This window comes from Sphingomonas sp. Leaf357, from assembly GCF_001423845.1.
Classification (GTDB): Bacteria; Pseudomonadota; Alphaproteobacteria; order Sphingomonadales; family Sphingomonadaceae; genus Sphingomonas.
Genome location: NZ_LMPM01000002.1, coordinates 222143 through 683515 on the forward strand (window position 1 = coordinate 222143; position 461373 = coordinate 683515).

The following is a 461373-nucleotide window of genomic DNA, read 5'->3' on the forward strand; positions in this document are numbered from 1 at the left end:
AGCGCGGGATCGGCATGATAGGCCGCGAACAGGCCCGCCACCACGCCATGCGCCGCCTGCGCCGCCTCCAATTGCCGGGGGTGGTGATAGAGATTGGCGTACATGAAGCGCTTCAACCCGCGCTCGTCCTCGCGCATCGCATCCGAAAATCCGACCAATTGCCCCGCCGCCCGCACGTCCTCCGCGGTTTCGACCCGCGCATCGGCCAGCCGCGACCGCGTTTCGGCGATCACGTCGTTGACCATCGCCCCGATCTGCGCGCGGATCAGCTCGCCGACCAGCTTGATCGGCGCGATATCGTCATTGTCGGAACAGGTCTGCCGCCAGCCGTTCGCGACGAACCCGACCGCCATCATCTGGTCGATGCTGAGCAAGCCGGCGCGCAGGCCATCGTCGATATCGTGATTGTCGTACGCGATGTCGTCGGCGATCGCCGCGACCTGCGCCTCCAGGCTCGGCCAGCGCGTCAGATCGAGCGGGAACGCCGCATCCGCCTGCGCCAGCGCCCAGCCGGTGTCGTGGATCGGACCATTATGCTTGGCTAGCCCCTCCAGCGTCTCCCACGTCAGGTTCAGCCCCGGCCAGCGCGGATAGGGCGAATCGATCGTCATCAGCGCGCGCAGCGTGTTGCCGTTGTGATCGAACCCGCCCTGCCCCGCGAGCGCGGTCTTCAGCGCGTCCTCCCCCGCATGACCGAACGGCGGATGGCCGATATCGTGCGCGAGGCACAGCGCTTCGGTCAGGTCTTCGTTCAGCCCCAGCGCCCGTGCGATCGTCCGCCCGATCTGCGCCACCTCCAGGCTGTGCGTCAGCCGGACGCGGAAATGATCGCCGTCGGGCGACATGAACACCTGGGTCTTGTGACGCAGCCGGCGAAAGCTGATCGAATGGATGATCCGATCGCGATCGCGCTGAAACGCGTCGCGCGGCCCCCGCACGGATCCGACACGCTCGGGATGCAGGCGGCCGCGACTATGCTCCGGGTCCGAGGCCCAGCGGGCGAGCGTGGTCAAACCCTGCCCTCGCCAAACCCACAGCCGTCATCCCGGACTAGATCCGGGATCCAACGTGCCGCGGAAGCAACGTCCGCGATCCCTGCGGCACGTTGGATCCCGGATCGAGTCCGGGATGACGACGGTAATCGAGCGTAGCGAAAACTCACTTGCCCGCCAGCCGCGTAACCTTCTGCCCCGCCTCGCTGGTGAACGTGAACCCCGACATCCCCTCCTTTGCCAGCGCGTTGACGAACGCGCGCGCCTCGGCATCGGTCTTGAACGGCCCGGTCAGCACGCGGTTGGTGGCGCGCAGCGGCGTCATCCAGCCGCTCTTTCCTTTGAATGCCGCTGGGGCCTTCTCGCGCACCTTGGCCCATTCCTTGGGCAGATCGCCCTCGTTGGCGCCGCCGGCGACCTGCACCCAGATCCGCGACGGTTCGAGGATCTTGGGATCGTTCTTCTTCTTCAGTTCCTCCGCCTTCTTGGCGTCGGCCAGTTTCTTGGCATCGGCGGCCTTCTTGTCCGCCAATTTCTTGTCGGCGAGTTTCTTGTCCGCCGCCTTCTTGTCGGCCAGCAGCTTGTCGGCGGCCGCTTTCTCGGCCGCCTTGGCCTGGATCTCGGCGGGATCCGGCTCGACGCGGGCCGGAGCCTTGGCAATCGTGCGCACCGGCGCCGCCTCGGCCAATTTGACCGGCTGCGCCGCGACCGGTGCGGCCTCGCGCTCCGGCGTCGACACATCCAATTCTGACCCGGGCACGGTTATGTTGGCGATGATCTTCGCCAGGATCGAATCCTCGCCCTTGATCGGCCCCGGCACCGGCGGAAGCGATTTCGGCGCGGCCTGCGCGATGGTCGGCTCCCGCACCGCCACCGACGGCGGGGTCGCTACGACCGGCGACGAAAGTTCGGACTTCAACACCGGCGTGACGTCCGCCGAGGGCACAGCCGCAAGAGGTTGCGACGGAGTCGGAGCCGGTGTCGGTAGAGACTTGGCAAGCGCGGTCGGAGCGATCGGCTCATACGGCCCTGCGGAATCGCCGAGCGGCGTGGGCATGGGCGTGGGCGTCGAAGGAATCGCAACCCGCCCCGTCGCCAACCCAGACCGCGCGGTCGGCGCGAGCGCACGATCCGGCACCACGCTCGCCACGCGCATATCGGTTTCCGCCGCCGCGCGATTGGAGGTGACCTCGTCGCGCCGGGGTGCCGGCAGCGCACTGGGCAGATTCGCCCGGTTCGAGGCCAGCACCACCGATTGCGAAGGGGTCGGCGTCGGCGTCGGCGTCGGCGTAGGCGTCGGCGTCGGTGAAAGCAGCGGCGAGCGCGTCAGCGGGGCGTAGGTCGGGCGCGTCGGCAACGCCTGCACCATCGCCACCGCTGGGGCCTGGTAGGTTGGCGGCGGCGGCAGCGGCACCGGAGCCTGTTCCGCGATCGCCAACACGACCTTGTCGCGCTTGCCGCGTTTCTTGTCGCGCTTGTTCGTCTTGGTCTCCACCTCGGCCGGGCGCGTAGCGGCCACCGCCACCGCCGCCGGCTTGTCCGGATCGGGGCCTAGGGCGGCCATCACCGGTGCCATCCGCGCATCGGCCAGACGTTGCGGCGTCATGCGCACCTCGCCGAAATGCACCGCGAAGGCGCGATCCGCCGGCCCCAGCGTCGCCAGTTTCTCGAAGAACGGTTGCAGGCCCTGCCCCAGTCCGCCGGGCATCATGCTCGCCGCGATCCGCTCCGCCCCACGCCCGTCGCCGTTCATCGCCAGGATGAAGGCGCGCGCGCGCCAGGCACCGCGATCGCTGCGACGGAGCAACGGATCGATCTCCGCCAGCGCCTCGTCACGCTTGCCCGAAATGCCCAGCGACAATGCGTAGAGCCGCGCCGTTTCGTCCGCGCTCACCCCGTTCAGCGTGCCGGATTTGAGCGCCAGCCGGTAATCGCGCTGCGCCCGCTCCTGTTCGCCGATTAGGTCGTAGGCCAGGGCGCGTTCGGCGGCGAAGATGCGCACGTCGCCGCGCGCCTGCTCCGCCTCGGCGAACCGGCGCAGCGCCTCGCCCGGCCGCCCCGAGCGCAGCAGGATGATGCCCTTGCCCGCCTTGATGCGCGGATTGTTCGGGTCGATCCGCTCGGCCCGCGCAAAGAAGCCCGATGCCGCGGTCGTATCGTCCAGCTTGAGCGTCAGTTCGCCCGCGCGCACCATCGCCCGCACGTCGGTCGGGTTGACGGCGAGCACGCGCATCTCGCCCGCCAGTTCATCGGCCGGCGATTGCGGACCGTATTGCGTCTGGCCCGGCGTCTGCTGGACATAGACCTGCGCGCGAGCCGCGGGAATCGTCGTCACCACGGCAAGAGCCATCACGGCGGCGGACGTCGGAAATATCGGTTTCATGAGCGTCGCAGCCTAGACGCCAGACTGGCTTAACCGGCAATGTCCGAGATCGGCCATGCGCGACGGGACGACGCGCACCGGCGACGAGCCGGTGGCGTCCTGCCCGCTCACCTCACTGATTATTCTGCCGATGCAGGAAGCGCGGAATATCGAGCGCATCCTTGTCGGCCTTTTCGGCCTCCTCGTCGCGCGCGGCACCACGGCTCGCGCCCGACATCCGCTCGAACAACGTGCCACCCAGCTTCACGCGCGGCGCGGGAGCGAGCGGCTCGGCCGGGGCTTCGGCGGCAGGCGTCTCGACCGGCGCACCGGGCGACAGCCAGCGCCGACGCGCGCCACCTTCGGCAACATCCAGCGCCGGCGCGGCGGGTTCGTCACCGAACGTGATCGGCGTCTTCGCCACCGGCGGCGCGGGCGGCGCTTCGATATCGCTGCCCAGCACCAGTTCGTCGGCCGCTTCCGGCTCGGGCGCGATCGCTTCGGGCTCGGGCGCGGAGCCCGAGGCGTCCTCCATCGTCGGCGCAGGCTCGACCAACGGCGCAACGGCGGCTGGTGCCACTTCCTCGGTTTTTTTCGGCGCGGAGAAGCTGAAGGCGCGCGACGATGGCGCGGCCTCGGCCGGGCGCGCGGTCGCCTCTATGCCGGTCGCGACGACCGAGACGCGGATCTTGCCTTCCAGTTCCGGGTTGAACGCCGAGCCCCAGATGATGTTCGCATCTTCGTCGACCAGTTCGCGAATATGGTTCGCCGCCTCGTCAACTTCGAGCAGGCGCATGTCGTCGCCGCCGGTGATCGAGACGATCACGCCCTTGGCACCCTTCATCGAAACGCCGTCGAGCAGCGGGTTGGCGATCGCCTTCGACGCCGCCTCGATCGCGCGATTGTCGCCGGTCGCCTCGCCGGTGCCCATCATCGCCTTGCCCATTTCCTGCATCACGGAACGGACGTCGGCGAAATCCAGGTTGATCAGGCCGGGCATGACCATCAGGTCGGTGATGCCGCGCACGCCCTGCTGCAGCACCTCGTCCGCCATCTGGAACGCCTCCTTGAAGGTGGTGTTGGCGTTGGCGACCAGGAACAGGTTCTGGTTCGGGATGACGATCAGCGTGTCGACATACTTCTGCAGTTCGTCGATGCCCGCCTCGGCGCTCTTGGCGCGGCGGCTGCCTTCGAATGCGAACGGCTTGGTCACGACGCCCACCGTCAGGATGCCCATGTCGCGCGCCGCCTTGGCGATCACCGGTGCCGCGCCGGTGCCGGTGCCGCCGCCCATGCCCGCGGCGATGAACACCATGTGGCTGCCCTCGAGCATCTTGGCGAGCGCATCGATCGTCTCTTCCGCCGCCGCGCGACCGATTTCGGGCCGGCTGCCGGCACCCAACCCCTGCGTGATCTTCGCGCCCAGCTGAATGCGCTTCGAGGCGGTCGACTGCTTCAGCGCCTGCGCATCGGTGTTAGCGACCAGGAAGTCCACGCCCTGAACCTCCGCGGCGATCATGTTGGCGATCGCGTTGCCGCCCGCGCCGCCCACACCGATCACCGCGATACGCGGGGTCAATTCGTCGACTTCGGGGGCAAGAAATTCGATGCTCATGGTCTTGTCTCCAACGCGCGCCCACACCCCGGCGCCAAAGTTTTAATGTTAACCGTTCTGCACCAACACTTGGCGGCGTGCCAGCGCGAAAGCTACCAGATGTCGTAATTCTTCAATAATTCGCCCGGGCCATCGCGATCAGGCGGCGGATCGCCCCAAGGCCCTTCGGCCGGTGCACCGTCTGATGCTTGCTCGACAGCGAACGCAGGTCGACCGGGTCGGACGCGGCGTAGAAGGCCAACCCCGCCAGCGTCGCGAACGCCGGCCCCGAATGCGCCTCCGGCAGTGCCGTCAGCCCACGCGGCCGGCCGATCCGCACCGAGCGACCCAGCGCCTGTTGCGCATAATCGGCGATGCCCTTCAGCTCCGCGCCGCCGCCGGTCAACACCACCTGCCGCCCTACGGGGCCGGAGAATTTCAGGTCGGTCAGCGCCTTCTGCACCTCGCCGATCAGATGATCGAGCCGCTGGCGGATCACCGCGATCAGCTGCGCGCGGGTGATGCGGCTGCCCTCGGCCTGCCCGTCCTCGCTGATCGGCGCGACCTCGATCATGTCGTGATTGTCGCGCGGGGAGGCATTGGCCGATCCGTAGAAACATTTCAGCCGCTCGGCCTGCGCCCGGCTGGTGCCGAACGCGCTGGCGATGTCGTCGGTGATGTCCTGCGCGCCGTACGGGATCGAGGTCAGGCCCACGAGCATGCCGCCGGCGAACAGCGATACGTTCGTGATCCCCGCCCCCATCTCGACCAGCGCGACGCCAAGCTCGCGCTCCTCGTCGGACAGGCACGCCATGCCCGTCGCGACCGGCGCGGCGATGATCGACTTGACCTCGAGATGCGCGTTCGCGACGCACAGGCCGAGGTTGCGCACCGGCGAGCCATCGGCGGCGACGACGTGAATGTGCACCCCCAATCGATCGGCATGCAGGCCCAGCGGCTTCTTGACGCCGGTCAGCCCGTCCAGCGTGTACAGCGCCGGTTGCGCGTGCAGCACCATGCGCCCCGCCGGATCGATCGACTCCCGCCCGGCATGCAGCAACGCGTCGATATCGGATTGCTCGACCCGGTGGCCGCCAAGCTCGAACTCGATCGAGGCGACATCGCTCACGAGCCCGCCGGCGGAGAAGCTGACCCACACGTTCTGGATGTTGACGCCCGCGATCCGCTCGGCCTGCTCCACCGCTTCGCGTACCGCCGCCTCGGTCGCATCGGCATCGGCGATATAGCCGCGCTTCACGCCCCGGCTTTCGCGCTGCCCGGTGCCGAGCACGATCAGTTCGCCCCCATCGCCCTTCTGCGCGATCATCGCCGACACCTTCGACGACCCGATATCGAGCGCCGTGATCAAACCCTCTGGTGCTACCTTCGCCATGCCCCGTTCACCCCTTTTAGCCCTGCCCCAGGCTGCCCACTTGCTTTACCGTCTTCTTCGCCTCGATCACCGCGGGCTTCGGCGCGGCGTCCGTCTCGTTCGGGTCGGTGATCGCCCGCCCTTCCGCCTCGCCCGGCCGCCTGGCGACCAACTTGCTCGGATCGCGCATGTCGAACCGCAGCCAGCCCTTGCCGAGCAACGGCTTCACCCCGTCCAGTTCGGCGAACTTCACCAGCGCATGCGCCGCCGCCATCTCGCCCTCCGGCAATGCCAGAGTCTCTCCGCTCTCGAATGTCAAATTCCAGCGTCGATTGCCGACCCAGGTCGCCGCCTTCACGCTGGGCCTGAGCGCCGGCGCGGCGCTCAGCAGCTTCTGATATGCCGCTTCCTGCTCGTTCGCACCCGGCCCGATCACCAGCGGCAGATCGGGCATCGCATCGGCGCGCACCCGCTCCAGCCACACGCCGTTCGAGCCGATCAGCGCCAATTGCCCCTTGTCCTGCCACACCGCCGTGGGCTTGCGCTCGACGATGTGGACGAGCAACGTGTCAGGCAGACGGCGCGAGACGTGCGCGTCCTGGATCCAGCCATATTTCAGCAGCTTCTCGCGCGTGTCTTCCAGGCTGACCAACGGCATCGCGCGCGATTTCTGGTCCAGCGCCACGGCATAGACCGACATGCGGTCCATCCGCGACAGCCCGGTCACCTCGATCTGCTCGACCCGGAAGCCGGCGCGCCCGACGCCCTCGGCCAGCGCCGATCCGATCGCGGCGGGCACGCCCGCCCACACCGCCAGCGTGCCGAGGCCCGCGATCACCGCGCCGGTGATCGTCCAGGTCGCGATCCGGTGGAGCGCCACCTCGCTGATCGGCAGCGCGGCGATGATCCGGTCGAGGATCGACGTGCGCGGCACCTTGCGCTTCGGCACCGGCCGCCGCGCCGGGGCGCGTTTGAGCGTGCGGCTGCTCACAGCAGCGCCTCATCGATGATTTTCTGCACCAGCTCGGGATAGCTCATCCCATTATGCCGCGCCTGTTCCGGCACCAGGCTCAACGCCGTCATGCCCGGCTGCGTGTTGACCTCGAGCAGGAACAGCCCGTCCACCCCGCGCTGGTCGTCCCAGCGGAAGTCGGAGCGCGAACAGCCCTTGCAGCCGAGCAAGCGGTGCGATTCCAGCGCCAGCGCCTTGCATGCCTCGGTGATCTCGTCTGGGATGTCGGCGGGGTAGATATGCTCGGTCAGACCGTCGGTATATTTGGATTCGTAATCGTAGAACCCGCTCTTTGGGCGAAGTTCGGTCACGCCAAGCGCCTCTCCGCCCAGCACGGCGGTCGTCAGTTCGCGCCCGCGGATGAATGGCTCGGCGAGCAGTTCGTCGAACTCCTGCCATGGCCCCACCGAGGCGGGTGCGATCGGGTTGCCGTGATTGCCCTGGTCGGTGACGATCGCCACTCCGACCGACGATCCTTCGTTGACCGGCTTGAGGACGTATGGACGCGGCAGCGGATCGCCCTCGAACAAGGTCGCCGTCTTCACGATCCGCCCCCCCGGCATCGGGATGCCGTGCGGCACGAGCGCCTGCTTGGTCAGCACCTTGTCGATCGCGATCACCGAGGTGGCGAGGCCCGAATGGGTATATTTCAAACGCATGATGTCGAGCAGGCCCTGCACCGACCCGTCTTCCCCCGGCGTGCCGTGCAGCGCGTTGAACACCACGTCCGGCGCGATCTCCTTCAGCTTGGTGGCGACATCGCGGTCCATATCGACACGCGTCACCCGGTGGCCGAGCGATTCCAGCGCCTCGGCCACACCCGCGCCCGACATGAGCGACACCTCACGCTCGGCCGACCAGCCGCCCATCAGCACGGCGATGTGGAGTGTCATGAAATCCTCCCCGGGACGGGGAGGGGGACCGCGACGCGAAGCGGCGTGGTGGAGGGGGCGGGCCGGCAACGCGGCGCTTGGGGAGAGCCCCCTCCGTCACGCTGCGCGTGCCACCTCCCAATACCGGGGAGGATCTGAAAATTAATCACTTCACCACCCCCACGCGCTGAATTTCCCATTCAAGCGTCACACCCGATTGCGCCCGCACGCGATCGCGCACCTCCTCGCCCAGCGCCTCGATCTCGGCACTCGTCGCCGATCCGAGATTGAGAAGGAAATTGCAATGTTTCTCAGACACCTGGGCATCACCGCGTGTCAGCCCACGGCAGCCGGCGGCATCGACCAGCGCCCAGGCCTTGTGCCCCTCGGGGTTCTTGAAAGTCGATCCCCCGGTGCGCGAGCGCAGCGGCTGCGACGCCTCGCGCTCGAACGAGATGCGGTCCATCTCCGCCTGGATCGTCGCCGGCTCCTCGGCATGCCCGCGAAATGTCGCGCCGACCACGATCGCGCCTTCGGGCAGATTGCTGTGGCGATAGGTGTAGCCCAGATTGCCGACCGCCAGCGTGACCAGTTCGCCCGATCGCAGCACGACGTCGCATGCGACCAGAATGTCCTTCACCTCGCGCCCGTAGGCACCGCCGTTCATCCGCACGAACCCGCCGACCGTGCCCGGGATCGAGCGGAGGAATTCGACCCCGCCGATCCCCGCATCGCGCGCCTTGGACGATACGAGGATGCCGGATGCGCCACCACCGCAGCTCAGCGCGGTCTCGTCCAGGCGCTCGACCTGAGCGAACGCCTTGCCCAGCCGCACCACAACGCCCGGCACGCCCCCGTCGCGCACGATCATGTTCGATCCGAGCCCGAGCGCCATCACCGGCACGGCGGGATCGAGCGCCGCGAGAAAATCGCGCAGGTCGGCCACGTCCTTCGGCTCGAACAGCCATTGCGCCGCGCCGCCCGATTTGAACCAGACGAGCGGTGCCAGCGGGGCGTTTGCGGTCAGCCGCCCGGCAACGTGAGGAATGGCCGTCGCAAAATTCACGACCCGCCCCCCAATCCGTTCGTTTCGAGCGCAGTCGAGAAACCGGTTATTGGGACCGGTTTCTCGACTGCGCTCGAAACGAACGGTAGGAGGGAAGCGATGCTCATACCCGCGCCGCCTCGATCCCGGCAGCCAGACCGGCCGCCCATTTCGTGATGTCGCCGGCACCGAGGCATACGACCATGTCGCCGGCCTGAACCACGCCCGCCAGCGCCTCCGCCAGCGCGCCGGCATCCGCCACGGTCGCCGCCGAACGGTGCCCGCGCCGCTTCAGTCCCTCGACCAGAGCCGCGGCATCGACACCCTCGATCGGCGCCTCGCCGGCGGCATAGACCGGCGTAACCAGCACCATATCGGCATCGTTGAACGCCTGCTGGAAATCCTCCATCAGATTGCCGAGCCGCGTGTAGCGATGCGGCTGCACCACCGCGATCACGCGGTTCTGAGTTGTCAGGTCGGTCATGCCCCCGGCATGACCTTGGCTTGCCGGGGGCAAGCCAACCTGCGCAACTCCTTCGCGCGCCGCCGCCAGCACGGCGCGGATCTCGACCGGGTGGTGGCCGTAATCGTCGATGATCGTCACCACGCCGCCCTCGACCGCGACCTCGCCGACCTTGGTGAAGCGCCGCTTCACCCCGCCGAACTTGGCGAAGCCGGTGCAGATCGTGGCGTCCGGAATGTTCATTTCCAGCGCCACGCCGATCGCCGACAGCGCGTTCTGCACATTGTGCCGGCCCGGCATCGGCAGCTCGATCCGCTCGATCGTGCGCACCGATCCGTCGCGCGCGCGGACCACCGCGTCGAAGCGGTTGCCGCCGGGGATCGGCGTCACGTTAACGCCGCGCACGTCGGCCTGCGCCGCGAAGCCGTACGTCACCACGCGCCGGTCGCGCACGCGCGGGATGATCGCCTGCACTTCCGGATGATCGAGGCACAGCAGAGCCGCGCCGTAGAAGGGCACGTTCTCGACGAATTCGACGAACGCATCCTTCACCGCATCGAACGATCCGTAATGGTCGAGATGCTCGGGATCGATATTGGTGACCACCGCGATCGTGCCGTCGAGCCGCAGGAAGCTGCCGTCGCTCTCGTCCGCCTCCACCACCATCCAGTCGCTCGCGCCCAGCCGCGCGTTCGACCCGTAACTGTTGATGATCCCGCCATTGATCACCGTGGGGTCTACGCCGCCGGCATCGAGCAACGCCGCGATCATGCTCGTCGTCGTCGTCTTGCCGTGCGTACCCGCCACCGCGACGGTGGATTTCAGCCGCATCAATTCCGCCAGCATCTCCGCGCGCCGCACCACCGGAATGCGCCGCTCCAGCGCGGCGACAACTTCGGGGTTGTCGCGCTTGATCGCAGTCGATGTAACGACAACTACCGCGTCACCTAAGTTATTGATATTATGTCCGATAGCCACGGAGATGCCGAGTTTGCGCAGACCCTCTACTGCGTAACCTTCGCCAACATCCGATCCCTGCACGCGATAGCCGAGATTATGCATCACCTCGGCGATGCCGGACATGCCGATCCCGCCGATGCCGACGAAATGGATCGTCCCGATATCGGTCGCCACGCCCCTCATGCGAAGCTCGGCTTTCCGGTCGGCAGCGGCACGCCGATCGGCATGGTACCGAGCGGCGCATCGAGGCTCTCGACGAGATCGGCGAGATCGCGCGCCGCATCGGGCCGCCCGCAACTCCGCGCCCGGCCGGCGGCATTCTGCAACGCAGCGGGATCGAGCCCGAGCCGCTGCATCTGCTTGGCCAGTTCGATCGGCGTGAACGCCGGCTGCGGAATCGTCCGCGCGCCGCCCGCCTCTGTCATTTCCTTCGCGTTCGCCGTCTGGTGATCGTCGGTCGCGCTGGGCAGCGGCACCAGGATCGCCGGACGCCCGGCACAGGTCAGTTCCGCCAGCGTCGAGGCCCCGGCCCGCGCGATCACCAGATGCGCCCAGGCCAGTTGCTCCGGCATGTCGGGCAGATAGGTCGCCAGTTCCGCCGCGATCGACAGTTCGGCATACTTCGCCCGCGCCGCGTCGATATCCTCGATCCGCGCCTGATGCGTCACCTGCAAGCGCCGCCGGAACGCGACCGGCAGCAGCGAGAGCCCATCGGGCACCACCTGGCTCAGCACGCTCGCGCCCTGACTGCCGCCCGTCACCAGCACGCGGAAAATGCCGTCCTCTTCCAGCAGCGGATAGGGTTGCGAGCGCAGCGCCAGCACCGCATCGCGCACCGGATTGCCGACCAGATGCGCCTTGCCGCGATACTTGTCCTTTAGCCGCGCGACATTGGCGTAGGAGGTCGCGATCGCATCCACCTTGCCAGCGACCAGCCGGTTGACCCGCCCCAGCACCGCATTCTGTTCGTGCACTGCGGTCGGGATGCCGGTCTTGAACGCCGCCAGCAGCGCGGGCAGCGCGGGATATCCGCCGAAGCCGATCACCGCCGCCGGCTTCTGATGCCGGTACAGTTCGATCGCCTGCGCACGGCCCGCCATCATCGCCTTCGCGGCCTTCGCCCAGCCGACAGGCCCGCCCGCCAGCCGACCGGCCGGCAGCACATGCGTCTGCACCTTTTCGAACAGGCCCGGAAAGCGCACGCCCCGATCGTCGCTGATCAGCGAGACGTGATGCCCGCGCCGGCCAAGTTCCGCCGCCAGCGACGCCGCCGGCACCATGTGCCCGCCGGTGCCGCCCGCCGCCAAGACGAAATGCTTCTGACCGGTCACTCCGAGATCCTCATTCGCCGCTCCACCGCGCGATATAGGGTGAGCGCGACACGAACGGGTTTCGCCGCGTGAATGCAAGCAGCAATCCCATGCCGATCGACAGCGCGATCATCGACGATCCGCCATAGGAAATGAACGGCAAGGTCATGCCCTTGCTCGGGGCCATGCCGGTGTTCACGCACATGCTGATCAGCGCCTGTGCCCCGAATTGGGTCGCCAGCCCGGCGGCGGCATACAGGCGGAACTCGTCCTGCTCGTCGAGCAGCTTGACGAACACGCGCACCACGATCGCCAGGAACAGGATCGCGATCACCGCACACGCGACCAGCCCGAATTCTTCGCCGATCACCGAGAAGATGTAATCGGTATGCCCCTCGGGCAAGCGGAACTTCATCGTGCCGCCACCGGGGCCGGTGCCGCGCCACCCGCCATTGGTGATCGTGTTGTACGCCGCATTGGTCTGGAAATTGTCCGATCCGCCCTCTGCGCCCGGGAACAGGAACGCGTCGATCCGCACCCGCGCGGTGTCGTAGAACAGATAGGCCGCGACCAGCCCGACCGGCACGCACCCGATCAACGCCGCCATCGTCCTGACCGGCGTGCCCGAAATCAGCAGCAACGCGATCCACACCGAACAGAACACCACGGTCTGGCCGAAATCGGGCTGCAGCATCAGCAGCATCGCGACGAACGCGGTGAGCGCGCCGGTGATCAGCACCACCGGCAGTTGTTCGTCCTGCGCCCGCATCGACAGCAGCCAGGCGGTGGTCACGATGAAGAACGGCTTCAGGAACTCGGATGGCTGGAGCAGCGAAAGGCCGAAATCGAGCCAGCGCGTGGCACCGTTGCGCGTCACGCCGATGAACGGCACCGCGATCAGCAGCAGCAGGCAGATCACCGTGCCGATCAAAGCCATGCGGCGCGCGGCCGACACCGGCAGCATCGAGGTGACGAACAGCACCGGCAGCGACACGCCAACCCAGCCCAATTGCCACCACAGATAGTAAAGCGGCGCGATGTGATGCTTGTCGCCGGAATAGCGCTGCGCCGCCGACGGGCTCGCCGCGCCGACCGCGACCAGGCCGATCGCGATCAGCAGCAGGGCAAGCAACAGCAGCACCCGGTCGATATCCCAGAACCACATGCCCAGCGCCGAGCGATCGCCACGCCCGCCACGGCCCTTCATCCGGCTCCACACGCCGCTGCCCGGTGTGGAACTCTGCGCGCGCATATCGGTCATGCCAAAGCCTCCACCGCCTGCCGAAACTGATCGCCGCGATCCTCGAAATCGCGAAACTGGTCGAACGAGGCGCAGGCTGGAGACAGCAACACCGTCTCGCCCGGCTTCGCCTGCGCCGCCGCGCTGATCACCGCCGCCGCGAGCGTAGCGCTTTCCTCGACCGGCATCCGCCCCTTCAAAATCGCGGCGAATTTCGGCCCCGCCGCCCCGATCGTGTAGGCGCGCACGACATGCCCGAAGCTCGGCGCGCAGGCGTCGAGATCGTCGCTCTTCGATTGCCCACCCAAGATCCAATGCACCCGGTCGAATGCCGCCAGCGCCGGCGCCGCGGATTCCGGGTTGGTCGCCTTGCTGTCGTTGACGAAGGCGACGCCGTGCTTGGTGGCGACGCGTTCCATGCGGTGCGGCAGGCCGGTGAAGGTGCGGAGGCCGAGTTCAACGTCTCCCGCAGCAATATCAAGCTGGATACAAGTTGCGATCGCACAGGCCGCATTGGCGGCGTTGTGCGGTCCTTTTAAAGACGGCCATTCATTTTGCGCCGACACGTCGGCCATATCGGAAAAATAAATGAGCGGATCTTCGCGCTCTTCGGTCGCGCCGAACATGGCATCGGTTTCGTTGTCGACAACCATCACATGATAGCCGGTCTGCATTGCGAATAAGCGCAGCTTCGATGCCGCATACGCCTCGAACCCATCATACCTATCGAGATGGTCCGGCGTGATGTTGAGCAGCACCGCCACGTCGCAATCCAGCGTCTGCGTCAGGTCGATCTGATAGCTCGACAATTCCAGCACATACACGCCGCCCTCGGGCAGCGGCTCCTGCTCCAGGATCGGCAAGCCGATATTGCCGCCCAGCCGTGACGGAACGCCCGCCGTCTGCAGGATGTGATGGATCAGCGACACGGTAGTCGACTTGCCGTTCGTCCCGGTGACGCCGACCACTTTGTGCGACGGCAATCCGACGCGCGCCTGCGCGAACAATTCGATATCGCCGATGATCGGCACCCCCGCTGCCCGCGCCTTCGCGGCGACCGGGTGCCGGTTGAGCGGCACGCCGGGCGACACGACCAGCGCATCGAACCCGGCAAGGTCGATAAGTTCGGGATCGGCGAAACTCAAACGAGGCGAAGTAAGCCCCTCCCGCTTCGCCGCATCCGAATCCCACGCCACGACCTCGGCGCCGGACGCCAGCAGCGCGCGCACGGTCGCCGCGCCGGAGCGCGCCAGCCCCAGCACCGCGAAGCGTTTTCCGCGCCAGAGGTCGCTCGTGATCACCTGAGCTTCAACGTCGAGAGGCCGGCCAGCGCCAGCACGAAGGCGATGATCCAGAAACGGATCACCACCGTCGCCTCGGCCCAGCCGAGCTGTTCGAAATGGTGGTGGATCGGCGCCATCTTGAACACGCGCTTGCCGGTGCGCTTGTAGAAGAACACCTGGATGATGACGCTCAGCGCCTCCATCACGAACAATCCGCCGATGATCCCCAGCACGATCTCGTGATGCGCGACGACCGCGATCGCGCCCAGCGCGCCGCCCAGCGCCAGGCTGCCGGTATCGCCCATGAACACCGCCGCCGGCGGCGCGTTGAACCACAGGAAGGCGAGCCCCGCCCCGACGATCGCGCCGCAGAAGATCGCCAGTTCGCCCGCCCCCGGCACGTGCGGAATGCCGAGATAAGCGGCGAACTTCACGTTGCCCGCCAGATACACGATGATCATGAACGCGACCGAGGCGATGATCACCGGCATCGTCGCCAGTCCATCCAGCCCGTCGGTCAGGTTCACCGCGTTGCCGAACGACACGATCGTGAAGGCGGCGAACAAGATGTAGAAATAGCCCAGATCGATCGACACGCTGCTGAAGAACGGCACGTACAGATGCGTGCCGCTCTCGCCGACGATGATCCAGCTGGCGATGCCGGCGATCAGGAACTCGCCGATCAGCCGCGTCCGCCCCGATACGCCTGCGGTGCTCGCCTTCCGCACCTTGTCGTAATCGTCGAGGAATCCGATCGCGCCGAAGCCCAGGGTAACGAACAGGCAGGCCCAGACGAACGGATTGCGCAGGTCCATCCAGATCAGGATCGACAGGCACATGCTGGTCAGGATCATCAGCCCGCCCATCGTCGGCGTGCCGCGCTTGGCGAGGTGGGTCTGCGGGCCGTCGGCACGGATCGGCTGTCCCCGCCCCTGCCGCACGCGCAGCCAGCCGATGAAGCGCGGGCCGATGATCAGCCCGACGATCAGCGCCATCGTCACCGCCCCGCCGGTCCGCACCGATTGGTAGCGGATCAGGTTGAGCAGCCCCGGAAAGCCCAGATGTTCGGCGATGAAATAGAGCATTATGCTGTCCCGACCCCGGTTGCGGGGGATTTGAGGGCCGCGACCAATGCCGCCAGCCCTACGCCGTTCGATCCCTTGATGAGCACCGCATCGCCCGGCGCCAATATCTGGAGCAAGCTTGCCCGGGCGGCGGCGGCATCCGCCACATGGACGAATTGCACGCGGCCCTCAAGCGCTTCCACGAGCGCCGCCATCTCCGCGCCGACCAATACGGCGTGGGAAATACCCGCTTCGGCGACGGGATCCGCCAAAGCGGCGTGATAGTCCGCGCTGCCGTCGCCCAGTTCGCGCATCTCGCCCAGAACCGCGATCTTCCGCCCGGCACCTTCTGCCCCCAGCACCGCGAGCGTCGCGCGCATCGAGGCGGGATTGGCGTTGTAGCTCTCGTCGATCACCAGCGCCTCGCCGTCCGCGACCTTCGCCATAAAGCGCGCGCCGCGCCCCTGCAGCCCGCCCAGCTCGGCCAGCGCAAGGCCCGCTGAGCCGAGATCGCCGCCCACCGCATCCACCGCCGCCAGCACGCCAAGCGCGTTGGATACCCAGTGTATGCCGGGCTGCGCGATCGTGAAGCTCAGTTCGCGATCGCCGATCCGCGCGGTCACGAAGGTCGCGCCGGTCGCCAGCCGCATCGTCTCGATCGCGCGTACATCGGCCCCGGCATCCAGCCCGAAGGTCACGATCCTGCCGGCATGCGGTTCGGAATGGCCGATCAGTCGATCGCGGTGCGCGCTGTCGTAGGGGATGATCGCCACCCCGCCCGGCTCCAGCCCGGCGAAAATCTCGCCCTTGGCATCGGCGATCGCGCTCTCGTCCGGGAAGAAGGCGGTGTGCGCCGGGGCGATCGCCGTCACCATCGCGACGTGCGGGCGCACCAGAGTGGTCAGATGCGCCAGCTCGCCGGGATGGTTCATGCCCATTTCTAGCACGGCGAATTTCGACGCCGCCGGCATCCGCGCGAGGCTCAGCGGCACGCCGACATGATTGTTGTAGCTTTTGACCGAGCGATGCGCCGCGCCCGGCCGCGCCCGGTCCAGCGCCGCGAACAACGCCTCCTTGGTGCTGGTCTTCCCGACCGATCCGGTCACGCCGATGATCTTCGCCGACGTGCGGGCGCGGGCCGCGACGCCCAGCGCCTCCAGCGCGGCGAACGTATCGGCCACGCGAACATGCGGGTACGGACAATCTTCGGAGACGATCGCCCCCGCCGCGCCGCGCTCGAACGCCTGGGCCAGGAATTTGTGGCCATCGGTCGCCTCGCCGGTCAGCGCGACGAACAGATCGCCGGGCCCGACTTCGCGGGAGTCGAAGGTGACGCCAGTCGCGTCGAAAGGCGTCGATGCGATACCGCCGGTCGCGGTCGCGATGTCGGAAGAGGCCCAGAGAGCGTCAGTCACAAAAAAAACCGTTCGTTTCGAGCGAAGTCGAGAAACAAGTTACAAGCGATCCGTCCAGCCCCAATGGCTTCTCGACTGCGCTCGAAGCGAACGGAACTTGGGGCGAACTCACGCCGCCATCTCCCGCGCCACGGACACGTCATCGAACGGCAGCACCAGATCGCCGACGATCTGCCCCTGCTCATGCCCCTTGCCCGCGACCAGCACGATATCCTCGGGGCCTGCCATCGCGATGGCCGCGCCGATCGCGTCGCGCCGCGATCCGATCTCCGTCGCGCCCGGTGCGCCCTGCATCACCATCGCGCGGATCGCCGCCGCATCCTCGCCACGCGGATTGTCGTCGGTCACGATCACCACGTCCGCCATCGCCGAGGCGATCGCGCCCATCGCGGAGCGCTTGCCCTGGTCGCGATCGCCGCCTGCGCCAAACACCACGATCAGCCGGCCCTTGGCATGGGGTTTCAGCGCGGAGATCGCCGCCTCCAGCGCATCCGGCGTATGCGCGTAATCGACATAGACCGGCGATCCCTTGGCCGAGATCACCGCGCGCTCCAGCCGCCCGCGCACCGGCTGCAACCGCGCCACCGCCGCCAGCGTCGCGGTCACGTCGCCGCCGGTCGCGATCGCCAGTCCGGCCGAAACCAGAGCATTCGCCGCCTGATACGCCCCGATCAGCGGCAGGTTCACCTTGTGCGTCTGGCCCTCAGCCTCGATCACCAGCCCCTGCCCGAGCAGGGTCGGATCGCGCGACACCAGTTTCAGCGTTTCGCCCTGCGTACCGACCGACAGCACCCGCACGCCGCGCGCCGCCGCAATCTCGATCACCTTAGCCGACCAGGGATCGTCGGCCCACACCACCACCGCGCCGTCCGCCGCGACGACTTCGGAAAATAGCCGCGCCTTGGCGTCGAAATAGGCGTCCATCGTGCCGTGATAATCGAGGTGATCGCGCGACAGGTTGGTGAACGCCGCCGCCCGCACCGGCAGCCCTTCGGTGCGATACTGGTCCAGCCCGTGGCTCGATGCCTCGAACGCGACATGGCTCACGCCCTCGCGCGCCAGCCCCGCCGTGTTCGACAGGAACGTCACCACGTCGGGCGTCGTCAGCCCGGTCGAGACCCGGTCGTCGCCGGTCGTTACGCCCAAAGTCCCGATCGACGCGGCATGAAACCCCGCCATGCGCCACAATTGCCGCGTCATCTCCACGCTGCTCGTCTTGCCGTTGGTCCCCGTCACCGCCACCGCGACGGTCGGGAACGGCGCGAAGAACTTCGCCGCCAGCCCAGCGAACACCTTGCGCGGATTGGCGTCGGCGATGTGCACCGCGCCCTTCACCACCGCCTCGGGCCGAGCGACCACCGCGATCGCCCCGGCTTTCACCGCCGCGGCGATATAATCCTCGCCATTCACCTTGGCCCCGGCGAACGCGCCGAAGACGCAGCCGTCCGCGACCTTGCGATGGTCGATCGCGAAGCCGCTGACCGTGTCGGTCTCGCCGGCACCTGTCAGCTGGCCCAGCTTCATTCCGGATCTGCCGTGCGCTCGCCCGGGGCCTGCCACAGCAAGGGCAGCAGATCGGACTCGTCGATATCCAGCGTCGTGTCGGGGATGACCCCGAGCAACCCGCCGACCCGCGTGATCACGCGGCCGACGACGGGCGCCGCGTTCCAGGCCGCGGTCTTCCATCCGCCGGTTTCCTTGGTGCCCTGCGGCGAATCGAGCATCGCCAGCACCACGTAACGCGGACGATCGATCGGGAAGGCAGCGACGAACGTCGCCATGTTGCGCGACCGATCATACCCGCCCCCGCTCGGCACTTCGCCCGTTCCGGTCTTGCCGGCGACGCGATAGCCCGGGGCCTCGCCCTTGCGGCCGGTGCCCTTGAGCACGATCAGGCGCAGCATCTGGCGCATGCGATAGCTCGTCGCATCGCTGATCACCTTGCGGCCCGGCGCGACCGGATGCCCCGGCCCCACCTTCAGCAGGGTGGAAGGCCGCCACGTCCCGCCGTTGACCAGGGCCGCATAGGACGCGGCCAATTGCAGCGGGGTGATCGCGATGCCGTGGCCGTATCCCGTGGTCATGGTAGTGGTTCGCGCCCAGAATTTGGGCCAGAGCGGTCGCCCCTTTTCGCGCAGTTCGATATCGGGCTTCGTGTCGAGCCCCATCCGACGAAACATGGTCTGCATCCGCTGCGGCCCGATCTCGTCCGCGATCCGTGCGGTGGCGACGTTCGACGAATAGATCAGCGTCTCGGGCATGTTCAGCCATCTTTTGGGATCGCCCGCCTCGTCGTGGATCGTGAACCGCCCCACCTTGAGCGGCGCGGTCGCATCGAACCGTCGGCTGATGTCCTTCACCACCCCAAACTCGATCGCCGCGGCGACCGTGAGCGGCTTGAAGGTCGAACCGAGTTCATAGACGCTCTGCGTCGTGTTGTTGCGCAATTGCTCGCTGCCCGACAGACCGACCCGGTTGGGGTTGAACACGGGTAGCGAGACCATCGAGATGACCTCGCCCGTGTCGACGTCGAGCACGATCCCCGCGGCACCGCGCGCCGAGAAGGTCGTCATCGCCTGGCTGAGTTCGCTCTCCATCGCCGCCTGCACGCGGTAGTCGAGCGACAGCGCCAGCGGCGTGCCGCGCTCGGCCGGGCTGGTCAGCCGCTCCTCGAACGCGCGCTCGATCCCGCCCTGCCCCTCGATGATGCGCGAGTCGTTCTTGTTGTGGCCGAGAAAGCCCAGCACGTGCGCCGCCATCGTCGTCTGCGGGTACAGCCGCTCGGCCTCCTTCTCGAAGGTCAGCGCCGGCTCGCCCAGCGCATGCACCTGGGTCACCAGCGACGGCGACACATGGTGTTCGAGATACGTGAAGTTCACGTCCATCGTCAGGCGCTGATAGAAATACTCGACGTCGTGGCCCGGGATCAGTTGCGCCAGCTTCTCGGCAATCTCGCGCTTGTCGCCCAGGATCTTGCCCGGATGCACACCGATGCCCCACGCCTCGATCGTGCGCGCAAGCGGTTCGCCGTTGCGATCGACGATGTCCGCCCGGCTCCAATTCTCGCCGATCATCGCCGTGCGCGTGCTGCCGGAATCGGACACGAACGCCAGCGCGGTCAGCCGGATCAGCACGACGATGATCGCCGCCGTGAACAGCAGCAGCAGGATCATCAGGCGCATATGTGCCGTCTGGATCAGCGCATGGCGCTGCCCGGCTGGCCGGCGGCCCGGCATCGGTCGGGCGACCATGACGCTCAACGCAGGCGTCGCGCTTCTGCGTTCGCGCCGCTGGCCAGATCGCCGAGCATCGAATCGCTCAGCAACTTGCGGTCGAGCATCGCCACCGCCTGGGTCTTCATCGCCTGGAGGTGCGGACGGGTCACGGCGGCAGTCTTCACCATCGCCGCGCTATGCGCAATCGCCGGCTCGGCGCGCGGCGTAGTCAGGACAGCGGCCATCGCCACCGGAGCCTGCGCTGCGGGGGCCGGCGTCGTAGCAACCGGAGCGGCCGAACCTGCCGCCTGCGACGGCACGATCGCCGAGGCCATCCGCACATCGGCACCGCCGGTCAGCGGACGGTGGAAATCGAGCGATGCCAGCGCGGCTTCGTCGCGCACATATTGCGCGGCGACGGGCGCGGACAGGCGCAGCGTGTCGCCGTTCCACTTTTCCAGCTGCGCGATGTTCGAGCGCGTCTCGAACTCGGTTTCCAGCGCGCGGATGTCGCGCTCGGCCTGCGCGACCTCGGCGGTGGTCGCGTCCAGCTTCTTGCGCTCGGCGGCGACATGCAGCGGCACGATCAGCACGCTGAGCGCCATCGCCACGCCGATCCCGAACCAGACCAGCATCTTCCACGCAAGCGCGATCATTTCCGTACTCCTACACTGGTCCAGGGCGCGGCCGACGTCCGCTTCGCCACCCGCAACGTCGCCGATCGCGCCCGCGGGTTGCGCGCGATCTCTTCGTCGCCGGCGCGGACGGCGCGGGCGACCTGTTCGAAGCTCGGCGCGGCGGCCGCCTTTATCTCGGGCATGTGCCGCGATCCCGAAGGCAGGCCGCCGCTGCGCTCCTTCAGGAAACGCTTCACCATCCGGTCTTCTCCCGAATGGAAGGTGATCACGGCCAACGTCCCGCCCGGTTTCAGCACCCGTTCGGCGGCGGCCAGGCCATCGGCCAGTTCGCCCAGTTCGCGGTTCACCTCGATGCGCAGCGCCTGGAAGGTCCGCGTCGCCGGATCCTTCTTGTCGTGCGGTTTGTAGCCGAGCGCGCGACGTACGACATGCGCCAGCTCCGCCGTGCGCGTGATCGGCCGCGCCGCGACGATGAACTGCGCCACCCGGCGCGACCGCGGCTCGTCGCCATATTCGTACAGCACGTCGGCGATCTCGCTCTCGTCGGCGGTGTTGACGAAATCGGCGGCGGTCGGCCCCTCCTGCGACATGCGCATGTCGAGCGGACCGTCCGACTGGAAGCTGAAGCCGCGCTCGGCCTGGTCGAGCTGCATCGAAGACACGCCGATATCCATCGTCACGCCGTCCACCGGCACCGCGTCGCGCGCCGCCAGCTCCGCCTCCATCGCCGAAAAGGTCGCGGGCACGAGCGTCAGCGTGTCGTATTCGGCCTCCAGCGCGCGGCCGGCCGCGATCGCGTCGGGATCGCGATCGAAGGCATAGACGCTCGCGCCGGCCGCCAGCATGCCGCGCGTATAGCCGCCCGCGCCGAAGGTCGCGTCGACATGGACCTCGCCGGGGGCAATGGCGAGCGCATCGAGCATTTCGCTGAACAGGACGGGGATGTGCGGGGCGTCGGCATGCGGGGTCACAGCGCGATCCCCTTCTGCTTGCAGTGATAGCGGCAGGCCGCCTGCATGACGGGATCGACGTCACTCGCCGCCATCAGCGTCCTGGGATCCCAGATCTCGATCCAGTCCATCGTGCCCCAGAAGAACGCCGTCTCGTCGATCCCGGCATAATCGCGCGGGAAGCCGGGCATAATGAACCGGCCGCTGCCGTCGAACGGCACCGCTTCGCCGCTCGCGCCGCGCCGCTTGAAATTGTAGTTAGGCTCGCCGTCCTCGCCGGTGTGCAGCGCCTCGCGCGCATCCAGTTGCGCCTTCAGGATCGCGACATAGGCCGGATCGTAGGCGCGCAGGCAGGTCTGCTTGGGATGGACGCCGACGATGACGGTGCCGCCGTCCTTGCCATCGGCTCGCGGGCTGTTCGCCGCCAGCGCCTGGCGGAGGGACGCAGGGATAGCGCACCGACCCTTGTCGTCGACAAGGCCGATACCGTCCCCCTGATAGTCCACCCGTTCGGCCACTTGGTCCCCACATTAGCGGGCAAAGCTCTCGCGTTCCCGGAAAGCGACCTTCAAGTCGGCTTCCGGTTCCTGACTGGCGCAGGCGAAAGAGTATGCCCCTCTATGTGAAGATGGTTATCTTGGGTTAACCGGGGATTCAAGGGGAAACCCGGGGACGGAGCGGGATTTGCTGCTATCTGTCGCTAAATAACACCAAATATATCGCACCCGAAATGGGGCGTTCCGGATCCGTTCGCGGGAGATGAACAGACGGGACGGGGATTGCCGGGGATTTCATGGTCGGCGGGCGAATCCGCCATTCGTCGACCGGAATCATGACAGCCATCGGCCTCCCCCAGGTCCTGACGAAGCCGAGCCGTCGGTTGGCGGCCCTACGCCTATTTACCCCGAAAGTTCTGTTTTTGTTCTTCCAAAGTTGGATTTTGATGTTCGGTTAGAACGTCCCTCGACTCGAAAGGACGATCCAATGAGCAAATACTCTTTTCAGCAGTTGTTGCCGTACCAGGAGTATCTGGCCTCCTATTTCTCCCAACTCGGCGGCGACGTCGCGGTGATGGGGCGTATTGCCGCTGCATACGCGGTAAACGAAGCGTCGCCGCCGGCGCAGCCTTCCGCGGCGGCACGGTCGTGGACGTTCCGACCCGGACCACGCCGCCGATCGCGGCACCCGCGAACAATCCTCGAATTGACCGCGTCGTCGTCAATCCGCAGACGGATGTGATCTTGGTTGTTCAGGGAACGGAGGCGGCATCCCCGACGCCGCCGCTGGTACCGTCGGGCTATTTGCCGCTCGCCCGGATCGCGCTTGCCCCCGCCACCACTGCGATTACCAACACGGCGATCACGGACGAGCGCGTCACGACGACGGCCGCCACCTCCACGCCCGGCGGATTGGTCGGCGTGCAGACGTTCACGAGCAACGGCACCTACGTACCCACGCCGGGGACGAACAGCGTGATCGTCGAAGCGGTCGGTGGTGGTGGCAGCGGCGGCGGATGTGCTGCCACCAGCGGTTCGCAAGGCTCGGCCGCCGGTGGCGGTAGCGCCGGTTCCTTCGCACGCGCGCGCCTGACCGCCAATTTTTCCAATGTGGCGGTGACCGTGGGAGCGGGGGGCGCCGCGACGTCGGCTGGGTCGGTGACCGGCAACTCCGGCGGCACGTCCAACTTCGGAACGTTGGTTTCCGCGCCGGGCGGGTTGGGGGGACCTGGAAGTCCTGCCTATAGCCCGCCTGCGCTGGTCGGCGGGGCTCTTCCCGGCAGCGCCCCGACCGGCGGCAATCTGCTAAGCGCTTTGGGATCTTGCGGCCAATATGGCTCGGTATTGAGTGTCTATGCCGTCATTGCCGGTTGCGGCGCGCCATCGATCTATGGAGGGGGCGGTGCCGGCGCAGGAAACACACCGGGATTTGCGGCTGGTGCTTATGGTGCGGGCGGCGGCGGTGCTAGTTCGGTGGGAAGCGGAGCAGCGCGGTCCGGTGGTGCCGGTATGGCCGGTCTGGTAACGGTATATGAATACGCCTGATTAGCGTTGTGACAAGTAATTCGGGCGGCTTCTAACAAGAGACCGCCCGAATATCACGGTGCAATCACCCGCTCATCTGGTGCGTACGCTGAATCCGGACCTCTATCCCGACCATGTGGCGTTTCGGCATGTCATGCAGGACGAACGTCTCGCAGACCCGATCGTGCTGCTGGGCGATCTGCAGGGCTTTCGCACGCAGGGTACTGCCAGCCGCCTATTCGTGCGCTGAACCATTCCCGGCAAAAATGATCGAAGGGCGACCGAAAAACCGGAGTTATCGCGCGGCGGTCTTGCTGGCTTTCGGCACGGCATCGGTATTTTCGGTCGCGGTGCTCGGCGCGACGCCCAGATCGGCCAGCGGTTCGCTACCATCGCCGATCCCGGCCATGTCGTTGCCGATCGTCAGATTGGCGACCACCGCCGGGTTCGCGCCGCCCGCCACGGCATGCTCGCGGCTCGCGGTCGAGAAGATCGCGGCGGCCAGCCCGATCAGCAACAGCACGGCGGCTAGGCCGATCATGCCGACCTTCACGCGCTGTGTGGTCTGGCCCCGATCGAGGTTGGGTTCCGGTGATGTCATCATGCCTGTGGCATAAATGTAACGCAAACGGGTCGTCTTGTCGATGCCACGGCTTAACTTGCCGCAAGCCAGGGCGGAATCGGCAGTCCCTTGGCCGTCAGCCACTCGCGATTGTACAGTGTCGAGAGGTAGCGAAAGCCGGTATCGCAGAGGATCGTCGCGATCCGCTTGCCCGGCCCCAGGTGCTTGCCCAACCGCACCGCGCCGGCCACGTTGATGCCCGAAGACAGGCCTAGACAGAGGCCTTCCTCGGCCAGCAGCCGCACCACCCAATCCATTCCCTCCTCGTCCGAGATCCGGAATTGCGTGTCGATCGGGGCGCCTTCGAGATTGGCGGTGATCCGCGCCTGCCCGATCCCCTCCGCGACCGAGGACCCCTCGGCCTTCAACTCGCCATGCGCGTAATATTCATACAGTGCCGCGCCGTGCGGATCGCTGAGCGCGATACAGATCGTTTCGTCCTTCGCCTTCAGCCCCAACCCGACTCCGGCGATCGTGCCGCCCGTCCCGGCCGCGCAGGTGAAGCCGTCTATCCGGCCGTCCATCTGCTGCCAGATCTCCTCCGCCGTGCCGACGATATGCGCGCGGCGATTGGCGATATTGTCGAACTGGTTGGCCCAGATCGCATTCGGAGTCTCCTCGGCGATGCGGCGCGAGGTGTGCACGAAATGCCCCGGATTCGAATAGGCCGCCGCCGGCACCAGCACCAGTTCCGCGCCCAGCGCGCGCAGCGTGTCCATCTTCTCGCGACTCTGCGTTTCGGGCATGACGATGATCGTCTTGTAGCCCTTGGCGTTGGCGACCAGCGCCAGCCCGATGCCGGTATTCCCCGCCGTTCCCTCTACGATCGTCCCGCCCGGCTGGATCGCATTACGCGCTTCGGCATCCTCGACGATGTACAGCGCTGCCCGGTCCTTCACCGAGGCGCCGGGATTGGCGAATTCGCATTTGGCGAAGATCTCGCACCCGCTCGCCTCGCTCGGCCCCTTCAGGCGGACGAGCGGAGTGTTGCCGATGAGAGCGAGCGTATCGGATGTCGTGTGCATGCGCCTTAGATAGCTCGCCAGCCCGATCCGGCAATGCACGCAATTTCCGATGCGGCAAACCCGGGCTTATGGTAGAAGGATATCTATCGGAGGTAGAGCGATGGGCGTGCAACTCAACATCAAGGATGCCGAGACCGTTGGACTGGCGAAGAAACTGGCCGACGCGACCGGCCAGTCCGTCACCGCCGCCATCAAGGGCGCGCTGGAAGATATGCTCCGGAATCGCGAGGAGGAGCGCGTCCGCAAACGGGCGCGTATCGATGAGATGCTGGGCGATCTCGATCGGCACCGCCCTAAGGATGTGGATGGGTTGTCTTCCCGGGAGATCATGGATGCCATCTACGTCGATGGGTTGCCCGAGTGATCATCGATACGTCGGTGATCATCGCCATTCTGACCGACGAGCCGGAACGGGCGCGATTCTTGGACATTCTGCAGGATACGCCGGACACGACGATTTCGGCAGGGTCGCTGATCGAACTGGCCGCGGTCATCACGCGTAAGCTCGGCAGCCGCTATATCGTGGTCGCGGAACAACTGTTGGAACAGCTCGAGATACGCATCGCCCCCGTCTCCGAAGAGCAGGCGCAGATCGGATGGCGAGCATATCAGGAATTCGGCATCGGCACACAGCATCCCGCGAAGCTCAACTTCGGCGATTGTTTCGCCTACGCCCTCGCCAAGGCGACCGGCGAACCGCTCCTGTTCAAGGGCGACGATTTCTCCAGCACCGACATCAGGTCCGCGCTTCCGTTGTAAGCGCTGGCCCCCTCCCCATCTACACCGCAACGATGAGGGGATGAACCATGGCCACCGAACTGTACGACATCACCGTGCCCGCCTTCCTGCGCGGCTTTGCCGCGATGTCCGCCTTCCTCACCAAGGCCGAACGATGGGTGAAGGACAATGGCGTGGACCCGTCCGAACTGCTTGCCGCGAGACTCTACGAGGACATGGGCCCGCTCACGGCGCAGGTGCAGCGCGCCAGCGATTCGGCCAAGCTGGCCGTCGTGCGGCTCGGCGAGGTCGAGAATGTCGCGATGCCCGACGATGAAACCAGCTTCGCCGATCTTCAGGCGCGCATCGCGAAGACGGTCGATCTGCTCAAGTCGGTCGCGCCCGACGCGATCGACGGTCGGGAGGACAAGGCGATCACGCTGCCCACGCCCAACCGCACGCTCGAATTTACCGGACGAAGCTATGTTCTGCAATTCGTGCTGCCGAACTTCTATTTCCACATCACCACGGCCTATGCGATCCTGCGCATGAAAGGCGTGCCGGTCGGCAAGCTGGACTATCTCGGCGCGGCGTGAACGCGCGCCCCGGCCGCTACCAGGTGAACAGCGATCCGCTGCCCATGTGCGACACGAAGTGGAAGAAATGGCCGATTACGCCTACCACGTCGAGCACATGCTCGCCCCGCGCCACGCCGATATCGACGAGCGAGAGCATCAGGATCGAGGCGGCAAGGAATTTCAGCACCTCGCCACCATAGCTGCCGGCCGTTAAGATTCGGTGTATCGTATGGGGGGCTGTCGCGGGCGACGTCCGTCGCGCCTCCTTTTCGACACACGATCCTGCGATCCGACCTCACGGACGGCAGGGGATTCGATGCTCATCTCGCTCATCATCGTGCTCCAGGCCGCCGCGTCCGATTCGATCCTCCGGTTCGACCTCGCCACGGTGAAGGGGGCGCCGCGCGATCGGTCGTCCTGCGCGACGACGGACGACGACACGATCCTCGTTTGCGGCAAACGCCGCGATTTCCGCCTGCCGCTCCCGGTCGAACGCGATCCCGATGCCCGCATGCGCGACGACGCGAGCGGGCTCGCGGCGATCACGCCGAAGGGCGGATGCGGCGTTTTCGCCGGGCAACGCAACTGCAGCAAGGCGGAGATGAAGCGCGCTGGCTATGGCGGCGGCCGCGATCCGCTGACCTTGCTGACCAACCTCGCCACGAAAGCGCTCGATCCGGATGCCGAAATCGCCCCCATCTATCGACCGCCGCGCTGACATGTCGGACCCGGTTAAGCGCAGCTTCCCTCCCGTCGTCGATATCGACACCCGCCTGCTCGTCCTCGGCAGCCTGCCGGGGGACCGTTCGCTCGCCGAAGCGCGCTATTACGCGCATCCGCAGAACCAGTTCTGGCGCTTGATATCCGCGGCGATAGATCGCGACATCGCCGGTCTGCGCTATGAAGATCGCCTCGCCGCGCTCCGCACCGCGCGGGTCGGCCTGTGGGACGTCGTGGCCAGCGCGGTTCGCCCCGGCAGCACCGACGCCGCGATCCGGGATCTCGTCGGCAACGACCTGCCCGGCCTGATCGCCCGCCTGCCGAACCTGCGCGCGATCGCCTTCAACGGTGCCACCGCCCACCGCCACGGCAGCCGCCAATTGGTCGCGATCGGCCTGCCACTGATCGCCCTCCCCTCCAGCAGTCCGCTGCACACGATCGGCCTGGATGCCAAGCTCACGGCATGGCGTGCGCTCCGCGATCATCTCGGAAGTTGATTTTCGCTTGGCGCTCGCGCCCGACCGTATTACGCAACTACCGCACTAAGGGTGGGGGCCTGAGGACATGACCGATACGACGATGACCGCCGAACAGGCACCGCCGGCCGCCGAACCGGATGGCGCGCCCCGCATCGCGACGCTCGATATTCTGCGCGGCGTCGCCATTCTCGGCATATTGTTCATGAACATCAACGATATGGGTGCTTCCTTCTCGGACCCCGATCTGCGCCATATGGGCTGGACGATCTACGACCAGGTCGCCTGGTGGGCGCGCGAGATCCTCGCCAACGGCACCGCGCGCACGATGCTGCAATTCCTGTTCGGCGCCGGCATGGTCATCCTCACCGATCGCATCGCCACCGCCGCCGGACGCCGCATCGCCTTCAGGCGGTATTACTGGCGCAACATCGTCCTGTGGCTGTTCGGTCTCGCGCACATCTTCATCTTCCTGTGGCCGGGCGACATCCTGCACACCTACGGCATCGCCGCCCTGGTCGCCTTCTGGTTCCGCCGCCTGCCGCCGCGCTGGCTGATCACGCTGGGCCTGATCATGGCGACGATGCAATTGTTCGGCGCGAGCTATTTCGGCATCTATCGCCCGTACGAACGCCGCATGGAGGTCGCCGCGCTGACCGCCAAGCGCGACGCCGGCCAGAAACTGACCAAGGCGGAAACCGAGACGGTCGGCAAATACGCCAAGGCCAAGGCCGAGGAGGCCAGGGACGAAAAAAAACACGACGCCCGCGTCGCCGCCGAAGACAAGGCGCGCAGCAGCACGAGCGTCAATTGGGTGCGCGAACAATGGCGCAAGGCGGTCCAGCGGCTCGGTGTCGGCGAGCTGTTCTCGATCTGGGATTCGGCCAGCATGATGCTGATCGGCGCGGCCCTGTTCAAGATGGGCATCCTGCAGGGTCTGCGCAGCCGGGCCTTCTACCTCAAGATGATGCTCGCCTACTACGCCGTCGGCCTGTCGCTTCGCGCGTTCGGCGCATGGGAACAGACTCGGTTCCTCAACGCCAACGAATATAATTGGGCGTTCGAAAGCTATGCCCGTATCGCCGCCACGCTCGGCCATATCGGGCTGATCCACCTCCTGCTCGGCACGGCGATCGGCGCTAAGCTGTTCCGCCCCTTCATCGCCGCCGGTCGCACCGCGCTGACGCTGTACGTGCTGCAGACGATCATCTGCCTGTGGATCCTCTACCCGCCGTTCGGCTTCGGCCTGTATGGCCAGACCGGCTGGATGACGATGATGCTGATATCGGCCACGATCGACCTCGCCTTGCTATGGGCGGCGAACGCCTATCTGCGACATTACCGCATCGCGCCGGTGGAATGGGCCTGGCGCTCGATCGTCGAGCGGCGGCGGTTGCCGTTCCGGAAGGCGGGGTAGCCGGCACCCGTCAAATCCGTCATGCCGAACGCGTTCCGGCATCCGGGCACGGCCATCCGCTGGCCGGGCATCATCTCATACATCCCAGTCCGACATCGCGGCGTATCTGAAGCACGGCTTGCCCTTCCCCCAAAGTTGGGCAATTCAACCTGACCGTCGCGCCGGAGCTGTCCAAATTGCTTCTCTCCCGTTTGTTATCCACCCCAGTCACCGCGCGCACATGATCGAAAGCGGTACGCACACACCCGGCGTCTCCGCCGCCGACTTCCGCCTGCCGCCGCATACCGCTTTGCGGTACGAACAGCCGGCTCCGGCGCTGCGCGCTCATCTCACCAGCTATGCCGTGCTCGATTCCGAGGCGATCGATCCGGACGGCACGTCGGAATGGATGCTGCCCGGTTGGGCGCAGATCTGGATCATCATCACCGATGGGCCGATCAGCGTCGCGATCGGCAACCGCCGCTACGATCCCCTTCCCACTGCCGTCCTGTACGGCGTCACCAGCCGCGCGATGCCGGTCACGGCGCATGGCGGCGTGTCGATCGCCATCGATATCAGCCCGCTCGGCTGGGCGCGGCTGTTTGCGCAGCGTGCCGATCTCCTGCGCGATCGCGTCACCCCGCTTCAACAGGTCATGTCGCCGGCGATGGTCGAGGAACTGGTCACGCTGATCCGCGATTCGGATCGTTCGCTTCAAGTAAAGGATCTGCTCGACGGCTTCTTCCTGAAGCATATGGCCGTGCCGCATCCCGACGAGTTGCAGATCGCGCAGGTCATGGCGCTGATCGCGGATCACAACACGCGCGATCTGGTCACCGCCGCCGCCGCGATCGGCATCGGCCTGTCGACGTTGCGCCGCCTGTCGAATCGCTATTTCGGCTTTCCGCCCAAGACGCTGATGATGCGCGCGCGGTTTCTCGGCTCGCTACTGCCGATGATGATGCGGCCCGATCGCCCCGATTATGCGGTACTGTCGCCGGCCTATCACGACGCATCGCACTTCATCCGCGACGGCAAACGCTTTCTCGGCATGACGCCGCGCCGCTTCATCGCGCTCGACACGCCGTATCTCGATGCGGCGTTGCGGGCACGGCGACTGGTGCTGGGTACGCCGACCCCCTCGCTCGACGGTGTCTCGCCGGACGCCTGAGCCCCGGCGCTCAGTCCTTGTGGAAGAACAGGTCCGCCACGCTCTGCGCGATCCGCGCCGGGCGATGCGTCACCGCATCGACGCAGCACCAGCTCGATTGCACCTCGGCCAGCACCTCTTCGCCGCGCTTGATGATCGTCTGGTAGAAGGCCCGCGCGCCCTGGACCTTTTCCAGCAACACGGTGGCGATCACCTCGTCGTCGAGAAAGGTCGGCTTGCGATAGGTGATCTCGTGCTTCAGCGCGACCCACAGGTTCGCCGCGATCGCCTCGGCCGGCGCGAAGCGCTGCCAGTGGCTGACCACCGCGTCCTGCACCCATTTCAGGTACGAGGCATTATTGACATGACCCATGAAGTCGATGTCGGCGGGGTCGATCCCGATCGGGAAGCTATGGGGAATGGCGTGGCTCACGGGTGCCACCATAGCAGCACAAACCCTTCCCGGCGATGAATTTCCCGGGCAGCGCGTCGCATTTTCACTTTGCCCGGGTCGAGATGTCGGCCCCGACGCCCGATGGTCGGACGTTGGGTCGTCCGGCGCAACGAAATGATGATTTTGCTGCGCTGCGCCATCCCAAAGCCTGCGGGCCGACTACATGCTTGACGAATTCTTTCGCGTGCGCGAAGCAGCCCAAGCTATGAAGATCATCCTCCCCAGCCTCGTCGCCGTCTCGCTTCTCGCGCTCACGGCCTGTGACAACAAGAAAGGTCCGGAAGTGGTCACTTCGGTGGCCCCCGATCCCCAGGCCGCGGAAATGGCCAAGCGCGCGCCGGTGGAACTGCCGCCGTCGATCAAGGCGGACGTCACGTTCCGCTGCAACCCCGGCAACAGCCTCGCCTTCGTCACCTTCTTCAACGGCGACAAGCAGGCCCTGGTCAAGACCGAGAAGACCGGCATCGCCACCAAGCTGGTCGCCGCCGAAGCCGGCCAGGCGTTTAAGGCCGATGGCGGCTACGAACTCACCGGCACGCCCAAGGGCGCGACGCTCACGTTGCCGGGCAAGGGCAAGCTGACCTGCAAGGCCTGAGCGCCAAGCGATCGGAAATCACATCATCGGCCGGCGGAGCGATCCGCCGGCCTTTTTTGTTTTTCGGCGTTAGTCCCGCCGGAAAACGCGAAGACAAATCTCTACCGGGCCACGAACATCCAACGTCCCGAACGCAGAACTTACTTTAACTATATTTTGTATCCGTTTGATACAGCCTGAAAATTGTAAGAAATACACGACGACATAGAGTTTACGCTCCCTTAACGGCACCATCATTCTTCGAAAGGTCAAAGGCGCGAACGGCGCTGGCGCTGGGTGGGGAATGTTGAAAGCCAGTTTCGGGGACGAGAGATGAAGACGATTTTCAAAAGCCTGTTCGCAGCCGCTATGCTCACTGGCGCAACGCTCGCCTCACCGGCAATGGCCGCCGTCAGCGTGGGCGACACCGTTACCTGCACGTCGTCGCCATTCGATTGCTCCGTCCCGACGGCGACGATCGGCAACGGCACGGAATTCTTCTACGAGGTCGGTAACGGCGCGGTGAACTTCCTGTCGTTCGATTTCGCCACCAACCTGTTGACCATCCGCTCTCCGGTATATGTCGGGTTCGGCGGACCGCAGTCGATCACCTTTCAGGATTTGACCAACCCGTTCACGTCCGCCGTGTTGACGGGCAACACCACCAGCAGCGGCTTCACCCAGAATTCGATCTCGCTGGTCAACGGCTTGCTGAACTTCCGGTTCGATGGTCTGACGGTCAACAATACCGGTGCGATCACTGTCGCCTTGAACGGTGGTCCGGCAGCGGCCGCCGTGCCCGAGGCTGCGACCTGGGGCATGATGATCCTCGGCTTCGGCATGATGGGTGCCGCCGCCCGCTATCGGCGCCGCGGCGCGAAACTCGCCTACGCCTGAATCGTATCGTCCCGTACGGTAGCCCATGAATGAAGAGCCGCCGGTCTCGCGACCGGCGGCTCTTTTGTTTCGCACGGGCGATGCGGCTTAAGCGAACGAAACGCTCGTCCGTGGCTTGCGGCGGCGCATGCCGAGGCCGATGCCGCCGAACCCGACCAGCATCATCGCCCAGGTCGCCGGCTCCGGCACCGCGGCGATCGGCTGGAACGTCAGGCCCTGCAGCGTCGAACCGTCGATGATCCCGAACGTGCCCTGATTGTTGTAGGCGGTCGCGTTCGTGCGGAAGATGTAGGTCGCGCTGTTTTCCGTGCCGGTCAGGCCGTTCGCGCCGAATTCGATCGTGACGACCGAACCGGAGGGCGACCGACCGAACGTGGTGGTCGAAGGGCTCGGCGTGCCGTTGGCCAGATTCGGATTGTTGGCGGCGATGAACAGGCCCGTACCATCCGGATCGAGGGCGGACGCATAGCCGTCGACCAGGTAGGCGCCGAAATCGCTGATCGTGAAGCTGCGGATCTCCTGGTTGCTGATCGATCCCGCGCCGGTGCGGATCACCTGGAAGTAGAAGTCCAGCGTGCCGGCGGCGTTGAGATAGACCGCCTGATTGAACGTTGCGGCAAACGTGAAGGCCTGCCCGGAAAAGACCTGGCTCGCCAACAGCGTACCTTGTCCGGCTGGAACACCTCCCGTCGGCGCGACGCCGGTAGAACCCGCCACCAGCGTGGCGGCACTGGCCGGAACTGCGATGACGAACGCCGTCGTCATCAAGGCGGCTCGAACTATACCTTTCATCAAAAATCCCCTCTGTTGCTTTATGTTGCGCGATCAAAACTGATCTTTGTAGTTGTGCAGTGCAGCACTTGTTTTTTCTTGCGACAGTTGAAGTTGCTACCAAAGCATTAACGAGTCAAAAAATTTATTTGTCTGGTTAGTCGCATCTTTTTGTTGGGCGTAGCTTGCAGGAGGCAAGAACTGGGATTCGCCGATCTCTGCTCTGCTATGTTGCTGAAATGTCCGGTATTTGATCGGGAGGGGACGCCGTCCCAGAATGGCACGCTTGGCTGTTGCGCGCTCGCCGATAGCCTGCCGCCCAAAGCCGTGCCTGGCCGCCTTGCGCCCTTTCTCCGACTGCGCCACGATGCGTGCATGGCGACGATCGCGATCTACAGCCTGAAGGGTGGCGTCGGGAAAACCACGCTGGCGGTCAATCTCGCCTGGTCGGCGGCGATGCTGTCGTCGCGCCGCACCTTGCTCTGGGATCTCGATCCGCAGGCCGCATCCAGTTACCTGCTCGGCGATCGCAAGGTGAAGGAGCAGGCGCAGGCGGTGTTCTCCAGGGACGTCGAACCCGAGAAACTGATCCACAAGACCGCGATACCCCGGCTCGATCTGCTCCCCGCCGATGCCTCGTTGCGCGGGCTGGACCTGCTGTTCCACGAACTCGACAAGAAGAAGCGGCTCGCCAAATTGCTGGCGGGCCTGCGCAAATCCTACGATCGTATCCTGCTCGATTGCCCTCCCGGCCTCACCGACACCAGTGATCAGGTGATGCGCGCCGCCGATCTCATCGTCGTGCCGGTCATCCCCTCGCCGCTGTCCGAACGCGCTTATGCCGAGGTGATCAAGCATCTCGGCAATAAAGCCGAAGTGCTGCCGGTCCATTCGATGGTCGATCGCCGGCGCAAGCTGCACGCCGATGCGCTCGCCCGCCACCCCGATTGGCCGGTCGTGCCGATGGCCAGCGTGATCGAGTCGATGACCGTGCGCCGCGCGCCGGTCGGCAGCTTCGCCGCGAAATCGCCCGGCGGGCAGGCCTTCGCGCAATTGTGGATGCGGATCGAAAAGCGCCTCGCCGCATGACCCGCCCGCCGCCCGAGGCGGCGTTCGACGACGTCGTGCCGCTCGATCCCCGTCTCGTCCTCGGGGCATATGCCGTCGGCGTGTTTCCGATGGCCGACGCGCGCGATGCCGACAGCGTCTATTGGGTCGAGCCGAAGGAGCGCGCAATCCTCCCGCTCCACGCCTTCCACCTGTCGAAATCGCTGCGCAAGACGCTGGCGCAGGATCGTCACCGCGTCACCGCCGATACCGCCTTCGCGCAGGTTATCCGCCTCTGCGCCGAATCCGCCGACGATCGCCCGGATACATGGATCAACGGCCAGATCGAACGCGCCTTTCTCGATCTCCATGCCCAGGGTTTCGCGCATTCGGTCGAGGTGTGGGACGGCGAGGAGCTGGTCGGCGGGCTCTACGGCCTGGCGCTCGGCCGCGCGTTCTTCGGCGAATCGATGGTCAGCCGCGCCCGCGATACGTCGAAGATCGCGATCGCCTGGCTTGTCGCGCGGCTGCGCGTCGGAGGATTCACCCTGCTCGATTGCCAGTTCATGACCGACCACCTCGCCTCGCTGGGCGCGGTGGAAATTCCGCGCGAGCGTTACGTCGCGTTGCTGTCGGCCGCGATCGCCGGCGTGGTCGGCGTGTCGTCGCCCGTTTCCGCCGGATCGGCCGGCGATTTCTTCGCGCTCGATTCGGGTGTCGCCGCGCCGTTCGCCGATCCGCCACCGCCGCTCACCGAATTCGGCCCGCCCTCGGGGAAGGTCATCGCGCAGCTCTTGACCCACACGTCGTAGATCGGGTGGAGCACCACGTTCAGGCCCGGTCGTTCCTTGTACAGCCAGCCCGAAAACACCCGGCGGAACTTGCGGTCGTTGCCCTGCACGTCGACCTGCACGAACGCGCCGGTATAGGGCTGCTGCTCCCACGGTGCGGTTCGCTCGCACGCGCGCAGCCGCACCACGACGTCGCCGACGCGCACCGCTCCGCCGGGCTTCAGCGTCACGTCGCGCGACACGCCGTTGCGCTTGTTGAGCACGCCCAGCACCGCGATCCGTTCGCGCATCGGCGTCGCCCCGAACGACGGGTCCGCGCCGCCCGACACATCGACGGTGGTGATGTCGGTCTGCACCGGCTCCTCGTCCAGCGCGGTCCGGATCGGCGCCTTGTCCTCGACCGGAACGGCGGCCTTATGCTGCCGCCACTGCTCGTATCCGAACCACCCGCCCGCGCCGAGGCCGGCGACCAGCGCCGTCACGCCCAGCCAGCGGCGCAGGTTCACGCCTCCGGCGTCCAGGCTTCGTAATCGCCGGTGGCCGCGGCACGCTTGCCGCCTTTTTCGAGCGCCCCCGCGGGGCGATACGCCAGCATCGTTCCGGTCAGGTTGGGCTCGGCCGGCTTTTCCCAGATGCGCGGGGCCGGCAGCGACCGATCCGGCAGATCGTCGACCTGATGATGCAGCCAGCTGAACCATTCCGGCGCGACGCGGCTCGCGTCGTTGGCGCCGTTATAGATCACCCAGCGGCGCGGATTGCCGGCGGTGTCGCTGCCGCCCTGATAATAGACGTTGCCCAGCGCGTCCTCGCCGACCCGCGCCTTGCCGCGCAGTCCGAACCAGGTGCCGATGGTGGCGCCGTTCCACCAGGTGAAGGGGTTGAGATTGATGCCCATGGCCAAGCGCAATAGCCGCTCCACGGGGCGTCTGGCAATTCGTCAAATCGGCTCCGCGGCGAACCGCCTCGCGGTCGCGCATAATCGCGGTTGCCCGCGCGGAATTCTCGGCTAGCTTGCAGGATATCCGGGGGGTCGACATCGTCGTGCAGAGAGTTTTCAAGCAGATCAGCCGCAGCGTGAGCGTATTGCTCAGCAACGGGCCCGGCGAGTTCTTCGGCAAGGTCGTGCGCAAGCTGCGCACGGCGATCGGTTTCCCGTCCGAAGACTATAAACGCTATCTCGCCTACAAGGCCGACGTCGACAGCCGGTTCGACGATCACCTCGGCCTCGATACCGGCGGCATCCAGCGGCTCCACGATCTGACCATCGCCTCGGGCAATTCGCGTTTCGGGACGAGCCACATCGCCTCCGATCCGGCGGAATTCGCCGCCGCCTTGGGCTCGGTCGACATTCCGATCGAGGGCACCACCTTCATCGATCTCGGCTCGGGCAAGGGCCGCGCATTGATCCTGGCGCTCGATTTCGGCTTCGCCCGGATCATCGGCATCGAGTTCGCCCGCGAATTGGCCGAGATCGCGCAGGCCAACGTCGCCCGGCTGAAATCGCAGGACGACCGCGCCGCACGGATCGAAGTGTTCTGCGACGATGCGACCACCTTCGATCTGCCGAACGCGCCGACCATCTTCTACCTGTTCCACCCGTTCGATTCGTCGGTCATGCGGCTGGTCGCGAAGAACGCGCGCGCGTCCTGGCAGGCCGACATGCGTCCGATGCGCGTCGTCTACGTAAACCCGCAATATCTGAGCGACTGGACCGACGCCGGCTGGGAGATCGTCGCGCGGGAACATTATCACGTCGTCCTGAAGCCGACGGCCTGAGGCGCGTCAGTTACCGCGCATGCACGCTCGTCCTGTGCGTCTTGACCTGCAACGACGAGGACAAGGCCGCGGTCATCGCCGGCTGCAACTGCGCGATGAACTGGTAGCGCTTCGCATATAGGCCGCGCTTTCGCGCCGGAATCTCCGCCTCGCTGCGCATCCGGCGCGCGATCGGGATCTGGAAGAAGCCGTCCGGCCCCAGGACGCCCCCGCGATCGCGCCACACCTCGTCATAGTCCAGCAGCGGCGCGCCGGCCTGAGGCATGCCCCGTTCCATGTGCGTGGTGTTGCAGCGGGTCGCGTTCGACACGCACAGGATCCGCTTCGCCCCCACGGTCTCGCAGAACAGGCGGAACAGCTCGAACATCAGGTCGCGTGGCCGCAAGCCGTGCGCGGCCTTGGTCAGCGCCCGGTTCAGGTCCAGCGACGTCGCATGCCGCCGCCCCTGAATGCCCCCGACATAGGCCACGCGCTCGCCCCCGCGATCCGAAAGGCAGAACGACATCGAGAAGATGCGATCGATGTCCACCCAAAGACTGATCGTCAGCAATCCGTCGCGCAGCAACCAGGAGGGTTGATCGAGCATGACCCGGCAGGAATGCTCGCCCAGATCAAAGGAAAACAGGTCAATATATTGATTCGGTTCCAGAACCAGAGGCAGCCTGGTCTGCCGGATGACGGCGAAATGCTTTCTGATCTGCAGGAAGCGCTTCGACAGATTCCAGTTGCTGCTGATCAGGGGACGCGCGGCCATCACCCACAGATCGGGCACGCGATTTTCGATCACGCCCAATGCGGATCGCTTGCGCCAGGCAGGCAACATCCGCCCGGCAAGTTTGTCGACGCTCATCCGTAAGTTTCCCGAACACGAAAAATCAAAGCTCGGATGTCATCGCTACGTCTACGATGCGCCCGTAAATTTATCGTTGATTCGCATCGACCCTGGCCGATGTAGTGCGATCTTGCGCAGTATTGCAAACAAAGTGATCGCGACCCGGTCCTGTCATAAGGACCGGGCTCATTCCGCTTCACGCAATGTCATGGTTGAACTTGGCGTATAGCCTTGCGTCTCGATGACGATCCGTCGCGGCGAAAGCGTCGAATGCCTACCGCCGATCTCCGCCGAACTTGTGATTGCGGGCATCAGGGGCCCAGATCGCACCAATAATATGACAGATGCGGAATTTTGGTCATGGCGACGATACGCAAGACGATGACGCGTGGATTGCCGCCCAGATCGAGGCGGGCACCTACACGAACGACAGCAAAGCGATCCGCGACCTAATTCGTCGAGAGCAGCAACGCACCGCCGACATCGGAGATATCCGCAACGCGTTGATCGAAGGCGAGCAACGCGGCGAACCGGAAAAATTCGACTTTGCAGACTTCAGGCAGCGTAAAGCCACACAGCATGGCTGAGTATCGGCTCAGCCCAAGGGCTCAGCGCGATCTCGAAGACCTGTTCGATTTTACCGTCACCCACTGTGGCTAGCCCAGGCGCTGCGATACTCCGATCTTATCGAAGCCGCTTGCGGCGATCTGGCCGAAACGCCGCAACGTGCGCGACGTGCGCAACTCTGCGCGCATATTCAGCCGGGGTATCGCCGTCGCGGCGTGGAACGGCATGTCTTTTATTTTCGGACGACGACTTACGGCATCGCAGTGATGAGAATTCTGCACCAGCGCATGGATGCCCAAGCGCGAGCGACGCGAATATTCAACCCAGCCCCGGCCTACTTCCCCCAGCTTACCTTGTCGCCTTCGGCGATGCCCAGTTCGCCCGCACGGCCACCGTTGATCTCCAGCACCGCCGCCACCGGCTCGCCGGAGGGGATCGGGGTTTCGGAGAACGGCACGGCGTTCTCGGCGATGCGCGCGATCGTGCCGTCGGCGCGGATGAAGATGATGTCGAGCGAACTCGGCGTGTTCTTCATCCAGAAGTTCGCGTCGCGCGGCGGGCCGCCTTCGGCCGGATAGGGCGTGAAGATCATCCCCTCGTCCTTGGGGATGTTCGTGCGGAACATCAGGCCCCGTTCCTGCTCGGCCGGGGTCTTGGCGACCTCCACCTTGAATGCGTGCGCACCGTTGCCGCTCTTCACCGTCAGCGCGATCTTGCCCGTCTTGGCCTCCGACGCGCCGGCGACGGCATCGCCCGATGCGCAGGCGGCGGTCAGCACGAACGCGCTCAGGGCCGTGGCGAGATACACTTTACGCAAACCCATCATTCGTCCTCTTCGACCTCGACCGCCAGCGGGCCCTTTTGCCCGTCCGCGATCCGCGCCCGCAGGCGCTGCTCCGGTTCGACCTCGATCACCCCGGCGCGGCGCAGCGTTTCCATATGCACGAATATATCCGCCGAATCGCTTTCGCGCACGAGAAAACCATAGCCCTTCAGCCGGTTGAACCATTTGACGCTCACCGGCTCGAACGGCCCGGCACTGTCGATCAGGGCCACGGGATCGATCCGCTCGTTCGGGCGCGGGCGTTGCGGCGCTTCCACCGCCTCGCTCAGGTCGATCGACACGATCTCGGTCGCCTGCAGACCCCGGTCGCGACGGATCGCATGGCATTCCACCCGCGCGCCTTCAGGCAGGCTTCGCCGGCCATGCGGCTGAAGCACCGAAAAGTGGATCAGGATGTCGCCGGCCTGCGGATCGTCGCCCACCAGGAACCCGAAGCCGCGGGTCACGTCGAACCATTTGAGCGTTCCGGCATACAGCAGGCCGCCGGCCTCGTCGTCGGCGGCCGGCTGGTCGGTTGCTGGATCGGGCCGGAAGTCTTCACCCGGCGGCGTTTCGATACGCATGCGTTACGTCCCCCGTTCCCCCTTAGCACGCCCGCGCGCGCGCGAAACATCTGATTATCGTTTTATCCTATATCACTCCTATCAAGAAAGATCGATTTCGTCTCCCGGCGCCATGCCGGCGATGCGCCGCGCGAGGGTGAAATCGTGCCCCGCACGGATCATCGCGCCGATCTGCTTCTCGCGCAGCGCCCGGTCCGCCGCCGTCAGCGCGAACGGCCCGATCCGCTTCTTGCGCGCATAGGTGAGCGCGGCGTCGATCGCGCGCTCCTCGATCGCCGGGGCCAGAGCGTTCGCGTCCTCCTCGCCGATCCCCGCCTGGCGCAGCGCTCCCGCCACGCGGCGTTGCCCCAGCCCGCGCCGCGCCATCGCCGACGCCCGCGCCTCACCGAACGCGCGATCGTCGATATAGCCGAGTTCGGCGAACTTCTCGGCCAGCGCCGCCGGATCCGCCGCGTCGCCCGTCCAGCCGCGCTCGCGGATCTTGCGCCTCAGATAGTCGGTCAGCCGCCCCCGCGTCGTTGCGAACCGCTCGACATAGCGGAGGGCCAGCCGCTCCAGTGCGGACGCATCCAGCGGCGGCGGCGTCCGTTTGCGGGTTTCTCTCGTACCTTGTGTGACGGTGGGGCTGGCCATGTGCCATCATTGTGCCACAGTCGGAACGGATTTTGAACGCGTAGGACGGTTAATCGGTTACGCCTCCACAAGAGCGGCACTCCGGCCGCCACCCAGGGCTCGCGAAGATGACGATGGACGTTTTGCAGAAGGATGATCAGACGGCAGCGGCGATTGCGCCGACGCCGACCGAAGATTCGTTGCCGCGCCGCTTCGCCGATTTTGGTACGCTGGGCGAGGCGCTGGATTACGCCGCCACCGGGCTGCGCGGCCTGAACTTCCACGATGCGCGCGGCACGCTCGTCCGGCCCTATCGCTTCGCCGAGATGCGCGACGATGCGCTGCTGATGGCCCGCCGCCTGATCGCCGCCGGCGTCACGCCGCAGGATCGCATCGCTTTGGTTGCCGAAACCGGACCGGAATTCGCCGCTCTGTTCTTCGGCGTCGTCTATGCCGGCGCGTGGCCCGTGCCGCTGCCGCTGCCCACCTCGTTCGGCGGGCGCGATTCGTATATCGAGCAACTCCGCGTCCAACTGTCGAGCTGCGACCCGACCATGCTCGTCTACCCGCCCGAACTCGCCGAAATGGCCGGCGAATCCGCGCGCATCGCCGGTGTCGAGGGCATCGACTGGTCGGAATTCGCCAGGCGCCCCGCGCCCGACGCCACGCTGCCCCAGGCGCGCACCGAGGATGTGGCCTATCTGCAATATTCCAGCGGCTCGACGCGCTTTCCGCACGGCGTCGCGATCACCCACCACGCCTTGCTCAACAATCTCGCCGCGCACAGCCACGGCATGGAAGTCGTCGATACCGATCGCTGCGTCTCGTGGCTGCCTTGGTATCACGACATGGGGCTGGTCGGCTGCTTCCTGTCGCCGGTCGCCAATCAGGTTTCGACCGACTATTTGAAGACCGAGGATTTCGCGCGCCGTCCGCTCGCCTGGCTCGATCTGATCAGCCGCAACACCGGCACCACGCTCAGCTATTCGCCGACCTTCGGCTACGACATCTGCGCGCGCCGCATCTCGACCCAGATCAAGGCCGGGGATCGGTTCGATCTCTCGCGCTGGCGCGTCGCCGGCAACGGGGCCGACATGATCCGCCCGGACGTGATGCAGAGCTTCGTCGATGCCTTCGCCGATGCCGGGTTCAAGGCCAGCGCCTTTTTGCCGAGCTACGGCCTGGCCGAAGCGACGCTCGCCGTCTCGATCATGCCGCCGGGCGAGGGCATCCGGGTCGAACTGGTCGAGGAGACGCAGCTTTCGGGCGTCGCCGCCGGGCAGGATCGCCCGCAGCGGTTCCGCGCGATCGTCAATTGCGGCAAGGCCGCGCGCGACATGAAGATCGAGGTGCGCGAGGAAGACGGCACGCCGCTGCCCGATCGCGCGATCGGCAAGGTCTGGTGCTCCGGCCCGTCGCTGATGGTCGGCTATTTCCGTGACGAGGCCGCGACCGCCGCGTGCATGGCTTCGGATGCGGACGGCGGGGTCTGGCTCGACACCGGCGACATGGGCTATCTGTCGGACGGCTACATCTACATCGTCGGCCGCGCCAAGGACATGATCATCGTCAACGGCCGCAACCATTGGCCGCAGGACATCGAATGGGCGGTCGAGCAATTGCCCGGCTTCAAGGCCGGCGACATCGCCGCCTTCGCGATCACCACGCCCGGCGGCGAGGAGACCCCCGCCGTGCTGGTCCAGTGCCGCAGCAGCGACGACGCCGAACGCGTCCGCCTGCGCGAGGAGATCCGCGAGCGCGTCCGGTCGGTGACGGGCATGAACTGCGTGATCGAACTCATCCCGCCCCGCACCCTGCCGCGCACCTCCTCGGGCAAGCTCAGCCGGGCGAAGGCGCGGAACCTGTACCTCAGCGGCGACATCAAGCCCTACGATCTGGCGGCCTGACCGCCGCAACCATCACCGTCATCCTGAACTCGTTTCAGGATCCAGGCGCGGTCGCCTGCCCCAACGACACCATCCATTTTGGCCACTGACCGCGCCTGGATGCTGAAACAAGTTCAGCATGACGAATGGTCGGAAACCCGGCAAATAATTCCGCCGCCCCCCGCATCTCTAACGATATTCTAACCACCCGCGCCCTACCCTTGCGCCCGTGAGTATCAAGTCCACCCCCCAGTTCGCCGCGCCGCGTATCGATGCGCGCGCCCTTCTCGGTCTCTACGATCCGGCGGACTCGACGGATTGGGGGCCGATTCGCGCCGCTCAGCTCAATTCCGGCCGTCAGCTCGCTTTGTTCCTGCTCGCCGCCAACGTGTTCGGCGCGGCGATCGTCACGCTGATCCTCGCGCCGCTCGTCCCGCTCTGGCAGCTCGCCACCTGGGGCGCGCTTACCGCCGCGGTCGCCGCCGCCGTCGCCTTCCGCCGCCTCTCCTCGCGCCATCGGGTCGAGAACAGCGCGTCGCTGCGCGACGTGCGCGCCACCGTGTTCGACGGCATCGCGCTGGCGATCATCTGGTCCGTGCCGCCGCTCGCCTTCGGCCTCCGGACGGACGCCAGCGCCGCCTTGGGCCTGTGGATCGTGCTGTCGATCCTCATGGCGTCCTCCGCCATCGCCATGGCCGCGCTGCCGCTCGCCACGATGAGTTTTCTCGGCATTCTCGGCCTCGCGATCGCCGCGATGCTCTGGTCGGTAGACGGCCCGCTGTTCGCCGCCGCCACCTTGTTCTTCTCCACCTTGTTGATGATCGGCTGTTTCGCGCGCGGCCGCGCGCTCGTCCTGATCCGCGCCGGGGAGATCGCGCTCGCCGAACGCGACGAGACCGTCAGCATGTTGCTGCGCGAGTTCGAGGAAACCGGTGCCGACTGGCTGTGGGAGACCGACGCGCAGCGCCGCATCGTCCGCGCCTCGCCGCGCTTCGCCTTCTCGGTCGGGCTCGATCCGATCACGATCAACGGCATGCCCTTCCTGCAACTGCTCGCCGGGCCGACCTGGGAAGAGGGCAATTTCACCTCCGCCCTGCGCATGCTCGCCGAGAAGCTCAAGGGCCGCGAGGCGTTCCGCGATCTGCTGCTGCCGATCACCGTGCAGGGCGAGGAACGCTGGTGGGAGATCGCCGCCTCCCCGCGCTATGACGATCGCGGCGCGTTCATCGGCTTTCGCGGCGTCGGCTCCGACGTTACCGAACAGCGCGCCTCCGCCGACAAGATCAACAGGATGGCGCGCTTCGACACGCTCACCGGCCTGCCCAACCGCCTGCTGATCCACGAGACGCTCGGCCGCGCCATGGCCGAGGCCGACAAATGGGGCAGCCGCTGCGCCTTCATGATGATCGATCTCGATCGTTTCAAGGCGATCAACGACACGCTCGGCCACCCGATCGGCGATCGCCTGCTCGGCCGCGTCTCCGAACGGCTCGGCCAGCTCATCACCGAGAACGAGATGATCGGCCGGCTCGGTGGCGACGAATTCGCCGTCGTCGTGCGCGATGCCAGCGATCCCGCGCGCGTCGAACAGCTCGCCCGCGTCATCATCGAGACGCTTTCGCGCCCCTACGAACTCGACGCGCACACCCTGTTCATCGGTGCCAGCATCGGCATCGCCACCGGGCCGCGCGACGGGCGTACGGCCGAGATGCTGATCCGCTCCGCCGATCTCGCATTGTATCGCTCGAAGGATGCCGGCGGCGGCACCTATCACAGTTACGAACCGCAATTGCATGTCGCGGCGGAGGAACGCCGCGTGCTCGAAATGGCCTTGCGCCAGGCGCTCAAGAACGGCGAGATGCACCTGAACTACCAGCCGGTCGTCGCCGCCGACACCGGCGCGCTGACCGGGTTCGAGGCGCTGCTACGCTGGACGCACCCGCAGCTCGGCACCATCTCGCCGGTCAAGTTCATCCCGCTGGCCGAGGATGCGCGCATGATCGCGCCGATCGGCGAATGGGTGCTCCGCACCGCCTGCGACGAGGCCGCGCGCTGGGCCAATCCGGCGCGCGTCGCGGTCAACGTCTCGCCCGAACAGCTCCACAACCCGAACTTCGTCACGATCGTCGCCTCGGCGCTGGCCAATAGCGGCCTGCCCGCCGATCGCCTCGAACTCGAAGTGACCGAAAGCGTGTTCATGAAGGAAGGCACCTGCGCCACGCAGGTGCTGGAGAAGATCCTCGATCTCGGCGTGCGCCTCAGCCTCGACGATTTCGGCACCGGCTATTCGTCGCTCGGCTATCTCAGCCGCACCCGCTTCTCCTCGATCAAGATCGACCGCAGCTTCGTCACCCAGGCGTCGAAGGGCGTGCGCGAGGCGATCGCGATCATCCGCGCCGTCGTCGCGCTCGCGCAGAGCCTCGACATGGCGACAACCGCCGAGGGCGTCGAGACCGAGGCCGAACACCGCATGGTCCAGGATCTCGGCTGCACCAAGGTCCAGGGTTATTATTTCGGCCGCCCCCTGCCCGTCGAGGAAGCCCGCGCCATCGCCAATCGCGGCTTCGACGCGGCGGCGGCCGCCTGAAGAGCTTAACGGCGTTAAAAAATAGAACCGTTCGTGCTGAGCCTGTCGAAGCACGTGCCCCACGACCTCATCGTGCGCCTGAAACACGTCCCTCGACATGCTCGGGACGAACGGAGAGGCGTGGTTCAACCTGACGTCATCAGTCTCGAGAATATGATCCGATGCCGTCGGCAGAGGACCTGCGCTCAGCGGCGCAGATCGACCTCGCCGCTCGAAAAGGCCGCCAGTCGCACACGATCGACCGACGCCGCGTCGCCCCTCTGGCTGTGTTTCAGACAGGTGAGCGCAAGCCCGTCTGCCGCGGCCCGGTCGATCGTCTCGCCGGTCAGCAGGGCGTGCAGCACGCCGGCGGCGAACGCGTCGCCCGCGCCGATGCGATCCACGATCCCCTCGACCGCCTGGATCGGCGTCGCGACCACGCGGCTCCGGCTGTCGATCCGCGCGGACAGCAGATTGCGTTCGACCGTTTCCGCCCGGCGAGTCGTCGATGCGATCAACCTGAGTTGCGGGAAGGCCGCGAACACCGCGTCGGCCGCCGCGCCGGCGCGCGCCGCATCGTCGTCGAAACGTGTGCCGAGGATCAACGCCGCATCGCGGTGATCGCCGAAGAAGATATCCGCCTGCCCCAGCACGGCGCGGAGCAGGACCGCCGGATCTTCCTCGCGATCGCGCCACAATTGCGGGCGGAAATTGCCGTCGAATGACACCAGCACGCCCATCGCCCGCGCCGTCGCCACCGCCGCCAGCACCGCATCGGCCGAGGCCTGCCCGACCGCCAGCGAAATGCCCGAAACATGCAGCAGATCGGCACCGGCCAGCGCCACCGACCAGTCGGTCTCGCTCCAGTCGGTCGCCGCGAACACGCTGGCCGCGCGATCGTACAGGATCGTCGTGGGGCGCAACGACGCGCCCGTCGCGGCGAAATACAGGCCCATCCGGCCCTCTTCCCGCCGCACATGCCCGATTCCCACGCCGCGCGCGCGCAGATGGGTCAGCGCGCGGTCGCCCAGCGCATCGCTGGGCAGCGCGGTGATCATGTCCGCCCGGTGTCCGAGCCACGCCAGCGCCGCCGCGACGTTCGCCTCCGCTCCGCCGACATGCAGGTCGAGCGCGGTCGCGAAGGCGAGCTCGTCCTGCGCCTGAGTCGCCAGCCGGACGAGCATCTCGCCGAAGCACACCACGTGCGCGGCACGGCGTGGCGGACAGATCGTATCGTCGGTCATGGCTGGCCCTCGATGGTCTTGGTCGGAATGCGGGCGATGAACGCCGGGGCGGGTATAGCGATCGACGCCCCCGTCGCGCGCAGCCGGCCATCGGCCGCGATCGCCAACGCCGTCACGTCGCCCGAACGCTGGTTGGCGACCAGCAACCGCTTGGTCGCCTCGATCAACAGGAAGTGGCGCGGCCATCGCCCGCCGGTCGCGACATGCTCGATCGCGTCGATCCGCCCGTCGGCGGCGACCGCGAACACCGCGATGCTGTCATGTCCGCGATTCGACACGTACAGGCGGTCGCCCGCACGGTTGATCGCGATCTCGGCGGGATAGTTGGTGCCGGTGAAACCGGCCGGCAGCGTCGACAGCGTCTGGCGCGCGACGAACCGCCCGCCGCCCGCGCTGTCGAGCACCGTCACCTCACTGCGCAGCTCGCTCAGCAGGAACGCCTGCGCACGGCGCGGATGAAGCGTCATATGGCGCGGGCCGGTCCCCGGCGGCGCGCGATACGACACGATCGGCTGGCCGATCGCGCTCCTCAGATCCCCATTGCTTAAAGCATAGCCGAACACCGCATCGGCCCCGAGGTCGACCGCATGCAGCCAGCGGCCATCGGGGCTGAATCCCACCCAATGCGCATGCGGCCCGCGCTGCCGCGCGTTCGGGCCGAAGCCGGTATGGGTCTGCACCACCGGCGATCCAAGCAGTGCGCCGTTGGCCGGATCGATCCCGATCACCGCCACGCCGCCGTCGGTGTAATGCGCGATGGCGATCCGGCGATGGCGCGGATCGATCGCGATATGGCAGGGATCGGCCCCGCCGGTCGCCATCGCCACCCGCCGCATTGGATCGCCCGGACGATACTCCGCGACGGCTCCGGCGCTCTGCTCGTCGATCAGATAATGGCAATCGTGGCGCGGATCGTACGCCCCGAACGAGGCATTGGCATAAGTCGGCAGCGGCGCGCCCAGCGCCCAGCTGTCCCGGCCGGGATCGTACGACAGAGGATAGAGTCCGCCGCCGCCCTCGCTTTCGTAGGTCCCGACGATCAGCCGCACCACGGGGTCCGGCCGGCCGGCAGCGGCAAGCGGCGCGGCGAGCAAGGCGCCCGCCCCCATGCCGATCAGGCCGCGTCGCGTGACTTCATGGTCGATCGTCATCAGCCCAGCACTACCGACAGCGCCAGCGTGAACCCCAGAGCGAGGACCGAGATCAAGGTTTCGCATACCGTCCAGGTCTTTAGCGTATCCGCGATCGACAGGCCGAAATATTGCTTCACCAGCCAGAAGCCGCCGTCATTGACATGGCTCAGCACCAGCGATCCCGCCCCCGTCGTTAGCACCAGCAGTTCCGGCCGCGTGCCCGCCACCGCCTTGGCGAGCGGCGCGACGATGCCCGCGGCGGTCGCCATCGCCACCGTCGCGGAGCCGGTCGCCACGCGCAGCATCGCCGCGACCAGCCAGCCGAGCAGCAGCACCGGGACGTGCACCGTCCCTGCCTGCGCGATGATCGCCTCCGACACGCCGCCGTCCATCAGGATCCGCCCGAAGCCCGCGCCCGCCCCGACGATCAGCGTGATCCCGGCGGTCGGCCCGAGACATTCGTTGCAGAAGCGCAGGATCGTCTCGCGATCGAACCCCCGGCCGAAGCCGAACGTCCAGAAGCTGAGCAACACCGCGAGCAGCAGCGCGACGACCGAATTGCCGATCAGCTTGAGCGCGCCGTACAGCGCCGTGCCGGCGGCCGCGAACAGTTCGACGGAACTGCCGAGCAGCATCAGCCCGACCGGCAGCAGCAGCGTCAGCAAGGTGATCCCGAAGCCGGGCGCCCCGCCCGCCGGCACCCGCGCCGCGCCCACCGGTGCCTCGCCGCCGATCGCCGCGGGCTCGCTCGCCTGCACATACGGCGCGATGATCCGGGTGAATAGCGGCCCGGCGATGATCGCGGTCGGCACGCCGACGATGATCGCGAACAGGATCGTCCGGCCGATATCCGCCTCGTAGGCCGTGACGGCGAGCAACGCGGCCGGGTGCGGGGGCACGAGGCCGTGGACCACCGACAGGCCCGCCGCCATCGGCAGCCCGGCCTTGATCAGCGGCGTGCCGGTCTGCCGCGCCACGGTGAACACGATCGGCACGAGCAGCACGAAGCCGACCTCGAAGAACACCGGCAGCCCGACGAGGAAGGCGATCGTCATCATCGCCCAGTCGATCCGCTTCGGCCCGAAGGCGGAGACCAGAGTGTCGGCGATCCGCGTCGCCCCGCCGGATTCGACCATCATCTTGCCCAGCATCGTGCCGAGGGCGACGACGAGCGCGAGGTGGCCGAGCGTGTTGCCCACACCCGTCTCGAACGCCTTCACCACCCCGGCCGGGGGCATGCCGATCGCCAGCGCGAGCAGCAGCGACACCAGCACCAGCGCGATGAACGGATTGAGCCTGACCCACGCGATCAGCGCGATCAGCGCGGCCACGGCGACCGTGCCGTAGACGATCAGCAGCGATCCCGTGACCGGCGCCATGCGCTCAGCCCTTCTTCCAGGCGACGCAATCCACCTCGACCTTGCAGTCGACCACCATGCTCGACACCACGCAGGCGCGCGCCGGCGGGTTGGCGCCGAAATATTCCATGAACACGCGGTTGAACGACATGAAGTCGCGCGGATCGTCGATCCACACGCCGCAGCGCACGACGTCCTCCGGCCCGTAGCCCGCCTCGGCCAGGATCGCGAGCACGTTGCGGATCGCCTGATGCGATTGCGCGACGATGCCGCCCTCGATGATCTCGCCATCGACCATCGGCACCTGTCCCGATACGAACAGCCAGCCGTCGGCCGCGACCGCGCGTGCGAACGGCAGGTGCTGGCCGCCCGTGCCCTTGCCGCCTTCGACGCCGAAGCGTTTCAAGCCATTGGTCTCGGTCATTGCACAGTCTCCTGATGTGAAAGGTGAGCGGGGGTCGAATGCGGCGCGCGCGGCAGGAACCGGCCCGCGCGCGCGCCGGTGGCGACGCCGCGATCCAGCGACAGCATGCCGTTCACCCAGACGCCGACGATGCCGCGCGCGGCCTGCATCGGATCCTCGAACGTCGCGGCGTCGCCGACCGTCGCGGGATCGAACAGCACGAGATCGGCGGCATGGCCTTCGCGGACATAGCCCCGCCCCGCCAGCCGGAAACGATCCGCCGACAGGCCGGTCATCTTGCGCACCGCCGTCGCCAGCGGGAACAGCCCGCGATCGCGCGCATAATGGCCCAGCACGCGGGGGAAGGCCCCCCACAGCCGGGGATGTGGTCGCGGATCGTTGGGCAGGCCATCGGTTCCGATCATCGTCGCGGGGTGCGCCAGGATGCGCTCGACGTCGCGGTCGGCCATGCAATGATAGACCGCGCCCGCCGGTTGCAGCCGCACCGCCGCCGCGAGCAGGTCGACGCCCCAGTCCGCCGCGATGTCGGACAGCATCCGCCCCGCCTGCCCCGGCTCGGGATCGGACCAGGTGATCAGGATCGGCGTCTCCGGCACGACCTGCTTCAGGTCCAGCGTCGAGGCGCTGGCGGTATAGGGATAGCAGTCGCAGCCCACCGGAGACTCCGCCCCGGCCCGCTCGATCGCCGCCAGCACGTCGGCGCTGCGGCCATGATTTCCCGCGCCGGCACATTTCAGGTGCGATACGACCACCGGACTGGCGGCCCGGCGACCGATCGCGAACGCCTCGTCCAGCGCGTCCAGGATCCCGGCGGTCTCGTCGCGCAGATGCGTGGCATAGAGGCCGCCCGCCTCGGCCAGCACGGCGGCCAGCGCCTGCACCTCGGCGGTCGGCGCGGCATGGGCATTGGCATAAGCGAGGCCGGTCGACAGGCCGATCGCCCCGGCACCCAGCGCCGCGACCAGATCAACGCGCATCGCCGCGATCTCCTCCGCCGTGGCGGCGCGGTCGAAGCGATCCATGTGCGCGGACCGCAAGGCGGTATGGCCGACCAGCGCCGCCACGTTCACCGCCGGCCGCGCCGCATCGATCCCGGCGCGGTAGCTCGCGAAATCGGGATAGCGGAATTCCTCCGCCGCGCCGAGCAGGTTCATCGGATCGGGCGGCGTCGTCCCCGGGGTCTGCACCCCGGCCCCGGCGCTGATCCCGCAATTGCCGACGATCACCGTCGTCACGCCCTGCGACAGTTTCTCGATCATCTGCGGGCGCGCGATCGCGGCGAGATCGTCATGCGTGTGGACGTCGATGAAGCCGGGTGCCAGCACCAGGCCATTGCCCTCGACCCGCGTCCGGCCGGACAAGCTGTGCGGCGGCGCGATCAGGGTGATCACGCCGGCATCGATCCCTATATCGGCGTCATAGCTGGGATTGCCCGATCCATCGTGAACGGTCGCGCCGGCAATCACCAGATCCGCATCCACCGCGCGATCCGACATCTTACGAGCCCCTTTCTCGAACATGTATTAGATTGGTATATACGGGATAAGCAATATACCATACCAAATTCCTTATAGCGCAACGATGGGGAACGAAGATGCAATCGCGCCTTTTTGACGACGTGCTGGCCAAGGGGAATGCGGTCGACGCAGCGGCGTTCGCTGAGGGCCGCGCGGATCCGGCCGTCGACATTCTCGCCGGCGACGTATCGATGCCGGTTGCGATCCTGCTCGAATCGCGGATCGCGCATAACCTGCGCTGGATGCAGGATTTCGTCGATGCTTACGGCCTGAACCTCGCACCGCACGGCAAGACGACGATGGCCCCGGCGCTGTTCCGGCGGCAGCTCGATGCCGGCGCGTGGGGCATCACCGTGGCGACCGCGCATCAGGCGCAGGTCGCCGCCGCGCATGGCGTGAGGCGGATCCTGATCGCCAACCAGGTCGTCGGGCGCGGCAATCTCGCGATCCTGGCAGGGCTGTCGCGCGATCCGGACACGACGATCTTCTGCCTCGTCGATTCGGCCGCCGGGGTCGAACAGCTCGCCGCCGCGATGCGCGACCATGACGCGACGATCGACGTGCTGCTCGAACTCGCGCCGGCTCCCGATCAGGGCGGATACCGCACCGGCGTGCGCGACGCGGCGCAGCAGGCGACTACGCTCGCGGCGATCGCGGCGGCCAGCCCCCGGGTCCGGCTGGCGGGGGTCGAACTCTATGAAGGCGTGCTGGCCGACGAAGCGGAAATTCGCACGTTTCTGCGCCGCGCCGTGCGGACCGTGGGCGATATCGCCCGGAACGGCGGCTTCGCCCGCACCCCGGCGATCCTGTCCGGTGCCGGATCGGCCTGGTACGATATCGTCGCCGAGGAATTCGCCCGCGCACCCGCCGATCCGCCGGTCGAGATCGTCCTCCGCCCCGGCTGCTACCTCAGCCACGATGCCGGCCTCTATCGCACCGCGCAGGACGAGATCCTCGCGCGCAATCCGGTCGCGGCGCGCATGCGCGAAGGGCTGTTGCCCGCGCTGCAGATCTGGGCCTGCGTCCAGTCCCGCCCCGATCCCGCACGCGCGGTCGTCGCGATGGGCAAGCGCGACGTCGCGTTCGACGCCGGGCTGCCCATGCCGAGGCTGCACTTCCGCCCCGGTCGCGACACCGCGCCGGTCCCCGCCCCCGCTAATTGGACGATTACCGGGCTGATGGACCAGCATGCCTATATGTCGCTCGCCGGGGACGACGACGTCCGGGTCGGCGACCTGCTCGGCTTCGACGTGTCGCATCCCTGCCTCACGTTCGACAAATGGCGCCAGCTGCTCGTCGTCGACGATGCCTATCGCGTTCGCGATGTCGTGAAGACGTTCTTCTGACAGCGGCCGGGCGGCGCGCGAGCCGAACGGCACGCGTCGCCGAGACCGGTCAGCCCGCCATTGGTATCGTCCATATTGGACCGATGCTCCAAGAATTAGCGTTCAACCGTTTTGTTTGAGCGACGAACTGATATGGGAGCGCTATCATAGAGACCAATTGTGTGTTTCTTATGACCAATTGGTTCAGACGCTCCGAATGCGCACCGGCACCGTAGATATACGGGCCAGCGACCGACGGGCAAAAGGGGGTAGCGACGATGGCATTACGGTATCTGGCATCCACATTGGCGCTGGCAACCAGCCTGGCCACGATCGCTCCGGCCGTCGCGCAGACCGCGCCGGCGACCGACGCGATGCAGCCCACGCTCGGCGAAGACGCGACGACCCAGGCCGAACCGGCGGATTCCGAAAGCGTCATCGTCACCGGCACCCGCATCAGCCGCCCGAACCTGAAATCCGCCAGCCCGATCCTCACGATCGGCGCGGCCGAGATCAAGGCGCAGGGCGCGGTGAACCTGGAGGAGGTGACGAACCGCCTCGGCCAGGTGCAGCCGGACGCGCAACAGAATTACCAGCAGAGCAACGGCCAGCAGCGTGGCGCGAAGCTGCGCGGGCTGGACTTCAACCGCACCCTGTCGCTCCTCAACGGTCAGCGCATCGCGGGCGCGGAATCGGTCGATATCAACCTGATCCCGACCTCGCTGGTCGAGCGGATCGACATCCTGACCGGCGGTGCGTCCTCGGTCTATGGTTCGGACGCGGTCGCCGGCGTGGTGAACTACATCACCAAGAAGGATTTCACCGGCCTCCAGCTGTCGGCCAGTTACAGCGTCTATAACCACACCAACCGCGACAACGTGTCCACGCCGGTGGCCAAGGCGTTCGGCATCACCACGCCCACCGGCAACACCACCGACGGCGGTCGTGCCGATCTCATCGCGACGTTCGGCCACAACTTCCTCGAAGACCGGCTCAACGTCTCGGTCTTCGGCGAATATCGTCATGCCGATGGCGTCGTCTTCGCCGACCGCGATTCCTCGGGCTGTCAGCTCCGGCGCGACACCGGCAATCCGCTGCGGGTCAACAACCTGATCTGCGGCGGCACCACGCAAGGTCCGAACGGAACGTTGGCGATCAACGGCCAGAACTATTCCAACCTCCCCGGCAGCCCCGGCACCTTCGTCCTGTCGTCGACGCTGCCCCAGTATCAGAACCAGGCGCAACGCTTCGCCGCGCGCCCGTACGAGCGCTACAATGCCGGCGGCTTCGTCAACTTCAAGGCATCGCCGGCGGCGGAAATCTCCGCCAGCCTGCTGTACCTGCGCGACAAGTCCTATAACCGGCTGTTCGGCCCCTACATCCAGGGCGGAACGTATCAGATCAATTGCAACAACCCGTTCCTGTCCGCTTCGCAGGCGCAGACGATCTGCGGTGCCAATGCCGGAAGCGCCACCGTCACCGTGCCCGTCGGCGTCAATTACGGCTTCCCCGGCCTGGCCGGCGATCGTGACCGCGAGACGTTCACGAACACGCAGACCCGCGCCTCGCTCGGCGTCCGGGGCGAGATCGCCGAGGGCTGGCACTATGACGTCGCCGGCGTCTACGACCAGAGCCGCCAATTGTGGGAGCCGGGCGGCAACAACGTGACCGCCAACGTCCAGAAGGCGCTGGACGTCGTCAGCGTGAACGGCGTGCCGACCTGCCGCTCGGTGGTCAACGGCACCGATCCGGCCTGCGTCCCGCTCAACATCTTCACGGCCAACAATCCGGGCAGCGCGGCGCTAAGCAACTATCTGTTCAACGCCGGTCTCGGCCGCAGCGATCTGCGGGCGAAATTCTGGGATGTCACCGCCAACCTGACCGCCGATTTCACCCGCTACGGCATCCGCTCGCCCTTCGCCGAACAGGGGCTCGCGGTGGCCGTCGGCGCCGAATATCGCAAGATGCAGGAAGGCGAGACACGCAACCAGCGTTTCATCGACGTATATGGCGGCGTTGCCAGCCGTTTCGCCAAGCAGGACGTGGTCGAGGGCAACATCGAAGCGCAGTTGCCGCTGCTCCAGAACGTGTCGTTCGCGAAGCTGCTGCAGGTCAACGGCGGCTATCGCCTGTCCAAGTACAGCACCAATTCGCAGACCTTCAACACGTGGAAGATCGAAGGCGTCTATTCCCCGACCCCCGACATCGAATTCCGCTACAGCCGAAACCGCGCCGCGCGCGCGCCTGGCCTGCGCGAAGCCGATCAGACGGTGGGTTTCCAGAACGCCACGATCGTCGATCCGTGCGCCAGCGTCAGCGGTGTCGCGCCCCGGGCCAGCCTGGCGGCGTGCCGCCTCACCGGTCTGCCCGACAATCTCTATGGCAGCGCGATCGCTCCGGGTCTGCCCGGCAGCATCCGGTGCATCGACGACGTGTGCCGTCAGCGCAACAACGGTTCGCCGATCTCGCCGGAAGATGCGCGTACCACCACCTTCGGTGTGGTGCTGACGCCCCGCTTCCTGCCGCACTTCACGCTGTCGGTCGACCGCTACAAGATCCAGGTCAACAACATCATCAGCTATCTCGGCGCGAGCTTCGCCGTCGATGGCTGCGTCCTCACAGGCGACGCATATTATTGCAGCCGGCTCGTGCGTGATCCCGTAACCTACCAGCTTACGAGCACCAGCACGACCGCAGGCTATATCCAGGGCGGCAACCTCAACGCCTATCGCCTCTATGCCAGCGGCTACGACTTCCAGGCCCAATATTCACTGGGGCTGGGCGCGACCGCCGGGAAGCTCGATTTCCTGATGAACGGTACGCTGGCGACCGATCAGGGCAGCCAGGCCGCGGTCAACCAGGTGCGTCTCAACTGTGTCGGCTATTTCGGAGGTGCGTGCAGTCAGCCGGCCCCGCGCTGGGTGCATAATTTCCGCACCACCTATACGACCAGCGACGGCGTCTTCAACGCCTCGGTCGCCTGGCGTTATATCGACGCCGTCAAGGCAGGGCAGAATGGCGGTCCGGGAACCACGGCGACCTCGGCGACGGTCAGCGATTTCACCCGCATCCCGGTCTACAATTACTTCGATCTCGCGCTGGGGGTGAACATCGCACAGCGCTTCAGGCTGAACGCATCGGTCAACAACATTCTCGACAAGCAGCAGCCGATCCTGGCCAACACCTACGATTATGCCCTGTCGCGCGGCAACACGATCCCGCAGCGTTACGACACGTTCGGCCGCACGATCACGATCGGGGTGACCACCAACTTCTGATCGGTCCTTTCGCCGATCGGGACGTCGCCGTCCGCAAGCTCCTCCCCTGTAGCTTGCGGACGGCGTTTTTTTGCGCGCGTCCCATGGGGCAAGCCAGCTCGGCGGACCCAGACCCCCGGACCCAGATCACCGCACATAGAAAAAGGCCCGCGCCGCCACCCCGTCGGGCAGCGGCACGGGCCTTGCCTTGGCCGCGCTTATTTCGCCGCGAAGGCGCCGATCTCGGTGATCGCGATCATCGGCTTGCCGTTCGCGACGAGCGGGAAGGCGAAGCGCAGGAAGCGCGCCGAGACGACCGCGTCGAAGCGGATCCGGTTGGTCTGCCGTGCATTGGCGATGTTGGCGAACTCGCCCTCCTTCACGCTTTGCCAGCTTCTGCCATCCAGGCTCGATTCCAGCACGAAGCGTCCCGGCGGCCCCGAATTGTCGGCGAAGTCGCGCGACGGCGTCAGCGTGAAGCCCGACATCCGCTCGACCCGCCCCAGATCGAGCGTCAGCCCGCCCGGCGGGGCGCAGCGCCACGGCGTGGTCGCATCGTCGTCCAGGATCGCCTCCGCCCCCGGCGCGCTCGCCGTCACCACGCGCCACGCCGAGCGATCGACCAGCGCCGGATTCTGGGATCGCAGGTGCGGCACGGCCTTCGGCGCGACGCTGCGGAACAATGCGATCCCGCTGATCGCCGGACACACCGGCGCTTCCAGGATGCGCAATCGCACCCGCCGCGCCGTCACCGGCGCGGGCAGGCGGATGATCCGCTGCGCGCTGATGCACTCCTTGTTGGCGACCTCGCGCCAGCCCGTCCCGTCATCCACATCGACCGCGAACCGCGTGACGCGCACGCCGAGCGGCAGATATTCGCCGATCCGGATCAGGTCGAACGTCCGCCCCGGCGGCAGATCGAGCGTCAGCGACGGTGTCGTCACCCCGTCGGGCGCGCTCCAATAGGTATCGGGGTTGCCATCGAGCACCCGCGCCGCGGAGAATTTCGCCCCCCGCTCGGCCGAGGCGCGCGCCACCGCGCCCTGCGCGAGATCGGTCCTGAACGTCGCGCGGATGCCGTCGCCGAACGCGGTGAGCGATGCGACATCGGCTTCGGGGATGATCCCGCGCGTGTCCGGCGGGATGTTGAGCAGGAAATTGGTCCCGCGCCCGACCGACTCGTCGTACATCTTGGTCAGTTCGGCCGGCGATTTGACCTGCGCGTCCTCGTCCGGGTGATAGAACCAGCCCGGCCGGATCGACACGTTGGTCTCGGCCGGCCACCAGAGTTCGCCGCCGCGCACGCCGAAATGCCCGGCATGATCCTCGTACAATTTGTTCGGCATGGTCGGCCAGCACGGGTCGCCGGCATAGCCGTCCTCGTTGGCCACCCAGCGCAGGTCCGCGCCGAGCGGATCGAACGTGCAGGCCATCGGCTGCAACTTGTGGACCAGCGCCACCATCGCCGGCCAGTTGTAATAGGGCACGGCGTCGATCTTGCGCCGTTCGCGCGCGCCGCCATAATAGCCGTCGCCGCCATTCGCGCCGTCGAACCACACTTCGAACAGATCGCCGTAATTGGTGCACAGATCGGTCAGCTGCGCGCGGAAATAGTCGATATAGGCCGGCTTGCCGTAGTCGGCGTGGTTGCGATCCCAGGGCGACAGATAGACGCCGAACGGAATGCCGCCGCGACGACACGCGTCGGACAGTTCGCGCACGATGTCGCCCTTGCCGTGCTTGTACGGGCTGTTCTTGATCGAATGCTCGGTGCCCGGCGACGGCCACAGGCAGAAGCCGTCATGATGCTTGGCGGTCAGGATCAGGCCGTCGAGATTGCCCGCCTTGGCCGCCGCGACGATCTGGTCGGGATCGAAACCGGTCGGGTCGAACAGCTTGGGATCCTCGTCGCCATACCCCCATTCCTTGTCGGTGAAGGTGTTCACGGTGAAGTGCACGAAGCCGTACATCAGCCGGCGATGCCAGGCGACCTGACGCTTGGACGGCAGCGCACCCCAGGGCTTGGGCGCGCCCGCGTCCGGGGCGCCGCGCCCCAGCGCCGGACCGGCGACCGCCCCCGCCACCGTTAAAGTGGCCGTGCCGGCGACGAGCGCGCGGCGGCTGAGATCAAGCGTCATGAGCAAGGCCTTTTCATCGGGAGGGGAACGCTGCCCGGCCGCGATCGGCGACGCGCGGCGACGACAGGTATCGGTCGGCAAAGGTCCATAGTTGGTCTCTAAGAAACAATACCACTTCATGCTGGCATTTTTCGGCGCGCGATGCCAGCATGATCGCCGATCGAAGACCTGCGAAACGGTCGAAAGGGGCGATTCCGGATGGCCGACACGAAAAGACACCGTCCGGCCACCGCGCCGACACCGCTGATCGCCGCGTTGCTCGCCTGCGCCCTGCCCGCCTCCGCCCTGCTCGCGGCCCCACCCGCCACAGCCCGGACTATGCCCGCCCCGGCCCTGATCCCCCTGCCCGCCGAGATGACGATCGGGCGGGGCACGATCCGGATCGCGGATGGTGACCGGCTCGCCGTCCCGGCGAACGATCCCGTCGCCGCCGGCGCCGCGCGGCAGGCGGTCGATCTCGTCGCACGGCTGGGCGGCCCGAAATTGACGCTCGATCTCGGCGGCACGGGCCGGATCACCCTGGCGCGCACGCCGGCCGAAGCGGGCGGCGCGGAGGCCTATCGGCTCGACGTGACGGCGGGCGGCATCGCGATCGGCGCCGCCGACGATGCCGGGTTGCGCCACGGCGCGATGACCCTGGTCCAGTTGCTCACGCCCGCCCGCACCGGCGCGTCGGTCTCCGTGCCGCGGCTCGCGATCCGCGATCGGCCGCGCTTCGCATGGCGCGGCGTGATGCTCGATGTCGCGCGTCACATCCAGCCGGTATCGGCAATCCGGACGGTGATCGACATGATGGCGCAGCACAAGCTCAACACGCTGCAATTGCACCTGACCGACGATCAGGGCTGGCGCATGGAGATCAAGCGCTTTCCGAAGCTCACCGAGATCGGTGCATGGCGCACCGCACCCGTCACCGGCAGCCCGACCGACGGCGCGCGCTATGGCGGCTTCTACACGCAGGACGAGCTGCGCGGCCTCGTCGCCTATGCCGCCGATCGCGGCATCACGATCGTGCCCGAGATCGACATGCCCGGCCACGCCCAGGCGGCGATCGCCGCCTATCCCGAGATCGGCGTGTTCGGCGACACCCCGGCGGTGTCGCCCGATTGGGGCATCAACCCCTATCTGTTCGGCGTCCACGACCAGAGCTTCGCGCTGATCGAGGGCGTGCTGGACGAGGTGATGGCGGTGTTCCCGTCCACCTTCATCCATGTCGGCGGCGACGAGGCGCTGAAGCATCAGTGGCAGGAATCGCCCGCCGTGCAGGCCAAGAGGCGCGCGCTGAACATTCCCGACGAGGAGCATCTGCAAAGCTGGTTCGTCGGGCGGCTCGGTGCATATCTGTCCGCGCACGGCCGCAAGCTGATCGGCTGGGACGAGATCCTCGAGGGCGGATTGCCGGCCTCCGCCTCGGTGATGTCGTGGCGGGGCGAAGCGGGCGCGATCGCGGCGGCGAATGCGGGCCACGACGTGGTGCTGTCACCCGGCCCGACCTTGTATTTCGACAATCTGCAAAGCGCGCGCGGCGACGAGCAGCCGGGCCGCGTGCAGGGCATGACGCCGCTGGAAAAGGTCTATGCCTATGATCCGATGCCCGCCGGCATCGCCGCCGACAGGGCGCATCACGTGCTCGGCGCGCAGGCCAATCTGTGGGCCGAATATATCGTGACGCCCACCGAATCCCAACATGCGCTGTTCCCGCGCGTCGACGCGCTGGCCGAGATCGCCTGGTCGCCGAAGGACAAGCGCGACTGGAACGGCTTCCTCGCCCGGCTCGAACCGCAGATGGCGCGCTATGCCGGGCAATCCGTCGCCGTCGCCGACAGCGCGTTCGCGGTCGATTTCGCCGTGACCAAGCCACTCGACACGGTGCTGCGAGACAAAACCACGACGGTCGCCCTGTCGAACCAGGCCGGCCACGGCACGATCACCTTCACCACCGACGGCAGCGATCCTAGGGCGACGTCGCGCCGCTACACCTCGCCGATAACGGCACCGTTCGGCACGACGATCCGCGCGCGCAGCTTCGCCGCCGACGGCGCACCGCTGGCGGCCACGCGCAGCTTCGAACTCGCACCTACCGCGCTGCTGACCCGCGACAATGCCGCGCTGGCGATCTGCCCCGGCGCGGGCATCCGCCTGCGCCTGCCGCTCACCGCCGATCAGGTCGCCGGCCCCGCCTATAGCGTCAACATCTACGACACCTGCTGGACGTATGCGCAGGCCCCGATCGCGCAGGTCGATCGCATCGACGTGGCGATCGGTCGGCTGGCGCGCAACTTCGCGCTGCGCGAACCGCAGCGCCGCACCGTGCAATGGCGCTACAACGCCACCCGGCACGGCACTCTGGTCGTGCATCTGGACACATGCGCCGGCCCGATCGTCGCCAGCGCGGCGATCCCCGATCCCGCGACCAGCGCCAACCGCCTGACGCTGTCGAGTGCGATCACCCTGCCGCCCGGCATCGCCGGCGTCCACGATCTGTGCCTCACCACCAATCCGCCCGAAGGGGGCCCGATCTACGCGATCGAGAGCGTCCGCCTCCACCCGAAGACAGAGTGAGGCCGCGGAAAAATCCGCCTGCTCGCGTTTGTGCCCCGCGCGCTCTTGCCCCGGTGCGCCCATCGCGCTAGATGCGCGACCCGCACAGGGGTGTAGCTCAGTTGGTTAGAGCGTCGGTCTCCAAAACCGAAGGCCCTCGGTTCGAGTCCGAGCTCCCCTGCCACGTCTTCCCTCAGCGTAGCAGATAGACGTCGTAATTCTCGTCGCTGATCGCGGGGCCGAACGAGGCGATCCGCGTCGTCGCGGCCTTGAACGCGCGCACGTCGCCGGGGTCGATCGAGAAATTGCCGACATATCCCTGATAGAGCGTCATCGCGGATCCCTCCGGATCGAGCGGATATTGCATCACCGCGACCACCGGCACGCCATGATGCGCGCGCAGGCGGCGCATCGCGATCAGCAGTTCGCCCAGTGATATCGTCTTCATGGCCTGCTTCGAAAACGGCGCCACCGTTCCGAACCGCTTTGTACGCAGAAAATAGAGCCGGTTGCCTGTGTAATATGCCAGCGGTTCCAGCATGGCATCGGAATTGCCCACGATGATCGCGTTGCGATCAAGGCCGCGTGCCCGCAGCATGGCACCCAGATCGCGCGCGCGGCTTTCCGGTATGTCCTTGGCGGGAGACGTCAGATAGGCGGCGGCATTCGGTATCTGCAACGCCAGCAACAGCGTGAAACAGATGCCGCCGATCCGCTCGGGCAAGTCGAAAGCGCTATCGCTGCCCTGCCTGCCGGTGCGCCACCGCCCTCCCCTGCCGAGCGCCGCCAGCCAGTACATCGCGATCAGATAGACCAGATACAGCGAATGGTGCCGGTAAGCACCGGGATACACGATGTAGAAGAACAGCAGGAACGCCGCCAGCGCCGCCAGGGACGACAGGAACGCCGCCGGTGCCCGGATCAACCCCAGCGGTGCGCCGACCACCGCCAGCGCCAACACGGGCGCGGCCCAGAAGTGTTTGCCCAGCACGGCGGGCGCCAGGCTCCAGAGCGATTGCGCCGGGATGGACAGGGCCTTGGCGATCGCGCCCAACCCGATCTCGCCGGGATAGGCGTTCACCGCCGCATCGTTGACCGGCGGATAGATCGTGATCGCGCACAGCCCCGCGCCGATCGCCGCGATGCCGGCGTTGATCGCCAGCGTCCGCACCTTGGTCGTCCAGCGCAAGCCATCCTCGGTGATCAGTTCGATCGCCCAGAACAGCAACATCGCCGCCGCCAGCAACGCCGAATGCACGTTGGTGTTGCACAGCAAGGCCAGCAAAAAGCCGAGCAGCACGCCCGATTCGCGATGCCGGGCGTAGCGGTCCGCGATCACGAACAGCAGCAGCATGCTGATGCCGTAATTGCGCGCGCTCACGCTATATTCGAACAGGAAGAACGCACCGAACAGGATCAATGCGATCCGCCACGGCGCGAACGGCGACCGCAACGCCAGCAGGACCGCCGCCGCCACCCCGACGATGCCCGCCATCACCGGCAGAACTTCGCGCACCGGCACCAGGTCGTGCGCCGCGCGCAGCAGGATGTACCACAAGGCCGGATGCCCCTCGCCCTGCACCCCGCGCAGCATCGCGGCCCAGCCGTCGCCGTTCAACGCCAGCGACAGCGCGCGCACCTCGTCGCGCCAGAACACGTGATTCCACGCGAGATAGAAGAAAGCGACCAGCCACACCGCCAGGATCGCCAGCCGCGACCCCAATTGCGGCCCGGTTTCGCGCCCCCGCATTCGCTCGATCGGCTCGCGCTCCATCGGTTCCCGCCCGTTACCTGAAATCCGCTCCCGGCATCCACTTACCGGCCACCCGTTATCCAGTCGTTAACCGCGTTGGGTGTGCCCGGCGAGGTCACGCCTCGAAGGTCGTGTTGCGTGGAGACGAAGCGATGATCGATGGCCGTAACGTCGTCCTGGTGCGGCCGGCATACGGCCGCGAACACGCCGCCTCGGGCGGTCGCCGAAATTCCCGGCGACCTCATCTTCCCCGATAAGGTGTCCAGCGACGACATGATCGCGCTCGCCCCCGGCCTGCACGTCGGCGTCTTCAGGACCGAAGGCCCTCGGTTCATGGCCGAGTTACCCGCCCCTTCCTCACCGCATCACATAGACGTCGTAACTCTCGTCGCTGATCGTCGGCCCGAACGACGCGATCCGTGTCGTCGCCGCCTGGAATGCGCGCACCTGTTCCGGGGTTATCGCGAAACTGCCGATATAGCCCTGGTCCATCACGGCGGCGGGCGCCGAAAGATCGAGCCGGTATTGCAGCACCGACACCACCGGCACGCCATAGCGCGCGCGCAATCGCCGCATCGCCGTCGTCATGTCGCCCAGCGACATCGCCCGCATCGCGCGCTTGCTCAGCGGCGCGACCGTGCCGAACCGTTCGCTGCGCATCAGATACAGCCGGTTGGCGATGTAATAGGGCATCGGCTCCAGCATCGGGTCCGCGTTGGTCACCAGGATCGCGCTGCGCTCCAGCCCCTGTGCCCGCAATAGCGCGGCCAGATCGCGCGACCGGCTCTCGAGTACGTCCTTGGACGGCGATCGCAGATAGGCGACCGCATTGGGCAATTGCATCGCCAGCAGCAGCACGAACAGCGCGCCGCCGATCCGCTCCGGCAGCGCGAGCGCGTCCCCCCGCCCCTTAGACCGCCCCTTCGACCGCCACATCGCCGGCCATCGCCCGCCGCGCCCCAGTGCCGTCAGCCAGTACATCGCGATCAGATAGACCAGATAGAGCGATTGATGCCGGTAACCGCCGGGATAGATCAGGTAGAAGAACATCTGGAACACCGCCAGCACGGCGAGCGACGACAGCAGCGCGCCCGGTGCGCGGATCAGCCCGAACGGCGCGCCGATCAGGGCGAGCGCCAGCACCGGCCCCATCCACGGCTGGCCGTCGAGGAAATACGGCACCAGGTTCGGGAAACATTGCGCCGTCGCCATCAGGGCGTGGGCGATGTCGATCATGGCGATCCCGCCGGGATAGGCATTCACCGCCGCATCGTTGACCGGCGGATAGATCGTGATCGCGCACAGCCCCGCGCCGATCGCCGCGATGCCGGCGTTGATCGCCAGCGTCCGCGCCTTCTTCGTCCAGCGCCAGCCATCTTCGGACAGCAGTTCGAGCGCCCAGAACAGCAGGAACGCCGCCGCGAGAAACGCCGAATGCACGTTGGTGTTGCACAGTAGGGCGAGCAGCAGCCCCAGCGTCACGCCGGAATCGCGATGTCTGGTGTAGCGGTCGGCGATCACGAAGATCACCAGCATGCTGATGCCGTAATTGCGCGCGCTGACGGTATATTCGAACAGGAAGAACGCGCCGAACAGGATCGTCGCGATCCGCACAGGCGGGAACGGCGATCTGAGCACCAGCACGATGGCCGCCGCTACGCCTATGATGCCCGCCACCACCGGCAGCACTTCGCGCACCGGCACCAGGTCGTGCGCCGCGCGCAGCAGGATGTACCACAAGGCCGGATGCCCCTCGCCCTGCACCCCGCGCAGCATCGCGCCCCAGTTGTCCCCGTTCAACGCCAGCGACAGCGCGCGCACCTCGTCGCGCCAGAACACGTGATTCCACGCGAGATAGCCGACCGCGATCAGCCACACCGCCAGGATCGCCAGCCGCGCGCCCGTTTCGCGCCCCTGCCTTCGCTCGATCGGCTCGCGCTCCATCCCGTTCCCGCCCGTCACTTAATTAGCTTACGGCAACCACTTACCGGCCACCCGTTATCCAGTCGTTAACCCCGTTGGGCGATATCGGCGGGGTCACGCCCCGAAGGCCGTGCTGTGTGGAGACGAAACGATGATCGATGGCCGTAAAGTCGCCGTGGTGCTGCCGGCATACAATGCCGCCAAGACGCTGCGCCAGACGGTCGCGGAGATTCCGGCCGATACGATCGACGACATTATCCTCACCGACGACGGGTCCAGCGACGACACGATCGCGATCGCCCACGAACTCGGCCTGCACGTCATCGTGCACAAGGCCAATCGCGGCTATGGCGGCAACCAGAAGTCCTGCTATTCCGCCGCCCTGTCGCGCGGTGCGGACATCGTCGTGATGCTCCATCCGGATTATCAATATTCGCCCCGTCTGGTCACCGCGATGGCCGGCATGGTGGCCTCGGGCCATTACGACGCGGTGTTCGCCTCGCGCATCCTCGGGGCCGGCGCGCTCAAGGGCGGCATGCCGCTCTACAAATATATCTGCAACCGCGCGCTCACCGCGTTCCAGAACCTCGTCATGGGCCAGAAGCTGTCCGAATATCACACCGGCTACCGCGCCTGGAGCCGGACCGTGCTGGAAAAGCTGCCTCTGCTCGCCTGCTCGGACGATTTCGTGTTCGACAACCAGATGATCGCCCAGGCCGCGTGGCACGATTTCGCGATGGGCGAGATTTCCTGCCCGACGCGCTATTTCGCCGAGGCGTCGTCGATCAACTTCCGCCGCAGCTGCACCTACGGCATCGGCGTGGTGAAGACCGCGCTGACGTATCGCCTCGCCAAGCTGGGCGTGAAGGCCTCGCCCCTGTTCACGCCCGAGCGCGACGCCCGCCTCACCCCGGCCATCCCCGCGAGCCAGTTCGCCGCCGTGATCGAAGCCCGCCTGGAACGCGCCGCCTGAGGCCATCGCGCCCCAGCTTGCCATCGCGTGCACGAATCGCTAGATGCAGCGCCCATCCGACAGCGAGGATGAGACGGCGCCGGTTCTACCAAGAACCGGGCGGCGGCCTCTGCCCCGCCCACCGGACATTTCTAGAAACGGATTAACAGCACAGTGGCGAAAACGACCCCGATCGAGTTCATCCGCCAGGTTCAGGCCGAGACCAAGAAGGTCGTGTGGCCGACGCGCAAGGAAACGATCATGACCGGCGTGATGGTGATGATCATGACTTCGTTGCTCGCGGTGTTCTTCTTCGGCGTGGACAAGATCTTCCACGCGCTGGTCACGCTGCTGCTGTCGCTCGCTGCCAAGGGTTGAGATCATGTCGCGCTGGTACATCATTCACGCCTATTCGGGTTTCGAGGGCAAGGTCCGCGACTCGATCATGGCCGAGGCGACCCGCATGGGCCTCGAACAACTGGTCGAGCAGATCGAAGTCCCGACCGAAACCGTGACCGAGGCGCGCCGCGGCAAGAAGATCGCGGTCGAGCGCAAGTTCATGCCGGGCTATGTGCTCGCCAAGCTGAACATGAACGACGACGTCTATCACCTCGTCAAGAACACGCCGAAGGTGACGGGCTTCCTCGGCAGCATGGGCAAGCCCCAGCCGATCAGCGAAGCCGAAGCCGCGCGCATGCTGAACAGCAAGGAAGAAGCCGCCGCCGCGCCGAAGCAGAAGATGAAGGTCGATTACGAGATCGGCGATTCGGTGAAGGTGCTCGACGGCCCGTTCGCGAGCTTCAACGGCATCGTCGAGGAACTCGATTTCGACCGCAGCCGCGTCAAGGTATCGGTCTCGATCTTCGGCCGCGCCACGCCGGTTGAGCTCGAGTTCGAGCAGGTCGAGCGAGCGAAATAACCGCTTCGCGGTAACTTCGCGTTCGCACGAGATTAGCGAAGGCTAATCACGAGACGACGCTCGACCGGCCGGCGGGTCGCTTCAGCGAACCCGACCGACGAGAGACGCGGGCTTCGCCCGCGTCCGCCAAGCAGATATCGCCGCCACTACCCGGCGCGCACCTATGAATAGCCCGTCATCCCGGACTCGATCCGGGATCTAACAGGCGGCTTTCGATACCGTACATCGTGAAGCACACGCTCGCGGCACGTTGGATCCCGGATCGAGTCCGGGATGACGGCGCTCGTCCCTGAACCCTACCCCCGCATCGCCGCGATCCGCTGGTCGATCCGCCGTTCCAGCACCGTCAGCGGCATCGCGCCTTCCTTCAGGATCTCGTGGAACTGCTTGAGGTCGAACTTCGCCCCCAGCGCCACCTCCGCCTTCCTGCGCGCGCGCGTCCACGCCATGTGGCCGACCTTGTAGCTGCACGCCTGCCCGGCCTGCGTGCAGTACCGCTCCACCTCGCGCTGCGTGCGCGGCCGCGCGAAGCCGGTCGTCGCGACCATATAGTCCGTCGCCTTCTCGCGGCTCCAGCGCTTGGCGTGGATCCCGGTATCCACCACCAGCCGGGTCGCGCGGAACAGGAACGATTGCAGATACCCCGCTCGCTCCAGCGGAGTCGCATAGGCCTTCAACTCGTCCGCCAGCTGCTCGGCATACAGCGCCCAGCCTTCCGAATAGGCCGAGAAGAAGCCGATCTTGCGCAAGGTTGGGATGTCCTTCGATTCCTGCGCCAGGCTGATCTGCAGGTGATGCCCGGGCACACCCTCGTGGTAGGTCAGCGACGGCAGGGTATATTTCGGCCAGTCGCCCACATCCTTCAGGTTCACGAAATAGATCGCCGGCCGCGATCCATCCAGCGAGGCGCGGTTGTAATAGCCGTTCGACGCGCCGTCCTGGATCTCCACCGGCACCGCGCGGATCTCCAGCGGCTGGGTCGGCACGGTGGCGAAGACCTGCGGCAGCTTCGTGTACATCGCCTTCACCCCGGCGTTCAGCCCGTCGATCAGCTCGGCCCGCCCGGCGGCGGTGTTGGCATAGACCTGGTCGGGCGCGACGTTCAGCTTCGCCAGCCGCTCGCCCACCGTGCCGCTCGCATAGCCCTGCGATTTCAGGATCGTATCCAGCTGCGCGGTGATCTCCGCCACTTGCGCCAGCCCGATGCGGTGCACCTCGTCGGGGCTCATCGTCGTGGTCGTCGCCTGCGCCAGCGCCATCGCATACACCGCATCTCCCTGCGGCACGCGCCAGATGCCGTCGCCCGGCTTCGTCGTCGGCTTCAGCTTCTCGATCAGCGCGATCTGCCGGTCGAGCGCGGGATACACCGTGTCGGAGACGATCTTCGCCGCCTGCCCCTGCCAGTCGCCGGCGATCCCCTTGGCCGCCGCGCGCTTGACCAGCGACTGCACGATGCTCGACGTCGCCGCCGGCTGCTCGCGCAGCTTGCGCATCTGCCCCAGTGTCAGGTCGAGCGACCAGCCCGGTGCCAGATAGCCGCGCGCCGCCTCGGCCTCCTGCATCGCGCTTTCCTGATCGAGCACGGTGCCGAACTGGTCGAGCCGCGACAGATACGCATCGGCGTCGGACTTCACGGCGATCGTGTGCGCCGTGTTCAGGAAATCCGGCGTCGAGAAATAGGCGCCGCCCTGCTGGAAGATGCGATACGGGCGGATCGGGCTGTCGATCCCGAACTGATCGGCGGACGCGATCTGCGTCCCCAGCGAATATTGTACCACCTCCAGGTTCAACTGCGCCGCGGCCGACAATCCCGCCGTCGGCACCTTGGCCAGCCGCGCCAGCGCCGCCTTTGTCTGCGCGACGTCGGCCGCGCGCTTGGCCGCGGTGCGCGGCGACAGCTTGCCCTTCGACGCCGCCAACGCGCCCTTATCGAGGCCGAGCGATGTCGCCAGCTCCGGCGACCGCGCCACCGCATCCTGGAAGATCCGCTCGAACTCGGCATTCAGCGCGGCATCCCCGCCCGCCCCCTGCGCAAGCACTCCGCCCGGCACGAACGTGGCGGCAAGCGCGGCGACGCCCCCGGTGGCAAGCAACTGGCGACGATCCATGACAGCACCCCTCATTCCCGATTATGCCCGCATCTTAGCCATGCCCGGCCCGCCGACGCTAGTAGATGATGACATGAGCTGGAACCCATCTCCGTTCGTCCTGAGCTTGTCGAAGGACGTGTACCGAGCGCAGCCGGAAATCGTGGAACACATGCTTCGACAGGCTCGGCACGAACGGTTCTGCTTGAAGTCTTCGCGCCGGAATGCGGATCAGCGCCGCTTTTTGGACGTATCCAGATTTCCCAATCGCCACCCGCCGAACAACGCCCGCTCCGCATGATGCGGCGCCCGCCCGCCCGCCTTGCTCCACCCCGTCACCTGATCCAGCGCGGGCAGCAAAGGCGGCGGCGGTTCGTGCGGAGATCGCGCGCCCTTCTGCGCCCGCGCCGCCTCGGCGATCTCGAACGCCTCCAGGTCGCGCCTCTGCCGCTCGCGGTACATCTCGCCCATGCGATAGGATCGCGCCTCGCTGGATTCGCCCCGGCGGCGCTTCAGGTGCGCCGGTTCGGCCTGCAGCCGCGCCTCCTTCTGATGCAGGTACAGCAGTTGCAGCGCCTGTTCGGGCGTCATCGGCGGGATCGGCGGCGGCTCGTTATGCCGCCACGCATCGTCCGCGCCGGAATCGGCGGTGAAGCTCTCGATCAGCGCCAGCTCGACCTGTTCATAGCCCATCTCCAAGGCCAGCCGCATCTCGCGCGCGAAGGCCGGGCTCTGCTGGCGGCGGCGATAGAAGGCGCGCGGCGACGCCCCCGCCGCCGCCGCCGACAGCCGCACGTTCGCGGTCGCCGACAGCGCGGAGAGGAACGCCTGCTCGCACGCCTTGGTCAGCTTGCCCGGCTGCGCGACGCGGATCTGGCACCTGCCGTCCCTGAAGCGAACCACCACCGTCTCGCCACCCCGCGTGCGGTGCGCCGCCAGCCCGGACATCGCCTCCGGCCTGGCCCGCCCCGCGCGGCACCCGGCGGCGCTCAGCCGGGCCTGCGCCACCGCGACCGCCGTCGCCCAGCGTGCCGCGAACGCCGGATGCGCGCCGCGCCGATGCTGCAACGTGCCATACGCCACCCCCACCTCCCGCGCCGCCAGCCGAGCATTGCCGGTGCGGCGCAGGGCCTTCAGGAAGGCGGTGTTCTCCAGCGCCTGCGTGCGGTTGAGTCGATGGGCCATGGCCCGTCCGCAGCTTGCAGGCGAAATCCAACATTGCAAGGCGGGGCAGGCCTTCGCGCATCCCATCTTGATCTGGCGGAGGCGTCCTGCCATCCCCCGGGCGGGGTAATCGAAGAATGGGGCAGCTGGACAGCATCGATTGGGACGCGCGCTTTCAACAGGCCGCGCTCGATCCTTCGGGGTGGTTGCCGGTCCTGCGGGACATGGCGAGCGCCACCGGGTCGGCACGCGGCCAGCTGATCGGCGTCGGCGGCCCCAACGCCGTGCCGTTCAACTGGGTCACCGATTTCCCGGACGAGGCGCTGTCCGATTTCGTGCGCATGGACGGCGGCTCGCCCAGAATAAACTTCCGTATCGCCGCCGATCTGGAATTTCAGCCGGGCACGGTCGTTCACGAGGCGGACTATCGCCGCGCACGGGGCCGGCTGGCCAGCGACACCTATGTCGATTTCTGCCACGATCGGGAAATCCCGCTGGGTTGCCACACCGCCCTGATCGCGGAGGATCAGGTGATGATCGGACTGGCGCTGCTGCGCACCACGCGCGACGGCGTCACCACCGAGGATCAGCGCACCGAATTCGCCCGCGCCGCGCGGGCCGCCCGGTCGGCGGTGCGGTTGCAGCGCGCGATCGAGCATCAGGGCGCGGATCTCGTCACCGGCACGCTGGAGGCGATGGCCGCCGATTGCCTGCTGATCGACGGTTTCGGGCGCGTCGGATCGATGACCCCGGGCGCCGAACGCGCCATTGCCGAAGCACAGGCGATCCGCATCGTCGACGGCATGCTGGGTGGTGCCACGCCCCCCACCTCACGGCGCATCGCGCAGGCGCTGCGCGCCGTGCTGGCGGGTAACGATCCGGCCCGCGTTGCGCTGGGCGGGGGGCGGCGGCTGGAGCTGTTCGCGCTCGCCCGCCGCGAATGGGCGTTGAGCTTTTCTCCGCAGGTGATCGCCATCCTGCGCGATCCCCAGGCCGAACTCGGGCGGGAGGTCGCCGCCGTCGCGCGGGATTTCGGTCTGTCCCCGGCCGAGGCCGCCGTCACCCGCCTGCTCGTCGGTGGACTGGACCGCGATGCCGTCGCCGCGCTGCGCGGCGTCTCCGCCGGCACGCTCAAATCGCAGATCAAGGCGATCTATCAGAAGACCGGCTGCGCGCGCGAAGCCGAGCTCGTCGCCCTGGTCGCCGGCCTGAACCGCTGATCCTATCCCCCGTCCGGGGGATGCGCGGGCATTTTCGCGTCCTCTAAAGCGACCTCGCATTCAGCGGGGAGCTTATCTGTGAAATCGAAGCATTACATCATCATCGCCGGCGTTCTGGGCACGGCGTTCATGGCCGGTTCGGCCGGCGCTCAGGAAGCGGAAGCCGAAAAGGGCTTCTATGTCGGGCTGTCGGGGGCCCTGGCGGCGGTACAGGATACCGACATCGCCTATTACGACGCCGGCGGCACCTTCGGCGGCACCGGCGCGACGGATCGCGTCGACGGCCATGCGGAACTCAAGAACGCCGCCCAGTTCGCCGCGACGATCGGCTACGATTTCGGCGTGATCCGCAGCGATGTCGAGATCGCCTATTCGCGCAACCGCATCTCCGCGATCGCGCTGGATCGGCTCAACGGCTCGGCCGTCACGCTGACGGCAGCCGATGCCGCCGACGTGTGCGACTATCTGGAAATTGCCGGCTGCGCGCTGAGCGGCAACAAGATCTCCTTCTCGGGCGGCCCCAAGGTGCGCCAGCTGTCGGCGCTCGCCAACGTCTGGGCCGATCTGCCGATCGGCAGCGTCATCACGCCCTATGCCGGCGGCGGTCTCGGCATCGCCGGGTTCGAACTGGAAGGCGACGGCAAGGCGCGCTTCGCCTGGCAGCTCGGCGCCGGCGTCCACATCGCGGTCTCGCCGCATGTCGGGATCACCGTCGATTACCGCCACCGCCAGGCCCAGGGTGCCACCCTGCCCTACGACGCGGTGTCCGGCACCACGATCGGCAAGATCCGCACCAACAGCTTCGGGGCAGGACTGCGCTTCACGTTCTAAACGCCCCGAAGACCGCGCCGCACGGGGATGACTCCATTTCCCCGCGCGGCGCGGTTTTTTTTATGATTTATCTGAACAGGTTCGCGTGAGCCGCTCAAGCGCCACCGAAAGCGATCCCACAAGATCGAGACGGTATTTTCAACACCCTCTTCGCCCCTAACCGGAGACGATGGGGACCTACCCGGTCAGCCCCAGGTCACTCCGCGTTCCCATGGGTATGCTCTGTCCGAACGAGAGGCCCAGAACCTTGCCGGCAAAATCCAACATTGCAACTTCCCCCCGCTTCCGCTAACGCGCGGCGCTTCCAACGCTATCGCTGTGGAAATCCCTGCGGGAGGACGTTTTCGGGCGTCCGCTTGTACCGCTAGACTTGAACCGGCCGTGGCGCTTCCGGGTGCCGGGCCAACATAGAGAGTGACATGGCTAAAAAGATTACCGGCTATATCAAGCTGCAGGTGCCTGCAGGCAAGGCCAACCCCTCCCCGCCGATCGGCCCCGCTTTGGGCCAGCGCGGCGTGAACATCATGGAATTCTGCAAGGCGTTCAACGCCTCGACCGGCGATCAGGAAGTCGGCACGCCGCTGCCGACCGTGATCACCGTCTATGCCGACCGCTCGTTCTCGTTCGAGACGAAGACGCCGCCGGCCTCGTATCTGATCAAGAAGGCCGCGAACCTGAAGTCGGGCTCCAAGGAGCCGGGCAAGGTGGTCGCCGCGAAGATCAAGCGCTCGCAGCTGGCCGATATCGCCACCGCGAAGATGAAGGATCTGAACGCCAACGATCTCGAGGCGGCGACCCGCATCATCGAAGGTTCCGCCCGCGCGATGGGCCTCGAAGTGGTGGAGGGCTGAGATCATGGCATTCGTGAGCAAGAAGCAGAAGGCGATCACGATCGATCGCGAAAAGCTCCATAACATCGACGAAGCGATCGCTTTGGCGAAAGCCGGGGCCACCTCGAAGTTCGACGAGACGATCGAAGTCGCGCTGAACCTCGGCGTCGACCCCCGCCACGCCGACCAGATGGTCCGCGGCGTCGTCACCCTCCCCAAAGGCACCGGCAAAACCGTCCGCGTAGGCGTGTTCGCCAAGGGCGCGAAGGCCGACGAAGCCCGTGAGGCCGGTGCCGACGTGGTCGGTGCGGAAGACCTGATGGAGCTCGTCCAGGGCGGTACGATCGATTTCGATCGCTGCATCGCGACCCCGGACATGATGGGCGTCGTCGGTCGCCTCGGCAAGATCCTCGGCCCGAAGGGCATGATGCCGAACCCGAAGCTCGGTACCGTGACGATGAACGTCGGTGAAGCCGTGAAGGCAGCCAAGGGCGGCCAGATCGAATATCGCGTCGAGAAGGCCGGTATCATCCACAGCGGCATCGGCAAGGCGAGCTTCCCGGCAGAAGACCTGCGGGCGAATTTCGACGCGCTGGTGGATGCGGTCGTCAAGGCCAAGCCGTCGGGCGCCAAGGGCAAGTACGTCCGCAAGGTCGCCGTGAGCTCGACCATGGGCGCGGGCATCAAGGTGGACGTGGCGGAAGTCGCAGCCGCTTAAGCCGGGTCCGATCGACACGAAGGGGGCCGGGAGCAATCCCGGCCCTTTTTTTATGGTCAAATGGCGTTCGGTACGGCGTTGGGATCGTGCAGCGCCTGGGTGGCGGTGCCCAGCACGGCGTGGCGCGCGCGAAGGCTGGCGTCGAGGAATGGTGTGTTGAGGCTGACGAAGCGCCGCGGCGTCATGCCGAGAAACGCATTCGCATCGCGAAGGAAATGCGACACATCGAAATAGCTGCCGTCGAGCAACGAATAATCCGCGGCATCGCGCGACGCGCTGATGCGCAGGAACGACCGCAGGAACCGCGCGCGGCGCAGCAGCAGCTTGGGCGGAAAGCCGAAATGGCGGATCGACAGCCGGCGCATCGAATGCTGCTCGATGCCGAGTTCCGCCGCCGCCGCCGGGATCTCGACCGGGCCGTCGCGCGTGATGAGCGCCATAAGGCGGCGGATCAGGGGCTCGTCGGGACAGGTCGGCCCGAGTTCGGCGCGGAGCAGGCGGTCCAGTGTCGGCGCGACCATGTCCTCGCGCTCGCAGGCATAGAGCGCGGCCAGCAATCGAGCGGGGAAATCCCCCGTCATCGCCTGTTCCAACGGCAAGACCCGATCGCGCACATCGGCCGCATTGCCCGGAAACAACCGGCTCCAGCCCAGCGCGCTGATCCCGAACCCGATCAGCACCCCGCCATTCGTGGTCGCGCGGAGCGCCTGGCTGGTCGGGCCGAACAAGCTGACGTCGGGCACCGGGTCGAACACGTTTTTGCCGATCGCGACCGAAAAGGGTGCCGCGTCGAGCGCGATGCGGACATTGGCCGTGCCGGGCAGGAACCAGTCCACCTGCCCCGCGGCATGCGGTCCGTGCGCGGTATAGACGTGATAACCCGTGATATAATCGGCCAGATCGGCCGCCGGCTGATCGTAGCGGATCGTCAGGCCTGGCGGCATCGCGAAGACCTCGGACGCGATGCCCGGCATGTTGGTGCCGCCGGCGATCCAATCTTCGGCGATCGCATGCGGCGCGTCCGATCCGCCACGCGCTCCGCCGATCGTCTTCGATCCCTTGGTCCCCACGCCACCCCCTTCGCCGTCACGACATCGTGCCGGATCCCAGCCGCCCCCGGCCGTCTGCCTTCACGTCCCGATTGGGATTTGTATGAAAACGACATTTTTGTCTGTGAGAAATATCGTGCGAGCGCAATGCGCAGTTCGGGGTATCAACCGAATAGCTCGGTTCGATCATGGGGCGATGCCGAAACCGCCGCAGAGCTTGCGCCGTTGTCAGGCATCGCCGCGAGGGATGGACGGGAAAGAGAACGGTAATCTAGGACGTCGACGGCAGCGGCGACCGCTCATGTCGAAAGGGCCGGGATCCCTCCCGGCCCTTTGCCCATCCGGTTCTCGGCCGCCCTCTCCCCGAGGGTCAAAGCCCGACGATGCCGCCGTCCGTCCTGGTGATGACGATCGTCGCGGATCGCGGGCGCACCGGGCTGGCCGGCGCTCCGGTCTGGCTGGCGGGCCAGCTGCTGCTGATCGCGGCGACGGTGCCATTCTCGCCCGGATGCTGGATGTTGACGAACACCGATTTGCCGTCCGGCGTCGAGAAGATGCCGGTGATCTCGCACTCCCGCGGCCCGACCAGGAAACGTCGGAGCGCGGTGCCCGGAGCCTTGCCGACGCGCGTGCTCTGGGTGCCGCTGGTCGTGCCGATCGTGTTGGTGATCGTCTTCACCCCGCCATCGCCGACCACACCCGGGATCGCCGCGAGCATCATGCAGTTGGTCACGTCGGTATAGGCGCCGTCATCGGTCTGGATCCACATCAGCGGAGTCGCATTGCCGGTGACGTTGCTGGGCAGGCCGAACCACAGGCCGTCGGGCGAGGAGAAATCGTTGGTCGCGTCCAGCCCCGACAGGTTGATGTTGACGGGATCGAGATCGGCACCAGCGCCGAACGCATAGATGTCCCAGGCAAAGCTCAGCGCCTCGGACGTGTCGCCGGTTTCGCGCAGCCGGATCACATGGCCGTTGGGATTGCCGCTGACCGTCGCGGCGGTGACGGTCGGATTGGTCGCGGCGTTGCGCTGGTCGACATAGGCGCGCGGATTGGCCCAGTCGGTGTTGGCGACGGTGCGCGAGCTGTTGTTGGTCAGCGTGAGGTACATCTCGCCGGTCGCGGGGTTGACCGCGGTCCATTCGGGGCGATCCATCCGCGTCGCGCCGAGCGCATCGGCGGCCAGGCGCGTGTTGATCAGCACATCGGCCTGATCGGCGAAAGGGTAGGTCGTGTTGGCCGAGGTCAGCGGCCCGGTACCGAACACCAACGGCAGCCACTGGCCCGAGCCGTCCGAATTGAGCTTGGCGACATAGAGCGTGCCCGCATCGAGATATTTGTCGCCGATCGCCAGGCGATTGCTCGCGGTCGCGTCGGCAGCGGACCACGCCGCATTCGAGACGAATTTGTAGACATATTCGTTCTGCGCATCGTCGCCCATGTAGAAAGCGGGCTTCACCCCGGCGATGGTGCGGCCGATGACGCAGCCTTCATGGTTCATGCGGCCGAGCGCGGTGCGCTTGCGCGGCGTGGAGGCGGCATCGAACGGATCGATCTCGACCACCCAGCCGAACTGGAACGGTTCGTGACGGAAATCGCCGGTGCCATCTGCGGCGGTGGCGGCATTGGCGGTGGCGTTCCAGCGCGCGTAGATCGTGCTGGACGTGTCGGCTGGGGTAACGGTCGACCAGCCATAATTGCCGGTCCGCGCCTCCGGAATGCCGTAGCGGGTGAGCGAGGTGTTTTCCTTGGCACCCCCGGCGGCGGTGCGCACGGCCGCGTCACCGGTGTTGCGACGGAAATAGCCCGCCCAATTTTCCTCGTTGGTCAGATAGGTGTTCCACGGCATCGTGCCGTTGGCGCAATTGTTGATCGTGCCACGTCCTGCGGAGCCGTCCGGCGAATAGCGCGTCTTGAGCTGCGTCGCGCCCTTGGCCGGGCCGCTAAAGGCCATCGGCGTCAACGGCGTGATGCGGCGGTTCAGCGCACCGGTGGGCGCATAGCTCCAGGTCGTCGCACGGTTGACCTCGATCACCGACACGCCGTGGCACTCCATTTCCTTGAGCGCTTCGGCTTCCGGACGCGCACCCCCGACCGTGGTAGGGCCGGCGGGATGGAGATAGACCTGCGTGATGTTCTCGTGGTTCATCACCAGCAAGCCGCGCGTGCTGCTGGCGGGATCCGGCGCAGTGCCGGTCGCGGATAGGCCGAAATACGTCATGCCGTCATGATGATCGCCCGCCCGCCTCGAGAAGGTCGTGTCGCTGCCGTCATTGGCATAGGTGCCGACGCCCGACAGCATCGGATCGCCGAGCCGGTACAAGACGGTGACGCTGTAGCCGGCGGGCACCGTGACGATGTCGTCCCGGTTCTTGGCCACGGCGGTGAAGCCCAGCACCGCCGGCGTCACCGTGACGGTCGTGTCGGAATTGGCCCCTGCCCCGCCGGTGCCGACCGCCGTGAAGCGGAACACCAACGGCGTGGAGGCCGTGACGGCCGGGGCGGTGAAGGTGACGGTCGTCTTGTCGACCACCGCCAGCGTGACGGCAGGACCGCTGACCTGCGTCCACACCGCGTTGGTCGTCGTGCCCGACACCGTCGCCACGAGCGTGACCAGTCGGCCCGCGCTGGTCGTGACGGCCGACCCCGCGGACACCGTCGGTGCCGGATCGACTTCGTCCGATCCGCACGCCGATACCAAGGCCCCGCCGAACACCGCGGTCGCCGCCGCCGATATCCCGCCGAACAGCGTCTGGCGGCGCGAATAGCGTACCGCGATCAGATCGTTCAGATGCGGGTTGGTCGTGCGGTTGGTGTCGATATCGCCGTCGTCATAGGCGATCGAGAGGTCGGTTACGGTCGTCATGGCTGGTTCCCCGGAGTCGAATTTTCGACGTTGCCGGAGCTGTGGAGGCGCAGCATGAAAGCCCCATGGCGTGCCCATGTCGGATGCACGACTCTTTCACGACGGTTTTGAGACAGATCATAACCATCCGCCCCTCATTCGATGCTTTACCCTCACCACGTATTCGTCATTCCCGCGCAGGCGGGGATCCATACTGGCTTAATTCTCCCTCCGTAAACGGCGTCGGAGCTTATGGAATCCCACCTTGGATGGCTTTAAGAGCGGCCTGCTCTGCTAAAACCGTCACCCCGGACTTGTTCCGGGGTCCACCAGGCGGCTTTTCGCTACGAACAATGGTGTGATTATCGAGTTCGCGGCGCAGTGGACCCCGGAACAAGTCCGGGGTGACGGGGAGTTTGGGATAAAGGACCCCAAAATAATGAATGTCGATTGGCCCTAATGGGTCAGGCGTCAAACGATGCTATACTCGTGCCTCAAGCCGGAGATCGACATGCGAACCACCCTTGTCCTCGACGACGCCCTCGTCGCAACCGCCCAGTCGTTCACAGGCCTCCGGGGGAAGTCCGCACTGGTTCGCGAGGTGTTGAAGGCACTCATCGAACGGGAGAGTGCGCGGCGCCTGGCCCTGCTCGGCGACAGCGACCCAATGCGATCGCTGCCCCCCGTCACCAGGAAATGTGATGTGATGATCTTGGTCGAGACCTCCTCCGCGATCGACGGCTGAAGGCGGCCGCCGAAACTCTGGGCATCGCCGATGCCGAAGGCCCATGAGCCGCAAAACTTGACTCTCGCCAATATCCCGCTAATGGCGCGCTCTCGTCCGGTTTGGGTTCGCCTGCGCCGGAATACCGTCCGAGACAGCAGGGGCCGGCTTCCGGCTTAATATCCTGCCTAGACGGGGAATGGAATTTCACGCCGCAACCGGGTTCGCCCGTGCGGTCTGCTTTGGTCCGCTTTAATAAGCGGCCCTGTCCCATGCCCCAATCGACGGACAACCCGAAGGCACGGTTAGTCGTGCCTCCGGTTTCAACCGGCCTGTGTGTTTCGGCACGCAGGTCAGACACGTGGAGAATGGCATGGATCGTGCTCAAAAGACCGAGCTCGTCGCCGAACTGAACCAGACGTTTGCCGAAGTCGGCGTGGTGGTCGTCACCCGCAACCTCGGCATGACGGTGGCGCAGTCGACCAAGCTGCGTAACGCGATGCGTGACGCGGGGGCGACCTACAAGGTCTCGAAGAACAAGCTTGCCAAGATCGCGCTCGATGGCACCGACTACCTCTCGCTGGGCGACATGCTCACCGGGCCGGTTGGCCTTGCCACCTCGATCGACCCGGTCGCAGCCGCCAAGGTGGCTGTCGAATTCGCGAAGACGAACGACAAGTTCGAAATCGTGGGCGGGGCGATGGGTGCGACTGCCCTCGACGTAGACGGCGTCAAGGCGCTCGCGACGATGCCGTCGCTGGATGAACTGCGTGCCAAGATCGTCGGTCTCATCGTTGCCCCGGCAACGAAGATCGCCACGATCGCGCAGGCTCCCGCGGCTCAGCTCGCGCGCGTCCTGTCCGCCTATGCGGAGAAGGAAGCAGCCTGAGGCAACTCAGAGCTTTTCGAGACTATTCGTTTGAACTGAACCCGATGGGGCCGCCAGATTTTCACGGCCCTGACAATGGAGAATACACATGGCAGACCTGAACGCGCTGGTAGACAGCCTGAGCGCATTGACCGTCCTGGAAGCCGCTGAGCTTTCGAAGATGCTCGAAGAAAAGTGGGGCGTTTCGGCAGCAGCAGCTGTCGCAGCCGCTCCGGCCGGTGCCGGCGGCGCAGCCGCTCCGGCCGCTGAAGAGCAGACCGAATTCGACGTCATCCTGACGGGCGACGGCGGCAAGAAGATCAACGTCATCAAGGAAGTCCGTGCGATCACCGCGCTCGGCCTGACCGAAGCCAAGACGCTGGTCGAGTCCGCTCCGAAGGCCATCAAGGAAGGCGTTTCGAAGGACGAAGCCGAGAAGATCAAGAAGCAGCTTGAAGAAGCCGGCGCGACCGTCGAGATCAAGTAAGCCGCGGCGGGAGAGACGGGCCATTCTGGCCCGCACTCCCGCAAGGCCGGCCGGCGCGGCATGCCGCGTCCGACGAGCATGGGCTTTGCCCATGCTGGCCGAAGCGAAAAGAAAGGGCGGCCCCAGCAATGGGACCGCCCTTTTTTTGTTACTTTACCATCGCCGCGCTCTGGTCCACGGCCACGACCGGCAACCACACCGCGCTCGCCTGCGCGCCGCCGCGCTCGATCGTTACCGTCGCCTTCGTGTAATCCGACTTCTTCGCCAGGAAGATGTTGGACACGAACTTCTGCGGGTTGCGGTCGTAGAGCGGGAACAGGCTGGACTGGACCTGCACCATGATGCGGTGCCCTGGCTGGAACACGTGGTTCACGGTCGGCAGGCGGAACTTGTAGCGTTGCACCTTGCCCGCCGGGATCGCCGATGGCTTGGCGAAACTGTCACGATACCGGCCACGGAAGATGTCGAGGCTGATCGGCAGCTGATAGCCGCCCATCTTCGGATCGGTGGCGTTCTCGTCCGGATAGACGTCGATCACCTTGACGACGAAATCGCCGTCGGTGCCGGTCGTCTTGGCGAAGATGTCTGCGATCGGCGCGCCGGAGACGCGGACGGCCTCGGACAGGATCGGGGTTTCGTAGGTCATCACATCGGTGCGACCATCGACGCCGCGCTGGTCACTGACCAGCCAGTCCCCCCAGCGGCCGTCGCCGAAATTCACCGGGCGCGGCAGATGTGGCACCGGCTTTGCGGGATCGGAGACGTAGCTGTCCTCCCCTGCCCCGGCCTTCTCGAAGCCGAGACCGCCACTGCCTTGCAGATAGATCGGTTTGAGCGGCGAGGCGCAGCCCTGGTCGCAGGCCAGCGGCCATTGTGCAAAGCGATCCCAGTGATTTTCGCCGGTATTGTAGATCGTCGCGGCGGGCAAAGTCACCGCCGGACCGTCCTTCAGATACTGATTGAACAGCGGTAGGACCATTTCCTCGCGGAACTGCTCCGCCGTATCGCCGCGCCACTGGAACGGGCCAAGGCTGCGGCCCTCGCGGTTGATCTGGCTATGGCGCCAAGGCCCCATGACGAGGAAGTTGTTGCCGGTCTTGCCCTTTGCCTTGAGCGCCTCCCAAGCGGTGATCGCGCCATACATGTCCTCCTGATCCCACAGGCCCTGTTCCCAGATCGTGGGGACATTGGAGGGATTGGCGGCGAGCAACTTGTCCAGCGCCTGGCCCTGCCAGAAGGCGTCGTAGGACGGGTGGGCCAGCATCTTCTGCCAATAGGGCAGTTGCGAATAGCCGGACTTGTCGGCCCACGCCCCGGCCGAGCCGATGTCGCGGAAATTGTCGTAATCGTCGTAACCGCCGGTCGGCGGGACGCTGCCCTTGGCCTTATAACCGGTCTGTCCGCCCAACCAGGCGATGTTGGCCAGGCGGAACGCGCCGTAATGGAACCAGTCGTCGCCCATCCAGCCGTCGATCATCGGACTTTCAGGTGCGGCGACCTTCAGCGCCGGGTGGGGTCCCAGTAGCGCCATCGCCACGGTAAAGCCCTCATAGGACGATCCGATCATCCCGACCTTGCCGTTCGATTCCGGCAGGTTCGCCTTATTCACCAGCCAGTCGATCGTGTCGTAGGCGTCGGTGACGTGATCGACCTTCGTCTTGTTCAGCGGGCCGATCACCGGACGGGTGACGATATAGTCCCCTTCCGATCCGTATTTGCCGCGGATGTCCTGATAGACGCGGATATAGCCGTTGCGGACGAACATCTCGTCGGCCAGCGGCAGGGTGGAGAGCATCGACGAGCTGGTCGTGCGCTTGGCGCGGCTGCCGGCGTCGTACGGTGTGCGAGTCAGGACGATCGGCGCGTTCTTCGCATTCTTGGCGACGACGATGACGGTGAACAGCTTCGTCCCGTCGCGCATCGGGATCATCACCTCGCGCCGCTGATAATCGTCGGCCATCGTCGGCGGGATGAACTTGGCGGGGATGTCGCCACCCGGCGCAGATGCGACCGGCGCGGCATCGGCGCTCTTGGTCGGGGTCTGCTGGGCGGGTGCGGCCACCGCGAGGCCGGCGACGGCGAGAAGGGCAAGCGTGATCTTCATGGAGCGTTCCTCGATCTTCGGATGCTCCAGCTTTGCGCGCCGGATGACTCAAGATCAATCGTGGCGCGAACAATCAGCGGGTGATCGCAAAGCCTTGCGGTCGCTGGCCGACCGCATCGTGCATCCGCGGACCGGCATCGAGACGAAACGGCACCATCTTTTCACCGGCCCCGCGGTCGATGCCGATCACCCAGGCGGAAGCGGTCTGCCCCTGCCCGCCGCCAGCCCAGCCGTACAGGACGTTGACCGAGAACATCGGCACGAAGAAGTTTCTCCCCCCGATCGCGACCGGGACGATCCCCTCCTGGGGTATCATCGCCATGCCGCCGAGCGTGATCGCCTGCCCCGGTGCGAGATCGAACCGCGCGACCAGCGGCTTTTCGATCGATTGCGCAAACAGGAGCTTCAGCATCGCGGCCTGATCGGCGCTGGCGTTCAACAGGCGGATGTCGACGCGGACATCGGTGGCGGGGATCTCGCCGGAATTCCGCAGGCCGATCTCGTAATCGACCGCGCCGCTGGTCAGGTTGGTGCCGGCGCGCACCGGACGCATCGTTACATCGATGCGGGCACGGCCTTCTGGTGTCGCCGCAGTTGCCGGCTGAACCGGAGTGGGTGCCTTGGCGACGAGAGGTGTTGCGGAATCCGCATCGCTGATACCGATGTCTATCGTCTGTGCGGGTTCCGATATGTCGCGATCGCCACGCGATCGGACGCGAAAGACCGCAAATAGCAGCCCGGCCAGCGCGAGAATAGCGAGGCCGAGCCAGAGCCATGGTCCGTTCGACTGCTCGGCTTCCACCGCAGCGGGAAGCGCGACGGTGGGCGTAGCGGCGGGGGTTGGACTGGTCTCGACCGCTGGTTCCGTGGTCGGGGTGGATGTCGCGGCGGGGGACGGTTCGGGAGTCGCGGTCGGGCGTGCCACTGGAGTGGGCGCAACGCGCGGAGTTGGCGTTGCCCTTGGCGCAGGGGCACGCGGCAGAGTGGTTGCCGTCGGCTCCGGCGTGGGGGTCGCTATCGGGGTCGGCGTCGGCGTAGGCACCGGCGTGTCGCTCGGCGAACGGCTGGCGGGCAGGGAAAAGCCGTTGAGGTTCGGGATCAGCGGCGAGGCGTCGTTCTGCGCCCGGGCTGCTCCAGACAGCCCGATCATGGCCAGGAGAGGCAATCGCAAGGTCGCCGGGATCTTTATTCTTCGCACACATGCGCCTTATCGGAAGAATTAGCCGTGCCATACGGCCCGGCGTCGGCTTGCGGCAAGCCGGTGCCGAGGCCGGACAAAGGGAAGGCCCGCCCTCCCCATTAAGAGAAGACGGGCCGGTTCACCGTGCCGAAGGATCAGGCGTGTTCGGGCACGCCCTGCAGATGCGCCGCGATGTCTTCGCGCATCAAGGGGCGGGCGAGCGAGATCGGCTCGATATGCGCGCCGTCGTCGTCGGTCACGCCGATCGAGAAGGTGGCGCAGGTGCGCCCCTCGCTGCCGTCGGGCAGGCGGTAGCGGGCATCGGCCATGATCACCGGCGAGAAATCGGCTTGCTCGCCGAGATCGCGCTTGAGCATCGCCAGCGTCGCGTCGACCCTTGTGCCTTCGCCGGGCTCGATCGTCACCGGGGCGACACCGTCGTCGCCGCGCTCGATCAGCAGGCGTTCCATCTCGGCTTCGCTGGCCGAGCCGTCGGCGAACATAAACGTCGAGATGCGCACGTCCTGAGCCGCGATGTTGCCGGCATTGCCGACGGTCAGCTCGATCTCGACCAAAGCCTCATCGACGTTGCTGCCGGCGCGGACCGGACGCATGGCGAATTCGAGCCACGGGCGGTCGGCAACCGGAGCATCACCGGCGGTCAGCGCTTCGACATCCTCGGCCTCCGCCTCGGCCAAGCTGGCGTCCTCGGTAGCAACCGGAGCGATTTCGTCATTGGCAAAGGCAGCTGCGGCAGCCGGCGCGATCACCGGGGCGGCGCGCAGATATTGCGGCTGTTCGGCCACGACCGGGGTTTCGGCGCGGATCGCGGCAGGGGTGGCGACCGGCTCGGCCACCGGCTCGACATAGGTTTCTTCGTAATAGACCTCTTCGTCTGCACGACGGCGGCGCATCAGGAAGAAGGCGAGCAGGCCGCCGAGAACGACCACGCCGCCGACGATCCATGGCCAGACCGGGGCGCTTTCGGAAACGGTGCTCGTCTGGGTTGCGGCGGTCGATTGAGTTTCCGTTGCGGGTTGTGCGGGGGCCGGCGTTACATCGGCGGGCGCGGCGGCAGCTGGTGCCGGCGCAGGAACTTCGGTGACGGGCGCTGCTGCGACGGGTGCCGGGGCGGCAGGTGCGGCTTCGGCGCGAACCGGAGCAGGACGGCTCACAGCAGCGGTGCGTGCGGTGCGAGCGGGAGCGCGACGCGGCGCTGCTTCGGCGCGGGCGGCTTCGGCCTGGGCCAAAGCTTCCGGTGCAATCGGCGTCGGGCTGTTGGGATCGCCAATGCCGTTACGCGACGTCGCGCCCTGGCTGACCGGTGCCGCTGCGCTCGCCTGCGGCAACGTCGGCACCACTGGCGGCGGCGTTACCGTCGTCTGTACCGGCGGCGTAGCGGCGGCGGGCGGCGGGGTGGCCGCCTCCTGTGCAAAGGCCGGGCCTGCTGTCATCAAAGCGACGGGCAGCAGGGCTGCTGGAACAAGCGCGACGAACGCGCGGCGATGCGGGGGGATGGCGTTTTTCATAACGGAGACTCAATGAAGGGAACCCGGATTCGGACCCGCGAAAGACTCACTTTCAAGGTGAGGCGTTCATTTTCATCGATGAGTTGCGCGAAGTTCACACAAGTTCACGCGAAACGCCCGTTTGCTTGAGCCTCGATGCGGCCTAGCAAGTCTGTCGATGGTCATTGGCAAAGACCGTCATTCTGTAACGTCGCAAATCCAACATTTAAAGCGTCTGCACGCCAACTGCGTTGACTAAATCCAACACCCCGCCTATATCGCGCTCTCACCACAGACCTCGGGAAATGACGTGCCGTCGCGCAGCATGTCGATCGTATTGGGGTCTGCCGGTTTCCAAGACGCCGAAAGCTGCTGTTATCCGAGCACGGACGACACGCGGCTTTTTGCGTTTTCCGCGTGCCCGCCCGGGCGAACCGGGCACTTAAATTTCGGCCTGTCTCAGGCCAAGACCGAGGGCAAAAGACCAATATGGCAACCAAGGCATATGACGGCGGCACGCTGAAGCGCCGCATCCGCAAGGTGTTCGGCAACATCCACGAAGTGGTGCAGATGCCGAACCTGATCGAGGTTCAGCGCGAATCCTACGAGCAGTTCCTGCGCTCCGATCCCTCGATCGGCTATGTCTCCGGTCTCGAAAAGACCCTGCGTTCGGTGTTCCCGATCCGCGATTTCGCCGGCACAGCGGAGCTCGACTTCGTCAATTATGAACTCGAGCCGCCGAAGTTCGACACCGACGAATGCCGCCAGCGCGGCATCACCTATGCCGCGCCGATGCGCGTTACGCTGCGCCTGATCGTGTTCGAGGTGGACGCCGATACCGATGCCCGCTCGGTCCTCGATATCAAGGAGCAGGACGTCTACATGGGCGACATGCCCCTGATGACGGGCAACGGCACCTTCATCATCAACGGCACGGAACGCGTGATCGTCAGCCAGATGCACCGTTCGCCGGGCGTCCTGTTCGACCATGACCGCGGCAAGACGCACGCATCGGGCAAGTACCTCTTCGCCGCGCGCGTGATCCCGTATCGCGGTTCGTGGCTCGATTTCGAGTTCGACGCCAAGGACATCGTCAACGTCCGCATCGATCGCAAGCGCAAGCTGCCGGTAACGGCATTGCTGTACGCACTGGGGATGACCGGCGAGGAGATCCTCAACCACTTCTACAACCGCGTCACCTTCGTGCGCGGCCAGGGTGGCTGGATCATTCCGTTCCAGGCCGAGAACTGGCGTGGCCAGAAGCCGATGTTCGACATCATCGATGCGAAGACAGGCGAGATCGTGTTCCCGTCGGGCCAGAAGATCAGCCCGCGCGCAGCCAACAAGTCGGCCAAGGACGGCCTGACCGACCTGCTGATTCCGACCGAAGAAATCTTCGGCCGCTACAGCGCCTATGACCTGATCAACGAGACCACCGGCCAGATCTATATCGAGGCGGGCGACGAAGTGTCGGCCGAGAATCTCGAATTGCTCGACAAGGCCGGGATCGAGCGGATCGAACTGCTCGACATCGATCACATCGCGACCGGCGCATGGATCCGCAACACGCTGAAGGTCGACAAGGCCGAGGAGCGCGAGCAGGCCCTGTCCGACATCTACCGCGTGATGCGCCCCGGCGAGCCGCCGACGCTGGAGACGGCGGAGTCGCTGTTCTCAGGGCTGTTCTTCGACCCGGATCGCTACGATCTGTCGGCCGTCGGCCGCGTGAAGCTGAACATGCGCCTCGACCTCGATGCCGAGGATACCGTGACGACGCTGCGCAGCGAGGACATCCTGGCCGTGATCAAGACGCTGGTCGACCTGAAGGACGGCAAGGGCGAGATCGACGACATCGACAATCTCGGCAACCGCCGCGTGCGGTCGGTGGGCGAATTGCTCGAGAACCAGTATCGCGTCGGCCTCTTGCGCATGGAGCGTGCGGTCAAGGAGCGCATGTCTTCCGTGGACGTGTCCACGGTCATGCCGAACGACCTGATCAACGCCAAGCCGGCAGTGGCCGCGGTGCGCGAGTTCTTCGGTTCGTCGCAGCTGTCGCAGTTCATGGATCAGACCAACCCGCTGTCGGAAGTGACCCACAAGCGGCGCGTGTCGGCACTCGGGCCAGGTGGTCTGACGCGTGAGCGCGCCGGCTTCGAAGTCCGCGACGTTCACCCGACGCATTATGGCCGCATCTGCCCGATCGAGACGCCGGAAGGCCCGAACATCGGCCTGATCAACAGCCTCGCCTCGTTCAGCCGGGTCAACAAATACGGCTTCATCGAGACGCCGTACCGCAAGGTCGTCGACCACAAGGTGACGGACGACGTCGTGTACCTGTCGGCGATGGAAGAGGCCAAGCACACGATCGCGCAGGCCAACGCCGATCTGGCGGGCGACAACGGCTTCACCGAGGAACTCGTCTCGTCGCGTCAGGCGGGCGAATTCCTGATGGCGATCCCGGACAACATCACGTTGATGGACGTCAGCCCGAAGCAGCTCGTCTCGGTCGCCGCATCGCTCATTCCGTTCCTGGAAAACGATGACGCCAACCGCGCGCTGATGGGATCGAACATGCAGCGTCAGGCCGTGCCGCTGGTCCAGGCCGAGGCGCCGTTCGTCGGCACCGGCATGGAAGAGACGGTCGCCCGGGATTCCGGCGCGGCGATATCGGCCAAGCGCGCCGGCATCGTCGATCAGGTCGATGCGACCCGTATCGTCATCCGTGCGACCGGCGAGGTCGATGCCGGCAAGTCGGGCGTCGACATCTACACGCTGATGAAGTTCCAGCGCTCGAACCAGTCGACCTGCATCAACCAGCGTCCGCTGGTGAAGGTGGGCGACGTGATCCGCGCCGGCGACGTGCTCGCCGACGGCCCGTCGACTGAGTTCGGCGAGCTGGCACTGGGCCGCAACAGCCTGGTCGCGTTCATGCCCTGGAACGGGTACAATTATGAGGATTCGATCCTCATTTCCGAGCGTATCGTGAAGGACGACGTCTTCACCTCGATCCATATCGAGGAATTCGAGGTCATGGCGCGCGACACCAAGCTTGGGCCGGAAGACATCACGCGCGACATCCCGAACGTCGGCGAGGAAGCGCTTCGCAACCTCGACGAAGCGGGCATCGTGTATATCGGTGCCGAGGTCGAGCCGGGCGATATCCTCGCCGGCAAGATCACGCCGAAGGGCGAAAGCCCGATGACGCCGGAAGAAAAGCTGCTCCGCGCGATCTTCGGCGAGAAGGCATCGGACGTGCGCGATACGTCGCTGCGTCTGCCGCCGGGCGTTGCCGGCACGGTCGTCGAAGTGCGCGTGTTCAACCGCCACGGCATCGACAAGGACGAGCGCGCGATGGCGATCGAGCGCGAGGAGATCGAGCGCTTGAAGAAGGATTCGGACGACGAGCGTTCGATCCTCAACCGTGCGACCTGGAGCCGCCTGCGCGAGATGCTCGAAGGGCAGACCGCGACGGCCGTGCCGAAGAACGGCCCCAAAAAGGGTGTCGTGATCGATGCCGACGTGCTCGACAGCGTCGACCGCCACGAATGGTGGAAGTTCGCGGTCGCCGACGACAAGACGCAGAGCGATCTCGAAGCGGTCAAGGTGCAGTATGACGACGCCGTCAAGGTGATTGTCGACAAGTTCCAGGATCGTCGCGAGAAGCTGGAGCGGGGCGACGAGTTGCCGCCGGGCGTGCTGAAGATGGTCAAGGTGTTCGTGGCGGTGAAGCGCAAGCTGCAGCCGGGCGACAAGATGGCCGGCCGTCACGGCAACAAGGGCGTGATCAGCCGCATCCTGCCGGCGGAGGACATGCCGTTCCTCGCCGACGGGACGCCGGTGGACATCGTGCTGAACCCGCTGGGCGTGCCGAGCCGCATGAACGTCGGGCAGATCTTCGAGACGCATCTCGGTTGGGCCGCGCGCAATCTCGGCCAGCAGGTGTATGCCGCGCTGGAAGACTGGCGCGATGCCAATCCGGAGCCGGTGGCGGGCGCGATGCCCGACGCGGTGAAGTCGCGGTTGCTCGAAGTGTATGGCGATCACTATGCGTCCGAGATCGAAGCGCGTGACAGCGACCAGATCATCGAACTCGCGCAGAACCTGCGGACCGGCGTGCCGATGGGCACCCCCGTGTTCGACGGTGCGCGCGAAGCGGACGTCTCGGCGATGCTGTCGCTGGCCGGTCTCGATACGTCGGGTCAGTCGGACCTGTTCGACGGGCGTACCGGCGACAAGTTCGACCGCAAGGTGACCGTGGGCATCATCTACATGCTCAAGCTGCACCATCTGGTCGACGACAAGATCCACGCCCGGTCGATCGGGCCGTACTCGCTCGTCACGCAGCAGCCGCTGGGTGGCAAGGCGCAGTTCGGCGGTCAGCGCTTCGGCGAGATGGAGGTCTGGGCACTCCAGGCCTACGGCGCGGCGTACACCCTGCAGGAAATGCTGACGGTGAAGTCCGACGACGTGGTCGGCCGCACCAAGGTCTACGAGGCGATCGTCAAGGGTGACGACACGTTCGAGGCGGGCATTCCGGAGAGCTTCAACGTGCTCGTCAAGGAAATGCGCTCGCTGGGCCTGAACGTGGAGCTGACGACGGTCGAGCAGTTCGACACCGACGGCGTCGCGATCGCGGCGGAGTAAGCCATCAAGTCCCTCTCCCTGTGGGAGAGGGATTTAGGGTGAGGGTGAGCCTGAGGCTCTGCGGCCGGTCACGGTCACCCTCACCTTCCCACCGGCTTCGCCGGTGGGCCCCTTCCTCTCCCGATGGGAGAGGAGTTAGAATTTCAAGGAAGGCTGTTCACACATGAACGAACTGACCAACTTCGCCAATCCGGTCGCCAAGCCGGAGACCTTCGACCAGATCCAGATCGGCATCGCGTCCCCGGACAAGATACGCTCGTGGTCGTTCGGCGAGATCAAGAAGCCGGAAACCATCAACTATCGCACGTTCAAGCCCGAGCGTGACGGCCTGTTCTGCGCGCGCATCTTCGGTCCGATCAAGGATTACGAATGCCTGTGCGGCAAGTACAAGCGCATGAAGTACAAGGGCATCGTCTGCGAGAAGTGCGGCGTGGAAGTGACCGTGTCGAAGGTCCGCCGCGAGCGCATGGGCCATATCGAGCTGGCCGCGCCGGTCGCGCACATCTGGTTCCTGAAGTCGCTGCCGTCGCGCATCGGCCTGCTGCTCGACATGCAGCTCAAACAGCTCGAGCGCGTGCTGTATTTCGAGGCGTATATCGTGATCGAGCCGGGCATCACCCCGCTCGAAAAGTATCAGCTGATGACCGAGGACGAACTCCTCGACGCGCAGGACGAATATGGTGAGGACGCCTTCACCGCCGGGATCGGCGCGGAAGCCGTGCGCATCATGCTGCAGGATCTCGATCTGGAGGGCGAGCGCAAGGAACTGCTGGAAGAACTGGCGGTCACCAAGTCGGAACTGAAGCCCAAGAAGATCATCAAGCGGCTGAAGGTCGTCGAAAGCTTCATCGATTCGGGCAACAAGCCGGAATGGATGATCCTCGAGGTCGTGCCGGTCATTCCGCCGGAACTGCGTCCGCTGGTGCCGCTGGACGGCGGCCGCTTCGCGACGTCGGATCTGAACGATCTGTACCGCCGCGTGATCAACCGCAACAACCGCCTCAAGCGTCTGATGGAGCTGCGTGCGCCGGACATCATCGTCCGCAACGAAAAGCGCATGCTGCAGGAAGCGGTCGACGCCTTGTTCGACAACGGCCGGCGCGGCCGCACGATCACGGGTGCCAACAAGCGCCCGCTCAAGTCGCTGTCCGACATGCTCAAGGGCAAGCAGGGCCGCTTCCGCCAGAACCTTCTGGGCAAGCGCGTCGATTATTCGGGCCGTTCGGTCATCGTGACCGGTCCGGAACTGAAGCTGCACCAGTGCGGCCTGCCGAAGAAGATGGCGCTTGAGCTGTTCAAGCCGTTCATCTACGCGCGCCTCGACGCCAAGGGCCTGAGCATGACGCTCAAGCAGGCGAAGAAGTGGGTCGAGAAGGAGCGCAAGGAAGTCTGGGACATCCTGGACGAGGTGATCCGCGAGCATCCGGTGATGCTGAACCGCGCCCCTACCCTGCACCGTCTCGGCATCCAGGCGTTCGAACCGGTTCTGATCGAGGGCAAGGCGATCCAGCTTCATCCGCTGGTCTGCTCCGCGTTCAATGCCGATTTCGACGGCGACCAGATGGCCGTGCATGTTCCGCTGTCGCTCGAAGCGCAGCTGGAAGCGCGCGTGCTGATGATGTCGACGAACAACATCCTGTCGCCAGCGAACGGCAAGCCGATCATCGTACCGTCGCAGGACATGGTGCTGGGCCTGTATTACCTGTCGATGCTGAAGGAAGGCGAGCCGGGCGAAGGCATGATGATTTCCGACATGTCGGAAGTGCATCAGGCGCTGGAAGCCGGTGCGGTGACCTTGCACACCAAGATCATCAGCCGCGTTCCGCAGACCGACGAGGCGGGCAAGCCCTACCTCAAGCGGTACGAGACGACGCCGGGCCGCATGCTGCTGGGCGAATGCCTGCCGCAGTCGAGCAAGGTGCCGTTCGACACGGTCAACCGCCTGTTGACCAAGAAGGACGTCGGCGACGTGATCGACGAGGTCTATCGCCACACCGGCCAGAAAGAGACCGTGCTGTTCGCCGACGCGATCATGGCATTGGGCTTCAAGCACGCGTTCAAGGCGGGCATCTCGTTCGGCAAGGACGACATGATCATTCCGGACGCGAAGGTCGGCCTGGTCGATGAGACCAAGGCGCTCGTGAAGGACTTCGAGCAGCAGTATCAGGACGGCCTGATCACGCAGCAGGAGAAGTACAACAAGGTGATCGACGCCTGGAGCCGTTGCGGCGACCAAGTGGCGAACGCGATGATGGACGAGATCAAGTCGGTCAAGAAGTACGAGGACGGCCCGAACAAGGGTCGCGAGAAGCCGATCAACTCGATCTACATGATGGCGCATTCCGGTGCGCGTGGCTCGCAGGCGCAGATCAAGCAGCTTGCCGGCATGCGCGGCCTGATGGCCAAGCCGTCGGGCGAGATCATCGAGACGCCGATCATCTCGAACTTCAAGGAAGGCCTGACCGTCCTCGAATACTTCAACTCCACCCACGGTGCGCGTAAGGGTCTGGCGGACACGGCGCTGAAGACGGCGAACTCGGGATACCTCACCCGCCGTCTGGTCGACGTGAGCCAGGATTGCGTGATCATGGAGCTGGATTGCGGCACCGAACGCGCGCTGGAAATGCGGGCGATCGTGCAGGGCGGTTCGACCATCGCGTCGCTTGGCGAGCGTATCCTGGGCCGCACCACGGCCGAGGATATCGTCGACAGCAAGACCGGCGAGGTCATCATCCCGTCCGGCACGCTGCTGGACGAACCGATGGTCGCGCAGATCGAGGCGATCGGCACGCAATCGTGCAAGATCCGCTCGCCCCTGGTGTGCGAGACGAAGATCGGTGTCTGCGGCAAGTGCTACGGGCGCGATCTCGCGCGCGGTACGCCGGTGAACATCGGCGAGGCTGTCGGCGTCATCGCGGCGCAGTCGATCGGCGAGCCGGGCACGCAGCTGACGATGCGGACGTTCCACATCGGTGGCGCGGCGCAGCTCAACGAAACGTCCAACCTGGAAGCGGTGGCCGACGGCACGATGGAATATCGTGACCTGCGTGTGATCGTCGACCAGCGCGGCCGTCGCGTCGTGCTGAGCCGTTCGGGCGAAGTGGCGATCATCGACATGGACGGCCGCGAGCGTGCGGTTCACCGTATTCCGTACGGCGCGTACGTCCTGTTCGACGACGGCCATATCGTCAGCAAGGGCGACCGGATGGCCGAATGGGATCCGTTCACCATGCCGGTGATCACGGAGAATCCGGGCGTCGTGAAGTATGTCGATCTGATCGAGGGCAAGACGCTCACCGAGCAGGCCGACGAAGCGACCGGCATCTCGCAGCGTGTGGTGACCGAGAACCGCGGCATCGCCAGCAAGAAGGAAGATCTTCGTCCGCGCCTGACCCTGACCGGGGACAGTGCGGAAGAGGCCGGCCGGTACATGCTGGTGGCGGGCGCGACCCTGTCGGTCGAGGATGGCGCCACGGTTCAGGGCGGCGACGTTCTGGCCCGCGTCAGCCGTGAATCGGCCAAGACGCGCGACATCACCGGTGGTCTGCCGCGCGTCGCCGAGCTGTTCGAGGCGCGCAAGCCGAAGGAGAATGCGATCATCGCCAAGGTCTCCGGTCGCGTCGTGTTCGGCAAGGACTACAAGGCCAAGCGCAAGATCGGCATCCAGCCCGAGGACGGCAGCGAGGTCGTGGAGTATCTGGTGCCGAAGTCGAAGGTGATCGACGTGCAGGAAGGCGATTACGTCAAGCGCGGCGATAACCTGATCGGCGGCAGCCCCGATCCGCACGATATTCTGGAAGTGCTCGGTATCGAGCCGCTGGCGGAATATCTCGTCTCGGAAATCCAGGAAGTGTATCGTCTGCAGGGCGTGAAGATCAACGACAAGCACATCGAGACGATCGTTCGTCAGATGCTGCAGAAGGTCGAGATAACCGACGGCGGGGACACCACCCTGCTGGCCGGCGAACAGGTCGATCGCAACGAGATGGACGAGATCAACGACAAGCTGGAGAAGAAGCAGGTCCGGGCGCAGGGCAAGCCCGTCCTGCTCGGCATCACCAAGGCGTCGCTGCAGACCCGCAGCTTCATCTCGGCGGCGTCGTTCCAGGAGACCACCCGAGTCCTCACCGAAGCCTCGGTGCAGGGCAAGAAGGACACGCTGACCGGTCTCAAGGAGAACGTGATCGTGGGTCGCCTGATCCCGGCGGGCACCGGTGCCGGCATGGGCCGCATGCGCATCGCGGCCTCCAGCCGCGACGCGGCGATGCGCGTGTCGCAGCGCAAGATGGCGGAAGTGTCGATCGCGATGGCCAATTCGGCCGCCGAGGAACGCGCCGCCGAAAAGCTGCGCAACGTGGCGGACGATACGGGCGACGATGCGCTGGGCGCGGTGACGACCAGCGGAACTGGCACCGACGCGGATGCGGGCGATTACCTGATCAAGGAATGATCGCCCCGTCCCGATCGGGACTGAGTTGAATTGCCGCCGTCCGGGCAACCGGGCGGCGGCTTTTCTGTTGGAGGGCGCGGAGGTGATCGATTTTTTCGGGCGGGGTACTCGTCGAAGCGAGGCCAATTGCTCCACCGCTTTCACTCATTCCAAGCTATGCGGTCGATTGCTTTAAGGTACGAGAGCTTCCCGATTCTCCATCTTCGATGGACAGTTTCGGGAAAAGCAATCGAGAACAGATTTTTGGGAAGGTGAAGCCAATTGCGGTCTGTCGGTGACCCCACAAGGACTTTCCGGTTAAAACTTTCCAATCGGGAAGGATGATTGGCCTTGGCATGCTCCTGATGCCGTTCAAGGAGAAAGCTATGAAGAAAGCCCGTTCTGTTGCTTGCCTAACAGGATTGCTCCTAGTCTATACGTCGCCGATCGAGGCGAAGGACACTACGCCACCAGTCGCGTCGTTTGATGCGGGAACGGGCTGGGCTTCGTTCGTGAAACTTCTCCACGAGAATTACGGCTACTTCAACAGGCCGGGTGTCGACGGCAATGCAATCCTCGCGGCGTTTGCCGATCGTGCCAAGGCTGCCCGGTCAGACAAGGAATTCATCGACACCCTGCAACTGATATCCCACAACTTTGCCGATCCGCACTTCATCGTTGGTCCACTCGATGGAGGCGACTGGTCAGTGTTTCCTACCGCATCCGATCTGTTCGGTGTGTATGACGGCAAGAACTTCCTGATCGAAGAAGTTCGGGCCGGTGGAGATGCAGCGTCCAAGGGGATACGACCTGGCATGGTGGTCTCGCGCATCGATGGCATATCACCGCGCGCGGTGATCGAGAACATCACCGGACGCGCTTTCACAGCCCTTAGCCCGGTCCAGATCGGCTTCGCGTTCAACGTCGCCCTTGCAGGGCATCGTAAGCAGGGGCGCATGGTGGAAATCAGCGATAGCCAGCGGCATCGCACCTACGCTCTCGCTGCGACTAACGACCTAGCACAACACGTCGAGGATGGCCCGCTTTTAGAGACTGAGCGGCAAGGAACGACCGGGGTCATCCGGATTAACAACTCGCTTGGTAGGCAGGAGTTGATCGACGCGTTCTCAAAGGCGCTCGCCTCCATGGCGGACACAGACGTATTGCTGATTGATCTGCGTGATACTCCCAGCGGAGGCAACACGAGCGTGGCACGGGGGATCATGGGCCACTTTGTGGATCACGACCGACCCTACCAGATGCACGTCATTCCCTATGAAACGCGAGTTTTGGGGCCGACGCGAAAGTTCGTCGAATATGTCGCGCCGTTCGGTACGCGCTATGCCGGCAAGGTCTATGTCGCGGGCGGCCATTGGACAGGCAGTATGGGCGAGGGGCTGATGATCGGCTTCGATGCGATTGGGGCTACGACGGTGGGAACCGATTTGGCCCACCTGCTGGGCGCATTGAGCAATGAAACGATCGATGGCTCGGCTGCAAAGGTGGACATAGGAACTGAGCAACTTTTCACGGTCGCCGGGCTCCCGCGAGAAAGTTACCGGCCGCAAATCTATCTCCCGCGAGCAGAACGCACATCAGAAGGTGATCCCATTCTCGCGGCTATAGCACGTTAAGCCTTCCCATTTCTGGATCGGTTCCGGGAATCGGTAGGTGTTGGATAGCAGCTATCAGCGTGCTGGCTGACGAAAAGGCAGTCTTGCCCGATATGCTTTGGGCAAGCCCTCGGTCATTGCTGTTATCTGCTTTCCGCTCCCCTCGCGCCGCTGGACGCGCCGCCCGCGGAGGATTAGCTCAGTCCCATGAAAGCTCTGTTCCCCGCCACCGCCCGCCCGCTGCTCGAACCGCATTTGCCCGCCGGGCTGGAGGTGTCGTGGTTCGCCGATCACGAGGAGGCGAACGCGATGGTCGGCGAGGCGGAGATCGCCTGGGTCGATCAGATGCGGCCGCAATGGACCGCCGAGACGGTCGCGCGGGGCGTGAAGCTGAAATGGCTGAGCACGATCTATGCGGGGATCGATTCCTTTCCGATCGCCGATTTGAAAGCGCGCGGCACGATCCTGACCAATGGTGCCGGGATCAATGCGATCGCGGTGGCGGAATATGCCGTGATGGGCGTGCTGGCCGCCGCCAAGCGCTTCGACGAGGTGGTGCGGATCGCCGATCGCCAGGAATGGCCGAGCGACGCGCCCGGCAAGATCGAACTGTTCGAGACCAGCGCGCTGATCGTCGGCATGGGCACGATCGGCCGGATGATCGCGGATCGGCTGACCGCGTTCGGCGTGACGGTGACCGGCGTGACGCGCAGCGGGCGCGAGGGCACGCTGACGCCCGATCAGTGGCAGGCCAAGCTCGGCGCGTTCGACTGGGTGATTCTGGCGGCGCCCTCGACCGACGCGACCAAGGCGATGATAGGCGCGGGCGAGCTGACGGCGATGAAGCCGACCGCCTGGCTGATCAACATCGCGCGGGGCGACATGGTCGATCAGGACGCGCTGATCGCGGCGCTGGCGACGCAGCGGATTGCTGGCGCCTTTCTCGACACGGTGCATCCCGAACCGCTGCCCGCCGACGATCCGCTCTGGAATGCGCCCAACGTGATCCACTCGATGCATCTGTCGGGCCGTAGCCAGACCAAGATGTTCCAGCGCGCCGGCGCGCTGTTCCTGGAGAATTTGCGGGCGTTCCTTTCCGGCGAGCCGATGAAGAACATGGTGGATCTCGACGCGGGATACTGAAGCGCTCCGTCCGTACGCCGTCATCCTCAACTGGCTTCAGGATCCAACGTGCCTCACTGGCGATCGCCTGACAGGCGCAGTGGATCCTGACCTTCGTCAGGATGACGGCGGTTGAGGAAGCGGGTTGATCAATCAATTTACCCCATCCGGGAAATTGCGTATTGCCCGTGTTACCCTGACTGGGTAAGAGTCGCGTATGACGACGCTCGCAGGTATCAAGATCAAGCGTTTCCGCGACGAACGCAGCCTCAGCCGGGCGGCGTTCGGCGCGTGGTACGATGCGCCGGGCAGCACGGTGCAGGGCTGGGAGGAGGACGGCAAGCGCGCCAACTCCCCGGTCGTCAACCAGATCGCCGCGAACGGCATCGCCACGCACGCCGACTGGTACATCAACATTCGCACGGAGAACGACATGACGACCTGGGCTCCCGACAGCTGGACCAAGGCCGAGGCGCGGCAATTGCCGACCTACCCCGATGCCGCCGCTTTGGATGCCGCGACGGATGCGCTTGCCTCCTATCCGCCGCTCGTCTTCGCGGGAGAGGCGCGCAACCTGACCACCGATCTCGCCAAGGTCTCGCGTGGCGAGGCGTTCCTGTTGCAGGGCGGCGATTGCGCGGAAAGCTTCGCCGAGCACAGCGCCAACAACATCCGCGACACCTTTCGCGTGCTGCTGCAGATGGCCGTCGTCCTAACCTTCGCGTCCAAGCTGCCGGTAGTGAAGCTGGGCCGCATGGCGGGCCAGTTCGCCAAGCCGCGGTCTGCCGACATGGAGACCGAGAACGGCGTCGCACTGCCGAGCTATCGCGGCGACATCGTCAACGACATCGCCTTCACCCCGGAAGGCCGCACGCCCGATCCGCAGCGCATGATCCGCGCCTATAGCCAGAGCGCCGCGACGCTGAACCTGCTGCGCGCCTTCGCCACCGGCGGCTATGCGAACCTGCATCAGGTGCATCGCTGGACGCACGACTTCATGGGCCGTTCGCCCTGGACCAAGAAATACACCGAAACCGCCGACCGGATCGGAGAGGCGCTCGATTTCATGGAGGCGTGCGGGATCAGCCCGGAAACGGTGCCCCAGCTGAGCCAGACGCAATTCTACACCAGCCACGAGGCGCTGTTGCTGCGCTACGAACAGGCGCTGACGCGGCAGGATTCGCTGACCGGCGATTGGTACGACACCAGCGCGCACATGCTGTGGATCGGCGATCGCACCCGGTTCGAGGGCAGCGCGCATGTCGAATATCTGCGCGGCATCGGCAACCCGATCGGCATGAAGTGCGGCCCGAGCCTGGAGCCGGACGAACTGCTGCGCCTGCTCGATACGCTCAACCCGAACCGCGTGCCGGGCCGCATGACGCTGATCACGCGCTATGGCCACGACAAGATCGAAACCGGCCTGCCCAAGCTGGTGCGCGCCGTATTGCGCGAAGGCCACCCGGTGGTGTGGAGTTGCGACCCGATGCACGGCAACGTCGTGAAGGCCGCCAACGGATACAAGACGCGGCCGTTCGATCGCATCCTGGCCGAGGTGCGCGGCTTCTTCGCCGTGCACCGTGCGGAAGGCTCGATCGCCGGTGGCATCCATGCCGAGATGACCGGGCAGAATGTCACCGAATGCACCGGCGGCGCGGTGGACGTGACCGAACAGTCGCTCGCCGACCGCTACCACACGCATTGCGACCCGCGCCTGAACGCCGGGCAGAGCCTGGAACTGGCGTTCCTGCTGGCCGAGATGCTCAACGTTGAAATGGCCGAGCGGCGGCGGGTAGCGGCCTAATATTCGTCCTCTCATCTTGCGGTTCACGTCACTGATCGCAGCTTAACCAGCAAGCTATTGTCCTTATTAAGGAATTAGCGCAACGTTGGTGCGGGGATCGGGGACGGGGACATGGAGCGGGTTCAGGGGTTCGAGCGACCAATCGCGGCCGAGGACGATGCGTCGGCGCCGGTGATCGTCGCGCGCGATATCGGCGTGATCGTGGGCGGCGCGGCGACGCTGGCCGCGTGTGGCGGGGGCGGTTCCTCGGCACCCACGCCCACCCCGACCGCGACGCCCACGCCCACCGCCGCGATCACCAGCGCGCAGGCGAGCCGCTTTCTCGCGCAAGCGACGATGGGCGCGACCAAGACGATGATCGCCGAGGTCGTCTCCAGCGGCTATGCCGGCTGGATCAGCGCGCAGATGGCCCTGCCCCGCGCGACCTCGCACTGGGAGTGGCTGACCGCGAACGGCTATGCCGCCGCGGCCAACATCAATTCCACTGCCGGCTTCGACCCGACCGTATGGCGGCAGGCGATCGTCGAGCCCGATCAGTTGCGCCAGCGTGTCGGGATGGCGTTGCTCGACATGCTGGTGGTCGGGATCGACGGTTTGACGCTCAACTGGAAGCAGTTCGCTGCCGCCGGCTATATCGACGTGCTGCTCGACAATGCGTTCGGCAATTACCGCACCTTGCTCGACGCGATCACCACCAACGCGGCGATGGCCTCGTTCCTCACCTTTCTCGGCAATCGCAAGGCCAATGCGACGACCGGCGCGCAGCCGGACGAGAATTACGCGCGCGAGCTAATGCAGTTGTTCACGCTCGGCCTGTACCAGCTCAACATCGACGGCAGCGTCAAGATGTCGGCGGGCGTGCCGCTGGAGACCTATACGCCGGCGGACGTGTCGCAACTGGCGCGCGTGTTCACCGGGCTGAGCCTGGCGACCAATGTCTCGACCACGCCGGACCGATACCGCGTGCCGCTGGTGATGAACGCCGCGATCAACGAGACGGGCAGCGCGACCTTTCTTGGCGCGACCGTCAGCGGCGGCGGGATGGCGGCGATCAAGGTGGCGCTCGACACGATCTTCGCGCACCCGAACCTGCCGCCGTTCGTGTCGAAGCAGCTGATCCAGCACCTCGTCACCAGCAACCCTTCGGCGGGGTATGTCGGGCGGGTGGCCAATGTCTTCGCCGACAACGGATCGGGCGTGCGCGGCGACATGAAGGCGGTGATCCGTTCGATCCTGCTCGACACCGAAGCCCGCGCCGATGCGAACCTGACCAGCACCACCGCCGGCAAGTTGCGCGAACCGGTGATGCGGCTGACCGGCTGGGCGCGCGCGTTCGGCGCGACCTCGCCGTCCAATGCCTGGGCGATCGGCGATACGAGCAGCAGCAGCACGCGGCTCGGCCAGTCGATCGGGCGCAGCCAAACGGTGTTCAACTATTTCCGGCCCGGCTACTCGCCGCCCAACACCGCGATCTCGAGCGCCGGTCTCCTCGCGCCGGAGTTCCAGATCACCAACGAACTTTCGGTCGTCGCGTACATAAACTACATGTCCGCGCTGATCTCCAACGGCACCGGAGACGTCAAGGCCGACTATACGGACATCCTCACCAAGGCGAGCGACAGCGCCGCTCTGGTGGACGAGATCAATATGGTGCTGGCGGCCGGGCAATTGAGCGCGGCGACGGTCACCGCGATCCGTGCGGCGGTGGACAGCATCTCCGCCGCGACCGCCGCGGGGCAGCTCAACCGGGTCTATGTCGCGATCCTGACGACGCTCGCCTCGACCGACTATCTGACGCTCAAGTGAAGGACGCCGGGATGACCCAGGATCAATCGCGCCGCGCCTTCCTAAAGCGCAGCACCGCCTTGGGGCTGGCCGGTGTGGCGACGCCGTTCGTCACCAGCCTGGGCGCGATCGGCGAGGCGGCGGCGGCGACCGCGACCGATTACAAGGCGTTGGTGTGCATCTTCCTGTATGGCGGCAACGATTACGCCAACACGCTGCCGCCCTATGATGCGGCGAGCTATGCGCAATATCTCGCGGCGCGATCGAACATCGCGCACACGCGGGCGTCGCTCGCGGCGACCGTGCTGACACCGAGCGTCGCGCTGGCCGGCGGCCGGCAATATGCGATGGCCCCGACGATGGGGCCGATGGCGCAGCTGTTCGCGGCCGGCAAGACGGCGGTGGTGCTGAACGTCGGCACGCTGGTGCAGCCGACGACCAAGGCACAATATTCCGCCAATTCGGTCAAGTTGCCGCCGAAACTGTTCAGCCACAACGATCAGCAGAGCTATTTCCAGGCGAGCAATCCGGAGGGCGCGACCTCCGGCTGGGGCGGGCGGATCGGCGATCTGTTCCAGAGCGGCAATGGCAGCTCCACGCTCACCTGCATCAATGCCAGCGGCAACGCCGTATACCTAACCGGCAAGACCGCCGTGCAATATGCGATCAGCACCAGCGGTCCGGTGGCATTGTTGAACAACGCGTCTTCGATCTACGGATCGGCGACCGCGGCGAGCACGCTGCGCAGCCTGATGACCGGCAGTTCGAGCCATCTGATCGCCAACGAGCATGCCAAGGTCAGCAAGCGTGCGCTCGACACCTATGCCCAGGTCAACACCGCCCTGGGCGGTGCGCCCGCGGCCAACTTCCCGCTCTTCCCGACCGGCAACAGTCTGGCCGACCAGTTGAAGGTCGTGGCGCGAATGATATCGGTATCGCAGGAACTGGGTGCGAAACGGCAGGTGTTCTTCGTATCGCTCGGCGGGTTCGACATGCACGACGCGTTGGTCGCCAATCATCCGAAACAGATCGGGCTGGTCGCCGATGCGATCAAGGCCTTCTACGATACGACGGTGGCGCTCGGCATCGCCGACAAGGTCACGAGCTTCACCGCCTCCGATTTCGGCCGCACGCTGCAATCGAACGATGACGGCTCCGACCACGGCTGGGGCGGGATGCATTTCGTCACGGGCGGTGCTGTCGCCGGGCAGCGCTTCTACGGTACGCCGCCGGCGATCGGCAACAACACTCCGGACGATGTCGGCCAGGGGCGTCTTCTGCCGACCATATCGGTCGATCAATATGCCGCCACGCTGGCCGGATGGTTCGGGGTCAGCCCCGGCAACATGGCGACGGTGTTGCCCAACATCGGCAACTACAATCCGTCGACATGGAACCTGGGCTTCGTCTGAGGGCTAGACCGCCTTGCGACCGGTGATCAGACGGAACAGCACGACGACGACGGCGATGACCAGCAGCAGATGGATCAATCCGCCCGCGACGTGGAAGACACCGAAGCCGAGTACCCAAAGTACCAGCAGAATTACCGCGATCGTCCAAAGCATCGATTGTTCCTCTTCCACCTTCCGGCGACCGTCCGAAGACGACGCCTTGCCCGAAACTTCAGGGCATTCCCGCGACGCAAACGAGCATCGGGCGCGGATGGTTCCGCCTGCGAAACCAAGACCCGCTTGACGCCCGCGTCCGTGGCCCGTAGTGCGCTCGCTTCCCGCTTCGGCCCCTTCGTCTAGCGGTTAGGACGACGCCCTCTCACGGCGTAAGCACGAGTTCGATTCTCGTAGGGGTCACCAGCGGTTTCAGATATTCCAGCGGCCAGGTTCGAATAAGGGTCGGACTATTCGACGGCGGGTTCGCGTATCGGCTGTCGATCGGCGCTATCGACCGAGGTCAGCCCGAAGCGGACGTCTCGGCGCGCGATGCCATCGCGGCCTGGCCGGCGTCCATCATGTCACCGATCGCCCCGATCGGGCTTGCCGTCGGCATCGCGCCCATCGCTCGGGTCAGCGCCGCCGGATCGACCTTGTCGGGATTGCCCGCCAGCAGTTCGAACGCGGCCCCGGCAGGAAGCCCCATGAACCCGCGGGCATAACGCCGATGCAGACGCTCCAGCGCATCGCTATGGCCGAGCATCGCGGAGCTGATCGCCTGACGCAGGACGATCGCCTGCCCCACCTCGGTCAACTGCCCCGGGGGCGGCAACAGTGCCGTGCCGACCGCCTCCAGGCGCGCCCAATCATGCGCCCGCCAATAGATTTCGGCGCTTATCGCGAGCCCATCCGGCACATCGTCCAGCACCGCCAGCGCCTCGCGGCTCTTGCCCAGCAACGTCAGCCCGACCGCTTCGAGCCGTCCGCGCTGCGCGGTCAGGTCGGCGGAATACGCGACATCGTCGGTTTCCCGGATCGCGCGGATCGCGGCCGCCGGATCACCGGCCAGTATGCGCAGACCGGCGATCCGGATCGACAGCGGCCCCTGCTCGACGTCGCGGGCGGTTACTAGGCGATGATCGAGCAGATCGGCGGCGCGGGCGTAGAGGCCGGCCGCCTGCAGCCGCGCGACCAGCATCTCGGCCAGGCGCAAACCCGCGATCCCGCCGGGCGCGAAATCGCGATAGTCCCAGAACAGCCCCACCGCGCGGGTCAACGGCATGGCCGAGCCGGGTGCCAGCAGTACGGCCAGCCGCGACCGGAGCCTCTCCACGAGCGGCCCGGCGTCCGCCCCGAGATCGAAATAGCGCGTCAGGATCGACCCTGCCCCCAATTCGCGGGTCGCATCCTGCGTCTGCTCGCCCAGCCGCATCGAGAGCGACAAGGCACGCCGCTCGATCGCGCCGCCGCGCCAGCCGATCAACAGGACGTCGAGCCGCTTCAGCGCTTCGGGGACCGGCAGCGTGCGCTTCGCCAGACCGTCCTCGATCGTGACCAAGGCGGCTTCCGCGCGCTCCTCCGGGCGACCCGAAAGATCGACGCGGGCGAGCCGCAACCGCCCCTCCTGCGCCAAGCCGAGCGCGAGATCGGCCTTGCCGCGCAGCACATTGGCGGTCGTGTTCTGATCCGGCAGCCTGGCGAGCAGGATCAGCGCATCCCGATGGCGACCGGAATCGGTGGCAGCGCGCGCCGCGGCCAGAATGAACGGGGTGCGCGCCGCGCCGCGCCGGGCGTTCAGGGCCGGCAGCGCACAGTTGAAATCGGCCAGCGCGGCCTGCGCCTCCCCGCGATCGGAAAGCGCCTTCATGCGCCAGAGGCAGGCTTCGGGATCGCGCGCCAAACCGGGCTGACGCAATGCCGCGATGCCGCCGACCAGATGCCAGGCCTGGATCTGCGCGACTCCGCTCGCGCGCTGCCATGCCGGCACCAGTGCCAGATCCGGATCGTCCGCGATCATCACGTCCAGCACGCCGATCGCATCCGCGCCACGGGCCGTGGCGATCAGGCTCTTGACGTAGAGCCAGCGCGCCGCCTGACGATCGGCGGACGCGGCGACGGCGATGGCGTGCCAGGCATCGGCATCGGGCATAGCGCGCCAAGCCTCGGACGCCGGCCCGATCGGCTGGTCGGCCAACCAGGCCGCGAACCCCGGAATGCGGGCGAAGGGCGCGGGGCCGGCCTCGGCTTGCGCCGCGCCCGGGATCGGCGGCAGGGGTGCCGGCGACGACGAAGTCGAATTCGAATGCGCAGTCGGTACCGATTGCGGGGAAGACGGTCGCGGCGACAGGGCACCGGCGGTCGACGCTGCGGCCAGAACCGCGCTCATCACGAGCGCGATCATGCCGGCAGGAAGAGTTCGGTGGCCACGGCGCAGCCGATCGCTGCCAGCTGAAACAGAATGACCAGCATCATCCAGCCACCCCGCGTCGATTTGCGCGCCGCAGCCGCCGTCGCGACATCGATGATGACCGCCGGTCCATCATGACGGCGGCGGCGCTGCACGTCCGCCCCGGTTTTCAGAACCCGGACGCGTCCCGGCTTACGATCGTGGCTCATCGCGCTCCACCTTGTCCCAACTCGTCCTATTATAGGAGGGTTCGCCGACGATCCGGCGGCACGTCCGACGCCGACCCGAACATCCTCGCCCTACTGTGGAGACCCTTCGCCGATGCGCCGGCCCTTGTATCTTGCCGCGACCGCGATCGCTCTCGCGCAGGGCAGCACGGCCGACGCCAGCGAAGGCGCCGCCGGGCCGGCCTTCGTGCCGATGGCGGAAATCGTCGTGCCGATCGTCGACGGCGCGCAGGCTTATGGCCGTTTGCGCATCAAACTGGTCCTGTTGGCGCATGATGCCGCATCGGTCGCGCCGATCCAGGCGCAGATGCCGGCGATGCGAGAGACCGCGCTGATCGCCGCGGCCGAGTTCGCCCGGCTCCACGCATCGCCGTTCGCGCCGATCGATGCCCGTCGTCTGGCGCAGGCAATCTCGACCGCGATGATCGCGCAGGGCAAAGACCACCTCTTCACGCGCGTATTGCTGGTCGGCGTGTTCGCCGAGCGGAGCTGAGCCGAGCGATCGCCCTGTCTCGACCGACCAAACCGAGCCGTCGCGGCCCGCAGGGTTCAGCGCGCGATGGCCATCCGGTCGCGCAACGTCTGGGCCGCCGGCAGCATGTCGGCGGACTGCACCGCTTTCCCGTCCAACTGGGCAACGGTGATCGTGGTCGCCTCGATCGCGCCGCTGCGGCGCGCGATCGTATCGAACAACATCGCGGCACAGGCCGCAGCGTCCGGATCGTCGCGCGGACCGAGCGTTTCCACGATCTCCTCCTCCGTCATCGCGTGCACGGTGGCGGACTCCAGTGCGGCGGCATCCCAGAGACACGCCATGTCGGCCAGCGTGAGTTCGAACAGCACACGCACTTTCCCATCCTGATCGTGGATCATGTTTTGCCCCCCGAGCAAAATGGGGCCATAACGGCCCAGTACGTGTGCATTTGCCATCAGCAAGGCACACCAGTATTTTCAGGAGAATTGATATATGTCATAACGAAATGATCATTTCTTTATATTTCACCGCCATGTCCATCATCGTAGACTCAGGACGGAAAGCCGTGTGGCCGAGCCTTGTTTTTCAGGATTTCGAGCGCGTTGTTGACGTGGATCGCCGCCTCGTCCTTCCCGGCCCGATCGAGTTGGGCGAGCGCGCGTGCCAGCAGCCAGTGCGTGAGTTTTTCCGGAGCTGACAACGAAATTCCTATCACAATCAACTCCGCCGCACCGACAAGGTGCTAAGATCGAACGAGCGATATCGATGCCAAAAGATATCGGACCGACCAAAGAGGCTTGGGCGTCGTGAAAAGCATACGGACAAAAGTCTGCGAGCGAAGACGTGCAGTAGGCTGCAAGTCATATACATTGGTATATCATATGACATGATGCACGAGATGTTCACGGACCTTTGCCAATCGATCGACCGGCAGGCGCGGCGTGATCGCCAGCCTGTTCCAAGCATGAAATTCGTACCGGTCTTTCTTTGCGGAGAGGACGCCGTCGATCAGCGTCCAGGCCGGCGAGCCAGTCTCACCACACCATACTTCACGGCGACGATCTCGCCGCGCACCGACATCAAGGCTCAGGATATAGCGACATGCCGATACTAGGCCGCGTGATCGTCGTGGATGACGATATCGACATGCGTACCGCCGTGGTCGACCTGCTGTCGTCTGCTGGCCACGAGGTTCGCGCGTTCGGCACGGCCGAGCGCGGACGCGACGCCGCGCTGCTCGATCCGCCGCATTGCTTCGTGCTGGATATCCGCATGCCCGGAATGGGCGGGCTGGCGTTGCAACGCGAACTCGCGCACCTCGGCATGCTGATCCTGCCGATGCCGGGCTGGATGCTCGATCTCGGCCTGGCCCTGTCGATCACGCTGTCGGTGATGATCCTGATGACGGCGCTGTTCATCGAAAAACCGCTGCAGCTGTCCGCCTTTCCGACGATCCTGCTGATCTCCACGATGCTGCGGCTCGGCCTGAACCTCGCCTCGACCCGACTGATCCTGGGCCATGGGCATGAGGGACCGGAGGCGGCCGGCGGCGTGATCGCGGCGTTCGGCGAATTCCTGATCGGTGGCGATACCGTCATCGGCCTGACGATCTTCGCGATCCTGATCGTCATCAACTTCGTCGTCATCACCAAGGGCGCGGGCCGCATCGCCGAAGTCGCGGCGCGCTTCAGCCTCGATTCCATGCCCGGCAAGCAGATGGCGATCGATGCCGATCTGAGCGCCGGCACGATCGACGAGACCCAGGCCAAGGCACGCCGCGCCGACGTGGAGGCGGAAAGCGGCTTTTACGGCGCGATGGACGGTGCCTCCAAGTTCGTGAAGGGCGACGCGGTCGCCGCCTTGCTCATCACCGCGATCAACGTCCTGGTCGGGCTCATCATCGGCGTCGCCGAACACGGCGTGCCGTTCGCCGAAGCGTTCCACACCTATACCCTGCTGACCGTCGGCGACGGCATGGTCAGCCAGATTCCGGCGCTGATCGTATCGACCGCCGCCGGCCTGATGGTCTCCAAGGGCGGGGTTGCCGGCAAGACGGGCGCGGCGCTGGGCGAACAGCTCGGCCGTTATCCCAAGGCGTTCGGCATGGTGTCCGCGCTGATGGGCGCGCTGGCGCTGCTGCCGGGGCTGCCCTTCTGGCCGTTCGCGATCTTCGCCGGGCTCAGCGGCTGGACCGCCTGGCATCTGAGCAAGACCGCCGCCGCGAAGATCGCCAAGACCGCCGCCGACGAGGCGATGGCCGTCGCCGCCGAGCCTGTCGCCGAGGAGCCGATCTCCCGCACGCTCGCGATCGACGCGATCCGGATCGAGATCGGCTACGGCTTGCTGCCGATCATCAACGATGCGCAGCGCGAGCCTCGCCTCGACGATCAGGTCCGCGCGCTGCGCCGCCAGATGGCGACCGATTACGGCTTCGTGCTGCCCTCGGTGCGGATCATCGACAATATGGGGCTGAAGCCGAGCGAGTATGTCGTGTTCGTCAAGGAGACCGAGGCGGCGCGCGGCGAGATCCGGCTCGATCGCCTGCTCGTCATCAATCCCGAAGGCGGCCCGCTCGCGCTGCCGGGCGAGGAGACGCGCGAGCCGGTGTTCAACCTGCCCGCTCTGTGGATCGACCGCGAACTGCGCGACGAGGCCGGCTTGCGCGGCCTCACCGTGGTCGATTGTGGGACGATCATCACCACGCACCTGACCGAATTGGTGAAGGACAATATCGCCGATTTCCTGAGCTATACCGAGACGCAGAAATTGCTGAACGAGGTGCACAAGGATTCGGAAAAGCTCGTCGCGGACATCATCCCGGCCAAGATCAGCGTCTCGGGCGTGCAGCGCATCCTGCAGAACCTGCTGTCCGAAGGCATCTCGATCCGCGACGTGCCGACGATCCTGGAGGGCATCGCGGAGGCGGCACCGCTGACGCACAGCCTGACGCAGATCACCGAGCACGTCCGCGGTCGCCTCGCGCGGCAGATCTCCGCCCAGCAGGCGCGCGACGGCGCGATCCCGATCATCACCCTGTCGGGCGCGTGGGACGAGGCGTTCGCGAACAGCATTGTCGGCGAAGGCGAGGACCGGCAGCTGGCGATGGCACCTTCCGCCCTGCAAAGCTTCCTCGCGGCGGTGCGCGACACGCTCGACCGGCTGGCGGGCGAGGGCGAAATCCCCTGCCTGCTCACCAATCCCTCGATCCGTCCGTTCGTCCGCTCGATCATCGAACGCGTGCGTCCGGCGACGGTGGTGCTGTCGCAGAACGAAATCCATGCCCGCGCGCGCATTCGCTCGCTCGGCACGATCGGCTGATCCCGCCATCGCCTATAATGCAACGGCATGCCTTTGCGCATTCGCCCGGAAAGGAACTGCATGACCTCGGTCGCCGCCAGCATGTTCGCGTCGTACACGACATCGCCTTCACCCGGCGGCGGTGACGTGGGCGCGCAGCCTGACACGGACGCGTTCGGTGCCATGGTCGGCGTCGCCGCGACCGCACCATCCGGCGCGACCGCCGTGCCGACGAGCGAGGGAAAGCTGCCGTTCACGGCACTGGCCTCCCTGCTCGCCACGGCGGCGGTCGAGCCGGCTGTAGCAGCCGAGATGTCCGCCCCGGCCCCGACCGCACCAGCCTCGATCGTCGCGCCGGACGTTTCGGCCGTGTCGACGCCGCTCACCCGTCCGGATCCCGAGCCCAATATCCTCGTCGTTCAGCCGGCGACCAGTTCCGCAGTCGCCAGCGCGAAGCCGCCGATCATCGCGGAGGCACCCGATATGCCGCCGACCGTCTGTCCAGCCGCGCCCGACGCTCCGACCGAACCGAAAGGCGCGAGCAAGGAGGTGCCGCTGCCACCAGCGCAGCCGCTGCCCGGCAACCGCAAACCCGAAACTCCGCCGATCATCAGCACGCTCGCGCCACCCGCACCGTCGCCGGATCCGATCGGCGATGCCACCGCGCACGCGGCGGAACAGGCCAAAGAGCAGAAATCGCAAGCCCTCGAGCCCCAGACCGACGCGCCGAAGGTGGAGCAGGCGGCGGACGATGTGCCGCCGCCGACCAAGCCCGACCTGCCCGCGATCCTCGTCCTCCCCGCCAGCGTCATCGCCCCCGTCGCACCTGCCGCGCCCACGCCAGTGGCGGACCAGCCGGCGTCCGCCCTCGACACAAGGACCGAAGCGACCTCCCCCGCCCGTACTTTCGGTCCAGACCTTACGCGCACCGCCGGCCCGACCGCGTTGGTCCGCGAGCAGGTGGTCCCGGTGCAAGCTCGTGACGGCAGGTCCGATCCCAACCAGGGCGAAGACAAACCGTCCCCGTCGCGGCATGCCGCGCTCTCCGGCAAGGCCGCCGAGAGCGCGGCCGTGCGTGAGGCGACACCGCCCTTCACACCGGCCACGCCCGTTCCGGCCGCCACGCCGCCCGCCACCGCCGAGATCGCCAAGGCCCCCATCGCCACGATCGCCGCCCAACCGGGACGGATCGGCCAGGAACTGGGTATCGCCATCGCCCATCATGTCGCCGGCGGAAACGCCGCGACCGGCGGGGGCGAGACGATCACGCTACGGCTCAACCCGGTCGATATGGGCCGGATCGAGGTGAAGCTGTCGTTCGACGATAGCGGCACGCTGCGCGCGGTGGTTTCGGCGGACAATCCCGTCGCGCTCGACATGCTGCGCCGCGACGGTGCCGATCTCGGCCGCGCATTGACAGATGCCGGGGTCCGCGCCGACGCCCAGACCTTGCGTTTCGACACGCGGTCCGGCGGGGGTCAGCATGGCGGCCATAGCGGTCGCCCGGGCGACGACACTCCGCAATGGCAGCGCCAGTCGAACGACGCCGTTGCCGACACCACCGACGACATCATCGCCCCCTATCGTCCGCTGCGCACCCGCGGCGGGATCGACATGGTCGCCTGAGGAGACTGACATGGCCACGACCACAGCAACCACCACCACCTCCGCCTCCGCCGCCACCGCCACGTCCGCCAGCAGCGTCGCGCAGAAGCAGACCGCGGTCGATTTCGACCTGTTCCTGAAGCTGCTGACGACGCAGATGCAGAATCAGGATCCGTTGAAGCCGATGGATTCGACCGAATATACGCAGCAGCTCGCGCAATTCACCCAGGTGCAGCAGACGGTGAAGCAGTCCGGCACGCTGGACGATATCCTCGCCCAGCTGACCACGCAGAACGTCGCGCAGGCCTCAAGCTTCATCGGCAAGACCGCGCAGTTCGATTCGGCCATCGCCGGCCTATCCGCCGACAAGCCGGCGCAGTGGAACTACAGCGCGAGCGCCCCAATCACCGGGCTGACCGCCACGATCACCGATGCGACCGGGCGCACGGTCGCCACCAGCACGATCACGCCCGACCAGACGGGCGATTTCAGCTGGGACGGCAAGCTGGCGAACGGCACGCAGGCCGCGGACGGTGCCTATACGCTCGCGTTGAGCGGAACGACCGAAAGCGGTGCCACCGTGCCGATCGCGATCACCACCAGCGGCCGGGTCGACGAGGTGATCGGCGGCAGCGGATCGGTCACGCTCGGCGTCAACGGCGTGCAGATTCCGATGGCCAAGCTGCTCAAATTGCAGGGTTGAGCATGTTCGGCGCGGCTTCGCGATCAGACAAGCGATTGCCGTAGCCCGCCCACGCGCATATCGCATCGGACGATCATGAAAGAGGTTTTCCGATGACCGCCCCCCTGCTCGACCCGCTGTCTTTGCCGCATTTTTCGGAGATCACCCCCGAGGCGATCCTGCCGGCGCTCGATATCGCGATCGCCGAGCATGAGGCGGTGGTGGCGACGCTCACGGCGACTCGGCCGAGCGGATTCGCCGAGGCGTGGCTGCCGTTCGAGCGCGCGGAAAACGCGCTCGACGCCTTGTGGTCGGCGGTATCGCACCTGCACGGCGTCGCCGACACGCCCGAGCTGCGCGCCGCGCATGCCGAGGGGCAGAAGCGGCTGATCGAGAACAGCATGAAGGTGGAGCAGAATCGCGAGCTGTACGACGTGTTCGTCGCGCTGTCCGTGTCGCCCGAATTCGCCGACCTGCCGGTTGCCGACCGCGTCGCGGTGGAACATGCGATCCGCGATTTCACGCTGTCGGGCGTAGCTCTGGACGACGAAACGCGCGCGCGGTTCAGGGACGTCTCGATCGAACTGTCGGGCCTGTCGACCGCGTTCGGCAGCGCCGTCCTAGACGCGACCGAGGCGTGGGACGAGGTGATCACCGACGAGGCGATGCTCGCCGGCATTTCGGACGCCGACAAGGCGATGTTCCGCGCCGCCGCCCAGGCGAAGGGCGTGGAGGGCTGGCGCATCACCCTGCAGCAGCCGAGCGTCGGCGCGATCCTGACCTTCGCGCACGACCGCGATCTGCGCGCGCGCGTGTACCGCGCCAATGCCACGCGCGCGTCGGATCAGGGGCCGAATGCCGGCGCATTCGACAATTCGGGCCGCATCGCCCGCATTCTCGAACTGCGCCACGAGGCCGCCGCGCTGCTCGGCTTCACCGATCCCGTCGCCCGCTCGCTGGCGACCAAGATGGCCCCCAATGCCGGCGAAGTCCTCGCGTTCCTGCGCGATCTCGCGCGGCGCGCCAAGCCCGCCGCCGAGCGCGACCTGGCCGAACTCACCGCCTTCGCCGCCGAGACTCTTGGGATCGACGATCTCCAGCCCTGGGACGTCGCCTTCGCCTCGAACCGGTTGCGGCAGGAGCGCTATGCGATCGACGAGCAGGCCGTGCGCGCCTATTTCCCGGTCGATCGCGTGATGGAAGGCTGGCAGGCGCTGCTCACCCGCCTGTTCGGCATCCGGCTGGTCGAGCGGCACGACGTGGCGCTGGCGCATCCCGACGCGCGCTTCTTCGACGTCATCGACGAGGGCGGCACGGTGGTTTCCGGCCTATATCTCGATCTCCACGCCCGCCCCGGCAAGCGTGGCGGCGCCTGGATGGCGCAGGCCCGCCCGCGCCTGGACGATGGCAATGCGGTGCGCGTGCCGGTCGCCTATCTCGTCTGCAACTTCGCCCCGAAGCCGGCCGACGGTGCGGACGGGGCGGCGCCCGCTCTGCTCAGCCATGACGACGTGACCACGTTGCTGCATGAGACCGGCCACGGCCTCCACCATCTCTTCACTCGTGTGAACCGCCCGTCGATCGCCGGCACCAGCGGGTTCGAATGGGACGCGGTCGAACTGCCGAGCCAGCTGATGGAGGATTTCGCTTGGGACAGGGACGTTCTGACCGGCATGTCCGGCCATTACGAAACCGGCGAACGCCTGCCCGCCGATCTGTTCGATCGGTTGGTGAAGGCGCGGCGGTTCCAGGCCGGGCTGTTCATCGTCCGCCAGGTCGAGTTCGCGCTGTTCGATCTGCTGCTCCATCTCGGCACGATGGGATCCGATCCGATCGAGGTGATCGAGGCGGTGCGCGACGAGGTGGCGGTGATCCGCCCGCCGGCGTGGAACCGCTTCCCGCATGCCTTCGGCCACATCTTTTCCGGCGGCTATGCGGCGGGCTATTACAGCTACCTATGGGCCGAACTGCTCGCCGCCGACGGGTTCATGGCGTTCGCCGAGGCCGGGCTGGTCGATCGCGGGACCGGTGATCGTTTCCGCGACGAAGTGCTCTCGCGCGGCGCGACCCGGCCGGCCGCCGACAGCTTCCGGGCCTTTCGCGGCCGCGACGCCGATCCGACGGCCATGCTGCGCCGGCATGGTCTGGCCGAGATCGAAGCGTGATGCCCGGTTGATCGCTCGCGGGCGTCAATCGCCGGACTTGCCGTTCTTCCGATAATCGAGCGCGGGGGCCATGTCGCCGAGCAATGGGCGATAGACGAAATCGGCGCCCCGCCTCCGGTCCAGCTCGGCCTTGGCCGCCGCGATCGTGTCGGGGGCCGAGAACAGATCGGCGGCGGTGAGCGCCAGCGTCTTGGCCGCGACCTCCGCCCCCTTCAGGCCGATCTCCATGCCGTCCGCCGCCACCGCCTGCCAGCTGTGCGCGGGCGTGCCCGGCACCCAGGCGGCGGCGACCATGCCCGCGGTCGGCGTCGTATAGCTGACATCGCCAACATCGGTCGACGCATAGCCGATCTCGCCCGACGAATATGGCAGGATATCGGTGGACGCGGGGGGCGCCTTGCCGCCGGTCGGCAGCGTCGCGCGCAACTTGGCGGCGAACGCCTCGTCCTGCGCGCTGTACTGCACGCCGCCGACGCGCTGCAGATTTTCGTACATTATCTTGCCCAGCGTATCGTTGGGCAGCAGATCGAACGTGCCGCCGACCTGCGAGAATTTCACCGTCGTGCCGGTGCCGAGCGCCGCGCCCTCGGCCGCCTTCTTCACCCGCTCCATGATCTCGGCGACGGTCTTCTGGCTGGGATGGCGGACGTAATAATAGACTTCGGCGGTGGCCGGCGTGACGTTGGGAGCCTTGCCGCCATCGGTGATGACATAATGGATGCGCGTTTCCTGCGGCACGCGCTGGCGCATCATATTGACCATCATATCCATCGCCTCGACCCCCTCCAGCGCGGATCGCCCGCGCTCCGGCGCGGCGGCGGCGTGGCTGGCGATGCCGGTGAAGCGGAATTTGCCGCTCATATTGGCCAGGCTCGTGCCCTGCGACGCGGAATTGCGGTCGGCTGCATGCCAGTGCAGCATCGAATCGACATCCTTGGTCAGCCCGGCGCGGACCAGGAAGACCTTGCCCGATCCGCCTTCCTCCGCCGGCGCGCCGTACAGGCGCAATTCGCCCTGCACCTTGTTCGCGACCATCCATGTCTTGACCGCGATCGCGGCGGACACCGAGGCCGCGCCGAACAGATTGTGACCGCAGGCATGGCCGGCCACCTGCCCGTCGATCGGCGAGAGTTCGGGCACCGCCTGTTGCGCGAGACCGGGCAGCGCATCGAATTCGGCAAGAATGCCGATCACCGGCCCGGTGCCGTTGCGGAAACGTGCGATGAACGCGGTCGGCATGCCGGCAACGCCGGCCTCGACCGTGAAACCGGCGGCTTTCAGCTGTTGCTGGAGCAGAGCCGAACTCTTCGTTTCCTGAAAGCCGACCTCGGCGAACTTCCAGATCTCGAGCGCGGCCTTGTCCATCTGCGTCTTGCCCGCCGCGACGTTGGCGAGGATCGCGGTGCGATCCGCCTCGGTCAACGGCTTGGCCCCCGCGGACGACGTGCTCAGGAACGCGATCGTAGCGGCGGCGGACAGAAATGTGCGGTTCGTCATGGTCGTTCCTCCCCAATCAATGCCCCCGCGCGCACGACGCACGACCTTCGATTTGCGGGCCCGCCGGAGATCGGCCCCCTCAAGCCGCGCGAACGCCCTTCGCCTCGTCGAGCAGGCGCTTCGCGCGGAGGTACATTTCCAGGCGGGTGGCGGAGAAAAGCCCCAAGGCCAGCGCGATAAGCACGTCGGTGACGACCATCGCGTTGAGATGGAAGCCGTATCCCCCGCCTTCGGCCAGCACGCCCCGGGCCGCCATGCGCACCACGATCAGCACGACGATGAACAGGAAGGCGGCCGGCGATGCCTTCTGGTTCAGCATATGCGTCTGGGGATCGACATGGATCTCCATCAGCTTGCCGCGCTGCCAGCCGATCCCCGCCCCGACAAGCAACGCCGCCGCGCACACCGCCCAGGCGATCCCGGTCGGCGGGAATTCGTAGAACATGATGCCAGCGAACAGCAGGTAGATCGCGGGCACGATCCACAGCGTTTCCAGCCGCAGCCGGCGCATCTTGCGCATTCCGCGCAGCCGCAGCGCGAGGACGATCGTCACGATCACCGCGGTGATCGCATACTGAATCCACTGGTTGGGCTGGACGGCGTGGACCTGCATGCGACTTCCCCTTTGCCTATTCGGCTGCCTCGGCGAGCACCGGATCCTTCCATACCAGAACAGGCTTGCGCGCCGCTAGCGTCTCGTCGAGCCGTGAGCGGGGGGCGAAGTGCGGCGCCGATTTCAGCGCCACGTCGCCCGCCTTGGCGCGTTCCGCCACCGAGCGCAGCGCGCCGATGAACTGGTCGAGCGCCGCCTTGCTCTCGGTCTCGGTCGGCTCGATCAGCATTGCGCCGTGCACGACCAAGGGGAAATACATCGTCATCGGATGATACCCCTCGTCGATCAGCCCCTTGGCGACGTCAATCGTCGAGAAGCCCTCGGCAAGGTTCTCGTCGCTGAACAGCGCTTCGTGCATGCACGGACCCGACGGGCCGAACGGCGCGACCAAGGTCTTGTCGAGCGAGCGCAGGATATAGTTCGCGTTGAGCACCGCATCCTCGGCGACCTGACGCAGGCCGTCCGCGCCGTGGCTGAGGATATAGGTGAGCGCGCGCGTGAACATGCCCATCTGGCCGTTGAACGCGGTCATCCGGCCGAAACTGTCGGGATGACGATCGTCGACGGTTTCTTCCTCGACCAGCGTGATATGGCCATCGGCGTGACGTTCGGTGAACGGCAGCGGGCCGAACGGCGCCAGCGCTTCGGACAGCACGACCGGACCCGAACCCGGACCACCACCGCCGTGCGGGGTGGAGAAGGTCTTGTGCAGGTTGATGTGCATCGCATCGATGCCGAGATCGCCCGGCCGCACGCGCCCGACGATCGCGTTGAAGTTCGCGCCGTCGCAATAGACGTAGCCGCCGGCGGCATGGACCGCATCGGAGATCGCCTTCATGTCGCGCTCGAACAGGCCGCAGGTATTGGGGTTGGTGATCATCACCGCCGCGACATCCGGTCCGAGCCGGCTCTTCAGCGCATCGAGATCGACCCGACCTTCGGCGGTCGCCGGAATGTCCTCCACCTTGAAACCGGCGAACGCCGCCGTCGCGGGATTGGTGCCGTGCGCGCTTTCCGGCACCAGCACGACCTTGCGGTGCCCCTCGCCACGCTTTTCCAGCGCCGCCTTGATGCATAATATCCCGCACAACTCGCCATGCGCGCCGGCCTTCGGCGTCATCGCCACACCGTACATCCCGGTCAGCTCGATCAACCACACCGCAAGCTCATTGATCACCCCCAGCGCGCCCTGCACGGTATCGACGGGGGCGAGAGGGTGAACGTCGGCGAAGCCGGGCAGCCGCGCCATTTTCTCGTTCAGACGCGGATTGTGCTTCATCGTGCAGCTGCCGAGCGGGAAGAAGCCCAGGTCGATGCCGTAATTCTGGCGGCTGAGGCGCGTATAGTGGCGCACCGTTTCGGGTTCGGACAGGCCCGGCAGGCCGATCGCGGTGGTGCGCGCCAATTCGCCGAGACGCGATTGCACCTTGGCCGGGGCGGCGACCTCGACGCCGGTGGTGGTCGTGTCGCCGATCTCGAAGATCAGCGCCTCTTCCAGCATCAACGCCTTATTGCCGGTGAAGGTCGGGGCAGCGGATGTCCCCTGCTGTGGCGCTTCGGGGCGCCAGCCGCTCGCGTTGATGCTCATGCCAGAACCTCCTGCAATGCCGTCGCCAGCGCCTCGACATCCTCTGCCGTCGTCGTTTCCGTGACGGCGACCACCAACCCGTTCGCCAGCGCATCGTCGCCAGGATACAGGCGGCCGAGCGACACGCCGGCCAGAATGCCCTTGTCGGCCAGCGCCCGCACGATCGGGCGTGCCTCCTGCGACAGCTTGAGCGTGAACTCGTTGAAGAACACCGGCGTCACCAGTTCGACGCCCGGCACCTGAACCAGCCGTTCGGCGGCGGCGACCGCGCCGGCATGGTTGGTCTCGGCCAAGGCGCGCAGGCCCGCCTCGCCGAGCAACGTCATGTGGATCGAGAAGGCCAAAGCGCACAGGCCGCTATTGGTGCAGATGTTGGACGTCGCCTTCTCGCGCCGGATATGCTGTTCGCGTGTCGAGAGCGTCAGCACGAAGCCGCGCCGCCCGTCGGCATCCTGGGTCTCGCCGCACAACCGTCCCGGCATCTGGCGGACGTACTTCTCCTTGCAGCCGAACAGGCCGACATAAGGGCCGCCGAACTGCAGCCCGACGCCGATCGACTGGCCTTCGCCGACGACGATGTCCGCGCCCATTTCGCCGGGCGAACGGATCGCGCCCAAGGCCACCGGCTCGGTGACGACGGCGATCAGCAGCGCCTTCTTCGCCTGGCACGCGGCAGCGAGTTCGGAAAGGTCGGCGATGCGGCCCAGAATGTCGGGATATTGCACCACGACGCACGACGTATCGCCGTCGATCGCCGCGATCAGATCGGCGATGTCGCCTTCCGGTGCCAAGTGCGGCGCGGCGGTTTCCAGCACGTCGCCGGTGAACTTCGCCATCGTCTTCGCGACCGACACGTAATGCGGGTGCAGGCCGGACGAGAGGATCGCCTTGGCCCGCTTGGTCACACGCCGCGCCATGCCGATCGCCTCCCAGCATGCGGTCGACCCGTCGTACATCGATGCGTTCGCCACGTCCGTACCGAGCAGGCGCGCGACCTGGGTCTGGAATTCGAACAGCATCTGCAGCGTGCCCTGCGCGATTTCCGGCTGATACGGCGTGTAGGCGGTGAGGAATTCGCCGCGCTGGATCAGGTGGTCGACGCTGGCCGGCACGTGATGCTTGTACGCGCCGCAACCGAGGAAGAACGGGCCGTCGCTGGCGGCGACGTTCTTGCGCGCAAGCGCGGTCATGTGCCGTTCGACCGCCAGTTCGCTCGCGTGCATCGGCAGGCCGTGGATCGGCCCGTCGAGCCGCGCGATCTCGGGCACGTCGACGAAAAGGTTATCGATCGAGGACGCGCCGATCACGGCGAGCATCTCGGTACGGTCTTGGGACGTCAGGGGCAGGTAGCGCATGGGAATTCCCGTCGCCCCGGCGGAGGCCGGGGCCGATTGGGTAAGGCACGCGGCTGACGTTGCGAGCGACAACGTAGCGGCCCCGGCCTCCGCCGGGGCGACGCGCTAACTACAGCTTCGCGACGAACGCCGCGTAGGCGGTCTCGTCCATCAGGCTTTCCAGTTCGCTCGGGTCGCTCAGCGTGATCTTGTAGAACCAGCCGTCGCCTTCCGGATCCTCGTTGACCAGCCCCGGCGTTTCGGTGAGTTCGCCATTGCTCTCGACCACGGTGCCGCTGGCCGGCGAATAGACGTCGGAGGCGGCCTTGACCGATTCGACCACAGCGGCTTCGTCGCCCTTGGTCAGTTCCTTGCCGTCCTCGGGCACGTCGACGAACACGATGTCGCCGAGCTGGCCTTGCGCGTACTCGCTGATCCCGACGGTGCCGACGTCGCCATCGACGTCGATCCATTCATGGTCTTCGGTGAAATAGCGGCTCATTTCACTTGGCTCCTCTAACGTAACGATGGGGAATGAAGGGCATGGCGGTGACGGTGCCGATATGGACCTTGCCGCGCTGCGCGATCTGGATGACAGTGCCGATCTCGGCCATCGCCAGCGGAACATAGGCCATCGCGATCGGCGCGCCGAGGCTGGGGGCGAACCCGCCCGAGGTGATCTTGCCGACCTCGGATCCGTCCCGGTCGACCACCGCCGCGCCCTCGCGCACCGGCTGGCGACCGTCGATGACGAGGCCGACGCGCCTGGTGATCGCGCCGCTCTCGCGTTCCATCAGAATGCGCGCGGCACCGGGAAAATTGGCCTCCTCGCGGCGGCGCTTGCTGGCGACCGCAAAGTTCAGGGCGGCCATGATCGGCGTCGTCTCGGGATCGAGATCGTGGCCGTAGAGCGGCAGATCCGCCTCGAGCCGCAGCGAATCGCGCGCACCGAGCCCGATCGGCTTCACTTCCGGCTCCGCGCACAGCGCATCGACGAAATCCGTCACGTCCTCCGCCGGAATCGAAATCTCGAACCCGTCCTCGCCGGTATAGCCCGATCGGCTGATCCAGATCGACTGGTGCCGCCAGGTGAAGCGCCCGCCGGTCATGAACACCAGCGCCTCGACCCCCGGCACGAGCCGCGACAGCGCGTCGACCGCCTTCGGACCCTGCAGCGCGAGCAGCGCCTGATCGGCCATGTGGTTGATTGTGATGTCGTCGGGCAGATGATCGAGCAGATGCGTGATGTCGTCATACTTCACCGCGCCGTTGACGACCATGTAAAGGCCGTCTTCCCAGCGCGTGAACATCAGATCGTCGAGGATACCGCCATTGTCCGCGAGCAGCAGCGAATATTTCTGCGCGTTGAGCTTCAGGCTCTTCACATCCGCCGGGATCAGCGCCTCGAGCGCCGCGTCCAGCCCTTCGCCCGACAAGTAAAGCTGACCCATGTGGGATACGTCGAACAGTCCGGCATTCTCGCGCACCCACAGATGCTCGGCCATGATGCCTTCGTACTGGACCGGCATCTCATAGCCCGCGAACGGCACCATGCGGCCACCCCGCGCGCGATGCCACGCATCCAGCGGCAGCAACTGGTTCTCGATTTCGGGGCCTTCTTCCTGCTCGCTCACTATCGGTCTCCGTCCGGGGTGCAACGATTCGCCGGCGCTGGTGCGCCACGGTTCGCTGCCCCCTCTGTCACGGAACCTGAGAGCTTTGACCACGCTTTTGCCGCGCGGCTTACCCCTTCGGTGGCTCCCACTGTCGCGGGAACGCTTTCCAGAGTGTCGTCAGCCCTGCGCGGTCCGGTTGCCTGAGAGATTCCGGGGCGGTTGCTCCTTCGGCGGCGGGCCGAACCTGAAAGGTTCGCCCGCGCTCTCCCGCGCAGTGCCTATGCCGGTCACCCGCCATCGACGCGTCCGATGTGACGCGCCGCAGCAAACGAGTCAATCCGTTTGCAGAGCGGTGCCGGAGCGGATCAACGCGTGGCGTTATATTTCAGCTGATCGTCGGTGAGCTGGAAGCCGACCAGCGCCTCGAAGCTCGCGCTCTTCACCGCCTGGCGGATATCCGGGCGGGACAGCGGATCGACCGCGGCATCGTCGTCGCCGGCCTTGCGCTTCTCGGTCAGCTTCTTGCGGATGTCGTCCGGCAGGGTCGCGGCGGCGCGCGAGATGTTGGTGCTCGCCTGCCCATTGGTCGAGGCGCGGGTCTGTCCGGCGTCGAAATGGATCGTCACGCGCCCGATGCGCTTGGCCGTCACCGCCGTGCCGCCGCGCACGATGGCGATGAAATAGGGCAAGGTCACGTCGCGCGCGGCCGAAGCGTTGATGCGGCTGGCGCGGATGTCGAAGGTGACGTTGGTCTGGATGTCGGCACCCTCCTCGTTGCAGGTCGAGCGTACGTTGGTCATCAGCGCGGTCACATCGATCGCCGCCGCGTCGCGGCTGGCCGGGGGATCGAACAAGGTGATGTCGCCGGTCGAGGCCGGAACGCCGACGCTGGGGCAGGCCGAGCGCACGGCGGTGATGCCGACACCGCCCGCCAGATCGATCTCGCCCTTCTTGGCGCACCCGCCGAGCAACGCCGCGAGGCCGGCCGCCAAAAGGATCGGGGCGAAGGAATTCCGGGCTGTCACGCGCATACGCTCCTTACTCAATGGGATGGGCCGGACGCCGAAAATGTCGGCCAGCCTGGAATGGCGCGCACCATAGGAACCGGCTTTCGCCCGTGCAAGCAATCGCGTAGGGCAAGCGCCATGGGAATCGCCGCAAAACCACCGCTCGAACTGCTGATCGCCGCGCCGCGTGGCTTCTGTGCGGGCGTGGACCGCGCGATCCGGATCGTCGAACTGGCGATCGAGAAGCACGGCGCGCCGGTCTATGTCCGGCATGAGATCGTGCACAACAAATATGTCGTGGATACGCTGCGCGCGCAGGGCGCGATCTTCGTGGAGGAACTGAGCGAGGTGCCCGAAGGCGTGCCGGTGGTGTTCTCCGCCCACGGCGTGCCCAAATCGGTTCCGGCGGCGGCCCAGGATCGCGGGCTGACCTATCTCGACGCGACCTGCCCGCTCGTCTCGAAGGTGCATCGCCAGGCCGAACGGCTGGTGGCGCAGGGCAAGCACATCGTGTTCATCGGCCATGCCGGTCATCCGGAAGTGATCGGCACCTTCGGCCAAGTGCCGCCGGGCGCGATGACGCTGATCGAAACGGCAGCCGATGCCGAGGCGTTCATGCCCGCCGACCCCGACAACATCGCCTTCCTGACCCAGACGACCCTGTCGGTGGACGACACCGCCGAAGTGGTCGCCACGCTGCAGCGGCGCTTCGCGGCGATCCAGGCACCACGGCCGGACGACATCTGCTACGCCACATCGAACCGCCAGACCGCCGTGAAGGCGATCGCCGCGATGTGCGACGCGATGCTGGTGATCGGCGCGCCCAATTCGTCCAACTCCGTTCGCCTCGTCGAAGTTGCGGAGCGCGAAGGCACGCGGGCGGTGCTGATCCAGCGCGCGGATGCGCTCGATCTGGCGTTTCTGGACGGGGTGCGGACGCTCGGCATCACCGCCGGTGCCTCGGCTCCCGAAGTGCTGGTGCGCGAAGTGGTCGCGCGATTGTCCGAGCATTTCGAGGTCAGCGAGCGCGAGGTGGAAACCAACCGCGAGACCGTCTCCTTCAAACTGCCCCGCGGCCTCGAAGCCGCCGCTGCCTGAGTGGCCGTCTACACGCACGTTTCGGCCGAGGCATTGGCCGGTTTCCTCATGCGTTACGACGTCGGCGAGCTGATCTCGGCCAAGGGCATCGCCGAGGGGGTCGAGAACAGCAACTATCTGGTCGATACGACTAAGGGCCGTTTCATCCTGACGCTGTACGAGAAGCGCGTCGATGCCGAGGATCTGCCGTTCTTCTTCGCGATGCTCGATCATCTGGCGGAGCGCGGGAACCCCGTACCGCCCGCGATCAAGGATCGCGAAGGCGTGACGATCCAGACGCTGGAAGGCCGGGCGGCGTGCCTGATCCAGTTCCTGCCGGGAGTTTCCCTGTCGCATCCGACGGCGGTACAGGCGCTGTCCTCCGGCAAAGCGCTGGGGCGGATGCACGAATCGCTCAAGGATTTTGCGCCGACCCGCCCGAACTCGATGGGCGTCGACACCTGGCGGCCATTGTATGAACGCTGCGGCCATAGCCTGAACCAGATCGCGCCCGGCCTGTACGACGATCTCGGCCGCGCCCTCGATTCCGTTGTCGGTCGCTGGGATGCGAGCGCGTTCGACGTGTCCGTGATCCACGCCGATCTGTTCCCGGACAACGTGCTGATGCGCGGTGACGAGGTGGGCGGGCTGATCGACTTCTATTTCGCATGCAGCGACATCCGGGTCTACGATCTGGCGATCATGCACAGCGCCTGGGCGTTCGATGCGACTGGCCGGACCTACGATCCGGCGGTCGGCGATGCGCTGATCTCGGGCTACGAAACCCATTTTCCGCTGAGCCATTTCGAACGCACGCAATTCCCATTGCTCGCCAGCGGATCGTGCCTGCGCTTCGCCTTGTCGCGCGCATGGGATTGGCTGAACACGCCGGCCGATGCGCTGGTGACCCGCAAGGATCCGCTCGCCTACTGGCGGCGGCTAGCCCATTACGCTCCGGATCTCGCCAACACATGACCGAGCCGACCAAAGAAATGTCGCGCGTGGAGATCGCCACCGATGGCGCGTGCAAGGGCAATCCCGGCCCCGGCGGCTGGGGCGCGCTGGTCCGTTCCGGTGCCGCGGAGAAGGAATTGTCGGGCGGCGAGAAGCTGACGACCAACAATCGCATGGAGCTGACCGCGGCGATCGAAGGGCTGAATGCGCTGAAGCGACCCTGCCGCGTCACGTTGTCGACCGACAGCCGTTATGTGATGGATGGCCTGACCAAGTGGATCAAGGGCTGGCAGAAGAATGGCTGGAAGACCGCCGCGAAACAGCCGGTAAAGAATGCCGATCTGTGGCAGGCTTTGCTCGACGCGGCCAAGCCGCACCGGATCGAGTGGGTGTGGGTCAAGGGTCATGCCGGACACCCGGACAACGAGCGCGTCGACAAACTGGCGAGCGATGCCGCGGTGATGGCGGGGCGCAGCTAGATTCTCTCCGAACCCGGAAGGATCAGAGCATTATGATGTGAGGTCGAACCATCGCCCTTCCGTTCGTCCTGAGCTTGTCGAAGGACGTGTTCTAGGGACAGCCGGAGCGTGTGGAACACGTCCTTCGAAAGGCTCAGCACGAACGGTACTTTTGAAATTATCACGCTCTAGAATCGCGTCGGCGCGTAGACGGCGGGATCGATCGCGGCCACGCTTTCGTCCGGCGTGACGCCCAATAGCAACGCCGCAGCCAGCTCCGCCGCAGCGGGAGCGGTCTGGATGCCGAAGCCGCCCTGCCCCGCGCACCAGAAAAAACCCGGCACGTGAGCATCGAAGCCGTAGACGGGAAGGCGATCGGGCGCGAAGCTGCGCAGTCCGGCCCAGCGCCGCTCGACCGCCGTCACGCGCCAATCCACCACGTGTTCGAACCGATCGATGCCGATCGCGACGTCCAGCTCCTCGGGCTGCACGTCGTGCGGATCGACCGGCGTCTCGTCGTGCGGGCTGAGCCATAGCCGTCCGCCCGCTTCAGGCTTGAAATAGAAATTGCCCGAAATGTCCGCGACGTGCGGCAAGCCCTCGTGCGAAGGCGGATCGGTCCGAAGTTGCACGACTGTGCGCCGATAGGGCTGGATGCCGATCGGCGCCGCGCCGGCGACCCGCGCGATCGAATCGGCCCAGGCGCCGGCCGCATCGACGACGACGGCCGCTTCGAACATGCCCGCCTCGGTATCGAGTCGCCACGCGCCGCCGACCCGCTCCGCCGCGCGCAGCCCGGCTTGCGTCACCAGAGTTACGCCGGTCCGCTTGGCTCTTGCGAGGCAATCGGCGTGCAGGGCCGCGACATCGATATAGGCGCTGCTCGCCTCCATCACTCCGAGCGTCCAATCGGGCCGCAGTCCCGGCACCAGCGCTGCCGGATCGACCGAGTTCAGCACTACCCCCGTGCCGGCGAACTCGGCGAGAAATTCATCGATCTTCGCCGTATCCTCGGCGCGACCGATATGCAGCGATCCCAAAGGCTGCAGGAAGCCGCCATCGCGCAACGCCGGCCCAGAGGCGGTGGTCAGCGGCTGCACGCCTGGCCCGCCATAGCTTTCCGACCAGAATGCCGCCGAACGTCCGGTCGCGTGATAGCCGGGCAGATCCTCAGCCTCGAGCAACAGCACCGAGGCGCGGGGCCCGATCGCAGCAGCGAGGCTCGCACCGGCGATACCGGCCCCGACGATCGCGATATCGTAACGTCCGCTCAACGAGGCGGCGCTTGCGAAGCGAGGAATCGGTCGATTGCGGCAAGCGCCTCGTCGCGCACCCCGTCTGCTTCGCGAAGGATTTCGTGCGCCGACTCATTGCCGAAACGCACGACTTCGGCAGCGGGCAGCTTGCTCGCGACGGACAAAGCAGCCTTGGGATCGACCAGTTGGTCCGCATCCGCGACGATCATCAGGGTCGGCACACGCATCTGTGCGAGGCGGGGATCGGCGCGCTGGATGCGGGTCGAGGCAAATCCCTCGACCAGCCACTTCCAGCTCGGCGGGCCGAGCACGATCTCCGGCTTGGTCTGCTGCCAGTATATCTCGTCGGCATAGCGATCGGCGTCGTGCGTCAGCAGCGATTCCCGCGTGCTCGTCGTGGCGGGACGCTCGTTACCCTTCCACGCCGCCCGCGCGGGGTTGCCGAGGCCGCTCACGATCCGCGCCAGCCGCTCCCCCGCCCGGGCCCCGACGGGAGAATGCAGCCCCAGCATCGGCGCGATCAACACGGCGGCATTCGGGGTCGCTACGCCTTCCGTCATAGCTCGGAGCACGAGATGTCCGCCCATCGAATGGCCCATCAGCACATGCGGCCCCGGCGTCGCGGCGGCCCATGCCGGCCAGAAAGCGGCGAAATCGGCAATGTACGTCGCGAAATCCTCGACGTGACCGACATGGGGGTCGGGCGACAGCCGCCCGGAGCCGCCCTGCCCGCGCCAGTCCAGCGCGCTGACCGACCAGCCGGCATCGTGCCAGTGCGCGAAGGTCTCGAGATATTTTTCGAAGATATCGCCCCGCCCGGTCTGGAACAGGATCGACCCACGCCCGGACCCGGACGCTGCCCCGGTCGCCGGCCAGTCGAACCGCCGCAGCGCCCAGCCGTCGGGTGCGCGCCACGATGTGATCGCGGCATCGGCGGGAATCTCGCGACGATAATGAGCAGGGGCAAAAGGCATCGGGCGATGGTTACTTTTTGGAAAGGCCGATAGTCTAGGAAATTCCCCTATGGGCTGGGGAAATCCGACGACGTTGCTGCTGGGCGCTTTGGTGCTCCTTCTGGTTTCCGCCGGAATCCAGGACGCGCGGGTCCGCGAGATCGCCAACTGGAAGAACGCCGCCATCGCCCTGCTCGCGCCCCTGTGGTGGTGGGCGAACGGTCTGCAGATGTGGCCGGACATCGTCGTCCAATTGGGCGTCGCCTTCACCGTCTTCGGCCTGTTCTGCGTCGCGTTCCATTTCGGCTGGATGGGTGGCGGCGACGTGAAGATGATCGGCGCGTTGGCGCTGTGGTTTCCGTTCGTCGCCTTGTCTTCGCTGCTGATCGTTATGTCGCTGATCGGCGGCGCGCTGACGATTCTGATGATGATCGAACAAAAACTGCAGAAAAAGTCCGGCGGTATCGAAATTCCTTACGGTGTGGCGATCGCGATCGCCGCTTTATTCGCCATTCGCGAACCGATTTTTAACCAATTTACGTGATTGATTAACGCGGGATCAACCGATCCGCGTCCGAGAGGTACGAAGCGTCATGGATACCCGTAAGATCGTCCTGCTGGTGGGTGCGCTGTTTGTAGCAGCCCTTACCGCATTCATGGCCAGGAGCCTGATCTCCGGCAGCGCCACGCCCCAGGCGGGCGCCGCGGTGGTGGCAGGCGTTCCGGTCGATGGCCCCGAAGTGCTCGTCGCCACCCGCGCCTTGCCGGTCGGCACGATCCTGGATGCCACCGCGCTGAAGTTTCAGCCATGGCCGAAGGATCTCGTCGAGAACGCTTATTATCTGAAGGCGGGCACCGACCTGAAGTCGTTGCAGGGCACCGTGGTCCGCGCCGCGATCACGGCGGGTCAGCCGCTGACGCAGGGCTCGCTGGTCAAGCCGGGCGATCGCGGCTTCCTCGCCGCAGCGCTCGGGCCGGGCATGCGCGCGGTGACGATCCCGATTTCGTCGCAGGCCGGCGTCGCCGGCTTCGTCTTCCCGGGCGACCGCATCGACCTGATCCTGACGCAGACGGTGGCTGGCGGCGGCGATGGCCCCCCGCTCAAGGCATCCGAGACGATCATGCGCAACCTGCGCGTCCTGGCGACCGACCAGCGCACCGACAATACGGTCGGCGAAGACGGCAAGACGGTGGTGCGCGGCTTTTCCAACGTGACGATCGAGGCTTCGCCCTCGCTCGCCGAACGGATCGCCGTCGCCCAGACGCTGGGCACGCTCTCGCTGTCGCTCCGGTCGATCGCCGACAACTCGTCGGAACTCGAACAGGCGATCGCCAACGGCGATATCAAGGTGCCCGAGGGTAACGACCCCAAGGCCGAGAAGGCCATGTTCGCGAAGCTGGCGAGCCAGCCGGCAACCGGCAACAACACCTTCGCCGTCGGCGGCGACGTGTCGCGCTTCCAGCGCCGCACCGTGCCCGGCAAGAGCGTCAGCATGCCGGAAACGCCGAGCGGGGCACCAGTCCCGGTGGCAGCCGGCACATATCCCGGGGCAGCGGTTTCGACCGGGCCGATGGTGCGCATCGCGCGCGGTAATTCTGTGACCGAAGTTCCGGTCGGGGGGAAGAAGTGATGCGTTTCGTCAACACGCCGATCGGCTGGCCGCTGGCCGCCGCGATGATGGCGGCCACCATGGCCGGCACGGCATCGCAGGCACCGGCCCAGAGCACTGCCGGCACACCGGTCCTTCAGGTCAATACCGGCCGTGGCCGTCTGATCACCCTGCCCCGCCCGATCACCGACATCTTCGTCGCCAGCGATGCGATCGCCGATGTGCAAGTGAAGTCTCCGACACAGATCTACGTGTTCGGCAAAGGGCCCGGCGAGACGACCATCTCGGCGACCGGCAAGGGCGGCGTCGTCGTTTATTCCGCCACCGTGCGGGTGGGCAACAATTTCGACTCGATCCAGCAGATGCTGAACCTGGCGATGCCGGAAGCGCAGATCACCGCGACGCCGATGAATGGCCTGGTCCTGCTCACCGGCGTCGTCCTGTCCCCCTCCGATGCGGAAGAGGCCGCGCGTCTCGTCCAGGCCTATGTCGGCGACGCGACCAAGGTCCTCAGTCACCTCAAGACCGCGACACCGCTGCAGGTGAATCTCCAGGTCAAGTTCGCCGAAGTCAGCCGCAGTTTCATCAAGAACATCGGTGTGCGACTGAACACGAGCGATGGTCTGGGCGCGACCTCCGCAAGCCCCACTGTCCCGCTGACGACCGGTACGATCGTGCAGTCCAACTCCGGCAATGCCGGCACGATCACCTACGCGATCGATCCGTCGACCGGACAGGCATATAAGTCCTCGACCCTGGCGACGGGCGCGTTCCGCTCGACGCTCGGTCTGGCCGGGCGCGCACTGGGGACCAATTTCCTCGCCGCGCTCGATCTCGGCGAAACCGTCGGTCAGGTGTCCACGCTGGCCACGCCGAACCTCACCGCGATGTCGGGCGAGACCGGCACCTTCTTGGTTGGGGGCGAAGTCCCCATTTTGATCAGCCAGGGGCAAGGGGCCGTGTCGGTAGAATATAAACCCTACGGCATCAGCCTGACCTATACCCCGACGGTGCTGGCCGACGGCCGGATCTCGCTGCGCCTGCGCGCCGAAGTGTCGCAGTTGACCGCCGCCGGTTCGGTACAGCTCAACAACACCGTCATACAGGGCATCAGCACGCGGCGCACGGAAACGACGATCGAGCTCGGCTCCGGCCAGAGCTTCATGACCGCCGGCCTGCTGCAAAACGATCATAACAATTCGATCGAGAAGACCCCCGGTCTCGGCGACGTGCCCGTCCTCGGCGCGCTGTTCCGATCGAACGGCTTCAGGCGCAACGAGACCGAACTCGTCATCGTCGTTACCCCGTATCTGGTGAAACCGGTCAACGCGAACGACATCGTCCTGCCGACCGACGGCTATCAGGCACCGACCGATCTGGAACGCGTGCTGCTCGGCAAACTTGGCGGCGGCGTCTCCGGCGGCAGCCGGCCGAAGCCGAGCATGGCCGCGCCGGAAACGGCGACGCCGGCGCTCGGCGCGGTCGCGCCCGCGCTGCCCGCTCCCAAGGCCGACGTCCGCCGCGAGGAAAAGGCCGAGCCGCCGAAATCGAAGAAGGGCGCGACCCCCGCGCCCGGCTTCTCGTTCAATTGATCGTTCAGGCAGGAAGAAGCCCCATGTTCATGCCCAACTTCACGCGTAGCATCCTGATCGCGTCCGCCCTGGCCCCGGCTTTGCTGCTCGGCGCGTGCGGCACGGAAAATCGCGGCCTCGAACCTGTGCACCAGCCGGTCGTCGCCCGCACCGATTATGTGTTCGACGTCGGCACCACGGGCAACCGCCTCGCGCCCGGAGAGAGCCAGCGGCTTGCCGGCTGGATGGCGGGCCTGCGCCTCGGCTATGGCGACCACGTATCGGTCGACGACCCGGCCGGCGCCAGCAACGGCGTGCGCGACGACGTACAGACGCAGCTTTCGCGTTACGGCCTGCTGGTCGCCGACACTGCCCCGCCGACCAACGCACCGATCGCGCCCGGCATGGTGCGCATCGTGGTCAGCCGCATGAAGGCGACGGTGCCGGGATGCCCGGATTACAGCCGCGTCTCGGGCATCGAGTTCGACAGCAACACGTCGTCCAACCATGGCTGCGGAATCAATTCGAACCTCGCCAGCATGGTCGCCAACCCGGCGGATCTCGTGCTGGGCCAGCCCGGCGCGGACGCTACCGATACGGCCATCGCGGCCAAGGCGGTCGACGTGTATCGCAAGGCCGCACCGGGCAAGGGAAGCAAATAAGCCATGAACGCACCCTTCAATCCCGCCAAGCTCGCGCATCGCGACCCCTTCGTCGCCTATGTCTGCGACGAAACGACGGCCGAGGCGCTGCGCCCGATCGTCGGCGAAATGGGCTGGGCTCCCGAGAAGGTAAACAAGGGCGGGCTGCGCAACGCGGTTCAGTCTCTGTCCGTCTCGGCGTCTCCGCAGATCCTGTTCGTCGATCTGTCCGAAAGCGGCGATCCGCTGAATGACATCAACGCGCTGGCCGAAGTGTGCGAGCCTGGCACCGTCGTGATCGCGGCGGGCCAGGTCAACGACGTGCGGCTGTACCGCGACCTCGTCGTCAGCGGCATCCAGGATTATCTGTTGAAGCCGCTCGGCCCGGACATGCTGCGTGAGGCGTTCACGCATGCGCAGACCATCCTCAACGCGCCGAAAAACGCCGAGGTCGGCACCGAACGCCCGCATTGCTCGACCGCAGTGATCGGTGCGCGGGGCGGCGTCGGCGCATCGACCATCGCGACGTCGGTCGCATGGCTGCTGAGCGACAAGGCCAAGCGCACCACCGCGCTGCTCGATCTCGACGTGCATTTCGGCACCGGCGCCCTGACGCTGGATCTCGAACCCGGCCGCGGCCTGACCGACGCGATCGAAAACCCCAGCCGCATCGATGGATTGTTCATCGAACGCGCGATGGTGCGATCGAGCGACACGCTGTCGGTGCTGTCGGCCGAGGCTCCGATCAATTCGCCGGTAATGACCGACGGCAGCGCCTTCTACCAGTTGCAGGAAGAGATGCGGGCCGCGTTCGAATGCACCGTGGTCGATCTGCCGCGTGGCATGCTGGTGCAGCATCCGCACCTGATCGCCGATGTGCAGATCGCCGTGCTCGTCACCGAACTGACGCTGGCGGCCGCACGCGACACGATCCGTATCCTGTCCTGGCTGAAATCTAACGCGCCGCAGACGAACGTGTTCGTCGTCGCCAATCGTGTCCATGCCGGGCAGTTGGAGATCAGCCGCAAGGACTTCGAAGGCTCGATCGAACGCAAGATCGATTTCGTCGTGCCGTTCGACCAGAAGCTCGCCGCACAGGCCGCCAAGCTCGGCAAGCCGATGACGGAGGCTGGCAAGGGATCGAAAACGGTCGTCCCGATCGGCGAACTCGCCACGCAGTTGATGGTGTCCGGCGACGCAGCGGCGGAAGACTCGCCGAAAAAGGGCGGGGCCAAATCGGGAGGATCGCTGATCGGCAAATTCGATCTGAAAGCGATGCTGTCGAAGAAACCGAAGAAATAAACAGGCGAAAATGTGCCGTCGGTTGACGGCACGGTAACGAAGCGGGGCGCATGATAGCAGCATGGAACTGATGCCGTTCATGATGATGGTCGGAGGCGCATGCGTCTTCTTGGCGATGCTTGCCTTTGCCTTTTCCGGGCCTTCGGCGCAGCGGGCGCAGACGCGCCGGCTTACGACGCTGAAGGCGCGCCATAGCGCCGGCGAGCTCGTGGTCGAAGCGCAGATGGCGCGTCGCATCGCGGCCGCCCGCGGCAACAAGATGGACGGCTTCGCCGCGCGCTTCCTCCCGCGCCCGGCCGAACTCAAGAAACGCTTGTCCCGAACCGGCAAGCCCTGGACGGTCGGCCAGTATGGCATGGTAACGCTCGGCATCATCATTGTCGTCGCCATGCTTGCCTGGCTCAAGGGCTTGCCCTTGCTCCTTGCGCTGCTGCTCGGAGTGATGCTCGGCGCGGGCCTGCCGCATTTCGCGGTCGGCTTCTTTATCAAGCGTCGTATCAACAAGTTCACCGTCAAGCTGCCCGATGCGATCGAACTGCTCGTTCGCGGCCTCCGCTCCGGCCTGCCCATCACTGAGACGATCGCCGTCGTCGGCAGCGAGATGCAGGGACCGGTCGGCGTCGAATTCCGCGCCGTGACCGACAAGATGAAGATCGGTCGGACGATGGACGTCGCGCTTCAGGACACGGCCGATCGGCTCGGCACGCCCGAATTCCAGTTCTTCGTCATCTCGATCGCGATCCAGCGCGAAACCGGCGGCAACCTTGCCGAGACGCTCGCCAATCTGGCCACGGTGTTGCGCATGCGCGGACAGATGAAACTTAAAATCAAGGCGATGTCGTCCGAATCCAAGGCGTCGGCCTATATCATCGGATCGCTGCCGTTCATCGTCTTCGGCATGATCTGGATGATCAACAGCAGCTACATGCAAACCTTCTTTTCAGATCAGCGGCTGATGGTCGCCGGTGGCGGCGGGCTGTGCTGGATGAGCATCGGCGCATTCATCATGGCCAAGATGATCAATTTTGAAATCTGATACGGGACTCTGACAGCAGCCATGATCGCAACGGGCGGACCTAAGATCCTCGGGGTCGATGTGATGACGGTGGTGACGTTGCTCGCCGGCGTCGCCGCGTTCGCGGTGCTGCTGGCGATCTACGCCGTGACCACGGTGCGCGATCCGGGCACCAAGCGCGTCAAGGCGCTGAACGACCGCCGCGAACAGTTGAAGGCGGGTATCACCGCATCGACCAAGCGCCGTGCGAAGTTGGTCAACAAGAACGATACGACCGACCGGATCAAGGCGATCCTGTCCGGAATGAAGGTGCTGCAGGACAGCCAGGTCAAGGCCGCGCAGATCAAGCTGATGCAGGCCGGCATCCGGTCGAAGGAATATGCCGTCGCGGTGATCTTCGGCCGCCTGGTGCTGCCGATCATCTTCGGCGCGCTGGCGATCTACATCGTCTATATCGCCGAGATGTTCCCCGATTACGGATCGCTGAAGCGCTACGGCATCGTCGCGGGCACGTTCGTCCTCGCCTACAAGGCGCCGGACATCTTCCTGAAGAACAAGATCAGCAAGCGTTCGGACGCGATCCGCAAGGGCCTGCCGGACGCGCTCGATTTGCTGGTGATCTGCGCCGAGGCCGGCCTGACGGTGGACGCCGCGTTCCAGCGCGTGGCACGCGAACTGGGTCGAGCCTATCCGGAACTGGGCGACGAATTCACGCTGACCGCGATCGAGCTGGGTTTCCTGTCCGAGCGTCGCCAGGCGTTCGAAAATCTGGCGATGCGCGTCAATCTCGATGCCGTGAAGGGCGTCGTCACCACCATGATCCAGACCGAGAAATACGGCACGCCGCTAGCGTCCGCATTGCGCGTCCTCTCCGCCGAATTCCGCAACGAGCGCATGATGCGCGCCGAAGAAAAGGCCGCGCGCCTGCCCGCGATCATGACCGTGCCGCTGATCCTGTTCATCCTGCCGGTGCTGTTCATCGTCATCCTCGGCCCGGCGGCCTGCTCGATCTCCGACGCGTTCAAGGGTGGGATCTAACCTCCCTTGATCGCGGGCGGACTCGCGGTCAGGATGGGTGCACCACTTTAGACAGGCGACGACGATGCTGTTCACCACCTTCCCGCAAGTGATTGCGCTGCTGATCCTTTTCGTCGCCGGCCTGTTCGTGGGGCTCGGCCTGCATCCCGGCGGGGCGAAGTGGAAGAAGCGGTTCAAGGACGAGAGCGACAATTACGCCGCCTTCCGCCGCGTGGCCGACAAGGCGCAGCGCGACTCCAATCAGCGCATCAGTGCACTGGAGGCCGAGCTTGCCCGATTGGAGAAGACCGAACCGGCGACCGTCGCCACTCCGAAGACCCCCGCTTCGACGGTCGGAACTCCAATGGTCGTGGCTTCGGCGGCGACCGCCGCGCCGATCGTCGCCTCCACCGCGCCGGCTTCCGGCAATCGTGATCTTTCCCGCATCCGGGGCATCGATTCGGTCCTGAAGACCAAGTTGTTCGCCCTCGGCGTAACGGAGTTCGCGGATATCGAGAACCTGACCGACGAGGACGAGATGGCGCTGGAGCAGCGCCTCGGTGTTCCCGCCGGCTATATCACACGCGAGCAGTGGCGGGAGCAGGCGCGGTTGCTGCGCACCGGTCAGGACGCCGAACAGGCGGAACGCTTCCCCCGGGACTGACGCTATTCGAGCGGCCCACAGGTCGTCGTGCGCCGTGTCGCATCGAGCGTGGCGAAGCGGGCGCGATCGGTGACCAGGACACGGACGAGAGCGATACCGCGATCGCCCCCCACCTGCACGGCTTCATAGCCCGCCGGCACGACCTGCCCGGCGCGGGCGATGGCGAGCTTGAACGGCATGCCCTTCGCCTGCAGCGCGTTGCGGACGAACACCGTATCGGTGCGCGAATCGAAGATCGAGAGCGACCAATAGGGCGCCGGCACCGGCACCGCATCGATCAGCACCGGGCCGTCGGACACGTCGAACGGGCAGGACGAATAGGCCAGATCGGGGCTGGGCCGGACGATCTTGCGCGCCGCCGCGGTGGCGAGCGGGCTGTGGGTGAAGCGGTTGACGCCGCCGGCCGACACACGCTTGATCGCCGCCGTCATCAGCACGTCCGGGGTGCGCAGCAACGCGACGTAATAGGCGCCGCCGGCGACGATCAGTCCGGCGAGGATCGGAAGCAGCCAGCGGCGCATCAGCAGGCCTCCCGAACGATCCTGGGCAGGACGGATGCCGGCGGATTGCCTCCGCCGCCGTCACGCGGCAGATAGGTGCGCAGCGTGAGTTCGAGATGCGCGATCCCGCCGCTGGGCAGCCATGCACCGGGTTGCCGCCCCGGCGACAGCGTCAGCGCCCAGCCGTTCGCCCCCTGATCCGGGAAGGCCGAACCGGCGACCGAATAGAGGTTGGCGGGATTGGCGATGAGATAGCCGTCCGGATCATAGGCGGTCAGGCTCCACCACGCGGCGGGCAAGGCACCGCCGGTGATGCGATACCGGCAGCGTCCGTCGAGCAATCGCCCCGCGCTATCGGTCGCGGCGGTGTAGTAACGCGCTTCGTGGGCGGGAAGCGCGAGCAGCCCCTTCAGCGCGACGACCGCGCGGGTATAGGGGTCGGCATCGGCCGATCCGAACTGCGTGCCGGTCGCCCAGGGGCCGATCGTGACGTTGTTGCCGAGCGCCGCGGCGCGCACCGTGTAGACCGCCGCGCCCAGGCCGAGACACGCGCCGGCGACGGTACAGATCAGATAGCGCGCCCAGGGTTTCATCGATCCATCCCCGCCATTTTCACCGATGATATCGGCTTCCGGCGAGGATGGATAGAAGGCTCAGCCCTTCGCCGTGAGCGCGGCCTGCGCCGCCGCCAGCCGCGCGATCGGCACGCGGTAGGGCGAGGCGCTGACATAATCGAGCCCGGTCGCCTCGCAGAACGCGATCGAGGCCGGATCGCCGCCATGTTCGCCGCAGATGCCGAGCTTGATGCCCGGGCGCGCCGCCCTGCCCCGCTCGGCCGCCATCTCGATCAGCTGGCCGACGCCCTCGATGTCGAGGCTGACGAACGGATCCTTGGCATAGATGCCGCGCTCGACATAGGTCGTCAGGAAGCGCGCGGCATCGTCGCGCGACACGCCGAGCGTCGTCTGCGTCAGATCGTTCGTCCCGAAGCTGAAGAACTCGCCGATCTCGGCGATCTCGCCCGCCATCAGCGCGGCGCGCGGCAGTTCGATCATCGTGCCGACGAGATAGTCGATCTCGCGGCCCTTGTCGGCGAACACCGCCTGCGCGGCCTTGTCGACGACCTGCTTCATCAGTTCCAGTTCGCGGCGCGTGCCGACGAGCGGGATCATCACCTCGGGGATCGGCGCGGCGCCCGACTTCACCGCAACCTCGATCGCCGCTTCGAAGATCGCCCGCGCCTGCATCTCGTAGATTTCGGGATAGGTGACGCCCAGGCGGCAGCCGCGATGGCCGAGCATCGGGTTGAACTCATGCAGTTCCGCCGCGCGGCGCTTGAGCACATCGACCTCGACGCCAGCCGCCTTGGCGACTTCGGCGAATTCGGCTTCCTCGTGCGGCAGGAATTCGTGCAGCGGCGGATCGAGCAGGCGGATCGTGACCGGCAGGCCGGCCATCACCTCGAACAGTTCGACGAAATCGCTGCGCTGTTCGGGCAGCAACCTGTCGAGCGCGACGCGGCGGCCGGCTTCGTCCTCGGCCAGGATCATCTGGCGCACGGCGGTGATCCGCGCGGCATCGAAGAACATATGTTCGGTGCGGCAGAGACCGATGCCCTCGGCGCCGAATTCGCGCGCGACCTTGGCGTCCAACGGCGTCTCGGCATTGGCGCGGACCTTCAGGCGGCGGACGCCGTCGGCCCAGGCCATCAGCGTGCCGAAATCGCCCGACAGTTCGGGCTGCACGGTCGGCACCGCGCCGGCCATCACCTCGCCGGTGGTGCCGTCGATCGTGACGATGTCGCCGGTGCGGATCTCGCGCCCCGCCACGCGCATCACGCCGGCCTTGGCGTCGATCGCGATCGTGCCGGCACCGGAGACGCAGGGCCGGCCCATGCCGCGCGCCACGACCGCCGCGTGGCTGGTCATGCCGCCGCGTGCCGTCAGGATGCCCTTCGCCGCATGCATGCCGTGAATGTCCTCGGGGCTGGTTTCGGTGCGGATTAGGATGACCGCCTCGCCCGCCGCCGCGCGCTTCTCGGCCGTGTCGCTGTCGAACACCGCCATGCCGCTCGCCGCGCCGGGCGAGGCAGGCAGGCCCTTGGTCAGCACGTCGCGCTTGGCCTTCGGGTCGAGCGTGGGATGGAGCAACTGGTCGAGCGCCTGCGGATCGACTCGGGCGACCGCTTCCTCCTTCGTGATCAGGCCTTCCTCGGCCATGTCGACCGCGATCTTCAGCGCGGCCTTGGCGGTGCGCTTGCCCGAGCGGGTCTGCAGCATCCACAATTTGCCCTGCTGCACGGTGAATTCGATGTCCTGCATGTCGCGGTAATGCGTCTCGAGCAGGTCGAACACCTTGGCGAGTTCGCCGTACACCTCGGGCATCGCCTCTTCCATCGAGGCGGGTTTCGCGCCGGCCGCCTCGCGCGCCGCGACGGTCAGATACTGGGGCGTGCGGATGCCGGCGACGACATCCTCGCCCTGCGCATTGATCAGAAATTCGCCGTAATAGGCGCGGTCGCCCTTGGCGGGATCGCGGGTGAAGGCGACGCCGGTCGCCGAGGTGTCGCCCATATTGCCGAACACCATCGCCTGCACGTTGACGGCGGTGCCCCAGGCGGCCGGAATGTCGTTCAGGCGGCGATAGACCTTGGCGCGCTCCGACTGCCACGATCCGAACACCGCGCCGACCGCGCCCCAGAGCTGATCGTGCACGTCCTGCGGGAACGGCTTGTTCCACTGCTGCTCGACCAGCGTCTTGTATTCGGCGACCAGTTTCTGCAGGTCCTCGGCGGTCAGATCGGTGTCGAGATAATAGCCGTTATCTTCCTTGGCGATCTCCAGCGCATCCTCGAACGCTGCGTGATCGAGTTCCAGCACGACATCGGAATACATCTGGATGAAGCGGCGATAGCTGTCCCACGCGAAGCGCGCGTCGCCCGACGTTTCGGCGAGGCCCTTCACCGTCTCGTCGTTGAGGCCGAGGTTCAGCACGGTATCCATCATGCCCGGCATCGAGGCGCGCGCGCCGCTGCGGACCGAGACGAGCAGCGGATCGGCCGCGTCGCCGAACGTCTTGCCGGTGATGCCCTCGATATGGGCGATGCCCTTGGCCACTTCGTCGCGCAGGCCTTGCGGGAAGGCGCGGCCCTCGTCGTAATAGACTTCGCAGAATTCGGTCGAGATGGTGAAGCCAGGGGGCACGGGCAGGCCGATCGAGGCCATCTCCGCCAGGTTCGCGCCCTTGCCGCCGAGCAGGTTCTTGTCGCCCTTGCCGCCGTCCGACACACCACCGCCGAACCGATATACGTACTGAGTCATCGTCTGTCCCTGTAGCTTCTAGCCGTAGCTTCTAGTCGTTCGCCGGGGAGGCGAAGTTCACACATGTTCACGCGGTACGAGGGTGCGTCAGCCCTCGATCTTCGAGAAATCGGCGACCGTGTGGACCGCGGCGCGCACGCGGGCGAGCAGGGCGAGACGGGCCATCCGCTTTTCGGGCTCGGGATCGTTGACGGTCACGGTTTCAAAGAACGCATCGATCGGGGCGCGCAGCGTGGCCAGCGCCGCCATCGCCCCCTCGAAATCCTCGCGTTCGACGGCGGCCCGCGCCCGGGGGGCAGCGGCGTCGAGCGCGGTGATGAGGGCAGCTTCGTCCTTTTCCGGCGTGTAGGACAGCGGATTTTGTTCGCCCGCCGCCAATTCCGCCGCCCCAGCCCCGCTCGTCACCCCAGCGAAGGCTGGGGTCTCAAGCGGCTCTTGTCCCGCGCCTTCGCCCGAGATCCCAGCCTGCGCTGGGATGACGGTGTTGGAGGGGGCGACGCCTTCCTTCTTCAGGATATTCGCCGCACGCTTGTACCCGGCGAGCAGGTTCGCGCCGTCGGGCGTGCCGACGAACGCCTGCAACGCATGCACCCGGGCGAGCAGGCGGACGAGATCGTCCTCGCCCCCCAAAGCGAACACCGCATCGATCAGGTCGTGCCGGACGCCCGCTTCGCGTTGCTGTACTTTGAGGCGGTCGGCGAAGAAGTCGAGGACCGCTTGCGACCGCTCCCAAACGGCATCCCATTGCTGTCCAAACCGTTGACTGTAAGCAGCCTTTTCCGCCTCGTTGATGGCCCGGAAAGCTTTTCCAATTCCATCGTCGCTTTTAGAAAGTTCACCGAACATTAATGAGCTTCGAAGCGCCGTTGCAGACAGACTTACGGTCTTGTCGTCGATAATCCGCAGCAACATCGCCATACGGATCGCGTTCAGTAGAGGAACTCGCAGCCCATTTTCGTCTATCGTCTGCAGAATTGCCAACGCGGCACGACGCAACGCGAACGGATCCTTTGATCCGGTGGGGGTCAGCCCTTCGAAGAAAAACTGAGCAACGCTGTCCAACTTGTCCGCCAGCGACACCGCCACCGTGACCGGCGCGGTGGGGACGTCGTCGCCCTGGCCGACCGGCTTGTAGTGATCGCGGATCGCTTCGGCGACCGCCGCGTCCTCGCCTTGGGCCAGCGCGTAATAGCCGCCCATCAGGCCTTGCAGTTCGGGGAATTCGCCGACCATGCCGGTGACAAGATCCGCCTTGGCGAGGCGCGCCGCGCGTTCGGCCTGGGAGGCGAGAGCTACACGCAACTCCTCCGTCATCCCCGCGAAGGCGGGGATCCCGCTTCTGGCGTCGGACGAAACAGAAGAAGAAGCGGGATCCCAGCCTTCGCGGGGATGACGGGTAGCGGTTCCGGAGGGAGTCCCACTCCCAACGATACCCTCTTCGACCAGCCACCGGGCCAGTTTCGCGACGCGATCGACCTTGTCGGCGACCGTGCCGAGCTTCTCGTGGAAGACGATCTGGCCTAGTTTCTCGCGCTGAACGTCGAGCGGCACCTTCAGATCGGTATCGTAGAAGAACATCGCGTCCGACAGCCTCGCCGCGAGCACCTTGCGGTTGCCCTCGACGATCTTCCCGCCGCCGTCCGCCGCGTCGATATTGGCGGTGCAGACGAAGGCGTTCGCCAGTTTCCCGTCCGCATCACGGCACACGAAATACTTCTGGTTCACGCGTGCGGTGAGCTGGATCACCTCGGGCGGCACGTCCAGGAACGCTGCGTCGAAGCGGCCGAGCAGCGGCACGGGCCATTCGGTCAGGCCGGCATTCTCGGTCAGCAGGCCTTCGTCCTGCACCAGTTCCAGCCCGGCCTTGCGCGCGGCCATCGTCGCGCCGAGCGCGATGATCTGGCGGCGTTCGTCCTGATCGACGATCACGTGGCAGGCACGGAGCTTGTCGGCATAATCGGCGGCGCTGCCGATCGTGATGACGCCCGGATGGTGGAAGCGGTGGCCGACCGTGGCGGCACGCGATACGATCCCGGCGATCTCGAAGGGCACGATCTCCTCGCCGAGCAGGGCGACGATCCCTTGCAGCGGGCGGACCCATTTAAGGCTTTCGGTCGTGCTGCTGGCGGCACCCCAGCGCATCGATTTCGGCCAGGGGAAGGCGCGGACGATGTTCGGGATCGCCTCGGCCAGCACATCGGCGGTGGCGCGGCCGGGCTTGTCGACGATCGCGAACAGGATGCCGTCGCGCTCGACCAGTTGGTCGCGGGCCAGGCCGGTCTTGCGCAGGAAGCCTTCGAGCGCCTGTGGGGGGGCGCTGGTCTTGGGGCCCTTGGTCTCCTCACTGACGGCGGCGGTCTCGGTGGGGAGGTCGCGGGCGATGAGCGCCAGGCGGCGCGGCGTGGCGAACGTGACGATCGCATCGGTGTGCAGGCCGGCTTTCGTCAGCTCGGCGGCGAACAGGCGGGCGAGATCGTCGCGCGCCTTGTCCTGCATGCGCGCGGGGACTTCTTCGGAGCGAAGCTCCAGCAGGAAATCAGCCATTGGCCATCTCCTTCTTCGTGGCTTCGTGGCTTCGTGCGAGCAGATTTTTTTCGCACGAAGACACGAAGGCACGAAGAGAAGAAGCAGGAAGGGAAGAAGATTTGCTCGCGCGAAGACGCGAAGACGCGAAGAGGAGTTCTTTTATCGCCGCGTCCTCCGCGCCTCTGCGCGCAAAAAATAAGACTGGTTCGTGCAGAGCCGCAGAGGACGCAGAGGACAACATCTTCGCGCCTTCGCGCCTTCGCGCGAGCAAATCTTCTTGTTTGCGCTGACGCGCGAAGTGGTGGCGTCCGCCAACCATCATCGTCACCCCAGCGGAGGAGTGCGGGGTCGGATGGTCCCCCGGACCATCCTTGAACATGCAGGGCATGTTCAACCCCGCACTGGTCTCGAGCGGCTCTCGTCCCGCGCCTTCGCCTGAGATCCCAGCCTTCGCTACGATGACGGCTCCGGAGTTAATTGGGGAAAAAGACATCATGCCGTCCACCCCGGATAGGCCGCTTGCCAGTCGGGCGTGCGGTGGTCGATCCAGGCCTGGCAGCTGCCCTTCGCGAGATCACGGACGCGGCCCATATAGGCCTGGCGCTCCGCCACCGAGATCACGCCGCGCGCCTGCAGCAGGTTGAAGACGTGGCTGGCCTTGATCGCCTGTTCGTAGGCCGGGATCGGCAGCTTGGCGTTCAGGCTGTTCTCGCATTCCGCGACATGCTTGCGGAACAGATCGAACAGCGCCTCGGTATCGGCGACCTCGAAGTTCCACTTCGACATCTGCTTCTCGTTTTCGAGGAAGACGTCGCCATAACTCACGCCCGCATCGTTGAACGCGAGGTCGTACACGCTGTCCTTGTCCTGGATGTACATCGCCAGGCGTTCGAGGCCGTAGGTCAGTTCGCCGGCCACGGGCTTGCAGTCGAAGCCGCCCATCTGCTGGAAATAGGTGAACTGAGTCACCTCCATCCCGTCGCACCACACTTCCCAGCCTAGACCCCAGGCGCCCAATGTCGGGGATTCCCAATCGTCCTCGACGAAGCGGATATCGTGTTTGGTGAAGTCGATGCCGATCGCGGCGAGGCTGCCGAGATACAGTTCCTGCAGGTCGGGCGGGCTGGGCTTCAGGATCACCTGATACTGATAATAATGCTGCAGCCGGTTCGGGTTCTCGCCGTAGCGGCCATCGGTCGGGCGGCGGCAGGGCTGGACGAAGGCGGCGTTCCACGGCTCGGGGCCGAGCGCGCGCAGCGTCGTCGCGGTGTGGAAGGTGCCGGCACCCATTTCCATGTCGTACGGTTGCAGGATCAGGCAGCCGCGTTCGCTCCAGTAATCGTGGAGCTTCAGGATCATGCGCTGGAAGCTGAGCGGCTGGCCCAAAATTGAAACCCCAAAAGACGCGTTCGCAGGTGCGAAAAGACAAGCGCCGACGCTTTGGCGCAAGGCTCCGACAGGGTCAACCGGGCGAGGTTAATGGGTGCCCCGAGGACGATCGTGGGAGGGCATCGACGTTTGGGCACTCTCCCCGTCACCCCGGACGTGTTCCGGGGTCCACCAAGCGGCTTTCGATTACGAATAGTGAGTTGGGCGCTGAGCTGGCGGCACGTTGGACCCCGGAACACGTCCGGGGTGACGGTTACGAGAACATGCGTCCGTTGCATCCGCGCGGAAGGCGGCTAGAGAAAGCGGCATGAACCTACGTCGCCCGCTCGCCGCGCTCGTCGCCCTTCTCGCCACCCCGGCCGTCGCCCAGACCGCTGCGCCCGCCCCCGCCGTGACCCAGGCCGATCCGGCGCTGTGGGTGGTCAAGGATGCCGACACGACGATCTATCTGTTCGGTACGATCCATGTGCTCAAACCCGGCATCGCCTGGTTCGACGACGCGGTGAAGACGGCGTTCGATTCCAGCCAGCAATTGGTGCTGGAAATGGTCGCCCCGGACACGCCGGTGATGCAGGCGCTGGTGATGAAGCTGGGCACCGCGCCCGCCGGGCCGACGCTGACCGAGCGCCTGCCGGCGAAGGATCGCCCGGCCTATGCGAAGGCGGTGACCGGTCTGGGGCTGCCGGCGGCGGCGTTCGACCGGTTCCAGCCGTGGCTGGCGGCGACGAACCTGACGCTGCTGCCGATCCTGAAGCTGGGGTACGATCCCGCCAACGGGCCGGAAACGGTGCTGACCGCGGCGGCGAAGAGCGCGGGCAAGACGGTGATCGGGCTGGAAACGGCCGAGCAGCAACTGGGCTATTTCGCCAAGCTGCCCGAGAACGTGCAGGTGAAGTTCCTGACCAGCACGGTGCGCGACCTGCCCAAGGTCGGGCCGAAGCTGACCGAAATGGTCGCGGACTGGTCGCACGGCCAGCCCACGGCGCTCGCCCGTTCGATGAACGCCGACATGCAGGACACGCCGGAAGTCGCCAAGGTGCTGCTGCTCGATCGCAACAAGCGCTGGGCCGACTGGATCAAGAATCGGCTCGATCAACCAGGCGTAGTCTTCGTCGCGGTGGGCGCGGGGCACCTGGCGGGCAAGGGCAGCGTGCTGGAGGAACTGACGAAACGCCACGTCGCCTCGAAGCGGGTTCAATATTGATCCTGCCGCGCGGGCTGTGCGCGGCGCTGCTCGCAGTCGCGCTGACGGCGTGCGGCAAGCCGGCTATCGAGGCGCGGCCCGCTCTGTGGCGGGTGAGCGACGGCGACACCGAGATCTGGCTGCTCGGCACGATCCACGCGCTGCCGCCCGGCGTGCGGTGGGAAACGCCGGCGGTGACGCGCGCGATCGCCCAGGCGGATACGTTGGTGACCGAGATCGCGGCGGCCTCGCCCGAGGTCGCCGGGGCCGTGTTTGCGAAGTTCGCCCAGGCGAAGGGGTTGCCGCCGATTGCCGTGCGGGTGGCGCCGGGGCAGCAGGCGGTGCTGGCCGACGCGGCCCGGGCAGCGGGCGTGTCCGTCGAGACGCTGAACGGACTGCGGACCTGGGCGGCGGCGGTGACGTTGGCGGCCGGGCCGATGCGCGCGGCGGGGGCATCGCCCGACAATGGGGTGGAGGCGACGCTGGCGACGCGCTTCGCCGGGCGACGGCGGGCGGCGCTGGAGACACAAAGCGAGCAGCTGGCGATCTTCAACGCGCTGCCCGAAGCGGCGCAGCGCGTGTTGCTGGCGCGCGCGCTGGCGGATGCGGGGGGGTATGCGACGACTCTCGCCGCGTGGGAGGCGGGCGACGTGCGGGCGCTGGCGGCGAGTTTCGGACCGGCGTTTCGTGGGGCACCGGAGTTGGAGCGTTCGCTCGAAACCGCGCGCAATGCGCGTTGGTCCGGCTGGATCGCGCGGCGGATGAGAGCGCCTGGACGGGTCCTTGTGGCGGTTGGCGCGGGGCATCTGGTGGGACGGGATTCTGTGGTGGCGATGCTGGCGGCGCGGGGTTTTAAGGTGTCTCGGGTGGAGTGAACGGCGGTGCTTTGCGCTGGCGTTGATTTGTTCGCACGAAGCCACGAAGGCACGAAAAAAAGCAGAGGAAAAGGGAAGAAGGGTTGCTCGCGCTAAGGCGCTAAGGCGCGAAGAGATTGAAATATATCAAAAAGCCGATCATTCGCCATAGGCTTATATTTTCTGCTTCGCGTCTTTGCGTCTTAGCGCGAGCAATCCTTCTTCCTTCATTATCTTTCTTTTCGTGGCTTCGTGGCTTCGTGGCTTCGTGTGAAACCCCCTCCTTCTTCCCGACACCGACCAACCCACCCCGCCTTGCCTTCTGCCCTGCTCTCGCCTATAGGCGCGCGCTTCCGCGTCAGGGTCATCCCTGGAGGCCTGGGGCGGATTTGAACCTGCATTTCGGAGCAATACCATGAGCGAACAATTGACGCTCGCAGCCGAGACGCGCGAACAGGTTGGCAAGGGAGCCTCCCGTTCGTTGCGCCGCGAAGGCCGCGTACCCGCCGTGATCTACGGCAACAAGCAAGAGCCCATCTCGATCCACCTCGAGGAAAAGGCCCTGATGCGCGCCCTGATGACCGGGCACTTCATGAATTCCACCGTGTCGATCGAAGTCGGCGGCAAGTCCGTGCTGACGCTGCCCAAGGACGTGTCGTTCCACGTCGTCAGCGATCGCCCGACGCATGTCGATTTTCTGCGCATCGGCGCGCACACCACCGTGCATGTCAGCGTGCCCGTCGTGTTCACCGATGAAGACGACGCGCCCGGCATCACCAAGGGCAACGGCGTGCTCAACATCGTGCAGCACGAGATCGAGCTGGTCTGCGACGCATCGCAGATCCCGAGCGAAATCAGCATCTCGCTGAAGGGCCGTGAGATCGGCGATTCGATCCACATCTCGAACATCACGCTGCCCAAGGGCGTCGAGCCGGCGATCACCGACCGCGACTTCACCATCGCGACGATCGTTCCGCCGACCGTGCCGACGGCCGAGGACGAAGAGCTGGACGCAGCGGTTGCCGAGGCGAATGCCGAAGCAGCGGCCGAGGCTGAAGCCGAAGCGACCGAAGGCGATGACGCCGAAGGCGACAAGGCCGAGTAATCTGAAAGCCCCTCTCTTCGTTCGCGGGGAGAGGGTTGGAGAGGAGCATGATCGGGCGTCAGGCTCGCGACTGCCCCTCTCCCCTACCCTCTCCCCGCGAGCGGGGAGAGGGAGGTAGAACATGCAACTCTGGGTCGGCCTCGGAAATCCGGGCACGCAATATGCGCTGAACCGACACAATGTCGGCTTCATGGTCGCCGACACGATCGCCGATCTGTACGGCTTCTCGCCGCCCAAGAAGCAATTCCTCGGCTGGACGCAGGAAGGCCGCGTCGGCACGGAGAAGATCCTGCTGCTCAAGCCCGCGACCTTCATGAACGAAAGCGGCCGGTCGGTCGGCGAGGCGCTGCGCTTCTACAAACTGGACGTGTCCGCGCTGACCGTCTTCCACGACGAACTCGATCTCGCGCCGTTCAAGGTGAAGGTGAAGACCGGTGGCGGCACGGCCGGGCATAACGGGCTGAAATCGATCGACCAGCATCTCGGGCCGGATTTCCGCCGCGTGCGGCTCGGCATCGGGCATCCCGGGCACAAGGATCGCGTGCATGGCTATGTGCTGGGCAATTATGCCAAGGCGGAGATGGACCCGCTGGCCGATCTGCTCGGCGCGGTATCGGCCGAGGCCCCGTGGCTGGCGAACGGCGACGACGGGCGATTCATGAGCGATGTTGCGGTAAGGCTGGCGGCATGACCGTCCGTTCGCTGTTCGCCACCCGCCTGTACGAAGCGCCGCTCGGCGACGACGACCTGCTCGCCGATCTCGATCAATCGTGCCGCATGCTGGCCGAGGACGATCATGCCGGGCGCGCCTGGTCCAAGGCGCATGGCTATCGCGGCTATACCTCCTACGCCTCGCTGGCCGATCTGCCGTATCGCGACCCCGCGTTCGGCGATCTGGTGCGGCATCTAAACAAGCATGTCGCGGCGTTCGCGCGGGATTGCGCATTCGATCTGGGCGGCAAGAAGCTCAAGCTCGACAGCCTGTGGGTCAATGTCCTGAAGCCCAAGGGCGCGCATTCGGGGCATATCCACCCGCATTCGGTGGTGTCGGGCACGATCTATATCGCGCTGCCGGAAGGTGCCGCCGGGCTGAAGCTGGAAGACCCGCGCCTGCCGCTGATGATGGCCGCGCCGACCCGCGCCGAGGATGCCGCGGAGGATCTGCGCAGTTTCGTCTACGTCACGCCGGCGCAAGGCACGATCCTGTTGTGGGAAAGCTGGCTGCGGCACGAAGTCCCCGCCGGGAACGGCAAACAGGACCGGATCAGCATCAGCTTCAACTATCGCTGAGTTTTCTCGACCGGGATATTCGTTCGATGATCTCGTCGCGAATATAACCCGATATTCACAACAAATGTTGTGCTACTACTGCCCGCTCTACATCAACGACCGATCGGACCTTTCGCCCTAGCCGTAGCTCAACGGAATTGCCGGCTCTGCTAAGGAGCCAGCCGCCTCTTCCGCATTCGAAGGAAGATCGTGGCTGGACCAACGCATCATCACTGGTTGAGCGACCGCCTGGCCGCTCATTACCCACAAGGCCCGCGCGAGATCGCCGCGCTGGACGACCTCGATTTCATCGCGCGCGAATTCGAACCCGGCCAGTATCTTTTGCGCGAGGGCGACCGGCCGAAATATTGTTCGTTCCTAAAAAGCGGCTACGTCTATCGCCACAAGATCGTCGGCGACGGCGGACGGCAGATCGTTTCGATCCACGTGGCCGGCGATCTCGTCGATCTGCAGAACATCCTGCTCAACGAATCCGATCACAATATCCAGGCGCTGACCATCGCAGCGGTGCTGATGGTGCCGATCGAGGATCTGATCCTGGTCGCCACGACCCACGCCTCGATCGCCAAGGCTTTGTGGCGCGAAACGTTGGTCGAGGCGTCGCTGATGCGCGAATGGGTCGCCAATGTCGGGCGGCGCGATGCCCGCAGCCGCACCGCGCACATGCTGTGCGAGATGGCGATGCGGCGCGAACATGCCGGCCTTGGCCCGCGCGAGACCTTCGACCTGCCGATGACGCAGGAGCAGCTCGGCGATACGCTGGGGCTGACGGCGGTGCACGTGAACCGAACGCTGAAAGCCCTTGAAACGGACGGACTGATCACGCGCAACAAGCGCTCCGTCACCGTGGCCGACTGGCGCGGGTTGCAACAGGTCGGCGATTTCACCTCGGGCTATCTGCACTGGGAGCGCGAGACCGCCTAAGCGTGCTGGCGTTTTCGGCACGTATTCCCTATCGCGCGTGACCATGTCGCCGGCATGCCCGGCATCCATGATCTCAAGGCGTCCAAGATGGGTTTTCGTTGTGGTATCGTCGGCCTGCCGAATGTCGGCAAATCGACCCTGTTCAATGCACTGACCGAGACGGCCGCGGCGCAGGCGGCGAATTATCCGTTCTGCACGATCGAGCCGAACGTCGGCAACGTGGCGGTGCCCGACCCGCGGCTGGGCAAGCTGGCGGCGATCGCGGGATCGCAGAAGATCATCGAAACGCAACTTGGCTTCGTGGACATCGCCGGGCTGGTGCGTGGCGCCTCCAAGGGCGAGGGCCTCGGCAACCAGTTCCTGGGCAACATCCGCGAGGTGGACGCGATCGTCCATGTGCTGCGCTGCTTCACCGAGACCGACGTGACGCATGTCGAAGGGAAGGTGGATCCGATCGCAGATGCCGAGACGGTCGAGACCGAGCTGATGCTGTCGGATCTGGAGTCGCTGGAAAAACGCGTGCCGGCCTTCGCCAAGAAGGCGACGCAGGGCGACAAGGAGGCGAAGGTCGCCGTGTCCGTGCTGGGCCAAGCGCTGGACCTCCTGCGCGACGGCAAGCCCGCGCGCCTGACGGTGCCGAAGGACGAGGACGAGGCGCGCGTGTTCGCGCAGGCGCAGTTGCTGACGTCCAAGCCGGTGCTGTACGTGTGCAACGTCGACGAGGGCGATGCCGCGCACGGCAACGCACTGTCGGCCAAGGTGTTCGAGAAGGCCAAGGCGGAGGGTGCTCAGGCAGTGGTCGTCTCGGCGGCGATCGAGGCGGAGATCGCGACGATGGCACCGGACGAACGCGGCGAATTCCTGAGCGAATTGGGACTGGAGGAAACCGGCCTCGCCCGCGTGATCACCGCCGGCTATTCCCTGCTGCGCCTGCTGACCTTCTTCACCGTCGGCCCCAAGGAGACGCGGGCCTGGACGACGCATGTCGGGGCGACCGCACCGATGGCGGCGGGCGAGATCCACAGCGATTTCGAAAAGGGCTTCATCCGCGCCGAAACGATCGCTTACGACGATTTCGTGACCCTGGGCGGCGAAGCCCGCGCCCGCGAAGGCGGCAAGCTGCGCGCCGAGGGCAAGACCTATGTCGTGCAGGACGGCGACGTGATGCACTTCCTGCACAGCTGAGATGATCGCCCGCCTGATCCTCGCGCTGCTGCTCGCCGCCTTCGCCCTGCCGGCGATGGCGAGCGCGCCGTGCCATGAAGGGTCGGGCAGGATGGCGGGCATGACGATGGGTCATGATGCGCCCTCGCCTGCTCCCGCGCGGGATCAAGACAAGGCGATCGCGGTGCATAGCTGCATGGGGTGCATTCCGCCGGCTTCCATGGTGCGCCCGGCGTTCGCGGTGCCGCTGCGGCCCGAGGGCGCGATGCTGGTGGCGCCGCTTGCCCGGTTCGACGCGCGGCGGCCCTCGCCGCCCGCGACGCCTCCGCCACGCATGGGCGCATGATCGACGGGGAACTGCTCCCCGATCATTCATGACGTCGATGCGAAAGATACGAAGATGAAAAGTAGTTTGCTCGCGGCGGGTGCCGCGGTGCTTCTGTTACCTGTGCCGGCGATGGCGCAGGGGATGGAGCACGATATGCACGGCATGACGATGCCGATGAAGCCGGCGGAGAAGGCGAAGGCGAAGCCTACACCCGCACTGAAGAAGAGGCGCGCCGCCCCCGCCCCCCGCCCTTCCCCGCCAAAGGCCGGGACCCGGTCGGGAGACGAGGGTAACCAAGCGCTACCCGTCATTACTCCGGACGTCGCGACTGGGCCCCGGCCCTCGCCGGGGAAGCAGGAGGGGGAAACGGCTCCAACCCCCACCCCAACCCCTGCCCCGATGCCGATGGATCATTCCCGGATGGACCACGGCACGATGAGCCACGACATGTCCACAATGCCCGGCCTGCCCATGCAGATGGGCAGGGGCGGCAGCGATTATGCCGAAGGCTCCGGCACGTCGCGCCTGCCCGCCAACGAGGGCATGATGCAGGGCGCGCACCTGATGACCGGCGACTGGATGCTGATGGCGCACGGCTATGCCTGGGGCGCCTATACCGACCAGGGCGGGCCACGCGGCGAGAACATGGCGTTCGTGCAGTCCATGGCGATGCTCACCGCGGAACGGCCCCTGGGCGACGGCGTGAACCTGCGGCTGCAGACGATGCTCAGCCTGGAGCCGCTGATGGGCGCGCGGGGCTATCCCAGCCTGCTCGCCACCGGCGAGGCGGCGAACGAGCAGCCGTTGATCGACCGGCAGCATCCGCACGATCTGTTCATGGAACTCTCCGGCAAGCTCGACGTGGATGTCGGGTGCAACAGCCGCGTGTTCCTGTACGGTGGGCCGGTGGGCGAGCCGGCGCTCGGGCCCTCGGCGTTCATGCACCGCAAGTCGGCGCAATATAATCCGATGGCGCCGATCACGCACCATTGGTTCGACAGCACGCACATCACCTACGGCGTGGTGACCATAGGCTATGCGACGCCGAAGGTGCAGATCGAGGCCTCCGCCTTTCGCGGACGCGAGCCGGACGAGCGGCGCTGGGGCATCGAGACGCCGAAGCTCGATTCGTGGAGCGTGCGCGGCACCTGGACGCCGTCGCCCGCCTGGGCGGTGCAGGTCAGCTACGGCCACCTGAAATCGCCCGAGGAGCTCGAACCGGAGGGCAACGAACGCCGCACCACCGCGAGCGTCCAATACGCTACGGGCGCGCTGACCACGACCTTCGCCTTCTCGGCCAAAGATAAGGGCCCGGATCGTACGCTGACCGCGTTCCTGGGCGAGGTGAACTGGGATCTGGATGCGCATAACAGCCTGTTCGGCCGGTTCGAGAATGTCGCGAACGACGAGCTGTTTCCCGACGAGGCCAGCCCGCTCCACCACCGCCGCTTCCGCGTCGGCAAGCTGGAGGGCGGCTATGCCCGGCGCGTGAAGCTGGTCGGGCCGGTGAACGTCGCGCTCGGCGGGACGGTGGGCACGTATTTCCTGCCCGCCGCACTGGACGGGGCATATAGCAAGATGCCGGTGAGCTTCACGCTGTTCGCCAAGGTGTCGCTGGGGAGTTGATCCCGTCCCGACGACAAACCGTCATGCCGGACTTGTTCCGGCAGCCACCGTGCCGCACATATTCCGAGGATGGAATTTGCGGCACGGCGGACCCCGTAATTCGCCGGGGTAATATGCCGATTCCAGGCCGTCGTCACAATCATGTCGCAGGAACACAGCAAGGAGCGGTGATGCACTGGACCCGACCTATCGCCGCCGCGGCCATCATGGCTTTGCTTTCCGCCTGCGCTACAACGCCAGCCCCGCCCGCGCCCGTTGCGCAGGTCGCACCGGCCGAGGTTCGCGTGCCCGTGACCATCCTCATCTCGATCGACGGATTCCGGCCCGATTACCGGCAACGCGGCGTCACGCCCAATCTCGATGCGCTGGCCGCCGGGGGCGTCAGCGCGGCGATGCGGCCCAGCTTTCCGTCCAAGACCTTTCCCAACCACTGGACGCTGGTCACCGGCCTGCGCCCGGATCGCAACGGCATCGTCGCCAATTCGATGGAAGACGCCCAACTGCCGGGGGTCAAATTCACCATGGAGGATCCGAAGGATCCGTTCTGGTGGAACGCCGCCGAACCTTTGTGGGTGGCGGCGGAGAAGGCCGGCATCCGCAGCGCGACGATGTTCTGGCCCGGATCGAACGTCGCCTGGGGCGGCACCTGGGCGAAGGATCATGGCGGCCATGCGGTGGGCGGCATGCGGCCCGAGGATTGGTGGCCGTTCGACGGCGCGGTGCCCGCCAGTCAGCGCGTGGCAGGCGCGCTCGACTGGCTGCGCCGCCCCGCCGAGACGCGGCCGCAATTCCTGACGCTCTATTTCGACACGGTCGATACCGCCGGGCATCAGTACGGCCCGGATTCGCCCGAAGTGACCGCGGCGGTCGCGGATATCGACCGGACGATCGGGGCGCTGGTCGCCGGGCTGCGCGCATTGGGCCAGCCGGCCAATCTGGTGATCGTCGCCGATCACGGCATGGCCGCGATCTCGCCGGCGCGCACGATCGCGATGGACAAGATCGCCGATCCCCGGACCTACCGCCAGTTCGATTCCGGCCCCTTCGCCAGCTTCTATCCCGTGGCCGGGCATGAGCGGGCGCTGGAACGCGCGCTGCTCGGGCATCACGAGCATTTCGACTGCTGGCGCAAGGCGGAGATTCCGGCGCGCTTCCATTACGGTGCGAACCCGCGAGTGCCGCCCTATTTCTGCCTGCCGGAGACCGGCTGGATGCTGAACAAGAGCGCGCCCAAGCCCGACGATACGATCGACCGGGGCACGCACGGCTACGACAATTTCGCGCCCGACATGGCGGCGTTGTTCATTGCCAATGGACCGGCGATCAAGGCGCAGGGCGTGCTGCCCGCGTTCGACAATGTCGATATCTATCCGTTGATGCGGCGCTTGATCGGCCTGCCCCCAGCGACCAATATCGACGGAACCGACGCGCCGTTCCGGGGCGTGCTGAAGGACTGAGACGCATGCAATATTTCGAGGATATCGAGGTCGGAAGCAAGGCCAGTTTCGGCGACTATCATGTCACCCGCGACGAGGTGATCGCCTATGCCGAGAAGTTCGACCCGCAGCCCTTCCACCTCTCGGACGAGGCGGCGGCACGAACGCATTTCGGGCGGCTGTCGGCCAGCGGCTGGCATACGTGCGGGATGGTGATGTCGATGGTCGTCGCCAATCTGAAGGCCAACAAGCAGGCGGGATTGGGATCGCCGGGCATCGACGAACTGCGCTGGCTGAAGCCGGTATTTCCGGGCGACACGTTGCGCTGCGAAACCGAGGTGGTCGAGAAGCGCGCGTCGCAGAGCCGGCCGGAAATGGGCAGCTTCCGCTCGAAGATGGTGGTGCTGAACCAGGACGACGTGCCGGTGATGACCTTCACGTCGATCGGGCTGGTGCAGACCCGGCCGAAATAGCACTCGTCTAATTCCGGTGCGTTATTCGCATCGACGGTGCACAACGGCCTATAGCCCTGAGCCGATCGAAGGGCACGGTCGACACGGGCTCTTCGACAGGCTCAGGAAGAACGGGGCGTTAAAGGATGACTTCAATCACGACCGCGCCGACCGCCGCCGCGGTTGCCCTGCTGGCGTCCCTGAAACCCGCCCTGCCCGGCTGACGGACGGTTGTCCTGCCGGATCGACTGACGATCTCCACCGCGCCCCTGAAAATCGGGCCGAGCGCCCTGACCGCGCTGAAAACCCGGACGGTTGCCGCCGCGTCCCTGGAAGTCGGGCCGGGTGCCCTGCCCCTGCTGGACGCCTGGCCGATCGCCACGCCAGCCGGGACGTCCGCCCTGCTGCCCGCGATCGCCGTTGAAGCCCTGCCAGTTGGGGCGCCCCTGGCCGTTGCCCCAATTGCCGCCATGCCCGCGCCGGCCTTCCCAATAGCGACGCTGCTGGTCGTTCCAGCGATACGGCCGACGATCGCGGCCATAGACGTAATACCCGGTGCCAGGATAATAATAGTCGCCGTACCAGCCGAAATAGCCACCGCCGTACCCGCCGTAATAATTGGCAGGATACCCATAGCCGTCGCCATAATAGCCGTCGCCATAGCCACCGTAATAGCCGCCATTGTTGTAGCCGACCGACATCCCGCCATAGCCGTAATCGTCGACACAGCCGCCAAGGCCGATTGCTGCGACGAAGCCAAGTGCGGCGAGTTTGATCTTTGTGGGAAGCATTTCGACTCTCCTGAACGCGGAGTGCGGCGTGACACGCGCCGCAGACCCGGAGAGAACGAGGGGCTGAAGGATATCGTTCCGTCGCGGCGAGGTGTGTGCTGGGTCGATTGAGGACGATTGGATCTTATCCCGCCATCCCCGCAAAGGCGGGGAGCCCGCTGCCCTGCCCGCGCTCAAATGAACAAGCGGGATCCCGCATCACGTCCGGGATGACGGGGTACGGCGATTGAGACCGGATTCGCCACGCCCACTCCGTTCGCCCCGAGACTGTCGAAGGGCAAGCGCAGCGCTTGGGCTTCGACAGGCTCAGCCCGAACGGGGTATGTAGCATGCCTTAAACTGGCTCGACGTCCGGCCCGGCGTCGCGGCAAAGCCGCGCCGTCGGTCGGGCTGCGCCCGCCGGCCGTGATCGAGGCCGAGACGCGGATTAGCTTTCGCTAATCCGCTGCCCGATCAATGCTTAACGTTGCGCCAGACGTTCTGATACGCGCCATACGCTAGGACGCAGAAGATCAACAGAAACAGCATCGCCGCGAGGCCGGCGCTGTGGCGGGTCTGCATCTTCGGCTCGGCGGTCCAGGTGAGGAACGCCGCGACGTCCTTCGCCATCTGGTCGACCGTCGATTTGGTGCCGTCGCTGTACGTCACCTGGCCATCGGCGGTCAGCGGCGGCGCCATCGCGATGTTGAGGTTCGCGAAATACGGATTGTAGTGCAGCCCCGCCGGCGTCTTCGCATCCGGGAACTTCTTCAGCAGCTCGGCCGGCTGGTTCTGGAACCCGGTGAGCAGCGAATAGATATAGGCCGGGCCGTCATGACGCGCCTTGGTCATCAGCGACAGATCTGGCGGCAGCGCGTTGTTGTTCGCGGCGCGGGCCGCGACGTCGTTCGCGAACGGCGACGGGAAACGATCCGACGGAACGCCCTTGCGCGTGGCAACCTCGCCCGTGTCCGGATTGATCGACGGGATATTGTCGTAGCTTGCGGCGAACGCCTTCACCTGGCCGTCGCTATAGCCCATGTCCTTGATGTCGCGGAACGACACCAGGCGCAACGAGTGGCAGGCCGAGCAGACTTCCTTGTACACCTGCAGGCCGCGCTGGACCTGGCGCATGTCGAATTTGCCGAGCGGGCCGTTGCTGGCCAGATCGAGGTCCTTCGGATGGCGATGGAATTCATGCTCGGCAGTCGGTGCCGGAGGATCGGTGATCACCCCGGAAACGCTGCTGAACAGAGCGATCGCGAGGACGCCGGCAAAGGCGATCCCGACGAGCATTGCGATAAAGCGAACCATGTCGATACCCCTCTTGTTCGCTTACGACGCCAGCGCGCTGTGCGCGGGGCTGGTGCCGCCATGCTTCGCCAGCACCGCCTCGGTAATCGAATTCGGTAGCGGCAGCGGCCGTTCCGAACGCGAGATCATCGGCAGGATGATCAGGAAGTGCGCGAAATAGTAGATCGCGGCGATCTGGCTGGTGATGACATAGGCCGGATCGGCCGCCGAGCCACCGCAATAGCCGAGGATCAGCACGTCGAGCACCAGCACCCAGAACGCAATCCGCGCCTTCGGGCGATAATTGTTCGACCGCACCGGCGAGCTATCCAGCCAGGGCAGGAAGAACAGCAGCAGGATCGAACCGAACATCGCCAGCACGCCCCACAGCTTCGCCGGCAAGATGAAATCCGCGGTGAAGGCGCGCAGGATCGCGTAGAACGGCCAGAAATACCATTCCGGAACGATGTGCGCGGGCGTCGAGAGCGGGTTCGCCGGAATGTAGTTGTCCGGGTGTCCGAGATAGTTCGGGTAGAAGAATAGCAGGCCTGCGAACACGAGCAGGAAGATGCCGAGGCCGAAGCCGTCCTTCGCGGTGTAGTAAGGATGGAACGGTACCGTATCCTGTTCGCCCTTCACCGCCACGCCGGTCGGGTTGTTCGACCCAGGAATGTGCAGCGCCCAGATGTGCAGGATGATGACGGCTGCGATCACGAACGGCAGCAGATAGTGCAGCGAGAAGAAGCGGTTGAGCGCCGCGTCGTCCGGCGCGAAGCCGCCGAGCAACCACACGCGGATCGTTTCGCCGACCCCCGGTATCGCCGAGAAGAAGCCGGTAATCACCTGCGCGCCCCAGAAGCTCATCTGGCCCCATGGCAGAACGTAGCCCATGAACGCGGTGGCCATCATCAGCAGGAAGATCACGACGCCGAGCAGCCACACCATCTCTCGCGGAGCCTTGTAGGATCCGTAATAGAGTCCGCGGAAGATGTGCAGATAGACGACGATGAAGAACATCGACGCGCCGTTTGCGTGGGCATAGCGCAGGAACCACCCGGCGTTGACGTCGCGCATGATGTGTTCGACCGAATCGAACGCCACGCCGCCATTGGCCGCGTAGTGCATGGCGAGCACGATACCGGTAATGATCTGGATGCCGAGCGCCGCGCCCGCGAGCACGCCGAAGTTCCAGAAGTAATTGAGGTTGCGCGGCACCGGATAGCCCGCACCGACCGCGTTGTAGACGAGACGCGGAACGGGCAGCCGTTCGTCCATCCACTTCATGAATGGATTGGTCGGTGCGTAATGCTTGGCCCAGGGAAAGCTCATATCTGGATCCTCAACCGACGGTCACGGTCGTGTCTGACGAAAACTTGTAGTCCGGCACGTGCAGGTTCAGCGGTGCCGGGCCTTTGCGGATGCGCGCAGCGGTATCGTAGGCCGAACCGTGGCACGGGCAGAAATAGCCGCCGAACGGCCCGCGATTCTCGCCCTCGCCGGCGCCCAGCGGAACGCAGCCGAGATGGGTGCAGACACCCATCGTGATCAGCCAGTTCTTCTTGCCTTCCTTCGTGCGCTGCTCGAGCGTCTGCGGATCGCGCAGTTCGCTGACCGGCACGGCATCGGCCGCGGCGATCTCGGCCGGGGTCAGGTTGCGCACGAACAGCGGCTGCTTGCGGAACGAGGTCTTGATCGCCTGGCCGGGCACGATCTTGGACAGATCAATCTCGGTCGTCGCCTGCGCCAGCACGTCCGCGCTCGGGTTCATCTGGTTGATGAGCGGCAGCAGGACGGTCGCGCCGCCGACGCCGATCCAGGCGACGGCTGCGATGTTGATGAAGTCGCGCCGACGCGGGTCGGAGACCTCCTCGTGGTAAGGAGCCGGATCTTCACCGGGGGGGACAGCGGTATCCACACTAGCCATGCACTTGCCCTTGCAACTTATCCGGCGATTCATCGGGGCCGCACACGCGACGAGATCAGATACGCGTCCCCGATCCCCCGTTCCCGCGGGGGCCGCCGTGCTGATAGACGCGGGAGATACGCTTTGCCAACAGCATTTTGGCCTGTTGTCGCGGGCACGCCCTATGTGCGAATGGTTCGCAGATGCGCATAGCCCTGTACCAGCCCGATATCGCCGGCAATGTCGGTGCCATCCTCCGCACCGCCGCCTGCCTCGGGCTCGGCGTAGATCTGATCGAACCGATGGGATTCGCGTGGAGCGACAAGGCATTGGCGCGGGCCGGCATGGATTATGTCGGCGCGGTAGATGTCGTGCGCCATGCCGATTGGGAAACCTTTGCCGCCGGCGTGCGGGGGCGGATCGTGCTGCTCACGACCAAGGGCGCGGTGCGGCTGCACGCGGCCCAGTTCCGCGCCGACGACCTGCTGCTGATGGGCAGCGAGGGCGCGGGCGTGCCGGAAGCGGTGCATGATCGCGCCGATCTGCGCGTGGTGATCCCGATGCGGCCCGGCATGCGATCGATGAACATCTCGGTATCGGCGGCGATCGTGGCGAGCGAGGCGCTGCGGCAGACCGGAGGCTGGCCGGACTAGCGTCGCTGCGCCCTCGCCTCGAGATAGGCGTGCATATCCGCGATCTCGGCATCGGACAAGGCATGAAGCCGTTTGGGTGCCTCCTCGCTCATCAGGCCGACGAGACGGTGACCCCGCGCGCGCCCGGTGCGCAGCAACGTCGTCAGTTCGGGCAGGCCATAGGCGGCGGCCACCGCGAGATCCGGCGCATCGCCGGGCCTCGGATCCTTCGGCCCATGCAGATCGGGGCCGTGACATTCCGCGCAGGCCAATCGGGTCAGGTACCGGCCCCGCTCGGTCGCCGGGCCGGTCTCGATCGGCTCGCGCCCCTTCAATCGCTCCGCTTCGCTCGCCGAATCCTGAAATCCGGCCTTGAGCGCCAGCGCGAATTGCGGCCCGCGCACGATCGCGGGATGATCCTTCCCGCTCGGCGGTACGCTGCGCAGCCACGCGAGCAGATCGCGCAGGTCGGCATCGTCGATCGCCCGATGCGCAAAGGTCGGCATGAACCACAAGGCGCTGCCGTCGGGGCGCCGGCCGGTGCGCAGCGTCGCGGCCAGTTCCGGATCGCTCCGGCGCGGGACGATCCTGGACAGGTTGGCGCTGTATGCGATCGCGAAATCGGCATTCTCTTCGAAGAGATGACCGTCGAGCCGTTCGCCGTGGCAACTGATGCAGCCCATGAAGGTCGCGATGCGCCGGCCATGCGCGACATCCGGTGCCTTGGCACACCCGGCCAGCAGGATCGCCACCCCCAATATCCAGCGCATATCCCTCTCCCCCGACAAGGCTGATGGGATCTGGATCGCACGACTTGGGGCAGGCCTCAATCCTCCCCCTCCCCGTGCCGGGGAGGATCGGTTATGGGCGACGGCATGATACTCGATTCCGAACAGACCGCCGCCCGAACCTGGTTCGAATCCCTTCGCGACCGGATCTGCGCCGAGTTCGTGGCGATCGAACGCGAGGCGGGCTCCGACGCGGATTTCGACTATATCGCGTGGGACCGCACCGACCCTAGTGGCGAGCCGGGCGGTGGCGGCGTGCGCGGGGTGATGAAGGGGCGGGTGTTCGAGAAGGTCGGGGTCAACGTCTCGACCGTCGGCGGAACGCTGGAGGGCGATTTTGCCAAGTCGATCAACGGCGCGGCCGATGATCCGGCCTTCTTCGCTACCGGCATCAGCCTGGTCGCGCACATGGCCAATCCGCACGTGCCGGCGGTGCACATGAACTGCCGCTTCCTCGTCACCACCAAGCGCTGGTTCGGCGGCGGCGCGGATCTCAACCCGCCTCTCCCGGTGGCGGCGGACACCGAGGATTTCCACGCCACGCTGAAGGCCGCGTGCGATGCGCATGCGCCGGGGGATTATCCCCGGTTCAGCAAATGGGCGGAGGACTATTTCTACATTCCGCACCGCCAGGTCCATCGCGGCGTCGGGGGGATTTTCTTCGATCATTTGGAGGGCGATTTCGCGGCGAACTTCGCCTTCACGCAGGATGTCGGGCGCGCGTTTCTCGACACTTACCCGCGAATCGTGCGGCGGCGGATGAACGATGCGTTCGACGATGCCGACATTGCCGCGATGCACGCGTGGCGCGGGCGCTATGCCGAATTCAACCTCGTTTACGATCGCGGCACGTTGTTCGGGCTGAAGACCGGGGGCAATATCGACGCGATCCTAATGAGCCTGCCGCCCGTCGCGACGTGGGAGTGATCGAGTGGGACTGATCCCGGTCGCTCCCGACGAGGTGGCGACGATCGTCACCACGCTGGAGATGTCGAAGCGGCCCCCGGCCCGGCCGCTACCCGAATCGCGGCTGCGGCTGGTGCGCTGGGACTTGCCGTCGCCGGACGCGTATCGCGCCCTGTTTCGGCGCGTCGGTGCGCCGTGGCTGTGGTTTTCGCGCCTGATGATGGACGATGCGACGCTCGCCGCGATCATCCACCACCCGGACGTACGCATATTCGCGGCGACCGATCCGGCGGGGATCGAAATCGGCATGCTCGAACTCGATTTCCGCAACCCCGCCACCTGCGAGCTGTCCTATGTCGGGCTGATCCCGGAACTGACCGGGCAGGGCCATGGCCGCTGGCTAATGACGCACGCGCTGATGCTCGCCTGGGCCAAGGGGGTCGAGCGCGTGTGGGTGCACACCTGCACGCTCGATCACCCGAGTGCGCTCGGTTTCTACCGCGCGTCCGGCTTCACCGCCGTGTCACGCACGATCGAGACGTTCCCCGATCCGCGGATCAGCGGTGCCTTGCCCGCCGATGCCGCGCCTCAGATCCCGTCGTTCGCCAGCCGGCGATAGACCGTGACCTGAAGCAGGATCGCGGCGAGCAACATCACCGCCACCGCCGCGGCGCCGCCGATATCGGCGAGCGCGATGACGATCGGGTTCGGCGCATCCGCCCGGAGCGCTTTGTCGATCAGTACGAACGGCGCGCCGAGCAGCACGCCACCAATGACGGTGAGGGAGACCAGCCCGGACAGGACCAGGCCATTGCCCTTCGTCAGCCGCCAGCTGCGCCCGATCGCCGCACGCACGCCAAGCGGTCTTTCCGTGCGCCGATCGGCCAGCACCGGCCCGGTCAGCATCAGCCGGCCGAGCAGATACAGCGCCGGGATCAGCAGCACCGCCCAGTACAATCCGATCCCCAGCGGCAACCCGGTGATGATCATCGCCAGCAGAAAGCGCGGGAATTGCCGCACCGCGCCGGTCATCGCCAGCTTCACGTCGGGCCGGTCGCGGCGCAGATATAGCGACAGCACGACCAAAGTACCGAAATGCACGAGCACCGTCGCGCCGAGATACCAGCCGCCATTGGCCGCGATCCAGTTGGCCAGCACCTGCGCCAGCGCGCGTTGCTCCGCCTCGCCCATGTCCGGGGTCAGCGCGATCGTCGGCATGGCCGGCACGATCATCAGCATCGCGAGTTGCGGCACGAACAGGAAAGCGGAGGCGATGCGCACCAACAGGTCGGCATCGCGCCGGAACAGCGCCCAGGCGTCGCGCAGGACGCCCATCATATCCAGCCTCATACCGGCTCGACGATCGTCCCGCGCGCATCGGCGACGGCGAGGTACAGCTTGGCGGTGAAGGCGCAGGCGAGCAGCACGAACACGGTCTGCACGATCGCGACGATCAACGCCGTCAGCACGCCGGCCGGCGTGATCAGCCCCTCCCCGCCCAGCGCCAGCCGCAGCACCGAGCCGAACACCGTGCGCGTCGCCAAAATCGCGACCCCGGCGACGATGCCGTAGAGGATCAGCATGCCGATGATCTTCCACACCAGCCCGCGCGACAGGGCGAAGGACCGGCCGATCGATCCCAACCCACGCCGTTCGCACACCACCACCGGCGTCAGCAGCGCCAGCCGCGCGCCGACGAAGATCAGCACCGGCACGAGAACGATTGTGTAGATCGAGATGATCCCCGCGGCCGCCGGCGGAATGTTGACCTGCGCGCCATTGGCCATGGCCGCCTGCATATCCATGCCGTATCCCGCTAGCACGAACGGGATCGGCAGCATCACGATCACGAACGCCACCAGCAGCACCAGCAGGACACCGAGGAACGGCAGCAGCCGCCGGAGCGCCACCTGCATCGCCGCCCCACGCCCCACGATCCGGTCGAGCGCCAGCGCGACGATCGCCAGTTGCGCCCAGACGGTCACCAAAGTCAGCGCCAGCGAGATCAGATTGACCGGCAGCGCCGCCAGCCCGCCAGCCGCACCAAGCGGCGCGATGATCGCCGACACGGTCGACGGCACTACGATCGCCAGCACGGCGATCGGCAGGATCGCGGCGAGATGGTCGCCGAGGAATTCGGTCGCGCGGTCCCACACATTGCCCATGTTGACGCTGATCTTCACGCAATTCCCCATCGCAACACGCTCGAACCCACGCGTTAGCGCATGGCGGCGGCGCTTGCCAATGCTTGCATGCGCCCCCCGAGCTTGCACGCGACCCTTTGCGTGCGCACATGCGGTGGCGTGATACCCGATCCTTCCCCCGAATGGCGCGTGTCGCCCGGCCTCGTCGATTACGCGACCGCGCTCGCCGAAATGGAGGCGCGCGCCGCCGCCGTGGCGGCGGGCGATGCGCGCGAACTGCTGTGGCTGCTCGAACACCCTCCGGTTTACACCGCCGGCACCAGCGCGGCGGCGGACGAGTTGATCGATCCGCGCTTCCCGGTCGTATCCGCCGGACGCGGCGGGCGCTATACCTATCACGGGCCGGGGCAGCGGATCGGCTATCTCGTGCTGGATCTCAACCAGCGCGGGCGTGACGTGCGATGCTTCGTCCACAGTGTCGAAGGATGGGTGATCGCAGCGCTCGGCGAGATCGGTATCGAGGCGTTCCGCGCGCCGGGGCGGATCGGCATCTGGACGCTGGACGACGGCCGGGAGGCGAAGATCGGCGCGATCGGGGTGCGGGTGAAGCGCTGGATCACAATGCACGGCTTTTCGGTCAACCTGTCGCCCGACCTCGCGCATTTCGGTGGCATTGTGCCGTGCGGCATCGCCGATTACGGCGTGACGAGTGCGGCAACCCTCGGTAAAAGCGCGGATCTTGCAACTTTTGATGCCGCGCTTGCGTTGCATCGCGATGCGTTTCTCGAAACACTTTCTTGTGGCGCACAAAACTCCGCTTGAGGCGGATTCGTAATCGCGTTAACGTCAACATCGGTTTGGGTATCAAAAAGCCAGCAGGCGTCGCCAAATCCGTTATCTAGGGAGCTTTCCAAATGCGTGCACTCATCTCCAAGGTTCTGACCGGTTCCATGATCGCCGGCGCGGCGCTGATGGTATCGGCTTGCGGCCCGAAGACCGAAACGACCACCGAGAACACGATGGTCACCGATCTGAACGCCACCGAAGGCATGGACACGATGTCCGACAACATGACCGCCGTCGACGGTGCGATGGACAATGGCGCAATGGCCAACGACACCATGATGTCGAACGACACCATGATGACGACCAACACCACGACGACCAACACCTCGATGTAATCAGCCTTTCGGGACTGATCCGTGAAGGGGCCGTCCGGGCGACCGGGCGGCCCCTTTCGATTCTGCCGTCGGAAATCCCGCCGATCCCGCGTCGGACGGCGCGGCGGCGAAGATGCGCCGGACCGCTGTAATGGCGGCATAAAAATGGTTGGGAACCTGCGCGAAAAGCCTTAATCGGGCAGTGCCGTGCGATTTGGTTAAGGGTGTTGCAGATGACAGTGTTGCGTTCCGTTCTGGCGACCGTAATGGCCGCCGGCGTGCTTGCCGCCAGCCCGGCATCGGCACAGTTTTTCATGAAATCGCACGATTTCAGCGGCGAACCGGTGCGGGGCGACGAACCTGGCATCGGACTGGATTTGCCCGATGCGACCGAGGCGGAACTGACCGCCGGTCTGGTCTGGAACCTTCGTGCCGCACTCAACATCGCCGCGCTGCAATGCCAGTTCGCCCCGACATTGCTCACCGTGCCGCAATATAACGGCATGATGATCGACCACGCCGCCGAGCTGAAATCGACCTATGCCACACTCGCCAAATATTTCGCGCGCAAGAACAAGGCACCGAAGGCGGCGCAGAACGCGCTCGATCAGTTCGGCACGCGCATCTACGGCAGCTTTTCGACCACCGCCGCGCAATACGGCTTCTGCCAGGTCGCCTCGAACATCGGTCGGGACGCGATCTTCCTGCCGCGTGGTTCGTTGCACACGCTCGCCAAGCAGCGCATGCGCGAATTCCGCAACGCGCTCGTTCCGTGGGGCGAACAGCGTTTTCCGCGCGGCATCGGCTTCGACCGTACCATCCTCGTCCCGCGCATGGACCCGATCTGCTGGAAGAAGGACGAGTGGAACACCAAAACCTGCGGCCCAACGGTCCAATGGGTGGTGCGCTAGGGGGCAGCGCGATGCCGCCGATCCCCGACCGTTCGCATCGGGCAGAACCTGAAAGCGGGACCGCCGCAGCACGACCGGACGGACTGTCGGACAGATGATCGATTCCTGGAAGCTCACTCTGCCGTGCACGCGCGCGGAGGCCGAGGCGATCGACGCCGCCGACGATCTTGCAATCGACGCGGTGATCATGACGACCGAAACGGTCGAGGACGATGTCGAGACGTGGCGGCTGGACGCCTATAGCGAGCATGAACCGGGCCCGGCGATGATCGCCGCGCTCAAGGCCTTGGTACCGAGCGCCGCCGATATCGACCCCGTGATCGAAGCGCTCAGCCCCAAAGACTGGGTGACGATGAGCCAGGCGGGGCTCGAGCCGATCCGCGAGGGGCGCTTCGTCGTGCACACCAGCGCGCATCCGATCGACCCTCCGGAGGGCGGCCGGGCGTTCCTGATCGATGCCGGGAATGCCTTCGGCACCGGGCATCATGCCACGACCAGCGGGTGCCTGAACATGCTCGACGGGCTGGCCGATCGCGATTTCGCCAATGTGATCGATATCGGCACCGGCACCGGCCTGCTCGCCTTCGCGGCGGCACACCTGTGGCCGGGCGCCGCGATCATGGCAACCGACATCGACCCCGCCGCCGTGGAGGTGACGCGCGACAACGCCGCGCGCAACGGCGTGGAGGGCATCGCGCTCGTCACCGCGGACGGCGCGCTGGACGACACGATCACGTCGCGCGCGCCCTACGACCTCGTCATCGCCAACATCCTTGCCGGCCCGCTCGTCTCGATGGCACCGGAACTGGCCGCGATCTCGGACGAGGGCGCGACGATCGTGCTGGCGGGACTGTTGGACACGCAGCGTCAGGCGGTGGTCGATGCGTTTACGGCCTGCGGCGCGACGCTGGACGCGGTGGACAGGCGCGGCGACTGGACGATCCTGCGGCTCACGGCCAGTGCGGAACGCTATGAGCCGACCAAGCCGTTCGATCCCAAGGGTCGCGATGGCTGGGCGCTGGATATCTAATCCATCAGAGAATGCAGCGGCCGGCTAAGCCGCAAAAACCCGTACCGCAAGCGCTCGCGATAAACGCGCTCGATATGGTTAGGGCTTTAACTCTAACTATTACCCGAAGCATAGGCTTGCGTGCCCCGCGTGATCACCTCGTCGCCGGGCTCGATCTGCGCCACCGGGATGTCGGGCAGCGCCTTCAGTTCCTCGTAGAGCGGCGCGAAATCCGTCTCCACGGTCAGGCGCAGCAGTTCGTCGAAGCTGGGAATCACGAAATAGTTCTGCTGGAAATCATCGATCCGGTATTCGGTGCGCATCACCCGCGCCAGATCGAGGACTATCCGATTGGGCGACGGATCGTCCAGCGCGAAGCGGCTTTCCGCGAAGCTTGAGACGATGCCCGAGCCATAGATGCGCAGGCCCTCCGGCTCCGCGATCAGGCCGAATTCCACCGTGTACCAGTACAGGCGCCCGAGATATTTCAGCGCGTCCAGCCCCAGCGCGCGCTGCCCGCCGCGCCCATAGGCCGCGAGGTAATCGGCGAACACCGGATCCGCGAGCATCGGCACATGGCCGAACACGTCGTGGAAGACGTCGGGCTCCTGTAGATAGTCGAGCTGATCGGGGCGGCGGATGAAATTTCCGGCGACGAAGCGGCGATTGGCCATGTGATCGAAGAACACGTCGTCCGGCACCAGCCCCGGCACCGCGACGACCTGCCAGCCGGTCAATCGCATCAGCCGTTCGCTCAATTCCTCGAAATCCGGAATGCCGGGCTTGCTGAGCTTGAGCACGTCGAGCCCGCGCAGCCACGCATTGGAAGCGCGACCGGGCAGCAATTTGGCCTGCCGTTCGAACAACGTGTCCCAGGTCGCATGATCCTCGGCGGTATAATGCGACCAATCCTGCGGGATCGTCCAATCGGCGGAAGCATTCGGCGGGCTGTTCAGAACATGCGTATCGTCGGTCATGCGAATGCCATATCACAGGCTGCATGCCGCAGGAAACGGATGCACGCCCACCTTCCAAATTGCTCTGGGCGCTGGAAGTGCCGCGGGCCTTCGCCAGCCTGCCGCCACTGATCGCGGCGCGGCGCCGGCTGATGGCGATGCCACGCGGCGACGGGCGGCCGGTGCTGATCCTGCCCGGTCTGGTCAATTCGGACCGTTCGACCTTCGTACTCAGGCGCTATCTGAACGCGCTCGGCTATCGCGCGGAAGGCTGGGGGCTGGGACGCAATCTCGGCAGCCGGGCGATCGGTGCCGAGGGCGAATTGCTGTTCGACCGCATCCGCCGGTTGCACGCCGAAACCGGAGAGCCGGTGACGCTGATCGGCATCAGCCTGGGCGGGATCATGGCGCGGCTCGCGGCGCACCGCCTGAGCGACGCGGTGCGCGAGGTGATCACGATCAGCTCGCCTTATGCCGGGCACCCGCGCGCGACCAACGTGTGGCGCGTGTTCGAACTGGTCAGCGGCGAGAAGGTCGATGCCGATCGCGTCACCCTGCAGCGCGCGGAGATCCTGGCACCGCTCCCCGTCCCCGCCACCGCGATCTGGAGCCGCAGCGACGGACTGGTCAACGGCACGATCTGCCGGGTGGAGGACGAACCCGGCTGCCGGGCGGTCGAGGTGCGGAGCAGCCACTTGTGGGTGCAGATGCGCGCCGAGGTGCTGGCGGCGGTGGCGGGGGTGTTGGGTGGGGTGGATCCTCAAAACTGAAACGTCGTCCTGACCTTGATTCAGGATCCAGGCGCGGTCATCCGCCGGCTCACGGACACCGTCTTTTTTGGCAAATGATCGCGCATGGATCCTGAAACGAGTTCAGGATGACGGGTGTTCGTTGAGGCTCAGTCCCGCCCCGCACGGAATCCGTCATAGGGCGGACATTCCGGATTCTTCCGGCATTGCTCCTGCCATTTGCGCCGTTCCTTGCCCTCGCGGGCTTCGTCCTTGCGCATCTTCTTGCCGTAATTGCGATCCGCCTCGCTCTGGCTGGTCGTCGTCCAGTCGACGCCCTTGCTGACCACCTTGACCGGCGCGGTGACGATGCTCGCGACGGTGCGGACGCAGCCGCCCGATACGATCGGCAGCAGGGCGAGGAGAAGGACGGCCTTACGCATTCATCATTTCCCCGATCGCGACGCAGCGCGCGCCTCGACCCCGATCGCGGTGAAATCGGTGAAGAAGCCATCGATGCCGAGATCGAGATAGCGCCGAATTTCGTCCGAAAGACGGCCATGCGCGCGCGGATTGACGCCGGACCACAGGGCCGGCGGCAGGAAGAAATTCTCCGCGCGGAACGTCCAGGGATGGACGCGCAGGCCCGCTGCATGCGCATTGGCGACCAATGTCGCGTCGACCATGTCCTTGTTCGGGCCGATCCCGTATGCATAGGCGGCCACCGCCTTGAACCCCTCGGGCGTGGTCATCGCGGCATAACTCGGCGTAGCATTGTCGGCCGGCGCGCCCTTCTTGTCCATCAGCTGGATCAGGCGAATCCTGGTCAGCTTGTGCAGCGCCTTGAGATTGTCGACCTCGAACGACTGGATGAATACCGGCGCACTCGCGCTGTCCCAGCCGGCCGCCTTCAGTTCGCGCACCAGATGCGCCTCCATCGGGTGGCCGATGCCGGCGAAGTAGCTCGGATGCTTGGTCTCGGGATAGATGCCGACCACGCGACCGCCGACGGAATGCTTCTTCGCCAGCGCGATGATCTCGGCCAAAGTCGGGATCTCGAACTGGCCGTCATATCTGGCGTTGTCGGGGCGCAGCAGCGGCAGGCGTTCCTTCGCGCGCAGCGTCTTCAGCTCGGCGAGCGTGAAATCCTCGGTGAACCAGCCGACATGCTTTTCGCCGTCGATCACCTTGGTTGTCTTGCGATCGGCGAATTCGGGGTGTTTGGCGACGTCGCTCGTCTCGGTGATGTCGTTTTCGTGACGGGCGACGAACACGTCGTCCTTGGTCAGCACCAGATCGGGCTCGATGAAGTCCGCGCCCTGCTCGATCGCCAGCGTGTAGGACGCGATCGTATGTTCCGGCCGCAGACCGCTGACGCCGCGATGCGCGATGATGATGACGGGCGAGAGCAGCTTCTGCTTGGTCATTACGGCGTCCTGCCCAGTGGCGCTTGCGGCGGTCAGCAGCGCCGCGATGGCCGTGATATACCGTCTGGCCTTAAAATGCGTCATACGGAAACGATCCCAATCCAGCGCGTTACTGCGCCATAGCGCAACGGGGGCGAGCCCGCACCGTGCCGTCCATGGCGCGGTGCTCGACTCACGGCCAGGCGATGCACGGGAATGATGACAGAATGACGATGCGCCATGGCCGATAACGATTCCGTACTGTCCGCAGCCGCCGCCTGGAAGGGCGCGCCGATGGCGATCGCCACCGTGGTGAGCACCTGGGGTTCGGCGCCGCGCCCGCGGGGCAGCCATATGATCGTGCACCGCGACGGCCGATTCGAAGGCTCCGTCTCGGGCGGCTGCGTGGAAAGCGACATTCTCGCCACCGCGGCGGAAGTGATCGCCGGCGCGCCGTTCGTCGTGAAGAGCTACGGCGTCGAGGATGCCGCCGCCTGGGAAGTCGGCCTGCCCTGCGGCGGCGAGATCGCGGTGATGGTGCAGCCGGTGTCGGCCGAGGGGTTCGATCCCGAACTGTTCGACCGCATTTCCGAAGCGCGTGATAGCGGCAAGGGGCTGTCGGTGACGACCGATCTCGACAGCGGTGCCAGTTCGCTGCGCCCGGCGCAGGGAGCGACGTTCGTCAACCGCTACGATCCGCCGCGCCGCCTGCTGATCGTCGGCGCGGTGCAGATCGCTCAGGCGCTGGCGGGCCTCGCGCGCGAACTGGGCGTCGCGACGGTCGTGATCGATCCGCGCGCGCGCTTCCTGACCGAGGAGCGCTTCCCTGGCGTAGCGCTCGACGATGGCTGGCCGGACGAGGCGGTCGCCGCCTATGCGCCCGGCCCGTCGACGGCCGTGGTGACGCTCAGCCACGACACCAAGATCGACGATCCGGCACTGATCGCCGCGCTCGCCAGCGACGCCGCTTATATCGGCGCGCTGGGATCGCGCCGCAGCCATGCCGCGCGGCGCGAGCGGCTCGCGGCGGCCGGCGTGAGCGAGGATCGGATCGACCGGATCGACGCGCCGGTCGGCCTGGATATCGGCGCGATCGGCCCGGCGGAGATCGCCCTTTCGATCGCCGCCGCGATGATCGCCGCGTTCAATGCCCGCGACGGCCTCAAGAAGCCGGCCGCCTCGCTGCTTGCGGCCGGGGCATGATCGTAGCCGACCGGACCGTGTTGATCCTGCTCGCCGCCGGTCGGTCCGAGCGGTTCGGCGCACTCGACAAACTGGAGCAGGATTTTCTTGGCCAGCCGCTCGCCTTCCACGTCGTCACCGCACTGGAGGCGGTGCCGTTCCGCGACCGGATCGTGGTGCAGAACGGGACCAATCTGGATTTCGCGGCGCGCGGTTATCGCGTGATCCACAACGAACAGCCCGAGATCGGCATGTCCAATTCGGTGAAGCTCGGCGTCGCCGCGGCACAGGCGGACGGCGCGGACGCGGTGCTGATCGCGCTGGCCGACATGCCGCGCGTCACCGCGACCCATGTCTATCGCCTGCTGGATGCGGCGTCGGGGCCGGATGCGGTGGTCGCGTCGAGCGACGGGGTGAAGCCGTGCCCGCCCGCCATATTCGGGGCGAACCGCTTCGAGACATTGCTCGCGCTGGAGGGCGACGAGGGTGCCAGGGCGATGGTCGCGGGCGGCAAGCACGTCATCGCGCCGGAGCATGAGCTGCTGGATATCGACCGGCCCGAGGATCTGGAGCGGTTGCGGGCGTTGCGGTGATGCGGCGGTCCCCTCACCTGTCAAGCTCTCCCCCCATGATCGTCACCCCAGCGCAGGCTGGGGTCTCAGGCTTGGGGCAGCCGGCCTGCACAGCCGCATGAGACCCCAGCCTGCGCTGGGTGACGATAATGGTTGTGTTGGTCGTGGTAGCGTCGATGGTGACGAGGGTGCGAGGGGCGAGCCCCTACTCGTGCCGCAACGCGTCGATCGGGTTCAGCGCCGCCGCACGCCTTGCCGGGAAGTATCCGAACACCACCCCGATCACCGCCGAAATCCCGAACGCGATCAGATTGATCTCCGGCACGAACAGGTAATCCACCTTCATCACCGGGGCCAGGCTGATGATCGCGATCTGCGCGATGACCAGGCCGATCACGCCGCCGAGGCACGACAGCGCCACCGCCTCGACCAGAAATTGCAGCAACACCTCGCGCGCGACCGCGCCGATCGCGAGGCGGATGCCGATCTCGCGCGTGCGCTCGGTGACCGAGACGAGCATGATGTTCATGATGCCGATGCCACCGACGATCAGGCTGATCGCCGCCACCGCCGTTACGATACCGGTCAGCAGGGTGGTGGTCGCGGTCAGCGTGTCGGAGATCTGCTTGGTGTCGAAGATGTTGAAATCATCGTCCTTCGACCCGGTGATGTTGCGCCGTTCGCGCAGCAGATCGGTGATCGCGGCCTGCACCGTCGCGGTGGCATAGGCCGGATCGACGCCGACCAGCATCAGGCGGATGTCGCGATTGCCGGTGAAGCGGCGCTGCACGGTCTTGATCGGCATGATCACGACATCGTCCTGATCGCCGCCGAACCCGGCCTGCCCGCGCGTCGACAATGTGCCGATCACGTCGCACGAGACCGACCCGAGGCGGATGCGCCGCCCGACCGCCTGCCCGCCCCGGAACAGGTTCTGGCTGACCGTGCTGCCGATGATGCACACCGATTTGCCCGCCTGCTCCTCGGCCGGCATGAAACCACGTCCGGCGGTCAGCGGCCAGGGCTGGACCTGGAAATAGGCGCTGGTGGTGCCGTTGATCGTGGTCGACCAGTTCGCGCCGTCATAGATCGCGGTGGTGGTCGATTGCGCCTGCGGGGCGACGGCGGAAACTCCGGCGATCTGTTCGCGGATCGCGTCGGCATCCTCGGGCTTGAAATCGGGCGGACGCGGGCCGCCGCCGCCGCGGCCGAAGCCCTGCCCCGGGCGCACCTGCAGGATGTTGCTGCCGAGCGACGAGATCGACGATTGCACCGCCTTGGTCGTCGCGCGGCCGAGCGTGACCATCGTCACCACCGCCGCCACGCCGATGATGATGCCGAGCGCGGTGAGGATCGAGCGCAATTTGTGCCGCATGATCGAACGTAGCGCGAGGGTGACGGTGGTGCCGAACATTACTTGTCGCCCGCCCAAAATACCCCGTCATGCTGAACTTGTTTCAGCATCCAGGCGCGGTCAGCCGATCCACGCGCGCATCCAGTTTGGCGGGTGACCGCGCCTGGATCCTGAAACGAGTTCAGGATGACGGAACGTTTGAGGCACGCAAATCTCACAACGCCACCTCTTCGCCCTGGCGGTGCTGCGCCTCGATCCGTTCGACCAGCCCGTCCTTGAAATGCACCACGGTGCGCGCGAAGGCGGCCATGTCGGGTTCGTGCGTGACCATCAGCACGGTGATGCCGTTCTCGCGGTTGAGGTCGGTGAGCAATTGCATGATCTCGACCGAGCGTTCGGAATCGAGGTTGCCGGTGGGCTCGTCCGCCAGCAGCACCTGCGGCGACGTCACGATCGCGCGGGCGATCGCCACGCGCTGCTGCTGTCCGCCGGAGAGTTCCGCCGGGGTATGATCCCACCATTCCTTCAGCCCGACCTTGTCGAGCGCGGCCATCGCCGCGTCGCGCCGCGCCTGCTTGGCATCGCCGCGATAGAGCAGGGGCAGTTCGACATTTTCCAGCGCGGAGGTGCGGGCGAGCAGGTTGAATCCCTGGAACACGAAACCGAGATATCTGCGGCGCAGCAGCGCGCGCTGGTCGCGATCGAGGTTCTCGACATGATGGCCGCGGAATTCGAACGTGCCCGCGCTCGGCACGTCGAGACAGCCGAGGATGTTCATCGTCGTCGACTTGCCCGATCCCGACGCGCCCATCACCGCGACGAAATCGCCCGCCGCGATATCGAGGTCCACGCCCTTCAGCGCCTGGAACGCGGTGGCGCCCTGCCCATAGGTCTTGGTCACCCCGCGCAGGCGGATGATCGGCCCGGTCCCGGAAAAGGCGCCGGCGTCAGTTGCCACTGCGCTGTCCGCCGCCCGATCCGCCGCCACCGGCACCGGCACCGCCGCCGCCCGAGCGCCGGCCGCCGCCGCGCTTCGCCTCGACGCCGTTGGCCAGTTGCCCGGTGATCACCTCCATGCCGGGCTTCAGATCGCCGCCGGTCACTTCGGTGACCGAGCCGTTGGTCTCGCCGGTGACGACGCTGATCGCCTTGGGCTTGCCGGTCTCGTCCTTGACGTAGACCGTCTGGGTCGCGCCGCGCCCGACCGTCGCGGTGCGCTCCTGCCCACCGCGGCGCGGGCGGAAGGTGAGCGATCCGGCGATCCCGCCACCGCCGCTGCCCGATGCGCCGGCGTTCGGATCGACCGGCTTGAAGCGCAAGGCGGCGTTGGGCACGAGCAGCACGTTGGTCTTGGCGGTCGTCACGATATCCGCCGTCGCGGTCATGCCGGGGCGCAATTGCTGGTTCGCGTTCGCGACGCTCAACGTCGCGGCATAGGAGACGACGGTGTTGGTCGTCGTGCTGCTGGTGGTCGTGCTGGTCGAGCTTTGCGCGCTCAGATTGGAGCCGAGATCGACCCGGGTGATCGTCGCCGGAAAGGTCTTGCCGGGGAACGCATCGACGGTGAAGGTCGCCGCCTGGCCCTGCTTGACCGCGCCGACATCGGCCTCGTCGATCGCCACTTCCAGCTTCATTGCCGACAGATCCTGCGCGATGACGAACAAGGTCGGCGTGCTGAACGACGCGGCGACGGTCTGGCCCGGCTCGATCTGGCGCGCCAGCACCACGCCGTTGACCGGCGAGCGGATCACCGTCTTCACCAGCTGGGTCGCGTTGGACGAGAGCGTCGCCTGGGCCGACTGGACGTTGGCCTGCGCGGCGCGCAGGTTTGCGACGCCGCGCGCCTGTTCGGCGACGGCGGTGTCCAGCTCGGTCTTGGCCGGTACGCGGCCGTTCGACAGGCGGCTGACCTCGCGGTAGCGCGCCAGCGTCGCATTGGCCTGCGCCAGCGTCGCGCGTGCTTGCTCGACGGCGGCGACGTTCGCGGCCAACGCGGCCTTGCTCTGGTTCACCGTATCCTGAAAGCGCGAGGGATCGACCAACGCGAGCGGCTGGCCCGCCGTGACGCGATCGTTCACGTCCACCACCACCTTGGTGACGAGGCCCGACAGCTCCGACCCGACATCGACCTGATTGGTCGGGGCGAGCTTGCCGGTCGCCGACACGGTCACCTGGAACGAGCCCTGCGACACCTTCTCGGTCGAATATTCCACCGCGTTGCCGCCGCCGAAGCAGCTTTTCAGCAGCAACAGCAGCAGGACCACGCCGATCGCGACCACGACCCATTTCACGTAGCGCCGCCACGCCGGCACCGGCTTCGTGCCGAGAAATTCGTCGAGGTTGGAATCGGCCATCGTGTTACCCTTGCGGCGCTTGCGGTGCACCGGCCGCGGCATTCCAGCCACCGCCGAGCGCGAGATAGAGCTGAATCACCGCCGTCGCCTGATCAGACTGGGCCTGGGACAGGCCGTTGCGCGCGCTGAGCAGGCTGCTTTCGGTGGTGTTGAGCGTGGTGAAATCGGTCAGGCCGGCGCGATACTGGCTGCGCGACAGGATCGCGGAATTGTTCGCCGCGTCCAGTGCGATGGTGAATTGCGCGGCGCGGCGCTGCGCGGCGTCCAGCGCGACCACGGCATTCTCGACATCCTCCAGGCCGGTCAGCACGGTCGACTTGTACAAGGCGAACGAGCCCTCGGCCGCCGCTTCGTTGGCGCGGACCTGCGCGCGCAACCGCCCGCCATTGAAGATCGCCTGGGTCAGACCGGCGAACAATTGCCCGGCGATCTGATCGAACAGCCCGCCGATCACCGTCGCGTTGGTGCTGACCGATCCGCTGATCGCCAGCGCCGGATAGAGCGCCGCCTTGGCGACGCCGATCTGCGCGGTCGCGGCGGCGAGGTTGCGTTCGGCCGCGCGCACGTCGGGCCGGTTGCGCAAGGTGTCGACGGGGATGCCGACCGCGATGTTCGCCGGGCCCTTGGGAATCGGCCTCACCGCTTCCAGATCGGCCTTCAGCGCCCCCGGAGCCTGGCCGGTCAGCACGCCGAGGCGCGAGACCGCGGCGTTGTAATTCTGTTCGATCGTCGGGATCGTCGCGGCGGTCTGCGCCCGCTGCGTCCGCGCCTGTTCGCTGTCGAGCGAGGAGACGAGGCCGGCCTGCACGCGGAAACCGGCGATCTCGAGATTGTCGTCCTGAATGCCAAGCGAGTTTTTGGCGTTGGCCAGCTGCGCCTGATACAATCGCGCCAGCACGTAATTCCGCGCCGCCTCCGCCGCGGTCGAAATCTGCACCGTGGCGAGATCGTAGCCGCTGGCGGCATATTGCGCGGAGGTCGCCTCGACCGTGCGGCGCACCTCGCCGAACAGGCCGACCTGATACGATACGTCGCCACCGACCGAGAAGCTGTCGCCCGTTCCGCGCGAGATGTTCGTCACCGTGCCGTCCGGCAGCGTCACCGAACTCGCGCCCGCCAAATCGAACGAGCGCGAATAGCCCGCCGACGCGCCGACCGTCGGCAGCAATTGCGCGCGCGATTGCTTCAGGCTCTCGCGCGCCTGCCGCAGTCGCGCGACCGCCTGGGCAATATCGAGATTGTTGGTCCGCGCCTGCTCCACGATGCGCGCGAGCAGCGGATCGTCGAAGCGGTTCCACCACGCCGAGATATCCTCGGGCGCCTGCGCCGGCACGTTGACCGAATAGCCCTCCGGCACGCCCAGAGCGGAGGGGGCGGCCGGGCGATAGTCCGGCCCGACCGTGCACGCCGCCAAAGCCGTGGATGCGCCGAGCGCCAGCAACAGTCTGTTACGAACCATGCAGGTGAGATGGCAAGCGCGCGCGCCAGCGTCCACCGATTTATTGTCGCAATTTGTACGTCGTCCGAGACGTCTTCAGCGAACGCTCACCCCCAATACCGTCTGTCCTGAGCCTGTCGAAGGACTGTCTTTCCTTTCGACTGCCGACCAGAAGGACAGTACTTCGACAAGCTCAGCACGGACGGGTTTTTTGGGTCGCTAAACTATTCCATCTCCAAAATCACCGCGTCCACCGCCAGACTATCGCCCGGCTGGGCGTTCACCGATTTGACCACGCCCGCTTTCTCCGCGCGCAGGATGTTCTCCATCTTCATCGCCTCGACCACGGCGAGCGGTTGCCCGGCCTCCACCTTGTCGCCCGCGCCGACATCAAGCCGCATCAGCAACCCCGGCATCGGGCAAAGCAGGAATTTCGACAGATCGGGCGGAATCTTCTCGATCAGGTGTCGCGCATAGGGCGCGATATGCGCCGGCAGCACGCGCGCCTGATGCGATGCGCCGCGCGTCGTCAGCCTGAAGCCGCCGCGCGTCCTGGCGATGCGCACGATCAGTTCCTCTTCGCCCACCTCCGCCACGACGACACGGTCGCCCGGCGTGTATTCCAGCGCGATGTCGAGATCCTCGCCATCCACCGTCACCCCGTCGGTCGAGATCGAAACGGCGTGTTCGGCATCGCCGATCTTCACCGCCCAATCGGCCGGCGGGCGCAGCCGCTTGCCGAGTTGCCCGTCGATCCGGCGCGCGCGATCCGCCTCGGCGGTGGCGGCGAAGGCGGCGATCGCGGAAAGGCTGCGGATCAGATCGACATCGGCCGGTGCGCCATGGAAGCCCTCCGGATATTCCTCAGCGATGAACCCGGTCGTGATTTTGCCCGAGCGGAAGCGCGGATGCTGCATCAGCGCGGAGACGAAATCGATATTGTTGCCCGGCCCGTCGATCTCGAACGCATCCAGCGCCGCGATCTGCGCATCGATCGCGCCCTCGCGGGTCGGTGCCCAGGTGATCAGCTTGGCGATCATCGGATCGTAAAACATGCTGACCTCGCCCCCCTCGCGCACGCCGTCGTCGACGCGGACGTAGGGCTCCCTTTCTTCTCCCCTCCCACTTGCGGGAGAGGTCGGAGGAGGGCCTGCCAGAAGATCGGACGCGGCGTTTTCGGCACTGCCCTCCCCTAGCCCCTCCCGCAAGCGGGAGGGGGATATGTACGGCGTCTCCACGCTCTCCGGCGGCGAATAGCGCACCAGCCGCCCGATGCTCGGCAGGAAGCCGCGATACGGATCCTCGGCATAGACCCGGTTCTCGATCGCCCAGCCGGTCAGCGTCACATCGTCCTGCGTGAAACCCAAGGGCTCGCCGGCCGCGACGCGGATCATCAGTTCGACCAGATCGAGTCCGGTGATCGCCTCGGTCACGGGATGCTCGACCTGAAGCCGCGTGTTCATCTCGAGGAAGTAGAACCCCTCGCCGCTCGTATCCGCGCCCGACACGATCAGCTCGACCGTCCCGGCGCTGAAATACCCCACCGCGCGTGCCAGCGCGACCGCCTGTTCGCCCATCGCCTTGCGCATCTTGGGCGTTACGAACGGCGAAGGCGCTTCCTCGACCACCTTCTGGTGGCGGCGCTGGATCGAGCATTCGCGCTCGCCGAGATAGACGATGTTGCCGTGTTGATCCCCCATCACCTGGATCTCGATGTGGCGCGGGCTTTCGATGAACTTCTCGATGAACACGCGGTCGTCGCCGAACGACGCCAGCCCCTCGCGTTTCGTCGCCTCGAAGCCCTCGCGCACGTCCTGCTCGCTATAGGCCAGCCGCATGCCCTTGCCGCCGCCGCCGGCGCTTGCCTTCATCATCACCGGATAGCCGATATCGGTGGCGATCCTCACCGCCTCCTCGGTGTCGGCGATCTCGCCCAGGAACCCCGGCACGACGTTGACGCCCGCGTCTCGCGCGAGTTTCTTGGATTCGATCTTGTCGCCCATCGCGGCAATGGCGTTCGGCGGCGGGCCGACAAAGGCGATACCGGCCTCGGCACAGGCCCTGGCGAAACTCTCGCGCTCGCTCAGGAAGCCGTAGCCCGGATGGATGCAATCCGCCCCCGTCTCCTTGGCCGCCAGCAGGATCAGATCGGCGAGCAGATAGCTCTCCCCCGCCGGCGGCGGCCCGAGCCGCACGCTCTCATCCGCCATCAGCACATGCGGGCTGCGCGCATCGGCATCCGAATAGACCGCGACGGTGGCGATCCCCATCTTCTTGGCGGTGCGCATGACACGGCACGCGATCTCGCCGCGATTGGCGACCAGGATTTTCTTGAACATCAGTTTTCCCTGAAACCTGCAGCTATGTCTTGAAGTTGCTTGATCCGCTGCAGTGTCAATTCGGCCTCGCACCGTCCGACGATGACGTTCTCCAGCGAACCGCCCTGTGCATAGTCGCCCTCCAGCGGACATTGCGCGTTGCGATACTTCAGCCACGCTCGCTGGGAGGCCAGCAAATCAGCCGCAGCGCTTGCATGCGATTTGTGCGGCGTAGCGCTGAAAACTCTGTCGGCTTCACGCGCGGCCTCGAGTATGTCGGGCCAAACTTTGTTAAGTCGGGCGTCGGCTGCTCGCCCTGCCTCGTACCAACATTCCGCGGCAGCGAGATCGCCATCGCGGTCGTCGCACATCGGCACCTGCACGGCGAGAAGGAGCGACGACAGGATCACGCCGCAGCCACTCGCATCGGCTCCGCGCCGGTCATCGCGCGCAGCCCGAGTTTCGCCATCAACGCCGCGTCCGCGCTGTCGCCGCGATTGCCCGCGGTCAGCAACTTGTCGCCGGTAAAGATCGAGTTCGCCCCGGCCATGAAGCACAAGGCCTGAGTCGCCTCGCTCATGCTCTCGCGCCCCGCCGACAGGCGTACCATGCTCAGCGGCATCGTGATCCGCGCAACGGCGACGGTGCGGACGAATTCGATATCGTCGATCTTGGCCAGCGGCGTGTCGGCGAGCATGTCGCCCAGCACCGTGCCCTTCACCGGCACCAGCGCGTTGACCGGCACGCTTTCCGGATGGCGCGGCAGCGTGGCCAGCGCGTGGACGAAGCCGACCCGGTCTTGCCGCGTCTCGCCCATCCCGACGATGCCGCCGCAGCACACGTTGATCCCGGCCTCGCGCACATGCTCCAGCGTATCGAGCCGCTCGGCGAAGGTGCGCGTGGTGATGACCTGGTCGTAGCGTTCGGGCGAGGTATCGATGTTGTGATTGTAATAATCCAGCCCCGCATCGGCCAGCATCTCGGCCTGGGACGGCGTCAGCATGCCGAGCGTCATGCACGTCTCCAGCCCCATTTGGCGCACGCCCTTCACCATCTCGACGATCGCGGGCATGTCGCGGTCCTTGGGGTTGCGCCACGCGGCGCCCATGCAAAAACGCTGCGATCCGGCATCCTTGGCCTGCGCCGCCATCTGCAACACCGCGCGAGGGTCCATCAGCTTGGTCGCCTTGACGCCGCTGTCGGCGGATTTGGATTGCGAACAATAGCCGCAATCCTCCGGGCAACCGCCGGTCTTGATCGACAGCAATGTGCAGAGTTGCACCTCGCCGGCGGCGTGATGCGCGCGGTGCACGGTCTGCGCGCGGAACATCAGGTCGTCGAAGGGCAGATCGAACAGGGTGGCGATTTCGGCGCGGGTCCAATCGGTGCGCATTGCATCCGTCATGCCGGCGGAGGCGGGGATCCCGCTGCCTTCCTGCGTGTTGTGATCGGTCGAAAAAGAAGAAGAAGCGGGATCCCCGCCTTCGCGGGGGTGACGTGATTGCGAGGCAGTCATCATGTCATTCAACGCCGCCACTCCAGCTTGCGCAATTGCGCCGTCCGCTCGCCCGTCAGCCGGGTCTTGCACTGCGCCATCGCCATGCCCTGCAGCGATCCACCGGCGAATTCGCCGCCCTCGATCACGCACTCAGTATCGCGGAACTTCAACCAGGCGCGCTGGCTTTCGAGCAAGGCGCCGGCATAGCCGAATCCGCCGCCGCGCGAGGTGTCCGCCGCATCGCGCGCCTTCATCCGCGCATAGGTCGTCTTCCAAACCTGCGCCATCGCGGCATCGGCCTTGGCGAAGGCGGCCCCCGCCTCCCCATTCATCTGCGTCTGGGTCTGCGCCACGGCAGGTGCCGCGATCAGCGCCGCGCCCATCATCATCGACCGGATCATCGTCATTCCGCAGCCTCTTCCACCGGCGGCATATTGTGCCCGAGCAATTTCAGCACCTCGCCCGCCGCGCTCACCAGGTTCGTTCCCGGTCCGAAAATCCCCTGCACCCCGGCATCGCGCAGAAACTGGTAATCCTGGGCCGGGATCACCCCGCCCGCGATTACCTTGATGTCGCTGCGCCCGGCATCGCGCAGATGCCCGATCAGCTCCGGGATCAACGTCTTGTGCCCCGCCGCCAGGCTTGACGCGCCAACCACGTCCACATCCTTCTCGATCGCCAGCGCCGCCGCTTCCTTCGGCGTCTGGAACAGCGGCCCCGGCACGACCTCGAAACCGAGATCGCCGAACGCCGAACTCACCAGGTTCGCGCCGCGATCATGCCCGTCCTGCCCCATCTTGGCGACGAACAGGCGCGGCTTGCGCCCCATGCGCTGCTCGATCGATCCCACGCCCTCGATCAGGCCCAGCCACTTGACGTCGAACTCGTGCGCGCCGCCATAGATGCCCGACACCGGCGTCGGATTGGTGCCGTAACGCCCGAACACGTCCTCCATCGCCTGGCTGATCTCGCCCAGCGTCGCACGCTGGCGCGCGCATTCGACCGCGAGGCCGAGCACGTTCTCGCTCCCCCGTGCACCTTCGCGCAGCGCATCCAGGGCGGCGGCGCATTTCGCCTCGTCGCGCCCGGCCTTGGACCGCGCGATGCGCGCGATCTGCGATTCCCTGACCGCCACATTGTCCACGTCGAGGATGTCGATCGCATCCTCCTCGGCCAGCCGGTATTTGTTGACGCCGACGATCACGTCTTCGCCCTTGTCGACCCGCGCCGCGCGCCCGGCGGACGCTTCCTCGATCATCGCCTTGGGCCAGCCGGCGGCGACCGCCTTGGCCATGCCGCCTTCGCTCTCGACGCGCTCGATGATCTCCCACGCTTTGTCGTAGAGTTCCTGCGTCAGGCTCTCGATATAATAGCTGCCGCCCAGCGGATCGACGACCTTGGTCATCCCGGTCTCTTCCTGAATCACGATCTGCGTGTTGCGCGCGATGCGGGCGGAGAAATCGGTCGGCAGCGCGATCGCCTCGTCCAGCGCGTTGGTGTGCAGGCTCTGCGTGCCGCCCAGCATCGCCGCCATCGCCTCGATCGTCGTGCGGATGACGTTGTTGTACGGATCCTGTTCGGTCAGCGAGACACCGCTGGTCTGGCAATGCGTGCGCAGCATCTTGCTGCGTTCGTCCTTCGCGCCGAGATCGGTCATCACGCGATGCCACAATTTGCGCGCCGCGCGCAGCTTGGCGACCTCCATGAAGAAATTCATGCCGATCGCGAAGAAGAAGCTCAAACGCCCGGCGAACGCATCGAGATCGAGCCCGCTCGCCATCGCCGCCTTGGCATATTCGCGGCCGTCGGCGATCGTGAAGGCCAGTTCCTGCAACTGCGTCGCCCCGGCCTCCTGCATGTGATAGCCGGAGATCGAGATCGAGTTGAATTTCGGCATGTGCGCCGAGGTGTAGCCGATGATGTCCGAGATGATCCGCATGCTCGGCTCGGGCGGGTAGATGTACGTGTTGCGGACCATGAACTCCTTGAGGATGTCGTTCTGGATCGTACCGTCGAGCAGGTGCTGCGGCACGCCCTGTTCCTCGCCCGCGACGATGAAGAAGGCGAGGATCGGGATCACCGCGCCGTTCATCGTCATCGACACCGACATCTTGTCGAGCGGGATGCCGTCGAACAGGATCTTCATGTCGTCGATCGTGTCGATCGCGACGCCCGCCTTGCCGACATCGCCGGTCACGCGCGGGTGATCGCTGTCGTAACCCCGATGTGTGGCAAGATCGAACGCGACCGACAACCCCTTCTGACCGGCGGCGAGATTGCGGCGGTAGAAGGCGTTCGAGGCTTCGGCGGTGGAGAAGCCGGCATATTGGCGGATCGTCCAGGGCCGCCCGGCATACATCGATGCGCGCACGCCGCGTGTGAACGGCGCGAAACCGGGCAGGCCGGGATCGATTTCGGCCACGTCCTCCGCGGTGTAGAGCGGCTTCACCTCGATGCCTTCGGGCGTCGGCCAGGTGAGATCCTTGCCCTTAACCTCCTTCGCGGCGGCGGCGGACCATTGGTCGAGGGAGGGTTTATCGGTCATTGCTTCGTCAAGTCCGTCATCCCGGCGAAAGCTCGGGCTTCATGCGGATGGCGCGCGACAGGAGCCGCGTGAGACCCCAGCCTTCGCTGGGGTGACGGGTTTGGCGTGACAATCATCACGCCCCCCGGAACACCGGCTTGCGCTTCTCGATGAAGGACAGACCGCCCTCCATCGAATCCGCCGTGCGCCGTGCGGCCCGCTGATTCTCCGCCTCGCGCAGCATCGCGGCGGGATAATCGTGCTCGAGCGCGTAGGTCAGCCCGCGCTTCATCAGCCCGAGCGCGATCGTAGGTCCAGACGCCAGCCGCTCGGCCAGCGCGAACGCCTCGGCATCCAGCGCATCGTCCGCCACCACCTTGTGGACCATGCCCCAGTCGAGCGCCTTGGCCGCCGGCACCTTTTCGCCCAGCATCATCATTTCCGTCGCGCGCGCACGCCCGATCAGGCGCGGCAGCATCCAGCTCGCGCCGCCGTCGGGTACCAGCGCGATATTGACGAACGCCTGTAGAAAATAGCCCGTCTCGCTCACCACGCAGAAATCCGCCGCGAGTGCGAGCGAACAGCCGATCCCTGCCGCCGGCCCACGCACCGCGCTGACCACCGGCACGGCCAGATCGGCGAACGCCGCCATGGTCGAATTGTAGTTCTGGGTCAGCGCCTCGAACGTCGCCTGCGCCGGATCGGCCGCGGCGAAGCTGCCACCCGCAACGTCGGCACCCGAGCAGAAGGCCCGCCCCGCGCCCGTCACCAGCACCGCGCGCGCGCCATTCAGGTTTGCGATCGCATCGCGCAGTTCGTCGAACAATTTCGGCGGCGCGGCATTCAATCGCTCGGGCCGGTTGAGCGTCAACACCAGTACGTCGCCGCGCTGCTCGCTCAGGATCATTTCATAGGCCATCAGTGACCCCCCTTCGGCGTTTCCATCAACTCGACTAGCAGGCCGCCGAAATCCTTGGGATGGACGAACACGATCGGCGTGCCGTGCGCGCCGACGCGGGGCTCGCCCAGTACCGTCGCACCCTTGGCCTTCAGGTCCGCCACCGCTGCGTGGATGTCCGCCACCTCGAAGCAGACGTGGTGCTGCCCGCCGGCCGGATTCTTCTTCAGGAATCCGGCGATCGGCGAGCTGTCGTCATACGGCTCGATCAGTTCTATCTGCGTGTTGGGCGCATCGATGAAGCACACCTTCACCCCCTGCGCGGGCAGATCGAACGGTTCGCCGATCTCCACCGCGCCGAGCAGGATGCGATACGTCTCGATCGACTTCGCGATCGAAGGCGTCGCGACTCCGACGTGATTGACCCTGCCCAGACCGGTGGCAGTCGGCATCATTTCTTCTTGACCGGCAACGGCGGCGGAACCTCACCTAGCGCGTACCCGCAGGCCGAAAGCACCTTGCGGATCGACGCATCGCTCGGCGGGCCGTCGAACGTCGCCAGAAAGGCGAATTTCGCTGCCGTCGTGGTCTCGACCTGAACCGCCTTCGCCTTGACCAAGAAACCGGTGAGCGCAGTCACGGCTGCGGCATCGGCGGTGTAGGCGACGCGCCCGCGGAACTGCCAGTCATAAGCGATCGCCGGGCCGGTATCGAAACGCAGCCCGACCGATTTGGGGGCGTAGGAGCCGTCTTCGGCGGGTTCCGCCAACGCCTGCTTGGCGACGAACTGTACCGACACGACGGGTTCCGCCCCCTTGTCGCACTTCACCGTCAGCCGCGACGAACCGTCGCGCGCGATCACCGCGGCCGAGGTCGATACGCTGCCATCGGCATTGGTTCGCTCGCGCGGCTCCCACGGAGCGGCCGCCGGCGCGGGGGCGGCCGGGGCGGGAGTGGCAGCCTGAGCCAGCAGAAGAAAAATTGGGATCATGCCATCACCTCGATCTGTCCAAAAAAAAGTAATCCCGGCTCATTCGCCGGTCCGGGGCTGAACGCCGCGTCCCGCAGCCATTGCGACGCCCTCGATCACACCTTCGAGGCGACTGACCCTGTCGCGCAACGTGCCATGCGCTTCGGCCAAGCGCGCAAGCCCTTCATTGAGATCGCCCAGGTCCCTGCCAAGCCCGTCCAACTGATCCTTGAGTGTCAGAACCGTCTTGATCACCCCGAATGCTTTCTCACCGGCGCTCATCTCCTTTCGCCCGCCAGAACCGCATCCACCGTCGCGCAGGTCCGCACGATATCCGCGCGCATCGCGCTGATCCTCGCCTTGATGTCGGCGACCGCGGCTTCTACCTCGGGCACGAGCAGCGCCAGCGCTTCCTCTTCCTCGTCACGCGCAGCTGCGGGCTGGGCGAGATAGCGGCTGGTCGCCTCGCGGACGACATGGCCGACGGACATGCCGCTATTGGCGGCGAACGCATCGAGCGCCGCCTTGTGATCGGGGGTGGTGAGAAAGGTGACACGTTCGGTTTGCATCGGCGATTGTCCTTCACATCACCTTATAATGCGAATGTCGCGGAGCGGTAACGCACGGTCACAGCGGAATGTTGTCATGCTTCTTCCACGGATTCTCCAGCGCCTTGCCACGCAGCTTGCGCAGGCCCAGCGCGATGCGGCGGCGGGTGGAGTGCGGCTGGATCACCTCGTCGATAAAACCCTTGCTCGCCGCGACGAACGGGTTGGCGAAGCGTGCCTCGTATTGCGCGGTCTGTTCGGCGATCTCGGCCGGCGTGCGGCCACGGAAGATGATCTCCACCGCGCCCTTGGCGCCCATCACCGCGATTTCGGCGGTCGGCCACGCATAGTTGAGATCTCCGCGCAGATGCTTCGACGCCATGACGTCGTATGCGCCGCCATAGGCCTTGCGCGTGATGACGGTGATCTTGGGCACGGTCGCCTCGGCATAGGCGAAAAGCAGTTTCGCGCCGTGCTTGATGATGCCGTTCAGTTCCTGCGACGTGCCCGGCAGGAAGCCCGGCACATCCACGAACGTCACGATCGGAATGTCGAACGCGTCGCAGAAGCGCACGAAGCGCGCGGCTTTCTTCGAGGAGTTGATGTCCAGGCACCCGGCCAGCACCATAGGCTGGTTGGCGACGAAGCCGACGCTGCGGCCCTCGATCCGCCCGAAACCGATGATGATGTTGCCGGCATGGGTAGGCTGCACCTCGAAGAAATCACCCTCGTCGACAACCTTCCGGATCAGTTCGTGCATGTCGTACGGCTGGTTGGCCGACGCCGGCACCAGCGTATCGAGGCTGTCCTCGCGCCGGTCCCACGGATCGGACGAAGGTCGCTCCGGCACCGCCTCGCGGTTCGAGAGCGGAAGGAAGTCCACGAAGTCGCGGGCCGCGAGCAGCGCCTCGATATCGTTTTCGAAGGCCACGTCAGCGACCCCCGACTTCGTGGTATGCGTCACCGCTCCGCCCAAATCCTCCTGCGTGACGATCTCGTTTGTAACGGTCTTCACTACATCGGGCCCGGTGACGAACATGTAGGAGCTATCCTTCACCATGAAGATGAAGTCGGTCATCGCGGGGGAATAGACGGCGCCCCCCGCGCATGGCCCCATGATCAGGGAAATCTGCGGCACGACGCCGCTGGCCAGCACGTTGCGCTGGAACACTTCGGCATAGCCGCCGAGCGACGCCACGCCCTCCTGAATGCGCGCGCCGCCGGAATCGTTGAGGCCGATCACCGGCGCGCCGACCTTCAGCGCCATGTCCATGATCTTGCAGATCTTCTGTGCATGGCGTTCCGACAGCGAACCACCGAACACGGTGAAGTCCTGGCTGAACACGAACACCAGCCGGCCGTTGATCGTGCCCGAACCGGTGACCACGCCGTCGCCCGGGATGATCTGGTCCTGCATGCCGAAATCGACGCAATTGTGCTCGACATACATGTCGAGTTCCTCGAACGATCCGTGATCGAGCAACACGTCGAGCCGCTCGCGCGCGGTCAGCTTGCCCTTCGAGTGCTGCGCGGCGATGCGCTTTTCTCCGCCACCCATCCGAGCCGCTTCGCGCTTGCGTTCCAGTTCGGCGAGGGTCGAGGACATAAGCAGACTCCGGATGAGCAGATGCGGACGTCTCTCTCCGCCCGTCGCCGCGCAAATGCAAATGTGAACTTGCGAAGTTGCGAATAGCGGGTTTGCGAAGTAACGCCGCTCTAACGCCCCTCCCCTTCAGGGGAGGGGCTAAAAAAAGGAACCGCCCATCCCCCGCCCCGCCCGCCTGTTCGCCGGAGACCAGCTCCGCGCCCTCCGCGCCTCGGTCGGGCTGAACCAGGCCGCGATGGCCGCGCGGCTCGGCGTGTCGGTCAGCTATCTCTCGCAGCTCGAAGGCGGCGTGCGCCCGCTCACCCCCAGCGTCACCGCCGCGTTGCGCCGCCATCACCCCGCGGCGCTTACCGATATCGAGGACGCCGCGCCCGCGCTACGGCTCGCCGCGCTCACCGATGCGCTCGCCGATCCGCTACTACCCCCCTCGCCCGCCGCCGATGCCATCGCGCGTCTCGCATCCGAGCGCCCTGAGATCGCCGATCGCTTCATCGCGCTCCACGCCGCGATGCGCGCGGCCGAGGAACGGCTCCAGATGGTCGAGGAACAGGCCACCGGCGGCGGCGGACGCAGGCCGTGGGAAGCGGTGCGCGACTGGTTCCACGATGCCGGCAATTACATCGATATCCTCGATCGTGCCGCCGAGCGCCTCGCCGCCGATCCGCTGGAAACCACGCTGGCCAGCCACGGCATCAAGGTACGCCTGAGCGATCAGACGATCGGCCCGCTGGCGACCTTCGACCACGATATTCTCACCCTCGACGCGACCATGCCGCCCGAGAGCCGCCGTTTCCAGATCGCGCACCGCCTCGCCGCGATCGCCTTCGCGCGCGAGATCGAGGATATCGTCGGCCAAGCCGATATCGACGGCGGCCCGGCAGCGCAAAATCTGCTGCGCATCGGCCTCGCCAATTACGCCGCCGGCGCGCTGACCATGCCTTATGCCGCCTTCCGCGCCGCCGCGCGCGAGACGCGCCACGATATCGACCGGCTGTGCCGCCGCTTTGGGGTGAGCTTCGAACAGGCCTGCCACCGCCTCTCCACGCTGCAACGCCCCGGGGCTGAGGGCATTCCGTTCTATTTCTGCCGCGTCGACATGGCCGGCAACATCACCAAGCGGCACAGCGCCACGCGTTTCCAGTTCGCCCGCTTCGGCGGTGCCTGCCCGTTATGGATCGTGCACGAGGCGGTCGCGATCCCCGACCGCATCGTCGTGCAGCATGCCGAAACGCCCGACGGCGTGCGCTACGTCTCGATGGCCAAGGGTCTCGTCAAACCGAGCGGCAGCTTCACCCGCACGCCGCGCCGCTATGCCGTGACCCTGGGCTGCGAGGCCGAACACGCCGCCGATTTCGTTTATGCCGACGCGCTGGACCGCCGCGCGCCCGCGACGCCGATCGGCATCTCCTGCCGCCTGTGTCCACGGGACGATTGCGACCAGCGCGCGTTCCCGCCAGCGGATCGGAGCATCGCGGTCGACCCCGACGTGCGCGGCACCGTGCCGTATCGGGTGGTCTGATCTTGCCAATTTTTGCCATCAGCATAGATTGCCGGGAATGAGCACGATGAACATTTCCCTGCCCGAACCCCTCAAGGCTTTCGTGGACGAACAGGTGGCGGAACGCGACTTCGGCACGAGCAGCGAATATATCCGCGAACTGATCCGCAATGAGCGGGATCGGGAAGCGCTACGTCGTCTCCTGATGGAGGGGGCCAACTCTCCTCCAAGCGTGGTGGCCGATGCGCAGTATTTCGAAGGCCTGAAAGCGCGCATCCGCAACCGCGCGAAAAAATGACATCAAAGCCGCTCGTTCTTCGCGTCGTTGCCGAAGAGGATATCGAGGCGGCGGCGGCATATTACACTGATACCGCTGGCGAACCCGTCGCCATCCGCTTTGCGGAAGCGCTCGACGCCGTCTTTGGCCTTATCGCAAGCCGCCCGGCGATCGGCTCGTCCCGGCTCGCGCACGATCTTCGGATCGCCGGGTTGCGCAGCCGCAAACTTAAGCGGTTCCCATATCTCGTCGTCTATATCGAGCGTGATCATCACATTGATATCTGGCGCGTGATCCATGTCCAGCGCGACATTCCGGGTTGGCTGCGGGAAGACGATTGACGATCAGCTTCCCGATTGCACTGTCCCCGACCCACCCCTATACGACGGCAATACACCAGAAGAGGGGTTCTGAATGCGCGTCTCCGTTGCCGTCCGCCTGTCCGCCGCCGCGATTGCGCTGGCCGTCGCCCTGCCTGCCCTATCGCAAGACGCCAAGAAGGCCGGCCCGGTCTATGGCAGCTTCGGCATCGACCTGACATCGCAGAAGAAGGACGTGAAGCCGGGCGACGATTTCTGGACCTTCGCGAACGGCGCATGGGACGCCCGCACGCAGATCGCCGCCGATCGCACCTCCGCCGGACCATCGGTGATCCTGGCGGATCAGGCCGAACTTCAGGTCAAGCAGATCCTGGCCGACGCCGCGCGCGATCCCGCCGCGACCGGCGCGGGCGCACAGCAGCTCGGCGATCTGTATGCCGGCTATATGGACCAGGCCGGGATCGAGGCCCGCGGCGCCGCGCCGCTCGCGCCCTATTTCGCCAAGATCGACGCGGCGAACGATCCGACCAAGCTGCAGATCCTGTTCTCGACCATCGGCTATGCCGCGCCGGTCGAGGTCGGCCAGATCCCCAATCCGGCCGATCCGAACCACTACACCGTGATCGCCGGACAGGGCGATCTCGGCATGGGCGGCCGCGACTATTACCTGCTGCCGGGTGCCAAATACGATGCCTTCCGGACAGCCTATCGCGCCTATGTCGAAAAGGTACTGACGCTGTCCGGCATCGCGGATGCCAGCGCGAAGGCCGACCGAATCATCGCGCTCGAAACCGCGATGGCCAAGGTGCAATGGTCGCCCGAGCAATCGCGCGATCTGGCCGCCTTGCTCAAGCCGATGAACGCCGAACAGCGCAAGGCGCTGGCGCCGCAATTCGATTGGGATCTGCAGCTGAAGACTGCCGGATACGAAGGCTATCCGATCGTCATCATGGCGCAATCGACCGCGCTGACCGAGATCGGCAAGATCTTCGCCGCGACGCCAGTGTCGACTTGGCAGGACTGGATGAAGTTCCGCCTTGCCGCCTCGATGTCCGGCGTGCTGCCCAAGGCGTTCGACGACGCCAGCTTCGCCTTCTACGGCAAGACCCTGTCCGACCAGCCCGAGCAGCGTGCGCGCTGGAAACGCGGCCTGGCCGTGGTCAACGGCGCGATGGGCGAGGCGGTCGGCGAGATTTACGTCAAGCGCCACTACCCGCCCGAGAGCGAAGCGAAGATGAGCGAGCTGATTGCCAACCTTCGCGCCGCGTACAAGGAGCGTATCACCGCCAACACCTGGATGGATGCCAAGACCAAGGAGCAGGCGCTGGCCAAGCTGGCCGCGTTCGATCCGCGCATCGGGCATCCGGTGAAGTATATCGATTATTCGACGCTCAAGATCGATCGCAACGATCCCGTCGGCAATGTGATCCGCGCGAGCGAATTCCAGCATCGGCTGGACCTCGATCGGTTGAAGAAGCCGGTCGATCGCAGCCTGTGGAACATGACGCCGCAGACGGTGAACGCCTATTACAGCCCGTTCACCAACCAGATCACCTTCCCCGCTGCGATCCTGCAGCCGCCGTATTTCGACCCAAAGGCCGATGCGGCGGTGAATTACGGCGCGATCGGCGCGATCATCGGCCACGAAATGGGCCATGGCTTCGACGATCAGGGCAGCAAGTTCGGCCCGAGCGGCAAATTCGAGAATTGGTGGACGCCCGAGGCACGCACCGCCTTCACCCAGCGCACCGCAGCGCTGAGTAAGCAGTATGACGGCTATGAACCGATCCCCGGCACGCACATCAAGGGTGCCCTGACTCTGGGCGAGAATATCGGCGATCTCGGCGGCGTCGAGACGGCCTATGCCGCGTTCCAGAAATATCAGGCGACACACGGCAAGGCGAAGACGATCGACGGGTTGACCGGCGACCAGCGCTTCTTCCTTGCCTATGCTCAGGCGTGGCAATCGAAGCTGCGCGAAGGCGCGGCGCGCGCGCGACTGCTGACCGATCCGCACTCGCCGCCCTTCTTCCGTGTCAACGGGATCGTTCGGAACGTCGACGCCTGGTATGCGGCGTTCGGGGTGAAACCGGGCGACAAATTGTATCTGGCACCCGCAGAGCGCGTACACATTTGGTAGGCCGCAGCGAGGCGGTCAGCAAAAGCTGATCGCCGGTTCGCCAAGCGAACGTAAACGACCGGTGGGCACGGCAAGGCTGCGTCCGGCGGGGCGGGATCAACTCCCGCCCCGGCCTCTCAAACGGTACGCAAACCCAGCCACCGCCCGGCAAAAGATCGTCGCAGAACCACCCGGTCCAGCAACAACACGGCCACCAGACTCGCCCCGAAAAGCGGCATTAGCACGCCAAGAACACTTACCGCCGCGATCAGCACCACCCCGAAACGCGGGCGCGACAACGGGATCGGTGCCCGGAGCAATCCCGTAGGTCGCCGACGCCACCACATCACGACCCCCGACACCGCAAGCATCACCAGCAACACAGCCGTCACCGTGCCCAGCACCTGATTGGGGAGCCCGAACAACGCGCCTTCGTGCGCGGCGATGCCGTAGCCTACCGCGCGGTCCACCCAATGCCGCTGAGCGAAATCCCGCCGTGTCAGCACCGCACCCGTCGTGCCATCGACGGTAAGCTGCGTGCGCAAGGGGCGATCGGCGGCATCCGACGTCACCGTCCACGCCTGCGTCGCCATCGCTGGCGGGGCGATCATCACGGGCGGCGCGATCAGTAGCGGTATGACGGTGGCGATCACACGATCGAGTTCGCCGGGGCGGGCCGTCATGTGACGCATTCCCATCCCGGCATGTTCGGCGTGATCGCCGAGCATCGTGCGTTCACCGGCAGGTGCGGCACCGATCTTCCAGTCGACCGGCCCGTCGGCAGTGCCGGTGATCGCGCGAACCTCCTTGAAATATCCGCCCCACGCCTTGGCCCAGGGCAACCCGGTCAGGATCAGCCCGAGTGCGAGCAACGACACCCAGATGCCCGACACGGCATGCAGATCACGCCAGAACAGCCTTTTGCCACCGCCCAGCCGCGGATAGACCACGCCGCCCAACCGCGCGCCGCCGCGCGGCCACCAGAGATACAGGCCGGAAAGGATCATCACCACCGCCCAGCACGCCGCAAGTTCGACCAGATAGCTGCCCGGATCGCCGGCCAGCAAGGTGCCATGCAGGCGCGAGATGATCCGCATCGGCTGATCTTCCTCACCGATCGTCTTCAGCACCCGTGCGGTAGCGGGATCGACATAGACGCGGGTCTGATCGCCGCCTTCGCTGACGATCACGCGAGCGGCATGGCCCGGCGCGTCGGGCATCTGATATTTGTGCAGCCGCGCGCCCGGCACTGCCGCCAGCGCCGCGGACACCTGAGCATCGGCACTTACCGACGGCGCGACGGCAAGGCTGTCGTAGGGCCGGTCGAGCCAAGCCTCGATCTGCGGCTTCCAAGTGTAGATCGCACCGGTGGTCGCCAGCCACAGCACGACTGGGACGCACAGCAAGGCGGCGTAGAAATGCCAGCGCCATACCGCGTTGTACCAGCGGCTGCCGGGGGGCTTCACGCTCATAACGACCACGTCACGTCGGCGCGGAAGGTGCGCTGGGGAAATGGGTGGAACAGAAAGTATTTGTCATTGCCGACATTATCGACGCCCAGCCCGAGCGCGTAATGGCGGTCGATCCGAAATTGCGCGCGCAGATCGACGACGAGATATTTGTAGAAGCCCTGATAGGTGTTGCCGACGAGGTCGAGATTGTCGAGCTGACCGTAGAGCCGGCTGGTGTAGCGCCCGGCGGCGGTGAGCGAGACCTGATCGGTCGGCCGCCAGGTTCCCACCAAAGTCGCCTTCCAGCGCGGCACGCCGGGCAGCAGCTTGCCGACCGCCGCCGGGAAGGCCGGGTCGGCCCGCGTCGTCGCATCGGCATAGGTCACGCTGCCGCTCAGGTCGAAGCGCGGCGCGACGTCGCGGCGCTGCACCGCCAGTTCCACGCCGCGCGCCCGCGTACGATCGACATTCTGGATGAAGGTCGCGGTCGTCGGCACGCCGTTGATCGGCAGGATCCCGGTTTGCGAGATCAGCGCATCGCGGACGATTTCGTTGAACAACGACATTCGGATCGTACCGCGATCGTCCCGATGCTCGATCGCCAATTCCCCGGATTGGGCATGTTCCGGCTTCAGGTTCGGGTTGGCCACGGTCGCGACCGGCGTCGTCACCACCTGATAGAGTTCGCCGACCGTCGGAAAGCGCCAGGCCTCGCCGAACGACAGTCGCGCGGTGAGCGCCGGCGCGAAGTTCCACGCGAGCGATGCCTTCGGCGAGAAGCGGTTGGCGCTACGTTGCGGCTGGATCGTCGTTACCGCCCCAAGGGAAGGCAGGTTCGCTCCATCATACGCCTTCCACCATTCGTAGCGGCCACCGGCCGTCAGCGTCAGGTTGGGGACGATCGTCCAGGCATCCTGCAGCCAGAGCGCGGCGGTGCGCGTCTTGCCCCGCGACTGCAGATTTGCCGCGCCCTGCCCGCCGGCAATCCAGTCGGTCGTCAGGAAGCGATTGCTGGCGATCTCGAACCGGTCGTAATGCCCGCCGGCGCTGATCGCATGACCGCCTGCGCGGTATCCCGCCTTGGCATCGAGGGTCCGCCAGCCGCTGCCGTCGAGGCGGGTAATCGTTCCCGCGCCGCCGGTCTGGGCGTTGGGCAGAGCGGTGGTGGGCATACGCTGGATGTCCTTGTCGTAATGGAACACCGTGCCGATCACCTGCCAGTCGAACCGCCCACCACCGCCGCCAGCCGACAGACTGTGCGAGATGTGGCGTTGCTCGGAATGATAGACCCCGGCGGAGAAGGTCGCCGGGGCAATCGTGTAGCTGCGGCCATCCAGATTGAACGTGCCGGCATAGGCCAGACCGGCGGCCGTGCTCAGATACGTGTCGGCGTGCGCATCGACATCGTTCAGGAACAGGCCACCGACGTAGGTGAGCCGCACCGAACCGAGATCGAGCGCCGCCTTCAGCTTGAAGCGATCCTGCAATTGATGCTCGATCGCCCCAGCGCCCAAAACGCGGATCGCGCCGCCGGTGCGGTTCAGATCGTCGAACCCGCCGCTCGCCGGCGCGCCGGTGGCACTGGTCGCAGCCGGACGCGAGGCGGTGATGTAGGTCAGCGGCTGGGCATGATTGTCGACATGCTCGGCGCTGGCGAAGATCGAGAGCGGCCCGAAGCGATCGCCGATCGTCGCGCCGATCTGATAGGCCGGCAGGATCGCCTTCGTGCCGTATTGGTCGAATTCCTGCACGCTGGTGCCCGCCTTGACGGTCGCCTCCAGCGCATCGGGAAGGCGCGTGGTGATGTTCACCACCGCGCCCATCGAATTGCCAGGATAAGCGGCCGAGAACGGGCCGTAGAGCACGTCGATCCGCGCGATTTCCTGCGGGCTCACCAGCCCCCAGCGCGGGCTGGCGTTGGTATTGTTGTTGCCGATCAATGCCGACAACAAGGCACCGTCGGCATAGACTAGGCTGCGCGCGCTCGCGCCGAGGCCGGAGGTGCGCGTGGCGAGCGGTGCCTGCGTGTCGCCGATATTGCGTTTCCGCACGATCAGGCTGGGCAGATATTTGAGCGTATCCTCGGTCGATGCCGCGTTGATCTTGGCGGCGATATCGCGCGCATCGATTTCGGCGCGCGACGACGGCGCATTCTCGATCCGCTGCTGTTTCTGGGCGACGACCAGGATGTCGTCGGCGGCGTCTTCATCGGCGGGGTGCGCATAAGCGGGCATGGCCGCGATGAGCGCAGCCACGCAGATTGCGCGCCGAAGCGCGCGGGTAGAGCGTGTCATGTAAAGTGTCCTCGACTGAACGGATGGCGCGGGTGCGCCGGATGAGGTTCAGGCGAGTGTGGGCGGTCCGGTCGAGGGCGGCGGTGGGGCGGCGAGGCCCTGACCGATATTGGGGATCAACCGTGCCGAGGGAACGGTCATGGCGGCAAGCGCAAGGGCAGCGGGCAGCGCGACCGGTGGCGTCGTCAGCGCGACCGCGACGCCCGCGCCGGAACAGGGGTGATCGCCGGCGGGATCGGGGTGGCGGTCGTTCGGCTTGTCCGGTGCAACGTGATGCTCCGCCCCTGCCATGCCGGCCATCGTCATCCCGGCCATGTCGTGAGCTGGCATGCCGTGCGCGCTCGGGGCGTTCGCCATGGGCACCGCGCCCATGCCCGAACACGGCGCCAGAACGAACCCGCCATCGGCAGTGAGCATCGGCATCCAACCCGCCGGCACCGCCACGCGCGCGATCAGCACGCACAGCAACGCTGCAATCAACAGATCGTGGCGCGCACGGGACAGGATGGAACTCAGTCGCATCGATCTGGCGTTTAGGCCCAGGGATTAGGCTCGGCAACAAGGCTTTTGGCCGATATCAGTCCCCTCTTTCCATGGAGGGGAGCGAGGAAGGCGACAGGCAAGATACGACGCGTCCTCGACTTTGCGCTCCCCTGCCCGCTCCTGTAAGACGCCCCGATGCCAGCCCTGTCCCGTCCGGCCCTCAAGAAGCCCGATCTCTTCACCCGGCCGTTCTTCGAACAGAAGAGCCGCGCGTTCTGGCGGCTGCAGGCGGCGGGATGGACCGGCTATCTCATCCTGCGCAGCGTCTCCAGCATCTCGAACGGTCCATCGCTCGACGTGATCGTGCCGGTGGTGATCGAGTCGATCGTCGGCTATTGCATCACGTTGCTGCTCTCCACGCTGTACGGTTTCTACCGTGGACTGCCGCGGATCAGTGCCATCCTGCTGACCATGGTGACGCTGGCGGTCGCGACCTTGCTCTATTCGGTGCTCGATGCCTTCTCCTTCTCGTTCATCAAGCTCGCCAATCCGGGGCTGAACCTGAACCTCGTGCTCGGCACCGTGTTCCTGAACTTCACCGTGCTGGCCGGCTGGTCGGCGCTGTATTTCGGGATCAACTTCTACCTGATCGTGGAACAGCAGATCGATCAGTTGCATGCACTGGGCAACCAGGCGTCGTCGGCGCAGCTGGCGATGCTGCGCTATCAGCTCAACCCGCATTTCCTGTTCAACACGCTGAATTCGATCTCCACGCTGGTGCTGCTGAAGCAGACCGAGCGCGCCAATGCGATGCTCAGCCGGCTCTCCTCCTTCCTGCGCTATACGCTGGCCAACGAGCCGACCGCGCATGTGACGATCCAGCAGGAGGTCGAGACGCTGAAACTGTATCTGGAGATCGAAAAGATGCGCTTCGAGGATCGGCTGCGCCCGCGCTTCGAGATCGACATGCGCGTCGAGAAGGCGAGATTGCCGTCGCTGCTGCTCCAGCCGCTGGTCGAAAACGCCATCAAATACGCCGTCACACCGAAGGAAGAAGGCGCCGAAATCGCCGTCGTCGCGCGGCTCGCCGGAGATCGCGTGCAGATCGCCGTATCCGACACCGGACCGGGCTTGAATGAAATGAAAGCGCGTCCAAGCCTTTCAACCGGGGTCGGCCTTGCCAATATCAGGGAGCGATTGGCGCAGGCTTACGGCCCCGATCATAGTTTCGAGACCCGTTCGCTGCCCAGCGGCGGGTATGAGGTCGAGATCGAGATACCCTTCCAGCTCGACGAGCCGGCAAGGGAACCGGCAAGAGAGGTTGCATGACGATTAGAACGATATTGGTCGATGACGAGCCGCTGGCGATCCAGGGGCTCGAACTTCGCCTGCAGGCGCACGAAGACGTCGAGATCATCGACAAGTGCCAGAATGGCCGCGAGGCGATCCGCGCGATCAAGACGCACAAGCCCGATCTGGTCTTCCTCGATATCCAGATGCCTGGATTCGACGGTTTTTCGGTCGTGCAGGGACTGATGGAAGTCGAGCCACCCCTGTTCGTGTTCGTCACCGCGTATAGCGATCATGCGCTGAAGGCGTTCGAGGCGCAGGCGGTGGATTATCTGATGAAGCCGGTCGAGGAATCGCGCCTGGCCGACACGATCGAACGCGTGCGCCAGCGCCTGGCCGAGAAGCGGGGCGTGGAGGAAGTCGATCGCCTGAAGGAAGTGCTGGCCGAGGTCTCGCCCGATACGGTGACCGATATCGTCGATGGCGGCGATCAGGTCTCGTCCAACCGCTTCGAGAAGCTGATCAACATCAAGGATCGCGGACAGATCTTCCGCGTCGATGTCGATACGATCGAGCGGATCGATGCGGCCGGCGATTACATGTGCATCTATACCGGCGACAACACGCTAATCCTGCGCGAGACGATGAAGGATCTGGAGAAGCGGCTCGATCCGCGCCGGTTCCAGCGCGTCCATCGCTCGACCATCGTCAATCTCGATCTGGTCAAGGAAGTGAAGCCGCACACCAATGGCGAATGCTTCCTGGTGCTGCAATCGAACGCGCAGGTTAAGGTGTCGCGATCGTACCGCGATGTCGTGGCGCGCTTCGTTCACTGATCCACGCTAGGGTGCGCCCGCCAACGGGGCGGGAGTATCGTTCGTGATCAACACCTTTCGCACCTTCAAAGCGCTGCACGTTCCGGGCGATCCGGTGATCCTGTACAATGCGTGGGATGTCGGATCGGCTCGCGCCGTGGCCGATGCCGGTGCCAAGGCGATTGCGACCGGCAGCCTGTCGGTTGCGGCGGCGCAAGGCTTTGATGATGGCGAGGCGATGCCGCTCGAACTGGCGCTCGCCGGCGCGGCCCGGATCGCGGGCGCGGTGTCGTTGCCCGTCACAATCGATTTCGAGGGCGGCTATGCCGTCGATCCTGACGACGTGGGCGAGAATGTCGCCAGGCTAGCGGCGACGGGCGCGATCGGCTGCAATTTCGAGGATCAGGTGATCGGCGGCGAAGGGCTGCACCCGGTCGAGATTCAGGCGGCGCGGATCGCCGGGGCACGGCGCGCGGCGGGGGAGGCGTTCTTTGTCAACGCCCGCACCGACATCTTCCTGCAGGCAGAGCGCGAAACGCATAGCGAACGGATGGTCGAGGCCGCGATCGTGCGGGCTCAGGCCTATGAAGCGGCAGGGGCGAGCGGTTTCTTCGCCGCGGGCCTGGCCGATCCGGCGTTGGTCGAGATGCTCTGCGCCGGGACCGACCTGCCGGTGAACGTCATCCCCCTGCCCGGCGGGCCGGATGTCGGGACGCTGGCGGCGGCGGGCGTGGCGCGGATCAGTTACGGGCCGCGTCCGTATCGCGCGATGCTGAAGCAGGTGGAAGAGGCTGCGCAGGCGGCGTTTGCCTGGCGGTAGGGGCGTGCCCCAGCCGTTCGCCCTAAGCCTGTCGAAGGGCGTTTTCAGGGTCAGGGAATGTGCTTCGACAAGCTCAGCACGAACGGAGGGGGTGTGACCTAGGGGTCAGCCCTCGGTCGGCTCTTCCGCGCCATTAGCCGGACGCTCGAACCAAGCCTCGACCGGGCCGCTATATTTGATCGTCAGCGGATTCCCCTTGCGATCGACCTTCTTGCCGAGCGCGACTCGGATCCAGCCTTCGGAGAGGCAATATTCCTCGACGTCGTGACGTTCGCGGTCGTTGAAGCGGATGCCGATGCCACGCGACAGCTTTTCTTCGTCGAAGAACGGGCTGCGCGGGTTGGAGGACAGGCGGTCGGGGGGAGTGTCGGTCATGGGCGCTGCCTTTGGCTTAAAATCGTCGCCGACGCCAGATGCGAAAACGGCGTGGGGATCGCTCCCCACGCCGCATGTCCGATCAATAGCAGACGCGGACCCGAACCGGACGATCGTAATAATCGTCCCAACGCCGTTCGATGCGGCAACTCTCGCGGTAATATCCACGATCGCGATAATAACCGCGCGGGGGCGGATAATACCCGCGATCGTAATAGCCGTTATAGCCCCGGTTGTAATACCCGCCGCGATAATAGCCGCGATCGTAATATCGATCCCGGCTGCTCGACGCGAGCGCCGCACCGACCGCGAGACCGGCGATCCCTGCTACGACGGCAGTTCCGGCACCGTTTCCACGATGACCGCGATAGTAACGCTGCGCCTCGGCCGGAGCCGCCGCAGTCAAGGCTGTTGCGGCAAGGGCGACGCCCAGACCGGCCTTTTGCAAGATGCTGTTCATGTTCATACTCCTCATGCCAGCAAGCCCTTTCCCCATCTGCCGATAACGCGGGAACCGACTAGCTTGTTGCATGCAGTACATGGTCCGGACTGAACGGACCCGGAATGCGACGTTTAGCCGCCGTTCAGGCGCGGCTTACGCCGGCGACATTGCCAGCCACGACCGAACGGCCGATACTCGTAGAGCGCGATCAAGGACGGGAGACGACATGGCCTATTGGCTGCTGAAATCGGAACCGGAGAGCTATGGCTGGGACGACCTGATCGCCGAAAAGACGACCGAATGGACCGGCGTGCGCAACCCCGCCGCGGCGTTGCATTTGAAGGCGATGCAGGTCGGCGACCGGGCATTCTTCTATCATTCGGGCAAACCCAAGGCGATCGTCGGCGTGGCCGAAGTGACGCGCACGGCCCGGCAGGACGGCAACGAGGCGCGCTGGGTTTCGGTCGAGATCAAATCGGTGGAGGCGATCGAACATCCGGTCACGCTCGCGGCGATGAAGGCCGAGTCGAAACTGTCGGGTATGGAGATGCTGCGCCAGTCGCGACTGTCCGTCTCTCCGGTCAGCGCCGCCGAATGGGCGACGATCCTGAAAATGGGTGCCTGAGCGGCACAAGCAACCTCACGACGCGTTGAGCGGCGATGACAATCCTCATCCCGGTCCTCGGCGACCAATTGTCCGAAACGCTCGCCAGTCTGCGGGATGTCGAACGCGCCGATGCGGTCGTGCTGATGATGGAGGTGCGCGCCGAGGCGACTTACGTCCGACACCATAAGAAGAAGATCGCGTTGATCTTCTCAGCGATGCGGCACTTTGCCGATGAATTGCGACATGCGGGGTGGACGGTCGATTACGTCGCGCTCGACGATCCGGCCACCACCCATGATTTCACCGGCGAGGTTCGACGCGCGGCCATGCGGCGCAAGGCGAGCGGCATCCGCGTGGTGGCGGGCGCGGAGTACCGGGTGCGGCAAATGCAGAACGAATGGTCCGATCGCACCGGCCTGCCGGTCGAGATCCTGGAGGACGACCGGTTCGTGTGCCCGCTGAGTGCCTTCTACACCTGGGCGCAGGGGCGGAAGGAATATCGCATGGAGTATTTCTATCGCGACATGCGCCGCCGCACCGGCCTGCTGATGACCGCCGAAGGCAAGCCCGAGGGCGGGGCGTGGAATTACGACAAGGACAATCGCGAGACGCCGCCGCGCGGGCTGAACTATCCAGCGCCTCTACGATTAAAGCCGGACGAGATCACCGACGCGGTGCTGGTACTGGTCGAGGCGGAGTTCGGCGACCATTTCGGGGATCTGCTGCCGTTCGAACTGCCGGTGACGCGCATGCAAGCGCGACAGGCGCTGGCCCATTTCATCGCCACGGCCCTGCCCGATTTCGGGCGCTATCAGGACGCGATGGTCGCCGGGCAGCACTATCTCTACCACAGCGTGCTGTCGCCTTGCCTAAACATCGGCCTGCTCGATCCGCTGGAGGTGTGCGAGGCGGCGGTGGCGGCATACGAACGCGGGGACGCCCCGCTCAATTCGGTAGAAGGCTTCGTGCGCCAGATCATCGGCTGGCGGGAATATATTCGCGGCATGTATTGGTGGGACATGCCGAAATTCGCCGGGCGCAATGCGCTGGCGGCGGAGCGGCCGCTGCCGGAATTCTACTGGACGGGCGAGACCGATCTGCGCTGCCTGAGCGAAAGCGTGGGGCAGACGAAGCGCGAGGCCTATGCGCATCACATCCAGCGGTTGATGGTGCTGGGCAATTTCGCCCTGATCGCGGGCGTCAGCCCGCAGGCGATCTCCGATTGGTTTCTGGTGGTATATTTCGATGCGTACGAATGGGTCGAACTTCCCAACGTCATCGGTATGAGCCAGTTCGCCGATGGCGGAATGATCGCGTCCAAGCCCTATGCCTCGGGCGGGGCCTATATCAACCGCATGTCGGATTATTGCGGGCGCTGCCGCTACGACGTGAAGCAGAAGACTGGACCGGATGCGTGCCCGTTCAACGCGCTGTATTGGGATTTCCTGGCGCGGCACGAGAAGCGGCTCGCCGGGAACATGCGGATGGGCAATATGTACGCGACGTGGCGGCGGATGTCGGACGATGCGCGAGCGGAGTATCGGGCGAGCGCGGCGGCGTTTCTGGAGACGCTGGAGCCAGCGCGAGAGGGTTGGGCGCGGAGATAGCGCGGAGTGATTCACCCCCGTTCGCCCTGAGCCTGTCGAAGGGCACGCAGCGCTTGGGCTTCGACGGGCTCAGGGCGAACGGATTTGGGTGGTGTTCTGAAATATCGCCAGAGCCGCGGCAAAGCCGCGGCGTTGGTCCTCGCTTTAGGCGAGGCCGGGCGGGCGGGCCTTGAGGCGCGCCGCAGCTTACGCTGCGGCTGGCCCGGCCCGCCTTACGCTGCGACCTTGGCGCGGCTTGCGCGCTTGCGCTCGTTCGCATCCAGATAGCGCTTGCGCAGCCGGATCGTCTTCGGTGTCACCTCGACCATCTCGTCATCGTCGACATAGGCGATGGCCTGCTCCAGCGTCATCTTCTTCGGCGGGGTCAGGCGGATCGCGTCGTCCTTGCCGCCCGACGCGCGGAAGTTGGTCAGCTGCTTGGTCTTCATCGGATTGACTTCGAGGTCATCCGGCTTGGCATTCTCGCCGACGACCATGCCCTCGTAGAGCTGCTCGCCATGCCCGACGAACAGGATGCCGCGCTCTTCCAGCGGGCCGAGCGCATAGCTGTTCGCCTCGCCCGCGCCGTTCGAGATCAGCACGCCGTTCTTGCGGCCTTCGATCTTGCCCTTGTGGGGCCCGTATTTCTCGAACAGCCGGTTCATGATGCCGGTGCCGCGCGTGTCGGACAGGAATTCGCCGTGATAGCCGATCATCCCGCGCGACGGTGCCGAGAAGGTGATGCGGGTCTTGCCGCCGCCCGAGGGACGCATGTCGGTCATCTCGGCCTTGCGGATGTTCATCTTCTCGACGACCGTGCCCGAATATTCGTCGTCCACGTCGATGATGACGGTTTCGTACGGCTCGGTCTTCTTGCCTTCTTCGTCCTCGCCGAACAGCACGCGCGGGCGGCTGATGCCGAGTTCGAAGCCTTCGCGGCGCATCGTCTCGATCAGCACGCCGAGCTGAAGCTCGCCACGGCCGGCGACTTCGAAGCTGTCCTTGTCCTCGCTCTCGGTCACCTTGATCGCGACGTTGGATTCGGCTTCGCGCGCCAGGCGGTCGCGGATCATGCGGCTCGTCACCTTGCTGCCCTCGCGGCCCGCCATCGGCGAGTCGTTAACGGCGAAGCGCATCGACAGCGTCGGCGGATCGATCGGCTGGGCGTGCAGCGGCTCGCTGACGCTCGTGTCGCAGATCGTGTTCGAAACGGTCGCCGTGGTCAGACCCGCGATCGAAATGATGTCGCCGGCATTGGCTTCGTCGGTCGGCACGCGCTCGAGACCACGGAAGGTCAGGATCTTGGACGCGCGACCGGTCTCGACGATCTTGCCGTCGTTATCCAGCGCGTGGATCGGCATGTTGGTCTTGACCGAACCCGAATAGACCAGGCCGGTGAGAATGCGGCCGAGGAACGGATCACGATCCAGCAGGGTCACCAGGAACTTAAACGGACCATCCGGATCGGCCGAGGGTGGCGGCACGTGATCGACGATCTTCTGGAACAGCGGGATCAGCGTCCCTTCGCGGCGCGCGGGATCCTCGCTGGCGTAACCGTTGCGGCCCGAGGCGTAGAGCACGGGGAAATCGAGCTGTTCGTCGGTTGCGTCGAGCGACACGAACAGGTCGAACACTTCGTCGAGCACTTCCTGGATGCGCTCATCGGGGCGATCGACCTTGTTGACGACGACGATCGGCTTCAGCCCGAGCGCCAGCGCCTTGCCGGTCACGAACTTCGTCTGCGGCATCGCGCCTTCCGACGAATCGACCAGCAGGACGACGCCGTCGACCATCGACAGGATGCGCTCCACCTCACCGCCGAAATCGGCGTGGCCGGGCGTGTCGACGATGTTGATGCGCGTCAGCGTGCCGCTGCCATCGTCCCATTCGATCGAGGTCGGCTTGGCGAGAATCGTGATTCCGCGCTCTTTTTCGAGGTCGTTCGAATCCATCGCCCGCTCTTCGACGCGCTGGTTGTCGCGGAACGTGCCGGACTGGCGGAACAGCTGGTCGACCAGGGTGGTCTTGCCATGATCGACGTGCGCGATGATCGCCACATTGCGGAGGCTCATAGGGGTATCCGGTGCTTTTGCTTGAAGTTGTAGCGCGCGCCCCTAGCGCAAATGTTGCACGGCAACAAGGCACGCCGCGCGGTGAAGCGGCGCGCCTTGCCCCGATATCGGGCTAGCATCGGTAATCCGGCGTCAGAATTTCGCGCCGAGTTCCACGCCGTAGAAGCGCGGCTCGCCCGAAATGTAGGTCGGCACGCCAAAGCCGCCGCCGGTATTGCCGGCATCGATCAGATAGCGCCTGTCGAGCACGTTGCGCGCAAAGCCGCCGATCGAATAGCGGCCCCGCGCCAGTTCGACACCGGCGCGGATATTGGCGAGCACATAGCCCCGTTGGCTGATCGCCTCGCTGTTGGGCAGTTCGAAGAACACCTTGCTCTGATAGGTCGCCGAGGGCGTGGCATAAAAACTGGCTGCGTCGTTGAACGGCAGACGCAGCGTCGCGCCGCCCGACGCGGTATAGGCCGGCTGCAGGCGGAAACGTGCGCCGGCGAAGGTCGGCGCAAAGGTCGAGTTCCGGTCGATCTTGCCGTCGATATAGGCGAACGTGCCGAAGAGTTGCAGCGCGCGGCCCAGGCGCAAATTGCCCTCGGCCTCGACGCCGATATTCTTCGCCGAGCCCGCGCTCTGCGTCGTGGTGACGCCGTTATTGGTGACAGACACCTGGAAGCCGTTGTAATTCTGATAGAAGATTCCGATCGATCCGCTGAACGGGCCGACCTTGCCCTTCACGCCGCCTTCGTAGTTCCACACCACTTCGTCCGGAACGATCTGCAGGTTCGGCACCACCACGCCGCCGACCGTCGTCGCGGCCAGTTGCACCACCGGCGAACGGCGGCCCTTGCTGACCGTTGCGTAGACGTTGACGTCCTCCGTGACCCGGTACAGCGCGTTGACGCGCGGCAGGAACGCCGAAAAGCTCTTTTCCGCTTCGAACTTGCGGCCGTTGGTGTTGGCGGTGCCAAGCAGGCTGGTGTTCACGCCGATGGCCGCCAGCAGGACCGAATTGGGCTGGGTCGAGCTGTAGCCAGACTGCCGATCCTCGATCAGCGCGCGTGCGCCGACGGTGATCTCCAGCTTTGGCGTGGGAATCCACGTTGCGTCGGCAAATAGCGAATAGGTGTCGTTATTGCCGAAATTGGTGAATACCGAGGCATATGGCACTTGCGTCAGCCGTCCGCCGCTCAGCACACCGCTGGCGCGCGTCGCGGCCGGGATCGTACCGTTCGGCGCGACGCAGGCGGTGCCGGTCGGGATGCCGTTGGCGTTCAACAGGTTGCGGAACGGCAGATAGGCACCAGCCACCGAACAGGCGATATAGGTGCCCTCCTCGGTCGAGAACGGAACGCGCTGATAGCCGTTCTCGAAAAAGGCGTTGAAGCCGAACGAGGCGCGATAATGATCGCCCTTGAAGTTGAAGCGGCTCTCATGGCTCCATTGGTCGCCCTTCGCATCCTCGGCGAATTCGAGATACCAAGCCGGTCCGCCATCGGCATCGAACACCTCGTTGCTGTCGAAGCGGCGATAGCCGTTGACGCTGGTGAAGGTGATGCCCGGCGCGACATCGACCGAGACGGTCAGGTTCGCGTCATAGACGTTGCGCGTCAGGCCGAGCTTGGCGTTGCCGAGGATCGCGGCACTGTACGGCGAGCCGGAGAGTTCGGCATAGCCGTAATCGCCGGTCTGCCCGCCGGTTGGGGCGAAGGCGCGGCTCTTGAAGGCGGTGCCGGGGTTGCGCTGACCGTCATAGGTGAGGACGAGATCGGCGCGCAGGCTGCTGTTCGGCGTCCAGCGCAGCGATCCGCGAATGCCGCGTTGATCCTGGCCGTTCAGATCGTCCTGATCGATCTTGCCCTGGTTCTGGTTCGGCACGCTAGGGTCGCCGGCGATGTTGCGGACATAGCCGTCACGATATTTGTAGGCGAAGGCGAGACGGCCGGCGAGGGTATCGTTGCCGGCATTGATGAAGCCCGACACCTGCGTGCGATTGTAATTGCCGTAGGTCGCGTTGATCCCGCCCGAGACGCCGGGACGAGGCGCGGCGGAGATGATGCTGACTGCGCCGATCGCGGCGGCGGTACCGAACAGGGTAGCCTGCGGGCCCTTCACCACTTCGATCCGCTCCAGGTCGAACAGATCCTGATACGCTCCGCGCGACCGCGAAATATCGATGCCGTTATAGTAGAGCGTCACGCGCGCGCCTTGCTGCGCCGATCCGCTATCCGAGGTGATGCCGCGAATGACGATCCCGGGATTGTTCGCGCTCTGCTCCTGGATGCGCAGGCCGGGCACGAACAGCGCCATCTCCGACAGCGAGTTGACGCCGATATCGGCCATGTGCTGGCCGGTAAGCGCGGTGACGGTGATCGGCACGTCCTGGATGCGCTGCTCGCTTTTCTGGGCGGTGACGACGATGTCCTCGCTGCTGGCCTCGATTGCCGGAACGGGCTGATCGGCGACCTGGGCGAGCGCGCCGGTGGACGTGCAGGCGAGCAACGCGGCGATGCCGCCACCGGCGAAATTCTTGTTCATGATTGGAGACCCCTTTGATGTGGGGCAGCGCCTATAAGCGCAGCATTGCGGCTTCGCGTCAGAACGATGCGACTTTCATGACAATGCTGTCAGGAATGCGTTCAGGGCCGCTGGGTTCATGATATTTGCGTATTATCCATATAATACACTTGAACGCCAAGCGGTTCGCGCCCAAAATCGCGCACAAGCGTTCTGGAGATCGACATGGCGACCGCACCCGATACTATGACTGCCGAACCGACGCTGGTGCTGACCCCGCCCGATCCCGTGCCCGTCGTCGCGCCCGAAAAGGCGATCGGGCTGGTGCCGGTGGACGATGCCAAGCGCAGCGAGTTGCAGAAGCGCGTCGAGACGTTCGTCGACGATCTGGTCGCGCAGGACGTAAATTCGCCGGAATTCGGCAAGCGCGTCGATGCGATCAGCGCGATGGGGCAGAAGGAGATCCGCGATGCGGCGGGGCAATCGAACCGCTTCCTGGATCGGCCGACCCGGGCGATGGACCAGGATAGCGGCGTGGGCAAGGACCTGGCCGAACTGCGCCGCACGGTCGAGGATCTCGATCCCGGCCGGCGTGGCAACCTCACCGCGCCCAAGAAGCTGTTCGGGCTGATCCCGTTCGGCAGCAACATGCGCAACTATTTCGACAGCTACAAATCGTCGCAAACGCACATCTCCTCGATCCTCAAGTCGCTGTCGGGCGGCAAGGACGAACTGTTGATGGACAATGCCGCGATCGACGTGGAGCGGGCGAACCTGTGGACCGCGATGGGGCGGCTGGAACAGATGATCGTGCTGTCCAAGGAGATGGATTCCAAACTGGAGGACAAGGCCAACGACCTCGACCATAGCGATCCGGCCAAGGCCAAGGCGATCCGCGAGAGCGCATTGTTCTACGTCCGCCAGCGCACGCAGGATCTGCTGACCCAGATGGCCGTGACCGTGCAGGGATATCTCGCGCTCGACCTGGTCAAGAAGAACAATGTGGAGTTGGTGAAGGGCGTCGATCGCGCCTCTACCACGACCGTGTCCGCATTGCGCACCGCGGTCACCGTGGCGCAGGCACTGACCAACCAGAAGCTGGTGCTGGAGCAGATCACCGCTTTGAACACCACGACTGCGGGGATCATCGATTCGACCGGCAAGCTGCTGAAAAGCCATACCGCGACGATCCATGAGCAAGCCGCCAGCGCGACGATCCCGATCGAGGTGCTGCAGCGCGCGTTCCAGAACATCTACGACACGATGGACGCGATCGACACGTTCAAGCTGAAGGCGCTCGACAGCATGAAGACGACCGTCAATACGCTGGGCAACGAGGTGGAGAAATCGAAGGGCTATATCGCGCGGGCCGAGGGCGCGGCGCAGAATGGCGGTTCCGGCGGCGAGCCGTTCAAGCTGGAGGCGCTCTGACCGTGACGGATGTCGATCGCCAGATCGCGCGGAGCAGCGAGTATCTCGATCGCACGCGCGAACGCTCCGCCTCGCTCAATGCCCGGCGGCGCAAGCGGCAGGGCACCGAGATCATGACCCGGCTCGGCCGGATCGCGGCGGCGGATTTCGTCATCATCATGGCGGCGATCGTGGTCGGGTGGGTCGTGCCGTTAGGCATCGGTGGCGCGATGCTGGTGATGGCCGCTTTGATCGCGGCGACCTTGCTGTTGGCGATCTTCCCGCTGACGCCGGACGTGAAGCCCGAAACTCTGGTTCAGGTGCCGCTGAAGCAATTGCCGCTCAAGACCGAGCAATGGCTGGAAACGCAGCGTCCGGCCCTCCCCGCCCCCGCTCAGACGCTGGTGGATGGCATCGGCGTGCGCCTGGAAGGCCTGGCCCCGCAATTGCAAACGCTGGACGAACGCGAACCCGCCGCGGCAGAAGTGCGCAAGCTGGTCGGCGAGCAACTCCCGGAATTGTTGAAAGGCTATGCCCGCGTGCCCACCGCGTTGCGCGGGGTGGAGCGCAACGGCCAGACGCCGAACCAGCAACTCGCGGACGGCCTGAAGGTGATCGACGACCAGATCGCCGGCATGTCGGCGCAACTGGCCGAGGGCGACCTGAACCTGCTGGCCACGCGCGGGCGGTTTCTCGAGATCAAATATCGCGACGATGGGGTGGGCGGATCGGGCTGAACATCCGTTTCCAACGTATCTCGCGCGGGTTCCGGCGGGAATGGAGGTGATTGGCCTCGGAAGAATATTGCTGAAGTCATAGGCTGCTGCTCCATAACAGGAGAGAAGATATGGCTAAAGTTGCAGCATTCCGGTCGAAGCTTTCCGGCACCGGCGTTCATCACAACGACAACAGGTGCACAGTCGGCAATAATATCGAAACCTACAACAGGGTTACGGGCACCGGCGGACTACCACTTTGCAAGACCTGCAAGGATCTTTGACCTGATGGCCGCAGGAGAACGACGCGTTTCCTGCGGCATTACTTGGACAGCGCCTTTGCCCGGTCGCTCAAGCGTTCCACTGCCGCTGCGTGGATCCCGGGTGCGGTCGCCAGTACGCCAAAGGCTTGCGCGCTCGGGGTGTTGAAGGCGAGCGGCTGGCCCAGCGCATCTGTAACGGTCGCACCGGATTCCGATGCGATCAACACGGCGGCGGCGATGTCCCATTCGTGGCCCCAGCGGAGCGTGGCGACAAGATCGGCGCGGTCGGAGGCGACCATCGCGATGCGGAGCGCAATCGAATTGGGTTTTTCGACCAGCACCAAATCACTGTCGACTTTGGGCAACCCATCGGTCGGGACGCGGGCACCGGGAAACAGCGTGCGGTCGCCGGCATGGATCGGCGCTCCGTTCAGCGTCGCGCCCCGCCCTGCGACGGCGCGCCACACCTCGCCCCGCGCCGGAGCGTCGAGCACACCGATCGCCGGCAGGCCGTCTTTGACCAGAGCGATCGAGATCGCCCAGCCAGGGCGGCCGCGGATATAATCTCGCGTGCCGTCGATCGGATCGACCACCCACACCTTCGAACAGGCCAGCCGATCGCGATTGTCCGCCGTTTCCTCGGACAGCCACCCCGCCTCGGGCAGCAGCGCTTCGAGTCTCCGACGGAGCAGCGTATTGACGTCGAGATCGACCTGGCACACCGGATTGCCGGGGGACTTTTCCCAGCGCGCGAAATCGGTGCGCCAGGTCTTCAGCGCGAGTGCTCCGGCCTCAGCTGCAATGGCCGCGATCCGGTCGGCCAGAGAAAGATCGGCGTCAGGCACCCGCGACCATCATCCCGTCGATGCGCAGGGTCGGGACATTGCTGCCGTACCGGAATTCGAGATCGTTGGCCGGCGTGAGGTTCAGGAACATATCGCGCGCATTGCCGGCGATGGTGAATTCGGCGACCGGCGTGGTGATCTCGCCATCCTGGATCCGGAAACCCGCCGCGCCGCGGCTGTAATCCCCGGTCACGCCGTTCGCACCGCCGCCCAGCATCTCGGTGATGTAGATGCCGTCGGCGATATCGGCGATCAGCGTCTCGGGCGGCACCGAGCCGGCGGCCATGAACAGGTTGCTGGTCGCGACACCCGGATTGCCGCCGACGCCGCGCGCGGCGTGGCCGGTCGGCTCCAGGCCGAGCTGGCGGGCCGAGGCACTGTCGAGCAGCCAGGTTTCGAGCATGCCGTCGGTGACGAATTCGGTCGGCGACACTGGCAGGCCTTCGCCGTCGAACGGACGCGAGCGCAGGCCGTGCGGGCGGTGCGGATCGTCGGCGATCGTCACGCCCGACGCGAAGATGCGCTGGCCAAGGGCGTCGAGCAGGAAGCTGGTCTTGCGCGTGATCGCCGCGCCCGAGATCGCGCCGATCAGATGCCCGAGCATAGATGCGCCGTTGCGCGGATCGAACACGATCGGCATCGCGCCGCTCTTCACGGTGCCGGGATCGGCGCGGGCGACAGTGCGTGTCCCCGCGCGGCGGCCGATCTCGGCGGGGGATTCGAGCATCCGGCGGTGGCGCGCGCTGTGATAATCATAGTCGCGGACCATTGCCCCGCCCTCGCCCGCCAGCACGCTGGCCGACACCCCGTAGGACGTAGCCGCATAAGCGGCGGCGAACCCGTGGCTGGTGGCAAGCGCCCATATGCTGCGCGAGGCGGATGCGCCGCCGCCTTCGCTGTTCGTTACACCGGCCACGGCGCGGGCGGCATCTTCGGCCTCCAACGCAGCGGCCTTGAGGGCGGCGGGTTCGACATTGCCCCCATCGTCGAGATCGAGTTGCGGGACGTTGCCTTGCAACAGCCGGTCTGCGGGCGCGAGCCCGGCCCATTCGTCTTCCGGCGCCTCGCGCGCCATGGCGACGGCCCGTTCGACCAAAGCGTCGAGCGCGCCCATCGACAGATCCGAGGTGGAGACGCTGGCGGATTGCTTGCCGACGAACACGCGCAGGCCGAGTTCGGCGCTTTCCGAGCGGCCGACATCCTCCAACGCGCCGAGGCGGACGGAGACGTCGAGCGCGGTATCGGCAGCGAATACCGCGTCGGCGGCGTCGGCCCCGGCGGCGCGCGCGCGGGTGACGATGTCCGCGGCGCGGTCTTTGGCTTGGTCGGGGGTCAGCATGGGTGCGGACTTAGGGATTTTTGTGGAGAATGGAACCTTAGATCCTCCCCGGCACCGGGAGGATTTAAGGTTCACAATGTCGTCCCGACCACGAAGCAGGCGCAGAACATCAGGAAGCCGGCGAACCGGTTGCTGCGGAACAGGCGGAGCGAATTGTCGCCATTGGCGGGATCGAGCGTGAGCACCTGCCAAGCCAGATGCACCGCCAGCGGCACGAGCGCGACCAAAGCCAGCGGATCGGGCCGCATACTCCACACCGCCGCACACCAGAACACCAGAGCTATCGCGTAGAACGCTGCCACCCCGCCCCGCACATGCGCGCCCATCCGGAGGGCCGAGGAGCGCACGCCGATCAGCGCATCATCCTCACGGTCCTGTAAAGCGTAGATCGTGTCATAGCCTATCACCCAGGCGATCGACCCGGCGTAGAGCAGCAGGCCGGGCAACGTCAGCGCCCCGTCGATGTCGCTCCACCCGACCAGCGCCGCCCAGCTGAACACGAGGCCCAACCATGCCTGCGGCCACCAGGTGATGCGCTTCATGAAGGGATAGGCGGCGACGGGCGCGAGGCTGAGCAGGGCGACGATCGCGGCGTAGAGGTGCAGTTGCAGCAGCACCGCCAAACCGATCAGGCATAATACGACCAGCCACACCCACGCCGCCTTCACCGACACCGCGCCGCTCGCCAGTGGGCGGCTGCGCGTGCGGGCGACCTGCGCGTCGAGATCGCGATCGACGATGTCGTTGTAGACGCAGCCCGCGCCGCGCATCGCGATCGCGCCGAGCAACAGCCACAGGATCAGATCCCACCGCGCGATCGCTCCGCCGGCGAGCGCGACGCCCCAGGCCCCGGGCCAAAACAACAGCCACCAGCCGATCGGGCGATCGAATCGCGCAAGCAATGCGAAGGGCCGCGCGGGAGGAGGCAGCAGGCGGACCATTCCGCGATGTTCGGTATCCGGCGTCATCGGCATCATCCATGGCAGCGCCGACGCCGCTTTGCCAGAGGGCCCTGGCACGGCTACGGCGCTGCTGTGTCGCGCAATTTTCCTCTCCGGCCATGGTAGGCCTCTCGGTCGCGGTCGGGCGTTTTTTCGAGGCCTTGTTCTGGGCGATGATGCAGGCCGCCGGGCAGATCGGCGCGATCGTGCTGGCGGCACTGTTCGTTCTAGCGGTGGCGGTACGGCTGGTGCTGGGGCGCTGGCCTTGGCGGCGGCGGCGTTAGGCCTATCGTTTCGCCGTCGACATACTCTTGCGACAAATGCGACATAATCCCGCGCGCAATATCTCGAGGGAGCGGCGATGCGCGGAATTCTTGTTGCGACACTTCTGATGGCGGGATGTGCCGGGATCGCAGGCGCGCAGTCTGCGCCGCCGGAGGGGCGGCCGGACGGCCCTCCGCCGGGCTTCGGCCCGGGCGGGCCAGGCGGCGGGTTTCGCGGACGGGTGTTCATCAGTCCGATGGGCGAGCCGTTTCATCGCGGGCAGGGCCAGGATGCGCCGCAGGACCAGTGGTTCGCGCGTGCCGATGCCAATCATGACGGGGTGATCACGCGCGAGGAGATGGAGGCGGATGCGGCGCGCTTCTTCCAGGTGCTCGACCGGAAGCATGACGGCGAGATCGATCCCGACGATATCGAATATTACGAGACAGAACTGGCCCCGGAAATCCGCGTGCGCGGCTTCGGCGGCGGCGGCAAGCGCGGCGGCGGGCGACCATCACGCGGCGAAGGTGGCGGTGGTTCGGGCGGCGGCATGGGTCGCGGTGGTGGCATGGGCGGCGGCGGCATGGGCGGCGGCGGCATGGGCGGCGGAGGCATGGGCGGCGGTGGCGGTATGGGCGGTGGTCGCCGCGGCGGCGGCGGCGGCGGCGGGGATGACGCTCCCGGCAATGGCGGGGCGGTGCGCAACGTCGAGGGCAAGCAGGGCGCGGCGCGCTTCGGCTATCTCGATTTCCCCGAGCCCGTCACCTCGGCGGATCGCAATATGAATCGCGGGATCGATCCGGTCGAGTTCCGACTGGCGGCCGATGCCCGCTTCGCTCTGCTCGATACGGATGGCGATGGAAAGATCGAGAAACGGGAATTGCCACGGATCGACACCCGGGGTGGTCCCGGCGGCAGACGGGGCAAGCCGGATCGCGCGCGGCAGGAGGTTCCCGGGGAGGATTGAGCCCACCCCCCTTTCCTGTCTGTCCTGAGCTTGTCGAAGGACTGCCTTTCTTTTCGACGGTGGAGAAGGAAGGGCTGTGCTTCGACAGGCTCAGCACGGACGGGTGTGGCGCAGGTTTAATCTCCAGCCAAAAGACCCTAGAGCGACCCCTATGCCCGCTACCCCCGCCTGGCCGCCGCAATCCACGCCGCGTCTGTTCGTCGAGGACGAACTCGCGCCCGGCCCGCTGCGCATCGACGGCCCGCAGGCACATTACCTCGTCTCGGTGATGCGAATGAAGACGGGCGATCCGGTCAAACTGTTCGACGATGCGACCGGCGAATGGCTCGGCGTCGCCAATACGGTCGGGCGGCGCGACGTGATGCTCGACGTGACCGAGCGGCTGCGCGAGCGTGAGGCGGTACCCGATCTGTGGCTATGCGCCGCGCCGCTCAAGAAGGGGCGGATCGACTGGATGGTCGAAAAAGCGTGCGAACTGGGGGTCGCGCGGATCGTGCCGGTGATCACGCGCCGTGCGGTGGTCGACAAGCCAAAGACCGAGCGGCTGCGCGCGCACATGATCGAGGCGGCCGAGCAATGCGGGCGCACCGCAATCCCCGAACTGGCCGAGACGGTGAAATTGGCGGCGTTGCTGCGCGACTGGCCCGAGGGACGGACGCTGTTCTTCGCCGACGAAGCGGGCGGCGTACCGGCGTTTGCCGCGATGCGGGCGGGCGGCGATGCGGCGGCGATCCTGATCGGGCCGGAAGGCGGCTTCGACGACGAGGAGCGGGCGGCGATCAGGGCGGTACCGGGCGCGGTCGGAATATCTCTGGGGCCACGCATCCTGCGCGCGGATACGGCGGCGGCGGCGGCGGTAAGCGTGTGGATGGCGGCGCACGGCGATTGGTGAGCGGCCACTAGCGCCCCACCCTGCCCGCCGCTACACGGCGGCGATGACGACCAGCACTCCGCCCAAGAAGATTTCGCCGACCATCGAGTCGCGCGATCAGTTGATCGCCAGCTTCGCCCGGGGCGAAAAGCCGGCGGCGGAGTGGCGCATCGGGACCGAGCACGAAAAGTTCGTCTACGCGCTCTCCGATCACCACGCGCCGAGCTATGACGAGCCGGGCGGCATCCGCGACCTGCTGACCGCGCTGGAAGCCTATGGCTGGACGCCGGTGATCGAGGGCGGGAACGTCATCGCCTTGTCGGGTGCCGACGGATCGGTCAGCTTGGAGCCGGCGGGGCAGTTCGAACTGTCGGGCGCGCCGCTCGAAAACCTGCACCAGACCTGCGCCGAAACCGGCCGGCATCTGGAGCAGATTAAGGCGATCGGCGAGAAGTTCGGGATTGGGTTCCTTGGCCTCGGCATGTGGCCGGACAAGACGCGTGCGGAGCTGCCGCGCATGCCCAAGGGGCGGTACGGCATCATGCTGCGCCACATGCCGCGCGTCGGCACGATGGGTCTCGACATGATGCTGCGCACCTGCACGATCCAGGTGAACCTCGATTACGAAACCGAAGCGGACATGGCGAAGAAGTTCCGCGTCGGCCTGGCGTTGCAGCCGCTGGCGACCGCCTTCTTCGCCAATTCGCCTTTCACCGAAGGGCGGCCGAACGGCATGCTCAGCTATCGCAGCCATATCTGGTCTGACACCGATCCGGCACGCACCGGCATGCTGCCGTTCGTGTTCGAGCAGGGCTTCGGGTACGAGCGCTATGCCGATTACGCCCTCGATTTGCCGATGTACTTCGTCTACCGCGATGGCAAATATATCGACGCGGCGGGGCTGAGCTTCCGCGACTTCCTGAACGGCGACCTCTCCGTCCTGCCGGGCGAGAAGCCGACGCTGGACGACTGGACGGATCATCTGTCGACCGCCTTTCCCGAGGTGCGGCTGAAGACCTTCCTCGAAATGCGCGGCGCCGACGGGGGTCCCTGGAGCAGGATCTGCGCGCTTCCGGCCTTCTGGGTCGGGCTGCTGTACGATGGAGCGGCGCTGGATGCAGCGTGGGATGTCGTGAAGGACTGGACGATCGAGGAGCGCCAAGCGTTGCGCGATGCCGTGCCGAAGCTGGGGCTCGACGCGCCGATCGCCGGCGGCGGCAAGCTGCGCGACATTGCGGGCGAGGTGCTGGACATCGCTAATGCCGGGCTAACGGCGCGGGCGCGGCTGGACGCCGGCGGCAGCAACGAGACCGGCTTCCTCGATCCGCTGCGCGAGGTGGTGCGGAGCGGCAAGGTGCCGGCGCAGGTACTGCTGGACAAGTATCACGGCGTATGGGGCGGTGACGTCTCAAAGGTTTATGACGAACTGACGTTTTGATCGCCTTAAGCCCCCCCCTTCAGGGGAGTGGCTAAGTCCGTTTCAGGCGTTCCGCCCCATAACCCACCCGAAAAACCGCGGCACGAGCCCGTTGCGCGCCATCCACGCGCTATATTCGCGGTACGCCGGGTCCAGCCCGAGATGCATCTCCTCGGTCCGCGCGCGCCAGTAATAGATGCCGGCGACCAGCCCCATAAGAATCGTCGCGCGCGCGGCGTCGGTGAGGGAGCCGGTGGTCAGGAAGGGGATAGTCGAGGTGAGCCAGAACAGATTCTTCGAGAGATAGGCGGGATGCTTCGAGAAAGCGTACGGCCCGTGCGTCAGGATGCCGCGATTGGTGAGGTTCGAGAAGCGGAAGCCGAACGCCATCGTCGCCCAGGCATAGATCGCGGTCAGCCCCACCAGCACCACGCCGAAGATCGACAGGATCACCGGATGCCCGGCAAACCAGTACGACCATTCCGACGTGCCGGGATGATAATCGAACGGCCCGCCCGGCCCCATCAGGATGAACGGCGGGTAGCAGATCAACGCCGCCATCCAGCCCGCCGCATACGGCGTGGCGGTGCGGATGTGCGAATCGAGCGGTTTGAGCGCGAGGATATACCCGGCGGTCGCGAAGGCGACGTCGATCATGAACATGAAGGTGATCAGCCAATTGGCGAGCGCGACCGGATCGCTCAGCACCCGGCTGGTGTCGCCGCGGATGAATTCGCCGAAGCCGGGCGGCACGATCGCCAGCATGAACGCGGTGAAGAATGCCTTCACCCCCCAACTGCGCAGATGATTGTGGATCGCGTGCCTGTCGGTCGGTTCGTCGAGGCCCATCAGCCACGCGCCGAACGCCCAGCATCCGTCCTTGGGCGCGATCGCGCGGCGGTCCAGCCACAGGATATAGGGGATCGATCCGACGAACAGCACGGGCGCGACGGTTTCGAAGCACCACATCGAGAATTGGAAGTTCCCCTCCCAATAGAAGCGGCCGGTGGCGTAGATGAGCGCGATCGCCGCCCAGGTCGCCCACAGGCCGGCGAGCTTGGTGAGACTGATATCGATCGTCTCGCGCCACGGTCTGGCGTGATCCCAGTCGAAGCCGGTCGAAGGATTGCGGTGGACCTTGTCGATCAACACCGACCACAGCATCATCGGTACGCCGCACGCCGCAACGTTGAGCAAGGCCGCATAAGGCCCGTCCATCTGGAAATAGCGCGCGATCGCGACCCAGATCAGCAGTCCCGCCAGACCGGCCACCCCGCAACCGGTGCTGACCGCGGAGACGGGACGCGGATCGACGGAGCGGGCGGCACGCGCAAGGGCGGTATCGTGAAACATGCCCGCCGCTCTAGCGCGACAATGGTAAGCAAGCCGTGAAGGATGATCGGTGCCTCGCCGCTACAGGACCGCGGGAAGGGTTAGCCGCCAATTTACGAGTGCAGAAAACGCAATCGCGAAGGACCATTACGCACTTGCACCAAATCATGCTGCGCTGCACAAAGGGGGTGCCTTTCAGGCATCCTCTCCTAAAACTTTCATGGGCTGGCCTTTTAAAGGGCTGGCCCCTTTTTTTTGCCTGCGATTTCGGTTAGGCCTCGGGCTCTGTCGTCACGCCGAACAATAAAACAATGTTCGTGGAGTGGAGCCAGCCGGTGAGACCGGCACCGGCGCGATTGCAGTGTGGGGGATCGAGCTTGCCCTGGGCGCTCTCCCCCACGTTTCGTCACCGTTACCTGAGCGATTGCCTGATCGGCCTATCAATCCCGTCATCCTGAACTCGTTTCAGGATCCAGGCGCGGTCGCCTGCCTCACGAATACCGTCTTTTTGGCCGTTGGCCGCGCATGGATCCTGAAACGAGTTCAGGATGACGGTTATTCTGAACGGAGGATGGAGCGGGTAACGGGAATCGAACCCGTGTATTCAGCTTGGAAGGCTGCTGCACTACCATTGTGCTATACCCGCGCTGTGAATCCGAGTGCCACGAACGCGGCCTTGCGGTCAACATCGCGCTGTCCGTGTCGGCACGGACATCTGCCGAATGCTCCGGCGGGATATGGTGGACAGGGTAGGGTTCGAACCTACGTAGGAGAAACTCCGGCAGATTTACAGTCTGCTGCCTTTAACCACTCGGCCACCTGTCCAGGTGTCGCCCGAAAAGCGAGGCGGTCCCCTGCCAAGCCGGGAGGCCCCTGTCAACGTCCGTTCGACGCCAAGTGTGAAAGCTTGCCTCGCGCGCCGCCCCCGAATAGCGTGCGCAACATTCTTGCTTTCGTTCGAACAGGTGATTTCCATGCGCTCGAATCTTCTCGCCGCCGTCGCGATCGTCGCCCTCGCCTCGCCCGCCTTCGCGCAGAGCGTGGATCGCAGTCAGGCGACCCGCATCATCGATGAGGGCACGTCGCACAGCGAAGTGATGGTGACGGCGCAGCATCTGGCCGACGTGATCGGCCCGCGCCTGACCAATTCGCCATCGATGCGCGTGGCGGAGGGCTGGACACAGGAACAGTTCGCGAAATGGGGGCTGAAGAACGTCCATAAGGAAGGGTTCGAATTCGGTCGTGGCTGGTCGATCGTGTCGTCCAGCGTGAAGATGGTCGCGCCGCGCCCGATCCAACTCGTCGCGATCCCGATCGCCTGGTCACCCTCCACCAACGGCACGATCAGCGCACCGGTGATCGTCGCGCCGATCCGCCGCGAGCGCGATTTCGACAAATATCGCGGGCAATTGAAGGGCAGGATCGTGATGATCACGCTGCCCAACAGCGGCAGCGAGCCGAAGGAGGCACCGTTCCAGCGCCTCACCGCGGAGGACATCTCGAAGCTCGACCAATACAAGCAACCGACCTACGACCCGGTCGCGATCGACCGCCGCCTGAAGCGCGTGGATTATGCCAAGAAGCTCGACGCGTTCCTGAAGAGCGAGGGCGCGGTCGCCTATGCGACGATGGCGTATCGCGACGGCCGACTGGTGAGCGGCGAGGGCTCGCTGTTCGGCGTCGGCGATACCGCCACGGTGCCGGGCGTGCAGATCGCGGCGGAGGATTACCGCAGGCTGGCGCGGCTCGCCAAGGTCGGCCCGGCGCCGGTGATCGAGATCAGCAGCGACGTGCGGTTCGACGACAGCGACAGCAAGGCCTACAACATCATCGCCGAAATCCCCGGCACCGATCCCAAAGCAGGCTATGTGATGGCCGGCGCGCATCTCGATTCGTGGGTCGCCGGCGACGGCGCGGCGGACAACGGCGCGGGCACCGCGATGATCATGGAGGCGGCGCGCATCCTGTCCGCCACCGGCATCCGCCCGAAGCGTACGATCCGGTTCGCCTTGTGGGTCGGCGAGGAACAGGGGCTGCTCGGCAGCCTCGCATACATCAACGCACATCTGGCGACGCGCGGACTGCCGAACGATCCGCCGCAGCCGGGCGGCAAATGGTATTCGAACTGGGCGAACCGCTGGCCGGTGAATCCCAAGCCGGGTTACGGCGACCTGGCGGCGTATTTCAACCTCGACAACGGGTCGGGCAAGGTGCGCGGCATCTATGTCGAGAACAATCCCGCCGTCGTGCCGATCTTCCGCGAATGGCTCGCCCCCTTCGGCCCGATGGGCGCGAAGGACGTGGTGATCCAGAAGACCGGCGGCACCGATCACGTCTATATGCAGGCGATCGGCCTGTCCGGATTCCAGTTCATCCAGGATCCGCTGGATTACGACACGCGCGTGCACCATTCGAGCATCGATACGTTCGACCATCTGAAGGGCGACGACCTGCGCCAGGGGTCGATCGTCCTGGCCTCGTTCCTCGCCAACGCCGCCAATGCCGAGAAGGCGCTGCCCCGCCCGCCGCTGCCGACAAAGCCGGTGGTGACCGATCCGTTCGCGTATAGCGACGACGAGGATTGAGGTATTACGCCCACCCCGTTCGCCCTGAGCTTGTCGAAGGGCCGTTCTTCTTGTCTAGCGTCGGAAAGAAGAACGGTGCTTCGACAAGCTCAGCACGAACGGAATTGGGTCAGATTTTCCAAATGACTGATATTGACGGAGGCGCGCTTTAATGGCCCGCAAAGGACATCGCCCATCCCAGGCCGCCGGCGGTCGCCCGCGCTTCTGGGGTCGCCATGCGGTGATCGCCGCTCTGGCGAACCCGGAGCGCGTGGTGCGCAAGATCTGGGCGACGCGCGAGGCGATGGCCGCGCTGGATATTCCGCCGGTCGTGCCGATCGTGTTCGCCGACGTCGCCGATCTCGGCCGCATGGTGCCGGGCGACGCGCCGCATCAGGGGCTGGTGGCGGAAGTCGATCCGCTGGAAGATATCTGGCTCGGCGACCTGTTGCAGCAGGGCGCGGACGACAATCGGCCGTTGCTGGTGCTGGATCAGGTGACGGACCCGCACAATGTCGGCGCGATCCTGCGCTCGGCCGCGGCCTTCGACGCGCTCGGCATCATCACGCCGGATCGCCACGCCCCGCCCGAATCGGGCACGATCGCGCGCTCGGCCTCGGGCGCGCTGGAGGTCGTGCCTTGGGTCCGCGTGGTCAATCTCGCCCGCGCCCTGGATGAGATCGCCGAAGCCGGATATTGGCGCGTCGGCCTGGCCGGCGAGGCGACGCAAACCCTGGACAAGGCGATCGGCCAGCAGGCGCGCATCGCCCTGGTGCTGGGGGCCGAAGGCGAAGGCATGCGCCACAACACCGCACAGCATTGCGACGAACTCGCCAAACTGCCGATCTCGCACAAGGTGGAGAGTCTGAACGTGTCGAACGCCGCGGCGATCGCGCTATATGCGGTGACGACGCGGGTTTAGGATCTGATGACTTCGGCTTGAACGGCGGCGGCTGTCCTGGATTGTCATTCCCGCGAAGGCGGGAACCCGTAATCACTGCGCTTCATGAGACCCACTCGGTTCAGCCCGTATGGATTCCCGCCTTCGCGGGAATGACGGAAGATGTGGTTCGCCCCCATGTCATCAGGCTCTGAAGTGGTGACGCTATAATGCCGAGCCCGTTCGTGCTGCGCCTGTCGAAGCACCGTATTTCTGATCGCTACAGCGGAAAGAAGTACGGCCCTTCGACAAGCTCAGGGCGAACGGGGAAAGATACGCCCTAGATCAATCCTCGGCCGCAATCCTGACCTTCAGACCATCCAGCGCATCGGTCAGTTCAACCTGGCACGACAGCCGCGAATTCTCGTCACGCTCGCTCGACGAATCGAGCAGGTCGTTTTCGTCTTCGCTCATCTTGGGCAGTTTGGAGGCAAATTCCGGGTCGACATGCACGTGGCACGTGGCGCAGGAGCAGCAGCCACCACACAAAGCCAGGATCTCGTCGATCCCGGCATCCCGGATCACTTCCATCACCGACAGCCCGGCCTCGCCATCGATCTCGCGTTCTTCCCCCTCGCGCGTCACGACGATAAGCTTCGGCATCTCATTCTCCAGGCTGTATTCGCGCGTCCGCCATGCCGTGCGACGCGGTTTCGATCAAGGATATCCCGCATGGGCCTGAGCGCAGACCAGCTCCGCACCGCGATCGACGCATTGTGCGAGGGCGAACCGGCCTTTGCCGCCGCCGTCGCGCGGGCCGGCTATCCGCAGCCGCGCATCAACCCGCGCGGCCATGCCACGTTGCTGCGCACGATCATCGGACAGCAGGTGAGCGTCGCTTCCGCGCAATCGGTATGGACCAAATTGGAAGGCATCGCCGGCGACCTGACCGATCCCGAGACCATCGTCCGCGCGAGCGACGAGCAGCTCCGCGCGGCGGGCCTGTCACGCCAGAAAGCGGGCTATGCGCGCAGCCTGGCCGAGGAAGTGACGAGCGGGCGGCTGGATCTTTCGGCCCTGCCCGAGGATGACGAGGAGGCGATCAAGGCGCTGGTCGCGGTGAAGGGCATCGGGCGCTGGTCGGCGGAGGTCTATCTGCTGTTCGCGGAAGGGCGGCCCGACATCTGGCCGGCCGGCGATCTGGCGGTGCAGATCGAGATCGGGCGCATCCTCGGCCACGAGGCTCGGCCATCGGAGAAGCTCACCCGCGAACTGGCGGAAGCCTGGCGCCCGCATCGCGGCGCGGCGGCGATCTTCACGTGGCACCATTATGGCAGCGACATGAAGGTGATCTGAGGCACCGCGGGCTAGCGAACCCAACCACCCACGCGTCTGCCCTGAGCTTGTCGAAGGGCTGACTTTCTTTCGACGGCAGAAAAGAAGGACAGTGCTTCGACAGGCTCAGCACGGACGGTTGGGGGCACCCTACTCAGCCTTGGGCCAGCGCTGCGTCTTGCAGATGATGAAGAAGCAGCCGCGGACCTTGAGCGATCCGTCCGCATATCGATCCAGCGTCGCCGTATAGGTGTCGCCCGATTGCGGATCGTAGAGATTGCCGTGCCAGCGATCCCCGCCATCGGTGAAATCGAGCAACAGCGGCAGGCCGACCAGCGGGCGGCCGCGCTGCTTGGGATCGTTGTTCCGCTCGTCCACCGTCTTGCCGTAATCGGCGGCGGGCAGCAGCTTGACGATGCGGCCGCACATCCTGCCGCGGCCGCACGGTTCGATCTGCACGACCGCCTTCTTGTTCTGCGTCATCCAGCGACCGGCAACCGGCTGGGCCGCCTGGACCGCTGCATGTGCCATCGCCGCCGAAACCAGCGACAGTGCTATCGCACAGGCCGTCAATCGCATGAAAAACCTCTCGAACCGCCATGATCGTGGCGCAGGAGCGCCTCCCTGGCAGCGCATGATGGCCAAAAAACGACGCCGGGCGCCCGCCCCGCCGCATGGCGATTGACGAGGCGGCGCGCTTGCGAGAGGGAATGCGGCATGTCGCCGCCTGTCTCCATGCTTGCCGATCCGGGGCAGGACCGCCGCCCGTCGCTGGCCGAAAGCTATCGCACGGTGCGCGTGCCGACCGGCAAGGGGCGGTTCTGGGGCAAGATCGGCGCGTTCGCCGGGCCGGGATATATGGTCGCGGTCGGCTATATGGACCCGGGCAATTGGGCGACCGACCTCGCCGGCGGATCGGCGTTCGGCTACACCTTGCTCTCGGTCATCCTGATCTCGAACATCATGGCGATGGTGCTGCAATCGCTGTCGGCGAAGCTTGGCATCGTCACGGGCCACGATCTCGCGCAGGCGTGCCGCGCGCAATACGGGCCGGTGGTCAATATCTCGCTGTGGCTGCTGTGCGAACTGGCGATCATCGCCTGCGATCTGGCCGAGGTGCTGGGCACGGCCATCGCGCTGCAATTGCTGTTCGGGCTGCCGCTGGTGGCGGGCGTGTGCCTCACCGCGTTCGACGTGATGCTGATCCTCGCGCTGCAACGCTTCGGGTTCCGCAAGCTGGAGGCGTTCATCGTCGCGTTGCTGATCGTGATCGCGGGCTGCTTCGCGTTCGAACTGGCGATCGCGCAGCCGAGCCTGTCCGGCATCGCCGCCGGCCTGATCCCGCAGGCGCAGGTGATCACCAATCCGGCGATGCTGTACATCGCGATCGGCATCCTCGGCGCAACGGTGATGCCGCACAACCTCTACCTGCACTCCTCGATCGTGCAGACGCGCGCCTACGACCAGGACGAAGCGGGCAAGCGCGACGCGGTGCGCCACGCGACGATCGACAGCACCGTCGCGCTGTTCCTCGCTCTGTTCATCAATGCCTCGATCCTGATCCTCGCGGCGGCGGCCTTCCACGTGAACGGCCGGACCGACGTGGCCGATATCGACCAGGCGTATAAACTGCTCTCGCCGACGCTGGGCGCCGGCATGGCCAGCGTGGTGTTCGCGGTCGCGTTGCTCGCCTCGGGGCAGAACTCCACCGTCACCGGCACGTTGGCCGGGCAGATCGTGATGGAGGGCTTCCTCAACCTGCGCATGTCGCTGTGGCTGCGGCGGATGGTGACCCGGCTGCTGGCGATCGTGCCCGCGGTGATCGTGGTCGGCATGAAGGGCGCGGAGGGCGCGACCGAATTGCTCGTGCTGAGCCAGGTGGTGCTGAGCCTGCAACTGCCCTTCGCGATCGTGCCGCTCGTGCGCTTCACCGGGGACAAGGCGCAGATGGGCGTGTTCGCCAATGCCTGGTGGGTGAAGATCGCGGCGTGGGGAATCGCGGCGGTGGTGATCGTGCTGAACGTGAAGCTGCTGGTGGGCTTCTTCTTCGGCTAAGCGAGGATCCGTTGCGCCTGCTCGAGATGCAGCCGTTCGACCATCTCGCCATTCACCCGGATCGCACCCTTGTCGGCATTCTCGGGCAATGCGAACGCCGCGACCACCGCCTGCGCCCACGCCACCTGCGCCTCGCTGGCCGCGAACGCGCGGTTGGCGGCGGCGATCTGGGCGGGGTGGATCAAGGATTTGCCGTCGAAGCCGAACATAGCGCCCTGCGCGCATTCGGCGCGCAAAAGCTCGCCGTCCTCCAGCACGTTGCATACCCCGTCGAGCACGGTCAGCCCGGTCGCCCGCCCGGCCATGACGATCGCCGCCAGCGCCGGGAGCAGCGGCGTGCGCGCGGCATCGGGGCGGCAGCGCATCTCCTTGGCAAGATCGTTGGTGCCAGCGATCACGCCGGTAAGCCCGTGATGCGCCGCCGCTTCGGTCAACGCGCCGATTCCGGTGACCGCCGCGCATGTCTCGATCATCGCCCAGAGCGGGACGGTGCCGCCGGCCTCGGCACGGGCGATGGCGAGATCGGCTGGCGTGGAGACCTTGGGCAGCAGGATCGCATCCGGCGCGGCGCGGCCGAGCGCGGCGCAATCGTCCGCGCCCCATTCGGTGTCAAGCCCGTTGACGCGCACGACCAGTTCGCGTGCGCCGAAACCGCCCTGCCCCACCGCCGCGACGGCGGCGGCACGCGCGCTGGCCTTCAGGTCAGGCGCGACGGCGTCTTCGAGATCGAGGATGACAACATCGCAGTCGAGGCCCTTCGCCTTTTCGATCGCGCGGGCGTTCGAGGCGGGCATGAACAGGGCGCTGCGGCGGGGTCGAATGGTCATGGTCGGACTCCGGGTTCGAACGGATGCCCCTCTTACCGTCCGTGCCGAGCTTGTCGAAGCACTGCCCGCTCTTCCGTCAAAAGAAGGACAGTCCTTCGACAGGCTCAGGACGGACGGTGGGTAATCAGGGCGTCGTTGTTGCCCCCGCCGGATCACGCCGCGTCGGGGCCACCGCATTCTCCCAGCCGCCGCCGAGCGCCTTGAACAGGCTGATCTGCGCGTCGGCCACCGCCGCATCCGAGGATGCCAGCGCGGCACGGGCGCTTGCCCGGTCGCGTTCGGCGTCGATCAGCAGCAGGAAACTGTCCGCACCGTAATCGAAACGCAGCCGTGACAGGCGTGCCGCCGCGCTGCTGGCCCGTTCCGCGCGCACCAGAGCGGCGTTGCGATCGAGCGCCCCGGCATAGCGCGCCAGCGCCTGTTCCACTTCCTTCAGCGCGGTCAGCACCGTGCCGTCGAACGTGGCGAGGCTGGCGTCCGCCCCGGCGCGGGCCTGACGGATGCGCGCGCGCGCGATCGTCTGGTTGGGGAAGGACCAGGAGATCATCGGCCCGAGCGAGAAGGAAAAGCCCGAGGAGCTGAACGTCGATGCCGGCGAGGTGCCGCCGAACCCGAGGCTGCCGAGCAACCGGATCGAGGGATACAGCGCCGCCGTGGCCACGCCGACACGCGCAGTGTCCGCGGCCAGCGTGCGTTCCGCCGCCCGCACGTCCGGGCGGCGCGCGAGCAGCGTCGCGCCGTCGCCGGTGGGGATCACGGTCTTCACGCGCGGCGGTGTCTTGCACAGATCGGCCTGGGCATCGATCTGTTCCGGCGCACGCCCGGTCATCGTCGCCAGCGCATAGAGCGAGGCGCGACGTTCGGCCTCGAAACCGGGAATCGTCGCCTGGGTCTGCGCCAGCAGCACATCGGCGCGCTCGACATCACGGCGCGTCCCCCGCCCGGCATCGAACAGCGTCCTGGTCAGATCGAGCGTCTTCTGTTGCAACCCGACCGTTTCGATCGCCACCGCACGCTGCGCCGCATTGCCGCAGGCGGTGGCGTAGGCGCGCGCCGTTTCCGCCGCGACCGCCACGCGCGCCGCATCCAGCTGTGCCGCCGCCGCCGCGACATCGCCGCGCGCCGCCTCGATCGCCCGCGTGATGCCGCCGAACAGGTCGACCTCGTAAGCGGCGTCGAAGCCGACCGAATAGAGATCGGTTTCGATCCCACCACTCGCCGCGATGCCGGATGCCGCGGGATTGATGCGGTTATAGGTCGCCGACGCCGACAGATCGGTGCTGGGCAGCCGGGCGCCGCGCTGTTCCGACAGCACCGCACGCGCGCGCGCGAGATTGGCGGCGGCGACGCGGATATCGGTATTGTGCGCTAGTGCCTCGGTGACGAGGCGGTCGAGCACGGCATCGTCGTACAGCCGCCACCAGTTCGGCGGCAACTGGCTGGCGCTCACCGCCTGGGTCCGCGCCGCCTCGGCGAAGGCGGCGGTGTCGGCCGTCGCGGCGGGCGTCGTCGGCTTCACATAGTTCGGGCCGACCACGCAGGCGGACAGCGCCAGCGCCGATGCGAGTGACGGGATCAGGGCGAGACGCACGTTCATACCGGTACCACTTGATGATCGGGCGCGATCGGCGGCGGCGCCCCGGTATCGTTGGGGGGGGTGTCCGGATGCCGGTCCGACTTCTTGCCGCGCCACAGGCCGCTCACCCGATCGCCGAGCTTGCGGCAGATGATATAGAACGCCGGGGTGAACAGCAGGCCGAACGTCGTCACGCCGATCATCCCGAAGAACACCGCCACGCCCAAGGCCTGACGCATCTCGGCACCTGGGCCCGAACCGATCACCAAAGGCAGCACGCCAAGGATGAACGCGATCGACGTCATGACGATCGGGCGCAGGCGCTGTTCGGCGGCATGTTCCGCCGCCTGATACATGTCCATGCCGTTCAGTTCGTTCTGGCGCGCGAATTCGACGATCAGGATCGCGTTCTTCGCGGCCAGGCCGATCAGCACGATGAGCCCGATCTGCGTTAGGATATTATTGTCCAGACCCATCACGTTGACGCCGAGGATCGCGGCCAAGAGGCACATCGGCACGATCAGGATCACCGCCAGCGGCAGCACGACGCTTTCGTAATTCGCAGCGAGCAGCAGGAACACGAACAGCACGGCCAGAGCGAACGCGATTGCTGCCGTGTTACCCGCCTGCTGTTGCTGGTAGGCGAGTTCGGTCCATTCATAGGTCATGCCCTTGGGCAGGATCTGACCCGCAAGACCCGCCATCGTGTTCAGCGACTGGCCGGAGGAGAAGCCACGCACCGTATCGCCCTGCAGTTCGACGCTGGGATACAGATTGTAGCGCACCACACGGTATGGCCCGCTGTCGTTGCGCAGCGTCATCACCGAATCCAGCGGTACCATCCCGCCCGACGCAGACCGGGTCTTGAGCCGGCCGATATCGGACACCTGATCGCGGTACGGCGCGTCCGCCTGCGCGGTCACGCGGAACGTACGGCCGAGGAAGTTGAAGTCGTTGATGTAGGTCGAACCGAGATAGGTGCCGAGCGTCGAGAACACGTTCGCCACCGGAACGCCCAATTGCTCGGCGCGCTCGCGATCGATATCGGCGAACACACGCGGCGTCTTGGTGTTGTACGTCGTGAAGACGCTGGTCAGGCCCTCGGTCGTGTTGGCCTTCATCATCATGCCGAAGGCGGCCTTTTCGAGCGCCTGATAGCCGAGATTCGTACGATCCTCGATGATCATCTTGAAGCCGCCGCCGGTGCCGATGCCGCGCACGGGCGGTGGGGGGATGACGAGAACGTTGCCACCGGAGATCGCCCCGAACGCCTTGCGCATCTCGTTGGCCACTTCGTCCGCGCTCTTGCGGTCGCCGAACGCCTTCAACGGGATGAACATCGCGCCGGCGTTGGACGCGGTGGAGAAGGTCGCGCCGTCGAGACCGGAGAAGGCGACGGTGGTGTTGGTCGCGCCATTGGCGAGCGCGATCTTCGCCGCCTCGTCCATCACCGCATTGGTCCGCTGTAGCGAACTCCCCGGCGGCAACTGGATCACCGCGATCAGATAGCCCTGGTCCTGCGCCGGGATGAAGCCTGACGGCGTCTCGCCGAAGCGCCAGCCGGCCAGCGCGATCAGACCGATATAGACGATGCCGACCAGCACCAGCGACCGCACCGCGCGCGCCGTGTAGCGACCGAAGCGATTGGCGATCTTCTGAAACCCGCGGTTGAAGCCGTTGGCGAAGCGCGTCGGCGCGCCGCGCCAGCCGGCGGCCGGTTCGTGGTCATGCTTCGGCTTCAGGATCAACGCCGCGAGCGCCGGCGAGAGCGTGAGCGACACGAACGCCGAGATCACCGCCGCCGAGACGATCGTCAGCGCGAACTGCTTGTAGAACTGCCCCGAAATGCCCGGAATGAAGCTGGTCGGGATGAATACGCCGCACAGCACCAGCGAGATCGCGATCAGCGCGCCGGACACTTCGTCCATCGTCTCATGTGCCGCCTCGCGCGGGGACAGGCCCTTTTCCTCCATCAGGCGCTCGATATTCTCGACCACCACGATCGCGTCGTCGACGACGATGCCGACCGCCAGCACCATGCCGAAAAGCGACAGGTTGTTGAGGCTGAACCCGAACAAAGCCATCGCCGCGAGGCTGCCGACCAGCGCCACCGGCACCGCGATCAGCGGGATGATCGTCGCGCGCCACGTCTGCAGGAACAGCAGTACGACCAGTGCCACCAGCACGATCGCCTCGCCCAGCGTGTGATACACCGCGTTGATCGATTCCGAGATATATTCGGTCGGGTTGTACGGAATCGAATAGGCCATGCCCGCCGGGAAGCTCTTGGCGGCCTCGGCGATTTCCTTCTGCACGGCCTCGGCCGTGGTCAGCGCGTTGGACCCCGGCAGCTGCGTGATGCCGAGCGCGGTCATCGGTTTGCCGCCGAGGCGCGCGTTGATCGTGTAATCCTGCGCGCCGAGTTCGATCCGCGCGACATCGCGCAGCCTAGTCAGCCGCCCCTGATCGTCGCGCTTGATGATGATCTCGCCGAACTGGTCGGGATTGGTCAGGCGTCCTTCGGTCTGCACGCCGAGCTGGAACGCGGTGCTGCCCTGGTTGAACGGCGGCGCACCGACCGAGCCGACCGCGACCTGTGCGTTCTGCGCGCGGATCTGCGTGACGATCTCGTCCACGGTCAGGTTGCGCGAGGCGGCGCGATCGGGATCGATCCACACCCGCATGTTATAGTCGCGCCCGCCGAACGAGCGCACGCCGCCGACGCCGGGAATACGCGAGATGCGATCGATGATCTGCGTCGTCGCATAGTTGGAAACATATTGTTCGGACAGCGACCCGTTCGGCGAGGTCAGGGCGATGACCATCAGGATGTCGGGCGAATTCTTGCGCACCGTGACGCCGATCTGGCGGACCTGATCGGGCAGGCGCGGTTCGGCCGTGGCGACGCGGTTCTGCACCAGCACCTGCGCCTGATCGACGTTGACGCCCTGCTTGAACGTCACCGTAATCGCGATGACGCCGTCGCCGGTGTTGGACGAGGACATGTAGATCATGTCCTCCACGCCGTTGATCGATTCCTCGAGCGGCGCCGCGACCGTTTCGGCCAGGGTCTCGGCGGTGGCGCCCGGATAGGTCGCGCTGACGACGACGGTCGGCGGCGCGATCTCGGGATATTGCGCGACCGGCAGGCCCGGATAGGCGACCAGCCCGAACACGACGATCAGGATCGACAGGACGGCCGCGAAGATCGGCCGTTCGATGAAGAAATGGGGAAACTTCACGGGATCAGCGCGCCGTGGCTTCGGACGGCGGCGGCGCGGTGTCGATCTGCGCGTTCGGCCCGGTATCCTTGCTGCGCGGCTGCATGCGGATCAGCTTGGGCGTCACCGGCGCGCCGGGCTGCAGCGTGGTGAAGCCATCGACCACGACGTGATCGTTCGGCCCCAGCCCGGTCTTCACGACGCGCAGCCCCTCGACCAGCGGACCGGTCTCGATCGGATGCGGCACGGCCTTGTTGTCCTTGCCGACGACGTACACGAGCTTGCGCGTCTGATCGGTGGTGATCGCCTCGTCCGGGATCAGCATCGCCTTGTAGCTGCCCGAGCCGAGCAGCCGCGCGCGCCCGAACATGCCGGGGGTGAGGAAGCCCTGCGGGTTGGCGACCAGCGCATGCGCCCGGATCGTGCCGGAATTCTGGTCGACCGCGTTGTCGAGGAAGTCCATCCGCCCGCGCCAGCGATAGGTCGGCTCGTCGGCCAGCTTGATATCGACCGGATTGGGCGTGGTGCGCGACGATCCGCGCACGCCCGCCTGCGCCTGGCGGAGATATTTGAGATAGAAGCTTTCCGCCCCCTCGAACGAGAACCAGATCGGATCGGTCGAGACGACGCGGGTCAGAACGGTCGTGCCTTCGGTCGCGAAATTGCCCTTGCTGACGCGGCGGTCGGAGACGCGACCCGAGACGGGCGCACGCACGGTGGTGAAGCCGAGGTTCAATTGCGCGGTGGCGACGGCGGCGCGGCCGGCCTCGACATCGGCGGCGGCCGTGCCGACGGCGGCCTGCTTCTGTTCGAATTCTTCCTTCGAAATCGCCTGCGCTTCCAGCAGCTTGGCGGCGCGCGCCAGCTCGCTGCGGGCGTTGACCAACGTCGCCTGCGCCTTGGCCTGCGTCGCGCGCGCCTGCATCAGCGTCGCGCGATAGGGGCGCGGATCGATCGTGAACAGGCCCTGGCCGGCGCGGACATATTGGCCGTCGGTGAACAGTACCCGGTCGATCGTTCCCGACACGCGCGGGCGGATTTCGGCGTCCTGAATCGCCTCGAACCGGCCGACATATTCGTCCCAATCGGTGACGTCGCGCTGCAGCGGCACGGCGACGGTAACGTGTGCCGGCGGCGGCGCAGCGGGTGGCTTGGACCCACCACAGGCGGCGAGCAGCAACAGGGCCGTGCCGGCACCCGTCTTGCTCAGCCAGCTCGGACTACAGCGCATAAATTTCCCCAACGGCTTGATTCCGGGTGTTCACTTCACCCTCCCCCACCGCCATCCAGGTCACCGCCCGGTAGGTTGGTTGCTTTTTGCAACGTGCGGGCAACGACGCGCTTTTACAAGTGGGGGTTAACATAGGTTTCTGATAAGTTACTAATTCGTAAGACAAGTTTTTGCTGCGCCGCAACAGCTTGGCTTTTGCTCAACGCCATTACGTTCCCTATACTGTCCGCCATGTCACGCAGCGACACAGACTATGGGGCGCGCGCGCAGGCCGGTGGCATCGCGGCGGTGCGGTCTGCCGGGGCGTTCCTGAATGCCTTTGCCGATCATGCCGGATGGCGCGGCGTCGGGGCAACAGCATTAGTCGGCGCTGGGGCGGTGCTCGAAGGGGTCGGCGTCCTCCTTTTGATCCCCATTCTCGGCGTGGTCGTGCCGGGCGGGGCACCTTCGGCCTGGCGGAGCTGGCTGAACTCCATGCTGAGCGCGGTCGGCGCGACGACGCCGACCGTGCAACTGGGCGTGCTGCTGACGGCGTTCCTGATCGTCGCCGTGGTGCGCGGCGGGACGCTGTATGCGCGCGATATCGCGCTGGCGCGGTTGCAGGGCGGCTTCGTCGAGGCGCTGCGCAACAGGACGCTCGCGACGTTGGCCGCAGCGCCGTGGAGCCGGATCGTATCGCTCCGTCACGCGCGCATCACCAACCTGATCGGGATCGAGATGCAGCGCATCGCGGCCAGCGCGCAGTTCGTGATCCAGGGCGGCGTCGCGCTGGTCCTGCTGATCGTGCAGGCCGCGCTCGCATTCAGCCTCGCGCCGAAATTCGCCGCGGTGGCGATCGTCGTGCTGACGATCGGCGCGGTCGCCCTGCTCGGCACGTTTGGCCGCACGCGCGATCTCGGCGGCGACGTGGTACGCCAGAGCCAGGCGATGATGGGCAGCGCGGCGACCTTTCTCGGCGGGCTGAAGGCCGCGGCGGCGCAGAACGGCCAGGGCCGGTTCGTCGCGGAATTCGCCGCGATCCAGAGCGCGCTCAAGCAGCGTCAGATCGCCTATGCCCGACGCACGGCCCGGTCGCGTACCGTCTTCGGTCTGGGATCGGCGCTGGCCGGTGCGGCAGTGGTGTTCGGCGGGGTCGTCTCCGGCGTACCCCCGCCGGTGCTGATCGCGCTGATCCTGATCTTCGCGCGCATGGCCGCCCCGGCGCAGCAGATCCAATCCGCCACGCAGAACTTCTTCTTCAGCCTGCCGAGCTTCGAGGCGGTACGGCAGCTGGACTTGGACCTGATGCGCGAGGGCAGCCCCACCCCTGCCCCGATCCTGCCACCGCCCGGGGCGGTTACGCTCAGCGACGTGCGCTATCTCCATCCCGGCGGCGGCGGGGTGAAGCAGGCCAGCCTGACGATCCATCCCGGCGAATTCATCGGGATCACCGGGCCTTCGGGCGCGGGCAAGACGACGCTGGTCGATCTGCTGATCGGCCTGCTCGCCCCGCAAACGGGCGTGATGCGGATCGGCGGGCGACCGGTCGATCCCGCCATGCTGGCCGGGTGGCGCGAGGGGATCGCCTATGTCCCGCAGGACGGCTTCCTGTTCCACGATACCGTACGCCGCAATCTCACCTGGCACGACGACGCGATCGATCAGGCGCGGATCGATGCGGCGATCCGGCTGGCGGGGGCCGGGCCGCTGATCGCCGGACTGCCCGACGGGCTGGAGACGGTGATCGGCGAACGCGGGGCCATGCTGTCGGGCGGGGAGCGCCAGCGCCTCGCGCTGACCCGCGCCTTGATCCGCCAGCCGCGCCTGCTGGTTCTCGACGAAGCCGCAAACGCGATCGATGCCGAGGGCGAGGCGGCGTTGCTCGCCCACCTGGCCGCGCTCGATCCCCGCCCGACGATCCTGATGATCTCGCACCGCGCCGAGAGCATGGCCTTGTGCGACCGGGTGATCACCGTCGAGCGGGGTTTGGTGACCGCCTGACCGCTCCGCGCGACCCGTAAAGACCGAGCGGCAAGCGGAGCGCCGGACGGTCGCGCTCGAAAAATCCATACTCACCGTTCCCACGCGAACGCGGGGGTCTCGGAGCCAGCAGTATCCTGTGCGACCCTGGGTTTCCGCTTTCGCGGGAGACCATTCGATCTGTTCCGGGTAGCGGTCTTATCGGAGAAAACCGCTCTCAAAGCCGTCCGAAAAACCGTATGTCGGACCGTCTCAGTACACCACTACGCTGCGGATGCTCTCGCCCGCATGCATCAGGTCGAAGCCCTTGTTGATCTCTTCGAGGCTCAGCACATGGGTGATCATCGAGTCGATCTCGATCTTGCCGTTCATGTACCAGTCGACGATCTTCGGCACGTCGGTGCGGCCCCTGGCCCCGCCGAACGCGGTGCCGCGCCAGTTGCGGCCGGTGACGAGCTGGAACGGGCGCGTGGCGATCTCCTTGCCCGCCTCGGCGACACCGATGATGATGCTGGTGCCCCAGCCGCGATGGCACGCCTCCAGGGCGGTGCGCATCACTTCGGTATTGCCGGTACAGTCGAACGTGTAGTCCGCGCCGCCATCGGTGAGCGCCAGGATCGCAGCGATCGTATCCTCGCTGCTCTTGCCGCGCGCGTCGATGAAGTCGGTCATGCCGAAGCGACGGCCCCATTCCTCGCGATCGGGATTGATGTCGACGCCGATGATCTTGCCGGCCCCCGCCAGCCGCGCGCCCTGCAAAACGTTGAGGCCGATTCCCCCCAGGCCGAACACGACGATATTGTCGCCGACCTGCACCTTGGCGGTATTCACCACCGCGCCGACGCCGGTCGTCACGCCGCAGCCGACGTAGCACGCGCTGTTGAAGGGCGCGTCCTCACGGATCTTGGCGACCGCGATCTCGGGCAGCACGGTGAAGTTCGAAAAGGTCGAGCAGCCCATATAATGGAAGATCGGCTGCCCGTTATAGCTGAACCGCGTCGTCCCGTCGGGCATCAGCCCCTTGCCCTGTGTGGCGCGGATCGCGGTGCACAGGTTGGTCTTGCCGCTGAGACACGACTTACATTGGCGGCATTCCGGCGTGTAGAGCGGTATGACGTGATCGCCGGGCCCGACGCTGGTCACCCCCGCGCCCACTTCGCGCACGATGCCGGCACCCTCGTGCCCCAGCACGCTGGGGAACAGGCCCTCGCTGTCCAAGCCGTCCAGCGTATAGGCGTCGGTATGGCAGATGCCCGTGGCCATGATCTCGACCAGAACCTCGCCCGCCTTCGGCCCCTCCAGATCGAGTTCGACGATCTCGAGCGGCTTCTTGGCTTCGAATGCTACTGCGGCGCGGGTCTTCATGGCGTGTCTCCTCGGGTCGCGACGCGACTAGGGCAGCGGGCCGGTGCCATCAAGACCGGTGATCCCGCTCAATGCGCAGCACCCATTTCGACCTTGCCCTTCGGTTTCGGCGCCAGCCATACGAATGCCGCCGCGATCAGGAAAACGACGAACGCCAGGGTGAAGACATGGGTCGCCCCGACAGTGGAGGATTGCGCCTCCACCAGCCGGTCGATCGCCCCGCGCGCCTGTTCGGTGCCGAGACCCTTGGCCTGCAACTGCTCCATCGTCGCCGCCACGCCGTTCATCGACGGCACCATGTCGGATCGGCTGACGCGACTGGCATTGTCCCACGCGGTGGTGGCGGTCGCCGTGCCGATCGCGCCGCACAGGGTGCGAACGAAGCTCATGATGCCCGCCGCCGAGGTCGTTTCGCTCGGCTTCACCGACGACAGCGCTAGCGCGGTGAGGCCGACGAAGAAGAACGGCATGCCGATCCCCTGCAGCAATTGCGGCAATGCGAGATGGAAGAAGTCCGAATCTGTGCTCCACCCGGCGCGCAACAGCGACATCACGCCGAGCCACAGGATTCCCCCGCACACCGTGATGCGCAGATCGACCTTGCCGACCAGCCGCGCCGCGACCGGCGACATGGCGACGGCGAACACTCCGACGAACGCAGTCGTATACCCCGCTTCGGTGGCGGTGTAGCCGACCACCTGTTGCAGCCATAACGGCGTCAGCACGACCGAAGCGAAGAACGCGCCGAACCCGAGCGCGATGGCGATCGTGCCCGCGGTGAAGCCGCGGTGCCGGAACACCTTGATATCGACGATCGGGTTTTTCTCGCCCAATTCCCAGATGATGAACGCCGGCAAACCGATCGCCGCGATGATCGCCATGGCGACGACGAACGGGGAGGAGAACCAGTCATGCTCGCGCCCCGTGTCCAGCATCAGCTGGAACGCGCCGACCCAGATCACCATCAGCACCAGCCCGATCACGTCGATCCCGACCTTGGCGGTCTTCGTCTCGAACGGAGCGACCATGCGGCTGACGGCGAAGATGCAGAAGCAGACGACCGGAATGTTGATGAAGAAGATCCACGGCCAAGTCCAATTGTCGCTGATCATGCCGCCGAGGATAGGCCCGGCGATCGGCGCGCACACCGTCGTCATCGCCCATAGCCCCATCGCGGCGCCGGCCTTCTCCCGGGGGAATATCCGCAGCAGCAGCATCTGGCTGAGCGGCATCAGCGGCCCGCCCGACAGGCCCTGGCAGATGCGGAAGACCACCAGCATCGGCAGGCTGTTCGACAGGCCGCACAGCATCGAGAATATGCCGAACCCAATCAGCGACATCACGAACCAGCGCACCGTGCCGAAGCGCGCGGCGAGCCAGCCGGTCAGCGGCACGCTGATCGCATCGGCCACCGAGTAGGAGGTGATCACCCACGTCCCCTGCGTCGGCGAGATGGCGAGGCCACCGGCGATATGCGGCACGGAGACGTTGGCGATCGTCGTGTCGAGCACGACGACGAAGTTCGCCAGCGCCAGCGCGATCCCGCCGAGCAGCAGCTTGCCGCCGGTCAGCGGCGTGGGTTCGGAGGCGGCATCGGCCACGTTATTTGCCGCGCGTATCGATGACGGCGTCCATCGTCAGCCCGACGCGCAGGGGATGCGCCTGCAGATCCTTCGGATCGATCGTGATGCGCACCGGCAGGCGCTGCACCACCTTCACCCAGTTGCCGGTCGCGTTCTGCGCCGGGATCAGCGAGAATGCCGCGCCGGTGCCACCGGAAAAGCCAGTGACATGGCCGTGGAACACGACATCGCCGCCATAATAATCGGAGGTGAGTTCGGCCGGCTGGCCGATCCGCACGTCGCGCAACTGGCTCTCCTTGTAATTGGCATCGACATAGGCGGTGGCGATCGGCACGATCGTCATGATCGGCGCGCCGGCGGCGATGCGCTGGCCCACCTGCACCTGGCGATTGGTGACGATGCCGTCGACCGGCGCGCGGATCACCGTACGTTCGAGGTCGAGCTTGGCCTTGTCGAGCCGCGCGCGCGCCGAGGCCACGTCGGGCGACGTGTCGATCGTCGTGCCGCGCACCAGCGCCTCGCTCGCCGCCGCGTCGTCCCCGGCGGAGTTCTGCGTCGCGATCGCCGACGTGACGCCGGCCTGCGCCAGTTGGCGGGAGGCGAGCGCGCTCTGATAGGCGGCGCGCGCGGTGGTCAGTTCCTCGGCCGAGGCGGCACCGCTGCCGACCAGCTGCTGGCGGCGATCGAGATCGATCTTCGTGCGGGCGAGCATCGCATTGGCATCGGCCAGCTTGGCGCGTGCCTGCGCGATATCCGCGCCGCGCGACGTCACCTTCGAGCGGGCGGACCCGGCGAGCGCCGCGGTCTGGCCGTATTTCTGCTGTGCCTGCAGCAAGGCGGCCTGGGCGGTGGCGAGATCGATCTTCGCATCGGCGGAATCGATCACGACGAGGATGTCGCCCTTCTTCACCGCCTGCGTGCCGCCGACCCGCACTTCGGTGACGGGCCCGGAGACGAGCGAGGTGATCTGCGCCGAATCCGCGCCGACATAGGCATTGTCGGTATGCACGCGGCCGACATCGAACACGAAATACCAGATCGCCCACAAGCAGGCGGCGGCGGCCACGACGATCGCGAGAATCGTCAGCAGCTTCCTGCGCTTGCCGGCGGTGGGCGGCGCGGGATGATCGTCGTTCCGCTGCGTGGTATCCGCTTCGGGCTGCGCATGCGCATCGGCATCGGCCATCACTTCGTCTCCGTATAGGTATAGCCACCGCCGAGCGCGCGGATCAGCGCGACGTCGAGCGCGATGCGGCGCGCTTCGAGATCGGCCACGGCACGCCGGGCGGTGAGTTGGTAATCGTCCGCGGTCAGCACGGTCAGTTGGGTCGAGAGCCCGCCGGTGTAGCGCAAGGCGGCGATGCGGCTGGCATCGGCGGCAGCGGCGAGCGAGGTGCGCTGTTCGGCGAGCCGCCGGTCGAGCGCGCGCTGGCTGGCGACGGCGTCGGCGACCTCGTGCAGCGCGGCGATCAACGTGCGATCGTACGTGGCGACCGCGCCGTCATAATCCGCGCGCGCCTGCACGTAGCGGCCCTCGATGCGACCGCCGTCGAAGATCGGCAGGCTGAAGGCGGGGCCGGCGCTGCCATAGCTCGAATTCCCTTCGAACAGCCGGCCGAGGCCCAAGGATTGCAGGCCGACGATCGCCGACAGGCTGATATTGGGATAAAAGTCCGCCCGCGCGACCTTGATGCGCTTGGCGGCGGCATCGGCCCGCAACCGCGCGGCGACGACGTCCGGGCGGCGGCCGACCAGATCGATCCCGGCCCGGTCCGGCACGCCGATCGCGGCGGCGGAGATCGTCGGGCGTGCGATGCCGAGGCCGCGATCCGGGCCGGCACCGACCAAGGCGGCGATGCGGTTCTTCGTGAGCACGATCGCTTCGTCCAAAGCGGCGATATCGGCGCGGGCGGCGGGCACGCGCGATTCCGCCTGGCGCTGGCTGCCGACCGCATCGACCCCGACATCGACGCGCTGCGTGGTCAGCCTGGCGCTCGCGTCCCGCACGCGCAGCGCCTCGATCGCGACATCACGCTCGGCGTGATATTGCGCCAGTTCGGCATAGGCGGCGGCGATGTTGGTGGACAGCATCAGCCGCGCCTGATCGGCATCGACGCGCGCCGCCTGTGCCTCCGACGTGGCGGCGGCGAGCGCGGCGCGGTTCTTGCCCCACAGATCGAGGTTGAAATTCGCCGTGCCGGTCAAGCGACCGGTGTCCTGAATGCCGTCGGGCACGAATTCCGGCGGGATGCCGAGATTCTTGCTCTGCTTGTTGCCGCCGACCAAGCCATCGGCGGACAGGCTGGGCGACAAGGCCGAACGGCTCTGTCGGGCGAGCGCATCGGCGGCGTCGATCCGGGCGACGGCGGCGGCGACGTCGGGCGACGCCTTGAGCGCTTCCTCGATCAGGGCGTTGAGTTGCGGATCCCCGAACCCGCTCCACCACGCGGCCGCCGGCCAGTCGCGGGTCGCGCCTTGTGTCGGCGCGAGGCTCCGGGTCGATTCGAGCGACGTGGCCGTGCGCGGCTCGGGCTTGGCGCCGAGATCGGGCACGCAACCGGCGAGCAGAGCGGCAGACGAGGCCGCCAGTGTGAGGTGGACGAGACGCATGGTAATGCCTGATACTATCTGGTATCATTGCCCCCTGATCCTGCGCGCTGCGATTGTCAATTGAAATGATACCAGTCAGTATTGCCGCCCATTCGACCCTCGCCTCGTGCGAGCCCGACGGCCGCGCGTTGCGCCGCCAAGCCTTCGTCGATGCCGCCCGCGACGCGTTTTTCGCGCGGGGATATGGCGAGACGACGATGTCGTCGATCGCGGCCGCCGTGGGTGGATCGAAGACCACCTTGTGGTCCTACTTCCCCTCCAAGGAAGAGTTGTTCGCCGCCGTCGTGGACGATATCGGCAAGCATTTCAGCCCCGCGCTGACGGTGGAGCTGCCGCTGGGCGCGCCGGTCCGCGCGACGCTGCAGAACTTCGCGACGGCGATGTTGCGGACGATCCTGTCGCCCCCGATCATCGCGCTGCACCGCGTCGTGACCGGCGAGGCGCAACGCTTTCCGGAACTGGGCGCGCTGTTCTACGAGCGCGGGCCGCGGCGCGGCAAGGAACGCCTGGCGGCGTTCATCGCCGATGCCATGGCCGAGGGACGGTTGCGGCAGGGCGACCCGATGGTGGCCGCGTGGCAATTCTCCGCCTTGTGCCAGTCGGGTTGTTTTCAGGAGATCCTGCTCGCGATCCAGAACGTGGCGAGCGAGGAGCGGATCGCGAAGGACATCGACGCCGCGATCGACACCTTCATGCGAGCGTGGACGGCAGAATGATCGTGTCGATCGCCTGCGCCACGCCATCCTCGTCATTGCCGGCCGTCACCTTGTCGGCCTTGGCGCGGACGTCGGCCGGGCCCTGCCCCATCGCGATCGACAGGCCCGCGCGCGCGAACATCGGCACGTCGTTGGCCTGATCGCCGATCGCACAGGTGGCGGACAGCGGCGTGCCCATCGCCTCGGCCAGCAGCGAGATCCCGTCGCCCTTGTTCGCCGCGCGCGCGGTCACGTCGAGATAATAGGTCTGCGACTGCATGATCGTCGCCCGGTCCGCGAACGGCCGGGCCTTGTCGTTCAAGCCGCGCAACAGATCGGCATCGTCGCTGACGAAGGTGATCTTGTCGGCGCGATCGTAGAGTTCGGTAAAGTCGCCGGTGACGATCGGCGCCTGGTTGGAGGCGATACGTTCGTGCGTGACATGCACGCCTTGATCGGTGCTGGCATACCATCTGTCGTCGGCGAACACCCAGACATCCACCGCCGCGCCTTCGGCAAGATCGAACATGCCCTCGACCACCTCGCGGTCGATGAAATGCTGGCAGACGATCGTGCCGTCACGCTTGAAGATCGTGCCGCCATTGAACGCGCCCATCGGCGCGTCTATCGCCAACCGATCCGCGATCGGCATCATGCCGGAACGCGGCCGCGCGCTGACGATGGTGAAGCCGAGGCCCGCCGTGCGCAGGCGACCGACCGCATCGATCGTCCCCGACGTCAGTTCCTTCTTCCCATCGACCAACGTGCCATCGACGTCGGATACGACCAGCCTTATTTCGACACTCACTGGGGCATCTCGACGTGACCGCCGAAGCCGTAACGCATTGCCGAGAGCAGTTTGTCGCCGAACGTATGCTCCACCCGGCTGCGATAGCGCGCGAACAAGGCGGCGGTGAGCACGTTGGCCGGCACCTTCTCCTCCATCGCCGCGTCGATCGTCCACTGGCCCTCGCCCGAATCGGCGACATTGCCGCTGAATGCTTGGAGCTCCATGTCCTTGGCGAGCGCGATGGCGGAGAGGTCGAGCAGCCATGACGAGATCACGCTGCCGCGCCGCCAGACCTCGGCGATGTCGGTCAGGTTGAGATCGAAACGTTCGTCCTCCGGCAGCTTGTCGGATGCCTTGCCCTTCAGGATGTCGAAGCCTTCGGCATAGGCCTGCATCAGGCCGTATTCGATGCCATTATGCACCATCTTCACGAAATGGCCCGCGCCGGCAGGCCCGGCATGGATATAGCCCTGCTCGGCGCGGGGATCGTCACCATCGGGACGGCCCGGCGTGCGCGTGATCGTGCCGGCACCGGGGGCGAGCGCGGCGAGCATCGGATCGACATGGTCGACCGCATCCTTGTCGCCACCGACCATCATGCAATAGCCGCGCTCCAGGCCCCAGACGCCCCCGGACGTGCCGACGTCGATATAGCGGATGCCCTTTTCGGCGAGCGTCTTAGCGCGGCGGATATCGTCCTTGTAAAAGCTGTTGCCTCCGTCGATCACGATGTCGCCTTCGCCGCACAGCCCAGAAATGGTGGCGATGGTCTGCTCTGTGATCTCGCCGGCGGGTAGCATCGACCAGAAGATCGCAGGACTATCCAGCTTGACCTTCATGTCCTCAAGGCCCGAGGCGGCGATCGCGCCATCGGCCACCAGCGCGTCGATCGCCTTCTGGTCGCGGTCGAACACCACCGTCTCGTGGCCTGCGCGCATCAGCCGTCGAGCGATGTTGCCACCCATGCGGCCGAGGCCGATGATACCGATCTTCATTGGGACTGTCCTTCGATCACGTGCCGAACCGACTTCTCCGGAACAGGCCGCAGCCCGATCGGAAAGGTCATGGTAACGCAGTACGGTCCGCCGCCACGATCGTTCCGCGACTGCGCCCCGGCCTCAGCCGGGGAGGCGCAAAAGCCTTACGCAGCTTCAGCCGGATGCTTCGCCGCGATCGCGCCGAGCAGATCGTCGAACGCCTTGGAAAAACTCGCCACACCTTCTTCGACGAGCGTATCCGTGACGCCCTTGAGGTCGAGCCCCAGGCTTTCCTGATCCGCGAGCACCTTGCGCGCGCCCTCGACATCCGAGGAGAGCGTATCGCCCACCGTTCCGCGTTCGCGAAACGCGTCGAGCGTCTTGGGCGGCACGGTGTTGACCGTGTCCTTGCCGATCAGCGTGTCGAGATACAGCGTGTCGGGATAATCCGGGTTCTTGGTACCGGTCGAAGCCCAGAGCAACCGCTGCACTTGAGCGCCCTTGGCAGCGAGCGCCTGCCAGCGATCGGACGCGATGAATTCCTCGTACCAGGCATAGGCCAGCTTGGCGTTGGCGATGGCAACCTTGCCTTTGAGCGCCTTGGCCGCGTCACCGCCGGTGCCCGCATCGATCTTGTCGTCGATCTTGCTGTCGATGCGGCTGACGAAGAAACTGGCGACGCTGGCGATCCGGTCGATCGCCTCACCGCGCGCGGCGCGCTTTTCAAGGCCCTCGGTGTAAGCGAGTGCGACCGCCTTGTACGCGTCGATCGAGAACAGCAACGTCACGTTGACGTTGATGCCGGCGTCGATCGTCGCGGCGATCGCGGGCACGCCGGCGGGCGTACCGGGGATCTTGATCATCAGGTTCGGGCGATCGACCTCGGCCCACAACTTCGCGGCCTCGGCGATCGTCGCATCCGTATCGTTGGCGAGGTATGGCGACACTTCCAGGCTGACATAGCCGTCCTTGGCCTCCAGCCGGTCATAGACCGGGCGCAGCGTGTCGGCCGCCGCCCGGATATCCTGGATCGCGAGATGTTCGTAGCGCGCCATGGTCGAGGCGTCCGGGTTCGCCTTGTCGAACTCGGCGAGCGCGAAATCATAGGCGTCGCCATGCCCCATCGCCTTTTCGAAGATCGACGGATTGGAGGTGACGCCGGTCAGCCCATCCTCCTCGACCAATTTCTGCAGGCCGCCCTCGGCGAGGAACTTGCGATCGACGAAGTCGAGCCAGACGGCTTGTCCCCGTGCGGCGAGATCGTTCAAACGGCCCATCACTTCGTCTCCATCACGGATTTGGCGACTTCCACGACCTTGGGGATCGTGAAGCCGAACTTGTCGGCCAGCTTGGCGAGCGGGGCAGAGGCGCCGAACGTCGCCATGCTGATCGCCTTGCCTTCGAGACCGATATAGCGATCCCAGCCGATTTCGCTGCCCATCTCGATCGAGACGCGCGCCTTGATCGCCTTCGGCAGCACGCTTTCCTTGTATTCGTCCGACTGACGCTCGTAGCGGAACCAGCTCGGCATCGAGACGACGCGCGCGGCGATGCCCTCGCTCTTGAGCTGCTCGTACGCGCCGATCGCCAACGATACTTCGGATCCGGTGGCGATCAGGATCACCTGCGGATTTTCGCTGTCGGCCAGCACATAGGCGCCCTGCTCGAGGCCATCGGCGCTGGCATATTTGGTCCGATCGAGCGTCGGCAGCGCCTGACGCGACAGCACCAGAGCATGCGGATGGCCGCTGTCCTTGACGATTGCCTTCCATGCCGCCGCCGCCTCGTTGGCGTCCCCGGGGCGGATCGTGTCCATGCCCGGTGTCGCCCGCAGCATGGCGAGTTGCTCGATCGGCTGGTGGGTCGGGCCGTCTTCGCCGACGCCGATCGAATCGTGCGTGAAGATCCACACCGCGCCGATCTCCATCAGCGCGGACAGGCGCACCGGGGGACGCATGTAATCGAGGAACACGAAGAAGGTGGAGCCGTAACCGCGCAGGTGCGACAGCGACATGCCGTTGACCACCGCGCCCATGCCGTGTTCGCGCACGCCGAAGTGGAAGTTCACCCCGTCATAGCTGCCGGGTTCGAACGACTTGCCACCCTTGATGTCGGTCTTGGTCGAGGGCGCGAGATCGGCCGAGCCGCCGAGCAGCCATGGCACCTTGGGCACGATCGCGTTCAGCACCTTGCCCGCCGCGTCGCGGCTGGCAATGCCCTTGGCATCGGGCTCGAACACCGGAATATCGGCATCCCAGCCTTCGGGCAGCGTATCCGACAGCAGAGCATCGAGTTCGGTGGCGAGATCGGGGAACGCCGTGCGATACTTGGCCAGCGTGGCTTCCCACTCCTCGCGCGCCGGGCGTCCGCGATCGGCGATGGCACCGTTGAAATGCTCGACCACGCCATCGGGGACGTAGAAGGTCTTGTCCTCGGGCCAGCCATAAGCGCGCTTGGTCTCAGCGATCACGGCGTCGCCCATCGCATCGCTGTGCGCCTTGGAGGTACCGGCGATCGGGCTGCCGTAACCGATGACCGAGTGAACGATGATCATCGTCGGCTTGTCGTCGGTCTTGCGGAAGGTATCGAGCGCCGCGGCCAACGCCGCACAATCGTTGGCATCGTCGACATGGATGACGTTCCAGCCATAGGCTTCAAAGCGCTTGCCGACGTCCTCGTCGAACGTCAGGCTCGTCTTGCCCTCGATCGTGATGTGGTTGCTGTCGTAGATCCAGCACAGGTTGCTGAGGCGCAGATGCCCGGCGAGGCTCGCGGCCTCCTGGCTCACCCCCTCCATCAGGTCGCCGTCACCCGCGAGCGTGTACACGTCGTGATCGAACAGCGTGTAATCCGGCTTGTTGTAGCGCGCGGCGAGCCAGCGCTCGGCGATCGCCATGCCGACCGAATTGCCGCAACCCTGCCCCAACGGACCGGTGGTCGTCTCGACCCCGGTGGTATGACGATATTCGGGGTGGCCCGGCGTCTTCGAGCCGATCTGGCGGAAATTCTCGATATCGTTCAGGCTGACCGCCTCGTGGCCGGTCTTGTTGCCCTTGCCATCGACCTCGTCGACCTTGGCGAGGTGCAGCAGCGCGTAGAGCAGCATCGAGGCATGGCCCACCGACAGCACGAAGCGGTCGCGATTCGGCCAATCGGGCTTCGCCGGATCGTAGCGCAGGAATTGCGACCAGAGCGTGTAGCCGACCGGCGCCATCGCCATCGGCGTGCCGGGATGGCCCGAATTCGCCTTCTGCACCGCGTCCATCGTCAGGGTGCGGATCGTGTCGATCGTCAGCCGCGACAGCGATCCGTCCTCGTGGAGACTGGTCCCGTCCTGTTTCGAACGGGTGTCGGCGGTTGCGGTGTCGCTCATGACGGGTCGATCCTTCTTGTCGCTGCCCCAACGCGAAGGGGCGTCCGAGGTTGCGGCTTCTGCGGTCTTATCTCGCGCGGTCAACCCGACTCACCGCGCCATCATGCGCGATATAGGCCGAATCGATCTCGTCCAGGAACAGGCCGTGCCCGAGAAGTCCCGGAATCGCAGCCAGTTGCGCGGCGGTGGCGAGGGGATCGAACGCGCCCGGAAATTTGCTGTCGAGGATCAGATTGTCCTGATCGGTGCGCCATGGCCGGCCATCCCGGAGCCGCAGCACCGGAGTCGCGCCGAGCCTGGCGATGCGATCGGCCACGAACGCACGGGCGAGCGGCAGAACCTCGACCGGCACCGGCGCATGGCCGAGCATGGCGACGCGTTTCGACCCGTCGGCGATGGCGATCATCCGGCGCGCGGCGGTGGCGACGATCTTTTCGCGCAGCATCGCCCCGCCCGCGCCCTTGATCGCGCGGGCCTGCCCGTCGATCTCGTCCACGCCGTCGATCGCGATGTCGATCTCGGCGATGTCGTCAAGCGGCAGGACGGCAATTCCCGCCGCGCGCGCCGCAGCCTCGGTCGCCAGCGACGTGGCCACGGCGGTGATCTTCAGGCCCGCGCGCACCCGCTCGCCGAGATGCGCGATCAGATGGGCGGCGGTCGATCCGGTGCCGAGACCGACGATCATGCCCGCGTCGATTTCGGCCGCGGCGGCGATCGCGGCGAGGCGCTTGTCGTCGTCCGCGCTCATTTCGCCATGGCCTGCTCGAACAATGGCGATCCAAGATGGGCCGCGAGCCAGCGCTGCACGTTCGGCAGGACCTGCGCGTCGAACCAGTCTCGATCCACCGCCGCGAACTGGCGGACGAACGGCATCAGCGCGATATCGGTCAGGCGGCGCGCCTCGCCGCACAGATTGGTCGTACCGGCAAGGCGGGTTTCGAGTCCGCCCAGCAGCGCCAGCCCTGCCGCGCGATGCTCGAGCGGGGCGCTGCCGTGCCGTTCGGGATATTTGTAGCGATCGAGATGGTGCTTGAACGGCCCGTCATTGGCGGCGATCAGATCCGCATCGTCGCCGGCCAGCCACCGTTCGGGATCGTTCTCCGCCAGCGCCCGGCGCATGATCGCCAGGCTCTCGTCGATCACCTCACCATCCGGCAGCACGAGCACAGGGACGGTCCCCTTGGGCGAGGCCGCGAGCATCGCCGCCGGCTTGTCGCGCAGCTTCACCTCGACCGTCGCGAACGCCGCGCCGCTGACCAGCAACGCCATCCGCGCGCGGATCGCATAGGGGCAGCGGCGGAAGCTGTAGAGGATCGGCGCGGTCATCACGCCTGCATGTAGGGTGGCATGCCGGGCCGATCCACTCTTGCCTTCCGCCCCGCGCGCCGCGATGGCTCGGCCATGCAGACAGAGGCCGTCCTCGGATTCGATTTCGGCACCACCAACAGCGTCGCGGCGCTGTCGGTGGGCGGGGCCGCGCCGGACATGGTCGCCTTCGACACGCCGAACGGGACGGACGCGGTATTCCGATCGGCCTTGTGCTTCTGGCAGGACGAGGACGTGCGCGGCGGACTGGCGGTGGAGGCCGGGCCGTGGGCGATCGCCGAATATCTCGATTATCCCGAGGCGAGCCGATTCGTGCAATCGTTCAAGTCGGTCGCGGCCAGCCCGGTATTCGAACATGCCACGATCTTCGAACGGCGGTTCCGGTTCGAGGAGATGGGGCAACTGTTCCTGGACAAGCTGGCGGCGCGATCGGGCGGGACGCTGGGCGGCGTGCCGGCCCGGATCGTCGTCGGGCGGCCGGTGGAATATGCCGGCAGCCGGCCGGACGAGGCGCTGGCCCGCACCCGCTACGACGCGATGTTCGCCCGGTTCGGGGCGGACGTGCATTACGTCTACGAGCCGGTCGGCGCGGCGTTCAGCTTCGCCGCGCGGCTGACGGAGCCGGCGACGGTGCTGGTCGCCGATTTCGGCGGCGGGACGAGCGACTTCTCGGTCGTGCGCGTTGCGGCGCCGGGGGCGGAGCGGCGGTGCGTACCGCTGGGGCATGCGGGGATCGGGATTGCCGGGGACCGGTTCGATTATCGCATCGTCGATCGGCTGGTGCTGCCGATGCTGGGCAAGGGCGGCAATTACAAATCGTTCGACAAGGTACTGGAAATCCCGCGCGGCTATTTCAGCGATTTCGCCGACTGGTCGAAACTGGCGCTGATGCGCAATCGCAAGACGCTGGCCGATTTGGACAAATTGCGCCGCAGCGCGATCGACCAGGCGGCGATCGGGCGGATGATCGCGGTGATCGAGCAGGAACTGGGCTATCCGCTGTACGACGCGGTCGGGCGATTGAAGCGCGCTCTGTCCGCCGACACGCACGCGCATTTCCATTTCGAAGGCGCCGGGCTGGAAATCGAGGCGGAGGTGACGCGCGCGGAATTCGAAGGCTGGATCGTCGGGGATATCGCGCGGATCGAACAGACCGTGGATCGCGCGCTGGCGGCGAGCGGCGTGACGGCGGACGGGATCGACCGGGTGTTCCTGACCGGCGGCACATCGCTGACCCCGGCGGTACGGGCATTGTTCGTACGGCGTTTCGGGGAGGATGCGATCGCCAGCGGCGGCGAACTCACCTCGATCGCGCACGGGCTCGCGCTGATCGGGCAGGAGGCGGATCTGGCGGCGTGGTCGGTGTGAAAAACGAGGCTTGTTTCCTGTAATCCGTCCGTCCTGAGCCTGTCGAAGGACTGTCCTTCTTTCGACCCTTGAACAGAAGGGCAGTGCTTCGACAAGCTCAGCACGGACGGTATATGGAATACTCGTCCCTACCCCTTCGCCCATTCCGTCAGCAGCGTGAAGGCTATGGCGTAGGGCGGCGGTGGCAGAAACGCACCGGTCCCGCCGGCCAGCACGTCGCGCACCTCTTCGCGCGACACCCAGATCGCGTCCTCCAGTTCGTTGGTGTCGAGCGTGATCGTGTCGTCCTCGGCGACCGCGACGCAGGCCATCATCAGTTGCGAGGGGAACGGCCAGGGCTGGCTGGCGACGTAGCGCACGCCGCGCACCGCGACGCCGGCCTCCTCCTTGATCTCGCGCGCGACCGCTTCCTCGATCGATTCGCCGGGCTCCAGGAAGCCAGCGAGCGCGGAATAGCGCCCCGGCGGCCAGCCCTTGCCGCGCCCGAGCAAGGCCCGCCCGTCATGCTCGGCGATCATGATGACGACCGGATCGACGCGCGGAAAATGCTCCGCCTTGCAGCTCGGGCAGGTGCGACCCCACCCGCCCCGAAAGATGTCGGTCGCGGTGCCGCAATTGGCGCAGAAACCGTGCCGGGCATGCCAGTCGATCAGGCTGCGCGCGGCGGCATAGGTCGCCGCCTCGCCGGGCGCGAGGCTGTGCAACGCCGACATCAGCGCCGGGCTGCGCATCGCCGGCGCGTTAGACACGCGCATGCCGGGCACGAATGCGGCGAAATGCGCGCGGCCTCCGTCATCGAGCCCGAGCAGGATCGGCACGGCATCGTCGGGCAGATCGGCCAAAGTCGTCCAGCCGAGGCGACCATCGTTGGTCACCTCCGGCTGGAGCGCCTCGAGCTTGAGCAGGCGTGCACGCCAATCGCCTTGCGCGGCGGCCAGCGCGTCGGCATCGTGACGCAGTCGATCCGCGCGATCGAACGTGCCGCCGGTGAAGCCCGGCGCGGTCATGCCGTCATTCATTTGGCCGTCATGCGCGCCACGTCGGACAGGAAGGCGGGCAGCACCTCGGTGCGGATCGGATAGGTGTCGCCGGGGAAGTAGTTGACCATCACGTTGCCGCGCGCGTGCCGCGCGGGATCGACGAACGCCACCGTGCCGGCCGCACCGCCCCAGCCATAGGTGCCCTTGCCCGCGCCGCCGGGAAAGTCCTCGAGATAGACCGAACCGCCCGCACCGAAGCCCATCTTCGGCCCGCCGGTATTGCCGCCGGTCGCCGCGACGGTGCCCGAAAAGACCACGCCCATCGGCAGCAGATTGGACATCGCGAGCTTCGCCGTTTCCGTCTTCATGATGCGCACGCCGTCCAGCGTGCCATAATTCTGCAGCATGTGCAGGAACCGGTCGTAATCGCGCGCCGACATCACCAGCCCAGCGCCGCCGTACGGGAAGCTGGGGGCCTTGAGCCAGACCGAGGTGGCCGCGGCATCGAGCGGGATGCGCGCCTTGGCATCGATCTTCGACGTATCGAGGCTCGGGTTGAACTGCGCCATCGCTGCGCGCGTAAAGATGTAATTGGTCGACAGACGCGAGACCTCGCTCTGCGGCACGGTCCAGAAGCTGGAAGACATCTTCAACGGATCGAAGATGCGTTTCTGCACGAAGCCGTCGAACGACATGCCGCTGGCGACCTCGATCACGCGGCCCATCACGTCCAGGCCGATCGAGTAGCTCCATTTGGTGCCGGGTTCGTAGACCAGAGGCAGGCTGGCGACGCGGTTAGCGAATTCCTCCAGTGTGGCCGGACGCACCTTGCGCGACTGCGCCTCCAAGTCGTTGTTGACCTGCGCCGGATCGATGCCGAGCTTCTTGTATTCGGCCAGCAGTGGCCCCTTGGTGATGATCGAATAGCCCAGCCCCGCGCTGTGCGTCAGCAGCATGCGGATCGTGACCGGGCGAACGGCAGGGTGGCTGGCCAGGCTGTCCGGACCGTCCAGCACCTTCATGTCCTTGAACGCCGGGATATATTTGCTCACCGGGTCGTCGAGCTTCAGCTTGCCTTCCTCGACCAGGATCATCGCCGCCATGCCGGTGATCGGCTTGGTCATCGAATAGACCCGCCAGAGCGAATCCGGCCCGGCCTTCGCGGCGCTCGGGCCGTCGGCGATCGTGCCGGCGGATAGGAACATGGTCGGGCCGTCGCCGATGCCAAACGCGGCGACGATGCCGGGCATCTTGTTGTCGCGCACATAGCCATCGAGCACCGCCTGGGTCGCCGGCAGCGCCGAGGGCACGGCGCTGAGCGTCGGGGCGGGCGCGGCGGTGACGGGGGCGCTGGGTGCCGGGGCGGTTTGGGCGAAACCGGCGCCGGTCAGCAGGACCGCGCCCAACCCTGCGGACGCCAAAAGCTTGAACGATTTCATACCACTCTCCCGATCTCTGCCGCCGCCTTGGCGAAAACGCTGGGCAACCCCGCCGACTCGATGTCGGCTATCGGCCACCATTCCGAATTCGAATGCTCCGGCGCGCGCGCGACCGCAAGCGCGAGTTCGAGCCGGAAGTGCGTGAAGACATGGGAAACCGTCACATCCAGCATCCGCCAGTCGCCCGCGAACGGCGCATGGGCAAGACCGGGCGGCGCGTCTGCCCACGGTCCGGTCGGCAGCGCGCGCATTCCGCCGAGCAGGCCCCTGGGCGGGCGACGGACGAGCAGCACCTTACCGTCGCTTTCCGCCCAGAAGATCGTGCCGTAGCGTTGCGGGCGGACGGCCTTGGCCGGTTTGACCGGATAAGCCTCCGGCGCGCCCGAGGCGAAGCCGTCGCAGCGTTCGTGCAGCGGACAGACGAGACATTTCGGCGCGCGGACCGTGCAGATCGACGCGCCGAGATCCATCATCGCCTGTGCGAAATCCCCCGATCGCACGTCCGGCGTGATCGTGTCGGCGGCGGCGCGGATCGCCGCGCGCGCGCCGGGCAACGGGTCACGGATCGCGAAAAGGCGTGCGACGACGCGCTCGACATTGGCATCCACCACCACCGCGCGTTGCCCGAAGGCGATGCTGGCGATCGCGGCGGCGGTATAGTCGCCGATGCCGGGCAGCGCGCGCAGTTCGGCCTCGGTGCCGGGGAAGGATCCGTCGTGCTTCGCCACCACGACGCGGGCGCAGGCAACGAGGTTGCGGGCGCGGGCATAGTAACCGAGCCCCGCCCAGGCCGACATCAACTCCGCCTCGTCCGCACGCGCCAGCGCCGCGAAATCGGGCCAGCGGGTGGTGAACAGCGCGAACTTGGGCTTCACGGCCGCGACCGTCGTCTGCTGCAGCATGATCTCCGACAACCACACGCGATACGGATCCGGCGACGGCGTGCCGGGCGGCGCGCGCCACGGCAGCGCGCGGGCATGCGCATCGTACCAGGCGAGCAATAGCTCGGAAATGGAACCGTGTCGGGATCGGGGCTTTGCGGGCACGGCGCCGCTATGGCATGGGGGACGGGATGAGCAAGCGCGTCGTCTCCCCTCCCGAAGCAGAAGCGCCACGCGGCGGTCGCGCGCGCAGCGTGGCCGAACTGCTGCCCGATGTCGGGCGCGCGGCGTTCCGGCGATTCGGCTTCGTGCAGAGCGCCGTGGTCAGCCGCTGGGCGGAGATCGTCGGGCCGCGTTACGCCGGGGTGTCGGCCCCCGAATCGATCCGCTTCCCGCCGGGCAAGCGCGCCGGAGGCACGCTGAATCTCGTCGTGCGCGGGGCGCACGGCACGATGATGCAGCATATCGCGCCGGAGATCATCGAACGGGTCAACCGCTTCTTCGGCTATGAGGCGATCTGCAAGGTGCAGATGCGTCAGGGCGACGTGCCAGCCCCGCGCGTCCGCGCCGCGCCGCCGTCGCTGAAACCCGTACCGCTCGACCTAGGCGCAAGTTTGCGCACCATCGCCGATCCCGAACTCAAGGCCGTGCTTGAAGCGTTGGCCGCCGGTGTCGCCGCCACGCGTGGCGCGCCCGTCATTGGAACCCCCGACGAATGATCCGCTCCCTCTTCGCTCTCTTGCTCGCCCCCCTGCTGATCGGCGCCGCGCCCGCCCCGCGCGACTGGACCAAGACCGTGGCACGCACCGCAGACGGCGCGTTCGTCGTCGGCAATCCCAAAGCGAAGGTGAAGCTGGTCGAATATCTCAGCTACACCTGCCCGCACTGCGCGCATTATGCGGGCGAATCCGCGCCGACGCTGCGCGACAGGTTCGTCCGCTCGGGGTCGACCAGCGTCGAGATGCGGCACGCGACGCGCGACGATCTCGATCTCGCCGCCACGGTGATCGCGCGCTGCACCGGGCCGGCGGGCTTTCCCCGGACGACCGAGTTGATCTTCGCGCGGCAGGGCGACTGGTTCCCGCGCGGACTGGAATTCCGCCAGGCCAACGGATCGCGCCTCGCGCTCTATCCCACCGCGGGCAAGCTGCGCGCGCTGGCCGACGGCTCCGGCCTGACCGATATCGGCCGCGCGCAGGGTCTGAAGGACGCCGCGATCGACGCCTGCTTCGCCGACACGAAGGGCATGCTTCAGATCGCGGTGATGAGCGATCAATCGTGGAAGACGATCGCCGCCGCATCGCCCCCCGGCATGGGCGGCACGCCCACCTTCGTCGTCAACGGCAAGCCCTATCCGACGCTCGACTGGGCCGGATTGGAAAAGGTTCTGCGCGCCGCCGGCGCGAAATGATGTCCCCTAGGAGTGTACCTCGCATGAAGTTCCGTCTCGTCTCCGCCATCCTGCCGCTGATCGCGCTCGCCGCCTGCGGCGACAATGCCGGCACCGCCAATTCCGCCACGCCCGCCGCGCCGGTCGCCGCGGCCCCGGCTCCCGCGGGCCAGGATTGGACGCAGACCGTGGCGCAGACCAAGGAAGGCGGGTTCGTGATGGGCAACCCCGCCGCGCCGCTCAAGCTGGTCGAATACGGATCGCGCCTGTGCCCGACCTGCGGCGCGTTCGCCAATACCGGCATGAAGCCGTTGATCGACACCTATGTGAAGAGCGGCAAGGTATCATACGAGTTCCGCGAATATCTCGTCCACGGCGCGCCAGATTTCGCGCCGGCCCTGCTCGGCCGCTGCGTCGGCACGACGGCGTTCTTCCCGGTGCTGGAACAGATGTTCGCCGCGCAATCGACGATCCTGCCCAAGATGGAGGACGCTCAGGCGTTCCAGGCCACCTTGCAGGGCAAGCCGCCCGAGGTGTTCGCCACCGCCTGGGCCGAGAAACTGGGCTATATCGATTTCGTCAAGCAGCGCGGCCTGCCCGAGGCGAAGGCGCGCGCCTGCCTGACCGACAAGGCCGAGATCGACAAGATGGTGAAGAACATGGACCTCGGCACCCAGATGGGCGTCAGCGGCACGCCGAGCTTCTTCCTGAACGGCAACCCGCTGCAGGGCGCGATCAGCTGGGAGCAGGTCGAACAGCAGTTGAAAGGTGCCGGGGCCTGATCCCGGTCTAGGGGTCCGGGGGGAACCGTTTGCCAGTGCAGATCAAGCGGCTTCGCCTGTCGGGCTTCAAGAGCTTCGTCGACGCCGCCGATCTGCGCATCGAACCTGGCCTGACGGGGATCGTCGGGCCGAACGGGTGCGGTAAGTCCAACCTGCTCGAGGCGCTGCGTTGGACGATGGGCGAAACCTCCGCCCGCTCCCTGCGGGGGGCGGGGATGGAGGACGTGATCTTCGCCGGCACCGCGACGCGGCCGGCGCGCGAATTCGCCGAAGTTTCGATGCTCATTGAAGGCGACGATTCGGAGGAGACGGAGATCGTCCGCCGGATCGAGCGGGGCGCGGGCTCCGCCTACCGCATCGACGGCCGCGACGTGCGCGCAAAGGATGTGGCGCTGCTGTTCGCCGATGCCGCGACCGGCGCGCATTCCCCGGCACTCGTCAGCCAGGGGCGGATCAGCGCGGTGATCGCCGCCAAGCCGGCCGAACGCCGCGCGATGCTGGAGGAAGCGGCGGGAATCGCCGGGCTGCACGTCCGGCGCAAGGATGCCGAGCAGAAACTGCGCGCGACCGAGGCCAATCTGGCGCGGCTCGACGAGGTGATCGCCGATCAGGATGCGCGCGCCGCGGCGCTCAAGCGGCAGGCGCGGCAGGCGGAGCGCTATCGCATGCTGTCCGATCAGATCCGCACGGCGGAGGCGCGGATGATCTTCGCGCGCTGGCGCGATGCGGCGGCGGCGTCCGACCTCGCCAAGGCCGAGGCGGCGGCGGCGGAAACGAAGGTCGCCGAAACGGCCGAGCAGCAGCGCGCGGCGGCGGCGTATCAGCAACAAGCGACGGAACGGCTTGGCGAGGCGCGCGCCGCCGCCTTGGCCGCACGCGACGCGGCGAGCGAAGCGGGACACATGCTGGCGGCGCTGCGCACCGAGCAAGCGGGCGTCGAACGCCGGCTGCGCGATCTGGCCGACGCCGCGACCCGGCTGGCCGACGATCGCCAGCGCGAGGGCGCGCTGGCACATGACGCCGCCGAAGCGCTGTCGCGGCTGGCGGAAGAGGCGAAAGCGCTGGAGCGGCGCATTGCCGAGGCGAGCGGACGGATGCCGGGCATGGAGGCTGCTCTGGCCGAGGCGGAACGCGCCGGGCGCGATGCCGAGGTCGCGCTGGCCCAGGCCCTCGCCGCGCAGGCGAGCGAAGCGGCGGAAGCTCGCGTGGCCGAGGCTGCGCTGGCAGCGGCGCGCATGCGCGTCGAACGGAGCGAGCGCGATCTGGCACGGGTAACGGCGGAAGGCCGGGCGATCGGCGACGCCGCGCCGCTCGAGGCCGAACGCGCGGCGGCGGTCGCGGCCCGAGCCCAAGCGCTGGCCGATGGCGAGAAAGCCCGCGCCGATCTGACCAAGGCGGATACCGAAGAGCGCACCGCGATCGACCGTCGCGACGCCGCGCAATCGGCGCGCTCGGCCGCGCATGCCGAACTGGCGGCGCTCAACAGCGAGGCGGCGGCGCTGGCCAAGGCGACGCAGCCGTCGGGCCGCGACCGGGTGCTCGATACCTTGCAGCCCGATCCCGGTTACGAACATGCGCTGGCGGCGGCCTTGGGCGACGATCTGGAAGCGGGGCTCGATCCCGCGGCCGAGCGCTTCTGGGCCGGTGCCGACCCACAGCCCGGCGACCCCGCCCCGCCCCCCGGTACTGAACGGCTGGCCGATCACGTCGCCGCGCCTGCCGCGCTGGCCCGGCGACTCGCCCAGGTGCTGGTGACGGACAGCGACGATGGCCTGCCGCTCGCCGTCGGGCAGCGGCTTGTTACGCGCGCGGGCGTGCTGCGGCGCTGGGACGGTTATGTGGCCAGATCGGGTGGCGCGGCCGCGGCGGAACGGCTCGTGCGCCTGAACCGCCTGCGCTCGCTGGAGGCCGCGAAGCCGGATGCCGTGGCGGCGGTCGATGCGGCGGATACAGCGCTCGCACAGATCGACCGGACGATCGCCGAGGCGCGTGGCGCGGCGCACGCTGCCCGCTCCGCGTTGCAACAGGCCGAGAATCGCGCGCGCGACGCCGCCCGCAACGAGGACCGCGCCGGGGCCGCGCTGGAACGGATCGATACCCAGTGCGCCGATCTCGATGCTCGGCGCAAGCGCATCGCCGGCGATCTGAGCGAAGCGCAGGGCGAGGTCGAGGCGGCGGCGGCGATCAAGGCCGCCCTACCCGATGGCAGCGCGACCCGCGAACAGGTGACCGCTCTGTCCGCCCAGGCCGAAACTCGGCGCAACGCGATCGCGACCGCTCGCGCGGAACGCGCGACTCTGGAGCGCGCGCTGGCGCAGGATCGCGACCGGCTGGCCAGCGGATCAGGCGAGGCCAAGGGCTGGCGCGCGCGCGCCGGGGAGGCCGCGCGGCGCATCGCCGATATGGACAAGCGCGAGGCCGAACTGACCCGCGAAACGGCGACATTGGCCGGCAAGCCCACCGAGATCGCCACCGCGATCGCCACGCTGGAGGCGACCCACCAGACCGCTCGCGCCGAAGCGGACATCGCACAGAGTGCCGAACGTCACGCCGAAAGCGTACTTCGCGAAACCGAAGCGGTGGCGCGCATGGCGGGGGAGGCCCTGTCGGAAGCCCGCGAAGCTCGCGCCGGCGCGCTCGCCCGCGCGGAAAACCAGGAACTCCGCCGGGTCGAGATGGGTCGACTGTCGGGCGAACGCTTCGAATGCCCTGCCCCGGTGCTGCCCGAAAAGGTCGGCTTCGCGGCCGATAGCGTCGGCAATCCGCAGGAAGAGAGCAAGACGCACGAACGCCTGTCGGTCGATCGCGAGCGGATCGGCCCGGTCAATCTCGTTGCCGAAAGCGAACTCGCCGAACTCGAAGCGGCCAGCAGCGGCAATGCCGGCGAGCGCGAGGAACTGGGCCTCGCCGTCAACCGGCTGCGCGGCTCGATCGGCACGCTCAACCGCGAAGGCCGCCAGCGGCTGCTCGCGGCGTTCGAGGCGGTCAACGGCCATTTCCGTCGCCTGTTCACCACGCTGTTTAACGGCGGCAGCGCACATCTCGAACTGATCGATTCGGACGATCCGCTGGAAGCAGGCCTCGAGATCATGGCCCAGCCGCCGGGCAAGAAGCTGCAATCGCTCACCTTGCTATCGGGCGGCGAACAGGCGCTGACCGCCGTTGCCCTGATCTTCGGCCTGTTCCTGACCAACCCGGCCCCGATCTGCGTGTTGGACGAGGTCGATGCGCCGCTGGACGACGCCAACATCGAACGTTTCTGCGGCCTGCTGGACGCAATGACGCGCGAGACGAGGACGCGCTACCTGATCGTCACGCACAATGCGGTGACGATGAGCCGCATGCACCGCCTGTTCGGCGTGACGATGATCGAACAGGGCGTCAGCCGGCTGGTGTCGGTCGATCTCGGCGGCGCGGAAACCCTGCTGGCGGCGGAATAACGTCCGTCATCAATTGCTTTGGGTGATCGCGACGCTGTGCGCACCGAGGCTGTGGGCCCTCAGGCGGCTGCGGGCGTAGACGATGTACGCGTTCAAACTAAGCAACAGCGCGCGCCCCTCTTCCAGCTTGGCTCCCGGGCCCGGCCGCGTGGCGAGAGCGGCGAATTTCCTTGCTTCCGTACTGGTGATGAACCCGAAATTGTCCAACGCGGCGATGGACAGGAGCAAGGGGGAGGTGTGTGGGTGACGCCGGCTCTGCTCATCGTCCCGATCCCGCCCTTCGAGTGTGTGATCGACTATCCAGAGTGCCTGGGAGAATGTTCGGTCCAGCGGTGCCAGTGCAGGATCGAGCGCCGTACCGCCATCGACGGGAAAGCCACGGCCACGACGATCAAACGCGTCGTCCGTCTCTTGCGCGCGATAGAAAGCGTGGTCTTCGCGATCACGATAAAAGGCCTCGATGTCGCGGGGCCAACGATTTGGCATCACATCCCGCAATGTCGGAAACAATGTCGTGAGAAAGGCCGCTGCTATGCCCATGGCGATTGACCGGACCAGATCGGGACCGATGATGATGCCTGCGGCCAAGCCGGCGCAGGCGAGGATCAGCCCGATGATCGTCAGTTTGCGCACAGCTAGGTGCGGTACGCTGAACACCCAATGCTGGATAAGATAGCACGACGTCATGATCGCCATGCCCGCCACGACCGCCGCGACGCCCCTTTTCAACCATTCCGGCCCGATCGCGGCGGTCGACGCCAGGAATATCACGAGTCCGATGCCGACGAGATATGGCAACCACGGGGCCGATCTGGCCCGCCCGTATTCGTCATAGGTCGCAGGCAACAGGATCTCGATGATCGGTGGCGCCAGGATGGCCACCGCGATCGCCGGCCATCGCGCCACCTCCGGCAACAGAAACACGCCCACCAGCGCCGACAGGTAGATCGCGCAGATCGCGGCGGAGCCGATCGTCCGGTACAGCCGGCGCGCCTTTTGGATTTCGAGCGGGATGTAGCTCATGACAGCATCTGTCCGATCCTCTTCACCACCGCGCTGGCGCGACCGGTGGCTAGCAGAAACCCGAACACACCGACGCCCGCGGCCTGGGAGATGTCGAGCGCCAGCAGTTTCGGATCGACATATTCCGTGACGGTGGCGGCCATGCAGACCCAGCCGACCAACCTTTCGGAGATGAGATCAATGTCCGTCAGCTTCACGCCACCCCCGAGGTCTTAGCCCGGCATCGGTGACATGGCATTTGATGGCCGGTCCAGAAGTTGTTGGACGAAAATGGAGCTAAATCATCCCCGCTCTGCCACGCTCGGCGATCCGTGACCGTTGGGTTCGGTCGGGATCGTCCATCCGGGTGCAGGTTGCCGGATCGCCGACACGATGATCCACAGCATCGCCGCGCCCCGGATCGCGGCGGCGAGAGCGATGTCCCCTTGGGTCGCCGATGGCGTGTGGCCTTCCATGCCGGCGAACATCCAGAATTCGGCGAAATAGGCGGCGGCATCCCCGATCGCGAACCACAGGATCGGCCAGATCCGATAGCCCGTCAGGATCAGGAACGGGTAAAGCCACAGGTCGAATTGCGGGGAATAGACCTTGTTCGTCAGCAGGAACCAGCACAGCACCGGCGTGAACATTATCCAGGGCCGGGCGGCGTGCCTGCGCCAGCCGAGCGCGACGATCAACGCCGCTCCGGCAGCAAACAGCGCGAAGCTGACGAGGTTGCGCACCGGGATCGGCGATACCCATAGGCCGAACGTCGCAAGCAATTCCCACACGGACGCCGCCGTGCCGCTGCGGTCGCTTGAGAAACGATAGAATTCGGACCAAGTGTCGAACGCGGCATAGGCGATCGGGGCGTTGATCGCGCCCCAGACGAGGATCGCGACCAGCGCGAGCGATGCCGCCCTCGTGATCCGCCGCGGCCAGCGCTCGCCCGGCCGGAACAGCGCGGTCAGGCCGAGCAATGGCAGGATCAGCACCGGAAACAGCTTGGCCGCCGTGCCCGCCGCCGCCCATTGCACTGCCCTGGTTAGCCGCCCCACCCGCGCCGCCAGCACCGCCGCCATGGCCAGCGCGACCGCCAGCAGGTCCCAATTGTGCCCGAGATACAGAATCAGCGGCGGCGCGGCGGCCCAGAGATACAGCCGCCGCCGATCGACCCCGGCCCGCTCCATCATCCATAAGACGAGGAAGGCGAGCCCGGCATTGACCGCGCTGACCACGAACAGGAAGGTCGCGGCGTCGGCCGCAGGGCCGCGCAGCAGCCGCGCGACGATCCCCTCGACCCAGATCAGCGCGCCGGTCAGCACCGGATATTCCATCCGGGCCTGAAGGTAGGGCAATTGCCCCGCCGCCACGCCACGCCCGCCCCAGAACGGCACCGCATCGCTGTAGCAGCCGGTGGTATATTGCACCCCGTCGGCCCAGCCGGCGCCGCAATGTCCCTTGAACGCCCAGCCCGCAAGACATGTGAGCGCGAGGAGCGACCAGGGGGTGAGCCAGCCGATCGTTTTGCGTCGGGGGGAAACCACCATCTCGCCATACCTTTCGGTTCTTTAGGGGCGCGCCTTCCCGTTCCTGTTCGGGCTTCGACAAGCTCAGCACGAACGGGAAAGGGATCGTCTTGTCTCGAGAACCCACCTAGCCGCATTCCGCGAACGGGCGAAGACTATGGTTTGATTGCCCCGCAGCGGTTTATAAGCGCCGGGCATGAGTGCGATTTTCGGGATCATCAGGTTCGACGGGGTGGAAGCGGATGCGCGCGGCGTCTCGCGCATGGGTGCGACGATGCGACACCGCGCGCCGGACGGGATCGAAATCGCCACGCTGGGTCCGGTATGCTTCGGCTATGGCAGGATGCGCGTACAGCGCGAGGATATCTTCGATGCGCAACCGCTGAGCGACGATCGCGGCGACGTCACGTTGGTGGTGGAAGGTCGGCTCGACAATCGCGAGGCGCTGGCCGCGAGCTTGGCAATCGACGTCGCCGCGTTGCGCGACATGCCCGACAGCGCCTTGGTCCTGGCCGCCTACAAGCATTGGGGTGCGGATTTCGCGGAGCACCTGCTCGGCGATTTCGCCTTCGCCTTGTGGGATGCGCGTGCCCGCAAGCTGGTGCTGGGGCGCGATCATATGGGCCAGCGCCATTTGCTGTTCCATCGCAGCGAGCATTTCCTTGCCTTTGCGAGCGAGATCAAGGCGTTATGGGCGCTGGAGGACGTGCCGCGCGCGATGAGCGACGATGCCACGATGCGACGGCTGCTGGTGCTGCGCGACCCCAACGCGCCGGATACGTTGTTCCAGGGGATCGAGGGCCTGCGCGGGGGCGAGCGGATGACGGTCGGGCTCGACGGATCGATCGATCGCCTGCGTTATTGGACGCCGCACGCCGCGCCGGAGCATGAGGGCAAGGACGAGGCTTACTATATCGCCGCCTATCGCGCGGTGCTCGGCGAGGCGGTGGCGTGCCGGGTGCGGCGGCTGGAGCGCAGGTCCGCGCTGCACATGAGTGGCGGGTTCGACAGCAGCGCGGTGGCAGGGCTGGCGGGGCCGGTGCTGCGCGAGCAGGGACGCACGATCCTGGGCATCGCATCGGTGATGCCGGAGGACAAACGCGGGCAACAGCCGCGCGATGCCCGGCCGATGGTGGAACATTGCGCGCGCGACATGCCGCATCTCGACGTGCATTATCTGACGCGCGAGGGGATCGAACCGTTCGGCGGTCTGGACGAGGCGTTGCCGCGTCTCGATGGGCCTGCCTCGACCGTCCACTACGTCTATGTCGAGGCGGCTCGGATCGCGCGACGGCACGATATCCGCCAGATGATGGACGGGCATGGCGGCGATTACACGCTCAATCCGCGCGAGAGCGGTGCCGTTCCCCGGTTGCTGATGCAGGGCGACCTGCGCGGCTATGTCCGGGAGGTCGCGGCCCTGCGCAGACGCTTCGGCGCACAATTGCTGCCGTTGCTGAGGCAGCATCTGCGCCAGATGCTCGATCCATTGATCCGGCGCGCGAAGATCCGGCTCGGGCGCAGCGTGCGGACGGCGAGCATGGCGCGGTTCCTCCAGCCCGGCGCGATCGATGCGGCCGTGGCAGCGCATTTGGTGACGCGCGACGAGTTCGGGCTGGACACCGGCGTCGCGATCGAGACGCGCGGCCGGATCGCCCGCCTGTTGGACCGGGTGAGCGGGCAGGTCGCATATGCGGCGATGGACATGGCGGCCTGGACCGAGGGGCTGGTGGTGACGCGCCCGTTCCACGACAAAAGGGTCGTCGAACTGGCGCTGGCGATCCCCGAATCGCTCTATTTCAAGGATGGGCGCAACCGCTATCTCGCGTGCCGCGCGCTGGCGGACATCTATCCGCCCGAATTCCAGGACCGGCCGTTTCACAACGACCACCGCATTCCCGACATCGCGGCCGCGCTTGCGAGCGCCGCGCCCGACCTGATCGCGCGCGCGGAGCGTCTGCCGGACGAACTGGTCGACCGCGACGCGCTGATCGCGGCGCTCGACCCCGATCGGCCCTGGGGCCAGCCCAAGGGGCTGGCGCTGGACGTGCTGCTGGTGGCCGATTACCGGCGGTGGTTCGAACGCAGAAACTCGCCCTGAGCGCGAACCCTCGACGGAGTCAGCTCGTGCCGATGGTCGAGTTGGGCGATTCCGCGCTACCACCCGGGATGATGCCCTCGGACCGGCTGACGATCGTCGCCGTGATCACCGCCGGAGTCGTCCAGGCCTTGCGACCTTCCCCGCAAGTATCATGTTCGGTTGCTACGTTCATGCCACTGTCCCTCGGAAACGCTCTGCCGTCGGCTCCGATATGGCGGGGAATGGCAAACATCCCGTTAACCGCCCGGCCCTTTATTCCAACGACTTGACGCCGATCAATCGACTCTGGCGCAGAGGGAACATATGCCGAACGAATGGCCCAGTTCGACGTTCAGCATAAGCTCGAAATCCTCGCCGATGCAGCGAAGTACGACGCGTCCTGCGCATCGTCGGGCACCTCGAAACGCACGTCGCGCGACGGCAAGGGCGTAGGATCGACCGATGGCGGGATGGGCATCTGCCATGCCTATGCGCCGGACGGACGGTGCATTTCGCTGCTCAAGATCCTGCTGACCAACAGCTGCATCTTCGACTGTCATTATTGCATCAACCGCAAGTCGAGCAACGTACGCCGCGCGCGCTTCACCGCCGACGAGGTCGTGCGGCTGACGCTGGCCTTCTACAAGCGCAACTACATCGAGGGACTGTTCCTGTCCTCGGGCATCATCCGGTCTTCCAATTACACGATGGAGCAATTGGTCGAGGTGGCGCGGAGCCTGCGTGAAGATCATCACTTTCGCGGGTACATCCACCTGAAGACGATTCCCGATGCCGATCCCGAACTGGTGCATCAGGCCGGGCTGTATGCCGATCGCGTGTCGATCAACGTCGAACTGCCGACCGCATCGGGCCTGAAGCGACTCGCGCCCGAAAAATCCGACACGCGGATCGCAACCGCGATGGGTGAGATGAAGACGGCGATCATCGACACCACCGACGCGCGCAAGCGCTACAAATCCGCCCCGAAATTCGCGCCCGCCGGGCAATCGACCCAGATGATCGTCGGCGCGGATGCCGCCACCGATGGCGATATCGTGCGCAAGGCATCGTCGCTCTACGATCGCTTCGGCATGCGACGAGTCTATTATTCCGCCTTCTCGCCGATCCCAGACGCCAGCGCGATCCTGCCGCTCCAGCGCCCGCCGCTGATGCGCGAACACCGGTTGTACCAGTCCGACTGGCTGATGCGCTTCTACGATTATTCCACTGCCGATGTGGTGGCGGCGGCCGATGAGGCGACCGGCATGCTGCCGCTGGATATCGATCCGAAGCTCGCCTGGGCGCTGAAGTTTCGCGGCACGTTTCCGGTAGATGTCAACCGCGCGCCGCGCGAGATGCTGCTCCGCGTGCCAGGCTTGGGGGTGAAGGCGGTCGGCAACATCCTGGCGGCGCGGCGCTGGCGACGTCTTTACCTCGCCGATGTCGCCCGCCTGACTGCGTCGATCGCCAAGGTACGCCCGTTTCTCATCGCGGAGGATTGGCGACCGGTGGCGCTCAGCGACAAGGCCGATCTGCGCCCGATCGTGGCGGCCAAGCCGAAGCAGATGGAATTGTTCGGCTGAGATGAGGACGATCCATCTCGCCGAACCTGACGATTTCGATGGCTGGCGCGATGCCGCGCGGGCGCTGGCGGCGGAGAGCGTGCCGCCGGAGGATGTGGTGTGGCAGGTCGGCGACGCGGCGGCCGATCTCTTCGCCGATCCGGGCGACACGCCTGCGGCACCGCCCGGCGCGACCTTCTCGGTGCCGCGCGCCTTCGTCGATCTCGCGCGTAAGGCGGTGCTGCACAGCGCGCCCGAACGCTTCGCCTTGCTGTATACCGCGCTGTTCCGGTTGCGCCGCGAGCCCAAGCTGATCGAGGATCATGCCGATCCGCTGGTGCGGCAGCTGGAAGGCCTGGCGCGCGAGGTGCGGCGCGACATCCACAAGATGCGCGCCTTCCTGCGGTTCCGCGAAGTCGATGACGGCGAGAGCGGTGCCGATACGGGTCGCTTCGTCGCATGGTTCGAACCCGACCATCATATCGTGCGCGCCAATGCCGCCTTTTTCATCGATCGCTTCGCCGCCCTGCGCTGGTCGATCCTGACGCCGGAACTGTCGATCCACTGGGACACCAAAAGGCTCGAGGAAGGGCCCGGCGCGGTCAAGAGCGATGCGCCCGACGGCGACCCGATCGAGGACGTATGGAAGACCTATTACGCCTCGATCTTCAACCCGGCGCGACTGAAGGTGGGTGCGATGCTGAAGGAAATGCCGCGCAAATATTGGAAGAACATGCCCGAAACCGCATTGGTCTCCGGTTTGATCGCGGGCGCGCGGGCGCGGGAGAGTGGGATGATCGATGTGGCGCGCACGCAGATCGGCGGAAATATCGACGCGGCCTGGGCGGCGCTGCGCGACGAGGCGGCGGGTTGCACGCGCTGTTCGCTTCACCAGCATGCGACGCAGACGGTGTTCGGCGAAGGCCCGACCGATGCGCGGCTGATGTTCGTCGGCGAGCAGCCGGGAGATCAGGAGGATCTGGCCGGGCGTCCGTTCGTCGGCCCGGCCGGGCAGGTGTTCGACCGGGCGATCGCCGAAGCCGGAATCGACCGGGCGCAGGTCTACGTCACCAACGCGGTGAAGCATTTCAAGTTCGAACAGCGTGGCAAGCGGCGCATTCACGCCAAGCCCGGCGCGGGCGAGATCACCGCCTGCCGCTGGTGGGTCGATCAGGAGCGGATGCTGATCAAGCCGCAGGTCACGGTCGCCCTGGGCGCGACGGCGGCGCGGAGCCTGTTGGGTCGCGTGGTGACGATCGGCAAGGAGCGTGGCCGCGCGCTGGAACTGCCCGATGGCGGCGGCGAGGCGTGGATCACGGTCCACCCTAGCTTCCTGTTGCGCCTGCCGGACGAGGTGGCGCGGGCGGAGGAATATGCCCGGTTCGTCGAGGATCTGCGCGTGGCGGCGGGACGGGTTACGGGTTAGGTCAAGATCGGATCAACCGGGCCTCTTTACCGTTCGTGCGGAGCCTGTCGAAGCACCGTACTTCGTGCCACGAACGTGTCACTTGTTGATCGAAGAACGGTGCTTCGACAAGCTCAGCACGAACGGACTGGGAAATGATCCAACTTCAAATCATCTCACTCTAGCGATCATCCTCGGCATCCGCCTGCCCCTCCCGCTCGATCAACCAATGATGATCCTCCTCCACCACGGAGGCAATCGCCCGCCCCGCCGCATCGGTCCCGGCGCGATACCGGAAGCGTTTGAGGATCAGCTTGCAGGTGACGGCGTCGATCTCCGCATTGCCGCTGGAGCGCGTCACGCGGCAATCCTCTGCCCGGCCCTTCGGCGTGACGGTGTAGCGGACCCACACGGTGCCGCCGATCCCGGCGCGCGCCGCCGCCGTCGGATAATCGCGATCATGGATCTGCCCCGAGATCTTGCGCGCGAAACTGCCGTGACCGCCCGCCCCTTGCCCGTTACCGTCACCGCCACTGCCCGTCCCCTCGCCAGCCCCGCCGCCGCCGGTGCCCGGGCCGGGCAAGAGCGCGGCACCGGACGCTGCCTGTGCGTCCGGCCCCGCGACCGGCGCGGCGAGCAGCGGCGGGGGTACCGGCGGTGGCGGCACCGGCGGGGCGACGATCTCGCTCGGGCGGGCGTCGCGATTGGCCGGTGCGGCGGCACCAGTCCTGCGCGCGTTCCGCACTGTCTTCGGTTCGGGCGCGTCCGGCGGCGGCGGGGGCTTGGGCAGTGCGACGTCGAACGCCGTCAGCGTATCCACGCTGCGCGCGACCAGGTCGGGCGCCAGGCCGACGACCAGCAGGTACAGGATCGCGACGTGCAGCAGCGCCACCGCCAGCCCGGCGATCACCCGATCGCGATCGAACCGGCCAACGGCTCGCAAAGTATAACCGCTGTTCACCCGCCCCTTCTAACCCGCGCCGCCTGAACGCGCGCTGGCATTTGGGGCTTCCCTTCGCGGCGTGCATCGCGCATCGCACGGCCCCATGATCGAGCACATCCTGGGCATCCTCGCCGGCTTCACCATCTGGGTCATCTCCAGCGGAGGCTATCTCGGCATCGCGCTGCTGATGGCGATCGAATCCGCCTGCATCCCGCTGCCGTCGGAAATCATCATGCCGTTCGCCGGCTATCTAGTCTCGACCGGGCATTTCGACCTGTATCTCGCCGCTACCGCCGGGGCGATCGGCTGCAATATCGGCTCGATCCCGGCTTATGAACTCGGCAAGCGCGGCGGACGTCCAGCGATCGAGCGCTGGGGGCGGTACGTGCTGATCGGACCGGGCGAACTCGACATGGCCGACCGCTTCTTCGCCCGCTTCGGCAATTCGGCGATCCTGATCGGGCGGTTGTTACCGGTGATCCGGTCGTTCATCGCCTTCCCCGCCGGCATCGCCCGCATGAAGCTGCTGCCGTTCCACCTCTACACCTTTGCCGGATCGTGGCCGTGGTGCTTCGGGCTTGCCTGGGTCGGCATGAAGCTGGGCGACAAATGGAACAGCGATCCGCGCGTGAAGGCCGCCTTCCACAGCGCCGATGCGATCATCGCCGTCGTGCTGGTGGCGGGTGTGGCCTTCTACATCTGGCATCGCGTCAGGGGTATGAAGCACCGCTGAGTTTCGCCGCGACGGCGCGGGTGCGCTCTGCCCTTGCCGCAAGACCTTCTCCCGCCAATCTCTCGTAGCGCGCCAGGGTTTCGGGTGTCGCACTGGTCGGCGTTCCGCTGTCGAACGGCGGCGCGGGATCGTATTCGAGCGTGAGCTGGACCAGCCGGGCTTGCGCTTCGCCCCGAATCGCCGCGACCAGAGCGAGGCCGAAATCGATTCCGGCGGTCACGCCGCCGCCCGTCGCGCGGTTGCGATCGAACACGACGCGCTCCTTGACCGGGATCGCGCCGAAAGCGGCGAGCAGATCGTGGCTGGCCCAGTGGCAGGTGGCACGGTAGCCGCTGAGCAGCCCCGCCGCGCCGAGCAACAACGAACCGGTGCAGACGCTGGTGATCCATTGCGCCCCCGCCGCGGCCTGCCGCACCCAGGCGATCGTCGCGTCATCCTCCATCGCATCGTTCACGCCCAGCCCGCCCGGAACGCAGAGGAGGTCGGGTTGGATGGCGTCATCGAACGTCGCGGTGGGCAGCAATGCGAAGCCGGCATCGCTCATCACGGGATCGCGGGTCCTGGCAACGAGATCGATCGTCGCGTTGCCGAGGCGGGACAAGACCTGCGCGGGGCCGGTGAGATCGAGTTGCGTGACGTTCGGGAAGAGCAGGAACGCAACGCGGATCGGCACGAGTTCAGGCATTGAGGCGCTCCATCGATCGGTGAAGGTGCCCAGGCGAACGGCTCGATTATGGTCGGCGCTTCCCTGTGGTGCCCCACGATTCGCCAGTCACGCGACCGGTACCGGGATAGGCCGGGCGGCGGGTCCGAACAAGTCCGCGCCGCGCCACAGAAGCCACAACAGGGGCAGCGCCACCGTGAGATAGAGCGCGAGGCCGAAGCCCGGCCGCCAACCCCACCAGTCGCTCGGAATCGTGCGGATGTGCAGTTCGAGGAAGTTCTTCACGATCGGATCCCACAAGGGAAACAGGATCGTGTCCGGGGCGGTGACCTCGGCGGCGGCGATGGCGAGGTTGAGGAACAGGCTCAGCGCGAGCAATGCGGCGATCCAGCGGCGCGCGGCCCCGCCCGCGCTGGCCCAGAGCGGTGCTAGGCCAAGCGCGAGAAACGCCATCGCCGGGATCGCGTGGCGCGGGCCGGTCGAATAGCCGCCGTTCCAATAGTAATAAGACGCGTTGTACAGCAGCATGACCAGCGCCAGCGCCGCCGCCGCGATGCCGATGTCGCGCGTGGCCGACGCTTGGATCAACCGCACGAGGCCGAACGGCGCGAGGATCAGGATCGGCGCGACGAACAGCAGCCCGCGCTGCGGCCCGGCGATCAGCTGGAACAGGATATCGAGATGCGGATAGGTCAGTCCGAACAGCCCCTGGTTCATCCCGTCGAACCCGACCACGCCCTGATAGCCCAGCCGGAACCATTGACCGAATGCGATCTGATTGTAGACCAGCATCGGACTGAGCAGCACCGCCCCCGCGATCGCGACGATCGCGGCCAGACGCAGACGCTGCGACGCCGATACGTGCCGCGTCCGCCAGATCGCCCACAGCCCGACCACCGCCGCCGGGAACACCGCGGTCAGCTCGATCAACAACGCCCAGCCCAGACACGCGCCAAGCATGATCGGATAGCGAGTCCGCGCAAGTTCGCGTGGGCCCGACGTGCCGCGCCACACCGCCCAGATCGCGATCATCAGCAGCGCACCGACGGGGGCGTGACCGAACAAGGTCGTGGACCAGCCCCAGGCCGGGGTCGCCAGCGCGTAACCAAGCGCGGCGACGAGTCCCGCCTTCGGGCTGCCGGTGATGCCCGCTCCCATGTCGAGCAGCAACACGGCTGCCAACGCGATCAGTACCGCGCTGGTCGTGGCGATCGTCAGCAACTGGCGCAGGCGCAAGAAGGCGATGAAGCGCGCGTCGCGGATCGTGTAGGGATACAGTTCGGAGCGCTGCCCGGTGATGCGATCTGCTACCCAGACCGAGGGCAGCGCCATCAGCGTCATGCCCGGCATCTTGTCGGTGTAGAAATGGCCGTTGAACTGCGCCTTGTCGACGGTCATTGTCTCGAACTCGTCGATCGTCGCATCGCCACGCTCGACCAGCGAGATCGCGGCGAACATGCGTGTCGCATTGTTCGGGTTCACCTCGTTTGATCCGAACCAGATGCACGACAGCCAGACGAGGATGAACAGCCCGATCGCCACGGCGTGCGGACCCCTGACCGGGGCGGAATGCGTCATGGGATCAGCCGAACAGCCACTGGCCGAGCAGGCGGTGGAACGGGAAGGTGAAGAAGCCGGCGACGAGCAGCGCGCCGATCACCATGCCGCGCACCGATCGGCGGTGCCGCACGATATTGTGCGTCCGCGCGCTCCACCAGATGATCGGCACCTGGATCACCGTCCAGGCCGAGATGATGTGGATGAAGCTGAAGCCGCCATGATTGGTCTGGCGCACCCCGAACGAGATCAGGGCGGTGGCGAGCATTGCGACGACCCAGATCGTCCCCAGCACGCGGTGCGGCCGATCCCCGCGCCGCCGCAACAGCATCGTCGGGGTCAGGACGAGCGCGATCATGATCGTCAGCAGATGCGCCCAGACGATGGCCGGGATCTCGCCCCAATGCGCCTGCCCGCGCACCAGCGCCGCGACGACAGCGGCGAGCAGCACCGCCGCCCCCACCGCCAGCACGCGTTCGAGCGTGTCGGGCGCGAGCGACTGCGGTTTCGGTGCAGCTCCGGTATCGAATATCGTCGCCATTATTCCCCCCGATGCCGCCCTACCCTATCCCAAGGGCGGAAGCGTGCAAGAACCGATCAGGGCAGCGAATCCTCGACCTTCTTGGCGTCGGCGGCCTTCTTCTTGTTTTCCGAGCGCGCGCGGTTGGCCTGTTGCAGGAAGCAGCCACTGCCGCCGCCCGGACCGACCGTCGTGCAACTGCCGATCCCCGTCGCGCCGACAGTGTCGTTCGCCTTGGCCTTCAGCGCCCAGGCCTCGTTCTCGGGCGTGACTTCAAGCTCGCGCAGTTCCTTGGGGATGCGGAACTGTTCATTGGCGCTGCGGCGGACGCAGACGACGATCTCGTCGCCGCTCTCGGTCGTCGGGCACTTCTGGTTGCCATAGATCACCAGCACACCGTTCTGCGGCGCGTTCTGCGCGGCGGCGGGCAGCGCCAGCGTCGCGGCGGCAACGCCCAGTCCTGCGAGAAGGACGAATTTCATGACACCTGCTCCCGTTCGATCGTCTTTATATACGTTTCGCCGTCGCGATTGCGACCCGGCAGCCGATGCGGATCACCGCGCTGAGCAGCGGATAGGCGATCGCCTGTTCCGCTCCTGCGGCGAGCGCCGTCTCGCGATGCTCGACCTCCTCGGCCTGGAAATCGCGAATTGCGGCGACCAGTTCGGGATCGCTGTCCTGCAACTCGACCAGTTGGTCCTCGTAATGCTTGTCGATTTCGGTCTCGACCGCGACGGTGCAGGCCATTGCCGCCGCCGGTCCGATCGCCGCCGTCGCCGCGCCGAGCGCGAAGCCGGCGACATCCCAGAACGGCTGCAGCACGGTCGGGCGAACGCCACGCCTGGCGATCATCGCGTCGAAGAACGCACGGTGGCGCTCCTCCTGGATCGCCATGCCGGCAATCTGCCGCGCGGCGGGGCTGCGATCGCCCATTACGGCCAACTGCCCGGCATAGATGCGCGTCGCGCCATATTCGCCGGCCTGATCGACGCGGATCATCGACACCGTATCGCGCTTCGCATCGCCGGGTTTCCAGCGGTTCATCGCGCGCGCCTTGCCAGCAAAAAGAGGATCACGCCCGCCCCGCCGAGCGACAGGATCGCGTTGAACCCGGCCAGCGAGATGCCGAACAGGCTCCATTGCGCGACGTCGCAGCGCACGATCGGCGCGTTCATGATCCGCGCCAGCATCTCCTCAGGCGTGCCGCCGCTGCCGCCAACGGTCGAGGTGCAGGCGGTGAAGCCCTGCCACCAATGATATTCCACGCCAGCATGCGCCACGCCGATCGCCCCGCTGATCGCGATGGCGATCGCGGCCAGCAGCACGAGCGTGCGCTTGGCTCCGGCACCCGGCACGACGAACGCGAGCGCTGCGATGACCAAAGCGGCATAATGCGGCCAGCGCTGCCAATGGCACATCTCGCACGGCACAAGATGGCCGATCAGCTGTGATCCCCACGCCCCGGCGAGCAGGGCGGCGGGCAGCAGCAGGGCGATGGCGCGCGCGGTTGCGAAACGATCCCGCATCACTTCTTTGCCACCGCCTTCGTCGCCGGCCCGAGCCGCGCCAGCGTCTTGATTGCGTAATCGAGCTGGAAGTCCTCGATCCCCTTGGCCTTCAACTGCTCCGGAGTTGCGGTGAAGCGGGGATCGTCCTTGGTATCTTCCATCAGCGCCTTGTCGTCGGCCTTCACCTCGTTGATCAGGTGCCGGCGCAGGTCATCCTCGCGGAACACCGGCCGGGTCTTGTAATCCGGGTCGCTGATCTGCGGCACCTTGATGTCCGGTTCGATCCCGCCTTCCTGCACCGATCGGCCCGACGGCGTGTAATAGCGCGAGGTCGTCAGTCGCAACGCGGTATTGCCGCCGAGATCGAGCACGGTCTGCACCGACCCCTTGCCGAACGATCGCACGCCCATGACGAGCGCTCGGTGCTGATCCTGCAACGCGCCCGCGACGATCTCCGACGCGGAGGCCGAACCGGAATTTACCAGGACGATCGTCGGCAGGCCGCGCGAGGGATCGCCCGGCTTCGCATAGAACCGCTCGATATCGTTCTTCTCGCGCCCGCGCTCGGACACGATCTCGCCGAAATTCAGGAAATCGTCGGCCACGTCGATCGCCTCGTCGCGCAGCCCGCCGCCATTGTCGCGCAGATCCACGATCCAGCCGGTCGGCGCATGGCCCAATTGCTTCTCGATCGCCGCCATGCCCGCACGCACCGCCTGCCCGGTGTTCTGCGAGAAGGTGTTGATGTTGAGGATGCCGACGCCGTTCTTCACCTCCCACTTGACCGGGCGCTGCACGATCCGCTCGCGCACCAGGCTCACCTCGATCGGCTTGTCGCGGCCGGGCCGGATGATCGTCAGTGCCACCTTCGTGCCGGGCGGACCGCGCATTTGCGAGATCGCCTCGTCCAGCGTCTGGCCGTAGATCAGCTTGCCATCGATATGCGTGATATAGTCGCCGGATTTCAGGCCGGCGCGATAGCCCGGCGTATCTTCCTGCGGGGAGATGATCTTGACCGCGCCGTCCTCTGCCGTGACGGTCAGGCCCAGGCCGCCATAGCTGCCCATCGTCTGGATCTTGAGATTGTCGTAATCCAGCCCGCTCTCATAGGCGCTGTGCGGGTCGAGCGCGGCCAGCATGCCGTCGATCGCACCCTTGATCAGCACCTTGTCGTCGACCTTGTCGACATAGGTCGCCTTCACCCGCGCGAACACGTCCATGAACTGATCGAGTTCGCGATACGCATCGGTATCCACCGCCGCCATGGCAGCGGTGCCGGCGGGAACGACCGCCAGGACGAGGGCGATCGCGGTAGCCTGGAGAAACGGACGAGCCATAGAAGCAGGATTCTCTTCGGAGCAGGAGAAATACGGTCGGTCGTGACCCTAGCGGGTTATTCCGCGCGGATCAAAGCGCAGCGCAGGTGAATGTGAGGTGAGCGGCAGCTTTCTGTTTCCCTCCCTTCAAGGAAGAGGAGAAAGTGATCACCCCACCAGCGGCGTCATGTCCACTGCCCGCCCCCGACGACGCAACTCCACCGTGACGCGCGGATCGTCACCCCCGCCGGCCCGGCCGATCGGCTGGCCCTGATCGATACTCTCCCCGACCTTTACCGATGCAAGGCCGAGGCCTGAGACGAGCGAGGTCCAGCCACCGCCATGATCGAGGATCACGATCGTGCCATAGCCACGAAACGGCGCGGCATAGGCGACGCGCCCGGCCGCCGGCGCAACGACGGTGGCGTCGGCCGCGGCGGCGATCGTCACGCCGCGCGAGCGCACGCCAGCTTCGGAGAGTTCGCCGAGCCCCGTGACGACCTTGCCCACCACCGGCAGGCGGTAGGGCGGCGCGGCATGCGACCATGACGGGCCATCGACCGGCGAGGCGACTTCGCCGGGACGAAGCGGGCGCGGCGACGGACCGGGCAGAGACGCGAGGCTTTCGCGCACGCTCGCCTGATCGCCCATCCGGTCCATCAGGTCGACGATGTCGCGCGCGCGTTCGCCCATCGCGATGGCGCGGTCGGATTCGAACAAGGCATCGCGACCCAGATCCCGCGAGCGCAGCCGGTGTTCCACCTCCAAACGGGTGAGCGCGAGCCGCTGAGCCTCCATCCGCCCGCGCGCCTCGGCCAGCGCCTGCGCGGCGGTGGCGGCATCGGCCTGCAGGCGGTGGGTGCGCGCGAGATCGGCGCGGACACCGACCGTACGAGCGCGGATGACCGGCAGCGTGCCGGCGAGCACCGCGCGGACATGGACGATATCCTCCAGCGATCCGGGCCGAACGACGCTTATCATCACCGGGCGGCGCGCGAGCGACTGAAGCGCGGCGACGAGCCGGACGATCGGCCCCTGCTGCTGGTCGAGCTTGGTACGTTGTCGGTCGAGTAAACGTCGGATGATGTCGATCCGTGCCTGCCCCGCCGCGATATCGGCCTCGGCCTGCTGAATGCGGGCGGCGACCGCGGCTTCCTGCTGGCGGGCCTGCCGGGCCTGATCCCGTTCGCCATTCGCCTGCTGCTCCAGCGCGGCGGAGCGCGCGGCGGCGGCGGCGGATTGCGCCTTTGCCGCGGCGAGACGCTTCTGCTGATCCTGCGCCGGCGCCGAGATCGCGAAGCCTAGCGTTGCAACCAAAGCGGCGCCTGCGATCCAATACCTTGCCCCCGCACGCATGCCCTATCCTTCGCGGTGATAGGGGTGGTTGGCAAGGATGCTGGTCGCGCGCCACAATTGTTCGGCGAGCATCGCGCGGGCCAGCATGTGCGGCCAGGTCGCCCGGCCGAACGACAGCAGCAGATCCGCCTGCGCGCGATCCGTATCGTCAAAGCCGTCCGCCGCGCCGATCATGAAGCGTGTTTCGCGCACGCCGTCGTCACGCCAGCGGCCGAGTTTCTCGGCGAACGCCTTGGAAGGCATAACCTCGCCGGTTTCGTCGAGCATCACGATGCGAGTCTGCGGCTCGACCGGGGGCAGCTTGCCGCCGGTATCGGGCAGTTCGGTGATCCGCGTCGGCCAGGACAGGCGCTTCAGATAGCGCGCGACCAGTTCCGCCTCCGGGCTGCGCCCGATCCGCCCGCGCGCTACGATATGGAGGAGCATGGTGCGCCTCTACGATCCGCCTGTCCTGAGCTTGTCGAAGGACTGCACTTCTTTTCCGACGCTCGAAGAACAAGACAGTGCTTCTACAGGTTCAGCACGGACGGGATTGGGTTCAGTCGTCCGAATCGTCGGACGTATCGAACTCCGCGAAATCCGGATGCAAAGCGGGCGTCGGTGCGGGCTCGGGCGCGTCGCCGAACGCCCACATGCGTTCCAGATTGTAAAAGCTGCGCACCTCGGGACGGAACAGGTGGACGATCACGTCTCCGGCATCGATCAGCACCCAATCGGCGGTGGGCAGGCCCTCGATCCGGGTCTGGCGGCCGAGTTCGCCCTTGATCTTCTCCTGAAGCTTCTGCGCCATCGAGGCGACCTGACGTGTCGATCGGCCGCTGGCGATGACCATGAAATCGGCGATGCTCGATTTGCCGGCAAGCGGGATCGACACCGTTTCGACCGCCTGGTCGTCGTCGAGGCTGGCCATGATCAGCGCGTGGAGCGCGGCCACTTCCTCGGGATCGGTCGCGCGGATGACGGGAGAAGTAGAGGCCAAGACAGTTCCTATGTTGATCGGGTGAAGTGCCGCATCCAAGCGGGATCGGCCATGCGCGCGGCAGTCGCGGAGGTCGGGTCGGGGCGGAATCGCAACAGCACGAGTGCCGGCAGTCTCCACATCGTCCAGCTTTTCGCCTGGTATGCGGGCCGCTGCCAACGTCGCAACCAACCCATTGCGGAACCCGCATGGGCAGCATGCTCATAGCCCGGACGGGCGATCACCGCAATCGGCATCGTACGCGCGATCTTGCGCCAGTCCCGCCAGCGATGGAATTGTGCCAGATTGTCCCCGCCCATCAACCAGATGAAGCGGTTCTTGGGGTACAGGCGAACGAGTTTTTCGAGCGTATCAACGGTGTAGCGGGTGCCGAGCCGGGTTTCGATATCGGTCGCGCGGATCGACGCGCGGCGCGCCATCCGCCGCGCCGAGGCCAAGCGCACGGGAAGCGGCGCCATGTCCTTCGCGCCCGCCTTCAACGGATTTCCCGGCGACACCAGCCACCAGACCTCATCGAGATCGAGCGCGCGCATCGCCACAAGGCTGATCGCCCGATGCCCCGAATGCGCCGGATTGAACGAACCGCCGAGCAGACCGATACGGGTCAAGATTCCACGGACCAGTTCTGGCGTTCGTGGTGAACTCGCAAAACCTGAACCTTGCTCACGTCTTCGAGCACGCGATATCGTATGACATACGGCGTTTCGTAACCGCGCAGGATGCGGGTGCCATCGCGAAAGGGACGACCGCCACGCGGGAAATCCACCAGCCAGTTGGCGCGGTACCGGATCGTCGCCAAAAGGCGCACGGCATAATCCGGGCCAATATTGCGTCCAACCAGCTATCGATCCGACGAAGATCTTCGAACGCCGGAATCGTCCATTCTATTTCGAACATCGCGCGCGGTGTTCGGCGATCATACCATCCAGTTTCGCCATGACCTGTTCGTGCGGCACCACGTCACCGCGATCGGCAGCATCGATACCTACCTGGATGAAAGCTTCGAAATCCGCATCACTTTCCGCCACGCGACGGATCGCCTCCGCAGCAAATTCGGCATTGTTTATACCGCGCTTTTCCGCCAGCCGCTCGACCAGCGTGAATGTCTGAGCATCGACCTCGGTCGTGATGGTCGACAAAATGGGCGCCGGATGGTTCATGCCGAAAGACTAAGCCCGGTTCGCCCGGGCATCAAGCCCGCACCTGCCCGGTCCCCCGGCCGACCCATTTGTACGTCGTTAGCCCCTCCAACGCGACCGGGCCACGCGCGTGCAGGCGTCCCGTGGCGATGCCGATCTCCGCGCCCAGGCCGAACTCGCCGCCATCCGCGAACTGCGTTGAGGCGTTCCACAGCACGATCGCGCTGTCGACGGCGGCGAGGAAGCGGTTTGCCGCGGCCTCGTCCTCGGCGACGATCGCGTCGGTGTGGTGCGATCCGTGCGCCGCAATGTGCGCCACCGCGTCGTCCACGCCGTCCACGATCGCGGCGGAGGCGATCGCCTCGAGATATTCGGTGTCCCAGTCCGCGTCGTTGGCCAACGCGATCGACGGATCGAGCGCCCGGGCGGCGGCGTCGCCGCGCACCTCGCAACCCGCATCGGCCAGCGCTCGGAGCAAAGCCTCGCCATGGGGATAGGCGCGATCGATCAGCAAGGTCTCCATCGCCCCGCACACGCCGGTGCGGCGCAGCTTGGCGTTGACCACGATCGCCTCCGCCATCGCCCGATCGGCCGACGCGTGGACGTAGACGTGGTTGATGCCGTCGAGATGCGCCAGCACCGGCACCTTGGCCTCCGCCTGCACCCGCGCGACCAGACTCTTCCCGCCCCGCGGCACGATCAGATCAAGACACCCATCGGCAACGAGCATGGCCCCGACCGCAGCGCGATCGGTGATCGGCACGAGTTGCGCGATGTCCTCTGGCAGCCCGGCTTCAGCGACGCCGCGCACGAAGGCGGCGTGAATCGCGCGGTTGCTGTGCACCGCTTCCGATCCGCCGCGCAGGATCACCGCATTGCCCGCCATGACGCACAGAGCGGCAGCATCGGCGGTGACGTTGGGACGGCTTTCGTAGACGATGCCGATCACCCCGATCGGCACGCGGACGCGGGACAGTGCCAGGCCGTTGGGGCGCACCGCCTGGTCGATCACCGTGCCGGCCGGATCGGGCAGAGCGGCGATCGCATCCACGCCCGCCGCCATGCCGGCGATCCGACCCTCGTCCAGCATCAGCCGGTCGAGCAACGCGCCCGACAGACCCATCTCTCGCCCGTGCGCCATGTCGAGCTTGTTGGCCGCAAGGATGTCCGACGCGGCATCGCGTAGCGCCCGCGCAGCGGCGATCAGCGCGCGAGCCTTGGCACCGGACGGCAATGCACCGACGACCCCGGCTGCAGCGCGGGCGCGGCGACCCATGTCGGCGATAAGGGCGGTGGGATCGATCGTTTCGCTCATGCTCCTTGCGCTATCACGCCGGCCGGTAGCTGCCAAAGCCCTATCGCTTTCCTTCGATCCGGTGATAGGTTCGCATCCGATGACGGGGGAAATCGGAACGATCGGCGATATCGCCACCGGCACCTTGCTGGGTCGAGCGGTCGAACCCCGGGCGGGCGAGTCGCACGGCGGCGCGCGTGCCCATGGCGTGTGCCTGAATTGCGGCACCGCCTTGATCGGCGAATATTGCCACGCTTGCGGGCAGAATGAGCATGTGCACCGCACCCTCGGCTCGATCGGGCACGATCTGTTGCACGGGGTGTTCCACTTCGAGGGCAAGATCTGGCGTACGATCCCGATGCTGGTGCTGCATCCGGGCGCGCTGACGCGGCGCTATGTCGCGGGCGAGCGCGCGCGCTTCGTCTCACCCTTGGCGTTGTTCCTGTTCACCGTGTTCCTCATGTTCGCCACGATCCACACGTTCAGTGGAGAGTTCGGCGGGACCAACATGACCGCGGCGCAGCGCGCGGATGCGACCAAGAGGCTCGATGCGAACATTGCCAAGGCCAGCGCCGAACTGGCAAAGGACAAGGCTGCGCCGGGCAACAAGACCGCCACCGACATCGCTGCGCTCGAAGCCACGATCAAAGGCATGAAGACCGCACGCAGCTCGATCACCGGCCTGAAAACCAACGATCCCTATTACAACTTCACGGACATGAAGACCGGCTGGGCACCGCTCGACCATGGCATCGCCAAGGCCAACGCCAATCCCGGCCTGATGCTCTACAAGCTGCAATCCAGCGCGTACAAATACAGCTGGGCGCTCATCCCTATCTCCACGCCGTTCGTCGCCTTGCTGTTCCTGTGGAGGCGGCGCTACAAAATGTACGACCATGCGATCTTCGTGACCTATTCGCTGGCCTTCATGATGGGGCTGGTCGTGCTGCTGAGCCTGCTCGGAAAGATCAACGCGCCGGATTGGATCTTCTCGCTGCTCGTCGCCTTCGCGCCCCCGGTCCACATGTTCGCGCAACTGCGCGGTGCGTACGGTCTGCGCAAACGGTCGGCGCTGTGGCGGACGATCGCGCTGCTGATCTTCGCCTTCGTCGCGTTGATCGCCTTCTCCATCCTTCTGCTGGCGATGGGTCTGAGCGGCTAGCTTTCGCTACACCTTCTTCGCGCAAGGGTAGCGGCCAACCAGAACGCGTGCGAAGCCCTGTTTCAGCGGCATGTCCCGCTCCGCCGCGGGGATCGACTCAAGCGCGGCGAGAAATTCGCTGCCGCCCATCTTGGTGCCCTTGGGCGGGCAGGCGAGCGGCGGCTTGCCCGCCGCCTCGCGCGCGTCGCTATCCTGCTTGAGCGAGAGGCCGGCCGCGCGGGCCGCGTCTTTCACCTGCGCCAGATCGGACGAGGCCAGTGCCAGCGGTCCGAGCCCCTTCAGCTTGGCGACCTTGGCCAGGAAGGTGCGAACCGACATCGGGGCCGCAGGCGGCGTCTCGGCTTGAACCGAAGTCGCGACAAGACCTACCAGCACAAGTGCCAAACCTGTCCGCTTCATATCAAAAGCCCTCCCGCAAACTTGCTTGCGGGAGGGCTATGAGGACTGCGATGAACAGTCGATTAAGTGGTACGATCAGGCCCCCAGCGGGGTGGGATTGCCGAACGGACCCTTGGGACGCTTGGTCTTCGGGATCGACGTACCCGCCGCCGCCAGAACCGGTGCCTTCGGCCCGCCCTCGCGGTCGATCGGCGTGCCCGCGATCAGCCCCTTGATCTCGTCACCCGTGATCGTCTCGAGTTCGAGCAGGGCACCCGCGATCTGGTGCAACTGATCGACGTGACGCGTGATCAATTCGGTCGCACGCTTGTGCCCGTCCTCGACCAGCCGGCGGATTTCGCCGTCGATCGCGAGCGCCGTCTCGTTCGACATGTTGTGGCGCTGCGTCTGCGAGTAACCCAGGAAGGTCTCTCCCTGTTGCTCTTCATATTGCAGCGGGCCGATCGATTCGGACATGCCCCATTGCGTGACCATCGCGCGGGCGAGCTTGGTCGCCTGCTTGATGTCCGAAGACGCGCCGCTCGACACCTTGTCATGGCCGAAGATCACCTCCTCGGCGACACGACCACCCATGACCGAGGCCAGATCGGCATACATCTTGTCGCGGTGGTACGAGTAATTGTCGCGCTCGGGCATCGACACGACCATGCCCAGGGCACCGCCACGCGGAATGATCGTCGCCTTGTGGATCGGATCGGAGGCCTTTTCGTGCACCCGAACCAGAGCGTGGCCGGCTTCGTGATAGGCGGTCATCCGCTTCTCGTCGTCGGTCATGACGAGCGATTTCCACTCTGTGCCCATGATCACGCGGTCCTTGGCGAGTTCAAACTGCGCCATCGCCACCAGCCGCTTGCCGAGACGCGCCGCCATCAGCGCCGCCTCGTTGACGAGATTCGCCAGATCGGCACCGGCCATGCCCGGCGTGCCGCGCGCGAGCGTACGGGCATCGACGTCGGGTGCCAGCGGCACCTTCTTCATATGCACTTCGAGAATCTTCACGCGGCCTTCGATGTCCGGCAGCGGCACCGTCACGCGACGGTCGAAGCGGCCGGGACGCAACAGTGCGGGATCGAGCACGTCGGGGCGGTTGGTGGCCGCGACGATGATGATGCCTTCCGACGCCTCAAACCCGTCCATCTCGACCAGCAGCTGGTTGAGCGTCTGTTCGCGTTCGTCGTTACCGTTGCCGAGACCGGCACCGCGATGGCGACCGACCGCGTCGATTTCGTCGATGAAGACGATGCACGGTGCCGACTTCTTGGCCTGTTCGAACATGTCGCGCACGCGGCTGGCGCCGACGCCGACGAACATCTCAACGAAGTCCGAACCGGAAATGGTGAAAAACGGCACACCCGCCTCACCCGCGATCGCGCGGGCAAGCAAAGTCTTGCCGGTGCCGGGCGAGCCGACCAGCAGCGCACCCTTGGGAATCTTGCCGCCGAGACGTGCGAACTTGGTCGGGTCCTTGAGGAACTCGACGATCTCCTCCAATTCCTCGCGCGCCTCATCGATGCCGGCGACATCTGCGAAGGTCACGCGGCCTTCCTTCTGCGTCAGCATCTTGGCGCGGCTCTTGCCGAAGCCCATCGCGCCGCTGCCGGAATTCTTCTGCATCTGGCGCAGGACGAAGAAGGCGATGCCGAGGAACAGGAGGAACGGCAGCGAATTGATCAGCATGACCTGCCAGATCGCCGGCCCCTCTTCGGGCTTGGCGGTGATCGCCACATTCTTGGCGCGCAGACGATCGATCAGCTGCGGATCGGGCAATGCATAGGTCTTGAACTTGGTGTCGTTGGTCAGCGTGCCCGAAATCACCTCGCCGGCGACATTCACGTCCTTGACGCTACCTTCCTGAACCTTGTCGAGGAACGACGAATAAGCGATCGCCGTGCCCTGCGGCTGGCGGTTGGGCGCGTCGAACATCGTGACGAACACCGCGAGTGCGAGCAGGATGCCGACCCAGATCAGCAGGCTCTTCATCCACGGGTTCGGGCCGTTGCCGTCCTGGCCGGGCTGCTTGTCGTTGTCGTTCATGGGGTTCCTACGCACCTATCTTCACCCGACAAGATAGGCGCAGGGAAGTTAATGGCAATGGAACAGGATCGAGAATATGCCGATCAGGTGTCCCGGCGCGGCGGAGCGGCGCGAAACTGCCAGATATTGGCGGTTGCCGAGGCCATCACACCGGCCTGGGTCGCCCCCCTTCCCGCCTCCAGCGCATCCAGCAGCGATTCGATGTTGCTCGCCGGTGTCCAGGCCGGGGTGAGAATCGCCCGGTCGTGCCGGACAGCCGTGACGACGGCGCGGGCGAGACGGCGACGCACTTCGCGGGGCAAGTCGGTCACGTCGATGCGCCGCTCACCGGGCTTGGCGGGCAGGCTGTGCGTGTCGAGCAGCCAGCCCTCCAACACGCGAAGATCGCGATCCGCCTCGGCGAGATGCCCGGCTGCGCGAGCGATCCGGCCTGCATCGAGCCAGGGGTTTTCGGTGAGCAGGGTGCGGAAGCGGGTGCGGTCGTAGCGGGCGCTGGCGTTGCTGGGATCATCCACGAACGGTAGATTCCAGTCCTCGGCGACCGCGCGGAGTTCGGCGCGGCGCCAGTTCAGCAATGGACGGAGCAAGATCGGGCCGTCCTCGATCCTTTGCCAGGGCCGGATCGATGCGAGACCTGCCAGCCCGGACCCCCGCGCAGCGCGCATCAGGAAGGTTTCGGCCTGATCGTCCGCATGATGGGCGGTGGCGAGGATCGTCGCGCCGGTGGAGCGCGCCCAATCGATGAGCAAGGCATAGCGTGCCGTGCGGGCCGCGGCTTGCAGATTGGCGGTGCCGAGCGGAGTACCGAGGGTTAGCGTGGTATGTGGAATGCAAGATCCCGCCCACGGCCCCGAAGCGGAATCGTGTTCAAGAGAACAACCTACGTCATCCTCGCGAAGGCGAGGATCCCGCTTCTTGTTCTGGGGCAAGGCAGCTGGATCCTCGCCTTCGCGGAGATGACTAACTAGCGACAAGCTCGAGCCGCCAAGTTCTGAGTTCCGCCCCCGTGGAGTCAGGCGGCAATATTCCGCCACCATTGCCGCCTCGTCGGCCGCATCGGTGCGGAGACCGTGATCGACGGTCGCCGCGATCACCTGCCCGGGCCATGCCGCCTCGGCCAGCGCGAGCAAGGCCATGCTGTCCGGCCCGCCCGACACGGCGATGGCGAAAACGTCCTCCGCCGCTACCGGCCGGCCCAACGCCGCCGCGACATCGTCGCGGAAGCGCGCGACCGCTGCGGCGCGCGCCGTCAGCGTCCGGCCCGCGTCATTTCCCGCACTTCTGTGCCACACGGCCCTTCGCCACGCCGGCCTTCATCGCGTCGTTCAGCTTGTCGGGATAGACCTGGGTCAGTTCGTCATAGACCTTGCAGATCTCGGTCGACGGTTTCTTCAGGATCGTCAGCGCCTGCGCCAGATAATAGAGGCTTTCGTGCGCGCGGTCGCCTTTCGGCTGGTTGCGGTAATTGTCGTAGAAAGCGAGCACCGCGAGGTTGGGCTTGCCATCGTCGAGCAGCGCGCGGCCGAGCATGTTCTGCGCGCGGCTGATGCGGCGGTGCTGCGGGTAATCCTTCACCAGCGCCTTGAACTGCGTTTCCGCCTCCGGATACAGCTTCGCCTCCCACAGGCGGTAGCCGTAATTGTAGAGATCCTCCCCGGCATCGTCGGTCGCAGGCTTCTCGACCGCAGCGAGGCGATCGGCCCGGGCCGGATCCTTGGCCGTCGCGGCTGGTGCCGGCTTAGTGGTAGCCGCAGAATCAGGCTTGGTGCTCGTGGCCGGCACCGGCTTGACCGTCGTCGGCCGCACCTGCTCGCCCATCGTGGGCGCGGTTGCCGCGGCGACCGGCTGGGCGCCGCCTTCGAGCGCCCTCAGCCGTGCATCGGTGGCATTCTTGTACGCCGCGAACCCATCTTCGATCTGGCGCAGCTTGAACTGGTTCTGCTCGATCTGCCCGGTCATCGTGCTGAGCTGCGATTCCAGCGCGTTGACCCGCGCCGTCAGGTCGGTGACGGGCGTGTCGGCGGGCGTGCCGATTGGACTGTTCGTCGCCTCGGCCCCGGTGATCTCGGGCTGGATCAGCTTGCCGTTCGCGCTCGGGAACACCTTGCGCTGCACCGCGCGCATCTGGCCCTCGAGCCGATCGACCCGCACCTCGACGCTGGCGTCGCGCGATTGGGCCGTTGCCGGGAGGACCGGCAACGCCGCCGTGCCGAGCAGGATTGCGATCGTGGTGAGACAGGTACGCATGGACACCCCCCGGTGCGAGTGACGTGGAAACATATTGGAGATCGTCATCCTGTCGCCGGCCTCACGGGTTGCCGGCCGGCGCATTGGACGCGGCCGTCGCGGGAACCGGAACCGGCGCGACCTCGCTCGGCACCGTAGCGTTCGGACGCGAGACGCGCGGCTGCGTGCCGGGCGAGCGGGCCGGCGCGGTCGAAGGCTCGTTGCGGAAGGCGGGCGGCGGCGAGTTCGTCTCCCGTCCGGCCGGCTTGCCCGCCGGCGTGGGCGTTGGGGTCGGCGTGCCGTTGGCGCGCGCGCTGAGCGCGGCGGCACCGATCGGCACATCCTTGATCGCCACGCGACCGCTGCCGAGCGGCGGCAGGGCCGAGCCGTTCAGCGTCACCTGCAATTTGTCCGGGCGGCCGACATTGATCATCGGGCCGTTGGCGTCGGACGGCACGTCATATTTCTCGCCCGGCTTCAGCGTGTTCAGGAAGAGGGTCTTTCCGGTCGCATCATAGACGCGCATCCACACCTCGTCCGTCGCGGTCAGCACGACCTGGCCGGATGCCGGCGCGGCGGCGGGCGCAGGCGCGGCCGACGGGGCCGGCGCGGGCGGCATGATCTCGGCATTGTCGGTCGCCGCGGCCGGCGTGGATCCGCCCCGGAACAGGTTGGTGCCGTACCACAATCCGACCGCGAGCAGGAGCAATGCGACCACGACTCCGGCGGCGACCGCCAGGCCGAACGAGGGCGTGCGCGACGGTTCGTCGATCTCATATTGCTCGTATTCGGTGCGGCGCACGCCGATATCCTGGCCGCGCACTTCGCGGGCGATCGCCACCTCGTCGATGCCGACCGCACGGGCATAGGCCTTGGCGAAACCGACCGCGTAGGTGACCGAGGGCATCGTCTTGAAATCGTCGGTCTCGATCGCCTCCAGATGGCGCACCGGCACCCGGGTGCGCGCGGCGATCTCCGCCAGCGACAGGCCCTGCGCCTCGCGCGCCTCGCGCAACCGTTCCCCCGCCGTTTTCGGGAACAGGGTGGCGTCTTCTGCCGGCGGTGCGTCGGTCATTTCCATCTCCGGCAGGAAGGTTGCGGCCCCGTGGATATCCTGCATGTCTTGGATGCGTGTCTCACAAAGGGGCACTCAAGTGTCAACGCCCCGCACAACCGCGCATCATATCATTACGCCAGTTCGACGCCGTTTTCCGCCGCCCATGCCGATAGCGCGCCGCGCATGTCGCGCGGGGATTCGATCAGCAAAGCCTGCATCTTAGTCATCAGCGCGGCGCGATTCAGCGAGCGCACCATCGCCTTGATCGGGCCGACCGCGGCGGGGGTGATCGACAGGCGATCGATACCCAGGCCGATCAGCGCCATCGCCTCCAGCGGACGCCCGCCCATCTCGCCACAGACCGCCAGCGGCTTGCCCGCCGCCGCGACCGGTGCCTGCACGCGTGCCAGGAAGCGCAGGATCGCCGGGCTGAGCCAATCGTACCGCTCGGCGAGCTTGGGATTGGCGCGATCGGCGGCGAACAGGAATTGCGTCAGATCGTTGGTGCCGATCGAGAGGAAATCGAGTTTCGGCAGCAACAGATCGAGCATTTCCGCCAGGGCCGGCACTTCGAGCATCGCGCCGTAGCGGATCTCGACCGGCAGCTTCTTGCCCCGGCCGCGCATCCATTCGCGCTGCGTTTCGAACAGCGCGCGCGCCTCGTCATATTCCCATGGCTCGGACACCATCGGGAACATCACGTTCAGCGTGCGCCCGGCCGACGCCTCCAGCAGGGCGCGCGCCTGCACCTTCATCAACCCGTCGCGGTCGAGCGCGAGGCGCAGCGCGCGCCAGCCCATCGCCGGATTCTCCTCCTCCTCGGCATCGTCCTTGACGAGATAGGGCAAGGCCTTGTCGCCGCCGATATCGACGGTGCGGAAGATCACCGGGCGATCGCCCGCGGCATCCAGCACGTCCTTGTAGAGCCGCTGCTGCTGCGCCTTGGCCGGCAAGGTGGCGGAGACCAGGAACTGGAATTCGGTGCGGAACAGGCCGATGCCGTCCGCGCCGGTCACGTCGAGCGCCGCGACGTCGTCGCGCAGGCCGGCATTGACCATCACGGTGACACGGTGGCCGTCCTTCGTCACCGGCAGTTCGTTCTTCAGCGCGGCGAAGGCGGCACGGCGCTTCTGGCGCATCTGCAGCTTGGTCTCGAACGCCTCCTCGATCGCCGGTGACGGCCGCGCGAAGACGTTCGCCTCGGCGGTGACGTCGAGCAGCAGCATGTCGCCTTCGGCGATCGCGCGGCGCACGCCCTTGACTCGGCCCAGCACCGGCACGCCCATGGCGCGGGCGACGATCGTGACGTGCGCGGTGAGCGATCCTTCCTCCAGGATCACGCCCTTCAGGCGGCGGCGATCATATTCGAGCAATTCGGCAGGACCGAGGTTTCGCGCGATCAGGATCGTATCCTGTTTGAGGCCGCCCTGCGCCGCCGTGCCCATCTGGCCCGAGACGATGCGCAGCAGGCGGTTCGAGAGATCCTCCAGATCGTGCATCCGGTCCGCCAGCAACGGATCGTCGATCTGGCGCATGCGGGCACGGGTGCGCTGCTGCACGCGCTCGATCGCGGCCTCCGCCGTCAGCCCGGAATCGATCGCCTCGTTGATGCGGCGCGACCAGCCTTCGTCATAGGCGAACATCTTGTAGGTCTCGAGCACCTCCTCATGCTCGCCGCCGCCGCCGAATTCCGCCTGGCTGGCGATGCGCTCGATCTGTTCGCGCATCTTGTCGAACGCGGCGTAGACGCGGTGCCGTTCGGCCTCGGTATCCTCGGCCACGGTGTGCTCGATCGTGACGCGCGGCTGATGATAGACCGCGCAGCCGCTGGCCATCCCCTCGACCAGCTTGAGGCCGGGGATGCGCGCCGCCGCGGTCGACTGCGGGCGCATGCTGGCGGCGGCACTGGCATCGACCAGGTCGGCGTTCGCGATCAGTTCGGACAGGACCATAGCGACGGTCTGCAGCGCCTCGATCTCGACATCGTCGTAGCGGCGCTGATCGACATGCTGGATCGCCAGCACCCCGACCGCGCGTTCGCGGCGGATGATCGGCACGCCGGCAAAGCTGTGGAAGCGTTCTTCGCCGGTCTCCGGATTATGCACGAAATTGGGGTGGCTCGTCGCCTCGTCGAGGTTCAGCACCTCGACGAACTCGGCGATCGTGCCGACCAGCCCTTCGCCCAGCGCGAGCTTGGTGACGTGCACCGCCTCCTGCGACAGACCGCGTGTCGCGTAGAGCTCCAGCACGCCCTCGCGCAGCAGGTAGATCGAGCACACTTCGCTGTTGATCGCCTCGCCGACGATGTTGACCACGGCGTTGAGCTTGGCCTGCGCCGCGGTGCGCGACGCCATCACGTCGTGTAGGCGGACGAGGATTTCGCGGGCGGAGGCGACGGCGGATGGCATTCAGCGGAGCTAGCAGGTTGTGGGGGGCGGTTCTACCGGGCGGGACGCAAGTAATTAGTCGAACAATCCCTCCTGCGCGCCCTCCGGCGGATTCAGGCCGAGATGCTTCCAGCCGAGCGCGTTCAGACATCGTCCCCGGGCGGTGCGAGCAACGAGGCCGAGCTGGATCAGATACGGCTCGATCACTTCCTCGATCGTGTCGCGCGGTTCGCTGAGGCCCGCCGCCAGCGTCTCCACGCCGACCGGCCCGCCGCGATAGATGTCGGCGATCATCGTCAGGTAACGCCGGTCCATCGCATCGAGGCCGAGCGAATCGACCTCCAGCCGGTTGAGCGCATGATCCGCCGCCTTCGCATCGACCGTGTCGTGCCCGGCGGCATGGGCGAAATCGCGCACCCGCCGCAGCAGCCGCCCGGCGATGCGTGGCGTGCCGCGCGAGCGGCGCGCGATCTCGTGCGCGCCATCCGGCGTGATGCCGAGGCCGAGCAGGATGGCGGCGCGCGTCACCACGCGTTCCAGCTCGTCCACGGTGTAGAAATGCAGCCGCAGCGGAATACCGAAACGATCGCGCAGCGGCGTGGTGAGCAGACCCTGCCGCGTCGTCGCGCCGACGAGCGTGAAGCGTGGCAGATCGATCCGCACGCTGCGCGCCGACGGCCCCTCGCCGATCATCAGATCGAGTGCGCGATCCTCCATCGCCGGGTACAGCACCTCTTCGACGGCGGGCGCGAGGCGATGAATCTCGTCGATGAACAGCACGTCGCCATCCTCGAGGTTGGTGAGGAGCGCCGCCAGATCGCCCGACTTGGCGATCACCGGACCGGAGGTGGCGCGGAAGCCGACGCCCATCTCGCGCGCGACGATCTGCGCCAGCGTCGTCTTTCCAAGCCCCGGGGGGCCGAAGAACAGCACGTGATCCAGCGCATCGCCACGCGCCTTGGCCGCGGCGATGAAGATGCGCAGGTTCTCTCGCGCCGCCTTCTGCCCGACGAAATCGTCGAGATTTTTGGGGCGCAGCGCGGCGTCCACGTCTTCGGGCGTGCGCTGGGGGGTGAGGATGCGGTCGTCGGTCACTGCATCAACGCCTTCAGCACATCTTCGGACGACAGTTTTGCTTGGCGCAAGATCCCCGCCATCGTGCCCTTTTTCAGATCGCGGTGCAGAGGCACGATACACAATGTATCGCCATTGCGCAGCTTTACGTGGCTGCCGCGCTGGCTAATTTCATGAAAGCCAAGCCGTTTGAGCGCGCGAACGAGATCCTGCCCGGAAACGGGCGGCAGCCTAGGCATGCTCCCCGACAGTGAACGTGGTAACGATCGGCGGCCCCGAGAACGGCATCGGCTCATCTTCGAGATAGAGTTCCACCGCCTCGCGTAGCGCCGCCAACGCTTCGTCAATCGTATCGCCCTGCGTGGTGGTCCCCGTTTCCGGGTTGAACGCGACGTAGCCGCCCTCTTCGGCCGGGGTGAGTACCGCGGTCACCTGCATCGCAAAATTCCTTCTAATGTCACTCTACTTCGCCGCCTTCCGGAGCGCCAGCCGCACCAGCGCATCGAGCGTCGCGCCGGCGCCCAGTTCCTCTTCCGCCGATGCCACCGCCGCATTGGCTTCGGCGGGGCGGAAGCCGAGGTTAAGCATCGCCGAAACCGCGTCCGCCCCGGCCCCGACCGGCGAGGCAACGCCGGGCGTGCCGATCGCGACCGCGCCGATCCGGTCCTTCAACTCGCGCACGATGCGTTCGGCGAGTTTCGGACCGACACCGTTGGCGCGGGCGACCATCGCCTTGTCCTGCGCGGCGATGGCGCGGGAGAGATCTCCCGGTTCGAGCGCGGAGAGGATCGCCAGCGCGACGCGCGCGCCGACACCCTGCACGCTGGTGAGCAAGCGGAACCAGTCGCGCTCGGCGGCACTGGCGAAGCCGACCAGACGGATGAAATCCTCCGCCACCAGCATCTCGGTATGCAGCATGCACGCCTCGCCGACCGGGCCGATCGCGGACAATGTGCGCGAGGAGGCGCCGACGAGATAACCGACCCCGCCGACATCGATCACGGCATGGTCGATATCGGTGGCGCTAAGGATGCCCTTGAGGTGTGCGATCATCGTTCGACCCCGAAGTTCACACAAAGTCACGCAAAACGGAGCCCAGCGTCACGCTGCCGCTGCCGCTGGCGACACGGCGATGCGGAGCGAAAAGGGTCGGAGCGGCCATTGGCGGGACATAACCGGAACACGACAAAGTAGGAAAGCGAAATTACGGGATGCGCCGCGCGCTCGCCACATGATGCGCATGGCAGATCGCCACCGCCAGCGCGTCCGCCGCGTCCGCGCCGGCGATCTTGATGCCCGGCAGCAGGCGCGCGACCATCGCATGGACCTGCGCCTTTTCCGCCGCGCCGGTGCCGACGATCGCCTTCTTGACCAGACGCGCGGCATATTCGCCGACATCGATCCCGCTGCGCCCGGCGGCGGCCATGATGACTCCGCGCGCATGGGCGAGTTTCAGCGTGGATTGCGGGTTGGTATTGACGAACACCTCCTCGACCGCGGCACCGGCGGGGGCGTGATCGGAGATCAGGGCCGAGATCATGCTGTCGAGATGCGACAGGCGTCGGGCGAGCGCTTCCTTGTTGTCGGTCTTCAGATGGCCGTTGGCGATGTGCGACAGGCGGTTGCCCTCGGCGCGGATGACGCCCCAGCCGGTGGTGGCGAGGCCGGGGTCAAGGCCTAGGATGATCAAGATTCGTTCGCGCGGAGACGCGGAGACGCGGGGAGAAGGGGGGAGAAGGAGAAAGAAGGTCGTTCACGCGAAGGCGCGAAGGCGCGAAGGCGCGCGCGACGGAGATGTCTTGCGGTGGCAATGTATGGTGCTGGCAGGGCGAAGCGCGGATTCGAAGGCTGCTGACGCAGCAAAGGAAGAGAAATTCCCTTCTTCTTCGTGCCTTCGCGCCTTCGCGTGAACCAGTCTTCTTTTCTGCTTGGTGGCTTCGTGGCTTCGTGTGAGCAAACTTGGTCGAAGCCGCGAGCGCGCCTCACGATCGTTGACCGGCCTTTGACGCACAGCCCCATCCCAACCCCTCCCCTGAAGGGGAGGGGCTTTTGTTGGGTCAACCGAGCTTCTCCATGACGTCGTCGGAGATTTCGTAATTGCCCCAGACGGTCTGCACATCGTCGTCGTCGTCGAGCGAATCGAGCAGCTTGAACAGGGTCGCGGCATCGCCCTCGCCCACGTCGACCATGATCTGGGGGCGCCAGGCGAGTTTCGCGCCCTCGGGTTCGCCGAGCACCGGGGTCAGCGCCTTGACCACCTCGTGCAGGTTTTCGTTCGAGGTCCAGATTTCGTGGCCCTCCTCGCTCGACGTCACGTCCTCGGCCCCGGCCTCAAGCGCAGCCTCGAACACCGCATCGGCATCGCCGGCGCTGGCCGGATAGTTGATCAGGCCGAGGCGATCGAAGGCGTGACTCACCGAGCCGCCAGCCCCCAGATTGCCGCCATTCTTGGCGACGGCCGTGCGCACGTTGGTGGCGGTGCGGTTGCGATTGTCGGTCAGCGCCTCGATGATCAGCGATACGCCGCCCGGGCCAAAGCCCTCGTAGCGGATTTCCTCGTACGTCTCGGCATCGCCGCGGCTCGCCTTGTCGATCGAGCGCTGGATATTGTCCTTGGGCAGCGAGGCTGCCTTAGCCGCGTTGACCGCCATGCGCAGGCGCGGGTTCATATCCGGATCGGGCAGGCCCATCTTGGCCGCGACGGTGATTTCGCGGCTGAGCTTGGAGAAGAGCGACGAGCGCTTCTTATCCTGCGCACCCTTGCGGTGCATGATGTTCTTGAATTTGGAATGGCCTGCCATTGTGCTCTCTGCGATGCTCTCTTGTCTCGTCTGGCGCGCTTCTAGCCCTTGGCGGCGGCGGATGCCAAGCCGTCGATCTTCGCCTCGAGCCGCGACAGGCGCTCGATCACCTCGGCGTCGAGCTTGTGGTGCAGCCGCAGGATATCGAGTTCGGCGCGCAGATTGGTTTCGTAATCCAGGCTGGCGGCGACACGATCCTTGGCCGATTGCCGGTTCTGGCTCATCATGATGATCGGTGCCTGCACGGCGGCGAGCGTCGAGAGCATCAGGTTGAGGAAGATATAGGGGTACGGATCGAACGCCTTGCCGAAATGCGCCAGCACATCGGAATTGAGCAGCATCCAGCCGAACAGCACCAATGTGAAGAAGGTGATGAACCCCCACGAACCGCCGATCGCCGCGACCCGGTCCGACAGGCGTTCCCCGAACGTCGAGCGTTCGTCGGACACGTCCGCCGCATCGCGGCTGACGGTGGTGCCGTCCTGGATGCCGAGCAGGACACGCCGCTCCTCCTCATCCAGCGCCTGGCTCGATTTGCCGAGCAGGCGCTGCGCGAGATCGGCGATGCGGTGGTCCATGCGCGGCAATCCCATCAGGCGTTAGGCGAGGCCAAGCGCGACCTTGTAGGTTTCGAGCAGCGCCTCGGCCTCGTCGCGGTGATGCTTTTCCATCCGGCGCAGGCGGACGATCGCGCGCATCGTCTTGGTGTCGTAACCGTTCGATTTCGATTCGGCGTAGACGTCCTTGATGTCGTCGGCGATGCCCTTCTTCTCTTCCTCGAGCCGCTCGATCCGCTCGATCAGAAGGCGCAACTGTTCCGCGCCGATAACGTCACTCATGATGATCTCCGTGGTGGGTGTGGCGCAGCCTCTAGGCGGTTAACCGGCGCGGCTCAACCGTCACTTCGCCCGCGCGACGACGCCCTTGTGCATGACGAAATCGATATGTTCCAGCGCACGCACGTCGTCGAGCGGCGAAGAGGCGACGGCGATGATGTCGGCGGCCTTGCCGACCGCGATCGTGCCGATATCGTCGCGTCCGATCAGGTCGGCGGCACCGACCGTGGCGGCGCGGATCGCCTGCATCGGCGTCATGCCATCGGCGACCATCAGCGCGAATTCCTGCGCATTGTCGCCGTGGCGGGAGACGCCGGTGTCGGTGCCGAAGGCGATCTTCACGCCGGCGGCGACGGCCTTCCGGTGGCTGGCGACCATCGCCGCGGCGGCGGCCTCCGCCTTGGGCAGCGTGGCCGGCGGCAATGCCCCGCCCCGCGCCTGGGCCAAGGCGGCGACCGGGGCCATCTCGGTCATCACCAGATACGCGCCCTTGGCCTTGAACAGGGCGATCGCCTCGTCGTCCAGATACGTGCCGTGCTCGATCGAATCGACGCCGGCATTGAGCGCCGCCTTGGTCCCCTCCGCCGCATGGCTGTGCGCCGCCACCTTGCGGCCGAGCGCGTGCGCGGTATCGACGATCGCCTTCATCTCCTCCGGCGTCATCGCCCGGCCGAGGCCGCCCGACACATTGGACAAAACGCCGCCGGTCGCGGCGAACTTGATCACCTTGGCGCCGAGCGCCACCTGCGCGCGCACCGCGCGACGGCAATCGTCGGGGCCGTCGCACAGATTGATCTCGGTCTTGTGCACAGCGTCCGCGAAGGTTTCGGCGAGGCCGTTGCCGCCGTCGCCATGTCCGCCGGTGACGGAAATCATTTCGCCGGCATTGGTGATCGACGGGCCGTCGATCTCGCCCCGATCGATCGCATCGCGAAGTGCTCGGATGCCGCGCGGATCGCCGCCGAGATCGCGCACCGAGGTGAAGCCGGCGTTCAGCGTGACCTTCGCATTGACCGCCGCCGTCATCATGTCGTCGAACCGGTCGCGGGTCAGCGCCTCCAGCCGGCTGCGCATCGGATCGCCACCGATGCCCCAGAGATGGACGTGCATGTCGATCAGGCCGGGCAGGACGAACTGTTTCGACAGATCGACCAGCGCGGCACCCGCTTCCGGGGGTGCGAAGCCGGCGCGGATTTCGGCGATCCTGCCGTCGCGCACGATGATCGTGCTGTTGCCGCGCGGCGTCTGGCCCGGTTTGTCGAGCAGCGTGCCGGCATGGATATATAAGGCAGACGTCGCGGCCTGCGACGCTGGGAGGGTTTGCGCTGCGAGTGGCGCAGCCGCAACGAGCGCGCACGCGGCGAATATCTTCAGCATCGATGTCCCCTCTTTTGTCATGCCGGACTTGTTCCGGCATCCACCGGTCCGCACACGCTATGGCGAGGATATTGCGGCACGGTTGACCCTGGAACAAGTCCGGGGTGACGGATCAGGCGGAATTTTTCGTCATGCTCTCGGCCATGCGCGCCAGTTGCTCGGGCGTCGCCTCGGGCTGGCGCGCCTTGTAGTCGGCATAGGGCATGCCGTAGATCGTCTCGCGCGCCTGATCCTTGCTCAGCGTGCCCGCGCTCGCCTCCTGCGTCCAGTCCGACAGGCAGTTGCGGCAGAAGCCGGCCAGCCCCATCAGATCGATGTTCTGGGCATCCTCGCGGTGGCGCAGGTGCAGGACGAGGCGGCGGAACGCGGCGGCGGCGACCTTGTCGTCGAGGGCGTCGATGGACGGCATTTGGTCAATCTCCCGGTTGATCGGCGGGAGATAGGCTTTAGAGCCGGGCCTGCAAGCTAAAGGATGCCCGCAATGACCAAGGCCATCAGCCCGCGTTCGCGGAAGGTGCGCGTGCTCGCCACGCTCGGCCCGGCGAGCAACACGGCCGAGATGATCGGCAAATTGTTCGAGGCCGGCGCCGATGCCTTTCGCGTCAACATGAGCCATGGCGACCAGGAATCGAAGATCGCGGTGATCCAGGCGATCCGGTCCTTGGAAAAGAAATATGGCCGGCCGACGACGATCCTGGCCGATTTGCAGGGGCCGAAGCTGCGCGTCGGCAAGTTCGAGGCGGGCAAGGTGGAACTGGTGACGGGCCAGATCTTCCGGCTCGATCGCGACAGGACGCCGGGTAATGCTGCCCGCGTGGAATTGCCGCACAGGGAGATCTTCCAGGCGATCGAGATCGGCGCACGGCTGTTGCTGGACGACGGCAAGCTGGTGCTGCGCGTCGAGGATCACGGGCCGGAGCATATCACGGCGCGGATCGAGGTCGGCGGCATGCTGAGCAACAACAAGGGCCTGAACGTGCCCGACGTGGTCGTGCCGATGGCCGCGCTGACCGCCAAGGATCGCAGCGACCTGGCCTTCGCGATCGACCAGGGGGTGGACTGGATCGCGCTGTCGTTCGTGCAGCGGCCCGAGGACCTGGCCGAGGCGCGGACGCTGATCCGCGGCAAGGCGGCGTTGCTCGCCAAGATCGAGAAGCCGTCGGCGATCGACCGGCTGGAAGAGATCATCGAACAGTGCGACGGCGTGATGGTCGCGCGCGGCGATCTGGGCGTCGAACTGCCGCCGCAGACCGTGCCGCCGCTGCAGAAGCGCATCGTCGAGGTGTCGCGCCGGCTCGGCCGCCCGGTGGTGGTGGCGACGCAAATGCTCGAATCGATGATCACCTCGCCCTCCCCCACTCGCGCCGAAGTGTCCGATGTCGCCACCGCGATCTATGACGGGGCGGATGCGATCATGCTTTCGGCGGAGAGCGCGGCAGGCGCGTGGCCGATCGAATCGGTCGCGATGATGAATTCGATCGGCAATGCGGTGGAGAGCGATCCGACGCATGGCGACCGCGTGCATTTCACGATCACCCGCGCCGATCCGACCACGTCCGACGCACTGGCCGAGGCGGCGAAGACGATCGCCGCGACGATCGGCGCGAAGGCGATCGTGTGCTTCACCACCTCCGGATCGACCGCACGGCGGGTGGCGCGCGAACGGCCCGGCGTGCCGCTGATGGTGCTGACGCCGAAGCTGGAGACGGCGCGGCGTCTGGGGCTGCTGTGGGGCACGCATGCGGTGCACACCAAGGACGTCGAATCGTTCGAGGAGATGGTCGCCAAGGCCAAGCGCATGGCGCTGCGCCACCGTCTGGCCGAGGCGGGCGACAGCATCATCGTCATCGCCGGCGTTCCCTTCCGTACGCCGGGATCGACCAACGTGCTGCATGTCGTGCGGCTGTTGGGCGACGAGTTGAAGGGCTATAATTGAACCGCCAGGGGATGGCCGCGAAGTTTTCGGTCCCGGGTCATCAATCGCGCATCGAGCCGCTGCGCATGAGCGAGCAGCATTTCATCGAAAGGATCCCTGTGCGGGATCGGCGGCACGACCTGGATGACGCAATCCGACGGGTCGAGCGGTGCCAGCACAAATCCGTTCGCCTGGGCAAATCCAAGACCGGCGTCCGCTGAAATGCTGTCCTTGTCGCGCCGCTTGGGTTCATAAGCATGCCATTTCATGCGTAATTCCCAAATCGCGATCGCCGAAACGATCAGATCGCCATCGCGCTTCGCGAGAGCGTCAAGTTCGCGCTTCGTGATCTTGTGCGGCATGGTCGCCATCCAAACGAGGAAATGCGTATCGAGCATGATCCTCATTTAGGATTGGGATCCCAATCGTCACCGAGGCCCATAACTGCCCGACTGAAGGCCGGATCGTCGAAACGTTCCTGCCAACCCTCTTCAAGAACGACCTTGTCGAGGCCAAGCTCCTTACGCACACGCGCCATCCGCTCCCAATCGAGACCGCCCGGCGTATTGGAGATTGTCGAAGGCGCAGGCGGCGGCCCGAGTTCGGCGACCGTCTTGCCGTTGCGGGTGATCGACACACGCTCGCCCCGCTCCGCCGCGTCGAGGGCGTGGGCGAAATTAGCGCGGGCTTCGCGGACGGACATTTCCATGTGACGACTCCGGATTGTGTACGCGGTGTACACTTTCGTCGGTCGTCAGGCAAGAATGCCCAGTCTGGCGAGGTCTGCGCGCAGCGTGTCTGCATCGGTGAAAATCAGGCCGGCCATGCCGACCGCTTGAGCACCCTCAACATTATCGGCACGGTCGTCCACGAAAACCGCCTGTGCCGCGTCCAGCCCAAAGCGATCGAGCGCAAGATGGTAGATCGGCGCGTGCGGCTTGAGCATCTTCTCGTCGCCGGACACGACGATGCCCCGGAAGCGATCGAACACGTCCGCCTCGCGCGCGCGGAACGGTGTCCAGAACTCGCCGGAGAAATTGGTGATCGCGTAGAGCGGCACGTCGGCGGCATCGAGATCGTCGACCAGATCCCGCATGCCCGGCATCATGCCGGTGATGCTTTCGATGAAATGCGAGCCCCAGCGCCGGATCAGATCGGCATGCTGCGGATACTCGGCGATCAACTCCGCCGAGGTCTCGGCAAACGGGCGGCCGGCGTCGTGCTGGAAATGCCAGTCGGTCGTGACGACGTCGTGCAGGAACGCGTCGAGCGCCCGATCCTCTGGGATCAGGCGCTCGTACAGAACCCTGGGGTTCCACGCATACAGGACGTTGCCGACGTCGAAAACGACGGCCAACGGCTTCCTGTTGTCAGACGGCACCGGCCCGCTCCCCCACCCGGCCTCCCACAGAATATACTGAATGGGAGGTCGGGTGGGGGAGCGGGCCGGCGCCGTTCTTCAACAGATCAGCCCTGGCGTGCCTTGAAGCGACGGTTCGTCTTGTTGATGACGTACGTACGGCCGCGACGACGGATCACGCGGTTGTCGCGATGGCGGTCCTTGAGGGACTTCAGGCTGTTACGAATCTTCATGTCAGAAAATCGCTTCTTGATTCTGGTGTTCGGAAAATGAGGGCTGCGCCTATCTTCGGGGGCTTCCCAAGTCAACCCGGGCAGCCCATCTTGAACGCGCCACGGATCATCGTCGGCGGCAAAGCGTTACCTGTACGCAACAATATCTTCGGAGACGACCCGTGATCAAGGCAGCGGCATTAGGTTTGGCGATCGTCGGCGTATCGCTCGGTGGATGCGCGACGACCAGCACGAGCGGCCCGGTGGAGGTGACCCGCTTCCATCTCGGCGCGCCGCTGGAACGCGGGACGATCACGGTCGAGCCGCTGCCCGGCGGAGCCGCGCCGAGCATCGAGTATCAGACCTATGCCGCGGCGGTGAACACCGAGTTGCTCGCCTCTGGCTATACCGCGCCGGCGATCGGCGGACCGGCGCAATATCTCGCGGTGGTCAGCTTCACGCGCACCAGCCAGGATGCCGGGCCGCGACGTTCGCCGGTGTCGATCGGCCTGGGCGGCGGCGTCGGCGGTGGTGGATATCGTGGCGGCGGCGTGGGTGTCGGCGGCGGCATCTCCTTCCCGATCGGCAAGCCCAAGGCCCGCGTGATCATCGCCTCAGAGCTCGCGGTGCAGATCCGCCGCCGCAGCGACGGCACGGTCATATGGGAAGGCCGCGCGCAGACCGCCGCGGACATTCGCGCGCCCGAGGCGGTGGCGGCGAATTCGGCCGCCAAAATGGCCCGCGCCCTGTTCCGGGGCTTCCCGGGCGATTCCGGCCGCACTATCACGGTCAAATGAACACCGGACAGATGAGCATCACCGTCAACGCCGCTTTCGACGGCGGCAATATCGACCTTATCGGGATCGATGGCGACACCGTCGATCTCCGCATCCGCAAGGACAAGAATTCGGATTTCTTCCAGTGGTTCTACTTCCGCGTGGCCGGCGCGGAAGGGCGGACGCTGAAATTCCGCATCCTGAACGCGGGGGAATCGGCCTATCCGGACGGCTGGCCCAACTACAAGGCCCGCGCTTCGACCGACCGGAAGACCTGGCGGATGACCGATACGCGATACGCCGACGGCGTGCTCGAATGGGATTGGACGAGCGAAAGCGATCTCGCCTGGTTCGCCTATTTCGCCCCTTATACGATGGAGCAGCACGAGGCGCTGGTCGCGCGGATCGCGCTCAAGCCCGGCGTCACGCACCGCGAACTGGGCGTGTCGCTCGACGGGCAGGCGATCGATTGCCTGACGATCGGCAGCGGTCCCAAGCCGGTGTGGCTCTATGCCCGCCAGCATCCCGGCGAATCGATGGCCGAATGGTGGATGGAAGGTGCGCTCGAGCGGCTGACCGATACCGCCGATCCGGTGACCCGGGCGCTACTGGCCAAGGCGACCTTCCATGTCGTCCCGAACATGAACCCCGACGGCACGCGGCGGGGCCACCTGCGCACCAATGCCGTCGGCGTGAACCTCAACCGCGAATGGCACGAGCCATCGGCGGAGCGCAGCCCGGAAGTGCTGTGCGTGCGCAACGCGATGGACGAGACCGGCGTGACGTTCGCGATGGACGTTCACGGCGACGAGGCGATCCCGGCCAATTTCTTCGCCGGCTTCGAAGGCATTCCCAGCTGGACCGACGAACGGGGCGAGAAATTCTACGATTTCGGCCGCCGCCTCGCCGCGCACACGCCCGATTTCCAGACCCAGATGGGGTACGGAAAGTCCGCGCCGGGCAAGGCCAATCTCAGCATGTCGACAAATCAGGTCGCCGAGCGCTTCGGCGCGCTCTCCTTCACGCTGGAGATGCCGTTCAAGGATCACGATGCCAACCCGGATGCGGTATTCGGCTGGGGAGCGGAGCGTTCGAAGGCGCTGGCACATTCTTGTCTCGAGGTGCTGGCGGACGTGATCGACACGCTCTAGCACACCGTCGCCCCGGCGGAGGCCGGGGCCGCCCCCCACCGCGCGTGCCCTCGGCGCACGCGGTCCCGGCCTTCGCCGGGACGACGATAGAGGAAGCCCATGCCCACCCTAGTCCTGATCCGCCACGGCCAGTCCGCCTGGAACCTCGAAAACCGTTTCACCGGCTGGTGGGATGTCGACGTGACCGAAAAGGGCGCTGCCGAGGCGCGCGCGGCGGGGCAGTTGATGTCGGCCAAGGGGCTGGATTTCGACCAGACCTTCACCAGCCTGCAGACCCGGGCGATCAAGACCCTCAACCTCGCGCTCGAGGAAATGGGCCGGTTGTGGCTGCCGGTCGAGAAGGACTGGCGGCTGAACGAGCGGCATTATGGCGGCCTGACCGGGCTCGACAAGGCCGAGACCGCGGCGAAACATGGCGAAGAGCAGGTCCATGTGTGGCGCCGCAGCTTCGACATTCCCCCGCCGGTGCTGGAGCCGGGCAGCGAATACGATCTGTCGCAGGACCGTCGCTACGCCGGCATCGCGATCCCGCAGACCGAGAGCCTCAAGGATACGATCGCGCGCGTCCTGCCCTATTGGAACGGCCGCATCGCGCCCGCGCTGAAAGACGGGCAGCGCGTGCTGATCTCCGCCCACGGCAATTCGCTGCGCGCGCTGATGAAGCATCTGTCGAACATTCCCGACGACGAGATCACCTCGCTGGAAATCCCGACCGGGCAGCCGATCGTGTACGAACTGGACGCGGATCTGAACGCGACGGACCGCTATTATCTGAGCGAGCGGTAAGCGACCCCGGTTGCCCCCGCCCTCCGCCCCCGCTAACGCGCGACCATGACGCATCCTCTCGTCGGCATCATCATGGGCAGCACCTCCGATTGGGAGACGATGCGGCATGCCGCCGAGGCGCTCGATGCTCTGGGTGTGGCTTACGAAACCCGGGTCGTCTCCGCGCACCGCACGCCGCATCGGCTGGTCGACTACGCCGAACAGGCCGGGATACGCGGGCTCAAGGTGATCGTCGCGGGCGCGGGCGGCGCGGCGCATCTTCCGGGAATGGTCGCGGCGCTGACGCATCTGCCGGTGCTGGGCGTGCCGGTGGAATCCAAGGCGCTGAGCGGCATGGATAGCCTGCTCTCGATCGTGCAGATGCCCGGCGGCATTCCGGTCGGCACGCTGGCGATCGGTGCGGCCGGGGCGAAGAATGCCGGGCTGCTGGCCGCCGCGATCCTCGCCACCTCGGATGCCCTGCTCGCCGAACGGCTCAAGGCGTGGCGCACGGCGCAGACCGAAAGCGTGGCGATGGACCCGCAATAGAATGGGGTCGCGATGAAGACGCTACCGCCGGGCTCCACGATCGGCATTCTCGGCGGCGGGCAGCTGGGACGCATGCTGGCGAGTGCCGCCGCCGAACTCGGCTACCGCACCCATGTCCTCGCGCCCGACCGGGAAAGCGTCGCCGCGCAGACCGCGTCCAGCCTGACGCGCGCGGATTACCACAACCGCATCGTGCTGAAGGACTTCGCCGCGGCGTGCGACGTCGTCACCTACGAATTCGAGAATATCGACGTCGCCCCGGTCGAATGGCTGGCCGAACACGTGCCGGTCCATCCCGGCCCGAAGGCGCTGCGCGTCTCGCAGGAGCGCGTGGCGGAAAAGACATTCGTCGAAAGCATCGGCGGCCGCCCGGCGCGCTGGGCGGCGGTGGACAGTCGCGCCGATCTGGAGGCGGGCCTGGCGCATACCGGCACGCCGGCGGTGCTGAAGACCGCGCGCTTCGGTTATGACGGCAAGGGCCAGATGGTCATCCGCACGCCCGACGACGCCGATTCCGCATGGGAGACGATCGGCGGGCCGGCGGTGCTGGAGGCGTTCATCGACTTCAGCCACGAATTCTCCGTGCTGATCGCGCGCCGCGCGGACGGCGCGGTGGCGCGCTATCCGGTACCGCAGAACGTGCATGTCGATGCGATCCTGCACACCTCCACCCTGCCCGCGCCCGAAGCGGTGCTGGCGCAGGCGGAAGAGGCCACCGCGCTCGCCGTGCGCATCGCCGAGGCCTTGAACTATGTCGGCGTGCTGGCGTGCGAATTCTTCGTCAGCGCGGACGGACCGGTGTTCAACGAAATGGCGCCGCGCGTGCACAATAGCGGGCATTGGACGATCGAGGGCGCGGTGACATCGCAGTTCGAGAACCATATCCGCGCGATCTGCGGCCTGCCGCTGGGCGACACCGCCCTCACCGCCCCCGCCGTGACGATGGAGAATCTGATCGGGGAGGACGCGCACCGCTGGGCCGAGATCCTCTCCGAGCCGGGCGCGCATCTGCACCTCTACGGCAAGGACGTACGGCCGGGGCGCAAGATGGGGCATGTCACCCGGCTGGGGTGATACATCGGCCGGAAATCTCGGCTGCATCATCCCTTTATCGTCATCCCGGCGCAGGCCGGGATCTCAGGGAGGCGCACAAGACACCCGCCTCATAGCGATCCCGGCCTCCGCCGGGATGACGATTGAGGCGGGAAATGACGACAGCCGCTATTTCCCCCCGGCCCGTCGCACCGCCAGCGGAACGTCGCACACGCTCGCTCCCGTGGGCACGGTCGGCGGCGCGGCCACCTCGCGCAGCTTGATATAGGCGGCGAAGCGCGGATTGTCGGTACTGCGATATTCGTAGCGCGGGCGCACCGCCACCGGCAGATCGCTCGCCAGCTTCACCGAGACGATCCCGGTGCGCTCGCCCGCCGTCGCATAGACTCCCATCGCCGCCTCGCTGCGCGGCAGCGCGGAGAGATACTGCATCCCCGCGATGATCCGCCCGACCACGGTATAATTGCGATCCAGCCGCCGCGCGGACTGCCCGATCGGCGTGAACAGTTCGGAGCCGCTGCCGGTCGAGGGCAAGGCATCGCGCGCCACGCCGACCATGCCATAGCAATGCGTCAGCCACGCCGCCTTGCCGTCGCTTGCGATCGGCCAGCCATCGGCGGTGAAGCCGGACCGGGCGGAATAGCTGTCCGGCCGCGAGAGGGTCTGCGCCGCATCGAATCGCGCGATCTCGAACTCGGCCGCCGGTGCTTGCCTAACGCCGGGCGCCATCGCCTTCTTCTCGCTCGCATCGCCCCATTGAGCGACCCAATTCTCCTGCACGCGGTACACGCTCTCATTGTCCCACCAGCCGGCCCGCGCCAGCGTGCGGACGTTGGCGACATGCTCCGGCGCGAAGCGCGCGGCGAGCCGGATCACGACCGTCCTGCCGCCCGCCAAGGTCATCACCAGCAGTTCGTCGTCGGGGATCGGCCGCCAGTCTCCCTCCATGACGTCGGACGGCAGCGGAGGTGCCGAAGCGGTGGCGAGGACGGCGGGCGGAGTCTGCGCGACGGCGAGCAGTGCGATGAGGGGGATCAGCATGCGCGCGAGTGTGGCACGACGACCGGCCGAGACGCAATCGCAAGGCGGTGCTTGCGCAGGCGACGATCAGCCTCTAGGCAGCCGCTTCCGTCCAGGACATGCGGAGCGGTGGCCGAGTGGTCGAAGGCGCTCGCCTGGAAAGTGAGTATACGTCAAAAGCGTATCGAGGGTTCGAATCCCTCCCGCTCCGCCAAGTCTTTCGAATAAGTCTATGTAATAGTGGGGTTTTTACGCCACTAAGGGCTTCGGCCCCCACATTGGCCCCCACAACAGCGCATAGCGCCGCGCCGTTAAGGCTGACCTCAAGGGTAACACCCTTTTTTTCGGCACAGGGCGAGCCATAATCTTATAGGGTCGGCCTCGGCGCTACGTTATTTTTCGAGTTTTTTGATTATGACCGCTGACAGAGCGGAGGACGTGACCCAGTTGGTAGCGTCATCTCAACATCGTAAGGGCCGCCCTATGGCCCGGCCATCACTTCACGCAAGACTTGCATCAATGTCATGCACTCAACCCTGTGCCCCAGCCGGCTAGCCCCTTTCAGCAACGGCACGCCGACTTCGTCGTCATATACCAGAATGATCGGCCGGGTTGCGCTCGTCGCACGATGTCCAGCACCATGCAGTTCTCGGAAAACCTTATTTCGGCCTCTCGTGACCTCTATCGCCCAAGTCTCCCGCTGCCACTCGAGTATAAGATCAATTTCGCCGGGCAGCCCTTCCCAAACAGTAGCACGAGCACGCACACCTGCAGCGCGAGTAATGCTCGTCACGACGAACCCCTCCCAACTTCTCTCACGTAGACGCCAAAACGCTTCGACTCTCGCGGGGCCGACGCCGAGCGGACCGTGAGCATAGGTTCTTTGATCCCACCCAAGGAGCCGATGAAGCACGCCCGGATCAGTGACATACAGTTTGTGTTTCTGCTGATCAGCATCGCCCGGTTCTGTCCACATCGGCAGACGATACAGAAGGTTCTGCTGCTCTCCGGACGCGAGCAAGCGGTTGAAAGCACCCTGCTTCATTCGACTCCGTTTTTGCGTTCCTGCAGCCCACTCGCCATGGGATCGGGCCAACTCCTCCCAGACACTTATTCCGCTAAAGTCCCAAGAGACATCATCGGGGAAAAAAGGAAGCTCTGGCAACAATCGGTCGCCGACCCACGCCGCTGCGCGATTATCGGTAGGAGCGAGTAATGCGGGCAGGTAGCGTCCCCGTCGTCGCAAGTCGTTCAGCGTAAAACGCAGCGAAGTCGCATCGCTCTCGCGCAGCCCAACCTCAAGGAGCGGACCAACTGCTTCCGTCAAAAGCAGGTCATGCGCTTCAACAAGCTTTATGTCGGGCAAGATCAGCATCAACGGGAAACGTCGAGAACCACGACCCGCACCCGACCAGCCGCTACCGCCCGGTGCGTCTCAAGCGAGGCGCGTAATTCGGCAGCGTTAGTGGGTTTCGGCCCTCCGACCGTTTTTCTAGGAATGTGAAATCCCGGACCAAACCAGAATACCAAATAGATCCCTTGCCCTTCGGCCTGCCAATGACCGGTGTACAACGCCTCAAGCTGACCGTCGATCGCGGTCCAAAGTGCGTCGTGCTGCTGCCGTTTAGCCTCCACCGGCAGCCACAGCCGGTCATGGTAGAAGACGATATCGGCGCGCTTACCCTGAGGCATATCGGCCTCGTCCATCGGATAGATCGATAAAGGCTGAAGATGGCCTCTAAGAAGAGTGACAACAAGGTCGCGGCAATCGTTCTCGGTGCGTGGCTGGTTCCCACTCCAGAACCAACGCACTTCGTCCTCTGAGCTCCCGCTCAGTCGGCGACCCAACTCCTCCATCTCATAAACCACAATTGAGCGTAGATCCGCGACAACTGAAGGGGGACCTTCTTCAAGTACCACCTTAATTTGGTCTAGTGTTGGCGGAATGTAACATTGATCAGCCCGCTTCTGTCGCTGTTCAGCAGCCACAATGCGGATAGCTGTCGTGTAACCGTCGACGGGCGCATCCCGCAGTTCAGCTATTGATGCTATCGCGTGCGGCGAGATGTCGTTGCCTAGGCGCTGTATGAACGACCAGAGGTAGTCGGATGCGTCCCATGGGTTTAGGTCGCCTATCGTCACTGACCCAGGACGCGCCGCGATCGGCCATAGGGTTCGGAACGTCGCGATAATCCAAGCGAGCTGTTCCACGGATAGTAGAACTGGCGGCCCGTCCCGGTCGTGATAGCTGCTTCCGCCGATACGATCGCGCAAGTGCCAGAGCAACTCGGGATCTATCGCGCGGCCCAGCCGCGCTATCGCTGGTTGAAAGTCTACGACAAGCGCAACTGCTTCCCAATTGCGACGCCGCTCATCGGCCATCGCTCGCCCTTGTCGGTCAGCTACGAGCGCTCGCAGGGCATCTCGACGATCGGACCTGAGAAGTTGGTCGACCATCTCGATTTCCGCTTCCGCCGACATATCTGGGAAGCGGCAAAGCCACCTCTCAGCTAATTCTACGGCTAGATCGCCATGATCTCCGCGCATGATATCGTAAAGCTGGCTCACGTGTCGGGTGTTATGGCGCAGCTGCGGCTCGACAAAAATGCGAACCACTCGCTTCCACTGCCGTCGTCGCTTGAGCTCGTCTTCCAACAGAGCGCCGAGATCTTTGAGCGCGCCATCGTTCCCGATCCCCCCGTTCCAGCACTCGTACAAGCCAGCTGCTAGGCGCTCGCTGCTGACCCCATCGAAGGGTCGATCCCTAGTCCGGACGCGCTCGGCGAGGGCAGCGACGACAATGTCGCCGGCCGACCAACGCTTCGATTCCGCGAAGCTGCGGGCAACCTCGGCGGCGCGCGGACGTGGCGGCTGAATTTGTAGGAATGCTTCAAATCCCTTGCGCGCCGCCTCGGCGACTTCTTCGCCGAGCCATTCAGCCACCCGCTCATGCGCCGGCACGCCGTTGCCGATGTCAGTGAATCGATTGAGGTATGCTTGGGCTGGAGGGAGGATCAGGCCGTACTCGCCGGCACTCAGAGCATCGATTTTGGCAAGAAAACTGTTCCGATGCTTGCCGTACTTGTTCTGACGCTCCGCATCCCGCTCGCGCGTCCGCTCAATCTGTTCACGCTCCCACTCTGGCACGACACGCTTGGCTTTGGCATCGATCCAAGCCAAGGTCTCAAGATCGCCAACTGCAAAACGCTTGACCGCCTCGCGCAATGGTTGACCTTCATCGCCCCATTCCCGACCGAGCTCCATAACCTCACGCCAGCGCGGATCAGCTGAGTCCATCGTCTCCAACAACGCCACGATTTCAGGTTGTGTTGGGTAAAGGTTAATTAGGTCCCGCTGAAGCGGCCAAGCCCTTTGCCAGACATCTTTACCGCTAGCCTTGTCGAGTAGGATATAACGCTGGATGGCTTGACGCATTGATGCGCGGGCATCCAACCATTGAGCCAGCTGTTTGCCTAAGTCTCGACGATAAGAATTGTGTTCTTCGAATGGCTCAATCCACTGCCAGAGCCGCAACGGATCAATCAAAGGGTCATTTTGAAGCCTCTTCAAAATCAACGCATATTGCAGGTCGATCAAATCATTCGCTTCGTGACCGACATGTTTGGGCAAAAGTTCTTCAGCGTACTCCGCAAAGAGATCGAGTAATGCGTCCAACCGCATGACAGGGACATCGTCGGCCAAACGGTGGAAACTTTTCAACATGTTGCGATCGGGATTTCCTCCAACGGAAGAAAGCGTTAGCCCATCGCGAGCGAGTACGATTGCAACGATCTGCTCGTCGGCAAGCGATTCAAGTCCTATGTCGTTGAGCATTTCGTGCGCGAGTCTCAGGGAGTCCTCGCTCCCCTCGCAGCGGAGCTGCTCGAGCAGAACCGACCAGTCTTCGCCGCCAGTCGCCAGTAGAACCAACGCAGACGCGTGACGAATGCCGTAGGACTCCCGACCGTCGAGCATCAGCTGCCGAATAAGGGGCCGGAGGCTCTCTGCGCTCTTTGCGTTTCTTAGCTGCTGCAGGAGAAGCGCGCGCAGTCCAAATTCCGCGTTCGGGTCACGCACGACACGTGCGACCTCCGCCATCAAGGGTGCCGCTATCAGCGAGGTAGCGCGGTACTTGCGCCAATCCATGAACCGAGGATTTTCTGCCGCGAGCCGCTCCAGCGCCGCGAAGAGCAGCCGTGCCTGCTCGACCGATAAGGCCTCGGCATCTCCGTATTCTACGACCCCCATGGGATCCGCCTCGATCACAGAGACCGCGAGTTGCGAATCAAGCGCGAGCCAAGCGTGCAATCCGCGAAGAGAGGCTGGCACCAGTCCGTGCGACATAAAAAGTTCAAGTAGTCGACGCCGTTTTATCCGGGTGTCTGCTTGCGCCGCCAGCCAACGTGCGCCGACAAATTCGCCTACGCGACGGTGGACATAGGTCAGCCCCTCCGACTTGTCGGCGGCAAACAGCTTAGTGTCGGCGACACGACCCACATGGCCATGGTCGAACGCTTCAATTTCGGTAAGCGACAGCGCCTTGTCGCTGGGGTCAATCAAGCCGCCCGGCAGATCCAAAATGCGAGAGTTCCCTGACAAAATCAGACCAGCGAACGCAGCCCCTGCCGCATCTAAGGCAACCTCGCGCGGAAGCTGTTCTTTGACAGAGTTGCGCTCATTTCGGAGTGTCTCGATTGCATGTTCAAAAAGAGCAGTCGTCGTCTCGGGCAACGCATCGCTTGGCAGAGCTGCGATCAGTTCAAGAGTTTGTGGGTTTCCTAAAAAGTCCGGCCCGAAGGCGTCGAAGTGATCGCGCAAGCGCGTCGCCCTATCTGCGTCACCGGTTAGAACAGTCAGCAGCTCTATCTGCTCGTCCCGAGTAAGCGGCTCAAGATGCACCTCTAGGGGCGTTGTTTCGTACTGTTCGGCGATTGCACCCAACGCGGTCGCTGACCGCCACTCCGCAACCCGGCAGCTAAGGAGAAAAGGTGGGTAATTGAGCTGGCCCAGCTTTTGTAGCACGCGGTCGACCGCATCGCCTTGGCCTTGCGACGGTACCTCGTCCAGTGCGTCAATGACGAGACGCGTTGCGTTGCCAGTTAGCTTCTCTGGCAGCACTCGATTTATCAGCTGCGTGGCTCGACAGAAGCTTGCACTGCCGTCGTGTGCCACGAGGAACTTAAGCAACTCCGTCTTGCCCATGCCCGGCTCACCCAAGACGACCAACGGCTCACGCCGGACGAAGAGGGAGTCCTGTTCGATCCAGTGACGGCCGTCCTTATCGACGTACCACAATCGGCGGTTAAGGTAGGTCAAGCCAATCTATATCCGGCAGCGCTTGGTCATGCAGCATAACGTCCATCGTTCAGCCGGCGTGCCATGCCAAGGCCGGCCAAGGCGTCCAACACTGGGCGCACAGTGGCCGCCCGCTTCCCCTTGAAGCTTCGAGCGATGTCCTGAGCCGCCATCGGCACGACGGCGGTCGCCAGTACCTGCTGCACAGCACCGACTTGTTCGGTGAGGGTAGCGGGCCACAAAATAATGTTGTCGGGGGCGACAACGGCGGCTTCACCCAGATCGAGTGTCCCGGAGACTGGCGTCCGGTAGCCGGGATCTTGAAAATCAGTCCGCAAATATCGGATTAGACCAAGCGCCTCCTCAGCCGCTCGCTCCTTGTTCAGCGACACAAGCCGCGTGAGAATCGTTTGTTCATCCAAATTGCCCGACCGATGCTCATCACCCCAGCCATAGGCTTCTGCCACGCTCTCGTCGATCGCGTGATGGTGCTGGCATATGAGTGCTACTAGGCCTCGCTGATGGATATCACGTTCGGCGGCAGTAAGCGTTCGACCAGATTGAACCGCATCCACCACGTTATAAAGTTTTGTAAGCGTCAGGTCTTCATGAGCGTGAAGAACACGTTTGCGCAAATTGTCCAGCGCCTCTGCTTCGGCACGAATCCGATCCTTAATTAAGGCGGCGACCTCTGCAGGTAGGGGGAAGGGATCAAAGCATCGCGACTTACTGTAACGGGGATCATCACCCACCCCGAGCCGCGCTCCGGCGGCGAGTGCCCATGCCTTATGAATGTGGCTCGACAGGACGCCAAGCTCAAACGCGTCATCAGAAGCAACCGCTATCAGCATGTGATCTGGCAGAATTTCGACGTTCAAAAACTGAAATACCCGATGCTTGGCGGTCTCGACGGTGACTATATAACGGTTCAGTCCTCGTAGCGCTCGACGAAGGCCCGGCCTCGGCTTTTGAAAGAGCCACCAAGAGTTAGCGTATTGCATCGCATCAGGTGTGCGATCTCGTTTTGCCTCCCGCCCTGGGCGGACCGTCATAGCGACATGCTGATATATCGCGGGCCAGCGCGTTCGAACCTCCGCCTCCCCGTATCCGAAGAGATCGATTACGTAGGCTCCACGGGACCGAGCCATCAGGTCCCTCCCATTCCGATACGGCTTCACAATCAAACCCATCGCATCCGTGCCCACTGTCAGGCTTTCGGCGGTGGGATGGTCAAGAATAAACCCGGCACCGTTTAGCGCACACCCATTTGACGCTACACCAAGGTTGCCGCGAAGCGTGCGCGCATCAACGACTGCCGCGCCGATGGTAAGATCACTCAAGATAGGACCGACGCTCAATCTAAACTCTATATTATCCGGCGCCTCGCTCTCATTGATGACAGTCATCAATCGACCTTCGCCTGCTCCACTGCATGCGACGGTCATCGATATCCGGACCGACGCTCCATCAGATATGTCGACCCATGGATGATTTGGGATTGCAAAAGCAATCATAAGAGGAGGCTTTCCGTGCATGTAGATCTCGAGCACCCGCCGATTGAACTTTTGGGGGAGTGAGTTAGTCGTGATGAACCCAAACCGGCGTGTTCTCCTTTGAGCGGTCTCCGCCGCTGCGCGATCCCACCAGTGCATCACAAAGTCAGCGCTCTCCGGGACTGCTGTCGTGCTAAAGAGGGCCTTCAAATACCCTTCACCTAATTTTTCTCTCATCGTTTTATCCCCGATGAACGGCGGGTTTCCCACGATGAAATCAGCCTTGGGCCATTTGGCTGCTCTCGGCTTCGCATATTGGTATACTTCGACCCGGGCCGTCTCGTCGGGTACCATCTTCCCCGTGACTAGGTGCGCCTTCATGGTCTCGCCGTCCCACCGCGACACGGGAGCGCCGGTCTCGTCGCGTTCGATTTCCCGCTCGTCCCAATCAACGAGGGCGTCCCGGTTCTCAATAGTCCGGATGTCACGCAAGATCGGCTCTGGCGGCGCACGGTCCTTGCCGTTAACGCGGAAGTGCCACTGGAGATAGCCGATCCAAAGAACCAACTGCGCTATGGCGGCGGCGCGCGGGTTGATTTCGATTCCCAAAAAGTTTTCAGGCGTAATCGTGTGGCCCGTCAGTTCTGCAAGGTACTGGTCGTCGCCCAGCTCGACTAACAGGTCGAGCACCTCGCCCTCCAGTTCCTTCATCCGCGCCATCGCGACGTAAAGAAAATTACCTGTGCCACAGGCGGGGTCTAGGACGCGGGTGCTTGCAAGCTTGCCATGGAACGATTCAATTGTCCGCCGAGCCTCGTCAGGCTTACCTTGATCGATCAGTTCGGTAGCTGCGACGCGCACACCTGCCCAGTCCGCGCGCAATGGCTCCATAATTGTCGGCCCCACCAACCTCTCGACGTAAGCGCGCGGCGTGTAGTGCGCGCCTAGCTTGGCCCGCTCCTTGGGGTTCAGGGCGCGTTCGAGGAGCGTACCGAAGATCGCCGGCTCAACCTCAGTCCAGTCTTTCAGCGATGCCTCGATCAGCACCTCCAGCTCAACTTTCTCTAGCGGCAAGGCAGCGGTGTCCTTGAAGAGATAGCCGTTGAACCGCTTGACCGGAATACCAAGGGCCGGCGCGAACACGCCCTTATCCATCGCCTCCCATAATGCGGAGAGCTGATGAGGAAGATGCTCGGGGTGATCAAGCTGGCCGCGCAGCAGCCTCTTGAAGCTATCCTGTGGCAGCAGCACCCCAGTATCTTCGGCGAACATGGTGAACAAGATGCGCGATAAGAAGCCGCTGACGGCATCGGGTGAATGGCCCCGGCCCTCCAAACGACGTGACACAGTGGCGAGGAGGTCGGCGATCTCCCGCGTGACGCGAGCGGCCTGGGTTGAAGGGTCGAGGCTCGCCGGTTCGGTCCAGATCGCAGCGAGGCGTTTGCGCACGTCCTCGTTGCGCAGGTCCTCAAGCATGATGCGGTAGCGCGACCGGTCGGGGAACTGTGCATACGCCTTACCGCTTCCTGTAAAGTCAGCGTAGACCTCGATGCAGTAGCCAATGTCCGCGATCAGCAGGAACGGCGGCCATCCGTGGTCGACAGGAAGGGCTTTAGCGTACCGCTCGGCCTGCCCCTTAGCCTGCACCATCGCCTTTGCCCAACCCGGCGTGCCGCGACGTGCGGTGCCTCGCTTCATTCGGGCGGTGGCGGTCTGTCCGAACAGATCCAGATCGTCCTCGCCACGTGCAGCAGCGGCCCGGTCCGCATCGCTGCCCTGCTTTGCCTCAAGGATGAACGCCCCGCGCCTGTAGGCATCAATACGACCGAAGCTGACTGAGCCGTCGCCGTTGTCCTGAAAAACCCGCCGTTCGAATACGTAGTCATTGTGAGCGTCATCGGCGCGGCTGCCATGCGGCGGCTCAACGCCGATCAGCCGGCAGAGGGCATTAATAAAGCTCTGCGTGTTCGCCAGCTCCGATCCGCCGGTCTCGCGCCAGTGCTCTATAAATTGTTCGACATCAGCGTCAGGTTCCATGCGAATGTCTTAGGTGCTTACCCAGGCCACAGGCAACCTGCGGCCGCGCGCATTTGGCTAGGCCGACACGGTGATGACATCTCCGAAGCTCACAGTGGCGACGCCCCTGCCCTTGCTGTCCTCGATGTCGATGTGGTGGCGCATGATCAGGTGACGATGTTCTGCAATCGACTCCAGCGCCAGCGCGATGCAATCCTTTTCCGCCCTGGCAATGGCTCCGGCCAGATCCGCAAAAACCTGCCCTTCGTCATCATGTGTTTTCTCGTCGTTGAAAACGTGGAAGAAATAGCCGGCCATACCGCATGAATGATTGTCGCTGCCCTTAGTTGCGGGGATAGATTGAGATCAGGCAGTTTTCGCATTAAAGGGCAGACGACCAATGTGTAATCGAGCGCGGATGCTGGGCGAGCCAGAGACGATCATCGAGCGGTTCGGCGCCGGCTGGATCGCCGAGAAGCCTCGCGACAATCGCTTCGATCCCGTCGAGCTACGACCGAAAGGCCGGGCCTACGTCATCCGCCAGCAGGACGGCGCGCACGGTTTGGACGTGATGGCGTGGGACGTTCTCGGCGGTGCCGCGCCCTGGCCGATGACCAACGTGCGTAACTTGGCCCTGCCGCAGTGGAAGGCATTGGCGTCGAAGCCCGAACAGCGCTGCCTGATCCCGCTCACCGAGTTCTGCGAATGGACGCCCGACAAGCACGATCTCGGCGACGGCAAGCCGAAGCTGAAGGGCGAGATGTGGTTTCAGGTGACGGACCAGCCGGTGTTCGCCGTCGCGGGGTTCTGGCAGCACACCAAGGAAGGTGCCGGCTTCGCGATGGTTACGTGTGATCCGAACTCGCTAGTTGCGCCGATCCATCCGAAGGCAATGATCACGATCCTTAAACCTGAGGATCACCAGCGGTGGCTGACTGGCACGGTCGAAGAGGTGATTAAGTTGCAGCAGCCCTACGACGCGGCGGCGATGACGGTACGAGGGCCGGCGTTCCCAACGCGTAAATTCTAGCTCAGTAACTGAACGCCGGGCTTGTTCATCATGCCTAAGCCGGCATGCTCACAGATGGCGGCTTATCGTTACCGATGACGGCAATGCCCATCCTCGTAACCATCTTCCGTATCGTTTTGGAACGCCTAGATTTTTTGTAAGGAATGGCTCGCGACAGGCGGTTTACGATCCGTTAACAGCCCGATCATTCTTCGGAGGGTGGGGGCGCAGGGGCGCAGACGACCGATGTAGAACGTACCCTACAATCGGAGAACGATCATGAAGACTATGACTAAAATGATGATCGCGGCGACTTTCGCTGTTTCCGGCCTCGCGGCTGGTACCGCTGCTAACGCCGCCATCGTGATCAATATCACACAGGTTGGAGCCGATGTGCGGGCCGACGCGAGCGGAACCGCAGATACCACGGGCGCAGCGCCGATCGGCCTCCCCATATCCGGCGCCCCTTTTATCAACGGGTCTCGTGCCGCTGTGAGGGTCGGTAGCGGTGCTTACTACAATTACGCTGTTAGCGGCCCAACTGTGTTCGGAAGTAACTTTCAAGTAACTGCCACCACCGCATCGGGCAGCCTTATCGCCGTTAATGGCATGAACCAAACCGTTCAGCTTCTTGCGGCCTATACTTCTAATTCCTTCATCAGCGGCACGGCAACCTTCGCGAACCAAACGCTCGCGTCACTCGGACTTACGCTTGGTTCCTATGTCTACCGCCTCCCAAACGACACTTTGACGGTTAATATCGGTCCTGTCGCCGCAGCCGTTCCCGAAACCGCCACTTGGGCAATGATGATCGCTGGCTTCGGCATGATGGGCGCTGCCATGCGCACCCGTCGTCGTTCGACCAAGGTATCGTTCGCCTAAACGACTTCTCCCTTGAGAGCGCTAAGCCGCTGGCCCTCGGGCTGGCGGCTTTTTGCTGTCGCTAATTCGGCTTGCCGATCGGTTCGAGCTTCCAGTCGATCCCGTCACCTGCGCTCTCCTTGGCGGCAATGCCCTTCATCGCCAGCAGGATCGCCTTGCCAACGTCCTCGCTCAGCAGGCGCATGTCTCGTGGCGTCGGCACGTTGCCGCTTTGGACGGCGAGCATACCGATCACGCCACACAGCCCCTCAAGCGCCAGCGGAAAGTCGATCGTGCCGCCTGGTGCATCATCATCCACCGCTCCAGCGCGAACGACCGCCCATAGGGTTCGCTCGATGATCTTCTCGATATAGGCGGCTTCTTCTGGTGTCCGCGTCTCCGGCATTGTCGGCCCTTTGGCTGGTGTGGCTTGTCGATATTAGACGCTGGCAGTCGGCCGCATCCACAATTTTGCATAGATCAAGCCCGCACGGTCGGCACCTCGGCGAGGCTGGTGGTCCAGGCGGGCGAACGCATCTCCGAACGCAGCTTCCATTCGCGGCGAAACCCCTGGGAGGCCGTTACCGCAGTCCAGGTGCCGAATCGCCCATTGATCTCGTCCAGCGCCGACATCAGCCGATCCCGCTTGCCGGTGTCGTCTTCGAAAAGCGTGCGAGGCCGCATATCAGAGGCAACCAGTTCATCGAGCAAGATGCCGGCCTTGGTGAAGGCATAGCCATCGCGCCATGCCCGCTCAGCTGCCCGCCTGGCCGCCGCGATCAGCTCCAGGCTGTCGCTCGTCATCGGGTGCAACACGACCATGCGTGACCCGCCATATTGCGGCCGCTCGGGCTTGTGCTTGTTGGTGTGGAAGAACGCGGTCAGCCGGGCCGCGACCAAGCCGTGGCTGCGCAGTTTCTCGCCCGCCCGCATCGCGTATTGGCTAAGCGCACCCATCATGCTGTCGAAGGTCGTTACCGGCGTGCCGAACGATCTGGTGACCGCCATGCCCTTGCGCTGCGGTTCGACGCTCTCGACGGCATTGGATGGCACCCCGCGCAGCTCGGCCACCAGCCGCTCCAGCACGACAGTGCCGACCGCGCGCGCCTGCTTCATCGGCATGTCGCGAAGCCCGGCCGCCGTATCGATGCCCAAGCCGATCAGTTTGGCGGCGGTGGCACGGCCGACGCCCCACACGTCCCCGACCGGGAACACGCGCATCACATCGTGCCGGGTACCCTCATCGCGAAGATCGGCCACCCCGTCGAAGCGCGGCTCCTTCTTCGCGGCGGCGTTCGCCAGCTTCGCCAGCGTCTTCGTGCCGGCGATGCCAACGCATGTGGGTATGGTGGTCCATAGCCGCACCTGCGCCCGCATGGCATGCGCGTGTGCGACCAGATCGCGATCCTCGAACCCGGCCAGGTCGAGGAAGGTTTCGTCGATCGAGTAGATCTCGGTATCGCGGGCGAACGCATCGCAGGCGGCGATCACGCGCCGCTGCATGTCGCCGTACAGCGTGTAATTCGAGGATAGTACGCGGATGCCATGATCGCGCACCTTGTCGCGCAGATGGTGGATCGGATCGCCCATCTTGATGCCGAGCGCCTTAGCCTCGGCCGAACGTGCGATGGCGCATCCATCATTGTTGGACAGCACGATCACCGGCACGCCGACGAGCTTGGCGTCGAAGGCGCGTTCGCACGAAACGTAGTAATTGTTGCAGTCGATCAGCGCGATCGGCGTGGTCATGGCAGCTTGCGCGCGACGCCGACCACCACGCCCCATATCTCGACATGCTCATCGACGAGGATCTGATCGAACCCTTCCGCTTCGGGCACCAGCCAATGGCGACCATCCACATAGCGCAGCCGCTTTAGCGTGCGATCACCATGAACCAGGGCAACCACCACCGCGCCCGATCGCGGCGTTTTCGCGCGGTTGACGACGATCAGATCGCCTTCGTTGATACCGACGCCGGCCATGGACTGCCCATCAACCCGCATGATGTAGCTGGCGGCCGGATGCTCGACGAGCCAGGCCCCGAGGTCGATCGGCTCCTGCATGTCGTCCTGTGCCGGGGACGGGAAGCCGGCGGGGGTGTGGCACAGGAAGAACGGCACCTCGCGCGGCAACAGATCGAACGGTACATCGTGCAGCTTCAGGTCGTTCGCTGGGCGGACCAGCGCCAAGTATGCGGGTCTCGGATCCACCTACAGGATCGACGCGAACTGGAGCTGCTGATGCTGTGACGCGAGAACGCACCGCGCTTCCTGCGCCGCGCCGACCGCTTGACGGTAATGCACCGTGCCGAACCGCTCCGCCTCGTCGAAGCTGACCGGTGCCCATTCCTCGGTCGGATAGCAGGCGTCGTAAATCGCGCGCGCAGCCGCACGCAGTTGCAGGTCGTGCTGCATGTCATCCTCCACAGTGTCGCATCACCGCATCGGCGGCGCGGGCCATAGCTAGGCTCATAGCGATCTGATTCGCAAGAACATTGCAGGAACAGATTATGGATGCGATGGATGACGCATAGTTTCGAGGGGCACGATGATGCTCAACATGGCGCGCACCGAGGATGCACGGGCTGCACACCCAAGCTTCACCAGCGTATGTTGATGGAGCGGCATCCCTGTGGCATTCCCAGTACGCGCTCAGTCTGTCCTGAGCGTGAGGCGTCGTAACCTCCAAGCTCTCGGCCGGTCACATCTTTGTGGCCGGGCGGCATGCGCGTATGTCCAGTCGGCCTAGCCGATAAAGGTGCATGCGCCTTGGCGAGAGCTTGGGTTACGAACGCCCGGCTTGACCGGGCACGTCTCAGTCCGACTGGGAGAAGACCGTGCCAAAGCCAAAATTCAGTCTGCCCCTCTGGTGGGATGAACGTTCTACCCGGCAGAGGTGGGCAATTCTCGCCGGAGCCGCTCTAGTCTGGATAGTGATTGAGCCGCTGGTCCCTCGCTCTCCGAACAGCTCAGACCCTCAAGCGCTTACTCAAACCGAACAAGCTACAGCTGCGCAAACTGCCGCCGCACTACACATCTCCAAAGAAGAAGCTGAAGCAATAATTAGAAGATCTCGACCGAGCGCAGAAGAGACACGACGCCTCCGATACGAGCGGGAGAAAAGAGACGAGGAGGCTGCAGCATTCGCCGCCAGCGTTTGCCAGAGCCAGCCTTGGCTCAACCGATGCCAATGACACACGCTTCGCCACCAAAATTATCGAGCTCGTCCCATAAACTCCACCGGGACCAGAAGCTTGTTCTTTTGACGAGAGCGTTTTGCCATAAGTTCAATATCTAGCGCATAACATACCTGAAACACCTTATCCATTTGGATTGAGGGTTTGCCAGATTCAAAGTCTATGATGAACCTGCGCCCGACGCTGGCCTGCTCAGCGATATGAGATTGGCTCAGTTGGAGGATATTGCGCCTTGACCGGGCGATTGATGCCAAGTCCGAAACTGCACTGATGTACGAGGTTTCGGTGGCGAGTTCTCGGTATTCTCTATCCATATGTTCAATCCTTGTGAGCGATCGGGAACAGGCGGGGACCAAAGCCTGTTTCTCCTGCTATCTATTTGTCATCAGCGGACTGTACCCTCATGTTCCCGATCAAGATCCATATAGCGCTGAAATTTATCGTAAGTCCCAAGGGAGGGTTGGAATGACACTCGATCAAAAAAACGGTTGCTCACCCTGACCACCGTCCTCGACCGTGATGAGCGCCTCAAGATCATCACGCCGAATAAGCCTCCGGTTGCCGATCTTGCAGGACGGCAGCCTCCCCCCTTTGAGCAGGCTGTACAGAGTGGTCTTGCCTAGCCCAGTCACTGTACAGGCCTCGGTTACGCTGTATGCCAGACGGGCCGACTGACCGCGCGGCTCGTCGAGTGGCGAGCGGACGCTCTGGCAGGTGGTAGACTTGCTCATATCATTCTCCCTTCCAGGAGGCTGATAGGCGTTATCCTCAAGAACGAAAGGCCAATTGAACAGTTCTACGTGGTAACTTTGAAGTTGCAGTCACTCGGCTTTAGAGCCGTTCAAAAATCTCAAAGTTACGTGGTAAGGTTGACCCCTCCCCCCTTATAAATTTTCTATATATATAAAAGTCCTAGTGTGTGAAAATATATATATAGGGTCAACCTTACCACGTAACTTCGAGCTTTTTGAAATTGCTAGAGAGCGAGTTGGACGCCTCATCACGGCGTCGGACAAATGGTAGCAGCCCAAACCCCCATCATCTCGCGACGCTTCTCCAGAAAGATCGTGCGGCGATATGCAGCCACGACCTTGTCCGGGACCGCATGCGCTAGAGCCATCTCAGCGACCCCATCGGGATACGTCGTCTCTTCAGCGACCCAGTCCCGAAAGCTCGACCGAAAACCATGCACGGTCCACTTACCGCCAATCGCGGTGCGAAGAACTTTAGTCAGGGTCATGTCGCTGAGAGGTCTGTCAGACATGCCCGGAAAGATCGGCTCGCCCAGCCGACCCTTACGAAGACCTGCCGCCAACTCAAGAACTGTTAGCGCAGCCGGTGACAGCGGCACGACATGCTGCCTGCCCGCCTTCATTCGGCTCCCGGGGATAGTCCAAAGCTCATTGGCAAGGTCAATTTCGGCCCATGTGGCCCCCCGCACCTCCCCCGATCGCGCCGCCGTCAGGATCAAGAAGCGCAGCGCTAGGCGGCCAGCGGTATCACGGTCGCCGAGCTTGGTCATGAGATCGGCAATTTGACTAAACGGCAAGGAGGCGAAATGTGAAGCTTGGGTAGTCTGCTTTGGCAGGCCAATTCTGATTGACCGCATTGGAGCCTCGCTGGGCCGGTGCCCCTTGGCATGCCCCCAGTCTAGCACGATGCCCACCCTCTGGAGCACCCGCCGGGCAGTTTCAGGTTTGCTCTGCCAGATTGGCATCAACAGATCACGGACGTGACCAGCGGTGACTTTATCAATAGGCATCGAGCCGATCGCGGGAAAGGCGTAGCTCTTCATCGAAGATAGCCACTGGGCCTCATGCTTGGGGTTCTTCCAGTCTGACTTTCTCTCGTCATGCACAGCCACGGCGGCCCCCTCAAAGCTTGGCAGGGCGGCCAGGATTCTCCGTGAGACGCGCTTAGCCTCCACCGGGTCTTCACCAGCCCGAATTTGCTTTCGAGTCTCCACGGCCCTCTCACGGGCGCCTGTGAGGGTGACGTGATCCGCAGATCCTAACCCTATGTCCCTGCGCTTGCCGTTCGCTTGAACGCGTAGCTGCCACGATCGCGACCCGCTCTCCTTGACCACGAGCATCAACCCCTGACCATCCACATATCTACCCGGACCGCAGGTCTTCACTTTCAACGCTGTCAGCTTACCCATGCCGTTCGCTCCGTACCCACACTGGACCCCACACATCTACGCGGTTCTGAACGAACCACAACGGTCACATGCGAACGTTACATGGTGATTTAGGCCGATTTTCTGGGCGACTCTGAACCTCTACGATTCAGCTGGGTCAAAGGTTGGGAGGACTCCCGCTCCGCCATTACACCGTTCGCGCGCCGCGCGGCGATATCCGCGCTTTCCCGCATGCGGCGGCGGCATCCACGTTCGGTCTCGCAATCGGCATGACCTCGATCAAGCCATGCAACCGATACCTGGCGGTTGTGTTAGAGACCGATGACCCATTTCCTTTTCCATCTGCACGAATGCGGCGTCGTTACGGAGGACGAGGAAGGGCGGGATCTGCCGGATTTCGAGAGTGCGCGTCATCACGCCGAGATCGCCGCGCGGGCGATCATCTGCGCAGAGCTCGAAGATGGCGACATCTGTCTCGGCTGCCACATCGAGATCGAAAATCGCGACACTGGGGAACGGCATATCGTCGCTTTCCGTGATGTCGTGCGGATCGTGGGCGAATAGCCGGCAGTGAGTGGACGTTACGTTCCCAGCATCTTAGGGTCGACACATGGCTGACCCGACCAATGGACTCTCGCTCTGGCTGGATCGCCTGGTCCTGCGCTCGCCTTTGGGCGTGGAGGAGCGCGAGGCCGTGCTCGGCCTGCCCGGCAAGGTCGAGTCGATCCGGGCGAACCGGGATTTCGTCCGTCTGGGCGAGAAAGTGGACCGCTCCTGCCTGATCCTGTCGGGTATGGCGGGCCGGTTCGGTCAGGCGCGGAGCGGCGAACGGCTGACCACCGCGATCCACATATCCGGCGACATGGCCGATCTGCATTCGGCGGTGCTGCCCACCGCGGCCTCGGCGCTGCAGAGCATGGGCGAGACGGTGATCTACCGCATCCCGCATCGCGCGATCATGGAGGCTTCCGGACGCTATCCGGCGCTGGCCCAGGCCTTCTGGCGCGATTGCACGGTGGATGCCGCGATCCTGTCGCAATGGTCGCTGACCAATGCCCGTCAGACCGCGATCGGGCGGATCGCGCATCTGCTGGCCGAATTGAGCGTGCGCTTCGGGGTCGGGCGCGGCCGCGACGACATGGAATTCGAATTCCCGCTTACTCAGATCCAGTTCGGCGACGCCACCAATCTGACGGCGGTCCATGTCAATCGCATGCTGCGCCATCTGCGCGAGGCGGGGGTGGTGGCGATCAAGGATCGTCGCGTGCGCGTGCTCGACTGGAAACGCCTGTGCGCGGCGGCCGATTTCGATCCGACCTATCTGCATCTGCACCAGGCGGATTAGGCCCTCTGGATACCGGCCGACCAACGGACGCCGGACGCCCGCCTTGATCGACATCTATGTGAATCCTGGGTCCTTTCGCCGCCCGATGCGGTAGGACTGCAAACCGCCAAACGCGGCGGGACACGAGGACATGGTTTTCAGGCGCGACGATCGAGGCGAGAACCGGCCCGCAGACCGCGCCGCGCCGCTGTGACCGGCCGGACCGCCATCTGCGTACCGGTCCGCGACGAGGCGGCCCTGCTGCCGCGATTTCTCGACGCGCTCGCGGCGCAGGACCGGCAGGATTTCACCCTGTGTATCCTGTTCGACGGCTGTGCCGATGCGAGCGTAGCGATCGTGACCGCGCGGGCCGCGAGTCTGCCCTTTGGCATCCTCACCGCCGAGGTGGCGGCCGGTGCCCCCAATGCCGGGCTCGCGCGCCGGCGGGCGATGGAACTCGGACTTTCGGTGCTGGACGATGACGGAATGATCGTCTCCACCGATGCCGATTCGGTCCCTGCCCGCGACTGGTCGTCCGCGAACGCCGCCGCGCTCGCGGTCGCGGAGGTGGCGGCGGGCCGGATCGTGCGCGAAGGCGGCCGTCAGAACGCCGTGCAGGATCGGGTCGAGCGCTATTACGACGCCCTGTTCGCGCTGCGCCGCGCGATCGATCCCGTCGCCTGGGAAGCGCCCGAAACACACCATTATACGAGCGGTGCGAGCCTGGCGTTTCGCGCCTCCGCCTATCGCGCGCTGGGCGGTTTCGAACCGATCGCCTCGGCCGAGGATGCGCGGCTCGTCGATGCGGCCCACCATGCGGGCCTGCGGATCCGCCGCGACGCCGCCATCCGGGTCGCAACCTCCGCCCGGCGATCGGGACGCGCGATCGGGGGACTTGCCGACCATCTGCGCAAACTCGATGCCGGCGAGGCCGAAGCGACGATGGCGCATCCCGAAGATGCGGTCTGGCGCTACCAGCGGCAGGCCGCCGCGCGGGCCGCCTGGCCCGATTTCGGCGCGGGGCGCAGCACCCTGGCGGCGGCGCTCGACAGCGACCCCACTCGGGTCGAGAGGATCGCGCTGGAGGCACCGAATGCCGAGGCGTTCGCGATGCGCGTCGTGCCCGACCGGCCCGGCGGCGAACGCATCGTGACGCTCGACACGGCGGAAGCGGCACTGGCGCGGATCTCGCGAAACGAACGGGTGCTGGCGGCATGACCCTCGAACACGTGCTGGCGGATCGGCCATCCGATGTGCAGGGCATGCGCACGCGGCTGCGCGCCTTGCATGCGCTCCTGCCGATCCATGGCGACCCGCGAACGCCGGACGACATGTTGGCGCTGCTCCGCATGCTCTACCGCGTCGCCCGCTCGGACCTGCCGCTCGCCCGGCTGTTCGAGGGCCATGTCGATGCGCGGCAGATCGTCGCACGCTATGCCGGCACCGACATCGCGCGCGAGGTGGACGCCACCGGCGGCGTGTTCGGCGTGTGGAACGCAGCGTTGCCCGGCGAACCGCTGCGGATCGGCGCGGACGGATTGTCCGGCGGCAAGAGCTTCGCCTCCGGCGCGGGCGTGCTCGATTTCGCGCTCGCCGGTGCGGACACGGCGGAGGGCAACCGGCTCGTGCTGATCGATCTCGCCGCATCGGCCCCCGCGATCGACCGCGACTGGTGGAAGGTCGTCGGCATGCAGCGGTCCGAAACCCATGTCGTCCGTTGGAATGGCGCTCCTGCGGGGAGCTACCGCCTGATCGGCGAGCCCGGCGATTATGCGCGCGAACCTTTCTTCAGCGGCGGCGCCTTGCGTTTCGTCGCCTGCCATGCCGGTGGCGTGGCGGCACTGTTCGATCACGTCCGCGATCATCTCGTCGCGACGGACCGTGCCGGCGATCCGCATCAGGCCGGTCGCCTGGCGGAATTGTACGTCGCCGCGGCCTCCGCCGCCGAAACGGTGCGCACCGCGGCGGAGCGATGGCGCACGCCAGCCTTTGTCGACCATGTCGCCGCCGCGCGCATCACGGTCGCGGCCTCCGCCGAGCGCGCCATGTCGATCGCGCAGGCGGCGATCGGCGTGACCGGGCTGTTCGTCGATCATCCCTTGTCCGCCGCGCTGACCGATCTGATGGTCTATCTCCGCCAGCCGATGCCCGATGCCCAGCGCATGCGCGTCGGCAAGGCGGCGGCGGACGGCCTGCTGGTGCCCGGCCTGTGATGTCCCGACGATGAAACGCCTGTCGCTCGCCGGCGTCCGCAACGCCCTAATCGTCGCACCGCACCCCGATGACGAGACGATCGGCGCATACGGGCTGATCCGCGCGCTCAAGGCCCGGTCGGCGCGCGTCCGCATCCTCGTCGTCACCGATGGTGCCGGATCGCATCCCGGCAGTGCGTGCTGGCCGCGCCGCCGCCTGATCGCCGAGCGGCAGCGCGAGGTGCTGGCGGCGATGCGCGGCGTTGGCGTGCCCGCCCCCGACGTGACGTTCCTCGGCCTGCCGGACGGCGGGCTTTCGGTCATGGCGAGGATGCGCGCGGTGCTCCGGCCGGCGGTGGCGCGGGTCGGCGCGTGCGACCTGATCGTCCTGCCCGCGCGGGACGACGATCATCCCGATCATCGTGCGATCGCGGTCGCGCTGGCGCGATTGCCGGCCCGCCGTCTGCACTATCTGGTCTGGCCGAACCGGCAGGCGGCATCGCGCCGCGCCAGCCACTATCTGCGCCTCGGCGATCAGGCGGCCGCGAAGCGCGGCGCGATCACCCGCTATCGCACCCAGATGGGCGCAATCACCGACGATCCGCACGGTTTCGCGATCTCGCGGGCCGAACTGGCCGGCTTCGCCCGCCCGGTCGAACTGTTCCGCGAGGTTCGGTGATGAAGCCGATCGACCTGCACGGCTTCGACCGCAAATTCGCGCAGGACGACGATCCCTGGCGCACGTTCAGCAACCGCGACGAGGCGCGCAAGCGCCGCGCGATCCTGCGCGGCATCGGCCCCGCTCCGGTCGGGCGCATCCTGGAACTGGCGGCCGGCAACGGCTCGAACAGTGTCGCGCTGGCGCGCGCGGCGCTGCGGCTCGACGCTACCGAAGGGACGCGCAGCGGCACCGAATTGGTGCGCCGCGCGGTCGGCGGCGATCGCCGGGTCCGGGTCGAACGGCTGGTGCTGCCGGGGCGCTTTCCCGGCACTGCCTATGACGCGATGGTCGTCGCCGAACTGCTCTATTATCTGTCCCCGGCGGCGATGGCGAAGGTCGCGCGCGATACCGCCGCCGCGCTGCCGCGGGGCGGCCGGCTGGTTCTGGCGCATCACCGCGTCGACTATCCCGATTTCGTCCAGCATGCCGATGGCATCCACGGCCGTTTCCTGGCCGAAACCCAGGCCCGCTGGGCACTCGCGAACGACGTGCGGACGGGCCGCTGGCGGGTGCAATCCTATGTTCGGGGATGAATCCCGCCCGCTCCGCGTGGCGATGCTCGCGCCAATCGCCTGGCGCACGCCGCCGCATCATTACGGGCCGTGGGAATTGGCCACCAGCCTGCTGACCGAGGCGCTGGTACGGCAAGGCGTGGACGTGACCTTGTTCGCCACGCTCGACAGCCTGACCAGCGCCACGCTCGCCGGCATCGTGCCCCGGCCATATAACGACGATCCTTCGATCGACGCCAAGCCGTGGGAAATGCGGCACGTCGCCTACCTGATGGAACGGGCGGGCGCGTTCGACATCATCCACAACCAGGCCGATCTGGTGCCGCTCGCCTTCAGCCGGATGATCGACACGCCGATCGTAACCACGCTGCACGGCATGCCGTCCGACCGCATCCTGCCGATGCTCGCCGAATATCAGCACGACGTCCATTACGTCGCGATCAGCGATACCGATCGCAGTCCCGATCTCAGCTATGCGGCGATGATTCCCCACGGCATCGATGCACAGGCCTTTCCGTTCGTGCCCGAGCCGTCGCAGGATCTGCTGTTCTTCGGGCGGATCCATCCCGACAAGGGCACCGCCACCGCGATCCGCGTCGCGAAGGCGGCCGGACGCCGGCTGCACATCGCCGGTATCGTGCAGGACCAGACCTATTTCGAGGCCGAGGTCCGGCCGTGGATCGACGGCGAGACGGTCGTCTTCTCGGGCGCGCTCGGCGGCGAAGATCGCCTGCGCGCGCTGGGATCGGCGGCGGCGCTGTTGCACCTGATCGATTTCGAGGAGCCGTTCGGCCTGTCCGTGGTCGAGGCGCTGGCCTGCGGCACGCCGGTCATCGCATTCCGGCGCGGGTCGATGCCGGATATCGTTCGGCACGGCGAGACCGGGTTCGTGATCGATACGGCCGCGCAGGCCGTCGCCGCCGTCGCGCGGCTCGACACGATCGATCGCCGAGCGTGTCGCGCCGATATCGAGCGGCGCTTTTCGGTCGATCGCATGGCCGCGCAATATCACGAGCTCTACCGGGCGATCCTTGCCGCCCGGCGCGTCACGAGAACCGCGTTCGCTGGTAAGCCAGCTCTCGCGCCAGCGGCATGAACGGCAGGCGGGTGCCGCCCTCCGGCGGCGTGCGCAGCAGCCCGTTGGGGCAATCGCGATCGTCGTCCCAGCCGGGATGGTCGAGGATCGGGTACAGGCAGATCCCCGCCACCGGCACGCCCAGATCGATCGCCAGCGCCACTTCATCGCAGATATGCGCCAGCCATTCGGGCCGCGCCTCGCCCTCGATTCCGGTCTCGGCCACGAAAATCGGGCGGCCGTAACGGGCATAGGTTTCGGCCAGCATGTGGTGGAACGCCCGGTAGAGCGGATGCCCGCGCGCGATCGGCGCGCCGCCATGGACCCACTGGTTGTTGTGGTAGAAATTGACCCCGACGATATCGAGCAGGTCGGCCCGTCCGCCGAGTTGCGGCCAGCATCTGCCCGCGATCATGTCCCACGCCTGGAACTGCGCCTGGCGATGTCCCTCGGCCGCGGCGGCGTCATCCGGGCGGGCCGGGTCGGTGGCGATGTGGATCACGGGATCGGCATGGACGAAGCGCGCGTCCGGATCGACGCGACGGATCGCCTCCATCGCCGCGATCGCGGCCCGCACGAGCTGCACCTTCAGTTCGAATCCGCGCGCCGTCGCGAACGGATTCATGTACCCGGCATCGCCGCCACCCCAGGACAGGAACGATATCTCGTTGACCGGCGCATAGAGATGGCGACCCGGCAGCCGAGCGGCGATCGTGCGGGCGGCGGCTTCGGCGAAGGCGGCGAAACGGGCGACGAAATCGGGCCGCCAGACATCAACATCGTCGGGCCAGCCGTAATGCAGCAGATCCCAGATCACTTCCGTGCCGGTCGCCGCAACGCCCGCCAGCTGGTGCTCGAGGCTCGACCAGTCATAGACGCCCGGCGACCGTTCGATCAGATGCCAGCGCAGGCCATCGCGCACCGTGACGAGGCCGTGCGCCTGCAACGCTGCATAATCCGATGCGGCCAGTGCGTCGTGGCGCGTGGCGGCGATCACGTCGATGCGGGCGCGATCGTGTCCGCGCCGGTGGGTCGAACATTCGAAGCCGCCCTGGAAGAAGCTCCCGAACAGCGCGGGCACCGCCGCCGGCAGGCGCCGCGCCGCATCGAGCACCGTCGTCGGTTCGTCCGCCAGCAGCGTTTGGAGGTCGATCGACACCGGACGCAAATGCAATTGCTCGAGCGCGGGGGCCAGATCGGCGGTCGGCTCGCACGCGACTACGCAGTCATAACCGGGCAGGATGCCGGCCAGATACGCGACCGTGTCCTCCAGCGAGAGGCCGTAAGGCTGGGTGTCGACCTGAACCCCCGTCGCCGACATTCGCGCCAGCGCCTGGTCCGGCAGGCCGGGCAAATGCCGGCACACGACCGCGTCGAGCCGGTAGCGTGCCGGATCGAGCGTCCGCGCCAGCCGCCTGACCTGCCATTCCGCCCCGCCCCCGCCCAGGGACGCGAACACGAACAGGACACGTAGCGGCCGCTCCGCCAATGCCGCCCCGGTCAGGAGATCGACACCGCGACGTTGTTGGGCATCAGCATCGGCGCGAGCCGGCGATAGGTCGCCAGCGCCTGCCCCACCACCTGGTCCATGTTGTAATATTTGTAGGTCGCCAGCCGTCCGACGAAGCTGACGTCGAGCAAGGCGTCGGCCAGCGCCTCATATTGCTTGTACACCGCCTGGTTGTCGGCGCGCGGGATCGGGTAATACGGATTCCCGGTGGCGCTGGAATATTCGTAGCTGATGCTGGTGCGGGCATGCGCCTGCCCCGTCAGATGCTTGTATTCGGTGATGCGGGTATGGGCGATGTCCTCCGACGGATAGTTCACCACCGCGACCGGCTGGAATTGCGCCATGTCGTGCGTTTCGTGCCGGAAATCGAGACAGCGATAGGGCAATGCGCCGAACCGATGGTCGAAATATTCGTCAACCGGCCCGGTGAAGATCGTATGCCCGGCGGTGATCCGCCCGCGCACGTCGCGGAAATCCACCCCCAGCTCCACATCGATCAGGTCGTGATCGATCATGTTCTCGAACATCCGCGTATAGCCATCGGCCGGCATCGCCTGGAACGTATCGAGGAAGTATCGATCGTCGGTCGAGGTCCGCGTCGGCACGCGCGCGGTGACGGATTTGTCGAGTTCGGACGGGTCCAGCCCCCATTGCTTGCGCGTATAGCCGCGGAAGAACGTCTCGTAGAGTTCCTGCCCGACCGCCGCGATCACCACGTCTTCGGACGTACGGATCTCACGCGGTTCGGCGCGCGCGGCGAGGAACGCGGCAGCCTGCGCGTCGTCGCTCAGGTCCAGCCCGTACAGGCCGTTCAGCGTCGTGCGGTTGATCGGGATCGGCAGCAGCTTGTCGCGCACCGAGGCCAGCACGCGATGCTCGTACGGCCGCCAACGGGTGAAGTCGGACAGATAGCGGACGATCTCGTCGCTGTTGGTATGGAAGATGTGCGGGCCGTAGCGATGCACCAGGATCCCAGCCGCGTCATGCTCGTCATATGCGTTGCCGCCGAGATGATCGCGCCGGTCAATCAGCAGTACGCGTTTGCCCGATCCCGCCGCCAGCCGCTCGGCCAGCACCGATCCGGCGAAGCCCGCGCCGACCACCAGCACATCGTAATCGGGCCGGGCTTCGGACGGCCGGATCGCCGGCGCGGTGACGAGATCGTTGGCCGGTGCGACCGGATGTCGCTTCGCCTCGACCGCCGCGAGCACCATCCGGTGCATGCCGTCATAGGTGCGATCCCATGACATCGTGGCGAGCAACGCATCGGCCTCGTCGCGCCATCGTCCGTCCGCCGGCAGGGCCAGAACCCGCTCGCATTCCGAAACGAATGCGGCTGCGTTCGCCGCGATCCCCACGCCTTCCAGGCCGCCATATTGCGCCACGACGTCGACGATCGGCGTTGACACGACCGGACATCCCGCGGCGAGATATTCCGGCGTCTTCGTCGGGCTGATGTAGCGCGTCGCCTCGTTGATCGCGAACGGCATCAACGCGACGTTCCAGCCCGACAGCCATGCCGGCAAGTCCGCATAATCGCGTCCGCCGACCCAATGGACATTGGCACGCCGCGGCAGGCTGTCCGGCGCGATCTTCACCACCGGCCCCACCATCACCAACGACCAATCCGGCCGAGCGGCGGCGATCGCGTCGATCAGGTCGAGATCAATCCGCTCGTCGATCACGCCATAGAAACCCAGGATCGGCGCGGTAATTCTGGCCTGCTCGACAGGCTCGGCGATGGTCTCGCGCGCGGCGGCGAAATGCGGGACGTCCACCGCGGAGGGGAATGCGCGGATGTTGCCATGGCGCGACTTCTTGGCCTCGAACAGGCTCTGGCCGCCGGTGAACATGACATCGGCGCGCCCGATCAACGCCGCTTCGCGCGCGAGAAGAGCGGGATCGGCGAACTTGAACGCCGACAGTTCGTCCATGCAATCATAGACGATCGCCGCGGCATCGACGTGCCCGGCAAAGGCGAACATCATCGGCGTGTAGAACCACAAGATCGGCGGCGCCGAAATGCTGGTCGCCACGAACATATCGAGCAGCGCTTTCAGCCCCGTCTCCCGCTCCGCCGCGCTCCAGCCACGTGGCACACGCGGGCGCAGCGCGATGACGTTATCGTCCGGAAAGGGATGATATTCGAGGTACGGCAGCGGGTGATCGCACGGGATCGGCTCTTCCCACACATATACCCTCCGCTCCCGTGCGGAGCGTCGCATCAGATGCTGCGGGCGCTGGATGACGAAATCCCAACGCAGATGCGAAAAGCAGATCAACGGCGACGCATCGGAAAGAATAGTGGGTAGGCCAATCTGCACGCGGAGCATCCCTGTAATACGCCCCCGCGCTGGGAGTGCTTAAGGCACCCCACCCGACGAAGCATTGATTTCGATCACCACAAATAATTTTACTTTAAGGACCGTCTTCGGACGGGTTCGCAACGGGACTGATTAACCTAAAGCAAGTATTGGTCTGGCGTCGCGTGTTTGAGTAGCCAGCCATGAACGAAGCTTCAGACGGCTGGTGTCGGAAGGGGGGCGCCGCCGTTTAGACGACCTTCTTCCGAAAATCCTTCCTGCTCCGATGCGCAGGCGGCAAATTCAGGCTGCCTGCGCCAAAGCGTAGCGCCGACAATGCTCGAGATAGCCTGCCTCATGGCTGGCGGTGAGATCGACGACGCTATCCCAAAGCCAGGTAGGCGCATCGATGTCGGCACCTTGGCGACGCGCGATCGAGGCCGCCCATTCGGCACGACCATGCGCATCCATCTGCCGGGCATGTGCTCGCCCCACGACATAGGCGAGATGGCGCGCTGCACGCGTCGCCTCGCTCCGTGAGAACTGCTCGATTTCCAGTTTCAGATCCTGCGGCAGCAATTCGCGCAAGACCATGGATTTGCCCAGCACCTGGGTGGGCAGCATCCGCGCGCCGAGGTTCGGGGCGAGCGCCCGCGCGCCCGTAACGACCCGGGTCGCAGGATCGGACGGCATCTTGCGACGCGCGCTGGAAGGCGCGATCGCCGCGACGGCCTCTTTCAGGTCGATCAGGGCATATTGATCGGGATGCTTCTTGCGCCCGCCGATCGCGACCAGCGCGGCGAACCGAAGATTGCCGAGCGAACTGCAGCCCTTCTTCCAATAGGCCGCGTCGACCAGCCGGACCCGGTCGCTATCCTCTCGGCTGTTCAACGACAGGATCATGCCGGTCACGGTCGGTTCTGCGAACAACGCCTCCAGGGCGTCCCGCTCCTCGGTCTCCAGCGGCCAGAACTTCTTGCCCAGCGTCAATTTCGGCTCGATATCGTCGAGCCGCTCTTCGGCGAGATGGCGCCATCTCCGGCCCAGGGCCTTCTGGCGGACCGAGCGCACGACATTCGGCTCCGGTGCCGACGCTTCCTCACGGTCCGCCATCGCCGCGACATAGCCCTCGACCATATGTTCGATCATCCGCGCCGTGGTTACGCCCGGCAGATCGGACCCGCGCGCAGCGGTCGCCAGGGACAGGCCGAGCCGGATCAGGTCATGGGCGGGGTTGCCGATGACGCTTTGATCCAGGTCGCGGATCTGTACGGCCACGTTGCCGGACGCGTCGGCCACCGGCCCGAGATTGCCGAGATGGCAATCGCCGCAGATCCAGATCGGTGGGCCGACCGGCAGCCGCTTTCCCGCGCGGGACTGCGCCAGCCATGCGTAGAATTTGATCGTGTTGCCCCGCACATACGCATGCGTCGAGCGCGCCATCTTCAGCGTGCGGATATTTTCCAAATCGGCCGATCGGGTATCGCGTTGCTGATTCATTTCCGCTCCATTGCCGTGCCGTTTCCATTGAACGCGCAGCAATGAAAAACGGTTCGCCAACCCATGGAACGAATTTCACCGATCGAGATCAAGCCGATAAAAGAATTCGGGATCAGCTATTTTCGTATCGTTATAACTCCACCCGGAGATAGTAATTGATCGAAATCAGCAAGCGTTGCGTTTCGGGAACTTCCGCACCGACCTAATGTTCATGGCGTCACCATACTAAAGACGATCTATCGGTGGCATTGCTGCCTACCTCTCTATTGGAGACTTGATGTGAAAACGTTCATTCCGCTCGCGACAATCGGCCTCGCCTTCGCCGTACCGGCCGCCGCTCAGGTCATGCCCGCCGCCGACTATGTGAAGACGGCCGGCGCAAGCGACCTGTTCGAACGCGAGTCCGCGCAGGTCGTGCTCCAAACGACCACCAATCCGAAGGTGAAGTCGTTCGCCAACATGATGATCTCCGCGCACAGCAAGAGCACCACTGACGTAAAGGCGGCCGCCCTGCGCGCGAAGGTCGCCGCCACGCCGCCGATGCTGACGCCCGCCCAGTCGGACATGATCGCCCAGTTGCGCGCGCAAACCGGCACCGCTCGCGATGCCACCTATATCGCACAGCAGAAGACGGCACATGGCCAGGCTCTGTCGCTGCAACAGGCTTATGCGACGGGCGGAAAGGCGATGCCGCTGAAGGCGGTGGCGATGAAGATCGTTCCGGTCGTCAAGCATCATATCCAGATGCTCGACGCGATGTAATCGGGGCGGCAAAGCTTGATTAGAAGACGGCCGCAGCATCCCATGATGCCGCGGCCGATTTCGTCTGGTGGGAAATGCCTTTCCGGCACTTGCTGCGCGACACTACACCGAGCCGGTCCCGCCATTCGCACCGAAAACGCTGCCGGTGGTGAAGCTGGTGCCCGGGTCGGCGAGCGTCACGTACAGCGACGCGAGTTCGGCCGGCTGGCCCGCGCGCCCGAGCGGGGTGTCCTGCCCGAATTCGCCCATCTTGCCCGGCAATTGTCCGCCGGCGACCTGGAGCGGTGTCCAGACCGGCCCGGGTGCTACGGCATTCACGCGGATACCCTTCTTGGCCAGTTGCTTCGCCAGTCCCTTAGTGAAGATCTCGATCGCGCCCTTGGTGGTAGCATAATCGAGCAGTTCTTCGCCTGGATTGAACGAATTGACCGACGCGGTATTGATGATCGAGGATCCCGCCTTCATCAATGGTGCGGCGGCCTTGCTCAGCCAGAACGTCGCGTAGACGTTCGTCTTCATCGTGCGGTCGAACTGTTCCGAGGTGATCTCGGCGATCGATGCCTTCGACTGTTGGTAGGCGGCGTTGTTCACGAGGATGTCTAGGCCGCCAAGGCCCTTGGCGACTTTGGCGATCAACTGTTCGCAGAATTTCTCGTCGGTCAGATCGCCCGGGATCAGCAGCACCTTGCGGCCCTCGGCGCGCAACAGCTTGGCGACATCCTGCGCATCGGGTTCCTCGGTCGGGTAATAGTTGATCGCCACGTCCGCACCCTCGCGCGAAAAGGCAATGACCGCGGCGCGTCCGATGCCCGAATCGCCGCCGGTGACGAGCGCCTTCATCCCCTGGAGCCTGCCCGATCCACGATAGCTGGCCTCTCCGGAATCCGGGACGGGCTTCATGTCCCGCTGCAAAGCCGGCCATTTCTGGCGCTGCTCGGCAAACGGTTCGGTGGGATATTTCGAGTGCGGATCGGTCATCACGGGGCGGGCACCTTGGGCAAGAACGGGGGCGGCGGCGATGCCGGCACCCGTGGCCGCGGTGGCCTTCAAAAGATCGCGGCGCGTGGACTGTGTCATCTCGGGTCTCCATCTCATCTGCCCGCTGCAACAGGCTTGGGGGCCAGGAGTTCCATTGCGGCCTAAACAGTTGATCCAGGTCAAGACCTTGAACTTCTTTGCTTTTCGGCAGGCAACCGGAGGAACTTTGGCCCGCGTCGAAGGATTGGAGGCTTTCCAGTTACAGCGGAGAAGCAGCGTGACCGAGGTCGCCACCAACCCCAATGACGACGCGCCGTTGACCGCATCGAAGCGCAGCGACGCGGCCCGGCGCCAGGCCGAGACCATGACCGATCCGAAAGGGGACAGCATCGTCGCGCGTACCGTGACGATCAACCGTCCGGTCGCCGAACTGTTCGCCTACTGGCGCGACTTCGGCAATCTGGCGACGTTCATGGAGAATGTCGTATCGATCGATGCGATCGACGATACGCGATCGCATTGGACGGTCCGCGCCCCGGCCGGGAGGACGGTCGGATGGACCGCGCGCGTCACGGACGAGGCCAGGGACAGCTTCATCGCCTGGTCGTCCGAAGACGATGCCGACGTCGCGAACAGCGGGCGCATCGACTTCAAGGATGCCGGCGCACGCGGCACCGTCGTCACCGCGACGATCGTCTACGATCCTCCGGCGGGTATCGTCGGCAAGGTGATCGCCAAGCTGTTCCAGCGCGAACCGGCGATCCAGGCCCGCCGCGACCTGCGTCGCTTCAAGCAGTTGATGGAAACCGGCGAGATCGCGACCTCGTCCTACACGCGCGAACAACTCGCCAAAGAACGGGAGCAATAAGATGCGCGCACTGGCATGGCACGGCCGCCACGACGTTCGCGTCGATACGGTGGACGACCCCGAAATTCTCAACCCGCGCGACTGCATCATCAAGGTCACGTCGACCGCGATCTGCGGGTCGGACCTGCATCTCTACGACGGCTATATCCCGACGATGCAGGCCGGCGATATCCTCGGCCACGAATTCATGGGCGAAGTCGTCGAGACCGGCCCCAAATCCACGCTGAAGAAAGGCCAACGGGTCGTCGTGCCGTTCACGATCGCCTGTGGCAGCTGTTACCATTGCGGCAAGCATCAATATTCCGCTTGCGACAACGGCAATCCCGCCGACAATCAGGACATCGGGATGGAGTTGTACGGCCAGCCGATGTCGGGGCTGTTCGGCTACAGTCATCTGACCGGCGGCTATGCCGGCGGCCAGGCGGAATATGTCCGCGTGCCGTTCAGCGATGTCGGCCCGATCGTCATCCCGGACGGTGTGGAGGACGAGAAGGTGCTGTTCCTTTCAGACATCCTGCCGACCGGATGGCAGGCAGCCGAGAATGCCGACATCGAGCCCGGCGACACCGTCGCGGTCTGGGGTTGCGGGCCGGTCGGTCTTTTCGCAGTGCAGTCGGCATTCCTGATGGGCGCGGAACGCGTGATCGCGATCGACCATCTCCCGCATCGTCTGGAACTGGCACGGAAATTCGGTGCCGAGACGATCAATTTCGAGGAGAGTGCGGTTTACGAGGCGTTGATGGAGCTGACCGGCGGGATCGGCCCGGATGCGGTGATCGACAGCGTCGGCCTCGAAGCGCACGGCTTGTTCGTCGACAATGTCGTCGATCAGATCAAGAAATCGACGTTTCTGGGCACGGACCGCATCCATTCGATCCGCCAGGCGATCATCGCCTGCCGCAAGGGCGGGCGAGTCTCCATGCCGGCCGTCTATGGCGGGATCGTCGACAAGTTTCCGCTTGGCGCATTCATGGAAAAGGGCCTGACGCTCAAGACCGGACAGACCCACGTGCAGCATTACATGCCCGCGCTGCTCAACGCGATCATGGAAGAGAAGATCGATACGACCTTCCTGATCTCCCACCGGCTGGCGCTGGAGGATGCGCCGAAGGGCTACAAGATGTTCCACGACGACCAGAACGAGGTGACGAAGGTGGTGCTCAAGCCCGACTTCGCCACCGGACAGACAGCGTAAGGAGAGTTCGACATGGCTGATAAATTCGCGATCATTACCGGTGCCTCGAGCGGCATCGGCCTAGAACTCGCCAAGCTGGCCGCCGCCGACGGCTATGATCTGCTACTGGTGGCCGACACGCCGTTCGTCAATGCCTCGGCCGGGATCCAATCGAATGGAAAGGTCGACACGCTCGATGCCGATCTCGCGACGATCGAGGGAGTCGATCGCCTGCTCGACGCGGCGGGCGGGCGCCGGGTCGATCTGCTGTGCGCCAATGCCGGCCACGGCCTCGGCCGCGCGTTCCTCGATCAGGATCTCGCGGACTGGCGACACGTGGTGGATACCAATATCACCGGCACGCTCTACCTCGTGCAGAAAGTCCTGAAGCCGATGGTCGCGCGGGACGAAGGCAAGGTGCTAGTCACCGGGTCGGTCGCCGGATATATTCCAGGCGCTTTCCAGGCAGTGTATAACGGCACCAAGGCGTTCGTCGACAGCTTCACGGAGGCGTTGCGAAACGAGATCAAGGACGCGAAGGGCGTGACGCTGACGACCTTGATGCCCGGCCCCGTCGATACCGAATTCTTCGAGCGCGGCGACATGATGGACACATCGGTCGGCACCGATCCGAACAAGAGCGATCCCGCCGACGTGGCGAAGGATGGCTGGGATGCAGTGATGAGCGGCAAACCGTCGGTCTTTTCCGGTTGGAAGACCAAATTGCAGGGTGTTCTGGCCAACGTCACGCCGGGGTCGGTCCTGGCCGAGCAACATCGCAAGATGGCGGAACCGGGCACTGCCGACAGCTGAGAATCCTATTACCGTGTTGTCGCCGCGCGCGGCAGCACGGTGATGGTTTCGAGCAGTTCATGCCGACGGCACGATCAAGCGATTGTACAGGTTTCGGCGATGATCGGTTCGACGTCTACCTAGTCGCCGTAGAGTCCGGTCAGACACAGCGTCTTGCTCGATCGGCGGCGGCACAGATGAAAACGGGCCGGCAATGCCGACCCGCTCCCCGATCAGTTCTTCTTGCGCGCCCGTTTCGGGCTGGCTGCGGCCACGACATCTTCTTCCTCATCCGGCGAATCCTCGCCGGCCTCGGTCAGCGCTTCGCCCAGGGCCTTGAGTTTGTCTTGCGACTTGTCGGATTTCTCCGCGATCCGGGTGGTCGCGGCGCCAAGTCGGTGAAGCAGGGCATGGACGCGGTCGGCATCCGGATCTTCCTTCTCCAACTGCTTCCGCAACGACGCCAGGTCGCGCAGGATGCCCTTGGCGCCCGCGACGTCGATATCGGCTAGCGCGGCTTCCCAATCCTCGATCATCTCCGCGCCCTTGGCAGGCTTGGTACTTTCCAGACCGCGATTGATCGCATTCATCGTTCCGGCAAATTTAACGGCCATCTTGTCTCTCCGCATGCCAATCAGCTGGCGATCCCTAACGCGGGGGCGAGACGCGAATATCCCGTGCGGTTTCTGCTTATCTCACTGCTTTCGATCAATATTCGACCGGTCTTACCGTGCGCGGTGCCGGACGCGTGGCTTACCGCGCGGCGGCATCACAGATGATCGTCGGGATGCTTGTCGCGATGTTCGACATATTCCACCAGCATCCCGTCACGGTGTCGAACCAGCATGTTGCGACCCGTCGGCACGGTCTTGATCGGTTCGAGGATGACGGCTCCGAGTGTCCGGAGCTGTTCTTCCCATCCGGCGATATCATCGACCAGGAAAGTGGCCTCGGTCGCGGCGAACCTCGCCAGGCTTTCCTGCGGGCCACCGATCAGCAGCAGGGATGCGATCTGGGCCAGTTTCAGATCATGCTCTGGATAATCGAAGCGCAGCCGGGCCGGTTGCTCGAACAGTTCCTCGTAGAACGATACCGCATCATCGAACCGGTCCAGCGTCAGGCAATGACGGGTCAGGATGTTGAGAATTCGCATTGTCGGCCCTTACCCGAAAGATGTTATGCTCGAAGAACGTGTCATGGCCCGGCCGAAACTCGGAGCGCTAGCCACAGCCTGATGCAGCGTTGCGGTGACGATCATCACCGATAGCGCAGGGTCTTCTCGAAGCCGTCGTTCGCCTTGGTCATCTTGGCGATCCGCCTCAGATGCCCGCGAACGTGCCGTTCGAACCGCACATCGTCGTAGATTCCGGTCGCCCGGTAATCGTCCATGCCGATCAGGCTCTTGATCCGCGCGGCGAACACGGCCTGCGCCTCCGCCCAATCGCCTTTCAGCGCAGTACATACCCACTCCTCGGCCGCGGCAATGTCGTAATCGTCCCGCGCTTCGTACCCGCGCCGGTCCGCCGCCGCCTGATCCAGTTTCGCCGCCGTGGCACGGCGATCCAGCCACGTCCGGACCAGCGCCGGGTTCCAGGGCTTGGGGGAATCGCTCATGCGGGGCGATCGCCCATGCACTCACCGAGCCGCACCGCGCGCTCCGGCATCCAGCTTTGGTCGAACGCGATCGTTCCGGGCCGGAACAGCATCACGATCGTCGAGCCGAGCAGGAAGCGGCCCATCTCCTCGCCCTTTGCCAGAACGATGTTCCGGTCGGCGTAGGACCATTCGGCCGTCGCACCCGTGCGCACCGGGTTGACGATACCGTGCCAGACGGTGGCCATGCTGCCGACGATGGTCGCGCCGACCAGCACCATCACGAACGGACCGTGTTCCGGGCTGTCGAACACGCACACTACGCGTTCGTTGCGTGCGAACAGATTGGGCACGCCGCGCGCGGTGACCGGGTTCACCGAGAACAGGCTGCCGGGAATATAGATCATCCGGGTAAGCCTCCCTTCGCACGGCATGTGGAGGCGGTGATAATCGCGCGGCGACAGATAGAGGTTCGCGAAGCTGCCGTGACGGAATTCGGCCGCCAGCGCGGCATCGCCGCCGATCAACTGGGTGGTGGTGAAACGATGCCCCTTGGCCTGAACGATGTGATGATCGTCGATCGGGCCGAGCTGGCTGATCGCGCCATCCACCGGGCAGACGAAATCGGCCGCGGCCAACGGGCGCGCGCCGGGCTTCAGCGGGCGCGTGAAGAAGTCGTTGAAACTGGCATAGCTGGCGATGTCCGGGTTCGCGGCTTCGCGCATATCGACCCCGTATCTGGCGACGAACCAGCGGATCAGCCGCGTCGTCATCGCGCCGGCCTTGGCCCGTGCGACACGACCGGCCAGATTAGTCAGGTGCCGTTTCGGCAGCGCATATTGCAGCAGGACGGTGAAGCGATCGGCCATCTTGAACCCTTGAGCGTCGAGCGGCCGTCGTACCAGCCGATTGCGCCGATGCACGCGCTTTTCCCGAATCTCTGCGAAAGCCGAGTTTAACGAATGTCGCGCGTGACGGCACCATTCTATCTTGAGCGCCCGATGAGGAAGGACCGCTGGCGCGACCGGGCATGACACCGCTGCGTCTTCCGCGCCTCTGCGCGAACAATGCGATCGATCACCGATATCGATCCGGCCCGGACTCTGCCGGCCACGTACGCCCCTTGCCTCGGCGCGCCGGAGCGCGCAGATCGGCGGCGCAGCGCAGGAGCATGTCATGACCATCAAGATCGTCGCCTTCGTCACCGTCAAGCCCGGCGAGGAAGACGCCTTCATCGCGGCGGCCCGCACCTGCGTCGCGGCATCGCGAGCCGAAAGCGGCGTGCTGCATTACGATCTGTGGCGCGAGACCGAGGGCGATCGGCGGTTCGTGTTCAACGAACTCTATTCCGATCAGGCCGCGGTCGCGGCACACATGGCCTCCGACCATTTCAAGGCGTTCGGCCTGGCCGCGCGTGGCCTCGCCGCCGCTCGCCCCGAAATCATCGCGACCGAAGCGGTCGACGTCGCCGACTGACGCTTCCGAACGGGAGACGATCGCGCGGCGACCGCGCGCCCACCGGCTCCATCGGTGCCCGGCATCGAGAGCCGTCAGAGCCAGCCCTTTTCCCTGGCGATGCGGCTGGCCTCGACCCGGTTGTTCGCCCCGATCTTGGCGGCGGCTTCGGACAGGTAATTGCGCACCGTTCCCGGCGAGAGCGACAGCCGGCGCCCGATCTCCTTGTTGGAAAGCCCCTCCTCCGCGAGCCGGAGAGAGACGCGCTCGCGCTCGGTCAGCGGATCGTCCCCTTCCCAAGCGGTCGCGGCAAGATCGGGCGCGATCGCCCGTCCGCCGCCCGCGACAGTGCGGATCGCGGCGGCCAGCTGCTCGACCGGACTGTCCTTGAGCAGATAGCCCTTCACCCCGGCGGTCTGCGCGCGCCGGAGATATCCGGCCCGGCCGAAGGTAGTGACGATCACCACGCGGGTCGCCAGACCTTCGGTCGCGATTTCCTGCGCCACCTCGATTCCGGAGCGTTTCGGCATCTCTATGTCCGACAGCAGGATGTCGGGCAGCAGCCGGCGCACCAGTTCCAGCGCCTCGTCGCCGTCCGTCGCGCGCCCGACGACCTCGATATCGGTCTCATAGCCGAGCAACGTCGCGATCGCGCCGAGCACGAGCGCCTGATCCTCGGCGACGACCACGCGGATCATGCGGCACCCGCGGGGACGGAGGCGGCGAGCCGCGTACCCGGCGTCGTGCGCTCCAGCATCAGGCTTCCGCCCGCCGCCGAGAGCCGCTGGCGCATGCCCGCCAGGCCGGTTCCCTCGGTGAACGATCCGCCACGCCCGTCATCCTCGACCGTTAGCCGCGCCATGCCGTCGAGGATCGAGATCGCCATGCGGCAATGCCGCGCACCGGCATGCCGGATGACGTTGGTCACCGCCTCGCGCAGCGTCATCGCCAGCACCGCGCCGGCCTGGGGCGGCACGCTTTCCGGATCGCCATCGAACTCGGCCGACACTCCCGCCGCCGTCAACGCTCCGCGCGATACCTCGGCTTCGCGTGCGAGCGATCCGCCGGTCATCCCCGCCAATGCCGCACGCAACTCGCCCAGCCCCTCGCGCGCCACGCCGGCGACGCTGCGCATCTCATCGGCGGCGGCGATCGGGTCGTCGATCGCCAGCCGCGCGGCGATATCGGATTTGAGCGCGACGAGCGTCAATGTCCGCCCGACCACGTCGTGCAGGTCGCGCGTGATGCGCTCGCGCTCCGCCGTCTGGCTCAGCCGCCGCACCTCCTCCTGCGCCGCGAGCAGCGCGTCGTTGCGGTCGAGCACCGCCTCCCGCGACATCACGCCGAACCCGGTCGTACCGATCAGCAGGACACCGGGCAGCCACCAGATCAGGGGGTGCGACAGCGTCAGGCCGACCACGACCGTCAGCAGCGCGAAACCGAAGATCGTCCATCCGGCGAACCGGCCCGGACGCAAGGCGCCGGCCATCGACCCGGCATAGATCGCGAACACCGTCCAATTGCCGCCCCAGGGCGCGAGCGCGACGGCGATGACCATCACCAGGCAGGCGGCGGCGAACAATCTGCGTCCGGTCGCGCGGCTCCGGCTGAGATAGAGCGGCAGGAAGAGTATCAGCCCGATGATCGAGGCGATGACGCCCCCGCGCGTCGGCTTCACCCACAGCCAGGGCAGGATGTAGAACGGCAGATAGGCGAGCCAGGGCAGCGGCCCGTTGAGGAAGCGCCGCATGCCCGTCTCGTTCCGCGTCGATGGCCGTGCCCGGGTCATGGACACAGCGTCTCCTCTGCGCGGCACGGCGTCAAGCCGGGCTGCGGCGCCAGCCGGTCCAGGCCCAGACGACCGCCACTCCGACCATCGCGATCACGACCGCGACGTGAATCACCGTGCCGCCAATGACGGGCGCACCGACGATGGCACGTCCGATCTGGCCGAGATGATAGGCCGGCACCGCCTCGCCGAGCGCGCGCATCCAGGCGGGGAGCAGCGTGGACGGCAGCCACAGGCCGCCGACCACCGCCGATCCCAGGAACAAGGCGTTGGCCATCGCGACCGCGCCCTTGCCGCCCATGCGCATACCGATCCCGAACCCGATCAGCGCATACGGCACGGTCGAGGCGAGATGCAGGGCGACGAGCAATGCCCAGCGGTCGGGTGCGAGCCTGACGCCACCGACCAGCGACAGCGCGTAGATCAGCGTGATCGCGGCGGCGGTCGCGGCGACGGCGGCGGCGAGCTTGGCGGCGACATACGCCGCCGGCGGCATCGGCGAGACGCGCTTGAGTTCCACCAGCCCCTGTTCGCGTTCCATAGCGACGCCGGCACCGAACCCGAACAGCGCGGGGCCGATCGACGCGAAGACACCGTAACCGGCAAGCGAGGCCGCCGCGGCCTCGGGCGACGGCTTGCCGAGGGCGAGCGTGAACAGCGCGTAGAAGGCGGCCGGGGTCAGCACCGAGGGCAGCATGAACTGCGGCAGCCGCCAGGACCTGCGCAGTTCGGCGACGCATTCGCGGCGCCACACGCCGGCGGGATGGGCGAGCGCGCTCATGCCGCGATCCTCCGATCGGCCTGGAGCAGGACGGACATCGCATCCTCCAGCGACGCGTCGCTGATCCTGAGATCAGCAAGTGCGGAATCCGCGCCGAGCAGCGCGCGAACCGTGGCGACGGCGTTCCCGGACTGGACGACGCACTCGGCCCCCGCGCGCTCGACGCGGCGGACCGCCGGCAGCGCCATGAGGTTGGCATCGGACAGCGTCGTGCGGCAGCGCAGCGTCGATCCCCCGACCTGCGCGCGGATCGCCGTCGGCGTGTTGTCGGCGATCACCCGGCCCTTGGCCATCACGAGCACGCGATCGGCCAAAGCGTCGGCCTCGGCGAGATCGTGGCTGGTGAGCAGCACCGCCGCGCCCGAATCCGCCGCCTCGCGCACCGTGGCCCAGAGCGCCATCCGCGCCTCGCGGTCCATCGCCGCGGTCGGCTCGTCGAGCACCAGCAGATCGGGCCGCCCGCAGATCGCCAGCGCATATTGCACCCGCCGCGCCTGACCGCCGGACAGCGCGCCGCAGCGGCGATCGGCGAGATCGGCGAGGCCCGCGATCGCCAGCGTCTCGGCGATCGGCCGGGAATCCGCATAATAGCCCGACTGCAGCGTCACCACTTCGCGGATCGTCAGCACGTCGGGCAGGCCCGCCGCCTGCAGCATGACGCCCATCCGCGCGCGGGCCGCCGGCCGGATCGGATCGAGGCCGAACAGCATAGCACTGCCGGCGTCCGGTCGCAGCCGCCCGGTCAGCAGGCTGACCGAGGTGGTCTTGCCCGCTCCGTTCGGTCCGAGCAGCGCTGTCACCTCCCCCGCTTTGACGTTCAAGTCCAGGCCCGCCAGCACGGCATTGCCGCCGAGCGTCTTGGACACCCCGACCAGCGCCGCCACGACCGATAAATCCTCGCGCTCCATGTGCATCTCCCTTGCCATGAGAGCGGTGATGCACCCGGACGCAGTGCGCCGTCAGTGCGCGATGTCATGCGCGGCGGGTGACAGATGTCACTGTTCGCCGACCGTGAAACGCACGCATCTGTCATTGAGCAAATCGGAGGGACGCATGAAAGAATTTCACATCGGATCGCTGGCATTCGCGCTCGGGATTGCGACGTCGCTCGCGCCGGCGATGCCAAAACCGGCGATGGCCCAGCGCATCACGACCGCGCCGGCGAGGCTCTATGCGGACAGCAAGTTGGTCGCCACCGATCGCATCTCGGTCGAGATCGTCGGGGCCGGCCCGGATGTCGTCCTGATCCCCGGGCTCGCTTCCTCGCGCGAGACCTGGCGGCGCACAGCGGATCGCCTTCGCGCCCATTTCCGGCTGCATCTGGTGCAGATCAACGGCTTCGCCGGCACGCCGGCGCAGGCGAATGCCAGCGGCCCGATGTTCGACCCCGTGGCCGAGGCGATCGGCGCGTATCTCGGCACGTTCGGGAAACCGGTCGCGGTGGTGGGACACAGTCTGGGCGGGACGCTGGGACTCGCGATCGCCGAACGGCATCCGGGGCTGATCTCGAAGCTAATGCTGGTCGATACCTTGCCCTTTTTCGGGGTCGTGATGGGCGGTCCGAACGCGACGCCGGACACGATCAGGCCGATGGCGACGGCGATGAAGGCAGGCATGACCCATGCGATGCCGGACGCCCGCGCACAGCAGATGGCCGCCTCGATGATCACCGCGCCGGCCGATGTCGCCCGTCTGGTCGGGTGGATGCAGGCCAGCGACCCGGCGGTGGTCGCGAGCGCGATGACCGACGACATGCTGGCGGACCTGCGGCCCGGCTTGGGCACGGTCGGCATTCCGGTGACGGTGCTCTACGAGACGGCTCTCGGCGACGCGGTGAAGGCCGGTTATGCCGACCTGCCCAAGAAAACGCTGACCGAAGTGCCCGGGGCGAAACACTTCATCATGTACGACGAGCCGGCGCTGTTCGATGCCGCACTGGATGCTTTTCTGCGCGCAAAGTTCTGACGCCATCGTGATAAGGAACGCGGGCACAGCCATGCACGGCCGAGGCACCTGAAATCTCTTTCGACACGCTGTCCACCCGCCGGTGCAACTCTTTCATCGGCGAGGGATTGGAGCGTCATGACAGACAATATCGATAGGAAAGTGGTGGCGATCACCTTTGCGAGCAGGGCGCGAAACTCGTGATCCGGGCGCGGCGGCGCGACCGCCTGGCACTGGCAGCGGAGTTGGTGACTGCCGCCGCCCCGGAGGACGTGTGCGCCTTGGATATCGCTGACTATCGCGCTTCCCCGCTCATAGGAGATCATCGATGAAAAAGCGCAAACTCGGCTCGCAAGGGCTGGAAGTGTCCGCCCTCGGCCTCGGCTGCATGGGCATGTCGGAATTCTATGCCGGTCGCGACGACGCGGAGTCCGTGGCGACGATCAACCGGGCGATCGATCTCGGCATCAACTTTCTCGACACCGCCGACATGTACGGCGTGGGCATGAACGAGGAACTGGTCGGCCGCGTGGTGCGCGAGCGCCGGGAATGGATCGTCGTCGCGACGAAGTTCGGCAACGTGCGGGGCGAGGATGGCAGCTTCCGGGGCGTCAACGGACGGCCTGATTATGTCCGCTCCGCCTGCGACGCGAGCCTGAAGCGGACCGGGCTCGACGTTTTCGATCTCTATTACCAGCATCGCGTCGATCCCGACGTGCCGATCGAGGAGACGGTCGGCGCGATGGCCGAACTGGTGAAGGCGGGCAAGGTCAAGTATCTCGGCCTGTCCGAGGCCGCTCCGGCAACGATCCGACGCGCCCATGCCGTCCATCCGATCACCGCGCTGCAGACCGAATATTCGCTTTGGACACGCGATCCCGAGGACGAGGTGCTGCCGACGGTACGCGAACTCGGCATCGGGTTCGTACCCTATTCGCCGCTCGGTCGCGGTTTCCTGACCGGTCAGTTCAAGAGCGCGGCGGACCTGCCCGAGGACGATTATCGGCGCAACAATCCGCGCTTCCAGGGCGATGCCTTCGCCGCCAACCTCGATCTCGTCGCGCAGATCGAGAGCATGGCGCAGGAGAAGGGCTGTACCCCGGCGCAACTCGCGCTCGCCTGGGTTCTGGCGCAGGGCGAGGATATCGTGCCGATCCCGGGCACCAAGCGGCGCAAATATCTGGAGGACAATCTCGGCGCGCTCGACGTGACGCTGACCGAGGCGGATCTGACCCGCATCGACACCGTGCTGCCCCCGGGCGCCGCCACCGGCACGCGATACGCCGCGCCGCAAATGGCCGCGCTCAACCGATGAGTGCGATCGCCGCGGGCAATCTGGCGGTCGTCACCGGGGCGGCAAGCGGCATCGGCCTCGCTGCCGCCAAGGCGTTCGCGGCGCGCGGGATGCGCGTCGTGATCGTGGATCTCTTGAACGAGGCCTTGACCGAGGCGGCGCAGGCGATCGGCGATCTGGCGATCCCGATGACCGGGAACGTATCCGATCGTGGCTCGGTCGAGGCGCTGGCGGTCACGGTCGCGGATCGCCACGGGCCGGTGTCTGTGCTGATGAACAATGCCGGCATCGGCGGCGGAGGCGACGTGCTGGCCGATCCGGCCGGCTGGGCCAAGGTGATCCAGGTCAACCTGATGGGCGTGGTGCACGGCGTGCAAGCCTTCGCCCCGGCAATGATCGCAAGCGACCGGCCGGGACTGATCATCAATACCGGGTCCAAGCAGGGCATCACACAGCCGCCGGGCAACACGGCCTACAATGTCAGCAAGTCCGGCGTTAAGGCGTTGACCGAGGGGCTGGCCCACACGCTGCGCCAGCAGGCGGGCGAGCGGATCACCGCGCATCTGCTAATCCCGGGCTTCACCTATACCGGAATGACGGCGGGGCGCGCGACCGAGAAGCCGGCCGGCGCCTGGTCGGCGGAGCAGGTGGTGGAATTCATGCTGGCAGGGATCGCCGCCGGCGATTTCTACCTGTTATGCCCCGACAACGAAACAAGCACGGAGCAGGATCGCAAGCGGATCCTGTGGGCGGCGGGCGACGTGGTCGAGAACCGCCCGGCTTTGTCGCGCTGGCATCCCAAATGGCAGGACGCGTTCGCGCGGTTCATGAGCACCGACGCCTAGGATCTGACGATTTGAATCCGAATGGCCCCTTTCCGTTCGTTTCGAACGGGTGAGGGTAGAGGCATCATGCTCTGGGCGTTACGCCCGCGACAATCTCACCGCTACCGGCTAGGGAGCCGCGATGAATAGCGAAGTGCAGCCCGCGGGCATGAAACGGCGGGAGTTCGTGGCGTTCATCGCCGCGGTGATGGCCGTGAACGCGCTGGGTGTCGATCTGATGCTACCGGCGCTTGCCGATATCGGGCGCGAGCTGAGCATCGGCGCGGCGAATCACCGGCAGTGGATCATCACCGCCTATATGCTCGGCTTCGGGGCGGGGCAGCTGGTCTACGGGCCGCTCGCCGATCGCTACGGGCGCAAACCGATCCTGGTCGTGACGCTGGCGGGGTTCGTCGCGGCGAGCATCTTCGCCGCCGGATCTCCCACGTTCGAGGCGTTGCTCGGCGCGCGCGTGTTGCAGGGCCTGATGTCCGCCTCTACCCGCGTGCTGGCGGTGGCAATCGTGCGGGACGGCCAGTCGGGCCGGCAGATGGCGCGCACCTTGTCGCTGGCGCAGATGATCTTCTTCCTGGTGCCGATCCTGGCGCCGAGCCTTGGACAAATCCTGCTCAAATTCGGGCCGTGGCGCTTCATCTTCTATGCTTTGGCCGGTTTCTCTGCGCTGGTCCTCGCCTGGTCGACACTCCGCCTGACCGAGACCTTGCCGGCGGCGCGGCGCATTCCGCTGTCGCTCGCATCGCTGAAGCAGGGCTACCGCCTGACGCTGACCAACCGCTTCTCGCTCGGCTACGCGGTCGCTGCGTCGATGACGTTCGGGGGGATCATCGCCTTCGTGTCCTCCGCCCAGCAGATCTTCGTCGACGAATTCCATGCCGGGAGCCGGTTCACCTGGCTGTTCGCGTTGTGCGCTTTCGCGATGGGCTGCGCGTCGTTCCTCAATAGCCGGCTGGTCGAGCGACTGGGCACGCGGCTGATCTCCCAGACGGCGCTGATCGCGCTCATCGTGCTGTCGCTGCTGCATCTGATCGTGATCGGCGCAGGCGAGGAATCGCTGTGGACCTATATGATCTTCCAGGCGCTGTGCATGACGTGCATCGGCCTGTGCGGATCGAATTTCGGCGCGATGGCGATGGAGCCGGTCGGACATATCGCCGGCACCGCATCGTCGATCCAGGGGTTCATCTCCAGCATCGGTGCCGTTCTGGTGGGCAGCGCGATCGGCCAATCCTATGACGGGACGACGTTCCCGCTGGCGATCGGCTATCTCGCCATCGGCCTCGCGGTGCTTGCGATCGTCTATGTGATCGAGGGCGGCCGGCTGTTCCAGGCACGCATGGTGACGCCGGAGATTCGATCGGTTCTATAGGGACTTTCCGAAGCCGGATAGGTTCGGCATCGAAATGCCGCCCGAACCGTTGGTCGGGATGCTTGCCCTTCCCCACGAATTCATCCTGCTCGGTATCGGCGGACTCATCCTGGTCGCGGCGTGGCTGCCGGTGCTGATCAAACGCCTGCCGCTGTCGCTGCCGATCATCTTCATCGCCCTGGGATTCCTGCTGTCCTTCACGCCTTGGCTGCGCACCAGCCAGACGGCGATGACGCATGATCCGACGCTGGAACATCTGAACGAGATCATCGTGCTGATCGCGCTGATGGGGGCCGGGCTGCGGCTCGACCGGCCATTCGGCTGGCGACGCTGGCGATCGACCTGGCTGCTGCTGCTCGTCGTCATGCCGCTGACCATGATCGCGATCTTCGTCGCGGCGCGCTGGGGGCTCGGGTTCAGCATCGCCGCGGCCATCCTGACCGCCAGCGCGCTCGCACCGACCGACCCGGTGCTCGCGGCCGACGTCCAGACCGGGCCGCCGCGCGAGGGCGAGGATGGCGAGACGAGGTTCGGCCTGACGTCGGAAGCGGGGCTCAACGACGGGCTGGCGTTTCCGTTCGTCCTGCTCGCGCTGGCGGTCCAGGCCGGCACGCTGGATTGGGTGCATTGGTCGGCCCTGCAGCTGGCCGGCGATCTGGCCGTGGGAACGCTGATCGGCTGGTTGCTGGGTGCCGGGGCGGGCTATCTGATGTTTCGCCTGCCGTCCGCGAAGCTTTCCGAAACCGGCGATGGCCTGGTCGCGATCGGCGTGACCTTCATGGCCTATGCCCTGAGCGTCCTGATCCACGGCAACGGCTTCATCGCGGTATTCGTCGCCGCGCTCACGATCCGATCGACCTGCCCCGACGACGAATTCCACACCGCGATGTCCGATTTTTCCGGGCAGATCGAACGCGTGCTGATGGCGATGGTGATGCTGCTGTTCGGCTGGGCGATCGGCCGGGGATTGCTCTCGGCGCTCGACTGGCGCGGGGCGGCGATCGCCGTGGCCCTGGTGTTCGTCATCCGCCCGCTGACGACGCTCGTCGCGTTCCACTGGTCGGGCGCGCCGGTGATGTCGCGGCATCTGATGGGCTTTTTCGGCATTCGCGGGATCGGTACGTTCTTCTACCTGCAATATGCCTTCAACCGAGCGGATTTTGCGGAGCGGCACGCGATCTGGGCAGTCGCCGGCGCGACGATCCTGTTGTCGATCGTCGTGCACGGGATGACCGCGACGCCGCTGATGGCCAAGGCGGACGCACGCCGCGAGCGCCGCCTGGCAAGAGAGAGCGGCGGATGATCCGCCGCTCGCGACGCGCAGCAAAAAGCCGCCGACCTTTCGGCCGGCGGCTTTCCGTTCGCGTGACGAAGCGAACTTATGCGTAGGTGACGGCGGTCGACACCTTCGCACGGCGGCGCATGCCGAAGCCGACCATGCCGAAGCCGGTGAGCATCAAGGCCCAGGTCGCGGGCTCGGGAACGGCGGCTGCCGCCTGGGTGAACGAGAACTGGCCGGTATAATCCGACGGATCGCCACCCGATACGGCACGGAACGGGCTGACATTATCGGCCGGGCTACGATCCCAGCCGAAACCGGTCAGCGTGTAGGTGAGGCCGCCCACGGTCGCGCTGGTGCCACCGGTGAAGGTGCTGCCGACATACTGGCCCGAGATCGTCGCGCCGTCGGCGAAGATCAGCGTCAGGGTGTAGAACGGATCCGAGTTGGTCGACGTACCGCCCGGGAAACCATCACCCGCGATGACATAGTTGTTCGAACCCGTCGTCGTCGCCGACGACGTGAAGTTGTCGTTCGGATTGATCACGTTGCCGAACGGGCGAACCAGAAACAGCGTGTAGAAGGTATCCGAGGAATTGGTGTTCCAGATCGTGCCGCTCGGGCCGTTCACGCTCGCGCTGATCAGGTCGGCTGCGTTTGCGCCGGTCGTCATGCCAATGGCCGCGATCCCCGCCAGGATGTATTTCTTCATAAACGTTCCTACTTCTTAAGCTGACAAAAGTTTTCGCGCCGCGATCGCAATCGTCGCTCGCAAGTTGCGAGAGCAAACCACGCTGCAGACACGACAGTAGAAAAGCATGTTTCGTGCCACTGGCCTGTTTCGGCCATTCCTGATCACGTAAAATCGAATGTGTAATACTTGGCGACATGGCGCTATATTACCATCGAAATCAGGGTAGTTCTCGGCGTGGGATCAAACTCACATCGCCAAGTTTTCGTTCCGCTACGCATTGCAAATTGTTCGGTTCGGCGGACCGTCGAAACGCTTTGTCTCGAAACGGCACAGGCCGATCATGTGCCCTGGATCAGCGACCGCGGGTCAAGGTGTCGATCTCCCGCTTCATCGCGTCGGCCCAGATCTGATAGCCCCGGGCATTGGGATGCAGATAATCCGGCATCAGATCGCCGGGCAGCGTGCCATCGGGCGCGAGGAATTCGGGGCCGACATCGAGGTAGAACACGGTCTTGCGATCGGCCAATCCGGCGATCAACGTGTTCGTGGCGTTTACCGCCAGACGCAACGGATCGTCGCTGCGGTTGCCACGCGGAAAGATGCCGAGCAGCAGGATTCTCGCGCCGGGCAGCTTGCGGCGGATCGCCTCGACCACGGCCGCCACGCCGTCGGCGGTTTCCGCAGGGCCCATGCGGTTGGCATTGGCCAGATTGTTCGTCCCGATCATCAGGACCACCAGCTTCGGGGTCAGGCCGTCGAGTTCGCCATGGTCGATGCGCCACAGCACGTGCTGGGTCTCGTCGCCGGCGATGCCGATATTGTAGGGACGGAAGCGGCCGAAATAATCCTCGAAGATCTCGCGCTGCGGGTCGTTCCGCCACCAGTCGGTGATCGAATCGCCGACGAAGACCACATCGGTGCCGCCGGTCTTGATCAGGCGATCCTTGCGCGCGAGGAACGCCAGATGCCGGTCGAGATCCTTCTCGGCGGGCATGCGGCCACGATGCTGCGACGGTTGCGGATCAGCCTGAGCCGTGGGGGCGGCGGGCGCAAACGCGGGCATTGCGAGCAATCCGGCGATCAAGGCCGCGCGGGTCAAAACAGACCACTTCCGTCTTGCTGACAAATGCATCCGACTCTCCTCTATCTGTGGTGCTGACGTCCGCTGCCGGGGGGCGGCACGTCCGCTTTGGTCGGGCGGGCGAAGACCGGCGTGCCGCCTGGCGACCAATCGACGCGCTGGATCCGCGGCGCGCGTTTCGCGGTGCACTTCATGTCCGGCCCCGGATTGGCGTGATACACGATCCACGTCTCACGGCCGTCGGGCGAGGTGAAGAAGCCGTTATGGCCGGGCGCGAAGACGCCCTGGTCGGGGGCCTTGGCGATCACGGGCTGCGGCGTCTTGGTCCAGGCCTTGGGATCCAGCGGGTCGCTGCCGCGCGGCGCGCTGAGCAGGCCGATCGCATAATCGTCCGACCAGCAGGCGCTGGCGGAATAGCTGAGGAACAGATCTCCGTTCGGGCCGGCGAGAAATTCCGGGCCTTCCAATATCTGCCGCCCGCCCTGCCGCTCCCAGGCCCGGTCGGGCAGCGCGATGATCGTCTCCGGGCCGGTCAGCGTCCACGGATCGGACATCGCCACGATCGCCAGATCGCTGTCGGGCCCGATATAGGGCGAATAGACGAAATAGCGTTTGCCGCCCTGTGCGAAGGTGGTGCCGTCGATGCCATTATTTTCGGTCTTCAGGCGACCGCGATCGACCCACGCGCCTTCGGTCGGGTCGTCGCCGGTATTTTCCAGGACGAAGATGCCGCGATGCGCGTCGTCGTCATGCCCGGCCTCGGCCGCGGTATAATAGATGTACCACGCGCCGCCGATTCGATGCAGTTCCGGTGCCCAGATCGATTGCGCGTTCGGCCCCGTGGCGGGCGGGGTCCACACCGTCGTTTCGGGTGCCTCGGCCAGCCGTGCGAGATCTCTGGTCTTGCGGATCGCCAGCCGGTTGCCGAGCGTGTTCATGTAGTAATAGGTGTCGCCCTGCCGGACGATCCAGGGGTCGGCGCCGGAGGGCAGCAGGGGATTGGCGATCGTCGCCTTAGGCCGGCGCGCATCCGCGGTCGCGCACGCAAGGCCGAGCGCAATCGCACCGGCCAGCGCGATCTTGCGGGCGGCGAGCATCAGCCCCTGAGACCGAGCGTATCGAGCGCGGTGGCAAAGGCGCGCGCATGGATCGCAACCTGCTCCGCCGTGTCCCCCGGCCGGTACAGCGCCGATCCGAGCCCGAACCCGGCCGCGCCCGCCGCGACCCAGGGCGGCATCGTCTCGGGCGTGATCCCGCCGACGACCAACTTCGGTACCGCCGGCGGCAGCACCGCCGCAAGCGCCTTGACGACGCCGGGGCTCATCGCCTCGGCGGGGAAGAATTTCAGCGCGTGCGCGCCGGCGTGCAGCGCGGCGAACGCCTCGGTCGCGGTCCAGCAGCCCGGCAGCGAGGCAAGGCCGACCGAGACCGATGCGGCGATCACTTCGGGGTTGGTGTTGGGGGATACGATCATCCGCCCGCCGGCGTTGGCGACGGCGGAAACCTGATCGGTCGACAGCACCGTGCCTGCGCCGACCATCGCCACCCCCTCGAGATGCCGCGCCAGCCGCTCGATCGAGACGAGTGGATCGGGCGAATTCAGCGGCACCTCGATCAGCGTGAACCCGCCATCGACCAGCACGTCGCCGACCGCCTCGACCTCGTCCGGCGTGATGCCGCGCAAGATTGCGACCAGCGGGAAGCGGTCGAAAGCGGTCTTGAAATCCTGCGTGATGGTCATGGCAATCGGTTCCAGATGCTGGTGATGCCGCCGACAAAGGCGGCCTGACTGTCGATCATATGCGCCCGCCCGCCCGCCGCGGCGATCGCGGCGGCATAGAGCGCGCCGAGATTCGGATCGGCGAGCAGGAAGATGTCGCGCCCCCCCAAATGTTGTGCACGCACATCGGTGCCGATCAGCAGGCCACTGACATAGGATGCGGCTCCGGCATCTTCGCGAAGGCCGGTGACGAAATCGGCGCGCACGCCGAACAGGCGCGTGAGCAAGGCGTCGTCGGCGGCATCGGCCACGCCGCGCAGGAAATCCGGCCCCGGCTCGACGCTGTCGGTCATCTGAGCGGCGAGCAGGCTGTGCTTGTGGAGCAACGCGAACAGCTCACCGGTCATCGCCGTCGCAAACTGCGTGATCGCCCCGCCCGTCACCGTCGCCCATTTGCAATGCGTGCCCGGCTGGCACAGCACGGCATCGCCCGGAACCAGCCCTACTGCCACCGCGCCGAGCAGTTGCACCTCTTCGCCGCGCATCACGTCGGCGTGGCCCGCAGTGCGCAGCGCAACACCGGGCACGATCGCGGTGCGACCCGGTTCGACCCAGACGACCTTGTCGGCGAGCGCCGCCAGATCGGCCGGGCACTCGGCATACGGCACATTGATCCAGCCGCGGTTCGACCCGACCATGCCGGCGCACAGCATCGGCAGATCGCCCATCCGTGTACGGATAGCGGCGACGTCCGACGCAAAACCGCCCTGCCCCACCGCCACAATGCCACGATCGTCGCGCTCGGTTTGCTCGACGACGCCCTCGACCACGCGGTACACCCGGCGATTGGTGGTGCCCCAATCGACCGCCAGGAACGGACCGCGCGACGGCTCAGTCATGGAACGCTTCGGTCGTCTCGCGCCGTCCGCGCAGGAAGGCGTCGGCGACCAACCGCAGCGGATCGGTATCGACATCGCTGCGCCCGCCATGAATCAGCGAGGCGAAGCGCGCGTACAGGCCGGGATATTCGCGGTCCTCGCTTCGATCGGTGCCGGTGGGCAGCGACAGCACCGCGCCGCCGTTCGACAGCTTCATCGTGCCGGCATCGGTCTCGACGATGATGTCCCAGCTCTGCGGCCCGGTCTGGCGCCAGTCGAGATCCATCGTGATCGGCGCGCCGGTCGTATCGCGGAACTCGATATCGGCCGCGATCGGCGCGGCGCGATTGGCCGGGATCGTCAGCGTCGCGCCCTTGAGAAAGAACGGGCGCGGCAGGATATGCGTCGCGATTGACAGCGCGTTGATGCCGGGATCGAACACGCCGAGGCCACCCGGCTCCCAGATCCACGCCTGCCCCGGATGCCAGACGCGCACGTCCTCGCGCCAGACGATCGCGACCCGGTCGATCCGCCGTTCGGCCAGCCACGCACGCGCTGGCGCGACCCCCGCGGCGAAGCGCGAATGCCATGCGGCGAACAACGTCACGCCCACCTTGCGCGCCTGATCGTCGAGCGCGGCGACCTCCGCCAGCGTCGCGCCGGGCGGCTTTTCGAGAAATACGTGCACGCCACGCGCGAGCGCCTGCGCCGCGAGATCGTAGCGCACCTGTGGCGGCGTGCAGAGCGCGACGGCATCGACCGCCGGCCCTTCCGCCAGCAGCGCATCGAGGCTCTTATGATGCGCGACGCCCGCCACGCCCGGATCGTGCGGAGACACCGTGGCGGCCAGCCCGAAGGCGGCGTTGCCGGCGATCGCGGGCAGATGCTGGTCGCGCGCGATCTTGCCCATGCCGACGACGGCGATGCGGATCGGGTCCATCAGAGCGCGCGGACGCTGACGGGCTCCGCCGCCGCACGGGCCAGCGGGTTCCGTACCGGCAGCGTGAAGGGCGCGGCGTCGATCTCGAACACGTCGCCGGTCTCGGTCCGCACGCCATCGGTGAAGGACAGGGTCGCGGTGCCGAAGAAATGAATGTGGATGTCGCCGGGGCGGCGGAACAGCGCATATTTGAAATGATGCGCCTCAAGATTGGCGATGCTGTGCGACATGTTGTCCTCGCCCGACAGAAACGGCTTTTCCCACACCGTCTCGCCGTTTCGCACGATGCGGCTGTTGCCCTCGACATGGCACGGCGGCGGGCCGACCAGAAGTTCCGGCCCGAGAGCGGCCTGGCGCAATTTGGAATGGGCGAGCCACAAATAATTGTGCCGCTCAGTCACATGATCGCTGAATTCGTTGGCGAGGCACAGGCCGAGCCGGAACGGCGTGCCGTCCGGCCCGATCAGATAGATGCCGGCCAGTTCAGGCTCCTCGCCGCCGTCCTGCGCGAAATCGGGCATGGTCAGCGGCGCGCCCGGTGCGACCAGTTGCGATCCGTCGCCCTTGTAGAACCATTCCGGCTGCTGCCCGGTCTGGCCATCGGCGGGCTTTCCGCCAGCGACCCCCTCCAGGAACATCCGCATCGAATCCGTCTTCGCCTCGGTCACGGACGTCTCGCGGTGCATCTGGTCGCGTCCCTCCGCCGAGCCCAGATGCGTCAGCCCGGTGCCGGTGAGCAGCACATGTGCATCGTCATCATGATCGATCGGCGCGATCAATCGCCCGGCCGCATGTTCCGCCGCCAGATCGACCGCTTCGCCGGTACCGCAGGATGCTACAACCTGCTCCAACGTCGAGCCACCGGCGATCGCGCGCGCGGCAAGGGCGCGGACGCTGGCCATGCCGGGTACGAACGTCGCCGTGTCGTCACGCGCCGCGATCACCGATCGCGTGCCATCGGCGGCGCGATGCTGCAGCAGACGGAATGCCATAAACTCTCTCCCTGATCCTGTGCCGTCGTTGCGGCCTGCTTCTCAATCTCGGCCCGGAAATCTCAGCCGAGGCTGAGCGTACCATCCTGCAAGCGGGGCACGCCGTCGCCCATGGCATCATTGCGCAGTTCGGGCGGCAACACGCCCTGCGCGAGATTCTGATACGATACCGGGCGCAGGAAGCGGTCGATCGCGAGGCTGCCGACCGAGGTGGTCCGCGCATCGGACGTCGCCGGATAGGGGCCGCCATGCACCATCGCGTGCGCCACCTCGACGCCCGTCGGCCAGCCATTGGCGAGGATCCGCCCGACCCTGCGCTCCAGCACCGGGAGCAACCGCGTGGCGATCGGCTCGTCCTGCGCATCCATGTGCAAAGTGGCGGTCAACTGGCCTTCGAGACCCTCGATCACGCGCCGCAGTTCGGCTTCGTCCCGGCACTTCACCAGGATCGAGGACGCCCCGAACACTTCGTGGCCCAGCGCCTTTTCCGCGAGGAAGGCATCGGCGGTCGTGGCGAAGAACGCCGCCTGACCGCGCGTGACGCCGTTCCCTTCCTTGCCGCGAGCGATCGTCTCGACGCCCTTGCTGCCCGCCAGCGTCTCGACGCCCTGTCGATAGGCGGCGTGGATGCCGGTGGTCAGCATCGTGCCGGCCTCGGCCTCGACCAGAGTATCGCCGGCTGCGGCGACGAATGCGTCGAGCCCCTCGCCGTCGATCGCGAGCACGAGGCCGGGATTGGTGCAGAACTGCCCCGCCCCCATCGTCAGCGACCCAACGAACGCCGTGCCCAACGCCGCTCCGCGCGCCTCGAGCGCCGCCGGCAGCAGCACGACCGGGTTGATGCTCGACATTTCCGCATAGACCGGGATCGGCACCGCCCTAGCCTGCGCCAGCGCGACCAGAGCGAGGCCACCGCCGCGCGACCCGGTGAAGCCGACCGCGGCGATGCGCGGATCCTTGACCAGGGCACTGCCGAGGTCCGTGCCAGGGCCGACGAGATGCGAGAACACACCCTCGGGCAAGCCGCAGGCCGCGACCGCGCGGTGGATCGCGTCCGCCACCAAGGCACCGGTCTGCGGGTGCGCCGGATGGCCCTTCACCACTACCGGGCATCCGGCCGCCAGCGCCGACGCGGTATCACCACCGGCGGTCGAGAAAGCGAGCGGGAAGTTCGATGCGCCGAACACGGCCACCGGGCCGAGCGGGATCATGCGCAGCCGGAGATCGGGACGCGGCAAGGGCTGGCGATCCGGCAGCGCGGGATCGATCCGCAGGCCAAGCCACGCACCGCTGCGCACCACCCCGGCAAACAGCTTCAACTGACCGACCGTCCGGCCACGTTCGCCCTCCAGACGCGCCCGCGGCAGGCCGCTCTCGCGCATCGCGGCGACGATCAGATCGTCGCCGATGCCCAGGATTTCTTCGGCGATCCTTTCCAGGAATTGGGCGCGCGCCTCGCGGTCGGTCGCGCGGTATTCGTCGAACGCCGCATCCGCCGCCGCGCACGCTGCCGCGACATCGTCCGGACCATGCACCGCGAACGCGTCGCCGACCGGCTCGCCGGTTTCGGCGGCAACGGAACGGAAGTCAGACGTGTCGGCGCGAGTCATCGTGGCGGTGTCGGCGGTCATTTGGCTCTCCTGATTACTCCGACATATGATGCGAAGGTGCGAAACGCAATGATTTGTCGTTCCACCCGGCGGATGCGCCTGTTAGGTACCCCCGAGGAGGCCGGCACATGAGCGAAGAGACTGCGAAGGACGGCGCGATCGAAAGCCCGCCCGCGCCCCGCAAGCCGCGCGGCACCGGCCGCCGCCTGAACGGTGCCGTCGCGCACAAGCTCGGGCTCGCGATCCTGTCCGGCGAATATGCGCCCGGCGACACATTGTCGGGCGAGATCGCCTTTGCCGAGGAACTGGAGGTATCGCGCAGCGCGTACCGCGAGGCGGTGCAGGTGCTGATGGCCAAGGGGCTGGTGGAGAGCCGCACCAAGACCGGCACGCGCGTACTGCCACGAAGCCGCTGGAATCTGCTCGACCCGGAAGTGCTGGCCTGGGCTTTTGCCGGCGAACCGGACGTGGATTTCGTGCGCGACCTGTTCGAACTGCGCGCGATCGTCGAGCCGGCGGCGGCGGGGCTGGCGGCGGAACGGCGCGACAAGGCCGATCTGAAGGTGATGAAGGATGCCCTCGCCGCGATGCGTCGTCACACGCTGTCGACCGAGGTCGGCCGCGCGGCCGACCGCGATTTCCACACCGCGATCCTGCAGGCGACGCGCAACGATGCGCTGTTGACGCTCAGCGCCAGCATCGGCGCGGCGGTCAACTGGACCACGCAGTTCAAGCAGCGCGGCCGCACCCTGCCGCGCAACCCATTGCCCGATCATCTGCGCGTCTACGAGGCGATCCTGGCCGGCGATGCGACGGCGGCGAGCGATGCGATGCGCGTACTGGTCGATCTGGCGCTGGACGACACGCGGACCGCGATGCGGCGACCGTAATGGGCGTCAGCCCATAACGCTCGTCATCCCCGCGAAGGCGGGGATCCCGCTGCCTTGCCCCGCAGCCAGAAGTAGAAGCGGGATCCTCGCCTTCGCGAGGATGACGGGAGTTACGGCTACCGCCCCGGAAACGCCGCGACGATCCTGTCATACTCGGCGCGCGAAATCGCGATCATCGATCCGTGCCGGGTGCCCGCCGGCATCTCGTAGCGGTTCCATTCGGGCACGCCGCTATTGCCCGACACCTGATACCACGGCCCTTCCAGTTTCGGCGCCGTCGACAGGCCGTAGCTCGTGCCGGCATATTGCTCGTAATAAAGCAGCCAGTCCGCCCCGTTCGGCGCGCGCACGATCGTCGGTGCCTCGCGGAAATTGGGGCTGAGCGGCGGGCCGGGCAACGGGTACAGACCGAGCAAGGATTTCGCGCAACTGATCCGGATCGTCTTGCCGGTCGGCCAGGCATAGGACGGATAGCGTTCGTCCTTGATCACGACGCAATAGCCGTTCGGGCCGTTCGGCTGCACGATCGTGTCGATCGTCGCCATGTCCCACGCGAACAGCCGGCGCGGCGGCGCGGCGAAGGTCTTGAGATCGGGCGACCGGACGTAGAGCGTGCGCTGGCTGCCCCAATAGCGCTCCGGATCCTCGGCCGAACCGTCGAGATTGGGTGTGTGCCAGGTCAGCAGGAATTGCCGCGAGGGCGGGTCGTAGAACAGTTTCGGCGCGCCGATCCGCGGCAGCGTGTGCGGATGGCCGGGGATGTTGTTCAAATCCGGCCGGTAGGTGCCGAAGCTGGTCCAGCGCACCAGATCGTCGGACACCCAGAAGCGGATCAGCGGATCGTCGTCGCCCTTGTTGCCGACGAGGTAATAGCGTCCGTCCCCGCCGCGCGCGATCGAAGCGTGGCCGTGATAATCCGCCGAAACGGGCCTGCCGCCGTTCAGCCGCGTCCAGTGCAGTCCGTCGAGGCTGATCGAATAATACAGCTCGCCGTAATGCTCCTTAGTCATGTGCGCGAACAGGTACGCCTTGGCCGGATCGACGTATGGCGTCACCGGCCCGCCCGGCACCTCGGCACCGGACAGGGCCGCCGGCATCGCCAGCGCGACCACGAGCGCCAACGCGACCCGGCGCATGCTCAACGCCGTCTGGCGCGCGGTGGCATGGCGATCGGCTCGGCCGGCGGCACGACGCCCTTCGGCGCGGCCGACAGACGGCGGATCAGATCGGTTTCCGCCTTGCGATACGGCGTGCCGTCGGCGCGGAAGACTTCGTGGAACCAGATCGTCGGCTCGGACAAGACGTAGGGCTTCTGCCAGCTGTCCCAGGGCAAACGAGTCTGCGTCCGACCATCGACGAAGCCCCAGTTCATCGCCGCGACATTGTATCGCTTGGCGATCGGCAGCGAGCCGTCGAAGGTCGATCCGTTGCCGCGCGCCATATATTCGGTGCACAGGATCGGCCGGTTGTACGGCAGCAATTGCTTGATCCGGCCCTCGAACGTCTCCGGCCAATTGTAATCGTGGAACGTCACGATGTCCGACTGCGCGAGTTGCAGCTTCTCCATCGGCGAGCCCTTGCCGCCCGGCGTCCAATCGTTGCCCAGCCACACGCCCGATGTCAGCGGCTGGCTCGGATCGGCATCGCGCGCCCAGCCGAACACCTGCGCCAACAGCGCGCGGACCAAAGGCTCCTTGCCCTCCTGCCCCTTATACTGATCGGCACCGTTGTCCGGTTCGTTCCATACGTCCCAGCCGAGAATGCGATCGTCGTTGGCAAACGCGCCGATCACCCCCTGCACATAGGCTTTGTACGCCGGATAGCGCGCGCGATCGCGCAGGCCCGGCATGCCCGGACCCTGTACCCAGCCGGAATTGTGCACGCCCGGGATCGGCGGATGCTGCGGCCCGAGCTTGGGATCGGGATCCCAGCAACTGTCGAACAGCACGAACAGCGGCTTGATCCCGTGGGCTTTCGCGATCGTCAGGAATTCGCCGATGCGCCGCTTGAAGCCCTCCGGATCCTGCTGCCACAGCTGATCGTGCAGGAACACGCGCATCGTGTTCATGCCGATGCTCTGGGCCAGATTTAGTTCGTAATCGATCCGCTTGGGATCCCAAGTCGCCTCCTGCCACATCTCCAGCTGGTTGATCGCGCTGGCCGGCGTGTAATTGGACCCGACCAGCCACGGCTGTTTGGCATACCAGCCATTGGCCTGTGCCTCGGTCCAGCGCTCCCGCGCCTCGGCGGGGCCGGCAAAGGCGGCGGCCGTGCCCAGCAGGGCGACGACGAACAGCTTCATGGTGTCTCTCCGGAAACGGGTCGGGTCAGCGCCCGGTGATCAGCTTGTAGACGATCGTGTTCTTGTACGTCTGGCCGGGGTTCAGCCGTACCGAGGGAAAGTTCGGCTGGTTCGGCGCATCCGGGAACAGCTGCGGCTCCATCACGATCGCGTCGCCCATGCGGTAGATCTGGCCCTTCTTGCCGGTGATCGTGGCGTTGAAGAAATTGCCCGAATAGAATTGCAGCCCCGGCTGGTTCGACCACAATTCGTAGCCGCGCCCGGACACCGGCTCGATCACCTTGGCCATCAGGTGGATGCCGGGCGTCACCGCGGTGCCGATCACCCAATTGTGATCGTAGCCGCGGCCATAGGCGATCTGCGGATCGCGCGCATCGCGCACCCGATCCCCGATCGTGCGCGGCGTGCGGAAATCGAACACCGTGCCGGCGACCGGCACATGCTGCCCGGTCGGGATCGCGGTCGCGTCGGTCGGCGTGTAGCGCTCGGCCGGGATCGTCACGACATGCCCCATCGCGCCGCGCGGCGAGCCGACACCGGCGAGATTCCAATATGCGTGGTTCGAGATGTTGACGACCGTCGGCTTGTCGGTGGTCGCGCGATATTCGATCGTCAGCTGGTTCTTCTCGTCGAGCGAATAGGTCGCGTAGGTCGTGACGGTACCGGGATAGCCCATGTCGCCGTCCGGACTGACATAGCGCAGCGTGACCGAGGCGGAAGGTCCGCTCTTCACGTCGGTCACCTCCCACAACACCTTGTCGAACCCCTTGCTGCCGCCGTGCAGCGAGTTCGGCCCGTCATTGGTCGGCGTATTGTAGGTCTTGCCGTCCAGCGTGAAGCGGCCCTTGGCGATGCGATTGGCGACGCGGCCGACGGTGGCGCCGAAGAATTCGGGCTTGGCGAGATAGCCGGCGAGCGTGTCGTAGCCGATCTGGACGTCCTCCACCTTGCCGGCCTTGTCGGGCATCAGCAGTGCCTGCAGCGACGCGCCGAGCGCGATCACCGTGGCGGAGACGCCGCGCCCGTTGGTCAGCGTCACCGCCGGCACGTCGCGCCCGTCGGGCATCGTGCCGAAGCTCGATTTCTTCGCTTCGGCCGACAACGCCGGGGTGGCGGCGACGGTGCCGATCGCGAGCGTCGCTAAGGCCGTCGCGGCAAGGAAATTGCGGTTCATGATGTCATCCTCTTGTGCGGTATCTCGCGGGTATCGGCCGCTGTATCAGTCGGTCATCCGAACGGGCAGTATCGTCCCGTCCTTGGCATAGGTCAGCCGATCGATCGCGATCTGTCGCTCGCCCTTGAACGGTGCGCCGCCCATCGGCTTCTCCCAGCGATGATAGACGATCAGCCACTGCCCCGTCTTGGGATCCCGCACGAAGCTGTGATGCCCCGGCCCCTTGTGCCGCGCATCGCTGGACAGGATCACGCCGCGATAGGTCCACGGCCCGGTCGGCGAAGCGGCGGTGGCGTAATGCACCGAATAGTCCGGCCCGTTCCAATGCCCATGACTGTAGGACAGGTAATAGACGCCGTTGCGTTCGTGCATGAACGCGCCTTCGGTGAATTGCGGCGGCGTGGCGACGGTGATCTCGTGATCGACATGCACCATATCGGGCGTCAGCTCGAACACGCGCAGCTTCGCGCCCGCGCTGCCGCCGGCATAGAGATAGGCCTTGCCCGATCTGGCGTCGACGAAAGTCATCGGATCGATCGCCTCGAAACCGCGCCCGTCCTTGACCAGTTCACCGGTCAGCAGCGGTTTGCCGCTGTCGACATACGGCCCCTCGGGACGGGAGGCGACCGCGACGCCGATGCGGCTGGGCGTAGGGTTCTGCGGCCCGACCGAATAATAGAGATACCATTTGCCGCCGCGCATCGCGACGCCCGGTGCCCAAAGGAAATGCTCCCGCGCGCCGTCGTCGCCGATCCACTTGATCTGGTCGCGCCGGATCAGTTCGCCACGGCTCTTCCAATGCTTGCGGTCGGCCGAGGAGAAGGCCCCGAACCGGTCCGCCTCCCAGCTTCCGCCCGGCCCACCGGTCGGGAACACCCACAACTCCCCATCGACATACATCGCATGCGGATCGGCACCCTGGAATTGCGGATTGTCGGCCAGCGCGCCGCTCGGCACGGCCGATGCCAACGCGACCGCGGCAAGCAGGAGATACCTCACTGGCCGTAATCCAGCACGAACACCGGCCCGATGTCGATGATCTGCTTGGCGCAGGCGAGATGGAAGGCGGCGTTCAGCCCGCCGGCAGGATAGGCGCGATCGGCCTTGCCCATCAGCTTGTACATCTTCCATTCCGGCGTGACGTCGAACGGCTGTTCGAAGATCGTTCGCACCACCGGCGTCGCTTCGAGCTGGACGCGGCAGATCTTGCCCGGCGCATTCGCCTCGGTGCGTTGCGCGCGCGCCCAGAAGGCGACGACGACACGATCCCCAGCCTTTACCGGCTTCAGCGTCGGCGTGACCACCCCGACGCGCCAGAAATCCGGGGCGGCGCTGCTGATCTGTATACGCAGCGCCTTGCCAAACTGAACGGTCTTGTCGCTGCGAGGCTCGGGCGGAATAGGCTGACCGTAGGGGCGAAACGCCTCGGGCCGTGGATCGTTGACTAGCCTGTCGGCCATCGTCGCCTCGGTCGTTTGTGCCATGACGGCCATAACGGGTGCGGCGATCGCCGCTGCTCCCCACAACATGAGAAATTTCATTCCCATCCTCCCCTCAGAAGCGGAACCGCACCCCGAGCGAATAGGCGCGCTCAATATACAGAACCTGACGCCGATAAGTATCTCCGGTGTTATACGCGCGGTCTCGCTGGATAGGGTTACCGAGCAGATTTATGATATCAAACGCAACGGTGATGTTCGGCACCGGCGTTATTGAGGTCGAGAAATCGACCTGGCCGCGACCTTTCTCGATTGTCGGATGAGCGACCGGATCGAACGTTTCCAAGGAATAATAGGAAACAAAATCAGAGCGATAGTTATAGGCTACACGAGCGGAGAATTTCGGCCGCTCGTACAATGCAACTACATTGTAGGCCCATTTCGACACGCCCGGAAAACGCTGCTGCTGGTTGTTGTAGGTCACCGCGAAGTTAGGCTGCAAATCGCCCTTGGCATCAATATAAGTTCCGTTAGCCTGCAGGCCAAAGCCCTTGGCCCAGTCGGGCAGCCCATCGATATCGAGAAAGCTGGTGAATTGAACCTCTGCACCTTGAAGCCGCGTCTTGCCCAGGTTCACCACTTGGTCGATAGCAACAAGGCCGTAGGTCGGATCGCGGTAGACATTGTTGACGCTCGCCAGGAAGCCTTGGACGTCGTGCCGGAACACTGCTGCACTGAAGAAACCGGTACGTGAAAAGTAATATTCAAGGCTGGCGTCGTAATTATTCGATGTTAGCGGCTTCAGACCAGGATTTCCCTGCGATCCGCCACGGGCACAGTTTCTGCTATTATAGTCGGCGCTAGTGGGATCGAGGCAAGGACTCCCCGCCGGGAAGGTCGGCGGAGATCCAAGTGAAAGGAACGGTCGGAGGTCGATAAAGTTTGGCCGAGTTCTCGTCTTCGTATAGGCAAGCCGTAGCTGTAGCTTGTCATTAAAGGCAACGCGAGCGCTTCCGTTCGGAAGATAATCAGTGTAGTCGCTGTTACCGGTGTCCGTGACCGTGTTTATACGGAGCTTGGTCTTGACTGCGCGCAGCCCGGCCAGCCCGTCGATCGTGATCCCTCCTAGTTCAAACCCATACTTAAGCTGTGCATAGGCGGCGTAGGACTTTTCATTGGCGCGGAATCGTTGGCCAGGATCGAAAGCCACCGTGCCGGCCGGCTCCTTGAAGAACGCGCGCAGGGCGGGGAGGTTGTCGCGAATACTGTCCCGCGTGAGCGCTGCATATGCGGCGTTGGGTTGCGCGCTATTGTAGGTGAAACCCGGTAGGCTGGTCGTGACGAACGCACCTGGCAGCGAAGTTAGCGGAATCTGCAGGTCTTCAAAAAAAACTGGAGGCAGCCCATTCGCAGCAGGCACCGCCACGTTATTGTAGATGTTGCCAAAATCACGGGCCGCATCACGATTATCGTAGCGCACGCCGACCTGCAGTCGCTTGAGAAAGCCTAGGTCCAGATCGTAGGATACGTCAGTCCGCGCCTGCCAGTCCTTGCCGCTTACCACCGTCAATTCCTGATACAGGCCCCGGGCAACGAAGTTTGCAGGATTGCCGATGCTGTAATTAAGGAAGGTCTGCGATGGGCCACCGTCCTGCGCCACGTCGAAATAAGACGTGTGCGATGGCGAACCAACGGTGGCGTAATCCACATTAACGAGATCGGCGGTGTATTTGCTGTTGGTGTAAGCCACATCGGCCGAAATCTGAAGCCTGTCGCGTTTCCAAGTCGCACCGGCACCGCCCTGATACGTGTCGGTCTTACCGTTGAATGAGCCGGTGTATCCGTCTGGCCGCACCGCGCCGCTGACGGTCGCGCTCGAAATTTGGTTGGTACCCGGGATGGTGGTTACGTTCGAAAGCGTGATGCCGCCGAAGTTCGGGATGAACATCCAGCGGTTGTAATCTTTCGATCGAAAGCCCTGGTACAGACCATCAGCGTAAATTTCGAGTTCAGGCGTCGGCTTCCACTGGAACGCGGCGTTGGCCGACGGTCGGTAGCGCGCGCCGTAGCCGAGGAAATTGCCCTGCGCATCGGGAAAGCGTAAGCCGGGCTGCACGCCGGGCGCGTTATTCGCATCGGTCGTGGCGATGACAACCGACTGTTCGCGGCTCGAATCAAGGAAGTTGATGCCCACGTAAGAAACGTTCAACAACAGGCCCATTTCACCCACGCCCGTGTTCCAACGATCGCTGATCAGCAGGTTGCCGTTGGGCACGATCTTCTCGGACTGTTGAGACAGCACGCCGTTGAGCGACCCGGACAATTCGAAACCGTTGAAGTCGAAAGGCTTGCGACCACGCACGTTGATCTCACCTGCAATGCCCCCTTCGATCTGGTTGGCAAGGCCCGATTTGTAGACTTCAAGCGCGGCAACCGTCCCAGCGGGGAAATCCTGGATCTGAACGTAACGCCCTTCGGCGGTGAAGATCTGGCGACCGTTATAGGTGGTGGTCAGATCGGGCAGGCCGCGTACGGTGACGCCCGCCGATTCGCCGCCGCCCCGCGTGACGGCTACACCTGCGACGCGCTGCAGCGCGGAGGATGCAAAGGTATCGGGCAGCTTGCCGATATCCTCGGCGACGACCGCGTCGACGATACCGTCGGACAGGCGCTTGATATTCTGCGCCGACTGGAGGCTGCGGCGAAAACCGGTGACGGTGATCGTCGAGCCGTCATCGGGCGTTTCCTGCACGGCAGGATCGGGCGAGGCGGGATTGACGCTCTGGTCGGACGGCGCGTCGGGCTTCGGCGCATCCTGCGCATCGGTCGCCGGACTGGCGGGGCTCGTTTGCGCCGCCGCTGGCGAAAGTCCGACAATCAGCGCGAACGCAGCCACGGACGCACTCAATACCGACTTGCTCTTCATCACCCTCTTCCCCTTGCAGAGCCGTCGGTATTCCGAGCGGCTGGTGCCCCTGCTAGAATTTTAGAAGCGCACAGGCAAGATGCATTTGTCGGAGAAATGCACACCTGTTGCAATTTGGAAACATATGCCTCCGCAAGACGAACGCAGTAGCCCGTCAGAACCGGTCGCGACCAGCGCATGAAAATCGTGGTTGCCGGACCGACGCACGCCAGCTATCCCGTCATTTTGTTGTCGGACTATTAGCGACAACCTGACCCAGGGTATTCCGCGCCTGTGCGGAGAATCTCGGTCAGAGCCGCCCGTTGGCCAGCGGCACGCCGAAATCCGGGCTGCCGTCCGAATGATATTGGAATGGCTGCACGCGTGTGTGCCGGTTGGGGTCGAACAGCGGATCGCCCTTGATCGTCTCGTAGTCGCGCCCGTGATACACCAGCATGTCGCGGCCGCGCTCGTCGACCGTGAAGCTGTTATGTCCCGGCCCCCAGACCTTGTGCTCGGGCGACGATTTGAACACCGGCTGCGGCGATTTGGTCCAAACCGCCGGGTCCATCAGGTCGGCATCGTCCTTCGCGCGGAGCATGCCCATGCAATAGCGCGCGTCGGTCGCGCTGGCCGAATAGGTGATGAACACCTGCCCGTTGCGCGCCAGAAAGGCGGGGGCCTCGGCGACCTTGAAGCCACGCGCTTCCCAATCGAGCGTCGGCACGGTCAACCGCGCCGGCTTCGCCGCCAGCGTCAGCGGCGTCTTCAGCGGGGCGAGATACAGGTTCGAATTGGTGTCGATCCCCGCCTCGCGCTGCGCCCAGCACAGGTAGCGCGTGCCGCGATGCACGAAGCTGGTCGAATCGAGGTTGAAGCTGTCCCACGCGGTCTGCAATTGCCCCAATACGCTCCAGGCACCGGTCATCGGATCGGGCCCGTCGCACACCACGGCGTGCGTGCGGATCCGGAACACGTCCTCGCCGCCGCCGCTCGGGCCGGCAGCGAAATACATGATCCACTTGCCGTCGATCAGATGCAGTTCGGGCGCCCAAAGAAAGCCCGACATCGGCCCGCTGGCGAGGTGCCGCCACAATACGCGCTCGGGGGCGGTCGATAGCCCAGCGATCGTCCGCGACCGGCGCAGCACCAGCCGGTCATATTCGGGGACCGATCCGGTCATGTAATACCAGCCGTCGGTGTGCCGGAACACCTGCGCATCGGCGCGTTGCCGCACCAGCGGATTGACGATCGCCGAGTTGGGTACCGATCCGGGCGCGGCCTTGCGCGCGATGGCGGGAACGGCGGCCAGGGTCGCCGCACCGGCGATGAACCCCCGCCTGGTCAAATCGGTCATGCTCAATCCTCCGCTTTCGGCCAGCCGTCCGGCCCCCAGGTCACCGGCGCGATGCGCAGCGTCGGCGCGCCTTTGTTGTCGCGATCGTATGCGTGGTACGCGACATAGTCCTTGCCATCCTTGTCATGCAGGAAGCCGACATGCCCGGGGCCGCGGAAACGTTGCTTCTCGGGCAGATCGGCGCGCAGGAAGATCGTGCCCCCACCCTGCATCATCGAAGATCCGTCCTTGCCGAGATACGGCCCGGTGATCGCCTTCGCGCGCCCGACGACGGTGTAATAGGTGCTGGCGGCGCCCTTGCAGCAATAGTCGTAGGACGCGAACAGCCAGTAGTAGCCGCCATGGTCGAGGATGAACGGCGCTTCGACCGGGGCCGGTGCGCCGCGCGGTGCCGGCCGCTCGGCGATCGCATAGGGTTTTGCCGTGGGATCGGCGGGCTTGCCGGTCTTCGCATCGAGCGGGAACAGTTTGAGCCCGTTCCAGAAACTACCTAAGGACAACCAATGCCGGCCTTCCCGATCGATCACGAAATTGGCGTCGATCGCGTTGAAGTCGCTCGCCGGCGTGGACGCCACCACCATTCCCTCGTCGCGCCAGCCATAGCCGGGCGCGGCGGGATCGAGCGTCGGACTGGTGGCGAGACCGATCGCCGAGCGGTTCGAGCCGAACGTCGACACGGCGTAATAGAGCCGCCAGCGCCCGTTCACGAACGAGATGTCCGGTGCCCACATGCCCTTGGCCCCCGGCACCGCCTTTTCGGCCCAGGCCGGCAGCGTATTGTCGAGCAGTGGCTTGCCCCCGGTCCAGGTCACGAGATCCTTCGACGTGCGCACCGAAAGGCCGGTGCCGAACACATAATAGGTATCACCCTCGCGCGCGATCACCGGATCGTGGGTCGGTACCAGATCACCGGTCAGCCGGCTGTTCAGCGTCGGTGTCTGCTGCGCCCCGGCAGCCGTGGCGAGCGTCAGCGCGATCGCCGAAAAGATCCCCCGCCGCATCATTTCAGCTCCAGCATCACGACCGATTTCGCCGGCAGCGTCACCGCCAGCGTGCCGCCGTTGAGCCGCGCCCCGGTAAAGGCGACCGGCGCGACGCTATTCGGCGCGTCGAAGCTGTTGAGCGCGGTCATCGCCGGCGCGGTCAGCACCTGCCCCGAGACGCTCTGCGCGGTGACGCCCGGCAGCGTGGCCGACACGGCGTGCGCCCGGTTGGGATCGAGATTGGCCAGCGCGATGCGCACCACCCCGTCCTTGCCGCGCACCGCCGACGCACTCACCGCGGGCATCGTCCATTTGTCCTTGTTGTACCATGGCGACGCGACGTCGATCGGCAGCACGGTGCCGTCCATATAGCCCTTGTACATCGCGAAGACGTGATAGGTCGGCGTCAGCACCATCTTCCTGCCGTCGGTTAGGATCATCGCCTGCAGCACGTTCACCATCTGCGCGATCGCGGTCATCTTCACGCGATCGGCATGCTTCGCGAAGATGTTGAGATGGACGGCGGCGACCAGGGCATCGCGCAAGGTGTTCTGCTGACGGAGGAACCCCGGATTGGTCCCGGGATCGCCGGCATACCAGGTGCCCCATTCGTCGACCGCCAGCCATACCCGCTTCTGCGGATCGGCCTTGTCCATGATCGCGCTGTGCCGGGTGATCAGATCGTCCATCCGCTCGGCCTCGGACAAGGTTTCGGCCCAGCCCGCCTCGTCGAAGACGGTGGCCGAGGCGCGTGGCGGCCAGCTGCCCGGGATGGTGTAATAATGCAGCGACAGCGCATCGACCTGTCCGGTCACTTCGCGCATCATCGTTTCGGTCCAGCGATAATCATCGACATTGGCACCGCTCGCGACCTTCATGATCCGCGTGTCCTTCGGCGCCTTGATGAAGGTGGCGTACCGCCGCGTCAGATCCGCGGCATATTCGGGCCGCATGTTGCCACCGCAGCCCCACAATTCGTTGCCGACGCCGAAATACGGCACCGCCCAAGGTGCCTTGCGGCCGTTCTTCGCGCGCTCATCGGCCAGCGTGCCCGCCGGCGCGGTCATATATTCGACCCACTCGGCCATTTCCTGCGGACTGCCGTTGCCGACATTGCCGGCGATATAGGCCTCGGCCCCGATCTGTTCGGCCAGGTCCATGAATTCGTGCGTGCCGACGGTGTTGGGTTCGGTCACGCCACCCCAATGCGTGTTGATCTTCACCGGGCGCTTGGCCTTCGGACCGATCCCTTCGCGCCAGTGATATTCGTCGGCGAAGCAGCCGCCGGGCCAGCGGATCACCGGCACGGCGATGCCCTTGAGTGCGGCGACCACGTCGTTGCGGAAACCCCGCGTGTTGGGGATGTCGGAATTCGGCCCGACCCACAGGCCGCCATAGATTCCGGTGCCGAGATGCTCGGCGAACTGCGTGAAGATCCGCCGGTCGTACACCGGGCCGGTCCGGTCGCCGTGCACCGTCACCGTCACGGGCACCTCGGCCTGCGCCGGCGCGGGGCCGGGCGCGACCTGTGCTCCGGCGATCGCGCTTGCCGACAGCAGAAGGGCTGCGGCGAAACCGCGCAGGGTCCGGGACATCGAATTCTCCTATTAGTCCGACATTACTTCGCGAGCGGGACTCAGCCGACGACCTGATCGGGCAGCATCTGCGTCGGACGCGAGCCCCATACGGCATAGAACAGCACGTAGAGTTCGCACGCGGCGGTCAGCAGGAACGACGATTGCAGGCCGTAATGGTCGGCCAGCCAGCCCTGCACGATGACCAGCGCGCCGCCGGCAATCGCCATGATCAACAGGCCCGATCCTTCCTCGGTCAACGGCCCGAGCCCGCGGATGCCGAGCGTGAAGATTGTCGGGAACATGATCGAGTGGAACAGCCCGACCGAGATCAGCGCCCACATCGCGACATGGCCCGTGGTGAAGGCCGCGATCAGCATCACCACCGTCGCGCCGATGCTGGCGAAGGCAAGCGCATGCCCGGCATCGACCTTCTGCATGACGAACGCGCCGACCAGCCGGCCGACCATCATCCCACCCCACAACAGGAACAGATAGTTCGACGCCTGCTGGTGGGTGAGATTGCCGATCTCGGGCTGCGACACGAAATTGATGAACAGATTGCCGACGCCGATCTCGGCGATCAGGTAGATGAAGATCGCGGGGATGCCGAACACCAGATTGCGGTGCTTCCACAGCGACTGCCCCTTACGATCAGCCTTGGCCGAGCGCTGCGTTGCGGCACCCATAGCCGGCAATGGGAAGCGGGCGATCACGACCGCGAGCACCGCCAGTACGACCGCGACGATGACATAGGGCAACACCACGGATTGTGCGTCGGCCAGTCGTTCGGCCGGCGTCAGCGCCGCGGCCCCGGCGGCGGCGGTGCCGGATGTCGTGCGCCCGAGGATGAGATACCCGCCGAACAACGGCGCCAGCGTCGCGCCCGCCGAGTTGAACGCCTGCACGAGGTTCAGCCGCGACGACGCCGTCTCGGGCTTGCCGACCACCGCGACATAGGGGTTGGCCGCGACCTGCAGCAGCGTGATGCCGCTGGCGATCACGAACAACGCGAACAGCGTGACTTCATAAGACGGGATGCGTGCCGCCGGCACCATGACCAGCGCGCCGCCGGCCATCATCGCCAGGCCGATCACCATCGACTTCTGATAACCGACCCGTTCGATCAGCTTGGCCGAGGGAATCGAGGCGAAGAAATAGGCGATGAACCAGACGCTCTCGATCAATGTCGTCTGGGTGTAGGACAGATCGAACACGCTGCGCAGGTGCGGCAGCAGCGTCCCGTTGATTACGGTGATGAAGCCCCACATGAAGAACAGGGTGGCGAGCAGGCTGAGCGCCGGCGCGTAGCTGAAGCCCTTTTGATCGAGCGACGCGCCCGCGGTCGCTCCGGCTGTTCCAGTCGTCGATGGCGGCAGTGCCATTTCACCCGTCTCCCTGATTGCCGCGCGCCTGGCGATCGCCGTCGCCGCTTGCGCTCTATTTATTTGTCGGACTATATGGACGCCAAGGATGCGTCAATGGCATCTGCGTCGGGGAGGGCGACATGCCAAGGTCTAGCCGAAGATGAGGCTGAATATCGCAGGTGGGTGCGGCGTTGCGGCCGCTCCCGCTGCTGCCATCGCCGCTTCGATTGCCGCCCCGGCCCGCGACCAAGCCTGGCCAGGCCCGACGCCCCCGCTGCCCACTGCCTTTCCACTTGCCGATGACGGAATTTCCGATGACCTCCGATAGCAACGCCCTCTCCTCCAAGCTGCGGTCGCGCGCCTGGTTCGACAACCCCGACAATATCGACATGACGGCTCTGTACCTCGAGCGGTACCTGAACTTCGGCCTGAGCCTGGAAGAGCTGCGCTCGGGCCGGCCGATCATCGGTATCGCGCAGACCGGCAGCGATCTTTCCCCCTGCAATCGTCACCATCTGGTGCTGGCCGAGCGGATTCGCGAGGGCATTCGCGAGGCTGGCGGCATCGCACTCGAATTTCCGGTTCATCCCATTCAGGAGACCGGCAAGCGCCCGACTGCCGGGCTCGATCGCAACCTGGCCTATCTCGGGCTGGTCGAATCGCTCTACGGCTATCCGCTCGACGGCGTCGTGCTGACCACCGGCTGCGACAAGACGACGCCGGCCTGCCTGATGGCCGCGGCGACGGTCAATCTGCCGGCGATTGCGCTGTCGGTCGGGCCGATGCTCAATGGCTGGCACAAGGGCGAGCGGACCGGATCGGGCACGATCGTGTGGAAGGCGCGGCAGTTGCTCGCCACCGGCGAAATCGACGACGAAGGCTTTATCAAGCTGGTGGCGAGTTCAGCGCCCTCCACGGGCTATTGCAACACGATGGGCACCGCGAGCACGATGAACTCGCTGGCCGAGGCGTTGGGCATGATGCTGCCGGGGTCCGCCGCGATTCCCGCCCCGTATCGCGATCGGCAGGAGGTCGCGTATCTGACCGGCAAGCGCATCGTGGCGATGGTCGCGGAAGATTTAAAGCCATCCGACATCCTGACGCTCGAGGCGTTTCACAATGCGATCGTGGTCAATTCCGCGATCGGCGGATCCACCAACGCGCCGATCCACCTCGCCGCGATCGCGCGCCATATCGGCGTCGATCTGCCGCTCAAGGATTGGGAGACGATCGGGCACAAGGTGCCTTTGCTGGTCAATCTGCAGCCGGCGGGCGAATATCTCGGCGAGGATTATTACCGCGCGGGCGGCGTGCCGGCGGTGGTCGCCGAACTGATGGGCCAGGGCCTGATCCGCGAAGGCGCGATGACCGTCAACGGGCGGACGATTGGCGACAATTGCCGCAGCGCGACGATCGAGGACGACAAGGTCATCCGCTCGTTCGATCGGCCATTGAAGGAAGACGCCGGCTTCCTGGTCCTGTCGGGCAATCTGTTCGACGCGGCGATCATGAAGACCAGCGTGATCGACGCGGCGTTCCGCGAACGCTATCTGTCGAACCCCGACGATCCCGAGGCGTTCGAGGGGCCGGCGGTGGTGTTCGACGGACCCGAGGATTATCACGCCCGGATCGACGATCCCGCCTTGGGTATGACCCCCGAGACGCTGATGTTCATGCGCGGCGCCGGGCCGATCGGCTATCCCGGCGCGGCCGAGGTCGTGAACATGCGCCCGCCGGCCTATCTCATCACCGAGGGGATCGGCGCGTTGCCGTGCATCGGCGATGGGCGCCAATCGGGCACCAGCGGCAGCCCGTCGATCCTGAACGCCAGCCCTGAAGCCGCGGCGATGGGTGGCCTGGCGCTGCTCGAAACCGGCGACAGGGTCCGCATCGATCTCAATCGCGGCACGGTGGACGTCGCCCTATCGGACGAGGAACTGGCGGCACGGCGCGCGGCGCTCGAGGCGAAGGGTGGCTATGCCTATCCCGCCTCGCAGACGCCGTGGCAGGAAATCCAGCGCGCGATCGTCGGGCAGATGGACACCGGTGCCATCCTGGAGGGTGCGGAAAAATATCAGCGCATCGCCCAGACGATGGGCCTGCCGCGCGACAACCATTAAGGAGCCTAGCGTGGCGGAATGGCGGATCGTGGCGCGCGACGTGCGCGACCAATTGGGTGAAGGCGCATGCTGGTCGCCGCGCGACCAGGCGTTCTACTGGGTAGATATTCTCGCCCCGGCGCTCAATCGCCTGTCGATCGGCGACGGCGCGATCATCCGCTTCACGATGCCTGAGCCGATCGGCTGGGTCGTGCGGCGCAGCGGCGGAGGGCTGATCGGCGGCTTCCAGAGCGGCGTCGCCGAGATCGATCTCGATCCGCTGGCGATCCGTCCGATCGTCGATCCCGAACCGCATCTGCCCGGCAACCGGATGAACGACGGCAAGGCCGATGCGCAAGGCAGGATCTGGTTCGGCACGATGGACATGGCCGAGGAGAACGATACCGGTGCGCTGTACCGGCTCGATCCCGATCGGCGCTGGGCGCGGCTGGACGAAGGGTATCGCGTGCCCAACGGCCCGGCCTTTTCGCGCGACGGGCGATGGCTGTACCACAGCGACACCGCGCGGCGGACGATCTACCGCTCCGTGCTGAACGAAGACGGCTCGATCGAAGATCGCCAGCCGTTCATCCGGTTTGCCGAGGAAGACGGCCATCCCGATGGCATGACGGTGGATGCCGCCGGCGGATTATGGGTCGCGCATTGGGGCGGCAGCCGGATCAGCCGCTTTGCGCCCGACGGCACGCTGGATCGCGCGATCGCGCTGCCCGCCCGCCAGATCACCAACATGGCCTTTGCCGGTGACGCGCTTGACCGCCTGTTCGTCACCTCGGCGGCGACCGGCCTGCCCGAGTCAGAGTTCGACGGCGCGCTGCTCGAAGTGGAAACCGGTGCCATCGGTATGCCAACGCATGAGTTTGCGGGGTAGATGCTAGGCGTCGGCGCTGGAAGTGCGGACGTCGCGAGCTCTGTTTGCCGAACGCCATGCGCTGACCGTAGCCGAGATCATCTTTGCTGCTCCGTGCGGACGAGCCAGATCGCGGCCGTCCAGGAGAAGGTATCGCCGCCGGTCGGCGCGCCATCGGTGGGATCGAACGCTTCGTAGAAGCCCGAACGTGCGATCAGCGCAGTGGTGTCCGCCAGCACTCGCGCGCCGGCTTCGACATGGCCCGCCTCGCTCAGCCCGTGGCCGATCATATAATTGACCACCGCCCAGACCGGTCCGCGCCAATAGCGCAGCATCTGGAAGCCGGGATCGTCGGGGTCCAGGCTCGGCATCAGATAGCGCACGCGCGTGCCGATGCGTTCGAAATGCGCGAGCATCGCGGCGTCGCGGGCGGGATCCACGAGCCCGGCCCAGAAGGACAGGAACGACGCGCTGGTCACGAAGCCCGAGGGACGCCCGGTGATCGTATCGCGCGAACACCAGCTTTGCGCATCGTCGTCCCACAGCCAGCCGATGCCGCGTTCGGCGCGGGCGACGTGGCCGGCGATCTCCGCCGCCGCGGCCGACTCGCCCAGCGCCTCGGCCAGTGCCAGCAGATCGCGATTGGCGCGCAGGAAGATCATCGACATGCCGATATCGGCGACCCGGAAGGGGCTGTGCGCCGCGATCCGGGCGTGATCCCAACCGGTGGAGCGCCCGAAATCGACCAGAGCGACGTAGCGATCATATTCGAGCTGGGTCGGCCGCATCGCCGCATCGAGGTGGCTGGTGTCGCGCCGGACATAAGGTTCCACCCCGGCGGTATCGATCGCGGCACCGGGCACGTCCCATTCGGGCGAATTGTCGCGTCCGGTCTCCCACGGATGCATCGTCACCACGACGCCGCGATCCTCGAAATCGCGGTGCCGCCAGAACCAGCGATGCCAGGCCAGCAGCTTCGGAAACAGCGTCGCCAGCCGGTCGCGGCTGGACGGATCATCGTTCCACAGAGTCCGCACGATGCTGGCGGCGACGGGCGGCTGGGTGATGCCAGAGGTGCGGACCTGCTCGCCCGCCTGCCACCGATCGGGACCGGGGAAATAGCCGGGATCGTCCTGCCAGAACACGATGTGCGGCACGAACCCGTCGCGCCACTGCGCCGCGAACAGCGTCTCGATCTCCCGCCACGCGCGATCGCGATCGAAGGTCGCGAAACCCAGGGCGACAAACGCCGAATCCCAATTCCACTGGAAGGGATAGACCCGGCGGTTCGGCACCGAATATCCGCCGCGATCGTTCGCGCGCAGGATCGCCCGCGCCTCCTCGTCACGCTGCGCCGTCGCCTCCATCAGAAGCTCAGGCTCAGCTTCACCGAGACGCGGCGCGGCAGGATCGGGCGGCCGACGAAATAGGTCCCGACGGTCTGCGCGACCTGGCGCGGCGACCCTTCGGAGATCCCTTGGCTGTCGAAGAGATTGTACACGTCCACCCCGAGCCTGACCGCCTGCCGGCCGCTGCCCAGCGGCAGCTTGTACCCCGCGACCAGCCGCACGGTGTTGAACCCGTCCAGGCGGATGGCATTGGAATTGTCGGTATAGTTCGGCCCGGTATAGGTCGTCGCCATCGACGCATCGATCGCGCCGTCGTCATAATAGAGGCCGGCATTGTACAGCACGTTGGGCTGGCGCGGCTCCTTGTTGCCGATGAATTGCGGCGTGATGTCGAGCGCGGTGAATTCGTCATGCACGAGGCTGACATTGCCGTCGAAGCGCAGATGATCGAGCAATCGGACGCCCAGCACGCCCTCCAGCCCGTAGGCCTTGGTCGAGACGATCGTGACCTGTTCGACGACGCTGCCACCCGTGCCATTGACCAGCAGCACGGTGCGCCGGTTCTTGAGATCGTTGTAGAAGCCCGACAGAGATGCGGTAATTCTTCCGGCACCGTATTTCAGGCCCACCTCAGCCTGGCGAATGATCTCGGGCTGGTAGGATTGCGTCAGTCCCGCCGCGTTGATCGACACCGAGTTGAGCGCCGGGAAGAAGAAGCCGCGATTGGCGTTGGCGTAAACGTTGAGGCTGGGCGTCAGCTTGTAGAGCACGCCGGCGGACAGCGCCCAGCTCATCGCGCTCACCTTGCCGCGAACGACCGTGCCGTTTTCCCATACGACGTTGCGCAGGGCGGTGGACAGGTTCGGCGTGGTCGCGTCGGTGATCGTCGTCGATGTCGCGGCGCGCGCGATGTGCCCGTCGGACCATTCCAGGCGCCCGCCGAAATCGAACACCAGCCGGTCGGCCTCGATCTGGTCGGCCAGATACACCGCATAATGGGATTGTTTGGCGGTGTTGTTGGTGTAGCCGACCCCGGCATCGAGCAGTCCGCCGTTCGAGATGATCGTCGGATTGCCTGCCGCATCCCGCACGGTCAGGTTGATAAGCCGAGGCTGATTGTTGAACGCGCCGAGATAGGCGGTGGTGATCGTATTGTCCCGCGCCCAGGCATTGGCGAAATAATAACCCAGGGTGAAATTGTGGCGGAAATCGCCGGTGGTCGCTTCCTTCGTCAGGTTGATCTCGGCGCTGACATCATGATTGGGGCGGATGCGATCCTGGAAACGATTGGCGAACAGGATGGCATTGCCCGGCACCGCCGAATTGTCGTCGGCATAGGTGAACGTGGCGTTGCTCGGCAGCCCGCGCAACGCGAGGAAGCCGGCCTGTGTCTGCGGCACGTTGGCAAGGCCATCGCCATCCAAGAAGAAGCCGAATCGGTGAGCGTATTGCGAATATTTCGCCTTGCCGTTCAGGCCCCATCCCTCGCCCAGATCCTTGGTGAAGGCGAGCGCGACCTGGCCGCCATTGGTGTACACGCCGTCCGCGATCTGCGTCTGGAACCGTCCGCCGGGGCGGTTGAAGCCCAGGCCGGACACGGCATCGGTTAGCAGCGAGTTCACGTCCCTGCCGTCATTGCCCGGAACGCGCTTGCGCGTCGTGCCGTCGAGCGGAGACGGCAGATAGAATTGCACGCGATCGTTGATATACTGGCCGAAGAGCGTGACGGAGCCCGAACCGTCCGACAAATCCTTGCGGATGTTGCCGCGGATCTGCCCGCCCTTGGTCGGCAGGCCGGTGCGGATCGGGCCGTCGTCATAACGGTAATAGCCCGACACCGCGTAATAGAGACCCGCATCCTTGCTCAGCGGGCCGCTCATGGCGACGTCGCCGCGCACGCGTCCGCGTTCGGCCCATTCGATCTGGGCGTCGCCTTGGGTCGTGTCGTGGCCGGTCTTCGAGATGTAGTTGATCAGGCCGGCGACCGAGCCCGATCCGAACAGGTTCGACACGCCGCCGCGCACGAATTCGAGCCGCTCGATGCCGAGATCGTTGCGGTAATAGACGTCGTACGCCGAGGAGTTCAGCCCGAACGAGCTGAGCACCGGAATGCCGTCATATTGCAGCGGGGTCAGCTGGTAGGTGCCGCCGAGCGGCAGGCCCTTGATGAAGACGTTCACGGCGACTTCACCGCCGCCGCCTTCCGCCTTGATCGACGGAACGGTGTTGAGGATGTCGGCCTGGCTCGACGCGGCGGTGCGCTGGAGTTGCGCGGCGTCGAGCGTCGAGACCGAGAGCGGGGTATCGCGGGCGCGGCGGGCGGCGCTGGTGCCGGTCACCACGATCTCGCCATCCTGCTCCGTCGACTGGTCCGCAGCGGGCGCGACCGGATCGGCCGGCGTGGCCACCTGGGCGAACGCGGGCACAGGCGCCACAATCACCGCGCCGGCAAGCAGCATCGAGCGCATGGAACGGCTGGATTTCGCGTAGTTCATCTGTCCTCCCCCTTCGCCCTTTAGGGGCGTACTGGCGTACCGACTTGTCGATCGGTTACGCTTCGGACGCGATAGGTGCGGCGGGACCGGAGGAAACAAAAGAGGCGAAAGACAGAACAGACCGTTGCGATTCGGACAACAGTGCCGCAGATTGCCCGAACCACGGGAGCGGATGTCATGCTGGATTTCGGTGATCTCACCGTCTTTGCCAAGGTCGTCGAGACCGAAAGCTTCACGCGCGCCGGCCATCATCTCGGTATGCCGAAATCGAGCGTCAGCCGGCGCATCACCCGGCTCGAGCAGCACCTCAACACGCAGCTCCTGCGGCGCAACACCCGCGCGGTGACGGTGACGGAGGATGGCGCATTGTTCTTTCAGTACTGCTTGCGCTCGATCGGCGTGCTGAAGGATGGCGAGCGGGCGCTGCAAAGCCAGCAGCGCTATCCGCAGGGCATCATCCGGGTCGTGCTGCCACATGGGTTGAGCCAGAGCCTGCTCGGCCCGATGCTGGCGGAATTCCTCGCGCTCTACCCCGAGGTGCGGCTGCTGACGATGGTCAGCGACGAGGGCATCGCCTTGTTGCGCAACGGTTTCGACGTCGCGATCGAGGTCGGGCCGCTGGCCAGTTCCGACTTGGTCGCAACCCGGCTGGGTGGCGCGGAATGCGGGCTGTTCTGCGCGCACGATCTGGCCGAGCGGATGGGCACGCCGCAGACCCAGGTGGAACTGCCGCGCTTCGACCTGCTCGGGCTCGGCGCGGTCGACCGGCGGCATCGCTGGACGCTGCAGCGCGGCGACGAGGAGGCGGTCGTGGAATTCGCGGCCCGCTTCGCCACCAATGATCTAGCGATGCTGCGCCAGGCGACCCTGGCCGGGCTCGGCATCGCCAGCCTGCCCGCCTTCCTGTGCAAGCGGGATTTGGCGGAAGGGCGGTTGATGGAGGTGATGCCGGGGTGGAACAGCGGCTGGATCGATTATTTCGCGGTGTTCAGCGATCCCAAGACGGTGCCGGTGCGCGTCCGCACGCTGATCGATTTCCTGGTCGAGCGCCTGCGGCGTGGCCTGTCCTGGGATCCGGGATGACGATCGGTTGTCGAAAGCGGAACGGAGCGTTGCGCAGACAGTGACTGCCGAACGCGCGACGGCTGGGCGAAGATGCGCGCAGGCAGGACGGGGCGCACGCGCCGCGATCCGCGAAGGCGAGGTTTGGGGGCGGATGACGGTCGAGGTGAGATTTGCGCGGCAGCGCGCCGTGTTGCGTGGCCTGTTCGACCGCGCGGTCGATGCGGTATCCGCCGCGGCGGTGATGCCGAGGGCATTGGCGCAGGCGCGCGACGGGCGCACCGCGATCATCGCGATCGGCAAGGCCGCCGCGCCGATGATGCGGGTCGCGATCGACCGGGTGGGCGATCCCGCCGCCGCCTTGCTCGTCACGCGCCACGGCCATCTCGGCGACCTGGCCTTCCCCGACACGGTCGAGATCGTCGAGGCGGGCCATCCGGTGCCGGACGCCAACAGCCTGTTCGCGGCGGATCGCGCGCTGGCGATCGCCGCCGAGTTGCGCGCGCAGGACCGGTTGATCCTGTTGCTGTCGGGCGGCGGTTCGGCGCTCGCGGCGGCGCCGGTGGCGGGCGTCAGCCTGGAGGACAAGCAGGCGGTAACCCGCGCGTTGCTGCGATCGGGCGCGACGATCGGCGAAATCAATTGCGTGCGCAAACACCTGTCGCGGATCAAGGGCGGGCGGCTGGCGCTGGCCGCCGGGCCGGCGTTGACGACGACCTACATCATCTCCGACGTGCCGGGCGACGACCCCGCCTTCGTCGCGTCCGGGCCGACCGTCGCCGACGACAGTTCGCTGGCCGACGCGCGGGCGATCGTGGCGGGCTATGCGCTCGCTCTGCCCCCGGCGGTCAGCGCGGCGCTGGCCGACCCAGGCAACGAATCTCCCCCGGCCGATGCGCTCGGGCTGGCCGGGTGCGAGACGCTGGTGATCGCGCGTGCGCGCGACGCGCTGACCGCGGCGGCATCGGCCGCGGCGGCGGACGGCCTGGTCGTCACCAATCTCGGCGACCGCTTGCAGGCGGAGGCGCGGCATCTGGGCGCGAGCCATGCCGCGCTGGCCCGTCGCCTCGCCGCCGACGGGGCGGCGCGCGCGATCATCTCGGGCGGGGAAACCACCGTGACAGTCGTCAATCCGAACGGACGGGGCGGCCGAAACCTGGAATATCTGCTCGGACTCGCCATCGCGCTCGACGGCGATCCGCGGATCAGCGCCTTGGCCTGCGACACGGACGGCATCGACGGCACCGAAGATGCGGCGGGGGCGATGATCTTCCCCGATACGCTGGCGCGCGCCGCGACGGTCGGGCTGGACCCGGTCGCCTGCCTGGCGGCGAACGACGCCTATCGCTTCTTCGCCGCGCTGGGCGATCTGGTCGTGACGGGACCGACGCTGACCAACGTCAACGATTTCCGCGTGATCCTGATCGAAGGCGGTGGCGCATGAGCCGGGCCGCGCCGATCGATCGCTATCCCTGGGTGCTGATCGGCCTGTTGTGGGTCGCATCCTTCCTGAACGCCGCCGACCGTTCGATCCTCGTCGCGACCATGCCGCAGATCCGGGACGAATTCGGCCTGTCGGCGACCCAGCTCGCCTTGGTCAATTCGGTGTTCTTCTGGGTCTATGCCTTTGCGGCGTTCGCGTCGGGGCGGATCGGCGACGCGACCCGGCGGTCGCGCGTGATCGCCTACGGCCTCGTATTCTGGAGCGTCGCGACCGGCGCGATGTCGCTCGCTTTGGGCTTCGGGATGCTGCTCGCGGTGCGCGCCACCGTCGCGCTCGGCGAATCCACCTATTATCCCAGCGCCACGGCGTTGATCGGGGATTGGCATGGCGACCGCATGCGCAGCCGCGCGCTGTCGCTCCACCAGACCGGATTGTTCGCCGGCGCAGGGATCGGCGCGCTGGCCGCCGGCCTGATCGCGGACCGGTTCGGCTGGCGCATGCCGTTTCTGGTCTTTGCCGGCTTCGGGATCGTGTGGGCGGTGGTGCTCGTCCGGTTCCTGCGCGACCGCGCCGCCTCCGCGCCCAAGGACGAGGTGGCCGCAGCCGACGATCCGTTCCGCGTGATCCTGCGCACGCCCGCCGCGCTGATCCTGTGCGGCGTATTCTTCCTCGCCAACGGCGCATCGACCGGCGTGATGGTGTGGGCGCCGACCTTCGCGCACGATCTGCTCGGGCTCGATCTCACCGGATCGGCGCTGCTGGGGTCGGCCACGATCAACCTGGCCGGCTTCCTGTCGGTGCCGATCGGCGGCGTGATCGCCGATCTGCTGAGACGACGCTTCGTGCTCGGCCGGTTCCACACGCTCGCGATCGGCCTGAGCATTGCGGGGCTGTGCCTGTTGCCGCTGATCGTCGCGACGACGGCCTCCGCCGTCGCCCTCGTGCTGATCGCGTCGAGCATCGGCAAGGGGCTGTTCGACGGATGCATCTATGCCGCGATGCATGACATCGTGCCGCCGGCCGCCCGCGCCACCGCCGTCGGGCTGATGACGACGCTCGGCTTCATCGGTGCGGGACTGTCGCCGCTGCTCGTCGCCGGCGTATCCGGCACGTTCGGGCTTGCCGCCGGCATGACATCGCTGGCCATCGCCTATTTCTGTGCGGTTCTCGTGATCGTGGCGATGGGGCGGCTGGTGCGCCGCGCGATCGACGCGCGCGTCGTGTGATTTCTCGCCGGCCCGTGTTACGGCTTCGGCGGCGTCGTACGTCCAGATCGGTGATGACGGACGATGCCACGATCAAGCGCTGGTTCACCGAGGAGGTCCTGCCGCTCGAGCGCGATCTCGTGCGGTTCATCGCGCGGCATTGCCGCAAGGGCGAGGATGTGCCGGACGTGCGCCAGGAGGTCTACGAACGCGCGATATCCGGAGCGCCCGCCGATGGGCCGCGCACGACGCGCAATTACGTGTTCACGATCGCGCGCAACGTGCTGATCGATCGCGCGCGCCGGGCGAAGATCGTGTCGTTCGAGCAGATCGCCGATATCGATACGCTCGGCTGGGATCACGATCTCTTCGCGCAGGATCGCCAGTTGACGGCACGTGACGAGCTGCGTCGTGCGATGGCCGGGCTGGAGCAATTGCCCCCGCGCTGCCGCGAAGTGGTGCGACTGCGCAAGGTCGAGGGGCTGAGCATCCGCGAGACGGCCGCACAGCTCGGCGTCAGCCACCACACGATCGAGCGCCAGCTGACGCTCGGGCTGCGCGCGCTGGCGGATTTCATGCTCGGCGGCGCGGGACGGATCAACCGCACGCCGGCGGCGCCCGTCGCATTGCGGGAAGCCGACCGGTGAGCCGCGCGCGCGACATCGAACAGCGCGCGGCGCAATGGCTGGTCGCCCGAGAGCAGCCGGACTGGGCGGCCGATCGCGAGCGCGATCTGCGGCACTGGCTGGACCAGGATGTCGCGCACAAGGCCGCATTCTGGCGGCTGGAGGCTGGCTGGCGCGCGGCGGACCGCCTGGCCGCGACGCGCGCGTCCGTCCCCGTCGCGGCCAGGCGGTCGGTGCCGATCCACCGGGCATGGGCGATCGCCGCGTCGCTGCTGATGCTGTGCCTGGCGAGCGTCGCTATGTGGCGTTTCCTGCCGCGCGAACCGGATGCGGCCGTGGTTCGCGTCGCGACCGGGGTGGGCATGCGCCAACAGGTGCGGCTGGCGGACGGCAGCGCGGTGACGGTCAACACCGCCAGCAGGATGCGCGCCGCGATCTCGCAAGGCGCGCGCCGGGTGTGGCTCGATCGCGGCGAAGCCTATTTCGAGGTGGCGCACGACCGCCGGCATCCGTTCACGGTGTTTGCCGGCGGCCGCAAGGTGACGGTGCTGGGCACGAAATTCTCCGTCCGGCGCGACGGCGACACCGTGACCGTCGCGGTCGCCGAAGGGCGCGTTCGGGTGGAGGACGCCGATGCCGTGACCGGCGAACGCGCCGCGATCATCACTGCGGGCGACGTCGCCATCGCACGGGGCCAATCGATGTTGCTGGCGGACCGATCGGAACAGCGCGTGCAGGACAGCCTGGCCTGGCGGCGCGGCGTGCTGACGTTCGACCAGGTCACGCTGGAACAGGCGGCGCATGAATTCAACCGCTACAATGTCCGCCAAATCCGGCTCGGCGACGCGCAGGTGGCCGGGCTGCGGATCGGCGGAACATTCGAGGCGACCAATATCGAGGCGTTCACGCGGCTGTTGCACGACGCGTTCGGGTTGCATGTCGCGACCGACAAGGACGGCGTGACGATAAAATCCTGAACGACGGTTACGGTTTTTCGCGGACCGTTCGTCTGAGGTGGTGGCGGCACGAAGAGGCCGACCGAAGGACCAAAGGGGGGGATATGCGCAAGCTTCACGCATTCATGATGGCCGTGGCGACCGGCGCGGTGGTCGGCGCGTCGCCGATGCCGGCGCTGGCGGACGTGCGCCAGGAGGGGGGCTTCCGGGTGTACGATATCGGCGCCGGCAGCATGCAGAAGGCGCTGGACGCCTGGGCCCGGCAATCGAAACGCCAAATCATCTATCGCATCGAGGATGTGCGCCCGTTGCGCTCCGGCGGGGCGCGGGGGCGGCTGGGCGAGTTCGATGCCCTCGGCGCGATCCTGGCGGGATCTGGCCTGAAGATGCATCGCGATCCGTCCGGCGCGGTCGCCGTCAGCCGGCCGATCGCGCTGGCCAGCACCGGCAACGCCTTCCCCGTCATCCTGCCGCTTCAGGCCGCCACGTCGCCGGCCCCGCAAGCGAGCGAACCCGACGACAGCCTGCAGGACATCGTCGTCACCGCCCGCCGTACCGAGGAACGCGCGCAGAAGGTGCCGGTCTCGCTGACCGCGTTCACCCAGAATACGTTGCGCGAAAAGGGCATCGGCACCGCGACCGACCTGCAGAACTTCACGCCCTCGCTGACGGTGCTGGGCAACGTCGCCCGCAACCAGGAGACCTACACGATCCGCGGGCTGGGCGGTAGCGGTGGCGCGGGCACGGGCAGCGGCCCCGGCGTGGTCGGCTATTTCGCCGAAGTTCCGTCCTCGGCGAGCGGCCCTGGCAGCTTCTACGATCTCGCCTCGCTACAGGTGCTGAAAGGCCCGCAGGGCACGTTGTTCGGTCGCAACACCACCGGTGGCGCGGTACTGCTGGAGCCGGCGCGGCCCAAGCTCAACACGGTCGAGGGCTATATCGAAGGCACTTTGGGCAATCTCAGCCGCCGCAGCATGCAGGGTGCGCTGAACGTGCCGATCGTCGACGACGTGCTGGCGATCCGCATCGCCGGCCAGTTCGACAAGCGCGACGGCTACGTCACCGATGTCGTCACGCGGCGCGATTATCTGAACCGCGACAATTACTCGCTGCGCCTGGGCATCCAGTTCAATCCGACCGAGACGATCAACAGCTATACCGCGGTCAATTATATCGACGTCAACGAGCATGGCGGCGGCAGCATCCTGCTCGCCGTGCGGCCGGGCAGCCCCTATGCGTCGGTGCTGCAACCCTATCTGGCGCAGCAACAGGCGCGCGGGGTGCGGCGGACTTCGCTCGGCGTGCCGACGTTCGAGAAAGCGAAGAACCTGCTCGTGCTCAACAATACGACCTGGAATCCGACGCCGGAACTGACGCTGAAGAACGTCTTCAGCTATGCGCGCACCCGCTCGACCAGTGCCACCGACCGGGATTCCACCCCGTTGCCGATTGCCGATCTGCTCGGGGCGTTCCCCGGCAGCTACAACAACAATCTGCGGACGATCACCGAGGAATTCCAGGCGCGCTACGACAACGGCACCTTCAGCCTGCAGGGCGGTGGCTTCTATCTCGACGAAAAGAGCCCTGCCCCCCTGACCTTCCTGACCGTCAATCCGCTGCAGGCCGGCGGTATCCTCGGCGGCGGGCCGATCATCCTGCCGCCCGTCGCGCAGGCTTTACTGGGCGTCGACGGCCCGTTGCTGCCCGCGCTCAGCATCCAGCCCGACGCGTCGGTGCGCGCACGCAGCAAGGCACTCTATGCGCAGGCACAGTACAAGATCCTGCCGACGCTGACCGCGACGGCCGGCTTCCGCTGGACGTGGGACAGTTTCGGCGGAAACATCACGAGCTATCAATCGGCCGACAGCTATCAGGTGTTCAACCGGCTGGCCGCGCTCGGTCTCGTGACGCCGGCGCAGGCCGCGCAGGTGATCGGCCTGAACGCCAATCTGTGCGTCTACGATGCCTTTCAGGCGGTGGCGGCGGGCGGATTCCCGACGCTGAAATATCCGAATTGCACCAAGCCCAGCTTCAGCGGCAAGAGCGACGGCCCGACCTGGCAATTGGGGCTGGACTGGCAGGCCGATCCGCAGACGCTGGTCTATGCGGTGTCCCGGCGCGGCTACAAATCGGGCGCGAACAACCCGATCGTCACGCTGTTCCTGGGCGACAGCTATCCGTTGGCCGCGGTGAAGCCGGAACGGGTGACCGACGCCGAAATCGGCCTGAAGCGCGATTGGACGATCGGCACGGTTAAGGCGCGGACCAACATCGCAGCTTTCTATACCTGGTTCAACGACATCCAGGTGATCCAGCGCGCGGCGATCGCCGGTTCGGACATCCTCGCCAATGCGCAGAATGCGCGCGTCGTCGGGCTCGAATTCGAAGGGCTGATCATTCCGTTCAAGGCGCTGACGATCAGCGGCACCTATTCGTACAACGATGCCAAGTTCCTCGATTACATCACGATCCCGATCCCGGCGATCCCGTCCGCGCTGACTGCGGCACAGCCGTCGCGCGACCTGTCGAGCACGCCGTTCACCTTCGTCGCGCGGCACAAGTTCAGCCTCGATGGGCGGCTGGCGCTGCCGATCCCGGCGCGCGAGGGCGACATGGCGATTCGCGCGACGTACACGCACCAGTCGCGTCAACGCGTGGCGCCCGATGCGCAGCCGTTCGACACGATCGCGCCCTACGGGTTGCTCAACCTGCGGCTGGAGTGGAACGACGTGCGCGGCACGCCGCTGGATCTCGCGATCTACGGCACCAACGTGCTCGACCAGGCGTATCGCATCACCGCCAATACCGGGTACAACAATTCGGGCTTCAGCAACTCGATCTACGGCGAACCGGCGCAATACGGCCTGTCGCTGCGCTACCGCTTCTGATGCGCAGGCGGGGTCCGGCGCTGCTCGTCGCGGTGTTGCTGGCGGCGTGCGGCCGTGCGCCCGAGCGTCGCGCGATCACGCCCCAGCAGCAGCAACTGGTCGACCGCATGCGCGCGGCCGGGGCGACCGACCTCGATGCGAACGGCCGCGCGGACGGCGGCATGAGCATCGCCGGGAAGCTCGCCGGGCGCGCCTTCGGCATCGCGGTGCCGGCGCGGTGGAACGAGCAGGCGGTGCTGTTCGCCAACGGCTATTCGATTCCCGGGACGCCGGTTTCGGTGCCCGCCGATCCGGTCGCCAAGGATCCGTCCGGAGGCTTCCTGACCGCGGCCTACAAAGACGGTTTCGCGGTCGGCCAGAGCGCGTTCGACAAGCCGGCGATGGCGGTGAAGAGCGGGGTCGCCAATACGTTGCGCCTGCGCGGCTGGTTCAGCCGGATCGGCACGCGGCGCTTCTATCTCGGCGGCGCGTCGATGGGCGGCAACATCGTCATGGCGCTGATCGAAAAGCACCAGCACGCCTTCGCCGGCGCGATGAGCGCGTGCGGCGTGACCGGCGGGTGGGAAAGCGAGGTCGGCAGCCTGGTCGATCTGCGCGCGACGTACAACTATTACGCCCGCGGCAGCGGCTACGAACTGCCCGGCGATCATGATCTTTCCGTCAACGGCGTATCGCCCACGCCGCCAGCCGGCCTCGGCTTCGCGCGCGCCCCGTGGCTGTTCTGGCAGCTGAAGAAGATGAGCGGCATAATGGCGGACTTGTTCAAGGCCGCACGCGCCGATCCCAACGGCCCCGAGGCGAAGATGATCGCCCGGATCGCCTCGGTTGCCAAGGCGGATGCGGACCCGGCGAGCTTCATTTTCCCGATTATGACCGCGATGGTCAGCATGGAGGACATGCGCGCCAGTTTCGGCGGCGGCGTCTATGGCAATGCCGGCAAGGTCTATGACAGTCCGCTGCTCGGCGCGCAGGGCAAGGCGGCGTTGAACGCCGGGATCCAGCGGATCGCGTCCGATGCCCCTGCCCGCGCCTTCGCCACCGCCTGGTATCGGCCGACCGGGCGGTTCGCCACGCCGTTGGTGGCGGTACATAATCCGCATGACGGGCTGGTCTTCGCCGAACAGGCGTTGCTGCTGCGCCGATACGTGAAGGCCGCCGGCAACGAGGAGCGGTTGTTCCAGCTCTGGGCGCCATCGGTGCGGAAGGACATTCCCGGCACCGGGCTGAAAGGCTGGGCGCATTGCGGCTTCACGCCGCGCCAGGCGGCGGTGCTGTGGACCACGCTGCACGCCTGGGTCGAGACCGGGCGGCGGCCCCAAACGGGACGATATTGAGATGGCGGGCGTGATCGATCGGCGGCAGGCACTCGCGCTCGGCGCGGCCGCGATGGCGACACCGGTGCTGGCGCGTACGCCACGATCTGACTTCCTGTGGGGTGCGGCGACCGCCGGACATCAGATCGAGGGCAACAACGTCAACGCGGACATCTGGCTGCTCGAACAGGTCAAGCCAACCGTGTTCGCCGAACCCTCCGGCGATGCCTGCGACAGCCTGAACCGCTGGGCGGAGGATGTCGCGATCGTCAAGGCGCTGGGCCTCAACGCCTATCGCTTCTCGGTCGAATGGGCGCGGATCGAGCCGGTCCAGGGCCGGTTCAGCCAGGCCTATCTAGATCATTATGCGCGGATCGTGGATCGCTGTCGCGTATCCGGGCTGGCCCCGATCGTGACCTTCAACCATTTCACCACGCCGCGCTGGTTCGCCGCGCGCGGCGGCTGGGAAGCGGCGGACGCCCCGGCGCTCTTCGCGCGCTATTGCGACCGGGTGGCGCGGGCGATGGCGGGCGGCATCAGCCATGCGCTGACCTTCAACGAGCCGAATCTCTCGATCAGCGGCCCCTGGTCGCGCTTCCAGCCGGATGCCAAAGCGCGTGCGGCGACGCGCGCGATGATCGACGCGGCGGCCAAGGCCTGCGGTTCCGACCGATTCTCGCTGCTCAACGGCGGCGATGCGACGCCGATGATCCCGGGCGTGTTGCGCGCGCACCGGACCGGCCGCGACGCGATCAAGGCGGTGCGCGGCGACCTGCCGGTGGGGCTCAGCCTCGCGATCTCGGACGATGTGAGCATCGACGGCGACGCCCTGCTCGCCGCCAAGCGTCGCGCCCATTACGAACCGTTCTTCGAGGCGGGGCGGGATGACGATTTCCTCGGGGTGCAGACTTACGAACGAACCTATATCGGTCGCGCCGGCCCGCTCGACACGCCCCCCACGACGCCGCGCCGCGCCGACGGCAAGCCGTACGAGCCCGAAGCGATCGGCGGATCGATCCGCTACGCGCACAAGGCCACCGGCAAGCCGATCCTCGTGACCGAGAACGGCATCGATGCCAGCGACGATGCCGAGCGGGCGCGCTTCATTCCGGCCGCCATCGCCGCGGTGCAAGCGGCGGGTCGCGACGGCATCCCGATCCTGGGCTATATCCACTGGTCGCTGCTCGACAATTTCGAATGGCTGAGCGGCTACAAGCCCCGCTACGGTCTGGTCGCGGTCGACCGCACGACGTTCAAGCGGACCGTCAAGCCCAGCGCGCGCGTTTACGCCGCTCTCGTAAGGAAGCACATGCGATGATCCGATGGCTGATACCGCTGGCGATAGTGACGACGCCGGCCGCCGCGCAGAGCATTGCCAAGCAGGTTCCGACCTTTTCGCTGCCGCCGTCCAACCAGTTGAGCGACGCGGCCCGGCAGGTGCTGGCGCAAATGGATGCGGCGACCGCGCCAGACGCGATCAAGGGCGATGTCGCGAAACAGCGCGCCTTTTACGGCAAATGGAACGACGATCGCCTGGCCGAGATGCGCCGGCATTTCCGGACCAAGATCCGCCACGAAACGATCGCCGGCGTCGGCGTGGACATCGTCGATCCCGAAGGCGGCACGGCGAAGGACAATATCGCTCGGGTCCTCATCAACGTCCATGGCGGGGCGTTCATGTGGGGCGCGGGCAGCGGCGCACTGGTCGAGGCGATCCCGATCGCCGCGACGATGCGCGTGCGCGTGGTGACGGTGGACTATCGCCTCGCGCCCGAACATCGATATCCGGCGGCGTCGGAGGACGTGACCGCCGTGTACCGCGATCTGCTCAAGCGCTACCGGCCCGAGAATATCGGCATCTATGGCTGTTCGGCCGGCGGCGTCATCACCGCGCAGGCGACGGCGTGGATCGCCAAGCAGGGCCTGCCCCGCCCCGGCGCGATCGGGACATTCTGCGGCACCGGTGCGCCGTATAGCGGCGACAGCCCGTATCTCTCGCCGGCGCTGGCGGGTAACGCGCCACCCGCGATCCCGGCGCTGCCGGCGGTTCTGCCGGTCGGCTACATGGCGGGCGTGGCAGCGGGCGATCCGCTCGCTTATCCGCTGAACGCGGAGGCCGAGATCAAGGCGATGCCGCCGACCCTGCTGCTGGCAGGCGGACGCGACTTCGCGGTCAGCGCGCTGACGCTCGCGCATCGCCGCCTCGCCGCGGCCGGCGTGGACAGCGAATTGCAGCTGTTCGACGGCCTGCCCCACGCCTTCTTCATGTGGCCCGACATGCCCGAATCCGAGGAGGCCTTCGCCACGATCGCGCGCTTCTTCGATCGTCATCTCGGCCGCCGCCCACGCTGATTGTCGCTTCGTCCAGGAGTTTCCCCATGTCGTTCCGTTTCGCAGCCGCGCCGCTCGCCCTGCTCATCGCCGTCCCGCTCGCCGCGCAGACCGCGCCCGCGACCGGTCCTACCGCCGCGCAGGATGCGCTGGCCGCAAAGGCCCGCGCGAACGGCGCGACCGATCTGACGACCCGGCCCGCGCCCGGCGGCGGCGTCACGCTGGTCGGCAAGCTGAAGGGCGACCAGTTCGCCGTGTCCTTCCCGACCGGATGGAAGGGCGACGGGCTGGTCTATGCGCATGGCTATTCGACTCCCGGCACGCCGGTCGCGGTGTCCGAGGATCCGGTCACCGCCAGCACCGGCGGAGGGCTGATGCGCTTCGCCTACGAAGACGGCGTCGCGGTCGGCCACAGCGCCTATGACAAGGATGGCCTGGGCGTCGAGACGGGCACACGCAACACCAAGCGGTTGCGCGATTTCCTCGTCAAGCTGGGCGCGCGCCGCGTCTATGCCGCGGGGGATTCAATGGGCGGCGGGATCGTCGTGACGTTGCTCGAAACCTATCCGCGGGCCTTTGCCGGCGGTCTGGCCCGATGCGGTGTCGTGAGCAGCTGGAAGACGCTGCTCGGCCAGCTCTACGACATGCGCGCGGCATATAATTTCCTCACCAAGGGTACGCCCTATGCGCTGCCCGGCGAACAGGACATCCGCCGTTCCGCGCTATCGCCCATCCCCCCGGCGGGCACGACGACCGACGCCAAGATCTACGGGTGGGGGCAGTTGACGCGGGTCGCGACCCCAGTGCTGGCGCTGTTCGCGGCAGCGAAGAAGGATCCCGCCGGCCACGAGGCGCGCATCCTGCGCCAGGTCGCGGCGATCGGCGGATTCGATGTCGATCCCGGATCGATCGCCTTCCCGCTCGTCACCGCCGCTTTGGGGGCCGAAGACATGGCGACGACGACCGGTGGCCAGCCCTATGGCAATATCGGCAAGGTCTATGCCAACGACACGATGACCGCGCAGGAGGCCGACGCGCTCAATCGCGGAATCCAGCGCGTCGCGGCGTCGCCCGGCGCGGTCGCCTATCTGACGCGCTGGCACGAGGCGAGCGGACGCATCGCGGTGCCGTTGGTGACGATGCACAACAGCATCGATTCCCTGGTGCCGTATGCTCAGGAAGTGGCGTTCGCGAAAACCGTCGCCAAAGCCGGCAGCTCCGCGCGTCTGGCGCCCTATGCGGTACCGCCGCTACGCGCACCGCTGCCGGTCGGGGGCGTGGAGGCCTATACCCATTGCGGCTTCACGCCCGAACAGACCAAGGCCGCGTGGTCCGCGCTCCGCGATTGGACCGAGACGGGCAAGCGACCCGCCGCCGATGCGGTGAAGTAATTGCGCGGCCGGCGGGTGCCGCAGCCCGAGCGAGACGTCGCCCGAAACATCACATTCGCTGCCTGAGCTATGTCGCGATGCCGGCCTTGCATCCGCCGCCCGACGCTAACGGTCCCGGCTCACCGGATCGGATCGTAGCTGAACAGCCAGAGCGCCGAGGCCTGTTTCCCGCGATCCCCGGTACGCTGCAAGCGCCCGACCATCGTGTATTTCTCTCCCGCTTTCAGCGTACCGGACGGCATCAGTCCGGCAAGGCGCGGCGCGATGTAGAGGATGACCGGATAGCCGTCGTCGGTGGTCATCGCAGCAGCGGTATAGCCGAGCTTTCCGCCGACCACGTTGACGTTCACCTGCCCGATCCCGGTTGGCGGGGTCAGGCTGGTGACGGTGCCGGTCACGCGGATGAGATTGCCGAGCGGCTGGTCCGTCCTGTCGTCGAACGGGCGCTTCGTGCGCATCCGCTCGGTATTGACCGCATCGTAATGCGTCAGAAGTTGACCCAGCGTCTGATACTGGATCGTCCACTTGGTATGCGCGGCATTGTTGAGCGTGAGGTTGAAGATCTCGAAGAGATTGTCGGTCCATTGCTTGCAGCCATCGGCATCATCGCAATAGCCCCAGGCCGCATCGATCCATTGCAACAACTGGGAATCCGGATTGCTGAATTCAGCCTCCTTGGCGAGGCCGGGGCCGAACGCCACCGCCGCCTGATGCTGGCGCGGAGCGACCACCGCGACGGCACCGTTGCCGACATCGAGCTTGCCGACACGGAGTTGCCGCATCATCGCCCAGGCATAATCCTGGGCGGTCATGCCGCGCAGATCATTGACGACGATGAAGGTCATTTCGACGCCGACATCCCTCGCCAGCGTGTACAGCCGCTGGTCCATGGCACGGGCGCGGACCGGATCGAGCTTGCCGGTCTCGTCGATGATGAACCGGCCGTATTTGAACGGAATCGATCCCGGACTGGGCAGGGTGCGCGCCACGCTCCACTCCGGCTGGACCGGCGTGGTTCTGGCCCCGGTGTCGGGCCTTGCGGCGGTGCCGCCGCCGCCACAATCGGTTCGACCGGATTGCTCGCAGGACTGAACCCAGCCTTCGCGGATCGCCACCATTCGGGCCTGCTTGTCGGGATGCGTGAAGCTCGCATGGTCAGAACCCACGGCCGCGATCATCCGGGTCGTAGCTTCCAGCGGCGCACCCATCTTGTAGAGCACGAACCCGCTGAACTTGTCCGCCTCCAGTTCGATCTCCGGGCGGCTGCCACCCGGCACGATCGTATGGCCGGACAGGTGATGGCCGATCTCGTGCGCCATGACGCTGATCGGGCCCCACGGGCTGCCGGATTCGGCCTGCGCCGCCGCCATGAACTTCGGATTGAACGCGATCACCCGGCGCGGCACGCGACCCTCGTCGAGCAGGATCACCGCCGCCGCATTGTCGACCGGTCCGGAGACCACCACGAAATTCGCCGGCAGCCCGGTGAAGCCCATGATCCGGTTGATCGCCACCGAACATTGCTGCGGCACCGGCCCGGTGAGCGCCGCGGGCTGCGCGGTGACCGGGCGGCCGTCATAGGAACAGGCCTGCAGCGTCGAGGCGATGGCCTCCACCTTTTGCGATCGCGACAGGGAGGCCGAGGGCGTCTCCTTCTTGCCCTGATCACAACCGGGCAGCAGCAGCGCGCCCATCGTCAAAGCCAGTGATGAAACGAGTGTTCGGGCCATGTCGCCTCCCTTCACGTCATCGCGTAACGATCCATAGTATCGCCAACGCATAAAGACGCAAAAGTGCCCAACTGAAGCCGGCGAAAACGCCGCATGCCAACAACAGGCGTGGCCAATCCGAGCGCAATTTGAGCAGAAAGAACTGTTTGTACGCAACAGCGACGATCAGCAGCTTGATCCCGAACACATAATATTGCGATGTCGATTTGTGCCACAGCACGAATTCGGGACTGCGCCAGATCAACGTCGGCAGCAGGTTCAAGATGATCACCGCCAGAATGATGGTCTGGCAGAACACCGCGAGCACCGCATGCTCGATCAGATTGTAACCGAGCCGCCCGTGGAACGTGATCCACGACGCTATGAGGATGGCGAAGATGCCGAGCGAAAAACTCCAATTGGCATAGGCCAGCACCTGCTTGGCCATGCGATCGACATCGCCGTTTTCGCCGCCATGCGCATACACGGCGAAATAGCGATTGGCGGCGAGCACCAGGACGAGCAGCGCGACCAGCGCGATCAACAAGGTCAGCGGATGCATGAGTTCGGTGCGTCGCCCCATCACGTATCCGCGCGCGACCCGCCCCGGCGACAGGATCAGCCCGCCGATCGTCCTGAGCGAGCGGAACTCGAACACGCGCAGCCGTTCCCAGCTTTCCCGGCCGATATCGCGCCACAGAAAACGCTTCGCCGCTTTCTGACCGCAGCCGGCGCAATATGGGGTGGCCGATGCCACGCCGCAGTTGCGGCAGACCGGTGCCTCGAACCAGGCGGCGTCCGGGCCCGCGTCGGGCAGGTCGCGATCGATTTCCGGACCGGCGATGCGAGCAAGGTCGATCTTCCAACGCACCACAGGATACTCCCCGTCGAGCCCGCCATGAGGATCGTGCTTCCGGCGAAATTCACGCCTTGCCCGGGTCGAGTGCCGCCGAGGCTATCACGGCGACCCTCGTGGTCAATCCCGCTCTGGTCGCGCCAGACGACCCAGCACGTGCGACGGCGCACGGATTTGCCACTTTCACCGGCTTGCGACACGACGTATTCAGCTTTTCAGTGTATCATCGGCACGTCGCTGGAGGACTATTCAAGGACTATGATGCGCCTATCCCTGCTTTCCCGCCTGCTTCTTTCCAGCGCCGCCGCGAGCTGCCTGGTCCCGACTCCCGCTACCGCCAGTTCCGCCGAGCTGATCGGGCTCGAGCGCGATCTGAGCCTGCTGGTCGCCGGACGCTCGGGGGAGTATGGCATCGCTGCGCTCGATCTTCGCGACGGCTCAACCGTGGCGATCAACGGCGACGTCGCATTTCCGATGGCAAGCACGATCAAGATCGCCATCGCGGCCGCCTATCTCGCTCAGGTCGATCAAGGCCGACGCAGCCTCGGCGATATGATCGTCGGCCGTCCTGCCGCGAAAGTCCTGGAACTGATGATCGTTCGCAGTGACAACCGCGCGGCCGATCAGGTGCTCGACAGTGTCGGTGGCCCCGCCGCGCTCCAGCAGTGGCTGTCGACGCAAAAGATAACCGGCATTCGTGCAGACCGCACTATTGCCCAATTGCTGCGAGAGCGTGGCCATCTTGCCGATAGCAAGGATGTTGCCACGCCGGTTGCCATGGTCACGCTTTTGCAAAAGCTTGACAGTGGCACCGTTCTGACGGCGCAGAGCCGAACGTTCCTCTTCGGACTGATGAGCCGATGCGCGACGGGCACGCGCCGCATCCGCGCCCTGCTGCCCGCCGGCACCCCGGTCGAGGACAAGACCGGCACCCTCGACGGCGTCACCAACGATGTCGGGTTCATCACCATGCCTGACGGCCGCCGCGTAGCGGTCGCGGTGTTCGCTCGCGGTGGGCGCGATCATCAGCCGGTCATCGCTCAGGTCTCCCGCGCGATCTATGATCGTTTCGCGGACAGCGCCCGCAACGCGCTCGCTTTCTTCATGCGGCTACGGTGACCTGAGCCAGGTCGATCGCGCTTCAGCGCGCCCGCAGGGGGCAAGGCCTGCTCCGTAGCCAGATGCCCGCCCTCCCCCTGTCAAACGCGGTATGGACCTAGAACTTCGTCTTGGCATTGACGCCGATGGTGCGGCGCGGCCCTGCCTGCCCATAGACGGACGCGGCATCGCGATCGGCGAAGGTCAGGTATTTGTGATCGAGCAGATTCTCGGCGAACAGGGTCAATTCCCAAGGTCCCTTGCGGAAGCCGGCCTGGGCGTTGATCAGGATTCGCGAGCCGATCCGGTCGGGGACTCCTTCCCCGAAGCGCGCCGTATAGTCGCTGGTATATTTGGCGTCTCCGCCGAGGAAGAAGCCGCGCGGTAAGTGATAGCGCCCACCGAACGCCAAGCTGACTTTCGGGGCATCGGGAAATGCCTCGCCCGACATGTCGCCGAACGCGGATGTCCGGAAATCCCGGAACCTGGTGTTCAGATAGCCAAAAGATGCGAAGACCGAGAACCGCCGGTCGACCTGGAATGTCGGTTCCAGTTCGAAGCCCCAGCTGCGCGAGGACGCAGCGTTTTCGGTGATCGTGTAGCTCGGCCGCGTGGAATCCGGCGCGAACTCGACCTGTTGGTCGGTATAGGCGGTGTAGAACAGGCTGGCGCTGATCGACAGCCGGTTGCCCAGCGTCCGCCCCTTGTAGAAGAATTCGTAATTCCGGACCGCTTCGGGGCCGTAATAGACGTTCCCGCCGGTATCGCGATCGAGATAGAAGCCGCCCGTCCGGAATCCTTGCGAGTAGGTGAAGCCGGCCCGATGGCCGGACGCGATATCCTTCGCCAGCCCGATCCGCGGCACGAAATTGGTCTCGTCGAACCTGTTGAAGTTGTCGAACGTCTGGGGCGCGCCGAAGAAGATGCTGTTGCTCTGCTCGGTCGTCGATTCTTCGAGATAGTCGAGCCGCCCGCCGAGCGTGAGATGCCAGGTCGGCACGAACGCGAACGTCGCTTCCCCGAACAAAGCGATATTGTCGGTCGTGCGGATGAAGGTTTCGTCGAGCGTGGTGAAGAACGGCGTCGACACCAGGCTGAGACTGGAGTCGAATTTCTGGCGGCTGCCGAAGACGCCGGCAACCCACTTCCAGCGATCGGCTTCATAGTTGAGGCGCAATTCCTGCGACATCAACGTATCGACCACATCGCCCCGCATGCCGTCCGGGACACCGGGTTCGCCGGCATCGACCGACAGGCGATACGTCGTGCCGTGTGTGTATCCGGTCTGCGACGTCAGCCTCAGCGCGTCGGAGAGATCATGCGTCAACTCGAAACCGACATTGTGGACCTTGATCCGGCGGTATTCGGCGAAGGTATCGAGCGGGAAGCCGGAAAGATTATAGCCGTCGCCGCGTCGGTCCTCGAGCGTGAAGCGGTCGTTCTCAAAGACGAGCCGCTCGTTGGGGCGATCGTCGGAATAGGAATAGCTCAGCAGCATCCGTGTGTCGGGCATGCCCGATGGCGTGAGCAGCAGTTTCGCGCGGATCGTGCCGCTCCGGTCGGTCTCGAAATCGTGGGAATTGTTGTACCTCTGATAGTCCGGATACTGCACATCGGTGCGCTGCGACTGGAGCGACCCGGCGATGCGGAGGGCGAGCCGGTCATCGACCAGCGGCAGGTTCGCGACGAAGGCGCCACCGCGAAAATCGCGATTCCCGACGATGCCGGACAGTTCGAACTCGCGTGCGAAGGTTGGATCCTTGGTCTTGATGTAGATCGCGCCGGCGGTGGCCGCGCGACCGCTCAAGGTCGATTGCGGCCCGCGATAGACCTCGACCTGCTCCGTATCCCACAGGTTGCGCGCACCGAACCGGGCACCGTAGCGCGTCTGCAGGATGCCATCGACGTAGAGCGATCCGGTGGGCGCACCGGCGGGCGTGAATCCTTCCGAACTCACGCCGCGAATAACGAAACCCGAATTAGTGAAAGCGGAGTCCATCACGTTGCCGAGGCGGCGGTAGACATCCTGCGTGGTGCGGATCTGCCCGTCCGCGATGTTTTTGCCGGTGACCACTCCGACGCTGGAGGCGGTTTCGCTCAGGACCGTGGTTTCACGCGCGCCGTATACGATGATCTCGGGTTCGACCGCCGGCTCGGCTTCGGGGAGCGTGCTGGGTCGCGCCGGCCGGCCTCGCGGTGCGATCTTCGCCGCCGACTGCGCAGCGCGGGACAGGATGAAACCGTCGCTGCCATCCGGACGGGCGACCAGGTCGCTGCCCGACAGCAGCCGATCCAGCGCGTCCGCGACCGAATAGGCACCGCGCAGGCCGGGCGTACGCTTGCCCCGCGCCAAGGCGGGATCGAACACGATCATCACGCCCGTCTCTCGGCCCAGCCGCGTGATGGCCTGGCCGAGCGGACCGGCGGAAATATCGATCTGTCGCAGCGCCTGCTTCGTCTGTGCCCGGACAGGCATCGCAATGCCGATCCCCGTCGTCAAAATCGCGACAGCCGCCGCACCGCGCAGCGCCCTTACCTTCAGCATCAGGATCAGTCCCCTTGAAATACGGTCTCATCTCAGGGGACGGGCGAGTTCGAAAATCGGGAACCAGGGCGCGAAGTTATTCTGCGCGCCGCACCCACACTTCGCCCTTGCCGGTACGCGCCACACGAAGGCCCGTCGCCGTGAGAAGGCCGCGCAGGGCGCGATCACTGTCCGTCAGCGGGAAGCTGCCCGACACCCTGATTGCGGCAAGCTCCTGGCGATCGAAGTGTAGCGGTGCTTTACGATAGCGATTGAGTTCCAGCAGAACGCGCACTACCGGCTGGTCGTCGGCCGCGAGCCAGCCATCCGCCCAGACCGCCGTCGCCTCGGGATCGACGCGGCGGAGATGAACCAGCCTGTCCTGTCTCATCCGCACTCGATCGCCGGGCGATAGATCGGCACAATCCTTGGCGACGCCGCTGGGCAGGCAGACGCGTACGCGAGATTCCAGGACGGTGACGGTGGTCGCATCCTCGTCCCGGCGTACGATGAACGCTGTACCGCGCGCGGTCGCGGTGCCGTCGCGGGTCTCCACGACGAACAGCCGCCCTTTGTCTTTCGCCACGCGTGCCAGGATCCGCCCCTGGAAGAGGGTGACGATCCGGCGCGTGTCGTCGCGACGGAAATCCAGTGTCGTCCCGGTGTCGAGGGTGAGGCCGCTGCCATCGGCCAGCGTGACCGTGCGTTGCTCGCCCCGCGCCGTCTCGTGATCGGGAAACCATGCCCGGACGACGGGCGATTGCGCCGCCAGCCAGCCCCCGCCGACCAGCACGGCAAGGCCGAGCGTCACGCCGCCCAGCCAGCCGCGTTTCCTGGACCGTCTTGCGAGCACCGCCTCGATCGCTTCGCGGCCGATCGCATCGGTGCGGTCGAACCGGGCGTCGAGGCAGCACATTCTTTCGAGTGCCAGCCGGTGCGACGGATCTTCGCGGCACCACGCTTCGCACGCGTCGCGATCGGCTTGCGTCGCGTCATCGGTGGCGAGTTGAGCCGCCCAACAGGCGGCCTGTTCGACGATTTCCGGCGTTGGACGGGCGGCGTTCATCCGTCGGGATAGGCCAGCGCGTAGCAATGCGCATAGACCCGGGCGACATACCGTTTGGCCATGCGCTCCGATATGGCGAGCTGCCGCCCCGCCTCCGCGTAGCGCAGCCGATCGAACCGGATCATCAGAAAGGCTCGCCGCGCCTTTTCGGGCAGGGTTTCGAGCAGGTCCACGATCGCGCCGAGAAGCTGCGCGGCTTCGGCGATCCGTTCGGGCGTGAGATGATCCACCTCGCCGGTGCGGACGGCATGCACCGCAAGATAGGCCCGTTCGATCTCGCGCCGGCGAATGTCATCGATGAGAATGCGCCGCGCCACCGTGGAGAGATAGCCACGCGGATCACGGACGGGTTGCGCGTCCTTCGCCTCCAACAGGCGGCAGAACGTATCCTGCGCCAGATCCGCGGCACGATGCGAGCACCGCGTATGACGTCGCAGCCAGTCGCGCAGCCAATCGCCGTGCGACGCATAAAGCGTGCTGACATCGATCGTGGCTGCGACGGTCGGCACCGTGAAGACTCCCTCATCGCAACCCGATGGTCAGACGTGTCGTCTACGGGTCAGAGCAGCTCCTTATGAGTTATGAGAATGATTCGCAATATCCTTAAAGGGCTTGGCCCGGCAGGTTCGTGTCCGAGGCGGGCGGCCAAGATAGCGAAGAGACCGCGGCGCACGGGTCCTCAGGCTGTCCCCTGCCGGAAGCCCATCAGGACGTTGCCTTCGGTCGACAAGTAATTGCGGCGGTAATCGAAGCGCGGAGTGTCGGAAAACAGCAGATAATAATATTTCATCTGTTCCGACCACCAATAGCCGGGACAATGATCGGCCTGCCGCTTGGGGTCGGTGGTGACGTCGAAAAGGTCGGTATAGCCGTATTCGGCTTTGTTCCACCGCTTCATTGCCTCGAAATGCGCCCGGCCGATTTCGCGCCATCGTGGATGCCGGTCGAGCAACCATAGCGTGAAGGCGGAATCGACCAGCTCGGGGCGCAGCGCATTGCCGAGTTGCGTGGGCGCGGCGCTGGCATAGTCATAGCCTTCCGGCAGGACGCCGTACCGCGCCTGCACTTTCGCCCAACTTTCGGTATAAGCCGCACCGAGCTTCGGCGCGCCGCCCTGCGCGAGGAGACCACCGTAAAACGACGCGAGTTCGTCCTGCTCGGTGCTGACAACCGCGCCGGTTTCGAAATCCACGTCGGCGAACCACAGGTTGCCGTCCTTCCAGACCTGCTGGTGCTTCATGATCGCCGCGGTGCAGACGTCGTACATCCGCTTGCACTCCGCATCGCCGAACACCTGCCAGCTGTCCCAGAGATATTCGAAAAAGCTGTCGCAATATGACCCGACGGTCGCTTGGCGCGAACGCCATTCGCCGGTCAGCACGTCGATCTTGGTCGCCACCAGATCGAGCTTCGAGCGACGCTCGAAGACCGCGACCATTGCCTTCCTTGCGGTCGCCGCATAGCGCGGATCGCCCGTCAGCTGGCTGAGCGTGCCCCATTCGGGCAGATAGGTCGCGATGTCGGCGGGGCTGGTGACCGGTTCCCGCACCGCTCCGGTCTTCAGGTTGACGAAACGATAAGGCATGCCGGTCGGCGTCGCAAAGGCCGGCAGCAGCCGGTTCGCCAGATCCCGCGCCTTGGCCAGGAGCGTTGCATCACCGCATGCATGATGGGCGGACAGCAATCCGCCGACGAGACGGATCGAGGTCTCGAATACCGACACCTCGCCATCGACGTCCGCGTCGAAGTTCGCCTTCACCCAATCCACCCCGGCTTGAAACCGGCTATCGAGGCCCATCACCCACAACGTGTCGAGGGCCTCGATCAGACTGAGTCCGAGATGGTGCGCCTTGAGCGGGAAGCTGGAAAAGCCGCCGCTGACCGGCTTGATCTCGTCCTTGCCCCAGGCGCGCTCGCGGTAACGATCCCACGACCAGGCCATCTGCGCCTTCACATCCTCCGCAAGCGCGTGCCAGTCGGTTCCGGTGCTGGCCAGGGCCGGGCGTATCGCCATCGCGCCGCCCAATGCGGTCGTGCCTGTCAAAACCCTACGCCGATCGATCAGCATCATCGCTCGTCCTTCGAACCTCGCTGCCTAGCGAGACACGCGCCGCACTCGCGGCGGCATCCCGTCCGTCACTAACGGCTTACGACAGAATAGGTCTTCCATCGCAATCAACCGCAGGATCAGTCCCACATGAGGTCGGCATGGAACAAGGTTTCGCGGTTAATTTTAATCGGGGCAAAGCGCGGCATCGGGAGATCAGAAGGCGGGCAACGCAACGCGAGACCTCAGATCGTGACCCCTCTGAGGCGAGGCATCTCAAGATCTGCACGCAATCACGACATGTTGGATCACATCGTCGACCTAGCTTTGGGCATCACCTATGACATCAATCGACGCCAATAACGCATAGCCGCCACCCAGGCACCGCGCAGACCCTCAGCTATGCCGCTATGGCACACTCCGATCAGATCCCGCCCTCGATCACCGTCACCTCAACTTCGCTGGCGCAAAACGTCGACTAGCGCCGAAGGGAGGGCAACGGCAGGACGGAGCTATGGCCTCATGCCTTCTCGTTGTTTCCTCATTGTAAGGCGGATCGCATCGACTACCCAAAGAGGAAGGCAACGTACAGAAAATCCAAGGCTTGAAGTGGTGCCCCACTGAGGACAAATCTGGGCACTCAAATCATTGGAGAATTTCGGTGCCGCGCGATTGAATGAGGCGGTTAGAGGTTGGTCCGCCGATATCTTCGTTGATCGAAACGACCGTCAAGGCAGTCCAGCGTTCCCTTCATCGCTCCCCGAAGAGGTCGCGCTGCGCCTTTTCCAGTTCTTCGGCGTAGCGTCGACGCACGAACGATTCTGACAGGATGCCGAGCACTCGCCGGTCATCGTCGAGGACGGCGAGTTCGTCCGCTCCCGATGCGTCGAAGCGGCGCATGATCTCTGCAATGTCCAACGTCGGGATCAACGCGGCGTCGGTGTTGATCGCGAGCGGACCAACAGGCGACTGGGGATCCAGGTTCTCGGCATAGGCCGCCGGCGTCTGGACGATGCCCGCATAGTGATCATCTCCGTCGACTAGGACAGTCCGGCTAGTCGCCCCGAGCGGTACGCGACGCCTGAACTCGGCGATCGTGGTCGCCGCGGGCAACGCCTTGGTTTCGCGACGCATCATCCGACCAGCGGTCAGCGTCTTGACCCAGCCGACGTCGCGCGCACTCTTGATCGTCTCGCCGCGCAGATGGAGGCGCCAGGTCGAGAAGCTGTAGCCGAACGTCTCGCGGACGATCGTCGACGACACCAGAGCCGCCGCCAGCACCGCGCCCGTCAGCGCGAAATCGTGCGTCGCCTCCAGCACCAGCATCGCCATCGTCATCGGCCCGCCGACCACCGCCACCGCGAGCGCCGCCATGCCGACCAGCGCGGCGTTGCGTGGGTCGACAACATCGTGACCGACGATCGCCGCCAGGCTGCCGGCGAACAGATGGCCGACGAGCGTACCCAGGAACAACGACGCGAAGAACAGTCCGCCACGAAAGCCGAAGCCGAGCGACACGATCGACGCCGCGCACTTGGCGAGGAAGATCGTCACGATGAACGCCAGCGGTGCACCGAGCGCGAGATCGGCGTGAAGTGCGCCGTGGCCTGCCGACAGTACTTGCGGCGATACGAGCGCGACCGGGATCAGTAGCAGGCCGCCGATCGCCGGCCGCGCCCATTCCGGCAGCTTCGCGCGCCGCGACGCGGTCTCTACCAGCGCCACCGCGCGCATCAGAACGATGCCGATCCCCGCACACAGCGCGCCGAGCCCGGCATAGATCAGATAGTGATGCGTCTCGGTCGGCATCGTTGCGACCGAATCAATGACATAGGGCTGCGTGCCGAGAAGCTGCGCGACCAGCGTGCCGGCAAGGGCCGCCGCGACCACGGGGGCGAGCGCGGTCGGCGTATAGGCACCGATGACGATCTCGAACGCATAGAACGCGCCGGCCAGCGGTGCGCCGAACGCCGCCGCAATGGCGGCACCCGTCCCGGCTCCAACCAGATTGCGCAGGTCGGCACGGCGCAGGTTGAAAACGCGACCGGCGACCGATCCGATCGCGCCGCCGAGCTGTGCGTAGGCCGCCTCTAACCCGACCGAGGCACCAAAGCCGTTGGACAGCATGGTCTGCCCAGAAATCACCAAGCTGTCGGGCACCGACATCCGGCCGCCGTGCAGCGCGTTGGCTTCGACCGCATCGACCATCCGCCGCTTGCGCGACCGGGTCGCCCAGGAGAAGGCTGCAAGGACCATTCCGCCGATCGGCAGCACGACGAGCGCGGTCAGCGGCAGCGCCGGCAACGCACTCAGACGCGCGGCCGACGACAGGCCGAACAGCCCATGCTGCAGCGTCCGCGCGATCGCGCCCTGCAAGACGCTGAACAGCCCCGCCCCTGCCCCGACGAGCGTCGCCAGCACGATGAATGCCGCCTCGCTCGCGCGGACGCGGCGGCGAATCCATTTCAGGAACGAGAGTACTTGCAAGGTCAGATGCCTGGCCGGGGATTCGACCCGGCTCATCTACGTCGCCGCAGGAGTATCAGGACAGGAATTTCATCAGCCCGACCCGCCCGAGACGTCCGGCGCCATTTTGGGATCGGGGTCCTGTGCCTTGCCCTTCGCGGCGCCCGGCTGCTTTGCGCTCATGGCGGTCAGGTAAGCGACGATCGCCGGCACATCGGCTGCGGCAACGGGAGCCTTATAGACCTCACGCATCTTGGTGACCTCCGCGGTCCACTGGTCGGTGGACAGTGGTGGCTGGTTCAGCGCCATGCTCGCCGAATGACACGAGGTGCAGTTGGCGTTGATGACGTCGGCATGCGGGCCGGCGGGATATTGCCCTTCGTCGCTCGGGAGATCGACCGAGGTGGACACCAGCGAGAAGCCGCGGGCCGAGACGCTCGGCGGTGACGGCGCGGTCGGAGCGGCAGGCGGCGCGGCGACGCGGCTGTTGGGGGCACCGATCGCGATCAGCGTCACTGCAGCAATGCCGACGACCCCGAAGGACAGCGTGCCGATGGAAGGCGGTTTCATGGGTGCGTTCCTCAGCCGACGACGATGTTGGTGGTTTCGATGTTGCCGCGCATGAACCCGCCCGGGTTCCAGATCGGCGTCATCGGCTGCGCGATGCCGGCTGTGTTCCAGCAGCGCGACATCAATCTGGTCGGGCCCGCATGCGTGAGCGGAACCTGCGCATCCCAGCGGCGGAAACTGTATTTGCCGTGATCCGGGCCAAGCACCGTCTTGTACCAGGTCTTGCCGTTGTCGGTCGACACATCGACCTTGGCGACGCCGCAATCGCCCCCCATCGCAATGCCGCCCAGCGGGATCGACCGGTCGAACGCGATCGCCTGCCCTTCGTCGAGGCTCGTGACCCAACTGCGCGGAATCATCTTGTTGATCGGGACGGCCGGGAAATCCTTCTGGCCAGGCCGCACGTTCGCGCCTGGAGTGTCAGGGATCTTGTACGCCTTGGCCATCCAGTAACCGTCGTCGGGTGCGGCAAGCACCTCGATGTTGTTCAGCATCTTGACCCAATAGGTCGAATACCAGCCGGGTACGATCAGCCGGACCGGGAAGCCGTTGAGGAGCGGCATCTGTTCGCCGTTCATCCCGAAGGCGAGCATCACTTCGCCGTCGCGTGCGTGGTCGATCGACAATGACTTGGCGAAATCCGGTCCACTCGCGACCACCGGTTGGTCGAGCGCACCGAACCGCACCGCAACCGCGCCCGGCTTCACCCCGGCGATATCGAGCACGTCACGCAGCCGCACGCCGAGCCATTTGGCATTGCCCATCGCCCCGTGCCGCCACTGCGCGCCCGCGACGGGCGGCTGGAACAGCGCACGCGAATTACCCGAGCATTGGTTGATCGCCGCCAGCTCGACGCGTGGCAACTTCAGCAGTTGCGCGAGCGAGATCGACAGCGGCCGCGTGACCGCGCCGTGCACCTTGATCCGGAACGCCTCGACATCGATCGCGGTCGGAATGTCAGCCCAGTGCCAGCGGACGAAGAACTGGTCGTTCGGCGTGAAGACGTCGCCATTGAACACGCTCATCGGCGTTTCCAGCAAAGGCGGGTGGATACGCTGGAGGATCATGTTGCCCTTGCCGGGGAACGCACTGGTCATCGGCCGTTCCGATGGGCCACCCGGCAGATGCAGGTCGACCATGCTCTGCGCCAGCGCGGGTGCGGCGATCAGCGCGCCGCTGCCGATCGCGGCCTCTGCAAGAAAGCGACGGCGGTTAGTCGCCTGCGCCAGTTTCGTATCCAGGCTGTCCACCAGCATTCTCCCGTTATCTCATGATCTGTATGCGCGACCTGTCCGCCGGTCTGCCCGGTACGGGTCGATCGGATGCGCCGGTTCGATCCGGCAGGACGATCAGTTCGGCCCTTTAATTGGCTTGGGCGATGCAGGGCGACACGAACAGGTTTCCGCGCCAGCCACCTGCGACCGTCTTGGCCCCGACCAGTAGCCACATCGCTGCGAGCGCCACCGTGAGGACGGTGCCGACGATCCCGAAAAAGCCGAGCTGGAGCGTCGTGCCGAGCTTGAAGGTGGCGACAGTGTAGACGCCGAGCGGGAAGGTGTAGCCCCACCAGCCGAGGTTGAACGGAATGCCCGCGCGCCAGTAGCGGATCGTGATCAGCGTCGCGAGCGCCAGCCACCACAGCCCGAAGCCCCAGAGCAACAGCCCGGCGATCGTGCCGATCCCTTGCGCCACCGCGCCGATCTGCCCCAGGCCGTTGGCGGCGAGGATCGCGGGCGCGTCGCTACCGAGCACCAGCATCCCGAGCGCACCGGTGCCGATCGGACCGAGCGCGAGCCAGCTCGAAGCGGCCATGCTCTCGTGCGGCAGCTTGTGGAGCGCCATCCGCAGGATCAGGATCGCGAGGATGCCGAACGCGACCGGCACCGAATAGGCCCAGAGGACATACGACGTCGCGAGCACGACGAACTGGTGATGCGCATCCGCCAGATGCGGGGCGAGCAGGCCGCCGCTTGCGCCTGCGACCTCGGCTGCGACCACCGGCAGCAGCCAGACCGCGGTCATCGCATCAAGACTGTGCTGGTGCCGCGTGAACATAAGATACGGGATCGCCACCCCGCAGGCGAGCGACATCGCGACGTCGATCCACCACAATGTCTCCGCGATCGGGATCACGCCCGCGCCGAACCGCGGCAGGCCGAAGGCGAGACATCCGTTGATGATCGTCGCGAGGCCCATCGGGATCGTGCCGATGAACATCGACACGGTGTTGTGCCCGAAGATCCGCCGCGCCTCGTGTCCGAACATCGCCCAGCGCGCGGTGTAGAGCCCGGCGAACAGCGTGAAGAGCGCGATGTTTAAATACCACAGCGCCTCGCCGACCGGGTGCAGCGACGGGCCGACGCCCGGCACCTGCGGCAAGGCGAGCGCGAGGATGCCGGTGCCCATGGTTGCGGCGAACCAGTTGGGGGTGAACTGGCGGATCATCTGGCGCGGCGAGTCGAGCCGGCTGAGGGGCTTCAGGCCATCGAGAACGGGTTTCAAATCGGCGGTCACTTGCCAGTCTCCTTGATGAGATCGGTCAGCGCATCGGCCGCACGGGTACGATAGCGCTCTTTGTGACGCAGCGCGTAGAACGGACGCCGCGGCAGGCTGAGCGGCAGATCGTGCAACGTTCCGGCGGCGATCGCAGGTGCGACGACATGCTGCGACAGGACTGCGACGCCTGCGCCGGCCTCGACCGCGCTACGCACCGCCTCGTTCGACGGCAGGGTCAGCGCCACGGTGAGGTCCGACGGATCGACGCCGCGCTGGCGCAACACCTCCTCGAACGACGAGCGTGTGCCAGATCCCTGCTCGCGGACGATCCAGCGTGCGGCGCGGATCCAGTCCTCGTCGATCGTGTCGGCAGCGCGGTCGCTCACCAGCACCATGCGATCGTTCGCAACCGTCCAGTGTGCGAGTGCGGACTCATCGATGACGCCTTCGACGAAACCGAGTTCGACCGCGCCGTCGAGAACGCGCGCCGCGGCCCCTTCGGTGTTGTCGATCGCCAGTTCGATCGCGATCGCGGGGTAACGCGCATGGAACGCCGCCAGCTGACGCGGCAGCCAATAGCCGGCGATCGTCTGGCTCGCGACCAGCCGCAAAGTGCCACGTTCGAGTCCCGCATATTCGGCCAGTGCAAGTTCCGCGCTGGCGGCACGGCCAAGCACTGCGCGTGCGTCGACCAGAAACATGCGGCCCGCTTCAGACAGTTCGATCCCACGGCCGACCCGGTGGAACAGCGGCACGCCGTGCCGGGCTTCCAGCGCGGCGATGGCAGCGCTTGCGGCTGACTGCGTCACATTGAGCGCTTCGGCAGCGCGCGTCATGTGCTCGCGCTCAGCGACACCGACGAAAATCCTGAGTTGTTCCAGGGTCATGCCCGATCTCCTTGCCCCAATGATAGGGAAAGGAGATCAATCGCACCAACCAAAGATTACGGTTATTCCAATCAGATATACCGATTGGTCATTTCAGAATGTCGATTACCGCCTCACGTTCATCGACCAGTTCGGCAATCGTGCGATCGAGCATCGTTCGCTGGAATGGATCGAGGGTCAGTCCTTCGATACGCGCATACCCACCGCTTTTGCAGTACACCGGCACGCCGCACATCAGCCCTTGCGGGATACCATAGGAGCCATCTGATACCACGCCCATCGACACCCAATTGTCGCCTGCCCCGTGTACCCAGTCGCGTAGATGATCGATCGCTGCATTTGCGGCCGACGCGGCCGAGGACGCACCGCGTACTTCGATGATTGCGGTTCCGCGCTGCGCAACGGTGGGGATCAGTGTCTCGCGGTACCAGACCTCGTCTCCGATACGGTCGGCGAGCTTTTGGCCACCGAGTTCTGCATTCCCCCAGTCGGCAAACATCGTCGGCGAATGGTTTCCCCAGACGACGAGCTTTGTAATCGCATCGACACCGACACCCGCCTTGGCCGCAAGCTGTCCCTGCGCGCGGTTGTGATCGAGGCGGATCATCGACGTGATGTTTTCGGCAGGGAAACCCGGTGCGCTTTGCGCAAGGATCCAGGCATTCGTGTTGGCGGGATTGCCGACGACCAGGATCTTGGCGTCGCGTTTGGCCACTGCGCCCAGCGCTGCGCCCTGCGTCTTGAAGATCGCCGCGTTGGCAGCGAGCAAATCACGGCGCTCCATGCCCTTCGAGCGCGGGCGAGACCCGACCAGCATGGCCGCGTCGATGTCCTTGAAGGCTACCATCGGATCATCTGTGATGATCACATCTGCCAGTAGCGGGAACGCGCAATCTTCCAATTCCATGACCACGCCGCGTACTGCGTCCATCGCCTGCGGCACGTCGAGCAGTTGAAGGATAACGGGCTGGTCCGGTCCGAACACGTCACCCTGCGCGACCCGGAAGAGCAGCGAATAGCAAATCTGTCCTGCGGCACCGCTGATCGCGATCCTGACGGGGGGCTTGGTCATTTCGTAAAGGGCTTTCGTTGGGAGATTACAGACGGTGTAAGACCGATCAACGCGCCGCCAGGGCAAGCGCCGCATCGCGCCCGGATGGCACCAGATTGGCGAGACCTTTTCCTGATCGTACGGCACCGGGAACGTAGATCAGGTTTTGCGCATCCGTACTGATCGGGATCGTCGACGCGGTGGTGTACGTCAGCGTGTCGATCGCAGCGACTTTATTGGTTCCGGCCAGGCTGGCATAGATCCTCGTACCATCGCCCGACGGCCAAACCGCGGTCGGAGCCGCTTGTAGCGGGACGGTTGTCACAGCCTCGAGGCTGTCGGTTCTATAGACCTTGATTGCAGGTCGATCGCCGCCAACGCTGACATAGGCAAAGGAATCGTCCGCGCGCTGGGCGAAGTTGACCGCGTCTGTCGCTGGTCCGGTTTTTATCACTTCGCGTACCGCAAACGGCGGTTTGGCAGCAAAGACCGTGGTCGTGCCGCTCTCGCGGCGTGTCGCCCATATCTGTTTGCCATCTGGCGAGACCGCGATTGCTCCCGCACCTGCACCGGTGCTGGCGACGTGTCCGACAATGCGCCGATGCGCGACGTCGACAACCAGGATGGACGGCTTTGCAGTAAGCGACACAAAGGCATAGCGTCCGTTAGGCGACAGGATGGTCGCGCCCACTCCGCCCTTCGCCGGTATGCGCGTGATCTCCCGCGCGGTCTTAGGATCCACTACCGCGATGGCATGCTCATGGCCGAGCGAAACCCAGAGTTCGTGCCCGTTGGGTGTGAAAGCGACGGCGGTAGGCGACGTCTCGAACACGGTCCGGCCTCGTTCCGTGTTCTTGGCCAGATCTACGAGCGTCACGCTTCTCGTGGCTAGTGTAGCTACGGTCCGCCCATCACGCGCCGCAGCCAGGCGCTGAACGTTCGGGCTGGAAAAGCTGGGCTCAGCCATCCCGCTCTTGGAGAGGTCGATCCATCCCAGTTCGTTGCCCGCTGCAGGATCGATGACAACGATCTTCGTCGATGTAGGGTCAGACACATAGATCCGGTCATGGTGGCTGACGTCGATATCAGCCTTCGACCACGGTGCCTGAACCGCATTGATATCGTAGGCAAAGTCGTCCGCGGCGGGCTCGGCCCAATAGGCCTGAGCGATCGCCGGGACTGGCGCTACGGAGGCCAACATCGCGGCAACCAGAACGATCGCAGCTTTCATCGTTTGATCCTTATCGCGGACCCGGCGGGTGATCGTGCCGGTCCGATGCCGCTAGATCGACCGATATGTCCCTCGCGTCCAACGCATGGTCGCGATGATTTCAATGCGAAATCGCAATCATAGATCGGCGACCGTTCTTTTTAAATGATCGGAATGACCGTAGTTATGCGTTGGACCGACCGCCCCGCCGCGATCATCTACACCGTCACGCTCGGCATCCATCGAGACGCGCGGAGACTTCCTCATGGCAACACAACCGATCTACGATCTCACTCCCGAGACACTCGTTGCTTCTAAGCCTGTACGTCGACATCTCGCAATCGTGCCCGATGTGGGCAATTATGACGAGCTGGAAAGGGCCGCTCCAGGCATCGCATCGCGCGGCGTCCATCCTGCCACGTTGGGACTGCTCGTCGGCGTGTATGCAGCCATGTTGCTGACTTTCTGGACCCTCTTCGCGCGTGATGCAGCTACGGCACTTGTCCTGACGGTCGTGTCAGTCTTCATGATCCTGTATTTCGCTCTGATCGCAGGCGGCGTCGTACTCGCCGATACTCCCGCCCCCGGCGAGCATCTCCGCTCGTTTCCGGAGTTCATCAAGGGCCCGGTCGATATTCTGACGGGCACGATCACAGGGCGCGAAGCGGCTGTACAGATGCTCTTTCTCCCGGCCTGCATGGCCGTGCTAGCAACGATCATCGGCATCATCACTCGCGTGTCGTAAATGGTATGACTAGGGGCATGACGATGAAATCACGCACGACCTTGCTGATAGCGATAGCCTTGTCCGGATCGACGGCCGCTATAGCGCAAACAGACAGCTTCGCGTCCGCTATGGATGCGGCGATGATGCGGATGCACGGCGCGATGATGACCGGTTATTCGAGCGATCCCGATCGCGACTTCGCAAGGATGATGATTCCCCATCACCAAGGCGCGATCGACATGGCCGAAGTCGAACTGCGCTATGGCAAGGACGAACGCCTGCGCCGACTCGCGCAGGGAATCATCGTCGAACAACGCCAGGAAATCGCGGTGATGAAGGGCATCCTATCCGACGACGGCGCGTTGCCACCTCATACTGAACCGACCGCTACTGGTCACCCCCATCACGGAGACCGTCCATGAGGCGTTTCACCCTAACCGCCTGCGCCGCCTTGTGTTTCTCGGGCCCTGCGTCTGCACAGCAAGTGCCGAACGCGATCCCCGACGTCCCCGTCAGCACACAGGACCGGTTCTACACCTCGGACCAGTTCTCCAACACCGTGTCGGTGATCGATCCATCGACCAACACGCTGCTCGGCGTCATCAAGCTCGGTGACCAGACCCCCGCGAACCTCAGCCCGCTCTACAAGGGACAGCTGCTCGTCCACGGCATGGGCTTCTCGCCCGATCGCAAGACGCTGGCGGTAATCTCGATCGGCTCGAACTCGGTGACGTTCATCGACACTGCGACCAATGCCGTGAAGCACACGACCTATGTGGGCCGATCGCCGCACGAAGCGTTCTTCCGCCCCGACGGTCGCGAAGTCTGGGTCGCGGTGCGCGGCGAGGATTATATCCAGGTACTCGACGGCAAGACCTTCGCGCCGACCACGCGCATCCCCGTCCCCAACGGCCCCGGCATGACGATATTCTCGCCGAACGGAAAATACGGTTACGTCTGTTCGAGCTTCACACCCGAGACCGTGGTGATCGACACCGCCTCGAAGAAGATCGTCGGTCGCGTCAAGCAGGCGAGCCCGTTCTGCCCTGACATTGCCGCGACGCCCGATGGCAAGCAGGTCTGGTTGACGCTGAAGGACGTCGGCAAGGTCATGGTGTTCGATGCCAAGCCACCGTTCGCGGTGCTCAAGACGTTCGATACTGGCGCCATCACCAACCACGTCAACATCGCCCGCACCAAGAACGGCCAGTTCGCCTATGTGACGGTCGGTACCGAGAACGTCGTGAAGGTGTTCCGCACCACCGACTTTGCACAGGTCGCGAGCATCCCGGTCGGCGCGCTGCCGCACGGCTTGTGGCCGTCGGGCGACGGCACTCGGATGTATGTCGGGCTGGAGAACGCCGATGCGGTCGCGGCGATCGACACGGCGAGCAACACCGTCATCGCGACGATTCCGATCGGTCAGGGGCCGCAGGGCGTAGCCTATGTTCCCGGCGCGGTGCCGAGCGGCGACGGCAAAACGAACCTTGTGCCGCTCGCGCAGGCAGGCATGAAAGTTCAGCTGACGCTTGGCGGGACCGGTCAAAGCCAGGTGACGCTCTTCGACCAAGGCCAGGTGCAGATCCTGCAAGCCGCCGTCGCCGGGCTCATGCCCAAGATGCCCTATGTCCTCGGGTTGTCGAACCGTGCAGATGGCAGCGGCCCGATCCAGCCTCTGGCGAAGTTCATGACCAATCCCGCCGGCAGCGCGATCGTCAATGCGATCGGCCCGCTGCGCCAGGTTGTCAGCGAGGCCAAGGGCGACGTGCGTCGCTACCTCGTCGTCGCTCCGGGCGATCCGATGACGATCGGTGCGGCGGTGCAGGTCCAGAAATAGCTATCCTTCGATGCTGGCCGTATCCTTCCCGACGCCGGTGCGTTGGGCAGGAAACGGAGTAGATCATGACAGTACTCGCTCGCGCCGAACGGAACCTCATAGTGCGGTGTCTCGATCCGCTGAACGCGGAGGCGCGGCCGGAAAGCCTCATCGCTTCGTTCCTGACCCCACAGGCGCACTTCTACATCCGCAGTCACGGGCCGATACCGGACCTGCCCGTGGACCATCGGATCGCGATCGACGGTCTGGTGAATCGCCCCGGATGGTTCAGCGTGGCGGAACTGCAAGCGGCGTTTCCCGTGCGGACCGTCGCGGCGACGATGCAGTGCGCGGGAAATCGGCGCGCGCATCTTCAGGGCGTGGCGGAAACGTCGGGCGATCCGTGGGATGTCGGCGCGATCGGCAATGCCGAATGGACCGGCGTATCGCTTGCCGACGTCCTTGCCGCTGCGGGCATCGGCGACGGTGCGGCATTCGTCGCGGCGACTGGTGCCGATGAGGTCGATGTCGATGGCGACAAGGCGCCGTATGGCGCGTCGATCTCGCTCGCGAAGGCGTGCAGCCCGGACGTGCTCCTCGCCTGGGCCATGAACGGTGAGCCGCTCGCGCCCGAGCATGGTGCACCGCTACGGCTCGTCGTTCCAGGCTATGCCGGCGTGCGCAGTCCCAAATGGCTTACCAGGATCGAGGTTCGGGACCGCCCGTCCGATGCTCCAATCCAGGCGAAGGACTACAAGCTCTTCCCTGCCGACGTCGCCAAAGACGACGCCGATTGGGACGCCGGAATGACGATCGAGGAGATGCCCCTGAATGCGGCCATCTGCTCGCCGGTGGATGGTGCCCGGCTCGATGTCTGTCGCTGCGTTATCCAAGGGTACGCGATCGCTTCCGGGCGGGCGGTATCGCGGGTCGAGATCTCGGCGAATGGTGGAATGGACTGGATTCAGGCCGTGATCGACCACCCGCCGGGGGCACCGTGGAGTTGGTCGCAATGGGAGGCGGTGGTCGATCTCGTACCAGGAATTCACGTGTTGGTCGTCCGCGCCGTCGACGGAGCCGGGCAGATGCAACCAGAACAGCCTAATGCGATTTGGAATTTCGCTGGCTATCTGTCGACGGCGTGGCACAGGGTCACGGTGACGGTTGCGAACGGCGCGGAGACGCTCAAGGATAGGTAAGGCCCTGAATAGACGGCGATGCCACGGCATCCTTCCGATTTGGGGAGCTCGCACCACACTAGCCGCATGCCTTGTTGCTTGCGCGACAGGAGAGGTCGGTTACCCGATCCAACGCCGCGCAGGTTCCTGGCGCCGAGTGTCCTCGTTTGCGAGGGCGCGACGGAGGTCGGGCTTGTGCGTGGACTGGATTTATACTGGACCGAGGGTGGCGGTCGCGCGATCGGCAGCTGTGGCGTGGCGTGGCACTGGCGGACGGAGCCAGATCGAACATGCTGCAGCGCGCGCTAACCTTCGCCAACGCGGGATATCGAACCGGCCTGGTCCACGATTCTGACACGGAACTTGACGCGGCTGAGTTGGCCGCGCTCACCGCCGCTGGCGTGACCCGGTTCTTCTGGGACGAGCCGAATATGACCGAGATGCAGATCTTCGCCTCCATCGAAAGAGACGGCGTCGTTCCGCTGCTCGACATCGCGCGAGAGTGGAACGGCGAGCTCTCGGTGAACGACCAAATTCGCGCGAGAAAGGCGGGGCTAGAGGTTGATGACGGGTCCCTCGGCTTTACAGTGGAGGAACGCGGTTTGCTCGGAGCCGCCGCAACGAAAGGCAAGTGGTTCAAGACCGTGAGCTATGCGGAGATGGTGGGCCGAGACGTGGTCGGCCCGCGCATCGAGGCGAGCGCCGGAACGCTCGTCGCGACGTTGCATTCACTGCGCGCTTGGATGGTGAACGGGGACGAGGCGGTCTGACGTAACGCTGTTCCACCTTCCTTCCGGGTCGATTATCGCCCCCGCCGGCTGCGGCAAGCCACAGACGATCGTCGACGCTCTCGCCGAACACGACGGCGCGCCGGTGCTAGTGCTGACCCAAACCAACGCGGGCGTCACCGCCCTGCGACTGCGGCTGAACCGCGCCGCGGTCCCGTCGACGCGCTATAGGCTCGCAACGATCGACGGCTGGGCCCTAAAGCTGATCAGTCTTTATCCCGGCCTCGCGGGCCGCCGTAACGGTGACGGCGTGATCGATTATCCGGCGACCCGCGGCGCTGCCGTCGCGATTGTGGAGAGCGGGGTGCTCTCGCCGGTGCTACGGGCCATCTACGGTCGTTTGGTCGTCGACGAATATCAGGACTGCTCGGCTCAACAGCACTGGCTAATCCGCGCGCTTGCGGCGGAATTGCCCTCTCCCGTGCTCGGTGATCCCCTGCAGTGTGTGTTCGATTTCAACGGCGCCCCTACCGACTGGACGCTGGACGTGCTGGCGGCCTTTCCTACCGTCCTACAGCTAGATGAGCCGCACCGCTGGATGAATGCGGGTCAGGAGGAGTTCTGTCGATGGCTACTCGACATTCGGGAACCCCTTCTACGCGGCACTTCCATCGATTTAGAGAACGCGCCGGCTAATCTTCGCTGGCAGGTATTCCCCGCGGACGTCGGGGAAAGGTTGCCTGCGCGAATGGCTGCAGTGCTGGCGGAATCGGAGAATTTTCTACCGGACCACAAGCTGATGGTGATCGCTGACTCCCAGCCGGTGAGCACGCGGTTGGACTTCGCGAGAGCAACGCGCGGGATGCAGGTAGTTGAACCTGTTGATCTGAAGGACATGATAGAGGCTGCCGCGAGGATCGACGCGACCGTCGGCGTCGCTCGTCTGAACGCCGTCATCGGCTTCGTTCGAGATACGATGAAGGGGCCAGCGTGGTCGTGCGGCAACGCCGGCCCCTTCGCCAAGTCCAAGGCAGTTTCAGGCCGCGTCCTGCTCCAACCATGGTGCCAGGATCGCCGCGTCGTTCGCAGCCTTCTCGAACTTGGCCGTGAACCGCCGTTGCCGATGAGCATCGAGCGCGGCGATGTAGCCGCGACCTTCACGCAACTGGATAACACGACGCAGGATCCGGTCTTCGACCGCATCCGCCTCGGCCCGCGGGTCGGTCAACCTGCGCCACCGGGCGAGCAGTAGTGCCGTCGAGATCACGTCGATCTCGCACGCGCTTTGCACATCGTCCCATCGTCCAGTGTAGATCAGGTTCGTGACCGCGAATGGCGGGCAGGTCAGCTTGCCCGGGATATCCATAACCGCAAGCACCTCGGCCAGATGGATCGGCTTCATGCGCATGCCGGCGGTATATGCACGCGCCAGATCGAGGTGGCGGTCCTTGTGAAAGCCACCGTTTGCCAGCCAGCGCCAACCGTGCGGCAGGGTCAGGCCGTGGCGCATGCACCCGCTGATCATCAGCGGCAGGTCATGGGCAAGGCCCATCCAAGTGCAGATTTCGGCGTCCGCAGGTGCCTCTGACAAGACTTGCAGGATGCCGGCGAGCACGTCTCGCTCGCTGTGATCCGGCGCAGACAGCGTTACGAAGCGCTGCACGTCGATGCCGCCCTGCGAATCCTCGACGAGCACCATCATCGCGGCAGTCGTAATCGTCTGGAACGGCCACCTGGGGCACGTCAGCGGGTCTTCGCTGCGCTGGTACCCGCGCCGGATCGGCTTGTCGTCAGCGGGAACCCACCGTTCCATCTGCTGGTATCGCTTGTGAGCGGTGTCGTCGATCACGGCCGACTCAATGTCGAGCACGATCCAGGAACGCGGACCGCGCGGGGTGGTGATGGTGTCGATCTTCATGATGGTCTCCGAATTGGGTAATCGGCGGGCGCAACGTGCGCCCGCCGGGGATTTCACGAGAAGCGGATGGGGGCGTCGATGGGCGCGTTCGATGCGGCCCAATCGCCGCCGAAGGGCATGAAGCGGTTGCCGTCGAGGAGCTCGGCGTCGCGGCTTTCAGCAGCCTTGTGGATCCGCATCGTCGCGAGACGCACACCCCGCACCAGATGCTGGGGCAGTCCCGGACCTCGCTGCAACAAGCCGCGATCGCCGACCCAGATCGTCATCTTTTCGCGGGGCGACACAAAGGCGAGCCGATCCTCTCCCCATATGAAGGCTTGGCAGTCGCTGATGACATCGACCGACAGGACGTCGCGCAGGACGACTGTGTAGCCTGATGGACGCTTCGCCTTCGTGTTAGCCCAATGTGCGCAGATGACGTCGCGGTCCGCCTGCTGGGCGAGCCGCGCGAGTTCCATGCCACGTTGAACGCCGTCGAGGCCGGTAGCGCAGAACAGGATGCTTTCTAGCGCAGGCTTAAACGTCGGCACGCCAGCGAGCTGCCGCAGAGCAAGCATCCAGTTCTGGTGCCGGGCCTGCATCGGCAAGGTCTTGGTCGTCGTCATATCATTACTCCATTGCGTGACGGCCTGTCGGCCGAAGCATTTTTCCATCTTCCATGGTGCTCATCACTTTCCCTCCAGAACGGGATCAGTTGACCGTGCGGGGCACGTGTCGCGCGGACACCGCCACCAGCGTCTCGATCGCGCGGCGCAGGCGGCGGACCGAGCGGGTGTTGCGAAACAGGCGCAGCAGTGACGCCTCGGCAGCGACCTCAATGTGCGGCAGCGCCGATGGCGGCAGTCCGGCGTCGCGGGCGACTGATCGCCAGAGGTTGGCGAGGACCAGTTCGGCATGCTCCGGCCCGGGGCCGGCCACCTCGACCACATCGACCCGTGACAGCAGCGGAGCTGGCAGTCGATCTATCCGGTTAGCGGTCAGCACCCAGTTGACGTGAGACAGGTCGATCTCAACGGCGAGACAGCCGTCGAAGAAGCGGGCGGCGGTCGACCGTTCGAGCATACCGCGCAACGTCGCGACCGGATCGCCGTTGTCACCGCATGCTACCTTCTCGACCTCGTCGATGACGACGACGGGGTTGGCGGTGCCGGTCCGCAACATCGTCATCGCCGGCAAACATGGCTGCGTATGGCGAAATCCGCGCGGGTTGCCTGCCAGCTCGACGTTGGAGTTCACCCCGGCGAACGACAACACGGCGTCACCGCATCCCGACAGCGCGCCGAGGCGCCTCGCGAGGTGGGTTTTGCCTGCACCCGGCGGGCCGACCAGCAATACCGGCCGCAACGACAACCATGGCCGCCCCGCCCATAGGCTGAACGCCGCCTGGTCGGCGATCCGATCAATCGCGGCTGTCATCCACGGCGCTTCGGCCCTTAGAGCTGCTGCGATGCGCGGTTCTTTGTCCTGTCGCGCCCGTGTCAGTGTCGATGCCCCCGCCAGCGGCAATGGCGTGGTCAGCGGTTCATACAACGTCGCGATTGATGTCATCCACTCGGCGCCGTTGCCCTCGCTGGGAATCGAACGACACGGGCGGATGTATGCTTTGCCGTCGACAACCATCACAGCCGCACCTGTGCGTCCGGGGTGGAAATCCAGGCTTCGGTCGCGGCAACCAGCGACTCGCAATCCTCGCGGCTTTTCAGCCACAGCCGCCACGTCGCTTTCACGCGCGCGGCGAGATGTTCGCGGATCGCACCGTGGTGGCCGGTTCGGTGGGCCTCGGCCAGATCCGCCCGTGTCATGGGCACGAACGGGATGCCGTTCGCGTGCGCGATCGCATCGAACGAAGTGGCGCCGGTGCCCCCGTAGGCATCGGCCACGTCGATCACCTCAGCCTTAAAGACCATATCCAGCTCGCGCAGCATCCTGGCCGCCGCGATCGTATCGCGCGCGGTCTCGGCAACGGCGATGAGCGAGGGCACCACGATGTCCTCCCCACGCCACAGCAGCAGTCGCTCCGGCGGGATGTGAAAAGCGTCCGCCAACCAGGATATCGTCTCGGCGGGGTCGTCGGTCACGGTGGTACTGTGCGCGGTCAGATCGAATCCTAGGCGACCGAACCTGTAATGGCAGGTCAGCATGGCGGCGCCGACCAGCAGCGTACGTGCGGGACGTTCCCCCAGTGCGAACTGGTGGATCCAGGATGTGGCGAGAACGACGGTGTCGGTGGGCATGGATATTCCTCAAAACGAAAGCGGCCCGGCCATCACGAGGATGACCGGGCCGATGGTGCGTTGGTGGCGCTGGCGGTGTTCAGGCGGTGGCGAAGGCGCGCTCGTCCTCCTCTCTCCGCAACCTGGCGGTAACTCGTTCCAACGCAGCGGCGACATCGGCGTGCAGCGCGCGCGGACGGCACCAGCGCATCAACTCGCAATCGACAAAGGCCGACAGGTGCGCCAGGTCCGGTGTTGCTTCAATGTGCCGAGCCAACGCCGCCATTGGTCGCGTCACCAGCGCCTCGGTGGCGGCGCGCGACGCGGTCCACGCGAAATGCAGGCACATGGTAGCGACCGCGTCTTCCATTACATAGCGGCGGATGCGTTCGGTTTCGCCGGCTTCCCATAATGCTGCAACATCACCGCCCGAGACGTCCGTCTTCACCGGGATGCCGACTGCATTGCACAGATCTGCCAGCCCGACCTTGCGACCGAAGGACGAATATTGGTCGGCAAGATCGGCATGCTCGCCGCCGAAGCGAGGCGCCGCAGCGTGGTCGGCGATCGCCTTCAGGTTCCACAGCCTTGCCCGCTGGGCGGCGAGCCGCAGGACAAGCGCGTCGAACTGGCGACCGTTATAGCTGGTCACGACGTCCACCGCCGCCATCCGCCGGTCGGCCTCGCGGATCAGATCGGCCTCTTGCGTATCACCGGACACGACCAGCGCGGCGATATCAAAGGTCCACTCGCCGCCCCGGCTTCGCGCTTCGGCGAATCCGGCAGCGACCGGCATGTGGGTCGGCCACGGCGGGAACGATCCGTCCGGCGTCTGCGGCGCGATGGTCTCGAGATCGTAGGCCAGCACCGCGCCTGGAGCGCGCGTGTGGTCCGGCAAGCGCAGGGATGCGCGCATGGTTCACCTCATTCATGGAAGCGGGGCTCGCCCGCGGGACGATCAGAGCGCCGGGGCCGGCGCGAAAACGCACCTTTTCCCTTCAACACCCTGATCGCAGACCCCGGTCGCCAGCCGGCTTTTCCATCGATTGCACAAGCGAAAGGCAACTGCGCGGGGCAATCTCAACGCGCCTTTAATGCATTCATTGTCATAACTGCAGGATGCAGAACACGGCGCATGACGCAAACGCAGACAACGATGCCCCGCAGAACCCTTATTTCAGCCCGACTCTAGACCATCTGGAGCGACGTCTCGGCGTGCCGGTGCCGTCAGACCAAGTGGCCTGCCGCGACTGTCCGGCGTCGATCTGGTATTGGGACGAGCAAGAGAATCTGCTCTGCCGCTGTTCGGCGATGCACATGATGACGTGGGGCGCGGGCGAACCGCCGATCCTATTTTGCGATGGCCGGGAGCAAGCAGTTGCAAGGATGATCGCAGAACGTGCGTCTCAGCGCCCCTGACCGCGATCCGGCGGGAACGGGCGTTTCGCTAGATTAGATGGTGTTAACGCGTCCTTCGTTTCACCCGCCATGCCCGACGCGGGCTGCATTTCGGCCAATCCGCCACCCTTTTCCCAATGCCGGGTCAAGGTATCGCGTTGGGCGGCCGCGAGGGCGAGGATCGACTGCCGATCCGCCGATGCCACAGGCATTCGCGGCCCCGGCCTTGCCGGACCGACACCCCGACGCGCGGGCACGCGTTCGGCGGCCACGGGCACTGCCGCTTGCGGCATTGGCGTCCGCTCGGTCCGAAGTGTCGCCGCGGTATCGGCAAACGACCTTTGCAGAGCGGGTTGGTGACGCCATAGGTCGGCGATGCGCCGCAGGTCGGTTGGTGCCTTCGCCGACAGCGTCCATCCCCCGGGTTCATGAACGGCATCGCCGGCATGGATGGCAAGATGGCCGGCCAGACGCGATATCTCGCCATTCTGACGATCGGCGATCTTATTCAGCCTTGCCTGTGCATCACGCGACATGATGGTGCTGTGCGCAATGCCGAAGCGGGCGAGAACGGCATCATCAACAACACAACGGTCATCATCGTCGAACGCGATCAGGATACGCTCGGCTTCCACAGTGTTCAGCATGGCGTCGAGCGCTTCGGTTGCCTCGTGTGCGGCGACGTCGCGGAGCGCGTGCGCCTCGCGCTGCTGACGCTCTTCTTCCTGCTCCTGCCGCAGGCGCTCGGCTTCGACGCGCTGCCGTTCGAGGCGATCTCGGCGCAGCCGCTCACGCTTGGCCGTCGCTTCGGCCTCCCGGCGTTCGAGCAACTGGAATATCTCCGCGAGATCACGGTCGGCCGCATCGCTATCGAGCGCATTTTCCTGCTTCGGCAGTAATATCCTGCGGTCGGCAGGACTGCGCACGCCCCCGATCGACAGGCTGATCCCGCGCGAGACCGCTGCTTGCGCCACTAGGCCGGCTAAACGGCCTTGCGTAGAGATGAGCGAAGGAGACGGTGTCGGCGTTATAGCGGCGACGGACAGCGCGGGCATGGAATCGAGAGCGCCTCGATCCACGACGTTCGGAATTGCCCCGAGCCGATGCTGTCGAAGGCGCACCGCCGAAACGCTCGGCATTGACGTGATCGCAGATACCGTCGTTATTGCCGCCATCGCGGGCACCGTCGCGATCGGCCGGACGATCGATTGCAAATTTGCAACTGACAGGGCCAAGGGCGTGGGCAGCGCATCGTGGCCGATACCAGCCGCGGCTTGGGCAACGTTGCTGATCACCCACACTGACCGGAGCGGCGCGGCGATCGACAGAGCCGGCGCAGTCGTCATAGCGATAACCAATGGTGCGGCACGTTCCTCAACTCGATCGATCAGTGCCATACCGGCCGCTGCCGCCTCCTGCGCGTGCCGCAGTTGCTCGTCGAGCAGCGCCGCTTCGCCCGCAAGGCTTTTCTCCCAGTTGCGCTCGTTGACGGCGTCCCTTTCACCACGGCGCACCCGCGCGGTTCTCGCAGGCCCGAGATGCTTCTGCGCCGGGTTGGGCAACCCGCGTTCGGTATTGGACAAGGCGGTGTAGCGAATGTTGAGCCCTGCCTCCTGCACTACCTCCGTCTGCACACGCGCGTACAGATGCCGCATCACCTCGAAGGCTTCTGGATTGTCGATCTCGCGCCGCATCATCTTGCCGATGTCCCACTCGTGGTCGCCGGTACGAACGAGAGGACGGGTCGAGGACAGAAGGTGCAGATGCCAGTTGCGCTGGTCGCCCTCTGCCGATGGCGGATGCAGCGCCAGTGCAAACGGGAGATCACGGTCGCCAAATTGCTCCTCCGCGAAGCGCTGGCCGATCTCAAACATTCTTTCGATACCGCCGTCCATTTCCAGCAACTGGTATGGGACGTTGGCGATGGCGTGGAACAGCACCTTGGCGCCAGCCTGCGCCTCGCGATTGAACATCTCGACGGCTTCGAGAGCGGCGACTGCCTCCTCGACCGTATCGCCGACGTTGGACTTGAACAGGATACGGCCATCGGCCGTTTCATGCGCACCCCGCCAAATATAAAGCGTCGCGCGCCGACCTACCCCTGCCTTGGTCCCATGGCCGTAGTAGCGTACGCGGAAGAAGATGCCGGCGCGTCCTGCGCGGTCGATAATCTGGCCGGAGTAGCGCGGCAATTGCGATGCGGCGGCGAGCCAACCGCTCCGCGTTGGCCGGTGAGCCTGCGGCTTGCGTTCGATCACGGTCCGCGGTCGGTCTCCTGGTTGGACCCGGATGCGCTTCCACAACGCCCGACTACGCCGGTCCGCTTCGCGCAATTCCTGCTGCAATCCCCGCTCCGCGTTGCGGTATTCCCGAGCTTCCTGTTTCTCGGCCTTCCGAGCCCCTCGGATGATCTTCGCGAGCGCGCCGGTCCGTTTGCGCACGATCCGGTGAGCCTCGGCAGCGCTGACCGAGGTCCATACCTCACCGGAATTGCAAATTTGAAATTCCACTGCGCGAATCCGTAAAAACAATACAGGGGGGGTGTTCATCAAGGCACGGGAAACGTGGCGCGATGCTTTCAGCGAGCTGAAAGATTTATTTCGCCAACACCCCCTCTTGAACTTCACTATCTTACCACCTGACGCCTGCCCCCTCAATGTCGCTACTTTTCCATTTACCGCTCAGTGAAGGGGGGTCCGGTAAATAAAGTCGCGCCGAACTGGTTGATGGCTCCTGAAAGGAGCCAGACCATGCATGATGACAGCCAGTCGACCGGTGTTGCCAGAAAGACCATCGATATGCAGGGCGAAGTAGCAGGGAGTGCGAGCGAGGCCACGCTCATCGCGCGCCATACGACCAATGCGCTCAGGCGGCGGGCTCTGCTCGCGGCCGGCACGACGCTGGTCAAGCGTGACCCCAAGGACATCGCCGGAGCCATCGCGCTGGGCTTCGTCCTGCGTGGTCGCGGACTGGGCGCTGCCGACAGCTGGCGGCTAGATGGCCTGCTGAGCGGAAGCGTCGACGAGCTGACCCGGCGCCTGACCGAGGCGGCGCACCATCTGCCCGGCGGCGATGCCGGCGCCGTGCTGGTGCGCGCGATCGACCTTGCCGCTGCCGAACTGGCGGCGAAAGGCGAATACGCGGCGTGGAAGCGCCGCGCCGACCGCTATTTCAAGGAGCATGACGCGTGGCTCGCCGCCGACGAGGACATGCGCCTCACCGGTGCCTGGCGGCAGCGCCGCATGACGATGGGTCAGCAGGATCTGATCCGCGCGACCTGCGCACTGTGGGAAACCGATCTTCCTGGACATCTGCTGCGCGGCAGCGCGCACGACTGGCTCGACGCCGCGCGCGCCAACCTGCGCTACAAGGGACTGGGCGCGTGACGACGACCTTCGGCTGGACCGACCGTCACGGTGTCACGCACGACCTCTCCACCCACGACGACATCGAGCGCGAGCGACAGGAGGTCAGGCAGGAACTGCTCGATCTGCGCGCAACGCTCGCGAGTGCCGATGACGCCGTGTTCGTGGCGGCGTACGATAAGGCGGCGGCGCTTGGCGAGCGGCTGATGGCGCTGCAGCAGGACCTGCAGTGCTTCATCCGGCACGAGGCGATGCGCGCTACGGCGATGATCGCGCAGATCGAACTCGACGCCGCGTTCCTGCGCAGCCTGCACCGCAGCTACGAGCAGCGTGAGGCATGCGGTGACGATCCCGCGGCCTTGGCCGTGCCTCCGACGCCTGACCAGATGTCGGTGCTGCGGCGGCAGGCGATCCGCGAGGGCCGGGAGGCGATCATCCCTTCCACGTTTGGCGAAGCGCACGCCCTGTTGTTCGCGCATTCGGCAACCCGCCGGGCACCGCTGCCGGTGAGAGCGCCCGGTTTCGAATGGACCGATCGCGACATGCACTATCATCAGGTGCGTGACCTGCGGCAGATCGAGCGCGAATATGTCGCGCTGGCGAATGACCTCTCGCGCCTTCGGCCGCAGCTGGCGGCCGATGTCCCGATCCGGGACGCGATCAAGGCGCTGGAAGCAGGTCGACTCGCGGTGGACCGGGTGTCGATCCTAGAAAGGACCATGACCCGATGGACCACGCACGTGATCGCTGTTGCCCGCAGCAACTTCATGGCGTTCCTTGACGAGCTGGAGAAGTCCGATGGCCGCGATGTCTAGCACCAGCGCGCTGCGCTTCCGGCAGCCGCCAAGTCATTTGATGGCCAGCGTTGCCGCCGGCATCGCTGTGGAGATCGCGGCCGACCCCGATGCCGTCCCGGCGGCCGTTCTCTGCAAGGCGAAGCACTGGTGGGCCGCGTCCGCGGCGGGCATCCACATCATGGGACATGAGACGCGACGCGCTGGATGGCGCCATGGGCGACTGCCCGGCTTGCGTGACATCGTGGAGGAATTTCACCCCGTGTTCGACCGGATGATGGTCATGGCCCGCCGTCACGAGAAGAACGTGCCGCCCGAGCGGGAGACGGCGCTTCGGTCGCCGGCCAGCACCAAGGATCTATGGCAGGCGGCGATCTACCGCTGGTCGAGCTGGTCTGGCGTCGATACCGATCTCTGCCAGATATATTGTGACCGCAGCGGCAAGCTGGCCGATGATCCTGCGTACGCCGGACATGCTTATGACGCCGACCACGCCTTGGACGAACTGCTTCGCCAGGTGCTCGACGTCACTCTTATAGACTGGATCGGCCTGCTCGAGACGCTGCGGGTCACATGGCCGGCGATGTTCGACGCCACCTGGCGCCGCGACGCCAAGGCCGTGGACCGGCTCTCGCGCCAGAACCGGCGCCTGCCGGACATGCCGTTCCTGCGCGTCAGGAAGGAGCCCGCCGACAAGCTGCGGACCGTCGTCGCGATCTTCTGGGAAGCCGAGCGGCTGTTCGAGCTCATGCACGCTATCGGTGGTCGGCGCCGAGTCACGATGACCAGGCTGCTGTCGGCGCTCGCATCCACCTCGATGCTGGGCGCCGCCGTGGCGGCGGACGATTCGACCGGTCGCTACGTCGGCAGCATGTGGTGTCATCGCGGCGCGCTGGCCCTGCTGTTCGACGAGGGGCTGGCGACAGGCCATGACGCTCGTCACCCGCATCGATCGCTCGGCCCCGGCGGCGATGTCGGTGTAACCGACGAGATCGTGGGTTGCGTCAGCGACGCAGCTCTCGACCTCGCCGGCTTCAATGCACGCACCGCGCCACCCTTCGCACTCGATTCGCGACTGCGCGACGTCCAGGGTGAGGAACCCGTCGCCTTCTTCGCAGGGCGCGACGTTCGGTCGCTGGCGATCCGCTTCCTGCTCGAGGTGCGGGCGTGGCTCGGCGAATCGAAGGGGCGAAAGGCGGTTCTGGGGCCGCCGCTGTTCGAGATCGAAACCCCGAGTGCGATCGGCCGCCTTGCGCTGCTGACGATCGCGCGCGTCTGCCCCGATACGGCGCGGTCGATCATGCGAGAGGCCGTCGATGCCAAGATCGCCAGGACTGGCGGCTTGCATCCCAACGCCACGCCGGCCTTGGGTGACGTCGTGGCCAATCCACGCCGTTGGCGCGCGCTGTTCGGTGTGACGGCGCCAGTCATCTCTGTCGCCGCGCGCTCCGAGTGGCTGGGCAAGGACATCCTGAGCGGAATGGTGGGCAAGTTGCGCGAGGATGCCAGTCGTTTCGTGTCGCCCGATCCGGCGTCGCTCGGCCATACCACCTGCTTCGTGCCGTCGGCATGGTTCGAACCATATCGTGAAACGGCGATGCTTCAGATCGCTTGGGAGAATGTCGGCCGCGACCACGAGACGGCATTCCCCGGCTGCTTCGATCGTTCGATCCCGGCGGACGAACTCGCCTTCTGCCTACGGGTCGCGGCGCGCCAGCAGGTCGCTGCGACCGACATGCTGCTCGACCCCCATTGCCGCCAGCCAGACAGCGTTCGGTCGCCCAACCGCGGACGGGCAGGAACCGGGTCGCCAGCGCCGCCGCTACCGCCGACCGCGTCACAGCGGCTCCTGCTCGGACGGCTGAGGCTCGCCGGGATGGGGGGTCCGGTAAATCCGAAGGCCCCCAAGCGATAATTGCTCTCCCGCTCGCCGGCGATCCGCCGCGCGACGGGAGACAGACCGTGACCGACCAGACCGACTTCACCCAGATCGCCGCCGATTTCGCGGCAGCCCTCAAGCCTGTCGACGCGCCCGATGATCTTGCAGCCGTCCGAGACGCCACTGCGGCAGATGACATCGCCTCCGATGAAGAAGGAGAGGCAGTCATCTTGCCGGGAGACGACATCGACCCGGATACTACGACTGCGGTCGGCGACGAAGCAGAGACGGACGAAACGACCGTATCGCAGGGCAGCGCTGGCCCCGCGGCCTCAGAAAAGTCGCTGACGCAGGAGAAACGGGCCGGAGACGCGGATGGCAATTTCGAGGGCGGCACCGCGCACTTGGTTGGCGGCGATCCGCTGGGAACGGAGAGCGCCGAAACCAGGACCGACGGCGGCATCTTCGCCGAATTCCCCGCCGCACCGCGGCAGCCAGGCGAGTTCAAGGTCACGCTGTGCGACCTTCTCATCGGCGACCAGTCGCCGGGCGGCATCTACGACTTCGACAGCGGCGCAGGGGAAGCACTGCTCCACGCGGTTCGGACGCCGGAGAATATCGCGCCCATCGTGGTGATGAAGGTCGACAACGATTGGCACGTCGTTGACGGCTGGGCGCGCGTCACAGCCATGCGCTTCGAGTTTGGCAACACCGCAAATTTCCCGGTTCGTGCTATCGAATGGAATGGCACGCACGACGCGGGCCTCTACAACCGTTTCGCCGCGACGTTCCTGACGCTCAAGTCCCGCAAGATCGACAAGTCGATCCTACTCCTCCAGTTCCACCTCGCCTGGAAGGTGCCGCAGCTCGTACTGGGCGCGCGGATCGGCTGGACCGAGAGCCGGGTCACGCGCGAACTGGCTGCCGCTGGGGTGATGCTGGAGGCGCCGCGCTTCGCCGAGCTCCACGTCAAGGCGTGCGACCCGCCGATCGACTATCTGTACAAGGTCCAGCAGGCTCGGGTTGAAGCTGCGGCAGATGACAAGGCGCATCCGAAGCGCGCGCCCGAGAAAGGCGCGGCCGCGAAGCTCGACACTAAGCTGGAGGCGCTGCTCGCGAAACCCGAACGCTTCACCACCGCGGAGGCGCTGGCGAAGCTCGGTATCGGCAAGTCGGACAAGGCTAAGTTGATCTCCGCGAAGAACGAACCGGGGGACGTCTACGCCTTGTCTTTCGAGCCCGAAGCGCCGGCGATCATCGACTGCGTTGAGGACTCTGGCGGCGACGCCGTCGCCATGGTCGAGATGGGCACCGACCAGCTCCCCAGCATCCGCCTGCTGGTCGACATGACCACGCTGGAGGATCGTCGAAGGGCCGAGGTGCGCCACCTCGTCCACGAAGCGGTCGACCGGCTCCTCGGTTTCTGAGGCTACCGACCGCATCAGGAATTCGGTCGTGGCCGGCCATGATCTTCCGATCTCGTCGTCGCCCGAGAACTCGACGGCAGGCGCGGGTGACTCGTTTTCGGACGAGACGGGGCGACCGGTTCCGCCCGCCGGGGTTGACCTGTCACGTCCGGTCGATTCTGATGCGGAGCGCGTCAGCACCGACATCCCCGAGCGGCTCGATGTACTCCTGCCGGGCGAGGCGGCGCTCGTATATCAGTATCTGCGCGGCCGGCTCACGACGCTGTTCGACGATGCTGCCGACTGATCGGGAGACACACGTATGACCCAGCCGCTTCGTGCCTACATCTACGCCCGTGTTTCGAACGACGATGAGGACGGCAACAATGCATCCGGCGTGGCCCAACGTGCGGCCTGTCGCGCATGGTGCGAGAAGCAGGGTGTCGAAGTCGTCGAGGAATTCGAGGAGCTTAATGTCTCCGGTCGCAAGCTGAAGCGGCGCGAATTCGACCGGATGATTGCCCAGGCGACAGCGGCAAACAGGCCCGTGCAGATCATCGTCGTTTACATGCTCTCCCGATTTGCGCGGCGGCTGCTCACCCAGATGACGGCGGAACACAAGCTCGATGAAGCAGGTGTCCGACTGGTGTCTGTGGTCGAGGACATCGCGGACGACGCCAATGGTCGTTTCATGCGGGGTATGATCGGTCTGATAAACGAAAAATACGCCAACGACGCCTCGATCTTCACCGCTCGCGACCGCCGCGGCAACGCTGCCGCCGGCTATTGGAATGGCGGCCCCATTCCCTTTGGTTATGAATCCCGCGTGGTCGTGACTGACGGGCGTAAGGGCCGCAGGAAGCTCTTCATCGTGGAAGCCGAGGCGGCCGTCATTCGGCTGATCTACGAACTCGCCGATGTTGGCCTGACCGGCCGGGCGATGGGAACGCGCGCGATTGCGGCGCACCTCAATGCCAACGGCTACACGTTTCGCGGCAAGCGGTTCTTCCACAGCAACGTCGACGGCATCCTCACACGGGAGCATTACAGCGGTTCCTATCGCGATCGCACGATGGACGCAAAGGGCGTTAAGCCAACCGAAGAGGAGGCGATCGTCATTGCGTGCCCGCAGATCGTCGCTCCCGATCAGATCGCCCGGGTTGCTGCCATCCGCGCCAGAGCGGCACCGTCCGTCACACCGCCGAGGGTCACGAACTCGCCTGTCCTATTGGGCGGCATCGCGACCTGCGGCCATCCCGAGTGCGGTTCCGGCATGGTCCTGCGCACTGGCAAGGGGGGTGCCTATCGTTATTACGTCTGCAATCGGAAGGCGACCGCGGGTGCCGCGACTTGCCCGAGCAAGGCGATACGCGAAGCTGCACTCGACAGCATCGTGCTCGACGGACTGCTTGATCGCGTTCTGCAGCCCGACCGGTTGAAGGTGTTGCTGGCGGATGTCCTCGACCGCTCGGACGACGCCGAGAAGCGCCGCAAAGACGATCTCGATCGCGTCCGCCGAGAGCGGATCGCGGCTGAAGCCCGGTTGCGCCGTCTGCTGGAATTGGTCGAAGAAGGATTGATGAGCCCCCGCGACCCGATCTTCGGCGACAAGCTCGCCGAGGGACGCTCCTCGATCACGGCTTTGACCGAAACCGAGCGCAGCCTGCAGACGCAGCTCGGTGCCTGCACTCGCGTCATCGACGACGCCTCAGTCGAGCGGTTTGGTGCGATGCTCCGCGCCGAGATCTTGGGCGAGAACGCCGAGCTGCGGCGCTCTTACGTTCGGATGCTGATCGGCGACGTGTCGGTCAACGACAACGAGATCGTGATCGCCGGCTCCACGGCGGCGCTCGAAGCTGCTGCAACCAGCGGTAGTCTGACCGGCGCGACCGCGGTTCGCGGTTTTGACCGGAAGTGGTGCCGCTTACAGGACTCGAACCTGTGACCCCCGCATTACGAATGCGATGCTCTACCAACTGAGCTAAAGCGGCGTGCGTGGCGGTCGGTGCGACCTTCACGAGGCGGCGCGGTTAGCAGGTCCGTGGCACCCTTACAAGCGTCGTCGCGCGCTTCGTGCGCTATCTTCGTCGATCTGCGGATCGGGCGCGCTTCCTTTACCCAACGTTTACCATGCCGGATGCACAAGCGTGCCGTGTAACGGATCGCCTGCGCGGTTCACGAAGGGTATATGCGCAATGGACAATGTTCGCGGCTTCGATGGCGACCTGAACGCGGAGGAGATCGATCTCGGCTATGACGAGCCCGTCGTCAGCGAGCCCAAGATCGAGATCGGCACCGACGAGCGGCGCATGCATGTGCGCGCGTACAATCACTGGGTCTCGCTGCTGCGCGGCCGCGCATATCCCTCGATCGAGGATCTCGACCCCGCCAACATCGCCGATTTCGGGCCGCATGCCGTGCTGCTCGATTTCTCGCGCGGGATCGAGGATCCCGTCATCGCCTATCTCGGGTCCGCCTTGCGCGCGGAATGCGATCTCGATGCCTCGGTGACGCTGATCTCGCAGGTGCCTAGCCGGTCCTTGCTGTCGCGCCTGACCGACCATTACCTGCAGATTATCGCCAATCGCGCGCCGATCGGCTTCGAGGCGGAATTCGTGTCGCAGCGCGGGTTCAACACAATGTATCGCGGCATCCTGATGCCGTTCTCGTCCGACGAGGACACGATCGATTTCATCTACGGCGTGATCAACTGGAAGGAACTGGTCGACGCCGAGACGCAGGCGCAGTTGGATGCCGAGGTTCAAGCCGCCGTGCGCGCCGTGCCGCAGCGGGCCGCCGCGACTCCGGTCTGGGCCGATGGTCCGAGCGCGGAGCGTGAGGAGACCGGCGAACTCGAACTGACCGTCGTGGCCAATCTCGCCGACCAGCTGATGCTGGCGCAGCAGACCGCCGCCGCCGTCCGCGCCGCCGACACGCGCACCCGCGCCACCCTGTACCGCGCTCTGGGCCGCGCGCACGATTTTGCCGCCGCCGCCGATCGCGATCCGGCCGCGTACGAGGCGTTGCTCGACCAGGCCGGCATCACGCTGCAATTGCGCGCGCCGATGACGCCGATCGTCAAGCTCGTCTTCGGCGCCGATTACGACAAGACCCGCCTGACCGAATACGCCGCCGTGCTGGGCCATGCCCGCCGCGTCGGCGTGGATACCGGCGCGCTGGGTGAATTCCTCGATACGTTCGAGGGCGGGATCAAGGGCGTGGTGAAGGCCGAGCGCGCCTTGCGCCAGCCGGCCGCGAAGCCGGCACCCGATCATCGCGCGACGCTGGCCAAGAAGGCCGTGCTGGCCGATGTCGCGCTGGAAACCGGCGTGGCGGACGGCGATTACGTCGTGCTGCTCGCGCGCTCCAACGGTGTCGGCGGATTGCAGGTCGTGGCCGCGATCGGCGACGCTGCGCTGACCGAAAAGGCGATGCGCGCGGCTGGCTGAGAATTTTTCGCACGAAGACACGAAGCCACGAAGAAGAACCTGTTGAAATTTTGCTGCGCGGATCGGGCGTCTTTCTTGCCGCTTTCGCGGCGAAATTCCCGACTCGTCGTGGCTTCGTGTCTTCGCGCGAGTCTCCACCTTCTGCTCCAACCCGCTGCCCAACCTTTAGGCATCAGACACAGGGGTTGAGCTAAAAAAGCGGCAGGCGCATAGGATGTGCCCATGGCCAAGACCACGCTGAAATCGCTGTCGGACGCGCTTGCCGCCCGGCTGACCAAGGGCGCACTTCCAGGGGAGTTGCAGAATTTCGGCAGGAAGGAGCGCGCCGAGGCCGCCGCCTTCGTCGCCGCGACCGCCGAGAAGCGCATCGCCGGCACGCCCGCGATCGAACTGGAGGCGTTGCCCGGCGCCGACCCCAACGAAACGCGCCGCCGCATGCGCCTGGCGATCATCAACGACGACATGCCGTTCCTGGTCGATTCGATCGCCGCGACGATCGGTGCGCACACGATCGGCATCGATCGCATCATCCACCCCGTGCTGTGCGTCACGCGCGACGCCGCCGGCGCACTGACCGAGGTCGGCGATACCGGCGCGCCCGAATCGATGATCTATATCGAGCTGGAACGCGCCGATGCGCGCGAGCGCCGCGTGCTGATCGGCGAACTGGAACGCAATCTGGCCGACGTGCGCGCCGCGGTGGCCGACTGGCCGGCGCTGCAACGCACGATCGCCGCCGATGCCGAGGCCCTGCAGTCGAGCAGCCTGTTCGATCTCGACGGCGAAGGCGCGGAATTGCTGCGCTGGTTCCTGGACGGGCATTTCACCCTGCTCGGCCATGAATCGTGGAGCAACGGCCAGAGCGTCGAGCGGATCGGCATCACCCGCCACCGCCACGACGTGCCGCTGCTGGCCGAGGCGTCGCGCACCGCCGCGCTCGACTATTTCGCGGGCGGCGGCGAGGCGCCGCTGCTGCTCAAATCGAACCTCATTTCCAGCGTCCACCGCCACGTGCCGCTCGATCTGGTGCTGGTGCCGGTGGTCGAGGGCAGCGAGGTCGTCGGCCTCTCGATCCATGCCGGGCTGTGGACCAGTGCGGCGCTCGGCGCGCCGCCGCAGGACGTGCCGCTGCTGCGCACCCGGCTCGCCGCGCTGGAGGCGAAGTTCGGTTTCGATCCCAAGGGCCATACCGGCAAGGCGCTGACCCATGCGCTCGCGGCGCTGCCGCACGATCTCGTCACCGCGTTCGACGCAGACAGTCTCGAGAACCTCGCGCTCACCGCCATGTCGCTGGCGGATCGCCCGCGCCCCAAGCTGGTGCTGGTGCGCTCGATCCTCGGGCGGCACATGTTCGCCTTCGTCTGGCTGCCGCGCGACGACCTGACCACCGCGCGCCGCGTCGCGATCGGCGAGATGCTGGGCGAGGCGTGCAACGGCGCGTTGCTCAACTGGTCGATCGCGCTGGAGGACGGCGTCGTCGCGATGATGCGCTACACGTTCGATCTGCGCGGCGAAGGACATATGCCCGATCCGGCGCCGCTCGACGTGCGGCTCGCCCGCATGGTGCGCGGCTGGGTGCCGGCGGTGGAGGCGGCGCTGGGCGAACTGGTCGATCCGACCCGCGCCGCGCGTCTCGCTCTGGGCCACGCCGCCACCTTCCCGCAAGGCTATCGCAACGCGACGTCCGCCGAAGAGGCCGCGCGCGACATCCTGTGCCTCGCCCGGCTGGAAAGCCCGACCGACCGCACCGTGCGCATGTTCAACGATGTCGGCCGCGGATCGCGCCTGAAGATCTACCGCGAGGGCGGCGCGCTGGCGCTGTCCGATGCGGTGCCGGTGCTGGAGAATTTCGGCTTCCGCGTGATCGAGGAGATCCCGACCGCGCTGTCCGGCGACACCGAGGGCTTCGTCCACGAATTCCTGGTCGAGGCGGCGACCGCGTTCAAGGGCGACCCCAAAGTGCTCGAGGACGCCATCGCCGCCGTGCTGGAAGGCAAGGCCGAGAATGATGCGTTCAACCGTCTGATCGTCGATGCCGGCATGGCCCCCAGCGCGGTCGTGCTGTTCCGCGCCTGGTTCCGCTATCTGCGCCAGGCCGGCCTGCCCTACGGCCTCACCACCGTGGTCGACGCGCTGCGCCGCGCGCCCGCCGTCGCCGGATATCTGATCGACCGGTTCAACGCCGCGCACGATCCGCAGCGCACCGGGGACAGCATCCCGGCCACCGATGCCGCGATCGAACGCGGCCTCGATGCCGTCTCGGCGATCGACGACGATCGCATCCTGCGCGCGATCCGCAGCGTGATCGTCGCGTGCCTGCGCACCAACGCCTTCGCCCCCGCCGGGCAGACCGCTTTGGCGTTCAAGCTCGACAGCCACCTCGTCCCCGGCCTGCCCGCGCCGGTGCCGTGGCGCGAGATCTGGGTGTACAGCCCCCGCGTCGAGGGCATCCACCTGCGCGCCGGCCCGGTCGCGCGCGGCGGCCTGCGCTGGTCCGACCGGCGCGACGATTTCCGCACCGAAATCCTCGGCCTGATGAAGGCGCAGCGCGTGAAGAACGCGGTGATCGTGCCGACCGGCGCCAAGGGCGGTTTCTATCCCAAGCAGCTCCCATTGGGCTCGAACCGCGACGCCTGGCTGGCCGAGGGGACGGAAAGCTACCGCATCTTCATCCGGACCTTGCTCTCGATCACCGACAACATCGTCGAAAACGTCGTCGTCCACCCGGCCGACGTGCGTGTGCTCGACGGCGAGGATCCCTATTTCGTCGTCGCCGCCGACAAGGGCACCGCGACCTTCTCCGACGTCGCCAATGCGATCGCGCTGGAGCATGATTTCTGGCTCGGCGACGCTTTCGCCTCCGGCGGCTCGGTCGGCTACGATCACAAGGCGATGGGCATCACCGCCAAGGGCGCCTGGCTCTCAGTCCAGCGCCACTTCGCCGAACGCGGCGTGGACGTGCAGAGCGATCCCATCACCGTCGTCGGGTGCGGTGACATGTCGGGCGACGTGTTCGGCAACGGCATGCTGCTGTCCAAGACGCTCAGGATCGTCGCGGCCTACGACCACCGCCACATCTTCCTCGATCCCGATCCCGATCCGGCGGCATCGTGGGAGGAGCGCAACCGCATGTTCGCCCTGCCCCGCTCGAGCTGGGCGGATTACGATGCCAAGCTGATCTCCAAGGGCGGCGGTGTTTTCCCGCGCACCGACAAGACGATCAAGCTGAGCAAGCAGATCCGCGCCGCGCTTGGCACCGATGCGCAGGAAATGGAGCCGACCGCGCTCATCTCGACGATCCTGAAGGCCCCGGTCGATCTGATCTGGTTCGGCGGCATCGGCACCTATGTGAAGGCGGCGGCCGAAAACAACATCTCGGTCGGCGATCCGGCCAATGACCGCCTGCGCGTCGATGCCGAGGATCTGCGCGCCACCGCGATCGGCGAGGGCGCGAATCTCGGCGTCACGCAGGCCGCGCGCATCGCCTTCTCCGCACGCGGCGGCCGGATCAACACCGACTTCATCGACAACAGTGCCGGCGTCGATTGCTCGGACAACGAGGTCAACATCAAGATCGCGCTCAACCGCGAGATGATCGAGGGTCGCCTCGCCTACGAAAAGCGCAACACCTTCCTCGCGAGCATGACCGACGACGTCGCGCATCTCGTGCTGGAGGACAATCGCCTGCAGACGCTGGCGCTGTCGGTGGCCGAGAATGACGGCGCGCAGGCCCTGCCGAGCTATGTCCGCGTGATCGAGATCTTCGAGAGCGCCGGCCGGCTCGACCGCGCGGTCGAGGGCCTCGCTTCGAACGACGATCTGCTGCGCCGCGTGCAGGAGTTGCGCGGCCTGACCCGGCCCGAACTCGCGGTGCTGCTGGCAACCGCCAAGCTCGCGCTGCAGGACGCGATCGAACATAGCGATCTCGGCACCGACGACGAACTGCGCGGCGATCTCCACGCCGCCTTCCCGCGCGCGATGCAGAAGAAGTTCGCCAAGGCGATCGACGAACATCGCCTGCGCGGCGAGATCGTCGCGACCAAGCTCGCCAACCGCATCGTCAACCGCATGGGCGTGCTCTACCCGTTCGAACTGGCCGAGGAGGAGGGCGCCGGCATGGCCGACATCGCCGCCTTGTTCGTGGTGGCGGAACGGCTGTTCGACCTGCCCGATCTGTGGGCCGAGATCGAAACCGCCGCAATGCCGGAAGCCGCGCGCATCGCCCTGTTCGACGAGGTCGCCGTGGCGACGCGTGCGCAGATCGCCGATCTGCTCCGCGTTTCGCCCCCCGGTGCCAGTCCCGCTCAGGTGCTGGGTCGTCTTGCCAAGGGCATCGCCTCGCTCGACAAGCAGACCAAGCATCTGCTCCTCGCCGAAGCCAGCGCGCAGAGCGCCCGCATCGCCGCCCGGCTCGAAGCGGCCGGCGCACCGAAGAAGCTGGTGCAGAAAACGGTCCGCCTGTTCGAACTCGACGGCGCGGTCGGCCTCGCCGATCTCGGCGAGCGGCTGAAGCTGGACGAACTGGTGCTCACGCGCGCCTTTACCCGGCTGGGCCAGGCGCTCGGGCTCGATTGGGCGCAAGCCAATGCCGCGCGCATTTCCCCCAGCGATCCGTGGGAACGCCTGCTCATCGCCGGCCTCGCGCGCGACTTCCAGCAATTGCGGCTCGAATTTCTCGGCCGCGGCTCTGGCGACCCGCAAGCGCAGGTCGAGGCGTGGCTATCAGCCAATGCCGGCCGCGTCGCGCAGTTCAAGGCCGTGGTCGATCGCGCAAAGGGTGCCGCAGCCCCGAACGCCGCGATGCTCGCGCAGATCGCCGGTCAGGCCCGGGTGCTGCTGGGGCGGTAAACCTATCCACAGGCCAACCCGTCACCCCGGACTTGTTCCGGGGTCCACTTCTCCACTCAGGCGACAGAGGTCGTTGCGCGGTGGACCCCGGAACAAGTCCGGGGTGACGGTCAGGAATTGAGCGCGGTAGCCTCCCCCAAAACCCAACACCGGATCGCGCTCGCCAGGTTCGGCGGATCGTCCCCCAAAATCCGCACCGCGTCGATCTGCGCCACCAGCGCACTCAGCGGCAGCTTGCGATCCGCGGCCGCCGCCTCCAGCGCCCTCCAGAACACCGGCTCCAGACTGATCGACGTCTGGTGCCCGGCGATCGTCACCGATCGTTTCACCGGCCCGCGAAACCCGCCTTCCGGCGCCTCAATCATTCTTGTCGAACAGCGCCGCCAGTTGCTCGATGATCGCGCCGCCGAGTTGCTCGGCATCCATGATCGTCACCGCGCGATTGTAATAGCGCGTCACGTCGTGCCCGATGCCGATCGCCACCAGTTCCACCGGCGACTTGGTCTCGATCCACCCGATCACCTGCCGCAGATGCCGTTCGAGATAGCTTCCGGAATTCACCGAAAGCGTCGAATCGTCCACCGGCGCGCCGTCGGAAATGACCATCAGGATCTTGCGATCCTCCGGCCGCCCGATCAGCCGGCCATGTGCCCAGATCAGCGCCTCGCCGTCGATATTCTCCTTCAGCAGCCCCTCGCGCATCATCAGCCCGAGGTTCGGCTTGGCCCGCCGCCACGGCTCGTCGGCCTTCTTGTAGACGATGTGCCGCACGTCGTTCAGCCGCCCCGGCTGCGGCGGCCGTCCGGCGGCAAGCCACGTCTCGCGCGCCTGCCCACCCTTCCACGCCCGCGTCGTGAAGCCGAGGATTTCGGTCTTCACCCCGCACCGCTCCAGCGTCCGCGCCAGAATATCGGCGCTGATCGCCGCGATCGAGATCGGCCGTCCGCGCATCGACCCGGAATTGTCGATCAGCAGCGTGACGACGGTGTCCTTGAAGTCCGTTTCGCGCTCGATCTTGTAGCTCAGCGACTGCATCGGGTTGACCACGACCCGCGCCAGCCGCGCCGCGTCGAGCATGCCCTCTTCCTGGTCGAAGTCCCACGACCGGCTCTGTTGAGCCATCAGGCGTCGCTGCAATCGGTTGGCGAGCTTCGTCACCGCGCCCTGCAGATGCACCAATTGCTGGTCGAGATAGGAGCGCAACCGCGCCAGTTCGTCGGCGTCGCACAATTCGGTCGCCGCGATCACCTCGTCATAGGCGGTGGTCCACGCCTTGTAATCGAACTGCCCGGCGAAATCCTGCATCGGGCGGTTGGGACGGACGGGCAGCATCCCGTCTTCGCCCTCGTCGCCCGGCTCGCCGTCCATGTCCTCGAAATCTTCGTCGCCCTGTTCGGCGGTGTCGCCGTCCTGCGATTCGGCATCGCGCTCGGACCCGCGCGCCTCGACCTCGCCCTGTCCATCCTCGCCTTCGCTCTCGCCGTCCTCGCCCTCGTCGGACTGCTGCTCGTCGGTGCCCTCGTCGTCGTTGCCGCCCTCGTCGCTGTCCTCGGGGATCATGTCCCCTTCGATCAGCTCCAGATCCTCCAGCAGCCGCGTGGTGAGCGTCGCGAACGCCTTCTGGTCGTCGATCGCGAACGCCAGTGCGTCGAGATCCTTGCCGGCTTTCTCCTCGATCCAGTCGCGCACCAGCGCCATGCCCGGCGCGGTGACGGCCGGCGCGCCCTGCCCGGTCAACCGCTCGCGCACCATCAGCCCGAGCGCGGTCGACAGCGGCACTTCCTCCTTCGAACGCGCGCGCGTGATCGGATCGGCGCGCAGCTTCATGTCGAGCGCGGTCGCCAGATTGGCCGCGATCCCGGCATAGCCGCGCGATCCCAGCGCCTCGACCCGAGCGCCTTCCACCGCGTCGAACACCGCGCGCGCCACCGCTTCGCCCGGTGCCGCGCGCATGTGCATCGCCGCGTCGTGATGTTTCAGCCGCAGTGCGAACCCGTCGGCGAACCCGCGCGCCTCCGCCACCTGTTCGGCCGGCAACGTGCGCGCCGGCATCGGCACCTTGATGTGCTTGCCCGAACTCGTCGGCGCATCGGCGGTGAAGGCGAGTTCGATCTCGGGCTCGTCGGCCAGCGCGCGCGACGTGCCGCCGAGCACGGCCTTGAACCTGTCGAGCGGCGTCTCCGTCGTCACTTTATCGTCAAGCCTTGCCCACGACGCTCTCGGGCAGGTCCTTGCCGAACACGCGCTGGTAATATTCCGCCACCAGCGACCGTTCCGCCTCGTCGCACTTGTTGAGGAAGCTCAGGCGGAACGCGAAGCCGACATCCTTGAAGATCAGCGCGTTCTGCGCCCAGGTGATCACGGTGCGCGGGCTCATCACGGTCGAGATGTCGCCGTTGATGAAGCCGCGCCGGGTCAGTTCGGCCACACGGACCATGTTGTCGACCTGGGTCTTGCCTTCCGGCTTGTCGTATTCGCCCGATTTGGCGAGTACGATCTGCGCCTCGACCGCGGCGGGCAGATAGTTCAGCGTCACGACGATGTTCCAGCGGTCCATCTGGCCCTGGTTGATCTGCTGCGTGCCGTGATACAGGCCGCTCGTATCGCCGAGGCCCACCGTATTGGCGGTCGCGAACAGGCGGAAATTGGGGTTGGGGCGGATCACGCGATTCTGGTCGAGCAGCGTCAGCTTGCCCTCCGTCTCCAGCACGCGCTGGATCACGAACATCACGTCGGGGCGGCCGGCATCATATTCGTCGAACACCAACGCGGTCGGCGTCTGCAGCGCCCAGGGCAGCAGGCCCTCGCGGAATTCGGTGATCTGCTTGCCGTCCTTCAGTACGATCGCGTCGCGCCCGACCAGATCGATGCGGCTGATATGCGCGTCCAGATTGATGCGGATGCACGGCCATTTAAGGCGCGCGGCGACCTGCTCGATATGCGTCGACTTGCCGGTGCCGTGATAGCCCTGCACCATCACGCGGCGGTTGAAGGCGAAGCCGGCGCAGATCGCCAGCGTCGTGTCGGCATCGAACACATAGGCCGGATCGAGATCGGGCACGCGCTCGTCGGCTTCGCTGAACGCCGGAACTTCCATGTCCGAATCGATCCCGAACATCTCGCGCACGGTGACCATGCGGTCGGGTGCGTCCAGGATCGTCGTCTCGCGGCTGTCGGGCTGGATATTGGGGATGTCGGTCATGGCTTTGGAACACCGTTTAGGCTGAGCTTTCTCGAAGCCCTGTCCCTCGCTCAACGCGCGAAAAGCAAGAACGGCACTTCGACAGGCTCAGTGCGAACGGAAAGGGCCTACGTCAAGCCGAACCTGCCTTCTCCGGCATGGGCAGCATCGTCGCGAACCGTTCGAACGCCGCCCGGTCGCCGGCGATCGCCAGCGCGCCGTCCGCTGCCAGCGCGTCCAGCGGCACGCCGCCATACACCGCCGCCGCCACGCCGTGCGTCGCTGCGGTGATTGTCACGTCGGGATCGTCCAGCGCGCCGCGCCCGATGCCCATCTCGCCGTCGCGTACCGTCAGCCAGAACGTCTCCTCGCCGATCACGAACACCATGCGCACCCGGAAATCCCCGGCGAGCGCGGGCGAGAACATCGTGCGCAGCGACAGCATCAGCGAGATCGGGCTGAACGGCCGCGTCGGATCGTGGCTCGGCGATTTCGCGGCCCAGCGCCCGAGCGCCTGGAACACCGGGCTGGCCTCCTGCCCCCACGGCGTCAGGCCGTACACCTGCACCGATGCCGGCGGCGGCAGCATGAAACGCCGCACGATGCCCGACGCCTCCAGCCCGGCGAGCCGCTGCGTCAGCACGTTGGCGCTGAGCAGCGGCAGGCTCTTGCGCAACTCGCCGAACCGCCGGGGGCCCATCATCAGTTCGCGCATCACCGGCAGGGCCCAGCGCTCGCCGATGATGTCCATCCCGTGCGTCGCCGCGCAGGCATCGTCGTAGCGGCGCTTGTCAGCCGCTTTCGACGACTCGGTTATTTTTTCTAACTTCATAGTTGCATTATGTAACCAAGAGGTGCATCAACGTCAAATAGCGATTCGCGAATAGCTGCGTTTCGAAAAACAGGAGCAGTGCCGTGACCAAGATGATCTTCGTAAACCTGCCCGTGGCGGACGTCGCCGCATCGACCGCGTTCTACGAGGCGATCGGGATGGTGAAGAACGAGAAATTCTCCAATGCTCAGGCGTCCGCGATGAACTGGTCGGACACGATCCACTTCATGCTGCTCGATCACGCATTCTACGCGACCTTCACGGACAAGAAGATCATCGACGCCAAGACCAGCAGCGGCATGCTGATCGCTTTGTCGCTGGACAGCCGCACGGACGTCGACGCGATCACCCAGGCGGCGGTGACGGCCGGCGGCACCGAGCTGCACGATCCCGAGGACATGGGCTTCATGTATTCGCGCGCCTTCGCCGACCCCGACGGCCACGGCTTCGGTCCGTTCTGGATGGACCCCGCCGCCGCCGAGAACGGCCCCGAACACATGGCGGACGCCGCCGCCTGATCGGCCCCAAGACCGGAGAGAAGAGATGACCCCGACCATCACCGGCTTCACCTGGGTGCCGCAGTTCGCGCGTGGCTTCGTCCGCGACATCCGCGCGCGCTGGGCGTTCGAAGAGGCGGGACAGGCCTATGCCGTCACGCTGATCGACGGCGATTACGTCAAGAGCCAGACGCATCGCCGGTTCCAGCCGTTCGGCCAGATCCCGACCTATCGCGACGATCAGGTCGAGATCTTCGAATCCGGCGCGATCGTGATGTACATCTGCGAACGGGCGAACGTGCTGACGCCCGCCGATCCCGCCGCCCGGGCCCGCGCGGTACAATGGCTGATCGCGGCGCTGAACTCGGTCGAGCCGTTCGTCATGGCCCTGGCGATCAACGACATCTTCGAGGCCGACCGGGACTGGTCGAAGAAGCGCCACGACAAGGTGGTGGAGGATCTGAACGGCCGGCTCAAGGACCTGTCCGACGCGCTCGGCGGTCGGGCCACGCTCGACGGGGGCGACTTCACCTTCGGCGATCTGATGATGGTGTCGGTGCTGGGCGGCCTGCGCGGCACGGGCGTGCTCGACTCCTTCCCCGATCTTGCCGCCTATGTCGCGCGCGGCGAACAGCGACCGGCGCACGTGAAGGCGATGGCCGATCATCTCGCCAGCTTCACCGACGCCGTCGCGGCCTGAAGGGACCAGACATGGACACACCCCGCACCCTCTGGATCGGTCGCGTGCTGACCGGCCTCGCCATCCTGTTCTTCCTGATGGACGCCGGTGGCAAGCTGATCGCGCCCGCCGCGATGATCGCCAACAGCCCTCCTCTCGGCCTGCCCGCGACGGTGGACTTCTACCGCCTGCTCGGCGCGATCGCCTTGATCTGCACCGCGCTCTATGCCTGGCCCAGGACCAGCGTGCTCGGCGCGGTCTTGCTCACCGGCTATCTCGGCGGCGCGATCGCCTGCCAGTTGCGCGTCGGCAGCCCGCTGTTCAGCCACACGCTGTTCGGCCTCTACATCGCGCTGTTCGTATGGGGCGGGCTGTGGCTGCGCGACGCCCGGCTGCGCGCGATCTTCCCCGTCATCCGCTAGACTGAACCAGAACAGGAGAGAGACGATGAGCTATATCGATGGTTTCGTGCTCGCCGTGCCGGCCACCAACAGGCAGGCCTATATCGACCACGCCACGGCGTCGGTGCCGTTGTTCAAGGAATTCGGCGCGACCCGCATGGTCGAGACCTGGGGCGACGACGTGCCGGACGGCAAGGTCACCGATTTCAGACGCGCCGTGAAGGCGACCGACGACGAGGTCGTGCTGTTCAGCTGGATGGAATATCCCGACAAGGCGACGCGCGACGCGGCGATGGAGAAGATCATGTCCGATCCGCGCATGGCGGAGATGGGCGCGGGCATGCCGTTCGACGGCACGCGGATGATCTTCGCCGGGTTCGCGCCGATCGTCGAGGCGGGCGCGGGCGGCGCGATGGGCTATGCCGACGGCTATCTGGTCCCCGTGCCGCTGGCCAACAAGGACGCGTACCGCGCGCTCGCCGAAAAGGCGGCGACCGTCTTCCAGGATCACGGCGCGACGCGCGTCGTGGAATGCTGGGGCGAAGGCCTGCCGGACGGCAAGACCACCGACTTCAAGCAGGCGGTGCAGGCGCAGCCGCACGAGGCGGTGGTCTTCTCCTATGTCGAATGGCCGTCGAAGGAGGCGCGCCAGCAAGGCTGGGGCAAGGTGATGGCCGACGAACGGATGCAGCCCGACGGCTCCGACATGCCCTTCGACGGGAAGCGCATGGTCTATGGCGGCTTCACCCCGATCCTCGACGCCTGATCCCCGACCCAGGCTCACGACAATTTCAAGGAGAGGAACGATGCCCAATCCCCACGGCACCCCGATCTGGTACGAACTGCTCTCGAACGATGCCGATGCCAGCAAGGCGTTCTACGAGAAGGTGATCGGCTGGACGGTCCACCCGGCCGACCCCGGCGGCATGGATTACCGCATGATCGACACCGGCGGCGGCGATTTCGTCGGCGGCCTGATGAACCTGACGCCGGAGATGCATGCCGGCGGCGCAAAGCCACGCTGGCTTTTCTATATCGGTGTCGACGATGTCGATGCCACGGTGGCGAAGATCACCGCGAAAGGCGGCGGCGTGCTGATGCCCGCGATCGACATGCCCGGCGTCGGCCGCATGGCCTTCGTCCACGATCCGCAGGGCATTCCCTTCTACGTCATGCGCGGTGCGAGTCCCGAGGACAGCACGGCCTATGACCGGACGGGCATGGGCAAGTGCAACTGGAACGAGCTCGCCACGCCGGATCAGGCGGCGGCGAACGCCTTTTACGGCGAGATCTTCGGCTGGACATATCCCGACCGGATGACGATGCCCGGCGATATGGGCGACTATGTCTTCGTCCATGTCGCGGGCCAGGCGATCGGCGCGACGATGAAGGCCTCCGCCGATGGCCCGACCGGCTGGCAATTCTATTTCCGCACGCCGGATATCGCGGCCACGGCAGCCAAGGTCGCGGAAGCCGGCGGCACCGTTTATTATGGCCCGGCCGAGGTCCCCGGCGGCGATCGCATCATCATCGCCAGCGATCCCCATGGCATCATGTTCGGCGCGGTCGGACCCGGTGAAGGAGCAGCACAATGACCCACAAGATCGCCCCCTGTGTCTGGTATGACGGCACCGCCGAGGACGCCGCCACCTTCTACGCCGCCACTTTCCCCGATTCGTCGGTCGACGCGGTCCACCGCGCGCCGCTGGACGTGCCCGGCGGCACCGAGGGCGGCGTGCTGATGGTCGAATTCACCGTCTGCGGCATGCCCTTTCTCGGTCTCAACGGCGGCCCGCTCTACCCGCAGACCGAGGCCGTGTCGTTCCAGGTGTATACTGACGATCAGGCGGAAACCGATCGGCTGTGGAACGCGATCGTCGGCAATGGCGGCGCGGAAAGCGCCTGCGGCTGGTGCAAGGATCGCTGGGGCGTATCGTGGCAGATCACCCCCCGCGCGCTGATGGCCGCGACCACCAATCCGGACCGCGCCGCCGCCAGGCGGGGGATGGAAGCCATGATGACGATGCGCAAGATCGATATCGCCGCGATCGAAGCCGCGGTGGCCGGACGCGGCTGATGGCCGGGCTGGACCTTTTCGCCCACCCCTTCTCGTCCTACTGCCAGAAGGTGCTGATCGCTTTGTACGAGAATGCGACGCCGTTCGCGTTGCGCATGCTCGATGGCGATCACCCGGACAACACCGCCGCATTCGCCGCGCTATGGCCGATCGGCAAGTTTCCGCTGCTCGTCGATGATGGCCGGGCGATCGTGGAATCGAGCATCATCATCGAACACCTGCAGCAACATCACCCCGGCCCGCAGCGCTTCGTGCCCGCCGATCCGCACGACGCGCTGGAAACGCGGATGCTCGACCGGGTGTTCGACCATCATGTGATGGGACCGATGCAGCGCATGGTGGCCGATGCGCTGCGCCCGCCCGAACGCCGCGATCCGTCTGCGGTGGAGCAGGACGGTGCGGCGCTCGACACGGCCTATGCGTGGCTCGATGCCCGGCTGGCCGGCCGCGAATGGGCCGCCGGAGCGTTCGGGCTGGCCGATTGTGCCGCCGCACCGGCGCTCTTCTATGCCGATTGGGTCCGTCCGATCGATCCGGCCCTTGCCACGCTCACCGCCTATCGCGCCCGCTTGCTCGCGCGTCCGTCGTTCGCCCGGGCGGTGGACGAAGCCCGCCCCTACCGCGCCTTCTTTCCGCTCGGCGCGCCCGACCGCGACTGATCTTCTTCGAGGAGGATTTTCTTCCATGACCGACCGCCACGAACTCTCCGTCACCCGCCTGATCGACGCGCCGCGCGCGGCGGTGTGGAAGATCGCCACCGAACGCCTGACCGAATGGTGGTGCCCCCGCCCCTGGACGACCGAGATCGTCGAACAGGATTGGCGCCCCGGCGGCCGATCGGCGATGGTCCTGCGCGGGCCGGACGGCGAGAGCCACGAACTGGAAGGCGTGTTCCTGGAGGTCGTACCCGACACGCGCTTCGTCTCGACCGACGCCTACGCCGTAGGTTGGATACCGAAAGACCCGTTCATGACCGGCATGTGGGAGTTCGCCAACGAGAACGGCAAGACCCGCTACACCGCCACCGCCCGCCACTGGACGAAGGAAGCGAAGGACCAGCACGAAGCGATGGGCTTCGTGGACGGCTGGCAGAAATGCGCCGAACAACTCGCGGAAATCGCGGAGCGCGAAGCCTAAAATCCTCCCCGACACGGGGAGGGGGACCATGAGCATTCAGCGAATGGTGGAGGGGGCGGGCCGGCAACGTTCCGCTTGGGGAGAGCCCCCTCCGTCGCGCTGCGCGCGCTACCTCCCCGTTCCGGGGAAGATTTTACTCAAGCAAACGCCGCCGCGCCCTTCAGCTGCGTGTAGGCAGCGATCACGTCCTGCAGCGCCTTTTCGTGGCTCCGGTCCCCGCCGTTGCGATCGGGATGATATTTCCGCACCAATTCGGCATAACGCTGGCGCAGGCCGCGCCGGTCGACATCCGCGCCCAGCCCCAGCACCTTCAACGATCGCCGGTCCACCTCGGACAGCGGCCGCCCGTCCTTGCGCGCCTCCTCCATCTTGCGCCGGAAGCGCGCGCCGATCGCATCGAGCGGGTCGGCGAAGTCGGCCCATTTCGGCGGCCGGTCCGCGCCGCCGGTGCCGGTGAAAGCCCGCGTCTCGCGCTCCCACCCGGCGAGCGGGCGCTGCGCCTCGTGGATCTCGTCCACGCTCATGCCGCTGAAGAAGTTATACCCGGCGTTGAACGCGCGGACATGATCGAGGCACAGCCAGCGATACGGGCGCGGCCCCTCGTGACCGCTGCCCACGCCGTCGAGCAACGGCGCACGGAATTCGCCCGGCTCCTCGCATCCGGCCTCCGAACACAGACGCCCCGCACTTTCCACGCGCCCGTGGAAACGCGCGGTAGGCCGGTCCTTCTTTTCACTCTCGCGCGCCACGCGGCTCCCCGAAACGACAAAGCGGTCTATATAGGCGCGATGACCAACGCTTCCACCGCCTCCGCCCCTCTTCCCATCGCCGATCAGATCACCGCTCGTCTCACGGCCGCCCTCGCCCCGACACAGCTCCACGTCTCGAACGACAGCGCGAGCCATTCCGGCCATATGGGCGACGACGGCACCGGCGAATCGCATTTCTCGGTCACGATCGAAAGCGCGGCCTTTTCGGGCGTCTCGCGCGTTCAGCGGCAGCGGCTGGTCAACCAGGCATTGGCGGACCTGCTGCGCGATCGCATTCACGCCTTGGCGATCAAGGCGCGCGCACCCGGCGAATAGGGGGAGAATAGTCCATGCCCTACAATCTCTGGTACTGGCCCTCGATCCAGGGACGCGGCGAATTCGTCCGCTTGGCGTTGGAGGCCGCCGGGATCGACTATCGCGATCGCGCCCGCGAGACCGACGAACAGGGCCTGATCGAAAATCTCGAAAGCCAGGGCGGGCACGGCCCGTTCGCCCCGCCCTATCTCGAGATCGACGGGCTGGTCATCGCTCAGGTCGCCAACATCCTGATGTATCTCGGCGAACGCCACCAGCTCGCGCCGAGCAACATGGCCGAGCGGCTGTGGCTCAACCAGTTGCAGCTGACGATCGCCGATCTCGTCGCCGAGGTGCACAACGTCCACCACCCGGTCGATCCCGGCGCCTATTACGACGACCAGAAGCCGGAAGCGGCCCGCGCCGCCGCGCAGTTCCGCGACAGCCGCCTGCCCAAATTCCTCCGCCATTTCGAGGACGCGGTCGAAGCCAACACGGGCGACTGGCTGATCGATCATCGCTGGACCTATGCCGACACGTCGCTGTTCCAGATCGTCGAGGGCCTGCGCTACATGTTCCCCAAGCGCATGGCGGCGGTCGAGGGCGACTATCCCGGCGTCGTCCGCATCCACGATCAGGTCGCCGACCTGCCCGGGATCAGGGCATATCTGAAAAGCGACCGCCGCTTGGCGTTCAACACCGACGGCATCTTCCGATATTATCCGGAGCTGGATGCGGCGTGACAGCTATCTCCATCCTTGACGCTTCCCCGGCGAAGGCCGGGGCCCAATCGAAAAGGTGTACATGATTTTGCGCCACGCCAGCCAACTCAAGTCTCGCGACTGGACCCCGGCCTCCGCCGGGGAAGCAAGAACGAGGCAAAGATGAGAACCCCCCGCCCCGCCGCGCGCATCCTGCTGGTCGATCAGGAGGACCGCGTCCTGCTCTTCCGCTTCACCCCTAACGACCGTCCGCCGCTCTGGTGCACCCCCGGCGGCGCGGTCGATCCGGGCGAGAGCTACCCCGCCGCCGCGCGACGCGAATTGTGGGAGGAGGTCGGGCTCGACACGGATTGCGGTCCGGAGGTCGCGCGCCGTGTGGTCGATTTCGTCACCTTCGAGGGCGTCGAGGTCACCGCCGACGAACGCTATTTCCGCATCGATATCGACGGCGTCGACGTGCAGCCCGGTGGGCTCACCGCGCAGGAACAACGATTGCTCGTCGGGCACCGGTGGTTTTCCCGAAACGACATCGCCGCCCACGACGAAGTGATCTATCCTGCCGACCTCGCCGAATTGCTCGACGCGAGCGGAGCCGCCCGATGACCAACGACGATCTGATCCTCCAGACCATCACCCCCGTCACGCACGATCTCGGCGGGTTCAAGGTGCACCGCACTTTGCCGAACAAGGCGCGTACGATGGTCGGCCCGTTCCTGTTCTTCGACCAGATGGGGCCGGCGCATCTGGATGTCGGCAACGGCATCGACGTGCGCCCGCATCCGCACATCAACCTCGCCACCGTAACCTATCTGTTCGAAGGCGCGATCGGCCACCGCGATTCGATCGGCAGCGACGTGACGATCGAGCCGGGCGCGGTGAATCTGATGACCGCCGGCCACGGCATCGTCCATTCCGAACGCTCTCCGAGTGCCGAACGCGCGATCGGCCCGGCGCTCAGCGGCATCCAGACCTGGATCGCGCTCCCCGAAAAGGACGAGGAGACCGATCCCGCGTTCGAACATGTCTCGAAGGCCGAACTTCCCACGGTCGAGACGAAGAACGCCCGCGCGCGGATCATCATGGGCAGCCTGTGGGGCGCGTCCGCCCCCACCACCACCTATGCCGAGACGATCTATGCCGACATCGTGCTCGATGCCGGCGGCGAGGTGCCGATCGATCCCGGTGCGGACGAACGCGCGGTGTATCTCGCGGTGGGCGAGGCGACGCTGGACGGCATGACGCTCGAGCCGATGGTGCTGTACGTGCTGAAACCCGGCATCGCCACGTCGCTCAGATCCGCCACCGGCGCGCGCGTGATGCTGTGCGGCGGCGAGGCCTTCGCGACCCCGCGCCACGTCTGGTGGAACTTCGTCTCGTCCTCGCGCGACCGCATCAACGAGGCGAAACGCGCGTGGAAGGCCGGCCAATTCCCCAAGGTGCCGGGCGACGACAAGGAATTCATCCCGATCCCGGAAATACCGCTGACGGTAAGCTATCCTTGAATTTTCCTACCCGTCATCCCCGCGCAGGCGGGGATCCCGCTTTCTCTTTTCCGCGTACCGTCGCAAAAGAAGCGGGATTCCCGCCTTCGCGGGAATGACGAGAAAAAAATAGGATCAGAGGATGCCGGACTTCGAACTGCAATCCATCCCCCTCCCCACCGGCGTAACCCTCGACGTCGCCACCGCGGGCGATCCGGACAATCCCGCGATCGTCCTGCTCCACGGCTTCCCCGAATCGCACCGAACTTGGCGCCACGTCATCCCCGCGCTTGCCGAGAGGCATTTCGTCGTCGCCCCCGACCAGCGCGGCTTCGCGCGCTCGTCCAAGCCGGCGGACGTCGCCGATTACACCCCCGACAGGATGGTCGCCGACCTGATCGCGCTCGCCGATCACTACGGAATCGACCGCTTCACCTTGGTCGGCCACGATTGGGGCGGCGCGATCGCGTGGATGGCGGCGCTCACCCGGCCCGACCGCGTCGCACGCCTGATCATCATCAACGCGCCGCACCCCTATGTCTTCCAGAAGACCCTGTTCGACGACATGGCCCAGCGCGAGGCGAGCCAGTACATCACCGCCTTCCGCAACCCCTCGCTCGAAAAGCACATCGAGAGCATCGGCCTGGATGCCTTTTTCGACGGCAGCTTCATGAAGCACACCGATTTCGACAAGATCGCCGCCGAGAAGCCGGTCTATCTTGACCAATGGAGCCAGCCCGGCGCGATGACCGCGATGCTTAACTGGTACCGCGCCAGCCAGGTGATCGTGCCGCCGATGGACTCGACCCCGGAACGCCCGGCCTATCTCGACTCCCCCTTCCCGCCGATCACCCAGCCGACGCTCGTCATCTGGGGCATGCAGGACAAGGCGCTGCTGCCGAGCCAGCTCGAAGGTCTGGACACGCTGGTGCCGGACCTCACGCTGATCCATGTCGACGCCGGCCATTTCGTGCCCTGGGAAGCGGCCGAAGCCGTGGTCAACACGATCACCAGCTGGCTCCCCTGACCTGATCCTCCCCGGTACGGGGAGAAACGGACGACTCGACATTCCGTTCTTGGACGGCTTGGCGAGCGGTCCCCCCACTGAGACCGGTCACCCCGGACGTGGTCCGGGGTCCACCAAGCGGCTTTCGCTACGAATAATGATGTAATGTAAGAGCCTGCGGCACGGTGGACCCCGGAACACGTCCGGGGTGACGGAGAATTCGGAGTAAAGACCTCAAAATAGTGAATGTCGGTCGGCCCTAGATTTCGATCTTCGCCCCCGCCGGCAGATCCACCCGCGCGCCATCCGCAACCGCGCCCGTATTCACCCAGGCCGCATGCGCATGCGCCGTGGCCACCGTCGCCCACGCCCCGTCCCCCGGCCAACTGCGCGCGCGCACGACCTGATATCCGAACGCGCGATCCGGCTCCATCATCACCCAGCCGACCGGCCGGTCCGCGCTCGCCCGCGCGCCCGCCGCCTTCATCGCCGCGCGAATCCGCTCCGCCACCGGCTCGGGCAGATATTGCCACACCACCGAATGCATCAGCACCCGCGTGACGCCCGCCGCCTGCGGCTCGGCCAGCCGCGCCTCGATCCAGTCCGCCGCATCGGCACGCTCCAGCGTCACGCCCCGTGCGCGCATCATATCGATCGCCGTGCGCACCCGCACCAGCCGCTCCGGCGTCTCGGGCCACACATAGGCCGCCAGCCGCGCCGCCACCGCCGGATCGGTCGCGTCCATCGCGTTCACGTCGCACCCGCGCGTCGAGACGATCTCCAGCGGCACGGCGCGCGCGGGCGGCCCGCTCCACTCCGGCCGGATCGTCACGGGCGACTCCGCCGGCCCATAGATCGTCCCGCCCAGATCGAAACGATAGCGATCGATCAGCAGGTTCAGCCCGGCGCTCGATCCGATCTCCAAGATCTCGAGTCTCGGCCCGTGCCGCGCCGCGATCTCGATCAGCCCGGTCATCAACGCCGCCGACCGCCCCGGCTCGTTGGTCTGCGGCGGCCCGTCCAGCCACGGCATCAGCGCCACCTCGTGCCGCGCCAGCACGCGCTCGAGGATCGCCCCGACCTGCCCGACATCGATCACCGCGCCCGAATAGATCTGCACCAGTTCGTCGTCCGCCCCCGCCAGCACCAACGCGTGCAGCCCGCCGATCAAGCGCAGCGGCAGCGCATCGCGCGTCGGCTCGCCCGCCCAGTCGAGCACCCGCGCGCCGACCGCCGTATCGCGCGTCAGATGTTGCGCCACCGCCAGGCACATCCGGCCATAGATCGGCGCGGCATTGGTGCGGCAATAATGCTCCTGGATCAGGAACGCCCCGCGAACATTCTCTTCGGTCGCCATCCGCTTGCTCCTTTCTGTCAGCGTTGTTGCTCCCGGCCCTACCCCCGAGTAAAGCCCCGCGCCTATGGCCGAACCGATCATCATCGCCGTCCCCAAGGGCCGCATCCTCGCCGAGGCCGTGCCGTTGCTCGCGCGCGCCGGAATCGTACCCGAGGCGGCGTTCAGCGACGAAGACTCCCGCGCCCTGCGCTTCACCACCAGCAATCCCGGAATCGACCTGATCCGCGTCCGCGCGTTCGACGTCGCGACCTTCGTGGCGCACGGCGCGGCGCAGCTCGGCATCGTCGGGTCGGACGTGCTGGCCGAATTCGACTATTCCGAACTCTACGCGCCGGTCGATCTCGGCATCGGCCATTGCCGCCTGTCGGTCGCCGAACCCGCATCGCTCGCCGCCCGGGACGATCCGCGCGGCTGGAGCCATGTGCGCATCGCGACCAAATACCCGCACGTCACCGCCGCCCACTTCACCGCGCGCGGCGTGCAGGCGGAATGCGTCAAGCTGAACGGCGCGATGGAACTCGCGCCGCTGCTGGGGCTGGCCCCGCGTATCGTCGATCTCGTGTCGTCGGGCCGCACGCTGAAGGAGAACGGTCTGGTCGAGGTGGAGGTGATCTGCGAGGTCACCAGCCGTCTGATCGTCAACCGCGCCGCCTTCAAGACGCGCGGCGAGATCGTGCCGCTGGTCGAGGCGTTCCGGCGGGCCGTCTCTTCTCCCCTCCCGCTTGCGGGAGGGGTCGGAGGGCCCGAACGAACAGAGGCGCGCGCGCAATGACAGCCCCTCCCCTAACCCCTCCCGCAAGCGGGAGGGAAACAAGATGATCAACCTCTCCACCTCCGATCCCGGCTTCGACCGCGCCTTCACCACGCTCGTCAACGCCCGCCGCGAGGCCGACGCCGACGTCGCCCGCGACGTGCGCATCATCGTGTCCAGCGTCCGCGACGAGGGCGACGCCGCGCTCGCCGCGTTCACGAAGAAGTTCGACCGCCACGATCCGAACGAAACCGGCTGGCGGATCGAGAAGAGCGAGTGGCTCGCCGCCTATGACGGCCTCGATGCTCCCTTGCGCGACGCGCTCGATCTCGCCGCCGCGCGCATCACCGCCTATCACGAGAAGCAGCGCCCGCAGGACAGCGACACCACCGACAGCGCCGGCGTCCGCCTCGGCGCACGCTGGAACGCGATTCAAGCCGCAGGCATCTACATCCCCGGCGGCCGCGCGGCCTATCCTTCCTCGGTGCTGATGAACGCGATCCCCGCCAAGGTCGCCGGCGTCGATCGCGTCGCGATGGTCACGCCCACCCCGAATGGCGAGATCAACCCGCTCGTCCTCGCCGCGGCGCACATCGCCGGGGTGGACGAGATCTGGAAGGTCGGCGGCGCGCAGGCCATCGCGGCGCTCGCCTATGGCACCGGCCGCATCGCCCCGGTCGACGTCATCACCGGCCCCGGCAACGCCTGGGTCGCCGAGGCCAAGCGCCAGCTCTACGGCGTGGTCGGCATCGACATGGTCGCCGGCCCGAGCGAGATCGTCGTCGTGGCGGATGGACGCAACGATCCGGACTGGATCGCCGCCGACCTGCTCAGCCAGAGCGAGCACGATCCGACCAGCCAGTCGATCCTGTTCACCGACGACGCCGCCTTCGCCCGCGCCGTGGCGCAAGCGGTGGATCTGCAGATCGGCACGCTCGGCACCGCCGACACCGCGCGCGCCGCGTGGGACGCCAACGGCGCGATCATCGTCACCGCGTCGCTCGAGGAAGCGCTGCCGCTGGTCGACCGCCTGGCGCCCGAACATCTCGAACTCGCCTGCGACGATCCGCAGGCTTTGTTCGATCGCGTGCGCCACGCCGGATCGGTGTTCATGGGCCGCCACACGCCCGAGGCGATCGGCGATTACGTCGCCGGCCCGAACCACGTCCTCCCCACCGGCCGCCGCGCGCGCTTCGCCAGCGGCCTGTCGGTGCTCGATTTTATGAAGCGCACCAGCTTCCTGCAACTGGACGAGGCATCGCTGGCCGCGATCGGCCCGGCGGCGGTGGCGCTCGCCGAAGCCGAAGGCCTGCCCGCGCACGCCAGGTCGGTCGCGCTACGCCTTTAGGTCGGCACTTCCCCGGCGAAGGCCGGGGCCCAGTCGCGGCACGCCGATTGGCAGTTGCCGCACTTCGTTGCATCTACCTTCGCGACTGGGCGCCGGCCTTCGCCGGGGAAGCCGGTTCATTTTCGCAAGATCATCCGTTATAGGCCCGCCAAATGTCCCAACGCACCCCCACGCGCACCAAAGCCCGCAGCCAGGCCCGCGCCGCCTCCCGCCTCGCCGCCGTGCAGGCGCTGTACCAGCACGACATGGAGGGCACCGCGATCACCGCGCTGCTGCACGAATTCCATCAGCACCGCCTCGGCGCGACGATCGAGGATGCCGAATATGCCGAGGCTGAGGTCGATTTCTTCGACGACGTGGTGAAAGGCACCGCCGCTCGCCTCGACGAGATCGACGCCGCGATCACCGCCCGGCTGTCCACCGGCTGGAGCCTGCCACGGCTCGACAAATCGATGCGCGCGATCCTGCGCGCCGGGGCCTACGAACTGATCGCGCGGCCCGACGTGCCGGTCGGCACCGTCATCACCGAATATGTCGACGTCGCGCACGCCTTTTTCGACAAGCGCGAAGCCGGCTTCGTCAACGGCCTGCTCGACGCGATCGCCAAGGATGTCCGCACTTGAAATCCTCCCCGGAACGGAGTTTCGGGTTGGATTGCCCCCGGCAATCCAAGATCGTGCCGGGGGCACGATCGACCCGAAACTGGGGACCGCTCTTGCGGTGGAGGGGGTGCGCCGGCAGCGTCCCGTTTGGGGATAGCCCCCTCCGTCAGCCTTCGGCTGCCACCGCCCCGTGCCGGGGAGGATCGTAGTGACGGACATCGTCAATCTCCGCACCGCCCGCAAGGCCAAGGCGCGCGCCGCCAAGGAAACCGCAGCAGCCGCCAACCGCGCCGCCTTCGGCCGCACCAAGGCCGAGCGCGAGGCCGCCGCGACAGACGCAGACCGCCGCGCCCGCGCGCTCGACGGCGCGAAACGCGCGCCGTGACCGAGGCTGAGTTTCTCGAACGCCTGCGCACCCTCCCGCTCCACCCCGGCGCGCACGGCCTCACCGACGACACCGCGACGCTCGGCCGCTACACGATCACCACCGACACTCTGGTCGAGGGCGTGCACTATTTGCCCACCGATCCGCCGGGCGACGTGGCGTGGAAGCTGCTCGCCCAGAACCTGTCCGATCTCGCCGCCAAGGGCGCGACGCCGGTCGCCGTGCTGCTCAATTATCCGCTGCGCAAGTCCCCCGAAGACGCAAAGACGGATGACCTCCCTAGCCGTCACCCCGGACTTGTTCCGGGGTCCACCGTGCCGGATGATCTGCCGCGGGAGGATGTGCGGCACTGTGGACCCCGGAACGAGTCCGGGGTGACGAACAGGAACGGCAGCGCAGATAACGACTGGGACGCCGCCTTCCTCTCCGGCCTCGCCCAAGCCCTGCACCACTTCGCCACCCCGATCCTCGGCGGCGACACCGTCTCGCTCCCCCCGCACGCCCCCCGCGTCATCACCCTCACCGCGATCGGCGACTCCCCCCGCGCACCCTTGCGGTCCGGCGCGCAGGCCGGCGACGCGCTCTGGGTCACCGGCACGCTCGGCAACGCAGGCGCGGGGCTCGCCATCGCGCAGGGGAAAGCCGGCCCCGCCGAACTGCTCGAAGCCTATCGCCGCCCCCGCCCCCGCCTCGCCGAAGGCCGCGCGCTCGCCCCCCATGTCCACGCGATGATGGACGTGTCCGACGGCCTGCTGATCGACGCCCGGCGCATGGCCGCCGCCAGCAACCTGACCGTTACGATCGACCTCGCCGCCATCCCGCTCTCCCCCGAATACATCGCCTTCGACGGCGATCGCCTCACCGCCGCCACCGCCGGCGACGATTACCAACTGCTCTTCGCCGCGGCCGCCGGCTGGACCCCGCCGGTCCCCGCCACGTGCATCGGCGCGTTCGGCGCGGGCCCCAAACCAAACGGTGCCCTCATCCTGATGGACGGCGGCACACCCGTCCCGCTCCCGCCGCGGCTGGGATTCCAGCACGCCTCCTGACCGGGTTGCGCTCCCCCCTCACGCTATATACGCTCCACCCGATCGTGGGGGCACGACGCAAAGCATCGGCACCCTCGGAACCTGAACAAGGGAGAGAGCATGCAGATCGTCTATGCCGCCATCGTGTGCGGCCTGATCGCCGTTTTGTACGGGATCATCACCAGCCGCCAGGTCATGTCCGCCAGTCCGGGCAACGAGAAGATGCAGGACATCGCCGCCGCGATCCAGGAGGGCGCCCGCGCCTATCTCGGCCGGCAGTATCGCACGATCGCCATCGTCGGCGTCGTCGTCGCGCTGATCGTCGCCTATTTCCTCGGCCTCGTCTCGGCGACCGGCTTCCTGATCGGCGCGGTCCTGTCGGGCATCACCGGTTTCATCGGCATGAACGTGTCCGTGAAGGCCAACGTCCGCACCGCCGAGGCCGCGCGCACCTCGCTGCAGGGCGGGCTTACGATGGCGTTCCGCTCGGGCGCGATCACCGGCATGCTGGTGGCGGGCCTTGGCCTGCTCTCGATCGCCGGCTTCTTCTGGTATCTCACCGGCCCCGGCGGGCACGCGCCCAACGACCGCATCGTCATCGATTCGCTCGTCGCCCTGGCGTTCGGCGCATCGCTGATCTCGATCTTCGCGCGCCTGGGCGGCGGCATCTTCACCAAGGCAGCCGACGTCGGCGCGGATCTCGTCGGCAAGGTCGAGGCCGGAATCCCGGAGGACGACCCCCGCAATCCCGCCACCATCGCCGATAACGTCGGCGACAATGTCGGCGACTGCGCCGGCATGGCCGCCGATCTGTTCGAGACCTATGTCGTGACCCTCGGCGTGACGATGGTCTCGATCGCTCTGCTCGTGAAGGCGGACGCCGCTGAACTGCTGAAGCTCATGACGCTGCCGATGCTCGTCGGCGGCGTGTGCATAATCACCTCGATCATCGGCACCTACATGGTCCGCCTCGGCGCCAAGCAGTCGATCATGGGCGCGCTCTACAAGGGCTTCTGGACCACCGTCATCCTGTCGATCCCGGCGATCTATTTCGCATGCGCATATGTGCTGGGCGACATGCACGCGGTGATCGGCGGCGCGGCGTTCCTCGATGTCGCGACCGACGGCATCACCCCCGAAGCGGCGGCCGGTGCAGGCGCATCCTTCACCGGCATGAAGCTGTTCTGGTGCATGATGATCGGCCTCGCGCTCACCGGCGCCCTGGTGTGGATCACGGAATATTACACCGGCACCAATTATCGCCCGGTGCGCAGCATCGCCAAGGCCTCGGAAACCGGCCACGGCACCAACGTCATCCAGGGCCTCGCCGTCAGCCTGGAAAGCCCGGCGCTGCCGACGATCGTCATCTCGATCGCCGTCATCGCCACCTACCAGCTCGCCGGCGTGATCGGCATCGCGTTCGGCGCGACCGCGATGCTGGCACTCGCCGGCATGGTCGTGGCGCTGGACGCCTACGGACCCGTCACCGACAATGCCGGCGGCATCGCCGAGATGGCCGGCCTGCCCGACGACGTCCGCCACCGCACCGATGCGCTGGACGCGGTCGGCAACACGACCAAGGCCGTCACCAAGGGCTATGCGATCGGCTCCGCCGCGCTCGCCGCGCTCGTGCTGTTCGGCGCCTACACCACCGACCTCACCGAGTTCTTCCCGAACCTCGCGGTCGATTTCAGCCTGTCCAACCCCTACGTCATCGTCGGCCTGCTCTTGGGCGCGCTTTTGCCGTTCAGCTTCGGCGCGTTCGGCATGACCGCGGTAGGACGCGCGGCCGGCTCGGTGGTGGAGGACGTGCGCGCGCAGTTCCGCGACGATCCCGGCATCATGGCCGGCACCAGCCGCCCGAACTACGCGCGCACCGTCGATCTCGTGACGAAGGCGGCGATCAAGGAGATGATCGTACCGTCGCTGCTGCCGGTGCTCGCTCCGATCGCGGTGTATTTCATCATCACCGCCGTCGCGGGCCAGGCCTCGGGCTTCGCGGCCCTGGGCGCGCTCCTGCTCGGCGTGATCGTCTCCGGCCTGTTCGTCGCCATCTCGATGACCTCGGGCGGCGGCGCATGGGATAACGCCAAGAAGTATATCGAGGACGGCAATCACGGCGGCAAGGGATCGGAGGCGCACAAGGCCGCCGTCACCGGCGACACCGTGGGCGATCCGTACAAGGACACCGCCGGCCCGGCGGTCAACCCGATGATCAAGATCACGAACATCGTCGCTTTGCTCCTGTTGGCAGCCCTTGCTGCCCACGGAGGCTGAGGCGAAAGCCTTGGCAAGCGCGACCGGCCGGCGGGGGCGCCCGACGCCCCCGACCGACGGCGTGGCGTTGCCACGACCCCCTTCACTTAACTTTCCTTCTCTCAACCTTCCCCGCCCCGCCCGAAACATCCGGGCGGGGCGTTTTTCATATTGGTGATCCCGCCACGGCGATCTAGCCTGCCTCGCGGGGGTCCAGTCATGACATCGAACACGGTTTTCGCAGTGCTGGCTTTTGCCATTCCGCTGTCCTTCATCTCCGCCATCGCGCCCGCTGCCGATGCGCCCGCGCCGCCACCCCCGCTGGAAGCGTTCGCCGAACTTCCCTTCATGGACGGCCCGCGATTGTCGCCCGACGGCACGAAGGTCGCCGCGCGCATCTCGGTTGGCGGCACGCAGCGGTTCGCGATCATCCCGCTCGGCGATGTCTCCAAGGCGCACACGATCACGACCGGCGACAACGATCTCAACGGCTGGGCCTGGGTCAACGAGGATTGGCTGGTCGCGCGGCTCGGCGGCATGAGCGCGGTACAGGGCGACAAATGGTATCTGCGCCGCGCCGTCGGCATCAAGGCGGACGCCACCAAGGTGGTTCAGCTCGGCAACGATGCGGCGCAGAATGCCGACGATATCCTGTGGATCGCGCACGACGGATCGCCGCATGTGCGCATCGCCATGCAGACGTCGATCTTCAGCGACGATAGCGGCTTCTGGCCCCTGGTGCGCGATTTCGACGTGTCCACCGGGCGCAGCAAGGTGGTGCAGCCCTCGATCGGCAATGTCATGAACTGGCAGGTCGATGGCACCGGCACCGTCCGTCTCGGCCTATCCTATCAGGACGGTTCGCGCGCCTACCGCGTGCTCTATCGCGACGCCGCGGGCCAGTCCTTCCGCACGATCGACAAGGCACGCGGCAGCGCCGCGTCGCTCGGCGCGACGCCCGCTTTGTTCCTTGCCGAGCCGGGCAAGGCCGTCGCCTGGAGCGACGACGACGGGTTCGATGCGCTGTACAGCTATGATCTGGCCACGCTGAAGACCGGCGCCAAGCTGTTCGGCGCGCCCGGCAACGATCTGGACGAACTGATCTCGGACGATCTCGGCACCCGCCTGCTCGGCGTCCGCTACACCGACACGCGCTCGCGCACCCACTGGTTCGATCCGGCAATGGCCAAGATCCAGAGCGACATCGACAAGGCCGTGGGCGCTCGGGAGGGGCGGATCGTCTCCTGGAACCGCGACTTCACCGTCCTGATCGTCCGCATCGGCAATGCCAGCAATGCCGGCCAATATTACGTCTACACCGTGGACGACGGCACGATGCGCATCCTGGCGCGGGTCAGCAACTCGCTCGGATCGAAATCCTATGCGCCGGTGAAGACGATCCAATACAAGGCGCGGGACGGTCTGGAGATCTCCGCCGTGCTCACCCTGCCCCAGGGCAAGCCGGCGAAGAACCTGCCGCTGATCCTGATGCCGCACGGCGGCCCGGCGGCGCGCGACGACGAAAGCTGGGACTGGTGGGCGCAATTTCTCGCCAGCCGCGGCTATGCCGTGCTGCAACCCAATTATCGCGGATCGACCGGCTACGGCACCGCGTTCCAGGCCAAGGGTAAAGGCCAATGGGGCCTCGCCATGCAGGACGACCTGACCGATGCGGTGCGCTGGGCCGCGACCAGCGGCCTGGCCGCTCCCGATCGGGTCTGCATCGTCGGCGGATCCTATGGCGGCTATGCGGCGCTGCGCGCGGCCCAGCGCGACAAGGGTGTCTATCGCTGCGCCGTCTCGTTCGCCGGCGTGTCCGACATGCCGGCGATGCTGCGCTACGATGGCAGCTTCTTGAATGGCGGCCGGTCGAAGGACTATCTGCGCGCCCAGGCACCCGATTTGAAAGGCGTATCGCCGATCAACTTCGCCGGAGACGTTTCGATTCCGCTGCTGCTGGTGCACGGCAAGGCGGACACCGTCGTGCCTGTCGCCCAATCGCGCGACATGGCGCAGAAGCTGAAGGCCGGCAACAAGCCGGTCCGCTATGTCGAACAACCCAAAGGCGACCACCATTTTTCCCGACAGGAGGATCGCGTGCAGTTCCTGAAGGAATTGGAGGCGTTCCTGCAGGCGAACAATCCGGCTTAGGGTGCGGGGAAGCGAGCCGGCCCCGGCCCGCTACCGCCCTGCCCCCGGACACCTCCGTAATGGTCCAAACCCGCCTTTGAGAAGGGCGATGCATTCCCAACCCTGAGTCCCGCAACGACTCGGGCCGAATTCATGATCTTCCTGTTCTGTTCACGGCGCATTGCCCGTTCCGCCGGCGGCCACGCATGAACATTCAATCCTATCTGGATGAAGTTCGCGCCAAATATGCCAGCGGCCAGGCGACCGAGCACAGTTACCGCCCCGCGCTCGAAACGCTGTTCCGCTCGATCGATCCCGAACTGGAAATCATCAACGAACCGCGCCGGGTCGCGGTCGGCGCGCCCGATTTCGTGTTCAACCGCAAGGGCATCAGCATCGGCTGGGCCGAGGCGAAGGATGTCGGCCGCGACATCACCCGCTTCCGCACGGGCGACTATGGCAGGGAACAGAAGGACCGCTACCGCAAGGGGCTGCCCAACCTGATCTACACCAACGGCATCGACTTCGAATTCCTGCGCGAGGGGGACCGGATCAACTTCGTCTCGATCGCCGATCTCCTGCCGTCGCTCCCGGCAAGGCCCGATCGCTTCGACGAACTGTCGCGCAACTTGCGGTCGTTCGCACAGGCCACGCCGATCAGCATCCGCTCTGCCGCGAAACTGGCCCAGATGATGGCCGGCAAGGCGGCGATCATCAAGGACGTGCTGGGCCAGTTGCTGCACGACGACACGGCGCTGCGCAGCGCGCTCGGCGGCCAGTATCGCGCGTTCAAGGCCGAACTGCTGCCGCATATGGACATCGACGAATTCGCCGATCTCTATGCCGAGACGATCACCTACGGCATGTTCGCCGCGCGGCTGCACGACGATAGCCTCGAAACGTTCAGCCGCAGCGAGGCGCTGCAGCACCTGCCGCGCTCGAACCCGTTCCTGCGCAGCCTGTTCGGCTATATCGCCGGCCCGGATCTGGACGATCGCATCGCCTGGATCATCGACGATCTCGCCGATATCCTTCGCGCGTCGGACCCCAGGATGCTGTTCCGCGATTTCGGCAAATTCACCGCGCGCAACGATCCCTTCGTCCATTTCTACGAAGACTTCCTCAAGGAATACAATCCGAAGAAGCGCAAGAGCCGAGGCGTCTGGTACACGCCGGAACCGGTGGTCGACTTCATCGTCCGCGCGGTCGACGATGTTCTGAAGACCGAATTCGGTCTGCCCGACGGTCTCGCCGACACCAGCAAGGTGACGGTCGATTACGATACCGGCACCAACGATGCGAAGGGCCGTCCGCGCCTGATCCGCAAGGACGTGCACCGCGTGCAGATCCTCGATCCGGCGACCGGCACCGGCACCTTCTTGGCCAAGGCGGTGCAGACGATCGCCGACCGCGTCAAATCGCGCGCACCGGGCAAATGGTCCGGCTATGTCGAACGCGAACTGATCCCGCGCATCCACGGCTTCGAACTGCTCATGGCCAGCTACGCGATGTGCCACATGAAGCTCGACATGCAGTTGCGCGAAACCGGCTACAGGCCGAGCGCCAGTCCCCCGCGCCTGTCGGTCTGGCTGACCAACGCGCTGGAACCCGGCGAACGCGAGGTCCGCGACCTGTTCTTCACCGCGCTGGTCGACGAAGCGCGCGGCGCGAGCGAGGTGAAGCGCAATACCCCGATCATGTGCATCATCGGCAACCCGCCATATTCGGGCGAAAGCGCGAATACGGGCGCATGGATCACCGGGCTGATGGACGCCTACAAGCGCGAACCCGGCGGCAAGCAGCGGTTGAACGAACGCCAGACCCGCTGGCTGCTCGACGATTACGTAAAATTCCTCCGCCTGGCCGAAGCGACGATCGCGCGCAGCGAGGGCGGCGGCGTGCTGGGCTTCATCACCAACCACGGCTATCTCGACAACCCCACGTTCCGCGGCATGCGCTGGCACCTATTGCGAAGCTTCGATGCGATCCACGTGCTGGATCTGCACGGCAACGCGAAGAAGAAGGAAACCGGACCCGGCGGCGCGACGGACAAGAACGTGTTCGACATCCAGCAGGGCGTGGCGATCATCATCGCCATCCGCCGGGCGGGCAAGAAACGCGATGGCCTCGGGACCATCCATCACGGCGATGTCTGGGGTAGCCGTGACGACAAATACGATGCCTTATGGGGCGGCACGCCGGAGTCGCTGTCAGATACCATTCTGGCCGCGACGGAGCCGGCGCACGCCTTCGTTCCGCGCGACGCATCGAAACTGGCGGCATACGAGCTCGGCTTCTCGCTCGGCAAATTGTTCAAGACGGCCTCCGCCGGTATCCTGACGGCACGAGACGCGCTGTCGATCGATCACGACCGCAGCGACTTGTGGCAACGCATCAACCATATCGCCGTCACCGATGTCGACACCCTGCGCAGGCACTATGCGGTCGGCAAGGATAGCCGGAGCTGGTCGCTGGCCGGGGCGAAAGCCGATGTCGTCGCCAATCTGGATAGCCGGCGATTGTGCCGGGTCGTGCATCGTCCCCTGGACATGCGCTGGACGTTCTACACCGGCACCACCAAGGGGCTACACTTCTTTCCCGCCGACAAGGTTTCGGACAGTCTGTTCGCCGCGGATACGATCGCGCTGCTGACACCGAAGCAGACGAAGGAGCAGAGCGGTGCCTTCGTCATCGATACGATAGCGACCCACAAATCCTACAGTGCCTATGACATCACGTCGGTGATGCCGCTCTACATCACTGCGCGGACGCCGCAGGGCGGGCAAGGGAAGCTGTCCGGCCATGGTCGGGCGCTGAACTTGGACGCGAAGATCTACGCCGCGATCTGCAAGGCCGCCGGTCTCAAACCCTCGCCCGACGCCGGCACCGGCACCGGCAATGCCTTCCGCACCGCCACGGGTGCCGCCCGGCCGGCCGAGGTCAAGGTGTTCGATTACATCTACGCCGTGCTGCACGCACCCGCTTACCGCGAAACCTATGCCGAGTTCCTCAAGATCGACTTCCCCCGGATCCCCTATCCGCGCGATGCAAAGACATTCGCCGTCATCTCCGACCAGGGCGAAGCTCTGCGTCGCCTGCACCTGATGGAGCCGGATGCGATCGGCGACACGCCTTACGCCTATCGCGGCGATGGCGACGACGTGGTCGCGCCCGGCTTCCCCAAGTTCGAGAAAGGGCGTGTGCGGATCAACCCCGATCAGTTCTTCGATGCGGTTCCGGCGATCGCATGGTCGGCCCATATCGGCGGATATCAGCCGGCACAGAAATGGCTGAAGGACCGGCGCGGGCGCAGCTTGTCATGGGACGATATCGGCCATTATCAGCGCATCGTGAAGATTCTCGCCGAAACCGATCGGATCATGGCGGGGATCGTCGTGCCGCTCGAATAAATCGGCTCGCGAAAGGCGGCGGGCGCTGTCCTACAAGGAGCCGAGGCGGTAAAAGCGTATCGAACCCGCTCCGTTCTTTCTCATCCCCGCCACCCGACAGCATCGCGCCCGGCCGCGCTTCCCGCCGCGCCGCAGCCGATACCGTGTGAACTTCAGTGAACTTCGCGGCCCTCACCCAGGCATACCGTGTCGACTTGTGTGAACTTCGGCCCGCCGCTTCCCTTTTCGTGCATCATCCGCTAAGGGCCGCGCTCCAAGATTTCCCCCGAAAATTACCAGAGGTTTGTTTGGCCAAGGAAGAACTGCTCGAAATGCGCGGCCAGGTGGTGGAGCTTTTGCCCAACGCCATGTTCCGCGTGAAGCTCGAAAACGATCACGAAATTCTCGGCCATACCGCCGGCAAGATGCGCAAGAACCGCATCCGCGTGCTGGTGGGGGACGAAGTGCTGGTCGAACTCACGCCCTACGATCTCACCAAGGGCCGCATCACCTACCGCTTCAAGTAAACGGCTAGGTTCGCCTTCCCAAACCGTTCGTGCTGAGTAGAGACCGAGTAGCCGAAGGCGTATCGAGGGCTCGTATCGAAGCACCGTTGGAGCGCGTGACGCCTGTCCTTCGATACGCCCTCTCGATACGCCCTGCGGGCTACTCGATGGCTACTCGGGACGAACGGGCGCGAGCAGGTAGGAATGACAGACTCCATCCCCCACCTCGTCCTCGCCTCCACGTCGCCCCGCCGTCTGGAGCTGCTCGCCCGTATCGGCATCGCGCCTGCGCGCCTCGCCGCGCCGGACGTGGACGAGGATCCGCTGCCGGGTGAAGCGCCCCGCCTTTATGTGCTGCGCATCGCCACCGCCAAGGCGCATGCGGTGGAGCGCGCCGCGAACGAGGTGATCCTGTCCGGCGACACGACCATCGCGGTCGGCCGCCGTATCCTGGGCAAGCCGGAGGACGAGGCGGACCTGCGCCGCATGCTCGGCCTGCTGTCCGGCCGTCGCCACCACTGCCTGTCCGCCGTCTGCGTCATCGACACCGCCGGCACGGCGCGCACGCGTCTGTCCGACACGACCATAGCCTTTAAGCCGCTCTCGCCCGCCGAGATCGACGCCTATGTCGCCAGCGGCGAAGGCATGGGCAAGGCCGGCGGCTATGCGATCCAGGGGCGCGCCGAGGCCTGGGTGCGGATGCTCTCGGGCAGCCACTCGGGCGTCGTCGGTCTGCCGCTGTTCGAGACGCGCGCCTTGCTCGGCAGCGCGGGCGTCCCACTTGCCTGAATGGCTCTACGAAGCCGGCATCGGCGAAGCCCGCGCCGCCTTGGTCGCGGACAATCGCATCCTCAAGGTGCGAATCGAGCCCGATGATGGCGCCGTCCGCGTCGGCACCGTCACCCCCGCCCGCCTGATCGAGATCACCCGCCCGGGCCGCGAAGGCCGCATCACGCTGGACGACGGCGGCGAGGCCACGTTTTCCCCCCTGCCGCCCGGGATCACGCAGGGGAGCCGCCTGACGGTCCGAATCGTCCGCGCGGCGATCCCGGAGGCCGGCCGACCCAAACGCCCCCGCGCCGCGCCCACCGACGAAGCGCCCGGCCCCGGCCCCGACCTCCTCGCCCGCATCACCGCCACCGGCCACCCTGTCCGCACGCTGCGCGCCCACGAACCGGATGCGCTCGAACAGTCCGGCTGGTCAGAGGTGCTGGAAGAGGCCCTGACCGGCGAGATCGCCTTTGCCGGCGGCGCGCTGCGCATGACGCCGACTCCGGCGATGACCCTGTTCGACGTGGACGGCACCGGCGACCTCGATTCGCTCGCTCTCGCCGCCGCGACCGCCGTGGCCGAGGCGATCGTGCGCCACGATATCGGCGGGTCGATCGGCATCGACTTCCCCACGATCACCGGCAAGGCCCCGCGCCTGGCCGTCGCCGGCGCGATCGACGACGCGCTGCCCGGGCCGTTCGAACGCACCGCGGTCAACGGCTTCGGCTTCCTGCAGATCGTGCGTCCGCGGATCCACGCCTCGCTGCCCGAACGGCTGCGCGCCGATCCGTCCGCCGCGAAGGCCCGCGCCCTGCTGCGTCAGATCGAACGCACCCCGCCCCCGGTACCGCGCCGGCACCGCGTCTCCGCCCGCCTGCTTGCCACGCTCGCCGCGCACCCCACATGGGTGGAAGACCTCGCCCGCCGCACCGGCGTGGTGCCGACCTTCGAGCTGGAATGACGATGGCCAAGACTGACGCCTGCCCGATCTGCGGCAAACCCCCCGCCGGAACCCACAAGCCGTTCTGCAGCCAGGGGTGCCGCGACCGCGATCTGCTGCAATGGCTGGGCGAGGGGTATCGCATCCCGGCCGGCCCTTTGAACGTCGATGAAGCGGATAGTCTGCCGGATGGGCTGGACAGCCGTGGGTCCGCCGACTAAGAGCGCGCTTCCGATCGAAAGATCGGTGTGCCCGAGTAGCTCAGTTGGTAGAGCACACGATTGAAAATCGTGGTGTCGGTGGTTCGAACCCGCCCTCGGGCACCACTCCTTTCTTGTCGGCGCAGGTCCGCGGAAAGAGAGCGGTGGTTGCCCCCTTACGATCGGACGCGCGTTCGACCTTGGCAGCGAAAAACGAAGCCGGGTTTGGCCGGTATCCAAGCGACCGCCACGCGCTCGGAAGCGCCGCACGTCGATGCGCACCGCAAGCTCGCCCTGCAGAACCAGCCATCTTCAAAAATTTGATCTGGAAAGGCCGCAAGGACGGGCCGGTACGGCACCGCATTGACACGATAGCCGACACCGGTTCTATATATCTCACCAATAGCATTGATGATCCCCGTCGAATGGGGGCTGTGCTGGAGCGGAGAGATACTCATGGCCAGCAAGACCTACGGAGCGGACGAAGCGATCCCGATCGCTGCGGAAGAGAGCTATCCGTCCGCCGCCTATGGCTGGTTCGTCGTCTTCGTCCTGACCGTGGCGTATGTCTTCTCGTTCCTCGACCGCCAGATCCTGAGCCTTCTCGTGGAACCGATGAAGCGCGATCTCGCGCTCAGCGATACGCAGATCAGCCTGTTGCAGGGATTGGCCTTCGCCTTGTGCAACGTGCTGGTGGGGCTGCCGCTCGGCCGCCTCGTCGATTCGAAACGGCGCACCTGGCTCGTCGCCGGCGGCATCGGCTTCTGGAGCCTCGCCACCGCCGGCTGCGGGCTCGTGCGGAGCTACGGCGCCCTGCTCGCCTTGCGCATGGGCGTGGGTGCGGGCGAGGCCGTCCTGACGCCGGCGGCGAACTCGCTGATCGGCGATCATTTCCCGCCCCACAAGGTCGGCCTGCCATTGGCGGTGTACAGTATCGGGATCTATATCGGCGGTGGTCTGGCGCTCGTGATCGGTGCGACGATCATCGCCGGAACCCTGAAATCCGGCCCGACATTGCTGCCGTTGATCGGCGAGATCAGGCCCTGGCAAACTGTCTTCCTGATCATCGGCCTGCCCGGTCTGCTGGTCGCGTTGGTGGCATTGTGCCTGCGCGAACCTCGTCGCACGGGTGCGGTGCATTCGGTGACCGCCGCCGATGGCAGCCAGGTCGCCGCGGCCCTGCCGCTGCGCGACGTGCTCGCCTATCTCCGGGCGAACAAGCGCGCCTTCCTGGCGATCAACCTGTTCATGGGCTTCTCCGCGGTCGCGGGCTACGGCGTGGCGGCCTGGGTTCCCACGATGTTCATCCGGCGTCACGGATGGAGCGCCGTCGAGATCGGCCACATCTACGGCGTGCTGCTACTGACCTTCGGCACCGCCGGCGTGTTGTGCGGCGGGTGGCTCGGCGACGTGATGACCCGGCGTCGCGGCGCCTCGGGCCGGCTGCGCGCGGCCGTGTGGGTGAAGCTGGCGACGATCCCGCTGATCTTCGGCTATACGCTGCTCCCGAACGGATCCTGGGCGCTCGTGCCGCTGGCCGGCGCGGTCTTCCTGCCGACGTTCCTGAACGGCCTCAGCCCCGCGATCATCCAGCAGATGGTGCCGAACCAGATGCGCGGCACCGCGATCTCGATCTCGCTCCTGGTCATCAACCTGCTCGGTCTCGGCCTGGGGCCGACGCTGATCGCGTTGATGACCGACCGGGTCTTCCACGATCCGGCGATGATCCATCTCGCGATCCTGGCCGTCAGCGTCGCGATGCTGCTCCTGTCGCTCACCTGCCTGCTGATCGGCTATCGGCCTTATCTCGCGCTGGTCGAACGGCTCGGGCACGCGCGCCTGGCATCCGCCGGCCCGCCCGTGGCGGTCGACGGGGCCGCTGTACCTTGATGATCGCAGACGATATGCCGGAGGGATGACCGAGCAACGATCCCAAGGTGCCGGCACCGGAGCGCCGCCAGCGGCGACGAGCGATCGCCAGCCGCGCTTCAATCGCGACGAGCGCCAGGCCGATCTGCTGAGATACGCGGCGCAGGAAGTGCTCGCTCAAGGCGGCTTCCCTATCTCGTTCGAGCGGCTGGCATGCGCGGCCAACGTCAGCAAAGCCCTGATATACAATTATTTCCCCAATCAGCACGTGCTGGGTTCGGCACTCCTGACCGAGGCACTCAGCGTCATCGACCGCGACGCGCTACGCAAGGCGGTGGCACGACCCGACCTGCTGGACGCCGCACGCGCCTGCGCGCTGGCATATTTCGAACTTGTCGGCCGCCAGGGTCCGCTATTGCACGTCCTGCTCGCGGACGCCTTTCTCGAACAGGGAACGGATCGCGCGGCATTTGGACGTGCCGCCATGCTCCTGCTGCCGCTGACCCGACGCCTGAAGCGCGAATTGCGCCTGTCGTCCCGCGAAGCGACCGTCATCGTGCACCTGCTGATGACCGTGCCGGAGGAAGCGGGGCGCAAGGTGTTCCAGGGCGACGTCGATCCCGAACTCGCCAAGCGGCTGTGCGGGGAAACGATCGTCGCGAGCCTGGCCGCCCTGGACGGCCAGACCCCCGAGCATCTGGCGGAAGTGGCCGCGAGCGCGGACTTTTTATGAGCGGCTGCCGTACCGATCGATCATGTGCGCCTGCCCGCCGCCGATCGCCGGCATGACCAGTCGCTCGGCCGTTGCCAGATCGATCTTGCCCCGCGCCAGCAACCGGCCGCCGCGCAGCGACACCGCCGTCAGCATCGCCCCCACGATCGCGCTGACCTGCGGCGGCACGCGATACGCCTCCTGATATACGTCGCCGAACACTTTGCGGTTGGCGTTGCGCCGGTCTTCATGCTCGTCGCGAAGGATGGCGCGGACATCCGGCAAGGCGAGCAATTGCTGCAACACTTCGCCGCGCGTGGCGACCTGCCGCAGATAGGCGAGCGTCGTCAGCGTGTAGCGCATCTGCGGATCCGTACATTGGCGGCTGGCCGCGAGCCGCGCCTTGTTCATTTCGACCAATTCGGACCGAGCGATCGCGGCGAGCAGCTCGGCGGCGCTGCTGAAATAATTATAGCTCTGCGCCTCGCTCATTCCGAGCTCGCGCGCGACCCGTTTCATCGACACCGCGTGGACGCCCTCGGTCCGTACCAGCATCTCGCCCTGCGCCAGAATCTTCTCCCGCCGCTCTTCCCGCGTCAGCCGCAACCGAGGGCGTCGCGATCGCGACCGCGCCGGCGCGATCGTGGCGTATAGATCGGTGCCGGGCGGCGCGGCCGGCAACGGGGTCTGCACCTCGTCCTTGCCGGCATAGACCTTCGCCCAATATCCCCGCGTGGGATAGGGCACCAGCAACCGGTCGCAGATCTTCGCCAATCCGTTGCCGGACAGGCCGATCTCGCCCGCGATCGTCGTCATCGGCTTGGACCAGACCAGATCGTAGATTTCCCGGCGGGACAGCCTCGTCCCGTCGGCGACCGGAAGCTGATCGCTCGGCGCTACAGCGGGATCGGGGGGGTGGCGCATCGCGCGATCAAGCACGTTCGACGCTCTCTTGGCAAGCGATCGATAGGTCTTGACTGATAGTCCAGTTAGAATCTAACTCATAACCATCGCACCAATAAAGCCGAGAGCGTCGGGTGTGCCGGGAGAGAGTGTCGTCGCGAACGCTGCACCGCGTCGCGGCTCCTTCTCCGCATTTAGGATGATCCAGGCTGGATCTCGTGAGGGGAGGATAAGAATGCGCGCTTGCATGACCATCGGGATGCTGCTGACGGGCGTTTCCACGATCGCCGTTCCGTCCGCCGCCGCGGCGCAGGCGACGCCCGTTCAACCCGCCCGGGCGGACAGCGATCCTGGCCAGTCCGAGGCGATCGACTCGCCCGCGCCGTCCGCCGTCGAAGCGCCGGCGGAAATCGTCGTGACCGCGCAGCGCCGCGCCGAAAGCGTCCAACGGGTTCCCGTGGCGATCACGGCGGTCCGCGGCGATGCGCTTCAGCGCCTCAACATCACCAGCCCCCAGCAGCTCACGCTGATCGACCCAAGCGTGAAGTACAAGCAGAGCACCAGCGCCGGAAATTCCGGCTTCCTCATCCGCGGCATCGGCACCAGCAGCTTTTCGGCCGGAATCGAACAGAGCATCTCGACCGTTGTCGACGGCGTGGTGCTTGGCGATCCGTCCACCATCTCGACGCTCGTCGATATCGAACGGGTGGAAATCCTGCGCGGTCCGCAGGGCATGCTGTTCGGCAAGAACGCCTCCGCCGGGCTCGTGTCCTTCACCACCGTCCGCCCCAAGATCGGCGTCACGGAACTGATCGGCCATGGCGAGGTCGGCACGCAGGGTCACGGGGTCGCCAACCTGATCGCCAATCTGCCGCTCTCCGATACCGCGGCGCTACGAGTCTTCGGCTTCTACAAGCAGCGCGACGGGGTGGTCCGCAACCGCAATCCGGCCCTGCCGCGCGATGTGGATGGCCAGCTGAATTACGGCGGCGGCGCGAAGTTCCTGTGGAAGCCGAACGACGATCTGAACGTGTTCGTATCTGCCGATTATTCCGAAGTCGGCCGGTTCTGCTGTTCGATGGTCTGGGCGAAGAACGCCCCCGGCTACGCCCCGGCCGTCTCGCTCGCGCAATACGGCATCACCGCGTCCCCGACCAATCGCGACGTCGCGATCGGCGGACGATCATACGGTTACGCCCATCGCGGGGGTGCTTCGATCGAGGTCAATTACGAGATGGGCGATTACGCCCTCACGTCGCTCAGCGCGTATCGGCAATCCTACCGCGAATCGTTCTACGACGGCGACAATACGACCGTGAACTATGTCGATCGGAACGGCGGATCGAACGCCCTGCGTCAGGTGAGCCAGGAGCTGCGGCTGACATCGCCCACCGGGGGCCTTGTCGATTATGTCGCGGGCCTGTTCTTCTTCGACCAGCATGCCACCGGATATATCGACCAGCAGGGCCGCCTGGAGTGGATCGTCCCCGCATCGAACGGGACGATTATCCGCGTCGTTCCGACCCAGCCGGTCGGGACGATCTTCGACGGCAATCTCACCAATCGCGTGCATTCGCGAAGTTACGCCGCGTTCGCCCAGGCGAACGTCCATGCCACCGACAAACTGAACTTCATTCTCGGCGGTCGTCTGACGCGGGACGTGCTGAAGCTGGATTACAGTCGCGGTTCGGTGCCGGGCACGGTGCCGATCCCGGGGGGCGTGACATTGTCGCTGCGCCAGAGCACCGCGAACACCAACCTCTCCTTTCGTCTGGGCGCGCAATATAGCGTCAGCGACGACATCATGACCTACGCCACCGTGTCGCGCGGCTATAAGGGTCCCGGCTTCAGTGGCCTCACCGTCTCCAACGTCTCGCAGGATCAGCGGGTCGCACCGGAAATCCCGACCAACTACGAACTCGGCATCAGGGCGACGTTGCTCGATCGGCGCCTGACGCTCAACGCGACCTTGTTCAAGACCCATGTCCGCGATTTCCAGGCCCAGGTCGCCGACCTGTCGAGCGCAAGCTACGCCAACCGCATCACCAACGCCGGTTCGCTCAACAGCAAGGGTGTGGAATTCAGCGTCATCGCCCGCCCGATCCCCGATCTCACGCTCAGTGGCGGCGGCTCCTACGTCGATGCGAAATATGGCGAGTTCAACGGCGTGCAATGCTATTTCGGCCAACCGAAGGTCGCCCAGGGTGGGCCATGCACGGCACCGCCCGCCAACCCGACCTCGATCGACGGATTCTTCAACGCCGCCGGCCTGCGCCTCGCCGCCGCACCGAAATTCAGCTACAATCTCGTTGCCGATTACCAGCGAGCGATCGGGTCCGATCTGCGCGCTTCGGTGCAGTTCAATTTCAGCGGGCAATCGGACGTCAATTATTCGGCCAACGGCGATCCGGGAACGATCCAGAAGGCGTTCGGACTGCTCGGCGGCAATGTCGGGATCGGCGCGGCGGACAGCCGCTGGCGCATCGGCCTGTTCGCGATCAACCTGCTCGACAAACGGTGGGCCGCGCAAAAGAATCCCAGCCCGACGACCACGTTGAACCCGGGCGGCTACCTGCAATATTACAGCCCGGACGCGGTGCGGACCGTTGGCCTGACGCTCGATTTCAGACTGTGATGGAGACTGGTCCGATGAAGTTCTACGGCGCGCCGATGCCGGCCCCCAACCCCCGCCGGGTTCGCATCTTCGCGGCGGAGAAATCGATTTCGCTGCCCGAGATCGCGCTCGATCTGCGCGAACGGGATCACAAGTCCGCCGATCATCTCAGGCGAAATTCGCTCGGACAGGTTCCCGTGCTCGAACTCGACGACGGCACGATGATCACCGAGACCGTCTCGATCTGCCGATATCTCGACGCGGTCTATCCGGATCCACCGATGTTCGGCCGTACTCCGATCGAGATCGGCGTTGTCGACATGTGGATACGCCGGATCGAGATTCAGCTCGCCGAACCGACCCGAATGTTCTGGCGCCATGCCCATCCCGCCACGGCCGCCTTGGTCGAACAGCATGTCGTGTTCGGCGAGTCCAACCGTGCGACCTTGTCGCGCGCGATGGACTGGTTCGATCGCGAGATCGGCGACGGGCGAACCTTCATCACCGGCGATACCTTCACGATGGCCGACATCGCGGCGTTGACGATGATCGATTTCGCGACGCTGATCGGCCTCGATCCGGTTGCTGATCGCAAATCGGTCGCGATCTGGCATGAACGGGTTTCGGCCCGCCCCAGCGCCAGGGCATAGACCGCCCTCCAATTGTCAGGAATTTCGCCATGCAAGCTCGCCAGGTCCAGCTTGTCCGCCGTCCGAACGGCGTACCGGTCGCCCAGGATTTCAAGATCGTATCGGTAGATCTGCCCGAGCCGCAATCCGGCGAGGTCGAGGTCGAGGCGTTGCTGCTGTCGGTCGACCCCTATATGCGACCGCGGCTCAATGCCGATCAGCCACTGAACGAGGCGATGCTGGGCACGGGGATCGGGCGTGTCGTCAAATCGCGCGATCCGGCAGTCCCGGAAGGAACGCTGGTTCGCCACGCGGCCGGCATGCGCGAGCGTTTCCTGTCGCCGGGCCAGGCCGTGCGCATCCTCCGACCCGATCCCGCCTTGCCGCTCACCGTCTACATGCACGCGCTGGGCGGCACCGGACTGACGGCCTATGGCGGGTTGCTCGAAATCGGCGCTGTGCGGGAAGGTGAGCAGGTCGTCGTCTCGACAGCGGGCGGCGCGGTCGGCTCCGTCGCGGCACAGATCGCCAAGATCAAAAACTGCCACGTGGTCGGGATCGCGGGCAGCGACGACAAGGTATCCTGGCTGTTGCAGGAGGCCGGGATCGACGCGGCGATCAACTATCGAACACAGAGTTTGCCCGCGGCGCTGGCCGAGGCGACGCCGAAGGGCATCGACATCTATTTCGAGAATGTCGGCGGCGCGCATCTCGATGCCGCCCTGCCGCTGATGAACGTCCACGGGCGCATTCCGCTGTGCGGGATGATCTCGACATACAATGGAGCGGGAGAAGGTGTGAACAACCTGTTCGAGATGATCTACCGTCGGGTCAGGATGCAGGGCTTCGTCTCGACCGACTTCGCGTCCCTGAACGACCGGTTCGTCGCGGACATGACGGCTTGGCTCAAGGCTGGACAGATCAAATATCAGGAGACGGTTGTCTACGGCTTCGAAAACGCGCCGGAAGCGTTGATCGGCCTCTTCAGCGGACGGAACGCCGGCAAGATGCTGGTCAGCGTCCGCGACTGAACCGGCATACGCCAGACCGTCCGCGCTGCCGGATCGGTCACTGCTGCAATCGCTTGCCGAGGCGGAGGCGCGGGGGCATGAGACTGCGATGTTGGAAACCACGGATCTCGCTCAAGCGGCGCACGTCGTCCAACTCGCGCTGACGCCGATCTTCCTGCTGACCGGTCTTGCATCGCTGCTCAACGTCTTCACCACCAGGCTGGGTCGCATTGCCGACCGCGTCGATCGTCTGGCAAATGATGCCGCAGGGCATCCCCGCCAGTTGGCCCGCCTGCGGCTTCGTTCGCGTGCGCTCGACCTTGCCGTCCTGTTGGCCGCCCTGGCCGGCGCACTGACCTGCGGTGCCGCGCTGACGCTATTCCTGGGGGCGTTGCGCAACGCCGGCACGGGCTACTTTCTCTTCGGCTTTTTCGGATCGGCGCTCATCTGCGCGGTCGCGGCGCTCGCGGCGTTCGGATTCGAAACCGTCCTCTCCGGCAGATCCGTTCGAGAGCAAGCGCAACCGGAGGGCGACCAGCAAGAGCATCAAGACCGATAGAAGGTTGCGACGCTAGTTAGCCCCGAAGTTTATGTCGCTGAACTGCCCCCCAGTGCGACACCCGATTCACCTATATCGCGCCCCGACTTTCAACATTTGCTATCCGGAAGCGTTTCTTTGGCCAAGTGCCAATTATGGACGTCGCGCCGCAAGGCGATTACGCTTGCCACACTCGCAATCGTAGATACGTTGACGTTCAAGATGAACGTCCGAAACAATCGCATAGACGGCTGGAAGGCGATCGGAGCTTATCTGGGCCGAGAGCGAAGCACCGTCATCCGCTGGACGAAGGATCGGGGTCTTCCGGTACATGCGATGCCCGGCGGCAGGACAAGGCGAGTCTATGCCCTGAAAGATGAATTGGATGCTTGGCGCCTGTCGCTGCCTCCAACCGACGCCACGCCGAAAATATCCGAGATGCCGATCGCCGCGCCAACTGTTCGAGCGCGGATCAACAATATTTGGCTAGGTGCCATGATTTGTGCGGCGGCCGCGGGAGCATTGGCGATTGCCGTGACCTTGTCTCACCGCGATGACGACAGCCGCATGATCCCGAACGATCCGAAATTGGCCCAGAGGTTCATCACGGCCAGGGACGAGATCGCCCGGCGAGATGCGCGCAGCCTTGGCGATGCCACGTCCGATCTCAAGGCCATCACGCAGGCCGATCCCGGTTTCGCACCCGCGCAGGCGAGCTTGGCGGACGCGTACATACTCGCGCGCGAATTCGGGTCGATAGACGATAGAGATGCTTTCCCGAAGATCGAACAGGCCGCCCGGCGCGCGCTCGCCATCGCCCCCGATCTCGCCGGCGCGCATCGCGCGATCGCGTTCGTCGATTATTGGTGGAAGGGCGACGGGCCCGCCGCTGTGCAGGGGTTTCGCCGTGCGCTCGCTCTGGACGAGGAGGATGGCTTCACGCATTTGTGGTATGCCAACATTTTGGCCGACAATGGCGATACTGCCGCGGCCGCGCGCGAGTTCGAAACCGCGAAACGATATCAGCCCGGCGCACCGTCGATCCGGATCGACGAGGCATGGGCGATCTGGTCGGCCGGCGACGATGCCCGCGCGCAAGCCATGTTGACCGATCTGGCGCAGGAACAGCCGATGCTTGCGACGATCTACGACTGCCTGTCGTTCGTGGCGCTGGGGCGCGGTGATCTGGTCGGCTATGCTCGCGAACTCGCGCGGCGTGCGAAGTTTCGCAACGAAGCCGGACTGTCGGCCTATGCGGCTGCCGTCGGCAAAGCCGTTTCGGAAAAGAACCTCGACGCTCTAGCCCTGTTGATGTTGGAGCGTGCACGCAACAGCGACAGCGGCGATCATTCGGATCTGTCGCTCGAGGCATTTTTCGAAAGCGCGCTGGGGCGCCGCGCCGCGTTGCTCGACCTCCTGTCGCAGGCCGAAAGCCGGCACGAAATATGGCAGGGGGCGGGATTGCGCCTTCACATCGCGCGGCGCTGGCGGGGCGATGCGGAAGTGATGCGATTGCTTCGACGGCGCACTCCGCCACCGCTCGTTTGAAGACCTGCCGGATCAGCGGATTTTATCGATCGGCCGTCACTTCGGGGGCAACAATATCGTCGTTCCGCCGTCCGGCAATTGCGTCGATTTGTCGGGAACGCTGGATGGTGCCGGATCGCTTTTCGGATCGCGCTGGTCCCGCAAGGCGCCGGCCAATTGGTCCGCGGGTCCATTGGGATCGCCGAGGCCCAAGGTGTTCGACAGCGGACGGCCGGTAACGGCATCGCGCATGGTGGGCCGGTTGGGGTTCACCAGCAACAGCAGGCGTCCCTCCGCCGTAACAGAAGTGCCGGTGCTCGCATCTGCACCTGGAGCCAAGCGGCGTTCGGCCAGTTTCTGGCACCTCGCCGACTTTGCCGCCGCTTCGGCCGGGTCGCAGCGGTCGCGGCCAACCACCGGTTCGATCGTCACGGCCTGTTTGTCGGGCCGTTTCGGCAAGTCGTCGGTTTCGGACAGCGGTCGTGCGCCTGCGCTGTCGGGCTGCGGAATGACGAGGTTCGAGATGCGCCCGGCCTTATGGTCTCGGGCCGCCGTCTCGGACAACTGATCGAGCACGATCGGAGAACTGGTCTTGTCGGTAGCGCTTTGCGCCACGGCCGCGCTCGCGCACAACAGCCCGATCAGCGGCGGTGAGGCAATCGAAACGGCCCATGGTCTCATTTGCCCGCGCCTGTCTGTACGATCATGACCGGCGCGGCGCCGGCACCCTGGGCCATCGAAAGCACGAGGCCATGCCCTTGCTGCACGACGTTGCCCCGGCCATTTCCGTTTTGCTCGAAGGTCAACGCATTGTCCTCCCCGGTCTGCAAGACCCGTAGATCGTTGGCCGAACCATTCTGGGCAAGCGTG

At 65.8% G+C, this 461373-nt stretch carries 416 protein-coding genes, 7 tRNA genes, 5 pseudogenes and 2 riboswitches (2 of these 430 only partly in view); of the genes and pseudogenes, 196 read left to right on the forward strand and 232 right to left on the reverse strand.

The window, feature by feature from the left end; all coding sequences use genetic code 11:
• The 18 genes from ASG11_RS14125 to ASG11_RS14210 form a co-directional block, all read right to left on the reverse strand.
• Positions 1–1013, reverse strand: the 5' portion of a protein-coding gene (locus ASG11_RS14125; RefSeq protein ID WP_055781437.1) for a deoxyguanosinetriphosphate triphosphohydrolase. The gene continues 151 nt to the left of window position 1, outside the view; 1013 of the gene's 1164 nt are visible here — the first part of the coding sequence; its start codon is at positions 1011–1013; its stop codon lies off the left edge, out of view.
• A 145-nt stretch (positions 1014–1158) separates the two neighbouring features.
• Positions 1159–3375, reverse strand: a complete 2217-nt coding sequence (locus tag ASG11_RS14130; RefSeq protein WP_082472853.1) for an SPOR domain-containing protein — start codon at positions 3373–3375, stop codon at positions 1159–1161.
• A gap of 112 nt (positions 3376–3487) precedes the next feature.
• Positions 3488–4969, reverse strand: a complete 1482-nt coding sequence (ftsZ, locus tag ASG11_RS14135; RefSeq protein WP_055781443.1) for a cell division protein FtsZ — start codon at positions 4967–4969, stop codon at positions 3488–3490.
• Between the two features lie 112 nt (positions 4970–5081).
• A complete protein-coding gene (ftsA, locus tag ASG11_RS14140) occupies positions 5082–6341 on the reverse strand; it encodes a cell division protein FtsA (protein ID WP_055781446.1) in 1260 nt (419 codons plus the stop codon).
• Between the two features lie 16 nt (positions 6342–6357).
• Positions 6358–7311: a cell division protein FtsQ/DivIB gene (locus ASG11_RS14145; protein WP_055781449.1), complete on the reverse strand. Its 954-nt coding sequence runs from the start codon at positions 7309–7311 to the stop codon at positions 6358–6360.
• Positions 7308–8225, reverse strand: a complete 918-nt coding sequence (locus ASG11_RS14150; RefSeq protein WP_055781452.1) for a D-alanine--D-alanine ligase — start codon at positions 8223–8225, stop codon at positions 7308–7310. The genes ASG11_RS14145 and ASG11_RS14150 overlap by 4 nt, the downstream gene beginning before the upstream one ends.
• Before the next feature lie 145 nt (positions 8226–8370).
• Positions 8371–9270 carry a UDP-N-acetylmuramate dehydrogenase gene (gene murB / locus ASG11_RS14155; protein ID WP_236697526.1) on the reverse strand — a complete coding sequence of 300 codons (900 nt, stop codon included), beginning with the start codon at positions 9268–9270 and terminating at the stop codon, positions 8371–8373.
• Between the two features lie 103 nt (positions 9271–9373).
• Positions 9374–10855, reverse strand: coding sequence for a UDP-N-acetylmuramate--L-alanine ligase (gene murC / locus ASG11_RS14160; protein ID WP_055781456.1), 1482 nt, complete (start codon positions 10853–10855; stop codon positions 9374–9376).
• The gene (gene murG / locus ASG11_RS14165) at positions 10852–12003 is read right to left on the reverse strand and encodes an undecaprenyldiphospho-muramoylpentapeptide beta-N-acetylglucosaminyltransferase (RefSeq protein ID WP_055781458.1); all 1152 of its coding nucleotides are present in this window, start codon (positions 12001–12003) and stop codon (positions 10852–10854) included. The genes murC and murG overlap by 4 nt, the downstream gene beginning before the upstream one ends.
• Before the next feature lie 10 nt (positions 12004–12013).
• Positions 12014–13243, reverse strand: a complete 1230-nt coding sequence (locus ASG11_RS14170) for a peptidoglycan glycosyltransferase FtsW (protein ID WP_055781460.1) — start codon at positions 13241–13243, stop codon at positions 12014–12016.
• Positions 13240–14523 carry a UDP-N-acetylmuramoyl-L-alanine--D-glutamate ligase gene (gene murD, locus ASG11_RS14175; protein ID WP_055781464.1) on the reverse strand — a complete coding sequence of 428 codons (1284 nt, stop codon included), beginning with the start codon at positions 14521–14523 and terminating at the stop codon, positions 13240–13242. The genes ASG11_RS14170 and murD overlap by 4 nt, the downstream gene beginning before the upstream one ends.
• Positions 14520–15590, reverse strand: a complete 1071-nt coding sequence (gene mraY, locus ASG11_RS14180; RefSeq protein WP_055781467.1) for a phospho-N-acetylmuramoyl-pentapeptide-transferase — start codon at positions 15588–15590, stop codon at positions 14520–14522. Before mraY ends, murD begins: the two co-directional genes overlap by 4 nt.
• Complete coding sequence (locus ASG11_RS14185; protein WP_055781472.1) at positions 15590–16984, reverse strand: UDP-N-acetylmuramoyl-tripeptide--D-alanyl-D-alanine ligase; 1395 nt, start codon at positions 16982–16984, stop codon at positions 15590–15592. Before ASG11_RS14185 ends, mraY begins: the two co-directional genes overlap by 1 nt.
• Before the next feature lie 108 nt (positions 16985–17092).
• Positions 17093–18508 carry a UDP-N-acetylmuramoyl-L-alanyl-D-glutamate--2,6-diaminopimelate ligase gene (locus ASG11_RS14190; protein WP_055781475.1) on the reverse strand — a complete coding sequence of 472 codons (1416 nt, stop codon included), beginning with the start codon at positions 18506–18508 and terminating at the stop codon, positions 17093–17095.
• On the reverse strand, positions 18505–20244 hold the full coding sequence (locus ASG11_RS14195) for a peptidoglycan D,D-transpeptidase FtsI family protein (RefSeq protein WP_055781479.1): 1740 nt from the start codon (positions 20242–20244) through the stop codon (positions 18505–18507). Before ASG11_RS14195 ends, ASG11_RS14190 begins: the two co-directional genes overlap by 4 nt.
• Complete coding sequence (locus tag ASG11_RS14200) at positions 20241–20855, reverse strand: hypothetical protein (RefSeq protein ID WP_055781482.1); 615 nt, start codon at positions 20853–20855, stop codon at positions 20241–20243. Before ASG11_RS14200 ends, ASG11_RS14195 begins: the two co-directional genes overlap by 4 nt.
• Complete coding sequence (gene rsmH / locus ASG11_RS14205; protein ID WP_082472854.1) at positions 20852–21808, reverse strand: 16S rRNA (cytosine(1402)-N(4))-methyltransferase RsmH; 957 nt, start codon at positions 21806–21808, stop codon at positions 20852–20854. The genes ASG11_RS14200 and rsmH overlap by 4 nt, the downstream gene beginning before the upstream one ends.
• The gene (locus tag ASG11_RS14210; protein ID WP_055781485.1) at positions 21805–22305 is read right to left on the reverse strand and encodes a division/cell wall cluster transcriptional repressor MraZ; all 501 of its coding nucleotides are present in this window, start codon (positions 22303–22305) and stop codon (positions 21805–21807) included. Before ASG11_RS14210 ends, rsmH begins: the two co-directional genes overlap by 4 nt.
• Before the next feature lie 627 nt (positions 22306–22932).
• Between ASG11_RS14210 and ASG11_RS14215 the strand changes: the two genes are divergently transcribed.
• Both ASG11_RS14215 and ASG11_RS18810 read left to right on the forward strand, forming a co-directional pair.
• On the forward strand, positions 22933–23829 hold the full coding sequence (locus ASG11_RS14215) for a glycine-rich domain-containing protein (protein ID WP_055781487.1): 897 nt from the start codon (positions 22933–22935) through the stop codon (positions 23827–23829).
• A gap of 58 nt (positions 23830–23887) precedes the next feature.
• Complete coding sequence (locus ASG11_RS18810; RefSeq protein WP_156363815.1) at positions 23888–24058, forward strand: hypothetical protein; 171 nt, start codon at positions 23888–23890, stop codon at positions 24056–24058.
• Between the two features lie 45 nt (positions 24059–24103).
• On the opposite strand, the gene ASG11_RS14220 is transcribed toward ASG11_RS18810, so the two are convergent.
• On the reverse strand, positions 24104–24412 hold the full coding sequence (locus ASG11_RS14220) for a hypothetical protein (protein ID WP_236697528.1): 309 nt from the start codon (positions 24410–24412) through the stop codon (positions 24104–24106).
• Positions 24413–24462: 50 nt separating this feature from the next.
• On the reverse strand, positions 24463–25455 hold the full coding sequence (locus ASG11_RS14225; RefSeq protein WP_055781490.1) for a cysteine synthase A: 993 nt from the start codon (positions 25453–25455) through the stop codon (positions 24463–24465).
• Between the two features lie 100 nt (positions 25456–25555).
• On the opposite strand from ASG11_RS14225, the gene ASG11_RS14230 reads away from it, so the two are divergent.
• From ASG11_RS14230 to ASG11_RS14240, 3 genes are read left to right on the forward strand one after another with little or no spacing between them, the layout of a single operon-like run.
• Positions 25556–25819, forward strand: a complete 264-nt coding sequence (locus ASG11_RS14230; protein WP_055781493.1) for a type II toxin-antitoxin system VapB family antitoxin — start codon at positions 25556–25558, stop codon at positions 25817–25819.
• The gene (locus ASG11_RS14235) at positions 25816–26214 is read left to right on the forward strand and encodes a type II toxin-antitoxin system VapC family toxin (RefSeq protein WP_055781496.1); all 399 of its coding nucleotides are present in this window, start codon (positions 25816–25818) and stop codon (positions 26212–26214) included. The genes ASG11_RS14230 and ASG11_RS14235 overlap by 4 nt, the downstream gene beginning before the upstream one ends.
• Before the next feature lie 47 nt (positions 26215–26261).
• Positions 26262–26768 (forward strand): DUF1993 domain-containing protein, encoded by a 507-nt coding sequence (locus ASG11_RS14240; RefSeq protein ID WP_055781499.1) that lies wholly within the window; start codon positions 26262–26264, stop codon positions 26766–26768.
• A 16-nt stretch (positions 26769–26784) separates the two neighbouring features.
• On the opposite strand, the gene ASG11_RS18815 is transcribed toward ASG11_RS14240, so the two are convergent.
• A complete protein-coding gene (locus ASG11_RS18815; protein ID WP_156363816.1) occupies positions 26785–26937 on the reverse strand; it encodes a hypothetical protein in 153 nt (50 codons plus the stop codon).
• A 129-nt stretch (positions 26938–27066) separates the two neighbouring features.
• On the opposite strand from ASG11_RS18815, the gene ASG11_RS14245 reads away from it, so the two are divergent.
• The 4 genes from ASG11_RS14245 (at position 27067) to ASG11_RS14260 (ending at position 30513) form a co-directional block, all read left to right on the forward strand.
• Positions 27067–27468: a hypothetical protein gene (locus ASG11_RS14245; protein ID WP_055781502.1), complete on the forward strand. Its 402-nt coding sequence runs from the start codon at positions 27067–27069 to the stop codon at positions 27466–27468.
• Position 27469: 1 nt separating this feature from the next.
• Positions 27470–27967 carry a DNA-deoxyinosine glycosylase gene (locus tag ASG11_RS14250; RefSeq protein ID WP_055781505.1) on the forward strand — a complete coding sequence of 166 codons (498 nt, stop codon included), beginning with the start codon at positions 27470–27472 and terminating at the stop codon, positions 27965–27967.
• Positions 27968–28034: 67 nt separating this feature from the next.
• Positions 28035–29363, forward strand: a complete 1329-nt coding sequence (locus ASG11_RS14255) for a DUF418 domain-containing protein (RefSeq protein ID WP_156363817.1) — start codon at positions 28035–28037, stop codon at positions 29361–29363.
• 220 nt (positions 29364–29583) lie between these two features.
• A complete protein-coding gene (locus ASG11_RS14260) occupies positions 29584–30513 on the forward strand; it encodes an AraC family transcriptional regulator (protein WP_055781509.1) in 930 nt (309 codons plus the stop codon).
• A gap of 10 nt (positions 30514–30523) precedes the next feature.
• Here ASG11_RS14260 and ASG11_RS14265 read toward each other — a convergent pair whose 3' ends face one another.
• A complete protein-coding gene (locus ASG11_RS14265; protein WP_055781512.1) occupies positions 30524–30937 on the reverse strand; it encodes an acyl-CoA thioesterase in 414 nt (137 codons plus the stop codon).
• Between the two features lie 214 nt (positions 30938–31151).
• On the opposite strand from ASG11_RS14265, the gene ASG11_RS14270 reads away from it, so the two are divergent.
• On the forward strand, positions 31152–31541 hold the full coding sequence (locus ASG11_RS14270; RefSeq protein ID WP_055781515.1) for a hypothetical protein: 390 nt from the start codon (positions 31152–31154) through the stop codon (positions 31539–31541).
• A 312-nt stretch (positions 31542–31853) separates the two neighbouring features.
• Positions 31854–32417: a PEPxxWA-CTERM sorting domain-containing protein gene (locus tag ASG11_RS14275; protein WP_055781519.1), complete on the forward strand. Its 564-nt coding sequence runs from the start codon at positions 31854–31856 to the stop codon at positions 32415–32417.
• Positions 32418–32504: 87 nt separating this feature from the next.
• On the opposite strand, the gene ASG11_RS14280 is transcribed toward ASG11_RS14275, so the two are convergent.
• Entirely contained in the window at positions 32505–33209 is a 705-nt protein-coding gene (locus ASG11_RS14280; protein WP_082472855.1) for a PEPxxWA-CTERM sorting domain-containing protein, read from the reverse strand.
• A gap of 354 nt (positions 33210–33563) precedes the next feature.
• On the opposite strand from ASG11_RS14280, the gene ASG11_RS14285 reads away from it, so the two are divergent.
• Positions 33564–34277, forward strand: coding sequence for a ParA family protein (locus ASG11_RS14285; RefSeq protein WP_055781525.1), 714 nt, complete (start codon positions 33564–33566; stop codon positions 34275–34277).
• Positions 34274–35047, forward strand: a complete 774-nt coding sequence (gene aat, locus ASG11_RS14290; protein WP_055781528.1) for a leucyl/phenylalanyl-tRNA--protein transferase — start codon at positions 34274–34276, stop codon at positions 35045–35047. The genes ASG11_RS14285 and aat overlap by 4 nt, the downstream gene beginning before the upstream one ends.
• A 35-nt stretch (positions 35048–35082) precedes the next feature.
• On the opposite strand, the pseudogene ASG11_RS18445 reads toward aat, so the two are convergent.
• Together ASG11_RS18445 and ASG11_RS14300 are read right to left on the reverse strand one after the other, a co-directional pair.
• Positions 35083–35316 (reverse strand): annotated as a pseudogene (locus tag ASG11_RS18445) (DUF2155 domain-containing protein); the annotation flags it as partial.
• A gap of 212 nt (positions 35317–35528) precedes the next feature.
• Positions 35529–35921 (reverse strand): NADH:ubiquinone oxidoreductase subunit NDUFA12, encoded by a 393-nt coding sequence (locus tag ASG11_RS14300; protein WP_055781535.1) that lies wholly within the window; start codon positions 35919–35921, stop codon positions 35529–35531.
• Positions 35922–36100: 179 nt separating this feature from the next.
• Here ASG11_RS14300 and ASG11_RS14305 point away from each other — a divergent pair, with 179 nt between their 5' ends.
• A complete protein-coding gene (locus ASG11_RS14305) occupies positions 36101–36802 on the forward strand; it encodes a hypothetical protein (protein WP_236697529.1) in 702 nt (233 codons plus the stop codon).
• 10 nt (positions 36803–36812) lie between these two features.
• Here the strand turns inward: ASG11_RS14305 and ASG11_RS14310 are convergent, their stop codons facing one another.
• Entirely contained in the window at positions 36813–37652 is an 840-nt protein-coding gene (locus tag ASG11_RS14310; RefSeq protein WP_055781541.1) for a DUF535 family protein, read from the reverse strand.
• Between the two features lie 326 nt (positions 37653–37978).
• On the opposite strand from ASG11_RS14310, the gene ASG11_RS14315 reads away from it, so the two are divergent.
• Complete coding sequence (locus ASG11_RS14315) at positions 37979–38221, forward strand: type II toxin-antitoxin system ParD family antitoxin (RefSeq protein WP_156363819.1); 243 nt, start codon at positions 37979–37981, stop codon at positions 38219–38221.
• Between the two features lie 120 nt (positions 38222–38341).
• Positions 38342–38434 (forward strand): annotated as a pseudogene (locus tag ASG11_RS19505) (hypothetical protein); the annotation flags it as partial.
• A 101-nt stretch (positions 38435–38535) separates the two neighbouring features.
• On the opposite strand, the gene ASG11_RS14320 reads toward ASG11_RS19505, so the two are convergent.
• The 3 genes from ASG11_RS14320 to ASG11_RS14330 all read right to left on the reverse strand — a co-directional run bounded on the left by ASG11_RS14320 (position 38536) and on the right by ASG11_RS14330 (position 40241).
• On the reverse strand, positions 38536–39024 hold the full coding sequence (locus ASG11_RS14320; protein WP_082472856.1) for a DUF192 domain-containing protein: 489 nt from the start codon (positions 39022–39024) through the stop codon (positions 38536–38538).
• Positions 39024–39608: a cold-shock protein gene (locus ASG11_RS14325; protein WP_055781547.1), complete on the reverse strand. Its 585-nt coding sequence runs from the start codon at positions 39606–39608 to the stop codon at positions 39024–39026. The genes ASG11_RS14320 and ASG11_RS14325 overlap by 1 nt, the downstream gene beginning before the upstream one ends.
• Positions 39609–39689: 81 nt before the next feature.
• On the reverse strand, positions 39690–40241 hold the full coding sequence (locus ASG11_RS14330) for a regulatory protein RecX (RefSeq protein WP_082472857.1): 552 nt from the start codon (positions 40239–40241) through the stop codon (positions 39690–39692).
• Between the two features lie 107 nt (positions 40242–40348).
• Here ASG11_RS14330 and ASG11_RS14335 point away from each other — a divergent pair, with 107 nt between their 5' ends.
• Both ASG11_RS14335 and ASG11_RS14340 read left to right on the forward strand, forming a co-directional pair.
• Positions 40349–42127: a fatty acyl-AMP ligase gene (locus tag ASG11_RS14335; protein WP_055781550.1), complete on the forward strand. Its 1779-nt coding sequence runs from the start codon at positions 40349–40351 to the stop codon at positions 42125–42127.
• A gap of 208 nt (positions 42128–42335) precedes the next feature.
• The gene (locus ASG11_RS14340) at positions 42336–44693 is read left to right on the forward strand and encodes a putative bifunctional diguanylate cyclase/phosphodiesterase (RefSeq protein WP_055781552.1); all 2358 of its coding nucleotides are present in this window, start codon (positions 42336–42338) and stop codon (positions 44691–44693) included.
• A gap of 185 nt (positions 44694–44878) precedes the next feature.
• Here ASG11_RS14340 and ASG11_RS14345 read toward each other — a convergent pair whose 3' ends face one another.
• From ASG11_RS14345 to ASG11_RS14365, 5 genes are read right to left on the reverse strand one after another with little or no spacing between them, the layout of a single operon-like run.
• The gene (locus ASG11_RS14345; protein ID WP_055781555.1) at positions 44879–45916 is read right to left on the reverse strand and encodes a sugar kinase; all 1038 of its coding nucleotides are present in this window, start codon (positions 45914–45916) and stop codon (positions 44879–44881) included.
• The gene (locus ASG11_RS14350; protein WP_055781558.1) at positions 45913–47067 is read right to left on the reverse strand and encodes a lactonase family protein; all 1155 of its coding nucleotides are present in this window, start codon (positions 47065–47067) and stop codon (positions 45913–45915) included. The genes ASG11_RS14345 and ASG11_RS14350 overlap by 4 nt, the downstream gene beginning before the upstream one ends.
• Complete coding sequence (locus tag ASG11_RS14355; RefSeq protein WP_055781560.1) at positions 47067–48428, reverse strand: GntT/GntP/DsdX family permease; 1362 nt, start codon at positions 48426–48428, stop codon at positions 47067–47069. Before ASG11_RS14355 ends, ASG11_RS14350 begins: the two co-directional genes overlap by 1 nt.
• A gap of 4 nt (positions 48429–48432) precedes the next feature.
• Positions 48433–48831 (reverse strand): RidA family protein, encoded by a 399-nt coding sequence (locus ASG11_RS14360; protein ID WP_055781562.1) that lies wholly within the window; start codon positions 48829–48831, stop codon positions 48433–48435.
• Positions 48828–50327: an N-acyl-D-amino-acid deacylase family protein gene (locus tag ASG11_RS14365; protein WP_055781565.1), complete on the reverse strand. Its 1500-nt coding sequence runs from the start codon at positions 50325–50327 to the stop codon at positions 48828–48830. The genes ASG11_RS14360 and ASG11_RS14365 overlap by 4 nt, the downstream gene beginning before the upstream one ends.
• 98 nt (positions 50328–50425) lie before the next feature.
• Between ASG11_RS14365 and ASG11_RS14370 the strand changes: the two genes are divergently transcribed.
• Both ASG11_RS14370 and ASG11_RS14375 read left to right on the forward strand, forming a co-directional pair.
• On the forward strand, positions 50426–51694 hold the full coding sequence (locus tag ASG11_RS14370; RefSeq protein WP_055781568.1) for an amino acid deaminase: 1269 nt from the start codon (positions 50426–50428) through the stop codon (positions 51692–51694).
• A 257-nt stretch (positions 51695–51951) separates the two neighbouring features.
• The gene (locus tag ASG11_RS14375; RefSeq protein ID WP_082472859.1) at positions 51952–54951 is read left to right on the forward strand and encodes a TonB-dependent receptor domain-containing protein; all 3000 of its coding nucleotides are present in this window, start codon (positions 51952–51954) and stop codon (positions 54949–54951) included.
• 197 nt (positions 54952–55148) lie between these two features.
• Here the strand turns inward: ASG11_RS14375 and ASG11_RS14380 are convergent, their stop codons facing one another.
• On the reverse strand, positions 55149–57068 hold the full coding sequence (locus tag ASG11_RS14380) for an alpha-L-fucosidase (RefSeq protein WP_055782721.1): 1920 nt from the start codon (positions 57066–57068) through the stop codon (positions 55149–55151).
• A gap of 198 nt (positions 57069–57266) precedes the next feature.
• Between ASG11_RS14380 and ASG11_RS14385 the strand changes: the two genes are divergently transcribed.
• Together ASG11_RS14385 and ASG11_RS14390 are read left to right on the forward strand one after the other, a co-directional pair.
• On the forward strand, positions 57267–59630 hold the full coding sequence (locus tag ASG11_RS14385) for a family 20 glycosylhydrolase (RefSeq protein WP_055781572.1): 2364 nt from the start codon (positions 57267–57269) through the stop codon (positions 59628–59630).
• 86 nt (positions 59631–59716) lie between these two features.
• Positions 59717–59793: transfer RNA gene (locus tag ASG11_RS14390), tRNA-Trp, on the forward strand.
• A gap of 9 nt (positions 59794–59802) precedes the next feature.
• Here the strand turns inward: ASG11_RS14390 and ASG11_RS14395 are convergent.
• A complete protein-coding gene (locus ASG11_RS14395; protein ID WP_055781575.1) occupies positions 59803–61383 on the reverse strand; it encodes a hypothetical protein in 1581 nt (526 codons plus the stop codon).
• Between the two features lie 336 nt (positions 61384–61719).
• Positions 61720–63324, reverse strand: a complete 1605-nt coding sequence (locus tag ASG11_RS14405; RefSeq protein WP_156363820.1) for a hypothetical protein — start codon at positions 63322–63324, stop codon at positions 61720–61722.
• A 112-nt stretch (positions 63325–63436) separates the two neighbouring features.
• Between ASG11_RS14405 and ASG11_RS14410 the strand changes: the two genes are divergently transcribed.
• The 3 genes from ASG11_RS14410 (at position 63437) to nusG (ending at position 65156) form a co-directional block, all read left to right on the forward strand.
• Complete coding sequence (locus ASG11_RS14410; RefSeq protein WP_082472910.1) at positions 63437–64258, forward strand: glycosyltransferase family 2 protein; 822 nt, start codon at positions 63437–63439, stop codon at positions 64256–64258.
• Positions 64259–64411: 153 nt separating this feature from the next.
• Positions 64412–64615 carry a preprotein translocase subunit SecE gene (secE, locus tag ASG11_RS14415; protein ID WP_055781584.1) on the forward strand — a complete coding sequence of 68 codons (204 nt, stop codon included), beginning with the start codon at positions 64412–64414 and terminating at the stop codon, positions 64613–64615.
• Between the two features lie 4 nt (positions 64616–64619).
• A complete protein-coding gene (nusG, locus tag ASG11_RS14420; RefSeq protein ID WP_055781586.1) occupies positions 64620–65156 on the forward strand; it encodes a transcription termination/antitermination protein NusG in 537 nt (178 codons plus the stop codon).
• A 296-nt stretch (positions 65157–65452) separates the two neighbouring features.
• Here nusG and ASG11_RS14425 read toward each other — a convergent pair whose 3' ends face one another.
• Both ASG11_RS14425 and ASG11_RS14430 read right to left on the reverse strand, forming a co-directional pair.
• Positions 65453–67264, reverse strand: a complete 1812-nt coding sequence (locus ASG11_RS14425) for a DUF885 domain-containing protein (RefSeq protein WP_055781589.1) — start codon at positions 67262–67264, stop codon at positions 65453–65455.
• Between the two features lie 210 nt (positions 67265–67474).
• Positions 67475–68428: a hypothetical protein gene (locus tag ASG11_RS14430; RefSeq protein WP_055781592.1), complete on the reverse strand. Its 954-nt coding sequence runs from the start codon at positions 68426–68428 to the stop codon at positions 67475–67477.
• Positions 68429–68544: 116 nt separating this feature from the next.
• Here ASG11_RS14430 and ASG11_RS14435 point away from each other — a divergent pair, with 116 nt between their 5' ends.
• The 4 genes from ASG11_RS14435 to rplA all read left to right on the forward strand — a co-directional run bounded on the left by ASG11_RS14435 (position 68545) and on the right by rplA (position 72006).
• On the forward strand, positions 68545–69627 hold the full coding sequence (locus ASG11_RS14435) for a helix-turn-helix transcriptional regulator (protein WP_055781595.1): 1083 nt from the start codon (positions 68545–68547) through the stop codon (positions 69625–69627).
• Positions 69628–69705: 78 nt separating this feature from the next.
• Positions 69706–70458 (forward strand): outer membrane protein, encoded by a 753-nt coding sequence (locus ASG11_RS14440; protein WP_055781597.1) that lies wholly within the window; start codon positions 69706–69708, stop codon positions 70456–70458.
• A 419-nt stretch (positions 70459–70877) separates the two neighbouring features.
• Positions 70878–71309, forward strand: coding sequence for a 50S ribosomal protein L11 (rplK, locus tag ASG11_RS14445; RefSeq protein WP_055781600.1), 432 nt, complete (start codon positions 70878–70880; stop codon positions 71307–71309).
• Between the two features lie 4 nt (positions 71310–71313).
• On the forward strand, positions 71314–72006 hold the full coding sequence (gene rplA / locus ASG11_RS14450) for a 50S ribosomal protein L1 (protein ID WP_055781603.1): 693 nt from the start codon (positions 71314–71316) through the stop codon (positions 72004–72006).
• A 56-nt stretch (positions 72007–72062) separates the two neighbouring features.
• Here the strand turns inward: rplA and ASG11_RS14455 are convergent, their stop codons facing one another.
• Both ASG11_RS14455 and ASG11_RS14460 read right to left on the reverse strand, forming a co-directional pair.
• On the reverse strand, positions 72063–73076 hold the full coding sequence (locus ASG11_RS14455) for a hypothetical protein (RefSeq protein WP_055781606.1): 1014 nt from the start codon (positions 73074–73076) through the stop codon (positions 72063–72065).
• 349 nt (positions 73077–73425) lie between these two features.
• Entirely contained in the window at positions 73426–75921 is a 2496-nt protein-coding gene (locus ASG11_RS14460; RefSeq protein ID WP_055781608.1) for a PhoX family protein, read from the reverse strand.
• 490 nt (positions 75922–76411) lie between these two features.
• Between ASG11_RS14460 and ASG11_RS14465 the strand changes: the two genes are divergently transcribed.
• From ASG11_RS14465 to rplL, 3 genes are all read left to right on the forward strand, one after another.
• Entirely contained in the window at positions 76412–76645 is a 234-nt protein-coding gene (locus tag ASG11_RS14465) for a type II toxin-antitoxin system VapB family antitoxin (RefSeq protein WP_055782724.1), read from the forward strand.
• Positions 76646–76997: 352 nt separating this feature from the next.
• The gene (rplJ, locus tag ASG11_RS14470) at positions 76998–77513 is read left to right on the forward strand and encodes a 50S ribosomal protein L10 (RefSeq protein ID WP_055781611.1); all 516 of its coding nucleotides are present in this window, start codon (positions 76998–77000) and stop codon (positions 77511–77513) included.
• An 88-nt stretch (positions 77514–77601) separates the two neighbouring features.
• Positions 77602–77979 (forward strand): 50S ribosomal protein L7/L12, encoded by a 378-nt coding sequence (gene rplL, locus ASG11_RS14475; RefSeq protein ID WP_055781615.1) that lies wholly within the window; start codon positions 77602–77604, stop codon positions 77977–77979.
• A gap of 148 nt (positions 77980–78127) precedes the next feature.
• Here rplL and ASG11_RS14480 read toward each other — a convergent pair whose 3' ends face one another.
• From ASG11_RS14480 to ASG11_RS18820, 3 genes are all read right to left on the reverse strand, one after another.
• A complete protein-coding gene (locus tag ASG11_RS14480) occupies positions 78128–80083 on the reverse strand; it encodes a CocE/NonD family hydrolase (protein ID WP_055781617.1) in 1956 nt (651 codons plus the stop codon).
• A gap of 73 nt (positions 80084–80156) precedes the next feature.
• Positions 80157–81254, reverse strand: a complete 1098-nt coding sequence (locus ASG11_RS14485) for a hypothetical protein (RefSeq protein ID WP_236697531.1) — start codon at positions 81252–81254, stop codon at positions 80157–80159.
• Between the two features lie 164 nt (positions 81255–81418).
• Complete coding sequence (locus tag ASG11_RS18820) at positions 81419–82792, reverse strand: hypothetical protein (RefSeq protein WP_156363821.1); 1374 nt, start codon at positions 82790–82792, stop codon at positions 81419–81421.
• 468 nt (positions 82793–83260) lie between these two features.
• Between ASG11_RS18820 and rpoB the strand changes: the two genes are divergently transcribed.
• From rpoB to ASG11_RS14530, 7 genes are all read left to right on the forward strand, one after another.
• Positions 83261–87415 carry a DNA-directed RNA polymerase subunit beta gene (rpoB, locus tag ASG11_RS14500; protein ID WP_055781622.1) on the forward strand — a complete coding sequence of 1385 codons (4155 nt, stop codon included), beginning with the start codon at positions 83261–83263 and terminating at the stop codon, positions 87413–87415.
• Positions 87416–87578: 163 nt separating this feature from the next.
• Positions 87579–91865, forward strand: a complete 4287-nt coding sequence (gene rpoC / locus ASG11_RS14505; protein WP_055781626.1) for a DNA-directed RNA polymerase subunit beta' — start codon at positions 87579–87581, stop codon at positions 91863–91865.
• A 365-nt stretch (positions 91866–92230) separates the two neighbouring features.
• Positions 92231–93478 carry a hypothetical protein gene (locus ASG11_RS14510; RefSeq protein WP_156363822.1) on the forward strand — a complete coding sequence of 416 codons (1248 nt, stop codon included), beginning with the start codon at positions 92231–92233 and terminating at the stop codon, positions 93476–93478.
• Between the two features lie 186 nt (positions 93479–93664).
• The gene (locus tag ASG11_RS14515) at positions 93665–94600 is read left to right on the forward strand and encodes a D-2-hydroxyacid dehydrogenase (protein ID WP_055781631.1); all 936 of its coding nucleotides are present in this window, start codon (positions 93665–93667) and stop codon (positions 94598–94600) included.
• Positions 94601–94796: 196 nt separating this feature from the next.
• Complete coding sequence (locus ASG11_RS14520; RefSeq protein ID WP_055781633.1) at positions 94797–96383, forward strand: class II 3-deoxy-7-phosphoheptulonate synthase; 1587 nt, start codon at positions 94797–94799, stop codon at positions 96381–96383.
• 111 nt (positions 96384–96494) lie between these two features.
• Entirely contained in the window at positions 96495–98189 is a 1695-nt protein-coding gene (locus ASG11_RS14525) for a DUF1800 domain-containing protein (protein ID WP_082472862.1), read from the forward strand.
• Between the two features lie 11 nt (positions 98190–98200).
• Positions 98201–99580 (forward strand): DUF1501 domain-containing protein, encoded by a 1380-nt coding sequence (locus ASG11_RS14530; protein ID WP_055782731.1) that lies wholly within the window; start codon positions 98201–98203, stop codon positions 99578–99580.
• A gap of 3 nt (positions 99581–99583) precedes the next feature.
• Here the strand turns inward: ASG11_RS14530 and ASG11_RS18825 are convergent, their stop codons facing one another.
• Positions 99584–99733, reverse strand: a complete 150-nt coding sequence (locus ASG11_RS18825; protein WP_156363823.1) for a lmo0937 family membrane protein — start codon at positions 99731–99733, stop codon at positions 99584–99586.
• 171 nt (positions 99734–99904) lie between these two features.
• On the opposite strand from ASG11_RS18825, the gene ASG11_RS14535 reads away from it, so the two are divergent.
• Positions 99905–99979: transfer RNA gene (locus ASG11_RS14535), tRNA-Glu, on the forward strand.
• 97 nt (positions 99980–100076) lie between these two features.
• Here ASG11_RS14535 and ASG11_RS14540 read toward each other — a convergent pair.
• Both ASG11_RS14540 and ASG11_RS14545 read right to left on the reverse strand, forming a co-directional pair.
• The gene (locus ASG11_RS14540) at positions 100077–101942 is read right to left on the reverse strand and encodes a hypothetical protein (RefSeq protein WP_156363824.1); all 1866 of its coding nucleotides are present in this window, start codon (positions 101940–101942) and stop codon (positions 100077–100079) included.
• 11 nt (positions 101943–101953) lie between these two features.
• Positions 101954–102172 carry a hypothetical protein gene (locus ASG11_RS14545; protein WP_055781639.1) on the reverse strand — a complete coding sequence of 73 codons (219 nt, stop codon included), beginning with the start codon at positions 102170–102172 and terminating at the stop codon, positions 101954–101956.
• 112 nt (positions 102173–102284) lie between these two features.
• Here ASG11_RS14545 and ASG11_RS14550 point away from each other — a divergent pair, with 112 nt between their 5' ends.
• A complete protein-coding gene (locus tag ASG11_RS14550) occupies positions 102285–102683 on the forward strand; it encodes a hypothetical protein (RefSeq protein ID WP_055781642.1) in 399 nt (132 codons plus the stop codon).
• 56 nt (positions 102684–102739) lie between these two features.
• On the opposite strand, the gene ASG11_RS14555 is transcribed toward ASG11_RS14550, so the two are convergent.
• Both ASG11_RS14555 and ASG11_RS18830 read right to left on the reverse strand, forming a co-directional pair.
• A complete protein-coding gene (locus ASG11_RS14555) occupies positions 102740–103063 on the reverse strand; it encodes a hypothetical protein (RefSeq protein WP_055781643.1) in 324 nt (107 codons plus the stop codon).
• Between the two features lie 152 nt (positions 103064–103215).
• The gene (locus tag ASG11_RS18830) at positions 103216–103365 is read right to left on the reverse strand and encodes a hypothetical protein (RefSeq protein ID WP_156363825.1); all 150 of its coding nucleotides are present in this window, start codon (positions 103363–103365) and stop codon (positions 103216–103218) included.
• A 401-nt stretch (positions 103366–103766) separates the two neighbouring features.
• Between ASG11_RS18830 and flhA the strand changes: the two genes are divergently transcribed.
• The 4 genes from flhA to ASG11_RS14585 all read left to right on the forward strand — a co-directional run bounded on the left by flhA (position 103767) and on the right by ASG11_RS14585 (position 110414).
• Positions 103767–105983 carry a flagellar biosynthesis protein FlhA gene (gene flhA, locus ASG11_RS14570; RefSeq protein ID WP_082472863.1) on the forward strand — a complete coding sequence of 739 codons (2217 nt, stop codon included), beginning with the start codon at positions 103767–103769 and terminating at the stop codon, positions 105981–105983.
• Positions 105984–106043: 60 nt separating this feature from the next.
• The gene (locus ASG11_RS14575; protein ID WP_055781651.1) at positions 106044–107588 is read left to right on the forward strand and encodes a flagellar hook-length control protein FliK; all 1545 of its coding nucleotides are present in this window, start codon (positions 106044–106046) and stop codon (positions 107586–107588) included.
• Between the two features lie 10 nt (positions 107589–107598).
• Positions 107599–108270, forward strand: a complete 672-nt coding sequence (locus ASG11_RS14580) for a flagellar hook assembly protein FlgD (RefSeq protein WP_055781653.1) — start codon at positions 107599–107601, stop codon at positions 108268–108270.
• Between the two features lie 92 nt (positions 108271–108362).
• A complete protein-coding gene (locus ASG11_RS14585) occupies positions 108363–110414 on the forward strand; it encodes a M3 family metallopeptidase (protein ID WP_055781655.1) in 2052 nt (683 codons plus the stop codon).
• A 24-nt stretch (positions 110415–110438) separates the two neighbouring features.
• Here ASG11_RS14585 and ASG11_RS14590 read toward each other — a convergent pair whose 3' ends face one another.
• From ASG11_RS14590 to ASG11_RS14620, 7 genes are all read right to left on the reverse strand, one after another.
• A complete protein-coding gene (locus tag ASG11_RS14590; RefSeq protein WP_055781658.1) occupies positions 110439–111911 on the reverse strand; it encodes an amidohydrolase in 1473 nt (490 codons plus the stop codon).
• Between the two features lie 79 nt (positions 111912–111990).
• Complete coding sequence (locus ASG11_RS14595; RefSeq protein ID WP_055781661.1) at positions 111991–112524, reverse strand: CcdC protein domain-containing protein; 534 nt, start codon at positions 112522–112524, stop codon at positions 111991–111993.
• 16 nt (positions 112525–112540) lie between these two features.
• Positions 112541–114112: an aminomethyl-transferring glycine dehydrogenase subunit GcvPB gene (gcvPB, locus tag ASG11_RS14600; protein WP_055781664.1), complete on the reverse strand. Its 1572-nt coding sequence runs from the start codon at positions 114110–114112 to the stop codon at positions 112541–112543.
• Positions 114109–115467 (reverse strand): aminomethyl-transferring glycine dehydrogenase subunit GcvPA, encoded by a 1359-nt coding sequence (gene gcvPA / locus ASG11_RS14605; RefSeq protein WP_055781666.1) that lies wholly within the window; start codon positions 115465–115467, stop codon positions 114109–114111. Before gcvPA ends, gcvPB begins: the two co-directional genes overlap by 4 nt.
• 109 nt (positions 115468–115576) lie before the next feature.
• Complete coding sequence (gcvH, locus tag ASG11_RS14610) at positions 115577–115948, reverse strand: glycine cleavage system protein GcvH (protein ID WP_055781670.1); 372 nt, start codon at positions 115946–115948, stop codon at positions 115577–115579.
• Position 115949: 1 nt separating this feature from the next.
• Positions 115950–117080, reverse strand: a complete 1131-nt coding sequence (gene gcvT, locus ASG11_RS14615) for a glycine cleavage system aminomethyltransferase GcvT (protein WP_055781673.1) — start codon at positions 117078–117080, stop codon at positions 115950–115952.
• A gap of 160 nt (positions 117081–117240) precedes the next feature.
• Positions 117241–117342: riboswitch (glycine riboswitch) on the reverse strand.
• An 85-nt stretch (positions 117343–117427) separates the two neighbouring features.
• Positions 117428–118093 carry a hypothetical protein gene (locus tag ASG11_RS14620; protein ID WP_055781676.1) on the reverse strand — a complete coding sequence of 222 codons (666 nt, stop codon included), beginning with the start codon at positions 118091–118093 and terminating at the stop codon, positions 117428–117430.
• A 114-nt stretch (positions 118094–118207) separates the two neighbouring features.
• On the opposite strand from ASG11_RS14620, the gene ispH reads away from it, so the two are divergent.
• Genes ispH through rnhA form a run of 3 tightly spaced genes read left to right on the forward strand, consistent with a single transcriptional unit; the run spans position 118208 to position 120579 of the window.
• Positions 118208–119167 carry a 4-hydroxy-3-methylbut-2-enyl diphosphate reductase gene (ispH, locus tag ASG11_RS14625; RefSeq protein ID WP_055781678.1) on the forward strand — a complete coding sequence of 320 codons (960 nt, stop codon included), beginning with the start codon at positions 118208–118210 and terminating at the stop codon, positions 119165–119167.
• Positions 119168–120121, forward strand: a complete 954-nt coding sequence (gene thrB, locus ASG11_RS14630) for a homoserine kinase (protein ID WP_055781681.1) — start codon at positions 119168–119170, stop codon at positions 120119–120121.
• The gene (gene rnhA, locus ASG11_RS14635) at positions 120118–120579 is read left to right on the forward strand and encodes a ribonuclease HI (RefSeq protein WP_055781685.1); all 462 of its coding nucleotides are present in this window, start codon (positions 120118–120120) and stop codon (positions 120577–120579) included. The genes thrB and rnhA overlap by 4 nt, the downstream gene beginning before the upstream one ends.
• Positions 120580–120746: 167 nt before the next feature.
• Here the strand turns inward: rnhA and ASG11_RS14640 are convergent, their stop codons facing one another.
• Together ASG11_RS14640 and ASG11_RS14645 are read right to left on the reverse strand one after the other, a co-directional pair.
• Entirely contained in the window at positions 120747–121832 is a 1086-nt protein-coding gene (locus ASG11_RS14640; RefSeq protein ID WP_055781688.1) for an NAD(P)/FAD-dependent oxidoreductase, read from the reverse strand.
• Positions 121829–122788, reverse strand: a complete 960-nt coding sequence (locus ASG11_RS14645; protein WP_055781691.1) for an alpha/beta fold hydrolase — start codon at positions 122786–122788, stop codon at positions 121829–121831. The genes ASG11_RS14640 and ASG11_RS14645 overlap by 4 nt, the downstream gene beginning before the upstream one ends.
• A gap of 49 nt (positions 122789–122837) precedes the next feature.
• Between ASG11_RS14645 and ASG11_RS14650 the strand changes: the two genes are divergently transcribed.
• The 8 genes from ASG11_RS14650 (at position 122838) to ASG11_RS18835 (ending at position 130587) form a co-directional block, all read left to right on the forward strand.
• A complete protein-coding gene (locus ASG11_RS14650; RefSeq protein ID WP_055781694.1) occupies positions 122838–123311 on the forward strand; it encodes an A24 family peptidase in 474 nt (157 codons plus the stop codon).
• Positions 123312–123360: 49 nt separating this feature from the next.
• Positions 123361–124398 (forward strand): Flp pilus assembly protein CpaB, encoded by a 1038-nt coding sequence (gene cpaB / locus ASG11_RS14655; protein ID WP_055781697.1) that lies wholly within the window; start codon positions 123361–123363, stop codon positions 124396–124398.
• On the forward strand, positions 124398–125969 hold the full coding sequence (locus tag ASG11_RS14660) for a type II and III secretion system protein family protein (RefSeq protein ID WP_055781699.1): 1572 nt from the start codon (positions 124398–124400) through the stop codon (positions 125967–125969). Before cpaB ends, ASG11_RS14660 begins: the two co-directional genes overlap by 1 nt.
• A 23-nt stretch (positions 125970–125992) precedes the next feature.
• Positions 125993–126610 (forward strand): CpaD family pilus assembly protein, encoded by a 618-nt coding sequence (locus ASG11_RS14665; protein WP_330218912.1) that lies wholly within the window; start codon positions 125993–125995, stop codon positions 126608–126610.
• 3 nt (positions 126611–126613) lie between these two features.
• Entirely contained in the window at positions 126614–127891 is a 1278-nt protein-coding gene (locus tag ASG11_RS14670; RefSeq protein WP_055781706.1) for an AAA family ATPase, read from the forward strand.
• A 61-nt stretch (positions 127892–127952) separates the two neighbouring features.
• Positions 127953–128927: a type II secretion system F family protein gene (locus ASG11_RS14675; RefSeq protein ID WP_055781709.1), complete on the forward strand. Its 975-nt coding sequence runs from the start codon at positions 127953–127955 to the stop codon at positions 128925–128927.
• Between the two features lie 21 nt (positions 128928–128948).
• Positions 128949–129944, forward strand: a complete 996-nt coding sequence (locus ASG11_RS14680) for a type II secretion system F family protein (RefSeq protein ID WP_055781711.1) — start codon at positions 128949–128951, stop codon at positions 129942–129944.
• Positions 129945–130008: 64 nt separating this feature from the next.
• Positions 130009–130587, forward strand: a complete 579-nt coding sequence (locus ASG11_RS18835) for a hypothetical protein (RefSeq protein ID WP_055781713.1) — start codon at positions 130009–130011, stop codon at positions 130585–130587.
• A gap of 2 nt (positions 130588–130589) precedes the next feature.
• Here the strand turns inward: ASG11_RS18835 and ASG11_RS14690 are convergent, their stop codons facing one another.
• From ASG11_RS14690 to ASG11_RS14710, 6 genes are all read right to left on the reverse strand, one after another.
• Positions 130590–131108 (reverse strand): DUF1254 domain-containing protein, encoded by a 519-nt coding sequence (locus ASG11_RS14690; RefSeq protein WP_055781716.1) that lies wholly within the window; start codon positions 131106–131108, stop codon positions 130590–130592.
• On the reverse strand, positions 131108–131680 hold the full coding sequence (locus tag ASG11_RS14695; RefSeq protein ID WP_055781717.1) for a DUF1214 domain-containing protein: 573 nt from the start codon (positions 131678–131680) through the stop codon (positions 131108–131110). Before ASG11_RS14695 ends, ASG11_RS14690 begins: the two co-directional genes overlap by 1 nt.
• Positions 131681–131740: 60 nt before the next feature.
• Positions 131741–134407: a pyruvate, phosphate dikinase gene (ppdK, locus tag ASG11_RS14700; RefSeq protein ID WP_055781720.1), complete on the reverse strand. Its 2667-nt coding sequence runs from the start codon at positions 134405–134407 to the stop codon at positions 131741–131743.
• A gap of 87 nt (positions 134408–134494) precedes the next feature.
• The gene (glyS, locus tag ASG11_RS14705; RefSeq protein ID WP_055781722.1) at positions 134495–136951 is read right to left on the reverse strand and encodes a glycine--tRNA ligase subunit beta; all 2457 of its coding nucleotides are present in this window, start codon (positions 136949–136951) and stop codon (positions 134495–134497) included.
• Complete coding sequence (locus tag ASG11_RS18840; RefSeq protein WP_156363827.1) at positions 136944–137429, reverse strand: hypothetical protein; 486 nt, start codon at positions 137427–137429, stop codon at positions 136944–136946. The genes glyS and ASG11_RS18840 overlap by 8 nt, the downstream gene beginning before the upstream one ends.
• Positions 137426–138292: a glycine--tRNA ligase subunit alpha gene (locus tag ASG11_RS14710; protein WP_055782740.1), complete on the reverse strand. Its 867-nt coding sequence runs from the start codon at positions 138290–138292 to the stop codon at positions 137426–137428. The genes ASG11_RS18840 and ASG11_RS14710 overlap by 4 nt, the downstream gene beginning before the upstream one ends.
• A gap of 337 nt (positions 138293–138629) precedes the next feature.
• Between ASG11_RS14710 and ASG11_RS14715 the strand changes: the two genes are divergently transcribed.
• The 11 genes from ASG11_RS14715 (at position 138630) to ASG11_RS14765 (ending at position 148705) form a co-directional block, all read left to right on the forward strand.
• Positions 138630–139526, forward strand: a complete 897-nt coding sequence (locus ASG11_RS14715; RefSeq protein WP_055781725.1) for a TraB/GumN family protein — start codon at positions 138630–138632, stop codon at positions 139524–139526.
• A complete protein-coding gene (locus tag ASG11_RS14720; RefSeq protein WP_236697532.1) occupies positions 139523–140380 on the forward strand; it encodes a TraB/GumN family protein in 858 nt (285 codons plus the stop codon). The genes ASG11_RS14715 and ASG11_RS14720 overlap by 4 nt, the downstream gene beginning before the upstream one ends.
• 394 nt (positions 140381–140774) lie before the next feature.
• A complete protein-coding gene (locus ASG11_RS14725) occupies positions 140775–141464 on the forward strand; it encodes a 50S ribosomal protein L25/general stress protein Ctc (protein WP_055781728.1) in 690 nt (229 codons plus the stop codon).
• A gap of 121 nt (positions 141465–141585) precedes the next feature.
• Positions 141586–142155: an aminoacyl-tRNA hydrolase gene (gene pth / locus ASG11_RS14730; RefSeq protein ID WP_055781731.1), complete on the forward strand. Its 570-nt coding sequence runs from the start codon at positions 141586–141588 to the stop codon at positions 142153–142155.
• The gene (locus ASG11_RS14735; protein WP_055781734.1) at positions 142152–142754 is read left to right on the forward strand and encodes a TIGR02466 family protein; all 603 of its coding nucleotides are present in this window, start codon (positions 142152–142154) and stop codon (positions 142752–142754) included. Before pth ends, ASG11_RS14735 begins: the two co-directional genes overlap by 4 nt.
• Before the next feature lie 216 nt (positions 142755–142970).
• The gene (locus tag ASG11_RS14740) at positions 142971–143678 is read left to right on the forward strand and encodes a Crp/Fnr family transcriptional regulator (protein ID WP_055781737.1); all 708 of its coding nucleotides are present in this window, start codon (positions 142971–142973) and stop codon (positions 143676–143678) included.
• A gap of 87 nt (positions 143679–143765) precedes the next feature.
• Positions 143766–144863 (forward strand): redox-regulated ATPase YchF, encoded by a 1098-nt coding sequence (gene ychF, locus ASG11_RS14745; protein ID WP_055782747.1) that lies wholly within the window; start codon positions 143766–143768, stop codon positions 144861–144863.
• Between the two features lies 1 nt (position 144864).
• Positions 144865–145188, forward strand: a complete 324-nt coding sequence (locus tag ASG11_RS14750) for a hypothetical protein (protein WP_055781741.1) — start codon at positions 144865–144867, stop codon at positions 145186–145188.
• Positions 145189–145617: 429 nt separating this feature from the next.
• Entirely contained in the window at positions 145618–146796 is a 1179-nt protein-coding gene (locus ASG11_RS14755; RefSeq protein ID WP_236697533.1) for a hypothetical protein, read from the forward strand.
• 170 nt (positions 146797–146966) lie between these two features.
• Positions 146967–148253 (forward strand): alkaline phosphatase family protein, encoded by a 1287-nt coding sequence (locus ASG11_RS14760; protein ID WP_055781742.1) that lies wholly within the window; start codon positions 146967–146969, stop codon positions 148251–148253.
• Positions 148254–148258: 5 nt separating this feature from the next.
• Positions 148259–148705, forward strand: coding sequence for a MaoC family dehydratase (locus ASG11_RS14765; RefSeq protein WP_055781746.1), 447 nt, complete (start codon positions 148259–148261; stop codon positions 148703–148705).
• A 131-nt stretch (positions 148706–148836) separates the two neighbouring features.
• Here the strand turns inward: ASG11_RS14765 and ASG11_RS14770 are convergent, their stop codons facing one another.
• The 4 genes from ASG11_RS14770 to petA form a co-directional block, all read right to left on the reverse strand.
• A complete protein-coding gene (locus ASG11_RS14770; RefSeq protein ID WP_055781749.1) occupies positions 148837–149475 on the reverse strand; it encodes a hypothetical protein in 639 nt (212 codons plus the stop codon).
• Between the two features lie 453 nt (positions 149476–149928).
• On the reverse strand, positions 149929–150768 hold the full coding sequence (locus ASG11_RS14775; protein ID WP_055781752.1) for a cytochrome c1: 840 nt from the start codon (positions 150766–150768) through the stop codon (positions 149929–149931).
• A gap of 21 nt (positions 150769–150789) precedes the next feature.
• Positions 150790–152076: a cytochrome b gene (locus ASG11_RS14780; protein ID WP_055781756.1), complete on the reverse strand. Its 1287-nt coding sequence runs from the start codon at positions 152074–152076 to the stop codon at positions 150790–150792.
• 10 nt (positions 152077–152086) lie between these two features.
• Positions 152087–152671, reverse strand: coding sequence for a ubiquinol-cytochrome c reductase iron-sulfur subunit (gene petA / locus ASG11_RS14785; protein ID WP_055781759.1), 585 nt, complete (start codon positions 152669–152671; stop codon positions 152087–152089).
• 182 nt (positions 152672–152853) lie between these two features.
• Between petA and ASG11_RS14790 the strand changes: the two genes are divergently transcribed.
• Complete coding sequence (locus ASG11_RS14790; protein WP_055781762.1) at positions 152854–153303, forward strand: tRNA (cytidine(34)-2'-O)-methyltransferase; 450 nt, start codon at positions 152854–152856, stop codon at positions 153301–153303.
• Here the strand turns inward: ASG11_RS14790 and ASG11_RS14795 are convergent.
• Complete coding sequence (locus ASG11_RS14795; RefSeq protein WP_055781764.1) at positions 153300–154052, reverse strand: cytochrome c; 753 nt, start codon at positions 154050–154052, stop codon at positions 153300–153302. The genes ASG11_RS14790 and ASG11_RS14795 overlap by 4 nt on opposite strands.
• Before the next feature lie 105 nt (positions 154053–154157).
• On the opposite strand from ASG11_RS14795, the gene hemF reads away from it, so the two are divergent.
• Positions 154158–154997 (forward strand): oxygen-dependent coproporphyrinogen oxidase, encoded by an 840-nt coding sequence (gene hemF, locus ASG11_RS14800; protein ID WP_055782753.1) that lies wholly within the window; start codon positions 154158–154160, stop codon positions 154995–154997.
• A gap of 4 nt (positions 154998–155001) precedes the next feature.
• Positions 155002–155595, forward strand: a complete 594-nt coding sequence (locus tag ASG11_RS14805; protein ID WP_055781768.1) for a GNAT family N-acetyltransferase — start codon at positions 155002–155004, stop codon at positions 155593–155595.
• Here ASG11_RS14805 and ASG11_RS14810 read toward each other — a convergent pair.
• Both ASG11_RS14810 and ASG11_RS14815 read right to left on the reverse strand, forming a co-directional pair.
• The gene (locus ASG11_RS14810) at positions 155565–156314 is read right to left on the reverse strand and encodes a hypothetical protein (protein WP_156363828.1); all 750 of its coding nucleotides are present in this window, start codon (positions 156312–156314) and stop codon (positions 155565–155567) included. The genes ASG11_RS14805 and ASG11_RS14810 overlap by 31 nt on opposite strands.
• Before the next feature lie 8 nt (positions 156315–156322).
• Positions 156323–157159, reverse strand: coding sequence for a hypothetical protein (locus ASG11_RS14815; RefSeq protein WP_236697534.1), 837 nt, complete (start codon positions 157157–157159; stop codon positions 156323–156325).
• Between the two features lie 120 nt (positions 157160–157279).
• Between ASG11_RS14815 and lipB the strand changes: the two genes are divergently transcribed.
• The 4 genes from lipB (at position 157280) to ASG11_RS14835 (ending at position 160221) form a co-directional block, all read left to right on the forward strand.
• Entirely contained in the window at positions 157280–157942 is a 663-nt protein-coding gene (gene lipB / locus ASG11_RS14820) for a lipoyl(octanoyl) transferase LipB (protein ID WP_236697535.1), read from the forward strand.
• 92 nt (positions 157943–158034) lie between these two features.
• The gene (locus ASG11_RS14825; protein WP_055781776.1) at positions 158035–158301 is read left to right on the forward strand and encodes a hypothetical protein; all 267 of its coding nucleotides are present in this window, start codon (positions 158035–158037) and stop codon (positions 158299–158301) included.
• 212 nt (positions 158302–158513) lie between these two features.
• Positions 158514–159191 carry a hypothetical protein gene (locus ASG11_RS14830; protein WP_055781779.1) on the forward strand — a complete coding sequence of 226 codons (678 nt, stop codon included), beginning with the start codon at positions 158514–158516 and terminating at the stop codon, positions 159189–159191.
• 94 nt (positions 159192–159285) lie between these two features.
• Positions 159286–160221 (forward strand): 50S ribosomal protein L11 methyltransferase, encoded by a 936-nt coding sequence (locus ASG11_RS14835; protein WP_055781781.1) that lies wholly within the window; start codon positions 159286–159288, stop codon positions 160219–160221.
• 92 nt (positions 160222–160313) lie between these two features.
• Here the strand turns inward: ASG11_RS14835 and phhA are convergent, their stop codons facing one another.
• A complete protein-coding gene (phhA, locus tag ASG11_RS14840) occupies positions 160314–161177 on the reverse strand; it encodes a phenylalanine 4-monooxygenase (RefSeq protein ID WP_055781784.1) in 864 nt (287 codons plus the stop codon).
• A gap of 23 nt (positions 161178–161200) precedes the next feature.
• On the opposite strand from phhA, the gene ASG11_RS14845 reads away from it, so the two are divergent.
• Positions 161201–161926 carry an esterase/lipase family protein gene (locus tag ASG11_RS14845; RefSeq protein ID WP_055781787.1) on the forward strand — a complete coding sequence of 242 codons (726 nt, stop codon included), beginning with the start codon at positions 161201–161203 and terminating at the stop codon, positions 161924–161926.
• 128 nt (positions 161927–162054) lie between these two features.
• Here ASG11_RS14845 and ASG11_RS14850 read toward each other — a convergent pair whose 3' ends face one another.
• Both ASG11_RS14850 and ASG11_RS14855 read right to left on the reverse strand, forming a co-directional pair.
• A complete protein-coding gene (locus ASG11_RS14850) occupies positions 162055–162327 on the reverse strand; it encodes a hypothetical protein (RefSeq protein ID WP_055781790.1) in 273 nt (90 codons plus the stop codon).
• A gap of 3 nt (positions 162328–162330) precedes the next feature.
• On the reverse strand, positions 162331–163311 hold the full coding sequence (locus tag ASG11_RS14855) for a glycerophosphodiester phosphodiesterase (RefSeq protein WP_055782758.1): 981 nt from the start codon (positions 163309–163311) through the stop codon (positions 162331–162333).
• A gap of 219 nt (positions 163312–163530) precedes the next feature.
• Between ASG11_RS14855 and ASG11_RS14860 the strand changes: the two genes are divergently transcribed.
• Both ASG11_RS14860 and ASG11_RS14865 read left to right on the forward strand, forming a co-directional pair.
• Entirely contained in the window at positions 163531–164493 is a 963-nt protein-coding gene (locus ASG11_RS14860; RefSeq protein WP_055781793.1) for an XdhC family protein, read from the forward strand.
• Complete coding sequence (locus tag ASG11_RS14865) at positions 164490–165065, forward strand: nucleotidyltransferase family protein (RefSeq protein WP_055781796.1); 576 nt, start codon at positions 164490–164492, stop codon at positions 165063–165065. The genes ASG11_RS14860 and ASG11_RS14865 overlap by 4 nt, the downstream gene beginning before the upstream one ends.
• 184 nt (positions 165066–165249) lie before the next feature.
• On the opposite strand, the gene ASG11_RS14870 is transcribed toward ASG11_RS14865, so the two are convergent.
• The 15 genes from ASG11_RS14870 to ASG11_RS14940 all read right to left on the reverse strand — a co-directional run bounded on the left by ASG11_RS14870 (position 165250) and on the right by ASG11_RS14940 (position 180552).
• Positions 165250–166458, reverse strand: a complete 1209-nt coding sequence (locus ASG11_RS14870) for an ABC transporter permease (protein ID WP_055781798.1) — start codon at positions 166456–166458, stop codon at positions 165250–165252.
• A 154-nt stretch (positions 166459–166612) separates the two neighbouring features.
• Complete coding sequence (locus tag ASG11_RS14875) at positions 166613–167356, reverse strand: ABC transporter ATP-binding protein (RefSeq protein WP_055782761.1); 744 nt, start codon at positions 167354–167356, stop codon at positions 166613–166615.
• Positions 167346–168752 carry an efflux RND transporter periplasmic adaptor subunit gene (locus ASG11_RS14880; protein ID WP_055782765.1) on the reverse strand — a complete coding sequence of 469 codons (1407 nt, stop codon included), beginning with the start codon at positions 168750–168752 and terminating at the stop codon, positions 167346–167348. Before ASG11_RS14880 ends, ASG11_RS14875 begins: the two co-directional genes overlap by 11 nt.
• A 4-nt stretch (positions 168753–168756) precedes the next feature.
• Complete coding sequence (locus ASG11_RS14885) at positions 168757–170211, reverse strand: efflux transporter outer membrane subunit (RefSeq protein WP_055781801.1); 1455 nt, start codon at positions 170209–170211, stop codon at positions 168757–168759.
• A 203-nt stretch (positions 170212–170414) separates the two neighbouring features.
• Positions 170415–172532, reverse strand: coding sequence for an acetyl-CoA carboxylase biotin carboxylase subunit (locus tag ASG11_RS14890; RefSeq protein WP_236697565.1), 2118 nt, complete (start codon positions 172530–172532; stop codon positions 170415–170417).
• On the reverse strand, positions 172529–172918 hold the full coding sequence (locus tag ASG11_RS14895) for a lysozyme inhibitor LprI family protein (protein WP_055781807.1): 390 nt from the start codon (positions 172916–172918) through the stop codon (positions 172529–172531). The genes ASG11_RS14890 and ASG11_RS14895 overlap by 4 nt, the downstream gene beginning before the upstream one ends.
• Complete coding sequence (gene bioB / locus ASG11_RS14900) at positions 172915–173901, reverse strand: biotin synthase BioB (RefSeq protein ID WP_201781351.1); 987 nt, start codon at positions 173899–173901, stop codon at positions 172915–172917. Before bioB ends, ASG11_RS14895 begins: the two co-directional genes overlap by 4 nt.
• A gap of 131 nt (positions 173902–174032) precedes the next feature.
• Positions 174033–174413 carry a lysozyme inhibitor LprI family protein gene (locus ASG11_RS14905; RefSeq protein ID WP_236697536.1) on the reverse strand — a complete coding sequence of 127 codons (381 nt, stop codon included), beginning with the start codon at positions 174411–174413 and terminating at the stop codon, positions 174033–174035.
• Positions 174410–176551, reverse strand: coding sequence for a methylmalonyl-CoA mutase (gene scpA, locus ASG11_RS14910; RefSeq protein ID WP_055781815.1), 2142 nt, complete (start codon positions 176549–176551; stop codon positions 174410–174412). Before scpA ends, ASG11_RS14905 begins: the two co-directional genes overlap by 4 nt.
• A 115-nt stretch (positions 176552–176666) precedes the next feature.
• Positions 176667–177449: an enoyl-CoA hydratase-related protein gene (locus ASG11_RS14915; protein WP_055781818.1), complete on the reverse strand. Its 783-nt coding sequence runs from the start codon at positions 177447–177449 to the stop codon at positions 176667–176669.
• On the reverse strand, positions 177449–177880 hold the full coding sequence (gene mce, locus ASG11_RS14920) for a methylmalonyl-CoA epimerase (RefSeq protein WP_055782769.1): 432 nt from the start codon (positions 177878–177880) through the stop codon (positions 177449–177451). Before mce ends, ASG11_RS14915 begins: the two co-directional genes overlap by 1 nt.
• Positions 177880–178419 carry a hypothetical protein gene (locus ASG11_RS14925; protein ID WP_055781820.1) on the reverse strand — a complete coding sequence of 180 codons (540 nt, stop codon included), beginning with the start codon at positions 178417–178419 and terminating at the stop codon, positions 177880–177882. Before ASG11_RS14925 ends, mce begins: the two co-directional genes overlap by 1 nt.
• Before the next feature lie 39 nt (positions 178420–178458).
• Complete coding sequence (locus tag ASG11_RS14930; protein ID WP_055781823.1) at positions 178459–178680, reverse strand: hypothetical protein; 222 nt, start codon at positions 178678–178680, stop codon at positions 178459–178461.
• Complete coding sequence (locus ASG11_RS14935) at positions 178677–178967, reverse strand: hypothetical protein (RefSeq protein WP_055781826.1); 291 nt, start codon at positions 178965–178967, stop codon at positions 178677–178679. The genes ASG11_RS14930 and ASG11_RS14935 overlap by 4 nt, the downstream gene beginning before the upstream one ends.
• Before the next feature lie 58 nt (positions 178968–179025).
• Positions 179026–180552, reverse strand: a complete 1527-nt coding sequence (locus tag ASG11_RS14940; RefSeq protein ID WP_055781829.1) for an acyl-CoA carboxylase subunit beta — start codon at positions 180550–180552, stop codon at positions 179026–179028.
• 157 nt (positions 180553–180709) lie between these two features.
• Between ASG11_RS14940 and ASG11_RS14945 the strand changes: the two genes are divergently transcribed.
• The 4 genes from ASG11_RS14945 (at position 180710) to ASG11_RS14960 (ending at position 184787) form a co-directional block, all read left to right on the forward strand.
• The gene (locus tag ASG11_RS14945) at positions 180710–182071 is read left to right on the forward strand and encodes a helix-turn-helix domain-containing protein (RefSeq protein ID WP_055781832.1); all 1362 of its coding nucleotides are present in this window, start codon (positions 180710–180712) and stop codon (positions 182069–182071) included.
• Positions 182072–182117: 46 nt separating this feature from the next.
• Positions 182118–182348, forward strand: a complete 231-nt coding sequence (locus tag ASG11_RS14950) for a type II toxin-antitoxin system ParD family antitoxin (RefSeq protein WP_236697537.1) — start codon at positions 182118–182120, stop codon at positions 182346–182348.
• Positions 182345–182668, forward strand: a complete 324-nt coding sequence (locus tag ASG11_RS14955; RefSeq protein WP_055781838.1) for a type II toxin-antitoxin system RelE/ParE family toxin — start codon at positions 182345–182347, stop codon at positions 182666–182668. Before ASG11_RS14950 ends, ASG11_RS14955 begins: the two co-directional genes overlap by 4 nt.
• A gap of 73 nt (positions 182669–182741) precedes the next feature.
• Positions 182742–184787, forward strand: coding sequence for a M13 family metallopeptidase (locus tag ASG11_RS14960; RefSeq protein ID WP_082472866.1), 2046 nt, complete (start codon positions 182742–182744; stop codon positions 184785–184787).
• Positions 184788–184903: 116 nt separating this feature from the next.
• On the opposite strand, the gene ASG11_RS14965 is transcribed toward ASG11_RS14960, so the two are convergent.
• The 3 genes from ASG11_RS14965 to ASG11_RS14975 are packed head-to-tail and all read right to left on the reverse strand — an operon-like array spanning position 184904 to position 189033.
• Positions 184904–186238: a PepSY-associated TM helix domain-containing protein gene (locus ASG11_RS14965; RefSeq protein WP_055781841.1), complete on the reverse strand. Its 1335-nt coding sequence runs from the start codon at positions 186236–186238 to the stop codon at positions 184904–184906.
• Entirely contained in the window at positions 186235–188511 is a 2277-nt protein-coding gene (locus tag ASG11_RS14970) for a TonB-dependent receptor (protein ID WP_055781843.1), read from the reverse strand. The genes ASG11_RS14965 and ASG11_RS14970 overlap by 4 nt, the downstream gene beginning before the upstream one ends.
• Positions 188512–188559: 48 nt before the next feature.
• Positions 188560–189033: a hypothetical protein gene (locus ASG11_RS14975; protein ID WP_055781846.1), complete on the reverse strand. Its 474-nt coding sequence runs from the start codon at positions 189031–189033 to the stop codon at positions 188560–188562.
• 156 nt (positions 189034–189189) lie between these two features.
• On the opposite strand from ASG11_RS14975, the gene ASG11_RS14980 reads away from it, so the two are divergent.
• The 3 genes from ASG11_RS14980 to ASG11_RS14990 are packed head-to-tail and all read left to right on the forward strand — an operon-like array spanning position 189190 to position 191919.
• Complete coding sequence (locus ASG11_RS14980; protein WP_055781849.1) at positions 189190–190323, forward strand: sensor histidine kinase; 1134 nt, start codon at positions 189190–189192, stop codon at positions 190321–190323.
• Positions 190320–191120, forward strand: a complete 801-nt coding sequence (locus ASG11_RS14985) for a LytR/AlgR family response regulator transcription factor (protein ID WP_055781852.1) — start codon at positions 190320–190322, stop codon at positions 191118–191120. The genes ASG11_RS14980 and ASG11_RS14985 overlap by 4 nt, the downstream gene beginning before the upstream one ends.
• Positions 191121–191163: 43 nt before the next feature.
• Positions 191164–191919: an isocitrate lyase/PEP mutase family protein gene (locus ASG11_RS14990; protein ID WP_055781855.1), complete on the forward strand. Its 756-nt coding sequence runs from the start codon at positions 191164–191166 to the stop codon at positions 191917–191919.
• 105 nt (positions 191920–192024) lie between these two features.
• Here ASG11_RS14990 and ASG11_RS14995 read toward each other — a convergent pair whose 3' ends face one another.
• Together ASG11_RS14995 and ASG11_RS15000 are read right to left on the reverse strand one after the other, a co-directional pair.
• On the reverse strand, positions 192025–192294 hold the full coding sequence (locus ASG11_RS14995; RefSeq protein ID WP_055781859.1) for a DUF3297 family protein: 270 nt from the start codon (positions 192292–192294) through the stop codon (positions 192025–192027).
• Between the two features lie 82 nt (positions 192295–192376).
• Positions 192377–192754: a hypothetical protein gene (locus ASG11_RS15000; protein ID WP_055782775.1), complete on the reverse strand. Its 378-nt coding sequence runs from the start codon at positions 192752–192754 to the stop codon at positions 192377–192379.
• Positions 192755–192962: 208 nt separating this feature from the next.
• Here ASG11_RS15000 and ASG11_RS15005 point away from each other — a divergent pair, with 208 nt between their 5' ends.
• Both ASG11_RS15005 and ASG11_RS15010 read left to right on the forward strand, forming a co-directional pair.
• On the forward strand, positions 192963–193361 hold the full coding sequence (locus ASG11_RS15005) for an EVE domain-containing protein (RefSeq protein WP_055781862.1): 399 nt from the start codon (positions 192963–192965) through the stop codon (positions 193359–193361).
• A 35-nt stretch (positions 193362–193396) separates the two neighbouring features.
• Positions 193397–194950, forward strand: a complete 1554-nt coding sequence (locus ASG11_RS15010; RefSeq protein WP_055781865.1) for a cryptochrome/photolyase family protein — start codon at positions 193397–193399, stop codon at positions 194948–194950.
• A 212-nt stretch (positions 194951–195162) separates the two neighbouring features.
• Here the strand turns inward: ASG11_RS15010 and typA are convergent, their stop codons facing one another.
• Together typA and ASG11_RS15020 are read right to left on the reverse strand one after the other, a co-directional pair.
• Positions 195163–197001, reverse strand: coding sequence for a translational GTPase TypA (gene typA / locus ASG11_RS15015; RefSeq protein WP_055781868.1), 1839 nt, complete (start codon positions 196999–197001; stop codon positions 195163–195165).
• A 132-nt stretch (positions 197002–197133) separates the two neighbouring features.
• The gene (locus ASG11_RS15020) at positions 197134–199530 is read right to left on the reverse strand and encodes a TonB-dependent receptor (protein ID WP_055781871.1); all 2397 of its coding nucleotides are present in this window, start codon (positions 199528–199530) and stop codon (positions 197134–197136) included.
• 204 nt (positions 199531–199734) lie between these two features.
• On the opposite strand from ASG11_RS15020, the gene ASG11_RS15025 reads away from it, so the two are divergent.
• From ASG11_RS15025 to ASG11_RS19315, 3 genes are all read left to right on the forward strand, one after another.
• Positions 199735–200940 (forward strand): toxic anion resistance protein, encoded by a 1206-nt coding sequence (locus ASG11_RS15025; protein WP_055781873.1) that lies wholly within the window; start codon positions 199735–199737, stop codon positions 200938–200940.
• 2 nt (positions 200941–200942) lie between these two features.
• Positions 200943–201656, forward strand: coding sequence for a hypothetical protein (locus tag ASG11_RS15030; RefSeq protein WP_055781876.1), 714 nt, complete (start codon positions 200943–200945; stop codon positions 201654–201656).
• A gap of 110 nt (positions 201657–201766) precedes the next feature.
• Positions 201767–201919, forward strand: coding sequence for a hypothetical protein (locus ASG11_RS19315; protein WP_236697538.1), 153 nt, complete (start codon positions 201767–201769; stop codon positions 201917–201919).
• 38 nt (positions 201920–201957) lie between these two features.
• Here ASG11_RS19315 and ASG11_RS15035 read toward each other — a convergent pair whose 3' ends face one another.
• The 3 genes from ASG11_RS15035 to ubiA form a co-directional block, all read right to left on the reverse strand.
• Positions 201958–202743 (reverse strand): 3'(2'),5'-bisphosphate nucleotidase CysQ, encoded by a 786-nt coding sequence (locus ASG11_RS15035; protein ID WP_055781879.1) that lies wholly within the window; start codon positions 202741–202743, stop codon positions 201958–201960.
• The gene (locus ASG11_RS15040) at positions 202736–204082 is read right to left on the reverse strand and encodes a TldD/PmbA family protein (RefSeq protein ID WP_055781882.1); all 1347 of its coding nucleotides are present in this window, start codon (positions 204080–204082) and stop codon (positions 202736–202738) included. The genes ASG11_RS15035 and ASG11_RS15040 overlap by 8 nt, the downstream gene beginning before the upstream one ends.
• 71 nt (positions 204083–204153) lie before the next feature.
• Positions 204154–205050, reverse strand: a complete 897-nt coding sequence (gene ubiA / locus ASG11_RS15045; protein ID WP_443024488.1) for a 4-hydroxybenzoate octaprenyltransferase — start codon at positions 205048–205050, stop codon at positions 204154–204156.
• 92 nt (positions 205051–205142) lie between these two features.
• On the opposite strand from ubiA, the gene ASG11_RS19035 reads away from it, so the two are divergent.
• From ASG11_RS19035 to ASG11_RS15060, 4 genes are all read left to right on the forward strand, one after another.
• Positions 205143–205307, forward strand: a complete 165-nt coding sequence (locus ASG11_RS19035; protein ID WP_168371749.1) for a hypothetical protein — start codon at positions 205143–205145, stop codon at positions 205305–205307.
• A gap of 77 nt (positions 205308–205384) precedes the next feature.
• A complete protein-coding gene (locus tag ASG11_RS18465) occupies positions 205385–206254 on the forward strand; it encodes a hypothetical protein (protein WP_082472867.1) in 870 nt (289 codons plus the stop codon).
• Positions 206255–206405: 151 nt separating this feature from the next.
• Positions 206406–207146: a 16S rRNA (uracil(1498)-N(3))-methyltransferase gene (locus tag ASG11_RS15055; RefSeq protein ID WP_055781890.1), complete on the forward strand. Its 741-nt coding sequence runs from the start codon at positions 206406–206408 to the stop codon at positions 207144–207146.
• A 43-nt stretch (positions 207147–207189) separates the two neighbouring features.
• The gene (locus ASG11_RS15060; protein ID WP_055781893.1) at positions 207190–208563 is read left to right on the forward strand and encodes a glutamate--cysteine ligase; all 1374 of its coding nucleotides are present in this window, start codon (positions 207190–207192) and stop codon (positions 208561–208563) included.
• Between the two features lie 42 nt (positions 208564–208605).
• Here ASG11_RS15060 and ASG11_RS15065 read toward each other — a convergent pair whose 3' ends face one another.
• The 3 genes from ASG11_RS15065 to ASG11_RS15075 form a co-directional block, all read right to left on the reverse strand.
• On the reverse strand, positions 208606–209895 hold the full coding sequence (locus ASG11_RS15065; RefSeq protein WP_055781896.1) for a methyltransferase family protein: 1290 nt from the start codon (positions 209893–209895) through the stop codon (positions 208606–208608).
• A 551-nt stretch (positions 209896–210446) separates the two neighbouring features.
• Positions 210447–210520: transfer RNA gene (locus tag ASG11_RS15070), tRNA-Gly, on the reverse strand.
• Between the two features lie 92 nt (positions 210521–210612).
• Positions 210613–210699 (reverse strand) — tRNA-Tyr (locus ASG11_RS15075).
• Between the two features lie 149 nt (positions 210700–210848).
• Between ASG11_RS15075 and ASG11_RS15080 the strand changes: the two genes are divergently transcribed.
• Positions 210849–212459 (forward strand): M20/M25/M40 family metallo-hydrolase, encoded by a 1611-nt coding sequence (locus ASG11_RS15080; protein ID WP_055781899.1) that lies wholly within the window; start codon positions 210849–210851, stop codon positions 212457–212459.
• Between the two features lie 151 nt (positions 212460–212610).
• Positions 212611–213360, forward strand: a complete 750-nt coding sequence (gene rlmB, locus ASG11_RS15085) for a 23S rRNA (guanosine(2251)-2'-O)-methyltransferase RlmB (protein ID WP_055781904.1) — start codon at positions 212611–212613, stop codon at positions 213358–213360.
• A 303-nt stretch (positions 213361–213663) separates the two neighbouring features.
• Here rlmB and ASG11_RS15090 read toward each other — a convergent pair whose 3' ends face one another.
• Positions 213664–213981: a 2Fe-2S iron-sulfur cluster-binding protein gene (locus ASG11_RS15090; RefSeq protein ID WP_055781907.1), complete on the reverse strand. Its 318-nt coding sequence runs from the start codon at positions 213979–213981 to the stop codon at positions 213664–213666.
• Positions 213982–214050: 69 nt separating this feature from the next.
• On the opposite strand from ASG11_RS15090, the gene ASG11_RS15095 reads away from it, so the two are divergent.
• The gene (locus ASG11_RS15095) at positions 214051–214674 is read left to right on the forward strand and encodes a DNA-3-methyladenine glycosylase family protein (RefSeq protein ID WP_055781910.1); all 624 of its coding nucleotides are present in this window, start codon (positions 214051–214053) and stop codon (positions 214672–214674) included.
• Between the two features lie 129 nt (positions 214675–214803).
• Here ASG11_RS15095 and ASG11_RS15100 read toward each other — a convergent pair whose 3' ends face one another.
• Positions 214804–215232 (reverse strand): DUF2147 domain-containing protein, encoded by a 429-nt coding sequence (locus ASG11_RS15100; protein WP_055781913.1) that lies wholly within the window; start codon positions 215230–215232, stop codon positions 214804–214806.
• Between the two features lie 138 nt (positions 215233–215370).
• Here ASG11_RS15100 and ASG11_RS15105 point away from each other — a divergent pair, with 138 nt between their 5' ends.
• On the forward strand, positions 215371–216708 hold the full coding sequence (locus ASG11_RS15105; RefSeq protein ID WP_082472868.1) for an Nramp family divalent metal transporter: 1338 nt from the start codon (positions 215371–215373) through the stop codon (positions 216706–216708).
• Here ASG11_RS15105 and ASG11_RS15110 read toward each other — a convergent pair.
• The 4 genes from ASG11_RS15110 to ASG11_RS15125 all read right to left on the reverse strand — a co-directional run bounded on the left by ASG11_RS15110 (position 216705) and on the right by ASG11_RS15125 (position 223563).
• Positions 216705–217535 (reverse strand): HpcH/HpaI aldolase/citrate lyase family protein, encoded by an 831-nt coding sequence (locus tag ASG11_RS15110; RefSeq protein ID WP_055781916.1) that lies wholly within the window; start codon positions 217533–217535, stop codon positions 216705–216707. The two genes, ASG11_RS15105 and ASG11_RS15110, sit on opposite strands and share 4 nt — an antisense overlap.
• Positions 217536–217659: 124 nt before the next feature.
• Entirely contained in the window at positions 217660–219132 is a 1473-nt protein-coding gene (locus tag ASG11_RS15115; protein ID WP_055781920.1) for an efflux transporter outer membrane subunit, read from the reverse strand.
• Complete coding sequence (locus tag ASG11_RS15120; protein ID WP_055781922.1) at positions 219129–222353, reverse strand: efflux RND transporter permease subunit; 3225 nt, start codon at positions 222351–222353, stop codon at positions 219129–219131. Before ASG11_RS15120 ends, ASG11_RS15115 begins: the two co-directional genes overlap by 4 nt.
• Positions 222354–222357: 4 nt before the next feature.
• Positions 222358–223563: an efflux RND transporter periplasmic adaptor subunit gene (locus ASG11_RS15125; protein WP_055781925.1), complete on the reverse strand. Its 1206-nt coding sequence runs from the start codon at positions 223561–223563 to the stop codon at positions 222358–222360.
• A 231-nt stretch (positions 223564–223794) separates the two neighbouring features.
• On the opposite strand from ASG11_RS15125, the gene ASG11_RS15130 reads away from it, so the two are divergent.
• Entirely contained in the window at positions 223795–225543 is a 1749-nt protein-coding gene (locus ASG11_RS15130; RefSeq protein ID WP_055781928.1) for an ABC transporter ATP-binding protein, read from the forward strand.
• Between the two features lie 231 nt (positions 225544–225774).
• Here the strand turns inward: ASG11_RS15130 and ASG11_RS15135 are convergent, their stop codons facing one another.
• The 4 genes from ASG11_RS15135 to ASG11_RS15150 all read right to left on the reverse strand — a co-directional run bounded on the left by ASG11_RS15135 (position 225775) and on the right by ASG11_RS15150 (position 231080).
• A complete protein-coding gene (locus ASG11_RS15135) occupies positions 225775–226887 on the reverse strand; it encodes an S-(hydroxymethyl)glutathione dehydrogenase/class III alcohol dehydrogenase (RefSeq protein WP_055781930.1) in 1113 nt (370 codons plus the stop codon).
• Between the two features lie 68 nt (positions 226888–226955).
• Positions 226956–228488 carry a DHA2 family efflux MFS transporter permease subunit gene (locus ASG11_RS15140; protein ID WP_055781933.1) on the reverse strand — a complete coding sequence of 511 codons (1533 nt, stop codon included), beginning with the start codon at positions 228486–228488 and terminating at the stop codon, positions 226956–226958.
• A 1-nt stretch (position 228489) separates the two neighbouring features.
• On the reverse strand, positions 228490–229656 hold the full coding sequence (locus ASG11_RS15145; protein WP_055781936.1) for an efflux RND transporter periplasmic adaptor subunit: 1167 nt from the start codon (positions 229654–229656) through the stop codon (positions 228490–228492).
• A complete protein-coding gene (locus ASG11_RS15150) occupies positions 229656–231080 on the reverse strand; it encodes an efflux transporter outer membrane subunit (RefSeq protein WP_082472869.1) in 1425 nt (474 codons plus the stop codon). The genes ASG11_RS15145 and ASG11_RS15150 overlap by 1 nt, the downstream gene beginning before the upstream one ends.
• 65 nt (positions 231081–231145) lie before the next feature.
• Between ASG11_RS15150 and ASG11_RS15155 the strand changes: the two genes are divergently transcribed.
• Positions 231146–231796: a TetR/AcrR family transcriptional regulator gene (locus ASG11_RS15155; protein ID WP_082472870.1), complete on the forward strand. Its 651-nt coding sequence runs from the start codon at positions 231146–231148 to the stop codon at positions 231794–231796.
• Here ASG11_RS15155 and ASG11_RS15160 read toward each other — a convergent pair.
• The 6 genes from ASG11_RS15160 to ASG11_RS15185 all read right to left on the reverse strand — a co-directional run bounded on the left by ASG11_RS15160 (position 231771) and on the right by ASG11_RS15185 (position 238241).
• Complete coding sequence (locus tag ASG11_RS15160; RefSeq protein ID WP_055781939.1) at positions 231771–232583, reverse strand: Cof-type HAD-IIB family hydrolase; 813 nt, start codon at positions 232581–232583, stop codon at positions 231771–231773. The two genes, ASG11_RS15155 and ASG11_RS15160, sit on opposite strands and share 26 nt — an antisense overlap.
• Entirely contained in the window at positions 232580–233560 is a 981-nt protein-coding gene (gene gnd, locus ASG11_RS15165) for a phosphogluconate dehydrogenase (NAD(+)-dependent, decarboxylating) (RefSeq protein WP_055781942.1), read from the reverse strand. Before gnd ends, ASG11_RS15160 begins: the two co-directional genes overlap by 4 nt.
• 146 nt (positions 233561–233706) lie before the next feature.
• Positions 233707–234819, reverse strand: coding sequence for a transaldolase (gene tal / locus ASG11_RS15170; protein ID WP_055781945.1), 1113 nt, complete (start codon positions 234817–234819; stop codon positions 233707–233709).
• The gene (gene tkt / locus ASG11_RS15175) at positions 234819–236915 is read right to left on the reverse strand and encodes a transketolase (RefSeq protein WP_055781947.1); all 2097 of its coding nucleotides are present in this window, start codon (positions 236913–236915) and stop codon (positions 234819–234821) included. Before tkt ends, tal begins: the two co-directional genes overlap by 1 nt.
• Positions 236916–236982: 67 nt before the next feature.
• On the reverse strand, positions 236983–237663 hold the full coding sequence (gene rpiA / locus ASG11_RS15180; RefSeq protein ID WP_055781950.1) for a ribose-5-phosphate isomerase RpiA: 681 nt from the start codon (positions 237661–237663) through the stop codon (positions 236983–236985).
• On the reverse strand, positions 237660–238241 hold the full coding sequence (locus tag ASG11_RS15185) for a glutathione S-transferase (protein WP_055781952.1): 582 nt from the start codon (positions 238239–238241) through the stop codon (positions 237660–237662). The genes rpiA and ASG11_RS15185 overlap by 4 nt, the downstream gene beginning before the upstream one ends.
• Before the next feature lie 75 nt (positions 238242–238316).
• On the opposite strand from ASG11_RS15185, the gene ASG11_RS15190 reads away from it, so the two are divergent.
• Positions 238317–239609 carry an Hsp70 family protein gene (locus ASG11_RS15190; RefSeq protein ID WP_055782783.1) on the forward strand — a complete coding sequence of 431 codons (1293 nt, stop codon included), beginning with the start codon at positions 238317–238319 and terminating at the stop codon, positions 239607–239609.
• Positions 239610–239737: 128 nt separating this feature from the next.
• Here ASG11_RS15190 and nudC read toward each other — a convergent pair whose 3' ends face one another.
• The 3 genes from nudC to ASG11_RS15205 are packed head-to-tail and all read right to left on the reverse strand — an operon-like array spanning position 239738 to position 243029.
• Positions 239738–240616 (reverse strand): NAD(+) diphosphatase, encoded by an 879-nt coding sequence (gene nudC, locus ASG11_RS15195; protein WP_055782786.1) that lies wholly within the window; start codon positions 240614–240616, stop codon positions 239738–239740.
• A gap of 8 nt (positions 240617–240624) precedes the next feature.
• Positions 240625–242028, reverse strand: coding sequence for a serine hydrolase domain-containing protein (locus tag ASG11_RS15200; RefSeq protein WP_055781955.1), 1404 nt, complete (start codon positions 242026–242028; stop codon positions 240625–240627).
• Positions 242025–243029 carry an A/G-specific adenine glycosylase gene (locus ASG11_RS15205; RefSeq protein ID WP_055781958.1) on the reverse strand — a complete coding sequence of 335 codons (1005 nt, stop codon included), beginning with the start codon at positions 243027–243029 and terminating at the stop codon, positions 242025–242027. The genes ASG11_RS15200 and ASG11_RS15205 overlap by 4 nt, the downstream gene beginning before the upstream one ends.
• 59 nt (positions 243030–243088) lie before the next feature.
• Here ASG11_RS15205 and ASG11_RS15210 point away from each other — a divergent pair, with 59 nt between their 5' ends.
• Genes ASG11_RS15210 through ASG11_RS15225 form a run of 4 tightly spaced genes read left to right on the forward strand, consistent with a single transcriptional unit; the run spans position 243089 to position 248521 of the window.
• Complete coding sequence (locus ASG11_RS15210; protein ID WP_055781961.1) at positions 243089–243628, forward strand: DUF721 domain-containing protein; 540 nt, start codon at positions 243089–243091, stop codon at positions 243626–243628.
• Entirely contained in the window at positions 243625–244320 is a 696-nt protein-coding gene (locus ASG11_RS15215) for a DsbA family protein (RefSeq protein ID WP_055781964.1), read from the forward strand. Before ASG11_RS15210 ends, ASG11_RS15215 begins: the two co-directional genes overlap by 4 nt.
• Positions 244321–244343: 23 nt before the next feature.
• Positions 244344–245081 (forward strand): DsbA family protein, encoded by a 738-nt coding sequence (locus tag ASG11_RS15220; RefSeq protein WP_055781967.1) that lies wholly within the window; start codon positions 244344–244346, stop codon positions 245079–245081.
• Between the two features lie 35 nt (positions 245082–245116).
• Positions 245117–248521: a chromosome segregation SMC family protein gene (locus ASG11_RS15225; RefSeq protein WP_055781971.1), complete on the forward strand. Its 3405-nt coding sequence runs from the start codon at positions 245117–245119 to the stop codon at positions 248519–248521.
• 9 nt (positions 248522–248530) lie between these two features.
• Here the strand turns inward: ASG11_RS15225 and ASG11_RS15230 are convergent, their stop codons facing one another.
• The 3 genes from ASG11_RS15230 to ASG11_RS15240 form a co-directional block, all read right to left on the reverse strand.
• On the reverse strand, positions 248531–249544 hold the full coding sequence (locus ASG11_RS15230) for a hypothetical protein (RefSeq protein ID WP_055781974.1): 1014 nt from the start codon (positions 249542–249544) through the stop codon (positions 248531–248533).
• Positions 249541–249741, reverse strand: coding sequence for a hypothetical protein (locus ASG11_RS15235; RefSeq protein WP_055781977.1), 201 nt, complete (start codon positions 249739–249741; stop codon positions 249541–249543). Before ASG11_RS15235 ends, ASG11_RS15230 begins: the two co-directional genes overlap by 4 nt.
• Positions 249742–249825: 84 nt before the next feature.
• A complete protein-coding gene (locus ASG11_RS15240; RefSeq protein WP_055781980.1) occupies positions 249826–251073 on the reverse strand; it encodes a hypothetical protein in 1248 nt (415 codons plus the stop codon).
• 175 nt (positions 251074–251248) lie between these two features.
• On the opposite strand from ASG11_RS15240, the gene ASG11_RS15245 reads away from it, so the two are divergent.
• Entirely contained in the window at positions 251249–253153 is a 1905-nt protein-coding gene (locus ASG11_RS15245) for an asparagine synthase-related protein (protein WP_055781983.1), read from the forward strand.
• Positions 253154–253172: 19 nt separating this feature from the next.
• Here ASG11_RS15245 and ASG11_RS18845 read toward each other — a convergent pair whose 3' ends face one another.
• Positions 253173–253325: a hypothetical protein gene (locus tag ASG11_RS18845; protein ID WP_156363831.1), complete on the reverse strand. Its 153-nt coding sequence runs from the start codon at positions 253323–253325 to the stop codon at positions 253173–253175.
• A gap of 142 nt (positions 253326–253467) precedes the next feature.
• Here ASG11_RS18845 and ASG11_RS15250 point away from each other — a divergent pair, with 142 nt between their 5' ends.
• Together ASG11_RS15250 and ASG11_RS15255 are read left to right on the forward strand one after the other, a co-directional pair.
• Entirely contained in the window at positions 253468–254715 is a 1248-nt protein-coding gene (locus ASG11_RS15250) for a putative DNA modification/repair radical SAM protein (protein ID WP_055781986.1), read from the forward strand.
• Position 254716: 1 nt separating this feature from the next.
• Positions 254717–256120, forward strand: a complete 1404-nt coding sequence (locus ASG11_RS15255; RefSeq protein WP_055781989.1) for a UdgX family uracil-DNA binding protein — start codon at positions 254717–254719, stop codon at positions 256118–256120.
• 160 nt (positions 256121–256280) lie between these two features.
• On the opposite strand, the gene ASG11_RS15260 is transcribed toward ASG11_RS15255, so the two are convergent.
• A complete protein-coding gene (locus ASG11_RS15260) occupies positions 256281–257060 on the reverse strand; it encodes an energy transducer TonB (protein WP_055781992.1) in 780 nt (259 codons plus the stop codon).
• Positions 257061–257145: 85 nt separating this feature from the next.
• Between ASG11_RS15260 and ASG11_RS15265 the strand changes: the two genes are divergently transcribed.
• Positions 257146–257775 (forward strand): DedA family protein, encoded by a 630-nt coding sequence (locus ASG11_RS15265; RefSeq protein ID WP_055781995.1) that lies wholly within the window; start codon positions 257146–257148, stop codon positions 257773–257775.
• Here ASG11_RS15265 and ASG11_RS15270 read toward each other — a convergent pair.
• From ASG11_RS15270 to ASG11_RS15335, 14 genes are all read right to left on the reverse strand, one after another.
• Positions 257753–258460 carry a DJ-1/PfpI family protein gene (locus ASG11_RS15270; protein WP_055781998.1) on the reverse strand — a complete coding sequence of 236 codons (708 nt, stop codon included), beginning with the start codon at positions 258458–258460 and terminating at the stop codon, positions 257753–257755. The two genes, ASG11_RS15265 and ASG11_RS15270, sit on opposite strands and share 23 nt — an antisense overlap.
• A 20-nt stretch (positions 258461–258480) precedes the next feature.
• Positions 258481–258561: riboswitch (ZMP/ZTP riboswitch) on the reverse strand.
• Complete coding sequence (locus ASG11_RS15275) at positions 258548–260017, reverse strand: hypothetical protein (RefSeq protein WP_055782000.1); 1470 nt, start codon at positions 260015–260017, stop codon at positions 258548–258550. Its footprint overlaps the riboswitch before it by 14 nt.
• A gap of 4 nt (positions 260018–260021) precedes the next feature.
• Positions 260022–260537 carry a DUF2306 domain-containing protein gene (locus tag ASG11_RS15280; RefSeq protein ID WP_055782003.1) on the reverse strand — a complete coding sequence of 172 codons (516 nt, stop codon included), beginning with the start codon at positions 260535–260537 and terminating at the stop codon, positions 260022–260024.
• 56 nt (positions 260538–260593) lie between these two features.
• Entirely contained in the window at positions 260594–260998 is a 405-nt protein-coding gene (locus ASG11_RS15285) for a hypothetical protein (protein WP_055782006.1), read from the reverse strand.
• A gap of 25 nt (positions 260999–261023) precedes the next feature.
• Positions 261024–261560: a demethoxyubiquinone hydroxylase family protein gene (locus ASG11_RS15290; RefSeq protein ID WP_055782009.1), complete on the reverse strand. Its 537-nt coding sequence runs from the start codon at positions 261558–261560 to the stop codon at positions 261024–261026.
• Positions 261557–262042: a disulfide bond formation protein B gene (locus ASG11_RS15295; RefSeq protein WP_055782011.1), complete on the reverse strand. Its 486-nt coding sequence runs from the start codon at positions 262040–262042 to the stop codon at positions 261557–261559. Before ASG11_RS15295 ends, ASG11_RS15290 begins: the two co-directional genes overlap by 4 nt.
• Positions 262042–263361, reverse strand: a complete 1320-nt coding sequence (locus ASG11_RS15300; protein WP_055782013.1) for a S41 family peptidase — start codon at positions 263359–263361, stop codon at positions 262042–262044. Before ASG11_RS15300 ends, ASG11_RS15295 begins: the two co-directional genes overlap by 1 nt.
• A 147-nt stretch (positions 263362–263508) precedes the next feature.
• Entirely contained in the window at positions 263509–264696 is a 1188-nt protein-coding gene (locus ASG11_RS15305) for a murein hydrolase activator EnvC family protein (protein ID WP_055782016.1), read from the reverse strand.
• A gap of 3 nt (positions 264697–264699) precedes the next feature.
• Positions 264700–265122 carry a 23S rRNA (pseudouridine(1915)-N(3))-methyltransferase RlmH gene (locus ASG11_RS15310; RefSeq protein ID WP_055782019.1) on the reverse strand — a complete coding sequence of 141 codons (423 nt, stop codon included), beginning with the start codon at positions 265120–265122 and terminating at the stop codon, positions 264700–264702.
• A 112-nt stretch (positions 265123–265234) separates the two neighbouring features.
• A complete protein-coding gene (gene rsfS / locus ASG11_RS15315) occupies positions 265235–265606 on the reverse strand; it encodes a ribosome silencing factor (RefSeq protein WP_055782789.1) in 372 nt (123 codons plus the stop codon).
• A 77-nt stretch (positions 265607–265683) separates the two neighbouring features.
• On the reverse strand, positions 265684–266283 hold the full coding sequence (locus ASG11_RS15320) for a nicotinate-nucleotide adenylyltransferase (RefSeq protein ID WP_055782022.1): 600 nt from the start codon (positions 266281–266283) through the stop codon (positions 265684–265686).
• Positions 266280–266483, reverse strand: a complete 204-nt coding sequence (locus ASG11_RS15325) for a type II toxin-antitoxin system RelE/ParE family toxin (protein WP_168371750.1) — start codon at positions 266481–266483, stop codon at positions 266280–266282. The genes ASG11_RS15320 and ASG11_RS15325 overlap by 4 nt, the downstream gene beginning before the upstream one ends.
• A gap of 76 nt (positions 266484–266559) precedes the next feature.
• Positions 266560–266835, reverse strand: coding sequence for a CopG family ribbon-helix-helix protein (locus ASG11_RS15330; RefSeq protein WP_201781353.1), 276 nt, complete (start codon positions 266833–266835; stop codon positions 266560–266562).
• Positions 266836–266866: 31 nt separating this feature from the next.
• Positions 266867–268129 (reverse strand): glutamate-5-semialdehyde dehydrogenase, encoded by a 1263-nt coding sequence (locus tag ASG11_RS15335; RefSeq protein WP_055782027.1) that lies wholly within the window; start codon positions 268127–268129, stop codon positions 266867–266869.
• Between the two features lie 79 nt (positions 268130–268208).
• Here ASG11_RS15335 and ASG11_RS15340 point away from each other — a divergent pair, with 79 nt between their 5' ends.
• Entirely contained in the window at positions 268209–269270 is a 1062-nt protein-coding gene (locus ASG11_RS15340; RefSeq protein ID WP_055782030.1) for a DUF3667 domain-containing protein, read from the forward strand.
• 6 nt (positions 269271–269276) lie between these two features.
• Here the strand turns inward: ASG11_RS15340 and ASG11_RS15345 are convergent, their stop codons facing one another.
• From ASG11_RS15345 to ASG11_RS15420, 16 genes are all read right to left on the reverse strand, one after another.
• Positions 269277–269588 carry a hypothetical protein gene (locus ASG11_RS15345; RefSeq protein ID WP_055782033.1) on the reverse strand — a complete coding sequence of 104 codons (312 nt, stop codon included), beginning with the start codon at positions 269586–269588 and terminating at the stop codon, positions 269277–269279.
• A 156-nt stretch (positions 269589–269744) separates the two neighbouring features.
• The gene (ftsH, locus tag ASG11_RS15350) at positions 269745–271703 is read right to left on the reverse strand and encodes an ATP-dependent zinc metalloprotease FtsH (protein WP_055782035.1); all 1959 of its coding nucleotides are present in this window, start codon (positions 271701–271703) and stop codon (positions 269745–269747) included.
• A gap of 83 nt (positions 271704–271786) precedes the next feature.
• Entirely contained in the window at positions 271787–272995 is a 1209-nt protein-coding gene (gene tilS / locus ASG11_RS15355) for a tRNA lysidine(34) synthetase TilS (protein WP_055782038.1), read from the reverse strand.
• Entirely contained in the window at positions 272970–273950 is a 981-nt protein-coding gene (locus ASG11_RS15360; protein ID WP_055782040.1) for a tetratricopeptide repeat protein, read from the reverse strand. The genes tilS and ASG11_RS15360 overlap by 26 nt, the downstream gene beginning before the upstream one ends.
• Positions 273951–274011: 61 nt before the next feature.
• Complete coding sequence (locus tag ASG11_RS15365) at positions 274012–275004, reverse strand: helix-turn-helix domain-containing protein (protein WP_082472914.1); 993 nt, start codon at positions 275002–275004, stop codon at positions 274012–274014.
• Between the two features lie 113 nt (positions 275005–275117).
• Positions 275118–277394, reverse strand: coding sequence for a phosphoenolpyruvate--protein phosphotransferase (ptsP, locus tag ASG11_RS15370; protein ID WP_055782043.1), 2277 nt, complete (start codon positions 277392–277394; stop codon positions 275118–275120).
• A 54-nt stretch (positions 277395–277448) separates the two neighbouring features.
• Positions 277449–278468: a Holliday junction branch migration DNA helicase RuvB gene (gene ruvB / locus ASG11_RS15375; RefSeq protein WP_055782045.1), complete on the reverse strand. Its 1020-nt coding sequence runs from the start codon at positions 278466–278468 to the stop codon at positions 277449–277451.
• On the reverse strand, positions 278465–278686 hold the full coding sequence (locus ASG11_RS15380; RefSeq protein WP_055782048.1) for a type II toxin-antitoxin system HicA family toxin: 222 nt from the start codon (positions 278684–278686) through the stop codon (positions 278465–278467). Before ASG11_RS15380 ends, ruvB begins: the two co-directional genes overlap by 4 nt.
• Positions 278679–278885: a type II toxin-antitoxin system HicB family antitoxin gene (locus tag ASG11_RS15385; protein ID WP_055782051.1), complete on the reverse strand. Its 207-nt coding sequence runs from the start codon at positions 278883–278885 to the stop codon at positions 278679–278681. Before ASG11_RS15385 ends, ASG11_RS15380 begins: the two co-directional genes overlap by 8 nt.
• A gap of 24 nt (positions 278886–278909) precedes the next feature.
• Complete coding sequence (gene ruvA / locus ASG11_RS15390; protein WP_055782055.1) at positions 278910–279500, reverse strand: Holliday junction branch migration protein RuvA; 591 nt, start codon at positions 279498–279500, stop codon at positions 278910–278912.
• Positions 279501–279651: 151 nt separating this feature from the next.
• Positions 279652–280137 carry a crossover junction endodeoxyribonuclease RuvC gene (gene ruvC, locus ASG11_RS15395; RefSeq protein WP_055782058.1) on the reverse strand — a complete coding sequence of 162 codons (486 nt, stop codon included), beginning with the start codon at positions 280135–280137 and terminating at the stop codon, positions 279652–279654.
• A 367-nt stretch (positions 280138–280504) separates the two neighbouring features.
• Positions 280505–281248: a YebC/PmpR family DNA-binding transcriptional regulator gene (locus ASG11_RS15400; protein ID WP_055782061.1), complete on the reverse strand. Its 744-nt coding sequence runs from the start codon at positions 281246–281248 to the stop codon at positions 280505–280507.
• Between the two features lie 41 nt (positions 281249–281289).
• Positions 281290–281826: a DUF1003 domain-containing protein gene (locus ASG11_RS15405; RefSeq protein ID WP_055782065.1), complete on the reverse strand. Its 537-nt coding sequence runs from the start codon at positions 281824–281826 to the stop codon at positions 281290–281292.
• Positions 281827–281847: 21 nt separating this feature from the next.
• Positions 281848–282087, reverse strand: coding sequence for a DUF2312 domain-containing protein (locus tag ASG11_RS15410; protein WP_055782068.1), 240 nt, complete (start codon positions 282085–282087; stop codon positions 281848–281850).
• A gap of 60 nt (positions 282088–282147) precedes the next feature.
• Positions 282148–283461 (reverse strand): metal-dependent hydrolase family protein, encoded by a 1314-nt coding sequence (locus tag ASG11_RS15415; protein WP_055782071.1) that lies wholly within the window; start codon positions 283459–283461, stop codon positions 282148–282150.
• Positions 283462–283573: 112 nt separating this feature from the next.
• Positions 283574–283870, reverse strand: a complete 297-nt coding sequence (locus ASG11_RS15420; RefSeq protein ID WP_055782073.1) for a DUF1244 domain-containing protein — start codon at positions 283868–283870, stop codon at positions 283574–283576.
• Positions 283871–283942: 72 nt separating this feature from the next.
• Between ASG11_RS15420 and pyk the strand changes: the two genes are divergently transcribed.
• On the forward strand, positions 283943–285397 hold the full coding sequence (gene pyk / locus ASG11_RS15425; protein ID WP_055782075.1) for a pyruvate kinase: 1455 nt from the start codon (positions 283943–283945) through the stop codon (positions 285395–285397).
• On the opposite strand, the gene ASG11_RS15430 is transcribed toward pyk, so the two are convergent.
• The 4 genes from ASG11_RS15430 to ykgO all read right to left on the reverse strand — a co-directional run bounded on the left by ASG11_RS15430 (position 285388) and on the right by ykgO (position 286969).
• Entirely contained in the window at positions 285388–285774 is a 387-nt protein-coding gene (locus tag ASG11_RS15430; RefSeq protein WP_236697540.1) for a type II toxin-antitoxin system VapC family toxin, read from the reverse strand. The genes pyk and ASG11_RS15430 overlap by 10 nt on opposite strands.
• 5 nt (positions 285775–285779) lie before the next feature.
• On the reverse strand, positions 285780–286085 hold the full coding sequence (locus tag ASG11_RS15435) for a type II toxin-antitoxin system Phd/YefM family antitoxin (protein WP_055782082.1): 306 nt from the start codon (positions 286083–286085) through the stop codon (positions 285780–285782).
• Positions 286086–286130: 45 nt separating this feature from the next.
• Complete coding sequence (locus ASG11_RS15440) at positions 286131–286733, reverse strand: HAD family hydrolase (protein WP_236697541.1); 603 nt, start codon at positions 286731–286733, stop codon at positions 286131–286133.
• A gap of 110 nt (positions 286734–286843) precedes the next feature.
• Positions 286844–286969 (reverse strand): type B 50S ribosomal protein L36, encoded by a 126-nt coding sequence (gene ykgO / locus ASG11_RS15445; RefSeq protein ID WP_003046794.1) that lies wholly within the window; start codon positions 286967–286969, stop codon positions 286844–286846.
• A gap of 161 nt (positions 286970–287130) precedes the next feature.
• Between ykgO and ASG11_RS15450 the strand changes: the two genes are divergently transcribed.
• From ASG11_RS15450 to ASG11_RS15470, 5 genes are all read left to right on the forward strand, one after another.
• The gene (locus ASG11_RS15450; protein WP_055782088.1) at positions 287131–287745 is read left to right on the forward strand and encodes a DUF4136 domain-containing protein; all 615 of its coding nucleotides are present in this window, start codon (positions 287131–287133) and stop codon (positions 287743–287745) included.
• Between the two features lie 11 nt (positions 287746–287756).
• A complete protein-coding gene (locus tag ASG11_RS15455) occupies positions 287757–288875 on the forward strand; it encodes a M14 family metallopeptidase (RefSeq protein ID WP_082472915.1) in 1119 nt (372 codons plus the stop codon).
• A 99-nt stretch (positions 288876–288974) separates the two neighbouring features.
• Positions 288975–289661: a 2,3-diphosphoglycerate-dependent phosphoglycerate mutase gene (gene gpmA / locus ASG11_RS15460; protein WP_055782094.1), complete on the forward strand. Its 687-nt coding sequence runs from the start codon at positions 288975–288977 to the stop codon at positions 289659–289661.
• Between the two features lie 45 nt (positions 289662–289706).
• Positions 289707–290189 carry a 5-(carboxyamino)imidazole ribonucleotide mutase gene (gene purE, locus ASG11_RS15465; RefSeq protein ID WP_055782097.1) on the forward strand — a complete coding sequence of 161 codons (483 nt, stop codon included), beginning with the start codon at positions 289707–289709 and terminating at the stop codon, positions 290187–290189.
• Positions 290190–290201: 12 nt separating this feature from the next.
• Entirely contained in the window at positions 290202–291263 is a 1062-nt protein-coding gene (locus ASG11_RS15470; RefSeq protein ID WP_055782100.1) for a 5-(carboxyamino)imidazole ribonucleotide synthase, read from the forward strand.
• A 147-nt stretch (positions 291264–291410) separates the two neighbouring features.
• On the opposite strand, the gene ASG11_RS15475 is transcribed toward ASG11_RS15470, so the two are convergent.
• Entirely contained in the window at positions 291411–292283 is an 873-nt protein-coding gene (locus ASG11_RS15475; RefSeq protein WP_055782103.1) for a peptidylprolyl isomerase, read from the reverse strand.
• Positions 292284–292385: 102 nt separating this feature from the next.
• On the opposite strand from ASG11_RS15475, the gene ASG11_RS15480 reads away from it, so the two are divergent.
• A tRNA-Ser gene (locus ASG11_RS15480) sits at positions 292386–292476 on the forward strand.
• A gap of 267 nt (positions 292477–292743) precedes the next feature.
• On the opposite strand, the gene ASG11_RS15485 is transcribed toward ASG11_RS15480, so the two are convergent.
• From ASG11_RS15485 to ASG11_RS15500, 4 genes are read right to left on the reverse strand one after another with little or no spacing between them, the layout of a single operon-like run.
• The gene (locus ASG11_RS15485) at positions 292744–293637 is read right to left on the reverse strand and encodes a DUF4143 domain-containing protein (protein ID WP_055782107.1); all 894 of its coding nucleotides are present in this window, start codon (positions 293635–293637) and stop codon (positions 292744–292746) included.
• Positions 293637–297578 carry a hypothetical protein gene (locus ASG11_RS15490; protein ID WP_156363832.1) on the reverse strand — a complete coding sequence of 1314 codons (3942 nt, stop codon included), beginning with the start codon at positions 297576–297578 and terminating at the stop codon, positions 293637–293639. The genes ASG11_RS15485 and ASG11_RS15490 overlap by 1 nt, the downstream gene beginning before the upstream one ends.
• A 26-nt stretch (positions 297579–297604) precedes the next feature.
• Positions 297605–301087 (reverse strand): class I SAM-dependent DNA methyltransferase, encoded by a 3483-nt coding sequence (locus ASG11_RS15495; protein WP_055782115.1) that lies wholly within the window; start codon positions 301085–301087, stop codon positions 297605–297607.
• 57 nt (positions 301088–301144) lie between these two features.
• A complete protein-coding gene (locus tag ASG11_RS15500) occupies positions 301145–301384 on the reverse strand; it encodes a DUF6894 family protein (protein ID WP_055782118.1) in 240 nt (79 codons plus the stop codon).
• An 82-nt stretch (positions 301385–301466) separates the two neighbouring features.
• On the opposite strand from ASG11_RS15500, the gene ASG11_RS15505 reads away from it, so the two are divergent.
• Complete coding sequence (locus ASG11_RS15505) at positions 301467–302096, forward strand: SOS response-associated peptidase family protein (RefSeq protein ID WP_055782119.1); 630 nt, start codon at positions 301467–301469, stop codon at positions 302094–302096.
• 258 nt (positions 302097–302354) lie between these two features.
• A complete protein-coding gene (locus ASG11_RS19320; RefSeq protein ID WP_055782121.1) occupies positions 302355–302957 on the forward strand; it encodes a PEPxxWA-CTERM sorting domain-containing protein in 603 nt (200 codons plus the stop codon).
• Between the two features lie 61 nt (positions 302958–303018).
• Here the strand turns inward: ASG11_RS19320 and ASG11_RS15515 are convergent, their stop codons facing one another.
• The 6 genes from ASG11_RS15515 to ASG11_RS15545 form a co-directional block, all read right to left on the reverse strand.
• Positions 303019–303342: a hypothetical protein gene (locus ASG11_RS15515; protein WP_055782123.1), complete on the reverse strand. Its 324-nt coding sequence runs from the start codon at positions 303340–303342 to the stop codon at positions 303019–303021.
• A 74-nt stretch (positions 303343–303416) separates the two neighbouring features.
• A complete protein-coding gene (locus ASG11_RS15520; protein ID WP_055782125.1) occupies positions 303417–304685 on the reverse strand; it encodes a Y-family DNA polymerase in 1269 nt (422 codons plus the stop codon).
• Entirely contained in the window at positions 304682–305125 is a 444-nt protein-coding gene (locus ASG11_RS15525; protein ID WP_055782128.1) for a LexA family protein, read from the reverse strand. Before ASG11_RS15525 ends, ASG11_RS15520 begins: the two co-directional genes overlap by 4 nt.
• A 21-nt stretch (positions 305126–305146) precedes the next feature.
• Positions 305147–305350: a hypothetical protein gene (locus tag ASG11_RS15530; RefSeq protein WP_055782795.1), complete on the reverse strand. Its 204-nt coding sequence runs from the start codon at positions 305348–305350 to the stop codon at positions 305147–305149.
• A 1258-nt stretch (positions 305351–306608) separates the two neighbouring features.
• A complete protein-coding gene (locus ASG11_RS15540; protein WP_055782133.1) occupies positions 306609–306863 on the reverse strand; it encodes a helix-turn-helix domain-containing protein in 255 nt (84 codons plus the stop codon).
• A 269-nt stretch (positions 306864–307132) separates the two neighbouring features.
• Positions 307133–308293, reverse strand: coding sequence for a tyrosine-type recombinase/integrase (locus tag ASG11_RS15545; RefSeq protein WP_055782798.1), 1161 nt, complete (start codon positions 308291–308293; stop codon positions 307133–307135).
• Between the two features lie 300 nt (positions 308294–308593).
• Between ASG11_RS15545 and ASG11_RS15550 the strand changes: the two genes are divergently transcribed.
• The 7 genes from ASG11_RS15550 to ASG11_RS15580 all read left to right on the forward strand — a co-directional run bounded on the left by ASG11_RS15550 (position 308594) and on the right by ASG11_RS15580 (position 314117).
• Positions 308594–308836 carry a DUF6894 family protein gene (locus ASG11_RS15550; RefSeq protein WP_055782136.1) on the forward strand — a complete coding sequence of 81 codons (243 nt, stop codon included), beginning with the start codon at positions 308594–308596 and terminating at the stop codon, positions 308834–308836.
• A gap of 46 nt (positions 308837–308882) precedes the next feature.
• On the forward strand, positions 308883–309617 hold the full coding sequence (locus ASG11_RS15555; RefSeq protein WP_055782139.1) for a Crp/Fnr family transcriptional regulator: 735 nt from the start codon (positions 308883–308885) through the stop codon (positions 309615–309617).
• 189 nt (positions 309618–309806) lie between these two features.
• Positions 309807–310814 (forward strand): glycosyltransferase, encoded by a 1008-nt coding sequence (locus tag ASG11_RS15560; RefSeq protein ID WP_055782142.1) that lies wholly within the window; start codon positions 309807–309809, stop codon positions 310812–310814.
• On the forward strand, positions 310811–311809 hold the full coding sequence (locus ASG11_RS15565) for a hypothetical protein (protein ID WP_055782144.1): 999 nt from the start codon (positions 310811–310813) through the stop codon (positions 311807–311809). The genes ASG11_RS15560 and ASG11_RS15565 overlap by 4 nt, the downstream gene beginning before the upstream one ends.
• A 10-nt stretch (positions 311810–311819) precedes the next feature.
• Positions 311820–312467, forward strand: a complete 648-nt coding sequence (locus ASG11_RS15570; RefSeq protein WP_055782149.1) for a PIG-L deacetylase family protein — start codon at positions 311820–311822, stop codon at positions 312465–312467.
• A complete protein-coding gene (locus ASG11_RS15575; protein WP_055782151.1) occupies positions 312467–313042 on the forward strand; it encodes a class I SAM-dependent methyltransferase in 576 nt (191 codons plus the stop codon). The genes ASG11_RS15570 and ASG11_RS15575 overlap by 1 nt, the downstream gene beginning before the upstream one ends.
• Positions 313029–314117 (forward strand): glycosyltransferase family 4 protein, encoded by a 1089-nt coding sequence (locus tag ASG11_RS15580; RefSeq protein ID WP_055782154.1) that lies wholly within the window; start codon positions 313029–313031, stop codon positions 314115–314117. Before ASG11_RS15575 ends, ASG11_RS15580 begins: the two co-directional genes overlap by 14 nt.
• On the opposite strand, the gene ASG11_RS15585 is transcribed toward ASG11_RS15580, so the two are convergent.
• From ASG11_RS15585 to ASG11_RS15595, 3 genes are all read right to left on the reverse strand, one after another.
• The gene (locus ASG11_RS15585) at positions 314068–315555 is read right to left on the reverse strand and encodes a hypothetical protein (RefSeq protein ID WP_156363833.1); all 1488 of its coding nucleotides are present in this window, start codon (positions 315553–315555) and stop codon (positions 314068–314070) included. The two genes, ASG11_RS15580 and ASG11_RS15585, sit on opposite strands and share 50 nt — an antisense overlap.
• A 41-nt stretch (positions 315556–315596) precedes the next feature.
• Positions 315597–317930 (reverse strand): UDP-galactopyranose mutase, encoded by a 2334-nt coding sequence (glf, locus tag ASG11_RS15590; protein ID WP_236697542.1) that lies wholly within the window; start codon positions 317928–317930, stop codon positions 315597–315599.
• A 282-nt stretch (positions 317931–318212) separates the two neighbouring features.
• Positions 318213–319409, reverse strand: coding sequence for a DUF2252 family protein (locus tag ASG11_RS15595; protein ID WP_055782160.1), 1197 nt, complete (start codon positions 319407–319409; stop codon positions 318213–318215).
• Between the two features lie 279 nt (positions 319410–319688).
• Here ASG11_RS15595 and ASG11_RS15600 point away from each other — a divergent pair, with 279 nt between their 5' ends.
• Positions 319689–320171, forward strand: coding sequence for a DUF4142 domain-containing protein (locus ASG11_RS15600; protein WP_055782163.1), 483 nt, complete (start codon positions 319689–319691; stop codon positions 320169–320171).
• A 102-nt stretch (positions 320172–320273) separates the two neighbouring features.
• Here ASG11_RS15600 and ASG11_RS15605 read toward each other — a convergent pair whose 3' ends face one another.
• Entirely contained in the window at positions 320274–321248 is a 975-nt protein-coding gene (locus ASG11_RS15605; RefSeq protein ID WP_055782165.1) for an SDR family oxidoreductase, read from the reverse strand.
• A gap of 178 nt (positions 321249–321426) precedes the next feature.
• On the opposite strand from ASG11_RS15605, the gene ASG11_RS18855 reads away from it, so the two are divergent.
• Genes ASG11_RS18855 through ASG11_RS15620 form a run of 3 tightly spaced genes read left to right on the forward strand, consistent with a single transcriptional unit; the run spans position 321427 to position 324004 of the window.
• A complete protein-coding gene (locus tag ASG11_RS18855; protein WP_055782167.1) occupies positions 321427–322017 on the forward strand; it encodes an SRPBCC family protein in 591 nt (196 codons plus the stop codon).
• Position 322018: 1 nt separating this feature from the next.
• Positions 322019–323212 carry a zinc-dependent alcohol dehydrogenase gene (locus ASG11_RS15615; protein WP_055782170.1) on the forward strand — a complete coding sequence of 398 codons (1194 nt, stop codon included), beginning with the start codon at positions 322019–322021 and terminating at the stop codon, positions 323210–323212.
• 12 nt (positions 323213–323224) lie between these two features.
• On the forward strand, positions 323225–324004 hold the full coding sequence (locus ASG11_RS15620) for an SDR family NAD(P)-dependent oxidoreductase (RefSeq protein WP_055782172.1): 780 nt from the start codon (positions 323225–323227) through the stop codon (positions 324002–324004).
• 212 nt (positions 324005–324216) lie between these two features.
• On the opposite strand, the gene ASG11_RS15625 is transcribed toward ASG11_RS15620, so the two are convergent.
• The 4 genes from ASG11_RS15625 to asd all read right to left on the reverse strand — a co-directional run bounded on the left by ASG11_RS15625 (position 324217) and on the right by asd (position 326499).
• Positions 324217–324519, reverse strand: a complete 303-nt coding sequence (locus tag ASG11_RS15625; RefSeq protein ID WP_236697543.1) for a hypothetical protein — start codon at positions 324517–324519, stop codon at positions 324217–324219.
• Positions 324520–324752: 233 nt separating this feature from the next.
• Positions 324753–325136 (reverse strand): VOC family protein, encoded by a 384-nt coding sequence (locus ASG11_RS15630; protein WP_055782175.1) that lies wholly within the window; start codon positions 325134–325136, stop codon positions 324753–324755.
• Positions 325137–325240: 104 nt separating this feature from the next.
• Positions 325241–325597: a hypothetical protein gene (locus tag ASG11_RS15635; protein WP_201781355.1), complete on the reverse strand. Its 357-nt coding sequence runs from the start codon at positions 325595–325597 to the stop codon at positions 325241–325243.
• The gene (asd, locus tag ASG11_RS15640; protein ID WP_236697544.1) at positions 325594–326499 is read right to left on the reverse strand and encodes an archaetidylserine decarboxylase; all 906 of its coding nucleotides are present in this window, start codon (positions 326497–326499) and stop codon (positions 325594–325596) included. The genes ASG11_RS15635 and asd overlap by 4 nt, the downstream gene beginning before the upstream one ends.
• 253 nt (positions 326500–326752) lie before the next feature.
• On the opposite strand from asd, the gene ASG11_RS15645 reads away from it, so the two are divergent.
• Complete coding sequence (locus ASG11_RS15645; RefSeq protein WP_055782180.1) at positions 326753–327052, forward strand: putative quinol monooxygenase; 300 nt, start codon at positions 326753–326755, stop codon at positions 327050–327052.
• 74 nt (positions 327053–327126) lie between these two features.
• Here ASG11_RS15645 and ASG11_RS15650 read toward each other — a convergent pair whose 3' ends face one another.
• The 4 genes from ASG11_RS15650 to ASG11_RS15665 all read right to left on the reverse strand — a co-directional run bounded on the left by ASG11_RS15650 (position 327127) and on the right by ASG11_RS15665 (position 330509).
• Positions 327127–327729, reverse strand: a complete 603-nt coding sequence (locus ASG11_RS15650) for a response regulator transcription factor (protein ID WP_055782184.1) — start codon at positions 327727–327729, stop codon at positions 327127–327129.
• The gene (locus ASG11_RS15655; RefSeq protein WP_201781356.1) at positions 327726–328781 is read right to left on the reverse strand and encodes a sensor histidine kinase; all 1056 of its coding nucleotides are present in this window, start codon (positions 328779–328781) and stop codon (positions 327726–327728) included. Before ASG11_RS15655 ends, ASG11_RS15650 begins: the two co-directional genes overlap by 4 nt.
• 70 nt (positions 328782–328851) lie before the next feature.
• On the reverse strand, positions 328852–329601 hold the full coding sequence (locus ASG11_RS15660) for an ABC transporter permease (RefSeq protein ID WP_055782190.1): 750 nt from the start codon (positions 329599–329601) through the stop codon (positions 328852–328854).
• On the reverse strand, positions 329598–330509 hold the full coding sequence (locus ASG11_RS15665; protein WP_055782193.1) for an ABC transporter ATP-binding protein: 912 nt from the start codon (positions 330507–330509) through the stop codon (positions 329598–329600). The genes ASG11_RS15660 and ASG11_RS15665 overlap by 4 nt, the downstream gene beginning before the upstream one ends.
• A 145-nt stretch (positions 330510–330654) precedes the next feature.
• On the opposite strand from ASG11_RS15665, the gene ASG11_RS15670 reads away from it, so the two are divergent.
• The 5 genes from ASG11_RS15670 to ASG11_RS15690 all read left to right on the forward strand — a co-directional run bounded on the left by ASG11_RS15670 (position 330655) and on the right by ASG11_RS15690 (position 336353).
• Entirely contained in the window at positions 330655–331566 is a 912-nt protein-coding gene (locus ASG11_RS15670; protein WP_055782195.1) for an alpha/beta fold hydrolase, read from the forward strand.
• Between the two features lie 307 nt (positions 331567–331873).
• A complete protein-coding gene (locus ASG11_RS15675; RefSeq protein ID WP_055782198.1) occupies positions 331874–332860 on the forward strand; it encodes an aldo/keto reductase in 987 nt (328 codons plus the stop codon).
• Positions 332857–333684: an SDR family NAD(P)-dependent oxidoreductase gene (locus ASG11_RS15680; RefSeq protein ID WP_055782201.1), complete on the forward strand. Its 828-nt coding sequence runs from the start codon at positions 332857–332859 to the stop codon at positions 333682–333684. Before ASG11_RS15675 ends, ASG11_RS15680 begins: the two co-directional genes overlap by 4 nt.
• Positions 333685–333832: 148 nt before the next feature.
• The gene (locus ASG11_RS15685) at positions 333833–335050 is read left to right on the forward strand and encodes a multidrug effflux MFS transporter (protein WP_055782810.1); all 1218 of its coding nucleotides are present in this window, start codon (positions 333833–333835) and stop codon (positions 335048–335050) included.
• 34 nt (positions 335051–335084) lie between these two features.
• The gene (locus ASG11_RS15690; protein ID WP_236697545.1) at positions 335085–336353 is read left to right on the forward strand and encodes a cation:proton antiporter; all 1269 of its coding nucleotides are present in this window, start codon (positions 335085–335087) and stop codon (positions 336351–336353) included.
• Between the two features lie 76 nt (positions 336354–336429).
• Here the strand turns inward: ASG11_RS15690 and ASG11_RS15695 are convergent, their stop codons facing one another.
• The 8 genes from ASG11_RS15695 to ASG11_RS15730 all read right to left on the reverse strand — a co-directional run bounded on the left by ASG11_RS15695 (position 336430) and on the right by ASG11_RS15730 (position 344265).
• Positions 336430–337041, reverse strand: a complete 612-nt coding sequence (locus tag ASG11_RS15695; protein ID WP_055782203.1) for a PEPxxWA-CTERM sorting domain-containing protein — start codon at positions 337039–337041, stop codon at positions 336430–336432.
• Between the two features lie 334 nt (positions 337042–337375).
• A complete protein-coding gene (locus tag ASG11_RS15700) occupies positions 337376–338086 on the reverse strand; it encodes a GDSL-type esterase/lipase family protein (RefSeq protein WP_168371752.1) in 711 nt (236 codons plus the stop codon).
• Positions 338087–338166: 80 nt separating this feature from the next.
• Entirely contained in the window at positions 338167–339201 is a 1035-nt protein-coding gene (locus ASG11_RS15705; protein WP_055782208.1) for a glycoside hydrolase family 43 protein, read from the reverse strand.
• Positions 339201–339845 carry a 2-dehydro-3-deoxy-6-phosphogalactonate aldolase gene (locus ASG11_RS15710; protein WP_055782210.1) on the reverse strand — a complete coding sequence of 215 codons (645 nt, stop codon included), beginning with the start codon at positions 339843–339845 and terminating at the stop codon, positions 339201–339203. The genes ASG11_RS15705 and ASG11_RS15710 overlap by 1 nt, the downstream gene beginning before the upstream one ends.
• On the reverse strand, positions 339842–340723 hold the full coding sequence (locus ASG11_RS15715) for a 2-dehydro-3-deoxygalactonokinase (RefSeq protein ID WP_055782213.1): 882 nt from the start codon (positions 340721–340723) through the stop codon (positions 339842–339844). Before ASG11_RS15715 ends, ASG11_RS15710 begins: the two co-directional genes overlap by 4 nt.
• Positions 340716–341642: a Gfo/Idh/MocA family protein gene (locus ASG11_RS15720; RefSeq protein ID WP_055782216.1), complete on the reverse strand. Its 927-nt coding sequence runs from the start codon at positions 341640–341642 to the stop codon at positions 340716–340718. Before ASG11_RS15720 ends, ASG11_RS15715 begins: the two co-directional genes overlap by 8 nt.
• On the reverse strand, positions 341642–342634 hold the full coding sequence (gene araD1 / locus ASG11_RS15725) for an AraD1 family protein (protein ID WP_055782220.1): 993 nt from the start codon (positions 342632–342634) through the stop codon (positions 341642–341644). Before araD1 ends, ASG11_RS15720 begins: the two co-directional genes overlap by 1 nt.
• A gap of 62 nt (positions 342635–342696) precedes the next feature.
• Positions 342697–344265 carry an aldehyde dehydrogenase (NADP(+)) gene (locus ASG11_RS15730; protein ID WP_055782223.1) on the reverse strand — a complete coding sequence of 523 codons (1569 nt, stop codon included), beginning with the start codon at positions 344263–344265 and terminating at the stop codon, positions 342697–342699.
• A 107-nt stretch (positions 344266–344372) separates the two neighbouring features.
• Between ASG11_RS15730 and ASG11_RS15735 the strand changes: the two genes are divergently transcribed.
• The gene (locus ASG11_RS15735) at positions 344373–345134 is read left to right on the forward strand and encodes a FadR/GntR family transcriptional regulator (RefSeq protein ID WP_082472875.1); all 762 of its coding nucleotides are present in this window, start codon (positions 344373–344375) and stop codon (positions 345132–345134) included.
• A gap of 116 nt (positions 345135–345250) precedes the next feature.
• Here ASG11_RS15735 and ASG11_RS15740 read toward each other — a convergent pair whose 3' ends face one another.
• The 10 genes and pseudogenes from ASG11_RS15740 to ASG11_RS15785 all read right to left on the reverse strand — a co-directional run.
• Positions 345251–346270 carry a hypothetical protein gene (locus tag ASG11_RS15740; RefSeq protein ID WP_055782225.1) on the reverse strand — a complete coding sequence of 340 codons (1020 nt, stop codon included), beginning with the start codon at positions 346268–346270 and terminating at the stop codon, positions 345251–345253.
• A gap of 2 nt (positions 346271–346272) precedes the next feature.
• Entirely contained in the window at positions 346273–347436 is a 1164-nt protein-coding gene (locus ASG11_RS15745) for a cellulase family glycosylhydrolase (protein WP_055782228.1), read from the reverse strand.
• Positions 347437–347461: 25 nt separating this feature from the next.
• Positions 347462–348610, reverse strand: coding sequence for an aldose epimerase family protein (locus tag ASG11_RS15750; protein ID WP_055782231.1), 1149 nt, complete (start codon positions 348608–348610; stop codon positions 347462–347464).
• Positions 348611–348655: 45 nt separating this feature from the next.
• A complete protein-coding gene (locus tag ASG11_RS15755) occupies positions 348656–349609 on the reverse strand; it encodes a family 43 glycosylhydrolase (protein WP_236697546.1) in 954 nt (317 codons plus the stop codon).
• Complete coding sequence (locus tag ASG11_RS19325) at positions 349606–350151, reverse strand: hypothetical protein (protein ID WP_236697547.1); 546 nt, start codon at positions 350149–350151, stop codon at positions 349606–349608. The genes ASG11_RS15755 and ASG11_RS19325 overlap by 4 nt, the downstream gene beginning before the upstream one ends.
• A gap of 13 nt (positions 350152–350164) precedes the next feature.
• The gene (locus ASG11_RS15765; RefSeq protein WP_082472877.1) at positions 350165–352975 is read right to left on the reverse strand and encodes a TonB-dependent receptor; all 2811 of its coding nucleotides are present in this window, start codon (positions 352973–352975) and stop codon (positions 350165–350167) included.
• 292 nt (positions 352976–353267) lie between these two features.
• Positions 353268–354311: pseudogene (locus ASG11_RS15770) on the reverse strand (glycoside hydrolase family 43 protein); the annotation flags it as partial.
• 2 nt (positions 354312–354313) lie between these two features.
• Positions 354314–355312, reverse strand: a complete 999-nt coding sequence (locus ASG11_RS15775; RefSeq protein WP_055782822.1) for an arabinan endo-1,5-alpha-L-arabinosidase — start codon at positions 355310–355312, stop codon at positions 354314–354316.
• Positions 355312–356889, reverse strand: coding sequence for an alpha-N-arabinofuranosidase (locus tag ASG11_RS15780; RefSeq protein ID WP_055782241.1), 1578 nt, complete (start codon positions 356887–356889; stop codon positions 355312–355314). The genes ASG11_RS15775 and ASG11_RS15780 overlap by 1 nt, the downstream gene beginning before the upstream one ends.
• A gap of 155 nt (positions 356890–357044) precedes the next feature.
• Positions 357045–358253, reverse strand: a pseudogene (locus ASG11_RS15785) (sugar MFS transporter); the annotation flags it as partial.
• Positions 358254–358549: 296 nt separating this feature from the next.
• Between ASG11_RS15785 and ASG11_RS15790 the strand changes: the two are divergent.
• Positions 358550–360355, forward strand: a complete 1806-nt coding sequence (locus tag ASG11_RS15790; protein WP_156363834.1) for an IlvD/Edd family dehydratase — start codon at positions 358550–358552, stop codon at positions 360353–360355.
• 10 nt (positions 360356–360365) lie between these two features.
• Positions 360366–361223 (forward strand): SMP-30/gluconolactonase/LRE family protein, encoded by an 858-nt coding sequence (locus ASG11_RS15795; protein ID WP_055782246.1) that lies wholly within the window; start codon positions 360366–360368, stop codon positions 361221–361223.
• Between the two features lie 77 nt (positions 361224–361300).
• Here the strand turns inward: ASG11_RS15795 and ASG11_RS15800 are convergent, their stop codons facing one another.
• Positions 361301–362569, reverse strand: a complete 1269-nt coding sequence (locus tag ASG11_RS15800) for an MGH1-like glycoside hydrolase domain-containing protein (RefSeq protein ID WP_055782250.1) — start codon at positions 362567–362569, stop codon at positions 361301–361303.
• Complete coding sequence (locus ASG11_RS15805) at positions 362569–365046, reverse strand: TonB-dependent receptor (protein WP_168371753.1); 2478 nt, start codon at positions 365044–365046, stop codon at positions 362569–362571. The genes ASG11_RS15800 and ASG11_RS15805 overlap by 1 nt, the downstream gene beginning before the upstream one ends.
• Positions 365047–365223: 177 nt before the next feature.
• Between ASG11_RS15805 and ASG11_RS15810 the strand changes: the two genes are divergently transcribed.
• The 10 genes from ASG11_RS15810 (at position 365224) to ASG11_RS15855 (ending at position 378262) form a co-directional block, all read left to right on the forward strand.
• Positions 365224–366129, forward strand: a complete 906-nt coding sequence (locus ASG11_RS15810) for a LysR substrate-binding domain-containing protein (protein WP_055782255.1) — start codon at positions 365224–365226, stop codon at positions 366127–366129.
• A 40-nt stretch (positions 366130–366169) separates the two neighbouring features.
• The gene (locus tag ASG11_RS15815; RefSeq protein WP_236697548.1) at positions 366170–367552 is read left to right on the forward strand and encodes a glycerate kinase type-2 family protein; all 1383 of its coding nucleotides are present in this window, start codon (positions 366170–366172) and stop codon (positions 367550–367552) included.
• A complete protein-coding gene (locus ASG11_RS15820) occupies positions 367549–368778 on the forward strand; it encodes an MFS transporter (RefSeq protein WP_055782260.1) in 1230 nt (409 codons plus the stop codon). Before ASG11_RS15815 ends, ASG11_RS15820 begins: the two co-directional genes overlap by 4 nt.
• A 53-nt stretch (positions 368779–368831) precedes the next feature.
• Positions 368832–369404, forward strand: coding sequence for an RNA polymerase sigma factor (locus ASG11_RS15825; protein WP_201781357.1), 573 nt, complete (start codon positions 368832–368834; stop codon positions 369402–369404).
• Positions 369401–370360 carry a FecR family protein gene (locus ASG11_RS15830; RefSeq protein WP_055782262.1) on the forward strand — a complete coding sequence of 320 codons (960 nt, stop codon included), beginning with the start codon at positions 369401–369403 and terminating at the stop codon, positions 370358–370360. Before ASG11_RS15825 ends, ASG11_RS15830 begins: the two co-directional genes overlap by 4 nt.
• An 83-nt stretch (positions 370361–370443) precedes the next feature.
• Entirely contained in the window at positions 370444–373227 is a 2784-nt protein-coding gene (locus ASG11_RS15835) for a TonB-dependent receptor (RefSeq protein ID WP_236697549.1), read from the forward strand.
• Entirely contained in the window at positions 373227–374561 is a 1335-nt protein-coding gene (locus ASG11_RS15840; protein ID WP_055782264.1) for a hypothetical protein, read from the forward strand. The genes ASG11_RS15835 and ASG11_RS15840 overlap by 1 nt, the downstream gene beginning before the upstream one ends.
• A gap of 1 nt (position 374562) precedes the next feature.
• Positions 374563–375858 carry a family 1 glycosylhydrolase gene (locus ASG11_RS15845; RefSeq protein WP_055782267.1) on the forward strand — a complete coding sequence of 432 codons (1296 nt, stop codon included), beginning with the start codon at positions 374563–374565 and terminating at the stop codon, positions 375856–375858.
• Positions 375855–376892: an alpha/beta hydrolase gene (locus tag ASG11_RS15850; RefSeq protein WP_055782269.1), complete on the forward strand. Its 1038-nt coding sequence runs from the start codon at positions 375855–375857 to the stop codon at positions 376890–376892. Before ASG11_RS15845 ends, ASG11_RS15850 begins: the two co-directional genes overlap by 4 nt.
• Positions 376893–376918: 26 nt before the next feature.
• Positions 376919–378262 (forward strand): alpha/beta hydrolase family protein, encoded by a 1344-nt coding sequence (locus ASG11_RS15855; protein WP_055782272.1) that lies wholly within the window; start codon positions 376919–376921, stop codon positions 378260–378262.
• A gap of 119 nt (positions 378263–378381) precedes the next feature.
• Here ASG11_RS15855 and ASG11_RS15860 read toward each other — a convergent pair whose 3' ends face one another.
• Both ASG11_RS15860 and ASG11_RS15865 read right to left on the reverse strand, forming a co-directional pair.
• Positions 378382–379992: a TPM domain-containing protein gene (locus tag ASG11_RS15860; protein ID WP_156363836.1), complete on the reverse strand. Its 1611-nt coding sequence runs from the start codon at positions 379990–379992 to the stop codon at positions 378382–378384.
• Between the two features lie 16 nt (positions 379993–380008).
• Positions 380009–380842, reverse strand: a complete 834-nt coding sequence (locus ASG11_RS15865) for a DUF3667 domain-containing protein (protein ID WP_168371754.1) — start codon at positions 380840–380842, stop codon at positions 380009–380011.
• Positions 380843–381088: 246 nt separating this feature from the next.
• Here ASG11_RS15865 and ASG11_RS15870 point away from each other — a divergent pair, with 246 nt between their 5' ends.
• Positions 381089–381946: a serine hydrolase gene (locus tag ASG11_RS15870; RefSeq protein WP_082472923.1), complete on the forward strand. Its 858-nt coding sequence runs from the start codon at positions 381089–381091 to the stop codon at positions 381944–381946.
• 97 nt (positions 381947–382043) lie between these two features.
• On the opposite strand, the gene ASG11_RS15875 is transcribed toward ASG11_RS15870, so the two are convergent.
• From ASG11_RS15875 to ASG11_RS15925, 11 genes are all read right to left on the reverse strand, one after another.
• Positions 382044–384470 (reverse strand): TonB-dependent receptor domain-containing protein, encoded by a 2427-nt coding sequence (locus ASG11_RS15875; protein WP_201781358.1) that lies wholly within the window; start codon positions 384468–384470, stop codon positions 382044–382046.
• 76 nt (positions 384471–384546) lie between these two features.
• On the reverse strand, positions 384547–385515 hold the full coding sequence (locus tag ASG11_RS15880) for a FecR family protein (RefSeq protein WP_236697550.1): 969 nt from the start codon (positions 385513–385515) through the stop codon (positions 384547–384549).
• Positions 385512–386024, reverse strand: coding sequence for a sigma-70 family RNA polymerase sigma factor (locus tag ASG11_RS15885; protein ID WP_055782280.1), 513 nt, complete (start codon positions 386022–386024; stop codon positions 385512–385514). Before ASG11_RS15885 ends, ASG11_RS15880 begins: the two co-directional genes overlap by 4 nt.
• Before the next feature lie 170 nt (positions 386025–386194).
• Positions 386195–387586, reverse strand: coding sequence for a glycoside hydrolase family 47 protein (locus ASG11_RS15890; RefSeq protein WP_236697551.1), 1392 nt, complete (start codon positions 387584–387586; stop codon positions 386195–386197).
• A gap of 726 nt (positions 387587–388312) precedes the next feature.
• The gene (locus ASG11_RS15895; protein ID WP_055782283.1) at positions 388313–390085 is read right to left on the reverse strand and encodes a chloride channel protein; all 1773 of its coding nucleotides are present in this window, start codon (positions 390083–390085) and stop codon (positions 388313–388315) included.
• A gap of 36 nt (positions 390086–390121) precedes the next feature.
• Positions 390122–390598, reverse strand: a complete 477-nt coding sequence (locus tag ASG11_RS15900; protein ID WP_055782285.1) for a hypothetical protein — start codon at positions 390596–390598, stop codon at positions 390122–390124.
• A gap of 11 nt (positions 390599–390609) precedes the next feature.
• The gene (locus ASG11_RS15905) at positions 390610–391854 is read right to left on the reverse strand and encodes a molybdopterin-dependent oxidoreductase (RefSeq protein ID WP_201781359.1); all 1245 of its coding nucleotides are present in this window, start codon (positions 391852–391854) and stop codon (positions 390610–390612) included.
• A gap of 106 nt (positions 391855–391960) precedes the next feature.
• Positions 391961–393112: a TDT family transporter gene (locus ASG11_RS15910; RefSeq protein ID WP_055782288.1), complete on the reverse strand. Its 1152-nt coding sequence runs from the start codon at positions 393110–393112 to the stop codon at positions 391961–391963.
• On the reverse strand, positions 393109–393981 hold the full coding sequence (locus ASG11_RS15915; RefSeq protein ID WP_055782291.1) for a LysR family transcriptional regulator: 873 nt from the start codon (positions 393979–393981) through the stop codon (positions 393109–393111). Before ASG11_RS15915 ends, ASG11_RS15910 begins: the two co-directional genes overlap by 4 nt.
• Positions 393982–394069: 88 nt before the next feature.
• Positions 394070–395053 (reverse strand): malate dehydrogenase, encoded by a 984-nt coding sequence (locus ASG11_RS15920; RefSeq protein ID WP_055782293.1) that lies wholly within the window; start codon positions 395051–395053, stop codon positions 394070–394072.
• Between the two features lie 46 nt (positions 395054–395099).
• Positions 395100–396263, reverse strand: coding sequence for a YncE family protein (locus ASG11_RS15925; protein ID WP_055782296.1), 1164 nt, complete (start codon positions 396261–396263; stop codon positions 395100–395102).
• Positions 396264–396507: 244 nt separating this feature from the next.
• Between ASG11_RS15925 and ASG11_RS15930 the strand changes: the two genes are divergently transcribed.
• The 6 genes and pseudogenes from ASG11_RS15930 to ASG11_RS19420 all read left to right on the forward strand — a co-directional run.
• A complete protein-coding gene (locus ASG11_RS15930) occupies positions 396508–396987 on the forward strand; it encodes a hypothetical protein (protein ID WP_156363837.1) in 480 nt (159 codons plus the stop codon).
• 23 nt (positions 396988–397010) lie between these two features.
• Entirely contained in the window at positions 397011–397391 is a 381-nt protein-coding gene (gene copM, locus ASG11_RS15935) for a CopM family metallochaperone (protein ID WP_236697552.1), read from the forward strand.
• The gene (locus ASG11_RS15940; RefSeq protein ID WP_055782302.1) at positions 397388–398806 is read left to right on the forward strand and encodes a YncE family protein; all 1419 of its coding nucleotides are present in this window, start codon (positions 397388–397390) and stop codon (positions 398804–398806) included. The genes copM and ASG11_RS15940 overlap by 4 nt, the downstream gene beginning before the upstream one ends.
• A gap of 65 nt (positions 398807–398871) precedes the next feature.
• Positions 398872–399984 (forward strand): sulfite oxidase, encoded by a 1113-nt coding sequence (locus ASG11_RS15945; RefSeq protein ID WP_055782305.1) that lies wholly within the window; start codon positions 398872–398874, stop codon positions 399982–399984.
• Between the two features lie 269 nt (positions 399985–400253).
• Positions 400254–400733 (forward strand): hypothetical protein, encoded by a 480-nt coding sequence (locus ASG11_RS15950; RefSeq protein WP_055782308.1) that lies wholly within the window; start codon positions 400254–400256, stop codon positions 400731–400733.
• Between the two features lie 334 nt (positions 400734–401067).
• Positions 401068–401217: pseudogene (locus ASG11_RS19420) on the forward strand (UvrD-helicase domain-containing protein); the annotation flags it as partial.
• Positions 401218–401727: 510 nt separating this feature from the next.
• Here ASG11_RS19420 and ASG11_RS15955 read toward each other — a convergent pair.
• The 6 genes from ASG11_RS15955 to ASG11_RS18480 all read right to left on the reverse strand — a co-directional run bounded on the left by ASG11_RS15955 (position 401728) and on the right by ASG11_RS18480 (position 408730).
• Positions 401728–402609, reverse strand: a complete 882-nt coding sequence (locus ASG11_RS15955; protein ID WP_055782311.1) for a hypothetical protein — start codon at positions 402607–402609, stop codon at positions 401728–401730.
• Between the two features lie 53 nt (positions 402610–402662).
• Positions 402663–403214 carry a hypothetical protein gene (locus ASG11_RS15960; protein ID WP_055782314.1) on the reverse strand — a complete coding sequence of 184 codons (552 nt, stop codon included), beginning with the start codon at positions 403212–403214 and terminating at the stop codon, positions 402663–402665.
• An 85-nt stretch (positions 403215–403299) separates the two neighbouring features.
• A complete protein-coding gene (locus ASG11_RS15965; RefSeq protein WP_082472882.1) occupies positions 403300–404229 on the reverse strand; it encodes an AAA family ATPase in 930 nt (309 codons plus the stop codon).
• On the reverse strand, positions 404229–404843 hold the full coding sequence (locus ASG11_RS15970) for a hypothetical protein (protein ID WP_055782319.1): 615 nt from the start codon (positions 404841–404843) through the stop codon (positions 404229–404231). The genes ASG11_RS15965 and ASG11_RS15970 overlap by 1 nt, the downstream gene beginning before the upstream one ends.
• 79 nt (positions 404844–404922) lie before the next feature.
• Positions 404923–405738 (reverse strand): ribonuclease H-like domain-containing protein, encoded by an 816-nt coding sequence (locus tag ASG11_RS15975; protein WP_055782322.1) that lies wholly within the window; start codon positions 405736–405738, stop codon positions 404923–404925.
• 490 nt (positions 405739–406228) lie between these two features.
• Positions 406229–408730 carry a MobA/MobL family protein gene (locus tag ASG11_RS18480; RefSeq protein ID WP_168371755.1) on the reverse strand — a complete coding sequence of 834 codons (2502 nt, stop codon included), beginning with the start codon at positions 408728–408730 and terminating at the stop codon, positions 406229–406231.
• Between the two features lie 240 nt (positions 408731–408970).
• Here ASG11_RS18480 and ASG11_RS15990 point away from each other — a divergent pair, with 240 nt between their 5' ends.
• From ASG11_RS15990 to ASG11_RS18490, 6 genes are all read left to right on the forward strand, one after another.
• Positions 408971–409606 carry a hypothetical protein gene (locus ASG11_RS15990; RefSeq protein ID WP_156363839.1) on the forward strand — a complete coding sequence of 212 codons (636 nt, stop codon included), beginning with the start codon at positions 408971–408973 and terminating at the stop codon, positions 409604–409606.
• Complete coding sequence (locus ASG11_RS15995; RefSeq protein ID WP_055782333.1) at positions 409603–410400, forward strand: hypothetical protein; 798 nt, start codon at positions 409603–409605, stop codon at positions 410398–410400. Before ASG11_RS15990 ends, ASG11_RS15995 begins: the two co-directional genes overlap by 4 nt.
• A 67-nt stretch (positions 410401–410467) precedes the next feature.
• A complete protein-coding gene (locus ASG11_RS16000) occupies positions 410468–412294 on the forward strand; it encodes a hypothetical protein (protein WP_156363840.1) in 1827 nt (608 codons plus the stop codon).
• Positions 412295–412341: 47 nt separating this feature from the next.
• A complete protein-coding gene (locus ASG11_RS16005; RefSeq protein WP_055782339.1) occupies positions 412342–413685 on the forward strand; it encodes a hypothetical protein in 1344 nt (447 codons plus the stop codon).
• 28 nt (positions 413686–413713) lie between these two features.
• The gene (locus tag ASG11_RS18485; protein ID WP_082472885.1) at positions 413714–413971 is read left to right on the forward strand and encodes a hypothetical protein; all 258 of its coding nucleotides are present in this window, start codon (positions 413714–413716) and stop codon (positions 413969–413971) included.
• 15 nt (positions 413972–413986) lie between these two features.
• Positions 413987–415609, forward strand: coding sequence for a recombinase family protein (locus tag ASG11_RS18490; RefSeq protein ID WP_082472886.1), 1623 nt, complete (start codon positions 413987–413989; stop codon positions 415607–415609).
• Here ASG11_RS18490 and ASG11_RS16015 read toward each other — a convergent pair.
• Positions 415580–415655: transfer RNA gene (locus ASG11_RS16015), tRNA-Thr, on the reverse strand. The genes ASG11_RS18490 and ASG11_RS16015 overlap by 30 nt on opposite strands.
• A gap of 204 nt (positions 415656–415859) precedes the next feature.
• Here ASG11_RS16015 and ASG11_RS16020 point away from each other — a divergent pair.
• On the forward strand, positions 415860–417113 hold the full coding sequence (locus ASG11_RS16020; protein ID WP_055782344.1) for a PAS domain-containing protein: 1254 nt from the start codon (positions 415860–415862) through the stop codon (positions 417111–417113).
• A 222-nt stretch (positions 417114–417335) separates the two neighbouring features.
• Complete coding sequence (locus ASG11_RS16025; protein WP_055782346.1) at positions 417336–421961, forward strand: NAD-glutamate dehydrogenase; 4626 nt, start codon at positions 417336–417338, stop codon at positions 421959–421961.
• Between the two features lie 110 nt (positions 421962–422071).
• Here the strand turns inward: ASG11_RS16025 and ASG11_RS16030 are convergent, their stop codons facing one another.
• The 4 genes from ASG11_RS16030 to ASG11_RS16045 form a co-directional block, all read right to left on the reverse strand.
• On the reverse strand, positions 422072–422326 hold the full coding sequence (locus ASG11_RS16030) for a ribbon-helix-helix domain-containing protein (protein WP_055782349.1): 255 nt from the start codon (positions 422324–422326) through the stop codon (positions 422072–422074).
• Positions 422319–424151 carry a cobaltochelatase subunit CobT gene (cobT, locus tag ASG11_RS16035; RefSeq protein ID WP_055782352.1) on the reverse strand — a complete coding sequence of 611 codons (1833 nt, stop codon included), beginning with the start codon at positions 424149–424151 and terminating at the stop codon, positions 422319–422321. The genes ASG11_RS16030 and cobT overlap by 8 nt, the downstream gene beginning before the upstream one ends.
• A 7-nt stretch (positions 424152–424158) precedes the next feature.
• A complete protein-coding gene (gene cobS, locus ASG11_RS16040) occupies positions 424159–425163 on the reverse strand; it encodes a cobaltochelatase subunit CobS (protein ID WP_055782354.1) in 1005 nt (334 codons plus the stop codon).
• A 112-nt stretch (positions 425164–425275) separates the two neighbouring features.
• The gene (locus tag ASG11_RS16045; protein ID WP_055782357.1) at positions 425276–425974 is read right to left on the reverse strand and encodes a winged helix-turn-helix transcriptional regulator; all 699 of its coding nucleotides are present in this window, start codon (positions 425972–425974) and stop codon (positions 425276–425278) included.
• A 92-nt stretch (positions 425975–426066) separates the two neighbouring features.
• Here ASG11_RS16045 and ASG11_RS16050 point away from each other — a divergent pair, with 92 nt between their 5' ends.
• From ASG11_RS16050 to ASG11_RS16085, 8 genes are read left to right on the forward strand one after another with little or no spacing between them, the layout of a single operon-like run.
• Positions 426067–426492 carry a VOC family protein gene (locus ASG11_RS16050; protein ID WP_055782359.1) on the forward strand — a complete coding sequence of 142 codons (426 nt, stop codon included), beginning with the start codon at positions 426067–426069 and terminating at the stop codon, positions 426490–426492.
• A gap of 25 nt (positions 426493–426517) precedes the next feature.
• Positions 426518–427171 carry a glutathione S-transferase family protein gene (locus tag ASG11_RS16055; RefSeq protein WP_055782362.1) on the forward strand — a complete coding sequence of 218 codons (654 nt, stop codon included), beginning with the start codon at positions 426518–426520 and terminating at the stop codon, positions 427169–427171.
• An 11-nt stretch (positions 427172–427182) separates the two neighbouring features.
• Positions 427183–427572 carry a DoxX family protein gene (locus tag ASG11_RS16060; protein WP_055782366.1) on the forward strand — a complete coding sequence of 130 codons (390 nt, stop codon included), beginning with the start codon at positions 427183–427185 and terminating at the stop codon, positions 427570–427572.
• A 25-nt stretch (positions 427573–427597) separates the two neighbouring features.
• The gene (locus tag ASG11_RS19510) at positions 427598–428317 is read left to right on the forward strand and encodes a DUF1428 domain-containing protein (RefSeq protein ID WP_055782368.1); all 720 of its coding nucleotides are present in this window, start codon (positions 427598–427600) and stop codon (positions 428315–428317) included.
• A 40-nt stretch (positions 428318–428357) separates the two neighbouring features.
• Positions 428358–429146 (forward strand): VOC family protein, encoded by a 789-nt coding sequence (locus ASG11_RS16070; RefSeq protein ID WP_055782370.1) that lies wholly within the window; start codon positions 428358–428360, stop codon positions 429144–429146.
• Positions 429143–429628, forward strand: a complete 486-nt coding sequence (locus tag ASG11_RS16075; protein WP_055782375.1) for a VOC family protein — start codon at positions 429143–429145, stop codon at positions 429626–429628. The genes ASG11_RS16070 and ASG11_RS16075 overlap by 4 nt, the downstream gene beginning before the upstream one ends.
• Positions 429628–430287 carry a glutathione S-transferase family protein gene (locus ASG11_RS16080; RefSeq protein WP_055782378.1) on the forward strand — a complete coding sequence of 220 codons (660 nt, stop codon included), beginning with the start codon at positions 429628–429630 and terminating at the stop codon, positions 430285–430287. Before ASG11_RS16075 ends, ASG11_RS16080 begins: the two co-directional genes overlap by 1 nt.
• A gap of 25 nt (positions 430288–430312) precedes the next feature.
• Positions 430313–430765, forward strand: a complete 453-nt coding sequence (locus ASG11_RS16085; RefSeq protein WP_055782381.1) for an SRPBCC family protein — start codon at positions 430313–430315, stop codon at positions 430763–430765.
• 137 nt (positions 430766–430902) lie between these two features.
• Here ASG11_RS16085 and ASG11_RS16090 read toward each other — a convergent pair whose 3' ends face one another.
• On the reverse strand, positions 430903–431514 hold the full coding sequence (locus ASG11_RS16090) for a J domain-containing protein (protein ID WP_055782382.1): 612 nt from the start codon (positions 431512–431514) through the stop codon (positions 430903–430905).
• Positions 431515–431553: 39 nt separating this feature from the next.
• On the opposite strand from ASG11_RS16090, the gene ASG11_RS16095 reads away from it, so the two are divergent.
• The 5 genes from ASG11_RS16095 to ASG11_RS16115 all read left to right on the forward strand — a co-directional run bounded on the left by ASG11_RS16095 (position 431554) and on the right by ASG11_RS16115 (position 435059).
• Positions 431554–431850 carry a BolA family protein gene (locus ASG11_RS16095; RefSeq protein ID WP_055782385.1) on the forward strand — a complete coding sequence of 99 codons (297 nt, stop codon included), beginning with the start codon at positions 431554–431556 and terminating at the stop codon, positions 431848–431850.
• A 14-nt stretch (positions 431851–431864) separates the two neighbouring features.
• Positions 431865–432572, forward strand: coding sequence for a glutathione S-transferase (locus ASG11_RS16100; protein ID WP_055782388.1), 708 nt, complete (start codon positions 431865–431867; stop codon positions 432570–432572).
• Positions 432573–432713: 141 nt separating this feature from the next.
• Positions 432714–433154 (forward strand): NUDIX hydrolase, encoded by a 441-nt coding sequence (locus tag ASG11_RS16105; RefSeq protein ID WP_055782391.1) that lies wholly within the window; start codon positions 432714–432716, stop codon positions 433152–433154.
• Entirely contained in the window at positions 433151–434053 is a 903-nt protein-coding gene (locus tag ASG11_RS16110; protein ID WP_055782394.1) for a pirin family protein, read from the forward strand. The genes ASG11_RS16105 and ASG11_RS16110 overlap by 4 nt, the downstream gene beginning before the upstream one ends.
• Before the next feature lie 121 nt (positions 434054–434174).
• Positions 434175–435059: an alpha/beta fold hydrolase gene (locus tag ASG11_RS16115; RefSeq protein ID WP_055782397.1), complete on the forward strand. Its 885-nt coding sequence runs from the start codon at positions 434175–434177 to the stop codon at positions 435057–435059.
• 238 nt (positions 435060–435297) lie between these two features.
• Here ASG11_RS16115 and ASG11_RS16120 read toward each other — a convergent pair whose 3' ends face one another.
• Positions 435298–436395 carry a DUF2332 domain-containing protein gene (locus ASG11_RS16120; protein ID WP_055782400.1) on the reverse strand — a complete coding sequence of 366 codons (1098 nt, stop codon included), beginning with the start codon at positions 436393–436395 and terminating at the stop codon, positions 435298–435300.
• Between the two features lie 64 nt (positions 436396–436459).
• Here ASG11_RS16120 and hisG point away from each other — a divergent pair, with 64 nt between their 5' ends.
• The 15 genes from hisG (at position 436460) to ASG11_RS16190 (ending at position 453303) form a co-directional block, all read left to right on the forward strand.
• Positions 436460–437167, forward strand: coding sequence for an ATP phosphoribosyltransferase (gene hisG, locus ASG11_RS16125; protein ID WP_055782402.1), 708 nt, complete (start codon positions 436460–436462; stop codon positions 437165–437167).
• A 43-nt stretch (positions 437168–437210) separates the two neighbouring features.
• Entirely contained in the window at positions 437211–438494 is a 1284-nt protein-coding gene (gene hisD / locus ASG11_RS16130; protein ID WP_055782405.1) for a histidinol dehydrogenase, read from the forward strand.
• A 152-nt stretch (positions 438495–438646) separates the two neighbouring features.
• Positions 438647–439117, forward strand: coding sequence for a transcription antitermination factor NusB (gene nusB / locus ASG11_RS16135; protein ID WP_055782408.1), 471 nt, complete (start codon positions 438647–438649; stop codon positions 439115–439117).
• 187 nt (positions 439118–439304) lie between these two features.
• Entirely contained in the window at positions 439305–439481 is a 177-nt protein-coding gene (locus ASG11_RS18495; protein ID WP_082472887.1) for a DUF4169 family protein, read from the forward strand.
• Entirely contained in the window at positions 439478–440530 is a 1053-nt protein-coding gene (locus ASG11_RS16140) for a thiamine-phosphate kinase (protein WP_055782411.1), read from the forward strand. The genes ASG11_RS18495 and ASG11_RS16140 overlap by 4 nt, the downstream gene beginning before the upstream one ends.
• Positions 440531–440629: 99 nt before the next feature.
• Positions 440630–442786, forward strand: coding sequence for a sodium-translocating pyrophosphatase (locus tag ASG11_RS16145; protein ID WP_055782413.1), 2157 nt, complete (start codon positions 440630–440632; stop codon positions 442784–442786).
• 198 nt (positions 442787–442984) lie between these two features.
• Entirely contained in the window at positions 442985–444916 is a 1932-nt protein-coding gene (locus ASG11_RS16150; protein WP_055782416.1) for an alpha/beta hydrolase family protein, read from the forward strand.
• 185 nt (positions 444917–445101) lie between these two features.
• Positions 445102–448305, forward strand: a complete 3204-nt coding sequence (locus ASG11_RS16155) for a type ISP restriction/modification enzyme (protein WP_055782418.1) — start codon at positions 445102–445104, stop codon at positions 448303–448305.
• Positions 448306–448592: 287 nt separating this feature from the next.
• On the forward strand, positions 448593–448811 hold the full coding sequence (infA, locus tag ASG11_RS16160; RefSeq protein WP_010162480.1) for a translation initiation factor IF-1: 219 nt from the start codon (positions 448593–448595) through the stop codon (positions 448809–448811).
• A 183-nt stretch (positions 448812–448994) separates the two neighbouring features.
• On the forward strand, positions 448995–449579 hold the full coding sequence (locus tag ASG11_RS16165) for a Maf family protein (RefSeq protein ID WP_055782421.1): 585 nt from the start codon (positions 448995–448997) through the stop codon (positions 449577–449579).
• Entirely contained in the window at positions 449572–450522 is a 951-nt protein-coding gene (locus ASG11_RS16170; RefSeq protein WP_055782423.1) for a ribonuclease, read from the forward strand. The genes ASG11_RS16165 and ASG11_RS16170 overlap by 8 nt, the downstream gene beginning before the upstream one ends.
• Positions 450523–450524: 2 nt before the next feature.
• Positions 450525–450722, forward strand: a complete 198-nt coding sequence (locus tag ASG11_RS16175) for a DNA gyrase inhibitor YacG (RefSeq protein ID WP_055782849.1) — start codon at positions 450525–450527, stop codon at positions 450720–450722.
• A 29-nt stretch (positions 450723–450751) separates the two neighbouring features.
• Positions 450752–450827: transfer RNA gene (locus ASG11_RS16180), tRNA-Phe, on the forward strand.
• 330 nt (positions 450828–451157) lie between these two features.
• Positions 451158–452591, forward strand: coding sequence for an MFS transporter (locus tag ASG11_RS16185; RefSeq protein ID WP_055782852.1), 1434 nt, complete (start codon positions 451158–451160; stop codon positions 452589–452591).
• Between the two features lie 25 nt (positions 452592–452616).
• Positions 452617–453303, forward strand: coding sequence for a TetR/AcrR family transcriptional regulator (locus ASG11_RS16190; RefSeq protein WP_055782426.1), 687 nt, complete (start codon positions 452617–452619; stop codon positions 453301–453303).
• Here the strand turns inward: ASG11_RS16190 and ASG11_RS16195 are convergent.
• Positions 453298–454206 carry a TetR/AcrR family transcriptional regulator gene (locus ASG11_RS16195; protein WP_055782429.1) on the reverse strand — a complete coding sequence of 303 codons (909 nt, stop codon included), beginning with the start codon at positions 454204–454206 and terminating at the stop codon, positions 453298–453300. The genes ASG11_RS16190 and ASG11_RS16195 overlap by 6 nt on opposite strands.
• 226 nt (positions 454207–454432) lie before the next feature.
• Here ASG11_RS16195 and ASG11_RS16200 point away from each other — a divergent pair, with 226 nt between their 5' ends.
• The 5 genes from ASG11_RS16200 to ASG11_RS16220 all read left to right on the forward strand — a co-directional run bounded on the left by ASG11_RS16200 (position 454433) and on the right by ASG11_RS16220 (position 460524).
• Entirely contained in the window at positions 454433–456820 is a 2388-nt protein-coding gene (locus ASG11_RS16200; protein WP_055782431.1) for a TonB-dependent receptor, read from the forward strand.
• A 14-nt stretch (positions 456821–456834) separates the two neighbouring features.
• Positions 456835–457449 carry a glutathione S-transferase family protein gene (locus ASG11_RS16205; protein WP_055782434.1) on the forward strand — a complete coding sequence of 205 codons (615 nt, stop codon included), beginning with the start codon at positions 456835–456837 and terminating at the stop codon, positions 457447–457449.
• 29 nt (positions 457450–457478) lie between these two features.
• The gene (locus tag ASG11_RS16210) at positions 457479–458459 is read left to right on the forward strand and encodes an NADP-dependent oxidoreductase (protein ID WP_055782437.1); all 981 of its coding nucleotides are present in this window, start codon (positions 457479–457481) and stop codon (positions 458457–458459) included.
• Between the two features lie 91 nt (positions 458460–458550).
• A complete protein-coding gene (locus tag ASG11_RS16215) occupies positions 458551–458997 on the forward strand; it encodes a DUF2721 domain-containing protein (RefSeq protein WP_236697553.1) in 447 nt (148 codons plus the stop codon).
• Positions 458998–459510: 513 nt separating this feature from the next.
• Positions 459511–460524: a tetratricopeptide repeat protein gene (locus ASG11_RS16220; RefSeq protein WP_156363841.1), complete on the forward strand. Its 1014-nt coding sequence runs from the start codon at positions 459511–459513 to the stop codon at positions 460522–460524.
• A 36-nt stretch (positions 460525–460560) separates the two neighbouring features.
• Here the strand turns inward: ASG11_RS16220 and ASG11_RS16225 are convergent, their stop codons facing one another.
• Positions 460561–461184, reverse strand: coding sequence for a hypothetical protein (locus ASG11_RS16225; RefSeq protein WP_055782447.1), 624 nt, complete (start codon positions 461182–461184; stop codon positions 460561–460563).
• Positions 461181–461373: the 3' end of a hypothetical protein gene (locus ASG11_RS16230; RefSeq protein WP_055782449.1), read on the reverse strand. The gene runs 464 nt beyond the window's last position; 193 of the gene's 657 nt are visible here — the last part of the coding sequence; the start codon falls outside the window, past its right edge; the stop codon is at positions 461181–461183. The genes ASG11_RS16225 and ASG11_RS16230 overlap by 4 nt, the downstream gene beginning before the upstream one ends.

Excerpts from the sequence above, each read along its gene's own strand:
- ASG11_RS14130 (WP_082472853.1), bottom strand. The coding sequence starts at position 3,375 with ATGAAACCGATATTTCCGACGTCCGCCGCCGTGATGGCTCTTGCCGTG.
- ftsZ (WP_055781443.1), bottom strand. The coding sequence starts at position 4,969 with ATGAGCATCGAATTTCTTGCCCCCGAAGTCGACGAATTGACCCCGCGT.
- ftsA (WP_055781446.1), bottom strand. The coding sequence starts at position 6,341 with ATGGCGAAGGTAGCACCAGAGGGTTTGATCACGGCGCTCGATATCGGG.
- ASG11_RS14150 (WP_055781452.1), bottom strand. The coding sequence starts at position 8,225 with ATGACACTCCACATCGCCGTGCTGATGGGCGGCTGGTCGGCCGAGCGT.
- murC (WP_055781456.1), bottom strand. The coding sequence starts at position 10,855 with ATGAGGGGCGTGGCGACCGATATCGGGACGATCCATTTCGTCGGCATC.
- ASG11_RS14170 (WP_055781460.1), bottom strand. The coding sequence starts at position 13,243 with ATGACCGATATGCGCGCGCAGAGTTCCACACCGGGCAGCGGCGTGTGG.
- mraY (WP_055781467.1), bottom strand. The coding sequence starts at position 15,590 with ATGCTCTATTTCATCGCCGAACATCTGGGCTTTCCGGGGCTGCTCAAC.
- ASG11_RS14190 (WP_055781475.1), bottom strand. The coding sequence starts at position 18,508 with ATGAAGCTGGGCCAGCTGACAGGTGCCGGCGAGACCGACACGGTCAGC.
- ASG11_RS14200 (WP_055781482.1), bottom strand. The coding sequence starts at position 20,855 with ATGATCGCGCTTGCGTGGAAGATGCTGGTCTGGTTCGGGATCGGCGTG.
- ASG11_RS14220 (WP_236697528.1), bottom strand. The coding sequence starts at position 24,412 with ATGATGACATCACCGGAACCCAACCTCGATCGGGGCCAGACCACACAG.
- ASG11_RS14225 (WP_055781490.1), bottom strand. The coding sequence starts at position 25,455 with ATGCACACGACATCCGATACGCTCGCTCTCATCGGCAACACTCCGCTC.
- ASG11_RS14230 (WP_055781493.1), top strand. The coding sequence starts at position 25,556 with ATGGGCGTGCAACTCAACATCAAGGATGCCGAGACCGTTGGACTGGCG.
- ASG11_RS14240 (WP_055781499.1), top strand. The coding sequence starts at position 26,262 with ATGGCCACCGAACTGTACGACATCACCGTGCCCGCCTTCCTGCGCGGC.
- ASG11_RS14245 (WP_055781502.1), top strand. The coding sequence starts at position 27,067 with ATGCTCATCTCGCTCATCATCGTGCTCCAGGCCGCCGCGTCCGATTCG.
- ASG11_RS14250 (WP_055781505.1), top strand. The coding sequence starts at position 27,470 with ATGTCGGACCCGGTTAAGCGCAGCTTCCCTCCCGTCGTCGATATCGAC.
- ASG11_RS14255 (WP_156363817.1), top strand. The coding sequence starts at position 28,035 with ATGACCGATACGACGATGACCGCCGAACAGGCACCGCCGGCCGCCGAA.
- ASG11_RS14260 (WP_055781509.1), top strand. The coding sequence starts at position 29,584 with ATGATCGAAAGCGGTACGCACACACCCGGCGTCTCCGCCGCCGACTTC.
- ASG11_RS14265 (WP_055781512.1), bottom strand. The coding sequence starts at position 30,937 with ATGGTGGCACCCGTGAGCCACGCCATTCCCCATAGCTTCCCGATCGGG.
- ASG11_RS14270 (WP_055781515.1), top strand. The coding sequence starts at position 31,152 with ATGAAGATCATCCTCCCCAGCCTCGTCGCCGTCTCGCTTCTCGCGCTC.
- ASG11_RS14275 (WP_055781519.1), top strand. The coding sequence starts at position 31,854 with ATGAAGACGATTTTCAAAAGCCTGTTCGCAGCCGCTATGCTCACTGGC.
- ASG11_RS14280 (WP_082472855.1), bottom strand. The coding sequence starts at position 33,209 with ATGAAAGGTATAGTTCGAGCCGCCTTGATGACGACGGCGTTCGTCATC.
- ASG11_RS14285 (WP_055781525.1), top strand. The coding sequence starts at position 33,564 with ATGGCGACGATCGCGATCTACAGCCTGAAGGGTGGCGTCGGGAAAACC.
- aat (WP_055781528.1), top strand. The coding sequence starts at position 34,274 with ATGACCCGCCCGCCGCCCGAGGCGGCGTTCGACGACGTCGTGCCGCTC.
- ASG11_RS14300 (WP_055781535.1), bottom strand. The coding sequence starts at position 35,921 with ATGGGCATCAATCTCAACCCCTTCACCTGGTGGAACGGCGCCACCATC.
- ASG11_RS14310 (WP_055781541.1), bottom strand. The coding sequence starts at position 37,652 with ATGAGCGTCGACAAACTTGCCGGGCGGATGTTGCCTGCCTGGCGCAAG.
- ASG11_RS14315 (WP_156363819.1), top strand. The coding sequence starts at position 37,979 with ATGCGGAATTTTGGTCATGGCGACGATACGCAAGACGATGACGCGTGG.
- ASG11_RS14320 (WP_082472856.1), bottom strand. The coding sequence starts at position 39,024 with ATGGGTTTGCGTAAAGTGTATCTCGCCACGGCCCTGAGCGCGTTCGTG.
- ASG11_RS14325 (WP_055781547.1), bottom strand. The coding sequence starts at position 39,608 with ATGCGTATCGAAACGCCGCCGGGTGAAGACTTCCGGCCCGATCCAGCA.
- ASG11_RS14330 (WP_082472857.1), bottom strand. The coding sequence starts at position 40,241 with ATGGCCAGCCCCACCGTCACACAAGGTACGAGAGAAACCCGCAAACGG.
- ASG11_RS14335 (WP_055781550.1), top strand. The coding sequence starts at position 40,349 with ATGACGATGGACGTTTTGCAGAAGGATGATCAGACGGCAGCGGCGATT.
- ASG11_RS14345 (WP_055781555.1), bottom strand. The coding sequence starts at position 45,916 with ATGACCGACGATACGATCTGTCCGCCACGCCGTGCCGCGCACGTGGTG.
- ASG11_RS14350 (WP_055781558.1), bottom strand. The coding sequence starts at position 47,067 with ATGACGATCGACCATGAAGTCACGCGACGCGGCCTGATCGGCATGGGG.
- ASG11_RS14355 (WP_055781560.1), bottom strand. The coding sequence starts at position 48,428 with ATGGCGCCGGTCACGGGATCGCTGCTGATCGTCTACGGCACGGTCGCC.
- ASG11_RS14360 (WP_055781562.1), bottom strand. The coding sequence starts at position 48,831 with ATGACCGAGACCAATGGCTTGAAACGCTTCGGCGTCGAAGGCGGCAAG.
- ASG11_RS14365 (WP_055781565.1), bottom strand. The coding sequence starts at position 50,327 with ATGTCGGATCGCGCGGTGGATGCGGATCTGGTGATTGCCGGCGCGACC.
- ASG11_RS14370 (WP_055781568.1), top strand. The coding sequence starts at position 50,426 with ATGCAATCGCGCCTTTTTGACGACGTGCTGGCCAAGGGGAATGCGGTC.
- ASG11_RS14375 (WP_082472859.1), top strand. The coding sequence starts at position 51,952 with ATGGCATTACGGTATCTGGCATCCACATTGGCGCTGGCAACCAGCCTG.
- ASG11_RS14380 (WP_055782721.1), bottom strand. The coding sequence starts at position 57,068 with ATGACGCTTGATCTCAGCCGCCGCGCGCTCGTCGCCGGCACGGCCACT.
- ASG11_RS14385 (WP_055781572.1), top strand. The coding sequence starts at position 57,267 with ATGGCCGACACGAAAAGACACCGTCCGGCCACCGCGCCGACACCGCTG.
- ASG11_RS14395 (WP_055781575.1), bottom strand. The coding sequence starts at position 61,383 with ATGGAGCGCGAGCCGATCGAGCGAATGCGGGGGCGCGAAACCGGGCCG.
- ASG11_RS14410 (WP_082472910.1), top strand. The coding sequence starts at position 63,437 with ATGATCGATGGCCGTAAAGTCGCCGTGGTGCTGCCGGCATACAATGCC.
- nusG (WP_055781586.1), top strand. The coding sequence starts at position 64,620 with ATGTCGCGCTGGTACATCATTCACGCCTATTCGGGTTTCGAGGGCAAG.
- ASG11_RS14425 (WP_055781589.1), bottom strand. The coding sequence starts at position 67,264 with ATGGATCGTCGCCAGTTGCTTGCCACCGGGGGCGTCGCCGCGCTTGCC.
- ASG11_RS14430 (WP_055781592.1), bottom strand. The coding sequence starts at position 68,428 with ATGGCCCATCGACTCAACCGCACGCAGGCGCTGGAGAACACCGCCTTC.
- ASG11_RS14435 (WP_055781595.1), top strand. The coding sequence starts at position 68,545 with ATGGGGCAGCTGGACAGCATCGATTGGGACGCGCGCTTTCAACAGGCC.
- rplK (WP_055781600.1), top strand. The coding sequence starts at position 70,878 with ATGGCTAAAAAGATTACCGGCTATATCAAGCTGCAGGTGCCTGCAGGC.
- rplA (WP_055781603.1), top strand. The coding sequence starts at position 71,314 with ATGGCATTCGTGAGCAAGAAGCAGAAGGCGATCACGATCGATCGCGAA.
- ASG11_RS14460 (WP_055781608.1), bottom strand. The coding sequence starts at position 75,921 with ATGACGACCGTAACCGACCTCTCGATCGCCTATGACGACGGCGATATC.
- ASG11_RS14465 (WP_055782724.1), top strand. The coding sequence starts at position 76,412 with ATGCGAACCACCCTTGTCCTCGACGACGCCCTCGTCGCAACCGCCCAG.
- rplJ (WP_055781611.1), top strand. The coding sequence starts at position 76,998 with ATGGATCGTGCTCAAAAGACCGAGCTCGTCGCCGAACTGAACCAGACG.
- rplL (WP_055781615.1), top strand. The coding sequence starts at position 77,602 with ATGGCAGACCTGAACGCGCTGGTAGACAGCCTGAGCGCATTGACCGTC.
- ASG11_RS14480 (WP_055781617.1), bottom strand. The coding sequence starts at position 80,083 with ATGAAGATCACGCTTGCCCTTCTCGCCGTCGCCGGCCTCGCGGTGGCC.
- ASG11_RS18820 (WP_156363821.1), bottom strand. The coding sequence starts at position 82,792 with ATGAAAAACGCCATCCCCCCGCATCGCCGCGCGTTCGTCGCGCTTGTT.
- rpoB (WP_055781622.1), top strand. The coding sequence starts at position 83,261 with ATGGCAACCAAGGCATATGACGGCGGCACGCTGAAGCGCCGCATCCGC.
- rpoC (WP_055781626.1), top strand. The coding sequence starts at position 87,579 with ATGAACGAACTGACCAACTTCGCCAATCCGGTCGCCAAGCCGGAGACC.
- ASG11_RS14510 (WP_156363822.1), top strand. The coding sequence starts at position 92,231 with ATGAAGAAAGCCCGTTCTGTTGCTTGCCTAACAGGATTGCTCCTAGTC.
- ASG11_RS14515 (WP_055781631.1), top strand. The coding sequence starts at position 93,665 with ATGAAAGCTCTGTTCCCCGCCACCGCCCGCCCGCTGCTCGAACCGCAT.
- ASG11_RS14520 (WP_055781633.1), top strand. The coding sequence starts at position 94,797 with ATGACGACGCTCGCAGGTATCAAGATCAAGCGTTTCCGCGACGAACGC.
- ASG11_RS14525 (WP_082472862.1), top strand. The coding sequence starts at position 96,495 with ATGGAGCGGGTTCAGGGGTTCGAGCGACCAATCGCGGCCGAGGACGAT.
- ASG11_RS14530 (WP_055782731.1), top strand. The coding sequence starts at position 98,201 with ATGACCCAGGATCAATCGCGCCGCGCCTTCCTAAAGCGCAGCACCGCC.
- ASG11_RS18825 (WP_156363823.1), bottom strand. The coding sequence starts at position 99,733 with ATGCTTTGGACGATCGCGGTAATTCTGCTGGTACTTTGGGTACTCGGC.
- ASG11_RS14540 (WP_156363824.1), bottom strand. The coding sequence starts at position 101,942 with ATGAGCGCGGTTCTGGCCGCAGCGTCGACCGCCGGTGCCCTGTCGCCG.
- ASG11_RS14545 (WP_055781639.1), bottom strand. The coding sequence starts at position 102,172 with ATGAGCCACGATCGTAAGCCGGGACGCGTCCGGGTTCTGAAAACCGGG.
- ASG11_RS14550 (WP_055781642.1), top strand. The coding sequence starts at position 102,285 with ATGCGCCGGCCCTTGTATCTTGCCGCGACCGCGATCGCTCTCGCGCAG.
- ASG11_RS14555 (WP_055781643.1), bottom strand. The coding sequence starts at position 103,063 with ATGATCCACGATCAGGATGGGAAAGTGCGTGTGCTGTTCGAACTCACG.
- flhA (WP_082472863.1), top strand. The coding sequence starts at position 103,767 with ATGCCGATACTAGGCCGCGTGATCGTCGTGGATGACGATATCGACATG.
- ASG11_RS14575 (WP_055781651.1), top strand. The coding sequence starts at position 106,044 with ATGACCTCGGTCGCCGCCAGCATGTTCGCGTCGTACACGACATCGCCT.
- ASG11_RS14580 (WP_055781653.1), top strand. The coding sequence starts at position 107,599 with ATGGCCACGACCACAGCAACCACCACCACCTCCGCCTCCGCCGCCACC.
- ASG11_RS14585 (WP_055781655.1), top strand. The coding sequence starts at position 108,363 with ATGACCGCCCCCCTGCTCGACCCGCTGTCTTTGCCGCATTTTTCGGAG.
- ASG11_RS14590 (WP_055781658.1), bottom strand. The coding sequence starts at position 111,911 with ATGACGAACCGCACATTTCTGTCCGCCGCCGCTACGATCGCGTTCCTG.
- ASG11_RS14595 (WP_055781661.1), bottom strand. The coding sequence starts at position 112,524 with ATGCAGGTCCACGCCGTCCAGCCCAACCAGTGGATTCAGTATGCGATC.
- gcvPB (WP_055781664.1), bottom strand. The coding sequence starts at position 114,112 with ATGAGCATCAACGCGAGCGGCTGGCGCCCCGAAGCGCCACAGCAGGGG.
- gcvPA (WP_055781666.1), bottom strand. The coding sequence starts at position 115,467 with ATGCGCTACCTGCCCCTGACGTCCCAAGACCGTACCGAGATGCTCGCC.
- gcvH (WP_055781670.1), bottom strand. The coding sequence starts at position 115,948 with ATGAGCCGCTATTTCACCGAAGACCATGAATGGATCGACGTCGATGGC.
- ASG11_RS14620 (WP_055781676.1), bottom strand. The coding sequence starts at position 118,093 with ATGCGCGTGACAGCCCGGAATTCCTTCGCCCCGATCCTTTTGGCGGCC.
- ispH (WP_055781678.1), top strand. The coding sequence starts at position 118,208 with ATGGGAATCGCCGCAAAACCACCGCTCGAACTGCTGATCGCCGCGCCG.
- rnhA (WP_055781685.1), top strand. The coding sequence starts at position 120,118 with ATGACCGAGCCGACCAAAGAAATGTCGCGCGTGGAGATCGCCACCGAT.
- ASG11_RS14645 (WP_055781691.1), bottom strand. The coding sequence starts at position 122,788 with ATGCCTTTTGCCCCTGCTCATTATCGTCGCGAGATTCCCGCCGATGCC.
- ASG11_RS14650 (WP_055781694.1), top strand. The coding sequence starts at position 122,838 with ATGGGCTGGGGAAATCCGACGACGTTGCTGCTGGGCGCTTTGGTGCTC.
- cpaB (WP_055781697.1), top strand. The coding sequence starts at position 123,361 with ATGGATACCCGTAAGATCGTCCTGCTGGTGGGTGCGCTGTTTGTAGCA.
- ASG11_RS14660 (WP_055781699.1), top strand. The coding sequence starts at position 124,398 with ATGCGTTTCGTCAACACGCCGATCGGCTGGCCGCTGGCCGCCGCGATG.
- ASG11_RS14665 (WP_330218912.1), top strand. The coding sequence starts at position 125,993 with ATGTTCATGCCCAACTTCACGCGTAGCATCCTGATCGCGTCCGCCCTG.
- ASG11_RS14670 (WP_055781706.1), top strand. The coding sequence starts at position 126,614 with ATGAACGCACCCTTCAATCCCGCCAAGCTCGCGCATCGCGACCCCTTC.
- ASG11_RS14675 (WP_055781709.1), top strand. The coding sequence starts at position 127,953 with ATGGAACTGATGCCGTTCATGATGATGGTCGGAGGCGCATGCGTCTTC.
- ASG11_RS14680 (WP_055781711.1), top strand. The coding sequence starts at position 128,949 with ATGATCGCAACGGGCGGACCTAAGATCCTCGGGGTCGATGTGATGACG.
- ASG11_RS18835 (WP_055781713.1), top strand. The coding sequence starts at position 130,009 with ATGCTGTTCACCACCTTCCCGCAAGTGATTGCGCTGCTGATCCTTTTC.
- ASG11_RS14690 (WP_055781716.1), bottom strand. The coding sequence starts at position 131,108 with ATGCGCCGCTGGCTGCTTCCGATCCTCGCCGGACTGATCGTCGCCGGC.
- ASG11_RS14695 (WP_055781717.1), bottom strand. The coding sequence starts at position 131,680 with ATGAAACCCTGGGCGCGCTATCTGATCTGTACCGTCGCCGGCGCGTGT.
- ppdK (WP_055781720.1), bottom strand. The coding sequence starts at position 134,407 with ATGACTCAGTACGTATATCGGTTCGGCGGTGGTGTGTCGGACGGCGGC.
- glyS (WP_055781722.1), bottom strand. The coding sequence starts at position 136,951 with ATGGCTGATTTCCTGCTGGAGCTTCGCTCCGAAGAAGTCCCCGCGCGC.
- ASG11_RS18840 (WP_156363827.1), bottom strand. The coding sequence starts at position 137,429 with ATGATGTCTTTTTCCCCAATTAACTCCGGAGCCGTCATCGTAGCGAAG.
- ASG11_RS14710 (WP_055782740.1), bottom strand. The coding sequence starts at position 138,292 with ATGATCCTGAAGCTCCACGATTACTGGAGCGAACGCGGCTGCCTGATC.
- ASG11_RS14715 (WP_055781725.1), top strand. The coding sequence starts at position 138,630 with ATGAACCTACGTCGCCCGCTCGCCGCGCTCGTCGCCCTTCTCGCCACC.
- ASG11_RS14725 (WP_055781728.1), top strand. The coding sequence starts at position 140,775 with ATGAGCGAACAATTGACGCTCGCAGCCGAGACGCGCGAACAGGTTGGC.
- pth (WP_055781731.1), top strand. The coding sequence starts at position 141,586 with ATGCAACTCTGGGTCGGCCTCGGAAATCCGGGCACGCAATATGCGCTG.
- ASG11_RS14735 (WP_055781734.1), top strand. The coding sequence starts at position 142,152 with ATGACCGTCCGTTCGCTGTTCGCCACCCGCCTGTACGAAGCGCCGCTC.
- ychF (WP_055782747.1), top strand. The coding sequence starts at position 143,766 with ATGGGTTTTCGTTGTGGTATCGTCGGCCTGCCGAATGTCGGCAAATCG.
- ASG11_RS14750 (WP_055781741.1), top strand. The coding sequence starts at position 144,865 with ATGATCGCCCGCCTGATCCTCGCGCTGCTGCTCGCCGCCTTCGCCCTG.
- ASG11_RS14755 (WP_236697533.1), top strand. The coding sequence starts at position 145,618 with ATGTCCACAATGCCCGGCCTGCCCATGCAGATGGGCAGGGGCGGCAGC.
- ASG11_RS14760 (WP_055781742.1), top strand. The coding sequence starts at position 146,967 with ATGCACTGGACCCGACCTATCGCCGCCGCGGCCATCATGGCTTTGCTT.
- ASG11_RS14765 (WP_055781746.1), top strand. The coding sequence starts at position 148,259 with ATGCAATATTTCGAGGATATCGAGGTCGGAAGCAAGGCCAGTTTCGGC.
- ASG11_RS14770 (WP_055781749.1), bottom strand. The coding sequence starts at position 149,475 with ATGCTTCCCACAAAGATCAAACTCGCCGCACTTGGCTTCGTCGCAGCA.
- ASG11_RS14775 (WP_055781752.1), bottom strand. The coding sequence starts at position 150,768 with ATGGTTCGCTTTATCGCAATGCTCGTCGGGATCGCCTTTGCCGGCGTC.
- ASG11_RS14780 (WP_055781756.1), bottom strand. The coding sequence starts at position 152,076 with ATGAGCTTTCCCTGGGCCAAGCATTACGCACCGACCAATCCATTCATG.
- petA (WP_055781759.1), bottom strand. The coding sequence starts at position 152,671 with ATGGCTAGTGTGGATACCGCTGTCCCCCCCGGTGAAGATCCGGCTCCT.
- ASG11_RS14790 (WP_055781762.1), top strand. The coding sequence starts at position 152,854 with ATGCGCATAGCCCTGTACCAGCCCGATATCGCCGGCAATGTCGGTGCC.
- ASG11_RS14795 (WP_055781764.1), bottom strand. The coding sequence starts at position 154,052 with ATGCGCTGGATATTGGGGGTGGCGATCCTGCTGGCCGGGTGTGCCAAG.
- hemF (WP_055782753.1), top strand. The coding sequence starts at position 154,158 with ATGATACTCGATTCCGAACAGACCGCCGCCCGAACCTGGTTCGAATCC.
- ASG11_RS14810 (WP_156363828.1), bottom strand. The coding sequence starts at position 156,314 with ATGATGGGCGTCCTGCGCGACGCCTGGGCGCTGTTCCGGCGCGATGCC.
- ASG11_RS14825 (WP_055781776.1), top strand. The coding sequence starts at position 158,035 with ATGCGTGCACTCATCTCCAAGGTTCTGACCGGTTCCATGATCGCCGGC.
- ASG11_RS14830 (WP_055781779.1), top strand. The coding sequence starts at position 158,514 with ATGACAGTGTTGCGTTCCGTTCTGGCGACCGTAATGGCCGCCGGCGTG.
- ASG11_RS14835 (WP_055781781.1), top strand. The coding sequence starts at position 159,286 with ATGATCGATTCCTGGAAGCTCACTCTGCCGTGCACGCGCGCGGAGGCC.
- phhA (WP_055781784.1), bottom strand. The coding sequence starts at position 161,177 with ATGACCGACGATACGCATGTTCTGAACAGCCCGCCGAATGCTTCCGCC.
- ASG11_RS14845 (WP_055781787.1), top strand. The coding sequence starts at position 161,201 with ATGCCGCAGGAAACGGATGCACGCCCACCTTCCAAATTGCTCTGGGCG.
- ASG11_RS14850 (WP_055781790.1), bottom strand. The coding sequence starts at position 162,327 with ATGCGTAAGGCCGTCCTTCTCCTCGCCCTGCTGCCGATCGTATCGGGC.
- ASG11_RS14855 (WP_055782758.1), bottom strand. The coding sequence starts at position 163,311 with ATGACCAAGCAGAAGCTGCTCTCGCCCGTCATCATCATCGCGCATCGC.
- ASG11_RS14860 (WP_055781793.1), top strand. The coding sequence starts at position 163,531 with ATGGCCGATAACGATTCCGTACTGTCCGCAGCCGCCGCCTGGAAGGGC.
- ASG11_RS14865 (WP_055781796.1), top strand. The coding sequence starts at position 164,490 with ATGATCGTAGCCGACCGGACCGTGTTGATCCTGCTCGCCGCCGGTCGG.
- ASG11_RS14870 (WP_055781798.1), bottom strand. The coding sequence starts at position 166,458 with ATGTTCGGCACCACCGTCACCCTCGCGCTACGTTCGATCATGCGGCAC.
- ASG11_RS14880 (WP_055782765.1), bottom strand. The coding sequence starts at position 168,752 with ATGGCCGATTCCAACCTCGACGAATTTCTCGGCACGAAGCCGGTGCCG.
- ASG11_RS14885 (WP_055781801.1), bottom strand. The coding sequence starts at position 170,211 with ATGGTTCGTAACAGACTGTTGCTGGCGCTCGGCGCATCCACGGCTTTG.
- bioB (WP_201781351.1), bottom strand. The coding sequence starts at position 173,901 with ATGCGCACCGATTGGACCCGCGCCGAAATCGCCACCCTGTTCGATCTG.
- ASG11_RS14905 (WP_236697536.1), bottom strand. The coding sequence starts at position 174,413 with ATGACGATGATCCGGTCGATGATGATGGGCGCGGCGCTGATCGCGGCA.
- scpA (WP_055781815.1), bottom strand. The coding sequence starts at position 176,551 with ATGACCGATAAACCCTCCCTCGACCAATGGTCCGCCGCCGCCGCGAAG.
- ASG11_RS14915 (WP_055781818.1), bottom strand. The coding sequence starts at position 177,449 with ATGGCCTATGAAATGATCCTGAGCGAGCAGCGCGGCGACGTACTGGTG.
- mce (WP_055782769.1), bottom strand. The coding sequence starts at position 177,880 with ATGCCGACTGCCACCGGTCTGGGCAGGGTCAATCACGTCGGAGTCGCG.
- ASG11_RS14925 (WP_055781820.1), bottom strand. The coding sequence starts at position 178,419 with ATGATCCCAATTTTTCTTCTGCTGGCTCAGGCTGCCACTCCCGCCCCG.
- ASG11_RS14930 (WP_055781823.1), bottom strand. The coding sequence starts at position 178,680 with ATGAGCGCCGGTGAGAAAGCATTCGGGGTGATCAAGACGGTTCTGACA.
- ASG11_RS14935 (WP_055781826.1), bottom strand. The coding sequence starts at position 178,967 with ATGCAAACCGAACGTGTCACCTTTCTCACCACCCCCGATCACAAGGCG.
- ASG11_RS14940 (WP_055781829.1), bottom strand. The coding sequence starts at position 180,552 with ATGTCCTCGACCCTCGCCGAACTGGAACGCAAGCGCGAAGCGGCTCGG.
- ASG11_RS14950 (WP_236697537.1), top strand. The coding sequence starts at position 182,118 with ATGAACATTTCCCTGCCCGAACCCCTCAAGGCTTTCGTGGACGAACAG.
- ASG11_RS14955 (WP_055781838.1), top strand. The coding sequence starts at position 182,345 with ATGACATCAAAGCCGCTCGTTCTTCGCGTCGTTGCCGAAGAGGATATC.
- ASG11_RS14960 (WP_082472866.1), top strand. The coding sequence starts at position 182,742 with ATGCGCGTCTCCGTTGCCGTCCGCCTGTCCGCCGCCGCGATTGCGCTG.
- ASG11_RS14965 (WP_055781841.1), bottom strand. The coding sequence starts at position 186,238 with ATGAGCGTGAAGCCCCCCGGCAGCCGCTGGTACAACGCGGTATGGCGC.
- ASG11_RS14970 (WP_055781843.1), bottom strand. The coding sequence starts at position 188,511 with ATGACACGCTCTACCCGCGCGCTTCGGCGCGCAATCTGCGTGGCTGCG.
- ASG11_RS14975 (WP_055781846.1), bottom strand. The coding sequence starts at position 189,033 with ATGCGACTGAGTTCCATCCTGTCCCGTGCGCGCCACGATCTGTTGATT.
- ASG11_RS14980 (WP_055781849.1), top strand. The coding sequence starts at position 189,190 with ATGCCAGCCCTGTCCCGTCCGGCCCTCAAGAAGCCCGATCTCTTCACC.
- ASG11_RS14985 (WP_055781852.1), top strand. The coding sequence starts at position 190,320 with ATGACGATTAGAACGATATTGGTCGATGACGAGCCGCTGGCGATCCAG.
- ASG11_RS14995 (WP_055781859.1), bottom strand. The coding sequence starts at position 192,294 with ATGACCGACACTCCCCCCGACCGCCTGTCCTCCAACCCGCGCAGCCCG.
- ASG11_RS15000 (WP_055782775.1), bottom strand. The coding sequence starts at position 192,754 with ATGAACAGCATCTTGCAAAAGGCCGGTCTGGGCGTCGCCCTTGCCGCA.
- ASG11_RS15005 (WP_055781862.1), top strand. The coding sequence starts at position 192,963 with ATGGCCTATTGGCTGCTGAAATCGGAACCGGAGAGCTATGGCTGGGAC.
- ASG11_RS15010 (WP_055781865.1), top strand. The coding sequence starts at position 193,397 with ATGACAATCCTCATCCCGGTCCTCGGCGACCAATTGTCCGAAACGCTC.
- typA (WP_055781868.1), bottom strand. The coding sequence starts at position 197,001 with ATGAGCCTCCGCAATGTGGCGATCATCGCGCACGTCGATCATGGCAAG.
- ASG11_RS15020 (WP_055781871.1), bottom strand. The coding sequence starts at position 199,530 with ATGAACAAGAATTTCGCCGGTGGCGGCATCGCCGCGTTGCTCGCCTGC.
- ASG11_RS15025 (WP_055781873.1), top strand. The coding sequence starts at position 199,735 with ATGGCGACCGCACCCGATACTATGACTGCCGAACCGACGCTGGTGCTG.
- ASG11_RS19315 (WP_236697538.1), top strand. The coding sequence starts at position 201,767 with ATGGCTAAAGTTGCAGCATTCCGGTCGAAGCTTTCCGGCACCGGCGTT.
- ASG11_RS15040 (WP_055781882.1), bottom strand. The coding sequence starts at position 204,082 with ATGCTGACCCCCGACCAAGCCAAAGACCGCGCCGCGGACATCGTCACC.
- ubiA (WP_443024488.1), bottom strand. The coding sequence starts at position 205,050 with ATGACGCCGGATACCGAACATCGCGGAATGGTCCGCCTGCTGCCTCCT.
- ASG11_RS19035 (WP_168371749.1), top strand. The coding sequence starts at position 205,143 with ATGGTAGGCCTCTCGGTCGCGGTCGGGCGTTTTTTCGAGGCCTTGTTC.
- ASG11_RS18465 (WP_082472867.1), top strand. The coding sequence starts at position 205,385 with ATGCGCGGAATTCTTGTTGCGACACTTCTGATGGCGGGATGTGCCGGG.
- ASG11_RS15055 (WP_055781890.1), top strand. The coding sequence starts at position 206,406 with ATGCCCGCTACCCCCGCCTGGCCGCCGCAATCCACGCCGCGTCTGTTC.
- ASG11_RS15060 (WP_055781893.1), top strand. The coding sequence starts at position 207,190 with ATGACGACCAGCACTCCGCCCAAGAAGATTTCGCCGACCATCGAGTCG.
- ASG11_RS15065 (WP_055781896.1), bottom strand. The coding sequence starts at position 209,895 with ATGTTTCACGATACCGCCCTTGCGCGTGCCGCCCGCTCCGTCGATCCG.
- ASG11_RS15080 (WP_055781899.1), top strand. The coding sequence starts at position 210,849 with ATGCGCTCGAATCTTCTCGCCGCCGTCGCGATCGTCGCCCTCGCCTCG.
- rlmB (WP_055781904.1), top strand. The coding sequence starts at position 212,611 with ATGGCCCGCAAAGGACATCGCCCATCCCAGGCCGCCGGCGGTCGCCCG.
- ASG11_RS15090 (WP_055781907.1), bottom strand. The coding sequence starts at position 213,981 with ATGCCGAAGCTTATCGTCGTGACGCGCGAGGGGGAAGAACGCGAGATC.
- ASG11_RS15095 (WP_055781910.1), top strand. The coding sequence starts at position 214,051 with ATGGGCCTGAGCGCAGACCAGCTCCGCACCGCGATCGACGCATTGTGC.
- ASG11_RS15100 (WP_055781913.1), bottom strand. The coding sequence starts at position 215,232 with ATGCGATTGACGGCCTGTGCGATAGCACTGTCGCTGGTTTCGGCGGCG.
- ASG11_RS15105 (WP_082472868.1), top strand. The coding sequence starts at position 215,371 with ATGTCGCCGCCTGTCTCCATGCTTGCCGATCCGGGGCAGGACCGCCGC.
- ASG11_RS15110 (WP_055781916.1), bottom strand. The coding sequence starts at position 217,535 with ATGACCATTCGACCCCGCCGCAGCGCCCTGTTCATGCCCGCCTCGAAC.
- ASG11_RS15115 (WP_055781920.1), bottom strand. The coding sequence starts at position 219,132 with ATGAACGTGCGTCTCGCCCTGATCCCGTCACTCGCATCGGCGCTGGCG.
- ASG11_RS15125 (WP_055781925.1), bottom strand. The coding sequence starts at position 223,563 with ATGCGCTGTAGTCCGAGCTGGCTGAGCAAGACGGGTGCCGGCACGGCC.
- ASG11_RS15130 (WP_055781928.1), top strand. The coding sequence starts at position 223,795 with ATGTCACGCAGCGACACAGACTATGGGGCGCGCGCGCAGGCCGGTGGC.
- ASG11_RS15135 (WP_055781930.1), bottom strand. The coding sequence starts at position 226,887 with ATGAAGACCCGCGCCGCAGTAGCATTCGAAGCCAAGAAGCCGCTCGAG.
- ASG11_RS15145 (WP_055781936.1), bottom strand. The coding sequence starts at position 229,656 with ATGGCCGATGCCGATGCGCATGCGCAGCCCGAAGCGGATACCACGCAG.
- ASG11_RS15150 (WP_082472869.1), bottom strand. The coding sequence starts at position 231,080 with ATGCGTCTCGTCCACCTCACACTGGCGGCCTCGTCTGCCGCTCTGCTC.
- ASG11_RS15155 (WP_082472870.1), top strand. The coding sequence starts at position 231,146 with ATGATACCAGTCAGTATTGCCGCCCATTCGACCCTCGCCTCGTGCGAG.
- gnd (WP_055781942.1), bottom strand. The coding sequence starts at position 233,560 with ATGAAGATCGGTATCATCGGCCTCGGCCGCATGGGTGGCAACATCGCT.
- tal (WP_055781945.1), bottom strand. The coding sequence starts at position 234,819 with ATGGGCCGTTTGAACGATCTCGCCGCACGGGGACAAGCCGTCTGGCTC.
- tkt (WP_055781947.1), bottom strand. The coding sequence starts at position 236,915 with ATGAGCGACACCGCAACCGCCGACACCCGTTCGAAACAGGACGGGACC.
- rpiA (WP_055781950.1), bottom strand. The coding sequence starts at position 237,663 with ATGAGCGCGGACGACGACAAGCGCCTCGCCGCGATCGCCGCCGCGGCC.
- ASG11_RS15185 (WP_055781952.1), bottom strand. The coding sequence starts at position 238,241 with ATGACCGCGCCGATCCTCTACAGCTTCCGCCGCTGCCCCTATGCGATC.
- ASG11_RS15190 (WP_055782783.1), top strand. The coding sequence starts at position 238,317 with ATGCAGACAGAGGCCGTCCTCGGATTCGATTTCGGCACCACCAACAGC.
- nudC (WP_055782786.1), bottom strand. The coding sequence starts at position 240,616 with ATGACCGCGCCGGGCTTCACCGGCGGCACGTTCGATCGCGCGGATCGA.
- ASG11_RS15200 (WP_055781955.1), bottom strand. The coding sequence starts at position 242,028 with ATGAAATCGTTCAAGCTTTTGGCGTCCGCAGGGTTGGGCGCGGTCCTG.
- ASG11_RS15210 (WP_055781961.1), top strand. The coding sequence starts at position 243,089 with ATGGGGGACGGGATGAGCAAGCGCGTCGTCTCCCCTCCCGAAGCAGAA.
- ASG11_RS15215 (WP_055781964.1), top strand. The coding sequence starts at position 243,625 with ATGATCCGCTCCCTCTTCGCTCTCTTGCTCGCCCCCCTGCTGATCGGC.
- ASG11_RS15220 (WP_055781967.1), top strand. The coding sequence starts at position 244,344 with ATGAAGTTCCGTCTCGTCTCCGCCATCCTGCCGCTGATCGCGCTCGCC.
- ASG11_RS15230 (WP_055781974.1), bottom strand. The coding sequence starts at position 249,544 with ATGAGCTACATCCCGCTCGAAATCCAAAAGGCGCGCCGGCTGTACCGG.
- ASG11_RS15240 (WP_055781980.1), bottom strand. The coding sequence starts at position 251,073 with ATGGTGGTTTCCCCCCGACGCAAAACGATCGGCTGGCTCACCCCCTGG.
- ASG11_RS15245 (WP_055781983.1), top strand. The coding sequence starts at position 251,249 with ATGAGTGCGATTTTCGGGATCATCAGGTTCGACGGGGTGGAAGCGGAT.
- ASG11_RS18845 (WP_156363831.1), bottom strand. The coding sequence starts at position 253,325 with ATGAACGTAGCAACCGAACATGATACTTGCGGGGAAGGTCGCAAGGCC.
- ASG11_RS15250 (WP_055781986.1), top strand. The coding sequence starts at position 253,468 with ATGGCCCAGTTCGACGTTCAGCATAAGCTCGAAATCCTCGCCGATGCA.
- ASG11_RS15255 (WP_055781989.1), top strand. The coding sequence starts at position 254,717 with ATGAGGACGATCCATCTCGCCGAACCTGACGATTTCGATGGCTGGCGC.
- ASG11_RS15265 (WP_055781995.1), top strand. The coding sequence starts at position 257,146 with ATGATCGAGCACATCCTGGGCATCCTCGCCGGCTTCACCATCTGGGTC.
- ASG11_RS15270 (WP_055781998.1), bottom strand. The coding sequence starts at position 258,460 with ATGCCTGAACTCGTGCCGATCCGCGTTGCGTTCCTGCTCTTCCCGAAC.
- ASG11_RS15275 (WP_055782000.1), bottom strand. The coding sequence starts at position 260,017 with ATGACGCATTCCGCCCCGGTCAGGGGTCCGCACGCCGTGGCGATCGGG.
- ASG11_RS15280 (WP_055782003.1), bottom strand. The coding sequence starts at position 260,537 with ATGGCGACGATATTCGATACCGGAGCTGCACCGAAACCGCAGTCGCTC.
- ASG11_RS15285 (WP_055782006.1), bottom strand. The coding sequence starts at position 260,998 with ATGAAATTCGTCCTTCTCGCAGGACTGGGCGTTGCCGCCGCGACGCTG.
- ASG11_RS15290 (WP_055782009.1), bottom strand. The coding sequence starts at position 261,560 with ATGAACCGCTGGAAACCCGGCGATGCGAAGCGCGATACGGTGTCGATG.
- ASG11_RS15295 (WP_055782011.1), bottom strand. The coding sequence starts at position 262,042 with ATGCGGGATCGTTTCGCAACCGCGCGCGCCATCGCCCTGCTGCTGCCC.
- ASG11_RS15300 (WP_055782013.1), bottom strand. The coding sequence starts at position 263,361 with ATGGCTCGTCCGTTTCTCCAGGCTACCGCGATCGCCCTCGTCCTGGCG.
- ASG11_RS15305 (WP_055782016.1), bottom strand. The coding sequence starts at position 264,696 with ATGCGTGCGGGGGCAAGGTATTGGATCGCAGGCGCCGCTTTGGTTGCA.
- ASG11_RS15310 (WP_055782019.1), bottom strand. The coding sequence starts at position 265,122 with ATGCTCCTCCATATCGTAGCGCGCGGGCGGATCGGGCGCAGCCCGGAG.
- rsfS (WP_055782789.1), bottom strand. The coding sequence starts at position 265,606 with ATGGCCAGCCTCGACGACGACCAGGCGGTCGAAACGGTGTCGATCCCG.
- ASG11_RS15330 (WP_201781353.1), bottom strand. The coding sequence starts at position 266,835 with ATGAACCATCCGGCGCCCATTTTGTCGACCATCACGACCGAGGTCGAT.
- ASG11_RS15335 (WP_055782027.1), bottom strand. The coding sequence starts at position 268,129 with ATGAGCGAAACGATCGATCCCACCGCCCTTATCGCCGACATGGGTCGC.
- ASG11_RS15340 (WP_055782030.1), top strand. The coding sequence starts at position 268,209 with ATGACGGGGGAAATCGGAACGATCGGCGATATCGCCACCGGCACCTTG.
- ASG11_RS15345 (WP_055782033.1), bottom strand. The coding sequence starts at position 269,588 with ATGTCGGTTCGCACCTTCCTGGCCAAGGTCGCCAAGCTGAAGGGGCTC.
- ftsH (WP_055782035.1), bottom strand. The coding sequence starts at position 271,703 with ATGAACGACAACGACAAGCAGCCCGGCCAGGACGGCAACGGCCCGAAC.
- ASG11_RS15360 (WP_055782040.1), bottom strand. The coding sequence starts at position 273,950 with ATGCGTACCTGTCTCACCACGATCGCAATCCTGCTCGGCACGGCGGCG.
- ASG11_RS15365 (WP_082472914.1), bottom strand. The coding sequence starts at position 275,004 with ATGACCGACGCACCGCCGGCAGAAGACGCCACCCTGTTCCCGAAAACG.
- ptsP (WP_055782043.1), bottom strand. The coding sequence starts at position 277,394 with ATGCCATCCGCCGTCGCCTCCGCCCGCGAAATCCTCGTCCGCCTACAC.
- ASG11_RS15380 (WP_055782048.1), bottom strand. The coding sequence starts at position 278,686 with ATGCCTAGGCTGCCGCCCGTTTCCGGGCAGGATCTCGTTCGCGCGCTC.
- ASG11_RS15385 (WP_055782051.1), bottom strand. The coding sequence starts at position 278,885 with ATGCAGGTGACCGCGGTACTCACCCCGGCCGAAGAGGGCGGCTACGTC.
- ruvA (WP_055782055.1), bottom strand. The coding sequence starts at position 279,500 with ATGATCGCACACCTCAAGGGCATCCTTAGCGCCACCGATATCGACCAT.
- ASG11_RS15400 (WP_055782061.1), bottom strand. The coding sequence starts at position 281,248 with ATGGCAGGCCATTCCAAATTCAAGAACATCATGCACCGCAAGGGTGCG.
- ASG11_RS15405 (WP_055782065.1), bottom strand. The coding sequence starts at position 281,826 with ATGGACCACCGCATCGCCGATCTCGCGCAGCGCCTGCTCGGCAAATCG.
- ASG11_RS15410 (WP_055782068.1), bottom strand. The coding sequence starts at position 282,087 with ATGAGTGACGTTATCGGCGCGGAACAGTTGCGCCTTCTGATCGAGCGG.
- ASG11_RS15415 (WP_055782071.1), bottom strand. The coding sequence starts at position 283,461 with ATGCTGAAGATATTCGCCGCGTGCGCGCTCGTTGCGGCTGCGCCACTC.
- ASG11_RS15420 (WP_055782073.1), bottom strand. The coding sequence starts at position 283,870 with ATGCCGTCCATCGACGCCCTCGACGACAAGGTCGCCGCCGCCGCGTTC.
- pyk (WP_055782075.1), top strand. The coding sequence starts at position 283,943 with ATGACCAAGGCCATCAGCCCGCGTTCGCGGAAGGTGCGCGTGCTCGCC.
- ASG11_RS15430 (WP_236697540.1), bottom strand. The coding sequence starts at position 285,774 with ATGCTCGATACGCATTTCCTCGTTTGGATGGCGACCATGCCGCACAAG.
- ASG11_RS15435 (WP_055782082.1), bottom strand. The coding sequence starts at position 286,085 with ATGGAAATGTCCGTCCGCGAAGCCCGCGCTAATTTCGCCCACGCCCTC.
- ykgO (WP_003046794.1), bottom strand. The coding sequence starts at position 286,969 with ATGAAGATTCGTAACAGCCTGAAGTCCCTCAAGGACCGCCATCGCGAC.
- ASG11_RS15455 (WP_082472915.1), top strand. The coding sequence starts at position 287,757 with ATGAGCATCACCGTCAACGCCGCTTTCGACGGCGGCAATATCGACCTT.
- gpmA (WP_055782094.1), top strand. The coding sequence starts at position 288,975 with ATGCCCACCCTAGTCCTGATCCGCCACGGCCAGTCCGCCTGGAACCTC.
- purE (WP_055782097.1), top strand. The coding sequence starts at position 289,707 with ATGACGCATCCTCTCGTCGGCATCATCATGGGCAGCACCTCCGATTGG.
- ASG11_RS15470 (WP_055782100.1), top strand. The coding sequence starts at position 290,202 with ATGAAGACGCTACCGCCGGGCTCCACGATCGGCATTCTCGGCGGCGGG.
- ASG11_RS15475 (WP_055782103.1), bottom strand. The coding sequence starts at position 292,283 with ATGCTGATCCCCCTCATCGCACTGCTCGCCGTCGCGCAGACTCCGCCC.
- ASG11_RS15485 (WP_055782107.1), bottom strand. The coding sequence starts at position 293,637 with ATGCTGATCTTGCCCGACATAAAGCTTGTTGAAGCGCATGACCTGCTT.
- ASG11_RS15495 (WP_055782115.1), bottom strand. The coding sequence starts at position 301,087 with ATGGAACCTGACGCTGATGTCGAACAATTTATAGAGCACTGGCGCGAG.
- ASG11_RS15500 (WP_055782118.1), bottom strand. The coding sequence starts at position 301,384 with ATGGCCGGCTATTTCTTCCACGTTTTCAACGACGAGAAAACACATGAT.
- ASG11_RS15505 (WP_055782119.1), top strand. The coding sequence starts at position 301,467 with ATGTGTAATCGAGCGCGGATGCTGGGCGAGCCAGAGACGATCATCGAG.
- ASG11_RS19320 (WP_055782121.1), top strand. The coding sequence starts at position 302,355 with ATGAAGACTATGACTAAAATGATGATCGCGGCGACTTTCGCTGTTTCC.
- ASG11_RS15515 (WP_055782123.1), bottom strand. The coding sequence starts at position 303,342 with ATGCCGGAGACGCGGACACCAGAAGAAGCCGCCTATATCGAGAAGATC.
- ASG11_RS15520 (WP_055782125.1), bottom strand. The coding sequence starts at position 304,685 with ATGACCACGCCGATCGCGCTGATCGACTGCAACAATTACTACGTTTCG.
- ASG11_RS15530 (WP_055782795.1), bottom strand. The coding sequence starts at position 305,350 with ATGCAGCACGACCTGCAACTGCGTGCGGCTGCGCGCGCGATTTACGAC.
- ASG11_RS15540 (WP_055782133.1), bottom strand. The coding sequence starts at position 306,863 with ATGAGCAAGTCTACCACCTGCCAGAGCGTCCGCTCGCCACTCGACGAG.
- ASG11_RS15545 (WP_055782798.1), bottom strand. The coding sequence starts at position 308,293 with ATGGGTAAGCTGACAGCGTTGAAAGTGAAGACCTGCGGTCCGGGTAGA.
- ASG11_RS15550 (WP_055782136.1), top strand. The coding sequence starts at position 308,594 with ATGACCCATTTCCTTTTCCATCTGCACGAATGCGGCGTCGTTACGGAG.
- ASG11_RS15555 (WP_055782139.1), top strand. The coding sequence starts at position 308,883 with ATGGCTGACCCGACCAATGGACTCTCGCTCTGGCTGGATCGCCTGGTC.
- ASG11_RS15565 (WP_055782144.1), top strand. The coding sequence starts at position 310,811 with ATGACCCTCGAACACGTGCTGGCGGATCGGCCATCCGATGTGCAGGGC.
- ASG11_RS15570 (WP_055782149.1), top strand. The coding sequence starts at position 311,820 with ATGAAACGCCTGTCGCTCGCCGGCGTCCGCAACGCCCTAATCGTCGCA.
- ASG11_RS15575 (WP_055782151.1), top strand. The coding sequence starts at position 312,467 with ATGAAGCCGATCGACCTGCACGGCTTCGACCGCAAATTCGCGCAGGAC.
- ASG11_RS15580 (WP_055782154.1), top strand. The coding sequence starts at position 313,029 with ATGTTCGGGGATGAATCCCGCCCGCTCCGCGTGGCGATGCTCGCGCCA.
- ASG11_RS15595 (WP_055782160.1), bottom strand. The coding sequence starts at position 319,409 with ATGAATCAGCAACGCGATACCCGATCGGCCGATTTGGAAAATATCCGC.
- ASG11_RS15605 (WP_055782165.1), bottom strand. The coding sequence starts at position 321,248 with ATGACACAGTCCACGCGCCGCGATCTTTTGAAGGCCACCGCGGCCACG.
- ASG11_RS15615 (WP_055782170.1), top strand. The coding sequence starts at position 322,019 with ATGCGCGCACTGGCATGGCACGGCCGCCACGACGTTCGCGTCGATACG.
- ASG11_RS15620 (WP_055782172.1), top strand. The coding sequence starts at position 323,225 with ATGGCTGATAAATTCGCGATCATTACCGGTGCCTCGAGCGGCATCGGC.
- ASG11_RS15625 (WP_236697543.1), bottom strand. The coding sequence starts at position 324,519 with ATGATCGAGGATTGGGAAGCCGCGCTAGCCGATATCGACGTCGCGGGC.
- ASG11_RS15630 (WP_055782175.1), bottom strand. The coding sequence starts at position 325,136 with ATGCGAATTCTCAACATCCTGACCCGTCATTGCCTGACGCTGGACCGG.
- ASG11_RS15635 (WP_201781355.1), bottom strand. The coding sequence starts at position 325,597 with ATGAGCGATTCCCCCAAGCCCTGGAACCCGGCGCTGGTCCGGACGTGG.
- ASG11_RS15645 (WP_055782180.1), top strand. The coding sequence starts at position 326,753 with ATGACCATCAAGATCGTCGCCTTCGTCACCGTCAAGCCCGGCGAGGAA.
- ASG11_RS15650 (WP_055782184.1), bottom strand. The coding sequence starts at position 327,729 with ATGATCCGCGTGGTCGTCGCCGAGGATCAGGCGCTCGTGCTCGGCGCG.
- ASG11_RS15655 (WP_201781356.1), bottom strand. The coding sequence starts at position 328,781 with ATGCGGCGCTTCCTCAACGGGCCGCTGCCCTGGCTCGCCTATCTGCCG.
- ASG11_RS15660 (WP_055782190.1), bottom strand. The coding sequence starts at position 329,601 with ATGAGCGCGCTCGCCCATCCCGCCGGCGTGTGGCGCCGCGAATGCGTC.
- ASG11_RS15665 (WP_055782193.1), bottom strand. The coding sequence starts at position 330,509 with ATGGAGCGCGAGGATTTATCGGTCGTGGCGGCGCTGGTCGGGGTGTCC.
- ASG11_RS15670 (WP_055782195.1), top strand. The coding sequence starts at position 330,655 with ATGAAAGAATTTCACATCGGATCGCTGGCATTCGCGCTCGGGATTGCG.
- ASG11_RS15675 (WP_055782198.1), top strand. The coding sequence starts at position 331,874 with ATGAAAAAGCGCAAACTCGGCTCGCAAGGGCTGGAAGTGTCCGCCCTC.
- ASG11_RS15680 (WP_055782201.1), top strand. The coding sequence starts at position 332,857 with ATGAGTGCGATCGCCGCGGGCAATCTGGCGGTCGTCACCGGGGCGGCA.
- ASG11_RS15685 (WP_055782810.1), top strand. The coding sequence starts at position 333,833 with ATGAAACGGCGGGAGTTCGTGGCGTTCATCGCCGCGGTGATGGCCGTG.
- ASG11_RS15690 (WP_236697545.1), top strand. The coding sequence starts at position 335,085 with ATGCCGCCCGAACCGTTGGTCGGGATGCTTGCCCTTCCCCACGAATTC.
- ASG11_RS15695 (WP_055782203.1), bottom strand. The coding sequence starts at position 337,041 with ATGAAGAAATACATCCTGGCGGGGATCGCGGCCATTGGCATGACGACC.
- ASG11_RS15700 (WP_168371752.1), bottom strand. The coding sequence starts at position 338,086 with ATGCCCGCGTTTGCGCCCGCCGCCCCCACGGCTCAGGCTGATCCGCAA.
- ASG11_RS15705 (WP_055782208.1), bottom strand. The coding sequence starts at position 339,201 with ATGCTCGCCGCCCGCAAGATCGCGCTGGCCGGTGCGATTGCGCTCGGC.
- ASG11_RS15710 (WP_055782210.1), bottom strand. The coding sequence starts at position 339,845 with ATGACCATCACGCAGGATTTCAAGACCGCTTTCGACCGCTTCCCGCTG.
- ASG11_RS15715 (WP_055782213.1), bottom strand. The coding sequence starts at position 340,723 with ATGACTGAGCCGTCGCGCGGTCCGTTCCTGGCGGTCGATTGGGGCACC.
- ASG11_RS15720 (WP_055782216.1), bottom strand. The coding sequence starts at position 341,642 with ATGGACCCGATCCGCATCGCCGTCGTCGGCATGGGCAAGATCGCGCGC.
- araD1 (WP_055782220.1), bottom strand. The coding sequence starts at position 342,634 with ATGGCATTCCGTCTGCTGCAGCATCGCGCCGCCGATGGCACGCGATCG.
- ASG11_RS15730 (WP_055782223.1), bottom strand. The coding sequence starts at position 344,265 with ATGACCGCCGACACCGCCACGATGACTCGCGCCGACACGTCTGACTTC.
- ASG11_RS15735 (WP_082472875.1), top strand. The coding sequence starts at position 344,373 with ATGAGCGAAGAGACTGCGAAGGACGGCGCGATCGAAAGCCCGCCCGCG.
- ASG11_RS15740 (WP_055782225.1), bottom strand. The coding sequence starts at position 346,270 with ATGCGCCGGGTCGCGTTGGCGCTCGTGGTCGCGCTGGCGATGCCGGCG.
- ASG11_RS15745 (WP_055782228.1), bottom strand. The coding sequence starts at position 347,436 with ATGAAGCTGTTCGTCGTCGCCCTGCTGGGCACGGCCGCCGCCTTTGCC.
- ASG11_RS15750 (WP_055782231.1), bottom strand. The coding sequence starts at position 348,610 with ATGAACCGCAATTTCCTTGCCGCGACGGCCTTAGCGACGCTCGCGATC.
- ASG11_RS19325 (WP_236697547.1), bottom strand. The coding sequence starts at position 350,151 with ATGAAATTTCTCATGTTGTGGGGAGCAGCGGCGATCGCCGCACCCGTT.
- ASG11_RS15765 (WP_082472877.1), bottom strand. The coding sequence starts at position 352,975 with ATGAAGAGCAAGTCGGTATTGAGTGCGTCCGTGGCTGCGTTCGCGCTG.
- ASG11_RS15775 (WP_055782822.1), bottom strand. The coding sequence starts at position 355,312 with ATGCGGCGGGGGATCTTTTCGGCGATCGCGCTGACGCTCGCCACGGCT.
- ASG11_RS15780 (WP_055782241.1), bottom strand. The coding sequence starts at position 356,889 with ATGTCCCGGACCCTGCGCGGTTTCGCCGCAGCCCTTCTGCTGTCGGCA.
- ASG11_RS15790 (WP_156363834.1), top strand. The coding sequence starts at position 358,550 with ATGACCTCCGATAGCAACGCCCTCTCCTCCAAGCTGCGGTCGCGCGCC.
- ASG11_RS15800 (WP_055782250.1), bottom strand. The coding sequence starts at position 362,569 with ATGGAGGCGACGGCGCAGCGTGACGAGGAGGCGCGGGCGATCCTGCGC.
- ASG11_RS15805 (WP_168371753.1), bottom strand. The coding sequence starts at position 365,046 with ATGAACTACGCGAAATCCAGCCGTTCCATGCGCTCGATGCTGCTTGCC.
- ASG11_RS15810 (WP_055782255.1), top strand. The coding sequence starts at position 365,224 with ATGCTGGATTTCGGTGATCTCACCGTCTTTGCCAAGGTCGTCGAGACC.
- ASG11_RS15820 (WP_055782260.1), top strand. The coding sequence starts at position 367,549 with ATGAGCCGGGCCGCGCCGATCGATCGCTATCCCTGGGTGCTGATCGGC.
- ASG11_RS15825 (WP_201781357.1), top strand. The coding sequence starts at position 368,832 with ATGACGGACGATGCCACGATCAAGCGCTGGTTCACCGAGGAGGTCCTG.
- ASG11_RS15835 (WP_236697549.1), top strand. The coding sequence starts at position 370,444 with ATGCGCAAGCTTCACGCATTCATGATGGCCGTGGCGACCGGCGCGGTG.
- ASG11_RS15840 (WP_055782264.1), top strand. The coding sequence starts at position 373,227 with ATGCGCAGGCGGGGTCCGGCGCTGCTCGTCGCGGTGTTGCTGGCGGCG.
- ASG11_RS15845 (WP_055782267.1), top strand. The coding sequence starts at position 374,563 with ATGGCGGGCGTGATCGATCGGCGGCAGGCACTCGCGCTCGGCGCGGCC.
- ASG11_RS15850 (WP_055782269.1), top strand. The coding sequence starts at position 375,855 with ATGATCCGATGGCTGATACCGCTGGCGATAGTGACGACGCCGGCCGCC.
- ASG11_RS15855 (WP_055782272.1), top strand. The coding sequence starts at position 376,919 with ATGTCGTTCCGTTTCGCAGCCGCGCCGCTCGCCCTGCTCATCGCCGTC.
- ASG11_RS15860 (WP_156363836.1), bottom strand. The coding sequence starts at position 379,992 with ATGGCCCGAACACTCGTTTCATCACTGGCTTTGACGATGGGCGCGCTG.
- ASG11_RS15870 (WP_082472923.1), top strand. The coding sequence starts at position 381,089 with ATGCGCCTATCCCTGCTTTCCCGCCTGCTTCTTTCCAGCGCCGCCGCG.
- ASG11_RS15875 (WP_201781358.1), bottom strand. The coding sequence starts at position 384,470 with ATGCTGAAGGTAAGGGCGCTGCGCGGTGCGGCGGCTGTCGCGATTTTG.
- ASG11_RS15880 (WP_236697550.1), bottom strand. The coding sequence starts at position 385,515 with ATGAACGCCGCCCGTCCAACGCCGGAAATCGTCGAACAGGCCGCCTGT.
- ASG11_RS15890 (WP_236697551.1), bottom strand. The coding sequence starts at position 387,586 with ATGATGCTGATCGATCGGCGTAGGGTTTTGACAGGCACGACCGCATTG.
- ASG11_RS15895 (WP_055782283.1), bottom strand. The coding sequence starts at position 390,085 with ATGAGCCGGGTCGAATCCCCGGCCAGGCATCTGACCTTGCAAGTACTC.
- ASG11_RS15900 (WP_055782285.1), bottom strand. The coding sequence starts at position 390,598 with ATGAAACCGCCTTCCATCGGCACGCTGTCCTTCGGGGTCGTCGGCATT.
- ASG11_RS15905 (WP_201781359.1), bottom strand. The coding sequence starts at position 391,854 with ATGCTGGTGGACAGCCTGGATACGAAACTGGCGCAGGCGACTAACCGC.
- ASG11_RS15915 (WP_055782291.1), bottom strand. The coding sequence starts at position 393,981 with ATGACCCTGGAACAACTCAGGATTTTCGTCGGTGTCGCTGAGCGCGAG.
- ASG11_RS15920 (WP_055782293.1), bottom strand. The coding sequence starts at position 395,053 with ATGACCAAGCCCCCCGTCAGGATCGCGATCAGCGGTGCCGCAGGACAG.
- ASG11_RS15925 (WP_055782296.1), bottom strand. The coding sequence starts at position 396,263 with ATGAAAGCTGCGATCGTTCTGGTTGCCGCGATGTTGGCCTCCGTAGCG.
- ASG11_RS15930 (WP_156363837.1), top strand. The coding sequence starts at position 396,508 with ATGGCAACACAACCGATCTACGATCTCACTCCCGAGACACTCGTTGCT.
- copM (WP_236697552.1), top strand. The coding sequence starts at position 397,011 with ATGAAATCACGCACGACCTTGCTGATAGCGATAGCCTTGTCCGGATCG.
- ASG11_RS15940 (WP_055782302.1), top strand. The coding sequence starts at position 397,388 with ATGAGGCGTTTCACCCTAACCGCCTGCGCCGCCTTGTGTTTCTCGGGC.
- ASG11_RS15945 (WP_055782305.1), top strand. The coding sequence starts at position 398,872 with ATGACAGTACTCGCTCGCGCCGAACGGAACCTCATAGTGCGGTGTCTC.
- ASG11_RS15950 (WP_055782308.1), top strand. The coding sequence starts at position 400,254 with ATGCTGCAGCGCGCGCTAACCTTCGCCAACGCGGGATATCGAACCGGC.
- ASG11_RS15955 (WP_055782311.1), bottom strand. The coding sequence starts at position 402,609 with ATGAAGATCGACACCATCACCACCCCGCGCGGTCCGCGTTCCTGGATC.
- ASG11_RS15960 (WP_055782314.1), bottom strand. The coding sequence starts at position 403,214 with ATGACGACGACCAAGACCTTGCCGATGCAGGCCCGGCACCAGAACTGG.
- ASG11_RS15965 (WP_082472882.1), bottom strand. The coding sequence starts at position 404,229 with ATGGTTGTCGACGGCAAAGCATACATCCGCCCGTGTCGTTCGATTCCC.
- ASG11_RS15970 (WP_055782319.1), bottom strand. The coding sequence starts at position 404,843 with ATGCCCACCGACACCGTCGTTCTCGCCACATCCTGGATCCACCAGTTC.
- ASG11_RS15975 (WP_055782322.1), bottom strand. The coding sequence starts at position 405,738 with ATGCGCGCATCCCTGCGCTTGCCGGACCACACGCGCGCTCCAGGCGCG.
- ASG11_RS15990 (WP_156363839.1), top strand. The coding sequence starts at position 408,971 with ATGCATGATGACAGCCAGTCGACCGGTGTTGCCAGAAAGACCATCGAT.
- ASG11_RS18490 (WP_082472886.1), top strand. The coding sequence starts at position 413,987 with ATGACCCAGCCGCTTCGTGCCTACATCTACGCCCGTGTTTCGAACGAC.
- ASG11_RS16020 (WP_055782344.1), top strand. The coding sequence starts at position 415,860 with ATGGACAATGTTCGCGGCTTCGATGGCGACCTGAACGCGGAGGAGATC.
- ASG11_RS16025 (WP_055782346.1), top strand. The coding sequence starts at position 417,336 with ATGGCCAAGACCACGCTGAAATCGCTGTCGGACGCGCTTGCCGCCCGG.
- ASG11_RS16030 (WP_055782349.1), bottom strand. The coding sequence starts at position 422,326 with ATGATTGAGGCGCCGGAAGGCGGGTTTCGCGGGCCGGTGAAACGATCG.
- cobS (WP_055782354.1), bottom strand. The coding sequence starts at position 425,163 with ATGACCGACATCCCCAATATCCAGCCCGACAGCCGCGAGACGACGATC.
- ASG11_RS16045 (WP_055782357.1), bottom strand. The coding sequence starts at position 425,974 with ATGAAGTTAGAAAAAATAACCGAGTCGTCGAAAGCGGCTGACAAGCGC.
- ASG11_RS16050 (WP_055782359.1), top strand. The coding sequence starts at position 426,067 with ATGATCTTCGTAAACCTGCCCGTGGCGGACGTCGCCGCATCGACCGCG.
- ASG11_RS16055 (WP_055782362.1), top strand. The coding sequence starts at position 426,518 with ATGACCCCGACCATCACCGGCTTCACCTGGGTGCCGCAGTTCGCGCGT.
- ASG11_RS16060 (WP_055782366.1), top strand. The coding sequence starts at position 427,183 with ATGGACACACCCCGCACCCTCTGGATCGGTCGCGTGCTGACCGGCCTC.
- ASG11_RS19510 (WP_055782368.1), top strand. The coding sequence starts at position 427,598 with ATGAGCTATATCGATGGTTTCGTGCTCGCCGTGCCGGCCACCAACAGG.
- ASG11_RS16070 (WP_055782370.1), top strand. The coding sequence starts at position 428,358 with ATGCCCAATCCCCACGGCACCCCGATCTGGTACGAACTGCTCTCGAAC.
- ASG11_RS16075 (WP_055782375.1), top strand. The coding sequence starts at position 429,143 with ATGACCCACAAGATCGCCCCCTGTGTCTGGTATGACGGCACCGCCGAG.
- ASG11_RS16080 (WP_055782378.1), top strand. The coding sequence starts at position 429,628 with ATGGCCGGGCTGGACCTTTTCGCCCACCCCTTCTCGTCCTACTGCCAG.
- ASG11_RS16085 (WP_055782381.1), top strand. The coding sequence starts at position 430,313 with ATGACCGACCGCCACGAACTCTCCGTCACCCGCCTGATCGACGCGCCG.
- ASG11_RS16095 (WP_055782385.1), top strand. The coding sequence starts at position 431,554 with ATGACCAACGCTTCCACCGCCTCCGCCCCTCTTCCCATCGCCGATCAG.
- ASG11_RS16100 (WP_055782388.1), top strand. The coding sequence starts at position 431,865 with ATGCCCTACAATCTCTGGTACTGGCCCTCGATCCAGGGACGCGGCGAA.
- ASG11_RS16105 (WP_055782391.1), top strand. The coding sequence starts at position 432,714 with ATGAGAACCCCCCGCCCCGCCGCGCGCATCCTGCTGGTCGATCAGGAG.
- ASG11_RS16110 (WP_055782394.1), top strand. The coding sequence starts at position 433,151 with ATGACCAACGACGATCTGATCCTCCAGACCATCACCCCCGTCACGCAC.
- ASG11_RS16115 (WP_055782397.1), top strand. The coding sequence starts at position 434,175 with ATGCCGGACTTCGAACTGCAATCCATCCCCCTCCCCACCGGCGTAACC.
- ASG11_RS16120 (WP_055782400.1), bottom strand. The coding sequence starts at position 436,395 with ATGGCGACCGAAGAGAATGTTCGCGGGGCGTTCCTGATCCAGGAGCAT.
- hisG (WP_055782402.1), top strand. The coding sequence starts at position 436,460 with ATGGCCGAACCGATCATCATCGCCGTCCCCAAGGGCCGCATCCTCGCC.
- hisD (WP_055782405.1), top strand. The coding sequence starts at position 437,211 with ATGATCAACCTCTCCACCTCCGATCCCGGCTTCGACCGCGCCTTCACC.
- nusB (WP_055782408.1), top strand. The coding sequence starts at position 438,647 with ATGTCCCAACGCACCCCCACGCGCACCAAAGCCCGCAGCCAGGCCCGC.
- ASG11_RS16145 (WP_055782413.1), top strand. The coding sequence starts at position 440,630 with ATGCAGATCGTCTATGCCGCCATCGTGTGCGGCCTGATCGCCGTTTTG.
- ASG11_RS16150 (WP_055782416.1), top strand. The coding sequence starts at position 442,985 with ATGACATCGAACACGGTTTTCGCAGTGCTGGCTTTTGCCATTCCGCTG.
- ASG11_RS16155 (WP_055782418.1), top strand. The coding sequence starts at position 445,102 with ATGAACATTCAATCCTATCTGGATGAAGTTCGCGCCAAATATGCCAGC.
- ASG11_RS16165 (WP_055782421.1), top strand. The coding sequence starts at position 448,995 with ATGACAGACTCCATCCCCCACCTCGTCCTCGCCTCCACGTCGCCCCGC.
- ASG11_RS16175 (WP_055782849.1), top strand. The coding sequence starts at position 450,525 with ATGGCCAAGACTGACGCCTGCCCGATCTGCGGCAAACCCCCCGCCGGA.
- ASG11_RS16185 (WP_055782852.1), top strand. The coding sequence starts at position 451,158 with ATGGCCAGCAAGACCTACGGAGCGGACGAAGCGATCCCGATCGCTGCG.
- ASG11_RS16190 (WP_055782426.1), top strand. The coding sequence starts at position 452,617 with ATGACCGAGCAACGATCCCAAGGTGCCGGCACCGGAGCGCCGCCAGCG.
- ASG11_RS16195 (WP_055782429.1), bottom strand. The coding sequence starts at position 454,206 with ATGCGCCACCCCCCCGATCCCGCTGTAGCGCCGAGCGATCAGCTTCCG.
- ASG11_RS16200 (WP_055782431.1), top strand. The coding sequence starts at position 454,433 with ATGACCATCGGGATGCTGCTGACGGGCGTTTCCACGATCGCCGTTCCG.
- ASG11_RS16205 (WP_055782434.1), top strand. The coding sequence starts at position 456,835 with ATGAAGTTCTACGGCGCGCCGATGCCGGCCCCCAACCCCCGCCGGGTT.
- ASG11_RS16210 (WP_055782437.1), top strand. The coding sequence starts at position 457,479 with ATGCAAGCTCGCCAGGTCCAGCTTGTCCGCCGTCCGAACGGCGTACCG.
- ASG11_RS16225 (WP_055782447.1), bottom strand. The coding sequence starts at position 461,184 with ATGAGACCATGGGCCGTTTCGATTGCCTCACCGCCGCTGATCGGGCTG.